The sequence below is a fragment of the Bradyrhizobium algeriense genome (assembly GCF_036924595.1).
GTDB lineage: Bacteria > Pseudomonadota > Alphaproteobacteria > Rhizobiales > Xanthobacteraceae > Bradyrhizobium > Bradyrhizobium algeriense.
This window is the reverse complement of the sequence record NZ_JAZHRV010000001.1, coordinates 6624012-7080217: the sequence shown is the minus strand read 5'-3', so window position 1 is coordinate 7080217 and position 456206 is coordinate 6624012. Positions and strand designations below refer to the sequence as shown.

The 456206-nt window shown below is 62.9% G+C and carries 410 protein-coding genes, 2 tRNA genes and 12 pseudogenes (2 of these 424 cut by a window edge); 216 read left to right on the top strand and 208 right to left on the bottom strand.

Going from position 1 to position 456206, the window contains the following annotated elements:
• Positions 1–538, bottom strand: the 5' end (the start) of a protein-coding gene (gene ubiB / locus V1286_RS34030; protein ID WP_334487445.1) for a 2-polyprenylphenol 6-hydroxylase. 1037 nt of this gene lie to the left of the window's left edge; 538 of the gene's 1575 nt are visible here — the first part of the coding sequence; the start codon lies at positions 536–538; its stop codon lies beyond the left edge, outside the window.
• Positions 535–1296 (bottom strand): bifunctional demethylmenaquinone methyltransferase/2-methoxy-6-polyprenyl-1,4-benzoquinol methylase UbiE, encoded by a 762-nt coding sequence (gene ubiE / locus V1286_RS34025; protein ID WP_334487443.1) that lies wholly within the window; start codon positions 1294–1296, stop codon positions 535–537. Before ubiE ends, ubiB begins: the two co-directional genes overlap by 4 nt.
• Before the next feature lie 178 nt (positions 1297–1474).
• On the opposite strand from ubiE, the gene mutM reads away from it, so the two are divergent.
• Both mutM and V1286_RS34015 read left to right on the top strand, forming a co-directional pair.
• Positions 1475–2356 (top strand): bifunctional DNA-formamidopyrimidine glycosylase/DNA-(apurinic or apyrimidinic site) lyase, encoded by an 882-nt coding sequence (gene mutM / locus V1286_RS34020; protein ID WP_334487441.1) that lies wholly within the window; start codon positions 1475–1477, stop codon positions 2354–2356.
• Positions 2344–2910: a GNAT family N-acetyltransferase gene (locus tag V1286_RS34015; RefSeq protein WP_244608114.1), complete on the top strand. Its 567-nt coding sequence runs from the start codon at positions 2344–2346 to the stop codon at positions 2908–2910. The genes mutM and V1286_RS34015 overlap by 13 nt, the downstream gene beginning before the upstream one ends.
• A gap of 81 nt (positions 2911–2991) precedes the next feature.
• On the opposite strand, the gene V1286_RS34010 is transcribed toward V1286_RS34015, so the two are convergent.
• Together V1286_RS34010 and V1286_RS34005 are read right to left on the bottom strand one after the other, a co-directional pair.
• On the bottom strand, positions 2992–3762 hold the full coding sequence (locus tag V1286_RS34010) for a ParA family protein (protein ID WP_334487437.1): 771 nt from the start codon (positions 3760–3762) through the stop codon (positions 2992–2994).
• A 563-nt stretch (positions 3763–4325) separates the two neighbouring features.
• Entirely contained in the window at positions 4326–5699 is a 1374-nt protein-coding gene (locus tag V1286_RS34005) for a serine protease (RefSeq protein ID WP_334487434.1), read from the bottom strand.
• Between the two features lie 127 nt (positions 5700–5826).
• Here V1286_RS34005 and V1286_RS34000 point away from each other — a divergent pair, with 127 nt between their 5' ends.
• Entirely contained in the window at positions 5827–6630 is an 804-nt protein-coding gene (locus tag V1286_RS34000) for a HesA/MoeB/ThiF family protein (protein WP_334487432.1), read from the top strand.
• Between the two features lie 120 nt (positions 6631–6750).
• Here the strand turns inward: V1286_RS34000 and V1286_RS33995 are convergent, their stop codons facing one another.
• Positions 6751–7746, bottom strand: coding sequence for an aldo/keto reductase (locus tag V1286_RS33995; protein ID WP_334487430.1), 996 nt, complete (start codon positions 7744–7746; stop codon positions 6751–6753).
• 120 nt (positions 7747–7866) lie between these two features.
• Here V1286_RS33995 and V1286_RS33990 point away from each other — a divergent pair, with 120 nt between their 5' ends.
• A complete protein-coding gene (locus V1286_RS33990) occupies positions 7867–8781 on the top strand; it encodes a LysR family transcriptional regulator (protein ID WP_334487428.1) in 915 nt (304 codons plus the stop codon).
• A 108-nt stretch (positions 8782–8889) separates the two neighbouring features.
• On the opposite strand, the gene V1286_RS33985 is transcribed toward V1286_RS33990, so the two are convergent.
• A complete protein-coding gene (locus V1286_RS33985) occupies positions 8890–9891 on the bottom strand; it encodes a 2-hydroxyacid dehydrogenase (protein ID WP_334487426.1) in 1002 nt (333 codons plus the stop codon).
• Positions 9892–10244: 353 nt separating this feature from the next.
• Here V1286_RS33985 and V1286_RS33980 point away from each other — a divergent pair, with 353 nt between their 5' ends.
• Entirely contained in the window at positions 10245–10772 is a 528-nt protein-coding gene (locus V1286_RS33980; RefSeq protein ID WP_334487424.1) for an SH3 domain-containing protein, read from the top strand.
• Positions 10773–10896: 124 nt separating this feature from the next.
• On the opposite strand, the gene irrA is transcribed toward V1286_RS33980, so the two are convergent.
• Positions 10897–11388, bottom strand: coding sequence for an iron response transcriptional regulator IrrA (gene irrA, locus V1286_RS33975; RefSeq protein WP_057844747.1), 492 nt, complete (start codon positions 11386–11388; stop codon positions 10897–10899).
• Positions 11389–11724: 336 nt separating this feature from the next.
• Between irrA and fabA the strand changes: the two genes are divergently transcribed.
• The 3 genes from fabA (at position 11725) to fabV (ending at position 14787) form a co-directional block, all read left to right on the top strand.
• Entirely contained in the window at positions 11725–12246 is a 522-nt protein-coding gene (gene fabA / locus V1286_RS33970; protein ID WP_108512671.1) for a 3-hydroxyacyl-[acyl-carrier-protein] dehydratase FabA, read from the top strand.
• Between the two features lie 63 nt (positions 12247–12309).
• Positions 12310–13533, top strand: a complete 1224-nt coding sequence (gene fabB, locus V1286_RS33965) for a beta-ketoacyl-ACP synthase I (protein WP_334487420.1) — start codon at positions 12310–12312, stop codon at positions 13531–13533.
• 84 nt (positions 13534–13617) lie between these two features.
• Complete coding sequence (gene fabV, locus V1286_RS33960) at positions 13618–14787, top strand: enoyl-ACP reductase FabV (protein ID WP_334487418.1); 1170 nt, start codon at positions 13618–13620, stop codon at positions 14785–14787.
• A 163-nt stretch (positions 14788–14950) separates the two neighbouring features.
• Here fabV and V1286_RS33955 read toward each other — a convergent pair whose 3' ends face one another.
• From V1286_RS33955 to V1286_RS33940, 4 genes are all read right to left on the bottom strand, one after another.
• Complete coding sequence (locus tag V1286_RS33955) at positions 14951–15547, bottom strand: glutathione S-transferase family protein (protein ID WP_334487416.1); 597 nt, start codon at positions 15545–15547, stop codon at positions 14951–14953.
• Between the two features lie 15 nt (positions 15548–15562).
• Positions 15563–16285: a hypothetical protein gene (locus tag V1286_RS33950; protein ID WP_334487414.1), complete on the bottom strand. Its 723-nt coding sequence runs from the start codon at positions 16283–16285 to the stop codon at positions 15563–15565.
• 64 nt (positions 16286–16349) lie between these two features.
• Positions 16350–16805, bottom strand: a complete 456-nt coding sequence (locus V1286_RS33945) for a GNAT family N-acetyltransferase (protein WP_334487412.1) — start codon at positions 16803–16805, stop codon at positions 16350–16352.
• Between the two features lie 42 nt (positions 16806–16847).
• Complete coding sequence (locus V1286_RS33940; RefSeq protein WP_334487410.1) at positions 16848–17774, bottom strand: LysR substrate-binding domain-containing protein; 927 nt, start codon at positions 17772–17774, stop codon at positions 16848–16850.
• 102 nt (positions 17775–17876) lie between these two features.
• Here V1286_RS33940 and katG point away from each other — a divergent pair, with 102 nt between their 5' ends.
• Positions 17877–20027 carry a catalase/peroxidase HPI gene (gene katG, locus V1286_RS33935; protein WP_334487407.1) on the top strand — a complete coding sequence of 717 codons (2151 nt, stop codon included), beginning with the start codon at positions 17877–17879 and terminating at the stop codon, positions 20025–20027.
• A gap of 88 nt (positions 20028–20115) precedes the next feature.
• On the opposite strand, the gene V1286_RS33930 is transcribed toward katG, so the two are convergent.
• The 9 genes from V1286_RS33930 to rimP form a co-directional block, all read right to left on the bottom strand.
• A complete protein-coding gene (locus tag V1286_RS33930; protein ID WP_334487405.1) occupies positions 20116–20865 on the bottom strand; it encodes a superoxide dismutase in 750 nt (249 codons plus the stop codon).
• Positions 20866–21205: 340 nt separating this feature from the next.
• Positions 21206–23359, bottom strand: a complete 2154-nt coding sequence (gene pnp / locus V1286_RS33925) for a polyribonucleotide nucleotidyltransferase (RefSeq protein WP_334487403.1) — start codon at positions 23357–23359, stop codon at positions 21206–21208.
• A gap of 318 nt (positions 23360–23677) precedes the next feature.
• Positions 23678–23947, bottom strand: a complete 270-nt coding sequence (gene rpsO / locus V1286_RS33920) for a 30S ribosomal protein S15 (protein WP_108512662.1) — start codon at positions 23945–23947, stop codon at positions 23678–23680.
• 2 nt (positions 23948–23949) lie between these two features.
• Entirely contained in the window at positions 23950–25218 is a 1269-nt protein-coding gene (truB, locus tag V1286_RS33915) for a tRNA pseudouridine(55) synthase TruB (protein ID WP_334487399.1), read from the bottom strand.
• On the bottom strand, positions 25218–25631 hold the full coding sequence (gene rbfA, locus V1286_RS33910; RefSeq protein ID WP_108512660.1) for a 30S ribosome-binding factor RbfA: 414 nt from the start codon (positions 25629–25631) through the stop codon (positions 25218–25220). The genes truB and rbfA overlap by 1 nt, the downstream gene beginning before the upstream one ends.
• A gap of 175 nt (positions 25632–25806) precedes the next feature.
• Complete coding sequence (gene infB / locus V1286_RS33905) at positions 25807–28473, bottom strand: translation initiation factor IF-2 (RefSeq protein WP_334487396.1); 2667 nt, start codon at positions 28471–28473, stop codon at positions 25807–25809.
• Between the two features lie 77 nt (positions 28474–28550).
• On the bottom strand, positions 28551–29231 hold the full coding sequence (locus V1286_RS33900; RefSeq protein ID WP_334487394.1) for an RNA-binding protein: 681 nt from the start codon (positions 29229–29231) through the stop codon (positions 28551–28553).
• 75 nt (positions 29232–29306) lie between these two features.
• Positions 29307–30917 (bottom strand): transcription termination factor NusA, encoded by a 1611-nt coding sequence (gene nusA / locus V1286_RS33895; protein WP_334487392.1) that lies wholly within the window; start codon positions 30915–30917, stop codon positions 29307–29309.
• A gap of 3 nt (positions 30918–30920) precedes the next feature.
• Entirely contained in the window at positions 30921–31712 is a 792-nt protein-coding gene (gene rimP / locus V1286_RS33890; RefSeq protein WP_334487390.1) for a ribosome maturation factor RimP, read from the bottom strand.
• A gap of 340 nt (positions 31713–32052) precedes the next feature.
• Here rimP and V1286_RS33885 point away from each other — a divergent pair, with 340 nt between their 5' ends.
• Positions 32053–33123: a DUF2336 domain-containing protein gene (locus V1286_RS33885; RefSeq protein ID WP_334487388.1), complete on the top strand. Its 1071-nt coding sequence runs from the start codon at positions 32053–32055 to the stop codon at positions 33121–33123.
• A 113-nt stretch (positions 33124–33236) separates the two neighbouring features.
• Here the strand turns inward: V1286_RS33885 and trmB are convergent, their stop codons facing one another.
• From trmB to miaB, 8 genes and pseudogenes are all read right to left on the bottom strand, one after another.
• Positions 33237–33977: a tRNA (guanosine(46)-N7)-methyltransferase TrmB gene (trmB, locus tag V1286_RS33880; protein ID WP_417021297.1), complete on the bottom strand. Its 741-nt coding sequence runs from the start codon at positions 33975–33977 to the stop codon at positions 33237–33239.
• A pseudogene (locus V1286_RS33875) lies at positions 33977–35105 on the bottom strand (M20 family metallopeptidase). The gene trmB and the pseudogene V1286_RS33875 overlap by 1 nt, the downstream one beginning before the upstream one ends.
• A 120-nt stretch (positions 35106–35225) precedes the next feature.
• Positions 35226–35642: a helix-turn-helix domain-containing protein gene (locus V1286_RS33870; protein ID WP_108512652.1), complete on the bottom strand. Its 417-nt coding sequence runs from the start codon at positions 35640–35642 to the stop codon at positions 35226–35228.
• Positions 35643–35882: 240 nt separating this feature from the next.
• Positions 35883–37490 (bottom strand): apolipoprotein N-acyltransferase, encoded by a 1608-nt coding sequence (lnt, locus tag V1286_RS33865; RefSeq protein ID WP_334487383.1) that lies wholly within the window; start codon positions 37488–37490, stop codon positions 35883–35885.
• Positions 37490–38608 carry a hemolysin family protein gene (locus tag V1286_RS33860; RefSeq protein WP_334487381.1) on the bottom strand — a complete coding sequence of 373 codons (1119 nt, stop codon included), beginning with the start codon at positions 38606–38608 and terminating at the stop codon, positions 37490–37492. Before V1286_RS33860 ends, lnt begins: the two co-directional genes overlap by 1 nt.
• Position 38609: 1 nt before the next feature.
• Positions 38610–39152: an rRNA maturation RNase YbeY gene (gene ybeY, locus V1286_RS33855; protein WP_334490097.1), complete on the bottom strand. Its 543-nt coding sequence runs from the start codon at positions 39150–39152 to the stop codon at positions 38610–38612.
• Positions 39153–39214: 62 nt separating this feature from the next.
• Positions 39215–40270 carry a PhoH family protein gene (locus V1286_RS33850; protein ID WP_334487379.1) on the bottom strand — a complete coding sequence of 352 codons (1056 nt, stop codon included), beginning with the start codon at positions 40268–40270 and terminating at the stop codon, positions 39215–39217.
• 4 nt (positions 40271–40274) lie between these two features.
• Entirely contained in the window at positions 40275–41711 is a 1437-nt protein-coding gene (gene miaB / locus V1286_RS33845) for a tRNA (N6-isopentenyl adenosine(37)-C2)-methylthiotransferase MiaB (protein ID WP_334487377.1), read from the bottom strand.
• Positions 41712–41907: 196 nt separating this feature from the next.
• On the opposite strand from miaB, the gene V1286_RS33840 reads away from it, so the two are divergent.
• Entirely contained in the window at positions 41908–42234 is a 327-nt protein-coding gene (locus V1286_RS33840; protein ID WP_334487375.1) for a hypothetical protein, read from the top strand.
• Here V1286_RS33840 and V1286_RS33835 read toward each other — a convergent pair.
• From V1286_RS33835 to V1286_RS33820, 4 genes and pseudogenes are all read right to left on the bottom strand, one after another.
• Positions 42231–42344: pseudogene (locus tag V1286_RS33835) on the bottom strand (IS5/IS1182 family transposase); the annotation flags it as partial. The gene V1286_RS33840 and the pseudogene V1286_RS33835 sit on opposite strands and share 4 nt — an antisense overlap.
• Positions 42345–42505: 161 nt before the next feature.
• The gene (locus V1286_RS33830) at positions 42506–43006 is read right to left on the bottom strand and encodes an RpiB/LacA/LacB family sugar-phosphate isomerase (protein WP_334487373.1); all 501 of its coding nucleotides are present in this window, start codon (positions 43004–43006) and stop codon (positions 42506–42508) included.
• 37 nt (positions 43007–43043) lie between these two features.
• Positions 43044–43250 carry a hypothetical protein gene (locus V1286_RS33825; protein ID WP_334487371.1) on the bottom strand — a complete coding sequence of 69 codons (207 nt, stop codon included), beginning with the start codon at positions 43248–43250 and terminating at the stop codon, positions 43044–43046.
• An 83-nt stretch (positions 43251–43333) separates the two neighbouring features.
• Entirely contained in the window at positions 43334–45277 is a 1944-nt protein-coding gene (locus V1286_RS33820; RefSeq protein WP_334487369.1) for a glycosyltransferase family 39 protein, read from the bottom strand.
• A 19-nt stretch (positions 45278–45296) separates the two neighbouring features.
• On the opposite strand from V1286_RS33820, the gene V1286_RS33815 reads away from it, so the two are divergent.
• On the top strand, positions 45297–45476 hold the full coding sequence (locus tag V1286_RS33815; RefSeq protein WP_334487367.1) for a hypothetical protein: 180 nt from the start codon (positions 45297–45299) through the stop codon (positions 45474–45476).
• On the opposite strand, the gene V1286_RS33810 is transcribed toward V1286_RS33815, so the two are convergent.
• The 8 genes from V1286_RS33810 to murJ all read right to left on the bottom strand — a co-directional run bounded on the left by V1286_RS33810 (position 45473) and on the right by murJ (position 51952).
• The gene (locus V1286_RS33810; protein ID WP_334490094.1) at positions 45473–46147 is read right to left on the bottom strand and encodes an HAD family hydrolase; all 675 of its coding nucleotides are present in this window, start codon (positions 46145–46147) and stop codon (positions 45473–45475) included. The two genes, V1286_RS33815 and V1286_RS33810, sit on opposite strands and share 4 nt — an antisense overlap.
• Before the next feature lie 19 nt (positions 46148–46166).
• Complete coding sequence (locus V1286_RS33805) at positions 46167–46616, bottom strand: Fur family transcriptional regulator (RefSeq protein ID WP_108512645.1); 450 nt, start codon at positions 46614–46616, stop codon at positions 46167–46169.
• A 54-nt stretch (positions 46617–46670) separates the two neighbouring features.
• The gene (rimI, locus tag V1286_RS33800; protein WP_334487365.1) at positions 46671–47156 is read right to left on the bottom strand and encodes a ribosomal protein S18-alanine N-acetyltransferase; all 486 of its coding nucleotides are present in this window, start codon (positions 47154–47156) and stop codon (positions 46671–46673) included.
• The gene (gene tsaB / locus V1286_RS33795) at positions 47153–47854 is read right to left on the bottom strand and encodes a tRNA (adenosine(37)-N6)-threonylcarbamoyltransferase complex dimerization subunit type 1 TsaB (RefSeq protein ID WP_334487363.1); all 702 of its coding nucleotides are present in this window, start codon (positions 47852–47854) and stop codon (positions 47153–47155) included. Before tsaB ends, rimI begins: the two co-directional genes overlap by 4 nt.
• Before the next feature lie 150 nt (positions 47855–48004).
• Positions 48005–48574: a NifU family protein gene (locus V1286_RS33790; protein ID WP_334487361.1), complete on the bottom strand. Its 570-nt coding sequence runs from the start codon at positions 48572–48574 to the stop codon at positions 48005–48007.
• A 115-nt stretch (positions 48575–48689) separates the two neighbouring features.
• Positions 48690–49184, bottom strand: coding sequence for a universal stress protein (locus V1286_RS33785; protein WP_334487359.1), 495 nt, complete (start codon positions 49182–49184; stop codon positions 48690–48692).
• 90 nt (positions 49185–49274) lie between these two features.
• Positions 49275–50327: a tryptophan--tRNA ligase gene (gene trpS / locus V1286_RS33780; RefSeq protein ID WP_334487357.1), complete on the bottom strand. Its 1053-nt coding sequence runs from the start codon at positions 50325–50327 to the stop codon at positions 49275–49277.
• A gap of 80 nt (positions 50328–50407) precedes the next feature.
• Positions 50408–51952 (bottom strand): murein biosynthesis integral membrane protein MurJ, encoded by a 1545-nt coding sequence (gene murJ, locus V1286_RS33775; protein ID WP_334487355.1) that lies wholly within the window; start codon positions 51950–51952, stop codon positions 50408–50410.
• Positions 51953–52066: 114 nt separating this feature from the next.
• Here murJ and V1286_RS33770 point away from each other — a divergent pair, with 114 nt between their 5' ends.
• On the top strand, positions 52067–53068 hold the full coding sequence (locus tag V1286_RS33770; protein WP_334487353.1) for an adenosine kinase: 1002 nt from the start codon (positions 52067–52069) through the stop codon (positions 53066–53068).
• A gap of 596 nt (positions 53069–53664) precedes the next feature.
• Here V1286_RS33770 and V1286_RS33765 read toward each other — a convergent pair.
• The gene (locus V1286_RS33765) at positions 53665–54858 is read right to left on the bottom strand and encodes a serine hydrolase domain-containing protein (RefSeq protein WP_334487351.1); all 1194 of its coding nucleotides are present in this window, start codon (positions 54856–54858) and stop codon (positions 53665–53667) included.
• Between the two features lie 352 nt (positions 54859–55210).
• On the opposite strand from V1286_RS33765, the gene V1286_RS33760 reads away from it, so the two are divergent.
• Both V1286_RS33760 and V1286_RS33755 read left to right on the top strand, forming a co-directional pair.
• Positions 55211–55531 carry a hypothetical protein gene (locus V1286_RS33760; RefSeq protein WP_334487349.1) on the top strand — a complete coding sequence of 107 codons (321 nt, stop codon included), beginning with the start codon at positions 55211–55213 and terminating at the stop codon, positions 55529–55531.
• Between the two features lie 103 nt (positions 55532–55634).
• Complete coding sequence (locus tag V1286_RS33755) at positions 55635–57131, top strand: NAD-dependent succinate-semialdehyde dehydrogenase (RefSeq protein WP_334487347.1); 1497 nt, start codon at positions 55635–55637, stop codon at positions 57129–57131.
• Between the two features lie 8 nt (positions 57132–57139).
• On the opposite strand, the gene V1286_RS33750 is transcribed toward V1286_RS33755, so the two are convergent.
• The 4 genes from V1286_RS33750 to V1286_RS33735 form a co-directional block, all read right to left on the bottom strand.
• On the bottom strand, positions 57140–59338 hold the full coding sequence (locus V1286_RS33750; RefSeq protein WP_334487346.1) for an SLC26A/SulP transporter family protein: 2199 nt from the start codon (positions 59336–59338) through the stop codon (positions 57140–57142).
• Between the two features lie 103 nt (positions 59339–59441).
• On the bottom strand, positions 59442–60248 hold the full coding sequence (locus tag V1286_RS33745) for a crotonase/enoyl-CoA hydratase family protein (protein WP_334487344.1): 807 nt from the start codon (positions 60246–60248) through the stop codon (positions 59442–59444).
• 83 nt (positions 60249–60331) lie between these two features.
• Complete coding sequence (locus tag V1286_RS33740) at positions 60332–61246, bottom strand: phosphoribosylaminoimidazolesuccinocarboxamide synthase (RefSeq protein ID WP_334487342.1); 915 nt, start codon at positions 61244–61246, stop codon at positions 60332–60334.
• Between the two features lie 69 nt (positions 61247–61315).
• On the bottom strand, positions 61316–62233 hold the full coding sequence (locus V1286_RS33735; protein WP_334487340.1) for a pirin family protein: 918 nt from the start codon (positions 62231–62233) through the stop codon (positions 61316–61318).
• A gap of 129 nt (positions 62234–62362) precedes the next feature.
• Between V1286_RS33735 and V1286_RS33730 the strand changes: the two genes are divergently transcribed.
• From V1286_RS33730 to V1286_RS33720, 3 genes are all read left to right on the top strand, one after another.
• Entirely contained in the window at positions 62363–62929 is a 567-nt protein-coding gene (locus V1286_RS33730; RefSeq protein ID WP_334487338.1) for a GNAT family N-acetyltransferase, read from the top strand.
• Between the two features lie 73 nt (positions 62930–63002).
• On the top strand, positions 63003–64061 hold the full coding sequence (locus tag V1286_RS33725) for a helix-turn-helix domain-containing protein (protein ID WP_334487337.1): 1059 nt from the start codon (positions 63003–63005) through the stop codon (positions 64059–64061).
• Between the two features lie 150 nt (positions 64062–64211).
• Positions 64212–65642, top strand: coding sequence for a serine hydrolase domain-containing protein (locus V1286_RS33720; RefSeq protein ID WP_334487335.1), 1431 nt, complete (start codon positions 64212–64214; stop codon positions 65640–65642).
• A gap of 117 nt (positions 65643–65759) precedes the next feature.
• Here V1286_RS33720 and V1286_RS33715 read toward each other — a convergent pair whose 3' ends face one another.
• On the bottom strand, positions 65760–67130 hold the full coding sequence (locus V1286_RS33715) for an MmgE/PrpD family protein (protein ID WP_334487332.1): 1371 nt from the start codon (positions 67128–67130) through the stop codon (positions 65760–65762).
• 136 nt (positions 67131–67266) lie between these two features.
• Between V1286_RS33715 and V1286_RS33710 the strand changes: the two genes are divergently transcribed.
• Entirely contained in the window at positions 67267–68382 is a 1116-nt protein-coding gene (locus V1286_RS33710; RefSeq protein ID WP_334490091.1) for an FUSC family protein, read from the top strand.
• A gap of 78 nt (positions 68383–68460) precedes the next feature.
• Here the strand turns inward: V1286_RS33710 and V1286_RS33705 are convergent, their stop codons facing one another.
• The 4 genes from V1286_RS33705 to gyrB form a co-directional block, all read right to left on the bottom strand.
• Positions 68461–68934 carry a DUF2867 domain-containing protein gene (locus tag V1286_RS33705; RefSeq protein ID WP_334487330.1) on the bottom strand — a complete coding sequence of 158 codons (474 nt, stop codon included), beginning with the start codon at positions 68932–68934 and terminating at the stop codon, positions 68461–68463.
• Entirely contained in the window at positions 68931–70340 is a 1410-nt protein-coding gene (locus tag V1286_RS33700; protein WP_334487327.1) for an MATE family efflux transporter, read from the bottom strand. The genes V1286_RS33705 and V1286_RS33700 overlap by 4 nt, the downstream gene beginning before the upstream one ends.
• A 151-nt stretch (positions 70341–70491) precedes the next feature.
• Complete coding sequence (gene murA, locus V1286_RS33695; protein WP_334487325.1) at positions 70492–71790, bottom strand: UDP-N-acetylglucosamine 1-carboxyvinyltransferase; 1299 nt, start codon at positions 71788–71790, stop codon at positions 70492–70494.
• 14 nt (positions 71791–71804) lie between these two features.
• Positions 71805–74240, bottom strand: coding sequence for a DNA topoisomerase (ATP-hydrolyzing) subunit B (gene gyrB / locus V1286_RS33690; protein WP_334487323.1), 2436 nt, complete (start codon positions 74238–74240; stop codon positions 71805–71807).
• Positions 74241–74576: 336 nt separating this feature from the next.
• Here gyrB and V1286_RS33685 point away from each other — a divergent pair, with 336 nt between their 5' ends.
• Positions 74577–76463: an acyltransferase family protein gene (locus tag V1286_RS33685; protein ID WP_334487321.1), complete on the top strand. Its 1887-nt coding sequence runs from the start codon at positions 74577–74579 to the stop codon at positions 76461–76463.
• Positions 76464–76467: 4 nt separating this feature from the next.
• On the opposite strand, the gene recF is transcribed toward V1286_RS33685, so the two are convergent.
• From recF to rpsT, 5 genes are all read right to left on the bottom strand, one after another.
• On the bottom strand, positions 76468–77607 hold the full coding sequence (recF, locus tag V1286_RS33680; RefSeq protein WP_334487319.1) for a DNA replication/repair protein RecF: 1140 nt from the start codon (positions 77605–77607) through the stop codon (positions 76468–76470).
• A gap of 73 nt (positions 77608–77680) precedes the next feature.
• Positions 77681–78094, bottom strand: coding sequence for an endonuclease domain-containing protein (locus V1286_RS33675; protein WP_417021296.1), 414 nt, complete (start codon positions 78092–78094; stop codon positions 77681–77683).
• A 41-nt stretch (positions 78095–78135) separates the two neighbouring features.
• A complete protein-coding gene (gene dnaN, locus V1286_RS33670) occupies positions 78136–79254 on the bottom strand; it encodes a DNA polymerase III subunit beta (protein WP_334487317.1) in 1119 nt (372 codons plus the stop codon).
• 293 nt (positions 79255–79547) lie between these two features.
• Positions 79548–80978 (bottom strand): chromosomal replication initiator protein DnaA, encoded by a 1431-nt coding sequence (gene dnaA / locus V1286_RS33665; RefSeq protein WP_334487315.1) that lies wholly within the window; start codon positions 80976–80978, stop codon positions 79548–79550.
• A gap of 1329 nt (positions 80979–82307) precedes the next feature.
• A complete protein-coding gene (gene rpsT, locus V1286_RS33660; RefSeq protein WP_108512615.1) occupies positions 82308–82574 on the bottom strand; it encodes a 30S ribosomal protein S20 in 267 nt (88 codons plus the stop codon).
• A gap of 373 nt (positions 82575–82947) precedes the next feature.
• Between rpsT and V1286_RS33655 the strand changes: the two genes are divergently transcribed.
• The 4 genes from V1286_RS33655 to V1286_RS33640 all read left to right on the top strand — a co-directional run bounded on the left by V1286_RS33655 (position 82948) and on the right by V1286_RS33640 (position 86361).
• Positions 82948–83265 carry a hypothetical protein gene (locus V1286_RS33655; RefSeq protein ID WP_334487313.1) on the top strand — a complete coding sequence of 106 codons (318 nt, stop codon included), beginning with the start codon at positions 82948–82950 and terminating at the stop codon, positions 83263–83265.
• 126 nt (positions 83266–83391) lie between these two features.
• Positions 83392–84051 (top strand): peptide-methionine (S)-S-oxide reductase MsrA, encoded by a 660-nt coding sequence (gene msrA, locus V1286_RS33650; protein ID WP_334487311.1) that lies wholly within the window; start codon positions 83392–83394, stop codon positions 84049–84051.
• 222 nt (positions 84052–84273) lie between these two features.
• Entirely contained in the window at positions 84274–85020 is a 747-nt protein-coding gene (locus tag V1286_RS33645; protein ID WP_334490085.1) for a polysaccharide biosynthesis/export family protein, read from the top strand.
• 336 nt (positions 85021–85356) lie between these two features.
• On the top strand, positions 85357–86361 hold the full coding sequence (locus V1286_RS33640) for a Bug family tripartite tricarboxylate transporter substrate binding protein (protein ID WP_334487309.1): 1005 nt from the start codon (positions 85357–85359) through the stop codon (positions 86359–86361).
• Positions 86362–86448: 87 nt separating this feature from the next.
• On the opposite strand, the gene V1286_RS33635 is transcribed toward V1286_RS33640, so the two are convergent.
• The 3 genes from V1286_RS33635 to V1286_RS33625 form a co-directional block, all read right to left on the bottom strand.
• Positions 86449–87120 carry a dienelactone hydrolase family protein gene (locus V1286_RS33635; RefSeq protein ID WP_334487307.1) on the bottom strand — a complete coding sequence of 224 codons (672 nt, stop codon included), beginning with the start codon at positions 87118–87120 and terminating at the stop codon, positions 86449–86451.
• A gap of 63 nt (positions 87121–87183) precedes the next feature.
• Positions 87184–87528 carry a hypothetical protein gene (locus tag V1286_RS33630; protein ID WP_334487305.1) on the bottom strand — a complete coding sequence of 115 codons (345 nt, stop codon included), beginning with the start codon at positions 87526–87528 and terminating at the stop codon, positions 87184–87186.
• Positions 87525–88328, bottom strand: coding sequence for an alpha/beta fold hydrolase (locus tag V1286_RS33625; RefSeq protein WP_334487303.1), 804 nt, complete (start codon positions 88326–88328; stop codon positions 87525–87527). Before V1286_RS33625 ends, V1286_RS33630 begins: the two co-directional genes overlap by 4 nt.
• 338 nt (positions 88329–88666) lie before the next feature.
• On the opposite strand from V1286_RS33625, the gene V1286_RS33620 reads away from it, so the two are divergent.
• From V1286_RS33620 to V1286_RS33610, 3 genes are all read left to right on the top strand, one after another.
• Positions 88667–89158 carry a (2Fe-2S)-binding protein gene (locus V1286_RS33620; RefSeq protein WP_334487300.1) on the top strand — a complete coding sequence of 164 codons (492 nt, stop codon included), beginning with the start codon at positions 88667–88669 and terminating at the stop codon, positions 89156–89158.
• Positions 89155–91437, top strand: coding sequence for a xanthine dehydrogenase family protein molybdopterin-binding subunit (locus V1286_RS33615; RefSeq protein WP_334487298.1), 2283 nt, complete (start codon positions 89155–89157; stop codon positions 91435–91437). The genes V1286_RS33620 and V1286_RS33615 overlap by 4 nt, the downstream gene beginning before the upstream one ends.
• A 330-nt stretch (positions 91438–91767) precedes the next feature.
• Positions 91768–92865, top strand: a complete 1098-nt coding sequence (locus V1286_RS33610) for an HD-GYP domain-containing protein (RefSeq protein WP_334487296.1) — start codon at positions 91768–91770, stop codon at positions 92863–92865.
• 257 nt (positions 92866–93122) lie between these two features.
• Here the strand turns inward: V1286_RS33610 and V1286_RS33605 are convergent, their stop codons facing one another.
• From V1286_RS33605 to V1286_RS33590, 4 genes and pseudogenes are all read right to left on the bottom strand, one after another.
• Entirely contained in the window at positions 93123–94814 is a 1692-nt protein-coding gene (locus tag V1286_RS33605; protein ID WP_334487294.1) for an amidohydrolase, read from the bottom strand.
• A 139-nt stretch (positions 94815–94953) separates the two neighbouring features.
• On the bottom strand, positions 94954–95079 hold the full coding sequence (locus V1286_RS33600; RefSeq protein WP_334487292.1) for a hypothetical protein: 126 nt from the start codon (positions 95077–95079) through the stop codon (positions 94954–94956).
• A gap of 40 nt (positions 95080–95119) precedes the next feature.
• Positions 95120–95308: pseudogene (locus V1286_RS33595) on the bottom strand (ATP-dependent acyl-CoA ligase); the annotation flags it as partial.
• Between the two features lie 234 nt (positions 95309–95542).
• Entirely contained in the window at positions 95543–95962 is a 420-nt protein-coding gene (locus V1286_RS33590) for a VOC family protein (RefSeq protein WP_334487290.1), read from the bottom strand.
• Between the two features lie 151 nt (positions 95963–96113).
• Here V1286_RS33590 and V1286_RS33585 point away from each other — a divergent pair, with 151 nt between their 5' ends.
• The 6 genes from V1286_RS33585 (at position 96114) to V1286_RS33560 (ending at position 99596) form a co-directional block, all read left to right on the top strand.
• A complete protein-coding gene (locus V1286_RS33585; RefSeq protein WP_334487288.1) occupies positions 96114–97091 on the top strand; it encodes a Bug family tripartite tricarboxylate transporter substrate binding protein in 978 nt (325 codons plus the stop codon).
• An 83-nt stretch (positions 97092–97174) separates the two neighbouring features.
• Positions 97175–97429 carry a DUF3551 domain-containing protein gene (locus V1286_RS33580; RefSeq protein ID WP_417021211.1) on the top strand — a complete coding sequence of 85 codons (255 nt, stop codon included), beginning with the start codon at positions 97175–97177 and terminating at the stop codon, positions 97427–97429.
• 157 nt (positions 97430–97586) lie between these two features.
• Positions 97587–98057, top strand: coding sequence for an ArsR/SmtB family transcription factor (locus V1286_RS33575; protein WP_334487286.1), 471 nt, complete (start codon positions 97587–97589; stop codon positions 98055–98057).
• Positions 97952–98398 carry an SRPBCC family protein gene (locus tag V1286_RS33570; protein ID WP_334490081.1) on the top strand — a complete coding sequence of 149 codons (447 nt, stop codon included), beginning with the start codon at positions 97952–97954 and terminating at the stop codon, positions 98396–98398. The genes V1286_RS33575 and V1286_RS33570 overlap by 106 nt, the downstream gene beginning before the upstream one ends.
• A gap of 15 nt (positions 98399–98413) precedes the next feature.
• Entirely contained in the window at positions 98414–99148 is a 735-nt protein-coding gene (locus V1286_RS33565) for a DUF899 domain-containing protein (protein WP_334487284.1), read from the top strand.
• Positions 99149–99239: 91 nt separating this feature from the next.
• A complete protein-coding gene (locus tag V1286_RS33560; protein ID WP_334487282.1) occupies positions 99240–99596 on the top strand; it encodes a DUF1428 domain-containing protein in 357 nt (118 codons plus the stop codon).
• Between the two features lie 307 nt (positions 99597–99903).
• On the opposite strand, the gene V1286_RS33555 is transcribed toward V1286_RS33560, so the two are convergent.
• Positions 99904–101025 carry an amino acid ABC transporter permease gene (locus V1286_RS33555; RefSeq protein ID WP_334487280.1) on the bottom strand — a complete coding sequence of 374 codons (1122 nt, stop codon included), beginning with the start codon at positions 101023–101025 and terminating at the stop codon, positions 99904–99906.
• A 4-nt stretch (positions 101026–101029) separates the two neighbouring features.
• Positions 101030–102217: an amino acid ABC transporter permease gene (locus tag V1286_RS33550; RefSeq protein WP_334487278.1), complete on the bottom strand. Its 1188-nt coding sequence runs from the start codon at positions 102215–102217 to the stop codon at positions 101030–101032.
• A gap of 99 nt (positions 102218–102316) precedes the next feature.
• On the opposite strand from V1286_RS33550, the gene V1286_RS33545 reads away from it, so the two are divergent.
• From V1286_RS33545 to V1286_RS33525, 5 genes are all read left to right on the top strand, one after another.
• Entirely contained in the window at positions 102317–103192 is an 876-nt protein-coding gene (locus V1286_RS33545; RefSeq protein ID WP_334487276.1) for a MurR/RpiR family transcriptional regulator, read from the top strand.
• A 5-nt stretch (positions 103193–103197) separates the two neighbouring features.
• Positions 103198–104547 carry an aspartate aminotransferase family protein gene (locus tag V1286_RS33540; protein WP_334487274.1) on the top strand — a complete coding sequence of 450 codons (1350 nt, stop codon included), beginning with the start codon at positions 103198–103200 and terminating at the stop codon, positions 104545–104547.
• A 13-nt stretch (positions 104548–104560) separates the two neighbouring features.
• Positions 104561–105571 carry an amino acid ABC transporter substrate-binding protein gene (locus V1286_RS33535; protein WP_334487272.1) on the top strand — a complete coding sequence of 337 codons (1011 nt, stop codon included), beginning with the start codon at positions 104561–104563 and terminating at the stop codon, positions 105569–105571.
• A 142-nt stretch (positions 105572–105713) separates the two neighbouring features.
• The gene (locus V1286_RS33530) at positions 105714–106355 is read left to right on the top strand and encodes an arylsulfatase (protein WP_334487270.1); all 642 of its coding nucleotides are present in this window, start codon (positions 105714–105716) and stop codon (positions 106353–106355) included.
• Between the two features lie 25 nt (positions 106356–106380).
• The gene (locus V1286_RS33525) at positions 106381–107649 is read left to right on the top strand and encodes a serine hydrolase domain-containing protein (protein WP_334487268.1); all 1269 of its coding nucleotides are present in this window, start codon (positions 106381–106383) and stop codon (positions 107647–107649) included.
• Positions 107650–107663: 14 nt separating this feature from the next.
• Here the strand turns inward: V1286_RS33525 and V1286_RS33520 are convergent, their stop codons facing one another.
• A complete protein-coding gene (locus V1286_RS33520; protein ID WP_334487265.1) occupies positions 107664–107978 on the bottom strand; it encodes a hypothetical protein in 315 nt (104 codons plus the stop codon).
• Positions 107979–108191: 213 nt separating this feature from the next.
• Here V1286_RS33520 and V1286_RS33515 point away from each other — a divergent pair, with 213 nt between their 5' ends.
• Positions 108192–109889 carry a methyl-accepting chemotaxis protein gene (locus V1286_RS33515; protein ID WP_334487262.1) on the top strand — a complete coding sequence of 566 codons (1698 nt, stop codon included), beginning with the start codon at positions 108192–108194 and terminating at the stop codon, positions 109887–109889.
• Between the two features lie 88 nt (positions 109890–109977).
• Here V1286_RS33515 and V1286_RS33510 read toward each other — a convergent pair whose 3' ends face one another.
• Entirely contained in the window at positions 109978–111081 is a 1104-nt protein-coding gene (locus V1286_RS33510) for a transporter (RefSeq protein ID WP_334487258.1), read from the bottom strand.
• Positions 111082–111470: 389 nt separating this feature from the next.
• On the opposite strand from V1286_RS33510, the gene V1286_RS33505 reads away from it, so the two are divergent.
• The 6 genes and pseudogenes from V1286_RS33505 (at position 111471) to V1286_RS33480 (ending at position 120791) form a co-directional block, all read left to right on the top strand.
• On the top strand, positions 111471–111986 hold the full coding sequence (locus tag V1286_RS33505; protein WP_108512586.1) for a copper chaperone PCu(A)C: 516 nt from the start codon (positions 111471–111473) through the stop codon (positions 111984–111986).
• Between the two features lie 482 nt (positions 111987–112468).
• Positions 112469–112690, top strand: a complete 222-nt coding sequence (locus tag V1286_RS33500; RefSeq protein WP_334487254.1) for a hypothetical protein — start codon at positions 112469–112471, stop codon at positions 112688–112690.
• A 297-nt stretch (positions 112691–112987) separates the two neighbouring features.
• Entirely contained in the window at positions 112988–113821 is an 834-nt protein-coding gene (locus tag V1286_RS33495) for a creatininase family protein (protein WP_334487251.1), read from the top strand.
• Positions 113822–114470: 649 nt separating this feature from the next.
• Positions 114471–119304: pseudogene (locus V1286_RS33490) on the top strand (NAD-glutamate dehydrogenase).
• A gap of 597 nt (positions 119305–119901) precedes the next feature.
• The gene (locus V1286_RS33485; protein ID WP_334487249.1) at positions 119902–120372 is read left to right on the top strand and encodes a methyltransferase family protein; all 471 of its coding nucleotides are present in this window, start codon (positions 119902–119904) and stop codon (positions 120370–120372) included.
• Positions 120373–120506: 134 nt separating this feature from the next.
• The gene (locus tag V1286_RS33480) at positions 120507–120791 is read left to right on the top strand and encodes a GYD domain-containing protein (RefSeq protein WP_108512575.1); all 285 of its coding nucleotides are present in this window, start codon (positions 120507–120509) and stop codon (positions 120789–120791) included.
• A 126-nt stretch (positions 120792–120917) separates the two neighbouring features.
• On the opposite strand, the gene V1286_RS33475 is transcribed toward V1286_RS33480, so the two are convergent.
• From V1286_RS33475 to V1286_RS33460, 4 genes are all read right to left on the bottom strand, one after another.
• Complete coding sequence (locus V1286_RS33475; RefSeq protein ID WP_334487247.1) at positions 120918–122339, bottom strand: TRAP transporter large permease; 1422 nt, start codon at positions 122337–122339, stop codon at positions 120918–120920.
• On the bottom strand, positions 122336–122899 hold the full coding sequence (locus tag V1286_RS33470) for a TRAP transporter small permease subunit (protein ID WP_334487244.1): 564 nt from the start codon (positions 122897–122899) through the stop codon (positions 122336–122338). The genes V1286_RS33475 and V1286_RS33470 overlap by 4 nt, the downstream gene beginning before the upstream one ends.
• A 106-nt stretch (positions 122900–123005) precedes the next feature.
• Positions 123006–124112, bottom strand: a complete 1107-nt coding sequence (locus V1286_RS33465) for a TRAP transporter substrate-binding protein (protein WP_334487242.1) — start codon at positions 124110–124112, stop codon at positions 123006–123008.
• A gap of 261 nt (positions 124113–124373) precedes the next feature.
• A complete protein-coding gene (locus tag V1286_RS33460) occupies positions 124374–127160 on the bottom strand; it encodes a UPF0182 family membrane protein (RefSeq protein WP_334487239.1) in 2787 nt (928 codons plus the stop codon).
• A gap of 267 nt (positions 127161–127427) precedes the next feature.
• On the opposite strand from V1286_RS33460, the gene V1286_RS33455 reads away from it, so the two are divergent.
• The gene (locus tag V1286_RS33455; RefSeq protein ID WP_334487236.1) at positions 127428–127712 is read left to right on the top strand and encodes a GYD domain-containing protein; all 285 of its coding nucleotides are present in this window, start codon (positions 127428–127430) and stop codon (positions 127710–127712) included.
• A 49-nt stretch (positions 127713–127761) separates the two neighbouring features.
• Entirely contained in the window at positions 127762–128286 is a 525-nt protein-coding gene (locus V1286_RS33450) for a hypothetical protein (protein ID WP_334487234.1), read from the top strand.
• Positions 128287–128415: 129 nt separating this feature from the next.
• On the opposite strand, the gene V1286_RS33445 is transcribed toward V1286_RS33450, so the two are convergent.
• From V1286_RS33445 to V1286_RS33435, 3 genes are all read right to left on the bottom strand, one after another.
• Positions 128416–128967: an alpha/beta fold hydrolase gene (locus tag V1286_RS33445; RefSeq protein WP_334487231.1), complete on the bottom strand. Its 552-nt coding sequence runs from the start codon at positions 128965–128967 to the stop codon at positions 128416–128418.
• 126 nt (positions 128968–129093) lie between these two features.
• Positions 129094–129170: transfer RNA gene (locus tag V1286_RS33440), tRNA-Arg, on the bottom strand.
• Positions 129171–129239: 69 nt separating this feature from the next.
• Positions 129240–129986 (bottom strand): GntR family transcriptional regulator, encoded by a 747-nt coding sequence (locus V1286_RS33435; RefSeq protein WP_334487228.1) that lies wholly within the window; start codon positions 129984–129986, stop codon positions 129240–129242.
• Between the two features lie 153 nt (positions 129987–130139).
• Between V1286_RS33435 and V1286_RS33430 the strand changes: the two genes are divergently transcribed.
• From V1286_RS33430 to V1286_RS33415, 4 genes and pseudogenes are all read left to right on the top strand, one after another.
• Entirely contained in the window at positions 130140–131147 is a 1008-nt protein-coding gene (locus tag V1286_RS33430) for a TRAP transporter substrate-binding protein (RefSeq protein ID WP_334487226.1), read from the top strand.
• A gap of 73 nt (positions 131148–131220) precedes the next feature.
• Positions 131221–131727, top strand: a pseudogene (locus tag V1286_RS33425) (TRAP transporter small permease); the annotation flags it as partial.
• A gap of 70 nt (positions 131728–131797) precedes the next feature.
• The gene (locus V1286_RS33420; protein WP_334490078.1) at positions 131798–133108 is read left to right on the top strand and encodes a TRAP transporter large permease; all 1311 of its coding nucleotides are present in this window, start codon (positions 131798–131800) and stop codon (positions 133106–133108) included.
• Positions 133109–133323: 215 nt separating this feature from the next.
• Complete coding sequence (locus tag V1286_RS33415; protein WP_334487224.1) at positions 133324–133800, top strand: universal stress protein; 477 nt, start codon at positions 133324–133326, stop codon at positions 133798–133800.
• A 27-nt stretch (positions 133801–133827) separates the two neighbouring features.
• Here the strand turns inward: V1286_RS33415 and V1286_RS33410 are convergent, their stop codons facing one another.
• On the bottom strand, positions 133828–134235 hold the full coding sequence (locus V1286_RS33410; protein WP_334487222.1) for a YccF domain-containing protein: 408 nt from the start codon (positions 134233–134235) through the stop codon (positions 133828–133830).
• Positions 134236–134375: 140 nt separating this feature from the next.
• Here V1286_RS33410 and V1286_RS33405 point away from each other — a divergent pair, with 140 nt between their 5' ends.
• Together V1286_RS33405 and V1286_RS33400 are read left to right on the top strand one after the other, a co-directional pair.
• Positions 134376–135455, top strand: a complete 1080-nt coding sequence (locus V1286_RS33405) for an LLM class flavin-dependent oxidoreductase (RefSeq protein ID WP_334487220.1) — start codon at positions 134376–134378, stop codon at positions 135453–135455.
• A gap of 139 nt (positions 135456–135594) precedes the next feature.
• Entirely contained in the window at positions 135595–137529 is a 1935-nt protein-coding gene (locus V1286_RS33400) for a patatin-like phospholipase family protein (RefSeq protein WP_334487218.1), read from the top strand.
• Here the strand turns inward: V1286_RS33400 and V1286_RS33395 are convergent.
• The 3 genes from V1286_RS33395 to V1286_RS33385 all read right to left on the bottom strand — a co-directional run bounded on the left by V1286_RS33395 (position 137445) and on the right by V1286_RS33385 (position 143687).
• Complete coding sequence (locus V1286_RS33395; protein WP_417021210.1) at positions 137445–140552, bottom strand: bifunctional diguanylate cyclase/phosphodiesterase; 3108 nt, start codon at positions 140550–140552, stop codon at positions 137445–137447. The genes V1286_RS33400 and V1286_RS33395 overlap by 85 nt on opposite strands.
• Before the next feature lie 181 nt (positions 140553–140733).
• Positions 140734–142509 carry a putative bifunctional diguanylate cyclase/phosphodiesterase gene (locus tag V1286_RS33390; RefSeq protein WP_334487215.1) on the bottom strand — a complete coding sequence of 592 codons (1776 nt, stop codon included), beginning with the start codon at positions 142507–142509 and terminating at the stop codon, positions 140734–140736.
• A 215-nt stretch (positions 142510–142724) separates the two neighbouring features.
• Positions 142725–143687 (bottom strand): sensor histidine kinase, encoded by a 963-nt coding sequence (locus tag V1286_RS33385; protein ID WP_334487211.1) that lies wholly within the window; start codon positions 143685–143687, stop codon positions 142725–142727.
• 187 nt (positions 143688–143874) lie between these two features.
• On the opposite strand from V1286_RS33385, the gene V1286_RS33380 reads away from it, so the two are divergent.
• Positions 143875–144717 carry an SDR family NAD(P)-dependent oxidoreductase gene (locus tag V1286_RS33380; protein ID WP_108512566.1) on the top strand — a complete coding sequence of 281 codons (843 nt, stop codon included), beginning with the start codon at positions 143875–143877 and terminating at the stop codon, positions 144715–144717.
• Between the two features lie 35 nt (positions 144718–144752).
• A complete protein-coding gene (locus V1286_RS33375) occupies positions 144753–145253 on the top strand; it encodes a cupin domain-containing protein (protein WP_334487208.1) in 501 nt (166 codons plus the stop codon).
• Between the two features lie 108 nt (positions 145254–145361).
• On the opposite strand, the gene V1286_RS33370 is transcribed toward V1286_RS33375, so the two are convergent.
• From V1286_RS33370 to V1286_RS33360, 3 genes are all read right to left on the bottom strand, one after another.
• Positions 145362–146738 (bottom strand): cytochrome P450, encoded by a 1377-nt coding sequence (locus V1286_RS33370; RefSeq protein WP_334487206.1) that lies wholly within the window; start codon positions 146736–146738, stop codon positions 145362–145364.
• Positions 146739–146921: 183 nt separating this feature from the next.
• Positions 146922–148163 (bottom strand): LLM class flavin-dependent oxidoreductase, encoded by a 1242-nt coding sequence (locus tag V1286_RS33365; RefSeq protein WP_334487205.1) that lies wholly within the window; start codon positions 148161–148163, stop codon positions 146922–146924.
• Positions 148164–148372: 209 nt separating this feature from the next.
• Positions 148373–148843, bottom strand: coding sequence for an Lrp/AsnC family transcriptional regulator (locus V1286_RS33360; RefSeq protein ID WP_108512562.1), 471 nt, complete (start codon positions 148841–148843; stop codon positions 148373–148375).
• A 250-nt stretch (positions 148844–149093) separates the two neighbouring features.
• Here V1286_RS33360 and V1286_RS33355 point away from each other — a divergent pair, with 250 nt between their 5' ends.
• The 4 genes from V1286_RS33355 (at position 149094) to V1286_RS33340 (ending at position 154698) form a co-directional block, all read left to right on the top strand.
• Entirely contained in the window at positions 149094–151319 is a 2226-nt protein-coding gene (locus V1286_RS33355) for an outer membrane protein (RefSeq protein WP_334487203.1), read from the top strand.
• 108 nt (positions 151320–151427) lie between these two features.
• Entirely contained in the window at positions 151428–152834 is a 1407-nt protein-coding gene (locus tag V1286_RS33350) for an MFS transporter (RefSeq protein WP_334487202.1), read from the top strand.
• Between the two features lie 135 nt (positions 152835–152969).
• On the top strand, positions 152970–154172 hold the full coding sequence (locus V1286_RS33345; RefSeq protein WP_334487201.1) for an extracellular catalytic domain type 1 short-chain-length polyhydroxyalkanoate depolymerase: 1203 nt from the start codon (positions 152970–152972) through the stop codon (positions 154170–154172).
• A gap of 160 nt (positions 154173–154332) precedes the next feature.
• Positions 154333–154698 (top strand): Rid family hydrolase, encoded by a 366-nt coding sequence (locus V1286_RS33340; protein WP_334490072.1) that lies wholly within the window; start codon positions 154333–154335, stop codon positions 154696–154698.
• 32 nt (positions 154699–154730) lie between these two features.
• Here V1286_RS33340 and V1286_RS33335 read toward each other — a convergent pair whose 3' ends face one another.
• Positions 154731–155399 carry an MBL fold metallo-hydrolase gene (locus V1286_RS33335; RefSeq protein WP_334487200.1) on the bottom strand — a complete coding sequence of 223 codons (669 nt, stop codon included), beginning with the start codon at positions 155397–155399 and terminating at the stop codon, positions 154731–154733.
• A gap of 160 nt (positions 155400–155559) precedes the next feature.
• Between V1286_RS33335 and V1286_RS33330 the strand changes: the two genes are divergently transcribed.
• On the top strand, positions 155560–156375 hold the full coding sequence (locus V1286_RS33330) for an RMD1 family protein (RefSeq protein ID WP_334490069.1): 816 nt from the start codon (positions 155560–155562) through the stop codon (positions 156373–156375).
• Positions 156376–156539: 164 nt separating this feature from the next.
• Here the strand turns inward: V1286_RS33330 and V1286_RS33325 are convergent, their stop codons facing one another.
• Positions 156540–157658, bottom strand: a complete 1119-nt coding sequence (locus V1286_RS33325; protein WP_334487198.1) for a vWA domain-containing protein — start codon at positions 157656–157658, stop codon at positions 156540–156542.
• Positions 157659–157826: 168 nt separating this feature from the next.
• Between V1286_RS33325 and V1286_RS33320 the strand changes: the two genes are divergently transcribed.
• On the top strand, positions 157827–158312 hold the full coding sequence (locus V1286_RS33320) for an MmcB family DNA repair protein (RefSeq protein ID WP_334487197.1): 486 nt from the start codon (positions 157827–157829) through the stop codon (positions 158310–158312).
• A gap of 112 nt (positions 158313–158424) precedes the next feature.
• Here the strand turns inward: V1286_RS33320 and V1286_RS33315 are convergent, their stop codons facing one another.
• Together V1286_RS33315 and V1286_RS33310 are read right to left on the bottom strand one after the other, a co-directional pair.
• Positions 158425–158979, bottom strand: a complete 555-nt coding sequence (locus tag V1286_RS33315) for an ActR/PrrA/RegA family redox response regulator transcription factor (RefSeq protein ID WP_057852373.1) — start codon at positions 158977–158979, stop codon at positions 158425–158427.
• 104 nt (positions 158980–159083) lie between these two features.
• Positions 159084–160409, bottom strand: a complete 1326-nt coding sequence (locus V1286_RS33310; RefSeq protein WP_334487196.1) for an ActS/PrrB/RegB family redox-sensitive histidine kinase — start codon at positions 160407–160409, stop codon at positions 159084–159086.
• Positions 160410–160656: 247 nt separating this feature from the next.
• Between V1286_RS33310 and V1286_RS33305 the strand changes: the two genes are divergently transcribed.
• From V1286_RS33305 to V1286_RS33290, 4 genes and pseudogenes are all read left to right on the top strand, one after another.
• Positions 160657–161451, top strand: coding sequence for an ABC transporter ATP-binding protein (locus V1286_RS33305; protein WP_334487195.1), 795 nt, complete (start codon positions 160657–160659; stop codon positions 161449–161451).
• Positions 161448–162278 (top strand): ABC transporter permease, encoded by an 831-nt coding sequence (locus V1286_RS33300; RefSeq protein ID WP_334487193.1) that lies wholly within the window; start codon positions 161448–161450, stop codon positions 162276–162278. Before V1286_RS33305 ends, V1286_RS33300 begins: the two co-directional genes overlap by 4 nt.
• A 127-nt stretch (positions 162279–162405) precedes the next feature.
• A complete protein-coding gene (locus V1286_RS33295; RefSeq protein ID WP_334487191.1) occupies positions 162406–163755 on the top strand; it encodes a polyhydroxyalkanoate depolymerase in 1350 nt (449 codons plus the stop codon).
• Positions 163756–163951: 196 nt separating this feature from the next.
• A pseudogene (locus V1286_RS33290) lies at positions 163952–164802 on the top strand (M48 family metallopeptidase).
• A 152-nt stretch (positions 164803–164954) separates the two neighbouring features.
• Here V1286_RS33290 and V1286_RS33285 read toward each other — a convergent pair.
• On the bottom strand, positions 164955–167180 hold the full coding sequence (locus V1286_RS33285; RefSeq protein WP_334487189.1) for a transglycosylase domain-containing protein: 2226 nt from the start codon (positions 167178–167180) through the stop codon (positions 164955–164957).
• A gap of 146 nt (positions 167181–167326) precedes the next feature.
• Here V1286_RS33285 and V1286_RS33280 point away from each other — a divergent pair, with 146 nt between their 5' ends.
• Positions 167327–167752 (top strand): DUF1330 domain-containing protein, encoded by a 426-nt coding sequence (locus V1286_RS33280; RefSeq protein ID WP_334487188.1) that lies wholly within the window; start codon positions 167327–167329, stop codon positions 167750–167752.
• Between the two features lie 77 nt (positions 167753–167829).
• On the opposite strand, the gene V1286_RS33275 is transcribed toward V1286_RS33280, so the two are convergent.
• The 3 genes from V1286_RS33275 to V1286_RS33265 form a co-directional block, all read right to left on the bottom strand.
• Entirely contained in the window at positions 167830–169056 is a 1227-nt protein-coding gene (locus V1286_RS33275; protein WP_334487186.1) for an ABC transporter substrate-binding protein, read from the bottom strand.
• Positions 169057–169344: 288 nt separating this feature from the next.
• Entirely contained in the window at positions 169345–170571 is a 1227-nt protein-coding gene (locus V1286_RS33270; protein ID WP_334487183.1) for an ABC transporter substrate-binding protein, read from the bottom strand.
• A gap of 130 nt (positions 170572–170701) precedes the next feature.
• Positions 170702–171064: a DUF1304 domain-containing protein gene (locus tag V1286_RS33265; protein ID WP_334487180.1), complete on the bottom strand. Its 363-nt coding sequence runs from the start codon at positions 171062–171064 to the stop codon at positions 170702–170704.
• 108 nt (positions 171065–171172) lie between these two features.
• Between V1286_RS33265 and V1286_RS33260 the strand changes: the two genes are divergently transcribed.
• Positions 171173–171748 carry a methylated-DNA--[protein]-cysteine S-methyltransferase gene (locus tag V1286_RS33260; protein WP_334490066.1) on the top strand — a complete coding sequence of 192 codons (576 nt, stop codon included), beginning with the start codon at positions 171173–171175 and terminating at the stop codon, positions 171746–171748.
• Positions 171749–172033: 285 nt separating this feature from the next.
• Here V1286_RS33260 and V1286_RS33255 read toward each other — a convergent pair whose 3' ends face one another.
• The 4 genes from V1286_RS33255 to V1286_RS33240 all read right to left on the bottom strand — a co-directional run bounded on the left by V1286_RS33255 (position 172034) and on the right by V1286_RS33240 (position 175267).
• Positions 172034–172219, bottom strand: a complete 186-nt coding sequence (locus V1286_RS33255) for a hypothetical protein (RefSeq protein ID WP_334487177.1) — start codon at positions 172217–172219, stop codon at positions 172034–172036.
• A gap of 357 nt (positions 172220–172576) precedes the next feature.
• The gene (locus V1286_RS33250; RefSeq protein ID WP_334487174.1) at positions 172577–172966 is read right to left on the bottom strand and encodes a response regulator transcription factor; all 390 of its coding nucleotides are present in this window, start codon (positions 172964–172966) and stop codon (positions 172577–172579) included.
• A 94-nt stretch (positions 172967–173060) separates the two neighbouring features.
• Positions 173061–173732: a response regulator transcription factor gene (locus tag V1286_RS33245; RefSeq protein WP_334487172.1), complete on the bottom strand. Its 672-nt coding sequence runs from the start codon at positions 173730–173732 to the stop codon at positions 173061–173063.
• Complete coding sequence (locus V1286_RS33240) at positions 173729–175267, bottom strand: PAS domain-containing sensor histidine kinase (RefSeq protein ID WP_417021295.1); 1539 nt, start codon at positions 175265–175267, stop codon at positions 173729–173731. The genes V1286_RS33245 and V1286_RS33240 overlap by 4 nt, the downstream gene beginning before the upstream one ends.
• 679 nt (positions 175268–175946) lie before the next feature.
• On the opposite strand from V1286_RS33240, the gene V1286_RS33235 reads away from it, so the two are divergent.
• The 6 genes from V1286_RS33235 (at position 175947) to V1286_RS33210 (ending at position 182997) form a co-directional block, all read left to right on the top strand.
• A complete protein-coding gene (locus V1286_RS33235; RefSeq protein ID WP_334487165.1) occupies positions 175947–176216 on the top strand; it encodes a hypothetical protein in 270 nt (89 codons plus the stop codon).
• Positions 176217–176558: 342 nt separating this feature from the next.
• A complete protein-coding gene (locus V1286_RS33230; RefSeq protein WP_334487162.1) occupies positions 176559–177008 on the top strand; it encodes a BlaI/MecI/CopY family transcriptional regulator in 450 nt (149 codons plus the stop codon).
• Complete coding sequence (locus V1286_RS33225; RefSeq protein ID WP_334487159.1) at positions 177008–179551, top strand: M56 family metallopeptidase; 2544 nt, start codon at positions 177008–177010, stop codon at positions 179549–179551. Before V1286_RS33230 ends, V1286_RS33225 begins: the two co-directional genes overlap by 1 nt.
• Positions 179552–179743: 192 nt before the next feature.
• Positions 179744–181198 carry a DUF1800 domain-containing protein gene (locus V1286_RS33220; protein WP_334487156.1) on the top strand — a complete coding sequence of 485 codons (1455 nt, stop codon included), beginning with the start codon at positions 179744–179746 and terminating at the stop codon, positions 181196–181198.
• 3 nt (positions 181199–181201) lie between these two features.
• Positions 181202–182476, top strand: coding sequence for a DUF1501 domain-containing protein (locus tag V1286_RS33215; RefSeq protein WP_334487154.1), 1275 nt, complete (start codon positions 181202–181204; stop codon positions 182474–182476).
• Positions 182477–182766: 290 nt separating this feature from the next.
• Positions 182767–182997, top strand: a complete 231-nt coding sequence (locus V1286_RS33210; RefSeq protein WP_334487151.1) for a hypothetical protein — start codon at positions 182767–182769, stop codon at positions 182995–182997.
• Positions 182998–183087: 90 nt separating this feature from the next.
• Here V1286_RS33210 and V1286_RS33205 read toward each other — a convergent pair whose 3' ends face one another.
• Positions 183088–185883: a [protein-PII] uridylyltransferase gene (locus tag V1286_RS33205; protein ID WP_334487148.1), complete on the bottom strand. Its 2796-nt coding sequence runs from the start codon at positions 185881–185883 to the stop codon at positions 183088–183090.
• A gap of 207 nt (positions 185884–186090) precedes the next feature.
• On the opposite strand from V1286_RS33205, the gene V1286_RS33200 reads away from it, so the two are divergent.
• Positions 186091–186600 carry an OsmC family protein gene (locus V1286_RS33200; RefSeq protein ID WP_334487145.1) on the top strand — a complete coding sequence of 170 codons (510 nt, stop codon included), beginning with the start codon at positions 186091–186093 and terminating at the stop codon, positions 186598–186600.
• A gap of 182 nt (positions 186601–186782) precedes the next feature.
• Positions 186783–187577, top strand: a complete 795-nt coding sequence (locus V1286_RS33195; protein ID WP_334487142.1) for a hypothetical protein — start codon at positions 186783–186785, stop codon at positions 187575–187577.
• A gap of 139 nt (positions 187578–187716) precedes the next feature.
• Here V1286_RS33195 and mutS read toward each other — a convergent pair whose 3' ends face one another.
• Positions 187717–190452 carry a DNA mismatch repair protein MutS gene (gene mutS / locus V1286_RS33190; RefSeq protein WP_334487139.1) on the bottom strand — a complete coding sequence of 912 codons (2736 nt, stop codon included), beginning with the start codon at positions 190450–190452 and terminating at the stop codon, positions 187717–187719.
• A gap of 238 nt (positions 190453–190690) precedes the next feature.
• Between mutS and pcaF the strand changes: the two genes are divergently transcribed.
• The 16 genes and pseudogenes from pcaF (at position 190691) to V1286_RS33110 (ending at position 206277) form a co-directional block, all read left to right on the top strand.
• Entirely contained in the window at positions 190691–191899 is a 1209-nt protein-coding gene (gene pcaF / locus V1286_RS33185; protein WP_334487137.1) for a 3-oxoadipyl-CoA thiolase, read from the top strand.
• Between the two features lie 136 nt (positions 191900–192035).
• Complete coding sequence (pcaH, locus tag V1286_RS33180; protein WP_334487135.1) at positions 192036–192737, top strand: protocatechuate 3,4-dioxygenase subunit beta; 702 nt, start codon at positions 192036–192038, stop codon at positions 192735–192737.
• Positions 192738–193340: a protocatechuate 3,4-dioxygenase subunit alpha gene (gene pcaG, locus V1286_RS33175; protein ID WP_334487133.1), complete on the top strand. Its 603-nt coding sequence runs from the start codon at positions 192738–192740 to the stop codon at positions 193338–193340.
• Positions 193341–193388: 48 nt separating this feature from the next.
• Entirely contained in the window at positions 193389–194327 is a 939-nt protein-coding gene (locus tag V1286_RS33170) for a LysR family transcriptional regulator (protein ID WP_334487131.1), read from the top strand.
• A gap of 128 nt (positions 194328–194455) precedes the next feature.
• The gene (locus tag V1286_RS33165; protein WP_334487129.1) at positions 194456–195346 is read left to right on the top strand and encodes a shikimate dehydrogenase; all 891 of its coding nucleotides are present in this window, start codon (positions 194456–194458) and stop codon (positions 195344–195346) included.
• Positions 195347–195396: 50 nt separating this feature from the next.
• A pseudogene (locus V1286_RS33160) lies at positions 195397–196534 on the top strand (ABC transporter substrate-binding protein).
• A 94-nt stretch (positions 196535–196628) separates the two neighbouring features.
• The gene (locus V1286_RS33155) at positions 196629–197504 is read left to right on the top strand and encodes a branched-chain amino acid ABC transporter permease (protein WP_334487127.1); all 876 of its coding nucleotides are present in this window, start codon (positions 196629–196631) and stop codon (positions 197502–197504) included.
• Positions 197501–198499 carry a branched-chain amino acid ABC transporter permease gene (locus tag V1286_RS33150; RefSeq protein WP_334487126.1) on the top strand — a complete coding sequence of 333 codons (999 nt, stop codon included), beginning with the start codon at positions 197501–197503 and terminating at the stop codon, positions 198497–198499. The genes V1286_RS33155 and V1286_RS33150 overlap by 4 nt, the downstream gene beginning before the upstream one ends.
• On the top strand, positions 198496–199239 hold the full coding sequence (locus tag V1286_RS33145; RefSeq protein ID WP_334487123.1) for an ABC transporter ATP-binding protein: 744 nt from the start codon (positions 198496–198498) through the stop codon (positions 199237–199239). Before V1286_RS33150 ends, V1286_RS33145 begins: the two co-directional genes overlap by 4 nt.
• A gap of 11 nt (positions 199240–199250) precedes the next feature.
• The gene (locus V1286_RS33140) at positions 199251–199991 is read left to right on the top strand and encodes an ABC transporter ATP-binding protein (protein ID WP_334487120.1); all 741 of its coding nucleotides are present in this window, start codon (positions 199251–199253) and stop codon (positions 199989–199991) included.
• Positions 199988–201859 carry a bifunctional sugar phosphate isomerase/epimerase/4-hydroxyphenylpyruvate dioxygenase family protein gene (locus V1286_RS33135; RefSeq protein ID WP_334487118.1) on the top strand — a complete coding sequence of 624 codons (1872 nt, stop codon included), beginning with the start codon at positions 199988–199990 and terminating at the stop codon, positions 201857–201859. Before V1286_RS33140 ends, V1286_RS33135 begins: the two co-directional genes overlap by 4 nt.
• A 44-nt stretch (positions 201860–201903) precedes the next feature.
• Positions 201904–203733: a tannase/feruloyl esterase family alpha/beta hydrolase gene (locus tag V1286_RS33130; protein ID WP_334487115.1), complete on the top strand. Its 1830-nt coding sequence runs from the start codon at positions 201904–201906 to the stop codon at positions 203731–203733.
• 52 nt (positions 203734–203785) lie between these two features.
• Positions 203786–204709, top strand: coding sequence for a DMT family transporter (locus V1286_RS33125; RefSeq protein WP_334487112.1), 924 nt, complete (start codon positions 203786–203788; stop codon positions 204707–204709).
• 193 nt (positions 204710–204902) lie between these two features.
• Positions 204903–205226, top strand: coding sequence for an ArsR/SmtB family transcription factor (locus tag V1286_RS33120; RefSeq protein ID WP_334487110.1), 324 nt, complete (start codon positions 204903–204905; stop codon positions 205224–205226).
• 12 nt (positions 205227–205238) lie between these two features.
• Positions 205239–205709, top strand: coding sequence for an SRPBCC domain-containing protein (locus tag V1286_RS33115; protein WP_334487107.1), 471 nt, complete (start codon positions 205239–205241; stop codon positions 205707–205709).
• 100 nt (positions 205710–205809) lie between these two features.
• The gene (locus V1286_RS33110) at positions 205810–206277 is read left to right on the top strand and encodes a GyrI-like domain-containing protein (RefSeq protein ID WP_334487104.1); all 468 of its coding nucleotides are present in this window, start codon (positions 205810–205812) and stop codon (positions 206275–206277) included.
• 50 nt (positions 206278–206327) lie between these two features.
• Here V1286_RS33110 and V1286_RS33105 read toward each other — a convergent pair whose 3' ends face one another.
• The 3 genes from V1286_RS33105 to V1286_RS33095 are packed head-to-tail and all read right to left on the bottom strand — an operon-like array spanning position 206328 to position 209548.
• The gene (locus V1286_RS33105) at positions 206328–207884 is read right to left on the bottom strand and encodes an MDR family MFS transporter (protein ID WP_334487101.1); all 1557 of its coding nucleotides are present in this window, start codon (positions 207882–207884) and stop codon (positions 206328–206330) included.
• 4 nt (positions 207885–207888) lie between these two features.
• Positions 207889–209061 (bottom strand): HlyD family secretion protein, encoded by a 1173-nt coding sequence (locus V1286_RS33100; protein WP_334487100.1) that lies wholly within the window; start codon positions 209059–209061, stop codon positions 207889–207891.
• Complete coding sequence (locus V1286_RS33095) at positions 209054–209548, bottom strand: MarR family winged helix-turn-helix transcriptional regulator (protein ID WP_417021209.1); 495 nt, start codon at positions 209546–209548, stop codon at positions 209054–209056. The genes V1286_RS33100 and V1286_RS33095 overlap by 8 nt, the downstream gene beginning before the upstream one ends.
• Before the next feature lie 139 nt (positions 209549–209687).
• Here V1286_RS33095 and V1286_RS33090 point away from each other — a divergent pair, with 139 nt between their 5' ends.
• Positions 209688–210173 carry a Fur family transcriptional regulator gene (locus tag V1286_RS33090; protein WP_334487094.1) on the top strand — a complete coding sequence of 162 codons (486 nt, stop codon included), beginning with the start codon at positions 209688–209690 and terminating at the stop codon, positions 210171–210173.
• Between the two features lie 34 nt (positions 210174–210207).
• The gene (locus V1286_RS33085; RefSeq protein WP_334487091.1) at positions 210208–211146 is read left to right on the top strand and encodes a DMT family transporter; all 939 of its coding nucleotides are present in this window, start codon (positions 210208–210210) and stop codon (positions 211144–211146) included.
• A 128-nt stretch (positions 211147–211274) separates the two neighbouring features.
• Here the strand turns inward: V1286_RS33085 and V1286_RS33080 are convergent, their stop codons facing one another.
• Positions 211275–212150 (bottom strand): sulfurtransferase, encoded by an 876-nt coding sequence (locus V1286_RS33080; protein WP_334487088.1) that lies wholly within the window; start codon positions 212148–212150, stop codon positions 211275–211277.
• Between the two features lie 265 nt (positions 212151–212415).
• On the opposite strand from V1286_RS33080, the gene ispG reads away from it, so the two are divergent.
• The 3 genes from ispG (at position 212416) to V1286_RS33065 (ending at position 216410) form a co-directional block, all read left to right on the top strand.
• Complete coding sequence (gene ispG, locus V1286_RS33075; protein ID WP_108512513.1) at positions 212416–213702, top strand: flavodoxin-dependent (E)-4-hydroxy-3-methylbut-2-enyl-diphosphate synthase; 1287 nt, start codon at positions 212416–212418, stop codon at positions 213700–213702.
• A 128-nt stretch (positions 213703–213830) separates the two neighbouring features.
• Positions 213831–214724, top strand: coding sequence for a TauD/TfdA dioxygenase family protein (locus V1286_RS33070; RefSeq protein WP_334487083.1), 894 nt, complete (start codon positions 213831–213833; stop codon positions 214722–214724).
• Between the two features lie 180 nt (positions 214725–214904).
• The gene (locus V1286_RS33065; RefSeq protein WP_334487081.1) at positions 214905–216410 is read left to right on the top strand and encodes a toll/interleukin-1 receptor domain-containing protein; all 1506 of its coding nucleotides are present in this window, start codon (positions 214905–214907) and stop codon (positions 216408–216410) included.
• Positions 216411–216593: 183 nt separating this feature from the next.
• On the opposite strand, the gene V1286_RS33060 is transcribed toward V1286_RS33065, so the two are convergent.
• Positions 216594–217454, bottom strand: a complete 861-nt coding sequence (locus V1286_RS33060; RefSeq protein WP_334487078.1) for an outer membrane protein — start codon at positions 217452–217454, stop codon at positions 216594–216596.
• A gap of 314 nt (positions 217455–217768) precedes the next feature.
• Between V1286_RS33060 and V1286_RS33055 the strand changes: the two genes are divergently transcribed.
• Entirely contained in the window at positions 217769–219109 is a 1341-nt protein-coding gene (locus V1286_RS33055) for a Rieske 2Fe-2S domain-containing protein (RefSeq protein WP_334487076.1), read from the top strand.
• A 158-nt stretch (positions 219110–219267) separates the two neighbouring features.
• Here the strand turns inward: V1286_RS33055 and V1286_RS33050 are convergent, their stop codons facing one another.
• From V1286_RS33050 to V1286_RS33040, 3 genes are all read right to left on the bottom strand, one after another.
• A complete protein-coding gene (locus V1286_RS33050; RefSeq protein WP_334487072.1) occupies positions 219268–220875 on the bottom strand; it encodes a Na+/H+ antiporter in 1608 nt (535 codons plus the stop codon).
• A gap of 236 nt (positions 220876–221111) precedes the next feature.
• Complete coding sequence (locus V1286_RS33045) at positions 221112–221498, bottom strand: nuclear transport factor 2 family protein (RefSeq protein ID WP_417021208.1); 387 nt, start codon at positions 221496–221498, stop codon at positions 221112–221114.
• Between the two features lie 27 nt (positions 221499–221525).
• The gene (locus tag V1286_RS33040; RefSeq protein ID WP_334487069.1) at positions 221526–221900 is read right to left on the bottom strand and encodes a nuclear transport factor 2 family protein; all 375 of its coding nucleotides are present in this window, start codon (positions 221898–221900) and stop codon (positions 221526–221528) included.
• Between the two features lie 101 nt (positions 221901–222001).
• Between V1286_RS33040 and V1286_RS33035 the strand changes: the two genes are divergently transcribed.
• Together V1286_RS33035 and V1286_RS33030 are read left to right on the top strand one after the other, a co-directional pair.
• A complete protein-coding gene (locus V1286_RS33035) occupies positions 222002–222430 on the top strand; it encodes a GFA family protein (RefSeq protein ID WP_334487066.1) in 429 nt (142 codons plus the stop codon).
• Positions 222431–222671: 241 nt separating this feature from the next.
• Complete coding sequence (locus V1286_RS33030; RefSeq protein ID WP_334487065.1) at positions 222672–224447, top strand: caspase family protein; 1776 nt, start codon at positions 222672–222674, stop codon at positions 224445–224447.
• A gap of 85 nt (positions 224448–224532) precedes the next feature.
• On the opposite strand, the gene V1286_RS33025 is transcribed toward V1286_RS33030, so the two are convergent.
• A complete protein-coding gene (locus V1286_RS33025) occupies positions 224533–225213 on the bottom strand; it encodes a DUF1345 domain-containing protein (protein ID WP_334487063.1) in 681 nt (226 codons plus the stop codon).
• A 146-nt stretch (positions 225214–225359) separates the two neighbouring features.
• A complete protein-coding gene (locus V1286_RS33020; protein WP_334487060.1) occupies positions 225360–226280 on the bottom strand; it encodes a polyprenyl synthetase family protein in 921 nt (306 codons plus the stop codon).
• 176 nt (positions 226281–226456) lie between these two features.
• Between V1286_RS33020 and mtgA the strand changes: the two genes are divergently transcribed.
• From mtgA to V1286_RS33005, 3 genes are all read left to right on the top strand, one after another.
• On the top strand, positions 226457–227128 hold the full coding sequence (gene mtgA / locus V1286_RS33015; RefSeq protein ID WP_334490060.1) for a monofunctional biosynthetic peptidoglycan transglycosylase: 672 nt from the start codon (positions 226457–226459) through the stop codon (positions 227126–227128).
• 152 nt (positions 227129–227280) lie between these two features.
• Positions 227281–227463: a 50S ribosomal protein L32 gene (gene rpmF, locus V1286_RS33010; RefSeq protein ID WP_028347701.1), complete on the top strand. Its 183-nt coding sequence runs from the start codon at positions 227281–227283 to the stop codon at positions 227461–227463.
• Between the two features lie 130 nt (positions 227464–227593).
• Positions 227594–228361 (top strand): hypothetical protein, encoded by a 768-nt coding sequence (locus V1286_RS33005; protein WP_334487058.1) that lies wholly within the window; start codon positions 227594–227596, stop codon positions 228359–228361.
• 89 nt (positions 228362–228450) lie between these two features.
• On the opposite strand, the gene V1286_RS33000 is transcribed toward V1286_RS33005, so the two are convergent.
• Positions 228451–228735, bottom strand: coding sequence for a hypothetical protein (locus tag V1286_RS33000; RefSeq protein WP_334487056.1), 285 nt, complete (start codon positions 228733–228735; stop codon positions 228451–228453).
• A 235-nt stretch (positions 228736–228970) separates the two neighbouring features.
• On the opposite strand from V1286_RS33000, the gene V1286_RS32995 reads away from it, so the two are divergent.
• Positions 228971–230665 carry a bifunctional diguanylate cyclase/phosphodiesterase gene (locus V1286_RS32995; protein ID WP_334487053.1) on the top strand — a complete coding sequence of 565 codons (1695 nt, stop codon included), beginning with the start codon at positions 228971–228973 and terminating at the stop codon, positions 230663–230665.
• 30 nt (positions 230666–230695) lie between these two features.
• On the opposite strand, the gene V1286_RS32990 is transcribed toward V1286_RS32995, so the two are convergent.
• From V1286_RS32990 to phaR, 3 genes are all read right to left on the bottom strand, one after another.
• Entirely contained in the window at positions 230696–231979 is a 1284-nt protein-coding gene (locus V1286_RS32990; protein WP_334489483.1) for an IS4 family transposase, read from the bottom strand.
• Between the two features lie 308 nt (positions 231980–232287).
• Complete coding sequence (locus tag V1286_RS32985) at positions 232288–233571, bottom strand: IS4 family transposase (protein WP_334489483.1); 1284 nt, start codon at positions 233569–233571, stop codon at positions 232288–232290.
• Between the two features lie 218 nt (positions 233572–233789).
• Entirely contained in the window at positions 233790–234389 is a 600-nt protein-coding gene (gene phaR, locus V1286_RS32980; RefSeq protein ID WP_108512502.1) for a polyhydroxyalkanoate synthesis repressor PhaR, read from the bottom strand.
• Positions 234390–234694: 305 nt separating this feature from the next.
• Between phaR and V1286_RS32975 the strand changes: the two genes are divergently transcribed.
• From V1286_RS32975 to yddG, 3 genes are all read left to right on the top strand, one after another.
• Entirely contained in the window at positions 234695–235873 is a 1179-nt protein-coding gene (locus tag V1286_RS32975) for an acetyl-CoA C-acetyltransferase (RefSeq protein ID WP_334487050.1), read from the top strand.
• A gap of 257 nt (positions 235874–236130) precedes the next feature.
• A complete protein-coding gene (gene phbB, locus V1286_RS32970) occupies positions 236131–236856 on the top strand; it encodes an acetoacetyl-CoA reductase (RefSeq protein WP_108512500.1) in 726 nt (241 codons plus the stop codon).
• A 128-nt stretch (positions 236857–236984) separates the two neighbouring features.
• Complete coding sequence (gene yddG, locus V1286_RS32965) at positions 236985–237857, top strand: aromatic amino acid exporter YddG (protein WP_334487045.1); 873 nt, start codon at positions 236985–236987, stop codon at positions 237855–237857.
• 82 nt (positions 237858–237939) lie between these two features.
• Here the strand turns inward: yddG and V1286_RS32960 are convergent, their stop codons facing one another.
• Together V1286_RS32960 and gloB are read right to left on the bottom strand one after the other, a co-directional pair.
• Positions 237940–238371 (bottom strand): cupin domain-containing protein, encoded by a 432-nt coding sequence (locus tag V1286_RS32960; RefSeq protein WP_417021207.1) that lies wholly within the window; start codon positions 238369–238371, stop codon positions 237940–237942.
• The gene (gene gloB / locus V1286_RS32955; RefSeq protein ID WP_334487043.1) at positions 238371–239138 is read right to left on the bottom strand and encodes a hydroxyacylglutathione hydrolase; all 768 of its coding nucleotides are present in this window, start codon (positions 239136–239138) and stop codon (positions 238371–238373) included. Before gloB ends, V1286_RS32960 begins: the two co-directional genes overlap by 1 nt.
• A gap of 122 nt (positions 239139–239260) precedes the next feature.
• On the opposite strand from gloB, the gene V1286_RS32950 reads away from it, so the two are divergent.
• A complete protein-coding gene (locus V1286_RS32950; protein WP_334487040.1) occupies positions 239261–240007 on the top strand; it encodes a methyltransferase domain-containing protein in 747 nt (248 codons plus the stop codon).
• A gap of 147 nt (positions 240008–240154) precedes the next feature.
• Here the strand turns inward: V1286_RS32950 and V1286_RS32945 are convergent, their stop codons facing one another.
• The 5 genes from V1286_RS32945 to V1286_RS32925 all read right to left on the bottom strand — a co-directional run bounded on the left by V1286_RS32945 (position 240155) and on the right by V1286_RS32925 (position 247246).
• Positions 240155–240904, bottom strand: a complete 750-nt coding sequence (locus V1286_RS32945) for a DUF4167 domain-containing protein (protein ID WP_334487038.1) — start codon at positions 240902–240904, stop codon at positions 240155–240157.
• 489 nt (positions 240905–241393) lie between these two features.
• Positions 241394–242266: a peptide chain release factor N(5)-glutamine methyltransferase gene (gene prmC / locus V1286_RS32940; RefSeq protein ID WP_334487035.1), complete on the bottom strand. Its 873-nt coding sequence runs from the start codon at positions 242264–242266 to the stop codon at positions 241394–241396.
• Entirely contained in the window at positions 242263–243342 is a 1080-nt protein-coding gene (prfA, locus tag V1286_RS32935) for a peptide chain release factor 1 (protein WP_334487032.1), read from the bottom strand. The genes prmC and prfA overlap by 4 nt, the downstream gene beginning before the upstream one ends.
• A 56-nt stretch (positions 243343–243398) precedes the next feature.
• Entirely contained in the window at positions 243399–245666 is a 2268-nt protein-coding gene (ptsP, locus tag V1286_RS32930; RefSeq protein ID WP_334487029.1) for a phosphoenolpyruvate--protein phosphotransferase, read from the bottom strand.
• A 326-nt stretch (positions 245667–245992) separates the two neighbouring features.
• Complete coding sequence (locus V1286_RS32925; protein WP_334487026.1) at positions 245993–247246, bottom strand: aspartate kinase; 1254 nt, start codon at positions 247244–247246, stop codon at positions 245993–245995.
• Between the two features lie 174 nt (positions 247247–247420).
• Here V1286_RS32925 and V1286_RS32920 point away from each other — a divergent pair, with 174 nt between their 5' ends.
• The 3 genes from V1286_RS32920 (at position 247421) to V1286_RS32910 (ending at position 249817) form a co-directional block, all read left to right on the top strand.
• A complete protein-coding gene (locus V1286_RS32920; RefSeq protein ID WP_334487024.1) occupies positions 247421–247900 on the top strand; it encodes a PH domain-containing protein in 480 nt (159 codons plus the stop codon).
• A 3-nt stretch (positions 247901–247903) separates the two neighbouring features.
• Positions 247904–248665: a bifunctional 2-polyprenyl-6-hydroxyphenol methylase/3-demethylubiquinol 3-O-methyltransferase UbiG gene (gene ubiG / locus V1286_RS32915; protein WP_334487022.1), complete on the top strand. Its 762-nt coding sequence runs from the start codon at positions 247904–247906 to the stop codon at positions 248663–248665.
• Between the two features lie 252 nt (positions 248666–248917).
• Positions 248918–249817, top strand: coding sequence for an EamA/RhaT family transporter (locus V1286_RS32910; RefSeq protein ID WP_334487019.1), 900 nt, complete (start codon positions 248918–248920; stop codon positions 249815–249817).
• 124 nt (positions 249818–249941) lie between these two features.
• Here V1286_RS32910 and V1286_RS32905 read toward each other — a convergent pair whose 3' ends face one another.
• The 4 genes from V1286_RS32905 to V1286_RS32890 are packed head-to-tail and all read right to left on the bottom strand — an operon-like array spanning position 249942 to position 252397.
• On the bottom strand, positions 249942–250415 hold the full coding sequence (locus tag V1286_RS32905; RefSeq protein ID WP_334487016.1) for a DUF1178 family protein: 474 nt from the start codon (positions 250413–250415) through the stop codon (positions 249942–249944).
• Positions 250412–251290: a carbon-nitrogen hydrolase family protein gene (locus tag V1286_RS32900; RefSeq protein ID WP_334487013.1), complete on the bottom strand. Its 879-nt coding sequence runs from the start codon at positions 251288–251290 to the stop codon at positions 250412–250414. Before V1286_RS32900 ends, V1286_RS32905 begins: the two co-directional genes overlap by 4 nt.
• On the bottom strand, positions 251287–251559 hold the full coding sequence (gene grxC, locus V1286_RS32895) for a glutaredoxin 3 (protein ID WP_334487010.1): 273 nt from the start codon (positions 251557–251559) through the stop codon (positions 251287–251289). Before grxC ends, V1286_RS32900 begins: the two co-directional genes overlap by 4 nt.
• A gap of 28 nt (positions 251560–251587) precedes the next feature.
• Positions 251588–252397, bottom strand: a complete 810-nt coding sequence (locus V1286_RS32890; RefSeq protein ID WP_334487008.1) for a ComF family protein — start codon at positions 252395–252397, stop codon at positions 251588–251590.
• Positions 252398–252642: 245 nt separating this feature from the next.
• On the opposite strand from V1286_RS32890, the gene V1286_RS32885 reads away from it, so the two are divergent.
• Entirely contained in the window at positions 252643–253488 is an 846-nt protein-coding gene (locus V1286_RS32885; protein ID WP_334487006.1) for a methyltransferase domain-containing protein, read from the top strand.
• Positions 253489–253660: 172 nt separating this feature from the next.
• Here the strand turns inward: V1286_RS32885 and V1286_RS32880 are convergent, their stop codons facing one another.
• From V1286_RS32880 to V1286_RS32870, 3 genes and pseudogenes are all read right to left on the bottom strand, one after another.
• Entirely contained in the window at positions 253661–254071 is a 411-nt protein-coding gene (locus V1286_RS32880) for a (deoxy)nucleoside triphosphate pyrophosphohydrolase (protein WP_334487004.1), read from the bottom strand.
• A gap of 15 nt (positions 254072–254086) precedes the next feature.
• Positions 254087–255329: pseudogene (gene argJ / locus V1286_RS32875) on the bottom strand (bifunctional glutamate N-acetyltransferase/amino-acid acetyltransferase ArgJ).
• Between the two features lie 162 nt (positions 255330–255491).
• Complete coding sequence (locus tag V1286_RS32870) at positions 255492–256403, bottom strand: peptidylprolyl isomerase (RefSeq protein WP_334487001.1); 912 nt, start codon at positions 256401–256403, stop codon at positions 255492–255494.
• A 348-nt stretch (positions 256404–256751) separates the two neighbouring features.
• Here V1286_RS32870 and secA point away from each other — a divergent pair, with 348 nt between their 5' ends.
• Together secA and V1286_RS32860 are read left to right on the top strand one after the other, a co-directional pair.
• Complete coding sequence (gene secA / locus V1286_RS32865; RefSeq protein WP_334486999.1) at positions 256752–259586, top strand: preprotein translocase subunit SecA; 2835 nt, start codon at positions 256752–256754, stop codon at positions 259584–259586.
• A gap of 275 nt (positions 259587–259861) precedes the next feature.
• Positions 259862–262297: a spermidine synthase family protein gene (locus V1286_RS32860; RefSeq protein ID WP_334486997.1), complete on the top strand. Its 2436-nt coding sequence runs from the start codon at positions 259862–259864 to the stop codon at positions 262295–262297.
• Between the two features lie 118 nt (positions 262298–262415).
• Here V1286_RS32860 and V1286_RS32855 read toward each other — a convergent pair whose 3' ends face one another.
• The 5 genes from V1286_RS32855 to V1286_RS32835 all read right to left on the bottom strand — a co-directional run bounded on the left by V1286_RS32855 (position 262416) and on the right by V1286_RS32835 (position 267867).
• On the bottom strand, positions 262416–263879 hold the full coding sequence (locus V1286_RS32855) for a murein L,D-transpeptidase family protein (RefSeq protein ID WP_334486994.1): 1464 nt from the start codon (positions 263877–263879) through the stop codon (positions 262416–262418).
• 283 nt (positions 263880–264162) lie between these two features.
• Positions 264163–265125, bottom strand: coding sequence for an acetyl-CoA carboxylase carboxyltransferase subunit alpha (locus V1286_RS32850; protein ID WP_334486992.1), 963 nt, complete (start codon positions 265123–265125; stop codon positions 264163–264165).
• Positions 265126–265323: 198 nt separating this feature from the next.
• Positions 265324–266280, bottom strand: coding sequence for a site-specific tyrosine recombinase XerD (gene xerD / locus V1286_RS32845; RefSeq protein ID WP_334486989.1), 957 nt, complete (start codon positions 266278–266280; stop codon positions 265324–265326).
• 70 nt (positions 266281–266350) lie between these two features.
• Positions 266351–266761: a nuclear transport factor 2 family protein gene (locus V1286_RS32840; RefSeq protein WP_334486987.1), complete on the bottom strand. Its 411-nt coding sequence runs from the start codon at positions 266759–266761 to the stop codon at positions 266351–266353.
• A 68-nt stretch (positions 266762–266829) separates the two neighbouring features.
• Positions 266830–267867, bottom strand: a complete 1038-nt coding sequence (locus V1286_RS32835; protein ID WP_334486985.1) for an SDR family oxidoreductase — start codon at positions 267865–267867, stop codon at positions 266830–266832.
• A 108-nt stretch (positions 267868–267975) separates the two neighbouring features.
• On the opposite strand from V1286_RS32835, the gene V1286_RS32830 reads away from it, so the two are divergent.
• Positions 267976–268551 carry a TetR/AcrR family transcriptional regulator gene (locus V1286_RS32830; protein WP_334486982.1) on the top strand — a complete coding sequence of 192 codons (576 nt, stop codon included), beginning with the start codon at positions 267976–267978 and terminating at the stop codon, positions 268549–268551.
• A gap of 44 nt (positions 268552–268595) precedes the next feature.
• Here V1286_RS32830 and V1286_RS32825 read toward each other — a convergent pair whose 3' ends face one another.
• On the bottom strand, positions 268596–268742 hold the full coding sequence (locus V1286_RS32825; RefSeq protein WP_334486979.1) for a histidine kinase: 147 nt from the start codon (positions 268740–268742) through the stop codon (positions 268596–268598).
• Between the two features lie 143 nt (positions 268743–268885).
• Here V1286_RS32825 and V1286_RS32820 point away from each other — a divergent pair, with 143 nt between their 5' ends.
• From V1286_RS32820 to V1286_RS32810, 3 genes are all read left to right on the top strand, one after another.
• Complete coding sequence (locus V1286_RS32820; protein ID WP_334486976.1) at positions 268886–269518, top strand: shikimate kinase; 633 nt, start codon at positions 268886–268888, stop codon at positions 269516–269518.
• Entirely contained in the window at positions 269515–270657 is a 1143-nt protein-coding gene (gene aroB, locus V1286_RS32815; protein WP_334486974.1) for a 3-dehydroquinate synthase, read from the top strand. The genes V1286_RS32820 and aroB overlap by 4 nt, the downstream gene beginning before the upstream one ends.
• Before the next feature lie 67 nt (positions 270658–270724).
• Positions 270725–272077: a hemolysin family protein gene (locus V1286_RS32810; RefSeq protein WP_334486972.1), complete on the top strand. Its 1353-nt coding sequence runs from the start codon at positions 270725–270727 to the stop codon at positions 272075–272077.
• 63 nt (positions 272078–272140) lie between these two features.
• Here V1286_RS32810 and V1286_RS32805 read toward each other — a convergent pair whose 3' ends face one another.
• The 5 genes from V1286_RS32805 to V1286_RS32785 all read right to left on the bottom strand — a co-directional run bounded on the left by V1286_RS32805 (position 272141) and on the right by V1286_RS32785 (position 276350).
• The gene (locus V1286_RS32805; protein ID WP_334486969.1) at positions 272141–272752 is read right to left on the bottom strand and encodes a hypothetical protein; all 612 of its coding nucleotides are present in this window, start codon (positions 272750–272752) and stop codon (positions 272141–272143) included.
• Positions 272739–273602 carry a hypothetical protein gene (locus V1286_RS32800; RefSeq protein WP_334486967.1) on the bottom strand — a complete coding sequence of 288 codons (864 nt, stop codon included), beginning with the start codon at positions 273600–273602 and terminating at the stop codon, positions 272739–272741. The genes V1286_RS32805 and V1286_RS32800 overlap by 14 nt, the downstream gene beginning before the upstream one ends.
• Positions 273599–274924 (bottom strand): ParA family protein, encoded by a 1326-nt coding sequence (locus tag V1286_RS32795; protein ID WP_334486965.1) that lies wholly within the window; start codon positions 274922–274924, stop codon positions 273599–273601. Before V1286_RS32795 ends, V1286_RS32800 begins: the two co-directional genes overlap by 4 nt.
• A gap of 476 nt (positions 274925–275400) precedes the next feature.
• A complete protein-coding gene (locus V1286_RS32790; protein WP_334486963.1) occupies positions 275401–275844 on the bottom strand; it encodes a hypothetical protein in 444 nt (147 codons plus the stop codon).
• A 227-nt stretch (positions 275845–276071) separates the two neighbouring features.
• Positions 276072–276350, bottom strand: coding sequence for a BolA family protein (locus tag V1286_RS32785; RefSeq protein WP_108512467.1), 279 nt, complete (start codon positions 276348–276350; stop codon positions 276072–276074).
• A 109-nt stretch (positions 276351–276459) separates the two neighbouring features.
• Between V1286_RS32785 and V1286_RS32780 the strand changes: the two genes are divergently transcribed.
• Complete coding sequence (locus V1286_RS32780) at positions 276460–277107, top strand: J domain-containing protein (RefSeq protein WP_334486961.1); 648 nt, start codon at positions 276460–276462, stop codon at positions 277105–277107.
• A gap of 105 nt (positions 277108–277212) precedes the next feature.
• On the opposite strand, the gene V1286_RS32775 is transcribed toward V1286_RS32780, so the two are convergent.
• Positions 277213–278304, bottom strand: a complete 1092-nt coding sequence (locus V1286_RS32775) for a citrate synthase/methylcitrate synthase (RefSeq protein WP_334486958.1) — start codon at positions 278302–278304, stop codon at positions 277213–277215.
• Positions 278305–278378: 74 nt separating this feature from the next.
• Between V1286_RS32775 and V1286_RS32770 the strand changes: the two genes are divergently transcribed.
• Entirely contained in the window at positions 278379–279596 is a 1218-nt protein-coding gene (locus V1286_RS32770; protein ID WP_334486956.1) for a citrate synthase family protein, read from the top strand.
• On the opposite strand, the gene V1286_RS32765 is transcribed toward V1286_RS32770, so the two are convergent.
• Positions 279554–280282, bottom strand: a complete 729-nt coding sequence (locus tag V1286_RS32765) for a DedA family protein (protein WP_334490054.1) — start codon at positions 280280–280282, stop codon at positions 279554–279556. The two genes, V1286_RS32770 and V1286_RS32765, sit on opposite strands and share 43 nt — an antisense overlap.
• A 302-nt stretch (positions 280283–280584) precedes the next feature.
• Between V1286_RS32765 and cobS the strand changes: the two genes are divergently transcribed.
• From cobS to V1286_RS32735, 6 genes are all read left to right on the top strand, one after another.
• On the top strand, positions 280585–281583 hold the full coding sequence (gene cobS / locus V1286_RS32760) for a cobaltochelatase subunit CobS (protein ID WP_334494715.1): 999 nt from the start codon (positions 280585–280587) through the stop codon (positions 281581–281583).
• 154 nt (positions 281584–281737) lie between these two features.
• Positions 281738–283639, top strand: a complete 1902-nt coding sequence (cobT, locus tag V1286_RS32755; protein WP_334486951.1) for a cobaltochelatase subunit CobT — start codon at positions 281738–281740, stop codon at positions 283637–283639.
• A gap of 61 nt (positions 283640–283700) precedes the next feature.
• Complete coding sequence (locus V1286_RS32750; protein ID WP_334486948.1) at positions 283701–284711, top strand: esterase-like activity of phytase family protein; 1011 nt, start codon at positions 283701–283703, stop codon at positions 284709–284711.
• 56 nt (positions 284712–284767) lie between these two features.
• On the top strand, positions 284768–285730 hold the full coding sequence (locus V1286_RS32745; protein WP_334486946.1) for a Bug family tripartite tricarboxylate transporter substrate binding protein: 963 nt from the start codon (positions 284768–284770) through the stop codon (positions 285728–285730).
• Positions 285731–285820: 90 nt separating this feature from the next.
• Positions 285821–286933, top strand: coding sequence for an NADH:flavin oxidoreductase/NADH oxidase (locus V1286_RS32740; RefSeq protein WP_334486944.1), 1113 nt, complete (start codon positions 285821–285823; stop codon positions 286931–286933).
• Positions 286934–287062: 129 nt separating this feature from the next.
• Positions 287063–288163 (top strand): LLM class flavin-dependent oxidoreductase, encoded by a 1101-nt coding sequence (locus V1286_RS32735; RefSeq protein WP_334486941.1) that lies wholly within the window; start codon positions 287063–287065, stop codon positions 288161–288163.
• A gap of 200 nt (positions 288164–288363) precedes the next feature.
• On the opposite strand, the gene V1286_RS32730 is transcribed toward V1286_RS32735, so the two are convergent.
• The 6 genes from V1286_RS32730 to V1286_RS32705 all read right to left on the bottom strand — a co-directional run bounded on the left by V1286_RS32730 (position 288364) and on the right by V1286_RS32705 (position 295954).
• A complete protein-coding gene (locus tag V1286_RS32730) occupies positions 288364–289488 on the bottom strand; it encodes a DUF2336 domain-containing protein (protein WP_334486938.1) in 1125 nt (374 codons plus the stop codon).
• 387 nt (positions 289489–289875) lie between these two features.
• Positions 289876–291168 (bottom strand): DUF2235 domain-containing protein, encoded by a 1293-nt coding sequence (locus V1286_RS32725; RefSeq protein WP_334486935.1) that lies wholly within the window; start codon positions 291166–291168, stop codon positions 289876–289878.
• Positions 291169–291325: 157 nt separating this feature from the next.
• On the bottom strand, positions 291326–293284 hold the full coding sequence (locus V1286_RS32720; RefSeq protein WP_334486932.1) for a DUF3732 domain-containing protein: 1959 nt from the start codon (positions 293282–293284) through the stop codon (positions 291326–291328).
• Positions 293284–293796 (bottom strand): three component ABC system middle component, encoded by a 513-nt coding sequence (locus V1286_RS32715; protein ID WP_334486929.1) that lies wholly within the window; start codon positions 293794–293796, stop codon positions 293284–293286. Before V1286_RS32715 ends, V1286_RS32720 begins: the two co-directional genes overlap by 1 nt.
• Positions 293796–294953 (bottom strand): ABC-three component system protein, encoded by a 1158-nt coding sequence (locus V1286_RS32710; RefSeq protein WP_334486926.1) that lies wholly within the window; start codon positions 294951–294953, stop codon positions 293796–293798. The genes V1286_RS32715 and V1286_RS32710 overlap by 1 nt, the downstream gene beginning before the upstream one ends.
• Before the next feature lie 263 nt (positions 294954–295216).
• Positions 295217–295954, bottom strand: a complete 738-nt coding sequence (locus V1286_RS32705; protein WP_334486924.1) for a hypothetical protein — start codon at positions 295952–295954, stop codon at positions 295217–295219.
• 209 nt (positions 295955–296163) lie between these two features.
• On the opposite strand from V1286_RS32705, the gene V1286_RS32700 reads away from it, so the two are divergent.
• Together V1286_RS32700 and V1286_RS32695 are read left to right on the top strand one after the other, a co-directional pair.
• On the top strand, positions 296164–296400 hold the full coding sequence (locus V1286_RS32700) for a DUF1902 domain-containing protein (RefSeq protein WP_334486922.1): 237 nt from the start codon (positions 296164–296166) through the stop codon (positions 296398–296400).
• 1 nt (position 296401) lies between these two features.
• Complete coding sequence (locus tag V1286_RS32695; RefSeq protein ID WP_334486920.1) at positions 296402–296599, top strand: type II toxin-antitoxin system HicA family toxin; 198 nt, start codon at positions 296402–296404, stop codon at positions 296597–296599.
• A 140-nt stretch (positions 296600–296739) separates the two neighbouring features.
• Here the strand turns inward: V1286_RS32695 and rpmB are convergent, their stop codons facing one another.
• Positions 296740–297048, bottom strand: coding sequence for a 50S ribosomal protein L28 (gene rpmB, locus V1286_RS32690; protein WP_057855003.1), 309 nt, complete (start codon positions 297046–297048; stop codon positions 296740–296742).
• Positions 297049–297525: 477 nt separating this feature from the next.
• Between rpmB and V1286_RS32685 the strand changes: the two genes are divergently transcribed.
• From V1286_RS32685 to V1286_RS32655, 7 genes and pseudogenes are all read left to right on the top strand, one after another.
• Positions 297526–298404 carry a DUF3108 domain-containing protein gene (locus tag V1286_RS32685; RefSeq protein WP_417021206.1) on the top strand — a complete coding sequence of 293 codons (879 nt, stop codon included), beginning with the start codon at positions 297526–297528 and terminating at the stop codon, positions 298402–298404.
• Between the two features lie 584 nt (positions 298405–298988).
• The gene (locus V1286_RS32680) at positions 298989–302465 is read left to right on the top strand and encodes a helicase-related protein (RefSeq protein ID WP_334486914.1); all 3477 of its coding nucleotides are present in this window, start codon (positions 298989–298991) and stop codon (positions 302463–302465) included.
• Between the two features lie 12 nt (positions 302466–302477).
• Entirely contained in the window at positions 302478–302747 is a 270-nt protein-coding gene (locus tag V1286_RS32675) for an RNA-binding S4 domain-containing protein (RefSeq protein ID WP_334486912.1), read from the top strand.
• A 135-nt stretch (positions 302748–302882) separates the two neighbouring features.
• Positions 302883–303221: a ferredoxin FdxA gene (fdxA, locus tag V1286_RS32670; RefSeq protein ID WP_108512449.1), complete on the top strand. Its 339-nt coding sequence runs from the start codon at positions 302883–302885 to the stop codon at positions 303219–303221.
• Positions 303222–303728: 507 nt separating this feature from the next.
• On the top strand, positions 303729–304430 hold the full coding sequence (locus V1286_RS32665) for a CarD family transcriptional regulator (protein ID WP_334486910.1): 702 nt from the start codon (positions 303729–303731) through the stop codon (positions 304428–304430).
• A 247-nt stretch (positions 304431–304677) separates the two neighbouring features.
• Positions 304678–304937: pseudogene (locus tag V1286_RS32660) on the top strand (transposase domain-containing protein); the annotation flags it as partial.
• A gap of 150 nt (positions 304938–305087) precedes the next feature.
• Positions 305088–305771, top strand: a complete 684-nt coding sequence (locus tag V1286_RS32655) for a class I SAM-dependent methyltransferase (RefSeq protein WP_334486908.1) — start codon at positions 305088–305090, stop codon at positions 305769–305771.
• A gap of 11 nt (positions 305772–305782) precedes the next feature.
• Here V1286_RS32655 and V1286_RS32650 read toward each other — a convergent pair whose 3' ends face one another.
• Positions 305783–306010 carry a hypothetical protein gene (locus V1286_RS32650; protein ID WP_334486905.1) on the bottom strand — a complete coding sequence of 76 codons (228 nt, stop codon included), beginning with the start codon at positions 306008–306010 and terminating at the stop codon, positions 305783–305785.
• A gap of 356 nt (positions 306011–306366) precedes the next feature.
• Between V1286_RS32650 and V1286_RS32645 the strand changes: the two genes are divergently transcribed.
• Entirely contained in the window at positions 306367–306753 is a 387-nt protein-coding gene (locus tag V1286_RS32645) for a hypothetical protein (RefSeq protein WP_334486904.1), read from the top strand.
• Positions 306754–306841: 88 nt separating this feature from the next.
• Here the strand turns inward: V1286_RS32645 and V1286_RS32640 are convergent, their stop codons facing one another.
• Both V1286_RS32640 and V1286_RS32635 read right to left on the bottom strand, forming a co-directional pair.
• Positions 306842–308425, bottom strand: a complete 1584-nt coding sequence (locus V1286_RS32640; RefSeq protein WP_334486902.1) for a M48 family metalloprotease — start codon at positions 308423–308425, stop codon at positions 306842–306844.
• A gap of 3 nt (positions 308426–308428) precedes the next feature.
• A complete protein-coding gene (locus V1286_RS32635) occupies positions 308429–309217 on the bottom strand; it encodes a thermonuclease family protein (protein WP_334486899.1) in 789 nt (262 codons plus the stop codon).
• Between the two features lie 82 nt (positions 309218–309299).
• On the opposite strand from V1286_RS32635, the gene V1286_RS32630 reads away from it, so the two are divergent.
• The 6 genes from V1286_RS32630 to V1286_RS32605 all read left to right on the top strand — a co-directional run bounded on the left by V1286_RS32630 (position 309300) and on the right by V1286_RS32605 (position 318225).
• A complete protein-coding gene (locus V1286_RS32630) occupies positions 309300–309773 on the top strand; it encodes a VOC family protein (RefSeq protein WP_334486897.1) in 474 nt (157 codons plus the stop codon).
• Positions 309774–310029: 256 nt separating this feature from the next.
• A complete protein-coding gene (locus tag V1286_RS32625; RefSeq protein ID WP_334477947.1) occupies positions 310030–311289 on the top strand; it encodes an IS110 family RNA-guided transposase in 1260 nt (419 codons plus the stop codon).
• A gap of 477 nt (positions 311290–311766) precedes the next feature.
• On the top strand, positions 311767–315117 hold the full coding sequence (locus tag V1286_RS32620; protein ID WP_334486894.1) for an AAA family ATPase: 3351 nt from the start codon (positions 311767–311769) through the stop codon (positions 315115–315117).
• Positions 315118–315270: 153 nt separating this feature from the next.
• Entirely contained in the window at positions 315271–316479 is a 1209-nt protein-coding gene (locus V1286_RS32615) for an ABC transporter substrate-binding protein (protein ID WP_334486891.1), read from the top strand.
• 185 nt (positions 316480–316664) lie between these two features.
• Positions 316665–317459, top strand: coding sequence for an enoyl-CoA hydratase (locus V1286_RS32610; protein WP_334486889.1), 795 nt, complete (start codon positions 316665–316667; stop codon positions 317457–317459).
• Position 317460: 1 nt separating this feature from the next.
• The gene (locus tag V1286_RS32605; protein WP_334486886.1) at positions 317461–318225 is read left to right on the top strand and encodes a VOC family protein; all 765 of its coding nucleotides are present in this window, start codon (positions 317461–317463) and stop codon (positions 318223–318225) included.
• 58 nt (positions 318226–318283) lie between these two features.
• Here the strand turns inward: V1286_RS32605 and V1286_RS32600 are convergent, their stop codons facing one another.
• Genes V1286_RS32600 through V1286_RS32590 form a run of 3 tightly spaced genes read right to left on the bottom strand, consistent with a single transcriptional unit; the run spans position 318284 to position 321398 of the window.
• On the bottom strand, positions 318284–319084 hold the full coding sequence (locus tag V1286_RS32600) for an enoyl-CoA hydratase/isomerase family protein (protein WP_334486884.1): 801 nt from the start codon (positions 319082–319084) through the stop codon (positions 318284–318286).
• 42 nt (positions 319085–319126) lie between these two features.
• Positions 319127–320287, bottom strand: a complete 1161-nt coding sequence (locus V1286_RS32595) for an acyl-CoA dehydrogenase family protein (protein WP_108512442.1) — start codon at positions 320285–320287, stop codon at positions 319127–319129.
• A gap of 43 nt (positions 320288–320330) precedes the next feature.
• Positions 320331–321398, bottom strand: coding sequence for an acyl-CoA dehydrogenase family protein (locus V1286_RS32590; protein ID WP_334486879.1), 1068 nt, complete (start codon positions 321396–321398; stop codon positions 320331–320333).
• 289 nt (positions 321399–321687) lie between these two features.
• Between V1286_RS32590 and V1286_RS32585 the strand changes: the two genes are divergently transcribed.
• Entirely contained in the window at positions 321688–322470 is a 783-nt protein-coding gene (locus V1286_RS32585; RefSeq protein WP_108512440.1) for an SDR family NAD(P)-dependent oxidoreductase, read from the top strand.
• A gap of 146 nt (positions 322471–322616) precedes the next feature.
• Here V1286_RS32585 and V1286_RS32580 read toward each other — a convergent pair whose 3' ends face one another.
• Both V1286_RS32580 and V1286_RS32575 read right to left on the bottom strand, forming a co-directional pair.
• Entirely contained in the window at positions 322617–322895 is a 279-nt protein-coding gene (locus V1286_RS32580; protein WP_108512439.1) for a GlsB/YeaQ/YmgE family stress response membrane protein, read from the bottom strand.
• Positions 322896–322962: 67 nt separating this feature from the next.
• Complete coding sequence (locus V1286_RS32575) at positions 322963–323541, bottom strand: YidB family protein (RefSeq protein WP_334486873.1); 579 nt, start codon at positions 323539–323541, stop codon at positions 322963–322965.
• A gap of 140 nt (positions 323542–323681) precedes the next feature.
• Here V1286_RS32575 and V1286_RS32570 point away from each other — a divergent pair, with 140 nt between their 5' ends.
• Together V1286_RS32570 and V1286_RS32565 are read left to right on the top strand one after the other, a co-directional pair.
• Entirely contained in the window at positions 323682–324689 is a 1008-nt protein-coding gene (locus V1286_RS32570; RefSeq protein WP_334486870.1) for a 2-dehydropantoate 2-reductase, read from the top strand.
• 73 nt (positions 324690–324762) lie between these two features.
• Positions 324763–324972 carry a hypothetical protein gene (locus tag V1286_RS32565; RefSeq protein ID WP_334486868.1) on the top strand — a complete coding sequence of 70 codons (210 nt, stop codon included), beginning with the start codon at positions 324763–324765 and terminating at the stop codon, positions 324970–324972.
• A gap of 130 nt (positions 324973–325102) precedes the next feature.
• Here V1286_RS32565 and V1286_RS32560 read toward each other — a convergent pair whose 3' ends face one another.
• Positions 325103–325747 (bottom strand): hypothetical protein, encoded by a 645-nt coding sequence (locus V1286_RS32560; RefSeq protein WP_334486866.1) that lies wholly within the window; start codon positions 325745–325747, stop codon positions 325103–325105.
• A gap of 284 nt (positions 325748–326031) precedes the next feature.
• Positions 326032–326988 (bottom strand): helix-turn-helix domain-containing protein, encoded by a 957-nt coding sequence (locus V1286_RS32555; RefSeq protein ID WP_334486863.1) that lies wholly within the window; start codon positions 326986–326988, stop codon positions 326032–326034.
• A 433-nt stretch (positions 326989–327421) separates the two neighbouring features.
• Between V1286_RS32555 and V1286_RS32550 the strand changes: the two genes are divergently transcribed.
• The 4 genes from V1286_RS32550 (at position 327422) to V1286_RS32535 (ending at position 329802) form a co-directional block, all read left to right on the top strand.
• Positions 327422–328060, top strand: coding sequence for an RraA family protein (locus tag V1286_RS32550; RefSeq protein WP_334486860.1), 639 nt, complete (start codon positions 327422–327424; stop codon positions 328058–328060).
• A gap of 67 nt (positions 328061–328127) precedes the next feature.
• A complete protein-coding gene (locus V1286_RS32545) occupies positions 328128–328496 on the top strand; it encodes a dimethylsulfonioproprionate lyase family protein (RefSeq protein ID WP_334486857.1) in 369 nt (122 codons plus the stop codon).
• Positions 328497–328565: 69 nt separating this feature from the next.
• A complete protein-coding gene (locus V1286_RS32540) occupies positions 328566–329525 on the top strand; it encodes a Bug family tripartite tricarboxylate transporter substrate binding protein (RefSeq protein WP_334486854.1) in 960 nt (319 codons plus the stop codon).
• Between the two features lie 200 nt (positions 329526–329725).
• A tRNA-Arg gene (locus V1286_RS32535) sits at positions 329726–329802 on the top strand.
• A gap of 545 nt (positions 329803–330347) precedes the next feature.
• On the opposite strand, the gene V1286_RS32530 is transcribed toward V1286_RS32535, so the two are convergent.
• The 5 genes from V1286_RS32530 to V1286_RS32510 are packed head-to-tail and all read right to left on the bottom strand — an operon-like array spanning position 330348 to position 335775.
• Positions 330348–331898, bottom strand: coding sequence for an ABC transporter substrate-binding protein (locus tag V1286_RS32530; RefSeq protein WP_334486851.1), 1551 nt, complete (start codon positions 331896–331898; stop codon positions 330348–330350).
• A 33-nt stretch (positions 331899–331931) separates the two neighbouring features.
• A complete protein-coding gene (locus V1286_RS32525; protein WP_334486848.1) occupies positions 331932–332921 on the bottom strand; it encodes an ABC transporter ATP-binding protein in 990 nt (329 codons plus the stop codon).
• Positions 332918–333931, bottom strand: a complete 1014-nt coding sequence (locus V1286_RS32520; RefSeq protein ID WP_334486845.1) for an ABC transporter ATP-binding protein — start codon at positions 333929–333931, stop codon at positions 332918–332920. The genes V1286_RS32525 and V1286_RS32520 overlap by 4 nt, the downstream gene beginning before the upstream one ends.
• 9 nt (positions 333932–333940) lie before the next feature.
• Positions 333941–334816 carry an ABC transporter permease gene (locus tag V1286_RS32515; protein WP_334486842.1) on the bottom strand — a complete coding sequence of 292 codons (876 nt, stop codon included), beginning with the start codon at positions 334814–334816 and terminating at the stop codon, positions 333941–333943.
• A gap of 17 nt (positions 334817–334833) precedes the next feature.
• Positions 334834–335775, bottom strand: a complete 942-nt coding sequence (locus tag V1286_RS32510) for an ABC transporter permease (RefSeq protein WP_334486840.1) — start codon at positions 335773–335775, stop codon at positions 334834–334836.
• A 185-nt stretch (positions 335776–335960) separates the two neighbouring features.
• On the opposite strand from V1286_RS32510, the gene V1286_RS32505 reads away from it, so the two are divergent.
• From V1286_RS32505 to V1286_RS32480, 6 genes are read left to right on the top strand one after another with little or no spacing between them, the layout of a single operon-like run.
• Positions 335961–336998 (top strand): LacI family DNA-binding transcriptional regulator, encoded by a 1038-nt coding sequence (locus tag V1286_RS32505; RefSeq protein ID WP_334486838.1) that lies wholly within the window; start codon positions 335961–335963, stop codon positions 336996–336998.
• Positions 336991–338433, top strand: coding sequence for an amidase (locus V1286_RS32500; RefSeq protein ID WP_334486835.1), 1443 nt, complete (start codon positions 336991–336993; stop codon positions 338431–338433). The genes V1286_RS32505 and V1286_RS32500 overlap by 8 nt, the downstream gene beginning before the upstream one ends.
• A gap of 32 nt (positions 338434–338465) precedes the next feature.
• Entirely contained in the window at positions 338466–339479 is a 1014-nt protein-coding gene (locus tag V1286_RS32495) for an aldo/keto reductase (protein WP_334486833.1), read from the top strand.
• Positions 339476–340330 carry an amidohydrolase family protein gene (locus tag V1286_RS32490; protein ID WP_334486831.1) on the top strand — a complete coding sequence of 285 codons (855 nt, stop codon included), beginning with the start codon at positions 339476–339478 and terminating at the stop codon, positions 340328–340330. The genes V1286_RS32495 and V1286_RS32490 overlap by 4 nt, the downstream gene beginning before the upstream one ends.
• Positions 340324–340767, top strand: a complete 444-nt coding sequence (locus V1286_RS32485; protein WP_334486829.1) for an RbsD/FucU family protein — start codon at positions 340324–340326, stop codon at positions 340765–340767. The genes V1286_RS32490 and V1286_RS32485 overlap by 7 nt, the downstream gene beginning before the upstream one ends.
• A gap of 1 nt (position 340768) precedes the next feature.
• Complete coding sequence (locus V1286_RS32480; protein WP_334486826.1) at positions 340769–341407, top strand: ABC transporter ATP-binding protein; 639 nt, start codon at positions 340769–340771, stop codon at positions 341405–341407.
• 17 nt (positions 341408–341424) lie between these two features.
• Here the strand turns inward: V1286_RS32480 and V1286_RS32475 are convergent, their stop codons facing one another.
• Positions 341425–342324 carry a LysR family transcriptional regulator gene (locus V1286_RS32475; protein ID WP_334486822.1) on the bottom strand — a complete coding sequence of 300 codons (900 nt, stop codon included), beginning with the start codon at positions 342322–342324 and terminating at the stop codon, positions 341425–341427.
• A 171-nt stretch (positions 342325–342495) separates the two neighbouring features.
• Between V1286_RS32475 and V1286_RS32470 the strand changes: the two genes are divergently transcribed.
• The 4 genes from V1286_RS32470 (at position 342496) to V1286_RS32455 (ending at position 346647) form a co-directional block, all read left to right on the top strand.
• On the top strand, positions 342496–343860 hold the full coding sequence (locus V1286_RS32470) for an FAD-dependent oxidoreductase (RefSeq protein ID WP_334486820.1): 1365 nt from the start codon (positions 342496–342498) through the stop codon (positions 343858–343860).
• Position 343861: 1 nt separating this feature from the next.
• Positions 343862–345139: an aconitase X catalytic domain-containing protein gene (locus V1286_RS32465; RefSeq protein WP_334486817.1), complete on the top strand. Its 1278-nt coding sequence runs from the start codon at positions 343862–343864 to the stop codon at positions 345137–345139.
• Positions 345136–345555 carry an aconitase X swivel domain-containing protein gene (locus tag V1286_RS32460; RefSeq protein WP_334486814.1) on the top strand — a complete coding sequence of 140 codons (420 nt, stop codon included), beginning with the start codon at positions 345136–345138 and terminating at the stop codon, positions 345553–345555. Before V1286_RS32465 ends, V1286_RS32460 begins: the two co-directional genes overlap by 4 nt.
• Before the next feature lie 75 nt (positions 345556–345630).
• Entirely contained in the window at positions 345631–346647 is a 1017-nt protein-coding gene (locus V1286_RS32455) for an ABC transporter substrate-binding protein (RefSeq protein WP_334486811.1), read from the top strand.
• A 207-nt stretch (positions 346648–346854) separates the two neighbouring features.
• Here V1286_RS32455 and V1286_RS32450 read toward each other — a convergent pair whose 3' ends face one another.
• The gene (locus tag V1286_RS32450) at positions 346855–347295 is read right to left on the bottom strand and encodes a MarR family winged helix-turn-helix transcriptional regulator (protein ID WP_334486808.1); all 441 of its coding nucleotides are present in this window, start codon (positions 347293–347295) and stop codon (positions 346855–346857) included.
• A 252-nt stretch (positions 347296–347547) separates the two neighbouring features.
• On the opposite strand from V1286_RS32450, the gene V1286_RS32445 reads away from it, so the two are divergent.
• Genes V1286_RS32445 through V1286_RS32420 form a run of 6 tightly spaced genes read left to right on the top strand, consistent with a single transcriptional unit; the run spans position 347548 to position 354141 of the window.
• The gene (locus V1286_RS32445; protein ID WP_334486806.1) at positions 347548–348639 is read left to right on the top strand and encodes an amidohydrolase family protein; all 1092 of its coding nucleotides are present in this window, start codon (positions 347548–347550) and stop codon (positions 348637–348639) included.
• Positions 348636–349739 carry an amidohydrolase family protein gene (locus V1286_RS32440; protein ID WP_334486805.1) on the top strand — a complete coding sequence of 368 codons (1104 nt, stop codon included), beginning with the start codon at positions 348636–348638 and terminating at the stop codon, positions 349737–349739. Before V1286_RS32445 ends, V1286_RS32440 begins: the two co-directional genes overlap by 4 nt.
• Positions 349739–350152 carry a Rieske (2Fe-2S) protein gene (locus V1286_RS32435; RefSeq protein WP_334486803.1) on the top strand — a complete coding sequence of 138 codons (414 nt, stop codon included), beginning with the start codon at positions 349739–349741 and terminating at the stop codon, positions 350150–350152. Before V1286_RS32440 ends, V1286_RS32435 begins: the two co-directional genes overlap by 1 nt.
• 54 nt (positions 350153–350206) lie before the next feature.
• A complete protein-coding gene (locus V1286_RS32430; RefSeq protein ID WP_334486800.1) occupies positions 350207–351229 on the top strand; it encodes an ABC transporter substrate-binding protein in 1023 nt (340 codons plus the stop codon).
• Positions 351230–351238: 9 nt separating this feature from the next.
• The gene (locus V1286_RS32425; RefSeq protein WP_334486798.1) at positions 351239–353005 is read left to right on the top strand and encodes an ABC transporter permease; all 1767 of its coding nucleotides are present in this window, start codon (positions 351239–351241) and stop codon (positions 353003–353005) included.
• Between the two features lie 17 nt (positions 353006–353022).
• Entirely contained in the window at positions 353023–354141 is a 1119-nt protein-coding gene (locus V1286_RS32420) for an ABC transporter ATP-binding protein (protein WP_334486796.1), read from the top strand.
• A 193-nt stretch (positions 354142–354334) separates the two neighbouring features.
• Here V1286_RS32420 and V1286_RS32415 read toward each other — a convergent pair whose 3' ends face one another.
• The gene (locus V1286_RS32415; RefSeq protein ID WP_334486793.1) at positions 354335–354970 is read right to left on the bottom strand and encodes a TetR/AcrR family transcriptional regulator; all 636 of its coding nucleotides are present in this window, start codon (positions 354968–354970) and stop codon (positions 354335–354337) included.
• Positions 354971–355183: 213 nt separating this feature from the next.
• Between V1286_RS32415 and V1286_RS32410 the strand changes: the two genes are divergently transcribed.
• Both V1286_RS32410 and V1286_RS32405 read left to right on the top strand, forming a co-directional pair.
• Positions 355184–356188, top strand: coding sequence for an alpha/beta fold hydrolase (locus V1286_RS32410; RefSeq protein WP_334486790.1), 1005 nt, complete (start codon positions 355184–355186; stop codon positions 356186–356188).
• The gene (locus V1286_RS32405) at positions 356185–357591 is read left to right on the top strand and encodes an MATE family efflux transporter (RefSeq protein WP_334486788.1); all 1407 of its coding nucleotides are present in this window, start codon (positions 356185–356187) and stop codon (positions 357589–357591) included. The genes V1286_RS32410 and V1286_RS32405 overlap by 4 nt, the downstream gene beginning before the upstream one ends.
• Before the next feature lie 48 nt (positions 357592–357639).
• On the opposite strand, the gene V1286_RS32400 is transcribed toward V1286_RS32405, so the two are convergent.
• Positions 357640–358602 (bottom strand): alpha/beta hydrolase, encoded by a 963-nt coding sequence (locus V1286_RS32400; RefSeq protein WP_334486786.1) that lies wholly within the window; start codon positions 358600–358602, stop codon positions 357640–357642.
• Positions 358603–358828: 226 nt separating this feature from the next.
• Between V1286_RS32400 and V1286_RS32395 the strand changes: the two genes are divergently transcribed.
• Entirely contained in the window at positions 358829–359071 is a 243-nt protein-coding gene (locus V1286_RS32395) for a hypothetical protein (protein WP_334486784.1), read from the top strand.
• Positions 359072–359085: 14 nt separating this feature from the next.
• Here V1286_RS32395 and V1286_RS32390 read toward each other — a convergent pair whose 3' ends face one another.
• Positions 359086–360834, bottom strand: coding sequence for a flavin-containing monooxygenase (locus V1286_RS32390; RefSeq protein ID WP_334486781.1), 1749 nt, complete (start codon positions 360832–360834; stop codon positions 359086–359088).
• Between the two features lie 202 nt (positions 360835–361036).
• Positions 361037–362884: a di-heme-cytochrome C peroxidase gene (locus V1286_RS32385; RefSeq protein WP_334486779.1), complete on the bottom strand. Its 1848-nt coding sequence runs from the start codon at positions 362882–362884 to the stop codon at positions 361037–361039.
• A gap of 431 nt (positions 362885–363315) precedes the next feature.
• Between V1286_RS32385 and V1286_RS32380 the strand changes: the two genes are divergently transcribed.
• The 3 genes from V1286_RS32380 (at position 363316) to V1286_RS32370 (ending at position 365445) form a co-directional block, all read left to right on the top strand.
• A complete protein-coding gene (locus V1286_RS32380) occupies positions 363316–363816 on the top strand; it encodes an alpha/beta fold hydrolase (protein ID WP_334486776.1) in 501 nt (166 codons plus the stop codon).
• Between the two features lie 117 nt (positions 363817–363933).
• On the top strand, positions 363934–364617 hold the full coding sequence (locus V1286_RS32375; protein WP_334486773.1) for an alpha/beta hydrolase family protein: 684 nt from the start codon (positions 363934–363936) through the stop codon (positions 364615–364617).
• Positions 364618–364710: 93 nt separating this feature from the next.
• Entirely contained in the window at positions 364711–365445 is a 735-nt protein-coding gene (locus V1286_RS32370) for an aspartate/glutamate racemase family protein (protein ID WP_334486771.1), read from the top strand.
• Here V1286_RS32370 and V1286_RS32365 read toward each other — a convergent pair.
• Positions 365437–366219, bottom strand: coding sequence for an SDR family oxidoreductase (locus tag V1286_RS32365; RefSeq protein WP_334486768.1), 783 nt, complete (start codon positions 366217–366219; stop codon positions 365437–365439). The two genes, V1286_RS32370 and V1286_RS32365, sit on opposite strands and share 9 nt — an antisense overlap.
• A 175-nt stretch (positions 366220–366394) precedes the next feature.
• Here V1286_RS32365 and bioB point away from each other — a divergent pair, with 175 nt between their 5' ends.
• Positions 366395–367375, top strand: a complete 981-nt coding sequence (gene bioB / locus V1286_RS32360; protein ID WP_334486765.1) for a biotin synthase BioB — start codon at positions 366395–366397, stop codon at positions 367373–367375.
• A gap of 22 nt (positions 367376–367397) precedes the next feature.
• Here bioB and V1286_RS32355 read toward each other — a convergent pair whose 3' ends face one another.
• Positions 367398–368372 carry a ketopantoate reductase family protein gene (locus V1286_RS32355; RefSeq protein WP_334486762.1) on the bottom strand — a complete coding sequence of 325 codons (975 nt, stop codon included), beginning with the start codon at positions 368370–368372 and terminating at the stop codon, positions 367398–367400.
• Between the two features lie 300 nt (positions 368373–368672).
• Between V1286_RS32355 and V1286_RS32350 the strand changes: the two genes are divergently transcribed.
• The 8 genes from V1286_RS32350 to V1286_RS32315 all read left to right on the top strand — a co-directional run bounded on the left by V1286_RS32350 (position 368673) and on the right by V1286_RS32315 (position 375880).
• A complete protein-coding gene (locus tag V1286_RS32350) occupies positions 368673–368828 on the top strand; it encodes a hypothetical protein (RefSeq protein WP_334486761.1) in 156 nt (51 codons plus the stop codon).
• Positions 368825–369931: a Spy/CpxP family protein refolding chaperone gene (locus tag V1286_RS32345; protein WP_334486759.1), complete on the top strand. Its 1107-nt coding sequence runs from the start codon at positions 368825–368827 to the stop codon at positions 369929–369931. Before V1286_RS32350 ends, V1286_RS32345 begins: the two co-directional genes overlap by 4 nt.
• A 77-nt stretch (positions 369932–370008) precedes the next feature.
• Positions 370009–370815 carry an enoyl-CoA hydratase-related protein gene (locus tag V1286_RS32340; protein ID WP_334486756.1) on the top strand — a complete coding sequence of 269 codons (807 nt, stop codon included), beginning with the start codon at positions 370009–370011 and terminating at the stop codon, positions 370813–370815.
• A 42-nt stretch (positions 370816–370857) separates the two neighbouring features.
• Entirely contained in the window at positions 370858–371664 is an 807-nt protein-coding gene (locus tag V1286_RS32335; RefSeq protein WP_417021205.1) for an aspartate dehydrogenase, read from the top strand.
• A gap of 71 nt (positions 371665–371735) precedes the next feature.
• Positions 371736–373100, top strand: a complete 1365-nt coding sequence (locus V1286_RS32330) for an FAD-dependent oxidoreductase (RefSeq protein WP_334486751.1) — start codon at positions 371736–371738, stop codon at positions 373098–373100.
• 21 nt (positions 373101–373121) lie between these two features.
• On the top strand, positions 373122–374126 hold the full coding sequence (locus V1286_RS32325; protein ID WP_334486749.1) for an ABC transporter substrate-binding protein: 1005 nt from the start codon (positions 373122–373124) through the stop codon (positions 374124–374126).
• A gap of 169 nt (positions 374127–374295) precedes the next feature.
• The gene (locus tag V1286_RS32320; RefSeq protein ID WP_334486746.1) at positions 374296–375069 is read left to right on the top strand and encodes an ABC transporter ATP-binding protein; all 774 of its coding nucleotides are present in this window, start codon (positions 374296–374298) and stop codon (positions 375067–375069) included.
• Positions 375062–375880, top strand: a complete 819-nt coding sequence (locus tag V1286_RS32315; RefSeq protein WP_334490049.1) for an ABC transporter permease — start codon at positions 375062–375064, stop codon at positions 375878–375880. Before V1286_RS32320 ends, V1286_RS32315 begins: the two co-directional genes overlap by 8 nt.
• Before the next feature lie 112 nt (positions 375881–375992).
• Here V1286_RS32315 and gtdA read toward each other — a convergent pair whose 3' ends face one another.
• Complete coding sequence (gtdA, locus tag V1286_RS32310; RefSeq protein ID WP_334490047.1) at positions 375993–377033, bottom strand: gentisate 1,2-dioxygenase; 1041 nt, start codon at positions 377031–377033, stop codon at positions 375993–375995.
• A 114-nt stretch (positions 377034–377147) separates the two neighbouring features.
• Between gtdA and maiA the strand changes: the two genes are divergently transcribed.
• The 3 genes from maiA to V1286_RS32295 are packed head-to-tail and all read left to right on the top strand — an operon-like array spanning position 377148 to position 379460.
• Positions 377148–377780 (top strand): maleylacetoacetate isomerase, encoded by a 633-nt coding sequence (gene maiA, locus V1286_RS32305; RefSeq protein WP_334486743.1) that lies wholly within the window; start codon positions 377148–377150, stop codon positions 377778–377780.
• Positions 377770–378279, top strand: coding sequence for a MarR family winged helix-turn-helix transcriptional regulator (locus tag V1286_RS32300; RefSeq protein ID WP_334486740.1), 510 nt, complete (start codon positions 377770–377772; stop codon positions 378277–378279). Before maiA ends, V1286_RS32300 begins: the two co-directional genes overlap by 11 nt.
• On the top strand, positions 378279–379460 hold the full coding sequence (locus V1286_RS32295) for a 3-hydroxybenzoate 6-monooxygenase (protein WP_334486736.1): 1182 nt from the start codon (positions 378279–378281) through the stop codon (positions 379458–379460). The genes V1286_RS32300 and V1286_RS32295 overlap by 1 nt, the downstream gene beginning before the upstream one ends.
• A gap of 155 nt (positions 379461–379615) precedes the next feature.
• On the opposite strand, the gene V1286_RS32290 is transcribed toward V1286_RS32295, so the two are convergent.
• The 3 genes from V1286_RS32290 to V1286_RS32280 all read right to left on the bottom strand — a co-directional run bounded on the left by V1286_RS32290 (position 379616) and on the right by V1286_RS32280 (position 382800).
• Complete coding sequence (locus tag V1286_RS32290; protein ID WP_334486733.1) at positions 379616–381229, bottom strand: benzoate-CoA ligase family protein; 1614 nt, start codon at positions 381227–381229, stop codon at positions 379616–379618.
• A complete protein-coding gene (locus V1286_RS32285) occupies positions 381226–382365 on the bottom strand; it encodes an FAD-dependent monooxygenase (protein WP_334486731.1) in 1140 nt (379 codons plus the stop codon). The genes V1286_RS32290 and V1286_RS32285 overlap by 4 nt, the downstream gene beginning before the upstream one ends.
• Before the next feature lie 225 nt (positions 382366–382590).
• The gene (locus V1286_RS32280; protein WP_334486728.1) at positions 382591–382800 is read right to left on the bottom strand and encodes a hypothetical protein; all 210 of its coding nucleotides are present in this window, start codon (positions 382798–382800) and stop codon (positions 382591–382593) included.
• 243 nt (positions 382801–383043) lie between these two features.
• Between V1286_RS32280 and V1286_RS32275 the strand changes: the two genes are divergently transcribed.
• The gene (locus V1286_RS32275; RefSeq protein WP_334486725.1) at positions 383044–383403 is read left to right on the top strand and encodes a hypothetical protein; all 360 of its coding nucleotides are present in this window, start codon (positions 383044–383046) and stop codon (positions 383401–383403) included.
• Positions 383404–383448: 45 nt separating this feature from the next.
• Here the strand turns inward: V1286_RS32275 and V1286_RS32270 are convergent, their stop codons facing one another.
• Entirely contained in the window at positions 383449–384276 is an 828-nt protein-coding gene (locus V1286_RS32270) for a cysteine rich repeat-containing protein (RefSeq protein WP_334486723.1), read from the bottom strand.
• Positions 384277–384473: 197 nt separating this feature from the next.
• Here V1286_RS32270 and V1286_RS32265 point away from each other — a divergent pair, with 197 nt between their 5' ends.
• Together V1286_RS32265 and V1286_RS32260 are read left to right on the top strand one after the other, a co-directional pair.
• The gene (locus V1286_RS32265; RefSeq protein ID WP_334486721.1) at positions 384474–385676 is read left to right on the top strand and encodes an efflux RND transporter periplasmic adaptor subunit; all 1203 of its coding nucleotides are present in this window, start codon (positions 384474–384476) and stop codon (positions 385674–385676) included.
• 10 nt (positions 385677–385686) lie between these two features.
• Positions 385687–388848, top strand: a complete 3162-nt coding sequence (locus V1286_RS32260) for an efflux RND transporter permease subunit (RefSeq protein WP_334486718.1) — start codon at positions 385687–385689, stop codon at positions 388846–388848.
• 142 nt (positions 388849–388990) lie between these two features.
• Here V1286_RS32260 and V1286_RS32255 read toward each other — a convergent pair whose 3' ends face one another.
• Positions 388991–389992, bottom strand: coding sequence for an NADP-dependent oxidoreductase (locus V1286_RS32255; protein ID WP_334486716.1), 1002 nt, complete (start codon positions 389990–389992; stop codon positions 388991–388993).
• A 221-nt stretch (positions 389993–390213) separates the two neighbouring features.
• Between V1286_RS32255 and V1286_RS32250 the strand changes: the two genes are divergently transcribed.
• Together V1286_RS32250 and V1286_RS32245 are read left to right on the top strand one after the other, a co-directional pair.
• Entirely contained in the window at positions 390214–391503 is a 1290-nt protein-coding gene (locus V1286_RS32250; protein ID WP_334486713.1) for a dicarboxylate/amino acid:cation symporter, read from the top strand.
• A 12-nt stretch (positions 391504–391515) separates the two neighbouring features.
• A complete protein-coding gene (locus V1286_RS32245; protein WP_334486710.1) occupies positions 391516–392439 on the top strand; it encodes an amino acid ABC transporter substrate-binding protein in 924 nt (307 codons plus the stop codon).
• On the opposite strand, the gene V1286_RS32240 is transcribed toward V1286_RS32245, so the two are convergent.
• The gene (locus V1286_RS32240; RefSeq protein ID WP_334486708.1) at positions 392440–393756 is read right to left on the bottom strand and encodes a bifunctional folylpolyglutamate synthase/dihydrofolate synthase; all 1317 of its coding nucleotides are present in this window, start codon (positions 393754–393756) and stop codon (positions 392440–392442) included.
• On the bottom strand, positions 393756–394754 hold the full coding sequence (locus V1286_RS32235) for a hypothetical protein (protein ID WP_334486704.1): 999 nt from the start codon (positions 394752–394754) through the stop codon (positions 393756–393758). The genes V1286_RS32240 and V1286_RS32235 overlap by 1 nt, the downstream gene beginning before the upstream one ends.
• Before the next feature lie 289 nt (positions 394755–395043).
• Here V1286_RS32235 and V1286_RS32230 point away from each other — a divergent pair, with 289 nt between their 5' ends.
• From V1286_RS32230 to V1286_RS32220, 3 genes are all read left to right on the top strand, one after another.
• On the top strand, positions 395044–395817 hold the full coding sequence (locus V1286_RS32230; RefSeq protein ID WP_108512401.1) for a ferredoxin--NADP reductase: 774 nt from the start codon (positions 395044–395046) through the stop codon (positions 395815–395817).
• 229 nt (positions 395818–396046) lie between these two features.
• Positions 396047–396919, top strand: coding sequence for a patatin-like phospholipase family protein (locus tag V1286_RS32225; protein WP_334486699.1), 873 nt, complete (start codon positions 396047–396049; stop codon positions 396917–396919).
• A gap of 176 nt (positions 396920–397095) precedes the next feature.
• Positions 397096–398727: an FMN-binding glutamate synthase family protein gene (locus tag V1286_RS32220; protein ID WP_334486697.1), complete on the top strand. Its 1632-nt coding sequence runs from the start codon at positions 397096–397098 to the stop codon at positions 398725–398727.
• 130 nt (positions 398728–398857) lie between these two features.
• Here V1286_RS32220 and V1286_RS32215 read toward each other — a convergent pair whose 3' ends face one another.
• From V1286_RS32215 to V1286_RS32205, 3 genes are all read right to left on the bottom strand, one after another.
• Positions 398858–400876: a carbohydrate porin gene (locus V1286_RS32215; RefSeq protein ID WP_417021204.1), complete on the bottom strand. Its 2019-nt coding sequence runs from the start codon at positions 400874–400876 to the stop codon at positions 398858–398860.
• Between the two features lie 588 nt (positions 400877–401464).
• Positions 401465–401719 carry a hypothetical protein gene (locus V1286_RS32210; RefSeq protein WP_334486695.1) on the bottom strand — a complete coding sequence of 85 codons (255 nt, stop codon included), beginning with the start codon at positions 401717–401719 and terminating at the stop codon, positions 401465–401467.
• Positions 401720–401872: 153 nt separating this feature from the next.
• Positions 401873–402682: a creatininase family protein gene (locus V1286_RS32205; RefSeq protein ID WP_334486692.1), complete on the bottom strand. Its 810-nt coding sequence runs from the start codon at positions 402680–402682 to the stop codon at positions 401873–401875.
• Positions 402683–402828: 146 nt separating this feature from the next.
• Between V1286_RS32205 and V1286_RS32200 the strand changes: the two genes are divergently transcribed.
• The 5 genes from V1286_RS32200 to V1286_RS32180 are packed head-to-tail and all read left to right on the top strand — an operon-like array spanning position 402829 to position 407139.
• Positions 402829–403848, top strand: coding sequence for an ABC transporter substrate-binding protein (locus tag V1286_RS32200; protein WP_334486689.1), 1020 nt, complete (start codon positions 402829–402831; stop codon positions 403846–403848).
• Positions 403849–403854: 6 nt separating this feature from the next.
• Positions 403855–404667, top strand: a complete 813-nt coding sequence (locus V1286_RS32195; protein WP_334486686.1) for an ABC transporter ATP-binding protein — start codon at positions 403855–403857, stop codon at positions 404665–404667.
• On the top strand, positions 404664–405452 hold the full coding sequence (locus V1286_RS32190; RefSeq protein WP_334486684.1) for an ABC transporter permease: 789 nt from the start codon (positions 404664–404666) through the stop codon (positions 405450–405452). The genes V1286_RS32195 and V1286_RS32190 overlap by 4 nt, the downstream gene beginning before the upstream one ends.
• Positions 405452–406441 carry a 2-hydroxyacid dehydrogenase gene (locus tag V1286_RS32185; RefSeq protein WP_334486681.1) on the top strand — a complete coding sequence of 330 codons (990 nt, stop codon included), beginning with the start codon at positions 405452–405454 and terminating at the stop codon, positions 406439–406441. The genes V1286_RS32190 and V1286_RS32185 overlap by 1 nt, the downstream gene beginning before the upstream one ends.
• Before the next feature lie 20 nt (positions 406442–406461).
• Positions 406462–407139 (top strand): protease inhibitor Inh/omp19 family protein, encoded by a 678-nt coding sequence (locus V1286_RS32180; protein ID WP_334486678.1) that lies wholly within the window; start codon positions 406462–406464, stop codon positions 407137–407139.
• 3 nt (positions 407140–407142) lie between these two features.
• On the opposite strand, the gene V1286_RS32175 is transcribed toward V1286_RS32180, so the two are convergent.
• Positions 407143–407340, bottom strand: a complete 198-nt coding sequence (locus tag V1286_RS32175; RefSeq protein WP_334486675.1) for a hypothetical protein — start codon at positions 407338–407340, stop codon at positions 407143–407145.
• Positions 407341–407375: 35 nt separating this feature from the next.
• A complete protein-coding gene (locus tag V1286_RS32170) occupies positions 407376–407654 on the bottom strand; it encodes a DUF1127 domain-containing protein (protein ID WP_334486673.1) in 279 nt (92 codons plus the stop codon).
• Positions 407655–407816: 162 nt separating this feature from the next.
• Here V1286_RS32170 and V1286_RS39075 point away from each other — a divergent pair.
• A pseudogene (locus V1286_RS39075) lies at positions 407817–408611 on the top strand (winged helix-turn-helix domain-containing protein); the annotation flags it as partial.
• A 51-nt stretch (positions 408612–408662) separates the two neighbouring features.
• Here the strand turns inward: V1286_RS39075 and V1286_RS32155 are convergent.
• Positions 408663–409886, bottom strand: a complete 1224-nt coding sequence (locus V1286_RS32155) for an IS4 family transposase (protein ID WP_334490043.1) — start codon at positions 409884–409886, stop codon at positions 408663–408665.
• A 208-nt stretch (positions 409887–410094) separates the two neighbouring features.
• Here V1286_RS32155 and V1286_RS32150 point away from each other — a divergent pair, with 208 nt between their 5' ends.
• Complete coding sequence (locus tag V1286_RS32150) at positions 410095–410898, top strand: tetratricopeptide repeat protein (RefSeq protein WP_334486668.1); 804 nt, start codon at positions 410095–410097, stop codon at positions 410896–410898.
• 311 nt (positions 410899–411209) lie between these two features.
• On the opposite strand, the gene V1286_RS32145 is transcribed toward V1286_RS32150, so the two are convergent.
• A complete protein-coding gene (locus V1286_RS32145) occupies positions 411210–411719 on the bottom strand; it encodes a GDSL-type esterase/lipase family protein (RefSeq protein ID WP_334486665.1) in 510 nt (169 codons plus the stop codon).
• A 205-nt stretch (positions 411720–411924) separates the two neighbouring features.
• Here V1286_RS32145 and V1286_RS32140 point away from each other — a divergent pair, with 205 nt between their 5' ends.
• A complete protein-coding gene (locus tag V1286_RS32140) occupies positions 411925–412323 on the top strand; it encodes a YciI family protein (protein WP_334486662.1) in 399 nt (132 codons plus the stop codon).
• 31 nt (positions 412324–412354) lie between these two features.
• A complete protein-coding gene (locus V1286_RS32135) occupies positions 412355–413620 on the top strand; it encodes an RNA polymerase sigma factor (protein ID WP_334486660.1) in 1266 nt (421 codons plus the stop codon).
• 9 nt (positions 413621–413629) lie between these two features.
• Here V1286_RS32135 and V1286_RS32130 read toward each other — a convergent pair whose 3' ends face one another.
• From V1286_RS32130 to V1286_RS32115, 4 genes are read right to left on the bottom strand one after another with little or no spacing between them, the layout of a single operon-like run.
• Positions 413630–414520 (bottom strand): metal ABC transporter permease, encoded by an 891-nt coding sequence (locus V1286_RS32130; RefSeq protein ID WP_334486658.1) that lies wholly within the window; start codon positions 414518–414520, stop codon positions 413630–413632.
• Positions 414517–415338, bottom strand: coding sequence for a metal ABC transporter permease (locus tag V1286_RS32125; RefSeq protein WP_334490041.1), 822 nt, complete (start codon positions 415336–415338; stop codon positions 414517–414519). Before V1286_RS32125 ends, V1286_RS32130 begins: the two co-directional genes overlap by 4 nt.
• Positions 415339–415373: 35 nt before the next feature.
• The gene (locus V1286_RS32120) at positions 415374–416270 is read right to left on the bottom strand and encodes a manganese/iron ABC transporter ATP-binding protein (protein WP_334486656.1); all 897 of its coding nucleotides are present in this window, start codon (positions 416268–416270) and stop codon (positions 415374–415376) included.
• Between the two features lie 5 nt (positions 416271–416275).
• Positions 416276–417181: a metal ABC transporter substrate-binding protein gene (locus tag V1286_RS32115; RefSeq protein ID WP_334486653.1), complete on the bottom strand. Its 906-nt coding sequence runs from the start codon at positions 417179–417181 to the stop codon at positions 416276–416278.
• Between the two features lie 436 nt (positions 417182–417617).
• Between V1286_RS32115 and V1286_RS32105 the strand changes: the two are divergent.
• Together V1286_RS32105 and V1286_RS32100 are read left to right on the top strand one after the other, a co-directional pair.
• Positions 417618–418232 (top strand): annotated as a pseudogene (locus V1286_RS32105) (carbohydrate porin); the annotation flags it as partial.
• A gap of 76 nt (positions 418233–418308) precedes the next feature.
• Positions 418309–419019 carry a carbohydrate porin gene (locus tag V1286_RS32100; protein WP_334486650.1) on the top strand — a complete coding sequence of 237 codons (711 nt, stop codon included), beginning with the start codon at positions 418309–418311 and terminating at the stop codon, positions 419017–419019.
• A 137-nt stretch (positions 419020–419156) separates the two neighbouring features.
• Here V1286_RS32100 and V1286_RS32095 read toward each other — a convergent pair whose 3' ends face one another.
• Positions 419157–419468, bottom strand: coding sequence for a putative quinol monooxygenase (locus tag V1286_RS32095; protein WP_334486647.1), 312 nt, complete (start codon positions 419466–419468; stop codon positions 419157–419159).
• A 185-nt stretch (positions 419469–419653) separates the two neighbouring features.
• Between V1286_RS32095 and V1286_RS32090 the strand changes: the two genes are divergently transcribed.
• Positions 419654–420031: a hypothetical protein gene (locus V1286_RS32090; RefSeq protein WP_334486644.1), complete on the top strand. Its 378-nt coding sequence runs from the start codon at positions 419654–419656 to the stop codon at positions 420029–420031.
• Between the two features lie 12 nt (positions 420032–420043).
• Here V1286_RS32090 and V1286_RS32085 read toward each other — a convergent pair whose 3' ends face one another.
• Positions 420044–420652, bottom strand: a complete 609-nt coding sequence (locus V1286_RS32085) for a TetR/AcrR family transcriptional regulator (protein WP_334486642.1) — start codon at positions 420650–420652, stop codon at positions 420044–420046.
• 135 nt (positions 420653–420787) lie between these two features.
• On the opposite strand from V1286_RS32085, the gene V1286_RS32080 reads away from it, so the two are divergent.
• Positions 420788–421258 carry an ester cyclase gene (locus tag V1286_RS32080; protein ID WP_334486640.1) on the top strand — a complete coding sequence of 157 codons (471 nt, stop codon included), beginning with the start codon at positions 420788–420790 and terminating at the stop codon, positions 421256–421258.
• Positions 421259–421287: 29 nt separating this feature from the next.
• Entirely contained in the window at positions 421288–421782 is a 495-nt protein-coding gene (locus V1286_RS32075) for a DUF3237 domain-containing protein (RefSeq protein ID WP_334486637.1), read from the top strand.
• Positions 421783–421845: 63 nt separating this feature from the next.
• Here V1286_RS32075 and V1286_RS32070 read toward each other — a convergent pair whose 3' ends face one another.
• Complete coding sequence (locus V1286_RS32070; RefSeq protein ID WP_334486635.1) at positions 421846–422289, bottom strand: hypothetical protein; 444 nt, start codon at positions 422287–422289, stop codon at positions 421846–421848.
• Between the two features lie 98 nt (positions 422290–422387).
• On the opposite strand from V1286_RS32070, the gene V1286_RS32065 reads away from it, so the two are divergent.
• Complete coding sequence (locus V1286_RS32065) at positions 422388–422942, top strand: VOC family protein (RefSeq protein ID WP_417021203.1); 555 nt, start codon at positions 422388–422390, stop codon at positions 422940–422942.
• A gap of 54 nt (positions 422943–422996) precedes the next feature.
• Here the strand turns inward: V1286_RS32065 and V1286_RS32060 are convergent, their stop codons facing one another.
• From V1286_RS32060 to V1286_RS32045, 4 genes are all read right to left on the bottom strand, one after another.
• Complete coding sequence (locus V1286_RS32060) at positions 422997–423515, bottom strand: GNAT family N-acetyltransferase (protein ID WP_334486633.1); 519 nt, start codon at positions 423513–423515, stop codon at positions 422997–422999.
• A gap of 13 nt (positions 423516–423528) precedes the next feature.
• Positions 423529–424212, bottom strand: coding sequence for a DUF6064 family protein (locus tag V1286_RS32055; RefSeq protein ID WP_334486630.1), 684 nt, complete (start codon positions 424210–424212; stop codon positions 423529–423531).
• A complete protein-coding gene (locus V1286_RS32050; RefSeq protein ID WP_334486627.1) occupies positions 424212–425132 on the bottom strand; it encodes an aldo/keto reductase in 921 nt (306 codons plus the stop codon). Before V1286_RS32050 ends, V1286_RS32055 begins: the two co-directional genes overlap by 1 nt.
• Before the next feature lie 489 nt (positions 425133–425621).
• Complete coding sequence (locus tag V1286_RS32045; protein WP_334486625.1) at positions 425622–426632, bottom strand: AraC family transcriptional regulator; 1011 nt, start codon at positions 426630–426632, stop codon at positions 425622–425624.
• Positions 426633–427037: 405 nt separating this feature from the next.
• Between V1286_RS32045 and V1286_RS32040 the strand changes: the two genes are divergently transcribed.
• Together V1286_RS32040 and V1286_RS32035 are read left to right on the top strand one after the other, a co-directional pair.
• Entirely contained in the window at positions 427038–427841 is an 804-nt protein-coding gene (locus tag V1286_RS32040) for an MBL fold metallo-hydrolase (RefSeq protein ID WP_334486622.1), read from the top strand.
• A gap of 51 nt (positions 427842–427892) precedes the next feature.
• Positions 427893–428561 carry a DUF1326 domain-containing protein gene (locus V1286_RS32035; RefSeq protein WP_334486619.1) on the top strand — a complete coding sequence of 223 codons (669 nt, stop codon included), beginning with the start codon at positions 427893–427895 and terminating at the stop codon, positions 428559–428561.
• Positions 428562–428688: 127 nt separating this feature from the next.
• Here V1286_RS32035 and V1286_RS32030 read toward each other — a convergent pair.
• The 10 genes and pseudogenes from V1286_RS32030 to V1286_RS31985 form a co-directional block, all read right to left on the bottom strand.
• Positions 428689–430153, bottom strand: a pseudogene (locus tag V1286_RS32030) (GntP family permease).
• Between the two features lie 4 nt (positions 430154–430157).
• Complete coding sequence (locus tag V1286_RS32025; RefSeq protein ID WP_334486616.1) at positions 430158–431186, bottom strand: patatin-like phospholipase family protein; 1029 nt, start codon at positions 431184–431186, stop codon at positions 430158–430160.
• 39 nt (positions 431187–431225) lie between these two features.
• Entirely contained in the window at positions 431226–431459 is a 234-nt protein-coding gene (locus V1286_RS32020; protein WP_108512376.1) for a LapA family protein, read from the bottom strand.
• A 53-nt stretch (positions 431460–431512) separates the two neighbouring features.
• A complete protein-coding gene (locus tag V1286_RS32015) occupies positions 431513–432088 on the bottom strand; it encodes an HdeD family acid-resistance protein (protein WP_334486611.1) in 576 nt (191 codons plus the stop codon).
• Between the two features lie 565 nt (positions 432089–432653).
• Positions 432654–433400 (bottom strand): SDR family NAD(P)-dependent oxidoreductase, encoded by a 747-nt coding sequence (locus V1286_RS32010; protein WP_334486609.1) that lies wholly within the window; start codon positions 433398–433400, stop codon positions 432654–432656.
• A 148-nt stretch (positions 433401–433548) separates the two neighbouring features.
• Positions 433549–434466: an MBL fold metallo-hydrolase gene (locus V1286_RS32005; RefSeq protein ID WP_334486607.1), complete on the bottom strand. Its 918-nt coding sequence runs from the start codon at positions 434464–434466 to the stop codon at positions 433549–433551.
• A 109-nt stretch (positions 434467–434575) separates the two neighbouring features.
• Positions 434576–435781: an NAD(P)/FAD-dependent oxidoreductase gene (locus tag V1286_RS32000; RefSeq protein ID WP_334486604.1), complete on the bottom strand. Its 1206-nt coding sequence runs from the start codon at positions 435779–435781 to the stop codon at positions 434576–434578.
• Between the two features lie 53 nt (positions 435782–435834).
• Positions 435835–436665, bottom strand: a complete 831-nt coding sequence (locus V1286_RS31995) for an alpha/beta fold hydrolase (protein WP_334486602.1) — start codon at positions 436663–436665, stop codon at positions 435835–435837.
• Positions 436666–436925: 260 nt separating this feature from the next.
• Positions 436926–437879 (bottom strand): helix-turn-helix transcriptional regulator, encoded by a 954-nt coding sequence (locus tag V1286_RS31990; protein ID WP_334486599.1) that lies wholly within the window; start codon positions 437877–437879, stop codon positions 436926–436928.
• Between the two features lie 190 nt (positions 437880–438069).
• Positions 438070–438819 carry an SDR family oxidoreductase gene (locus V1286_RS31985; protein ID WP_334490037.1) on the bottom strand — a complete coding sequence of 250 codons (750 nt, stop codon included), beginning with the start codon at positions 438817–438819 and terminating at the stop codon, positions 438070–438072.
• A 345-nt stretch (positions 438820–439164) separates the two neighbouring features.
• Between V1286_RS31985 and V1286_RS31980 the strand changes: the two genes are divergently transcribed.
• Positions 439165–439461, top strand: a complete 297-nt coding sequence (locus tag V1286_RS31980) for a hypothetical protein (protein ID WP_334486597.1) — start codon at positions 439165–439167, stop codon at positions 439459–439461.
• Entirely contained in the window at positions 439451–440023 is a 573-nt protein-coding gene (locus V1286_RS31975; protein WP_334486594.1) for a type II toxin-antitoxin system VapC family toxin, read from the top strand. Before V1286_RS31980 ends, V1286_RS31975 begins: the two co-directional genes overlap by 11 nt.
• Before the next feature lie 253 nt (positions 440024–440276).
• Here the strand turns inward: V1286_RS31975 and V1286_RS31970 are convergent, their stop codons facing one another.
• The 5 genes from V1286_RS31970 to V1286_RS31950 all read right to left on the bottom strand — a co-directional run bounded on the left by V1286_RS31970 (position 440277) and on the right by V1286_RS31950 (position 446407).
• Positions 440277–441848: a winged helix-turn-helix domain-containing tetratricopeptide repeat protein gene (locus V1286_RS31970; RefSeq protein ID WP_334486591.1), complete on the bottom strand. Its 1572-nt coding sequence runs from the start codon at positions 441846–441848 to the stop codon at positions 440277–440279.
• A gap of 680 nt (positions 441849–442528) precedes the next feature.
• Complete coding sequence (gene radC, locus V1286_RS31965) at positions 442529–443242, bottom strand: RadC family protein (protein WP_334486588.1); 714 nt, start codon at positions 443240–443242, stop codon at positions 442529–442531.
• Positions 443243–443371: 129 nt separating this feature from the next.
• Positions 443372–444331, bottom strand: coding sequence for an MBL fold metallo-hydrolase (locus tag V1286_RS31960; protein WP_334486586.1), 960 nt, complete (start codon positions 444329–444331; stop codon positions 443372–443374).
• Positions 444332–444607: 276 nt separating this feature from the next.
• Complete coding sequence (locus tag V1286_RS31955) at positions 444608–445390, bottom strand: hypothetical protein (RefSeq protein ID WP_334486584.1); 783 nt, start codon at positions 445388–445390, stop codon at positions 444608–444610.
• 63 nt (positions 445391–445453) lie between these two features.
• Positions 445454–446407 (bottom strand): SMP-30/gluconolactonase/LRE family protein, encoded by a 954-nt coding sequence (locus tag V1286_RS31950; protein WP_334486581.1) that lies wholly within the window; start codon positions 446405–446407, stop codon positions 445454–445456.
• An 88-nt stretch (positions 446408–446495) separates the two neighbouring features.
• On the opposite strand from V1286_RS31950, the gene V1286_RS31945 reads away from it, so the two are divergent.
• Positions 446496–447614 (top strand): DUF6910 family protein, encoded by a 1119-nt coding sequence (locus V1286_RS31945; protein WP_334486578.1) that lies wholly within the window; start codon positions 446496–446498, stop codon positions 447612–447614.
• Positions 447615–447711: 97 nt separating this feature from the next.
• Here the strand turns inward: V1286_RS31945 and map are convergent, their stop codons facing one another.
• Both map and V1286_RS31935 read right to left on the bottom strand, forming a co-directional pair.
• Positions 447712–448536 carry a type I methionyl aminopeptidase gene (map, locus tag V1286_RS31940; RefSeq protein WP_334486575.1) on the bottom strand — a complete coding sequence of 275 codons (825 nt, stop codon included), beginning with the start codon at positions 448534–448536 and terminating at the stop codon, positions 447712–447714.
• A 114-nt stretch (positions 448537–448650) separates the two neighbouring features.
• Positions 448651–449967, bottom strand: a complete 1317-nt coding sequence (locus V1286_RS31935; RefSeq protein WP_334486573.1) for a mechanosensitive ion channel family protein — start codon at positions 449965–449967, stop codon at positions 448651–448653.
• A gap of 238 nt (positions 449968–450205) precedes the next feature.
• Here V1286_RS31935 and V1286_RS31930 point away from each other — a divergent pair, with 238 nt between their 5' ends.
• The 6 genes from V1286_RS31930 to V1286_RS31905 all read left to right on the top strand — a co-directional run.
• Positions 450206–451999 (top strand): potassium/proton antiporter, encoded by a 1794-nt coding sequence (locus V1286_RS31930; RefSeq protein WP_334486570.1) that lies wholly within the window; start codon positions 450206–450208, stop codon positions 451997–451999.
• Positions 452000–452098: 99 nt separating this feature from the next.
• Positions 452099–452389 carry a helix-turn-helix domain-containing protein gene (locus tag V1286_RS31925; RefSeq protein WP_334486568.1) on the top strand — a complete coding sequence of 97 codons (291 nt, stop codon included), beginning with the start codon at positions 452099–452101 and terminating at the stop codon, positions 452387–452389.
• Between the two features lie 227 nt (positions 452390–452616).
• The gene (locus V1286_RS31920; protein WP_334486565.1) at positions 452617–453807 is read left to right on the top strand and encodes an NADH-quinone oxidoreductase subunit D; all 1191 of its coding nucleotides are present in this window, start codon (positions 452617–452619) and stop codon (positions 453805–453807) included.
• Positions 453808–455289: 1482 nt separating this feature from the next.
• Positions 455290–455517 carry a hypothetical protein gene (locus V1286_RS31915; protein ID WP_334444649.1) on the top strand — a complete coding sequence of 76 codons (228 nt, stop codon included), beginning with the start codon at positions 455290–455292 and terminating at the stop codon, positions 455515–455517.
• Between the two features lie 40 nt (positions 455518–455557).
• Positions 455558–455794, top strand: a complete 237-nt coding sequence (locus V1286_RS31910) for a hypothetical protein (RefSeq protein WP_334444647.1) — start codon at positions 455558–455560, stop codon at positions 455792–455794.
• Positions 455795–455980: 186 nt separating this feature from the next.
• Positions 455981–456206 carry the 5' end (the start) of an IS110 family RNA-guided transposase gene (locus tag V1286_RS31905; RefSeq protein ID WP_334486562.1) on the top strand. Its footprint extends 788 nt past the window's final position, so only the first 226 of its 1014 coding nucleotides appear in the window; its start codon is at positions 455981–455983; the stop codon falls past the right edge of the window.

The following is a 456206-nucleotide window of genomic DNA, read 5'->3' as shown; positions in this document are numbered from 1 at the left end:
GCGCTTCCGCATTGTGCGCGACAAAGAAAAAATCGGAGAGGTCACGGCGAAAACGCGAGGCGACATTGGGCCGGAGCACCTTGACGGCGACCGGCTGGCGGACGCCATCGCGCTCGACCTCGGCGCGATGAACTTGCGCGATCGAGGCGGCGGCAACCGGCGGGCCGAGGCTGACAAACGCCTTAGCCAGCGGGCGTTCCAGCGACGCGGCGATCACGGCCTCGGCTTCGGCCTGCGAAAACGGCGGCAGCCGGTCCTGCAGGGCTTCCAGATCGCGCGCCATCGCGACGCCGACGACGTCGGGCCGCGTCGCCAGAAATTGCCCGAGCTTGAGATAGGCCGGTCCAAGCCGCGTCAGTGCGCGCGACAAACGCGGGCCGGATTTGGCGCCGGGCCGTTCGATCAGTCGCGCCAGCCGCAGCGCGAGCTGTCCCGGTGGCGGCACCAGACTTGGGTCAACGACGCCGAACACGCCTTCGCGCGCGAACACGTAAGCGGCGCGGACGAGCCGCGCGATGTGGGTCGCGGCAGAAATCACAAACGCCAGCCCGAATGCAACGCCACGATGCCGCCGGAGAGGCTTTCCCACTTCACCCGCGCAAAGCCGGCGTCGCGGATCATCTCGGCAAATTGATTGGGCCGGGGGAATTTCCGGATCGATTCGACGAGGTACTGATAGGATTCCGCATCGCCCGTCACGGCGCGGCCGAGCGGCGGGATCACCTTGAACGAGAAGAAGTCGTAGAGCCGATCAAGCCCTGGGACGTCGACGGTGGAGAATTCCAGGCACAAGAATCGGCTGCCGGGCCGTAGCACGCGATAGGCCTCACGCAGCGCGGCATCGATCCGCGGCACGTTGCGAATACCGAACGCGATGGTGTAGGCGTCGAAAGAGCGATCGCCGAACGCCAGCGTCTCGGCATTGCCCTCGACAAACGACACCTGCTGGTCGAGATGACGCGCCAGCGCGCGGTTGCGGCCAACCCCAAGCATATCGGTATTGATGTCGCAGACGGTGGCATGGAAGCCCAGGCCTGCCGCCTCCGCCGCGCGGAAGGCGATGTCGCCGGTGCCGCCGGCGACGTCGAGCAATGCGAACGGCGCATCGTTTTTCGGCGGATTCAGCGCATTGATCATGATGTCCTTCCAGACCCGGTGCAGGCCTCCCGACATCAGATCGTTCATCAGGTCGTAGCGGGAGGCCACGCTGTGAAATACGTCGTTCACCAGCGTCTGCTTGTCCCCCAGGGGCACGTCCCTGAAGCCAAAATGGGTGGTTTGGTCCGGCTGGTTCATTCTTCGGCCCTGCTTTTTCCCGTCATTGCGAGCGAAGCGAAGCAATCCACCTCTCCGCCCGGGGATGGATGGATTGCTTCGTCGCTTCGCTCCTCGCAATGACGAGGAGTAGTCTGCCGACCATAGCGCGGCGGCCGCAATGGCGCTATCACGTCACCTCCATAAGGTGAATGCCTGCATGCCTGAATTGCCTGAAGTTGAGACCGTCCGCCGCGGCCTGCAGCCCGCCATGGAGGGGTCGAAAATCGTGAAAGCCGAGGCCCGCCGCAAGGATTTGCGGTTTCCCTTTCAAAAAGATTTTATCGCTCGGCTGGAGGGTCAGACCGTGACCGGCCTCGGCCGCCGCGCCAAATACCTGATGGCGGATCTCGGCTCCGGCGACGTGCTTTTGATGCATCTCGGCATGTCCGGATCGTTCCGGGTGCTGGAAGGCGGCCATAACGACACGCCGGGCCAATTCCACCATCTTCGCAGCGAGGACCGCGCGCACGACCATGTCGTGTTTCACATGTCATCGGGGGCTTCCGTCGTGTTCAACGATCCGCGCCGCTTCGGCTACATGAAGATCATCGCCCGCAACGCCTTGGAGGACGAGCCGCTGTTGAAGGGCCTCGGTCCGGAGCCGCTCGGCAACGAATTCGACGCGGTGATGTTGGCGCGCTCATGCTTCAACAAGAAGACCAGCCTGAAGGCCGCGCTGCTTGACCAGCGCGTGGTCGCGGGGCTCGGCAATATCTATGTCTGCGAGGCGCTGTACCGGTCGCAGCTGTCGCCGCGCCGGCTGGCGGCGACGCTTGCGACGAAGAAGGCTGAGCCGACCGATCACGCCGCGCGGCTGGTGGGCGCGATTCATTCCGTGCTGAATCAGGCGATCAAGGCCGGTGGTTCCTCGATCAGCGATCATCGCCTGACCTCGGGTGAGCTCGGCTATTTCCAGCACTCGTTCCAGGTCTATGACCGCGAGGGCGAGACATGCCAAACTAAAGGCTGCGGCGGGATCGTACGACGCTTCGTTCAGAATGGCCGCTCAACGTTTTGGTGCCCGAAATGCCAAAAATGACCATCACGCCGACGCTCCATACGGGGCGACTGATTTTGCGACCGCTCGCGCTGTCGGATGCGCCGGCGATCCAGCGCCATTTCAACAACTGGAACATCATCCAGCATCTCGCATCGGTTGTCCCCTGGCCATATCCGGAAGACGGCGCGGAGACTTTCATCGCGCAGGAACTGGAAAGAGCCGCTGCGGGGGAAGTGATCTATAACTGGATGCTGGTGCTGCGCGGCGGGGACGGCGAAGCCATCGGCAATATCCGCTTTCGTCCCTGGTCCGGCAATGCGAAGGGCGACCGGGGATTTTGGCTCGCGGAGCGCTACTGGAATCAGGGCTTGATGAGCGAAGCCGTCTCGGCGGTGAACGATTTTGCCTTCCGCGTGCTGGATGTCGATGTCTTCTACGCCTGTAACGCGGTTACCAATGAGGCGTCACGCCGGGTCAAGCAAAAGACCGGCGCCGAATTCCTCGGCTATATCGAACTTGCCCATCACAGCGGTCAGACGCGCGCGGAAAAATGGCGCGTCACGCGAGAAAACTGGTTGCGCCGAAATCCATAGCGAAGCGAAGCAATCCAGCGGGGCTGGTGGTCTGGATTGCTTCCGCGTTCGCCTCGCATTTACCTTGCGCGAAGCGTGATGTCAGACGCGAGCGGGGGTCCTCAGGAAGCGTGCGCTGCCGGCGTCGAAAGACGGGAGCGCAGCCCATTTAGGAATAATTGCGGGTATTTCCACGAACTCCTCGATGATCGGTTCGTCAGTAGCCGCAACCGCATTGCCCAGCCGCGATTCGGTCCACTGCCAGAGGCCGCGCATTTCCTCCGCGGACTTGCCGCCCGGTGCAAGCTCGCAGACGGCGAGGCCGGCGCTCAGCGCGTCCTGATGATCGTTGCGCATCACGATAAGAGGTCTGGCAACGATATCGGCGATGTCGAGCGCTGCCTCGTTGCTCAACGCATTTTCCGCACCGGCGAGGCGTGCCGCAGCCCGGATCGGGGTCTGATTGAGGACGTAGGCAAACGGCTTGTGCCAGGCCCTGATGACGCGGAGCGTCGCGGCGGTCGCCTCGATGTCGGCGATGCTCGGCCGCGTCGGAATCAGGCAGAGGTCGGAATAACGAATGGCCGAATTGGTCGCGGCGCTTTCGCCACCGGCGGTATCCACGATCGCTACCGTTACGCCCTCGCGGTCGAGCGATTGCAGGCGCTGTTCGACCTCCCGGGCGGCGTAGATCGGCTCGATGATCGGCGCGGCATAGGGACGGCGGCGCTTCCAGTTCGAAACGGTGCCCTGAGGGTCCGTCTCGATCAGGCGGACATTATGCCCGGCCCGGATGGCGGCAAGTGCAAGGCCGATGGCAAGCGTGCTTTTCCCCGAGCCGCCCTTCTGGGTGGCCAATACGATCGTGTGCATTTCAGGTCCTCTGGATGGCTTTCAGGCATTTGGGTTACGGCACAAGAGCTGCGCCGCATTCTGCGACGCCGAGTTACGCGCTCGCTCAGACCTGCCCAGCCCGATCCAAAGGTCAGGGGATCGCGGTAGTCCGAATCAGTCAGGCTGCAATGATGCCCGATTATGGAATTGTGGTCATCCGGGCAAATACTGCCGGGCGGTGCATGTGCGCCCGATGAAAACCACAACAAGAAACGGGAAAACAACATGACGGGTCATTGGCGGGATCGCGCAGCCACCGGCTTTCAATGTCAGAAGCGGCCGGCGACCGGGAGCCGCGGCATGGTGGTCAGCAATCATCCGCTGGCATCCAATGCAGGCGCGGAAATGCTGGCGGCCGGCGGCAATATAGTCCGAGACGATGCGCGGCGAGGTCGAAGCCTTCCTCAGCAACATCAAGGCGGCTTGATTCTCTCGTGCCCGGACGCAGCGCAGCACCATAAGCGCGTTTACGCGCGTCTGCGATGCGCTATGCCGGTGCATCGCTGAAGAAGCGCTGCACGCGTCCGGGACACGAGCGCGGGCTACTTCCTCACGCAGATCACGCGGACCACCGACGCCTTCGCATCGCCCGATCCGCCGGCCACATTCACGCCATTGGCCTTGAGGAAATCGCGCACCGTGTCGGCGGTCACCAGCACCGCCTGCGCCGCGGGTGCGCCGTTGGTGGGCCCCGCTACCTGAACCGGCTTCAGCAGCGCGATGCCGGCAAACCTGCCGTCGCCATCCTGCGCGGGCGCGCCGGAAAAGCCGAGCGTCGGCGCGGGTGCCAGCGCGATATCGCTGCCGCCGCCGAGCAGGGCCACCGAAGCCTTGACGCTGGTTACCGCGGCGCCGCCGCCCTGGTTCTGCGGATCGGCAATACCTGTGAGGTCGAGCGCCGTCTTGGTGGCGGCGTTGGCGAGATTGAGCGCCTTGAGCCCGCGCGCGCCATAGATGCGCAGCAGCGCGAGATCGTGCTCCTTGTCGTCGGCGACGCGATCGGCATTGCCAAAGCCCGCAATCGCGACCGTGAGGCAGCCATCGGTGATCTGGCGGTCGGCAATGATCGCGCCGTCGTCACCGACAACGACGCCGGTGCCGTATTCCACCGTCTTGCGCGGTGGAGGCCCGGCCATTTGAGCAGCCGCCGGAAACGCATTGAACGCGCTCGACATCGCGATCACGACCGGCTCCACGGTATTCTCAGTCGCCTGATCGTAGAAGATGGTGAGGATGCGGACCTCGTCGCCCTTGAAGGTGCCGCGAAGATAGAATTTCTTCAGGCCCTGCAGGCCCGACAGCACGAAAAAGTCCGGCTTGACCACGGTGTAGTCGATGCTGCGCCCCGGCTCCTTCTTCTCGCGCTCGGCGAGCTTTGCGGTAACGGGGCCGGCTTCCTTGCGCCGCGCCAGTTGAATCTGGATCGTGCCGGTCGGCGACGTCCATTTGGTGCCGTTGGCGTCGCTTGCTTGCTGCGGCACCAGTTTGGTGGGGATGCCGAGCCGCACGCCGGTACCGGGATCGGTCTGGATCTTCCAGCCGACGCTCTCCTGCTTTTTCTTGGCGGTGTCGGCAAGAATGCCGCGCTCCTGCGGATTGAGCACGCCGGTTTGTTTACCGCCGCGGGATTTCTGGAATTCCTTGATCGCATTGACCATGCGCTCGCTGACGTCGCCCGTGATGGCGCCGTTATATTGCCCGACCCAGGCAAGGTCCGACTGCAGCGCCAGCCGCTCGGCCTGGCCCATCGCGGTGGCCGTGTCCTCCGGCTTCTGCAGCGCGGGACGGATCGGTATCGTGGTGACCGGTTTCGCCTTGGCGCCGGCCGTCGCGGGTGGCGTCATCTGCGCCCACGCGTCCGAGGCCGCAAAACCTAAGGCCGCGATCATCAATGTTGCCGAAAGCACCGATCTCATGACAAATCCAGGAGAATGCCGGAGGGGAATAGGGAAGCGCGTCATTGACGTCCCGCCAATTAAGCACATCTGCTTAGTCGGCACCAACCGCGTCCCGGTTCAGGAGATTGATTGAGGTAGTGCGACCATGCTGACAGCCGACGAACTCGAACGTTACGCCCGCCATATCGTGCTGCGCGAAGTCGGTGGCCCGGGGCAGGCCGCGCTGAAAGAGGCGTCCGTGCTGGTGATCGGCGCCGGCGGGCTTGGCGCGCCGGTCCTGATGTATCTGGCGGCCGCCGGGGTTGGCACGCTCGGTGCTGTTGATGACGATATCGTCTCGCTGTCCAATCTGCAGCGCCAGATTATCCACACCACGCCCGACATCGGACGGCGCAAGGTCGACAGCGCCGCCGAAGTGATTCACGCGCTCAATCCGCATGTTCATTTCGAGGCGCATGCGGTGCGTCTCGATGCAAAGAACGTGATGTCGCTGATCGGCGGCTACGATCTCGTGCTCGACGGCTCCGACAATTTCGAAACGCGCTATCTGGTGTCCGATGCCTGCTTCTTTGCCGGCAAGCCGCTGATCACGGCGGCGCTGGGGATGTTCGACGGATCGCTGACCACCATCCGCGCCCATGAGCGCAACGAGCAGGGCGAGTTCAACCCGACCTATCGCTGCCTGTTTCCCGAACCGCCGCCGCCCGGCACCGTGCCGGCCTGCGCGGAGGCCGGCGTCATGGGCGCGCTGGCGGGCATGCTGGGATCGATGATGGCGCTGGAGGCGATCCGCGAAATCGTCGGCTTCGGCGAAAGCCTGGTCGGACGGCTGGTGATGGTGGACGCGCGCGCGATGCGGTTCGAGACGCTGCGCTACGCGCGCGATCCGGCCAACCCGCTCAACGGCGATACGCCTGTCATCACCGATCTGAGCGGGCACGCGGCCTAGAGCGGGATGACTTTTCTTCGAATCGTCATCCCACTCTATCTCTTTGATTTACGCATGATCTTTTCGGAAAACCGGTACCCACTTTTCCGGATCATGCTCTAGCGTTCACCGGCCTTCATCTCACCGCTTCTCGCTATCCATATGCGCGAGCTGCGCCTCGGGATATCGCGCTCCAGCGGCGGCGCCCGGCGGGAAGGCCTTGGCGAGCGCGGCAAGATGCGCGTCCGTCAATTTCACATCGAGTGCTCCGAGCGCCTCGGAAAGGCGGTCGCGGCGACGTGCGCCGACCAGCGGTACGATGTCGTTGCCCTGCGCTGCGACCCAGGCGATGGCGACCTGCGCCGGTGACGCACCAACCTCCGCTGCAATGGAGCGCAGGGAATCCACCAGCGCGAGATTGGCGTCGAGATTGGAGCCCTGGAAACGCGGGCTCATCTGACGAAAATCCTGCACAGCAGAGCGTTCCTTCGACCAGTGTCCGCTGATCAGTCCGCGCGCCAATACACCGTAGGCGGTGATGCTGATTCCGAGCTCGCGGCAGGTCTTGAGAATGTCACTCTCGATCCCGCGCGCGACGAGCGAGTATTCGATCTGCAGGTCGACGATCGGATGCACCGCGTGCGCCCTGCGAATGGTGTCGGAGCCAACCTCGGAAAGCCCGATATGCTTGATCCAGCCGGCCTTCACCATGTCGGCCATCGCGCCAACGCTCTCTTCGATCGGCACATCGGGATCGAGCCGTGCGGGCCGATAGATGTCGATGGTGTCGACGCCGAGCCGTTGCAGCGAATAAGCGACAAAATTCCTGATCGCGGCCGGGCGGCTGTCATAGCCAAGAAAGCCCTTGTTGGGGTCGCGCAGCGCACCGAACTTGACGCTGATCTGGAGATTGTCGCGATTGCGCCCAGCGAGCGCTTCGCGGATCAGCATCTCATTGTGGCCCATGCCGTAGAAATCACCGGTGTCGAGCAGCGTGATCCCGGCATCGAGCGCGGCGTGGAGGGTGGCAATGCTCTCGCTGCGGTCAGCCGGGCCGTAGAAGTCCGACATGCCCATGCAGCCGAGGCCGATGGCCGAGACGGATGGACCTGTCGTGCCGAGTTTGCGCTTTTCCATGATGGTTCTCCTCGTAATCGGCGGCGTGCATTCGCGCCGTGGTGACGAGGCCGATATGAGGGATTTGGCTCGCGCGGATAAGCTGGACAATCATAAATAGCTTGTTCATTATATCGAACAATGAAGAATTTCGACCTCCGCGACCTCGATGCCTTCGTCGCCGTGGCGCGCACCCGGAATTTCCGCCGCGCCGCGGTCGAGCAGGGCGTCTCCGTATCGAGCCTCAGCCAACGGCTGCGCGACATGGAGGAGCGGCTCGGCGTCCGCCTGATGAACCGCACCACGCGCAGCGTCGCGCTTACCGAAGCCGGTGAATTGCTGCTGGCCCGTGTCGGCCCCGCGATGTCGGATGTCGGCGCGGCGCTTGATCAGGTGCGCGGCCTGCGGGCCGTGCCGTCGGGGCGGCTGCGCATCAATGCGCCGCCGCCGGCGATCGATCTGGTGCTGGCGCCGATGGTCGCGCCGTTTCTTGCAGCCCATCCCAAAATCGATCTCGAGATCGTCGGCGAGAGCTCGTTCGTCGATATCGTGGCCGGAGGTTTTGACGCCGGCGTGCGCTATGGCGAACATCTGGCGCAGGACATGATCGCGGTCTCGCTCGGGGCGCCGCAGCGCTATGCGGTGGTGGCCTCGCGCGAATACGTCGCGCAGCATGGAAGCCCGAAACATCCGAAGGATTTGCTGGAACATTCCTGCATCCGCACCCGCTTCGGCAGCGGCGCGATGCTGGACTGGGAATTCGAGAAAGCGGGACGTGTCGTGAAGGTTTCGCCGCCGGCCAAGCTGATCGCGACCTATCTCGGCCTGGCGCTGCGCGCCGTGCATGATGGCACAGGCTTCTGGCTGACGTTCGAGGGCTACGTTCGCTATGGCATCAAGTCGGGCGCGCTGGTCAGCGTGCTCGACGATTGGTGCGCCCCATTCCCGGGCCCATTCCTGTATTACCCTAGCCGCCGCCAACCGCCGCCGGCGCTCGCCGCATTCGTCGCCTTTGTCGCGGAATGGCGAAAGCGGGAACGGCGCAAGAACAAATGATGCCGTAGCCCGGTTCCTGTAGATCCTATGGGGTGGTTGGGTGGTCGCAAACTCAGCTTACCCCTGACCACCTGCCACCCCATAGGATCTACGACACTCAATATGGCATCACAGCATGCTGGGCAGCACGCGGTCCGGCGGCTTGTGGTTGTCGAGGAAGGTCCGGATGTTGATGATCACCTTCTCGCCCATCTCGACGCGGCCTTCGATGGTGGCCGAGCCCATATGCGGCAGCAGCGTCACCTTGCCGGCCTTGGCGAGCCGGACCAGCTTCGGATTAACCGCGGGTTCGTGCTCGTACACGTCGAGTGCCGCACCGCCAATGTCCCCGGCTTCGATTAGCTTGATCAGCGTGTCCTCGTCGATCACCTCGCCGCGCGCGGTGTTGACGATATAGGCCTCTTTCCGGATCAGCTTTAAGCGCCGCGCCGAGAGCAGATGATAGGTCGCCGGCGTATGCGGACAGTTCACCGAGATGATGTCCATCCGCGCCAGCATCTGGTCGAGGCTTTCCCAATAGGTCGCGCCGAGCTCCTCGGCGATAACAGGCGCCACGGGACGGCGGTTGTGATAGTGGATCTGCAGGCCGAAGGCGCGCGCCCGGCGGGCCACAGCCTGGCCGATGCGGCCCATGCCGACGATGCCGAGCCGCTTGCCGCCGATCCGATGGCCAAGCATCCAGGTCGGCGACCATCCCTCCCAGTTCTTGCCCTCGGTCAGAATGGTGGAGCCCTCGATCAATCGCCGCGGCACCGCCAGGATCAGCGCCATGGTCATGTCGGCGGTGTCTTCGGTCAGCACTTTCGGCGTGTTGGTCACCGTGATGCCGCGCGCATGCGCCGCAGTGACGTCGATATTATCGACGCCGTTGCCGAAATTGGCGATCATGCGCAACTTGCAGTCGGGGTCCTTGAGGATCGCCTCGCTGATCATGTCGGTGACGGTCGGCACCAGCACGTCGGCGGTGCGGGCCGCGTCCGCGATCTGTTCCGGCGTCATCGGCGTGTCGTCGAGATTCAACCTGGCGTCGAACAGCTCGCGCATCCGGGTCTCGATCGAGTCCGGCAGCTTGCGGGTGACGACGACGAGAGGTTTTTTCTTGACCGACATGCTCTGCTCTCATGAGGGACGGCTTTGAGCCCGCCGTTCAGACCTCATTAACCCGGTTGTTCGACACTGCGATGGCCACGCGGTCCCGGTATCCGGCTGTTTCCGTAAGGTAAGTCCCTTGGGTTCCCCAATACTTGCCTTGGATTTTCGGCAGAAAATCCGGGCGTTCTGGTTCTTGGCGTTCCGTCCTCTCTATCAGAAGGCCGGGCCAAGACAAGAACCCCTCGGACGTTAGCAAGCGCAAGTCGGGGTGCGGCCAAAGCGGGGCACAGGGGCTGGGGTTTTTCGGGCGTTAGCGGGCGGTTTCAACTCGAAGAACTCGAGTTGCGGGTAGCTCGACAGGAGACGGGTTAATGGCGTTGGGGCGTTTCTGTTCGGTGGCGGTGCTGGCGGGGGGCTGGCTTTTGGCATCGGTCAGCACAGGGTTTTCGGCCAAGGATTCGGCCATCACCACGAGCGGCCTGCCGGTGCCGCGGTATGTCAGCCTCAAATCCGACCACGTGAATGTCCGGGCCGGTCCGACCAAGGATAACGATGTCGCCTGGGTCTATACCCGCTCGGGCCTGCCGGTCGAAATCACCGCCGAGTTCGAGAATTGGCGCCGCGTGCGCGATTCGGAAGGCTCCGAGGGCTGGGTCTATCATTCGCTGCTGTCCGGCCGCCGCACTGCGGTCGTCACCATGAAGACCAAGGACGAGCTGGCGTCGCTCTATGATCGTCCCGATCCGACCAGCGCGATTGCGGCCCGCCTGCAGGTTGGCGTCGTCGCCCAGGTCAAGAAATGCGCCAACGGCTGGTGCCGCGTGATCGGCAACGGCTTTGACGGCTGGATCGAGCAGCAGCGCCTGTGGGGCGTGTATGCGGATGAGAAGGTGGAGTGAGCTAACTGCGAGCGCTGAACCGTAGGGTCGGCAAAGCGAAGCGTGCCCACCATCGCGAGCGCAGCAAAACGGTGGGCACGGCGCAAACGCGCCTTTGCCCACCCTACAAATCTTCCGTGGAGAATCAGCGCTTCTTGCGCAGGCGCACGACCATGTCGACGCGCGCGATTTCGTAGCCTTCCGGCACGTCCGGCATCTTCGAGAGCACGAGGTGCGGATCGGGAATGTCGACCAGCTCGTGGTTGTTCTCGAGATAGAAGTGGTGGTGCGCGGTGACGTTGGTGTCGAAATAGGTCTTGGTGCCGTCGACCGAGACCTGGCGCAACAGACCCGCATCGGTGAGCTGATTGAGCGTGTTGTAGACGGTCGCCAGCGACACCGGAACCTTCGCCAGCGTCGCTTCCTCGTACAGCATTTCCGCGGTCAGATGGCGGGCTCCCTTGCCGAAAAGCAGCCAGCCCAGCGCCATGCGCTGGCGGGTCGGCCTTAGACCGGCGGCCTGCAGCATTTCGTTGACGTCGTGCCAGGGACAACCGGTCAACGCCGGCTGATGTCCGGCGGCCCGGGCGGCCGGATCGATACCGTCGTCGTTCAGGGGGGAAGCTTGGTCGTTCATGTCCACTTCGGGCACCACGCGCGCTAACTTGGGCAATAATCTTGCCCAATATAAAAGGAAATCAGGTAGATGCAAGTTTTTCGCAACTAGAACCCGCCCAAGGTTAAAGAGGAACCAGCGTGTAAACGCGGTTTTTTCGCGCGTTCCAGTGCTTTGCCGGGGCCCGGTGCCTATGTTACAGAGCGCGCGGACCACATATGCGATTTCGGCAGAGGCTAATGCCGATAGCACCCTAAGTAGCGCCAATTTTGCGGGAAACAAGCGTTCCCGTAGGGAAACGGGTCCGGTTCGCTCAAAAGCGCTCTATCGGGACATCTTTAAGAGAGGCTGGACACCATGCTGGAACGGCGCAGCGGTTATGAGTACGAGGACTTGCTGGCCTGCGGCCGCGGCGAGATGTTCGGCCCGGGCAATGCGCAGCTGCCGCTGCCGCCGATGCTGATGTTCGACCGCATCAGCGAAATTACCGAAAAAGGCGGGGAATTCGGCAAGGGTCTGATCCGCGCCGAACTCGATGTGAAGCCGGACCTGTGGTTTTTCGGCTGCCATTTCAAGAACGATCCGGTCATGCCGGGCTGCCTCGGCCTGGACGCGATGTGGCAGATGGTCGGCTTCTATCTGGGCTGGATCGGCGGCGAGGGACGGGGCCGGGCGCTGGGGCTGGGGGAATTGAAGTTCTCCGGCCAGGTGCTGCCGAATGCTCGCAAGGTTGTGTACAACATCGACATGAAACGCGTGATGCGTTCAAAGCTGGTGCTCGGCGTTGCCGACGGCTGGCTTTCCATGGACGGCGAGATTATCTATCGCGCCAAGGATCTGAAGGTCGGGCTGTTCAAGCAGGGCACAGCGCTTGCCTGAGCGGCGCGATCACGCAATCAACATATCTTCACGGACAAACGGAAACGGCAGGGCGAGGCGATCATGAAGCGGGTTGTCATAACGGGGATGGGAATTGTCTCGTCCATCGGAAACAACACCCAGGAAGTGCTTGCGAGCCTTCACGAAGCGAAGTCCGGGATCAAGCGCGCGGAAAAATACGCCGAGATGGGCTTCCGTTCGCAGGTGCAGGGCGCGCCGACGCTCAATCCGGCCGACGTCGTCGACCGGCGCGCGATGCGCTTCCTCGGCGAGGGCGCGGCGTGGAATCACATCGCGATGGAGCAGGCAATCCAGGACGCTGGCCTCTCGCCGGAGGAAGTTTCCGACGTCCGCACCGGCATCATCATGGGCTCGGGCGGGCCGTCCGCGCGCACCATCGTGGAAGCCGCCGATATCACGCGAAGCAAGGGGCCGAAGCGGGTCGGACCGTTTGCGGTGCCGAAGGCAATGTCGTCGACGGCGTCGGCCACGCTCGCGACCTGGTTCAAGATCAAGGGCGTGAACTATTCGATCTCGTCGGCCTGCGCGACCTCGAACCATTGCATCGGCAACGCCTATGAGACGATCCAGATCGGCAAGCAGGACGTGATCTTCGCCGGCGGCTGCGAGGAGCTCGACTGGTCGCTGTCGGTCTTGTTCGACGCCATGGGCGCGATGTCCTCGAAATACAACGACACCCCCGCCACCGCCTCGCGCCCCTACGACATCAGCCGCGACGGCTTCGTCATTGCCGGCGGCGCCGGCGTGGTGGTGCTGGAAGAACTCGAGCATGCCAAGGCGCGCGGCGCGCGCATCTACGCTGAAGTGGTCGGCTATGGCGCGACATCAGACGGTTACGACATGGTCGCGCCGTCGGGCGAGGGCGCCGAGCGCTGCATGCGCATGGCGCTCGAAACCGTGAAAACCCCGATCGATTACATCAACCCGCATGCCACCTCGACGCCGGCCGGCGATCCCCCGGAAATCGAGGCAATTCGAAAAGTGTTCGGCACCGGCGACAAATGCCCGCCGATCTCGGCGACCAAGGCGCTGACCGGGCACTCGCTCGGCGCCACCGGCGTGCAGGAAGCGATCTATTCGCTCTTGATGATGAACAACGGCTTCGTCTGCGAGAGCGCCAACATCACCGAGCTCGATCCGGTGTTTGCCGACATGCCGATCGTGCGCAAGCGCATCGACAACGCCAAGCTCGGCACCGTGCTGTCGAACTCCTTCGGCTTCGGCGGCACCAACGCCACGCTGGTCTTCAAGCGGATGGATGCGTGATTTCGCATCTGCCCCTTCTCGCTCGCGGCGAGAGATCGGCAGGCGGCGGATGGTGACTTTGCAACAATCCAGAACGGGGTGGGCATGATTATCGAACCGCGCGTGCGAGGCTTCATCTGCACGACGGCACATCCCGTCGGCTGCGCCAAAAATGTCCGCGAACAAATCGCTTATGTTCTCCGCCAGGGGTCCATTCCGGAATGCCCCAAGCGTGTTGCCGTGCTGGGATGTTCAACGGGGTACGGCCTCGCGAGCCGCATTGTTACGACCTTCGCCGGAGGAGCAGAGACCATCGGCGTGTCACTGGAGCGCGAGCCTTCAGCAAGCAGAACGGGCAGCGCCGGCTGGTACAACAATCGCGCATTTGAGATCGAGGCTCAGAAGATCGGCAGATATCCTCTCACGCTTGAGGGCGACGCCTTCTCCGACGAATTGAAGAAGGCCTTCATTGAGCGTGTGCGCGAAAAGTTCGGGCAGCTCGACATGCTGGTCTACAGCATGGCCGCGCCGGTCCGGACAGATCCGGACACCGGCAAGACCTGGCGCTCGGCGATCAAGCCGCTCGGCAATCCCGTCGACATCAAGACCCTCAACACTGAAACCGGCGAGGTCTTCGAGACGACCATCGCGCCGGCGAGTGAGGATGAAGCGGCCGCCACGGTCGCGGTAATGGGGGGCGATGACTGGAAGCGCTGGATCGACCAGCTCGCGGACGCCGGTGTCCTGGCGCCCGGCTTCCGGACGCTCAACTATACCTATATCGGCAGCGAACTGACCTGGCCGATCTACTGGCAAGGTACGCTGGGTCGCGCCAAGGTCGATCTCGACCGCAAGGCCGAAGCGATCCGGGGCCGGCTCGGGCCGGACGCGGCCCGCGTGGTGGCGTTGAAGGCCGTGGTCACCCAGGCGAGTTCGGCCATTCCGGTGGTGCCGCTCTATGGGACGGTGCTGTTCAAGGTCATGAAGCAACTCGGGCGCCACGAAGGATGCATCGAACAGATCGATCGCCTGTTCCGGACGCGCCTTGGCACGGGTGTCGAAGTTGACGAGGCGCAGCGCATTCGAGTCGACGACTGGGAGCTTTCGCCTGAAGTTCAGGCAGAGGTATTGCGGCGATGGCCGCTGCTCTCCACGGAAACGCTCGGCGAACTGGCGGACCTTCCGGAGTACAGGAGCCAATTCCTTCGCCTGTTCGGATTTGGCATCGACGGCGTCGACTACGCACAGGACGTGGATCCCCGCGTCGTCGCGTGAACCGTTCGGGAAGCGGCTCTACTTTGCATGGGGTTGTTTTCGCGATTTTTATCTCGGCCCGCAGATCGCGTAGGGTAGGCAAAGGCGCAGCCGTGCCCACCATCTATCTTCAGATTGCGTCTGGCGTGGTGGGCACGCTGCGCTTTGCCCACCCTACGGTCGTTCACCCCGCCGCGATCTTCTCGGCGCGCTGGAACGCCGGGCGCGCCGCGCAGCGGTCGATATAGGCGTCGAATGACGGCCGCGGCGGCACCATCTTGAACATCCGCACCGCAAAATTCAGTCCGGAGCCGAGCATGATATCGGCGGCGGAGAATTTCTCGCCGAGAATCCATGGGCCTTTGTGCAAGGCGGCGTCGAGCACGTCGAAGGTCTGGTCAGCGCTGCCCCATGCCGCTGTGCTCGACGGCACCTCAAGCTTGGTGAAGAGCTGGATCAGCGCCGGCTCGATGCAACTCGGCGAGAAGAACAGCCACTGCAGATATTTTGCCCGCAGCGGATCGGTGACGGCTGGCGCCAATCCGGTTTCGGGATAGCGATCGGCAATATAAGCGCAGATCGCGGCGGCTTCCCCAAGCGCGGCGTCGCCGTCCTTCAGCCCCGGCACCTTGCCCATCGGGTTGATCGCGAGATACTCCGGCGCCTTCTGCGCGCCAGTTGTAATGTCGGTCAACACGCGCTCATAAGGCAGCCCGGTTTCCTCCAGCAGCCAGATCGCGGAGATCGAGCGCGAGCGCGGCGACCAATAGAGTTTCATCATTGGGAATTTCCTTTGCTACTGTCTGAGCATCGCCAGCAACGTGTTGTCGAGACTTTGTGTCAACAAGGCGCGCACGCCGTCGCGCAGCTTTGGGTTGCGCGCCACGTCCGCCGGCTTGTCCGGGAATGCGGAAAGATCAATTTCTAGGGCAGGTCCGTTAGCCACCCCTATCCTCCGCTTGACGAAATTGTCCTTGAGCGATGCGGGGGCTTGCCTGATCAGTTCGAAGGTGCGTCCGTCATACACCAGGATCTTCATCATCGCGTAAAGGATCGCTTTGTCGAAAAGGACATACCTGGAAATACCAATGCCAAATTCCCGGGAATTTCCGCCATGGCGGTGCACGACGACATAACGTTCGCAACTGACTCTGCCGGCGATGCGCTGGGCAAATTCCTTCAGCGTTTCGCGGAAAAATGAGGGCCGTTGACCTTCGCCAACAAGTTCCGCCGCAGTATAGGGAACCCGGCGGACGGAGCGTCCGGGCGCCGCTGCGCGAACCCGCGAGACAACCAACTCGTCGAGGTCCCACCCTTCTGTCGCTACCCGATCTACGCCCCATCCCTGAACAAGAAAAAGATTACCGGCAATCGGGACAACACCAATGTGACACGGTCCGCTCCCCGCCGCGGCCACGTCGTTCCTCTTTGCGGGCTTCTGAGCCCATCCCGCGGCGGAAACGCATGACAGAACGATGACGGCGGAGATTAAACGGAGCAGCATGATGGTGGAACGCAAGGTTGAGACACAGGAAGTCAAAGCTAAAGCGTGTGCGCTCCGTCCGCAAGCAACGCAATGGTCATCATGCCGATTTCTTCCATCGATAATATTTCATGACACGGCCCATCATCGGCTCAACCTGCTCCTTCTCGAACACAAAGCCTTCACGCTCGTACCAGCGCCAGGCCTTTTCATTTTCGCGCACGCAGCGCAGCCAGATTTCATCCGGCAGATGTTGGCGCGTAAAGGCGAGCAATTGGCGCCCCAGGCTGTTGCCCTGATACTCCGGCGCCACGAACAACTGGTCGAGGTAGCAGTCGGGCACATGCAACGCGAGCATCGCCGCCAATTTCCCGTTATCGTCGGCGACGTAAAGGCTCCAGCCCTTCTCGACCTCCATCGGGACACGCGCGCGCAATTTTTCCAGCAGGGCATCGCTGGCGTCTTCCAGTCCGGTCGAAACCCAACTGTCCATCCAGACACGGGCGACCTGGTCATACTCGTCGGATCGGGCGGGGCGGATGATGATTTTTGGCAAGTCAGTATCTCCCGAGGCACTTGCCTCGTCACGCCCGTGATTTCATTTCCGCGATGGCGGCTTTGCCTTGCGCTGTTCGCGCAGCGCGTCGGCGGCGAGACAAACCACTTCGGAGATCTGTTGGAGCTGTGCGGCGAGCGGACTCGTCTTGCGCCACACCATGCCGATGGTTCGCGACGGCTGCGGATTGCTGAAGCGCGCGACGGAGACCGCCGCCGAGCGTGTTTCCACCGTGACCGCCATTTCCGGGATCAGGGTGACGCCGATGCCGGCGCCGACCATTTGAACGAGCGTCGACAGCGAGCTCGCGTCCAGCACTTCGCGTGGCGGCGACTGCATGTTGCAGAACGACAGCGCCTGATCGCGGAAGCAATGTCCCTCTTCGAGCAGCAAAAGGCGCATCTCGCGCAGCGTCTCGTGGCTCGGCACCGGCGTTCCCTCGTCCTCACCCGGCCGCACCAGCAGGAAGTTTTCAGAAAAACACACGACTTCGGTCAGCGAAGGCTCGGATACCGGTAGCGCCACGATCGCCGTATCCAGCCGCCCTTCGACCACCTCCTTGATCAGCCTCGGCGTCAGCGTCTCGCGAACGTGAATGTCGAGTTCCGGATGCATCCGCGCGAGGTTCTCGATCACCTTCGGCAGCAGATAGGGTGCAATCGTCGGGATCATGCCGATGCGCAGCCGGCCCGCGAGCCGGTCCCGCGATGCGCGTGCAAAATCGCCGAGTTCATCGACCGATCGCAGGATCTCGCGGACGCGCTGGACGATCTCCTCGCCGAATTTCGTCAGCGTGACCTGCCGTGCGCTTCGCTCCAGCAGCACGCCGCCGAGGGTTTCCTCCATTTCCTTGATCTGCATCGACAGCGCCGGCTGCGAGATGGAACACGCCTCCGCCGCGCGTCCGAAATGGCCGTGACGTGCCAGCGCGTCGAAGTAGCGAAGCTGTCTGAGCGTCATCTGGATCATCAGAACATCTTATCGGTTCGATCATTAAAATCAACTTTACCTGATGGGATGCGGTGCTTAGATTGCCTCCAATCTGAACAGGGACCACCCCAGGAGACGACCATGGATGACAAAACCAAATGCCCGTTCACGGGCTCGCGCGGACCTAAGAACCGCGACTGGTGGCCGGACGCGCTGGACGTTTCGATTCTCCACCGCAATTCCACTCTGTCCGATCCAATGGGCGAGGCGTTCGACTACGCCAAGGAATTCAAGACCCTCGACCTCAACGCCGTGATCAAGGACCTGCACGCCTTGATGACGGAATCGCAGGAATGGTGGCCGGCCGATTTCGGTCATTATGGTGGCCTGATGATCCGCATGGCGTGGCACAGCGCGGGCACCTACCGCATCACGGATGGCCGCGGTGGTGCGGGTGCGGGTCAGCAGCGCTTTGCGCCGCTCAATAGCTGGCCTGACAACGCCAACCTCGACAAGGCGCGCCGGCTATTGTGGCCGATCAAGCAGAAATACGGCCGGAAACTCTCGTGGGCCGACCTGATGATTCTCGCCGGCAACGTCGCCCTCGAATCGATGGGCTTCAAGACCTTCGGCTTCGCCGGCGGCCGCGCCGACGTCTGGGAGCCCGAAGAGCTGTTCTGGGGGCCTGAAGGCACGTGGCTCGGCGACGAGCGCTACAGCGGCGAACGTCAGCTCGCGGAGCCGCTCGGCGCCGTGCAGATGGGCCTGATCTACGTCAACCCGGAAGGGCCGAACGGCAATCCGGACCCGCTCGCGGCAGCCAAGGACATCCGCGAAACGTTCTTCCGCATGGCGATGAACGACGAGGAGACCGTCGCCCTGATTGCCGGCGGCCACTCCTTCGGCAAGACCCACGGCGCCGGCGACCCGTCGCTGGTAGGACCCGACCCGGAAAGCGGTGCGCTGGAGGACCAGGGCCTCGGCTGGAAGAGCAAGTATGGCACGGGAGTCGGAGCCGACGCGATCACCGGCGGCCCGGAAGTCACCTGGGTGCAGACGCCGACCAAGTGGAGCAATCTATTCTTCAAGAACCTGTTCGAAAACGAATGGGAGCTGACCCAGAGCCCGGCCGGCGCCAAGCAGTGGAAGGCGAAAGGCGCGGAAGCCACGATCCCGGACGCCTACGACAAGTCGAAGAAGCATGTGCCGACCATGCTGACGACCGACCTGTCGCTGCGCTTCGATCCGGCCTACGAGAAGATCTCGCGGCGCTTCTACGAGCATCCGGACCAGTTCGCCGACGCGTTCGCACGCGCCTGGTTCAAGCTCACGCACCGCGACATGGGCCCGATCGCGCGCTACCTCGGCCCGCTGGTGCCGAAGGAAACGCTGATCTGGCAGGACCCGATCCCGGCGGTGGATCATCCGCTGATCGGCGAGGCTGATATCGCCGCGCTGAAGGCGAAGATTCTCGGCTCCGGCCTGTCAGTGTCGCAGCTTGTCTCGACCGCATGGGCGTCGGCGTCGACGTTCCGCGGCTCCGACAAGCGTGGCGGCGCGAATGGTGCGCGCATTCGTCTTAGCCCGCAGAAGGACTGGGAGGTCAACCAGCCGGCCGAGCTCAAGACGGTGCTCTCGACGCTCGAAGCGATCCAGAAGGAGTTCGGCAAGAAGGTTTCGCTTGCCGACCTGATCGTTCTCGGCGGCTGTGCGGCGGTCGAGAAAGCTGCCAAGGACGCCGGCGTCGACGTGAAGGTGCCCTTCACGCCGGGGCGCATGGACGCGTCGCAGGATCAAACCGACGTCGAGTCCTTCGCTCCGCTCGAGCCGCGTGCCGACGGCTTCCGCAACTTTGTCAGCGACAAGAAGCATCAGTTCATGGCGCCTGAAGAGGCGCTGGTGGACCGGGCGCAATTGCTGCGGCTGACGGGGCCCGAGATGACGGTTCTCGTCGGCGGCCTGCGCGTCCTCGGCGCGAACGCCGGCGGATCCAAGCACGGCGTGTTTACCAAGCAGCCGGGCACGCTGACGAACGACTTCTTCGTCAACCTGCTCGACATGGGCACGCAATGGCAGCCCGCCGGCTCCGACGGCGCGTATGAGGGCCGCGACCGCAAGACGAATGCGGTCAAGTGGACCGGCACCCGCGTCGACCTCATCTTCGGTTCGCAGGCGCAGCTCCGCGCCTTCGCGGAAGTCTATGCGTGCACGGACTCGAAGGAGAAGTTCGCCAGGGATTTTGTGGCGGCATGGACCAAGGTGATGAACCTCGATCGATTCGACATCGCCTGATCGCATCGCGGGCGATCATCGATCGCGATGAAAGTAAAAAAGGGCGGCCGCGAGGTCGCCCTTTTCGTTTTTGCTTGTCAGATCGCGCTTACGCGCCGAGCGTGCCGGCCTTCGCCGCCGCATAGCGCTCGGCGATCTTGGCCCAGTTCACCGTATTCCACCACGCCTTGAGGTAATCGGCGCGGCGGTTCTGGTAGTTCAGATAGTAAGCGTGCTCCCAGACGTCGTTGCCCATCAAAGCGCGCTTGCCGTCCATCATCGGGTTGTCCTGGTTCGGGCGGGTCTCGATCGCGAGCTTGCCGTCCTTGGCTACGGTGACGAACACCCAGCCCGAACCGAACTGGCGACCGCCGGCGGCGTTGAAGTCGTTCTGGAATTTTTCCATGCCGCCGAGATCCTTGTCGATCGCGGCCAGCACCTCGCCCTCCGGCTTTCCGCCGTTCGGGCCCATGATCTCCCAGAACATGGTGTGGTTGGCGTGGCCGCCGAGATTGTTGCGGACGGTGAATTTGATGCTGTCGTCCAGCGCATTCAGATTACCGAGCACGTCCTCTATCTTCGCCGTTCCCAACTGCGGATTGGCCTTGGCGACGTTATTGAGGTTGGCGACATAGGCCGCGTGGTGCTTACCGTGATGGATTTCCATCGTCTTGGCGTCGATATGGGGTTCGAACGCATTGGTCGGATAGGTCAGCGGCGGCAGCGTGAATGGGCCGGTTGCGGCGGCAGGCGCCGGGGCGGGCGCCGCGGCCTGCGCGAAGACGATGCGCGGGGTCGCGGCCATGGCAGCGACACCGGTTGCGGCAAACATCAGTTGGCGCCGGGATATGGATGACATCGATTTCTCCTTACCTGTGGGCAATTGGTTGGATACCTGTGAACGGGACGCCATACGCCGCTGCGCGCGGCAAGCTACGGGTGACTATCGGAATCGGGTTTCGTTTTCTGTCCTCACGCCCTGCGGCGGAACCGCACAGGTGCCTCAATACTCCCAATGTAACGCAGGCGGATAACAAAAAAGGGCGGCCTTTCGGCCGCCCCTTGTTCACATTTTAGAGCGTTTTCGAGCATGCCCTCGGACTTGATACGGGGGTGGGTACCGGTTCGCGTGAAGAAAACGCGTCAAAGAAAGACTGGAGCCCGGTTCTGATCCATCAGAACCGGGCTCCAGCGATGCCTTACTCGCCGGCGGCTTCGCGCTGCGGCGCTTCAGCCTTCTGCTTGGCCTCGAGGTCCTCGCCGGTGGCCTGATCGACCACCTTCATCGACAGCCGGGTCTTGCCGCGGTCGTCGAAGCCGAGCAGCTTGACCTTGACCTTGTCGCCTTCCTTGACGACGTCGGAGGTCTTCTGCACGCGCGCCGAAGCGAGCTGGCTGATGTGGACGAGGCCGTCCTTGGCGCCGAAGAAGTTCACGAACGCGCCGAACTCCATCACCTTGACCACGGTGCCTTCGTAGATCTGGCCGATCTCCGGATCGGAGGCGATCGACTTGATCCACTTGATCGCGGCCTTCATCGCCTCGCCGTCGTTGGAGGCGACCTTGACGGTGCCGTCGTCCTCGATGTTGACCTTGGCGCCGGTCTTCTCGACGATCTCGCGGATCACCTTGCCGCCGGTGCCGATCACTTCACGGATCTTGTCGGTGGCGATCTTGAAGGTTTCGATGCGCGGCGCGTATTCGCCGAGCTCGGCACGGGCATTGGTCAGCGCCTTGGACATTTCGCCGAGGATGTGGATACGCCCGTCCTTGGCCTGGCCGAGCGCGACCTTCATGATCTCCTCGGTGATGCCCTCGATCTTGATGTCCATCTGCAGCGAGGTGATGCCCTGGTCGGTGCCGGCCACCTTGAAGTCCATGTCGCCGAGATGATCCTCGTCACCGAGAATGTCGGACAGAACCGCAAAGCGCGAACCTTCCAGAATGAGACCCATCGCGATACCCGCGGTCGGCCGCTTCAAGGGAACGCCCGCATCCATCAGCGCCAGCGAGGCGCCGCACACCGAGGCCATCGACGACGAGCCGTTGGATTCGGTGATCTCGGAGACCACGCGCACCGTGTAGGGGAATTCGTGGTGCGGCGGCAGGACGGGATGGATCGCGCGCCAGGCGAGCTTGCCGTGGCCGATCTCGCGGCGCTTGGTGCCACCGAGGCGTCCGGTTTCACCGACCGAGTAGGGAGGGAAGTTGTAGTGCAGCAGGAACGTCTCTTTGTACGTTCCCGACAGCGCGTCGATGTACTGCTCGTCCTCGCCGGTGCCGAGCGTGGTTACGACCATCGCCTGGGTTTCACCACGGGTGAACAGCGCCGAACCGTGGGCGCGCGGCAAGACGCCGACTTCGGCGATGATGTTGCGCACCGTCTTGGCGTCGCGGCCGTCGATGCGCTTGCCGGTGTCGAGGATGTTCCAGCGAACGATCTTGGATTCGAGTTCCTTGAACACGGCGGCGATGCGCAGCTTGTCGTATTTCGGCTCCTGCCCTTCCGGGAAGTAGTGCGCCATCACCTTTTCCTTGGCCTTGCCGACCGCGGCGTACCGGTCCTGCTTGATCGGAATGGCGTAGGCTGCGCGCAGCTCCTGCTCGATCAGGCCGAGCATTTCCTTTTCAAGCGCGCTTTCGTCGACGACCTTGACTTCGCGCGGCTCCTTGGCGGCTTTCTCGGCCAGTTCGATGATCGCCTTGATCACCGGCTGGAAGTGACGGTGGCCGAACATCACGGCGCCGAGCATGATGTCTTCGTTGAGCTCTTTGGCTTCCGATTCCACCATCAGCACGGCATCCGCAGTGCCGGCGACAACCAGGTCGAGCTGGGTCTCGACCATTTCGTCGAGCGTCGGGTTGAGCACATACTCGTCGTTGATGAAGCCGACGCGGGCAGCCCCGATCGGGCCCTTGAAGGGAGCGCCTGATATCGTCAGCGCCGCCGAGGAGGCGACCAGCGCCAGGATATCGGGATCGTTTTCCATGTCGTGCGACAACGTCGTCACGATCACCTGGGTTTCATTGCGCCAGCCGTCGACGAACAAGGGCCGGATCGGGCGGTCGATCAGGCGGGAGACCAGCGTCTCCTTTTCGGTCGGACGTCCCTCGCGCTTGAAGTAGCCGCCGGGAATGCGGCCCGCGGCGTAGGTCTTTTCCTGATAGTCGACGGTCAGCGGCAGGAAGTCGACGCCTTCGCGCGGAGACTTCGCGGCGACAACGGTGGCGAGCACGACGGTCTCGCCATAGGTGGCGATCACGGCGCCGTCGGCCTGACGGGCGATCTTGCCGGTTTCCAGCTTGAGGGGACGTCCACCCCAGTCGATCTCGACGGAATGCTTATTGAACATAGTGGTTTCTTTCATCGGTTCACGAGAGAGCGGCGCCCAAAAACACAAAGACCATGCGCAAGATTGCGGGACGCTGATCGCAATACGAGATCAGCGTCCGGCGATCCTGCCATGGTCTTTGTCTTTCGGATGGCGTCCATCCTCTCGGCAGTCACGGGCACCTTGCCCTGTCCAGCGGCCGGATTGCTGCTGGACGTTGTCGAGCATGATCCTTATCGGACGATGCTCTTGCGCATGATCGTCTCCGAAAAATTCGGAGTCCGTTTGTTCGGAAGATCACGCGAAAACGCGCGCAGACAGCGCGCGTACTCTCTCAAATCAACGACGAATGTTATGCTTTTCGAGCAACGCCTTGTAGCGCGCCTCGTCCTTCCTCTTGATGTAGTCGAGAAGGGAGCGGCGCGTCTGCACGAGCTTCAAAAGGCCGCGGCGTGAATGATGGTCCTTCACGTGGCTCTTGAAGTGGCCCGTGAGATTGTTGATGCGTTCCGACAGGATCGCAACCTGAACCTCGGGCGAACCGGTGTCGCCGGCCTTGTTGGCATTCGTCTTGATGACTTCCGCTTTGCGTTCGGCGGTAATCGACATCGTCAAACTCTCTCGTTGCTGCGACCGGGACTGGCAGTCAGTCCGGTCAGGTTGAACACGCGCTTGGGGATGAGTTCGCCATTGCCAATTTCGGCGAGGGCCAGAAGCCGGCCTGCCACCGTGACATAGACTGTGCCGCTACTATTGGGCGCATCCCGTCCGCGCAACAAAACGGCCTGGCCCCTGTGGAGCCTTGCCGCATCAGCCCGTGTGACGGCCAGTGCCGGGATGTCGTCCAGCGCGGTCTCAACGGGCAAAAGCGCGTCGGCGAGGCTTCCCTCGCCAGACGCGGCTCTATTGCATAAAGCCTCCAACTCTTCCAGCGGAATCATATCCGTCTCGCGGAATGGGCCGACCAGCGTCCGCCGCAACGCGCAGATATGGCCGAAACAGCCCAGAATCCGGCCGATATCGCGGGCCAAGGCCCGGACATAGGTGCCCTTGCCGCACTCCGCCTCGAACACGGACTGGCCGTTATCTCCATGTTCTACAAGGGTTAGTTCGTGAATCTCGACCGGGCGGGGCTTCAATTCGACGGTTTCGCCGTCCCGCGCCAGGTCATAGGCGCGCTCGCCCTGGACCTTGATCGCGGAATATTGCGGCGGGATCTGCTCGATCAGGCCGGTGAAGCGCGGCAGCAGGGCCCGGATCGCGTCGGCCTGCGGCCGGAGCTCGCTGGTCCTGACCACCCGGCCCTCGGTATCGTCGGTATCGCGCTCCTCGCCCCAGGCCACCGTGAAGCGGTAGCGCTTGCGGCCATCCATTACGAAGGGAACCGTCTTGGTGGCCTCGCCCAGCGCGATCGGCAGGCCGCCGGACGCCAAAGGATCGAGCGTGCCGGCATGGCCGGCGCGCCTGGCCTGGAACAGGCGCTTGAGCACGGCAACCGCGTGCGTCGAGGTCATGCCGATCGGCTTGTCGAGAATTACCCAGCCATGAACGTCGCGCTTGTCGCGGCGCGGCTGGTGGTTCTGGCGCGGCTGCTTGGTGCGGCGTGGATCGTTGTTGCCGCGGCGCTGGCCTTCATCGAGGCGGCGCTCGCCGTCGCCAGCGCGGCGCTCGCCGTCGCCGGCGCGAGGTCCGTCGCCGCCAGCGCGACCCTTGTCGTCGCCGCCAGCGCGACCCTTGTCGTCGCCGCCGGCGCGACGTTCGGCGTCGCTAGCGCGACCTTGGTCGTCGCTATGCGACTCACTAGAAAAAATATTTTTTTCGGTGTCCTGCGAATCGGCAGTTTGCTGCGCAATCCCGCCGTTGGCGGTGGGCATAATCATCACTTGTCGTCCGAATCGGGTGCGAGGTCTCTTTGCACCGCAGGTGTTCTCAGTAATTTCTCGATCCGTTCCGCTTCGTCGAATCGTTCGTCGACGCGAAAGCGAAGGTCAGGGGCAAATTTCAGGTTAACGCGGTGAGCGATCTCGCCGCGCAGGAACTTTTTGTTACGCGCGAGCGCCGCGAGCACGACATCGGTATCGCGGCCGCCGAGCGGCATCACGTAAATCGTTGCAAGCTTCAGGTCAGGCGACATCCTCACCTCGGGAACGGTGATGATTTGGCCTTCCAGGTCGGGATCGTGCACGTTACCCTGCGACAGAATATCGGCGACGGCATGGCGCACGGTCTCGCCGACGCGCAATTGCCGTTGCGAGCCGCCGGGGGCGGAACCCTTGGTATGATGGCGAGGCATTGTCGGAAATCCCAATTGTCGTCATCACCCGCCTTATGGGCAGGTGATCCAGCATTCCGTGGCCGAAGTTAATTGCGCTGACTACTGGATGCCCCGCCCCAATGCGCAATTGCGCACAAGGCGGGGCATGACGGTTTACTTCAATAAAATCCGAGGCTCTTCGTAAGACTTGGACTTACAGAGAGCGCTGGATGGTCTCCACGCGATAACACTCGATCACGTCGCCGACACGCATGTCGCCGTAATTTTCGAACGCCATGCCGCATTCCTGGCCGGATTGCACTTCCTTCACTTCATCCTTGAAGCGCTTCAGCGTCGAAAGCTTGCCTTCGTGCACGACGACGTTGTCGCGGATCAGGCGCACATTGGCGCCGCGTTCCACGGTGCCGTCGGTGACGCGGCAGCCGGCGACCTTGCCGACCTTGGAAATGTTGAACACTTCCAGGATCTGCGCATTGCCCAGCATGGTTTCGCGCAACGTCGGCGCGAGCAGGCCGGACATCGCCTTTTTGATGTCATCGACGAGATCGTAGATGATGTTGTAGTAGCGGATTTCGATGCCGTTGCGCTTGGCGGCCGCCGCGGCTTCCTTGTTGGCTCGCACCGAGAAGCCGATGATCGCGGCGTTGAAACCTTCCGCCAGCGTGACGTCGGATTCGGAGATGCCTCCGACGCCCGCATGCAGGATGCGGGCTGCGACTTCGTCGGTGCCGAGTTTCTCCAGCGAACCCAGAATGGCTTCGAGCGAGCCCTGCACGTCAGCTTTCACGATCAGCGGGAATTCCTTGCGGCCCGCGGTCTTGAGCTGCGACATCATCTGCTCGAGCGAGCCGCGCATGCCGGAAATCGAGGCGGCGGCGTTCTCGCGCTTCTGGTGGGCGCGATAGCTCGTGACCTGGCGGGCGCGGGCTTCGTTCTCGACCACGGCGAGGCGGTCGCCGGCTTCCGGAGGGCCGTTGAAGCCCAGCACTTCGACCGGCACCGAAGGTCCGGCCTCGTCGAGGTTCTCGCCCTGGTCCGAAATCAGCGCGCGGACGCGGCCCATCTCGGCGCCGGCCACGATGATGTCGCCGACCTTGAGCGTGCCGCGCTGCACCAGCACGGTGGCGACCGGACCGCGGCCGCGATCGAGCTTGGCTTCGATCACGGTGCCTTCGGCGGGGCGTTCCGAGTTGGTCTTGAGGTCGAGCAGTTCGGCCTGCAGCGCGATCATCTCGAGCAGCTTGTCGAGATTGGTCTTGTTCTTGGCGGAAACCTCGACGTCGACGACTTCGCCGCCGAACGATTCGACCTGAACCTCGTGCTGCAGCAGTTCGGTGCGCACGCGTTCCGGCTTGGCGTCGGGCTTGTCGATCTTGTTGATCGCGACGATCATCGGAACCTTCGCCGCCTTGGCGTGGTTGATCGCTTCCACCGTCTGCGGCATGACGCCGTCATCGGCCGCCACCACCAGGATCACGATATCGGTGACCTTGGCGCCGCGCGCGCGCATCGCGGTGAACGCGGCGTGGCCGGGCGTATCGATGAAGGTGATCTTCTTGCCGCTTTCCGGCGAGGTCACCTGATAGGCGCCGATATGCTGGGTGATGCCGCCGGCTTCGCCCGACACCACGTTGGCGTGGCGAAGCGCGTCGAGCAGCGAGGTCTTGCCGTGGTCGACATGGCCCATCACGGTGACGACCGGCGAGCGCGGCTCGGTATCGGTGGAATCGTCGACGACGTCGAACAGGCCCTCTTCGACGTCGGACGCGGCGACGCGCTTGACGGAATGGCCCATTTCCTCGGTGATCAACTGCGCGGTGTCGGCGTCGATCACGTCGGTGATCTTGTGCATCGCGCCCTGCTTCATCAGCAGGCGGATGACGTCGACCGCGCGTTCCGACATGCGGTTGGCGAGTTCCTGGATCGTGATCGCTTCCGGGATCACCACTTCACGAATAAGCTTTTCCTTCGGCTCGTTCGCGGCGTGGCCCTTCAGGCGCTGGGTGCGGCGGCGGAACGAGGCGATCGAACGCTCGCGCACGTCGTCGGCATTGAGCGCGGTGACCAGCGTCAGGCGGCCGCGTTCCTTCTGCGGACCCGGCTTGTGGGTCGTCTTCGGGGGCGTCACGGCACGGACGGCGCCGCCGGGGCCGCGACGGACCTGGCGCGGACCTTCATCCTCGTCGGAACCATCGGCGGCAACGCCGGGAGCGCGCGCGGGTGGTACCGCCGCGGTAGCCGGACGGGCGCCAGCCGGGCGGGCTGCGGCCGGTCGGGCTGCAGCGGGTGCCGGTGTCGTCGCCGCGGTTGCGGTCTTGGCCTCGGCCTCGCCAAATCGCTTCTTGGCTTCGACTTCGGCCTTGCGCTTGGCTTCCTCTTCCAGCCGGTGCCGTTCTTCCTCGGCCTTGCGGCGGGCTTCGGCGGCTTCGCGTTCGGCCTGTTCGATGCCTTCACGGCTGGCGCGGCGCTTGGCTTCTTCCTCGGCCAGCCGCCGTTCCTCGACTTCGCGCACCTTGGCGTCGGCCAGCGCGCTCGCGCGCGCCGAACGCTCGTCTTCCGTTAGCGTCCGAAGCACCACGCCGGAGCCGCTTCGCGCTGCGCCGGGCGTTGCCGCGGGGCGGGAGAGGGGGGGCTTTGCAGTGGGCGCCGGCTTGGCGGCGACCGGCTCGGGCGCATGCGTTTCGGTGGCGGGCGCGTCGCCGCCGACGCGGCGCTTGCCACGCTTCTCGACCACGACCTGCTTGGTCCGGCCATGGCTGAAGCTCTGGCGCACGGTGCCCGTCTCGACCCGCGGCTTCAGCGTCAAGGTCTTGGTCGGAACACTCAGAGTCTTGTCGCCAGGCGTTTTGGTATCAACCATTCAGCAGTCCTAATCTCGTTACGTTGTGCGCATCCGCACAGTCATTGAAGCAAGGCTTCGGAACCAATCTTCGTCAGTCAGAATTTCTGGCCGCCATCCCCGGTCTTGTCGTCGTCGTCCATCCGGTATCGAACCAGGATCTGGCAGCGCGACAGGAACGTTTTGCTCGCCGGGCCCGCGAGCAGCGCAGCATGTATCACATTTGACCGGCCCAGTGCCAAATCCAATTGTGCCGAGGTTAAAGCGGTAACGATCGGTAAACCCCGCGATTCACCGATATTTCCGGTCCTTTGCCCGGCGATAGCGTCCAATTTGCGGATTCCGTCGGCCGCGCCGTCGGAAGCGTGGATCAGGGCTCCGGCCCTGCCCTGTTCGAGCAGGCCCTCGACCTTGGCAAAGCCGGAAATGACCTGCCCGGCCTTGGCCGCCATGGCCAGCGCCTCGGTGCAGCTTCGTTCCAGCAGGGCCTCGGTATCGGCGGGAAGGGTCGGTGCAACCCGAACGTCGCGCTTGAACCCTCGCTTAAACTGGTGACGCCGCACCGCTTCCGCAACGGTCCGGCGCGAGGCCTGGATCCACAGGCCACGGCCGGGCAGCTTGCGCTTCAAATCGGGGATTACGTCGCCCGACGGGGCGACCACAAACCGGATCAGCTCGTCGATCGGGCGGACCTCGCGACTGACCGCGCACATCCGCATGGTCGCGGACTTGTCGGTCCGCGGCCCATGGTCGAGATCGGGGTCAGCCAAAGCGAGCATGCCTGTTTAGTGGCTCCGGTCATCTGCGCACGGTCTGTGCGCAGAAAAGATTTTCGGTTTTGCGGAACACCCGCATTACGCCGTCTGGTCTTCGGTGGTCTCGGCCGCCTCGGATTGCTTGGCGAGTTCGGCCTCGGTGATCCAGCCGGCGATCACGCGGGCCTGCATGATCATGCGCTCGGCATCGTCGCGCGAGATCTCGTTGGCGTCGAGAATGCCGGGGAACTTGGTCGGCTCGCCGCCTTCCTTGCGCTCGGTCCAGCCGACAAGATCGTCGGTCGCACAGCCCGCCAGATCCTCGACGGACTTGATGTCGTTCTCGCCGAACTTGACCAGCATCTTCGAGGTCACGCCGGACACCGTCTTCAAAGCATCATCCACGCCGAGCTCCTTACGCTTGTTTTCCAGCTCCGTTTCGAGCTGTTCCAGGTATTCTCTCGCCCGGCTCTGCAGCTCGTTGGCGGTTTCTTCGTCAAAGCCTTCGATGCCGGCCAGTTCCTTGGCGTCGACCAGCGCGAGTTCCTCGACCGAGGTAAAGCCTTCCGACGCCAGCAATTGGCCAACGACCTCGTCGACGTTCAGCGCTTCCATGAAGACGCGGGTCGAGTTCTCGAAATCGGCCTGGCGGCGCTCGGATTCTTCCTGCTCGGTGAGGATGTCGATGTCCCAGCCGGTCAATTGCGAGGCAAGGCGGACATTCTGGCCGCGGCGGCCGATCGCCAGCGAGAGCTGGTTGTTGGTGTCGGGGACCACGACCTCGATCCGCTCGCGGTCTTCGTCGATCACGACCTTGGCGACTTCGGCAGGCGCCAGCGCGTTGACGACAAAGGTCGCGATGTCGGGCGACCACGGAATGATGTCGATCTTCTCGCCCTGCAGTTCGTTCACCACGGCCTGCACGCGCGAGCCGCGCATGCCGACGCAGGCGCCGACCGGATCCACCGAGGAATCCCTCGAAATCACGCCGATTTTCGCGCGCGAGCCGGGATCGCGGGCCACCGCCTTGATCTCGACGATGCCGTCATAGATCTCAGGCACTTCCTGCGCGAACAGCTTGGCCATGAATTGCGGATGAGTGCGGGAGAGGAAGATCTGCGGTCCGCGGGTTTCGCGGCGGACATCGAAGATGTAGGCGCGGACGCGGTCGCCGTTGCGGAACACCTCGCGCGGCAGCATTTCGTCGCGGCGGATGATGGCTTCACCGCGGCCGAGATCGACGATCACGCTGCCGTATTCGACGCGCTTGACGACGCCGTTGACGATATCGCCGATGCGGTCCTTGAATTCCTGGTATTGCCGGTCGCGCTCGGCTTCGCGGACCTTCTGCACAATCACCTGCTTGGCGGATTGCGCGGCGATGCGGCCATATTCCAGCGGCGGCAGGGTGTCGGCGATAGTGTCGCCGACCTGGGCGCCCGGGTTGGCGCGCTGCGCGTCCGCCAGCGAAATCTGGTTCGAGGAGTTCTCGACCTGCTCGACGACAAGCATGTGGCGCGACAGTCGCAGCTCACCCTTCTTGGCGTCGATCTCGGCGTGAACATCGGTCTCGCTGCCGTAACGGGCGCGGGCCGCCTTGGCGATGGCGTCTTCCATCGCAGCGATCACGATCCCGCGGTCGATCGACTTTTCGCGGGCGACCGCGTCTGCGATCTGCAGCAGTTCGAGTTTGTTGGCACTGACGGCCATAGCCTAGTCTCCTTCGGTAGGATCGAGGTCGCCTCTGCGCAGTCTTTCTGCGGCGAGGCGGTGTTTCTTGGTATTGGTCGGCTCGGGCTTTTTGGGCTCCAGCTTCTTGCCAGTCTTGCTTCCGGTCTTGGGCTTCGGCTTGCTGCTCCTGGCCGGGTCGCTTTTTTTGGCGTGCGGCGGCGGTGGCGGCGCCAGCCCGAGATTCTGTTTCAATTCGCGCTCGGCGGCCTTGCCGCGCCGCATCGATTCCGCAATCAATTCGTCGGTCAAAACCAGTCGCGCATCGGAAATGTCTTCCATCACCAGCAGCACGTCGGCATCTTCGCCCGCGCGTATGTCATCCCGATGTAACCGCACGGCATCGCCTTCGACGCCGCCGAGCGTACCACGGAAACGCTTGCGGCCCTGATGGGCGACAGCCATCTCGACCTTCACGAGATGACCGGCGTAGCGCTCGAAATCGGAGCGGCGCACCAGCGGTCGATCGATGCCCGGCGAGGATATCTCCAGCCGGTAGGCGCGGTCGATCGGATCGGCGACGTCGAGCACCGGCGACAGCGCCCGCGAGATCGCCTCGCAATCCTCGATCTGCATCGTACCATCAGGCCGTTCGGCCATGATCTGGACCGTGCAGCCGGCCTCGCCTGAAATCTTGATCCGGACCAGCCGGTAGCCCATTCCCTGCAAAACCGGTCCGGCCACCGCCGATACCCGCGCGGCGGCGCCCGGCTCGACGACGAGACGGGGCTCGGCCAGCAACTCGGCATCCACGGAACCAGCAGTTGGATCGGTCATGTCCAGGGTCAAAAGCGTCTTGCTTGCATGGGTTTAGGCCGGGCCTTAACCGGCGGTCCGGCCGGTTCCCCGAACCGCGCCTTTAAGGCCCTTCTGGGCCGGGCTCGTTCAGGTAATAAAAAAGAGCGGGTCCCGGGGGGCCCACTCTCAATACGCGATCGTATGAGAACCATAAGTTGGGGCGTATATAGCGGTTTTTGCGCAATCCGACAAGGCCCGGGATCCCGTTAAGTCCGATTTTGCCAAGCTTTGCGAGCGGGGGCAAAGTCTAACCCTTCATTCACGAACCCTGCCTAGGTTTCCCGAAAACCAGCCAATTCAGGCCGGTTTGAGTGGGTTTATGATAATTTCACCATCGCTGATCCCGGAACTCGACGACATTATCAGTCGTGGCGACCCCAAGCGTCGCGCCGATGCCGCGCGCCGCATCAGCGAGCTTTTCTTGCAGGGGGCGGCGAGCTTCCGCTCCGATCACGTCGATCTGTTCGACGGAGTCCTGACCAGTCTCGTCCCGCATGCCGAGATTGAAGCGCGCGCCGAGCTCGCCGAGCGCCTGTCGCTGCTGGCGAACGCGCCGCGTGGTCTGGTCGGCCAGCTTGCCCACGAAGATGAGATTGCCATCGCAGGCCCGCTGCTGCGCCGCTCGCCGGTCATCGACGAAAAGATGCTGGTCGAAATCGCGTCGATGAAGGGTCAGGGTCATCTGCTGGCGATGGCGGAACGGCCGACGCTTTCATCCGATCTCACCGACGTCATTGTCGCCCGCGGCGAACGCGACGTTATCAGGCGCACCGCCGGCAATGCGGGCGCAGCCTTTTCCGAGAACAGCTATTCGACGCTGATCAAGCGCGCTGGCCAGGATGGCGTGCTGACCATCAAGCTTGGCCAGCGCGACGATCTGTCACCTACGCATCTGAAGGAGCTGCTCTCCGGCTCCATCGACGTCATCCGCCGCCGCCTGTTCCAGGTCGTCAAGCCCGAGCGCCAGGCCGACATCCAGCAGGCGATGGCCGCCATCACCGGCCCGTCCGAACGCGAAGAGCGGCGCGACTTCATGCCGGCGCAGCGCACGGTGCTGAAGCTCCACCGCGAAGGCATGCTCGGCGAAGGTGCATTGCTCAATTTTGCCAGGGCCTTCAAATACGAGGAGTCGATCGCCGCGCTGTCGGCGATGACCGGCGTCAAGATCGAAACCCTCGATCGCCTGATCAGCGGCGATCGCTACGATCCGATCCTGATCGCCGGGAAGTCCATCGATATCGAATGGGCGACCGTGCGCGCGCTGATCCTGCTTCGGCTCGGTCCGAACCGGACGGCATCCCCCGCCGACATCGAAAGCGCGCGGGTGAACTACGTGCGCCTGATGCCCTCGACCGCCCAGCGCGTCGTCGCGTTCTGGAAGACGCGGTAATCCGGCCTCAGGCCCTCTCCGTCATCGCAAGCGAAGCGAAGCAATCCATCTCTCCGCTTGCCGAGCAATGGATGGCTTCCGGGCTCGTGTGCGCACGCCCCGGAAAGACGGCTCTAACCAACCCGCCGAAACCGCAGATACGCCGCGACACGTCCCTCGCGTTCGGCTTTGCGGCCGTAGCGCGTCATGGTGTAGCCGTCCCACGGCTTTTGCCAATCGATGGCGCGCTCCGCGGTCCAGAGAAAATCGGAGCTGCGCATCAGATGCGCCAGCGTCCACGCGCAGTAATCGTCGATGTCGCTGACGAAACGAAACTCGCCGCCCGCTTTGAGGATGCGCGCCATTGCGTTGACGGTAGCGTCCTGCACGAAGCGCCGCTTCCAGTGCCGCCGCTTCGGCCAGGGATCGGGATGGATCAGATCGATCCGCGCCAGCGATCGCGGCGGAGCCCAGGCCAGCAATTCCGCGGCGTCGCCGGCATAGAGCCTGATATTGCCGATGTTGTGGGCTTCGATCTGCGTCAGGATCTTGGCCATGCCGTTGACATAGGGCTCGCAGCCGATGAACCCGATATTCGGAAAGGCTTGCGCCTCCGCGATCAGATGCTCGCCGCCGCCAAATCCGATTTCGAGCCTGACATCTTCGATGTCGCCTTCGAAGAGATCGGCGAGACGCTCCGGCGCGCCCGTTCCGATATCGAGCGCCAGATGCGGCAGCAGATTATCGATCAGGTCGGCTTGGTGGATGCGAAGCTTGTGACCCTTGCGGCGGCCGAAGAACGAGCCGCGCGCATGTGCCGACGCGCCGTCATCCGGCGTCGCGTCGCGGTCGCCGGTATCGCGCGGGGCGGTCATCATCGCAGCGTCTGGTACAGCCGGTACAACAGCCGCGCCCTCGGCTCGATCGAGGAGATGTACATCTGCTCGTAATGGGTATGCGCGCCCTGGCCGTCGACGCCGAGCCCGTCCAGCGTTGCGGTATGCGGCGCGGTAAAATTGCCGTCGGAGCCGCCGCCGGTCGACGTATCGACCAGATCGAAACCGATCTCCGCCGCAATCGTTCTGGCATGCTCGTAAAGCGCGGCGCCGGCATTGCTCTTTTCGTAAGGCGGGCGGTTCAACTCGCCGATCACCTTGACGGTGACGCCCTCGGTGCGCGATTTCAGATTGAGGATTTTCGCCGTGAGTTCGTCGGAATCCGAAATGGTCGGCACGCGCAAATCGACCTCGGCATAGGCCTCCTCCGCGACCACGTTCGGCTTTGTGCCGCCGCGGACCACGCCGACATTGACGGTGATGCCGCGCGCCAGATCGTTCATCGCCGCCAGCGTCTGGATGACGTTGCCGAGTTCGCGAATGGCGCTGCGGCCGTCCTCGGGCCTGGTGCCGGCATGCGAAGGCACGCCCTTGATGAAAACCTCGAAGCGCCCGACGCCCTTGCGCCCCGTCACGATTTTGCCGCCGTCGCGCGCCGGTTCGGTGACCAGCACGTACTTCGCCTTGCGTCCTTCGGCCTCGATCAGCGCGCGCGACGTCGGGCTGCCGATCTCTTCATCGGAGACATAGAGCTGGGTGATGCCGAGCGATGGCCACGCGCCGTCAGTGCAAACCTGGCGAAACCGCGTGATGGGCGAGATAGGCGCCGCCCTTCATGTCGTAGATGCCCGGGCCGAATGCGCTGTCGCCCGCGATCCGGAACGGCAGCCGCTCGATGAAGCCAAGCGGATGCACCGTATCGAGATGGCTCAACACCAGGATTCCCGGAGCGTCCTGCCCCCATGACGAGCGCGCCACCAGATGATCGCCGCAGCCGGAGTGCCCGGCGATCCGCTCCACGGTGGCGGGCAGGCCGCGATAGCTTTCAGCGACGAGGTCGGCGAGCTTGTTGACCTGTTCGGGCGCTTCGGTGGGGGTCTCGATCTCGACCCAGCGGCGGATGCCCTCGAGGATCGTCGTGGAATCGAACGGATTGGGTGTCGTCATGTCGTATCCGATACGGCGTCATTCTCCGATGCGCAATTGCACATCGCGGACTCGCACCAACGCGTCCGAAATGATGGCATATTCCAGAATACGAAATTATCAAACCGGCGCGGATGAAAATCAGCGCTGATCGGGGCCATCGCGCGACGCGATCTGCTCGACCAGCTCGACGATCGAGCGCCGCATTTTGGAATCGCCGATGCGCGTGAACGCCCGCGTCAGCGCGAGACCCTCCGATGTGGCGAGGAAATCGGACACGTAGGCCGGGGAGGCGCCTTCGGCGAAGCCGTTGCCATTCACCGCGCCGCTCGGCCCGCCATCGAACAGAAACGACACCGGGACCTGCAATATCTCGGATATCTGCTGCAGGCGGCTGGCGCCGACCCGGTTGGTGCCCTTCTCGTATTTCTGAACCTGCTGGAAAGTAAGGCCGAGCGCTTCGCCCAGTTTTTCCTGGCTCATGCCCAGCATGATGCGGCGCATCCGGACGCGGCTGCCGACATACTTGTCAACCGGATTGGGCGCTTTGGTGGACATCTGCATCGCTCCTGGATGGGCGCCGGGAATGAGGCAGTGGAAGGCCTGTGCCCCAGGCGCCGATACCGTCAAATCTGCTCGGAGGATCGGGTAGAATTGCGGACGATCTGAGCAATGAAGTGACTGGTTGTTGTTATTCTCTTGCAACCGCAGAAAGCGAATCGCAGGCTGTCTGTCAACTGGTGGAACCGCACAGTCAGCTTTTTTAGTAAACCAGTGACAATTGGCGATGTGCAAATCTCAGGCAGCCTGCTTTGCCGCGCGGCGTCTGACGATGAAGATCAGGGCGGCGGCCACGATGATGGCGGCCGGGATATCTCCAAGACGAGCATAAACCGTCGGCGGCAGCGCCGACGGCAGGCTGGCATCGAGCACGCCTTCGATGCCGAGACCGAGCCGTGCCACAATTCGTCCCGAGGGATCGATCACCGCCGAGATGCCGGTGTTGGCGGCGCGCACCATCGGCAGCCCCTCTTCGATGGCGCGGAGCCGCGCCTGTTGCAGGTGCTGATAGGGGCCCGTCGAATTTCCGAACCAGCCGTCATTGGTCAGGTTGACGATCCATCCGGGGCGGTCATCACGCGCTGCAATATTCCCGGGAAAAATCGCTTCGTAACAAATCAGCGGCAGCGCGCGCGGCGCATTCGGGATCTCCATCGTGCGGCGCCGCGCGCCCGGAATGAAGCCGCCATGCACCTTTGTCAGCTGCACGAAGCCGAGTTTTTCCATCCACTCCTGAAACGGCAGATATTCGCCGAACGGCACCAGATGCAGCTTGTCGTAGACCGACAGCACGCCACCGTCATGGTCGATCACATATATCGAGTTGTAGGCGCGGCTGACGCGGGCGCCAGGCGGTCCGTCCGGGGCGCGCACCGAGCCGGTCATCAGCACCGTGCCCTTCGGCAGCAGCTCGGCGATCTGCGCCATCGCGTCCGCTTCCCGCGTCAGGAAGAACGGGAAAGCCGATTCCGGCCAGATCAGGATCTGCACGTCGCGCACGCTGGTGGATTGCGGTCCGGAAGCGCGGTCGGACAGAGCAAGGTATTTCTGCATCACCTCCGCCTTGGCGGCGTAGTTGAATTTGACGTCCTGCTGCAGGTTCGGCTGCATGATGCGCAGCCTGACCTTGGTCAATGCGGTCGGCTGCAGCGCCAGCCGCGCGGCGCCGTAGACACCCATCGCGATGAGCAGCGACAGCGCCGCCACCGGCGCGATCCAGGGCTTTCGGCCGCGCGAAGACCCGTCAATCAGCGCCGCCGGGCTCGCAAAGATCGCTACGCTGAGGAAGGTCATGCCCCACAGCCCGATCAGCGATGCCGTCTGCGCCAGCGCCAGCGGCTCCGACAGCGCGTAGCCGAAGGCATTCCAGGGAAAGCCCGACAGCACATAGCCGCGCAGCCATTCGCTGACCGTGAGCCCGATCGCGAGCGCCAGCACCCGCGAGGCATCCCGCGTCCAGATCAGCCGCGCCAGCGCGAAGCCGAGCGCGGGAAACAGGGCCAGGTAGGCCGGCAGGCCGAGCACCGCGAACGGCATCAGCCAGGCAAAGGTCGGCGCGTCGACCAGGAAGGCGTTGCCGGTCCAGTAGAGCCCGGGCACGAAATAGCCGAGCCCGAACCAGAAGCCTGATAGTGCCGCTGCCGGCACGCCGCGCCATTTTCCGGCCGCGGCCCCGTCGATCAGCCAGACCGCGACCGGAAAGGTGATGAACAGCACCGGCCAGGCATTGAACGGTGCCATCGACAGCGCCGACATCGCGCCCGCGACCAGCGCGATCGCGGCGCGCTTCCAGCCCCAGGCGAGGATGATCGAGAGTCCCGCCACGCGGAATTTGCTTGAAGGCATCACTGCGAGCCGGCTCCGTCGCTGGAGCTCGGTGGCGTGTTGTCATTGGCCTGCGGCGTGCTGCTGTCGGGCGCGCTCTCGCGGCGGCTGCGCTCGCGCGCCGTGCGCGGCGTCGGACGTTCCTTCCGAATCCCGATCCGCAGCCGCTTGACCCGCCGCGGATCGGCATCGAGCACCTCGATCTCGAAATTGCCCGGGCCCGCAATGACCTCGCCGCGCACCGGCAGACGGCCGACCTGCGCCACCAGGTAGCCGCCCAGCGTCTCGACTTCCTCGCCGGCCTCGCCGGTGACGAATTCCTCGCCGATCATTGCGCGCGCATCCTCGAGGCTGGCGCGGGCGTCGGCGATGAATGCATTGTCTCCCTGCCGGATGATCGATGGCGGCTCGTCGCTGTCGTGCTCGTCGTCGATCTCGCCGACGATCTGCTCGACGATGTCCTCGATCGACACCAGCCCGTCGGTGCCGCCATATTCGTCGACCACCAGCGCCAAATGGATGCGCGAGGCCTGCATCTGCGCCAGCAGGTCGATCGCCCGCATCGACGGCGGCACATACAGCAGCTTGCGGATGATGTTGGCTTCCGCCAGCGGCAATGCGAGGTCGACCGCGCGCAGGTCAAGGCCCGCCGGGAACGGCTTCTTGCGCTTCGGCTTGGTGGTGTCGCCGACCCGCGCCCTCGCGGTCATGAACGCCAGGAGGTCGCGGATGTGAACGATGCCTTCGGGATCGTCGAGCGTTTCGTTGTAGACCACAAGTCGCGAATGCGCCGCGCTTTCGAACAGGCTCATTAGTTCGCCGAGCGGAATATCCCGCTTCACCGCGACGATGTCGGCGCGATGCACCATCACGTCGGCGATCCGCCGCTCGTTGAGGCCGAGGATGTTGCGCAGCATGGTGCGCTCGATGGCGGAGAAGCCGACATCATCCGGGGTGGAGGCGTCGAGCACGACCTGCAGATCGGCGCGGACCGATCCTGCCCTCCAGCCGAACAGCGTGCGGATCGCGCGCATCAGCCAGCTGTCGGCGGTCGGACGCAGCACCTCGCCTTCCTGCACCACCGCCGGCAGGTTGGGCGTGTCGCGCGGATTGTCCTGTATCGGGTCGGAGTCCGGCATTTTAGTCCATCCGCTCCCGGTCCGCATACGGGTCTCGGTCCGCATACGGATCTGGAATACCGAGCTGCGCGAGAATCTCCCGTTCGAGACCTTCCATGGCTTCGGCGTCGTCGTCTTTCTCGTGATCATATCCGATCAAATGCAGGAACCCGTGGATCGCCAGATGGCTGAGGTGATGATCGAACGGCTTTTCTGCGTCGTCGGCCTCTTTCCGCGTGGTCTCGTAGGCAATGGCGATATCGCCGAGCATCCGTGGCGCGTCGGCAGGCGCGCTTGCGCTCGGCTGCAGCGCCGGAAACGACAGCACGTTGGTCGGCTTGTCGATGCCGCGCCAGTTGCTGTTGAGCGTGCGGATGCCGGCATCGTCGGTCAGCATGACGGCGAGCTCGGCCTCGCCGACATCGGCATCGACGATTTCGGCCGCCGCATGGATGGCGCGATGGATCACCGCCTCGGCGTCCGGCTCGGCCTGCCAGCAATCGGCGACGACCAGAACTTCGGTGAACGGAAGGACGGACGACACGAGCGTTCCAGCGCTTTGCATTGCAATGTTCGGGTTACGGCCCGGGCCTGCCTGCGGCAGGTCCGGCGCCGACGATTTCTGGGTCAAGATTTGTTGGTTGCCGGTTTTTGCGGCAATCCCTCATAGGCGGCGACGATCCGCGCCACCAGTTCATGGCGGATGACGTCTTCCGCGGTGAATTTCACCTGCGAAATGCCCTCGACGCCGTCGAGCAGCTTGACCGCTTCGGCAAGCCCGGAGGCCTGTCCGTTCGGCAGGTCGACCTGCGACGGATCGCCGGTGATGATCATGCGGCTGTTCTCGCCGAGCCGGGTCAGGAACATCTTCATCTGCATCGAAGTGGTGTTCTGGGCTTCGTCGAGGATGATGACGGCATTGGTCAGCGTGCGGCCGCGCATGAACGCCAGCGGCGCGATCTCGATCTCGCCGGCCTGCAGCGCGCGCTCGACAATGCGCGAATCCATCAAATCGTACAGCGCGTCGTAGATCGGCCTTAAGTAAGGATCGACCTTTTCCCGCAAGTCGCCGGGCAGGAAGCCGAGCCGCTCGCCGGCCTCGACCGCGGGCCGCGACAGGATGATGCGATCGACTTCCTTGCGTTCGAACAATTGCGCGGCATGCGCCACCGCAAGCCAGGTCTTGCCGGTGCCTGCGGGGCCGACGCCGAACACCATCTCGTGGCGCTTTAACGCACGGATGTAGGAATCCTGCGCCGCCGTGCGTGCCCGCACCGGACGCTTGCGCAGGTTGATGGTCTCGAACGACGATTTGGCGGTCTTGGCGTCGAACTCGAACAGCGAGCCCTGGGCCAGCACGGCGCGGATCGCGCCTTCGACTTCGCCCTGCGAGAGGTCATGTCCCTGCAAGGCCTGGGCATAGAGCGTCTCCAGCACGCGCCGCGCGGCGTCGCAGCCGTCGCGGGAGCCGGCGATGGTGATGTGGTTGCCGCGGGAATCGACCACGATGCCGAGCCGCCGTTCGACCAGCGCCAGGTTTTGCCCGTAGGGGCCGACCAGCGCGGAAGCGGCGCGGTTGTCGTCGAAGTCGATGACGACCTGGGTCTCGGGCGGAACTTGCATGTCGCGGTCAAATTTGCGGCTGGGAGCTAGCGAAGGCGAATCCGATGCGCTTTTTGGCAAGGGTTCAGGCTCCCTGAGTTTCTTGAGAAGGATTGGTTTCTTGAGAAGAAAGGGTCATGGATGAAAGCGTTGATGGTGCAGCGTCAGCGGGGGCGGCTGCGAGTTCGCCGAGCAGGCTGTAACGCTCGAGGCTGCCGATCGTGACCGGCAGCACCTGTCCGATGATGTCAGGCGAGGCAAAGACATGCGCGGGCTGAAGGTACGCGGTGCGGCCGACGATCTGGCCGGGATTGCGGGCCGCGCGTTCGAACAGCACATCGACGGTGTTGCCAATCATGGCCTTGTTGAAGGCCGATTGCTGGCTGTCGATCAATTCCTGAAGCCGCACCAATCGCTCGTCCATTTCAGCCGCTGACACCGTCTCCTGCATGTCCGCCGCCGGCGTGCCGGGCCGAGGCGAATATTTGAACGAATACGCCCCAGCGTATCCGATTTGCATGACAAGCGCGAGGGTCGCGGCGAATTCTCCCTCGGTTTCGCCGGGGAAGCCGACGATAAAATCCGATGAAAAAGCAATGTCTTGGCGGGCTGTGCGAAAACGGTCGATGACGCGGCGATAATCATCGGCGGTATGCTTGCGGTTCATGGCCGCCAGGATCCGGTCGGAGCCGGACTGCACCGGAAGGTGCACGAACGGCATCAGCGCGGCGAGATCGCGATGCGCCGCAATCAGCGAATCGTCGACATCGCGGGGGTGGCTGGTGGAGTAGCGCAGCCGCACGATACCTTCGATTTCGGCAAGCCGATGCAGCAGCCTGCCGAGCGGCCAGGTCCGTCCGTCGGGGCCTTCGCCGTGATAGGCGTTGACGTTCTGGCCGATCAGGGTGATCTCGCGCACGCCGTTGTCGGCGAGCCGCTTCACGTCGTCGACAATCTTCGCCACCGGGCGCGAGACTTCCGCGCCGCGCGTATAGGGCACCACGCAGAAGGTGCAGAACTTGTCGCAACCTTCCTGCACAGTGACGAAAGCGGAGATACCGCGCGCGCGGATCGCGTCCGGTTTGGGGGCCGGGAGAAAGCCGAACTTGTCCTCGACCGGGAATTCGGTCTCGAGCGCACGGCCTTCGCTCTTCGCGCGCGCCAGCAATTGCGGCAGATGATGATAGCTCTGCGGCCCGACCACGACGTCGACAACAGGCGCGCGGCGGATGATCTCCGCGCCCTCGGCCTGCGCCACGCAGCCCGCGACCGCGATGCGCATCTCGCGGCCGTTACGCGCCGCCTCATCCTTGGCGACCCGCAGCCGCCCGAGTTCGGAGTAGACCTTTTCGGAAGCCTTCTCGCGGATGTGGCAGGTGTTGAGGATCACCAGATCCGCATCCTCGGCGCTGTCAGTCTCGACAAAGCCTTCGCCCGCCAGCGTGTCCACCATGCGTTGCGCATCGTAGACGTTCATCTGGCAGCCATAGGACTTGATATGCAGCTTGCGCGGCGGCTTCATGGAACCTTGGGTGTCGGGCTTATGGGGCGCCAATCCGGCGTCAGGGGGTCAATTATAGGCTCGAGAGCCGGAAATCCAGCGTCATACCCCTTATTCCGAGGCGAAAACCTTGCGTTTGCCGGGGCGATGGCCTGTTATCCATCGCGTTTGGAACAAGAATAGTCGCGCAAATCAGCATACCGGGGGGAATTGCATCATGTCCCGTTTCGCCACAGCTCTATTTACATGCCTTACCGCCGCGGCCCTTGCGGGTGGGCCTGCGTTGACGCCCACGATCGCCATGGCTGCACCTGGGAAGGCTGCGCCTGTGGCCAAGGCTGACAGGGCCGCGCTAAAGACGGCCATTGTTGCATGCAAGGCGCGGGCGAAGGGCGAAAAAGTGAAGTGGCTCGCGCGCCGGAAGTACGTCAACAATTGCGTGACCGATAAACTTAAGGACCGTCCCCACATCGACGTTATGGACGTGCTCAAGAACCATCCGGACATGAAAGATCTTCCGATGGAGAAATACGACGCCAGTTAGAGCGCGGACTCATTGGCACGCAACCAAATGCGGATTGATGCAAGCTTGACGAACGCTAGATAGTTGGCGGCGAGTTTGTCGTATCAGGTTGCGACACGCCGACATTGCTTGCGAGCGACTCATATCTTGGTGATCATTGTCCACGATGCTGGCTCCGTGCTGGTGCATGCGAACGATGGAGGTGTCGATCATCTGCCGGCCGCGTCGTGACCGGCGGCCAGTGCATCCATGATCCGGTCCCAGACGCCAGCCTGCCGCCTTCCAAAACATATTACGAAACTTGATCTATCTGAGTAATCCTGCGTGCGTGGCGCGCTTCTCCGGGAAACGGTGCTGCGAGCCAGCGCGTGACGGCGTCTTTGGCTTGATCGAGAGTAAGAAACCGAAGGCCGAGGGAGAGCGCATTTGCGTTGTTGTGTTCGCGCGTCGACATGAGAATGTCCAGATGTTTTCCGGAAGCGTCCACTTGCTCGTTCCCAGGATCACCATAGTAGAGCGCGCAGCGAACGCCTTTAAACCTGTTCGCTACGATTGCTTCGCCTTGTCCGGAAGCCCCGGCAACGATGGCACGACTGTCTTTCCCTGCAGCGACGTCTTCCGAAAGTTTCTTGGCGGCAACGGCAATGATTCCCGGGTAGTCGTCCCGCGGATCGTTTACCAGGGCACCGCAGTCTTCGACTTCGCATTTGAGTTGATCGCGGACATATTCGACAAGCTTATTTTTGGCATCAAATCCGGCATGGTCCGACGCGAAATACACTTTGATGGCCATATCGTAGCGCCTTCAGGCTAGGAGTTTTTTCCAGTCTTTAGATAAATTTCCAAGTGGTCATGCTGCTGGAAAGCATGCCATCGAGGCCTTTAACCGAGATTCGAACCGTCCGATACCAGGTTTCTGCCGCAAGAATCATTTGTCCGCTGGCTCGGATGGCGGTGGCGAACGATCGCACGCTGCTCGCTCGCGACGAAACAGCGCTGAGCCGCTTGAGTCCGGTTGTGGAGCGCTTTTCGGACATGGCGCGACCCGACTTTAGTCCGTTATGCGCACCAAAACGGACGTCCGCCGACTGCTCTGAATTTATGAGTTCACGCCCCAGATCTATCTGGGCTGCTGGCGAGCGGCCTCTCCCGACCGGTTGCCGTTTGCATTATCCCAGAGATCGAACAGTTCGGGCGGCGGAACCTCTACCCATTCGTTGCCGAGGTTGATGCGGTAGGGGGTGCCGCTCGAAGCGGCCAGGCGCCACAATTTTGGATCGACGGGGCGGCCGTGGGCGCGCACCCATCGCGCGATCGGATCCAGCGCCGCCGCCTGCTTTGCCGGCGCCAGGGTAAATCCGCCCAGCATCACGAAGCGCAATTGCCTGTCTGCGGCCAGCCGTTCGACGTCCGAAGCCGTCAGGATCGGATCGTCGCCGAGATAGCCGCCGATCGCCATGACCGGCAGGCCGGTCGAGATAATGAGCGGCGCAGCGACGTTGGCGTTGGGAACAGCGACGAGAAAGTTCGCGGCCTCGCGATTGGCGGTCAGGTAACTGATGAGCTTCTGGCGGCCGGCGTCCAACCGCGATGTCCGCAATGCCTGGCGCTCGGTATCTGATGGCGCGAGCAAAGCGGTCATGTTCGCAACCGGCGCAGCGATGTTCGGGCGCCTCAGAACGACGCTCGCGGCGGTCAGGGTCGGCGGAACGAGCAGCGCGCCAATGGAAGCGACCGCGAGCAGTTTTGCGAATCTGCTGCCCTGCTGCGGCAATGCATAAAGGACGGCCGCGCAAATCACGGCGATCCCGATCGACGTCAGCCATGTCAGGCTGAGCCAATCGGATCCGATTCCCTCGGATGGCGCCATGCAGAGATAGATTTGCCAGGAGGCGGTGGCCACGATGATCAGCGGCAGATACATCCGCCCCGGCTTGCCCGCTTTCCATCTCGACCAGAGGCCTGCGACAGCGATGCCGGAAAACACGGCGAGCGGCGGACCGAGCACGGCGACATAGTAGGTGTGGATCAATCCGCCGGCAAAGCTGAGCACGATCCAGTACAGCACGAGCCAGCCGGTCCACACGCCGGCGCTGATGCGGCGTGACACGGGCGCGCCCGGACTTCGTGCGTCCAGCCAGGCGAGAACGAGGCCCGCGAGCGCGAGCGGCAGCAGCCAGGCGAACTGCGCCGCGGCCCGCGGCCGAAACAGGCGGAGCGGGCCTGTCGGCGAGTCGTCGGTCATCACGGGTTGCCGGACTGCCGTGGTTGCCGGCGCCGTCGCGCCGGAGGCGGCGGGCGAGGAGATGGCCGGATTGCCTGCGGGCGTGGATATCGCAAGGAAGCGGGCGGCGCCATTATGCACCAATGCAAGCTCGAGCATGGAATTGTGCCTGGTGCTGCCCGCATAGGGCCGGTCTCGGGCCGGCGTGAGATCGAAGAAGATCGCCCATGACAGCGCGACGGTAACGAGGACGATGCCTGCGATGGCTTGTCGCCCGAGGTGCCAGGTGACGGGAGCGCCGGGCCGGGCGAGGCTGAACGTCAGGGCCAGTACCGGCGCCAACACCAGCGCGGCTCCCATCTTGACGTTGAAGCCGATGCCGATCGCGGCCATCGCGGCGCAGAGCATCGCGAGCCGGCCGGTTTCGGCCGCCCGCATCCCCAACCACGCGGCGGCCAGCAGCACCAGGATGAGACAGCTCTCGGTATTGTTGGAACGGTCGACGGCGACATTGACCGGGCTCAGCGCGAGCGACAGCGCGGCGATAAGTCCTGCCGTCCGGCCCCAATATTTCCGCAGCAGCGCGTAGATGATCACTACCGCGGCCAATCCCGCCATCACCTGGGTGAGCAGAATCGAAAGCGTGCCAAAGCCGAGCAGCTTGGCGCTGGCGACCTGCAGCCAGATCGCCACCGGCGGCTTGTCGATGGAAACAAAGCCTGCGGGGTCGAACGCGTTGAAGAGAAAATTGTGCCAGCTATCCAGCATGCTGCGCACGCCCGCGGCGTAGTATTGCCTTCCAAACTCGTTCTGCGAAAGCTGCCAGGTTCGCGCAAGCATAGCCACCGCCGCAACGAGCGTGAGCGACGAGGCCGTCTTCAATATTTGGTTGTCGGGTAATCTTGGGATGCGCCGCTCCCCTCGCGCAGGTTCACCTGAAACTATCACCTGCGGGTTCCGTGCCCAGTTAACTCGCGGCAAGATTGTTGATCTGATGTCGGCGGCGACGCCGGACTTCAACCAAGCGATGCTGATCTAGCTGACCTTTCGAGCGATGCGTGCAATCAGGTCGGGCAGTTGCCGCATATCGTCGAAGATCATGTCCGCTCCGGCGGCGCACAGCTTCTCGGCGTGGCCCGGCTGACAATGGCTGCCGCCGTGGAAACCGAGCACGGTCATGCCGGCGGCGCGGCCGCCGGTGACGCCAGGAATGCTGTCCTCGATAACCAGGCACTGGGCCGGTTGCACCTTCATCTGCTCGGCCGCGAATAGAAACAGATCGGGCGCCGGTTTACCGCGGCTGACCTGCGTAGCGGAGAAAATATGCGGCGCGAGTTGGTCGTAGAGGCCGGCGCAGCTGAGGCCGTGGCGAATCTTTTCGGGCGTTCCGCTGGAAGCGACGCATTTAGGCAGGCGTATCGCGCCAATGGCGTCGCCGACATGTGCGATCGCCTGCAAATCGCCCTCGTAAAATTTCAGCGTGGCCGCCTTCACCTGTTGTTCGAAGTCATCAGGTAGTTTTCGGTTGATCTCGCGTTCGATCGTTTGGCGCGCCTCGCGGTCAGACACACCGAGAAACCGTTCGAGTACCTGTTCCGATGTGATCGGATAGCCGTGACGCGTCAATGTCTCGGCATGCGCGCGGCATGAAATGACTTCGCTGTCGACCAGCACGCCGTCGCAATCGAAAATGATGAGATCGAAATTCACGAAAAGTGGTTCACGAAAACTAGGTTTTCTCTTCGTCGAGCGGGACGCAATACAGTTCCAGCCGGTGATCGACCAGCTTGTAGCCCAGCTTGCGGGCAATCTCGGCCTGCAATTTCTCGATTTCCTCGGAGGTGAACTCGATCACCTTGCCGTCGCGCAGATTGATCAGATGGTCGTGGTGGCTGTCGGGCATCTGCTCGTAGCGCGCCCGTCCCTCGCGGAAATCGTGCCGCTCGATGATCCCGGCGTCCTCGAACAGTTTGACGGTGCGGTATACCGTCGAGATCGAGATCTTGTCGTCGACCGCGACACAGCGCCGGTAAAGTTCCTCGACGTCGGGATGGTCGACCGAATCCGCCAGCACGCGCGCGATCACGCGGCGCTGCTCGGTCATGCGCATGCCGGTGGCGGCGCAGCGTGCCTCAATGCCGGTATTCTTGTGCGCAGACGGGGATTTCAGTACGGGCATGGGTCTCAGGGCCTTCGGACGCAGGTTGCGGGGTCTTTTGCCACCCAGCACATATTACGACAAGTCACGTCGCATCAGAAGTGCATTCAATTGCTCCCCGCCGGGTTGCTGATAATAGCGTTCCCGGCGGCCAACCACCTCAAATCCGGCCCATTCATACAGGCGCCGCGCCGGCTGATTATTTTCTTCGACCTCGAGGAACACCTTGCATACGCCGCGGCCGGCGAGATGACCGAGATGCGTCAGCAACAGGTCGCGCGACAAGCCACGGCCACGTTGGGCCGCATCGATGGCAATCGACAATAACTCCGCCTCGTCAGCCGCCCAGCGCGACACCGCAAAGCCGATGGTCTTGCGTCCAAGTCTGAGCCGGTGAACGAGCGTATTGCGCTCGGTCAGCATGACCTCGAATTCGCCTTCGCCCCAGCCGCGGTGAAACGATGCGCCATGCAGTTGCGCCAGACGCGCCGCGTCGCGCGGGCTGGCCGGTTCGATCACGGCCGTGCCGCCGCTCCACCAATCGGAGAGCCATGTCATCATGATGCTGCTGGTGGCTGTGAAGCACCGGACAGCGGATCCTTTGGCGGCTTGGCATCGGGCGCGCGCAGATAATAGGGCCGCGCCGGTGAACTCTCGGGATCGACGGCGGCACCCAGCCACGCCACCCAGGCGATATCGGGCGCTGCCTGCTGGTCGGTCTTGAAAGGCGGCGCTGCATCGGCCGGCCAGCGGTCGGCCAGAATCTTCGCCGCATTGCCGACCAGATATGGCGCACCCAAGCGCGCCGCGTCGAGCGCTTCCGCGATCGGGGCTACTTTCGCGTTAATCAATGAACGGCCGTCGCCGCCCAACACCTGGAAATAGACATGATCATGCCGTGCGTCGACGGCTGATATCACCGGATGTTCGCTGTTCGCGCTGACGATGGGGGCGGCAAAAGCGGTCAGCGTCGTCACGCCGACGACCGGCTTGCCGGCGGCGAGCGCAATGCCGCGGGCGGCCGAAAGGCCGACGCGCAATCCGGTAAAGCTGCCGGGGCCGGTGGTCGCGGCGATGCGATCGAGCGCGGTAAAGGCAACGCCTGACACCTTCATCACGCGGGCGATCAGCGGCATCAGGGCTTCGGCATGACCGCGCTTCATCGCCTGCGATTCCTGCGCGATGACGCCGCCTGCGCTGGTGTCGAGCACGGCCGCGGCGCAGGCATCAAGCGCGGTATCGATGGCGAGGATCAGCATGAGGGGAGGTATAGCAGACGCGCAATCATGCCGTCATGTCTTGCGGCTGTGTAGGGTGGGCAAAGCGAAGCGTGCCCACCATCTAACTATACGGATAGATCATGGTGGGCACGGCGCGAAGCGCGCCTTTGCCCACCCTACGGCACCAACTCAAACCGGCCGGACTTCGACCACGTCGGGCACGAAATGCCTCAGCAGATTCTGGATGCCGTGCTGCAGCGTCGCCGTCGAGGATGGGCAGCCGGCGCAGGAACCTTTCATGTTGAGGTAGACGACGCCGTCCTTGAAGCCGCGGAAGGTGATGTCGCCGCCGTCATTGGCGACGGCGGGACGTACCCGCGTCTCGATCAGATCCTTGATGGTCGCGACCGTATCGGCGTCCGCCTCGTTGAAGAATTCGCCTTCCTCGTCCGCCGCCTCGTCGTTGCCGGCAGTCCCGTCAGCCAGAAGCGGCGCGCCGGACATGTAGTGCTCCATGATGGCGCCGAGGATCGCGGGCTTGAGGTGCTGCCAGTCGCCATCCGCCTTGGTCACGGTGACGAAATCGTAGCCGTAGAACACGCTGGAGATGCCGGGCACGTCGAACAGACGCTCGGCGAGCGGCGAACGGGCGGCGGCTTCGCGGTTGGCGAATTCCATCGTGCCGGTGTCGAGCACGGTACGGCCCGGAATGAATTTCAGCGTGGCGGGATTGGGCGTGGCTTCGGTCTGAATGAACATGGTTTTTCTCCGGCGTCGCCGGTTCAAGGCCGGCGCGTGGGTCTCCTGTAGCAGATGGCGACCGGCAGCGCACGATCAAGGGGCGCAATCAGAAATTCCCGAGCCGCATCAAGCCCTAAGACAGGCCGTCGATGTCGGAATCGCTGAGATCGCCGGGCACGATGACCACCGGAATCGGGAACGAGCCCGTGACCTGCGCCATCATGCTGATCAACGGGCCGGGGCCTTCCGGGCCTGGATTGGCCGCCAGCACCAGCATCGAAATATCGACGTCCTTGTCGATCACGTCGAGGATCTGGGTGGTCGGGTCGCCCTCACGAATCACCCGCTCCGGCGTGATCGCGGCAATGCCGTTGGCGCGGCCGGCGGCGCGGTCAAGCGCCTCATTAGCGGCGTCCTCCGCCTCGGCGCGCATCAGGTCGGCAACACCAAGCCATTGCTGGTTCTGATCCTCGATTTCGATGATGCGCAGCATCACCACGCCGCCGCCGACGCGAATCGCCCAGCGGCTGGCGTAGTACACCGCGCGGTCCCATTCCGCGGTGTCGTCAACGATGACAAGGCATTTTGGCTGGTGACCCGTCTCGTAGCTTCGTCGCTGGGTGGTCATGCATGTCCCGGTGCTGCGCCAAACCGACGCATGCTGCCACGGCGCAGCCGCCTTCGACAAGCGGCGTCGCTGTTTCCCTGGCGGTAAGACTCAGGGCTTGCGGATGAAACCGACGATATCCCTGGTCGCGCGCATGGTTTCGTCGGCGATGACGCGCGCCCGGTCGGCGCCGTCGACCAGGATTTTGTCGACATGGCCGGGGTCGGCGACCAGCCGTTTCATCTCGGAAGCGATCGGCGAGAGTTTTGTGACGCAAAGTTCCACCAGCGCGTTCTTGAAGCTGGAGAACTGCCCGCCGCCGAATTCCGTCAGAACGTCGGCCTTGCTGCGCTCGGAAAGCGCCGCATAGATGCCGACGAGGTTGTCGGCCTCGGGGCGACTTTCCAGGCCCTTTTCTTCCGACGGCAGCGGTTCCGGATCGGTCTTCGCCTTGCGAATCTTTTGCGCGATGGTGTCGGCGTCGTCGGTGAGGTTGATGCGCGAATTGTCCGAGGCGTCCGACTTCGACATCTTCTTGGTGCCGTCGCGTAAGGACATCACCCGCGTCGCAGGGCCCGTGATCAGCGGTTCGGGCTGCGGAAAGAACAGGCCGTCATTGTAGCCGTGGCTGCGAATCGAATCGCCGAAGTCGTTGTTGAACTTCTGCGCGATGTCGCGAGATAGCTCCAGATGCTGCTTCTGGTCCTCGCCGACCGGCACATGCGTGGCGCGATACAGCAGGATGTCTGCCGCCATCAGCACCGGATAGTCATAGAGACCCACCGACGCGTTCTCGCGGTCCTTGCCGGCCTTCTCCTTGAACTGCGTCATGCGGCTGAGCCAGCCGACGCGCGCGACGCAGTTGAATATCCATGTCAGCTCGGCATGGCCGGTGACCTGGCTCTGGTTGAACACGATGTGCTTCTTCGGGTCGATGCCGGCGGCGATGAAGGCCGCGGTGACCTCGCGGGTATTGCGGGCGAGCTCCGCCGGGCCACCCCAGACGTCGACGCCTTGCGTGATCGCGTGCATGTCGACGACGCAATAGATGCAGTCATGGGTTTCCTGCATCTTCACGAAGTTGACGATCGCGCCGAGGTAATTGCCGAGATGCAGATTGCCCGTCGGCTGGACGCCCGAAAATACTTTTTCAACAAAAGCCATAGCCAGCTTCCCCAAGGATCCTGTATCGGATGCCTGTTTCGCGCTGTCGTTTGCCACGCGAGCCCTATTCGCGCAAGCCGCTAGGCCCCGGATTGCCTGATCGCGTTAACTGCGTCGCGCCAGCCGGCGACGCCGAAAAGCCGCAGAAACAGGCCGTAGATCGCAATTCCCGCCGATATCACGGCAAGCCACAGGACGGCCTGCACGAGGCCGTGTGCGTCTGAGGCGAGCGCCGCCATCGACCGCGTCGTCAACCATAGCAGCGCGCCCATGGCGAGCGCTGATAGCAGGATGCGCGGCAGCCGCCGTTTGGCGTCGGCGTCGATCGAGAATCCAAAAGTCTCCGCGCCGCGGCGGATCAGGCTGAACGCCATGCCCCACGCGCCGAGCGCAATCGCCGCAGCGATGCCCTCAGTGCCGTACCAGCGGCTGAGCAGGAAGGCGGAAGCGATCGCCAGCACGACGCCCTTCAGCGCTGATACCAGCGGCGTCATCGTATCCTCGCGCGCAAAGAACGCCGGCGACAGCGCCTTCACCAGCACATGCGCAGGCAGCGCCAGCGTCAGCCACATCAGCGCCCGCGCGGTCGCCGCGGTATCGTCAGCAGTGAAGGCCCCGTGCTCGAACAGCAGCCGCACGATCGGCTCGCTGAGCACGATCAGCCCGAGCGTCGCCGGCAGCGCCAGGCCGACCGCGAGTTCGAGGCCGCGCGATTCCGCATGCGCGACGGCGGTATGGTCATCGCTGCGCACCGCGCGCGTCAGTTCCGGGATCAGCACCGTGCCCATGGCGACGCCGACAATGCCGAGCGGCAGTTCGACCAGGCGATTAGCGAAATAGAGCCACGACACTGCCGATGGCGACGACGAGGCGATCACGGCGCCGGCCACCATCAGCAGCTGCGGCGCACTGGATGCCATCATGCCGGGTGCGGCCTTGGCGAGAAAGCCGCGAATTTCGCTATCGAATGAAATCCGCAAGGGGGCGGCGATGTTGCCGCCACGGCGCAACACCAGCACCGATAGCTGTAACAGTCCGGCAATGCCTGTTGTCGCGGCGACGATTTGGGCGGCTTGCACCGCATCCGGCCGGATGACGAGCAGTACAATCATCACCGCGATCAGAGCGATGTTAAACAGCAGCGGCGAAAACGCCGTCAGCGCGAAGCGGCCTTGCGCGTTCAACAGTGCCATCATCACGGTCACTGGACCGGCAAAGGCGAGGTACGGCAGCATCAGGCGGGCGTTATCTGTCGCAAGCTGCAGCGTCTCGCGCCCGGCAAACCCCGGCGCCAGCGCCGTCATGATGAGCGGCATCACCAGCGCGAGCACCGCCGTGGCTGCGATCAACGCTGTTGTCACCGTGCCGAGCACACGGCCGGCGAACGCCGCCGCAGCCGTCGCCCCATCGGTCTCGCGCACCCGCAGCCATGCCGGCACCAGCGCGGCGTTCAGCCCGCCCTCGGTCAACAGCCGCCTGACGACATTGACCAACTGAAACGCCGCCAGAAACGCATCCGCGACGGCGCCCGCGCCGAGCAGCGCCGCAAGCGCCGAATCGCGCACGAATCCAAGCAGCCGTGAGGCCAGCGTTCCCGAGGAGACCGTGAGAAAGGAGCGGATCATTCATACCCTATAGCAGCCGCGTAGCCTTGCTGGCGCGGGGCCGATCTGGTAGGCCGCAACCTTCTTAGCCGCGCTCGGCTTCTTCGCGCAAACAGCCGTAAACAGGACGGATGAATGACTGACGCAAAATACGACGTTCTCGGGATCGGCAATGCGATTTTCGACGTGCTGGTGCAGACCGATGAGGGATTTCTGGCGCGCCACGGCATGACCAAGGGCGGCATGGCACTGATCGACGAAGCCCGCGCCGCCGCCATCTACAAGGACATGGGCCCGGCGACCGAGATGAGCGGCGGCTCCGGCGCCAACACCATCGTCGGCGTCGCCGGTTTCGGCGCCCGTGCAGCCTTCATCGGCAAGGTCAAGGGCGACCAGATCGGCACCCTCTACACCCACGATATCCGCGCCGCCGGCGTCGCCTTCGAGACCAGGGCGGCCGAGAGCGGCCCGGCCACAGGCTGCTCCTACATCCTGGTGACGCCGGACGGCGAGCGCACCATGAACACCTATCTCGGCGCCGCGCAGGATCTTAACCCCTCCGACATCGATGAAGCGCAGATCGCGGCTTCCAGCATCGTCTATCTCGAAGGCTATCTCTGGGATCCGGCGAACGCCAAGGAAGCCTTCGTCAAGGCGGCGACGATTGCCCACGGTGCCGGCCGCCAGGTGGCGCTGACGCTGTCGGATTCCTTCTGCGTCGATCGCTACCGTGACGAGTTCCTCGACCTGATGCGCAAGGGCACCGTCGACCTCGTGTTCGCCAACGAGGCCGAGTTGCACTCGCTGTACCAGACCTCGGATTTCGAGGGCGCGCTGAAGCAGTTGCGCGCCGATGCCAAACTCGGAATCGTCACCCGCAGCGAAAAGGGCTGCGTGGTCGCCGCGAAGGATGGCGTGACAGCCGTGCCGGCGTTCCCGATTCAAAAACTCGTCGACACCACCGGCGCCGGCGACCTGTTCGCCGCCGGTTTCCTGTTCGGCCTCGTCCGCAACGCCGGCTATGAAAACGCCGGACGACTTGGGGCGCTGGCGGCGGCCGAAGTGATCCAGCACATCGGGGCCCGGCCGCAGGTGTCGCTGAAGGAGCTGGCGGGGCAGAACGCGCTGCCGGTGTAGGGCGACGTTCTTCACCTCGCACGCTGTGGGGAGAGGTCGAAATTCGGGCGAAGCGCAAGTTTCGGGTGCGGACACAAGAGCACGAAGTACGCCGTCAAACCATTGCGCAGGGAAGGCCGGATGCTCTCCGCTGGACCTGTATGCTCGTGTGCGCACTTTCTTGTGCATATTGCACACGAGACCGCGGGTGCAGCGCGCACCCGGTCTTCCCTGCGCCCTCTTTTCTCGAGAGGGCGAACGAAGATGCAAACCTCCGGCGGTTCATGTCGCGAGATCGCGAAGGTGTGTTTGCAATCGCAGCCGTCGAACGTGCGTCAGTCACAGCCGTCATTGCGAGCCACCGGGTCGCGCGAATACGCGCCCGATGACAGGCTCCGCGAAGCAATCCATTCTTTCTTTGTGCCGCACGATGGATTGCTTCCTTTGTGCCGCACGATGGATTGCTTCGCTTCGCTCGCAATGACGAGCCAGAGACAGCGATGATTGAACCGAGAAGCCGCGGCGCACTGGATGCCCCGCATGCGCGGGGCATGACGGCTGTGGGTGGGGTGAGGGCGTGCCACACCCGGAAGCGTGGCCGCCCTCTTTCTTCTTTTTTACGCCGCGCGCTGGCCGCTGCCGGCATCGAGCCCGGCATAAACACCACTCTCGAAGCCCGCAAAAGCTTCCAGCGCCTTGGCGTCCGCGAAGGGCAACAACTGCATCAGGATCACGCCGGCGACGTTGCGCGCCGGGTCGATCCAGAAATAGCTGTTGGCGAGACCGGCCCAGGCAAGGCTGCCGGCACTGCGGCCTTCCGGCGTCTTGGCGGTGTTGATCAGGAACGACAGCCCCCACTTCTTGACGATGTCGGGATAGAGGTCGACATCGTTGGTGTAGACAGGCGCCACCGTGACCATCTTGCCCATGGTGAGATCGCCGATGTGGTTCTCGCTCATCAGCGCGACCGTCTCGGGCTTCAAGATCTGGTTGCCGTTGCCGCGGCCCTTGTTGAGGATCATCTGGGTGAACGTGATGTAGTCGGCCGCCGTGCCGTAGAGGCCGCCGCCGCCCATGTGGAATTCCGGCGCCTGTTCGAGTTCGAACGGGATCGGCGCCAGCGATCCGTCCTCGCCGCGCGCATGCATGCCGACCAGCCGCCGGCGCTGGGAGTCCGTAATCTTGAAGCCGATGTCGTTCATGCCAAGCGGCGCAAATATATTGTCACGCAGGTAAGCATCGAGCCGCTTGCCGCTGACCGCTTCGATCGCCTTGCCGACGAAATCGATGTTGGTGCCGTATTCCCAGCGCGTGCCGGGGTCGGACGTGAGCGGTGTCTTCAGCGCGGCGTTCAGGCAGGAGATGATGCCGGGCGTGCCGGTCTTCTCCATGTATTTCCCCATGTCGGCGTTCCACATGTCATAGGCGAAACCGGCGGTGTGCGTCATGAGATGGCGCAGCGTGATCGGCTTCGTGGCGGGGCGCAGCTTCGGCTCGCCGCTGGCGTCAAAACCTTCCAGCACCTGCGGGGAGGCCAGATCGGGCAGCAACTTGCCGATCGGCTCGTCGAGCGAAAGCTTGCCTTGTTCGACGAGCTGCATGCCGGCCGCGGCCGTGATCGCCTTGGTCATGGAAGCGATCCAGAACACGCTGTCGGCGGTCATCGGATCGTCCTTGGACAGGTCGCGCTTGCCGAACGCGCCTTGATAAATCACCTCATTGCCGGTCGCCGCCATAGCGACCACGCCGGGAATCTCCTTGGCCTCGCATTTCTGACGCAGAATCTGATCGATCTCCGCTTTGCTTTGCATGGGTCTCCTCCGCGTTGTTTTTTATGGAGTGGCGCGATCTTCCTTCCGGCCGTGTGATCCCGCAAGCGGCCGCCGACGGCCGCCGCCGATGTCGCGATCTCGTGATGGGCAAGGAGGGTGGGCAGCGGTGGCGCGGTATGGGCGACGCCAAACTGCAACACCTCGCTACAATCCGCGGTGAACGGTCTCCTCCGTCGGTGACCGGCTTAACCATCCACGATATCGTGATTTCGCCATGATTCCCGTCGCCGATTTTTTGCAGTAAAGCGTTCAGATTCCAGCACAAACGTTGCCCGTCGGCTGGACCAATTGACCAAAATTGTCTCATTTCTGCCTGTCGCGAAGGTGCGCAATGATTTCGACCTGGAGTGAATGGAAGCGCTATCCCCGTCCCGGACGGGGCGAAAATATCGAGGCGCCGATTACCCCCGGACTTTACGAAGTCCGCTATGCCGGCACCGGCGGGCTGCACTCCTTCGAGGCGGTCGATAACGTCGCCCAGGCGCTGGCGCAGCTTTCGGTCGGGTCCAAATCCTGGTTTGGCCGCCGTGACGCTGCGAAACTGCCCGATCTCGAATACCGCACCTGCGCGACCTCCTCGAAGGCTGACGCCAAAGCCGCCGCGCAACGCATGATCGGCCGCCGCGAAACCTATATGAGCGGCGCGGCGTGACCTCAAGATTGGTTGACGCAGGGTTGCCTCAGCGGCCGGTGCATTGCCGCTGATATGGGCCTATACTCGGACCAATCTCTCAAGAAAATCCGAGGAGTACGCCATGAACCCGCCCGTCGCCGCACGCGCTTCGAAGGCCTCCCAACCCTCGCTGCACGACCGCCTGAAGGACCCCTCGCTGCTGCGCGACCGCTGCTACATCGACGGCGCCTGGGTCGGCAGGCCGTCGCGCCCGGTCACCAATCCGGTCAATGGCGTGGAGCTCGCAAAAGTGCCGGCCATGAGCACGGCCGAAGCCACGCAAGCCGTCGAAGCCGCCGAGCGCGCGTTCCCGGCCTGGGCCAAGCTCACGGCAAAACAGCGTTCCAACATTTTGCGAAAATGGTTCGAGCTGATCGCGGCGAACCGCGAGGACTTAGCCCTGATCCTCACCTCGGAACAGGGCAAGCCGCTGGCCGAAGCGCTTGGCGAAGTCGATATCGGCGGCGCTTATGTCGAATTTTTCGCCGAGGAAGCCCGCCGCGTCTACGGCGAAACCATTCCAACCCAGCGGCCGGATGCGCGCCTGCTCGCGATCAAGCAGCCGATCGGCGTCTGCGGCGCCATCACGCCGTGGAATTTCCCGTGCTCGATGATCACCCGAAAAGTGTCGCCGGCGCTCGCGGCCGGCTGCACCGTCGTGCTCAAGCCCGCCAATGAAACGCCGCTGACCGCGCTGGCGCTGGTCGCGCTCGCCGAAAAGGCCGGCGTGCCCAAGGGCGTGTTCAACATCCTCACCGGCAATTCGTCCGCGATCGGCAAGGTGCTGTGCGAACATCCGGCCGTGCGCTTCATAGGCTTCACCGGCTCGACCGAGGTCGGAAAAATCCTCTATCAGCAGGCTTCAGTGGGCGTGAAGAAGCTCGGCCTCGAGCTCGGCGGCAACGCGCCGTTCGTGGTGTTCGACGACGCCGATATCGACGCCGCGGTCGAGGGCGCCATCATTTCGAAGTACCGCAACATGGGCCAGACCTGCGTCTGTGCCAACCGCATCTACGCCCAGGATAAGATCTACGATCAGTTCGTCGAGAAGCTTTCGAAGAAGGTCGCGGCGATGAAAATCGGCGACGGCACCGAAGCGGGCGTCACGCAGGGCCCGCTGATCAATATGGCTGCGGTCGACAAGGTCGAGAAGCATATTGCCGATGCGATCAAGGGCGGCGCGAAAATCATCACCGGCGGCAAGCGCCATGCGCTCGGCGGCAGCTTCTTCGAGCCCACGGTGCTTTCCAATGTGAAAGCGGACGCGCTGGTCGCACATGAAGAGACCTTCGGCCCCCTGGCGCCGGTGTTCCGCTTCAAGGACGAGGCCGAGGTGATTGCGATGTGCAACAACTCGCCGTTCGGACTCGCGTCGTACTTCTATGCGCGTGATCTCGGGAGAGTCTGGCGCGTCGCCGAAGCGCTGGAAGCCGGCATGGTCGGCGTCAACACCGGCCTCATCACGACGGAAGTCGCGCCCTTCGGCGGCGTGAAGGAGTCAGGGCTCGGCCGCGAAGGCTCCCATCACGGCATGGAGGAATATGTCGAGATCAAATACGTGATGATGGCGGGGGTGTAGCAGTCTCGCTAACGCCGCAGCACCGCGATCGTGCGATTGGCGAAGGAAAGCCGCTCCGCTATCACGGACACAAAGTAAGTCAGGAGCTTTTGGCCCAGCGCGGGATCGTCGGTCTTGATCGCCTCGAACTGACGCGTGTTCAGAACGTAGAGCACGCTGGCCACCTCGGCCTGGATCGTCGCGCTACGCGGCGCGTGCGAGACGAGGCCCATCTCGCCGATCGTGGTGTAACGGCCGAGGCTGCGGACGCGTGTGGTGCGGCCGTCATCGGCCGGCACCATGATGCCGACACGCCCGTCGAGGATGAAATGCATGGAATCGGCGGCATCGCCGGTGCGCACGATGATCTCGGCGGCTTCGACTTCGATGCGCTGGCAGCGGCGGATCAGTTCGTCGGCGTCGGCCTCGCTGTCAAGCATCCGGGTGAACCAGTCGCGCAGATTGGCCGCTTCCTGTGCTAGCCCCTGATGCTGCACGATGATCTCGTTCTCGCACCATTCCAGCGCATGGTCGAGTTCGTCGATCGTGGTGATGCCATCGGTGATGAAGTCACTCGAGCGCAGCACCTTCTCGGCGCTGGCGGACAGATGCACCAGCACCAGATGGACGCCGAGATCATGCGCGCTGCGCTTGATCTGGGCAAAACTGTACGCTGCCGACGAATCGATGCCGGTGACGAGCTTGAAGTCGAACAACAGATAGCGGCACTCCGGCTGCTCCCGCAGCAGCGCCTTGACGTGCTGATAGAGCCGGTTGGCGGAGCCGAAGAACAGGTAGCTCTGCAGGTTCAGCCCCCGGATCTTGCCGCCATGGGCCAGCAGCACTTGCTGGTCGTCGCGCGAGCGATCGAGCGAGCTGCGATACTCCGAACCGTCAAAGCTGAACTTGATCGACTCGATCCGCGCCGCGCTGAACGCAAAGGTCGCGCAGCCGATGATGACGCCGATCAGAATGCCCGGGACGAATCCCCAGATGACAACGATGGCGATGATCGCGAGCAGCGAGAGGTATTCGATGTTGGAGAGCCGCTTGCGCGATTCGATGATCCATTGGTGCAACTGGCCCGCGCCGAGATAGAGCAGAAGCCCCCCGAGCACGAATTTCGGCATGTAGCCGAGCAGGGCGGGTGCCACCGCCAGCATCAGCAGCGAGATGGCAGCAACCGTCAGGCCGGAAAGCCTGCCCTTGCCGCCGCTGCTGAAATTAAGGATGGTGCGGCTGACCGATACGCAGCCGGCGTAGCCTGCGAGCACGCCGCTCAGGATGTTGGCAAAGCCTGTGACATTAAGCTCGCGCTCCAGGTTGGCTTCGCGATGCACCGCGACTTCGATGCCGGTGGTGTTGAACAGGGTGCTGGCCGCCGTGACGAAGATCACAGCGATCAAATTGCCGAGCAGGTCCGGGACTCCCGACCAGGGATAGCGGGAGAGCTCGTCGGCGCGCCACGGCAGCATGAACGCCGCCGGGGGTGGAGGCTGGAAAGTCCAGCCGATGGCGCGGGCCTGCTCGGAGGAAATGCCGATGATCCAAAACGCCAGATGTGCCGCGATCACGCCGCCAATCAGGACGGCCGGCAGGCCGAACGGGCTGCGCGAACGGTGCGAGGTCAGGTACAGCACCAGCGCCATCGCGCAAGCCGCGCTCAGTTCCGAAATCGTGATGACGTTGGTGAAACGAAGCAGGGTGTTCAGTTGCACAGGATGATCGGTGATCACGCGGACGGCGCCCAGCACGATCAGAAGCCCGGTCGCGCCCAGGAACCCGCCGACCACGGGATAGGGTACGTAGCGGATGGCGCGGCCCATCCGCGTCAGGCCGAGGCCGCATAGCGCGATGCCGGTCACCATGGTCGACAGGGCGAGCGTGATCAGCACGGGTGAAAGCAATTGTGCCGACGGATCGGCCGCGACGATGCGCTCGACCAGCGTTGCGGCCAGGATCCCGGCCACCGCCGCGGTGGCGCTGTCGGGGCCGGCGACCGCAAATGGCAGTGAGCTGCCAAGCGCGACGATGGCCGCAATCACGGCAGTACTGATGAAGGTTGCCGCGATGCCGTAGGACAAATACGGCGACAGCGGCCCCGTGAAGATCAGCAACGCATAGGACAGGCCGAATGTAATGCCGAGGACGCTCGCCGCGCTCCCACCAACAATATCATTGATGGCCCGCTTTGCCCGCGAGCCGAAGTAAATTGATCGACCAATCACCCGAAAAAAGCCCCAAAATTCCGCACGTTAGTCGTAGACGAGGCCGGCGTGGGACGACAACAACAATTTTATGACGACCGGGCTCTTAAGGGGCTGCGCGGCGTCAGTCGCTCCCCCCATCGCCGCCGAACGCGCCGTGGCGTCCCACGCCGGAAGCAAATCGCGTCACCCCCGACAGCGTTTCGCCCGAGGCGATCACCTCGAGCCCGCCGCGCATCTCATTGGCGATCGCTTCCTCCTCGGAAAGGTCCCATTGCCGCAGCGCCGACAGCCGGTCGGCGCGCAGGCACCTTTGCGGAAAGCGCGCGATCTCCCGCGCCAGCGCGATCGCCTGCGCCGTGGCTTCGCTGCGGCCGACGACGCGATTGGCGAGCCCCATGCGCAGCGCCTCCTGCGCGCCGACCGGGCGGCCGGTGAGGATCAGGTCGATCGCCTGGGAATGGCCGATCAGCCGCGGCAGGCGAATGGTGCCGAGATCGATCAACGGCACGCCGAAGCGGCGGCAGAAGACGCCGAAGGTGGCGTCTTCCGCAACCACGCGCATATCCGCCCACAACGCGAGTTCCATGCCGCCGGCCACCGCAAAACCCTCGATCGCCGCGATCACCGGCTTCGACAGCCGCAGGCGGCTCGGCCCCATCGGCGCAATCGAATCGTGGCCGCCGAGCTCGCGCTTCTTGTTCGGATCGCCCGCCGCCACCGCCTTGAGGTCGGCGCCCGCGCAGAAATAACCGCCGGTGCCGGTGAAGACTGCCACCGACGCTGCTTCATCGGCATCGAAGGCGAGGAATGCGTCATAGAGTTTCCGCGCGGTTGCGCCGTCAACGGCGTTGCGGCAATGCGGGCGGTTGATGGAAACGATGGTGATGGGACCATCGCGTTCGACGAGCACGCTGTCGGCTTCAGTCATGGAGCGCTCCCTGTTGTTCTTATAGCGGGGATACTCGCACCAGACGACAGGCTGAAGCAATCCGGGAGTCGACGTCGACGGCGCTAGATCTCCAGTTCACTCCCGGTCACGCGCCGATACGCTTCGAGATACCGCTTGCTCGTCGCATCCACCACGCTGGCGGGCAGCGGCGGGGGCGGGGCGTCACCGTTCCAGCGGCCGGCGCGGCGCTCGGCGTCGAGATAGTCTCGCAGCGGCTGCTTGTCGAAGGAGGGCTGCGGCCGGCCGGGCTTGTAGACGTCGGCGGCCCAGAACCGCGAACTGTCGGGGGTCATCACCTCGTCGATCAGGATGATGCGGCCGTCCGCCGCGCGGCCGAACTCGAACTTGGTGTCGGCGATGATGATGCCCTGGTGGCGGCTGATCCGCTCGCCGAAATTATAGACGGTGCGGGCCATGCTCTCGAGTTTTTCGGCGACGTCGGCGCCCAAAATCTCACGCACGCGCGCGACCGTGATGTTCTCGTCATGACCGGTCTCGGCCTTGGTGGCCGGGCTGAAGATCGGCGCGTCGAGCTTTTCACTTTCGACGAGACCATCCTTCAGCTCCTCGCCGGCCAGCGTGCCGGATGCGGCATATTCCTTCCAGGCCGAGCCCGAAATGTAGCCGCGGATCACGCATTCGACCGGGAAGACGGTGGTGCGCCGGCACAGCATCGCGCGCCCGAGAATGTCAGCGCGGTGATTTTTCAGCTCGGGCACCTCGCGGATAATCTCGTCGGCATCGGCGCTGATCATGTGATGCGGCACCACGCCTTCGAGCTGGCGGAACCACCACGCGCTGATCTGGGTCAGCACCGCACCCTTCATCGGAATGGTCTCGGCCATCACGACGTCGAATGCGCTGATGCGGTCGGTGGTGAGCAGCAGCACGCGGTCGTCGCCGACGGCATAGATATCGCGCACCTTGCCGCGGCCGATCCGGGGCAGGGGCAGATCGCTGGCGAGCATCGCGTTCATCAGGTCTTGCTTTCGAACAGGCGTGTCGGCGCAGGCGCCAGCGCGCAAATGAGAAAGCGGAGCAATAGCCTACTCCGGCAGCGGAATGAACTCATGTTCTTGCGGAACGGCTGCAAACCGGCCGGTTTTCCAGTCCTGTTTGGCCTGCTCGATCCGCTCCTTGCTGGAAGAAACGAAATTCCACCAGATGTGCCGCGGCCCCTCCAGCGCGTCGCCGCCCAGAAACATCATCCGCACAGGCCTCACGGCCTTCACGGTGATGCGGTCGCCCGGCCGGAAGATCAGGAGGCGCGGTCCCTCATAGCGCTCGCCCGCGATCTCGACCTCGCCGTCGACCAGATAGATCGCGCGCTCCTCATGGTCAGGATCGAGCGGGACGCTGGTCCCGGCCTGCGCCGTCACTTCGCTATAGAACCAGGGCGATACCATGCTCACCGGCGATTTCAAGCCGAAGCCGTGGCCTGCGATGATGCGCGCGGTGAAGCCGTTCTCCTTCACGGTCGGCAGCGCCTCGGCGGCGTAGTGCTGGAACGATGGCGCGATCTCTTCCGACCCCGCAGGCAGCGCGATCCAGCTTTGCAGGCCCAGCATCTTCTGGCCATCGCGGCGCTGCACGTCGGGCGTGCGTTCGGAATGCGCGATGCCGCGCCCTGCTGTCATCAGGTTCATCGCGCCGGGCTGGATCTCCTGGATGTTGCCCTGGCTGTCGCGGTGCATGATCGAGCCGTCGAACAGATAGGTGACGGTGGCAAGCCCGATATGCGGATGCGGCCGCACATCCATGCCCTTGCCGGCGATGAACTGCACCGGGCCGAAATGATCGAAGAAGATGAAGGGCCCGACCATCTGCCGCTTGCCATGCGGCAGCGCGCGGCGCACCTCAAATCCATCGCCGAGATCGCGGGTGCGCGGCACGATAATGAGATCGAGCGCATCGCAGGTTTTGGGATCGCCGAGCACGGGATCGTTGGAGGGTTGCCAGCTCATGGGGGGACTCCTTGATGTTTTGTGCGAGTATAACAGGAAATGCCCGATTGGGTTCAAATGCCCCCACACGTCGTCCCTGCCTAGTGCGCAATTGCGCACTAGGCAGGGACGACATAGGAGAATGACCCCATGATCCCTCCGCTCAAGCCCGGCGCGAAGCTCCTGAAGGTCGATGGCCCGGTCATCGAGACCGCGCGCCTGATCCTGCGGCCATGGCGCAGTGACGACATTGCGGTGAATACGGCGATGCTGTCGGATCCCGGCACCGCGCGCTACATCACGCCCGACGGTATCGCGATTACCACTGAGATCAGCGGCTGGCGCAACGCCGCCGTGATATCGGGGCACTGGGCGCTGCATGGCTTCGGTATGTTCGCCGTCGAGGAAAAGTCGAGCCGCCGATATATCGGCCGCGTCGGGCCGTGGTGCCCGCCGGGATGGCCGGGCTTCGAGGTGGGATGGGGCATCGACCGCGCATACCGCGGCAAGGGTTACGCGGTGGAGGCGGCGCGCGCGTCGATCGACTGGGTGTTCGCTAACTTTGAGATCGACGAGATCATTCATTGCATCGAAGCCAGCAACGAACCGTCCAAGAGCGTCGCGCGGCGACTGGGCGCGCGGAGGGATGGCGAAGTCGATCTATTCGGCAAGACCAATGAGCGCTGGGTAACTTCACGCGCGACCTGGAAGGGTTGAGGTAATTTGAACCAGGCGACGATTCACATTAGTTTCATCGTGCGCGGATGACCGCGCGAACGGACCCGACCGGATGATGCTTCCGACCATCGACATCGCCTTGCGCGGCGCCACCGTGGCGCTGCTGCTGGTGCTGGCGGCGTCGCTGTTTCGAGGTTTTGGAACGGTGCTTGCCGGACGGCTGGCCGCCGCCTTCGCCTTGGGGTCGGCGGCGCATGCCGTGAGCTATTCGATCGGCGCGACATCGCCGGTGTCGATCGCGCATGCGCCCGTGCTCGCGCTGTCGACCGGCAATGTCGTGGTGTTCTGGCTGTTTACGCGTGCGCTGTTCGATGAAACGTTCAGGCTGCGTTGGTGGCATGCGCTGGTCTGGGCGGCGGTCGCAGCTTTCAGTTTCGTCAATTGCATTTGGATAGCGCCGGCATCCGGCGCGCGGTTGTCCATCATCGCGATCAATCTGATCGCACTGGGCTTCATCGCGTTGGCCGTTACGCAGACCGTCGCCTCCTGGTCGTCGGATCTGGTCGAGCGCCGCCGCAGCGTCCGCGTCTTTATCGTCAGCGCCGCGGCGCTCTATGGCGGGCTGAATGCGGTGCTGCAAATCGCGATGTCCGGCAGCGGCGGCGCTGAAATCGCCAACACGGTGAATTTAGTCGTTCTGGCGGCTGTGGTGGCTGCGATCTGCTATGCGATGATGCGCGTCGATGGTGCCGACCTGTTTCCGGCGGCGCCTGAGGTTCAGGCCGAGGCAAGCGAAGCGGCTGTGGTCGAATCCGGCGCCGATCAAAAGCTGGTCGATGCGCTGATGCGGCTGATGGACGACGAGCGCATCTACCGCCACGACAACGTCACCATCGGCACGCTGGCGAGCAAGCTCGGGATACCCGAGTACAGATTGCGGCGGCTGATCAACCAGCGGCTCGGCTACCGCAATTACAATGTGTTCCTCAACGAGCACCGGATCGCGGAAGCCAAGGCGGCGCTCGCCGATCCCAGCCAGGCTGAAGTCCCCGTGATCACGATCGCGATGGATGCCGGCTTCCAGTCGCTCGGGCCCTTCAACCGCGCCTTCAAGGCTATCACGGGCGTCACGCCGACCGAATATCGCCGGCTCAAGGCGACCGCGGCCTGATCTTCATCCCATTGTTACTGTTGTATAATTTCGGAATCGTCGAGGCGCGTTGAGCTTTCGGCCAGCGCGAATTCCAAATCCGGCGAGCAGGCGGCGGCCGCATCGCCATCCTTCCCGGCAACGCGCTGATGCGTCATGCCGGAGGCCAATGTGACCAGACGAAATCTCATCCTCATCCTCGCCAGCACCACCGCGCTGAGCGCGCTCGCACTAACAGCCGCCCGCGCTCGCGACGTGCCAAAAGTCGCGACCGGCTTCGTCGCCAACGTGGTCTGCACGGAGACCTTCGTCTCGGGCCTCGATCCCGCGCGCGCGTTCGCCGAGACCATGTCGGCCATGCCCGGCACCGGGCTGATCGCCTGGGCGCTCGACTATCGCGTCGACCGCGCGCGCAAGAACGTCACGGTGACGCTGTTCGGCCTGGGCCGGAGCCACGCCGTCTATCGTGGCGAGGGCCTCGGCTGCTATCTCGATCACGGTGGCGCAGTCGCCGACATCTCGGTGCCGGCGCCCGATGCAAAGGCGGCGCTACTGCTTGACATCGCCGGTCCATCCATCGTCGCGCCGCAAACGCCGCAACTGGCTGCCGCGCTCGACCGCGCCTTTGCCGAGCCGGACAAATCGACGCCGCGCAACACGCGGGCGATCGTGGTCATGAAGGATGGCCGCGTCGTTGCTGAGCGCTATGCCGACGGCATCGGCATCGACACGCCGCTGCTCGGATTCTCCGCGACCAAATCGGTCATCTCGGCGCTGGCCGGCATCCTCGTGCGCAAGGGCGCGCTGCGGCTGCATGAGCCCGTGTCGATCGCGGCGTGGCAAGGCCCCGGCGACGCCAGGCGCGCCATCACGCTCGATCATCTGCTGCGCCATACCGCAGGGCTCGCGCTCGGCAGTTCGCTGCAGGCGTCGCTGGCATCCGCGCTCGAGCCGGTCAACCGGATGAAATTCATGGAGTCTGACATGGCCGCCTATGCGAAGAGCATGCCGTTGGAGTCAGTGCCAGGCGCAGCGTGGAACTATCACGACGGCAATACCGTCATCCTCGCGCATCTGATCCGCCAGGCCACCGGCGGCCGCGCGGCCGACATGATGCGCTTCGCGCGGCAGGAATTGTTCGACCCACTCGGTATGCGCAACGTGACGCTCGAATTCGACGCGGCGGGGAATGCGGAAGCGTCGAGCCAGTTGCTCGCCAGCGCGCGCGACTGGGCGCGTTTCGGCCAGCTTTATCTCAATGACGGCACGGCCGGCGGCAAACGCATCCTCCCCGAAGGCTGGGTGAAATATTCGGCGACGCCGACGCCGAACGCATGGGTCGGGCAGGGCGCGGGATTCTGGACCAATCTCGGCGATAGCTTTGGTGCCAGCTACCGCACCGAACACGGCTGGCCGCGCGATGCGTTCTTCGCCAAGGGCACGATCGGGCAGTATGTGATCATCGTGCCCTCCGAACGGCTTGTGATCGTCCGGCTCGGCCGCTCGCCGAACTGGCCGCCGGAGGCCGACGGCGTGTTCGATCTGGTGCGCGATGTGGTTGCGGCGATGGGAAGCAAGGGAAAGCTGGCGGGTGGCAATTGACCCGCACGCCCGCCGAGATGCGTAGCCCGGATGGAGCGAAGCGAAATCCGGGGATTGCGTGCCGCGGATGATCTGATCCCGGATGGCGCTGCGCTCCATCCGGGCTACGTACTCGTTCTACTGCCGACCCAACTGCGTGGCCTTCTCGACGCGATCGAATCGCTCCAGCGACAGGATCGCGTCGGCGAGCTGGTCGGCGCGGCCGTTCAGCACGGGGCGCGCCAGCGTGAGGAATTTTTGCTGCATCGCCTGCGCGTCCGGAAACGAGTTCGGTTCGCCGGAGGGATCGGCATAGAGCCGCTCATGGACGCCGTTATCGGTGGTGATGGAAACGCGCGCGCCAAAGGGGTGGGTGCGGCCGATCTCGAGGCGGTCGTCCTGCACCACGTCGAACTTGTCGGCGAGCGCATTCACCGCGGCATCGCCGAGCCGGTCGTAATCGTCCCAGCCGAAGCTGCCCTGATCGAGCGCCAGCGCGCCGGTGAAGAACATCGAAAACTGCCCACCGACGATCGACGTCGGATGCCGCTTGGTGGCGGCGTCGCCGGTCAGCGTGATGCCGTTACGATGGAGACCGATCTCGACGCGCTTGATCTGGTCCGGCGTCAGATTGTGCTCCCGGCGCATAGCGATCAGCGCATCCAGCGCCGCATGGGTGTAGCGGCAGCTTGGATACGGCTTCACGCCAATCTTCAGCGTCTCATAGGTCTTGCCGAGGCCGGCGACAGCCTTGTCGGGATGCGCGTCGTCGCTGTAGCCGACCAGAAGGCCATGCTTGCCCTCGACCGATTCGCTCGAACCGACAAAGTCGTTGCGCGCCAGCGTGGCGGCGATGACGCCGTTCATCGCGGCGGCGCCGACCTGGTAGCGTTTGTTCCAGGCGCCGTTGACCAGAAACTGCAGCGAGCCCGCGGCCTGGCTGCCGGACACGCCGAAGGCGGATATGATCTGGTCCTTCGACAGGCCGAACAATTTGCCCGCGGCCGCCGCCGCGCCATAGGTTCCCGCCGTCGCGGTCGGGTGAAAGCCGCGCGCATAATGCGAGGTCGGATCGAGCGCGTTGCCGAGCCGGCAGCACACTTCATAGCCGGCCACGATCGCGGTCAGGACGTCGCGCCCTGATGCGCCGACCATTTCGCCGACCGCGAACGCCGCCGGCACCACGGGCGCGCTCGGATGCAGCGAGGAGTCGGCATGGGTGTCATCGAAATCAAGGGAATGGCCGAGCGCGCCGTTAAGGAGAGCGGCGACCGCGGGCGTCCAGGTTTTGCTGTCGCCGAACACGGTGGACTCCCCCTTGCCGTCGAGCGCCAGCGCCTCGAGCATCCCAAGCAGCGATGCCGTGGACTCCGCATCGCGCCGCGCCCGGATTGTGCTGCCGAGGAAATCCAGCGTCAGCACCTTGGCGCGCTCCAGCACCTCCGGCGGGATGTCCGCAAGTTTCAGGTCGGCGACATAGGCTGCGAGCGTTGCGGTTTCGTTGGCCATCGTGTTTCCTCGTTTTGCAGCGCAGGGTAGGCGGGCTGATTTTGGCTTTCAAGCCGCCTTCCGGCCGCGGGCATCAGCTATGCTCGGCGTCGTCTAGCACAGGCGCGGTCTACAGATTCCGGAAATGCGGCGCATGATGGCCTTCGCAGAACGCATGCTTGGATCGCTCCGCGGCCGCAAGACGCAACTGGCGCTCGCGGTCCGGATAGCGGTCGCCGCGGTCGCGGCCTATGCGATCGCCCGAGCGCTACATCTGATGCTGCCGCTATGGGCGGTGCTGACCTCGCTGATCGTCACCCAGATGAGCGTCGGCCGCTCCCTGAAAGCGACCCGCGATTACATGGTCGGGACGGTCGGCGGCGCAATCTATGGCGGCACCATCGCGATGCTGATCCCGCATTCCGGCGAGGGGGGATTGCTGGCGCTGCTGGTGCTGGCGGTGGCGCCGATGGCCTTCATCGGGGCCATCAATCCCAGCCTGAGCGCCGCCACGGTGACGGCCGTGATCGTGCTGCTGGTTCCGGCCATGAACCACGCCGACCCGCTGGATTCCACGATCGACCGGCTCTGCGAGGTCACCGTCGGCGCGCTCACCGGGCTTGTGGTCTCATTCCTGGTGTTGCCATCACGGGCGGTCAGCCAGATCCGTATCAATGCGGCGCAGCTTTTGGAGCTGCTGGCTGCCGCATTCGCCGAACTGCTCGCAGGCCTGACGCGCGGGCTCGACAACGACGCCCTGCACCGTATCCAGGATGGGATCGGCACGGCGATGGCGAGCCTCCATGCGACCGGCCTGGAAGCCGAGCGCGAGCGCGCGACGCATTTGTCGTCGGGACCCGATACCGGCCCATTGCTGCGCACCGTCCAGCGCCTGCGCCACGATGTCGTGATGATCGGGCGCGCCAGCGTGGTGCCGCTGCCGGCCAATGTGCAGGCGAGGCTGGCGCGGCCACTGTCCGATGTCAGCAGCGCGATCGTCGATTATATGCGCGCGGCGGCTGTATCCCTGCGAAGCGGCAGCGGCACCGTGGACATTCAGCCCGTCGATGCGGCGCTGCAGGCCTACGCCGCCGAAGTCGCCGCGTTGCGAAGCGAGGGCCTGATCCGCGGCGTGCCCGTCGATGTCGCAGAGCGGTTCTTCGCGCTGGGTTTTTCGCTGGAGCAGATGCGGCAGAACCTGAACGATCTCGACCGCTGTCATGCTGAGTGGTGCGAGGCTCCGGCCACGACAGCAGCCGGTGCGAAGGGTTAGTCGATCCAGTTGGCGAGAAAGCAAAAGGATCGCCGGCTCTGTGTCCGGATTGCGCTAACGGAGATTTCTGCCAGCGCCTCAGGCCGCCACCTGACGCAGAAGGGCTGGCACGATCAACCGATGAAACGGCGTGATGATTGCGAGATAGGTCCGGCCGAACCAGTTGTGCGTCTTAACCAGCGTCGTCGCCGTGACCTGCCCGACGCCGCCGGAATGCGTTACGTCCACCACGACGCGAAAGTCGAGATGACGGTCGTTGAAGCCGGCGATCAGGCGGTACGGCGTTTGGCTCACGACCGGAAATATTCCGATCATGTCTCTGGGCGGGACCAGGCCCGCACCCGACGTTCTCAGTCCCAGCGGCACGACCAGCAAATTGCGCAGCGACAACAGCGCCTCGGCCCATCGCGGCTGACGTGCCATCATGCGTTCAGCGGCTCGCCTCGCGTCGAGATCACAATCCTCGATTTCAATTTGAAAGGCGTCGGCGAAGTGGGCGCCGGCCAGCAGCGTATCGGTATCGGCGGAAGGGGTGATCTCGCGGACTTTCATCGGAAGCTAAGCTTGCTCGTGAGCCCACGGAAGCGCAAGAGCAGAAGCACGGCATAGACAGCGGTTCCGATCGACAGCCCGATCCACACGCCGACGGCGCCTGATGGTGTCCAGAAACCGAGCCAGCAGGCGCAGGCGAAACCGATCAGCCAATAGCTGAGGATCGCGAACAACAGCGGCACGCGCGTGTCGTTCATGCCGCGCAGCGAGCCGGCGGCGACGGTCTGGATGGCGTCGGCGATGAAGAAAGTCGATCCGACCAGCAGCAGCGTCGCGGAGAGTTCGGCGGTCGCGTCGGTGCTTTCGCCCAGGAAAATCTCTGCAATGCTAAAGCGGCTAACGATCACGGCGATCGTCAGAACCGCGACGAGCACGATGCCGAGCCAGGTGGCAACGTAGCCGGCGCGCCGGACTGCGCCCGCGTCGCCACGACCGATGGCATGGCCGACCCGCACGGTGGCGGCCATGCCGATGCCGAACGGCACCATGAACAGGATGGCGGCGACCTGCAGCGCAATCTGATGCGCCGCCAGCGCCGTCGTGCTGATCACGCCCATCAAGAGACCGGCGGCGCCGAACAGGCCGTATTCGAGCAGGAACGAAAGGGAGATCGGTGCCCCGATGACGACGAGCTGCCGCATCAGCCGCATCAGCTTCCAGTCGACGCGCCAGAAATGACCGAGCACATGATATTTCCGGAACGGCCGGCGGCGTGTGGCAAACCACAGACCCGCCAGGAACGTGCCGAGATTGACGATGGAGGTCGCAAGGCCGACACCGAACAGGCCGAGTTCCGGCATGCCGAACGCGCCATACAGCAGCAGATAGACCAGCGTCGCATTGGCCGGGATCGCGGCCAGCGTGATCCACAGGATCGGCTCAGGGCGGTTGACCGCGCTCATGAAGCCGCGGATGGTCATGAACCACAGCGCTGGCAGAATGCTCCATGTCAGGCCCAACAGATATTGCTGGGCGAGATGGGCAGCCGTCGGCGCCTGGCCCAGCATCAGCAGGATCTGTTCGCCGCGGAACGACAGCGTCATCATCGGCAGCGACATCAGGAGCGCGGCCCACATGCCGACGCGCAGCGAGCGCCGGATCAGATGCGGATTGCGTGCGCCAAATGCCTGCGCAGCCAAGGGTGCTACGGCGGATACCAGCCCCATGCCGAAGGTGAAGCTGACAAAGAAGACAGTATGCGCCAGCGCGGCGGCCGCCATGGCTTCGCTGCCAAGGCGGCCGATCAAGGCGATGTCGGTCGTCATCATCGCGATCTGCCCAAGCTGCGTCAGCGCAATCGGCACTGCCAGCTTCAGCGTCTCGGAGAGTTCGAGCGCGAGATGACGTCCGGGCGCCGTTGTGGAAGCGGGCGGCGCGACCGATGTGGCTTCAGCTTTTTCGAGCATTGCAACGGGCTAGATTCTTTTTTTGACGCGTTTTCTACCGCAGATAAGTCTACGCAATCTGCGTAAACTTGATTGCTATGCGACCCGGGATCCACTTCGCTCGAAAACGCTATACCACTGACGAAGGTCAGAAAAGTGACGGCGCCTGGGTCTAGCCACCGTCTCGTGCCGGCACGCGGGTGATTTTTGCGCCGAGTGCATTGAGCCGTTCCTCTATGCGCTCATAGCCGCGCTCGATCTGGTCGGCGTTGTTGATTGTGCTGGTGCCCTCGGCAGCCACCGCCGCCAGCAGCATGGCCATGCCGGCGCGGATGTCGGGAGAGATCATCGCCGCGCCGCGCAGCCGGCTCGGGCCGGCCACGATCGCGCGATGCGGATCGCACAGCACGATGCGGGCGCCCATCGAGATCAGCTTGTCGACGAAGAACATCCGCGACTCGAACATCTTTTCGAACATCAGGATGACGCCGTCGCATTGCGTGGCGGTGACGATCGCGATCGACATCAGGTCGGCCGGGAAGGCCGGCCAGGGCTGGTCCTCCAGCTTCGGCACGTGACCGCCGAAATCGTCGTGGATTTTCATGGTCTGGCCCGAGGGCACCACGAGGTCGTCGCCCTCGACGCCGCAGACGATGCCGAGCCGTTCAAAGCCCATCCGGATCGAGCGCAGATGCTCGACGCCGGCTTTCGCGATGCGCAGCGGCGAGCGCGTCACCGCGGCGAGCCCGATCAGGGAGCCGACCTCGATATGGTCGGGCTGAATGGAATAGTTCGTGCCACCAAGCGTCGCCGGGCCGTGCACGATGATGGTGTTGGTGCCGATGCCCTCGATCTTCGCGCCGAGCGCGACCAGAAAATACGCGAGGTCCTGCACATGCGGCTCGGAGGCGGCGTTGCGCAAGAATGTGGTACCATGGGCGGCGACGGCTGCGACCAGCGCGTTTTCGGTCGCGGTGACGCTGGGCTCGTCGAGGAATACGTCGGCTCCCCTCAACTTGGTCGCGCGGAATTCCAGCCGGTGCGTCGCGGTGACGGTGGCGCCCAATTGTTCAAAGGCGAGGAAATGCGTGTCCAGACGTCGCCGGCCGATGACGTCGCCGCCGGGCGGCGGCAGCGCCACCTCGCCGCAACGGGCGAGCAGCGGCCCGGCCAGCAGGATCGAGGCGCGGATCCGGGCACAGAGTTCGGGATCGAGATCCGCGGCGCGAACTTCCTTGGCGTGGATCGCCAACGTATTGCGCTCTCTCCATTCGGCCGAGGCCCCGACCGAACGGACCAGTTCGACCAGCGTCTCGGTGTCGCGGATGCGCGGCACGTTTTCCAGCGTGACCGGGTGCTCGGTGAGCAGGGCGGCGGCGATGATCGGCAGCGCAGAATTCTTGTTGCCGGACGGCTCGATCGTCCCCGCGAGCCGGTGGCCGCCTTCAACGATGTATTGAATGGGCGACACGGGCGCGTCCTGCCTCACACGTCGACATTGGCGCTGAGCGAATTATCCTGGATGAATTCGCGGCGCGGCTCGACCACGTCACCCATCAGCTTGGTAAAGATGTCGTCGGCTTCGTCGACCTCCTTGATCTTCACCTGCAGCAGCGAACGCTCGTTGGTGTCGAGCGTGGTTTCCCAGAGCTGGCCGGGGTTCATTTCGCCGAGACCTTTATAGCGCTGCAACGCCACGCCCTTGCGGCCGGCGTCGGTCACCGCCTCGAACAGGCTGACCGGCCCATGGATCGCGGTCTCCGCATCCTTGCGGCGTAACAGGCCGGGCTTCGGATAGGCTTCCTGAAGTCTCACGGCATAATCGTCGAGCTTGCGTGCGTCGGCGGAGCCGAGCAGGGCGTCGTCGATGATGGCGACGTCCTTGACGCCGCGGATGGTGCGCTCGAAGAAGAAGCCTTCGCCTTCGGTGAAACGGCCGGTCCAGCCGCGCTCGACCTCGTCGGCCAGCGCATCGAGGCGCCTGGCGATGTAGTCGGCGGCGGCATTGGCGGTGGCGATATCGCTGGTGATCTTCGGGCTCAGGACGCCGGCAATCGCCGCCTGCTCGACCACCTTGCGGTTATAGCGGCTGTGCAGGTTGTTCAGGATGCCGCGGATGATGCGCGCATCTTCCACCAGCGACAGCAGGTCGCGGCCGGCGCGATCCGATCCCGTCGCCGGCTTGAAGACGCAGTCGTCGAGCCCGGTCGCGATCAAATAATCTTCCAGCGCGCGCTCGTCCTTCAGGTACTGCTCGGACTTGCCGCGCGTCACCTTGTAGAGCGGCGGCTGCGCGATATAGAGATGGCCGCGGTCGATCAATTCGCGCATTTGCCGGTAGAAGAAGGTCAGCAGCAGCGTGCGGATATGAGCGCCGTCGACGTCGGCGTCCGTCATCACGATGATCTTGTGGTAGCGCAGCTTGTCGGCCGAGAAGTCGTCGCTGATGCCGGTGCCTAGCGCGGTGATCAGCGTGCCGATCTGCTCGCTTGACAGCATCTTGTCGGTGCGGACGCGTTCGACATTGAGGATCTTGCCGCGCAGCGGCAGCACCGCCTGGAATTCGCGGTTGCGGCCCTGCTTGGCGCTGCCGCCGGCCGAGTCGCCCTCGACGATGAACAGTTCTGATTTGGCCGGGTCCTTCTCCTGGCAGTCGGCGAGCTTGCCGGGCAGCGAGGAGACGCTGAGCGGGCTCTTGCGGGTCAGTTCGCGCGCCTTGCGGGCAGCTTCGCGCGCGGCGGCCGCCTGGATCACCTTGCCGACGATGACTTTCGCCTCGCTCGGATGCTCCTCGAACCACGCCGCCAGCGCCTCGTTGAGGACGTTCTCGACCACGGGCCGCACTTCCGAGGACACCAGTTTGTCCTTGGTCTGCGAGGAGAATTTCGGGTCCGGCACCTTCACCGACAGCACGGCGGTGAGGCCTTCGCGGCAATCGTCGCCGGTCAGCGCGATCTTTTCTTTCTTGGCATTGGCCTCGGCATAGCCGTTGACCTGGCGCGTCAGCGCGCCGCGGAAGCCGGCGAGATGGGTGCCACCGTCACGCTGCGGGATGTTGTTGGTGAAGCACAGCACGTTCTCATGGTAGCTGTCGTTCCACCACAAGGCGGCCTCGACGCCGATGTCGTTCATCTCGGCCCGAACCATGATCGGGGCAGGCACCATCGCCTTCTTGTTGCGGTCGAGATATTTGACGAATTCCTCGACGCCGCCGTCGTAACGCATCGCCTCGCGCTTCTCGACCGCGTGGCGCATGTCTGACAGCACGATATTGACGCCGGAATTCAGGAACGCGAGCTCGCGCAGGCGATGCTCCAACGTCGGGAAATCATATTCGACGTTGGTAAAAGTCTCGGTGGATGCAAGGAAGGTCACTTCGGTGCCACGCTTGCCATTGGCATCGCCGACGACCTTGAGCGGGGCAACCGCATCGCCATGGGCGAATTCGATGTAATGTTCCTTGCCGTCGCGCCAGACACGCAGCTGCAGCTTGCTGGACAGCGCGTTGACGACGGAGACGCCGACGCCGTGCAGGCCGCCGGAAACCTTGTAGGAGTTCTGGTCGAACTTTCCGCCGGCGTGGAGCTGGGTCATGATGACCTCCGCCGCGGAGATGCCTTCGCCCTTGTGGATGTCGACCGGAATGCCGCGGCCGTCGTCGCGCACCGTCACGGAGTTGTCAGCGTTGAGGATGACTTCCACCGCGGTGGCGTGGCCCGCGAGCGCCTCGTCGATGGCGTTGTCGACGACCTCGTAGACCATGTGGTGCAGGCCGGAACCGTCATCGGTGTCGCCGATATACATGCCCGGCCGCTTGCGCACGGCGTCGAGCCCCTTCAGCACCCGGATCGATTCCGCGCCATATTCGACCGGAATGGGATGCTCAGTTTCGGCAGGAGTCTGCCGGGCAGGTTCTGTCATGTGAGGCCTTCGCGGGTGTCCCGAATCAGCCGCGCAATATGAGGCGCTGATTGGTCTATTTGTGCCATGAAAGAGGCATCGCGCCTAGCGCAATCTCTCTGTCTACAAGTCGTTGAATAAATGGTGGTTTTTTACACTTTTTCAAGGTCTCCGAGGGTCGATTCTGGCACTCTCGAAAAGCGCGATTCTACGGCTGATTCTGCGCCCTCGGCGTGCGGATTTTTGGCTGTCGTTGCGGCGGGAAATGGCATGCCGCCGCGGACCTGCTAGAGAAAGGCGGCGCGGCAGCTTGTAGTCGTTGTCCGCCGTCCACAGCGATCCCGGGTTAGCGTTCCATTGTCCCAGCCTTCATCAAAATATCGGCCCGATGTCGACGGCCTCCGGGCCGTCGCCGTGATGCTGGTCCTGAATTTCCATGCGTTCCCGGACGCCATGCCGGGCGGCTTCATCGGCGTCGACGTGTTCTTCGTGATTTCGGGCTTCCTGATCACGGGCATCATCACGCGCGAACTGGAACTCGGCCGCTTCAACCTGGTCGAGTTCTACAACCGGCGCATCCGGCGCATCTTCCCGGCGTTGATCGTGGTGCTCTCTGCGACATTGATGCTGGGCTGGTTCTGGATGCTCCCGGCTGCCTTGGTGCAACTCGGCAGCGACAGTTTCGCTAGCGCGGCGTTTTTGGCCAATATCGCGCTGTTGCTGCAGTCCGGCTATTTCGACGTCGAATCCGCCAAAAAGCCGCTGCTGCATCTATGGTCGCTCGGCATCGAGGAGCAGTTTTATCTGTTCTGGCCGCTGCTCCTGATGCTCGCAGCACGGCTGCGAATGAGCATTATGGCAATGGCTGCGATGCTCGGCATCGCCTCTTTCCTGTTCAACGTGGCATTGATCGGCTCAAATCCGATCGCGGCGTTCTATCTGCCGTTCACGCGTGCGTTTGAACTGCTGATTGGCGCGGTGCTGGCCTGCGGCTGGATCAACGTCAATCATTCCAGCGTGGCGAGCAGCCGGCGCGCCTGGATCGGCGTGGCGCTGATCGCTGTTGCAGCCATCATTCTCGACAGCCACCGCGCCTTTCCGGGCTGGTGGGCGGTGCTGCCGGTCGCCGGCAGCGCGCTTCTATTATCCGCGCCCGCGGCGTGGGTGAACCGGGTCGTGCTGGCAAGCCCGCCGCTGGTGTGGATCGGGCTGATCAGTTACCCGCTCTATCTCTGGCACTGGCCGTTATTGGTGTTCGGCGGGATCATCAAATTCGGTCCGCTGACGCTGCCGGAGCGCCAATTGATATTGCTTGCGAGTGCGCTCTTGGCCTGGGCGACCTACCGGTTTGTCGAGATACCGTTCCGTTTCGGCCTCCCGAACCGGCGCAAGATGTTCAGCCTCGGGGCCGGCATGGCGATGATAGCGGTTGCGGGTATTGCCGTCATTTGGGGCCGCGGCTTCGACTTCCGGCTGCCGCCGGAAATCCGCGCCATGGCCAGCGTGCGGACGGAGAGCTTCAAGTGGCGGTTTCATGAATGCCTGCTCGATCTCAGCCGCGAAACGACGTTTGCCGAAACTTGCGTTGAGCGCGATCGGCGTCCGCTGGTCCTGATCTGGGGCGATTCGACAGCCGGCGCGCTGCTGCCCGGCCTGCGCAAAGCCCAGGAGGAGCGAGGCTTCGGCATTGCACAGCTTACCTCCAGTTCCTGCATTCCGGCGCTCAACGCCGACATTGTGAGCCTGCCCAATTGCCGCACGATGAACGACAAGGTCTTTTCGCTCGTCCGGCAGATCAGGCCGGATGTCGTGTTGCTGCACGGAACCTGGGAAAAACATCTCGACAATGTGGCGGAGACGGTGATCGCGCTGAAGAAGGAGACCAACGCACGCGTCGTCGTTCTCGGCGGCGTACCGACGTGGCGGCGCGGGCTTCCCTCCGAGGTGCTCAGGTATTTCATCCTTCATCGCGCGCTGATCCCGGAACGTTCGCCCAATGCCGCACCTCCGACCGCTTATGATGCGGTGATGCGCGCCAGGCTCGAGCCGCTCGGTGCGGAATTCATCTCTGCATCGGACGTCTTTTGCAACGCGCAGGGTTGCCTGACGCGCCTTGGCGATGCGGCGGGAGATGTTGTCGTGAGCGATCAGGTGCACCTGACCGAAAAGGGATCAGCATTTCTGATCGACTCGATCATCGACCGCTTGCTCGGCGGTGTGGCGCCCGCGGGCAGGGCGCGTTAAGCACTCAGGTGCGGCGGCTCACCTGACCCGCTTCCACGTCGAAAATCTCGCCGGTCGCGCCGATATCGACGAAGGCGGCCGGATCGGCGCCGGTCATCCAGACCTGCGCGCCGAGCTTTGCGAGTTCATCGAACAGCGCCTTGCGTCTGTTGGGATCGAGATGCGCGACGACTTCGTCGAGCAGCAGGAGCGGCACGATGCCGGTCATTTCGGCAACGAGGGTGGCATGGGCCAGCACCAGCCCGATCAGGAGCGCCTTCTGTTCGCCGGTGGAGGCGTCGCGCGCCGGCATGTTCTTCGGCGCGTAGACCACCTGCAGATCGGTGAGGTGGGGCCCGTCCAGCGTGCGGCCGGCCGCGGCGTCGCGGGCGCGGCTCGCACGCAGGATTTCGCGGTAGCGATCCTCCACTGAGGTCGCGGACTCGTTGACCAGCGCGTTTTCCATCCAGCCGTCGAGCATGATCTGCGCCGACGGAAAGGCCGAAGCTTGCCCACGTTCGCGCAGCATCGCCGCCAGTCGCGTCACGGTCTGGCCGCGCGTTGCGGCGACCGCGACCGCAAGCTCGGCGGTTTCACGCTCGATCGCGTCGCACCAGTGGTCGTCGTAATTACGCACTTCGAGCAGGCGGTTGCGCGAACGCAACGAGCGTTCCAGCGCCGAGACGCGGCTGGAATGCTCGCTGTCGATCGCCAGCACCAGCCGGTCGAAGAAGCGCCGCCGCTCGGAAGCCGCGCCGAGAAACAGCCCGTCCATCGCGGGCGTCAGCCACACCATGCGCAAGTGATCGCCGAACGCTGTGGCCGAACTCACCGCCTCGCGGTCGATCCGGCAGCGCCGGCTGGTCGACGCCGCCTCCGCGGCGGGCGCATCGATACCGGTGCCGAGCGTGGCAAGCCCGAGCGCGCCCTCAACCTCGGCCGATACCGCCCAGGAACCGTCGCCCTGGTTGTCGGCGACATCCTCCAGCGTCGCGCGCCGCAGGCCGCGTCCCGGCGACAGAAACGAGATCGCCTCCAGGCAATTGGTCTTGCCGGCGCCGTTCGGCCCCACCAGCACCACGACATCACCGCGCGTCTGCACGCTCGCCGCGCGATAGTTGCGGAAGTGCGTGAGGGACAGGCGTTGGATGCGGGAGGGTGTCATGAGGGAGCGTCGGTCTTTCTTCCCTTCTCCCCTTGTGGGAGAAGGTGGCGCGAAGCGCCGGATGAGGGGTATCTTACCGCTCGGCAAGCTTTGCGAAAATGTCCTCCAGAACGGCGGAAGGTTGTTGCAGCACGTCGTTGTTCCAGTACCGCTCGATTCGAAACCCCTCAGCCATCAGGATGGAATCCCGTGTCGCATCGCGCTCAGACGATGCGTGCTGACTGCCGTCTATTTCGATGACAACGCGTTTCTCGAAGCAGACAAAGTCGAGAATGAACTTCTGAAAGGGGACCTGCCGCCGGAATTTAAACTGTGAGAGGGGTCGATCACGGAGCAATCGCCACATAGCCGCTTCAGCGTCGGTTGGCTCGCGCCGCATGTTTCGGGCGAAATGGCGGATGCGCTTGGCGACAGGTCGATGGCTTGGCGTTTGCGGCGCGAACCCCTCACCCGTCGCCTCACTTCGTGAGGCGCCACCCTCTCCCACAAGGGGAGAGGGAAGATCGGTGCGCGGGTCGCCGGAAGTGCTCACACCCGCATCGGCATCAGCACGTAAAGCGCGCCCTTGTTGTCCTTGTCCTGAACCAGCGTCGGCGAGCCGGGATCGGCGAGGCGCAGCACGGCGACTTCGCCTTCGATCTGGGCAGCGATGTCGAGCAGGTAGCGCGAGTTGAAGCCGATATCGAGCGCGTCGGAAGCGTATTCGACTTCCAGCTCTTCAGTGGCGCTGCCGGAGTCGGGATTGGTCACCGACAGCACCAGCTTGCCGGCGGAGAGTGCCAGTTTCACCGCGCGGCCGCGTTCGCTGGAGATAGTCGAGACGCGGTCGACCGCCGCCTCGAAATCCTTCTTGTCGACGACCAGTTCCTTGTCGTTGTTCTGCGGAATGACGCGGCCGTAATCCGGGAAGGTTCCGTCGATCAGTTTCGAGGTCAGCACGACGTTACCGAGGGTGAAGCGGATCTTGCCTTGCGACAGTTCGATTTTGACTTCGGCTTCATTGTCCTCGATCAGCCGCTGCACCTCGCCCACCGTCTTGCGCGGCACGATCACGCCGGGCATGCCGGTGGCGCCGGAGGGCAGCGCCAGATCGATCTGCGCCAACCGATGTCCGTCGGTCGCCACGCCGCGAAGCGTTGCGGCCTTGGCGCTGCCGGCGGTGTGCAGATAGATGCCGTTGAGATAATAGCGCGTCTCTTCGGTCGAGATCGCAAACTGCGTGCGATCGATCAGGCGCTTGACGTCGGCAGCCGCCAGCGAGAACGAATGCGTCATGTCGCCGGCGGCGAGATCCGGGAAGTCGCTTTCGGGTAGGGTCTGCAGCGTGAAGCGCGAGCGGCCGGCGCGGATCGCCAGCACCGCACGGTCGCCGTCGGCTTCCAGCACGATCTGCGCGCCATCGGGCAGTTTGCGGACGATGTCGTAGAACATGTGCGCCGGCACGGTGGTGGAGCCGCCGGTCGCGGTTTCGGCCGCCAGCGTTTCGGTTACCTCCAGGTCGAGGTCGGTCGCCTTCAGCGACAGCCTGGCGTTTTCGGCGCGGACCAGCACATTGCCGAGAATCGGGATGGTATTGCGGCGCTCGACCACGCGATGGACGTGACCCAGCGACTTCAGCAGTTGCGCGCGTTCGACGGTGACCTTCATTGCATTACCCGCCAGAGATGGAAAAGCCGGGCGGCCCGTAAAGGCAGCGCCGCGGCATTGGAAACCCGAAAAGCCGGATCAGGATCGGAGTTGATCAAACCCCCGGGGGGACCGCAAGGTGGCGCGGATGGGGCGCCGGTGCAAGGGAGAGCGGGCCCCGTTCCCCACTTTTGCGGCGAAAAATGGCGGCAGAAAAAAATTCTCCCGCCCCAATTCTCCCACATCTGGGATCAGGGGAGGGAGAGGTTGGGAGGAGCCAACTCCTTAAGGCGCAGGTCCTGTTCCGGCTGCCGCTATTCCTGCAACTGCCGTTTGAGCGACTCGACCTCTTCGGACAGCGCGGTATCGCGGGCCACCAGCGCCTCGATCTTGCGCACGGCGTGCAGCACCGTGGTGTGGTCGCGTCCGCCGAACCGGCGGCCGATCTCGGGCAGCGAACGCAGCGTCAGCGTCTTCGCCAGATACATCGCGACCTGGCGCGGCCGGACGACGTTGGCGGTCCGCCGCGACGACAGCAGGTCCGAACGGCTGACATTGTACTGCCGGGCGACCACCCGCTGGATGTCCTCGATCTTGATCCGCTTCGGTTCCTGCGGGCGGATCAGGTCGCGCACCTCGCGCTCGGCCATTTCCAGCGTCACCGGCTGGGCGTTGAGCTTGGAATGGGCGAGCAGGCGGTTGATGGCGCCTTCGAGGTCGCGGCCATTATGGGTGATGGTGCGCGCCAGATAGTCCAGCACCGCTTCCGGAACGTCGAAGCTTGCGTGATGCGCACGCGCCGCCGCCACGCGCGACTTCAGGATTCCGAGCCGCAGTTCTTCGCCGAGCGAACCCATCTCCACGACGAGGCCACCGGCCAGCCGCGAGCGCACGCGATCGTCGAGGCTCTCGAGATCGGATGGCGGGCGGTCGGCGGCGATCACCACCTGGCGGCCGGCATCGATCAGCGCGTTCAGCGTGTGGCAGAACTCGGCCTGGGTCGATTTGCCTTGCAGGAACTGCAGATCGTCGATCACGAGCACATCGATGCCGCGCAGCGCTTCCTTGAACGCCAGCGCCGTCTGCGTCTTCAGCGCGGCGACGAAGCCGTACATGAATTTCTCGGCGGTGAGATAGAGCACCTTGCGCTCGCTCCCCGAATTGCCGGCCCACGTCACCGCCTGCAGCAGATGGGTTTTGCCGAGGCCGACGCCGGCGTGAATGTAGAGTGGGTTGAACATCACGGGATCGCCGCGGCGTCCTTCGGCGACCTGGCGCGCGGCGGCATGGGCCAGCGTGTTGGAGCGGCCGATCACGAAGCTTGCAAAGGTCAGGCGCGGGTCGAGCGGCGAGCCGCCGAGCGCGTCATGGCTGGCGGATACCGGCGCCGTCGCGGTGGCGCGCAATTCCGGCGCGGGCCGGCCATTGGCCTGCTCGATGCGGCGTTGATCGGCCGGCGCCGTGGTTTCCTTGGCGGGCGCGGCACAGCGCATCGCCGTGCGTACGGTAAGGTCGATCCGGTGCACTTCCGGCATCTCGGCCTGCCAGCAGGTCAGGACGCGGTCGGCGTAATGCGCCTGGATCCAGCTCTTGAGGAACCGGGTCGGAACCGACAGATGCACGCTTTCGTCCTGCACGCCTTCCAGATCCATGCGCGCGAACCAGCTCGTATAGACGTCCTCGCCCACACTCGTCCGCAACCGTCCCTTCACGCGCGACCAGCGATCCTGTTCGATATTTGTCATTGCCTGAGAACTTTTCTGAATGAGTAATGGTGTTTTACGAAATCGCCTGGCGGGCTGCCTTGCAGGTTTCCTGCCAGACGTGACCTCGACGCGAAGCTTCAGCCACCAGACATGGATCGGGCGTTCGGCGGAATCGCCGTTGTCAGATTCAAAGGCTGGATGGAGTGAGAGGCTACCGCGAGGTCAGCGCGTACTCGCCGGTCTAGCCGGAGTTCGCGTGGGTGGACGACTGGAAACCTCGTCCAGGGATTCAGAAGCGGTCTCGATGGAAATGAGCGTGTCGAATGTCGCGTTGATTCCGTAAAGCATAGTACCTCCCCCTCTCACCGCGAGAACGCGCGGCGAGCAATCACATCACCAGTGTTTTCAAAGCCAGTCTGCCGCTACCGAACATCCGCTTGCTCGACCGCTGCGCCGCCGCGTACCTCAGTCTGTCGTCTTCAACACGTTCACGATCTCCGCGTTCCCAATCTTCGCATCGTCGGCAAGCATCTTAGTTCCCCTTGCCTTATTCCCCTTATCCGGAACGCGCTGAACGCGAGCACCACGCCGGGAAATTTAGACACAGAACAGCCGCTCTCATATTGCTATGAGTTACCAACTCAGCTTCGCTTGGAAAGCGTCGCTAACGCGCACACCGCCGCCGATTTGCACGTCCGCTCTTGGGTCTCATACCGCGCTGGTCAGGAGAGCCTTGAGCGTCGCGAACGAGTAACAAATACACCAAGCGCGATTTCTGACAATCCGTGATTCGACGCTGTTGCCGGACTCTTCGACGGTGTTGCAACACTGCAATTGCGAAACTCCACACCAAGTTTTTGAATCCGCGCGCAGAATCGCGCGGCGTCAACGAGCGTGACAGTTTTCGCTGCACTCGCAAAATTTTTTAAGAAACCGTTACAATCGTGGTTACCGGGACCATTTTTCAAAACGCTTGTGCTCGCTATGTGGATAAGTGATTAGCGAGACGTCGTTTTTCGGAATTGTTTTTCAGGGTAACCTGCGCGGCAGGGATGCGGGCGGAAGAACCTGGCGTCGGATTGGTCAGCGGTTGCGCTCACGCTTCTCGCAAGTGCGCACGACAACGCCGGTGCAATAAATTGCACCTCGTAAAATTACGGGCGCTGGAAATGTGACACGTAAGGCGGTGTTCAGCAACGGGACAATTGAATTGTCACAGTGCACGCTTTCAGCGTGAGCCCAAAATGCAACAGGATGCATGTGCGCGGCGAAATGGATTTTCGGGTTCGCGCTCGCACGCCCCGGAATGTCCGAAAAAGAAAAAGCCCGGCGAGGCCGGGCTTTTGACGAATATCTATTTCTGTCAGTTTACTTCGCGAGCTTGGCGATCGCGTGCGTCAGGCGCGACACCTTCCGGCTCGCATTGTTCTTGTGAATGATGTTGCGCTGTGCAGCTTGCATGAGTTCCGGTTCCGCGTGCTTCATCGCCTTGAGCGCCGCCTCGCGATCGCCGCTCTTGATCGCTTCCTCGACGGTGCGGACTGCGCCACGCATCTGCGTGCGGCGCGACTTGTTGACGATGGTGCGGCGGGCAATCTTGCGGGTCGCCTTTTTGGCGGAAGTGGTATTGGCCATGTTCTCAACTATCCTTCGGCTGTCATCGCTCGGGTGGTCGGGCTCGAGCGCGCCGGCCGTTCAAATTGCGTGATGGACGCTGGTGGTGTTTTCCAGGGTGTTCTGACGTAAGCCGTTCTTGAGGGTGCCATGGACGGAAGCCAAAGTGCTCCCGAGGCTGGCGCTGCTCAAAGAACAGCGGCGGCGGGATTGCGCCCGCCGCCATTGGGGGTCTTATAGAGGGCGAGTCCTGCACCGTCAACGCTTTCCACCCTCCCCGAAAGGCCGGGAAGGGAGCCGGAAATGGCGGGTAAGGTGCTGACGAGGTTGAATTTCCGGGGTGCCCCCGGTATTGGCTGACTGCCTTTGGGGGCGACAGATATCAAGGTGACGCATGATCCGCGGTTTTTTCCGGCTAATCGGCCTGCTGCTCCTGGCCGGCGGATTCATCTTCATGGTCTATGACGGCGCCCGTTTCGTCGCCGACCAGACCCTGCGGTTCACCCGGTTTGGCCAGTTCTGGAACGACGTCCATCAGTCCAGCCAGCTGGCATTCCGGACCTGGGTCGAGAGTAACGCACCCTGGGTCTGGAACAGCGTCATCAAGGTCCTGCTGGATCAGCCGGTTTTTGCCGTGCTGGGCGTGGTCGGCATTCTGCTCATGATCCTGTTCCGGCCCCGCAAGCCATTGATCGGCTATTCGCGGGACTGACCCGGCCCCGCCCGCCCTCGGGGGCGGTGTAACGGGGCTGCGGCATCCGGCGTAGAAGGCATATATAGAGGGCCAACCAGCCGACGCCGTTATCGCGTCCGCCGATGTCCCGCCTGGAGGTACTCCATGTTGTTCATGCGCAAGACCACCGCGTTGCCGAGCGCAGCCGAAGCGCTGCCGGGCCGCGCCACCCCGATCCCGACCGCCACCACGCATTTCGTCAACGGCCGCAAGCTGCAGCCGCCCTATCCAGCAGGCCTCGAGCAGGCGGTGTTTGGCCTCGGCTGTTTCTGGGGCGCAGAGCGCAAGTTCTGGGAACTCGGTGACGGCATCCATGCGACCGCCGTCGGTTATGCCGGCGGGCATACGCCCAATCCGAGCTATGAAGAGGTTTGTTCGGGACGCACCGGCCATACCGAAGTGGTGCTGGTCGTGTTCGATCCGAAGAAGATCTCCTACGAGCAGCTCCTGAAGACGTTCTGGGAAAATCACAACCCGACGCAGGGCATGCGCCAGGGCAACGATGTCGGCACCCAGTATCGTTCGGCGATCTACACCTTTGGCGATGCGCAGCGCCAGGCCGCCGACGCGTCGAAGGCTATGTACCAGAAGGCGCTGGCCGCCAAAGGGCTCGGCGCCATCACCACCGAGATCGCGCCATCGGGCGAATTCTATTTCGCCGAAGACTATCATCAGCAATATCTCGCCAAGAACCCGGCGGGTTATTGCGGATTGGGCGGCACCGGCGTGTCGTGCCCGATCGGCGTCGGCGTGAGTGCCGCCTAAACGTCATTGCGAGCGTAGCGAAGCAATCCATGCCGCGGCACAACCGATAGATGGATTGTTTCGTCGCTTCGCTCCCTTGCGCAAACGCTTTGCGTTTGTCGCAGGCAATGACGGATGGTCTCTCCTCTGGCCATGCGAAGACCACTCCAAAACCGTTTGTTAACCATACCCGGTGCAAGACTAAAGCTGTCTCGCTTAGAGGGATGGGCTCCGGTGCGGCTTGTGCGCGCGTTTCGACTATCGATCACTGCGATCATCACGGCGCTCGCTCTGTCGGGCTGCATGCGTACGACCGGGCCGGTCGCGGTCGCGCCGCAAGGCGATCTCGATTCAATGGCCTATGGCCAGCCTAACAGCCCACCGCCGCAGGCGGTCGTGGCCGATTCCGGCGGCGGCGGCGCCGTCGGCGCGCTTCGCGCGGCCTTCGCCGCGGCGCCACGCGCAGCACCACCGCCCGTTATCGTTGCCGCGCCCGTCGCCTATGTCGAACCGGTGCCGGTGCGATACGACGCGGCCTATCATCTCGATGCCGGCGACAGGCTGCGCGTCGTTGTCTATGGCCAGGAAGGCCTGACCAACACCTACGCGATCGACGCCGGCGGCTCGATCACGATGCCGCTGATCGGTTCGGTGCCGGCGCGCGGCCGCACCACGGCCGGACTGGCGGCGCAGATATCGGCGAAGCTGCGCGCCGGCTTCATCAGGGACCCATCGGTCGCGGTGGAGATCGAAGCGTACCGGCCGTTCTTCATTCTCGGCGAGGTCGCAGCACCTGGGCAATATCCGTACGTACCGAACATGACGGTCGAGAGCGCGGTGGCGATCGCCGGCGGCTTTTCGCCGCGCGCCCGCCGCGATAGCGTCACCGTCACTCATACCGATGCGTCGGGAACGGCGCGCTTCGTCGTTCCGCCCGGCAGTCCGATCGGTCCCGGCGACACCGTGCTCGTCAGCGAGCGCTGGTTCTAGAGCTTCGGTTCTGATTGAGCCGGCTCTTTTCCTGAGCATTCGTGTCAGGCAAATGCCTCGCATTTGACCAAGAAAATCCATCATCCGTTTTTTCGCCGGCGGAGTCCGCGTTCTGCATCTAACCTGCAGTGGCGGACATGCCGCCTCGCACGCGTCTGGAAGTCTCGTTAACGCCCCGGGCATTGGCGTCGACCGCTTTGGTTGCGATAAATTAGCGCTATGCGCGGATCGCATTCGAAACCATGTTCCAAGTTGCACTGCAGCGATGTAGAAGAACGTCGTCAGATCTAGGCGCGCCGGTTTGTCGGTTGAGTGCCTGCAATCCGGAGTATGACCATGACCTATCATTTGCCGGTCCGCTTGGTGCGCGCGGCGACCGCGGCAGCGTTGCTCGCTTCCATCGCTGTGACGGCCTTGTGCGCCTCTTCGTATCCGGCCTCGGCGGATACCTATCCGAGCCGACGGATCACCTTCGTCGTACCCTATCCCGCGGGCGGCGCCACCGACGTGTTGGCCCGGTTGCTTGCCAACAAACTATCGGAGTCGTGGAAGGCGACCGTCGTCGTGGAGAACAAGTCGGGCGGCGGCGGTGTGGTCGGCAACGACTATGTGGCGAAGGCGCAGCCTGATGGCCATACCGTGCTGATCGCCATCACGCAGATCATTCAGGCGCCGAGCCTTGTTGCGAAACTGCCCTACGACGTCTTCAAGGATCTTGCGCCGGTCACCCAGATCTCGCTGTCGACGATCGTTCTGGTGGTCCCCGAGCAGCAGCCGATCAAGTCCGTCAAGGAGTTGATCGATTATGCCAAGGCGAACCCCGGCAAGCCTTACGGCACCTTCGGCAACGCCACGACGTCCCACCTCTACGGCGAATTGCTCAAGAAGACCGCCAATATCGACATGACCCATGTCCCCTATCGCGGCTCGGCGCCTCTCACGAATGACTTGCTCGCTAACACGATTACCTCGGCGTTCCAGGACCTGACCACGGCCAGCGCGCAAATCCAGGCCGGCAAGCTCAGGCCGTTGGCGGTTGGCGGCGAGAAGCGCAGGAAGGCGTTGCCCGACGTGCCGACGATGGCCGAACTCGGTTACCCCGGCTTTGAAATCGAAGGCTGGCTCGGCGTGTTCGTGCCCGCCGGGACACCCAAGGAGATCGTGGCCAAGCTTTCGACGGAACTCGCCCGCATCATCGCCTCGCCCGAGGGCGTCGCCGGGATCGAGACGCTCAGCCTCGTGCCGGTGGGCGGATCGGCGGAAACGTTCGAGAAAGTCCTGCGCCGCGATTACGAGCGGTGGGGCGATGTCGTGAAGGCAACCGGCGTCAAGGGCGAGTGAAGTAAGAGCAGCAAGCGTTGGCTTTAGCCACTTCCGTCATTCCGGGTTCGATGCTGCGCATCGCCCCGGAATGACGCCCTCCGGGCGTCACTTCAAATTCTTCGCGAAAAACGCCAGGCTGCGCGGCCAGGCGATGTCGGCGCTGGCCTTGTCGTAGCTTGCGCGTTCATCGCAGTGAAAGCCGTGCTGGGCGCCGGGATAGACGTGGACTTCGACATCGGGCCGCTTGGCCTTGATGGTTTCGACATCGGTCAGCGGAATGCCCGCATCCTTTTCGCCGAAATGCAGTTGCGTCGGCACTTGCGGCTTGTCGTCGGCGAAACGAACGACGGCGCCGCCGTAATAGCCGACGGCGGCCGACAGGCCCGACAGCTTGGTCGCCGCCGCATAGGCGATGCTGCCGCCAAGGCAGAAGCCGATGATGCCGATCGGGCCGACATCCTTCACGGCATCGATCGCGGCCTCTGTATCGCGCAGCATCGCGACCCAATCGGGATTGGCGATGAACTTTCGCGCGGTCGCGATCTCGTCGGGCGAATAGCCGCACTGGAAGTCCGGCTGGGTGCGATCGAAGATCGACGGCGCGATCGCGACATAGCCTTCGGCCGCCAGCCGGTCGCACACCGAGCGGATGTGGTGATTGACGCCAAAGATTTCCTGGATCACCACGATGGCCGCCTTCGGCTTGCCTGTGGGATCGGCGCGATAGCCTCCGAGTTTGAAGCCGTCCGAAGCCGTCAGTTTGATATCCTGTCCCACGGGTCATCCCTTCTTGTTTTGGGTTGCACGAAGTCGGTTGCGTGAATGTGCGGCACCGCGCGGCTATTGCCACATCCAGTTGTGACCCCAATCGCCCTTCCAGCCGGCCAGCCTGCCTTTGCGGAATTGCAGAAAGAGCCGGTCCTTCTTGTAGAACAATCCGCTGCCGCCGACGTTGCGAAACGCGAGGAAGATTTCTTCGCCCGGCCGGCCACGGACGTAATTGAGCGGGGTGCCGAGCGCGCGCGCGGCTTCGACGGCGTCCATGCCGAACGCCAGGGGCGTGTTGTTCGACAGCGTTTCGGTGAATGGCGGCGGGTAGGGGCCGCCGATCGGCGGCAGTTTTTGCGCGGCAGCCTGCGTGAAGCTGCCTGCGATCAAAGCGAGGGCCACAGCGGCCGTCTTCATGACGCGGCCTTTGTAGTTGCCGTTTCTTCCGTTGTCTTGGCATCGAGGCCGTCGAGAAACGGCAGCACGGCGTCGATGAAGGCCTGCGGCTGGTCGATGTTGACGGCGTGGCCGGCGGCCGGGATCACCACTTTCTGCGCGCCGGGAATCTTGGCCGCCATATAGTCGGAGGCGGCGAGGAACGGCGTGTCGTCGGCGCCGACCACGATCAGCGACGGCACCTTGATGTCGGGCAGGGAATCGATCACGCGCGCATCGCGCTGGGTCAGCATGCCGCGCGCGGCGCGCGCCAGTCCCGATGCGTCCCTGTGGGTGACGCTGGAGCGCTCCCGGCTGGCCGATTTCAGAACCTCCAGACCCTCGCGCTCGAAGCGGTCGCCGGTGTCATGCGCGCGCTTGTTCCAGACCTCGCGGGCCTCGTCCTTCTTGAAGCCGGGGCCGGTGTCGATGATCAGCAGCGCACGGACGCGGTTTGGGTGGGCGCGGTAGAACGCCAGCGACATGTAGCCGCCAAGCGAGAGCCCGCCGACGATCGCCTGCTCGGCGCCGACGGCGTCGAGCAGCGCGGCCATGTCGGCGACTGTCAGCGCTTCGCTGTAGGCAGCGGTATCCTCGGGGTAACCGGACTGGCCATGACCCCGCATGTCCCACAACACGAGCTTGTGATGTTTCGACAGGGCCGCGATCTGGCCCTGCCACATCCCACAGGTCGACGAATAGCCGTGGGTCAGCAACAGCGGTGGGCCGGAGCCGTGCACCTCGTAGTGGATACGGACCCCGTCGCGATCGATTGTCGGCATTCTCGATTTCCCAAAGCATTTGATGCGAAATTCCGGCCGGGCCGTCATCGCTTGCCCCGTATTCTAGCGCGATCCATTCGGGAATAGGAAATGCAGAAACGGAAGATGCGTCTGCTGCTCGCACGCGTGATCGACAGGCCCATCACAACGCCTTGCCGCAGCGCACAAGCAGCATCTTCAAATCTTTAATCCTTTCGAACGATTCCAAATTGGATTGCCTCCGGGAAAATTCGGTATCATTCTGCGCGCCAACTGGCATCGACCCGGTGGGTGCCGGCCAATACCCAAAAGTGAGAATGCCGCCGTAAGCGGCTTCCAACACCGGAAGGGGAAACACGATGCCAAATCTGAACATCAACGGACGGAATATGTCCGTCGAGGCGTCCAATGATACGCCGCTGCTCTGGGTCATCCGCGAGCAATTGCAGATGACCGGTACGAAATTCGGCTGCGGCGCGGGTCTCTGCGGTGCCTGCACGGTTCACGTCAACGGCGAGGCCGTTCGCTCCTGCCAGACGTCGGTCAGCGATGCGCTCGGCAAGAAGATCACCACCATCGAAGGTCTGTCCGCCAAGGGCGATCATCCCCTGCAGAAGGCCTGGATCCTCGAGCAGGTCCCGCAATGCGGCTACTGCCAGTCCGGCCAGATCATGCAGGCGGCATCGCTTCTCTCCAGGAATCCCAATCCGACCAAGGATGAAGTGGTCGCGCATATGGACGGCAATCTGTGCCGTTGCATGACCTATTCGCGCATTCAGAAGGCGATCATGCGCGCCGCATCCGAAATGCGTACCGCCTCCAATGCCGGCACCGAGCGGAGGGCAACATGAATACGCACGTGAAAATCACCGACAGCGCGCCCACCGATCTCAGCCGCCGCTCGTTCCTGGTCGGCTCCGCGGCCACCGGCCTCGTGCTCGGCTATGCCGGCGTTCCCGGCATCGATCAGGCGCTGGCCGCGCCCTCCGCTTTCGAGCCCAGCGTGTGGTACTCGATCGCGCCCGACGGCCTCGTGACGGTTACCTGCGGCAAGGCCGACATGGGCCAGCACATCGCCTCGACGATGGCGCAGATCGTGGCCGAGGAACTCGGCGCGTCCTGGAAGGACATGCGGGTTCAACTCGCCTCCAACGATCCGAAGTTCAACGACCCCGTGCTCGGCGCGCAGATTACCGGCGGCAGCTGGAGCACGATGATGAATTTCGATGCGATGAGCCGCGCGGGCGCCGCGGGACGTATCGCATTGACGGAAGCCGCCGCCGCCTCGATGGGCGTGCCGGCCGGCGAGCTGGTGGTGCGTAATTCCACCGTCTCGCATCCGAAGTCGAAGAAGTCGATGACGTTTGCGGAGATCGTCAAGAGCGGCAAGATCACCAAGACCTTCACGCCGGATGAGCTCAAGGCGATCAAGCTCAAGACGCCCGACCAGTACACGATGGTTGGCGTCTCGGTTCCGCAGCTCGATATCCCCCCGAAAGTCAACGGCGCGGCGAAGTACGGCATCGACGTGATGCTGCCGGGCATGGTCTACGGCAAGGTGGTCACGCCGCCGGTGCGCTTCGGCGCCACGGTGAAATCGGTCGATGACGCCGCCGCCAAAAAGGTGCCGGGCTTCATCAAGGCGATCACGCTCGACGACAAGACCGGCAGCACTTCCGGCTGGGTGGTGGCGGTAGCCAATACCTATGCCAATGCGAGGAAGGCCGCGGACGCGCTGAAGATCACCTATGACAACGGCCCGAACGCCAAGCTGTCGAGCCAGTCGTTGATCGACGAGGCGAAGCGGCTGCAGGCGCTCGACGATTCCGGTCAGTTCTTCGTCAAGGACGGCGACACGGCGGCGGCCTTCGGGACGGCGGCGAAGGTGATGGAGGCGGAGTACACCACCAGCATCAACATCCATGCGCCGCTGGAGCCGATGAACGCCACGGCCGAGTTCAAGGGCGACATCCTGCACATCTATTCCGGCAACCAGTTCGCGACGCGCTCCGGCGGGATCGCGGCCGGTGCGGCCGGGATCGATCCCAAGTTCGTCGTGATGCACCAGATGTGGCTGGGCGGCGGCTTCGGCCGGCGTCTCGACGCCGACATGATGGTGCCTGCGGTGCAGGCGGCGAAGGCCGTCGGCAAGCCGGTCAAGGTCATCTACAGCCGCGAAAACGACATGACCATGGACTATTCGCGTCCGCTGACCTTCCAGAAGGTGAAGGCGGGCGTGGATGGTGACGGCAAGCTGATCGCGCTCAACCACGACGTGGTCTCGGCCTGGCCGACCGCGCGCTGGGGAATCCCCGATTTCCTGACGCCTTCGGTCGACAAGAAGGGACCGCTGGACTCCTTCACCGTGAACGGGGCGGACTTCTTCTATTCCGTGCCCAATCACAATGTCCGCGCGATCAAGAACGAGATGGCGCACAACGCCACCCCGTCGGGCCAGTTGCGCTCGGTGGCGCCGGGCTGGACCTTCTGGGCGGTCGAAAGCATGATCGACGAACTCGCCCATGCGGCCGGCCAGGATCCCGCGCAGTACCGCATCGCGCTGCTGGACGGCAAAGGCAAGAACGACGGCGGCGCGCAGCGGCTGCGCAACACGTTGCTGGCCGCGATGGGCATGGCCGGCTACGGCGCCACCAAATTGCCGAAAGGCGAGGGCATGGGTGTCGCCTGCGTCTCGTCGCAGGAGCGGGCAACCGCAAGCTGGACCGCGTGCGTGGCCCATGTCGCCGTGTCGCCGTCCGGCGAGGTCAAGGTCAAGAAATTGACCGTGGCTACCGACGTCGGCATGCAGGTGCATCCCGACAACATCCGCGCGCAGGTCGAGGGCGCGGCATTGTGGGGCCTTTCGCTCGCCATGTACGAGAAGGCGACGCTGAAGGATGGCGGTATCGAGCAGACCAACTTCGATACCTACACGCCTCTGCGGATGAGCCAGACGCCGGAAGTGGCCGTCAACGTCATTGCCAACGGCGACAAGCCGACCGGCGTCGGCGAGCCGGCGGTGACGGTGATCGCGCCCGCGCTCGGCAACGCCATCTTCAACGCCTGCGGCGCGCGCATCCGCTCGTTGCCGATCACGGCAGAAGCGGTGAAGGCGAATATGAAGGCGTAAGGGCCGCCAAACTATCGGGAAGAATAGTCCGCCGGGGAAAACCTCCGGCGGACTTTTTGTCCCATGCGTCATGCCCGCGAAGGCGGGCATCCAGTACGTCGCGGCCGTGCCATCTTCACAGACGTCACGGCGTACTGGATCATCCGCCCCAGTGCGCAATTGCGCGCACAAGGCGGATGATGACAGTCGTGAGTGCAGCGCATCACGAACAAGATCGCTAAAATTTTAGCGTTCCCGGTAGCCTAGATTCACGATGCCTCTTAAGCCTCGAGGAACTCCTTATACGCTAGCCTCGGTTGCACGTCGTCATCGCTAGGGGTCTGGGGTTTCATGACATCGGTAGCCAACAAGACTTCGACCAAGCGCCGGCTGTTGCTGGCTTCGGATCGGAGCGATCAAAGCAGCGAACTCGCCAGCATTCTGCGATCGGTTGGTCAGGTCGATACCATCGCGACGTCAGATATTCCCGATGCGCCGGAACGCGACCTGGCGGGCATCGTCGTCGACATCAACCTGCGTTCCGCCGAGAGCGTGCAGCTGGTGCGCAACAAGCTGCGCGCCGAGGCCTATCGCGAAATGCCGCGGCTGTTCGTGCTGGCGGATGCGCTGCACCACGGATCGATGCAGGCCTGGGCGCTCGGCGCCACCGACACGATCGCGCGGCCGTTCGATGCGCAAGGAATCCTGCAGCGGATTCGCGCCGCATTTCCGGACAGCGACGGATTCGACGCGACCGATCGCGGCAAGGTCCTGAACAGGGGCGTCGAAGCGGCGCATGCCGTGATGGTCAAGATCTTCGAAAAGCTTCCGGCCGGCGTTCCCCTGAAATTCAGCGACATCGTCGAGGCCGAGAACAAGATTCTCAAGGCGATCAAGCACTCGTCCCTGCGGGAATGGCTGACGACGGTCGGCTGCCATCACGCCGGCAGCTATCGCCATTGTCTCTTCGTCACCGGTTTTGCGGTTGCGTATGCACAGCATCTCGGCATGCGCGACGACGACCAGCGCCGTCTCGCCCGTGCAGCCCTGCTGCACGACGTCGGCAAGGCGTACATTCCGGTGGCGATCCTGGACAAGCCCGGCCCGCTGACGCTGGAAGAGATGGAAGAGATGCGCCAGCATCCGCGTCGCGGCTACGAAGCGCTGACGGCCCAAGGCGGTTTCCCACCCGAAATGCTCGACGTGGTGCTGCATCACCACGAGTTCCTCGACGGCACCGGCTATCCCAACGGCCTGAGCGGCAATCAGATCAGCGACATCGTGCGGCTGACCACGATCGTGGATATCTATGCCGCCCTGGTCGAGAAGCGCGCCTACCGGCTGCAGTTCACCCACGCCAAGGCGTTCGGCATGATGGAAGAAATGGGCGACAAGATCGACCAGCATCTGCTGCACGCCTTCCGCCCGGTGGCGTTCGGATATTACTGAGCGCCGGAATCTCCGCCGTCATTACCTGCGACAAACGCGAAGCGTTTGCGCAAGGGAGCATTAGCGACGAAGCAATCCATCTTCGCGGCAAGCAGAGAAATGGATTGCTTCGCTTCGCTCGCAATGACGTGGAGAGAGTAGCCGCTCAACCGGGCCCCGTAGGGTGGGTAAAGCGAAGCGTGCCCACCACTTCCAGCGCTGCTCTTGATGGTGGGCACGCTGCGCTTTGCCCACCCTACGCACCTACGCACCACGCACTAGCGGCGCTCCTCGGCAAACGGCGGTGCCGCATACACGACCTTGCCGCCGAGCATCGTCAGCACCGATTTGATCTTGCCGATCTCCTTCACGGGCGCCGTCATGTAGTCCGCCGACAGCACCGCGAGGTCGGCGAGCTTGCCGGCCTCCAGGGTGCCGCGCTTGTCGTCGTCATTTGCCATGAAGGCGGTGTTGCGGGTGTACATCTCCAGTGCCTGGCGGCGGCTGGGCGCTTCCTCGTCGCCGCGGGTTTTGGCGCCACCGATCGTGGTGCCGTCGAGATACCATTGCAGCGCCACGAAGGGATTGTGCGACGACACGCGATGCGCGTCGGTGCCGGCGCCGACCACGAGCCCGAGCTTCATCGCAGTGGCGATCCGCGGCATCGCCTTGGCCTGTTCGACGCCGACCTCCTTCTGCAGCCGCTCGCCGCCGAAATAGAGTCCATCCTGCACGCCCCAGACCAGACCGAGCGCCTTCATCCGCTTCAAGCTGGCTTCGGAGGCCGTGTAGAGATGCAGTACAGTCCAGCGCAGGTCGCGCACCGGAAAATCCTTGTTGATGTCCTCGACCACGTCGAGCAGGTCGTGGACGGTGCGGTCCGGGTTCCAGTGCAGCTGGATGGTGTAGCGCTTTGACGCCGCCCAGCGCAGCAGTTCGGCAAGCTTCGCCTTGCCGTCGGGCGTGATGTCGCCGTCGGTCCAGTCGGCCCAGATCAGGATTTCGCCGGGGCCGTTGAAGTGCAGCATCGCGTCGCCAAATCCGGGCGGCGAGAGTTGCGTCAGGTTTTGCAGGTCGGCGAGCTCGCTGCCGGGCTTTGGCGCGCAGAGATGATACGCGACACGCACGGTCAGCTGCCTGTCCTGCCACAGCCGGAACACCGCCTGATAGTTCGCCGGATACATGCTGACGCCGCCGCCATCGACAATGCCGGTGATGCCGAGGCTGTTCATCTCGCGGAAGAATTTTTTGGAGCCGTCGACTTGCTGCTCCATGGTCGGCTTGGGCAGCTTGTCGAAAATCTTGCCGAGCGCAGCGCCGCCGGCGTCGATGATGCCGGTCGGCTTGTTGTCGCTATCGCGCGCGAGCTTGCCGCCGGGCGGCACATCGCTGTCGTCGCGGATGTTCAGCGCCTCCATCGCTTTCGGCGACAGCAGCAGCCAGTCATAGAGATGCTGGATGTAGACGGGATTGTCGGGCGCCACTGCTGCGACCTCCGCCGGTGTCGGCCGGCGCTTTTCGGCAAACTGCTCCTCGGTCCAGCCGCCGGCGACGACGATCCATGATCCGGGCTTCTGCGCCTTTGCGGCCTGACCGACTTTCTCCAGCGCGTCTTTCAGCGTGGGCACGCCGATCCAGTTCACCTCGGTGCCGAAGGTCAGCGCGGCGCGGATGCCGTGGATGTGTCCGTCGGTGAGCCCGGGAATCACGGTGCGGCCACCGAGATCGATCAGTTTTGCGGTTTTGCCGGCGAGCTTCTTCATCGCGGCTGAAGCGCCGGTGGCGAGGATTTTGCCGTCGGTAATCGCCAATGCCTGCTGGGTAGAGAAATCCTTGTCGACGGTGAGGATTTTACCGTTGAAGAGGATCGTGTCGGCGGTTTGGGCCGATGCGATGTCGATCGGTGATGTCGCAATGAAAGCAGCTGCAAGAAGAACAAGTCCAGTAGATCCCGACTTTAGCCCCAGCATCACGCGCTCCCCTGTTGTTGTCTTCTTTTCCCGAACGGCTCCCCGTCATTGCGAGGAGCGAAGCGACGAAGCAATCCATGCTACCACACGAGCGGTGCCATGGATTGCTTCGCTTCGCTCGCAATGACGGGGAGAGGACTCACCCCAGCATCTTCCTTAATTCCGCCTTCGCCACCTTTTCCAGTGTCGAGCGCGGCATGTCGTCGACGAAGTGAATCTCGCGCGGCACCTTGAAATCCGCCAGTCCGTTTCTGCAGGCGGCCATGACCGTGTCATGCAGATCGGCTGGAGCGCCCTTGACGCCGGCCTGCGGAAAGCGTGCCGACGCGCTCGTGAAACTCGCCGTAGGACCAGCTCCGCACCGGGCCCTCGAACGGCGCCCAGATCAGGAATGGATGGTTGCGGCGGCTCTCGGCGCGCATCCGCAGCAGCCACGGCACGTCGAGATCAGCGAATGGCCCGACAATGCCCGGCGCGGCTTGCGAAAGTGGCATGGAATTCCTCCCCGTGCAGCTTTGAGCGGCTGCCTTTGTTTTGCTTGGGAGTAGTTCTGCCATTGGACGGCGTGGGAAGCAAATCGGAAGTTTGCGGGGCTCTATCCACGTCATTGCCTGCGACAAACGCGAAGCGTTTGCGCAAGGAAGCGAAGCGACGAAGCAATCCACCCATCCGTTATGCCGCGCGATGGATTGCTTCGCTTCGCTCGCAATGACGGGGAGGGAGTGGTGCTAGCCCCCGCCGTCCTCATACGACGAAATCTCGATCAGGCTCCCATCGGGATCCCGGCAATAGACCGATCGCAGCGTGCCGCGGGCGCCCTGCTTTGCCACGGGTCCTTCCTCGATCGGCACGCCATTGGATTTCAGGTGCGCCACCACTTCGTCCGGCGTGCTTGACGTCAGGAAACACAGATCGTCGCTGCCGGCGGTCTCGTGGTCGGCCGTGAACCACTCGACCTTGTCGGCATCGCGGGGCCGCACATTGATCTTCTGGTGACCAAAAACCAGCGAGGTCCGCGGCGTTTTGCCCGCACCCGGATCGAACACCTTGACCTCCATGCCGAGAATCTTCCGGTACCACTCGGTGGAACGCGCCACGTCGGACACATTGATGACGAGATGGTCGAGCGCGTTAACCCTGACGGACATGCCTTATCCTTTCGTCGCGGTCGGCGGCGCCCCGTCGCACTGGCCGCACCTGACTTTGTTTGTTACAACGCGGGCCGCGTTCGGTTCAATAGAGCCGCGCCTCAATAGAAACGGACTGGGCTTTGAATCCCGGCCTCCAAGGAGAAGTTTTATGATTTCACGCCGTTCCGCGATTTGTCTTGCCGTCATCGGTCTTTCTACTGCCGCTTCGATGGGCGGCGCTTTGGCGCAGGATTACCCGACCCGCCCGGTGAAATGGGTCGTTGGATATCCGCCGGGCGGCGCGACCGATATTATCGCGCGGCTGCTCGGCCAGCGGCTCTCCGAACGGCTGGGCCAGCAGTTCGTGATCGAGAACAAGCCGGGCGCCGGCAACAATATCGCCACCGAATCGGTGATCAACGCCGAGCCTGACGGCTATACCCTGCTGTTCGTCAATCCCGCGAACTACATCAACGCCTCGCTCTACGCCAACCTGAAGTTCAACGTGGTCCGCGATATTGCGCCGGTCGCAGCGTTCAACCGCGTGCCGAACGTGATGACGGTCAACAAGGACGTGCCGGCGAAGACGGCCGCGGAGTTCATTGCCTATGTGAAAGCCAACCCCGGCAAAGTGAACCTGGCGTCGTCGGGTAACGGTACGTCCGTTCATCTGTCCGGCGAAATGTTCATGGCGATGGCCGGCGTCAAGATGCAGCACGTGCCCTATCGCGGCGCAGCGCCCGCGATCACCGATCTGCTGGGCGGTCAGGTCCAGTTGATATTCGACAACATGCCTTCCATCCTCCAGCATGTCCGCGCCGGTTCGGTGCGGGCCCTGGCCGTCACCGGTACGGCGCGGTCGCCGCTGCTGCCTGACGTGCCGGTCCTTGCCGATACCATCCCGGGTTACGAGGCGAGCGCGCTGTTCGGCATGGGCGCGCCGAAGAACACGCCGAAGGCCGTCATCGAGAAGCTGAACAAGGAGATCAATGCTGTGCTGGCCGAGCCGGCGATCAAGGCGCGCCTGCTTGACCTGGGCGGCGAACCGCTGATCGGCCCGCCGGAAGCGTTCGGTGCGATGATCGTGGCCGAAACCGACAAGTGGAAGAAGGTGATCGAGGAAGCCAAGGTCGAGAAGGTGCAGTGATCTACCTCACGGAACATTGGCGCAGCCGCGGTGTTTTATCGAAAAGGCAACGCGGCTTCTGCCGTCATGTGAGGAGATCGAAGATGCGCAATGCAATGTTAGCGATATTGGCGCTGTCGGCGGCGACAGTCGGCACAGTGGCGGGCAGTTCGCCGGCGGCGGCTTACGATTATCCCTATTGCGTCCAGGGCCGGGGCATCGGCGTTCCCGGCGACTGCTCCTACAGCACCTATGCCCAATGTATGGCCTCGGCGTCTGGGCGCGGCCTCTACTGCAATGTCAATCCGCGCGTTGCCTTCGGACAGCAGCGGCGGATGCGGGTTTATCGGGATTATTGAACGGGGCCCGCGAATCCTTCCCGGGATGGCCGGACTGATGCGTGAAAGCTAGTTGCGCGGAATGATCCGGCCATCTGCACTTCCGTTGTCACAACTCTCAACTTCGTGATGCAAACGCCGGCTTGACGGCGTTTCTTTTGCATCTATACTAAACCTTATGGTTAAGTATCAGGAAGAGGGTCTGGACCGCACCTTCGCCGCACTGTCGGATCCGACCCGGCGCGCACTGCTGGCGCGGCTCGGCGACCGCGAAAGCATCTCAGTCAGCGAGCTGGCGCAGCCGTTCTCGATGTCGCTGCCCGCCATCATGAAGCACCTCGATGTGCTGTCTGACGCCGGCCTGATCGCGCGCGAAAAGACCGGTCGCACGGTCGCGTGCCGGTTGACCGCCCAGCCGATGGAGCAGGCGATGGAGTGGCTCAATCGCTACCAGCGCTTCTGGTCCGACGCTCTCGATCGCCTTGCCGCTTTTGTGGAGGAAGACCCATGGCCACCCAGTCAAGCCTTGCCAAGCACGACGCTATCAGCGACGCCGAACTCGCCGCGCGGCCCAGCCTCACGCTCACACGACGGTTCAACGCGGCGCCCGAAAAAGTCTACGCCGCGTGGGCCGACCCGCAAAAGCTAATGCAATGGTTCGGGCCAACCTCGGTCGAGGAGGGCTCGGTCAAGGCCGATATCGATCTGCGCGTCGGCGGCCGCTACCGCATCAGCTTCAGCGCCAACGGCAATTACAACGAGGTCGGCGGCGTCTATCGCGAGGTCATTCCGAACCAGCGGCTGGTTTTTAGCTGGGCGTGGCATTCGACGCCGGAGCGGGAATCGCTGGTGACGATTTCGATCAAGCCGGAAGGCAGCGGCACGCTGCTCATCTTCAATCACGCGCAGTTCGTCGATGCGACCGCACGCGACAATCACGAGCGCGGATGGACGGAATTCCTTGGCAAGCTCGAAAGCTATCTGGCCTGAACGCAGGAGCAGCCCATGCAGCCTCACCCCGTCGTTTCCCGCGAAGAATGGATCGTCGCCCGCAAGGCCCACCTTGCGCATGAGAAGGAATACACCAAGGCGCGCGAGCGCCTGGCCGAGGAGCGCCGTGCGCTGCCATGGGTCAAGGTCGACAAGGATTACATGTTCGATGGGCCCGACGGCAAGGTGTCGCTCGGTGATCTGTTCAAGGGACGCAGCCAGCTCGTGGTGCAGCATGTGATGTTTGCACCGGATTGGAACGAGGCCTGCAAGAGCTGCTCGTTCTGGGCCGATGGCTTCGAGCGCATGATCCCGCACCTCGCCGCCCGCGACACTACGATGGTCGCGATCTCGCGCGCGCCGCTGCCAAAGCTTGCCGCCTTCAAGCAGCGGATGGGGTGGACGTTTGACTGGCTGTCGTCCGGCGGCAATACGTTCAACTACGACTACGGCGTTTCATTCACGCCGGAGCAGATCGAGAGAGGCGGCAACTACAATTTCGGAACCACCCCGTTCGGAAGCGAGGAAGCGCCCGGAATCAGCGTGTTCTACCGCGATGAGGCCGGGAACATCTTCCATACCTATTCGTGTTTCTCGCGCGGCCTCGACATGATGAACGCCGCCTATCACTACCTCGACCTGACCCCGCTCGGGCGTCATGAGGAAGGCCTGCCATATCCGATGGACTGGGTGCGGCTACGTGACCAATACCAGCCGGCGCCGATTCAGGCATCTTGCTGTCATAGCTAAAATCGCCTGGCCGTCATTGCGAGCCATCCGGCGGCGCTACGCGCCGACCGGGTGGCTCGCAATGACGCCGGAGAACAAGAGGAAATTCCCCATGCCTTACGTCGATGGCTTCATCGTCGCCGTGCCGAAGAAAAAGCTCGCGGAATACGTCGCGCTTTCAAAGAAGTGCGGCAAGGTCTGGCGCGAATACGGTGCGCTGGATTACCGCGAATGGGTTGCCGACGACGTCAAGGTAGGCAAGCTCACCTCGTTCCCGCGCAGTGTCAAGCTGAAGCCGGGTGAAACGGTGGTGTTCGCCTGGATCACCTACAAGTCGCGCGCCCAGCGCGACAAGATCAACGCCAAGGTGATGGCGGACCCGCGGCTCAAAAAGATGACGGACGGCCCGCCGCCGTTCGACGGCAAGCGGCTGATCTATGGCGGCTTCGAAAGCCTGGTGAAGGTGTAGCTCGTACCGGCATCAGGACAGCAAGCCGTATGCAGTGCGGTGGAATTGCTGGCCTCGTCTCGCTGTCCCGCGCCAGCCAACGATCGGACACCCATGCCCCAAGCCTGCGGATAACTGGTCGCGGCTGCTTTACGTCTGCCCGTGCCACAAAATATTCAGACCTCACCGCCTGCGCACAACAACAGGAAACGTGCGGCGGTTCGATGCGCTCGTGTGAGCATGCGAAAGCGCCGAGCGCCCGCGCGCAGAACCGATCGTCATTGGTCATCGGTTCAAGAGCCGGCAACGCCGGCGCTAAGCTCCGCCGTCAGTTCGGGTGCGCCTGCGCCTCCAGACGCCGGCTGTAGCGCGACATCGCGAAGCAGAAGACGAAATAGATCAGGCCGACGAATATATAGACTTCGACGCTGAACGGCTGCCAGGCCGGATCGATGATCGACGTCTTCGCCGTCGTCAGCAGGTCGAAAATGCCGATGATCAGCACCAGGCTGGTATCCTTGAAGAAGGCGATGAACGTGTTCACCAGCGGCGGGATCACGTGGCGGATCGCCTGCGGCAGGATGATCAGGCCGTTCTTCTTCCAGTAGGAAAGCCCGAGCGCGTCGGCGGCGTCGTGCTGCCCTCTCGGTACGGCCTGCAGCCCGCCGCGGATAACTTCGGCAAGATAGGCGCCGGCGTACAGCACGAACGCGATCTGAGCCCGGAGCAGTTTATCGATGTTGACGCCGTCGGGCATGAACAGCGGAAACATCACGCTCGCCATGAACAAGAGGCTGATCAGCGGGACGCCGCGGATCAGTTCGACATAGAGCACGCAGAGCGATCGGATCGCGGGAAGTTTCGAGCGGCGGCCCAGCGCCACGACGATGCCGAGCGGAAAGCCGAAGGCGAGCCCGAACGTTGCCAGGATCAGCGTCACCGGCAGCCCGCCCCAGCGGTCCTGCGACACGTAGGTTAGTCCTGCGATGCCGCCCCACATCAGCACGCCGATCAGCGCCAGCGCCGCCGCCCACACCGCCACCAGTTCCTTGCGCCACCAGCTCCGCCGGCTCGACACATAGAACAGCGCAATGAATGTCAGGCACACCAGCGCCGGACGCCATTGCTCGCTGAATGGATAGGTGCCGAACAGGATGAAGCGATATTTCTCGGGGAGCACGGCCCAGCAGGCGCCGAGCCCGCGGATCGACCGGCAGGCGCCGGTCTGGTCGCCGGGCACCGACCAGATCGCATTCCAGTAGCCCCATTGCACGAGGCTCACGAACGCCTTTGCGAGCAGCGCGATCAGCAGCACGGAAATAACGCTTGAGGTGACCGAGGCGAACAGGTTGGCGCGCAGCCAGCGGATGACGCGCCCGCCCGGGATCTTGCGCGATCGCGCGCTCTTGAACGGCAGCGGATTTTGCGGCGCATCAGTAATCGACGTCATGGGATCAGCGCTCCACCAGCGCGATGCGCGCATTGTACCAGTTCATGAACAGGCTGATGCCGAGGCTGATGGTCAGGAATACCATCATGATGAGCGCGATGGCTTCGATCGCCTGACCGGTCTGGTTCAGCGTCGTGTTGGCGATCGACACCACGTCCTGATAGCCGACCGCGACCGCAAGCGAGGAATTCTTGGTGAGGTTCAGATACTGGCTGGTCATCGGCGGAATGATAACGCGCAGCGCCTGCGGCAGCACGATGCGCTGAAGCACAAAGCTCCGGCGCAGGCCGAGCGCGTTGGCAGCATCCCATTGGCCCCTGGGCACAGCCTGGATGCCGCTACGGACGATTTCGGCGACGAAGGCAGACGTGTAGGTGACGAGCGCGATGAGCAGCGCAAAATATTCCGGCGCCAGCGTCAGCCCGCCGACGAAATTGAAGCCGCGCAGTTCCGGCATCGTCACGGTCCAGGATGCGCCGAGGCCAAACGACACCAGCGCCGGAAATCCGACGACGAGCGCCAGCGCGTAGGGCCAGAGACGCCGCACCTTGCCGTCGGCCATCTGCCGCGCCATCAATTGCCGCCGCAGCACATAGAGCGCGATCAGCCCGGCCACGACGGCCGCGATCACCCAGAGGTTTGCTTCCGCGATCGGGACTGATGGAAGTATCAAGCCCCGGTTGGAAAGAAACACTCCCTCGATCGGCTTCCATGCGGCCCGCGCCGCCGGCAATCCCTGCATCAGCACATACCAGAACAGCAATTGCAGCAGCAGGGGAATGTCGCGGAGCAGTTCGACATAGACGGCGGCCAGCCGTGACAACAGCCAGTTCGACGACAGCCGCGCGATGCCGATCAGCGTGCCGATCACGGTCGCCAGCACGATGCCGATTACCGCGACGCGGAGCGTATTGATGATGCCGACGATGAAGGCACGGGCGTAAGGATCCCTGGGGCTGTAGGCGAGCCAGGTGTCCGCGATCGGCATCCCGGCTTCGCGGCCGAGAAAGGCGAAGCCGGTCGAAATCCGCCGTACCGACAGATTGTGCAGGGCGTTCGACCACAGGAAGGCGACGATCGCGACCGCGATCCCGACTACCGCGACCTGCCAGAGCAGGCCGATGATCTGCTGGCGGTTCAGCGAGAAGCGCAGTTGCCTGCGGCGGCGGAGTTCGGGCGTCGATGTTGTCACAGCACAAGGATCCTTCTGGCAACAGCGATCTTCGGCCATGCGTCCTGGGGGCGCGTTTCAAATGTTGCACCAAAACGATATTTGTGCAACATATGTTTCATGGCGCAGTCCCAGCCGAAATCCTCGCCGCTGAGCGAACTATGCAGTGCCCTGCCGTCGCTGCCGGCGCGGCTGCAGCAGGTCGGGCGCTTCGTCGCCGCCAATGACTACGACGCCACCACGCGTTCGATGCGCGATCTGGCCGCCGAGGCCGGTGCCGATCCCGCGGCCTTCACGCGTCTGGCCAAAGCGCTGGGCTATTCCGGATGGGACGAGTTGCGCGCCGCGTTGACCGAGGCGCGCCGGCCGGCGCAGGCCCAGCCGTTCTCGGCCCGCACCCGCGCCGGCCGCAAGGGACCCCACGCCGACATCTCGTTGGTCGCCGACAAGCTGGAAGCCGAGGCGGCAGGCCTTGCGCGCATTTCCACGAGTTCCGTGGCCGAAGCAGCCAAGGCGCTGCATGCCGCGCGGCGAATCTGGATCGCCGGCTTTCGAAGCTGCCGCAGCGTCGCCGAGTTGCTCAACTATCAGCTCCGGCTGTTTCGGTCTGACGAGGTGCAACTGGTCGGCGGCTCCGGTCCGGAAGATCTCGACCTTGGCGCCTTCCAGCGCGGCGATGCGGTCGTGGTCATCGGCTTTGCGCCCTATTCCAGGGCCAGCGTGCTGTCGGCGCGCGCCGCGCATGATTCCGGCGCCACATTGATTGCGATTGCCGACGCGATCACCGCGCCGATGGCGGAGGGCGCCGATCATCTGCTGCTCTATGAGGCCGCCGCATCGCCCGGATTCTTCCCGAGCCTGACCGGCGCCGTTGCGATTGCGCAATCGCTGGCGGCGGTCACCTTCGTGCTGGGCGGCGCCAAGGCAAAGCGCCGCCTTGAGGAGACCGAAGGCCGGCTGGCCGCGATGTCGCAATATGTTGCCGAGGAGGGTTGACCGTCATGAGCGTCAGCAAGAGCCGGGTGCTGCATCGAAGCCTGCGTGAAACCCCTCCCAGGGCGATCGGCGGCGAGGGCGTCTGGCTGATTGGCGAGGGCGGAAGGCGGATTCTGGATGCATCCGGCGGCGCTGCCGTCTCCTGTCTCGGCCACCAGCATCCGCGTGTGCTCGAGGCGATGTCGCGGCAGGCGTCTAAGCTGGCCTACGCCCACACCAGCTTCTTCTCGTCGGAGCCGGCCGAAGCGCTGGCCGACAAGCTCGTGGGCCACGAGCCCGGCGGTCTCGGTTACGCCTATCTCGTCAGCGGCGGTTCGGAAGCGATCGAGGCCGCTATCAAGCTGGCGCGGCAGTATTTTATCGAGATCGGCCAGCCGCAGCGCCAGCGCTTCATCGCGCGTCGCCAGAGCTATCACGGCAATACGCTGGGAGCGCTGGCTGCCGGCGGCAATGCGTGGCGCCGCGAGCCCTATGCCCCGCTGCTGTCGTCGGCCTTCAGCCACGTGACCCCGGCCTTCGCCTATCACGAAAAACAGGACAGCGAATCCGATGTGGATTTCGTCGGCCGGCTGGCGGCCGAGCTCGAGGCGGAATTCCAGCGCCTTGGCCCGGAGAACGTGGTGGCGTTCATCGCCGAGCCCGTTGTGGGCGCGACCGCCGGCTGCGTGCCGGCGCCGGAGGGATATTTCCGCGCCGTCCGGGAGATCTGTGGCCGGCACGGTGCGCTGGTCATCCTCGACGAGGTGATGTGCGGCATGGGCCGCACCGGCACGCGCCACGCCTGGGAGCAGGAAGGCATCGCGCCCGACATCCAGGCGATCGCCAAGGGACTGGGCGGCGGCTACCAGCCGATCGGCGCCATGCTTGCGAGCGCGCGCATCGTCGATGTGATCCGCGACGGTTCGGGCGCGTTCCTGCACGGCCATACCTATATGGCCCACCCGCTGGCCTGCGCCGCGGCGCTCGAGGTGCAGCGGGTGATCGATGACGAGCAATTGCTCGACAGGGTCAAGACTCTCGGCGGGCAACTCGAGCGGCGGCTGACCGAGCGTTTTGGTAATCACCGCCATGTCGGCGACATCAGGGGCCGCGGCCTGTTCCAGGCCATCGAACTCGTCGCCGATCGCGCCACCCGCGCGCCGTTCGATCCGGCGCTGAAATTGAACCAGCGCATCAAAGCCATCGCGTTCGAAGGCGGCCTTGGCTGCTATCCCGCGGGCGGATGCATGGATGGCCGCAGCGGCGATCATGTGCTGCTCGCGCCGCCCTATATCGCGACGTCGGACGATATCGACATGATTGTCGACCGCCTCGGTCACGCGGTCGATAGCGCCTTGAACAGTGTGGGTCATTAGCAGGAGGAACGATATGAAGAAGGTCGTCATCGCTACAGGCTTGCTCGCCGCGTCGTGCCTGACGGCGCAGGCCGGAACGCTTGATACGGTCAAGCAGCGCGGCATGCTGGTGTGCGGCGTCAGCACCGGCTTTGCCGGCTTCTCGACGCCGGACTCGCAAGGCAACTACAAGGGGCTCGACGTCGACTATTGCCGCGCCTTGGCGGCCGGCGTGCTCGGCGACGCCAAAAAAGTGCGATACGTCGCACTCACGGCGCAGAACCGCTTCACCGCCCTGCAGTCAGGCGAAATCGACGTGCTCTACCGCAACTCGACCCAGACCTATCTGCGTGGCGTGACGCTCGGACTGCGGCAGGGCCCGGTCAATTTCTACGACGGCCAGGGGTTTGTCGTGCGTGCCGATGCCGGCGTCAAGGATCTCAAGGGCCTGAACGGCGCCACCGTCTGCGTCGCGCAGGGCACGACCCACGAAGTCACGCTCGGCGATTACGGCCGCGCCAACGGCATCGAATGGAAACCGCTGGTGTTCGACCGCACCGACACCATGTACCAGACCTTCTTCGGCGGGCGCTGCGATGCCATGACCCAGGACGCATCGGCGCTGGCGGGCGCCGTCACCACGGCGGCCTCGAATCCCGCCGACTATGTCGTGCTGCCGCAGACCATCAGCAAGGAGCCGCTCGGGCCGTTCACCCGCAACGGCGACGAGGTGTGGACCGACATCATCGCCTGGCTGCATTACGGCCTGATCGAGGCGGAAGAACTCGGCGTCACCGCGGCCAATGCCGACGAGATGGCGAAGTCCAGCATCCCGGCCATCCAGCGGCTGCTCGGCACGTCAGGCGATCTCGGATCGCGGTTCGGCCTCGACAACAAGTGGATGCTGCAAGCAATCAAGGCGGGTGGCAATTACGGCGAGATATTTGAGCGCAATGTCGGCAAGTCGAGCCCGCTGAAGCTCGATCGCGGCCTGAACGCGGCCTGGGCCAAGGGCGGCCTGATGTACGCCCTGCCGTTTAAGTGAAGGTCATAGCGTTTTCGAGCGAAAGCCTGCCCCGGACTTGATCCGGGGTGGATACCGGTTCGCGTAAAGAAAACGCGTCAAACAAAAAACCATTGCGGCGCGTCGGGTTGACACCAGCCGTGCCGCAGCCAGACTGTCGCGCATGCGCATCACCCTGATCCACGCCCTGAAGCATTCGATCGTGCCGATCGAGGCCTCCTTTGCGAGGCTTTGGCCGGACGCCCGCCTGATGAATCTGCTCGACGACAGCCTGTCGGCCGATCTGGCGCGCGACGGCGGGCTCACCGACGCGATGACAGAGCGCTTCCTCCGGCTCGGGCGCTACGCCGCCGGCACCGGATCGGACGCGATCCTGTTCACCTGTTCGGCGTTCGGCCCCTGCATCGAAGCGGTCGCCCGCGCGCACGCCCCGATGCCGGTGCTCAAGCCCAATGAGGCGATGATCGAGCAGGCGGTCGCGCGGGGGCGCCGAATTGGGCTGCTGTCGACGTTTCCGCCTACACTGGCCTCGATGCCGCCGGAGTTTCCGCCGTCGATCGAACTGGTGCCGAAACTGGCGGAAGGCGCCATGGCCGCGCTCGATCGCGGCGACCGCGCGACGCATGATCGTTTGGTCGTCGAATCTTCAATAGATTTGCGCGATTGCGACCTGATCGCGCTGGCGCAATACAGCATGGCACCTGCCGCAGAACGGGTCGCCGAGGTAACCAGGCGGCCAGTGCTAACGACACCTGACAGCGCGGTACTGAAATTGAAGGGAATGCTTACCGCCGGCAGCACTTAGGTGCCAAAGCGTTGAGGGGAGCGCGATGACAGTGCGGTTCAGTCGGCGCGATACGTTGTTGCGAACGGCAGCCGTCGCGGCGGCAGGCCTGATCCCCGGTGCAGCCATTCCTGGCCTTGCGGCTCCGTTGCGCACGCCGTCTCGTAGCCTGGAAATCGACGCCGTCTTGCAGGCTCGGGTCGATGCGGCAGACGTGCCGGGCGTTGTCGCCATGGCCGCAACGGAGCAGTCGGTGATCTACCAGGGCGCATTTGGCGCGAGAAGCATGGGCGCGGCTGCCAGGATGTGGGTCGATACGGTCTTCAGTATCGCGTCAATGACCAAATTGCTGACATCCGTCGCAGCCCTGCAGCTCGTCGAGCGGGACAAACTCAAGCTGGACGAACCGGCGGCGAGAATTGATCCGACGCTTGGGTCGCCTCAAGTTCTCGATGGTTTCGATCCGCACGGGACCCCGCAACTGCGCGCCGCGCGAAAGCCCATCACACTACGCAATCTGTTGACGCACACATCCGGGCTTAGCTACCAGCTTTGGGACACGAATGTCGTTCGCTACGGCAAGGCATCCCGCAACGATACCGCGCTGCCGCGTGCGCCGCTGATGTTCGATCCGGACACGAGGTGGGCCTATGGCGGCAGTCTCGACCGGGTCGGCCGGCTGGTAGAGATCATCAGTGGGCAAAGTCTGGATCGCTATTTCCGCGATCACATCCTGGGTCCGCTCGGGATGTACGACACCGCCTTCTCGCTCACCGAGAAGCAGCGCGGCCGCCAGGCAAGTCTGCATTTGCGCAAGGCGGATGGGACGCTTGCGCCGCAGCCCTTGGTGAGACGAACCGAGCCGAAAGTGATTTCCGGTGGTGGCGGCATCTATTCCACAGCGCCGGATTATCTGACTTTGCTCCAGGCGCTGTTGAATGGCGGAGCACTTGCCGGGAAGAGCATCCTGCGGCCGCAGACGGTCGCGCTCATGTCCACCAATCAGATCGGCAACCTCGACGCGGGAGTTCTCAAGACAACAAATCCCGCATTGTCCGACAACGTCGATTTTTTCCCGGGAGTCCGGCTGCGGTGGGGGCTTGGCGATATGATCAACATCGATCCTGTACCGGACGGACGCAGGGCGGGCAGCCTGACATGGGCCGGGCTTTACAATACCTACTATTGGATCGACCCGGCGTCGCGTATCACGGGGGTGATCATGATGCAGATATTGCCGTTCGCCGACCAGCGCGCGCTTAACGTCTATCGTCTATTCGAGCGCGGCATTTACCGTGCCCATAGGGCAGCCTGAGCTCGGGCGCCGCTTCAATCGTCCTTCTTCTTGGCAGGCTTTTTCGCCGCCTTCGCAGCCGCCGTGGCTTCCTCGGCGGCGTTCCTGATCGCCCGGGCGTAGCTATCGGCGGTGTTTTCCGCCGAATTCTGCAGCCGCTTGGCCGCCGCCGTGCCGAGCTCCATCGTGCTCTTGGCGATCAGCCGGAATTGATTCCGGGTCTCCTTGTCCTTGGCCTTGGCCGCGCGGGCCATGATCTGGTCGCGCCGTTTCTTGACGGCGGCCATCAGGCTCTTGTTCTGCGCTTTTGCGATTTGCCGGATGAAAATGTCGAGATCGGCTTCAGCCATTGTGGGTCACTCTTAGCGCACCATGCGATTCCGCACGGTGCGGGGATCATTGGCACGTCTTGTTGGAAGGGTGGGCGCCATTGTGTCGCCGCGGCGCGGTCATTTCAAGCGCCGATTCTCGCGATCGGACGCTGCGGGTCATCCGCGCAACCCGATAACAATGGATTAACGTTGTGCTGGTACGAATCCTCAACCAACAGGAAGGCAAGCGGCATGCGTAACCTCACCGTCTATCAGCGTTTTGCGATGATCATTGCGGCGCTGACGATCGTGCTTTTTGCCGTCTCCGCCCTGCAGATCCTGGTGTTGCGCGATGCGACGCTCGACGAGCGGCGCACCACGGTCCGCAATCTTGTCGAGGCCGCGACCAAGGTTCTTGCCCACTACGAGGGTGAGGCCAAGGCCGGCAGGATCGAGCCGGACAAGGCGCGCCAGATGGCCTTTGCCTCCATCAGCGCCATGCGCTGGGGCGAATATTCGGACTATATCGGCGTCTACGGCACGGGCAGCGCCGACGCCGGCGTCACCTACGTGCATGCCAATCCCAAATACATCAACGTCAACCGCTGGGAGTTCAAGGACAAGAGCGGCAAGCTCTTGATCCAGGACATCGTGCGGACCGCGCGCGCCGGCGGCGGCTTTGTCGAATATCTCTCGCCCCGCTCCGCCGGTGGCGCCGAACTCCGCAAGGTTTCCTATGTCGGGTCGTTTGGCGCGGGCGACAAGCTGCTGGCGCTTCAGGCCGGCGCCTATGTCGACGATATCGACGCGGTGGTTTTCCGCCGGATGATCTGGGCCGGGATCGGCGGGCTGGCCGGCTTGGCGCTCGCGGGCTTTGTCGCATTCTGGCTCGGCCGCGGCCTGGTCGTTCCGCTCAACAGGACCTGCGCGGCGATGGACGAACTGGCCAAGGGCAATCTTGCGGTCGAGATTCCCTTCGTCGACCGGACCAACGAGATCGGCCGGATTGCGCGAAGCCTGCAGGTCTTCAGGGATCATCTGGTTGAAACGACACGGCTCCGCACCGAACAGGAAGAGATGAAGGTCCGCTCTGCCGAGGAGCGGCGGACGGATCTCGCCCGCATCGCCGACGACTTCGAGCGCAGCATCGGCGGAGTGATCCGGGGCACCGCCACCGCCGCCGACGAGCTGCAGGATTCGGCTTCGTCGATGTCCACGATTGCGGTGGGGACGACGGATCAGAGCGCCAAGGTCGCGGCCGCGGCCGAGCAGACCGCGTCGAACGTTCAGACGGTTGCGGCCTCGGCGGAGGAATTGTCGTCCTCGATCCAGGAGATCGCGCGGCAGGTCACCCAGTCTTCGTCGATTGCCCAGAGCGCGGTCGGGCAGGCCGGCCGGACCGAGGCCATGGTCGGGCGCCTGGTCGAGGCCTCCCAAAAGATCGGCGAGGTCATGGCGCTGATCCAGACCATCGCGGGACAAACCAACCTGCTGGCCTTGAACGCCACCATCGAGGCCGCCCGGGCGGGCGACGCCGGCAGGGGCTTTGCCGTCGTGGCCAACGAGGTCAAGGCGCTGTCGTCGCAAACCGCCAAGGCCACCGAAGAAATCACGAGCCAGATCCAGGCCATCCGCGACGCCACCGGCTCGACCGTCGAGGCCATCCGCGAAATCGGCACCACGATCGGGCAGATGAACGAAATCACCGGCTCCATTGCGGCCGCCGTCGAAGAGCAGGGCGCTGCGACCAACGAGATTGCCCGCAGCGTGCAGCAGGCGGCACAGGGCGCCCAGGAGGTGATGCAAAACATCACAGGCGTACGCGAAGCATCGAGCAAGGTCGACGCTGCCGCGACCCTTGTCTTGAACGCAGCAGCCCAGCTCACCTCGCAATCCGAGCAGCTCGAGACCGAAACCGGCAAATTCCTCGGCAACATCCGCGCCGCGTGACGTCCGCTGCGACCTTTCGGCCGCGGGTGGAGCGACCAAGCTCCGCCGGCGACCCGAATGTCTCGCCCGAGGCCACCGACTTCCGCGCTTAATTCAGCCGCGCGCCGATCCCCGTGAGGATGCGATAATCGGGCTTGGACTGAACGCCGTTGTGCAGGTTGATGACCGGCACGCCGACGGAGACGAAGCCCGAGAAGCGATCGAAGCCCACGCGCACGCCGGGCGAGAGGTAGACCGTGGTGCCGCCCGAATTGGGATCCGGAATGCCGGCGATCTTCTGCTTGTCGTGCCACTCGCCATTGAGCTCGAGAACGAGGTCGAGCGTGTAGGGCGTCTTCATCATGTCGCTGTGGTCGTGGTTGGCGTGATAGAGGCAATGCTCCTGCAACTGATTGCGGGGCTGCATGCAGTACTCGTGCAACGCCACCTCTTTCGCCGAGCCGTTGGCGCCGACCAGGCGATATGAGACGGCGGTGCCGAACAGGAAGCGGTCGCCGAGATTGGTGTCCTGTGTGCCTGTGCTGATCAGATAGTAAAGGCCGCTCACGTCGAACGACCAGCGGCCTGTGCGCTTGGTGAAGGCGGCGCCGAACAGGCCGTCCCACGAGCCCGAGCCCGGCTGAAATTCGGCCTGGAAAAGCTGGCCGGCGGCGTCGCGTTGGTTGGTGTTGCCGGTCGGCGCCTTGAAGCCGAACAGCACAGCGGCCGACGTTCCCGTTTGCGCGTTGTTGTGGAAGCGGTATTGCCCGAGCATGGTCACGTCGCCGAATCCGGCCGAGTTGCCGCGCCGGTTGATGCCGTCGGGGCTCATCAGGCTGCTCATGTCGCTCGTATTCATCATGCCCATATGGCCGCCGCTCAGCATGTCTTCTGCGGGTTCGCGGATACCCGAGCGGCGGACGCCCCCGGCGCGAACGGCAACCGTGAAGTCGTTGGTGATGCCGTAGGCGGCCGAAATCGAGATGGCGTCGATCGAGCGGAGCGAATGCGCGTGCGTGCCTTTGCTCGCAGCGGCAAGCAGGTCGGCGTCGCTGAGCTGGCCCAGGCGGATGAATTCGTAGCGGACCGATGCGGCGATCAGCCCTTCGGAAAGCGTGTCGGCCGAGATGGTGTTGATGGGGCCGCCGCTACCGGTGTTGCCGCCGCCGCCGGGATGATGCGCTTCCGCTGGTAGCGCCAAAAAAAACAGCATGGATGAAAAGATGCCGGCCGCGGGCCGTTTAAGATACGCACACACATACGCCCCCTTACACTCGATGCTCGACGATTAGCCATCGCAATCGGGCGCGAGATTGACTGGATCGTGCGAGAAGCGCGGCCTGCTCGCGACGGAAGGGAAGCGGAAAAGAGAAGGCGTCATCGCGAGCGCGGCTTGGGTGTGGCTGTCGCGTGTTGAGCGAATGGCGAAAGAGGCGCGGTCCGATTGCCCGGTTGTGCGCCGGCTTTTTCTCGCGCCACGATCGGGTAGCCGCAATCACGTCCGGCCGTAGCCGCAATCACGGCGAGCACCAGCCGTAATCGCGTCTGATTGTTTCTCTACATGCCTTAACCGTCCAGCGCGCGTATCGGAGTAGGACAATTATGACAACTATCGTCAGAGATATCTTTGTGTTTGTCACCGCGGCCATTTTTGTCGCAGCAAGTTTGCTCATTGCGACTGCGGCCGGCGCGCACGAGTTCAAGGTTGGCGCCATCGACATCGGGCATCCCTGGTCGCGCCCGACCCCGAAAGACGCCAACATCGCGGGCGGCTATCTCACCATCACCAACAAGGGAAAGACCGCGGATCGCCTGATCGGAGGCGCCTCGCCCGCGGCAGGCCAGATCGAGGTGCACGAGATAGTCGATGTGGACGGCGTGACGAAGACGCGCCCGCTCGCGAACGGCATCGAGATCAAGCCCGGCAAGACCATCGAGCTCAAGCCCGGCTCGCTTCGTATCGTGCTGCTCGGCCTCAAGGAGCCATTGCAGCTCGGCCAGAAGGTGAAGGGCACGCTGGTGTTCGAGAAGGCCGGGCCTGTCGAGATCGTCTACAACGTCGAGGAAAATCCCGGCGCCGCGGTCAGTGGCGTCGCGCAGCAGCACAAGCACCATTAGGCTGCAGCTTCGCAGGCCCTGCGCGGGACTGGTCTCGAACGCATCATTCTCCAGTCAGGATCCTGACCAGTGTCCAGCTCGAACCAAGCGCCAGCGACCATCGCAGCCAGACTGCCATCGTCACCGCAACGAAAGCGGACGGCTTGGCCGTTCGCGGCCACGCTGGTGTGCGCATCGCTTCTCGGGATCGGACTGGCATTCTGCGCCCGCACGATGTTGCCCGCATGGTCGCTTGATGGAGGATTGTTCCTGCCAAGCGTTGTCTGTTCGAGCGGAAATTCGCCGGCCTCGCCGCAGGCCGTGCGCACGGGCGATTGAAGCGGCCGAGCTTCCGAAGTCTCAAGGGCTGCGCCGTGTTCACCCGTGAGGGTGCACCGTCAACAGTTCGGAAACCACACGTTCTCTCTCCCTCTCGCGCTAACGAATCGAAAATCGTTCTGCCGCAAGTTCGTGTTCGGGAAAAGGAATGGGGAGATACGAACATGAACAGCCTGGCAATCATGGAAAACGTTCGCCGGTACCGCACCATCGCGTCGCTGTATCGCCAGACCGCGGCCTTCCGGCCGGTTCATAGCTGTTCCCTGCTGGCGCAAGCCAAGGAATGGGAGCATCGCGCCGTGGCCGAACTGGAAGCCTACTATGCGGCTTTCTGCTCCGCGGCCTCCGGCAATGCACAGACCTATTCGGCAAGCTGCGCGGCGTGAGCTGAGAACGTCGTTTCCGATGAGGGGCGCGTGCGAGTATCGGTAGCGTAGAGAGTAGTTAACAAACTATTCGCGAGCCTTGGCAGCCAGCGCGACTGATTAGAGCGGGACGCGATTGGATTGGGCCGTGACAGCGGACCATCGCGTGCTCCCGGGGTACAAGCGGCGCGAGTACTGCGAGCCGGGTCCCATTCTACTTTGCATGGGGTTGTTTTCGTAATTTTGTGCCCGGCCCCTGCGCTGTACCGTTTCGGACCACATGATACTCTCTCGATCCAATCCTTTCGGGAGATCGTTATGAGCATTGAAGTCGAATGGGCACGCATGACCGCTCCGGATCTGCGCGAGATAGCCGCACGCAAAGGGGCTCTGGCGATCCTGCCTGCTGGCTCGCTGGAGCAGCATGGCCCGCATCCACCTGTTATCACCGATACCGCGAGCGCCAGTGCTGCGTCGATTGCGGCCGCTCGGTTGGTGGTCGAGGGTCCAAATCCGGTGCCGGTCGCTGTGCTGCCCGGCCTATGGTTGGGTTTGAGCGAGCATCATTTGCCTTTTGGCGGCACGATCAGCGTTGACTATGCGGCTTATCGCGCGATCCTTGAAAGCATCGTGCGATCGCTCCGCGCATTGGGCTTTGTCCGCTTGCTGATCGTAAACGGCCACGGCGGCAATATCGATCCTCTTGCTGTGGCATCGCGCGAACTGGCGGTGGCATACGATTTCCCAATCGTAGCCACGACGCCGTGGTTCCTGGCGCCCGCAAAGATCGCAGCGATCTTCGAGTCCGACACCGCGCCGAAACATGCTTGCGAGGGTGAAACCTCGGTCATGATGGCAATAGCGAAGGATATTGTGAAGGCGCATAAGTTGGACGAGGCGATGCAGCAGGCTCCCGCCCCAGTCCAAGCGCCGGCGGGTTTCTCTCGGTTCTATTCATTCTCCGAACGCGCGCCGATCACAGGGACTTGGGGAGACCCGCGGACCGCCACGGCTGAAAAGGGCGCGCGTTTCCTTGCAGTGCAGGCAGAGGCATTGGCAGAAGCTATCCGCGACGCGGTGCTATGGTCTCGCCCAGATCCGGTCTGGCGGTCGGGCCGTGGGCAAGAGACCACGGCCGGCAAGGCAGAGTGACAACACTGCCCACTCACTGCTCACTCGACGGCGCGCGGACGCCTTTCCGGGCGCCGGCGCCAATGCGCGTTGCGAAAGCATCGGAGCGACAGTGTTTCGTCGGTGCCTCGGCCGGCATCGGATTCGCCGCGCGCAACTGCCAGGACAGCCCACACTCGCGCGCGGACCGATAGCGGAGGCTACCGCCGCGATCACCTGCGTGCGCTCGCCCAACGGGTCGAAGCCGATCAGACAGAACTACGCATCATGGGATCGAAAAGCGCACTCCTGCGTGCGCTCGTCGCTGCTTCAAGCGCAAAAATGGCGGGTTTTAGTGTGCCCAGTTCTGCACCGAAGTGGCGCGCCATTCAGAACCAAAAAGCGAACCCCTACACAATTGAAATTGCTTGTGATTTTGTCAGATAGTTGACGGTTCGGCGGTCGTCGGCACCGATTTTGGCGTTACTCTCCACCGTGGGGAATTTTTTGGCATGCCTCACGACAGCTCGCGCCTTGGTCGCCCTGGCATGGTATTGTCATCAGGCGCTACCGAAGCTCCGAAACCGAGGATTTCGCTTTCGCGATCGACGCCGGTCAAGACAATGGCGCTCGTAGAGATGCACTCCAAAATCAAGCGGACGTTCGTGACTGCGGTCAGACGGCGCGGGAAATGGAGGACGTTATGGCGCGACGTGACGACAAGGCCCGGGCAACACTGATCCGCGAGGCGGCGGGAAGCGTGCGGCCGGGCAAGACCTCCCGGGCCTTTGCCGAGCTCTTGTTCGGCCACACGAACCTCGAGGATCTTGCCAGCTACGACGCCCCGTCCTTGGCCTTCCTGGCGGAACAGGCCTGGGAACATGTGCAGCAGCGTACGGCCGGCAGTGCCGATATCCGCGTGATCAATCCGACCATGCCTGACGGGCGCGAGATTTCCGTGCTCGAAGTTCTCAACGACAATATGCCCTTCCTGTTCGATTCGATCATGGCGGAACTCGCCGAGCAGGGCATCGACGTCACGCTGGTCGCTCACCCGATCATCGCCGTGGAGCGCGACGGGCAAGGCAAGCTCCTGCGCTTCTACGGCGAAACGCTGCCAGCGGGGGCAAAGGGCGAGCGCGAAAGCCTGATCCATTTCCACATCGCCCGTCTCGACTCCGGTGCCGACCGCGAGAGGCTGATCGACGGCCTTACCAGGACGCTCAGCGACGTACGCGCCTGCGTCACCGATTGGCGCGCCATGCGTGCCCGCGTCGAGGAAGCGATCAAGACGCTCGCCTCCAATCCGCCGCCACTGCCGATCGACGATGTCGCCGAAGCCGGCCAGTTCCTGCAATGGCTGTGCGCCGACAACTTCACCTTTCTGGGCCTGCGCGAATATCGCTTCTCGCCAAACAGCGATGCGCTGGACGACATCTCGACCGGCGAAGGCCTTGGTATCCTGCGCGATCCCGATGTGAAGGTCTTGCGCCGCGGCACCGAAATGGTGGTGATGACGCCGGAAATTCGCGAGTTCATGCGCGAGCCGACCGTCCTCATCGTCATCAAGGCCAATGTGAGCAGCCGCGTTCATCGCCGCGTACGGATGGATTATGTCGGCATCAAACTCTATTCGTCCGACGGCAGGCTGGAGGGCGAACTGCGTCTCGTCGGTCTGTTCACCTCGGGCGCCTATACTCGCTCGGTGCGGCAAATCCCCTATGTCCGCCGCAAGGTAGAGCTGGTGCTCCAGCGCGCCGGCTTCGATCCGAACAGCCATTCGGGGAAGGCGCTCCTGCACATTCTCGAAGATTATCCGCGTGACGAGATCGTCCAGGTCGATGTCGAGACTCTCTACAATTTCGTCATGGAGGTTCTGATCCTCTACGAGCGCCCCCGCTTGCGGGCGCTGGCCCGGGCTGACAAGTTCGATCGCTTCGTCTCCATCCTCGTCTTCATTCCGCGCGAGAAATACGACACCGACGTGCGCATGCGCGTCGCTGCCTTCCTGGCGCAGATCTACAAGGGAAGCCTTTCCGCCTCTTATGTGTCCTTCCCCGAAGGAGCGCTTGCGCGCGTTCACTACATCATCGGACGTTATGAAGGTGAGACGCCCGTCGTCGAGCGCGCCACGCTGGAAGCCGGGATCAGCGCCATCGCCGCGACCTGGGGCGACAAGCTGAAGGCCGCGCTGGCCGGGTCCACCGATGGCATGCGCGCGCGCATGCTTGCCAACCGTTACGCCCAGGCTTTTACTGGGGGCTATACCGAAGTTTTCGATGCATCGCAGGCGATCACCGATATCGCCACTATCGAGAAGATCACGCCCGCTCGTCCGGTGATGATTTCGGTTCACCGCTCCGCGCGCGACGACGATCCAAAGCGCTTCGGCCTGAAGGTATTCTCGCATGGCGCGCCCCTGTCGCTGTCCTATCGCGTGCCGGTAATCGAAAATCACGGCATGCGCGTGATCAACGAACGCACCTATCAGATCGCGCCCCGCGCCACGCCGGTGCCGGCGCCGGTATGGCTGCACGATATGACGATCGAGACCGCCGACGGCCAGCCGATCGAGATCAACCCTGAATTCAACCATCGCCTGGAAGCCTCGATCATGGCGGTGGTCCGCGATCGCGCCGAGTCCGACGGATACAACGCCCTCATCCTGCGCACGGCCCTGAGCTGGCGCGAAGTTTCGGCGATCCGAGCGCTGTCCCGCTACCTGCACCAGATCCGCGCTCCGTTCAGCCAGGACTACATGTGGGAGACCTTGCGCAAGAACGCCGCGATCACCGCCAACATGGTCGCCCTGTTTCAAGCCCGCCTCGATCCGCGCCCCGCCATCACGGATGCCGAGCGTTCGTCGCGTGAGACGACCCTCCTCACCGAGATCGAGGAGCAGCTCAAATCGGTCGCCTCGCTCGATGAAGACCGCATCCTGCGCCGCTTCACCAATCTGGTGCAGGCAACCATCCGAACCAACCTGTGGCAGATCGGCGAGGACGGACATCCGCGTTCGGTCATTTCGTTCAAGTTCGACGCGCGCAAGATCGAGAATCTGCCGGCTCCGCGGCCGCTCTACGAGATCTTCGTCTATTCGCCCCGTGTCGAAGGTATCCATCTGCGCTTCGGCAAGGTCGCGCGTGGCGGGCTGCGCTGGTCCGACCGGCCGCAGGATTTCCGCACCGAGATCCTCGGCCTGGTCAAGGCGCAACAGGTCAAGAACGCCGTGATCGTACCTGTCGGCGCCAAAGGCGGCTTTGTGCCAAAGCGCCTGCCGCCGCCCTCCAATCGCGACGCCTGGATGGCCGAGGGCACCGAAGCCTATCGCATCTTCGTTCGCTCGCTGCTCGAGCTCACCGACAATCTCGACGGCGACACCATTGTGCCGCCTGATAGCACCGTGCGGCATGACGGCGACGACCCCTATCTCGTGGTAGCCGCCGACAAGGGCACCGCCACCTTCTCCGACATCGCCAACGGTATCTCGGCCGAGAAGGGCCATTGGCTCGGCGATGCCTTCGCCTCCGGCGGCAGCCAGGGCTATGACCACAAGAAGATGGGCATCACCGCGCGCGGTGCCTGGGAAGCGGTCAAGCGCCACTTCCGCGAACTCGGCACCGATATCCAGACCATGCCCTTCACCGTCGCCGGTGTCGGCGACATGTCCGGCGACGTCTTCGGCAACGGCATGCTGCTTTCGCCGACGACGAGGCTCGTCGCAGCTTTTGATCACCGCGACATTTTCATCGATCCTTCGCCCGACCCCGCGATCAGCCATGCCGAGCGCTTACGCTTGTTCGGCCTGCCGCGATCGAGCTGGCAGGACTACAACAAGTCGCTGATCTCGCAAGGCGGCGGCGTATTCCCTCGCTCGCTCAAGGCAATCCCACTCGCGCCGGAAGTGCGCGTCTTGCTTGATCTCGACAAGCCGCAAGCAACGCCTTTCGAGGTAATGACGGCGGATCCTCAAGGCACGCGTCGACCTGCTCTGGTTTGGCGGCATCGGCACCTTGATCCGTGCGTCGGGGGAAAGTGACGATCAGGTTGGCGATCGCGCCAACGATCCGATCCGTGTCACCGGCGCTGATATCCGCGCCCGGGTGATCGGCGAAGGCGCCAATCTCGGCGTGACCCAGCGGGGGCGCATCGAAGCGGCGCAGCACGGCATCAAGCTCAACACCGATGCCATCGACAATTCGGCCGGAGTGAACACCTCCGACGTCGAGGTCAATATCAAGATTGCGCTGGCGCGCCCCGAGCGCGAAGGACGCCTCAGTCCTGACGACCGCAACAGCCTGCTTGCCGCGATGACCGACGAGGTAGGCGCGCTGGTGTTGCGCAACAATTATGAGCAGACGCTTGCGCTTTCGCTCGCCGAACGCAAGGGGGTGGCCGAGACCGGCTTCCTCTCCCGCCTGATGCAGTCTCTCGAGCAGCGCGGCCTTTTAAGCCGCGCCGTGGAGTTCCTGCCGGACGACGCGGCTATCGCCGAACGTGCCCGCCGCGGCCAAGCCCTGACACGGCCGGAACTTGCCGTTTTGCTCGCCTACGCCAAGCTGACGCTTTACGATGACCTGCTCGTCAGCGCAGTGCCGGACGATCCCTATCTCGCCCGCGAATTGTCCCAATATTTCCCGCGCGAAGTTCAGGACAAATTTCCCGATTCGGTGCAAGCCCATCGCCTTCGACGGGAGATCATCTCGACCAATCTCGCCAATGCCGTGATCAATCGCTGCGGCCCGGCTTGCGTCGTGCGCCTGATCGACGAGACGGGAGCCGACGTGCCTACCATCGTCACGGCCCTCGTGGCGGTGGATGAATCCTACGGCCTCAAGCGGCTCCACGATGCGATCGATGGATTAGACACCCGCATCGACGGGCAGTTGCAGCTTAGTCTCTACGCAGCGATTCAGGATCTGCTGCTCTCCCGCATGGTCTGGTATGTGCGCAATGTCGATTTAACGGTCGGCCTGGACTCGGTCATTGCGCGCTTCGGCCCCGGTATCCGGCAGATCGCCGCCGGACTCGACAGGACCCTGCCGGAGGACTTGCAGGCCGGGCGCAGCAGGCGGCGGCAGGACCTGATCGATGCCGGCGTCCCGGCCGACCTTGCCGGCGAACTCGCCGATCTCGACGCCCTGGTCTCGGCACCGGATATCGTGCTCGTTGCGGAGCGTACCAACCGGGCCATCAGTGACACCGAGACGACGTTCTTTGCCGCCGAGGCCAATTTCCGCCTCGATCGCATCATCGCCGGCGCACGCAGCGTTCCGGCGAACGATAATTTCGAACGTCTCGCCATCGATCGGGCCATTGACCAGATCGCGGCCGCGGAAAGAAGACTGGTCGCCAGCATGCTGGCAAACGGCGATTCCGGCCAGCAAGCGGCCGGAAACTGGCTCGCGGCCCATCCTGAGGCGACCCGTATCCGACGCTCTGTCGAGGAGATCGCCGCCAGTGGCCTCACGCTTGCCAAGCTGACGGTGGCGGCAAACTTGCTGGGGGATTTGGTCAAGAACTGATGGCTATGCGACAACGAAATGGCACTCTGGAGTGCGATGTCGGGCAAGGTTGTAATGAAGGGCCGGGGACGAGATTGTTCGGCTCAAGGCTCGTCTCAGCACGGTTCGCGTCGGTACGGAAACCCAATGATCCACGCTACTTGCCATACGGCCGATAATGTCCTCTGTTTCGAGTTCGATGCCTCGCCCTGGTTCAGCGAGGCTGAAGCTACGAGCATTATCGATTTGGCCCAGCGAGGGTGGGCCAGCACGGCGGTTGCGGAATCCCTTGAGGGCCGACGAGGATACGAAGGCCTGCACGAACTCGTTGCGTACGCGGCAGAGCGGCTTCAACCGGAATCCCTCGAGGACCCAACCTGGGAAACGTTCGAGTGCATCGTCGAAGGTCCGGAGGCTCTGGCCTGGCTCGAGAAAAACCGACCTGACGTTGCGGCAAGAATCCCGAGCGGGAGCCGATATCAGCGCTGAGGCATCCTGCTTCCACAAGGGCGCCGGGATCCAACCGGGAAATGTCGGACTGCCTGCGATCTTGCGCTACGTTTGCAAACGGTCTTCAGCTGGCCACATCAAAAGGAGCGCAGGCTCACCGGTCCCGCCATGGCTGACACGACAGATACCGCTGGCGTCATTGTCCGGCCGCCGATCGCGTGGGCGCTCGCGGTGTTGGCCGGGCTCGCGCTCAACTGGCTCATGCCCTTGCCGTTCTTGCCGGCCGCGATATCTGCAGGCTGGCTCGGCGCAATAGTGTTTGTCCTTGCGCTGGCGCTGTTCGCGTGGGCGATCTTTACCATGACCCGGGCCGGCTCGAACGTGCCCACCAACCTGCCGACCACGACCATCGTGGAGGCCGGCCCCTACCGCTTCACGCGCAACCCCATCTATCTCGGCATGGTGTTGGGGCTCATCGGCTTGGCCATTGCCTTCAACGGCCTCTGGCTGCTGATGACGCTGGTGCCCTTCGCGCTTGTCATCCGCTACGGTGTGATCGCCCGCGAGGAAGCCTATCTCGAGCGCAAGTTCGGGGACGTCTATCGCCGCTACCGCGCGCGAGTACGGCGCTGGCTGTAGGGCTTGTCGGCCGAGATAGGCCGGGGAACCCATATCTTGCCGCTCCCGCTACGCACAACGGCATGGCACGGGTCCGCGGAAGGCGTATAATCGTTTGGTCCTTCGCGCATGATCAACATGACATGGAGGTAGCCATGAAATATGTGCTGCTTGGTAATCTGAGCCCGGAGTGGGCAAGCAAGCAATCGGATCGGACCAGCAAGGCCAAGGCAAAACTCGACAAGCTGGGCATCAAGATCGAGTCGATCCACTACACGCAGGGCTACTACGATTTCGTCGACATCGTCGATGCGCCGAATGAGGCGGCGATGCTCGCATTCTCCGTCTGGTACGCGACCCAGGGCCTGGGGCGGATCCAGAGTATGCCGGCCTTCGACGCAAAGACCTTCGAAACCGCGATCAAGGACGCAGCGAGCTAAGCGCCGGCTGGTGGCCACAGCTTTCCTGCCAACCACCTGTGCCACTCGCATGCGCGAGGTGCGGCATACCTCTCAAGCGCGAGCAGCGCGAAACCGGAGGAGCCGACTCAATCGGCCGACGCCCGGCTACTTCTTTTTTGGTGTCAACCAGTCGTCTTCCAGGGACGGTGCCAGCTTCTGCTGTTCCAGGATTTTCCTGTGCGCCTCGGGGATCACCTGGCTGCGCGATGCCTCGTGCAGCGTATGCGGGAACCAGGTCGCAATGCCGGGGAAGGCGATCATCAGCCCAACGCAGATCACCTGCAGGATCATGAACTGGAACATACCGGCGTAAATCGTCGCGAGACTCCAGCCCTTGACCACCTGCTTGAGATAGTACGCCGACATGGCGACCGGCGGCGACAGGAAGGCGGTCTGCAGCACCACCGCAACCAATGCTCCGAACCATATGAGGTCGATGCCCATGCCCTTCACGACGGGATAGAAGATCGGCAGGAACACCAGGATGATGGCCGGCCACTCGAACGGCCAACCCAGCAGGAAAATGAGGAACAGCACGACAATCAGCATAAGGCTGGGCGGCAACTGGAGGCCGAGCATCGTCTCGGTGATCCAGTTCGCCGAGCCGAGGCGGGCGAACACCGCCCCGAAAATGTTCGACGTGACCGCCAGCAGCAGGACCATGCTCGACGTCGCCATCGTCGAGATCAGCGCACGTTGCAGTCCGCCGAGCGAGAATCTGCCATAGGCGATGGACAGGATCAGCGCGCCGACGCTGCCGATGCCGGCGGCCTCCGTCGGCGTCGCAAGCCCCCCGATGATCGAGCCGAGCGTCGCCGTGATGAGCCCGAGCAGGGGCAGCGTGCCAACGATCACCTCGCGCGCAATGTACCCCGCCGAGTAGATCCGCTCGTCCATTGGCACCGGCGGCCCGAGTTTGGGGTTCATGAAGGCGCGGCCCATCAGATAGGCGATGTACAGGCTGGCCAGCAGGAAGCCCGGCCCGAAGGCTGCAGCATAGAGATCGGCCACCGACACCCCGAGCACCGGCCCCATCACGATCAGCATCACCGACGGGGGAATGAGAATGCCGAGCGTGCCGCCCGCAGTGATGGTGCCCGCTGAAAGCTTGGCGTCATAACCCGCCTTCGTCATGATTGGCGAGGCCATGATGCCAAGAACGGTGACGGCTGCTCCAACGATGCCCGTCGCCATCGCGAATACGGTCGAGGTCAGGATCACGACGAGGAAGAGTGCGCCGCGCACCGGTGCCAGCAGCATGCGGAACGCCGTGAAAAGGCGCTCCATGAGCCCCGCCTGCTCGGTGATGAAGCCCATGAAGATGAACAGCGGCACGGCGGCCAGCAGTTCTTCCTTCATCAGGCCGATGGTCTGGAAGTAGGCAAGGTCGAAGACCGTCGCGCCCATGCCCATGTAACCGAACGCAAAGGCGAGAAACAGCAGCGTGAACGAGATCGGCACACCGATGAAGATCGCTCCGAGCAGCACCAGGAGCATGATGACGCCGATGAGCGCTTCTGCGGTCATATCTCGACCTTCTCCTTGTGCTCGAGCTCGACGCCGGTGCGCACCATGTAGATGCTCTTGATCAACTCGGACACGCCCTGAATCAGCAGCAAGAGGCAGGCGAGCGGCACGACGAACTTGAACGGCCACAGCACCGGCCGCCACGGCGTCTGGTCCGACATCTCGTTGATCTGCCAGGAGTAGTGAAACTCGTTCCAGCTGATCAGCAGCAGCATGATCAGGCTCGGGAAGAAGAAGACAATGTAGGAGATCGTGTCGATCAGGCCCTTCCTGCGGATGGAGAACTTCTCCCAGAAAAAGTCGGTGCGGATGTGAGCGCCCTTGTGCAGCGCGTAAGCCGCGCCGAGCATGAACAGCGAGCCGTAGAGCATGTAGGTTGCGTCGTAGGCCCATATGGTCGGCGCGTTGAACAGGTAGCGCGCTCCAACCTCGTAGGCGACCGCCAGAACAAGCGGCACCGACAGCCACGAGATGATCGTGCCGGTCCGATCCGTGAAGCCGTCGATGATCCGGATCATGGCCAGTAGCGCCGGCGACTGCCTGTCTGTTGTCTCAGCCATCCCTCACCCTACCGCCGACCGTTCGTGCGGCGCGCCTTGCGGCGCGACGCAGGCGGGGCTGCGCGTGAATGGAGGGCGGCCGAACCGGCCGCCCTCGGACGAGGCCCTATTTCTCGACCGGGAAGTAGTAGTTCGCCATGAATGAGTATGGCGGGAAATAGGACCGCTTGTACGGCACCACAGCGCTGGCATAGGCCTTCTGCGAGTCGTGCACCTTCTTGAAGAACGGGTTCTTGGCGCCCTCGGCCGCCGCGATCTCGTCCCACTTCTTGATGAAGGTCAGCAGGATCTCGGTCGGCGTGCGCAGGATCTGTACGCCGTGCTTCTGCTGCATCTCAATCAGCGCGTCGGCATTCTGGCGCTGCCACTTGGTCCACCAGACGAGGAATGTCTCGTTGGCCGCCGACTTGATGATCTCCTGGTGCTGCGGGCTGAGCTCCTTCCACACATCGCCGTTGATCACGATTTCGCCGACTGTCACGTTCTCATGCAAGCCGGGTGAATAGTGGTACTTCCAGACGTTGTGGAAGCCGAGCTGCATGTCCTCGATGCCGCCGACCCATTCCGCGCAGTCGATCACGCCGCGCTGTGCGGAGGGAATGATCTCGCCGCCCGGCATGTTGACCACTGTGAAGCCGAGCGCCTGCCAGACTTCGCCGGCCATGCCGGTCTGGCGGCATTTCATGCCCTTCATGTCCTCGACTGTCTGGATCGGCTTCTTGAACCAGCCGAACGCCTGCGGCCCTGCAGGCAGGATGGGGAACACGACGACGTTGAGCTTGAGCTCTTTCTGATAGAACTCGTTGTAAAGATCGAGGCCGCCGCCGTGATAGAACCAGCCCATCACGTCCATGTAGTCCATGCCGAAGGTGCCGCCGGGACCGCCGGTGAACAGAATCGCGGTCTTGTTCTTGCCGGTCCAGTAGCCGGCCCACGCATGCGATCCGTCGAGCACCTTCTTGTGGGTCGCGTCCAGTACCTCGAAGGCCGGCACGACCTGGCCGGCGGGCATCGTTTCGATCTTCAAGGTACCGGCCGATAGCTTGTTCACCCGCTCGGCGAAGTAGGTGAAGTTATCATAAAGTGTGAGCGACGCTGGCCACGTGGCCTGCATCTTCAGCGTCTTCGTCTGCGCCATGACTGCGGTGGTAGATCCAACAAACGCCGATGCCATCAGGGCAGCGGCGATCGATCCCAGAAACAAGCGTTTCATGAGCCATCTCCTCCCTTTGACGACGTGGCCTTGGCGCGTCCGCTTCGTTCTTATTTTCTTGCTTTTCGTGCCGCGCCTGGCTTGAAATCAAGTCTGCCACTGTAGCGTCAAGTTGTCATCTTGCTTTGTGGCCGCAGCAGCGTGGCGCGCCTTTGCGCGCGGTCGCGCCGACGGACTTACCGCTGCTTGTTGCACCGCGGTGCCGCACCCGCGTTCGCAATTTCCGGGTCGGAGGCCGAGCTGGACTGAAGGTTCGGGGCCCTAGGGGCCGGTGGGGCGTCGGTTCATTTCCTCCAGAAGCTCGCGCATCGCATCGAACTGCGTGCCGAAGCCCTTCCAATCTCCGGACTTCAATCGCTCCACTGCTTGATTGTAGCGATCAAGCGCCTCCCGTGCCTGACTTGCCGCCGGGCCTGTGGCGGGCCTCTCCTCTGTCGTAGTTGAAACTCCCGGCGTAGCGCCGGGCTCCATGAACAGCGCTGACAAGGCCTCGGCGAGCGTCTCCTTCATCACCACATGTTCGCCGTAGGCCGCGATCACGCGTTTCAGCTCCGGCAGGTGTCCGTGCTCCGCCCGCAGATAGAGCGGCGTTACATAGAGGATCGAATTCTCGATCGGGATCACAAGCAAGTTCGCGCCGCGTATCACCCGCGAGCCCATCTGATTCCACAGCGTGATTTGTTGCGATATCTCGGTACTCTGATTGATCCGCGCTTCGATCTGGAATGGTCCATAGACGAGCTTCTCCTTGGGAAACTCGTAGACGATCAGTTTGCCGTAGTCGGGCGCGTCGCAGCGCGCGGCGAGCCACGCGATCATGTTGTCGCGGCGGCTAGGCACCATCGGAAGCATAAGGAAGAACTCGGCCTGCGGCTCGCCGGGCAGCCGCATGATGATGTAATAAGGCGCCATCGTTGCTATGCCGCCGCCGCCCGGCTGGCGCGGGAACTGCCAGAGATCCTCGCGGTTATAGAAAACGTCGGCCGCCTCCATGTGGTAGGTCTGATAGAGCCGCGCCTGAATCAGGAACAGGTCCTCCGGATAGCGAATGTGCTTCTGCAAGTCTGGCGGCATCGCCGCGAATGGCTTGAACAAGCTCGGAAAGATGCGCTGGAAGGTCGCGGCGACCGGGTCACGGGTGTCCATCAGATAAAAGTCGACGGTTCCGTTATAGGCATCGACGATGACCTTCACTGAATTGCGAATGTAGTTGAGGTGCACCTCTTGCGCAGGCTGTGCATAGGGGAAATAGGAACTCACCGTATAGGCGTCCTGCATCCAGAACATCCGCCCATCGCTGATGACCAGATAAGGATCGTGATCGAGCCTGAGGAAGGGAGCGATCGTTTGTACCCGTTGCTGGATATTGCGGCGGATCATGATCCGGCTGTCGGCGGTAATGTAGCTGGAGAGCACCAGGTTCGGGTCGTTGAAGTAATAAGCAAACAGGCCTCTCCACACCATCGATCCGATCGGAACGCCACCGGTGCCGTCATAGGCCGCGTAGACATTGTCCTTTCCCTTTGGATAGTCGAACTCAGGCGTGCTCCCTTTGACGATGACGTAACTGTCGTGCTCTTCGCCGTAGTAGATGCGCGGTTCGCGGATCTGGGGGCCTCCGTCCGCAACAGGGGGTATGTCGCGCAAATAAAAGAATGGCAGCCCTTCGCTGCTCTTGCGAGTGACCGGGCTCATCACCGCGCCGGTGCCGTGAGTAAACAGCACGTGGCGGTTGACCCAGGTCTGGGCATTCGGCGGCAGCAAGGAGGGCCGCAGTTCGCGGGCCGAGATCATTACGCTTTGGTAGGAGCCGTCGAGCCAATAGCGGTCGACGTCAAGATGATGGAATTTGTAGTAGGTGCGGATCTCCTGCAGCTGCGCGTAGGTGTCCGACAAGGGCTGCCAGTCCCACAGCCTGATATTCTCGATTGTCGCCTTGTTGGCGTCGAGCGTCTTGAAGGTAAGCTTCTGTTCGGCAGCAAACGGCTTGGCTGCGATCTGATCGAGATTGTATGCCTGCCGGGTGAGCGCGATGTTGCGTTCAATGTAGGGCTTCTCCAGCTCCAACTCGCTTGGTTTGACGAAGAACTGCCGGAATAGCACGGGAGCTATGCCTGACAGCACTAAAGAGCCGATGACGACAAGCATGACCGCGGCGGCAGGAAGCCGGTAGGTCCTGACCCGGAGGTTTGCCAACACAGCAACCGCCGCGATGATCGACAGCCCGATCATTAGCCACAGGCCCGGCAGCCCCACATGCACATCAGTGTAACTGGCGCCGACGACGACGCCGTTGTCGCCATACAGCAGCAGATAACGGTCGAGAACGTACGACCAGGCCTTCACGACCAGGAGGAGAGCAAGCAACACCGAGCCGTGAGCAATCACTGTCGGCGACATTGATCGGCGCTGCACGTCGTATTCGATCTCGCCGTGCACCCAGTAGATCGCCGCGGCGAAAAGCGCGCTCAGAACGAGTGTGAGCAGCATCCAGTTTTTGATGAGGATATAGACCGGCAGTACGAAGAGATAGAAACTGATGTCCTTGTTGAAGAGCGGATCGTTGGCGCCGTAGGGAACGTGATAGAAAAACTGCAGGATGGCGCTCCAATTGGCCACTTCTGCCGCGGCAACCAGCAGAGCGAGCAAACCTGCGCCGCCCGCGATAACCCGGGACCACGGCAGCCGATCGCGCACGACCGCGAACAGGTCGGGCGGCGGCGCATTGCCCGCAAGATTCCACACGAAGGCCGCAACAGATTGCTGCGGCTGCCGTCGGGCAAAGCGCACCGCGAGCCATCCGTTCAACCAAAGGACGACCGCAGTTCCGGTCCAGACTGCAACAAGGACGACGGCTTTGGCGCCGATCGTCGTCCAAAAAACCTCCGGATAGCCGATCGCGGAAAACCACAGCCAGTCAACCAGGAAGTCGCTCGTGAGCCAGAGCAGGATCAGGCAAATCCCGGCGAAGACGGCCGCAATAATCAGCCCCACCACGGCGCTTTGCCTTGGTACCTTCCGTTCGGGTCCGGTAATCCCGATCGTCATGGTTCTATTATAGCGGAAATGAGGGGCGCCGGCCGCTTGATTCGTGGTCGGGATTGTACCCGAGGAAGCCTATCTCGAGCGCAAGTTCGGGGGCGTCTATCGTCGCTACCGCGCGCGAGTTGCTGTAGGGCTTGTCGGCCGAGATAGGCCGGGGAACCCATATCTTGCCGCTCCCGCTACGCACAACGGCATGGCACGGGTCCGCGGAAGGCGTATAATCGTGGGGTCCTTCGCGCATTTATGACCCAACATCACGTGGAGGTAGCCATGAAATATGTGCTGCTTGGTAATCTGAGCCCGGAGTGGGCAGGCAAGCAATCGGACCGAACCGGCAAGGCCAAGGCAAAGCTCGACAAGCTGGGCATCAAGATCGAGTCGATCCACTACACGCAGGGCTACTACGATTTCGTCGACATCGTCGATGCGCCGAATGAGGCGGCGATGCTCGCGTTCTCCGTCTGGTACGCGACCCAGGGTCTGGGGCGGATCCAGAGTATGCCAGCTTTCGACGCAAAGACTTTCGAAACCGCGATCAAGGACGCAGCGAGCTAAGCGCCGGGTAGTGGCCACAGCTTTCCTGCCAACCACCTGTGCCACTCGCATGCGCGAGGTGTTCTTCTCAGGCGCGAATAGCACGGAGCGCGGAACCGGCGAAGTGGGAAGAATGAAGAAGCTGGAGAGGCTCCTTGTATTGGCGCTCTGCTGGGTGTGGGGCGCTGGCGCTGCACACGCATGTCGCTGCGATCCGATCTCTCCCGAGGCTGGCTTCGACCGCGCCCAGTATGTGTTTACCGGCAAGGTCGTCCAGTCAGAAAACCATGCATGGCTCATTGAGGTCGACCGCGTGTGGAAAGGCCATGAAAGGCTCGCGCGCACCATCAAGCTGATGGACGTCTACGCAACGCTGGACTGCGAATTCTTCTTTCAACCTGGACAGCGCTATGTTTTTTTCGCGATCCTGGCGAAGGGCGGTCGCGAAGTCTTTTATCACCCGCAAGCCTGCAACTGGACGAGACAATTGCAGTCGACGCGCGTCCCCGCCGAGGGGAACGAGTCGATATGGCTCGAGGATCTGATTGCTCGGGAGCATGGCCCGGGAGAACAACCCCGCGACGAGCGCCGTTGAAAGACTTGACCGGACTTGAAGACTTGCCGTTCTGCGAACTGGGTAAGGGAGGAGCCGCAAATTTCCGCAGGCCAAATCCCGGACCAAAGTGGGCCACGGCGGCGCAGGCTTCGGCTGGGCAGGCCCGCCTCACATCAAAGCGCGGACACCAGCGGCGACCTCGGCCAAGTCGTCGTTGAGCTGATGATTGCGGCCGCGGAGCCGATGCACGATCGCGCCAAGTATCGCCCCCTCGTAAAGATCGACATGCGCAAACGGCGCAATGTCGTCCTTGCTGCCGTGATAAAGATAGATCGGCGTCCTTAGAGGCAGTCGCCCGCCGAGTTCGGCCGTTGGCTTGATGTCCTCACTCGGCCAGCCGCCAGCGCCAACAAAGGGCGCTGCGATGAGGAATACGCCAGCAAGCTTCCGATTCGGCGGCGCCTCCGCGAGTGCGTTTATCAGAATAGTTCCGCCAAGCGAGTGGCCTATCAGCACCGCGCCATCGTCGAGGCCGGCGATCTCTTCCGCGAGCGCAGCCTTCCACATGGTGTAGCTGGGATTCGCCTCGTTCGGCATGCGCGGGTAGCGGACGTCGTAGCCGGGCCCAAGTTCTCGCCTCAAGCTATCGACGAGCTTGTTGTCCCATTCATCATAGGTCCCTGCGCCTCCGCCTTGAATGAACAGGACTTGCTTCTTCATGGTCGAAGGCCTTGCACGGCAGCCTAGTGCGCCGCCTTTTGCGTCGCAAAACCGAACTGCTGCGGACACTTATCGCCGCTGCGAGCGTGGAATCGGCGGCTCTCGACGTTCGCAGTTAGCATGAAATGGCGCACCCGACACGATTCGAACGTGTGACCTTTGCCTTCGGAGGGCAACGCTCTATCCAGCTGAGCTACGGGTGCTTCTAAGGGTTCATTTAGCCGATTGGCCGGGCAGGGGCAACGGCCCCGCGGGAATCGTTTTGGGGTGCGTCAGGCGCCCGCGCCGTCGCCGAAGCGCTGCCGGTAGGCGCGGATATAGGCCTGCTCCGCCGGTTTGAGGTGACGCCGCGTCAGCATGATCAATTCGTCGCGGCGCGAGTGCCGCAGGGCCTCGATCATCGCCATATGGTCCTGGCGGGCGTCGTTGAGCGCGCCCGGGTTGGCGTAGGCGTAGGAGCGGATGCCGGAGACCTTTTGCGCCAGATTCTCGATCGTCTCGATCAGGCAGCCATTGCCGCATAGCCCGAACAGGGCACGGTGGAATTGCACATTGCTGTGGAACACCGCGAGGAGGTCGCCGGCATCGACGGCCTTGCCGTGCTCGCGTTGCACGTCCTCGAGTTTGACGATGTCGGCGGCCGCCACCGGGAACGGCAGAATCCGCACGGCCATCACTTCGAGTTCCTCGCGCACGCTATAAATCTCGCTCACCTCCCGCGGCTTGAGATCGCGCACGATCGCGCCGCGGTTGGGGATGCGCTCGACGATGCCGCGCTTTTCCAATTCGAACAGCGCGAGCCGGATGTCGCCGCGATGGGTGTCGAAGGCCGCGCAGAGATCCTGCTCGACCAGGCGCTCGCGTGGATGGCGTCTTCCCAGCACGACGTCTTCCTCGAGCTTCCTGGCGATCACATGCGCGATTGGTTCGCGCTGCGCCTCGGCCGGGGAGGGAATCCCGGCGGCTGTCGCAGCGTCGCGGCGAGAGGGCAGCTTTTTCGAGGTTTTGGCAGTCGCCATGAAGGCCAATCTGCCACCGGCCCAGATAGTATACAATCTAAAATACTATCTTGTTAACACGTCGGCTTCGGTCATAATGGGGCGGACGCCGGGGCCCTATGGGGTGATGGCGACAATCAGTCCGCAAAAGCGGCGAAGCAGGGGAGGAGTTCAATGTCCGTTTCACGGTATCTGCCGTTTGCGCGCGGAATTCTGCTGGGCGTCGCCATTGCCATGGTGTCGTCGTCGGCGTCAGCGCAGAAGCGCGAATTCTCGTTCGCCTACGACCAGCCCAAGAACAGCGGCTACGGCATCGGCGCGGAGATGTTCAACAAGAAGCTGACTGAACTGAGCAAGGGCACGCTCTCGATCAATCAGTATCCCGGTGCCCAGCTCGGCACCGAGGCGCAGACCCTGCAAAAGGTCCAGACCGGCGACATCGATTTTGTGATGCTGTCGACCGCCAACGCCTCGACCGCGCAGCCGGAATCGGGCGTATTCTCGCTTCACTACATCTTCCGCGATGAAGCGCACGCCATCAAGGTGCTCGGCGATCCCGCCGTCATTGCGGCAATGAAGGAATTATATGCGGCCAAGATGAAGGGCGCGCACATGCTGGGGCTGGGCTCGCAAGGCCTGCGGCACATGTACGGCAAGAAGCCGGTGCAGGCGGTTGCGGACCTCAAAGGCGTCAAGGTGCGGGTGCAGGCCACCGTGACCGAAGATACCCTCTTCCCGGCTTACGGCGCCCAGGTCGTGCACATGCCGTTCGGTGAAGTCTACACCTCGCTGCAGACCGGCGTCGTCGACATGGCCGAGAACGGCATCAACAACTATCTTGTCAACAAGCACTACGAACCCGCCCCGGTGCTCTCGCTCACCGAACACGAAGCGAACAATGCCGCTCTGTTCGTCAGCGACAAGGTATGGAGCAGTCTGAGCGACGAGCAGAAGAAATGGGTGCAGGCGGCCGCCGACGAGGTCAGCCGCAACGAACCGACGGCGGCCTTCAAGCTCGAGCATGAAGCGCAGGCAAAGCTCGAGAAGATCGGCGTCAAGGTCGTCAAGACCGTCGACAAGAGCGGCTTCATGGCCATCAGCAAGCCGATCCAGGACAAGCTGGCGTCCGATCTCGGACCGAACGCTGTCAAGGTCCTCGGCATGGTGCGTAACGTCCAGTAGGTAGCGGGCTCTCGCGGCGGGAGCGGTGGCTTCCCGCCGCGCTGTCTCTTCATCGCGGATTCGAGAATCGATCATGCACGGATTCAATAGCCTCGTGCTGGAGGAGCAGCGCTACCTGAAATGGCGCGCGCTCGACTGGCTCGAACAGGTTCTGATGATTCTCTGCGCCATCGCCATCACCGGATTCTCTGTCCTGGTGATGTGCGACGTCGTCACCCGCACCATCGGCCACCCCTGGCTCTGGCTCCAGGAGGCGACGATGACATTCTTCATTTATGGCATCTTCATCGGCGTCGGCGCGGCGACGCGGCGCAACGATCACCTTTATCTCGCCGTGCTGGCGGAATCACTGACCGGCAACACGCGGCTGTTCTTCGAGCTGTTCAACCGGCTGGTGGTGCTCGGCGTCGCCTCTTGCATGATCTATTTCGGCTACTTGAACTTCCTGGACGGCTTCAAGAGCCTACGCATGCCGTCGATGACGCCGCTGTCGAGCTTGTACGCGGCCATTCCGCTGTCTGGTCTGCTGGTCGCCATTTTCACAATCGAGCAGATGGTCAATGGCTGGAAGAACGGCTTTGCCGGCACGTTGCACACACCGACGAGAAGAGGAAAGCGCTGTGACGACCAATGGCGCGCTCATCTTCTTGATGGGATTTCTCTTCCTGTTCTTCGGTTATATGGGCGTGCCGGTGGCCTTTGCCCTTATCGCGGCCGTGCTGGTGGTGACGGCGTTCACGCCGGTAAGCCTGGCCTCGATGATGGCGCAGCTCTTCAACGGGATGGATACCGAAGCCCTGCTCGCGGTGCCGTTCTTCCTGCTGGTCGGCGATCTCATGACCTCGGCGAACGTTACCGTCCGCATGATCAGGTTGTCGCAAACGATGGTCGGGCATTTGCGTGGCGGTCTGGCGCAGGTGGTGACGATCTTCAGCATGTTCTTCGCGGGCATCTCAGGCTCCTCCGCCGCCGACGTCGCCATCCTGTCGCGAACGCTGGCGCCGGAAATGAAGCGGGAAGGTTACGACCTGGCCTTTACGGCGGCGCTGATCGCCTCGGCCTCGACGATGGCCAATCTCATTCCGCCCAGCATCATGGCCGTAGTGTACGGCGCGACCGGCAACGTGTCGATCGGCGGGTTGTTTCTCGGCGGCGTGGTGCCCGGCGTGTTCGTGGGCATCGGGCTGATGATCTACAGTTTCTTCTTCGGGCCGGTTGGCATCAAGCGCGAGCGCGCCACGTTTGGCGCGTTCGCCAACGCCACGAAGGCGGCGGCCGTGCCGCTGATGATCCCGTTCATCATCATGGGCGGCATCCTGACCGGCCAGTTCACGCCGACCGAAGCTGGCATCATTGCCGTGGCCTATATCGTGTTCGTGGCGATCCCGTTGCTCAATCGCCGGCATTACCGGCACTTGCCGCGCGACATGGCGATGACCGGGCTGCTCTATTCCATTCCGCTCATCACCATCGGCGCCGCATCGGTGTTCGGCTGGATGCTGGCATATCTGCGCGGCCCGGCCGTGGTATCAGGCTGGATTTCGTCGGCGGCCGGCGGCGATCCCTTCCTGATCATGCTGTTGCTGGTCGCCCTGTTCGTCGTGGTCGGCGACTTCATCGATGCGATACCCGCGATCATCATTTTCATGCCCATCATCGACGATCTGACCAAGAACGCCGATATCAATCCGGTGCACATGGGCGTCGTCATCATCGTCACGCTGGCATTTGGGCTGATCACGCCGCCTTACGGGCTTGCGCTGCTGATGGCATCGAAATTCGTCGGGGTGCGCTTTGGCCGAGCGATGCTGGCGTCGTTCCCCATTTACATCGTGTTCTTTGCGGCGATCGCGTTCTGCATCTTCTTTCCTGAAATCGTGCTGTGGCTGCCGCGGCACCTGCTGCCGGAATCGGTTGGCTGTTTCAAAAACCCCAACGGCGCCGGATATATCTGTCCCTAGCCCGCGCTTGCCGGGCTATTCGCCCGGCGCGGGCACGCAATTGTGGCAGGGATCGCCTGTTCCCCATCGAGACCGTTCGATCGCGGCCGGGCGCAGCAGGCGGCGGATCGACCAAGGTGGCAAGGCGCGGCTTCGTCCTCCGTCAAAATTCTGATCCGCTCCGGCGAATTGGTGCTAGTCTTGACGATCTTCTAGATCATGGATGGGGACGTCCGATGTATAAGAAGGTTCTTCTCGCCTATGACGGTTCGGTCGAGGGGCGGCGCGCGTTGCGGGAGGGCGCAAAGCTCGCACAACTCTGCCGTTCCGAGGTCTTTTTGCTGGCTGTCGTCGAGGTTTCCTCGATCATGACGCCCGAGGCCGGGCTCACGATCCCGATCGAGCTGCAAACCGAGGATTACAAGGCCATCCTGAACGAAGGCGCCGAGCGGCTGAAGGCGCTGGGATTTACACCGACCACTCGGCTCGAGGTCGGCGATGCCGGGCAGAAAATCGCCGAGGTTGTCGAAGAAATCGGCGCGCATCTCGTCGTCGTCGGCCATCGCCCGCAGGGGACGCTGGCGCGCTGGTTCGGCTCGATCGGCAGCTATCTGGTCAAGCGCCTGCGCTGCAGCGTGCTGGTGGCCCAGACCGAGATCAGCGATGCCGAGTTCGAGCGGCTGAAGCCGGCGGAAACGGTGGCCTCGGGATAAGAAGGCTTACCTGGGCTGGCCTGAAACTTAAGCCGTGGGAACGATGATCTTGCCGATCGGCCACAGCGCGATTCCGGCAAGCTTCAGGTGTGCCCAGGCAAAGGGAATCCCGATGATGGTCACGGCAAGCACCACGGCCGTGACCAAGTGCCCGAGCGCCAGCCACCATCCCGCCAGCACCAGCCAGAAAATGTTGCCGATCACTCCGAGCGGCCCGGTGCCGATATCCTCTTGGCCCGTATACGCGTCGCGCGAGATCGCCGTGAAGCCGAACGGGAACAAGGTATAGGCCGCGATGTTGAATGCGGCCCGCGCCCAGGGAATCCCGATGATCGTGATCGCCATGACGACGGCGGCAACCAGCCAGCCGAACGCCATCCATGCGCCGCCGAGAACGATCCAGATGATATTGAGCAGCAGCGAGACCGGTGACATGACCGAAATTCTATCTTGCCGTGCGCGCGATTGAAATCGAAAACCGCCCTGCAACCGGAACTTGATTGCCCCGGGCTTTGCAGCCGCTAGACTGATCGGCCGAACGGCCCGGCAACAAGTGTCGAAAAGGAGAATTGTCCATGCGTCCGCTCGAATTCGGCTGGTATCTGCCCACGCATGGCGACACCACGGCCTATGGCCTGATGGACGCGCAGATTCCGGGCTCTCCCGAACTGTGCGACCGCGTGGTGCAGGCCGCGGAAGCCGCCGGTTTTGAATATCTCCTGATCCCGGTCGGCTCGGTGTGCTGGGAGGCCTGGATCACCGGCGCGTTCATGGCGGCGCGTTCGTCGTCGATCAAGCCGCTGATTGCGGCGCGGCCCGGCTATATCAACCCGGTGCTGCTGGCGAAGATGATCTCGACCTTCGACCAGATGTCGGGCGGGCGCATCTGCATCAATCTGATCGCCGGCCAGAACGAAAGCGAGGTCGAAGGCGAGGGGGTGCGCTACCCGAAGGAAGAGCGCTACGCGCTGATGGAGGAGGAAGTCTCGATCCTGAAAGCGCTGTGGACGACGCGCGGGCCGCTAAACTTCGAAGGAAAATTTCACAAACTTTCGGGCGCGCATATCCGGCCGCGCCCGCACCAGCAGCCGTTTCCAAAATTCTATCTCGGCGGCGGATCGCGCCAGGCCTGGGAATTGTCGGCGAAGCATTCCGACGTGCATCTGTTCTGGGGCGACCTGCCGGAAAAGATCGCCTCGAACATTGCCGAGATCAGGGAGATGGCGCGCGCGCATGGCCGCGAAAACGACGTCGGCTTTGGCATGCGGCTGCAGGTGATCTGCCGTGAGAACGAGGCGGACGCCTGGGAGGCCGCCGATCAACTGGTGCGCCACGCCACCGAGCGGCAGAAGCAGGAAATCCAGACACTTTACAACAAGTCGGAAGCAAACCTGCGCGTGCAGCAGCTTGCGCGCGAGCATGGCGACCTCCTGCTGCCGCATCTATGGACCGGCATCACCAAGGTCCGCCCTGGCGCCGGCATCGCCGTGGTCGGCAATCCCGTCCAGTGCGCCGAGACGCTGCAGCAATTCATCGATGCCGGCTGCCATTCGTTCTGCCTGTCCGGCTATCTGCACGACGAAGAGGCGGAGCGCTTCGGCCGGTTGATCCGGCCCATTCTGGCCGAGAACAATCGCGGCCGGTGGGCGGCGTAACGCGGAGGCGGCTTCCGCCTCCATGTTGCAGTGCATCCGGGCGTTGCTGCGGTGCGCTCGCGCATGGCCTTTATCGCTCGCGGTGGTGTAGGCCCGGCGCTAAGGTTGGGCCTCGCGAATTCAACTGGGTACCCGCCAAATGAGTGGATCGAGCTCGGTGCTTGCGTGGAGCTCCGCCCTGGAGGACTTCGCGCTGTTTCGAACGCTCAGTTCCGAACAGCGGCTGAAGACGCTCAACGCCATGGTCCGCCAGGATCTGGTGCGCGGGCAGATGCTGGTCGCGCAAGGCGGACCCTCGGACTCGCTCTTCCTGGTGCTGCATGGTGCGCTCGCGGTGCGCAAGACCGGCTATATCGAGCCGATCGCCGAGCTTCGGGCCGGCGAACTGGTGGGCGAGATCGGCTTCTTCGCCAATGTCCCGCGCACGGCGGATGTGATCGCCATCCGCGACACCAGCGTGCTGGCATTGACGCGTCCGGCCTATCAGAAGCTCGTCGAGGAAGCCCCCGCTATCGTCGAGGCGCTGCTCGCGGCGCTGGCGCGGCGGTTTGCCAAGGAGACCGCGCGCATCGCGCCGTTCCCCACCTCGCCGAAGGCACGAACGGTGGCGCTGATCGACGGCGGTGTGGAGCCGCTGCCGGGCGCTTTCGATCGCCGGATGCGCGAGGGGCTCGCCGCAACCCATGCCGAGATTATCGACGCCGCCCGCCTCCACGCGATGTTTCCCGGGCGCGCGCTCGATGCACACGAAGTAACCGAATGGCTCAACAGGCTCGAACACACGGCGCCGCTGGTGGTTTATCTCGGCGGCCGCGACGCCTCGCCATGGGCGCGCAAGGCGATCCGTCAGGCCGACATGGTGGTGTTCGCGTGCCGCGGGGAAGCGCCTGCGGCAGCATTGACCGAGATCGAGGCCTTCGCCTGCGAGGTTCATTCCGTCTCGGCCCGGCGCCTCGTCCGCGTTCATGACAGGCGAAGCGGTGAGGTTTCCGGCACCACAGCCTGGCTTACCCGGCTGCCGGCCTTCATGCATCACCATGTCGCTCTTGAAGACCAGATCGATATCGACAGCCTTGTCCGTTTTCTGTGCGGCCGGGCGATCGGCTTCGTCGCCGCCGGAGGCGGCAGTTTTGGGACCGCGCATGTCGGAATCTACAAGGCGTTTCGCGAACGCGGCGTGATGTTCGATATCTTTGTCGGCACCAGCGTCGGCTCCGCCATGGTGGCCGGCTTTGCCAAAAATCTCGAAGCCGAGCATCTCGAGCGCGGCACGCACGAAATCTTCGTCAGGAGCAGAAGCTTCCGGCGGCCGACCTGGCCGCGCTATGCGCTGCTGGATCACAAGGCGTTCGATCGCGCGCTTGCCCATCAGTACGGCCCCGATTGCCGGATCGAGGATTGCTGGCGGCCCTTTGCGGCCGTCGCCACCAATCTTTCGACCCACAATCTCGAACTGATCCGGACGGGACCGCTCTGGCAGGCGGTCCGCGCATCAAGCGCGATCCCCGGACTGTTGCCGCCGTTCTACACGCCGGAAGGGGCGATGCTGGTCGATGGATGTCTCATCGACAACGTGCCCTTGGCGTCGATGCATCAGCTCAAGAGCGGCCCCAACCTGGTCGTGCATTTCGGCGAACCGGCGGCGGAGATGTTCGACGTCGACTATGCGGCGCTCCCCGGCCGGTTCGAACTGATCGCTGCCATGCTGACGCCGTTCCGCAAGAAGCTATTACCCGCCGCACCCAGCGCGGTGAACGTGCTGTGGCGAAGCCTCGTGGCGCATCAGCGCTACGATACGTTGCCGGTCGGGCCGTTCGATACGGTGATGCGGCCGCCGTTTCCGATCGGGATCGACGTGACGGATTTCGATCGCCACACGGAGATCTTTGATGCCTCCTACCTCTGGGCCAAAGAGGCCATCGCGGCGCTGGAGGCGGGAGACAGTTCGGCGATTGCAGCCATACTCGACACCGGCGCGCTGGAACGGCGTCAGGCGACGGCTGTCGCAGCTTCCAATCGCACGCCCAGCAATCGCCTCGCCTCGGCCGCCGGCTTCGGCGCGCTGAACAGGTAGCCCTGCATCTGGGTGCAGCCGAGCTGACGCAGCATCTCGCGCTGCTGCTCGGTCTCGACGCCTTCCGCGGTGGTGGTCATGTTGCGCGCCGCTGCGATGTTCACCACCGCCTGCACGATCGCGGCCGAGCCGTCGACCTCGATGTCGCTGACGAAGCAGCGGTCGATCTTGATCTTGTCGAACGGGAACCGCTTCAGGTAGCTCAACGAGGAGAAGCCGGTGCCGAAATCGTCAAGCGCGATGCGCACGCCGATGGCGCGGAGCTGATGCAGGATCGCCAGCGCGCTTTCGTCGTCATGGATCAGCACCGCCTCGGTGATTTCGATCTCGAGCCGATCGGGCGGCAGGCCGGAGGCGGCAAGCGCGCCGGTGATCCGCAGCGCCAGCGTCGGTGATTTCAACTGGATCGGAGAAACGTTGACGGCGAGCCTGACCCGCGACGGCCAGCCGGCCGCCTCGTTGCAGGCGGTCTGCATGACCCAGTCGCCGAGTTCGTTGATCAGGCCGGTATCCTCGGCTACGGGGATGAATTCCGCCGGCGAGACCATGCCGCGTTCGGGATGGCGCCAGCGCAACAGCGCCTCGCAGCCCGTCACCTCGCCGCTCGCGAGATCGAGCAGCGGCTGGTAGTAGATTTCGAAGTCGTCATCGGCCAGCGCCTGCCGCAGATCCTGCTCCATCGTGAGCCGCGCCTTGGCGCGCGCATCCATGGCAGGCTCGAAGAAGCGATGGATGCGGCGTCCCTCGGCCTTGGCGGCGTACATCGCGAGGTCGGCGTGCTTGATCAACTGGTCAAGTTCAGTGCCGTCTTCGGGCGCGATTGCGATGCCGACGCTGGCGTCGGTCGAAAGATGGTGGCCGAGGCATTGATAGGGCTGGCGTATCGCCTCGTAAATGCGGGTCACGAATTCCTCGACCTCGGTGCGGCCGCTGACCGCGGTCTGGATCACCGCAAATTCGTCGCCGCCGAGACGGGCGATGAGGTCGCCCGGCTTGGTGCAATCCTTGAGGCTGGCCGCGACCGCCTTCAAAAGTTCATCGCCGACATGGTGTCCGAGCGAGTCGTTGATGCCTTTGAATTCGTCGATATCGATATAGAGCAGTGCGAATTGCTGGCCGCCAACGGCCTTGCGCAGCTCGCGCTCGATCTGCTCGCGGAACAGCACCCGGTTCGGAAGGTCGGTCAGCGCGTCGTAATGCGCCAGATGCGCGATCTTCTCGTTGGCAAGCCGGCGCTCGGTCACGTCGTCGACGACATTGATGATGTAGCGCGCCTGACCCGCCGCATTGCGGATACCCAGCCGCTTGGAGGTGATGTAGCGCGGGCCCATCCCCGGGGTTTCCCAGACGTGCTCGTCCTTGAACAGGCCGTCGGGCGATTGCAGCGTTTTCTCCTCGTCGGCCGCGATGCGTTCGGCGGCGGCCTTTGGAAAGAGGTCGGAGGTCGTTTTGCCGATGATCAGGTCGCGCGAAATGCCGAACTGGGTTTCCGCCACGCGGTTGACCAGCAAATAGCGCCGGTCGTGCACGTCCTTCACGGTGATCTGCGACGGGATGTGATCGATGATCTGGCTCAGGAAGGCGTAGTTGCGGTCGCGCTCCTGCTCGAGATTGCGCCGCTCGGTGATGTCTTCCATGGTGGCGACCCAGCCGCCGTCCGCCAGGGGCTTGCTCACCCCCATGAAGGAGCGCCCGTCCGGGCCTTGCATGATGCTGTGATCGACCTCGCCGCGCGCGATGTTCCGCATGATCGTGGAGCAGAATTCATCGACGTCGCCGGCGAACGATCCGCAGTCCTTGCGGTGCTGCATCAGGTCGCGGAAATGGCAGCCCGGTTTCACGACCTCGGTCGACAGATTGTACATGTCGATGTAGCGACGGTTGAAGGTGACGAGGCGCGCCGAGGCGTCGAACGTCACCAGTCCCTGGATCATGTTATTGAGCGCGGTGTCGAGCCGGCCCCGTTCCGCTTCCAGCCGTTGCTGCGCCTCGCGGTTCTGCCGGGTGATCTGCCTGATGATCAGGAATAGGATCAGGGCGATCACCGCGGCCGCCAGCGTCGCCGCGATAACCAGTAACCTGGTTTGTTCGCGCCAGTCGGCGAGCGCGGCGGCAACCGTGTTTGTCGCGACCACCACGCCCGAGTAGTGGCCGAGCGGGGCTGCAGATCCCAGCCTGTCGGTCTCGTCGATCGGGCTGTGGACACGCAGCGTCTGCCGGGTGCCCCGCTCCCGGACCTGCTGCAGCAGCGGCGCTTTCGCGAAATTCTGGCCGATCAGCTCGTCGACCCGCGGATAGCGCGCCAGCAGGGTGCCGTCGGCATGAAACATCGAGATGGCGGCGCCGGTTCCGAGGGCTACGGAGGCAAAGAATTTTTCGTAATTGACCGGGTTGATGCGCCGCGTCATCACGCCGAGGAAGACGCCGTCCTCGCCTCGCAATCGATGGGCGATGACGGAATTCAGATTGCCGGTGAGATAGCTGCGAACCGACTCGGTCAGAATGGATGGCGATCGCGAATCGAATTTGAAGCTCTTGAAGTAAGCCCGCTCGGAAATGTTGAGGGGTGGAGCCGGCAGCGGCCGCGACCAGTTGACCATGTCGCCATTGGAATCGAAAATCGAGATGTCGCCGAGATAGGACAGGACGCCCGCCTTGGATCTCAGGATCTCGTGTGCTTCTGAGCTCGCGGCATGTTTCCGGAATTCCTTTTCCGAGGTGATGCCGGAAATTTGCAGCCGGGAAATCACGTCGTCGGCGAGCGTGTCGGAGTCCTCGAACTGTTGGTCGAAGTGACGGGCAAGCAGGAGGACGGTGTTCTCCAGCTCGCGTTCGCTGTTGAGGAGCGCGCGCTCGCGGAATTCACTGGTCATCATGATGGTGCCGACGAAAATCGCCGCGACCAGCAGACCGCCGCAAAGGGTCAGCCACAACACCGGGCCCCGGATGGTCGCGGCAAGGTGCCGCCCGGTGGCTGCGGTTCGGGCCTTCATGCCGTGCAGGTGGTGAAACAGACCGTGCATTCTCCCTTCTCCCGGGAACATGCATACGATGGGCGGATGTCATAAGCCGTTAGGAAATCCGGTTACCCAAGGCTTAATCGCGTGTCCTTCCGCCGCGATCGCGCGACGAAGCGGTAATCTGCTGCTTCTGCTGTTCTGTTGACGGGGATGAAGCCTCCGTCGGCGGCAAGCGGCCCACCCTTCAGCGGCGATAACCGCCGGCGCGCGAATAGGTGGGACGGTTTTCCTGTGCCGGCCGGCTAGCCAGGCTGGCGCGCGCCTCGCTGGCGCGGGGGGGCGCCAGCTTGAGGTCTTCCAGGAAAGTCGGCTTCGAGAAGTAATAGCCCTGGGCGTAACGGATCTTGGTCGCGGCCTGCAGATAGGCCAGTTCCTCGAAGCTTTCGAGCCCTTCGGCGATCACGGTCATTCCGAGCGCTTCGCTCAACGACTCGATCGCCCGCAAGATGCCCTGGCTGCGCGGACGCTTATGGATGTCGGTGATGAAGGAGCGGTCGATCTTGATCTCGTCGGCGGTAATGTCGGCCAACGCCGACAGCGACGAATAGCCGATGCCGAAATCGTCGATCGAGATCTTGACGCCGAGCTTGCGGAAGATCGGCAGGATCTCGTCCTGAAAATGCGTCTTGGTGACAAAGGCGTCTTCCGTCACCTCGATCATGAATCGCGCCGGAAATCCAGTGGCTTCGAGTGCCTCGGCGAACGGCCGCATGAATTCGGGATTGCCGGCCTGCTTGGCTGCGACGTTCATGCTGATCGTGGTGTCGGGGCCGAAGGTCTCGTTGATCAGGTCGATCGACTTGACGATCTCCGCCAGCACCAGATGGGTCAGTTCGTCGATCAGGCCCAGTTCGGTGGCTAGGTTGATGAAGGTGCTGGGGGCCTGAATCACCCCCTCGTCGTCGCGCAGGCGCACCAGCGCCTCGACACCCGTGATCTCCTGGGTCCGGATATCGACCTTGGGCTGGAAGGCGCAGCAAAAGCGCTTTTCCAGGATAGCCAGCCGCAGCGATTGCTCGATCTTCATCCGAGCCAGCGCCTCGCGCTCCATGCTGGTATCGAAGAATGCCGCGGCGCCCTTGCTCCCGTTCTTGACGCGGTACATCGCGATGTCGGCGTTCTGGCGCAGCACCTCGTAGCTGCGGCCGTGCTCGGGATAGAGGCTGACGCCGATCGAGGTCGAGGCGAATATCTCGGATTGGTCGATGAAGAACGGCGCCTTCAGCCGCTGCAGGATGAAGTGGATGAACTCTTCGACCTCGGCGTCGTTCTGGATCGGGTTGAGCAGCAGCACGAACTCGTCGCCGCTGATCCGCGACAGGATGTCGGAGTCGCGCAGGTCCAGCCCCAGCCGCTTGGCCATCTCCACCAGCAGTGCGTCGCCGACCGCGTGTCCGTAATAGTCGTTGATGTGCTTGAAATTGTCGATGTCGAGAAACGCGAGCGCGAAACGGCCCTGTCCGTTGTCGTACTTCAGCAGACTGTTGACGCGATGCTCGATCACGCGCCGCGTCGGCAGGCCGGTCAGCTCGTCGTAATAGGCGGAGCGGAACAGGTGATCCTCGAACGCCTTCTGTTCGGTGATGTCGGTCGAGCTCGAAATCAGCAGCTTGCGCCCGGCGACCTCGACCGGCCGATGCGAGGTGAGAAACACCTGCTTGGCCGGACCGCCGGCAACGGCTTCCTCCAGCACGGCCGGGCGGCCGGTACGCAGCAATTCGAGACAGGTTTCGCGGCGATCGCTCAGTTGCGAGGCCGATGGCGCCGCGGCGGCTTTCTCCAGCAGGGTGGTCGCGGCATCGTTCATCAGTACGAACTCGCCGTGCTCGTCCTGAACCGTCACGCCGGCCGGAAGCAACCTGAAGACATCCCGCAGGATGTTCAGTTCGGATTCAAATATGCTTTCATCGCTGGCCTGCGTCGCGGCCGCCTGAAAGTCGTGCTTGTTGGGACTTTGCATGCCACGGAGCTTGGCAAAGTCCCTTGTAGCATTGGTTAAGTGGAACTGCGAAAAACCGGGACAACCGTAGAAGTCGGCGATTTTCAACGGCGTTGGGCGTGATCGTCATTAACAGAATGTCAACGCCGATAGAGAGGGCCGCGTGCGAGGTGAATATCGGTTCACGCGTTTGGCCAGCGCGACGGATTTTGCGTCGGGACTTCGCTGCAAACGCCCTAATTCGCGGGAATCCGGCATTGCATCGTGCAATGCACGCCGGTCTTGAGGAAGCGGATCTCGGTCTTGCCGTCGAACGCGCGAAGCGCCGATTGCAACAGCTTGGTGCCGAAGCCCGCAGGGCCGACGTTTTCGACCGCGGGACCTTCCGTTTCATCCCAGGTGACGTTGAGGCGGCTCTCCGACACCGACCACGACACCTGCAACAGCCCGCGCGCCGAAGAGAACGCGCCGTACTTGCCGGCATTGGTGGCCAGTTCGTGAAAGATCAGCGCCAGGCTGACTGCCAGCTTGGCCGGCAGGAACAGTGCATCGCCGTTCAGATTGAACCGGACATGGCCGTATGGCCCGAGCTCGGAATGCAGCATGTCCTTGATGTCGCAGCCGCGGCCGTCCAGGCGCGCGATCAAATCGTCGGTCGCCGATAGCGCGCGGAGGCGGCTATCGATGCTGCCCCAGATCTGCGGCTGATTCTGCAGCACCTGGTGCAGCACGGCGTGGATGGTCGACGTCTTGTTCTTGAGCCGGTGCTGCAATTCCTCGACCAGGAGCTTGCGGTATTCCTCTTCCTGGATCAGGCGCTTCGAATCCTCCCGCTGTTGCGCGACGATCGTTCGGTAATGCTCGACGCCCCAGATGGCGAAGCCGCAAACCGCCCAGAACATCAGCAGCAGCGCAAACCGCGCGGAATCCGCAATAGAGCTATCAAAATTGACGGTGACGCCGAGCGCGCCTCCCGCGATTGCCGTCACGATCCCGACCCGGGCGCCGCCGATGGCGGCGGCCAGGAACACGGTCGGGAAATAGGGCGTGAAGAATACGTCGGGACGGATGTGGGCTATGCCCCACCGGGCGATTGTCGACAAAGCGAGGCAGCCGGCCACGAAGACCGAGCTGAAAAGCAGCGAGGGCTGGGAAATTCCCTGCCAGCCGTGCGTGAACTCGTCGATCAATTTCTTCATCGGACTAGTCACTTCACGTGATCAGCGAATCCAAAATATGACCGAGCATACCGAAATCAGGGGATTTCGGGGCAGCCGATGGCAGCAAAGCGGCCAAGGCGATGGGCGATCACGATGGAACAAGCTCGCTTGCCTTGTGGGCGAGAGGCGGGAATATTGGCGGAACCGATTGCGACAGGGGGACGATATGGGACGGCTGGACGGCAAGGTTGCGGTGATCACCGGTGCGACGAGCGGCATCGGATTGCACACCGCGGAACTATTCGTCGCCGAAGGCGCAAAAATCGTGATCGCCGGGCGTCGCGCGCCGGAGGGCGAGGCACTGGCCAAAAAGCTTGGCACAAACTGCATCTTTCGCCAGACCGACGTCACGGTGGAAGAGCAGATGAAGGCGCTGATCGCCGTTTCGGTGGAGAAATTCGGCCGCATCGATTGCCTGTTCAACAATGCCGGCGGTCCGGCGCAGACCGGCGGCATCGAGAGCCTCGAGGTCGAGCGTTTCGACGCCGCGATGGCGACGCTGGTGCGCAGCGTGATGCTCGGCATGAAGCATGCGGCCCCCCATATGCGGAAACAGGGCTCCGGCAGCATCATCAACAACGGCAGCATCGCCGGCCGCCTGGCCGGCTTTTCATCGTCGATGGTCTATAGCGCGGCGAAGGCCGCCGTCATCCATCTCACCAAATGCGTGGCAATGGAACTCGGCGAAGCCAACATCCGCGTGAATTCGATTTCGCCCGGCGCGATCGCGACGGGCATTTTCGGCAAGGCGCTCGGCCTGTCGGTGGAGGCCGCCGAAAAGACGCCAGCGGTCATGCGCGAGGTCTACAAATCGGCGCAGCCGATACCGCGTGCCGGTCTGCCTGAGGATATCGCGCATGCCGCGGTGTTTCTGGCGAGCGACGAATCCTCCTTCATCAACGGCCACGATCTGGTGGTCGACGGCGCCATGACCGGCGGCCGCAACTGGAGCCAGCAGCAGCAGGGTTATGTCACGCTGAAGAAGGCGTTCGATCAGGGCGCGGGGTAGACGGTGAAATTTGGGCGACGTAAAGGGAGACGCAAATGTCTGTAGCATTCAGATCATCGCAGCAGGGCGACTTTCGTCCGTTCTACCTTGCCATCATCGCCGGCCTCGCCTGTGCCTTGGTCATCGGCAAGACGCTGCCATCGACCATGGACGCGATCTCGGCGGTCATCGAGCCGCTGTGCGCAAACAGTGTCTCGTCGGGCTCGACACAGGACGTCGTCGAGCCGATCTCATCGCATGCATTGCCGAACGTGCCGGGCAAGCGCGTGACGATCGTACGCGTGTTCTACGGCCCCGGCGGGTTCACGCCTGCGCACCGGCATGCCGGGTCGGTCACCGCCTATGTCACCAAGGGCGAAATCCGCTCGCAATTGGCGGGCGGTCCGGTCGAGACGTTTGGGGTCGGTCAGTCGTTCTTCGAGCCGCCCGGCGCCGTGCATCTGGTTTCGGCCAATGCCAGCATGACCGAGCCCGCCGAATTGATCGCGGTGTTCGTGGCTGACGAGGGCGCGCAACTCACGACGCTCGTGAAGTAGCTAGCGGCTACACGGATTGTAGGGTGGCAAAGCGAAGCGTGCCCACCATTCAAGACAATGGTCGCGGATAGATGGTGGGCACGCTACGCTTTGCCCACCCTACGGCACTCACACCGCCTTCAGCACCACCCGTAGCCCATCCCGCGGTTTCGGAATCGGCCACATCTGCCAGTCCGGCTTATAGCCGGGCTCCAGCGACACTTCGAGATTCTGCAGAAAATGCCGCGCAAAACATTTCGCCTGCATGTAAGCGAAGTGCAGGCCGAGGCACATATGCGCGCCGCCGCCATACGGCACCCATGCAAAACGATGGCGGTTGCGCTGCGCCTCGTCGGTGAAGCGCATGGGATCGAAATTTTCAGGCTCGGACCAGATGTCGGGCATGTGATGCGTGAACAGCGGATTGACGCCGACCAGCGTGCCGGCGGGAAGGTCGTAACCCTTAAACGAAAAGGCGCGCACCGCCCGGCGCGGCATCGACGGCACCGGCGGCTTCAGCCGCAGCGCTTCCTTGAACGCCATTTCCGACAGCGGCATCTTTTCGAGATTGTCGATGCTGGAGGGATCGTTGGCCTCGATGCCGAGACCTTTGACTTCCTCGCGCAACTGCTGCTGCCATTCGGGGTGGGCGGCAAGCTCGCCGACAAAGGAGGTCAGCGACGATGTCAGCGTGTCATGCGCCGCCATCATCAGAAAACTCATGTGGTCGATGATGTCCTGGGTTGACAGCAGCGCGCCGTCCTCGTGCGTCGCCTGGCACAGTTGCGAGAACAGGTCATTGCCGCCGCCCCGCGCGCGGCGGATAGGAATCTGCTCGGCGAAGTAGGCAACGATCCGCTTGCGGCCTGCAACGCCGCGGCCCATTTGCGTGAACGGCAGCGGCCGCCGGATCGGCGCCACGGCTGCGGCCACCATGTCGATGAAGGCGCGCGTGATCTCGTCGACCTCAGGCCCGATGTCGGCGCCGAGGAACGACGTCGCCGCCAGATCGAGCGTGAGCTGCTTCATCGCCGGATACACCGGCATCTCGCCCGGCTGCGCCTTCCACTGCTTGACCCGCGCGGCAATGCCGCGGTCGAGATCGATGAGGTAGGACTTCATCGGCCCCGACTTGAACGCGACCGACAGCGCGCGGCGGTGCAGGCGGTGCTCTTCAAAATCCAGCAGCATCAGCCCGCGCGGAAACAGCAGGCCGAGGATTGGTCCCCAGCCATGGGTGGAGGAGAACAGGCGCGACTGGTCGAACAGCACGAACTCGTTGGCCTCTGGCCCGAGCATCGTCACGCTGGTCTCGCCGAACAGATGGGTGCGGTAGATCAGACCGTATTTGGCGGCCGACTTCTCAATCTGTCCTTTGGGGTCGGCCAGCACCGCCAGCGTGTTGCCGATGAATGGCCAGCCCTCGTTACCGGGAATGTGCCGTAACGCCTTGGGGTTCGGCGGCACCGGGATATTGACGGGAGAAGCAACACTCTGCATGGACATGGCATTTGCTCCGGTTCAAGTCGCGGATATGGCAGATATTATCCATCGTATCGGCAGCTTTGTCGCGGATCGAATATCGCGGCGTGGCTATCGCCGTCGCTTACGCTCCCTTGCGCAAACGCTTCGCGTTTGTAGCAGGCAATGACGTTGAAAGACCTCATGTCGCCTCGACGCGGAAGGCCGTCACGCCTTGCGCTTGGCCGCTTCCTTCTGCAGGTCCGGCGCGTTGATGGTCGGGATCGCCACCCGGCCCGGGCCGGTATGGGCCAGCGCGGCGACGGCTTTTTCGTTCTCCATGATTTTCGCCATCACGGCCTGACCCGCCCGCTCGAACACCGTGCGGTTCTCGATCAGGAATTTCTGTGATTCGCGCAGTCCCCTGACATAGCCGTTGATCTCCGGGATCACGTAGCGCGCGACCATGTCCCAGCTTCGGCGGGTATTTTCCGGGTTGGCCCAGTCATGCACGAAGCCGATGATGGTACCGACGCCGCCCGAGACCTGCATCAAATTCTTGATGGTTTTGACAAGGTCATCCGGCGTGCCGATGGTGGAGGCAGCGTTCTCGCCGCCGGCGGTTTTCTCAATCGCATCCTCGGGCGAGGTGAACGGCTCCAGCCCCGGCCGCTGCAGCGTGCGGACGTTATATTCGTTGTGCCAGCGCATCAGGCCCGGGCCGGCCTCGCGCTGCGCCTGTTCGCGGGTCTCGGCGATGTGCCAGCTCAGCAGCACGCGCCAGTCGGAACGGCTCACGGTGGTGCCGGCCTTCTTGGCGGCGTCTTCGGCAAAGCCCCACTGCGTCGGCAGCGCCATCAGGCCCTGCGTCGACATCGAGCCGAGCGAGATGATGCCGATGCCGTACTTGCCGGCGAGCGTCATGCCCGACGGCGAGATCTGCGAGGCCACCACGAACGGCATGTCCTCCTGCAGCGGCAGCAATTGCAGCGCGGCGTCCTGCATGGTGAACCAGTCGCTCTTGGCGGTGACGCGCTCGCCCTTGAACAGGCGGCGGATGATCGCGATCGCTTCGTCCTGACGGTCGCGCTGCGTCATCGGATCGATGCCGAGCGTGTGCGCATCGGAGGCCAGTGCGCCCGGGCCGGAACCGAAAATGGCGCGGCCAGCGGTCATCCAGTCGAGCTGCACCATGCGCTGCGCCACGTTGTAGGGGTGGTGATAGGGCAGCGAAACCACGCCGGTGCCGAGCTTGATGCGCTTGGTGCGCTCGCCGGCAGCCGCCAGAAACATTTCCGGCGAGGCGATCATTTCCCAGCCGGAGGAATGGTGCTCGCCGCACCAGAATTCATCGAAGCCGAGCGCGTCGATCTGTTCGACGAAATCGAGATCGCGGCGGAACTGCAGCAGCGGATTTTCACCGATCGGATGATGCGGGGCGAGAAAGGCTCCGAACTTCAGGCGTGCCATGCGTGTTCCTCTCCGGATTTATTTTGCTTTTGGAATTTGCTTAAGCTCACAAACTACGGGGCGGGAAACGGCAAGGCAATGCTCGAAGCCGGGCGGCCAGCGCATGGTTGTCGCGCAAAGTCGGACGGCATGCCGCGGCCCGGAATTCGTGGGTGATTGCTCTCTTGCGGTCCAGTTGCTTATGCGGCGTGCAGGCGTCGCCTGCACTGTCAGGATGGAGCGGCCTCGAGACTAACCTTCCACGTCTCCTTCGCCGACGACAGCGTGATCAGTGTTTCAGTTCGCTCCACGCCGTCCACCGCCTTGATCGTTTCGCTGAGAAACCGTTCGAGATCGCGCGTGGTGCCGACTCGAACTTTCAGAAGGTGATTCCAGGCGCCGGTGACGTGATGGCACTCCAGTACGTCGGGTGAGGCCTTCACCTTCTCCAGAAATATCGCCTCGACCTTCGGGTTGCTCCAGCCCACCATGATAAAGGCGAGCAGATTGAGCCCCGCCGCTTCCGGCGCGACGTGGGCATGAAAGCCCGAAATGATGCCGGACCGGACCAGCCGCTTGATGCGATCGTTGATGGTGGAGACGGCGACGCCGATCTTTTCGCTGAGCGCAGCCAGCGGCTGCCGGTCGTCCTCCTGCAGCAGCATCAGGAGTTGCCGGTCGGTGTCGTCCAGTTTTGCCATCGAGGCCTCGCCCGGAATTTCGCAAGTCTTACGGAATTAGACCGATCTTGCAGGGCCCGCAAAGGCTTTCAGCGACCTTTACAGCCAATCGTCCGATTAATTTCCGGAAAGTGGCACAGAAGCCACAATAAAGACGGGAAACGCGCAACATTGCCGTAATATTTACAGTATGGAACCCGAAGTCCGGTATCGTTCCACAACGTCCCGATGCGTCGGGCCGATTGGAATTGGAAGAGAGAGGCCGGATTAGATGCTGCGCAACCTGCTTATCGGAACGTCATCCTGGATGCTGCTGGGAGCCGCTGCCTCCGCGGCGGACCTGCCGGTATTGACCAAGGCATCGCCGGCGACAGCGCAATCCTGGGCCGGATTCTACCTCGGCATTCATGGCGGCTACGGCTGGGGTGACAACAATTTCAGCCAGACGCTTTTCCCATTGCCTCCCTACGCGGCCGTTCAGGGCTTCAAGTCGCAAGGTGGGCTTTACGGCGCTCAGGCCGGCTACAACTGGCAATTTGGTCGCGCAGTGACCGGGTTCGAAATCGACTTCAGCGCCGCTGACATCAGCGGCAATTCGACGACGGCCGCGCAGGAGTTTCCAGGGCAGGGCACCCTTGCGAGCAACCGATTCGATCGCGTGAAATATCTCGGGACCACGCGGGGCCGGCTGGGTTGGTTGCCGACGGTCAATTTGCTGCTCTACGGCACCGCGGGCGCGGCATGGGCACGAGTCGACGAGGGACGAAATACTTCGGTGGGCCCGCCGATCAATGTCAACGCCTCCGGCAACGCGCCGTTTGATCGGCTCGGCTGGGTCGCGGGCGTCGGCGTCGAGACGATGCTGTTCGGTTCGAGCTGGATCGGGCGTCTCGAATATCTGCATTACGATTTCGGCGCCGTCACGCAAACCGCGAGCCGTATCTCGAGCGTGCCCAATGGATCTTTCTCGGACCATGCAGGCCGACAGACCATCGACACGGTGCGCGCGGCGCTGTCCTACAAATTCGGCGACGCCGGCGCCGCCACGCCCGCGGCGTATGCGAAAGCTCCGGCCGTCGCGGCTGTATCCGGCTGGGCCGGATTCTATCTCGGCGCTCACGGCGGCTATGGCTGGGGTGAAAACAATTTCTCCCTGAATGAAAACGAAGTTCCGCCCGTGCAAATCGACGGTCTTAAATTGAAGGGTGGAGTTTACGGCGGCCATGCCGGTTACAACTGGCAATTCGGCCGCACCGTGACCGGTTTCGAACTCGATTTCAGCGCCGTCGACATCAAGGGCTCGACACAGGTCAATTATTTACTGCCTGCGCCCGGCGCGGTTACGGCAATCTGGGCCAACAAGGTTGAAGCGCTCGGCTCGATCCGCGCTCGGCTGGGTTGGCTGCCGACGGAAAATTTAATGTTCTACGGCACCGCCGGCCTCGGCTGGGAACGACTCGATAGAACGTTTACCCGTTCGACAACGCCTGCAGGTGGCGTGACCACCTCGGTGAGCGCCTCGGCGGCCGACCGCTTCGGCTGGGTCGCCGGCGCCGGCATCGAAGCCATGTTGCCCGGCGGCAACTGGATCGGCCGGCTCGAATATCTGCACTACGGTTTCGGCACGGTTCAGGGCGCGGCCGTCGAAACCGTCGCCGGTGTCAGCACCGTCTCGACGGCCGGTAACCACGGCGTCGACGTTCTGCGCGCCGGCTTGTCCTACAAGTTCGGCGAACCGGCAGCCGCGGCACCGGCGCGTTCTGCCAAGGCTCTTGATACCAAGGCTCCTGTAACGTCGCTTGCAGTTCTGCCGTCGTCGACCTGGGCCGGTTTCTACCTCGGCGCCCATGGCGGCTATGGCTGGAAGGACAACGACTTTACCCAGCGCATTATTGGCGACACGCCGACCGGCGGCATCAAGTCACGCGGCGCGCTCGCTGGTGGCCATGCCGGTTACAACTGGCAGTATGGCCGCGTGGTGACGGGCCTGGAGATCGATTTCAGCCTTGGCGATATCAAGGGGACCTCAACGCCAACCATCAACATCTTTGGCGGCGGCACGCAGACCATCACGCTGTCGGACAAGTTGGAATATTTGGCCGCGGCGCGGACGCGTCTCGGCTGGCTGCCGGCGGATAATTTCTTGCTCTATGCCACTGGCGGTTTTGCGTGGGAGCGGCTGGAGCGATCCCGAGTCATCGCTCAAATCGGCCCGGGAGCACTCACCCAAACGGAGACGGCAACCTCGCCTTCGGACCGCTTCGGGGCGGTGATCGGCGCCGGTGCGGAATGGATGCCGTTTGGGCCGAACTGGGTGGGGCGGGTCGAATACCTGCATTACGATTTCGGCAAGTTTGAGAACGCGAGGACGTTCACTTCGACGGTGCCGGGCGACGTGCCTTTTTCGGAACATCGTGGCCGCCAGACCATCGAGGTGGTTCGCGCCGGCGTTTCCTACAAATTTGGAGCAAATCAGCCTATCGCCGCTCGATATTGAGCATGCCGGCAGAATTGAAAGCAGGGCTGCTTACGTCAGAGGTAATCGCCGGGATAACCAAAGCCTGAGATCGTCGGATGCAAGAGATACAGGACAAGGCTCCTCCTCATGCATCAGATCGTCTCAGCCCCCGTCGATACTTCGCGCCGCTGGTGGGTGCTCGCGACCGTTGTCGCGGCGCAATTCATGTTCGGGGTCGACGCCTTTATCGTCAACGTTGCGATCCCGACGATAGCGACCGAACTGCACGCCAGCGCGGCGCAGATCGAGGCAGTGATTGCGGTCTATCTGATCGCCTATGCCACGCTGGTGATCACCGGCGGGCGGCTCGGCGATATCTACGGCACGCGAAACGTGTTCATCGCGGGCGTGGCGGGCTTCACGGTCACCTCGCTGTGGTGCGCGCTGGCGCTTTCTGGCCCGGAATTGATCGCGGCGCGGCTAGCGCAGGGCGCAACCGCGGCATTGATGGTGCCGCAGGTGCTCGCCACCATTCATCTATTGTTCGCGGATGCCTCGCGCGCCCGCGCCTTCGGCATCTACGGCATCGTACTCGGACTTGCCGGCGCGGCAGGCTTCCTGCTCGGCGGCATCCTGGTGACATCAGACCTCTTAGGGTTCGGCTGGCGTGCGGTGTTTTTCGTCAACGTGCCCTTTGGCGCGATCATCATGGTTGCGGCCTGGAAGATCATGCCGATGGTACCGCGCCGCGCCGGCACGCGGCTGGATATTCCCGGTGCCATCGTGCTGTTTCTCGGCCTGCTATGCCTGATCGGCCCGCTGCTGTTCGGCCACGATCTGCACTGGTTACCCCTGACGTGGCTGGTGATGGCCGCAGGCGTCGGCATTGTCGCCGCGTTCCTGCGGCTGGAGCGCGCGGTTGCCCGCCGCGGCGGCATGCCGCTGATCGATCTCATACTGCTGACGGACAAAGCATTCATGCGCGGGCTTGCCGCGGTGTTCTTTTTCTTCTTCGCCAATCTGTCGTTCTATCTGGTCATGACCATGTTCATGCAGAAGGGGCTGCATATTCCGCCGCTGCAGGCCGGGCTCGTCTTCCTGCCGCTGGCGCTGACCTTCGTGATCGCCTCGCGACATAGTGGAGTGCGCGCCAAACATCGCGGCACGCTGGTGCTGATCGAGGGCTGCGCCGTGCAGATTGCCGGCCTTGCGGCGTTGGTGATGGCGATCGAATGGATCGATATGCCGTCCGCGACGGTTCTTGCCCTGGTGCTGATGATCTTCGGCTACGGCCAGGGGCTCGTCATGGCGCCATTGTCGAGCGCCGTGCTCTCGAGCGTTAAGCCCGTGAGTGCAGGCGCAGCTTCCGGCATCTACGGCACGACAGCGCAGATCGCGAATGCCGCAGGCGTCGCGGCGATCGGCGCGGCATACTTCGCGATCGAATCAAGCCAGTCGAGCCGGCTGGCGCTGTTAGCCGCATTGGCGCTGTTTGCGCTGTCGATTATCGCCTGCGCCGCATTCCTGACATGGATGCGTCGGGTCACGGGATGACAAATTAACGTCATCTGCCAAAATTTGATTGTGGGGAATGACAGTGCACGGCCTTTTTATTTCGCAGTGCAGCAACTATCTGTCAGGTAATGTGATTAAGAACAAACGTCCCACACAATCGCCCCAGGAGCCATCTTGTCGCTCGCGAAGAACGTCGAATTCTTGCGCCATTTCCCGAAGTTGAACGGGTTCAATGGCTTGGGAATCTATGGCCGAACCACTTCGCCGGCGGGGCAGAGCCCGCTCGTTGAGATCAACGGATTCGGCACCAATCCCGGCGCGCTAAAAATGTTCGCCTATGCGCCGGAGCAGTTGCCGCGCGCGTCCGCGCTCGTCGTCGTCCTGCACGGCTGCGGCCAGACCGCAGCGGGCTATGACTTCGGCACCGGCTGGTCGACGCTCGCCAAGCGCTATGGCTTTGCGTTGCTGATGCCCGAACAGCAGGGCGCGAACAACGCCAACACTTGTTTCAACTGGTTCAATCCGGGCGACATCGCGCGCGGCCGCGGCGAAGCCGCGTCGATCCGGCAGATGATCGCGCGGATGGTCGCCGATCACAAAATCGATCCCCGCCGCATTTATGTGACTGGCCTTTCCGCCGGCGGTGCGATGACGTCGGTGATGCTGGCGGTCTATCCGGAAGTGTTCGCGGGCGGCGCCATCATCGCCGGTCTGCCCTACGGCATCGCCAGCAATGTCCGGGAAGCGCTCGGCGGCATGATGCAGTCGACATCGCGCCCCGCCGGCAAGTTGGGCGATCTCGTCCGCAAGGCCTCGAAGCACAGGGGTCCATGGCCGAAAGTGTCGGTGTGGCATGGCAGCGCCGACCGCACGGTGAACCCAGGCAACGCCAACGAAATCGTCAAGCAATGGCTGGACGTGCACGGTCTGCCGTCAGCGCCGATGTCGGCCGGCGATGTCGACGGCCATCCGCGCGAGGTCTGGTGGAACGCCGATGGCGAGACCGTCGTCGAGTCCTACACCATCACCGACATGGCCCACGGCACGCCGCTTGGCCTGGCCGGCAATGACGAGCGCTATGGCGCAGAAGGCGCGTTCCTGATCGAAGCGGGGATCTCGTCGTCCTATCACATCGCAAACTTCTTCGGCCTCACCGAGCGCGTCATCGAGACTGCAAAGCCGGTGGTCAAGGCGACAGTTACGCCGTCGGCTGCTACGGCATCCCTGCAGTCGTCCGATCTCGCCGCCACGCTCTGGTCGAGGACCCACAAGCCGGTTCACCAACCCAAGCCAGCACCGCGCGAACCGAAGCGCCGCGGCATCGATGTCGGTGGCGTCATCACCCGCGCGCTGACGGCCGCGGGGCTGATGAAATAGCGCGTTAGGCGCGCGGTTTCGGTGATCGGTTCGATCGGCGTAACCGCGACGTCGCGGCAGGTGACCCGCCAAGAGACGGCAGGAACTGATGGCTGACATCCATTGAGGCGCGTGCTCTACTGCAGCACCCCGCGGAGGGATTGGCCGTTGATCAGAACAAATTTCTCTTCGGGCTATCCTTACGAGGACGTATACGCGCTATGCGCGCGCCGTTCGCGTCGGAGACCATGTCTTCGCGTCCGGAACGACGGCCCGCGCTCACCACCTCGATGGCGATGCCTATGAGCAGATGATAGCCGCAATCGCCACGGTCGCGATGGCGCTCGGTGAGGCTGGAGCGGAGCTACGTCATGTCGTACGAACCGTTGTCTATGTTCTCGAAATGGCGGATATCCCCCAAGTCGCCCGCGCGCATGAAGAGACATTCGGTCAGTCGCGTCCGGCAAGCACCCTTGTACAGGTCGCCGCTCTAACGCCCGCTCCGGCTCGCATAGAAATCGAAGTGACGGCTATCATTCACGACTGATTCGATCCGCCACTTACCCGCTCCAGTCGCGATTACATCTCGCCGGTGATGAACGGGTTGGTCAGGCGTTCCTGGCCGATGCTGGAGCCGGCGCCATGGCCGCAGATGAAGCCGACATCGTCGCCGAGCGGCAGCAGCTTTTCCTTGATCGAGTTGATCAGCGTGGCGTGGCTGCCGCCGGGCAGATCCGTGCGTCCGACCGAGCCGTTGAACAGCACGTCGCCGACATGGGCGAAGCGCAATTCCTTGTTGAAGAACACCACGCTTCCAGGTGAATGGCCGGGGCAGTGCAGGATGTCGAAGGTGAGATCACCGATCGAGACCTGATCGCCCTCGTCGAGCCAGCGGTCAGGGCCGAAATCGCGCACGCCGGTCATGCCGAAACGCGCGCCACTCGAGACGACATTGTCGAGCAGATACTTGTCGGCGATATGCGGGCCCGCGATCTTTACCTGCAGCGCGTCGCGCAAATCGGCCGCGCCGCCGACATGGTCGATATGGCCGTGGGTGAGCCAGATCTTCTCGACCGTGACGCCGGTCTGCTTGATCGCCTCCAGGATCTTGGGAACGTCGCCGCCGGGGTCGATCACCACGGCCTTCTTGGAAGGCTCGTGCCAGATGATGGTGCAGTTCTGCTCGAACAGCGTCACCGGCACAATCATCGCGCCGGCCTTCGCCTGGGTCTCGGTTTTATCATCCATGGCAGGCACCATATTCTACCTTGAAAAGGGGTCAACACGGACGGGAACCGATATGGGATCCGTTCCAGTCCGTGATAGGTTTGCACGGAAGGAATATCTAGTGGCGAAAGACGGAAATCGCATCGGCGCGGACCGCGATTTCGGCCGGGATGCGCAGGTCATGAACCAAGCCTCCAAATCGCCGCTCGGTGGGATCCGAACGACGGCGCGAGCGTTTTTTGTCAGCGATCGCCTCAATACGTCGGGCCTCGAGCGCGGCGACGTGCTGGCGACGACACCGCTGGCGTTTCGCGTCAATGAAAACGGCGTCGCGGTTCTCTTTCGCTATGGCGTGGTGGTCCTGATCGGGCTGAATGCGCTGGAAGAGGAGGAATTCCTCCGCGGCCTGGACCACCGCATGACGGGGAAGTTTGCGCGGCGCGACGAGGAAATCGCAATCATCGAGCTGGCCCCGGAAAAGGAGGACCAGATTGCACCCGGCGGCCCGATCTGCCTGCAAAGCCTGTCGCCTGACCGGCTGATCCTGATTTGCGAGGCACTGGCGAAGAGCGTCGTCCTGGCCCGGCATGAACGCGAGGTCGCCAGCGTCTTTGATACGACCGAACCGGTCGCGCGGGAACTGGCGCAGAGCGGGCGTATGCGCGGCAGCCGTCGCTCGATCCTGAAAAACATCGGCGGTGCGCTTCTGGTACGGCACCGTGTGTCGGGGCCGGTCGAAGTGGAAGAAAAGCCCGACGTGCTCTGGGACAAGCCGCATCTGGAGCGACTGTATGCCCGGCTGGAGGACGAGTATGAGCTCAAGGAGCGCGCGGAATCGCTGAACGGCAAGCTCGCCGTGTTCGCCGAGAGCGCGCAGGTGCTGACCGATATCATCGACACGCGGCGCTCGTTGCGGCTCGAAGTGATTATCGTGCTTCTGATCCTGTTCGAGGTGATTATTACGATCTATCAGCTCGCCATGGGCCGGCACCCCTGATCTCTGTCGTCCCGGCCAAGCGAAGCGCGAGCCGGGACCCATAAACACAGGCGTGTGTTGTGCGACGGCTGTAGCTCCAGCCTGGCGTAACAACATGCGCCGGTGGCTATGGGTCCCGGCTTTCGCGGGGACGACTCGTTGAGGGGCCTCGCGACGTCAACAACTCACCGCTTGATCTGCGCCTTCAGCGTATCCTCGACCACGCGATCGAACGATGACGCTTTCGGCGCGGCCTTGGCGCGCTGGTCGGCGACGTATTTGTCGCGCTTGGCCACCAGCGCCGACAGTTTGTCGTTGAGCGCCTTGCGCTGGCCCATCTGCTTGTTGACCTCGTCGATGCGCTGTTCGGGCTTCAACGCGCGCAGATTGTCGGGGAGGTCTTCTTCCTTGATGGCGGAAAGCCTGCTGCGGCCGGCGGTGACGTCGGCGACCAGATCGCCATCGCCGGTGACGGCCTCCGACGTCACCTTCGAGCGCTTGTTGAGATAGCTCGCCATCTCCGAGGCCTGCGCGGGCGCAGCGGCGGCGACCTCGGACAATTGCTTGGTCTTGCCTTCGGTGCGCTTCTGCAGGTGTTTCGGTCCGTAAGGGATCACGGTGCCGTTGATCTCCCGCTGCAGGATGATGATCTCCTCGTCGTAAGGCGTTTCGATGATGACGACCTGGCCGCCGTCCTGCGGGATCGGGATGAAGCGGCCGTTGCCGTTCTGGGCGATGTCACGCCACACCCGCTCGGTATCGCGGGCATCGCCGGCCAGCACCGCGTTGACGATGATATCCTTCTGCTTCGCCACTGAAAGCGTGCGCGGATATTTGGTATCCTGCGCGTAATCCATGTGCGGCGGGGCGTCGCCGACCAGGAACACGATCCGCCTGGTATCGCCGCCCGAGGTCCATTGCAGCTTGTTGACGGCGACATCGAGTGCCTCGTTGACGCTTTCCGGCCAGTCGCCGCCGCCGCGAGCCTTGAGTTCCAGAAGGTGGGCGTAGAGATCCTGGATGTCGGTGGTGAGTTCGACCTTCTTGGTCACATAGTCGTCGCCGATGTCGCGATAGGCGACGAGGCCCATGCGGATGTCGGCGTCGGGGTTGGAATCGACGATCGCGGTCGCGATCGACCAGATCTTGCGTTTGGCGCCTTCGAGCAGGCCGCCCATCGAGCCCGTGGTGTCGAGCACGAAGGCGACTTCGACGGCGGGTTTTGCAAGGGCCGGCGACGGGCCGGCGGACAGCGACAGGGCAGTGAGGGCGAGGGCAAAAGCTGATGTAGCGATGCGGGGCATCGTCAGATCTCCTCCAGTGTTTTGTCCCTCAAAGCCAAGGTTCCCTTGGCTTCACGGTGCGCTGAGGTCCAAAAAAGGGCGGGTTACGGACAAATTTGTGGCCGGCTTTGCGCCGGACTTGGCATCGCTGCTGGGTGGTCGTCGTGAAATCGGATAGGGTTCACGATCATGGAATCGCCTGCCCGCCAGATCAGCCTCGTGCCTCCATTGGACCGCCGCCAGTCGGAGACGGCGCTGGCGATCGCACGCGGCACCGCGCGGCTGTTGCGGTCGCTGGGGTTCTCCTGCATCAGCGAATTGCCGCTGCCCTCGGGGCGGCGCGCCGATCTGGTGGCGCTGAACGAGCGCGGCGAAATCTGGATCGTCGAGATCAAGTCATCGGTGGAAGATCTGCGTGCCGACCAGAAATGGCAGGATTACCGGATGCATTGCGACCGGCTGTTCTTTGCCTTCACGCAGGATTTGCCCTGCGAGATTTTCCCCGAAGACACCGGCCTGATCATCGCCGATGCCTATGGCGCCCATCTGCATTGCGAAGCGCCTGAGCATCGCCTGCCCGCGGCAACGCGCAAATCGATGACGGTACGCTTTGCGATGGCCGCGGCGCAGCGGATCAATCGGCTAGTCGATCCGCAGGGGCATGTGGAGTTTTAGAGAAAGGTTCGAATCGGAGCCCGGTGGAGCGGAGCGAAATCCGCGTCGGCCGATCCGCTTGCGAGATTCCCTGATTGCGCTTCGCTCCATCCGGGCTACGCGATCGGAAACCTCAGCGCGGCGCGCGTTTCGCCAGAATCCGTTGCAAGGTGCGGCGGTGCATGTTGAGCCGCCGCGCGGTTTCGGAGACGTTGCGGTTGCACATCTCGTAGATGCGCTGGATGTGTTCCCAGCGCACGCGATCTGCCGACATCGGATTCGACGGCAACTCGGATTTCTCGGTGCCGCTGGCGAGCAGCGCCGCGACGACGTCGTCGGCATCCGCAGGCTTCGAGAGATAATCTACCGCGCCCATCTTCACCGCCGTGACGGCGGTTGCGATGTTGCCGTAGCCGGTCAGCACGATGGTGCGCGCGTCGGGGCGCTTGCGCTTCAGCGCCGAGACCACGTCGAGCCCGTTGCCGTCGCCAAGCCGCAGGTCCACCACCGCGAAGGCCGGTGCGGCCTTGTTGATCTGCGCCAGTCCGTCGGACACCGTGTCGCAGGATGTCACCGCGAAGCCGCGGGTTTCCATCGCGCGCGACAGGCGCTCGAGAAACGGCTTGTCGTCCTCGACGATCAGCAGCGAGCGGTCGGCGAGATCGTTCAGTTCGGCGATGGCGTTCAAAGTCGGGTTCCCCCGGGGTTGCGGATGTAGATCATCATATAGAGCATATGGCGCGGTAGTTTTGCACTGCCAAGGCCCCACAAAGTCGATCGGCTGGCTTTCGCCTAATCCGCTGGGCCTACAGCACTTTCCTCGGCCTCGAAACGGGCGCGGGGCCAGGCGATCTGCACCACGGCGCCGTGATCGGGAAAGGTCCGGTTGGAGAACGAAACCTTGGCGCCGGTCCGTTCCAGCAGCGTGCGGGCGATGAACACGCCAAGGCCGAGGCCTGTGCGTTCGCGGTGGGCCTCATCGGCGCTGCGGCGCCTTGATAAATAGGGTTCTCCGATCCGTTTCAGCATATCGGGCGCGATGCCGGGGCCGTCGTCCGAAATGACGATTACGACCGAATCGGCGTTCCACCAGGCGTTCACCTCCACCGTCGTCCGCGCGAAATCCACGGCATTTTCCAGGATGTTGCCGACGCCGTAGAGGATGGCCGGGTTCCGCGCGACGACCGGTTCCCGCGTGGCTGCGACAGCTAGCCGCACCTTGATGGCGACGCCAAAATCGCGATGCGGCGCCACCGCTTCCTCGATCAGCATCGAGATCGGCATCAGGTCGAACGGCGCGCCGGAGGAGGAAAGCTGGGTGATCTTGGCCAGGATGTCGCGGCAGCGCTGCGCCTGCTCGCGCAGGGTCTTCAGATCGGACGCCAATGAGTCGTTGCCGTCGACCGTCTTTTCCAGCTCCCGCGAAATCAGGAAGATCGTCGACAGCGGCGTGCCGAGCTCATGCGCGGCGGCAGCCGCAAGGCCATCGAGCTGGGTCAAATGCTGCTCGCGCGTCAGCACCAGCTCGGTCGCGGCCAGCGCGTCGGAAAGTTTTCGCGCCTCCTCGGTCGCCTGGAACGCATAGAGGCTGGTGACGCCGATCGCGAGCACGATCGAGAGCCAGACCCCGAACAGATAGATCGGCGGCAGCACCAGCGGGTCTTCGCTGTCCCACGGCAGCGGCAGATGGAAGAACACCAGCGCCGAGGCGCAGGCGACCGCGAGCAGGCCGAGGCCGACCGTCATCCGGATCGGCAGCACCGTCGCCGAGATCAGGACCGGACCAAGGAACAGGAACGAGAACGGGTTCTGCAATCCCCCGGTCAGGAACAGCAGCGCGGCGAGTTCGACGATGTTGAGCGCGAGCAGCGCCGCTGCATAGGCCGGTTCCAGCCGCTGCATCGGGTTGAAGGCGATCTGCAGCGCGAGATTGAGCAGCGCCGAGATGCCGACGATGGCGACGCAGGCAATGACGGGAAAGGCGAATTCCAGCCCATGCGCCACGATGAAAATCGCGGTGAGCTGGCCGAGCGCGGCCAGCCAGCGCAGCCGGAGGATCGTATCGAGACGGACATAGCGGTGCGGCAGGCGGAAATCGGAGGCGGCGACGTCGGTCATATCTGGAGTTTAGCCGTGCGGGCGTATGATCACAAATTCGCGCGGTCAGGTTCGCTTTCTCCGTCATGGCCGGGCATAGCCGTCCGGAAGGACGGCGTCGCTGCCGCTCGCCTATGCCCGGCCATCCACGTCTTTACTTGCCGACAGATCGAAAGGAAGTGGATGCCCGGGACAAGCCCGGCCATGACGACCTTGCATGACGAGGTTCTTGCGCTCACCCCCGTGATGGCCCAATGAACGGGCAGTCATGGACAATAGTGAGACAGCGCCAGCAAAGCCTCCCGCGGCCGGGCCGGAAAGGTCCGCCGCGATCGACGTCGCGCATCTCATAAAACTCTACAAGACCACCCGCGCAGTGGATGACGTGTCGTTCCGGATCGCGCGCGGCAGCATCACCGGCCTGCTCGGCGGCAATGGCGCCGGCAAGACCACGACGATCGCCATGATCATGGGACTGGTGCTGCCGACCTCGGGGCGCGTCCAGGTGCTCGGTCATGCGATGCCGGAGGGAAGCGCCGAGGTGCTCGGCCGGATGAATTTCGAGAGCCCCTATGTCGACATGCCGATGCGGCTCACGGTGCGGCAGAACCTCACCATCTTCGGCCGGCTTTATGCGGTGCAGAATCTCGCCGAGCGCATCGAACAGCTCGCGTCCGACCTCGATCTCAAGGAATTTCTCGATCGCGCCAACGGAAAACTCTCGGCCGGCCAGAAGACCCGCGTCGCGCTGGCGAAAGCGCTGATCAACCAGCCCGAGCTGCTGCTGCTCGACGAGCCGACGGCCTCGCTCGATCCTGATACCGCCGACTGGGTGCGGCAGCATCTGGCGAACTACCGCAAGACCCATGACGCCACCATCCTGCTGGCGTCGCACAACATGCTGGAAGTGGAGCGGCTGTGCGACCGCGTCATCATCATGAAGCGCGGCCGCATCGAGGATGACGACAGCCCCGACCAGATCATGGCGCGCTACAACCGCACCACGCTGGAAGACGTATTCCTCGACGTCGCGCGCGGCCGGGTGCGGGAGGAGACGCCATGAGCGAGGTCGCCCGCGAGACCGCCGCCCATTACGCCATTTCCTGGCATCGCATCCAGGCGATGGTGCTGCGCTACTGGTATCTTCTGATGTCGTCCTGGCCGCGGCTGTTGGAGCTGATCTACTGGCCGGCGCTGCAGATCATCACCTGGGGCTTTCTGCAGAGCTACATTTCGCAGAACGACGGCTTCTTTGCGCGTGCCGGCGGCACGCTGATCGGGGCGGTGATCCTGTGGGACATCCTGTTTCGCGGCCAGCTCGGCTTCTCGATCTCGTTTCTCGAGGAGATGTGGGCGCGCAACCTCGGCAACCTGATGATGAGCCCGCTGAAACCGATCGAATTCCTGATTTCGCTGATGATCATGAGCCTGATCCGGCTCGCGATCGGCGTCATCCCGATGACGCTGCTGGCGCTGTTCTTCTTCGATTTCAACTTCTTCGCGATCGGGCTGCCGCTGATCGCGTTCTTCTGCAACCTGATCTTCACGAGCTGGTCGGTCGGAATTTTCGTATCCGGCCTGGTGCTGCGCAACGGCCTCGGCGCCGAGAGCATCGTCTGGACCTTGATGTTCGGCCTGATGCCGCTCGCCTGCATCTATTACCCGGTCGCGGTGCTGCCCGGCTGGCTGCAGTATATCGCCTGGACGCTGCCGCCGACCTATGTGTTCGAGGGCATGCGCGCGCTCCTGATTGATCACGTCTTCAGGGCCGACCTGATGGTCTGGTCGCTTGGCATCAACGTGGTGCTGTTCGTTGCCTCCTTTGCGATCTTCCTTGCCCTTTTGCGCAGCGCCAAACATCACGGATCTTTGCTCGGGGGTGGCGAATAAGTCACAGTTTCCCGTGGTTTTCCGGGGTTTTGCGTCCCTTATACATCTGGATAGGCGCGTTCGGTGCATTGACGCATTATTACGCATTCTGCACTATGCTGCGGCGCAAACAGAGGTCAGAAATAAAATGCCGATTGGTGAGTTTGGCGGCGCACCGCCCCTAGTGGCCGAAGGCAGTCCGGCGCTCACGACGCCGATGTACTGGATGTACGAGATGGGTCACGCGTCGCTCAACCCGGCACGCGCCGTGACCGATGCCACCAAAATCCTGTTTCAAAACCCGCTGAATCCCTGGTCGCACACCGAATTCGGCAAATCGATCGCCGCGGCCTGCGAATTGTTCGAGCGCACCACGCGCCGCTACGGCAAGCCCGAATGGGGTCTCGACACCACCGAAGTCAACGGCGTCCGCACGCCGGTCGAAGTCCGCTCGATCTGGGAAAAGCCGTTCTGCCGTCTGCTGCATTTCGATCGCAAGCTGACCCGGCCGCTGCGCAGCCCGCATCCGCGCGTGCTGATCGTGGCGCCGATGTCCGGCCATTACGCGACGCTGCTGCGCGGCACGGTCGAGGCGTTCCTGCCGACGCATGAAGTCTACATCACCGACTGGTCCGACGCGCGGATGGTTCCTCTCACCGAGGGCCGCTTCGATCTCGATGACTATGTCGATTACGTCATCGAGATGCTGCACGTGCTCGGCGGCAACATGCATGTAATCGCGGTGTGCCAGCCTTCGGTGCCGGTGGTGGCGGCGGTCTCCGTGATGGAAGCCGCGCGCGATCCCTTCGTGCCGCTGTCAATGACGCTGATGGGCGGTCCGATCGATACCCGCCGCAATCCCACGTCAGTGAACAACCTCGCGGCCGAGCGCGGCATCGAATGGTTCCGCAACCATGTCATCACCAAGGTGCCGTTCCCGCATCCCGGCGTGATGCGCGACGTCTATCCGGGCTTTTTGCAGCTCTCGGGCTTCATCACCATGAATCTCGATCGCCATACCGACGCGCACAAGGCCCTGTTCAACAATCTGGTGAAGGGCGACGGCGACATGGTCGACAAGCACCGCGAATTCTATGACGAGTATCTCGCGGTGATGGATCTGACGGCGGAGTATTACCTGCAGACCGTCGACGTCGTCTTCGTCAAGCACGCACTGCCCAAGGGCGAGATGACCCATCGCGGCAAGCCGGTCGATCCGTCGCAGATCCGCCGCGTGGCGCTGATGACGGTGGAAGGCGAGAAAGACGACATCTCCGGGCTCGGTCAGACCGAAGCGACGCACGCATTGTGCCCGCATATTCCCGATCATCGACGTGTGCATTACGTGCAGAAGGGTGTCGGCCATTACGGCGTGTTCAACGGATCGCGATTCCGTTCCGAAATCGTGCCGCGCATCTCCGATTTCATGATGTCGGCGGCCAATACCAAGATTTCAGCGGCTACTACCAAGCCAACATTGGTCCGTGCAGCCGAATAGTGCCCGGGCGGCATCGATTCCGGGTCGCCTATAAGTTGCTGAGAAGATTCAAACATTCCGGATTCCGGTCGAATCAAGCGGTGAGTTCAGACTCATTCCTTGAGGCCGTTTTTGACCCCCGGTTCCAGCCGAAATTTTGGGCTCCAGCCCCATTCCCTAGAGGCGATTTGCCGCCAAGCCCCTGTATATTGGGCAAATGATTTGTTTTTGCGCCGAGCAATTTAGATGCGATTTCCCTGGCGGCGGATATGGCAGAATCCGGGCGAACTCCTACTCCCCGGACTCCAAGACATGGCTACTCGCGCCCTCCTTTATCGGCGGCCCGCCGAACCCGCGACTCTTTTGGTCAAGCACGGCTCGCAAGTCTTTGCGATCAGGCTGCGCCGGCACCGCCGCGCGCGGCGATACACCTTGCGCATTCATCCAACGGATCGCGAAGCCATCCTGACGATGCCGCCGCGCGGCACGATCATGGAAGCCAAGGATTTTGCGCAGCTTCACGGCGGCTGGATCGCCGCCCGTCTCGGCCGTCTGCCGAAGGCCGCACCGTTTCAGGCCGGCACTGTCATACCGTTGCGCGGTGTGCCGCACCGGATCGTGCATCGCGCGGGCGAGCGCGGCACGGTGTGGACTGAAACCCGCGACAGCGGCGAGAAGATTTTGTGTGTGGCCGGCGATTTCGAACACATGGACCGGCGCGTCCACGACTTTCTCAAGCGCGAAGCGCGCAAAGATCTGCACAAGGCATCGCTCGCCTACGCGGCGGATCTCGGTGTGCGGGTCAGGCGGGTGTCGATCCGCGACCAGTCGAGCCGCTGGGGTTCATGCACCTCGGCCGGATCGCTGTCGTATTCCTGGCGATTGATCCTCGCGCCGCCCTATGTGCTGGACTATCTCGCCGCCCATGAAGTCGCCCATCTCGTCGAGATGAACCACTCGCCCAGGTTCTGGCGCGTCGTGGATCGTATTTGCGACCATGTCGAACGCGCCAAGCGCTGGCTCGACACCTACGGCAACGATTTGCATCGCTACGGGGTCGAGGATTAGTTCTGTCGTCGCCGCATATCGCGGTGTCGTCACCCGCGAAGGCGGGTGACCCAGTATTCCAGAGACGTCAGCGATAATCCAAGAGGCCGCGGCGTACTGGATACCCCGCTTTCGCGGGGTATGACGGCTTGTGGTGGTCGCGAGATTACCGCCTACCTCCCAAACAGCCGATCCACCAGCCAGCCATCCAGTCCCGCCGCGGCTTCCGGCCGCGCTGACGGATTCGGCGGCGGCGCGGGCGTTCGTGCCGGTGGCGGTCGATATCCGCCGCCCTGGGGGACCTGCGCCGACGGGGCAGGCGCGGCGCTGACCTGCGACGCGGTCTGGAACAGGTTCGATATGAAGCCGCCGCGCTGCGCGTTCGGCAGGCTCGCCACCGGAACGCCCTGATGCGCCGTGCGCATGAAGCGGGTCCACACTTCCACCGGCAGGCCGCCGCCGGTGGCCTTCCTGGTCGGCGAGTTATCGTCATTGCCGAGCCAGACGCCGGTGACGAGGTTCGCCGTGTAGCCGATAAACCAGGCGTCGCGGAAATCCTGGCTGGTGCCGGTCTTGCCGGCGGCCATCCAGCCCGGAATCTCCGCCTTGCGCGCCGTGCCGGACAGCAGGGTTTCCAGCATCATCGTGTTCATCATCGCGGCATGGCGCGGCTCGATCACCTGGCCGAGCCGGTCGGGCTGCCGCACATACAGCACCTTGCCCTCATGGGTACGGATCTTGGTCACGACATGCGGGGAGACGCCGAGCCCGCCATTGGCAAAGGGTGCATAGGCGCCGACCAGTTCGATGACCGAGACTTCCGAGGTACCGAGCGCGATCGAAGGATTGGCCTCGAGCTTCGATGAAATCCCCAGCCGGTGCGCGGTCCGCACCACGTTCTTTGGCCCGACCTCGAGGCCGAGCCGCACCGCGACCGTGTTGAGCGACATCGCCAGCGCCTGTGTCAGCGTCACCGAGCCGAAATATTCATGGGTGTAGTTCTCAGGTTTCCAGCCCTTGAGATCGAGCGGCGCGTCCTGGCGGATCGTTTCCGGCGTCAGGCCGCCTTCGATCGCCGTCAGATAGATGAACGGCTTGAACGCCGAGCCGGGCTGGCGTTTGGCCGTCACCGCGCGGTTGTACTGGCTGTCGGCATAGTTCCGCCCGCCGACCATGGCGCGCACCGCGCCTTCGGGCGTCATCGCCACCAGCGCGCCTTGCGTGACATTGAATTTCACGCTCTTTGCGGCGAGCTCGTCGATGATGGCGGCTTCCGCGACGCTCTGCAGTTTCGGATCGATCGTGGTCTCGACCACGATGCTCTGGTCGATCTGGCCGACGAGATCGTCGAGCACCTCGCCGATCCAGTCGGCGACGTAATTGACCGTGCCGGCGCCGGCCGGCTTCACCTTGTAGGAGGGATGTCCGATCGAGGCCTTGGCCTGGGCGGCGCTGATGAATTTGCCCTCCGCCATCGCCGCGAGCACGATCTGAGCGCGCGCCTCTGCGCCTTCGGGGTTGCGGTTCGGCGCCAGCCGCGACGGCGATTTGACGAGGCCCGCCAGCATCGCGGCTTCCGCAACCGTGACGTTCTTGGCGGATTTGCCGAAATAGCGTTGCGAAGCCGCCTCGACGCCATAGGCGCCGGAGCCGAAATAGACGCGGTTGAGGTAGAGCTCGAGAATTTCGTTCTTGGAGTGCTTGCGCTCCAGCCACAGCGCCAGCTCCACCTCCTGCAGCTTGCGCGCCATGGTGCGTTCCTGGGTCAGGAACAGGTTTTTCGCGAGCTGCTGCGTCAGCGTCGAGCCGCCCTGCGACACGCCGCGATGCAGGATGTTGGCGACCGCCGCGCGCGCGATGCCGATGGGATCGATGCCGTAATGCGAATAGAAGCGGCGATCCTCGATGGCGATGAACGCCTTCGGCAGATAAGGCGGCAGATCCTTCAGCGCGACATTGGTGCCGGCCATTTCGCCGCGCGAGGCCAGCAGGCTGCCGTCGACGCCGACAATCTGAATGGTCGGCGGGCGCTTTGGAATTTCCAGCGACTGGATCGCCGGCAGATGCGCGCCGACCCAGACCACGACGCCGATGATCGCGATCGCGGTCCACAGGCCGAGCACCGCGCCCCAATAGATCAGCCGGCCGAACCTGATCCGGCCGCGTGATTTCGCGCGCCGCTTGGCGCCGCCCTTAGCCGCGCGCGGCTTCCTCTCGCGCGGCGGCGGCTCGTCGTCGTCCTCTTCGTGCTTGCGCTTGGGCACTGGTTTCTTCGGTTTGTCGTCGTCGACGGCGGCGGGGATGCGATCCTCGGGAGAGAGGCGCAGATCGGCGAGCGCTGCCGGAAGCCCAAACAGCGGCTCCTCGCGTCCGCCGCGCTTTTTCCGTCCCCACGCCATGACAAACGCCGTTCACACCCGTCTCACCGCACGCTACCGGGGGCTGTTTAAGGGACGGTTACGGAAAGGTTAACGCGGGATTAGGAGGTGCGGCGGGGTCCATATTAGGATGGCTGCAAACCACAGCATTCTCAGGGAAAAACCGCATGGGCCACATCGATCCGACGAGGGAAGTATTCGCGCAATTCAGGGCCAATGACCGGCCGGGTCCGATCCACATGCTCAACCTGGTTCGTTTGCGCGCGCAGGCCGCCTATCCCGACGGCCGCAAGGCGACGGGCGCGGAGGCCTACGCGGCCTATGGGCGCGAAAGCGGCCCGGTATTCGAACGGCTCGGCGGCCGCATCGTCTGGCAGGGCAGGTTCGAACTGATGCTGATCGGACCCGAGGCGGAGCGCTGGGACCACTGCTTCATCGCCGAATATCCAAGCGTCGCGGCGTTCGCCGAGATGATCCGCGATCCCGTCTACCGCGAAGCGGTGAAGCACCGCCAGGCCGCGGTGGAGGATTCCCGCCTGATCCGGCACGCGGTGCTGCCGGCCGGCAAGACGTTTGGGGAGATACCGGAGTAGGGTTTGAAAAAAATCGGCGGCCCCGAGGGGCCGCCGATCGCTTCTTTCCGCCGATCGTTTCGATTAGGTCGCCGCGACTAACCCGCAGGACCTGCGTCCTCAAGGATCGGGCCGAACAATTCCCAGCGCTCGCCGTTGAACTTCATCAGCTGCAGCTGCTTGTTGACGCGGTAGTCGGTGGGGCTGGTGTTGATCTTCATGCCGGGCAGGCCGAGATCGAGCACGACGTCCTTCAGGTTGGCGGCCTGCCTCATCACGTTCTCACGTGTCAGGTCGTCGCCGCACTGCTTGAGTACCTGCACCAGCAGCTGCGCAGTCGAATAACCGTAGGTGTTGACGGTGTTCATCTTGTCGCCGTCGGGGAAGTACTTCGTCATGAAGTCGAGATACTTCTTCAGGCCGGGATCGTCCTTCCATGTCGGATCGGCCGGATCCTTACCGTACTGGACGCTGATCACACCCTTCGACGCTTCGAGGCCGGCGGGTTGCAGCGTGGCGCTCACCGGGCTCGCGTTGATGTCGACGATATGGACCGGCTTCCAGCCAAGCTCGTGGATCTTGCGGATCGCCTGAGCGGCCTGCTTCGGCGTCGAGGCGCTGTAGAACAGATCCGCGCCGGCGTCCTTGATCTTCAGCACCTGCGAATCGATGGTGGGATCGGAAACTTCGTAGGAAGCTTCTGCGACGACCATCTTCGATGCCTTGTCGCCAAGGCCCGCCTTCAGCCCGTTGATGTAATCCTTACCGAGATCGTCATTCTGATAAAGAATGCCGATCTTCGCGCTCGGATACTCCTTCAGAATGAACTGGCCGTAGATTTTGCCCTCGACGAAATAGTTGGGGTTGTAGCCCATGGTCCAGGGGAAGTTCTTGGGATCGGTGAACTTCGAGGCGCCGGTGGCGGCGAACAGCTGCGGCACCTTCTTGGTGTTGAGATACTTCTGCACGGCGGCGTTGGCCGCGGTGCCGATGACCTGGAAGGTCAGGAGGACCTCGTCGCCTTCCACCAGCTTGCGGATCTGCTCGACCGTCTTCGGCGGCGAATAGGCGTCGTCATACTGGATCAGGTTGACCTTTCGGCCGTTGATGCCGCCCTGATCGTTGATCATCTTCATGTAAGCTGCCTGCGTCTTGCCGATATTGGCATAGACGGAATAGGCGCCGGAGAACGGCACGGTCTGGCCGATCTTGATCTCGGTATCGGTCGCGCCGGTATCGTATTTTTTCTGGGCCTGGGCCGACGAGACCGACAGCGCAACCGCAAGCGCCGTGCCGGTGACCAGATGGAAAATACTCTTCCTCATAATGCTGCGTTCCTCATGTGTTCATGATTGAGCCGATGATCTTGCCGCGGGCTGGATTTGGCTGGCGGCGTCATCGCTGCCACAATAGTGGCGGAAGCCATATTGCAATGCAAGGTATCCAACATCCGGGTTTCGGGTATCGGTTCCGTTTGCTCAAAAAGAGTCCATACCTGGTGTCAGCCGCAAAATGATGCAGGTGCGCGGGCAGGGACATCACGGGGCTCAAAACAAAAGCCGCCGGCATCATGGGTGACGCCGACGGCTTCTGTCTTGAATCGGGGCGGGGCGCTAACCGGTCGGCCCGGTATCCTCGATAATCGGGCCGAACAGTTCCCAGCGTTCGCCGTTGAACCTCATCATCTGCATCTGCTTGTTGATGCGGTAGTCGGTCGGCGAGGTGTTGGTGACCATGCCCGGCAGCGACAGGCTGCCGGTGACGTTCTTCAGGCTGGTGGCCTGCCGCATGATATTCTCGCGCGTGAGATCGTCGCCGCATTGTTGCAGGATCTTCACCAGCAATTCCGCGGTCGCATAGCCGTAGACGTTGACGGTGTTGAGCTTGTCGCCCTCGGGGTAATATTTGTCCATGAAGGCGAAATAGGCCTTCATGCCGGGATCGTCCTTCCATGTCGGATCGAGCGGATCCTTGCCGTAGTTGGTGGAGATGATGTCCTTGGAGATATCGAGGCCTGCGGGCTTGAGCGTGGCGGAGATCGGGCTCGCATTGATGTCGAGGATATGCACCGGCTTCCAGCCGAGGTCGGCGACCTTCTTGATTGCCTGCGCTGCGAATTTTGGCGTCGAGGCATTGTAGAGCAGGTCGGCGCCCGCCGCCTTCAGCTTGACGATCTGCGAGTCGATGGTCGGATCGGTCAGCTCATAGGACGTTTCGGCGACGATCATCGACGGGGCCTTGGCGCCGAGGGCGTCCTTCAAGCCGGTGACATAATCACGGCCAAGATCGTCGTTCTGATAGAGAATACCGATCTTGGCGGTTGGATGGTTCTTCAGAATGTATTGGCCGTAGATGCGGCCCTCCGTCTGGTAGTTGGGATTGTATCCCATCGTCCAGGGGAAATTCTTGGGATCGGTGAATTTCGACGCCCCGGTCGCGGCGAGGAGCTGCGGCACCTTCTTGGCGTTGAGATATTTCTGGACGGCGGCGTTCGACGGCGTGCCGATGATCTGGAAGGTCAGCAGAACCTCGTCGCTCTCGATCAGCTTGCGCACCTGCTCGACGGCTTTCGGCGGCGAGTAGGCGTCGTCATACTGGATCAGGTTGATCTTGCGGCCCTTGATGCCGCCCTGTTCGTTGATCATCCGCATATAGGCAGCCTGCGTCTTGCCGATGCCGGCATAAGCGGAGGCCGGGCCCGAGAACGGAACGGTCTGGCCGATCTTGATTTCGGTATCGCTGGCGCCGATATCGTATTTCTTCTGCGCACTTGCAGATGTCGCCGATAGCGTGATCGCAACCGCCGCGCCTGCAAGGAGATGAAGAATGCCAGTTCTCATATCGCTGCCTCCGTTGTGTTGACCGATGATCGTGTCCGGTCATCGGTTCAGATGGCCAGCCGTCATCGTTGCCAGGGAGTTTGGCGGAACGGATTTGGCAACGCAAGGCAGTGACGGAAGTGTGAGCCTGTCAAGCCAGCCAGAGCAGAACCAAAGCGAGCGCCGCGGGCGCCGCCTGCACGTAGAGGATCCGGCGGCTGACGGTTGCCGCACCATAGCCGCCGGCCACGATCACGCAGAGCAGAAAGAACGCCTTGATCTGGAAGGCGAAGGCAGGATTGGGATGGAACAGGCCCCAGACGAGGCCCGCAGCCAGGAAGCCGTTATACAGGCCCTGGTTGGCGGCCAGCACCGCGGAGTCCCTTGCCTTCTCGATTCCGTTGCGGAAGATTTTCAGGCCCAGCGGCTTGGTCCAGAGAAACATCTCCAGCACCAGAAAAAACACATGCAGTGCGGCAACCACCGCGACGAGAAAATTGGCGATGAAGATCATGTTGCGGTCCCCCAACCGGCAGCGGAATTCGGGTGGACGCTAGCACGCGGCGGGTGGAAAAGTGCGGAACGCCTGCCGATATTTTTCAGGGCAGATATTTTTCCGGGAATGCCGATGCCAGAGAGTTTTGACCTCGACCGCCTGCCAACGCCAATCGGGACGGCGCTGCTGGTCACCGATGCGGACGGCCTGCTCCGCGCGCTGGACTGGGAGGATCATGAGCCGCGCATGAAGCAGTTGCTGCGGCTGCATTACGGCACGGTGGAACTGAAGAATGCGCGGGCGCCGCGCGGGCTGCGCGCCGCATTGACCGGCTATTTCAAGGGCGACCTCGATCGCCTTGCTGCGATCGAATGGCGCGTCGCCGGCACGCCTTTTCAGCAAAAGGTCTGGAACGCGCTGCCCCGGATTCCCGCAGGCACGACGCTGAGCTATGGCGCGCTCGCCGCGAAGCTCAAAATGCCCAAAGCCGTCCGCGCCGTCGGCCATGCCAACGGCTCCAATCCGATCAGCGTCGTCCTGCCCTGTCATCGCCTGATCGGCGCCAACGGGTCGCTGGTGAAGTACGGCGGCGGGCTGGAGCGTAAGCGCTGGCTGTTGCAGCACGAGGGCGCTCGGATTAAAAAAGGGGACGGGTCGATCAAGCGGCTGGGAGGTGTGCTTGAGGACCCGTCACAAGTTTGATCGAGACTTCAGCTAGAGCATGATCCGGAAAAGTGGGTACCGGTTTTCCCTCGCGACAAACGCGGAACGCGTTTGCGCGGAGATCATGCTCAAATCAAAGGGATAGAGCGGGATGACGATTCGAAGAAAAGTCATCACGCTCTAATCGAGGCCTCGCGTGTTTCGCATGTCCCGCACGATATAGACGAACACAAGAATCGTGGGTGCCCAGGCCAGTATCGCGCCCGCCAGCATCGCTTGCACTGTCGTCATGCTTGCTCCTTGGGTGTCCGTTCCGTGGCTGGATCAGCTTCTTTCCGCGACCGAGGGCTCAGGGCATTTGTAGAGCCATTTCCAGTAGGCCTTGTTGCGTTCCACCTGACGCTTGTAGATCTCGCGGCACTTTGCCGAGCAAAACTGTTCGAGGTACCAGCTGCGCCGGACCAGCCCGAAGGGGCGCTTGCATTCCGGATTTCCGCAACAATTGGTCATGACGCGACCTCCGCATTCGTACGCCTTATCCAGCGAATGAAATTCTCGTGACCCTTGTCGAGACAGAAGCGTCCGCAGTAGCGTTCAAACGCAGGATTTCGCAGAGAGATGATTTTCGGGTCTTCACTGTCGCAATGAGAGCAGCGCGGTTCTAAACGCATGGCGACCTCCTCTTAAGGAATTGCCACTTGCCGGATCAAAATGTGATGCTTTGCTGTCGCTTTCGTTCTCTCGAGGAGCGACGATGCGAAGTCTCGCGCCGGCTCCGCCTTTCTTCAACCTGTCTACATGTTTGGCGAGGTCATCCTTGCGTATAGCCGGTCCGCAACACACTAACGCGGCGCCCACCCTGTTGGGTCATTTGCCCGTTGCCGCGCCCTTTCCTTCCAGGGCGGTATCGAGGCATCCGATCAAGACTTCCCCGTCGAAGGGCTTGGTCAGATAGCAGACCGCCCCGGCCTTCAGAGCGCGCGCGCGATCGCTCTCGACGGCGAAAGCCGTGATGAAAATGAACGGCAGGCTATGTCCCCGGGCGAGCAGGTGGGCCTGCAATTCGAGCCCGCTCATGGCAGGCATTCTGATATCCGTGATCACGCACGATGTGTCACCCAGCTGGGACGATCGCAAGAACTCCTCGGCCGACGCGAACGAATGGACGACGTAGCCAAGCGATCTCACGAGGTTGTGGGTCGCGGCGCGAACGGATCCATCATCGTCGATGATTGAAATTACCGGTGGGTTGGACACAGCGGTCCTTCCTGGAGACGACCAGAGGGCGTCTTTGTGCTGCACAGCCGCGTGATGGGAGAGTGCGTCCGAAATCGGAGTCGGAGAATCATACTTAGGTTTGCGGCCCGCCGGATGCGGGCTTGATCCCGAGCATCTCCGCCATCCTCACCAGGTCAGGCAGCGACTTCGCAGCCATTTTCCGCATGATGTGCCCGCGGTGTATCTTCACGGTGATCTCGGCAATGCCGATTTCGGCGGCGATCTGCTTGTTCATGAGGCCGGTCGTGACCAGAGCCATCACCTCTCGCTCCCGAGGGGTCAGGGTCGCGAAGCGAGCATGCAAGCCTGAGAGGGCCCTGGCTTCATTGCGGCTAACCCGGTCGCGTTCGATTGCCGTGGTTACGGCATCCAGCATGTCCTGGTCGCGGAATGGCTTGGTCAGGAAGTCGACGGCTCCGGCCTTCATCGCCCTGACCGTCATCGGGATATCGCCGTGACCCGTCATGAAGATGATCGGAATGTGGATGTCGGCCTTCGCCAGCTCGGCTTGAAAGTCGAGACCGCTCAACCGGGGCAGCCTGATGTCGAGGATCAGGCAGCTGGCCACGTTCGGAAGCGTGCTCTGCAGAAACTCGTGAGCCGAACCGAACACTTCGACCCGCAAGCCCACCGACCGGAAAAGATTACTCAGAGCGTCACGCATCGATGCGTCGTCATCGACAACGAAGACGACTGGTTCTTCGGCACCTGTGAGGTTGTGAGGTGATGCTGGGCGGCCGGTCACGTACCGTCCTCCTGATGCAATGGCAAGGTGAACTGAAACGTCGCGCCGGGACCGGCATTGCCGGAGGCCGATAGCCGTCCTCCGTGTGCAGTGACAATCGAGCGGCAAATCGACAGGCCCATGCCCATGCCGCTGGATTTGGTGGTGAAGAAGGCATCGAACAGCCGATCGGCATTCTCGGCGGCCACCCCGACACCGCAGTCGCTCACCGTGACCAGCACCTGGCTTGTCTCATCCTGCCGCGTCCGGATCACCAGCTCGCGCGGCCGGTCCTTGACCTGTTGCATCGCTTCAATCCCGTTGACGACGAGGTTGAGGATGACTTGTTGCAACTGGATCCGGTCGGCGAGGACCGGGGGAAGGGCAGCGGCGAGTTCCAGCCGCAGCGCCACCCGGTGGGTGAACAGCTCATGCTGCACAAGGCTCATGACCTCGTTGACGACTTCATTGATGTGGAGCGCTTTCCGATCGGTGGTCTTGTTCACGAGCGCGCGGATGCGCTGGATGACCTCGCCCGCCCGATTGCCGTCATTGATAATCGACCGCAGGGTGCCGCGCGCTTCCTTCAGGTTGGCAGGTTCGCGGTCGAGCCAGCGCAGGCATGCGGCGGCATTGGTGACGACGGCGGCGAGCGGCTGGTTCACCTCATGGGCGATCGACGCGGCCATTTCCCCGAGCGCCGTCACTCGCGCGACATGCGCCAGATTCGTCTGCGCTTCATGCAATTCGACCTCGGCTTGCTTGCGGGCGGTGACGTCCGTTACGGCCCCGACAAATTCGACGCCGCCTGATGCGTCCGTGACCGCATGGCCCGTGGCGTGGACATGCTTGACCGCGCCGTCAGGCATCAGCAAACGATATCCATGCTCGAAGTCCTTCCCGTCGCTGGACGCGCAGTCGATGGTCTGTTGCACGCGCGCGCGATCATCCGGGTGAATGCGTTGCATGACCGCGGCGAACTTGATTGAAGGGGCCTTGTCGAATCCAAATATTCTGAAGGTTTCTTCCGACCAGATAATTTCGCCGCTGCCGGCGCCCCAGCCAAAGCTGCCGGTGTGGCTCGCTCGCTGGGCTTCGGCCAGATACATCTCGCTCTGCCGCAGCGCATTCTCAGCCTGCTTGCGCTCGGTGATGTCCTCGCATGCGATCAGGACGATCAGTTGATTATCCAGCCGCCGCACGGCCTTGGCGTTTTCACGAACCCAGAGCGACGAACCGTCCTTGCGGACCTTGCAGATCTCCCAACTGTGGGTTCGGCCGATATTTTCCAGGCAAATGGCAACATTGCTCTGGGCCGCACGTTGCTCTTCGGCAGGAAAGACTTTCAGCACGGATTGCCCGAGCAATTCGCTGACGGAGTAGCCGAGTTGTGCAGCGCCGAATGTGTTGACGGACAGGACGGTGCCGGCCGCGTCGACCATGAAATACATCACCGGGTTGTGCTCGAATACCTCCTTCCATTGCGCTTCGCTATGACGCAGCGCTTCTATCGCGTGTTGTTCGGCCCTCGCCCGGCCGTGGAGCACGGCTTCCATCTGCCTGCGGGTCGTGCCGACCCGGAGCATCATGATCAGGGAGGCGAGAAGCGAGGCGATGAGCAAGACGACGGCGGTCAAATAGGCGGGGGCCGCCGGTGCGGGGCCGAGCACAAGCCAGATGAAAGCCGCCATCGCCAACGCCAGCACCATGCTGCCCAGCAGCCATTGCTCGGCCGAGCGCCAGGATTTCATGGTCTGGTTACGCATCATCGGCAGCATCGCTCGGCCACACGGGGCCCGCTGCGTCGCTAGGTGATCTCTATCATCAGCGGCGACAACGTCGCCCTCCCAACAGGCTGCATGTTAGCAGCTTTTGGACGTCCGGAGGAAATTCCGGAGGACGTAAAAGTCCGGGGCGGTCATTGCGTGCCCCGATGCGCCTCCCGGGTGTGCGGCATTCCGATCGCCCGCCGCGGCCTGGATAGCGATCGCAAACCTAGGTATGATCCTGCCAACCGAATGTAATGTGTGGATCAACCTCCGTCTAATGGTCTGTTTCGTTTCAATGGTGAAGCTTATCGGGTAACCCGGTGGCATAAGAGTTTTTATGAAATTGCCCTGCGGGAAAGGCCTTTGCGCGAGACCTTCAACCGGACGTCTCGTCGAACGCAAACATCTCGTTGCAGTTGTCAAACCCGTAACCCAGTGCTCGTCGACCGCAAATTTGGGGATTGATATGCCGAAAGCACGCCTGCACTTGATCCTTTGCTCCGATGACATCGGACCCGAAGCAATGCATCGGAGGCGCGGGCGCAGCTTCCAGCTATCCGTCATCGACGGAGGCAAGCCGGCCATCGACGCGCCGAGAGAGAAGCTTTCGGAAGCCATGCTTGATCTGTTCGATCTGGGCATCCTGGTTTCCCAGACAAACTATCTGGCCTTCGTTGCAGCGGGCCTGACAGTTCTCGAGCTCCATGGCTGGGCTGATCCCAAACAGACCAACTAGATCGCGCTCAGTGCAAGCTGCTTCAGCAGCGATCACGCAGAGCTACGGCGCACTTGTGCGAAACTCGGATACGCGCCGTTTGCGCCGTCAGTCGCGCCGATGGCTCGAACCCGATCGGCGCGGTCTTCACGCTGTCATCGCCTGATCGGCGCCAGTGGTTCACTGCCTCAAACATAGTGGTGTGCTCGCGCGGAAGCGTTGGCTGCTGCGACGCGAGAGCGTGAGCCGCCGGTTGTGGCGCCGTCCGGGCGAGGCGCGGCCCTCGAGGGAATAGAAGTTGCGGATTCCGGCCACGTATGCGACGCTGTGTAGCATTGAGGCCCGAGATCGCAAGGTAGCACCATGGATGACAGCCTGCCCGAACTGGGCGACCTCGAACGCGAGGTCATGCAACTGGTTTGGGCCAATGGTCCTGTCACGGCCGAGGCCGTCCGCGAACGGCTTTCCCGCCCGTTGAAGGAATCGACGGTCCGCACCGTGCTGCGACGACTGGAAGACAAGGGCTACACCACGCACACCGTGGATGGACGGACCTATGTCTATCAGGCCGCCGAGCCGCGCGCGCGGGTTGCGGCGAAAGCCGTCCAGCGCATCGTCGACTGGTTCTGCAACGGCTCCGTCGAAGAGGTCCTGGTCGGCATGGTGGACACCGAGATGCTCGACCAGCGTCAGCTGCGCACGCTGGCCGACCAGGTTGCGAAGGCCAAGACTAAAATCGCGACCACTAAAATCGAGACCAAGACTGAGGCCAAAGCCGATACCAAAACAGAGGCGAAGGGTAGGAGGAGATAATGCTGGCGATTCTGGCGGAGTCGGCGCTGCGCTCCCTGTTGCTCGGGGGCGTCGTGTGGGCCGGCTTGAATCTGTTTCGGGTGCGAAATCCGCACATGCACATGACTTCCTGGGCTATGGTGCTGCTGGCGTCACTGTCGATGCCGCTGCTGATGCATTGGACCACGGTAACCGTCACCGTGGACGCGCTGCCGGTGCCGACGGCCGAACATTTCTGGCCTGCCGGTCCATCGGACAGTCCGTCGCCGGAGCCGCTGCCCGACATGCTCGCGGCTGAGCGGGGCGTGGCCGCCGCTCCCCGCTCGGCGCCTGTGCAGGCCCTGAACTGGCTGGCGCTGGCCACCACCGTTTATGCGCTCGTTGCCGGTCTTCTCTTGTCGAGGCTGGCGGTCGGCCTCTATTTGACCTGGCGGCTGGCGCGCGCCGCCAAGCCGATGCGCGAGCCCTGGACCGCCGACTGGAGCGTGCGCGTGAGCAGCGTGATCGCCGGGCCCGTCACCTTCGGCTCGACAATTCTGCTTCCGCCGCAATGCTTCGATTGGGATGTGCGCAAGCGTCAGGCCGTGCTGGCCCATGAGGGCGCTCACGTCGCCAACCGCGATTTCTATCTGTTGCTGCTCGCCTCGTTCAATCGTTCGGTGTTCTGGTTCAGTCCGTTCGCGTGGTGGCACCTCACAAGGCTGGCCGAACTGGCCGAAATCATCAGCGATGCAACGGCGCTCGAAGTGGTCGAGGACAGGCTGTCCTACGCCGAGATCCTGCTCGACCTGGTGCAGCACGTTCGGCGGGCGCCGGCAGGCATCGAAATGGCAAGGGCGTGCACGGTGCGCAGCCGGGTGGAACACATTCTCGCAGCAACCACGGCTCCTGCAAAGCTGGGCTGGGGCAAACGCATCGGGACCGCAGCCGTCATTCTGCCGGTTGTCATCGTCTCTGCCGGCTCGATCGCCTATCGCGCCGCGCCGGCGGCTTCGGCCGCGCTTGACCATGCGGCAGATGCCGTGACCGCAGCGCGCAAGCCGCAGTCGGTTTCCTTTTATGCGTTGGATCGCGCGTCGATCTTCACCGTTTCGCGGGAGGGCGACGATTTCTTCGGGCAAGTCAGCGGACAGCGAAAACTCCGGCTGGCGGTGCTGGGTGATGGAACCTATTTCTACCCGGCGGCGGCCGGCCCGATCACGTTGGCCGTCAGCCATGAACGGAAGCCATTCGCTCCGGTGCTGAACCAGAATGGCCGCGACATCCGCGCGATCAGGACAGCCGAATTGTCGTGGCAAGGGATCGCGGTCGATGCTGGCCGGCTGGATTCGTATGTTGGCGCGTACCAGTTGGGACCCGGCCGCGTCCTCACCGTCATCCGCGATGGCGAGCGGCTCCATGTGCAGGAGACGGGGCGGACGAAATTCGAAATCGTGGCGCGCGGCGTCGATGCCTTTGACGACGGCCATGACAATCTCGTTATTTTCCTGCGCACCGGCGAGGCCAAGGTGAACCAGGTCCTGCTGCACGAGCCGGTGTCCGGCGCACGTTCGGCGCTGCGAGTCTCGGCCGACAGGGCGAAGGCGATCGAGGAAGGCTTCGCGCGCCGAATTGCTGCGGCGCCGGACCGGTTCAGGGAGCAGACCCCGCTGCCGGGCAGCAAGGAGGCGATCCTGCAGGGGATCGAGGATCTGCAGCGCGGTGCTGCCAACTACGAGCGGATGAGTGAATCGCTGGCGGCCAAGATCCGTCGTCAGTTTTCCGAGCTGCAGTCCACGTTCAAGGCGTTCGGTGCGGTGGAGTCGATTTTCTTTCGCGGCGTGGGCCCTGGCGGTTACGACATTTATGGCGTGAAGTTCGTCAATGGCGTTGCGGAATTCCGCTTATTGCAAGGGGCGGACGGCAAGGTCGAAGACGTAATCTTCCGGCCTGACGGCAACGACAGACCGGGCGGGGTCCTTGCCTGCTCCGGCGAGCAGGACTTGAGAGCCGTTAGCGAGATCGCACCGATCAGGGTGCTGATCTACAATGGCAGCGGGACAGACATTCAGCTCTTCAGGCTGGACGCAGAAGGAAAACGCGTAGCCTTGGCCACGGTCGGCGAGGAGATGTCTTTCCCGATCATGACCAATGTCGAGAGCCCGTGGGTGATCGCGGACGCTTCCGGGAAATGCCTGGAGATCTTGCTGCCGGGACAGCAGACGCGCGTGCACACCGTCGGCGAGCCCCAGGCAAACGGTCAGCCAGGGCGCGTGGCGCGGCGCACCGTTCCGCTGGCCGGGAGCGAAGCGGCGCTGCGGCAATATATCGAGGCCGTGGGCCGCGGCGAGCCGAACTACGAGCGCATGACGTCCGAAGTCGCGGCGCAGACGCGGCAACAGCTTCCGTTCAACGAGGCCATTCTTTCCCGGCTCGGCGCCTTGCGCGCGATGTCGTTCCGGGGCGTCTCGGGTCTCGATAGCGACATCTACATCGCCCAGTTCGCCAATGGTTCGGCGGAGTGGCGGATCGGCCTGCTCAAGGACGGCACGATCGGACGGATTGCGCTGGGTCCGCAGTATTAGCCGCTTCATCCTTCGAGACGCACGCCGACGCGTGCGCCTCCTCCTCCCCGCGAAACATGTCAGCCAATCATGGTGAGGCCCGCGGCACCACCGCGCGGCCGGGCGACCCCACTCAATCTGTGCTTGCATTATGGTTCCCGAAATGTTACGATTCGTAGCATTACAATACGTCGCATGTTCCGAGGCGTTACCATGAGCCGCTCTGCAAAGGCTGAAGCCGCAATGGCCCTCCATCGGTTCGGATTGGGGCCGCGTCCGGGATCGATCGCGGCGATCGAGGCCGATCCGCGCGGCGCGCTGATCGCCGAACTCGATCGTCCCGCGATCAGCGAACTCGCTGCCGCCAATCTTCCGTCGAGTGCCAAGGCCTATCGCGCGGTGACCGACGCGTTTGCGAAGCGGCAGGCCAAGGCAATCGTCGCCAAGAAAGAACAGGACGCGAAACGCCAGCAGATGGCGGAAGCGTCCGCAATGATGGAAGGCGCCGCGCAGGGCCAGGGGCAAGGTGCGGGCGAGATGGCAGCAAAGATCGCCGCCGAAGCTGTCCCCGATCCAGGGCGGCAGATCTATCTCGACGAGGCGCGGATTCGTATCGCGGCCGCGCTCGGCGCCGAGATCGGGTTTGTCGAGCGACTGGTCTGGTTCTGGTCCAATCATTTCTGCGTCTCGGCCGACAAGATCCGCAGCATGTCCGGCGCTTATGAGCGCGAGGCCATCCGCCCTCATATGCTTGGCCGCTTCACCGACCTGTTGCTGGCGGCCGAGGGCCATCCGGCGATGTTGTTCTATCTCGACCAGACGGTTTCGATGGGCGCGAACTCGACCGCTGGCCTCAATCGCAGCCGCGGCCTTAACGAGAATCTCGCGCGCGAGATTCTCGAGTTGCATACGCTCGGCGTGCGTAGCGGCTACGCCCAGGATGACGTGATCGGCTTCGCCAACATTCTCACCGGATGGACCCTGGTGCCGCCCGGCGACAATCCCGAGCACGGCGGCGAATTCACCTTCAATCCCCGCCTACACGAGCCCGGCGCGCAGAAGGTGCTGGGAAAATCCTACGAGGACGAAACGGTGGAGCAGGGACGTGCCGCGCTGCGCGATCTCGCCGCCAATCCTGCGACAGCTTCGCATGTGGCGACCAAGCTGGCCCGCTATTTCGTGGCCGATACGCCGCCGCCTGCGCTGGTGGAACGGATCGCGAAGGCGTTCCTCGATACCGGCGGCGATCTCAAGCAGGTCGCCAGGGTGATGGTCTCGTCCGACGAGGCGTGGAGCGAGCCGCCGGCCAAACTTAAGCGGCCCGGCGAGTGGGTGGTCGGCATGGTGCGCGCGACCGGGCTCACGCAGACCGACCCTGTGCGGTACACGGATGGACAGGTCCTGCTCGGCGAACCGTTGTGGCGGCCGCCGTCGCCCAAGGGTTTCCCGGACGACGAAGCATCCTGGATCGACGGCATGGGACGGCGGCTCGACGTCGCCAATTATTTCGCCGAGCGCATCGCAGGCAGGACCGATCCCCAGGACGTCATCGAGACCGTGCTCGGATCGCAGGTGTCGCCGGAGGTGAAACAGGCGGTCGGCCGCGCCGAGAGCCGCCAGCAGGCGCTCGTGCTGTTGTTCATGTCGGCCGAATTCCAGAGGAGGTGAAGCATGACCTTTCGCCACCATCTGCCAAGTCATTTGCCAAGTCATCTGCCAACTCGCCGCGAGGCGCTGGTCGGCGCCGGCAGCCTGTTCGCGTGGAGCCAGATGCCGCGGCTTGCGCGCGCCGAGGGCCGCGATCCGCGCATGCTCGTCATCGTGCTCCGGGGCGCGCTCGATGGTCTCGGTGCGGTCGCCCCCGTCGGCGATCCCGACTGGATCGGCCTGCGCGGCGACCGCGCGCTGGTGCTCGACGGCAAGCCGCCGGCGCTGCCGCTCGACAGTTTCTTCGCGCTCAATCCCGCGATGCCTAACCTGCACCGGCTCTACCAGGCGCAGCAAGCAACCATCGTGCACGCGACCGCAACGCCCTATCGCGAGCGCTCGCATTTCGACGGCCAGGACGTTCTCGAAAGCGGCATCGCACGGCCGGGCGCCGTCGACACCGGCTGGCTCAACCGCGCGCTGGCCGAGCTGGCGTCGGACGGCCGGGTCGATCCGCGCGGCAGCCGCGTCCTTGGCGTCGGATCCGTGACCCCGCTGGTGGTCCGTGGCCGCGCGCCGGTGCTGTCATGGGTGCCGCAAAAATTGCTGCCGGCCAACGAAGACACCCAGGCCCGGCTGCTCGATCTCTATAAACATACCGATCCGAAACTGGCCGTCGCGCTCGAGGCAAGGATGCGTCTGTCGGCGCTCGGCGCCACCGGATTATCGGATGCCGCCATGGCCGACGGCGCGGCGCTTTCAGCGCCCGGCATCGCCGGGGTGCGGGCCTATTTTGCCGAGGCCGCCGGCACCGCGGCTCGCTTTCTCGCCAAGCCCGACGGCCCACGTGTCGGGGCTGTCGGCTTCATCGGCTGGGACACCCACATCAACGAGGGCGCGGCCTCCGGTCAGCTCGCCAATCTACTGGGTGCGCTCGATGGCGCGCTTGCGGCGATCGAGAAGAACATGGGCGACGACTGGCGCGAGACGGTAGTCGCTGTCATCACCGAGTTCGGACGCACCGCGCGCATCAACGGCACCAACGGAACCGATCACGGCACCGGCACCGTGGCGTTTCTCGCCGGCGGCGCCTTGCGGGGCGGGCGCGTGGTCGCCGACTGGCCGGGGCTGAAACAAGCCCAGCTCCATGAGGAACGCGATCTCAAACCCACCACCGATCTGCGCGCCGTGCTCAAGGGCCTGCTCCGCGACCATCTGAGAGTCGACGAGCGTGCGCTCGCAAGCACCGTGTTTCCGGACAGCATCGGCGTCGTGCCGGTTGCAGGTCTGGTTGGTTAGTTGAGGAGGTCTACCCATGACGTCACAGGTCATTATCTTGTCGCTCGCCGTTTCCGGCATCGCCCTGTCTTCCGCAGTCACATGTCGGCCCTATAGCAGCCACTTCGCCGGAATGCAGAAGACGTAACGGCCTCGCGTAATTGGTCCGATGTCTCCTGCTACCGCATCCCGGCGTTTCCCATGTCGATACTCACAGGCCGCGAGCTCGAATTCCTCACCAGCTTGAATGTCAGCTGGGCGAGGCTCTATCGCAACGAGCTCGCGCGTCTCCTGCATAAGGTTGACGACCGATGCGACGTCCACCACGAAACCCATTCCACCATTCGGATCTCGGCGGCGCCTTCCTCGCCTTCGCACCGAAATTCTGCGACGACGACCAGGACATAACGCGCGGGCCGTTGTCGGACGACCACCTGCCTTACCCGACGCGCCATCAGCGGTCGTCCATTCTCTCGCTGCTGATCGATGCGCTGCGCTATCGCAGAGAGCGGAAGACCGACGCGGGGCCGGTGGGCTCGTAGGATGGGTAGAGCGAAGCGAAACCCATCACCTTCCGCGTCGGCATTGATGGGTATCGCTCCGCTCCACCCATCCTACAGGACACGAGCCTATCACGCCGCCGGTTGCGCGACGTTGTCTTCGCTGGCGAGCAGATGAATCAGCGCGCTCTTGATCGCGGCCTGCCGGGTCGGCGCGTTGATCTGGGCACCCAGGAGGTCGGTGACGTAGAACACGTCGCGGGCGCGTTCGCCGAAGGTCGCGACATGGGCCGACGCAATATTGAGGTTGAGCTTCGAGATCGCGGTCGTCAGCTGATACAGCAGGCCGGGGCGGTCGAGGCCGGAGACCTCGATCACGGTGTAGCGGTCCGACCACTGATTGTTGATGGTCACTTCAGGCTCGACCACGAACGCGCGCACCTTGCCGCGGTTGGCCGCCTTGCGGGCCACCACTTCGGGCAGCCGCAATTTACCTTCCAGCACCTGCTCGATCATCTCGCCGATGCGGGTCGCGCGCCGTCCCTCGTCCTCGTCGCGGTCGTATTCCCTTGATATCGCGATGGTGTCGAGCGCGCGGCCATCGGTGGTCGTGTAGATCTGCGCGTCGACGATATTGGCGCCGGCCGAGGCGCAGGCGCCCGCAATGATCGACAGCAGCCACGGATGGTCGGTCGCGAGTATCGTCAGCTCGGTGACGCCGCGCGCCTCGTCGAAACCGACATTGATCGCGAGCTGATGTCCGGCCTGTTCGCTGGCGCGGATGAAGCGCGCCTGGCGGATCTTGCGTTGCAGCTCGACCTTGAGCCAGTAGGCGGGATAGTGCCGCCCGATATAGGCGTTGAGCTCAGCTTCCGGCCACTCGTTGAACGCGGCGCGGAATTCGGATTGTGCTACCGCAATGCGCTGCGCGCGGTTCACTTCCGAGAAGCCGCCGGTCAGCGCCGGCTCGGTCTCATAATACAGCGTGCGCAGCAGCTGCGCCTTCCAGCCGTTCCACACGCCGGGGCCGACGCCCCTGATGTCGGCGGTGGTCAGGATGGTCAAAAGCTTCATCTGCTCGACGGATTGCACGACGGCGGCAAAATTCTCGATCGTCTTGCGGTCGGAGAGATCGCGCGACTGCGCCACCGTCGACATTGTGAGATGTTCTTCGATCAGCCATGCCACCAGCTCGGTATCGGCGGTGCTGAAACCGAGCCGCGGGCACAATCGCCGCGCCACCTTGGCGCCGGCGATCGAGTGATCCTCAAGCCGGCCCTTGGCGACGTCGTGCAGCAGCGTGGTGATGTAGATCACCGCGCGATGCTCGGGTTGAATCTTGCGGAACAGGTCGCTCGCGACCGTGAACTCGTCATTGCCGCCGCGCTCGATCTCCTGCAGGTGGCCTATGCAGCGGATCAGATGCTCGTCCACCGTATAATGGTGGTACATGTTGAACTGCATCATCGACACGATCTTGCCGAAGGCGCGGATGAAGTGACCGAGCACGCCAGTCTCGTTCATGCGCCGCAGCACGGTCTCCGCGTTGTCGGACGTCAGGATCTCCATGAACAGCCGGTTGGCTTCCGGATTTTCGCGAAGCTGGGAGTTCACCTGTTTCAACGAGCGCGTCACCGTGCGCATCGCGTCGGGGTGGAAGGCGAGGTTGTTCGTCTGCGCGAGGCGGAAGATCCGGATCAGATTGACCGGGTCGTGCTTGAAGACGTCGGGCGCGGCGAGGTTGATGCGGTTGTTGTCGATGATGAAGTCGTCGCTGTCGGGCACCCGCCGCCGCTTGGTGCCCGGCCGCAGCCGCGCCACCATGCGACTCAAGACCGGCGCGGGTTTGGCCTGTTCCTCTTCCAGCTTGGCGCACAGGATCGCGGTCAGATCGCCGACGTCCTTGGCGACCAGGAAGTAGTGCTTCATGAAGCGTTCGACATCCTGCATGCCGGGATGCGAGGTGTAGCCGAGCCGCACCGCGATCTCGCGCTGCATGTCGAACGACAGCCGCTCTTCGGCGCGCCCCGAGACGAAATGCAAATTGCAGCGCACCGACCACAGGAAATCGGCGCAGCGGCGGAAGGTGCGGTACTCCTGCGCGTCGAACACGCCGCGCTCGACCAGTTCGCCGGTCTCGCGCACGCGGTAGACGTATTTCGCGATCCAGAACAGCGTGTGCAGGTCGCGCAAGCCGCCCTTGCCGTCCTTGACGTTGGGCTCGACCAGATAGCGCGATTGCCCGGCGCGGCGGTGGCGTTCTTCGCGCTCGGCGAGCTTCGCGGTGACGAATTCGGAAGCGGTGCCCTGCACGACGTCCTTGTCGAAGCGGGCGACCAGTTCGTCATAGAGCGGCTGGTCGCCGGTCAAAAACCGCGTCTCCAGGATCGCGGTGCGGATCGTCATGTCGCCGCGCGCCTGGCGGATGCATTCGTCGACCGAGCGCGTGGCGTGGCCGACTTTCAATCCCATGTCCCACAGGCAATAGAGAATGGCTTCCGCGACCTGCTCGCCCCAGGCGGTCTGCTTGTAGGGCAGGATGAACAACAGATCGATGTCGGATTCCGGCGCCATCAGGCCGCGGCCGTAACCGCCGGTGGCGACCACGGCCATGCGCTCGGCGCCGGAGGGCACATGTGAGCGATAGAGATGCCGCGTGGCGGCAGAGTAGAGGATGCGGATGATTTCGTCCTGCATGAAGCAGAGCCGCTCCGCGCAGCGGCGGCCGTGGCGATCCCTGAGCAGCACGCCCTGCGCGGTCGCGCGCGCCGCGATCATCTCGGCCTTCAGGAGCTGCGCCAGCGCCGAGCGAAACACGTCCTCGCGGCCGGCATGTTTTTCGGCCAGCGCATCGACCGCCGCGGTGATCCGCGCGGTATCGAAACGTTCATCTTCCCCCGAGGGGGCCTCAATCACGATGCTGTCCATGGCTACCCGATAACGGACGGCACAAAGGCTGTCACGGTGGATTGTACGGTCGGATCAAAGCTATGCTGCCGCCGCCGCGAATGCCAGCCATAAGCTGTTGGAAAAACGCGGATTTCCGACGCGGCGTGTCGATGACCAGCGGCTCGGGATGACAGCGCGTCGATAGCGCTTTATATCCGGTGCACAAACAAAAGTCGGGAGAACAAAATGGACGCCGCCGAACTTCGCGCGATGCAGGCCCCGATCAAGGAACGTTACAAGTCCGATCCCTCGGCCGCCGTCATCACCCTCAAAGCCAAAGGCTCGATCGACAATGAAGGCATCGCCTGCAAGGTCGAGACCGGCCGTGCGCTGGCGGTAGCTGGCCTCCACCCCGCCACCGGCGGCTCCGGCCTCGAACTCTGCTCCGGCGACATGCTGCTGGAAGCCCTCGTCGCCTGCGCCGGCGTCACGCTGAAATCGGTCGCCACCGCCGTTGAAGTGCCGCTCAAAAGCGGCAACGTCATCGCCGAAGGCGACCTCGATTTTCGCGGCACGCTCGGCGTCGACAAGGAAGCCTCGGTCGGTTTCGAGGAGATCCGCCTGCGCTTCGAGGTCGGCACCGACGCGCCGCAGGACAAGCTCGATTTGCTGCTCAAGCTCACCGAACGCTATTGCGTGGTGTATCAGACTATCAGGAACGGCCCGAAGATCTCGGTCTCGATGAAGCGGGTGTGAGGCGCTCGCAACCCTCCCCTGGAGGGGGAGGGTCGGCTCGCATGAGCGGAGCGAAATGCGAGACGGCGTGGGGTGATCTCTCCACTCGGGCACCGTTCGCGAGGAGAGACTGTCACCCCACCCCGCCGCTCATTCATGAGCGTCGACCCTCCCTCTCCAGGGGAGGGTAAGAGACCGCCGCCATGTCCCCCGAACTCGCCTTCATCCTCACGCTCGGCCTGCGCATGGCGATCACCGCGGCGTTCGTGGTGACGGCTTCCATCGTCACCGAGCGCTCGGGCCCCGTGATCGGTGCGCTGATCGCGACGCTGCCGATCTCGGCCGGGCCTTCCTATGTGTTCCTCGCGCTCGATCATGACGCGGCCTTCATCGCCGAGGGCGCGCTGGCAAGCCTGCCGATCAACGCCGCGACGATCTTCCTCGGGCTGACCTATGTCGTGCTGGCGCAACGCCATGGCGCGCTGCTCAGTTGCTTCGCAGCCGTGGCCGTGTGGCTGTCGCTCGCTGCGATCATCCGCTCGGTGCAATGGTCGCTTGCCGGCGGCCTGATCGCCAATGTCATCGCTTACGCGATCTGCGTCCCGCTGCTCGCCCGCTATCGCCACGCCAAAATGCCGCCGATCAAGCGCCGCTGGTACGACATTCCGCTGCGGGCGTCGCTGGTCGCAACGCTGGTAGCGACGGTGGTTACTACGTCGAGCTGGGTCGGACCCAAAGTCAGCGGCATGATCGCGCTGTTCCCGGTCGTGTTCACCTCCATGATGCTGATCCTGCACCCGCGCATCGGCGGCCCGCCGACCGCCGCCGTGCTCGCCAACAGCGCCTGGGGCCTGATCGGCCTCGGCATCGCGATTGCGGTGCTGCACGTCGCCGCACCGCAGTTCGGCTCGGCGATCGGGCTAAGCTTGGCGCTTGCGACCTGCGTGGGGTGGAATCTCGGCCTGTGGTGGCTCGGGCGGAGGAAGGCTGTTAGTTGAACCCGTCATTCCGGGGCGATGCGCTAGCATCGAACTATGATGCGCAATTGCGCATCTGAGAATCTCGAGATTCCCCGGGGTGCAATTGCACCCCTGAGGTCTGGTGCTTGCACACCATCCCGGAATGACGGCATCGAATTCATCCCTTCGGCAATTTCGCCTTCAGCGCATATAGCGCCTCCAGCGCCTCGCGCGGGGACATCTCGTCGGGATGCAGCGCCTTCACGGCTTCCATCATCTGCTCGGCCTCGCTCGGCGGCGCGGCTTCCGCGGCGGCGCGGGAGGGGACGGCGAACAGCGGCAAATCATCGGCGAGTGCGCGCGCCGTCTGGCCGCGGTCCTGCGCTTCGAGCTTGGCCAGCACCGACTTGGCGCGCGTGATCACTGCCGGCGGAAGGCCAGCGAGTTTGGCGACCTGGATGCCGTAGGAGCGGTCGGCCGAACCCGGCAGCACCTCGTGCAGGAATACGACGTCGCCTTGCCACTCCTTGACCCGCACAGTGGCGTTGAACATCCGCGGCAGTTTGGCGGAGAGCGCGGTCAGCTCGTGATAATGCGTGGCGAACAGCGCGCGGCAGCGGTTGGCCTCATGCAGATGCTCGATCGCGGCCCAGGCGATCGACAGGCCGTCGAAGGTGGCGGTGCCGCGGCCGATTTCGTCGAGGATGACCAGCGAGCGCTCGCTGGCCTGGTTGAGGATGACGGCGGTCTCGACCATCTCGACCATGAAGGTGGAGCGGCCGCGGGCGAGATCGTCGGCCGCGCCGACGCGCGAGAACAGCCGGTCGACGACGCCGATCCGTGCCCGCGATGCCGGTACATAGGAGCCGATCTGCGCCATCAGCGCGATCAACGCATTTTGCCGCAGGAAGGTCGACTTACCCGCCATGTTGGGGCCGGTGATCAGCCAGATCTGGCCGGATTTTTGCGCGGGCCCCGGCGACAGGTCGCAGGCATTGGCGATGAACGGCTGGCCGGCCCGCTTCAGCGCCTGTTCGACGACGGGGTGCCGGCCGCCCTCGACGGCGAAGCCGAGCGAGCCATCGACCTCGGGCCGCACATAATTGTCATCGACCGCCAGCTTCGCCAGGGAGGTTGCGACGTCGAGCAATGCAAACGCATGCGCTGCGGCGCGCAGGTCGTCGCTTGCCGCGAGCGCCATCACGCAGAGCCGCTCGAAGATTTCGAGTTCGAGATTGAGGGCGCGGTCGCCGGCATTGGCGATCTTGGCTTCGATCTCGCCCAGTTCGGACGTCGTGAAGCGAACCTGGCCGGCCAGCGTCTGGCGGTGGATGAAGGTCGCGTTCAATGGCGGCGCCATCAGCTTGTCGCCGTGCTGCGCGGTCACCTCCACGAAATAGCCGAGCACATTGTTGTGGCGGATCTTGAGCGCCTTGATGCCGGTCGTGTCGGCGTAGCGCGCCTGCATCGCGGCGACGACGAGGCGGGAGGCGTCGCGCAAGTTCCGGCTCTCGTCGAGGGCTGCCTCATAATTCTCGCGGATGAAGCCGCCGTCTCGCTTGATCAGCGGCAGTTGCTCGGCGAGTGCGCGCTCGAACTCGCGGGCGAGGTCGCGTGAGGGGCGGCGCAGCGCCTCCATCACAGCGATGATTTCCAGCGGCGGCGTTTCGAGCTGCGCGAGCCGCACCAGTGCCTGATCGGCGGCAAGAATGCCATCGCGCAGGTCTGCAAGATCACGCGGGCCGCCGCGTCCGACTGACAGCCGCGCCAAAGCGCGCGACATGTCGGGCGCGGCACGGAGCGTGGTCCTAACGTCGTCGCGCGCCGCGCTGTCGGCGACAAAGGCCGCAATCGCATCCAGCCGCCGCGCGATTCCCGCGATGTCGGTGAGCGGTGCGGCGAGACGCTGCGCCAGGAGCCGCGATCCCGCGGCGGTGACGGTGCAGTCGATCGCATCGAGCAGCGACCCGCGCCGTTCACCCGACAGTGTGCGGGTCAATTCGAGATTAGCGCGGGTAGCGGGATCGATCGCCATGGTCGTTCCGGCTGCTTCGCGCGAGGGCGGCGACAGCGGCGGACGTTTCCCGACCTGCGTGCGGTCGATATAGGTGACGGCGGCCGCCGCCGCGGTTGCTTCCAGCCGCGACATCGCGGAGAGGCCATCCATGGTCGCGACCGCGAAATAGTCGCATAGCCGCCGCTCGGCGGTGGCGCCATCGAAGACGTCGCGGGTGAGCGGCGTTACTGACGGCAGTTCGCGCAGCAGCGGACCGAGATCGGCATCGCCATAGAGCGCGTCGGTGACGATCACTTCATTCGGATTGATGCGCGCCAGCGTCGCCGCGAGTTCGGCGGTCGCGCATTCCGTGACCATAAATTCGGACGTGGAAATATCGATCCAGGCGAGGCCAATGCGGTCGCCGCCGGAGGAGGAGCGGGCGCGCGCGATTGCGAGCAAATAATTGTTGGTGCGGGCATCCAGGAGCGTGTCTTCGGTCAGCGTGCCCGGCGTCACCAGCCGCACCACGCCGCGGGCCACCACGCTCTTGTTGCCGCGGGCGCGCGCCGCGGCGGGATTCTCGGTCTGCTCGCAGACGGCAACCCGGTGGCCGGCGTTGATCAGCCGATGCAGATAGTCCTCGGAGCGCTCCACCGGCACGCCGCACATCGGGATGTCCATGCCCTGATGCTTGCCGCGCTTGGTCAGCACGATGCCGAGTGTTTTGGAGGCGATTTCGGCGTCCTCGAAGAACAGCTCGTAGAAATCGCCCATCCGGTAGAACAGCAACAGCCCGGGATGGGCGGCCTTGATCTCCAAGTATTGTTCCATCATCGGCGTAACGCGCGAATTTGCGTCGGTAGCCGGCGTGGCTTCAGGGGGCGCGGGGGCGGGGATGGATTGCTGGATCGTCATTGCGGCCGCAAACTACAAAATTTTGCGGTCCGGTCCTATTCCCTTACCTGCGTTGTCAGAGTTTTCCACGCCCACCGCCCTCCCGTTCATCACGCCAGCGTTGAGGGCATGACGGACCTCCCGCGAAAGCACCACCCGGGAACGACGCCTCAATTGACCTGTCGCGGGCGCGCTCCTAAAACTCGCCATCAAACCTAGCGGGTCAACGCCTAAAGCGCGGCATTCAGGGAGAAATTCAATGCGTGATGTGTTCATTTGCGATGCCGTCCGGACCCCGATCGGCCGTTTCGGCGGCTCGCTCGCCAAGGTGCGCGCCGACGATCTGGCCGCCGTTCCGATCAAGGCGCTGATGGCGAAGCATCCCGGGCTCGACTGGGCGCAGGTGGACGAGGTGTTTTTCGGCTGCGCCAACCAGGCCGGCGAGGACAACCGCAACGTCGCGCGCATGGCGCTGTTGCTGGCGGGCATTCCGGAATCGGTTCCCGGCCAGACCCTCAACCGTCTCTGTGCGTCGGGCCTCGATGCCGTCGGCGCCGCGGGACGGGCGATCCGAGCCGGCGAGATCGATTTCGCGATTGCCGGCGGCGTCGAGTCGATGACCCGCGCACCGTTCGTGATGGGCAAGGCGCCGGAAGCGTTCGCGCGTTCGGCCGAGATCTACGACACCACTATCGGCTGGCGTTTCATCAATCCGCTGATGAAGGCGCAGTACGGCGTTGATGCGATGCCGGAGACCGGCGAGAACGTTGCCGAGGAATTCCAGGTGTCGCGCGCCGACCAGGATGCGATGGCGATCCGCTCGCAGCAGCGCGCGGGCGCTGCGATCGCATCAGGTTATTTCGCCGAGGAAATCACGCCGGTGTCGGTGCCGGGCGGCAAGGCCGGGCCTGTCATCGTCGACAAGGACGAGCATCCACGCCCCGAAACCACGCTAGAAGGCCTGACCAAACTCAAGCCGATCGTGCGCAATCCCGGCACGGTGACGGCGGGCAATGCGTCGGGCGTCAATGACGGCGCGGCGGCGATGATCTTGGCGTCGAAAGCTGCGGTGAAGAAGCACGGGCTGACGCCGCGGGCGCGCATCCTTGGGTTAGCCTCGGCCGCGGTGCCGCCGCGCATCATGGGCATCGGCCCGGTGCCGGCGACGAAGAAACTGATGGAGCGGCTCGGCATCAAGATCTCTGACTTCGATTTGATCGAGCTCAATGAAGCCTTCGCCTCGCAGGGCATAGCCTGTCTGCGGCAGCTGGGCGTCAAGGACGACGCCGACTTCGTCAACCCGCATGGCGGCGCGATCGCGCTCGGCCATCCGCTCGGCATGAGCGGCGCGCGGCTGGCGTTGACGGCAGTGCACGGCATGGAGAAGCGGGGCGGGAAGCTTGCCTTGGCAACCATGTGCGTCGGCGTTGGCCAAGGCGTTGCGGTCGCGATCGAAAAGATTAATTAAAACAACTGTTTGGGAGGGTGGAAAACAGCGCTTTCCCGAATTAGTTATGTCGTATAATGATCTGGCGGGCGCGGCTCGGCGACAAAATTGCAAAGCAATTTTGCGCCGCGAGCGCGATGCGAGGGAGGAATTCGTCATGACATTGGTCTATCCAGTGCAGAGTCTGGCGGCGCATCCGCCGCGGCTGTCCCCCGCCTACAAGAGCACGGTGAAGCGCTCGCCCTCAAAGCCGCTGATTCCGATGCGGCATACGCTGTCGGAATTGACCGGGCCGGTCTACGGCCACGAGACGGTGCGCGAGAACGATCACGACCTCACCGTTCAAGGCAAGGGCGAGCCGCTCGGCGAGCGCATCATCGTGCACGGCCATGTGCTCGATGAAGACGGCCGCGGCGTGCCGAACACGCTGGTCGAACTCTGGCAGGCCAACGCCTGCGGCCGTTACGTGCATGTCGTCGACCAGCATCCCGCGCCGCTCGATCCGAATTTTACCGGCGCCGGCCGTGCGCAGTCGGACGCGCAGGGCTATTACCGCTTCGTCACCATCAAGCCCGGCGCCTATCCCTGGGGCAATCACCACAACGCCTGGCGGCCGGCCCACATCCACTTCTCGGTGTTCGGCCATTCGTTCGTGTCGCGTCTGGTGACGCAGATGTATTTCCCGGGTGACCCGCTGTTCCCGTTCGATCCGATCTTCAATTCGGTCACCGACGAGAAGGCGCGCAACCGGATGATTTCCGCGTTCGATCTGGAGAACACCAAGCCGGATTGGGCGCTGTGCTACCGCTTCAACATTGTGCTGCGCGGGCGCAACGCCACGCCGATGGAGAAAAAGTAAGTGCAACAGACCAAGCCAGACGGGGTTACCCCGTCGCAAACCGTCGGTCCGTACTTCGCCTATGGCCTGACGCCGAACGGCAAATATGACTGGAACGACGCGTTCAACAACAACCTGGTGACATCAGATACGTCGGGCGAACGCATTCGCATCGAGGGCCAGGTGTTCGATGGCGACGGCGCGGTCGTGTCGGACTGCATGCTGGAGATCTGGCAGGCGGACGCGCAAGGCCGCTTCTCCGACCCGCAGGATAAACGGGCACAGCCGAATACGTCATTCAAGGGATTCGGCCGCATCGGCACCGACGCCAAGGGTGGCTACGCCTTCGACACCATCAAGCCGGGCACTGTGCCCGATCCCGATGGCAAGCCGCAGGCGCCGCATATCCTGCTTGCGGTGTTCGCGCGCGGCATGCTGCTGCATAATTATTCGCGGATCTATTTCGACGGCGAGGCCGCCAACGCGTCAGATCCCGTACTGGCGCTGGTGCCGGCCGATCGCCGCGCCACGCTGATCGCGACGCGCCAGCCGGGCGGCAATGCCGTCTATCGTTTCGACATCCACCTGCAGGGCGACAAAGAGACGGTGTTCTTCGACGTGTAGCTGCATTCATATCGCAGCCGAGGCGACGCGAGAGGCAAGACTTCGCACATGATGACGCTTCGCCAGGTCGAGGTGATCCGCGCCGTGATGGTGACCGGCACGATCGGCGGCGCGGCGAGGCTTCTGAACGTGTCGGCGCCGGGCATCAGCCGGTTGGTGAAATACACCGAGAAATCGCTCGGCGTCCGCTTCTTCCAGCGCCAGAACGGGCGCTATTTCCCGACGGCGGAAGCCCGCAACATCTTCGAGCAGATCAACGGCGTCTACGAGAAGATGGATGATCTCTCCGAGATCATCTCAAAGATCGGACGCGGCGATCTGTCCGAACTGCGTATCGGCTCCGTGCCCAGCATCTCGCAGGTTATGGTGCCGCGCGCGATCGAGCGGGTGCGGCGCCGTTATCCGGAACTGCGGATCGACATCAACATCCTCAAGATCGAGGAGGCCGTCGACTATCTGCTGCTGGGGCGCGGCGATTGCGTCGCCATGAGTTATCGGCTCGAGCATCCCGGCCTCGACTTTCTGCCGCTGGCGTCAGGCGAATTGTTCTGCATCGTGCCGGCGGGGCATGAGCTTGCCGGATGCAAGCAGGTCTCTGCCGCGGAGATCATCCGCTATCCCCTGATCGGCATCGATCCCAACGATCCCTATGGGCGGATCATGGCGGAGATATTTGCGCGCAACAAACTCGACTACGACATCACCATCCGCGCGCGCTTCGGCACCACCGTGTGCGCGCTGGTCAAGGCCGGTCTCGGCATTGCCGTGATCGACCAGTTCACCGTCGCCCATGGCGGTTATCCCGGTGTCGAATTGTTGAAAATCGTCGAGCCGACCAGGTTCGACACCTACATTGCGGTGAAGCGCGGTGCACCGCTGTCGCTGCACATCGAGCATTTCATCGAATGTCTGCGTTCGGAAATGCGGGCGGTCGGACCGGGCAAGGCGGCGCCGCGAAAGCCCGATTCCAGGTCGCGCAAGAAATAACATGATGTTATCTATACGGCATAAATGGGTAATTGTGTTAGGTCGGCAAAGCGCTATCGTCTGGGCGGATCGGGACGTATCCCGAACCCCCGCGCCGCTAACGCGCATTTGCGCCCGATGACGAGATCATGAGCCCTGCCGTCCGCCCTATCGCTCCAGCCGATCGCCGCTTTCTCACCGGCCTGATCGGGTCGCCGATCGCGCATTCGGCGTCGCCGGCGATGCATGAGCGAGCCGCCGAGGCGCTCGGCGCGCATTGCCATTACCAGCTGATCGAAGTTGCGGGCGCTGACCGCGAAGAACTGCGGCTGCTGCTCGACGGTGTGCGCCGCCTGGGCTTTGCAGGGGTCAACGTCACCTTTCCCTACAAGGAGGCGGTGGTCTCCCTGCTCGATGAATTGTCGCCGGGTGCGCAGGCGATCGGTGCGGTCAACACCGTCGTGGTCCGCGATGGCCGGCTGATCGGACATAACACCGACACTACGGGATTTGCCCGGGCGATCACCGAGCTTGTCCGTGACCCCGCGCAGAGCTCGGTTGCCGTGATCGGCGCAGGCGGCGTCGGCAAGGCGATTACCTTTGCGTTGGCCGGGATCGGTGTCGCCGAGATCAGCATCTTCGACACCGACCGCGTCAAGGCTACGCAACTCGCCGCCCAGATCGGGAAACGCGGCAAAACAAGTGTTGCCGGCAGCGTCGAGGATGCGATGAGCGGCGCCACCGGGGTCGTCAACGGTTCGCCGGTCGGCATGCTGCCGAACCGTGGCACGCCTGTTCCGGATGCCTTGCTGCATCAGGACATGTGGGTCGCCGACGCAGTCTACACGCCGCTCTGGACGCCGCTGTTGAACGCCGCAAAGGCAAAGGGCGCCGAGGTCATGACCGGGCGCGAGCTTGCGATCTATCAGGCCGCGGACGCATTCGAACTGTTCACGGGATTGAAGCCATCGGCCGTCGAGATGGGAAATGCATTCGACGCGGTGATGGCCAAACGCTACGCTAAAGTGAACGCAGCTTAAAACGCGACCGGTCACAAGGTCGCTTGTTGTAACGAGAAGAGGGGATGGAAATGAGATCTGGGATTTTTGCTGGGCTCCTGCTTGCCACCGTGTCGGCCGCAGCCGCGTTCGCGCAAGGGGCGCCAATCAAGCTCGCCAACGTCGCCGAACTGTCCGGCGGCGGGGCCACCGTCGGCAACAACTGGAAAAACGGCATCGACCTTGCGATCGAGGAGATCAACGCCAAGGGCGGGTTGCTCGGCCGCAAGCTGGAAGTCACGCATGCGGATTCACAATCGAATCCAGGCGTCGCACGCGCGCAGGTGCAAAAGGCGCTCGACAATGAGCCTTACGTGCTGCTCGGACCCGGCTATTCCGGCTCCGTCAAGGTCACTTCGCCGCTCGCCGCCGAAGCCGGGCATCACCCAGATCATGGGTGGCGAGGCCGCCGAACTGACGCAGGGCGGCAACAAGTTTCTGTTCCGCACCTCGTTCGGCCAGCAATCTTCGATGCCGAAGGTCGCCAAATACATCAACGACGAACTGAAGGCGAAATCGGTCGCGATCGTCTGGGTCAACAACGACTTCGGCAAGGGTGGCCGCGACGTCATCACCAAGGAATTTGCCAAGTACAACATCAAGGTCGCCGCGGATATTTCCACCGAGGCGGGCCAGGCCGACTTTGCCGCCGACGTCAGCAAGATCAAGGCCGCCGCGCCGGACGCCGTGTTCGTCTATGTCAACGAGGAAGAAAGCGCGCGGATGCTCAAGGAGCTGAAGCGCCAGGCGATCACCGTGCCGTTGATGGGGGAAACGACGCTGGTCGGCCAGAAAGTCGTCGAACTCGCCGGCGATGCCGCCAACGGCGCGCGCGGCCATGTCGGCCTCACCACAGATGCACCGGTCGATCTGGTCAAGGCGTTCCGGGAAAAGTTCGTCAAGAAGTACAACTACGTCCCCGATCATAACGGGCTGAAAGGCTATCTCGCGATCTACATGATCAAGGCCACCACCGTGAAGATGGGCAAGGTCGACGCCAAGGCTTTCGCCGACAATCTGCACGGCCTCACCATCAAGGCCGCCAGCGAGCCCGGCATCCTGATGGACGTGACCTTCGACGAGAAGGGCGACATCGACCGCCAGGGATTCCTGGTCGAGATTGTCGACGGCAAGCAGGTCGTCAAGCAGGTGCTGCCGAAACTGAACTGAGCCGCGACGGGGCGTACGCTTGAACGTGCGCCCCCGAGATCAGCATGGTGAAGATGATTGACGCCGTCTGCATGTGACGGGTGAGGGGAGGAGCATGTCCAATCTGCTCGATCTGCTCGTGGCAGGCCTTGCGACCGGGGCGATCTACGCCCTCGTCGCGGTCGGGTTCACGCTGCTGTGGCAGACGTCGCAAACCATCAACTTTGCGCAAGGCGAATTCGTGATGCTGCCGGCGTTCCTGATGCTGGCGGTGATGCATGCCGGCGCGCCGTTCTGGCTCGCGGTCATTCTCGGCATCCTGCTGTCGCTGCTGCTGCTCGGGCTCGGCTTCAAGCTGCTGCTGGTCGATCCGATGCTGCGGCACGGCGTGCTGCCGCTGGCGATTGCGACCATGGCGCTGGCGATTGGCATGAAAGAGGCGGTGAAGCAGTTCTTCAGCGCCGAGGCGTCGCCTTTCCCCTCCATCGTGCCAGCCGGTGACGTCTCGATCCTCGGCCGGGTGGTCTCGTTGCAGAGCCTCGGCGTGCTGGCACTCGCGATCGCGGTGGTGATCGGCCTGACTGCGCTGTTGAACCGCACCTCGATCGGTCATCAGATGCAGGCCACAGCGCAGAACCCGACGGTCGCCCGCATCATCGGTATACCCGTAGAACGCATGATCCTGTTCACCTTCTTGATCAATGCGTTTCTGGTAGCGCTGGCCTCACTGCTGATCACGCCGATTTATCTGGCGAAATTTTCCTCCGGCGAAGTGCTTGGGCAGGCGGCGTTCATTGCGGCGATCGTCGGCGGCTTCAATCAAGTGCGCGGCGCCATCGCCGGCGGGCTTTTGATTGGCGTAGTGGACAATCTCGCCGCCGCCTATGTGTCGACGCAGTACCGCGCCGCCGTGCCGCTGATCCTCCTGATCGTCATCATCCTGTTCCGGCCGCAGGGACTGCTCGGCCGGCCCGAGGAGCGTACGGTATGACCGCAACGGGGAAATATCTGCGCATTGCGCTCGGCGTCGCCGTCATCGCGGCGCTGATTATCGTGCCGATGAATTTCAACCGCTATGGCCTCTATATCCTGAGCCAGTGGGCGGTGATGACGATCGCCGCGATGGGCCTCAACCTGACACTGGGATACGCAGGACAGGTCTCGCTGGCGCAGGGCGCATTTGTCGGCATCGGCGCCTATGCGGCGGCGATCATGACTACGCAGGGCATGCCGCTGATTGCGGCGCTTGGCGTCGCCATCGTGCTGTGCTTCGCGATCGGTTGGATCCTGGGATATCCGGCGCTGCGCGTGCAGCATCACTATCTCGCGTTCGTGACACTGGCGTTCTCGACGCTCGCCTTCCTGGTGTTCCGTAACGAGGACTGGCTCACCAAGGGCATCTACGGCATCTCCAACATTCCGCGGCCGAACGTCATGGGCTTTGCCACCAACCGGCCGCTGCCGTTTTATTATTTCTGCCTCGGCTCGCTTGCGCTCGTATCATTGGCGATGTGGTGGTTGATCCGCTCGCCCTGGGGCCGCGCCTTCGTGGCGTTGCGCGAAAATCCGGTGCGGGCGCTGTCGCTCGGCATCGACACCCGGCGTTATACGCTGATGGCGTTTGCGATCGGATCGGCGCTCGGCGGTGTCGCCGGCACGCTCTATGCGCCGCTGACGCAATATATCGACCCGGTTCCGTTCAACCTCTCGCTCTCGCTCGATCTTCTAATGATGGTGATCGTCGGCGGTTCCGGATTCTTCTTCGGCCCATTCCTCGGCGCGATGATCGCGGTGCTGCTGCCCGAGTGGCTGCGCTTCACGCAGGGCTACTATTTGATGCTCTATGCGGTTGCCGTGATGCTGCTGCTGATCTATTCGCCGACCGGCATCCTCGGCATTCTCGATCGCTATTTGGTCGAGCGCCGCACCAAGGCGGCTTCCGCCCTGCGCGCGGTCGCCAAATCCCGGCTGGAGACGGCGCCATGACCGCGGTCCTCGAAGTCAGCGACATCAAGAAGAGCTTTGGCGGCATCAAGGCCGTCGACGGCGTCAGCTTCGACGTGCAGGAGGGCGAGATCCTCGGCCTGATCGGCCCGAACGGCTGCGGCAAGTCCACGCTCTTTAACTGCATCCTCGGCCAGCTCACGCCGACCGGTGGCGAGGTCAAGGTCGACGGCAAGGTCGTCACCGGCTTGCGGCCATCCGAGCTGAATCGTCTGGGCGTCAGCCGCACCTTCCAGCTTCTGCAGGTGTTTCCAAAACTGTCGGTGCGGGAGAACCTGATCCTCGCCGGCCAGGAGCATCAGGGCAACATGATGTCGCGGCTGCTCGGTCCCTCCGACGCCGGATTGACGTCGGCGGCCGACCAGATGATCGGCTTCTTCAAGCTCGATCATCTCGCGACCGAAGCCGCGGGCGGCCTGTCCTACGGCCAGCAAAAGCTGCTCGATGCCGCGATGGCGTTCATGGGCGGGCCGCGGCTGGTGCTGCTCGACGAGCCTGCCGGTGGCGTCAACCTCACCATGCTCGGCGATCTCAAGGAGCGGCTGGCCGCGATCAACCGCGAGAAGCGCGCCACCTTTGTGGTGATCGAGCACAACATGGAATTCGTGATGTCGCTGTGCACGCGCGTCATGGTGATGGCGGAAGGCAAGCTGCTGGCGATGGGCACGCCGGCTGAAGTGCGCGCCAATCCCGCCGTCATCGAAGCCTATCTCGGCCACTAGAGGAACAGCCCATGAGCGACCCTATCCTCGAGGTTCAAGGTCTCGTCGGCGGCTACGGCAAGATGACGATCCTCAACGGCACCAGCTTCTCGGTGCCCGCGGGCTCCATCACCACCGTGATCGGGCCGAACGGTGCCGGAAAATCCACCGTGTTCAAGGCGATCTTCGGCCTGTTGAAGCTGCGCGAAGGCAGGGTCGTATTCAAAGGACGTGACGTCACCGGCCTGAGCCCGCGCGAATTGCTCACGTCAGGCATCTGCTACGTGCCGCAGGGACGCAATATCTTCCCCGAACTGTCCGTGCGCGACAACATCCAGCTCGGCGCCGTCGTTGCGGGGCGCGACATCACCGACCTGCCTGATCGGATCGAGGCGGCGCTGGATAAATTCCCGGTGCTGCGCAGAAGGGCGACTCAGCAGGCCTCCACCCTGTCGGGCGGCGAGCAGAAGCAGCTCGAAGTCGCCCGCGGGCTCCTGCTCAATCCGCAACTGGTACTGATCGACGAGCCGTCGATCGGGCTCTCGCCGCTGATGGTGCAGCAGACCTTCAACATTCTGAAGGAATTGCGCGACCGTGGCGTGTCGATCCTGATGATCGAACAGAATGCCCGCTCTGCGCTGGAGATTTCCGACTACGGCATCGTGCTCGAGCTCGGCCAGACCCGGCTTGTCGACACCGCGCAGCGTGTGCTGAACGATCCCCGCATCGGGCAATTGTTCCTGGGTGGCGCCATGACGGAGACGGCCGCATGAACAAGCGCTCGATTGCCACCGTTTCGCTCAGCGGCGCACTCGACGAGAAGCTGCGCGCCATCGCAGCGGCTGGCTTCGACGCCGTAGAGATCTTCGAGAACGATTTGCTGTCGTTCAGCGGCAGCCCGCGCGACGTCGGCCAGATGTGCCGAGATCTCGGGCTTTCGATCTGCGCCTTTCAGCCATTCCGCGACTTCGAGGGCATGCCGGAGCCGCAGCGCACCCGCAACTTTGCGCGCGCCGAGCGCAAGTTCGACCTGATGCAGGAACTGCAGACCGATTTGATGCTGATCTGCAGCAATATCTCGCCGGCCTCGCTCGGCGGTATCGACCGTGCGGCCGCCGATTTCCGCGAACTGGGCGAACGCGCCGCCACGCGAGGCCTGCGCGTTGGTTATGAGGCGCTCGCCTGGGGGCGTCACGTTAACGACTACCGCGATGCCTGGGAGATCGTGCGCCGCGCGGATCATAAATCGATCGGTGTTATTCTCGACAGCTTTCATGCGCTGGCGCCGTCGTTTCCGACGCTGCCGATTCAGTCGATTCCAGCCGACAAGATTTTTCTGGTGCAATTGGCCGACGCACCAAAGCTCGGCCTCGACGTACTGTCCTGGAGCCGGCACTTCCGCTGCTTCCCGGGACAGGGCGATCTGCCGGTTGCGACGTTCGTGAAAGCCGTGCTCGCCACCGGCTATGCGGGGCCGCTGTCGCTGGAAATCTTCAACGACCAGTTTCGCGCCGGCTCCGCGGTCCGCACCGCGACCGACGGGCTGCGCTCCCTGATTCTGCTCGAGGATGACGTCTGCGGCGCCGCGTCCGGAGTTCCTGCGATGCCGCTGCAGCCGAAGGCTTGCAGCCGCGGCGTCGGCTTCATCGAGTTCGCCGTCAGTGAAGAGAAGGCCCGTGACCTCGCCGCGCTGTTCGGCCAGCTCGGTTTTCGCAAGACCGGCGCTCATCGCAGCAAGGATGTCGAACGTTGGTCGCAGGGCCATATTGATCTCGTGATCAATTGCGAGCCGGACGGTTTTGCTCATTCGCACTTTGTCGCGCACGGCCCCGGCGTTTGCGCCATCGCCGTTGATGTCGATGATGCCGCTAGCACCATGGCGCGCGCGGAAGCTTTGCAGGCGCGGACCTTCTATCAGCCGGTCGGGCCGGGCGAACTCGAGATTCCGGCGATCCGCGGCGTCGGCGGTAGCCTGCTGTATTTCCTGGAGGGGGCCGGCAAGAACTGGGACCTCGATTTCGAGCCGCTGCGCAGCGACGCGGCTGGCGACCAGCTCGATGCCGTCGACCATATCTCGCAGTCGATGCCCTATGACGAGATGCTGTCGTGGCTGTTGTTCTATACCGGCATTCTCGATCTGGAGCGCCTGCCGCAGATGGAGATCGCGGACCCGGTCGGCCTGGTGCAGAGCCAGGCACTGATCAACGGAAATCAGAGCCTGCGCGTGGTGCTCAACGGCTCATCCGCCACCCGCACGCTGTCGGCCCGTTTCATCCACGAATTCTTCGGGTCCGGCGTGCAGCACGTCGCGTTCTCCTGCCGCGATATCTTCGCTGCGGTCGCCGACATGCGCTCGCGCGGGGCGGACTTCCTGAAGATCCCCGATAACTACTACGACGACATCGACGCCAAATACGGCCTCGACGCCGCGACCATGACAGCGCTTCGCGACAACCAAATTCTCTACGACCGCGAAGGCGATGGCGAATTCTTCCAGGTCTATACCCACGCCTTCGACGAGCGGTTCTTCTTCGAGATCGTCGAGCGGCGTGACTATCACGGCTTCGGCGCTGCCAACGCCGCGATCAGGCTGGCGGCCCAGACCCGGGAATCGCGGCCGCTGACCATGCCCAAGGCATGACCATTCGGAATGCAAAGCAAGAAGACTGAAAGGGAAGCGAGACGATGTCGATCATGAACGGGAGGCGTATTCGCGCGGTATTGCTGCTTGCAACGTGCTGTTACCTGACACCGGCGGTGGCCGATACGCTTCCCTGCGATGACGGCATCAAGACGGCCTTTCGTCCCGACGCCGACACAAAGGTTGTCGCGGTTCGGCTGGTGAAAAAGGGCGAGGAGCTGAAGGCGCCCGATGCGCAACAGCCCGTCACGGCGGCGGCCGATCTGTGCCTCGTGAAATTGCTGGTCGGTCCCGGCGCCACGGCAGAGAAGGATAAGAACGCGCGCTCCTATTCGGAAGGCATCGGCATCGAGGTCTGGCTGCCGACGCAGGCCAACTGGAACGAGCGCATCCGCAACTATGGCGGCGGCGGATGGGTTGGCGGCGGTCATCGCCATGCGGACAAGGTCGGCAGCAAGGTCCCGGCCATCGTCAACGCCAACATCGGATATGCCTCGGGCACCACGGACGCAGGACAGCCCTGGTACCAGGATGGCTCGTTCACGTTTCTCTCGGACGGCAAGGTCAATGCCGAGTCGCTTCGCGACTTCTCGGTGCGCGCCATGGTGGAGCAGGCCGTCAAGACCAAGGCGCTGGTCAGCCTCTATTACGGCAAGGCGCCGAAATACACCTACTATGACGGCCATTCGCAGGGCGGCCGGCAGGGCATGAAGATCGCGCAGGAATATCCGGAACTCTACGACGGCTACATGATCGCCCAGCCGGCGCTGAACATCGCGAAGTTCGGCACGGCGGGACTGTATCCGCAGATCGTGATGAAGACCGAACTCGGCTTCACCGCGGCGAACAAGCCGGAGGCTGCAGCCTTCGCCACCAGGGTCGCTGCCGCCAGCAAGCGCGCGGTCGCCGTCTGCGACAAAACGGGCCTCGGTTTCCTGCTCGATCCCTTCACCTGCGATTACAATCCGGCGCGCGATGCCGACATATTGTGTGCAGGCGTGGCCGGCGAAGGCGTATCCGGCAAGAATAACGACTCGGCAACCTGCATGAATTTGAAGGAGGCGAATGCGCTGAACCGAATCTGGTTCGGCGCCACCAGCGATGGAAGCTTTGAAGCCGCGCAGAGCCCCGACGCGCGATCCGGCAAATCGCTCGGCAAGAACCAGCTCTGGTGGACCTTCACCAAGGGCACCGCCATCGGCACTCAAATCACGAATGCCGCTTCCCTCGGCGTCGCGTTGGCGTTGCAGGACGTCAGCTATGCCCCCGACTCCAGCACCTCATCGAGCGATCCGATCGCAAATGGTTCGTCTGACGTGCGCAACAAATGGCGTGAACTCGATTACGCCGGGCTCGCCGACGCCGTGAACAAGGGCGTCGCATTGCAGCCGACGCTGTTCAGCGACCTCATCACGGACAAGGCCGATCTCGGGAAGCTGCGCGATCTCGGCCGCAAGGTCGTCGTTTACAGCGGCCTGGTCGACGATGCGATCCCGCCGGCCGGCAACATCAATTATCACGAGCGCGTGGCGGCGGCGATGGGCGGGCACGCCGAGGTGCAGAAGTTCATGCGGATGTACCTCCTGCCAGGTTCAGCGCACTCCTCGCAGGGCCGGGCCTACACAGTTGGCGGCAAGAACGACACTGTGCCGCTGCCGAAACTGCCTGGCAACACCAACCAGACGCCGACGCGCGAACAGGACCAGTTCTTCACGGCACTGGTGGATTGGGTCGAGAAGGGCACGGCGCCCGGTGAAGTCATGCTGACGTCGCGCGACAACAGCGTCAGCTATCCCGTCTGCGTCTATCCGCTGCGGACGACGTGGAACGGCAACGGGGATGCAAAGCAGGCTTCGAGCTATAGCTGCCGGTAAGCCGGCGGGATAAGATCGTATCGTCGGCGGGAGTGCCAGCACCGGATTGAACATGATCGAACCCAAGGAAGCCGCCAGCAGAGCACGCGAGGTGCTGGGACTGCTCGGCTTTCTGCTGGTTGCCACCGCCCAGGTCTCGAACATGATCCTGGCGCGTGGCGTTGCCGGGAGCGTTCCGCCATTTTCGATCGCCTTCTTCCGCTGGGGCATCGTGGCGCTCGGCCTGCTGCCGGCCGTCATGATGGCGTTGCGCGAAAAGCCCGGCGTGTTGAACGGCCAGACGCCCGGCATCGTTCTGGCTGGTTTCCTCGGCATGTTCGTCTGCGGCGGCCCGGTCTATGTCGCCGGTGTTACGACCTCGGCGATCAATCTGGCGCTGATCATGGCGCTCGCGCCGCTCGTGGTGCTGCTGTTTTCTTTCGTGTCGGGCCAGGAAACCATCCATCGAAGCCAGATCATCGGCATGCTGCTCTCGCTGGCGGGCGCGGCGTTGATCATCACAAGGGGACAAGCCGCCGTCGGGGGAGGCGTGGTGACCGGGGATCTGCTCGCATTGCTGGCGATGCTAGGTTGGGCGGGATACACCCTGCTGCAGAACCGTGTCGGCAGCGGTGTGAGCTTTCTGGCGCGGATCGGCCTGTTCGCGGCAGCAGGTGCGCTGTTCTCGCTGCCTTTCGCGATCCATGAAATGTGGTCCGCGCCTGCCGCCGCCTTCAGCGGGCGTGCGGCGCTGGTCTATCTCTTCGCAGGATTGGTCCCAGGCCTATTTGCCTATTCGGCCTATGCCTATCTCGGCTCGAAATTCGGTGCAGTGTCGACTTCGCTGAGCCTCTATCTCGGGCCGATCGTCAGCGCGGTGCTGTCGATCCTCTTTCTCGGCGAGGCGCCGACCGTGATTCATCTGATCGGTGGCGCGCTGTCGCTCGGCGGCATGTGGTTGAGCCTGCAAGCCAAGCAGGGCAGGCCACCGGCCTAACGCGATTTCGGTTGCTGCCTTATCCGGAAATCTATCAAGGCATCTTCGCGCTCGATGCGCGCATCGCCGATTGCATCTGAGCATCGCTCTTCCGCGCGCGTCCGGCGCGAGCGGGGGACCGTCGTCGCATGGGCTTGACAATAAGATATCAGTTATATAATATATCTGTTATATAACTGATCTGAGATGTACAATGTCAAACCTCGATGCCGCCTTTTCCGCGCTGGCCGACCCGACACGCCGGGCGATTCTGGCACGCCTCGCGTTGGGTGAGGCCACCGTCATGGAACTGGTCGAGCCGTTCGAGATGACGCAGCCCGCCATCTCCCGCCATCTCAAGGTTCTCGAGGGTGCAGGGCTGATTATCCGCCGCGTCGAAGGCACCAAGCGGCCGTGCCGGCTGGCGCCGGCAGCCGTCAACGAGATCGACCAATGGCTTGCGATGCTCCGGCAAGCCCTGTCCGCGAATTACAACCGGCTCGACGACGTTCTGGCCGCCATGAAAACCGAAGAGTGAAAGGCAAACCCTATGAGCAAGATGACGCTGAAGACCGAAGGCGACCGCCATGTCGTTGTTAGCAGGCGCTTCGCCGCCGCGCCGGAAGCGGTGTATCGCGCGCATACCGAGCCGGCGCTGATTCAGAAATGGCTGCTCGGTCCGGACGGCTGGACGATGCCGGTTTGCATCAACGAGGCGCGACCGGGCGGCAAGATCCGCTACGAGTGGACGAACGGCGAAGGCGGTGGATTTTATCTGACCGGTGAGTATCTCGAACTGGTGCCATTCAGCCGGCTCGTTCATGTCGAGCGGATGCACATGCCGGATGCCACGCCGGACAACCACGTTGAAACGACCTTTGCGCCGGACGGGACCGGTACCTTGATGACCATGCGGATGACCTTGCCCGATGCCGCGACGAGGGCGGCCATGCTGTCGACCGGCATGGAGCACGGAATGGAAGCGAGCTACGCGCGACTTGAGACAACACTCAAATCATAAGCAGTGTCCCATCAGCGACGCATGCACCGGGCTTTACGTCAGCCGAGTGAAACGCGCGAGGACGCTCGTTTCACCAACACCTCAAATCGGGAGACCAGCCGTGATCGAACCGCTTCGCGTCCTTCAAACTAAGCCGCTGCTCACGGCCTCGATTCCGATCAAGGTTCCGCGCGAAGACATTCACAAGGTCATGGGACCCGGCCTTGCTGAACTAAAGGCCGTCGTCACCGTGCAGAACGTTGCGATCGTCGGTCCTTGGTTCACCCACCACCTCCGCAATCCCGGTGAGGTTTTCGATTTCGAGATATGCCTGCCGGTCGCCACGCCCGTCGCGCCGGTAAATCGCGTGAAACCAGGGCAGTGGTCCGCCATGAAGATCGTCCAGACTACCTATCATGGCGGCTACGAAGGCCTCGGCAGCGCCTGGGGCGAATTCATGGGGACGATCAAGGCGGCCGGACACAGAACCGCGGATGGCCTGTATGAATCCTACGACGTCGGCCCGGAGGCGAGCACGGATCCGAGCGCCTGGCGGACGGTGCTTAGCCGGGAATTGGTCGAAACCTAAAATACCGGCTCGGCACGCAATGCGGAAAACAAGCGTACACCAACCAAGCCTTACTCCATCACCGCATGATCCGGCGCGGCCGATTGCTCGCGCAGCGTGGCCTTGGTCGAGCCGATCATGATGGCGAGCGGTATGGCGCAGGCGGTGAAGATCATCACCATCTGGTAGTCGTGCGAGAACGCGATGATCTGCGCCTGCACCTTGACCATCATATCCGCCATGGCGCGGCCCTGGTCGGTCGCGAGATCGATCATGCCGCGCACCGCGGGCATCTGCAGCGCATGATTGAACGGGTTGATATGCTCGGACAGGACTGCGTAGGTGTAGCGCGTGCCCTGCGTCAGTTGCGCGATCACGAGCGAGATCCCGATCGAGCTCGCGACATTGCGCATCAAGGTCAGCATCGAGGTGCCGTCGGTGCGCAGATGATTGGGCAGCGTCAGGAACGCCACCGTGGAAAGCGGCACGAACACCAGGCCGAAGCCAAAGCCCTGGACCACGCTGATGATGACGATCTCGGTCACGCCGGTCTGGTCGGTCCAGCCGGTCATGTAGAGCAGCGAGGCCGCGGTCAGGCTGAGGCCTGCGACGATCAGCGTCCGCGCCTCGATATGGCGCATCAGGCGGCCGACCAGCATCATCGCCACGAAGGTGCCGCAGCCGCGGCTCGCCAGCAGCAGGCCTGCCGTAATGATCGGATAGCCGATCACGTTCTGCAGGAAGGGTGACGACAGCGCCATGGTCGAGAACAGCACCAGCCCCATCACGGCCATGAACACGCAGCCGCCGACGAAATTCTTGTCCTTGAACAGCGCGAACTGGATGAACGGATGCTGCGTGGTCAGGGAATGCGCAAGGAAGTAGTAGAAGCCGATCGCCGATATGATGAACTCGGCGATGATCTCGTTGGATTCCAACCAGCCGAGCTGCTCGCCGCGGTCGAGCGCGAGCTGCAGCGCGCCGATCGCGATCGCAAGCGCGGTGAATCCGAACCAGTCGAAGCGCAGCGCGACGTCCTTCCTGGTCTCGTCCATGAAGATCACGAGGCCGAGCACGGTGATGATGCCGAACGGCAGGTTGACGAAGAACACCCAGTGCCAGGAATAGGTCTCGGTCAGCCAGGCGCCGAGCGACGGGCCCATGATCGGCCCCATCATCACGCCCATGCCCCAGATCGCCATCGCTTTCGCGCGCTCATGCAGCGCATAGGAGTCGAGCATGACGGCCTGCGACAGCGGCACCAGCGCCGCGCCGAACACGCCCTGCAGCAGGCGGAACAGCACCATCTGGCCGATGTCCTGCGCCAGCCCGCACATCACGGAAGCAATGGTGAAGCCGGCCGAGCAGATGATGAAGATGCGCTTGCGGCCGAAGCGGTTGGCGATCCACCCCACTGGCGCGGTCATGATCGCGGCGGCGACGATGTAGGAGGTCAACACCCAGTTGATCTGGTCTTGAGAGGCCGACAGCGTGCCCTGCATGTAGGGCAGCGCGACGTTGGCGATGGTGGTGTCCAGCGCCTGCATGATCGTCGCCGTCATGGCGCAGATCGTCACCATGTTCCGGCGCAGGCCGGGAACGGCAGCCGATGGTGCGCCTGTTGTCATGACGCTATTCGTGGTCCTGGTTCGCCACCGCCGGCGACATGCCGAGCAGGGCGGACAGCGAGCGGCGATGGTTGGTGTCGATCGTGGCGTAGACGCTCATGCCGGCCTTCAGCTTGCGGACGAACTTGTCGTTCCTGTCGAAATAGATCCGCACCGGCACGCGCTGCACCACCTTGACGAAATTGCCGGACGCGTTCTGCGGCGGCAGGATCGCGAACTGCGCGCCGGTGCCGGGCGAGAGCGAGCCGACCGTGCCCTTGAACGGGTGGTTCGGGAACGCATCGACCTCGAGCGTGACGGACTGGCCGACCGCGACATAGGTGAAATCGGATTCTTTCGGATTGGCGTCGACCCAGGGGTTCGAGGTGTCGATGATGCTGAACACCGGCGCGCCCGCCATCACGAAGCGGCCGAGCTGGATCTGTTCGACCTGCGTGGCGATGCCCGCCATCGGCGCGCGCATCACCGTGTGGTCGAGATTGCGCTGGGCCTGATCGAGCGCCGCCTTGGCCTGGGCATAGGGCGGGAATTCGTCGAGCGGCAGTTCGGGATTGCCGAGCAGTTGCGCCTTTGCGGTGGCGATCTTCTGCTGCAGCAACTGGAACTGGGCGCTCGCGGTGACGAGGGCGGTAGAAGCATTGTCAAGGTCGAGCTGCGAGCCGAAATTGTTCTTCACCAGCGAAGACTTGCGGTCGACGTCACGCCGCTTCAGGTCCATGCCCTGCTGCGAGAGCTCGCTCATCTGGCCGTAGATCCTGAGGTCGGCGATCAAATTGTCATAGGTGACCTTGGTCTGCGCGAGATTGGCCTTGGCCTGTGCCACGGCGAGGCGGAACGGGACGGGATCGATCTCGAACAGCACGTCGCCTGGACCAACCTGCTGGCCCTCTTTCACCACGACCTTCTCGATCTTGCCGGAGATGTCGGGCGTGATCAGCACCTTCTGCGCGCCGACATAGGCGTCGTCGGTCGTCACGTAGCGGCCGCCATTGAGATAGAACGTCACGCCGGCCACCAGCGCGACCAGTGGCAGCACCACCAGCAGCAGGAAGCGGCGGTAGCGGCGCATGCCGGCCATCAGCCGGCGGCGCGGCTCGGCCGCGAGTTTCGGCCGCGACTCCGGAGATGCGGGGTTGCCCTTCTGTTCGGGCGGAAATTTGAGCACCGGATCAGCCATAACGCTGCTCCTTTCGCGGAGGTTCGTTCGCCGGATGCTGGATCGCGTTGCGAACGTTCTCCTTGATCAGGTCGAGTTGGTCGAGAAGGCGGTGGGCATCAGTGGGGTTGATGCCGTCGAGCGCGGTGGCCGTCAGTTCGGAGCGAAGCCCGGCGAGCTTGCCGAGCAAGGGACGCGCGGCCTTGCGCAGGTAGAGGCGGTTGACGCGGCGGTCGTTCTCGTCGCCGCGGCGTTCGATCCAGCCATTGTCGCAGAGCTTGTCGATCAGCCGCGTCAGCGTGATCGGCTGCATCTCCATTTGCTCGGCGAGCTCCGACTGCTTGAGGCCTTCGGTTCGCTCGACCTTGGCCAGAACCGCCCATTGCGCGCGGGTGATGCCGTAGCGCGCCGCCTGCCGGTCAGCATAGGCGCGCATCATCCGCTGCACCTCGCCGAGCGTGAACAGGAAGTTCATATCCACGGAACCGCGCATGGTTTCAGCCTCCATAAGCTTGCGATATGATAAGCTTGCTTATGAATTCTGCATGGCGAGTTAACAGTGGCCTGATCCGCTTCCAGCACATGGCTGGGAACCAGCGGGTGGCCGGGCTTTGGGATTGGCATTCAAACTGCTACAAAGGCCGGATATGACCCTGACAAAGCCGACATTTCCCGCGCCCGACCACGATCACGGCCGCTGCACTGCGGAAGCGATCGCGCATGCGGAAGCGGTTTGCGCGCGGCGGGCGCAGAAATTCACCCCGATCCGGCGCCAGGTGCTGCAGGCGCTGCTGTCGAGCCACCGCCCGCTCGGCGCCTATGAGGTGATCGACGAACTCGCCAAATCGATGCCGCGGCCGGCGCCGATCACGGTCTACCGCGCTCTCGATTTTTTGATGGAGAACGGCCTGGTCCACCGGATCGAGAGCCGCAATGCGTTCCTTGCCTGCGCGCATGACCACGACGAGACGTCGATGGTGGCGTTCCTGATCTGCGATCATTGCGGCTCCGTTGGCGAAATTCCTGCGGCCCCCGTGGCGCAAAGCCTCAATGCGGCGGCGCGCGCCTCCGGATTCGCGCCAAAGCTCTCCGTCGTCGAGATCGCCGGCACCTGCGCTCACTGTCAAAAATAACAAAAACACGGCGCCAAGCCGGCCACGAGGATAGATGTCGTCCAAGCCAGTGAAACTGTCCGCCGGGCGTGCGCTCACTCCGGGCGCTATCGCATTGATGCTGATGCTGTGCCTGAGCTGGGGGTTCAACCAGATCGCGGTGAAGCTGGTGTTGGCGGACGTGCCGCCGATGCTGCAGGCATTGGCCCGCTCCATCGGCGCGTTGCCGGTGCTGCTCCTGATTGGCTGGTTTCGCGGCGTTAAATTCTTCGAGCGTGATGGCACGCTGTGGCCGGGCGTGATTGCGGGAACCATCTTCGGCATTGAATTCGTGCTGATCTATCGTGGCCTGCTGCTGACGTCGGCGTCGCGTGCGGTGGTGTTTCTATATGTGGCGCCGTTCTTCGTCGCGCTCGGCTCGTTTGTCTTTCTGGGCGAACGGCTGCGAGCGCCGCAATGGGGCGGCCTGGCCCTGAGTTTCGCCGGGGTCGCGCTGGCGATCGGCGTCCCCCAGACCAATGTCGACGCGAAGGTCTTGCTGGGCGATTTCCTGATCGTCGTCGGCGGTGCGCTCTGGGCGGCCACGACGCTGATCGTCAAGACCACCGCGCTGATCAAGGCCCCCGCGGAAAAGGGCCTCGGCTATCAGGTGGCGATATCGATCCCGATTCTCGCCCTTGCTGCGTGGATATCGGGCGAAACCATCACCCATGTTCCCGGGCCGCTGTCGCTGGCGTTGCTCGCCTATCAGGCGTTCTGGGTGGTGGGTCTGACGTTCCTGTTGTGGTTCGCATTGGTCAAGACCTACTCCGCCAGCAAATTGTCAGCGTTCACCTTCGTCACGCCGCTGTTCGGCGTCGCGGCCAGCTATTTCATCCTGCATGATACGCTGACCATCGCCTTCGGTGTCGCGGCGCTGCTGGTCATTGCCGGGCTCTATCTCGTCAACAAGCCGGATCCGAAGATCGTGCCGGATCCGAACCTGCCGGCGTGATGTCGGACGGGGTCCGGTGCCAAGCTCGTCATTGCGAGCGAAGCGAAGCAATCCATCTCTGCTCATTTGCGGGTGCATGGATTGCTTCGCTTCGCTCGCAATGACGTGGAGAGAGCGGAGCTTGCGTCCTAACCCGTCTCGATCGGTAGCGAGGTGTCCTTGGCCCATTCGCCCATCGAGCCGTCGTAGAGCGTGAGGTTGTCGTAACCAAGCTGGTGCAGCAGGAACAGATCGATCGTCGCCGAGATGCCGCCGCCGCAGTAGGCGACCACGCGCTTGTCTTTCGTAATGCCCTGCGCCTTGAATTTGGCATCCGCCTCGCCAAGCGGGACGAAGGCCTTGGTCTTTGGGTCGAGCAATGTGGCTGCCGACACGTTGCAACTGCCGGGCACGCGGCCGGGCCGGCCGTAGCGGCTGGGCTCGAGGCCCTTGTGAAACTGCGGGCCGAGCGCATTGACGACGACGGTGCCTCGCTCGGAGGTGGCGGCGAGTGTTTCGTGCTTGTCGACGAAAAATCCGGTCTTTGGTTTAGCCGTGAAGGTTGCCGGCTTATATCCCTGCGCCGGTCCGGTTTCGAGCGGGCGGCCTTCGAGCTTCCATTTGTCGAGCCCACCGTCGAGCACCGAGGCGCTCTCGAAGCCGAGCGACTGGAGCATCCACCAGAACCGCGTCGCCCACATCGGCGTCCCGATGCTGTACAGCACGACCTGGCTGCCGTTCGATACGCCGTGACGGCCGAACGCCCGCTCGAGATGCGCAACATCCAGCATCATGAAGCGAAGCTCGGTATTGGGGTCGGAAAACTCGCTTTGCAGATCGAGAAAATCCGCGCCCGGAATATGTCCGGCCTCGAACGTGTGTCGCCCGGGTACGGCGAGATAGGGGAGGCTGCTGCCTTCGGGCGCGGGTTCGAGATAGGTGGTGCAGTCGAACAGGCGCAGGTCGGCCTGACCCAGAATATCAGCGAGTTCCGCCGTAGAGATGAGCCCGTTACGCCCCGACATTTGTTGGCCTCCCGTTATTTCAGGCCGATGCTAGGGCCCGCATCGGGCCATGAAAAGGGGTCCGGAAGTGCGCTCGCCCTTTCAATTCGGCGATTCCTGTCCAATATAGCGGTTAACGGACGTTGCGGTATTTCCGCCTGCTTCCGGTCGCCGTCATCGGCTTAAGCTATTGAATATACAACGCAAAAATCCCCATGTGACGGGACGCACAGACCCTTCGCCGCCCCCTTGGTGAATGTCACCAAAACCTGATATTCGAGGCCCCATGAACAAGCCCGAAGTAATTCCGCAAGACGACGTCGCTGGTCCCCGCGCCCGGCATAAAACCACCCAGGTCATGGTCGGCAATGTTGCCGTCGGCGGGGGTGCGCCGATCGTCGTGCAGTCGATGACCAACACCGACACCGCCGATGTCGATGGCACGATCGCGCAGGTCGCGGCGCTGTCGCGCGCCGGATCGGAAATGGTGCGCATCACCGTCGATCGCGAGGAGGCGGCTGCCGCCGTTCCGCACATCCGCGATGGCCTGCGCAAGCGAGGCATCACCACGCCCCTGATCGGCGACTTCCACTACATCGGCCACAAGCTGCTCGCCGAATATCCGGCCTGCGCCGAGGCGCTCGACAAATACCGCATCAATCCCGGCAATGTCGGCTTCAAGAACAAGCGCGACTCGCAATTCGCCGATATCATCGAGATCGCGAACAAGAACAACAAAGCGGTCCGCATCGGCGCCAATTGGGGTTCGCTCGACCAGGAATTGCTCACCAAGCTGATGGACGAAAACACCGCGTCAGCGAACCCGCGCGATGCCCGCGCGGTGACCCGCGAGGCGATGGTGCAGTCGGCGCTGTTGTCGGCCGCCCGCGCCCAAGAACTCGGCATGCCCAAGAACAAGATGATCCTGTCGGCAAAGGTTTCCGCCGTGCAGGACCTGATCGCGGTCTATCAGACGCTCGCCTCGCGTTCGGACTACGCGATCCATCTCGGTCTCACCGAAGCCGGCATGGGATCGAAGGGCATCGTGGCGTCGTCGGCCGCGCTCGGCATCCTGTTGCAGGACGGCATCGGCGACACCATCCGTATTTCGCTGACGCCTGAGCCCGGCGGCGACCGCACGCTGGAAGTCCAGGTTGCGCAGGAATTGCTGCAGACCATGGGCTTCCGCACCTTCGTGCCGCTGGTCGCGGCATGCCCGGGCTGCGGCCGCACCACCTCGACCACGTTCCAGGAACTGGCGCGCTCGATCCAGGATTTCATCCGCGAGGAAATGCCGGGCTGGAAGACGCAGTATCCCGGCGTCGAGACGCTCAACGTCGCCGTCATGGGCTGCATCGTCAACGGCCCCGGCGAATCCAAGCACGCCAATATCGGCATCTCCTTGCCCGGCACCGGCGAAGCGCCGGCAGCCCCCGTGTTCGTCGACGGCAAGAAGTTCCGCACCCTGCGCGGGCCAACGATTGCCGCCGACTTCAAGGCGCTGGTGATCGACTATATTGATCAGCGGTATGGGGCGGGCGCCAAGGCGCCGGAGACGACAGCGGCAGAGTAGATCGTAGCTCGGGTGCCACGAAGCGAAACCCGGGGTCTTTCTCGCGAGCCGATAGACCGATCCCGGATTGCGCTTCGCTCCATCCGGGCTACGATGCGTCCCAATCAAGAACGATTGGGAGAAACGCCATGAGCTCGTTGTCCGGCAAGCAGGGACCCCGCTACAGGCACACCGCCGGCGACACCGAGCCCTACGAGACCATCAGCGTCGAAAAACTCACCCCGATCATCGGCGCGGAAATTTCCGGCGTCGACATCGGCAATCTGGTCTCGGACGACACGCGCTCCAATCGCCAGATGGACGAGATTCATCGCGCGCTCGCCGAAAACCTCGTGATCTTCTTCCGCGACCAGCACATCAGCCCCGATCAGCACCTCGCCTTCGGGCGCAAGTTCGGCGAATTGCATGTGCACCCGGCGGCGCCCAATGAGGGCGACCCGGCGCTGATGAAGATCTATGCCGACAAGGATTCGCCGCGCGCCAATGGCGAGGGTTGGCATACCGACGTGTCCTGCGACGTCGAGCCGCCGATGGGCTCGATCCTCTACATCAAGCAATGCCCGCCGCGCGGCGGCGACACGCTGTTCGCCAACATGTATGCCGCCTACGAGGCCCTGTCGGATCGGATGAAGGCCTATCTCGACGGCCTCACCGCGCTGCACGACGGCGAGCAGACCTATCGCGGGCTCTATGCCAACTATGGCGTCGCCGACCGGGTGAAATATCCGCGCGCCGAGCATCCCGTGGTGCGCACCCATCCGGTGACGGGCAAGAAAGCGCTCTACGTCAACCGCGGCTTCACCCGCTTCATAACAGGCATTCCCCGCGACGAGAGCGACGCCATGCTGGCCTATCTCTACCAGCACGCGGAAAACCCGCTGTTCCAGTGCCGCTTCCGCTGGACCGAAAACGCCATCGCCTTCTGGGACAACCGCTGCGCCCAGCACCGTGCGATGTGGGACTACTGGCCGCATACAAGGTCAGGCACGCGGGTGACGGTGAAGGGCGAGCGGCCGGTGTGAGGATGGCGCGTCCGGCGCGACGCGCTATTGCCATCTCGCTATCCAGATAAAAACCCTCTTGTGTGAACTACGTCACATTTGTCGCGCCTGCGCGCCGGATAGGCTTTGGCGCGTTACGCAACCATCCGTTGCACGGAGTGTCTATCGATAAAATTCAAAATGATATTTCGGAGGTGCGAAATGGCAGAAGAGCGGCTCCACGTATTCATCAGTTATTCTTCCGAGGATAGGGATCTCGCCACCGCGATCGCCGAAGAACTGCGGCGCGCTTTCAATCCCGCCATTCTCAAGCTGACCATCGACGTTGAATTCTCGCTTGGCTCGAACTGGCGTGACCGGCTGAAGGCCGATCTTGATGACACCGACATTCTACTAGTCGTAGCCACCGGCAAACAAAAAGTGAGCCATTCGTTCACCGGCTTCGAAGTCGGCTATTTCGATGCCTCGATCTCGCATTCTCCGAAGATGGAGCATTTTCCGACTCAGGACCGGATCATGATTCCGGTCGCCGTCTTCACCAAGACGCCGGAGACCATGTCCGATATTCAGGCGCTGCAGATCAATGCACCGTTCGATCCGATGGTGGTGGACCCCGCCGCCCTGAAAAACCCGGCGAACCCGGCCGGCGCCGCCAACGGCGCCTTGAAGAAAAGTCCGATCTTCAGGCTGTTCAAGCGCATCCAGGGGATCATCAACCAGTCGATCCAGCTCTCCGACGAAGAGCAGGAGGCTTTCAATGAGCAATTGCTCGAATCCTCAGCGCGTCTCTTCAACGTCGTTCATCTTGAACTGCAGAAGCGCGTCTACCAGGAGAATTTTCCCGAACGCAAGATCGTCGTTCGTACAAGCCTTGCGGCGAGCCAGCCCGGCCGCGGCGACGCCTTGTCGGATGCGACCGTCGAATTCTTCGGCCGGTTTGATTCGTTCGGATTTCAGGCGCCGCAAGGCGGGCCGGTTCCCTGGTCGCAATTTGCCGAAAGTATCGGGGAGGAAGACATCGCCCGCTGCTGGACTTCCACCATTCAAATGCTGACGTCGGCGGCCATGCGCGGCGATTTCCGGGACAATCGGCAGGTCGTCACCTCGCAAGAAAAGGACCGCGCGTTCAGAATGTTCGTTGCGCGAAGCGTCATCTATTACAGCGGCGTGCGCGAATTTCACATCTACATCGTCGAGATCAGGTACAAGGACTACGGTGATCCGACTACAACGATGCTGCTGAAGGCGATTTCCATCGGACTGCAGTATCGATTCATGTTCCTTGAAGGCAAGACCAGCGAATTCTCGCCAAATAGCTTCAATGCGACGTTGCATGATCTGCGCGGAAGAATTGCCGAGATGATCCAGCAACTGGACTACCTGCTGTGGTACAGCCAGGACGCCGGCTTGAACGAGCCCGAAAGCATTCTTCAAATCCTCGGCGATTTGCCGACCGGCGAGATCGAGAGGAAGTCGGGCATCTGGGAGACGGAAAAGAGCAAGCTTTATGCCGCCGCGCGCAAAATGCTCGCGACTGCCGACGACCGCGAGCTTCTGCAGAACAAGGCCGAGTTCGTGACCGTGCTGCAGGCCTTCTGTGACAGCACGCGCGTCCTGAATGAAGACTTCACTTCCAAGGTCCTGCTGGCGCTTGGCCGGATCGTATCGGGCGCGCAAACGAAGGTCGGGCTGACCGCAGCGGCGTAACGGCGCTACCCGTCGGACCCAAGACAGGTGGGGCCGCGCGTCAGCGACACGCTGTTCGCCAACATGTCGGCGGTCTACGAGTCGCCGTCGGACCGGATGAAGAGAACGGCCGGTGTGAGGCGGCCGCTCGAACATGAAAAAGCCCCGGACGATGCCGGGGCTTTGACTTCGTTGGAGCGCCGATCAGTATTTGGCGACGACCGGAGCACCGAATTGATAGCTCAGACGCGCACGCACCGAATGAATTTCGAAGTCGTTGAAATTGTAGAGCGCGCAGCAACGGCCGGTCGCAGCGCCGGTCGTGATATCGACGTTCCGGGCTGCGAAGGTGGCACCGTCAAACCTGTAGTAAAGATATTCGAGGCCGAAGATCCAGTTGTTTGTGACTTTGAATTCACCACCGACGCCGGCCACCCAGCCCCATTTATTGAGGTCCGACGAGAACGGATTGCGGGAGTTGAAGCCACAGGCAAATACGCCCGTATTGGGACAACCAACGTCGCCCGAGGCATCTGCGTGCATCCATGCGCCGCCGCCTGTCACGTAGAGCAACCACTGATTTTGGGTCCACCCAAGACGGCCGCGGATGGTGGCGAGGTTATCGATCCGCAGATTGGAGTTCGAGAAGCTGTTCGCCGGCGGGAGAGCGCTGACGAAAGGTGACAGCGAGCCTTGGTAACGCAGCGACGTAAAGCTGAAATCGCCTTCGATGCCGACTAGCCAGGTCGGCCCGACCTGCCAGTTGTAGCCCGCGTGAACGCCGCCAATTACGCTGGTCGGCGACGCCGAGAAGTTGATCGGCACCAAGCCGCCTGTCAGGCCCAGCGTGTTATTCGGGTCGGTGATGCCGAACGCCGTGTCATTGGTGAATGCGCCGCCGACGTTGCCGCCGACGTAGAAGCCAGTCCACGAGAAAACTGGCGCCACGGGCGGCGGAGCCTTGGCGTCCAGGTCGGCCGCCGAAGCAGCGCCGGCGAAGAGCAGGGAGACAACCGCAGCTGCAATGGCAATTCTTTTCATCAGAGGCCCCAAATAGGTATCCATAAGACAATTCCGAATTCAAACTGGGAACCAACTTACTGGTGGATTGCGTATTCGTCCGTCCCTCTTCTGCAACAGTCGCGGACAATCAGTGGGTGTGGCGAATCACCGGACTCGCGCGACACCTCCAGCACGGCGGGCGTCGTAAATGGCGTGCGAAGAATTTCCTTTCATTTTCAAATAGTAGCGGCCTGAGGTGAGTAGTCGTCTGGCTTCGCCGCCGACAGCAGATGTCCCATGAAGTCGCGCGCGTTGACGCCCGTGCGATCCCGCGTCAAGCTTAATCAAAAGCAAAACAACAACCCGGAGGTCGCCCCATGCTCCGCGCAGAAGACAACAAATTCCTCACCGAGAGCGGTGCAGGCACCGGCGTGGGCGAGCTGCTGCGCCGCTTCTGGATCCCGGTGTTGCTGTCGGCCGAATTGCCCGAGCCCGACGGTACGCCAAAAAAGATCGTGGTCATGGGCGAGGAGCTGCTCGCCTTTCGCGACACCCGCGGCGTGGTCGGCGTCATCGATCAATATTGCCCGCATCGCGGCGCCAATCTCTGGCTCGGCCGCAACGAGGAATGCGGCATCCGCTGCGTCTATCACGGCTGGAAGTTCGACACCGAGGGCGCTTGCGTCGACATGCCGACCTCCTATCCCGATCTCAACGCCAAGGACCTGATCCGCATCAAGTCCTATCCGGCGCGGGAATGGGGCGACATGATCTGGGCCTATATGGGCCCGGCGGACCAGATGCCGGAATTGCCTGATCTGGAAATGGCGCTGCTGCCGGCCTCACATCGCTATGTCTCGAAGAAATGGCAGGACTGCAACTGGGTACAGGCGCTGGAAGGCTCGATCGACACCGCGCATTTCACCTTCGCGCATCTGTCCTTTGAAAAGGAAGAGAACGAGATCCTCGACATCAAGAAGCACTTTGTGAATCCGCTTGTACGGGTCGCGACCGACCATATGCGATGGATCGCCGAAGACCCGCGCCCGGTGATCAAGATCAATCCGCACGAGGCCGGCCTCACGGTCGCCGGCGGACGGCTCACCGGAACCGACAACATTTACTGGCGGATCGCTCAATTCCTGATGCCGGTTCACGCCTATGCGCCGAGTTCGATGCCGGGTGAGAATATTTTCGGCCAGAGTTTCATTCCGGTGAACGATACGAGCTGCTGGATCTACACCTATGCCTGGAATCCGGAGCGGCCGCTGACGCAGGCCGAGCGCGACGGCTATGACCGCGGCAACGGCGTGATGTCGGAGGTCGACGAGAACTATATTCCGCGGCGCAACAAGGCGAACGACTATCTGATCGATCGCAAGCTGCAGAAGACCCATAGCTACACCGGCATCAAGGGCGTGTCCGAACAGGACGCCGCCGTGCAGGACAGCCAGGGTCCGATCGCCGACCGCACCCGCGAACATCTCGGCCCGACCGATCTCGGCATCATGCATTTCCGCAAGCTCGTCATGGATGCCGCCCGCGCGCTGCAGAAGGGTGAGGCGCCGCCGCACCTCAAGCATCAGGACCGCTACGCGGTGCGATCCGGCGCCTGCGTCACCAGCAAGACAAAGGACCTCACCGCGGTCATGATCGAGCGGTTCGGCGACGCGGCCGGCTATGTCGGTCATCCCGGCAGGAATGCGGCGGCAGAGTAGCTGCGCTCTCTCGGCGAGTCGTCCCCGCCTAGTGCGCAATTGCGCGCGGGGACCCATAACCACAGGCTTGCGTTGTGGAAGAAAACGACCTCCGTGCCGGATGATTACCGCCGCAGCGTATGGGTCCCGGCTCGCGCTGCGCTTGGCCAGGACGACAACTACAGCAGAATCTTCCGGTACTCTCGATTGCTCAAGCTCGCTTCCTCCAGATCGAGGTCGCGCTCGATCCGGCGTCTGGTTTCGTCGGTGATCTTGCCGTCGCGGAGCAGGGCGTGGATGAATTTCCGTTCCGCCGCGATCAATTCCCGCGTCAGGGCGGTGCCGGCCGCAGAAACGTCGTGGGCTTCGGGATCGAGCGAATCCGGGAGCTGATTGCTGCGGATCTCGTGGCGTGCCCTGAGTAGCTTCACGACTTCATCGGAGAGTTCGCGGTCGTCGGTGATGGTGTCGAGCGACTTGAGCGCGGCATCAAGCGCCTCGCGCCGGGCCGCGATCTCGGCCTCATGTTCCGTGACATGCTCACTGCGGCCGTCTTTGGCGACCCCGAGCCATCGCACCACCGCCGGCAAGCCAAGCCCCAATCCCACCAGGGTGATGAAGATGACGCCGAAGGCAACGAACAGGATCATGTCGCGGTGGGGAAAGCCCTCACCGCCGGGCAGTGCCAATGGCAACGCCAGCGCCGCTGCGAGCGACACCGCGCCGCGCACGCCGGTGAAGGCCACCACGAACACGGTCTGCCAGGATGGCGGCGGATCACGTTCACGGATTCGTCTGCTGATCAGACGCGGCAGATAGGTTGCGGGGTAGACCCAGGCAAAGCGGGCCAGGATGACGATGATTGCGACCAGCGCGGTGGCGAACAGGATATCCTGCAGCGGAAACGCCTTCGATTTCTCGAACAGCAGCCGCATCTGGAATCCCGTCAGCAGGAACAGCGAGCCCTCGACCAGATAGATCACGAGGTCCCAGAAGAAGATGCCCTGCAGGCGGGTCGCCGATGAAATCAAAAGCGGTCCGTTCCAGCTTATGTAGAGCCCGCAGGCTACCGTTGCGATCACGCCGGAGCCGCCGAGATGCTCGGGGATCCAGAAGGCGAGGTAGGGGGTGATCAGCGACAGCGTGATCTCGACCTGAGGGTCCCGCGCACGATGGCGTGCGCGCAAGGAGAGCCATCCGACTGCCACACCGAACAGGATTTCGCCGACCACGATGACGGCAAAGGTGCCGGTGGCCTTCGGCAGCGAGAACAGCCCGGTCGAAATCGCCGCCACCGCGAACCGGTAGAGGATCAATGCGGTGGCATCGTTGGCAAGCCCCTCGCCCTCGAGCACGACGAGGATGCGGCGCGGCATGCCGAGCTTGCGCGCAATCGCCAGCGGCGCCACCACGTCCGGCGGCGCGACGATCGCCCCCAGCAGGAAGCCGACGCCCCAGGGCAGCCCGATCAGATAATGCGTCGCGGTCGCGACCGCGAAGGCGGTGAAGATCACGCAGCCGACCGACAGCAGGATGATCGGACGGAGATTGGATTTGAATTCGCGCCAGCTCATGGCGACGCTCGCCGAATAGATCAGCGGCGGCAGGAATACGAGCAGCACCAATTCAGGCGGCAATTCCACCGTCGGCATGCCGGGCACGAAGGCGAGCGCGATGCCGGCGAGCAGCAGCAGGATGGCCGGCGCGACGTGGATTCGCCGCGCCAGCAACGCGGTCCCTGCCAGCACCGCGAGCAGGATCAAGAAGATCTGAAATTTGGCTTCCATGATCGCCCCCATTCGCAGGGAAAAACCGCAAGGTCAATGCGCAAGGCGCGCGCTCACGGGCGAAGGGCGAAGCGTTTTCAGGCCGCCCCTGACAAATTTGTGACGCGTGCGTCAGGAGGCGCCGCTGACACGGCTGCTGCAATCGGCCGTCGTGATGCGCATGATCCGGGGCAATCTTGGCCGCCGCAGTGGCGGTGCAGACACCGCGCCGGCGGGTGCCCAAGCCTGAGTCGATATTACTCGCGCAGATCGTAGCGGTAGGATTTCGAGACTATTTTCCAGCCGTCGCGCAGTTTCATTGCCACCAGATAGTCGGTGAAATAGCGCGGCGGCAATTGGCAGCGTACCTTGATGAAGGCGGTCTGATTGTCCGAATGGTCGACGGTGACGATGAAATCCTCACGCGGCTTTCCTTCAGCCTTGGCCGAAGGCTGCTTTTTCATCCAGTCCAGCCAGGCAGGCAGGGTAAGAACTCGCAGCTTGCCGTTCTCCAACGAGCGCAGGTCGGCGGACGGGTGAAAGACGGCCCCCAACTTCTCGACGTCGCCTTCGTACACGCCGTCGAAATAGTGCTGGACTGCGGCCTCTACGGTAGAAAGATCATGGTTCACGGATTGCTGCATGATTAAGCCCCGTTTGGTTGGAAATCGCTACTCGCGCAGATCGTAGCGGTAGGATTTGGATACGATCTTCCAGCCGTCGCGCAATTTCATTGCCACCAGATAGTCGGTGAAATAGCGCGGCGGCAACTGGCAGCGTACCTTGATGAAGGCGGTCTGATCGTCGGAGCGGTCGATCATGACGATGAAATCCTCGCGCGGCTTGCCTTCAGCCTTGGCTGAGGGGCGCTTGCGCACGCGATCGAGCCAGTCCGGCACGGTCAGCACCTGCAACTCGCCCTTTTCCAGCCAGCGCAGATCGGCAGTGGGGTCGAATATCGCGCCGAGCTTGTCGGCATCGCCTTCATAAAGGCCATCGAAATAATTCTTGACCACGGCTTCCACGGTCGATCGGTCGTGACTCACGGCAGTTCCTCCCGGCGAAAAGAAATTTGTTCGAATTGAATTAAGCCACGAACCTCTTCGTTGCGCTAGGCTGACTTGATCACGGTTGCGAGGAGTTGCAGGTGGCGGGTTCAGCAAAATCGAATGCTCGCATTCTTGCCGGAGAATGCTTTTGCCGCGCGGTCAGCTATGCCGTGGCTGACGAATTCGGCTACGCCTTGAACTGCCATTGCTCGAATTGCCGGCGCACCACCGGCGCGGCGTTCAAGCCGTTCGCCGGCATCGCGCGCGACAAATTCAGTGTCACCAAGGGCGAGGACGATCTCATGATCTATGGCGACGAGGCCGGCCACGACGCGCATTGCCGGAAATGCGGTTCGTTGCTCTATTCGGTGGTGCGTGAAGGCGCTTTCGTCCATGTCGCCATGGGCACGCTGGTCGATGATCCCTCGATCCGCCCGACGGCTCACATTTTTGTCGGCTCCAAGGCATCGTGGTTTGCGATCACGGACGACCTGCCGCAATACCGGGAGCATGTCGAGCCGCGTTGAGCGGCTCACGCTGCTCCGGGGAATACATGCTCGTCGCCGGAGGTTTATACCTGGGCGGGAACCCGGCGGAAAAGGTGATCGGCCATGGCCGAACCGACGGGGCGCTGGCCCGACTAACGATAAGGCGAGGGCGCGATTCACGTTGGCGTGGTTCGTGACTTAACTCACAAAGCCGGGCTGTGGCTTCTGATAGGCAGGCCGGTGTGGTAAAAAAGTACGAGGCTCCGGAGGAGTCATGATGATGTCTGGATCGCAAAAGTTGTGCCGATGGGCACTTGCAGCCGCCACCTTCCTGCTGGTGAGCGGGCCGGCGGTTGCCGAAAAGCGCGTGGCGCTGGTGCTCGGCAATTCCAACTACCAGAATGTCGCACCGCTGGCCAATCCGGTTAACGACAGCGCCAGGATCGCGGCGACGCTGAAAGATGCCGGCTTTGACGTCGTCGATTCCCGCCGGGACATGGCCGCAGCCGAAACCCGTCGCGCGTTGCGCGACTTCGCCGACCGCGCGCGCGATGCCGATATCGCGGTGGTCTATTATGCCGGCCACGGCATCGAGGTGGACGGCGCGAACTACCTGATCCCCGTCGATGCCCGGCTGGAACGCGACACCGACATCTACGACGAAGGCCTCTCGCTCGACCGCATTCTGATCGCGATCGAGCCGGCCAAGAAATTGCGGTTGGTGATTCTCGACGCCTGCCGCGACAATCCGTTCTCCCGGACCATGAAGCGCACGGTCGCTTCGCGCGCGATCGGGCAGGGCCTGGCCAAGGTCGAGCCGACCAGCCCGAACGTTCTGATCGCCTATTCGGCGAAGGCCGGGTCCACCGCGGCCGATGGCGACGGCAAGAACAGCCCGTTCACGGCGGCGCTGTCGCATCATTTGACGAAGCCCGGGCTCGACGTGCGCCGCGCCTTCGGCTTCGTGCGCGACGAGGTGCTCAAGACCACCAACAACCGGCAGGAACCCTTTGTGTATGGTTCGCTCGGCGGTGACGACGTGCCGCTGGTACCGGCGCCCCGTCAGGCGCCCGCGGCGGCGGCCGCTCCGACACCCGCCCAGAGCGCGCAGGCCGAGGCCCGCCGCGATTACGAACTCGCGCTGCAGATAGGCAACAAGAGCGCGCTCAACGCCTTCCTCGCGCAATATCCCGATGGCTTCTATGCAAGCCTTGCCAAGCTTCAGCTCGACAAGATCGCCGCCGAGGAAACCCGCGTCGCGGCGACTGAAAAAGCGCGGCTGGCCGAACAGGAGCGGGCACGGCTCGCCGCCGAGGGCGCCCAGAAGTCGCAGCAGGCAAAGGCCGAGGCCGAAGCCAAGGCTGCCGAGCAGGCGCGCGTCGCGGCTGAAAAGGCCAAGCAATTGGCGCAGGAACAGGCGGCCGCGGCCGAACAGAAGCGTGTCGCTGCCGAAAGCGCTACCGCCGACAAGGCGTCCGCTCCGGCGCCCGCTGACAAGGACAAGGCGGTGAACGTTGCTGCCCTCGCCGCGGGGCCGCCGCAAGCCGACGTCACCAAATCGGTGCAGGCCGAACTGCGCCGCGTCGGCTGCCTGGCCGGCAATGCCGATGGCAACTGGAACAGCGTCTCGCAGCGATCGCTGACGCTGTTCAACCGCTACGCCGGGACCAAGCTCGATACCAAGGTCGCCAGCATCGATACGCTCGATACGATCAAGCTGAAGTCGTCACGGGTGTGCCCGCTGGTCTGCGAACACGGCTACAAGGTCGACGGCGAGCGCTGCACGAAAATCACCTGTGCCGAGGGCTCGTTCCTCAACGATGATAATGAATGCGAGCCGCGTCGCGCCAAAAAGCCGGTGGCAACGCGCGACAGGCCGGAATCACGGCGCGTTCCCGAAGCAAGGCAAGCTCGGGAACCACGGCAAGTCATTGTCAGGCGTTCTCAGGGACCGACCGGTGCAGGGTACTCATCTACAGGCCGGCCGCTTACCGGCCAGGAACGTCAGGTGGGTTGCCACTCCTACGGGGCCATCATGTCGGGCGTGTGCCCGTAGCCACAGCCGCGTGTTAACACGCTACGGCCCCGGCTCCTCACGGCAGGAGGCCGGGGCCAGATTCAAGGCGCCGGGGCGACGGGGACTAGATCGCGCTCGCCGCGATATTCACCATCAGCGCCAGCAGCGCCGTGTTGAACACGAACGAGATGATGCCGTGTACGGTCGCGGTGCGGCGGATGACCCTGTCGGTGATGCCGACGTCGGAGACCTGCGCGGTCATGCCGATCACGAACGAGAAGTAGACGAAGTCCCAGTAATCAGCCTCGGCATGCGCGTCGCCGCCCGGAAACTGCAGGCCGCCCGGCTCGCTGCCGCGGTAAAACTCGTGCGCGTAGTGCAGCGAGAAGGCGGTGTGAACGGTGGCCCATGACAGTACGATCGTCACCGTGGCCAGGATCAGCCCGGCCGGGTTGCCCTTCGAGGCGCCAAGCTCGAACACGATCGCGGCAAGGCTCGCAAAGGCGCCGAGCGCGGTGACCAGCAGCATCACGAAGCGCCCGTCGTCCTGCATCACCGCGCTGCGGCGGATATGGCCGACGTCACAGCGCAGCATCATGATGTAGGCGAGCACGAGGTACAGTGCGGCGAAGACGTCCCATCCCACGACAAGCCGCGTCGGCAGCCGCAGCGTGCCGGGCAGCAGGAAGAACGCGATGACGCCGACGGCGAGCGCGATGAAGGTGCGCGGCCTGCCATAGACCACGCGGACCGGCAGCGGCAGGTTGCGGAACCGAACAAGGTGTTCTTCGAATTCCCTGCTCATCCGCTGCCCTTATTGCGATAGAGAGGGATAACTCTTCTTCGAAGCGTCATCCCTCTCTATCATTTTGTTTTGAGCATGATCTCCGCGCAAACGCGTTCCGCGTTTGTCGCGAGGGAAAACCGGTACCCACTTTTCCGGATCATGCTCTAGCTCTTGCGCTCCGCGACGAAGCGCGCGGCTGCCCGCAATGTGTCGCCCTTTGTCCCGAAGATCGAAAGTGCTGAATCGGCGCGCGCCAGCAGGTCGCGCACGCGCTGCTTGGCGCCGTCGATGCCGAGCTGGGTGACGAAGGTGGTCTTGCCGAGCGCCGCATCCTGCCCGGTCTGCTTGCCGAGGGCCGCCGCGTCGCCCTCGACGTCGAGCAGGTCGTCGGCGATCTGGAAGGCCTCGCCGAGCGCGCGGCCGTAATCGTCGAGCGCCTGATACTCGCTCGGCGTGGACTGGCCGAGGATCGCGCCGGCGATGCACCCATAGCGCAACAGCGCGCCGGTCTTCATCTGCTGCAGCCGCGCCACGTCGACCGGCTCGCGGTCGCCGAACCGCCCCTCCCCGGCGAGGTCCAGGATCTGGCCGCCGACCATGCCGCCAATGCCGGAGGCGCGCGCCAGCGCTCGCGTCAGGAGCAGGCGTACCGTAGCGTCGTTGTGGATCTCATCGCGGGTGACAATGTCGAACGCCAGCGTCAACAGACCGTCGCCGGCGAGGATCGCGGTGGCGTCGTCGGTCTTCTTGTGCAGCGTGGGCCGGCCGCGGCGCAGGTCGCTGTTGTCCATTGCCGGCAGGTCGTCGTGGATCAGGGAATAGCAGTGGATGCATTCCAGCGCGGCGCCGACCAAAAGGGCGGCTTCGCGCGGGACGCCGAACACGGCCGAACTTTCGACCACCAGAAAAGGGCGCAGCCGCTTTCCGCCGTTGAGGCTGGAATAGCGCATCGCCTCCATCAGCCGCTTCGGCCGCACGATCTCGTCGGGCAGCAGCGTATCGGACAGCAGCTTCGCCAGCAGGGCTTCGGTATCGTCCGCGGTCTGGTCCAGGCGTTTGGAAAAATCGGCAGTGGCGGGGATCATTAAGAATAGCTCCAGATCAATTTGGCCGGACAATCGTTGATGGCAAGGGCTTCGTCAATTCCATGATCCCGGTCACAAAAGCGCTGGAAAACGCACGAAATATCATGGAGATGTCACGTGGGTGGGGCCAATTCATCGGCCCCGGGCCGGCCTGGGCTCAACCGGAAGCGTCCAATTTGCGCATTGTCCGAATTTTGCTGCTGATCCTGCTCGCGGTGCTGTTGCTGCCCTATCTCGTGACGCCGTTCTACCGAACCGGCCATCCGGTGTCGGCGCTGATGGCTTGGCGCTGGCTCAAGGGCGCGCCGGTGTCCCGGCAATGGGTCGATTTCAAAGCGATTTCGCCCTCACTGCCGCGCTCGGTGGTGGGCTCCGAAGACGCCAGGTTCTGCAGCCATCGTGGGGTCGATTGGGACGCGCTGCAGGACGCGATCGATGATGCCGAGGATGGCGAGCCTGCCCGCGGCGGTTCGACCATCACCCAGCAGGTGGCGAAAAACCTGTTCCTGTGGCCGGGCCGCAGCGTGGTCCGCAAGGCGCTGGAACTGCCGCTTGCGATGTGGATCGATCTGGTGCTGCCGAAGCAGCGGATCCTGGAAATTTACCTCAACATCGCCGAGCTCGGGCCATCAGGACAATTCGGGGCAGAGGCCGGGTCAATGTACGCGTTCGGCCATTCGGCGGCCACGCTTTCCGCGCGCGAGGCCGCCTTGCTGGCGGCGATCCTGCCCAATCCCGCCAGGCGCAGCGCCCGCAATCCCGGCCCTGGGGTACGCCGTCTGGCCGGGACCTATATGGCCCGGGCCAACGCCGTGCCCCGCTGCTGGACCGAAAATCGCGCTTTTTGAGCCAATTTTCAGTCCCTTTAACCGCAAGCCGGCCTAGCTTTACGCCATCCCATCCTCTATAAGCGCGGCCTTATCGGCATCGCAGCCCGTGCGCGCAGCGCTGGGTCGTCCGTTTCGGACGATGCCTCCGACAACACCCCTAGAGGACCGTTATGGCCGTTCCCAGAAGAAAAACATCGCCCTCGCGGCGTGGCATGCGCCGCTCGGCGGACGCGCTGAAGAAGCCGACCTATGCCGAAGACAAGGATTCCGGCGAACTGCGCCGGCCGCACCACCTCGACCTCAAGACCGGCATGTACAAGGGCCGGCAGGTGCTGAAAAAGAAGGAATCCTGATCGGATTCGGGGATAAGGCGCCGCTTTTGGCGGCGTCTGCCCGAATTTGGCCAACGAGTGGGCCAACGGTTCCATTGGGCGAAGCGATTGCCCGGGGACAATCCGGTATTCCTAGGAAGGCGCGATACCCATGGTCGGTTTTCCGCTGCTTCTGATTCCGCTCGCGATCTACAACATCATCGTCTTCCTGATGCCCGGCGTATCGTTCACCGAGCCGCTGGATCTGAAGCTGACGTTGATGTCGGGGGCGGAATGGACGGTGACGCTGAGCGACGTACTGCTTACGCTCGCCATCCTGCTGCTGCTGGCCGAAGTCATCAAGGGCGCGCGTCCCGGCGCGAAATATCTCACCGACCATCTGCTGTCGCTGATCGTGTTCGGGGCAGCGGCGGCCGAATTCGTGCTGTGGCCGAAGTTCGGTACGTCGACCTATTTCCTGCTGACGGTGCTGGCGCTGGTGGATTTCCTCTCCGGCCTCGCATTGCGAACGCGACGCCGGGCAGTTGCGGTAGCGGCGGCGCCTGCCCCTGCGCCTCAGCCTAAAGCCGCCGAACCTCCGCCAAAAGCTGCCGAAAAAGTCGAGACACCGGCGGCCGAGCCCAAGCTCGACCCCGCGCCGGCTGCCGCACCTGCGTCTGCTGCGCCATCGGTGCCGCCGGCAGTCTCTGTTGCCGAATCCGTGTTGAAGGACCTCGCCGAGCCGAAGCCGGTGCAGCCCGCCGCCGCGCCCGAGGCGGCCCCGCCGAAAACGCCGTCTCCGGAAGTCCATTCGCCGGAGGCCCATTCACCGGAAGTCTCGTCGCCGGAAGTCCAGTCGCCGGAGGTCCCGTCACCGGGACTGCAGCCGGGCCCAGGCTTTCCACCACCGCCGGATAAGCCGGACACGCCTCAGCGCTGATCCATAGCGTTTTCGAGCGCAGCATGCCCTTGGACTTGATCCGTGGGTGGATCCCGGTTCGCGTCAAGAAAACGCGTCAAAACAAAAAGCTAGATGGTTTGCCGGGTCCGGAAGCCGGTGCCGCAACGCCGGATCTGGCTGGCGCCGTAGGCTGTCTGCGCATCCGCCAGCGAAGCCCGCCTCAGGCTGCGGGTTTGCGGCGCCCGGTCGGCAGTCGCGATCAGCTGCGCAACGAAGGTTGGATCGGGCCGCGGCGCCGGTCTCGGCGAAAACTGCACGGACTGGGTCACCGGCACCAGCTCGCCGCGGGCCGGCTCGTCGAGGTTGACGAACTCGCCGTCCGAAATTTCGTCTGATCGATCGATATCCAGCATCGCGCACCGAAAACCCGGCTAAACTGTCACGTTTTGGGACGTTACGCCCCACCTGCGATCTGACCTCGCAAGGCCTATGCCGCTTCCTTCCGGTTCGTTCCCGCCGGGTCCGGAAAGTCTGCGAAACGTGGTTTCCGGATTATTTATGAACTTGGCCTAGCCTGCGATTCGAAAGACCCACTATCCTCAGGATGTTGGGAATCACCCCGCTGGTGTCCCGAATTGAGGCGACCCGATGCCCCATGTCCCGCAAGCCGCCAGCATCCTTGCCTCGCTCGGGCAGGCTGCTTTCGTCTGGGACCTGGCGGCCGACACCATCGCCTGGAGCGACAATGCCGGTGCGGTCTTCACCGATATTCCACCGGAGGCGCTGGCCAGCGGTTCCGGCTTCGCCAGGCTGATCGAGCCCTCCCGTTCGATCCGCAGCGAGGCGCTTGCTCAATCGGGGCCGGCGCGGACTGGCGAAGAAGGGGTCGCCTACCGGATCGAATATGGCGTACGGGCCGCGGCCTCGGCGCCAGTGATCTGGATCGAGGAGACCGGTTGCTGGTTTGCCGGGCCCGACGGCAAGCCGGTGCGCGCGCAAGGTATCGTCCGTATCAATAACGAGCGCCACGCCCGCGACGAACAGCTCATGCGGCTGTCGAGGCACGACCCGCTGACCGGTGAACTCAATCGCACGCATCTCGTCGCCTCACTGGCGGAGTCGATCGAAGAAACCATGCGTTTCCGATCGTCCTCCGCTTTCATGCTGATCGGCATCGATCATCTGGCACGCGTCAACGACGCCTTTGGCTTCGATGTAGCGGACGCCGTGATCGCCGAAGTCGGAAAACGCATCCGCGCCAAGCTGCGCGGCGGCGATGTGCTCGGCCGGTTCTCCGGTAACAAGTTCGGGCTGGTCTTGAGGAACTGCACCGTCGACGACACCAATACCGCGGCCGAGCGCTTCCTGGCAGGGATCCGCGACGAGGTGATCCCGACCAAATCCGGCCCGGTCTCGGTGACGGCCTCGATCGGCGCGATCAGCATCCCGCGCTACGCCCGCACTGCCGATGAGGCCATCACCCGCGCCCAGGAAACACTCGATGGCGCCAAGCGCCGCCGCGCCGGATCGTTCTCGCTGTGGCGTCCGAATGTCGAACGCGATGCCCAGCGCCGCGTCAACATCCGCGTCACCGACGAGATCGTCACGGCGCTGAACGAGCGCCGCATCGTCACGGCGTTTGAGCCGGTGGTCGAAGCACGCTCGCGGCAGCCGGCGTTCTACGAGTGCCTGGTGCGGATGGAGCAGGCGGACGGGCAGGCGCTGCTGGCGCCCGATATCGTTCCGGTCGCCGAGCGATTGGGGCTGATCCGGCTGGTCGATCACCGCGTGCTCGAACTCGTGGTCGCCGAACTTGCGGCGTCGCCGAACGTGCGGCTCAGCCTCAACATCTCTCCCGACACCACGATGGATCCGGACTGGTGGACTTCAATCGAATCGCTGATGCAGGCGCATCCCGGCGCCGGTGAGCGGCTGATCGTCGAAATCACCGAAACGGTTGCGATCCAGGATATCGATGACATCAGGGGCTTCATTACGCGACTGAAAAACTTCGGCAGCCAGATCGCAATCGACGATTTCGGCGCCGGTTACACTTCATTCCGGAATTTGCGCAAGCTCGGCGTCGATATCGTGAAGATCGACGGCGCCTTCGTGCAGAACATCGCACGCTCCGCGGACGATCGCGCCTTCGTGCATACGCTGATCGATCTGGCCAACCGCCTGCAGATCAAGACGGTGGCGGAATGGGTGCAGGACGAGGAAGCCGCCGTGATGCTGCGCGAATGGGGCTGCGATTACATCCAGGGCCGCCTGATCGGGCTGGCCTCGCCGGAACGGCCATGGGCTGCGCAGGCTGAGACGGTGTTGCCGGCGACGGGATAGCTTGTCGTCCCTGCGAACGCACTAGCGTTTCTACACATTTTCGATGGCTCTGGCAGCGACGATGATTTGGAAGCGAGCCATTCCGTTGTGAAATGTGATTGGTCCGGGTGGCCGATGCGAGGCGTAGCCGGTCCATCCGCCGAGCTTGGCGATGATCCATGCCGCCCACTGAAGCGTGTGGGGGCGATGCGGGTTCTTCTGAAGCTCGGTCCTGCCTTTCATGGTTTTGTTGATGGCGGCAAGTGCTTCGATTTCTTCGGGGGTGAAGGCGCATTTGACCGACAATTGTTCGCCACCATTGCGGGCCTGAACGAGTTGAATGACGATACATGCCGCTTTAGTAGCGATCGTCACGAGCTTGATCAGGGCCTCGGCGCTTTCGAGCTGACTGTCCTCGATTCGCAAGCCCTGGTTCTTCAACGAGCGAAAGAGCTGTTCGATGATCCAGCGCTGCTTGTACCAGGAGACGATCCGCCAAGCATCGGCCGCATTGGCGATCGAATGAGTGGTCAAGAGCAGCCAATGAACGGGCTCAGCCCCCTTCGGGGGGTGCAACTCGACGACTTCCACGAAGCTGACTTTGACGCCTTCAGGCAGTTCCTTCACGCCGGGTCGCGCCGGCCGCTTAAGCACGACGGTTCCAAAGCGCAGCGAGAGATGGGCTTGGCGACCGTGGCGATCCATCCGCTGCGGCAGATCGATCACCGCCTTGTCGCAGAAGCGAACTCGCTCCACCGCTTGATAAAGGGTTCCGCCGTCGGCCAGCGCATGATCATGCATAGCCCGCGTCAGCAGGTGGACGTTGTCGCCGGGCGTCAGCGCCCAGTGCGCAAAGAACTCCCCTTCACGGTCATTGATGACGGTGATCATGCGCGCCGCAGCCAGAACCTCGCAGCCCTGCTCAGCCGTCGTAACCCAGCGCGCCGACTCCTTGTTGGCCAACTCCCGCTCGTCGTGAGGGGTCTTAACTTTGCCCCTGCGCGTCCACACCTTGCCGCCGGTGAGACCGAGACAGGCCCCGCTGTCGGCATCGACCGCTATCATGGCATGCAGCAACACGCCGCGGGCATTGCCTTTGCCGACTTTGCCCAGTCCACGCCGACATCCCTGCCGCGTCTGAAACTTGACCTCGCTGGTGTCCTGGATCGCCAGCACATGACGCCCGCCGACCACGGTCGCCGTCTGCCTGCTCCAGCCTTCAATCAGTCGATCGGTCGTGACTTGCGGATTGTTCACGAACCGCCAGTACGCCATGTACGCGGCCCAGTCACCCTGCGCCATCCGGCGCAAGCAGACACTGCGCGTGCAAAGCATAGCCTGCACAAACGCCGCCCCCTTTTATCGAGGCGAACGTCGCCAAACTCACCCAGTGACAAATCCGGCTCGTGCTCCATCTCCGACGCTCCTTCGAATCAAAGCGTCAGAAACAGAATCATACAAACCGCAAACGCGGGATAACATCATGACCCACCGAGTCAATCTGTCGCGCCAGACGTGTAGAAACCCTAGTGCGAACGCAGGGACCCATAACCACGAATGCTTGTGGTTACGACAGGTCGTCGACCACCGTTCTTAAATCGAGAGATCACGCGGTATGGGTCCCTGCGTTCGCACTAGCGTTTCTACACATTTTCGATGGCTCTGGCAGCGACGATGATTTGGAAGCGAGCCATTCCGTTGTGAAATGTGATTGGTCCGGGTGGCCGATGCGAGGCGTAGCCGGTCCATCCGCCGAGCTTGGCGATGATCCATGCCGCCCACTGAAGCGTGTGGGGGCGATGCGGGTTCTTCTGAAGCTCGGTCCTGCCTTTCATGGTTTTGTTGATGGCGGCAAGTGCTTCGATTTCTTCGGGGGTGAAGGCGCATTTGACCGACAATTGTTCGCCACCATTGCGGGCCTGAACGAGTTGAATGACGATACATGCCGCTTTAGTAGCGATCGTCACGAGCTTGATCAGGGCCTCGGCGCTTTCGAGCTGACTGTCCTCGATTCGCAAGCCCTGGTTCTTCAACGAGCGAAAGAGCTGTTCGATGATCCAGCGCTGCTTGTACCAGGAGACGATCCGCCAAGCATCGGCCGCATTGGCGATCGAATGAGTGGTCAAGAGCAGCCAATGAACGGGCTCAGCCCCCTTCGGGGGGTGCAACTCGACGACTTCCACGAAGCTGACTTTGACGCCTTCAGGCAGTTCCTTCACGCCGGGTCGCGCCGGCCGCTTAAGCACGACGGTTCCAAAGCGCAGCGAGAGATGGGCTTGGCGACCGTGGCGATCCATCCGCTGCGGCAGATCGATCACCGCCTTGTCGCAGAAGCGAACTCGCTCCACCGCTTGATAAAGGGTTCCGCCGTCGGCCAGCGCATGATCATGCATAGCCCGCGTCAGCAGGTGGACGTTGTCGCCGGGCGTCAGCGCCCAGTGCGCAAAGAACTCCCCTTCACGGTCATTGATGACGGTGATCATGCGCGCCGCAGCCAGAACCTCGCAGCCCTGCTCAGCCGTCGTAACCCAGCGCGCCGACTCCTTGTTGGCCAACTCCCGCTCGTCGTGAGGGGTCTTAACTTTGCCCCTGCGCGTCCACACCTTGCCGCCGGTGAGACCGAGACAGGCCCCGCTGTCGGCATCGACCGCTATCATGGCATGCAGCAACACGCCGCGGGCATTGCCTTTGCCGACTTTGCCCAGTCCACGCCGACATCCCTGCCGCGTCTGAAACTTGACCTCGCTGGTGTCCTGGATCGCCAGCACATGACGCCCGCCGACCACGGTCGCCGTCTGCCTGCTCCAGCCTTCAATCAGTCGATCGGTCGTGACTTGCGGATTGTTCACGAACCGCCAGTACGCCATGTACGCGGCCCAGTCACCCTGCGCCATCCGGCGCAAGCAGACACTGCGCGTGCAAAGCATAGCCTGCACAAACGCCGCCCCCTTTTATCGAGGCGAACGTCGCCAAACTCACCCAGTGACAAATCCGGCTCGTGCTCCATCTCCGACGCTCCTTCGAATCAAAGCGTCAGAAACAGAATCATACAAACCGCAAACGCGGGATAACATCATGACCCACCGAGTCAATCTGTCGCGCCAGACGTGTAGAAACCCTAGTGCGTTCGCAGGGACGACGATAACTACTCTTCCTTCTTTGGCTCTTTCGACATGCGCTCGAGGCGTTCCTGCATGTCCTTCATCTGGCGGCGAAGATCGTCGATATTGTCTTCGTCGGGCGCCGGCTCCGGCACCTTCTCGGGCTCGGTCGTGCTTGAGCCGGGGCGCGGCGGCACGAACGGCTTGAACATCGAGAACGTCTGCTGAAACAATTCCATGTTGCGGCGGACGTGTTCCTCGAGCGGCGCGAACGGCGTTCCGCTGAAAGTGTTGGTGAGCTGCTTGCGGAATTTTTCCTGTTCGCGCGTCAGCGTGTCGATCGACTGCTCCAGATATTTCGGCACCACCATCTGCATGCTGTCGCCGTAGAAGCGGATCAACTGCCGCAGGAAAGTGGTCGGCAACAGATTCTGTCCGGCCTTGTTTTCCTGTTCGAAGATGATCTGCGCCAGCACCGAGCGGGTGATGTCATCGCCGGTCTTGGCGTCATAGACGAGAAAATCCTCGCCATCCTTCACCATCGCCGCGAGATCCTCGAGCGTCACATAGGTGCTGGTGCCGGTATTATAGAGCCGCCGGTTGGCGTATTTCTTGATGGTCGTAGGTTGATCTGACTTTGCCATGGGCTCACACATCGACACCGAGAGCGGGGAACCCGACGGCATTGCCGACGGGCAGACGAGCAACGCAACGCAGCAAAGTAAGCATTTTCAATGCCGTTCGGCTACCGTTTTGTGCGGCACGGTTAATTCCAAGGCATGGACGCTGCTATGGAAACCCTCACGTGGATCAATTTGAATGCGCCGCGGCAGGATTTTGGGCCCTCGCCGATTGACATGGGTCAACGAGGTTATGAGGATAAGGCGAGAGACAGGCACGCCGTCCGGCCGCCCGCCGTCACAAGAAACCTCAACCTCAGGAGATGTCCATGTCAGACGATGTCGTCATCGTCAGCGCCGCCCGCACCCCGGTCGGCAGTTTCAACGGCGCGTTCGCCACCATGCCTGCCCATGACCTCGGCGCCGTCGCCATCAAGGCCGCGCTTGAGCGGGCCGGCATCGAGCCTGGCCGCGTCTCCGAAGTCATCATGGGCCAGATACTGACGGCAGCCCAGGGCCAGAACCCGGCCCGCCAGGCTTCGATCGCCGCCGGTATTCCGGTAGAAAGCCCGGCCTGGGGCGTCAACCAGCTTTGCGGCAGCGGTCTGCGCACGGTGGCGCTGGGCTATCAGGCACTGCTCAACGGCGATTCCGAAATCGTGGTCGCCGGCGGCCAGGAATCCATGAGCATGGCCCCGCACGCGCAATATCTGCGCGGCGGCGTCAAGATGGGCGGCCTCGAACTGGTCGACACCATGATCAAGGACGGCCTGTGGGACGCCTTCAACGGCTACCACATGGGCAACACCGCGGAGAACGTCGCGCGGCAGTGGCAGATCACCCGCGCCCAGCAGGACGAGTTCGCCGTCACGTCGCAGAACAAGGCCGAGGCCGCGCAGAAGGCCGGCAAGTTCAAGGACGAAATCGTTCCGGTGACCATCAAGACCCGCAAGGGCGATATCATCGTTGCCGACGACGAATATCCGCGCCATGGCGCGACCATCGACGCGATGGCCAAGCTGAAGCCGGCCTTCGAGAAGGATGGCACCGTCACCGCCGGCAGCGCGTCCGGCATCAATGACGGCGCCGCCGCCGTGGTGCTGATGACCGCGAAACAAGCCGCCAAGGAAGGCAAGAAGCCGCTTGGCCGCATCGTGTCCTGGGCTCAGGCCGGCGTCGATCCCAAGATCATGGGCTCGGGCCCGATCCCGGCCTCGCGCGCCGCGCTGAAGAAGGCTGGCTGGAATGTCGGCGATCTCGATCTGGTCGAAGCCAACGAGGCGTTTGCGGCGCAGGCCTGCGCGGTCAACAAGGACCTCGGCTGGGATACCGGCAAGGTCAACGTCAATGGCGGCGCGATCGCGATCGGCCACCCGGTCGGCGCATCAGGCGCGCGCGTGCTGGTGACGCTGCTGCACGAGATGCAGAAGCGCGATGCCAAGAAGGGCCTCGCCACGCTGTGCATCGGCGGCGGCATGGGCATCGCGATGTGCATTGCACGCGACTGAACTAAAGGCAGAGTGACTGGTTGAATGATGAAAAGATCATCTCGCAACCGCAGCTCGAATTGGTAAAGATGAAATGCCCGGTCTCGCGCCGGGCATTTTCATCTTGCGCAAGCGTTTCCAGGAGCGCTTGAAAAACAAGAGCGCTTGAAAACAAGAGCGCAGCAGAACAAGAGCGCTTCAAAACCTGAAGATTGAGTTTCGTCAAAAGACCGGAGCAATTCCGGCATAGAAAGAAGACCACCAAGGAGGATTACGACATGGCACGTGTTGCATTGGTTACGGGGGGGACGAGAGGCATTGGCGCGGCGATCAGCAAGGCGCTGAAGGCTGCGGGCTACACGGTGGCGGCGAGCTACGCCGGCAACGACGCCGCCGCAGAAAAATTCAAATCCGAGACCGGTATCCCCGTCTACAAATGGGACGTCAGCTCGTTCGATGCGTGCGCGGCCGGCGTCAAGCAGGTCGAAGCCGATCTCGGTCCGGTCGACGTGCTGATCAACAACGCCGGCATCACCAAGGACGGTGCCTTCCACAAGATGACGCTCGATCAGTGGAACGCGGTCATCAACACCAATCTCGGCTCGCTGTTCAACATGACGCGCCAGGTGATCGAAGGCATGCGCGCCCGCAAATTCGGCCGCGTCATCAACATCTCCTCGATCAACGGCCAGAAGGGCCAGTTCGGCCAGGTCAATTATTCCGCGGCCAAGGCCGGCGACATCGGCTTCACCAAGGCGCTCGCGCTGGAGAACGCCAAGGGCGGCATCACAGTGAATGCGATCTGCCCCGGCTACATCAACACCGAAATGGTGCAGGCGGTGCCGAAGGAGGTGCTGGAGAAAAGCATTCTGCCGCTGATCCCGGTCAATCGCCTCGGCGAGCCCGAGGAAATCGCCCGCGCGGTGGTGTTCCTCGCCGCCGATGAGGCCGGAGGCATCACCGGCTCGACCATGACGGTCAACGGCGGTCAGTACATGGTTTGACTGATTTCCGTCATTGCCTGCGACAAACGCGAAGCCTTTGCGCAAGGGAGCGCTAGCGACGAAGCAATCCATTTTCGCTATGTAAGCAGAAAGATGGACTGCTTCGCTTCGCTCGCAATGACGGACCCATGACACCGCGCACCGCTACGCTGATCGGACTGACCGCGATCCTGATGTGGTCGCTGTTGTCGGTCCTGACGGTTGCCACCGGGAAAATTCCCGCGTTCCAACTCGCCGCGATGACATTTGCGATCGGCGCGCTGGTCGCATTCGCGAGCTTCCTGTTCCGGCCCTCTGCCTTCAATGCGCTTAGGCAGCCGCCGATCGCCTGGGTCGTCGGTGTCGGCGGCCTGTTCGGCTATCACGCGCTGTATTTCCTCGCGCTGCGCTTCGCGCCGCCCGCGGAAGCCGGCCTGTTGAACTATCTCTGGCCACTCCTGATCGTGCTGTTCTCCTCGCTGCTGCCAGGCGAGCGGCTGGCACCGCATCACATCATCGGCGCCGTGTTGGGTCTGGCCGGAACGGTACTGCTGTTCGCCGGCAACACCGGCAGCTTTACGCCGGGCCAGATTCCGGGCCTGGCCGCAGCCTTCGTTGCCGCCTTTGTGTGGGCGGCCTACTCGGTGATGTCGCGAAAGCTCAAGGCGGTGCCGACGGATGCGGTGGCGGGCTTCTGTCTCGCCACTGCGCTGCTGGCCGCGCTCGTCCATGGCATGGTCGAGACCACGGTGTGGCCTGAGACGGTTGGGCAGTGGCTGGCAATCATTGCGCTCGGCGTCGGCCCCGTGGGGGCAGCATTCTTCGTCTGGGACATCGGTATGAAACGCGGCGATATCCGCGTGCTCGGCGCCGCGTCCTACGCCACGCCATTGCTGTCGACGACATTTCTGATTCTCGCCGGCTTTGCGCAGCCGACCGCCACGATCGCCATCGCCGCGATCCTGATCGCCGGCGGCGGCCTGATCGCCGCAAAGGATATGGTTTGGCGGAAGAATCCGTAGGGTGGGCAAAGCGAAGCGTGCCCTCAAAGATACATGTGCAGATTGATGGTGGGCACGCTGCGCTTTGCCCACCCTACAAATTTTACACTGGCTTCCACCCCTTCGGCGCCAGTTCGAATTTCGCAAACTCGAATCCGGGAGCCACGGTGCAGCCTACCAAGGTCCAGTCGCCGGTGCTTTCGGCAGCCTGCCACGCATGCGCGGGCACGACCGCCTGCGGGGTTTCGCCGGCCGTGAGATCGGCGCCGAGTTTGATGCTGCGCTCGCCGTTTCCATCCGCGATTCGCAGCGTCAGCGCGCTGCCCGCATAGTAGTGCCAGGTCTCCACGGCATCGACGCGATGCCAGTGCGAGCGTTCGCCGCGGGCCAGCAGGAAATAGATCGCGGTCGATCGCGAGCGTCCGTCGGCATCCACGCTCGCGTCGCGAAACGTCTCGCGATAGTGCCCGCCTTCCGGATGCGGCTTGAGGTCCAGCCGCGCGATGATCTCGGCGGCCTGTTGCGGCAGCGCCATCAGGACTTGTTCTTGCGTTCGCGGAGTTCGCCAAACACCTCGGCCGCGCCGGCGCCCTTCATGTGCAGCTTCGCCGCCACCGACGGTTCGTCGGCGCGCAGGAACACGTTGGCTTTCTTTTCCTCGCCCAGCAGCACCGGGATCGTCGGCTTGTTTTCCGCACGCAGCCGCGTCACTTCTTCGGCGCGCGCCTTCAGCGCGGGGTTGTCGCCGTCGACTGTCAGCGCGAACTTGACGTTCGATGCCGTATACTCATGGCCGCAATAGAGTTTGAAATCGTCCGGCAGCGCGCGCAGCTTCAACAGCGAATCCCACATCATGGGATAGGTGCCCTCGAACACCCGGCCGCAGCCGATCGAGAACAACGTGTCGGCGGCAAACACCGCCTTTTCGGTGTCGAATACGTAGGAGATATGATCGAGCGTATGGCCGGGCGTTTCCAGCACCCGCGCCAGCAGGCTGCCCACCTTGATCACGTCGCCATGGGCCGCGCGCAGGTCGACATTGGCGATCTTGGTGGATTTGTCGTTGGGGGCGACGACCCGGCAACTATATTTCTGCTTCAGTTCGGCGACGCCGCCGACATGGTCGTGATGGTGGTGGGTGACGAGAATATCCGTCAGCGTCCAGCCCTCGCGCTCCAGCGCCTTGATGATCGGGGCGGCTTCCGGCGCGTCGATCGATGCGGTGGCCTTGGTCGCGGGATCGTGGATCAAATAGCCGAAATTGTCGTTGAGGCAGGTGAAGGTGCGAATTTCTGCGGCCATGATAGCTCCGTGATTAAGGCTTCCAACGCCCCAGTAATTCCAAAGAAATATGGCGTTAACGCTCGCGCGGCAATGCCATTTTCGGCGCGCCGCAACGAAACACGGTGTGGTAGATTACGCCCATGACCATCGACGTCATCGATCTCCGCGATTTCTATTCGCAGCGCCTCGGCATCGTGGCGCGGCAGTTGATCAACCGCGGCATCCGGGCACGCTGGCCCGATGCGGCCGGGCAGCGGGTGCTCGGGCTCGGCTACCCGACGCCCTATCTCGGCCTGTTTCGTGAGGATTCCGAACGCTGCATCGCGTTTATGCCGGCGGCGCAAGGCGTGTTGAAATGGCCGACGGCGCGGCCTGCGCTGGCGACCCTGATCGATGAATTCTCGATGCCGCTGCCGGACGCCGCGGTGGACCGGATCCTGCTGGTCCACGCGCTGGAAATGTCCGACGATCCGGAGCGCCTGCTGCGCGAGGTGTGGCGCGTGCTGGCCCCATCGGGTCGCCTGATCGCGGTGATTCCGAACCGGCGCGGCGTGTGGACGCGCACCGACAACACGCCGTTCGGTCACGGCCGGCCCTATTCGCGCGCGCAGATCACGCAATTGCTGCGGCAGACCTGGTTCACGCCGGCTTCGTGGGGCGAGGCGCTGTTCCTGCCGCCGGTCGGCAATAGCTGGTTCCTGCGCTCGGCGATGGCGTGGGAGCGTGTTGGCGCCGCGCTGTCGCTGCCGTTCGCGGGCGTCCATATCGTGGAAGCGACCAAGCAGGTCTATCGCGCGATCCCCGCGGGCCGCGAACGCACGCGGCTGATTCCATCGCTGGAGCCGGTGCTGGTGCCGTCGTCGACGGCGACACGGGATAAGGCATAGTCTATCCGCTCGTCGTCCTTGCGAACGCAGGGACCCATAACCACAGGCGGTATTTGTTTCAGGAAGTCGTCAACCCGCGTGCCTCCAATGAAGGCCGCGGCGTATGGGTCCCTGCGTTCGCAGGGACGACCAGTGTGGGTGAACTACTTACTCATTCCCCGGATTGAAATCTTCGCTGGGCGCGGCAGGTGCGGCCATGCCCTCGGGACGCGGACCGTGCGGCCGGCGCCGCCGGCGCGGGAAACGCTCGCCGCCACGGCCCTCTTCATACCCGCCGGGCGTGCCGTTCACCTGCGGCTGCGGGCCGGTGATGAAGGAGGGCAGGCGATCGACGCCGCCGGTGTCGGTAATCACCGGCTGCGGCTGGGGTTGCGGCTGATATTGCGGTTGCGGACGGTGCTCGCGCTCGCGATGGTGTTCGCGCGGCTGCTGGTCGCGCTGGAAGGGCTGGCCGTCGCCGCGCTGCTCGCGCGGATTGTTGTCGCGGACGTAGGGCTGCGGCTGCTGCGGGACGAAGCCCGGCTCCTGGCCGAAATGCGAGAAGCTCTCGCCGTCGTCGTCGCCGTCTTCCGTCACCGGCTGCATTTCGGTATCGACGCGCGGCTGCGGCTGGTTCTGCCGGAATTGCTCCTGCGCGGCTGCGATCAGGCGGAAATAATGTTCGGCGTGCTGGTAGTAGTTCTCGGCCGCGACCGGGTCGCCGGAAGAGCGCGCGTCGCGCGCCAGCTGAACGTATTTCTCGGCGACGTGCGAGGCGGTGCCGCGGATCTTGATATCGGGCCCGTTCGATTCGAACACCCGGGTCATCGGGTTTTGACCGCGCCGGTTATTATTGTTGTTGTTGCTATTGTTGTTATTCCGGTTACGCATCCGCTTGTTGTTCTGACCGTTTCTCATGTCTCGCCTTTATTCCAGCCCTGAAGTTAATGCAGTTGCCGTCGTAGCCTGATCCGACCCGGCGCGCGTTCAGACGCACCGAATCACGATGCCGTTCAGATTCATGTCGTCGATTTCGCCAACCATCGCGCTCAGCAAAGACGCGTTCCCCAACCGGCGGCGTACAACGCCCGCCGGACCAAATCGTTCAGCCTGCCAAAACCAGCCTAATCGTCTTGCGTGACGACTTTGCGTGACCAGCTGTTGCGTAAGTCTTCAAGCGCAATATCAGGCTTTCGTTCGCTTTACGGTCGAGAGCAGCACAGCTCCAGCTATTGCGCTCAATTCGACCTGCTTTTGGAACCTTTCACCCGGCGGGCTCTCGTTTCGAGAACTCTGGCCTCACCCGCATCGTCTTACGGGGCCAGCAACCCTGGACCGATGTTGTGGCCGGAACGTAGTCGCTCCCGGGGAATATTCCAAGGGGTTTTTTTGCGTTCCAAAAGGACTTTATCGGGCCATTTTGTGACCCGCGACGGCCCTCGGAATGCCCGCCAGGTCGGCTTTGGGGGCTGTCACAGGCATTAACCCTGCGGTCGCCATCAAGGCCTGGATAGGGCCGCTTTGGCCTTCTCCGGCTTCCACAACGAGGGGGGCGCCCGCTGCCAGAAGGCGCGCCGCCTGGGGGATTAGGGCGCGGTAGGCATCCAGCCCGTCGGCGCCGCCATCGAGCGCGGCCGGCGGATCATGATTCCGCACCTCTGCCGCCAGCCCATCGATATCCGCCGTGCGGATATAGGGCGGATTCGAAACGATCAGATCGAACGGGCCGATTAGTCCGCTTGCATAATCGCACGCGATGAACGTCGCGCGATCCGATAGCCCTGCGCGCGCTGCATTGGCTTCGGCGGTTTGCAAGGCGGCTTGCGAAATGTCGGTCCCGAATCCTTGCGCCGCCGGCAATTCGGACAGCAGCGCCAGAAGAATTGCGCCGGTGCCGGTGCCGAGGTCGGCGATGCGCAACGGGCGATCGAGGTCGCCATTGGCGCGCAGCAGTTCCAGCGCCAGTTCGACTACCGTCTCGGTATCGGGCCGCGGCACCAGCGTCGCGGATGAGAGCTGCAGCGGCAGGCCCCAAAATTCCTTCTCGCCGAGAATGCGCGCAACCGGCTCGCCCGCGAGATGACGGCGCGCGAATTCCTCAAGGCGTGCCGATTCGTCCGGGGTGAGTTGGCGGCGTGCGGCCGATATCAAGCCGGTCAGGTCGAGGCCAAGTGCATGGCCTGTCAGGAGCCGCGCGTCGAGTTCGGCGGATTCGACGGCGGCGGTTTTGAGTCTCGCTGCGAGCGCGCGCCGCGCGGCCTCGACGGTCGGTGCGCTCACGCCACCGCGCCTTGCGCAGCAAGCTGGGCGGCCTGATGCTCGGTCGTCAGCGCGTCGATCAATTCGCCCAGCGCCTCGCCCGAAATCACCTGCGGCAATTTGTAGAGCGTCAGGTTGATGCGGTGGTCGGTGACGCGGCCTTGCGGGAAATTATAGGTGCGGATGCGCTCGCTTCGGTCGCCGGAGCCGACCTTCTCCTTGCGATCGGCGGAGCGCGCGGCATCGACGCGCTGGCGTTCGGCGTCATAGATGCGCGAGCGCAGGATGTTCATCGCGGAGGCGCGGTTCTTGTGCTGCGAGCGGCTGTCCTGCATCATCACCACGATGCCGGTCGGAATATGGGTGATGCGGATGGCTGACTCGGTCTTGTTGACGTGCTGGCCGCCGGCGCCCTGCGCGCGCATGGTCTCGATTCGCAGATCGTCGTTCTTGATGTCGACATCGACGTCTTCGACCTCGGGCAGCACGGCGACCGTTGCCGCCGAAGTGTGAATGCGCCCCTGCGTTTCGGTGTCGGGCACGCGCTGCACGCGGTGCACGCCGGATTCGAATTTCAGCTTGGCGAACGCGCCGCGGCCCTGCACTTCGGCGACGATTTCCTTGAAGCCGCCCATGGTGCCTTCGGAGGCCGAGATCACCTCGACCTTCCAACCCTGCAGGGAGGCAAACCGCTCATACATCCGGAACAGGTCGCCGGCGAACAGCGAGGCTTCGTCGCCGCCGGTGCCGGCGCGGATTTCCAGCATCACGTTGCGGTCGTCCATGGCGTCCTTGGGCAGCAGCGCCACCCGGATCTTCTGCTCCAGTTCGGCCACGCGCGCCTGCAGCGTTTCGAGCTCGGCTTCGGCCATGCTGCGTATTTCCGGATCGCTGGCGGAATCCGCCAGCAGCGATTCGGCGCCCGTAATCTCGGCCCGTGCCGCGCGATAGTCTTTCACCGCGTCGATCAGCGGGTTGAGCTCGGCGAGCTCGCGCGTGATCTGGACGTATTTCTCGGAATTCACCTGGCCCAGCAACTCGGCTTCGAGCGAGGCGTGGTGGGCGAGCAGGATATCGAGTTTGGCTTCGGGTAGCATGGCGTTGTTCTCAGGGCAGCGGATGCGGACGGCTAAGTTGTCGGGACCGAGCCTCGCTACAACGACAGCCCCTCGGCTTCCGCGAATTCCGTCAGTTTCTTCCGGATCGAGACGCTGCCGGCCGGCGCGTCGAGCAGCGGCATGATGACAGCCTCGGCCTTCTTGGCGTCGAGGTCGAGGATCATGGCCTTCACCGGACCGTGCCCGGTGGCGGACAGCGACAGCGAGCGGTAACCCAGCGCAATCAGGGCCAGCGCGCCGAGCGGCTTTGAGGCCATCTCGCCGCACAGCGACGCCGTCTTCTTCGCCGCATCGGCCTTGCGCACGATGTCGCGCAGCGCACGCATGATCGGCGCCGACATGGTGTCGAACCGTTCGGAAACCTTGGCGTTGCCGCGATCGACCGCGAACATGAACTGGAACAGGTCGTTCGATCCGACCGAAACGAAATCGACCTTCTTTAAGAGTTCGTCGAGCTGATAGAGCAGCGCCGGCACTTCCACCATGGTGCCGACGTCGATCCGTTCCGGCAGCGCATGGCCGTGCTGGCGCAAATAGGTCAGCTCGCGCTCGACAATCGCCTTGGCCTGGTCGAATTCGGCGACATCGGAAATCATCGGGAACATGATCTTCAGCGCGCGGCCGCCGCCGGCCCGCAGCAACGCGCGGATCTGGCCGCGCAATAGTCCTGGCCGGTCCAGCCCGAGCCGGATCGCCCGCCAGCCGAGCGCGGGATTTTCCTCGACCACGGTCTCCATATAGGGCAGCGCCTTGTCGCCGCCGATATCGAGGGTGCGGAACGTCACGGGCTTGGAGCCGGCGGCGTCCAGTACGGTGCGATAGAGCGCCAGCTGGTCGGAGGATCGCGGCAGGCTCTGGCCGACCATGAACTGCAACTCGGTGCGGAACAGCCCGATGCCGGCGCTACCGGTGTCGTCGATATGCGGCAGGTCGATCACGAGGCCCGCATTGATCATCAGTTCGACCGGCTGGCCGTCCTTGGTGACGCAAGGCATGTCACGCAGCGCGGCATACTGCGCCTGCCGCCGCGCACGAAACCGCACCCGCTCGGCATAGGCCGATTCGATCTCGGCCGAGGGGCGGACATAGATCGAGCCCGAAGTGCCGTCGACGATGATGGCGTCGCCGGGATCGGCGATGCCGGGCGCGTTCGGCACCTCACCGACGGCGGGGATACCGAGTGCGCGCGCCACGATCGAGACGTGGGAGTTGGCGGTGCCTTCCTCCAGCACCAGTCCGCGCAGGCGCTTGCGGTCATAGTCGAGCAGCGCCGCGGGGCCCATCGCGCGCGCGATCAGGATGGCGTTTTCGGGAAGCTGCTCGCGCGACGGCGCGTGGTCCTGCCCCACCAATTGCCGCATCAAGCGGTGGCCGAGATCTTCCAGATCGTGCAGGCGGTCGCGCAAATAGGGATCGGTCGAGCGCAGCATGCGCGCGCGGGTGTCGGACTGCACGCGTTCGACGGCGGCTTCGGCGGTGAGGCCGGTGGCGACCGCCTCGTGCAATTTGTGCGACCAGCCGTGGTCGTTGGCGAACATCCGATAGGCTTCCAGCACCTCGCGGTGCTCGCCGCCCTCGGCGACGTCGCCGCGCTCCAGCATGCGGTCGAGGTCGGCGCGCAGCTTGGTCAGCGCCGCATCCAGCTTCTTGATTTCCTTCGGCAGGTCTTCGGCGATGTAGTTGGTGATGACGACGCGCGGCTCGTGCAGCACGACATGGCCGAGCGCGATGCCGTCGGAGAGGATCGCGCCCGTCTTGTGCAGGGAATGCCGCGCCGCCGGTTCCGCGCCGGGTTGTGCCAGCGCCGCCAGTTCGCCGGAGGCGATCATTTCCGCCAGCACCATGGCGGTGGTCTGCAGCGCCTCGACCTCTTCCTCGACATAGGTGCGCTTGGCGCGGTTCTGGACGACCAGCACGCCGAGCGTGTTGCCGGCCCGCAGGATCGGCACGCCGAGGAACGAATGGTAGATTTCTTCGCCGGTCTCGGGGCGGAACGAGAAGGCCGGGTGGTTTTGCGCGTCCGAGAGGTTGAGCGGGCTCGCCTCGCTGGCGACCAGGCCGACGAGGCCCTCATGCGCGTTCAGCACCGTTCGGTGCACCGCGTCGCGGTTCAGACCTTCGGTGGCATAGAGTTCGAGCGTGTTATCGATGCGCAGCACGTAGCAGGAGCAGACCTCGGCCACCATGTTGGCCGCGATCAGCACCACGATCTTGTCCAGGCGCTCCTGCGCCGAGACCTTCTCCGCCATGGTTTCGCGGAGCCGTCTCAACAAGACGCGGGGGCCTCCCGACGTGCTCCGCATGTGCTGGTATCCTCCCCCGCGAGTCCAGCCTGCCGGGTGGCCGGCAGCTGGCGTGAAACGCACGAAACACTACAATTTTATTCATTCGGCGCGACCGCAGGCACCTGATCCCGGCCGAATCGGGATCGCCAAAACCGTGGCGCAGTTTGCGGCAACCCACCTCACAGGCCGTATAGCCAATCGAGGCTTGTTTTGCCAAGCAAAACGCTTGCCAGAAGCAATAACGTGTATGTCAGAGCCGATGCTGCGCCAGCGAAGTGCATGACCTGCCAAAATGCCGCCGGTTTGGCGATCAGACCATGCGCTAAATTTGAGAGAAAATCGTTCTAAGTCTGGTCGAGCCCGTAGAGCGTGTGCAGCGTGCGCACCGCAAGTTCGGTATAGGCGGCGTCGATCAGCACCGAAAACTTGATCTCGGAGGTGGTAATGGCGCGGATGTTGATATTGCGCTCGGACAACGCCTTGAATGCCTTCGCCGCGACGCCGGCATGGCTGCGCATGCCGCTGCCGATCACGGAGACCTTCGACACGTCGGTGGCACTGTCGAGCCTGATATAGCCGATCTTGCCCTTCGACGAGGTAATGGTGTCGCGGGCGCGGTTATAGTCGGAGGCCGGAACGGTGAAGGTGAGGTCGGTGGTCTTGCCGTCCTCGGAGACGTTCTGGACGATCATGTCGACATTGATGTTAGCGTCCGCCAGCGGCCCGAAGATCGCGGCGGCGACGCCGGGCTTGTCCTCGATCTGGCGCAGGGAAATCTGGGCTTCGTCCTTGGTGAAGGCGATGCCGGTGACGACGTGGCTTTCCATGATTTCCTCCTCGCTGCAGATCAGCGTGCCCGGCGGCGTGCCGTGCGGGTCGATATCCTCGGGCTTGTCGAAGCTGGAACGGACGAACACGGGCATGTTGTGCACCATGCCGAGTTCCACCGAGCGCACCTGCAGGACCTTGGCGCCCAGCGACGCCAGTTCCAGCATATCCTCGAAGGCGATCTTGTCGAGCCGCCGCGCCTTGGGAACCACCCGCGGATCGGTGGTGTAGACGCCGTCCACGTCGGTATAGATGTCGCAGCGGTCGGCGCGGATCGCGGCCGCAATAGCCACCGCCGAGGTGTCCGAGCCGCCGCGCCCGAGCGTGGTTACCCGGTTGGTCTGCGGATTGATGCCCTGAAAGCCGGCAATGACGGCGACTTCCTTGCGATCCTTGAAGCGGGCGCTGATCTCGGTGCCGTCGATCTCCAGAATCCGCGCCGAGGCGTGGGCGTCGGAGGTCTTGATCGGGATCTGCCAGCCCTGCCAGGAGCGGGCCTGGATCCCCATGCCCTGCAGCACGATCGCGAGCAGGCCCGAGGTCACCTGTTCGCCGGATGCCACCACGGCGTCATATTCCCGCGCATCATGCAGCGGCGAGGCGTCGCGGCACCATTCCACCAGCTCGTTGGTCTTGCCAGCCATGGCCGACACGACGATGGCGACATCGTGTCCGGCATCGACTTCGCGCTTGACGTGACGCGCGACGTTGCGGATTCGGTCGATGTTTGCGACGGACGTACCGCCGAATTTCATCACGAGGCGGCCCATGACGACGCGTGCATTCCCTGTGAGGATAAGTTAGGTGACCCGTACGGAAAGTGGAGCGCCCGGGCCGAAAGCGGCGTATACATAGCGGCGCGGTCCGGAGCAAGCAACCAGCTTCGTTTTCGGCCCAAAAATGGCGCAAATGGCTGTGGTAGCGGGTTAATTCAGGGTAGGCGTATGGGCCGTTATATCGATGATATCCTGCAGCCCGGCGAGAGGGTGCTGTATTCGACCAACGCGCACTGGATATTTTTCCTGCCTGCGATCGCAGGCTGGGTCGTGGCGATCGCGTTTCTGGTGCTCTCCCGCCTGGTCGCGGCCGACACGTCGATGTTGCTGTGCCTGTCGATGGCCGCGATATCAGCGATTTTCGCGCTGTATAAAACGGCCACCGCCTGGTTCTACCACTGGACCACCGAGACTGACGTTACGAATATGCGCGTGGTCCACAAGACCGGCTTCATCAAGCGGCAAACGTTCGAGATGGGCATCGACAAGGTCGAGAGCGTCGACGTCAACCAGAGCATTCTCGGCCGCATCCTCAATTACGGCGACGTGTCGATCTTCGGAGTCGGCGAGGGCAACAAGACGATCGACACCATTGCGTCGCCGCTGGCGTTTCGCAATGCCATCACGACGCGACCGCCCGGCACCTGAACCATGGCCATGCAGCAAAATTCCTCCGCCGGATTCTCCGGTTCCACGGTCGACCCCGCCGAAGTCGCAAAATTTTCAAAATTGTCGGACGAGTGGTGGGATCCCAAAGGCAAGATGGCCCCGCTGCACAAGATCAATCCGCTGCGGCTGGCCTATATCCGCGACGCCGCATGCCGCAAGTTCGACCGCAACGCCAGGAGCCTGAGTTGCCTGTCGGGCCTGCGCATCCTCGATATCGGTTGCGGCGCGGGGCTGTTGTGCGAGCCGTTCACGCGGCTGGGCGCGCAGGTGGTCGGGATCGATCCGTCCGCGACCAACATCGCCGCCGCGAGGCTGCATGCCGACAAGGGACATCTGTCGATAGACTACCGCTGCACCACGGTCGAGACGATGGACGTGCGCGAGCGCTTCGACGTCGTGCTGGCGATGGAAGTGATCGAGCATGTCACCGATGTCGGCGCGTTCCTCGCCCGCTGTGCGGCCATGGTCAAGCCGGGCGGCTTGATGGTGGTCTCGACGCTGAACCGCAACTGGAAGAGCTTTGCGCTCGCGATCGTCGGCGCCGAATATGTGCTGCGCTGGCTGCCGCGCGGCACCCACCAGTGGGACAAGTTCGTCACGCCCGACGAACTCGCCCGGCATCTCGCCCACAACAAGCTCACCATCACCGAGCAGGCCGGCGTGGTCTATAACCCGCTTGCCGATCGATGGAGCATCTCGTCCGACATGGACGTGAATTACATGGTGGTGGCGGAGGGGGCGTAGTTAATTAGCCCCAGATCTATCGGCGTCTCTATCGTCGTCCCTGCGAACGCAGGGACCTATACTCCGCGGTGCTAATTGGGTTACGAGACGTCTGCCATTCGGGCTCACATGAGAGAGCACGGCGTATGTGTCCCTGCGTTCGCAGGGACGACGACCGTTTGTGGTGCGCGCGCAATCCTGTCATGACGCCGGTTCTGTTGACCTAACGCATCCCGACCGGCACGGTGCGGCAGCTTCCTGCCGGTACTTCCCATGCTCTCCGTCGCCACGCTCTGGATTCCCTTCACCATCATCGCTGCGCTGGGCCAGGTCGCCCGTAATGCGATGCAGCGATCGTTGACGGGGCCGCTCGGGACCTGGGGCGCGACCAATATCCGCTTCCTGTTCGGCTTTCCGTTCTCGATCATCTTCTTCGCGGTCGTGATAGCCGTGACCGGCGACGGCGTGCCGTGGCCGACCGCCGCCTTCTGGCCGTGGCTGTTGCTCGGCGCACTCAGCCAGATCGTCGGCACCGGCATGATGCTGCTGGCAATGAACGACCGTTCGTTCGTGGTGACGACGGCCTATTTGAAGACCGAGGCGATCCAGACCGCGATTTTCGGGTTCATCTTTCTCAGCGACCATTTGACGGTGCTGAAGGTGATCGCGATCCTGATCGCGACCGCCGGTGTGGTCATCGCCGCGCTGCGCCCTGGCGCTGAGAAGGGCTTTGCGGATTTGAAGCCGACATTGCTGGGCCTCGCGGCTGCGGCGGCGTTCGCCCTGTCGGCCGTCGGCTTTCGCGGCGCGGTGATCGTGGTGCCCGGCGTCTCCTTCGTAACGGCGGCGTCCTATACGCTGGTGTTCGGCCTGTTCGTGCAGACGCTGGTGCTGACGATTTATCTGCTCGCCCGCGCGCCCGATGTGCTGGTGAAGATTTTCGGCCTGTGGCGGCCCTCGATGCTCGCGGGCTTCATGGGCGCATTCGCCTCGCAATTCTGGTTCCTGGCTTTTGCGCTGACGGCGGCCGCGAATGTGCGGACGCTGGCGCTGGTCGAGGTGCTGTTCGCGCAGGCGGTGGCGTATTATTCGTTCAAGCAGCCGCTATCGGCGCGTGAACTGGCCGGCATCGTACTGATCGTGACCGGCGTGGCGTTGCTGGTAGCTGCTTGATTCGGGAATCGTAGGGTGGGCAAAGGCGCGTTTGCGCCGTGCCCACCATCTTCCGCCACAGGATATTAGCTGTGAAATGGTGGGCACGCTTCGCTTTGCCCACCCTACGAAAACGCGCCGCGCATCAATTCCTGTCTTCCGGCAGCACCGGCAGCGGCGAGACCTCGACGCCTTCGTCGATCAGCGCGCGCGCTTCGTCCGGCGAGGCCTCGCCGTAGATCGGGCGATGCTCGATATCGCCGTAATGCATCTTGCGCGCTTCGTTGGGGAAGCGCTCGCCGACATTGTCGGCATTTTTGACGATGTGATCGCGCAATTCCTTGAGCTTGGCGCGCAGCTCGCGCTCCTGCGCCATCAGGAGTGGCGTCGATTCCGATGATGCCGTTGCTTCCGCAGGCGCTGCCGGCGTAGGCCGGGCGGCCTCGCGGCCCTTCTTGCTCACGATCTGCGGGGCCATGATGGCGCGCTCGACCTTGACAGAGCCGCAGGCGGGGCAGCTCACCAGTCTGCGCTTTTCCTGGCTTTCATAAGCCGCGGAGCTTTGAAACCAGCTTTCGAACGCATGGCCCTTCTCGCAGCGAAGATTGTAGCGGATCATGCCGAACCCCGGACCAGATGCAGATGCTCAGGCCCTGCCTTGGGATCGGCAATGCCGAAGCGCCGTCCGTGCTGCAACGACGGCACGGCTTTCCGCGCCGTCTCGACCTTGGAGGTATCGATCTCGGCGAGGAACACGCCGGGCTCGACGCCGCCCTCGGCGAGAATCTCGCCCCAGGGGGCGATGATCAACGAATGGCCATAGGTCTCGCGCTTGTTCTCATGCATGCCGGCCTGCGCCGCGGCGAAGACGAAGCAACCGGTCTCGATGGCGCGGGCGCGCAACAGCGTGTGCCAATGCGCCTCGCCGGTCTTTCTGGTGAAGGCCGACGGCACGGTGAGGAACGACGCGCCGGCTTCGGCCAATGCGCGATAGAGCGCCGGAAAGCGCACGTCGTAACAGATCGTGAGACCAATCCGGCCCCACGGCAGATCCGAGATCACGGCCGTTTCGCCCGGCTGATAATTGGCTGACTCGCGATAGCTCTCGCCGCCGGGCAGATCGATATCGAACATATGGATCTTGTCGTAGCAGGCGAGCAGATTGCCGTCGGGCCCGATCAGGAAGGAGCGATTGACCGCGCGCTCCGGCGAAAAGCGCAGCGCCAGCGAGCCGATATGGAGATGGATCTTCAATTCCGCGGCGAGCGCACGATAGGCCTTCAGCGAGAGATCGTCTTCCTCGGAGGCGAGATGCTCGAACAGCGCCTTGCGGTTCAGCTGCATCATGTTGCTCACCTCAGGCGTGAGCACGTAATCGGCGCCTTGCGCTGCGGCCTCGCGAATCAGCTTGGTGCCTTGCTCGAGGCTCGGCTCGGGCAACAGCCCGGTGCGCATCTGCACCATGGCGGCGGTAAAGGTCGAGCCAGCGCTCATGAGGAAGCCTCTTCTCCCGCCAGCAGGCCATCGAGCTTGCCCGCGCGGTCCAGCGCGTAGAGCTCGTCACAGCCGCCGACATGGGTTGTGCCGATAAAAATCTGCGGAAAGGTCGAGCCGTGGCCGGCGCGATCGTACATCTGCTCGCGATAGGCCGCGTCGGTCGCCACGTTCAATTCTGTGAACGCGGCGTTCTTGCGCGTCAGCAACGATTTGGCAGCGGTGCAATAGCCGCAGCCCGGGCGGGTGTAGATTTCAATGGCAGTCATGGCGCGCTCTGGTTGGCAAGTGTTTGAATTATATGGGAGCGCGGTGGCTGTCCACAACCCGCGCGAATACCAGTACGTCGACCTGTGCGGCTTTGGCGCGCAGTAGCGCCCGGGCGCAGGCGTCGGTCGTGGCGCCTGACGTCAGCACATCGTCGATCAGGATGACACGGCGGCCCTGGATATCAGCCATGCGATCGGCGGCGACCTTGAAGGCGCCCTGCACATTGCTGGCACGCTGCGGACGGGACAGGCCAATTTGTTGCTCGGTCGCGCGAATGCGGCGAAGCGCCTCGGAGGCCAGTTTTACGCCGCTTTGGCGCGAAATCACCCGCGCCAGCGCGCCGGACTGGTTGTAGCGACGGCTCCAGCCGCGCCGCCAGTGCAGCGGAACCGGCACCAGCACGTCGGCCTCTGCGAGCAATTCCTGGCCGGCGCGGGCCATCCAGCGGCCCATCGCGGGCGCCAGATCGGTGCGGTCCTGGTATTTCAGCGAATGGACCAGCGTGCGGGCGACGTCGTCATAGCGCACCGCGGCGCGGGCGCGCTGGTAGGCTGGTGGGCTGGCGATCGCCTCCATCGACAGCAATTCCGGACCGGGATCGTACACAAAGGGAATGCCGAGCCGCGGACAGAACGGCGGCGCGATGAACGACAGTTTCGCCCAGCACGCCGCGCAGACGCCCTCGCCATCCACCGGCTCGCGGCAGGAAACGCACAGCGTCGGCAGCGCGATGTCGAGCGCAAGCCGCGGCAGATGCGCAAACGCGTCGCGGCAGGCGCTCAACGCGCCGCGAAGATGGCTGGAAATGGAGCGTGGTGGTGATGCCTCGGCGTCCATCGGGAGAAGCTAGCGCCGTCCTGCACCACGCTCAAGTCGATGAACTGTTGTTATCTGCCCCCGGCTTCCGGCTGTTTCGGAAGCACGGGCCGGAAGAATGATCGCTCAAAGCGGATGAAGCAGCGAGTTTGCTTTGCGAAGGCCCGAACTTCGCGAAAGATGCTTAACTCTCGATTCGAGGTTACGAAGCCGCGCTCGTCATGAAGAGGGATTGAGATGGATCTCTGACCGTCGTACCAACCGGCATGGCTTCGAACCCGACCGCCGCCCCCATCCTGTTCGACCGCGCATTGCTGCGCGCGCGCATCGACCGCGCGCGGCGTGGCGGGCCGGTGACGTTCCTGCTTGATCGCGTCAGGGAGGACTTCGAAGAGCGGCTGCAGGCGGTGACGCGGAATTTTGTCGATGTTGCCGATGTCTGGACGCCGGGCGAATTGCTGCGAAAGCCCATTGCCGATCGCTTCCAGTCGATCAGGCGCATCGATCTCGATCAGTTCGAAACGCTGCCGCTGCAACCACAATCGCTCGACCTCGCCGTCTCGGCGCTCGCATTCCAGTTCGTCAACGATCTCCCCGGCGTGCTCGCGCAGATGCGGCGCGCTCTAAAGCCGGACGGGCTGTTGCTCGCGGCAATGCTCGGCGGCGATACGCTGACCGAGCTTCGGCAAAGCTTCGCCGCCGCGGAAGCCGAATGCGAGGGCGGGGTGTCGCCGCGGGTCGCGCCGTTTGCGGACTTGCGCGATATTGGCGCGCTGCTGCAGCGCGCCGGCTTTGCGCTGCCGGTCACCGACGTCGACCGCGTTGTGGTGCGCTACGACAGCGCGTTCGCGCTGATGCAGGATTTGAGGCGCATGGGCGCGACCAACATCCTTCGCGAACGCCGGCGCACGCCGACCCGCCGCGCCACTATGCTGCGCATGGCGCAGAGTTACGGTGAACGTTTTGCCGACGCGGACGGCCGCATCCGTGCCACCTTCGATATTGTCTGGCTCTCCGGCTGGGCGCCGCATGAAAGCCAGCAAAAGCCGTTGAAGCCGGGCTCGGCGAAAGCGAGCCTGGAGGCGGCGGTGAAGAAGACTGCGCCCAAATAGACAACCTAAAGCAGGATGAGATCAGGTTGGGCCGTGACGACGGACCATTTTTCTTCTCGTGCACCGGACGCAAGCAGCACGAGTGCGGCGAGCCGGCCCCATCCTACTTTGCATGGGGTTGTTTTCGCGATTTTGTGTCGGGGCTCTGCGTGCGGCGGAAGAGGCGCTGCGCTCACATCAACAAATCAATCAGATGCGAGATCAGCGGAATGTCCGCAGGCGGCATCGGATAGTCGCGCAGCTTGTTGGCGCGGACCCAGGCCAGTTGCTGGCCCTCGCGCGCCATCACCATGCCCTCCCAGCGCCGGCAGATGTAGAGCGGCATCAACAGATGAAAGCTGTCATAGGCGTGGCTCGCGAACGTCAGCGGCGCCAGACATGGCTCGCTGACGTCGATCCCGATCTCCTCGTGTAGTTCGCGGATCAGCGTCTGCTCCGGCCGTTCGCCGGGCTCGACCTTGCCGCCGGGAAACTCCCACAGGCCTGCGAGCGCCTTGCCTTCCGGGCGTTGCGCGATCAGCACGCGCTTGTCGGCATCGACCAGGGCGCAGGCGACCACGAGGGTGAGCTTGATGTCAGCCATGCGCCGGTGTCTCGCTTACGATCGGTAGTCGCCATTGATCGCGACATATTCCTTGGTGAGGTCGCAGGTCAGCACGCGGTCGCGGCCCTTGCCGAGGCCGAGCGCGACCTTGATCTGGATCTTCGGGTTCTTCATCACCTCGGAAACCTCAGCCTCGTTGTAGGACGGATCGCGCGCACCACTTTTGGCGACGCGAATGCCGTTGAACGAGATCGAAAGCTTGTCGCGGTTGGCGGGCTCGCCGGCCTTGCCGACCGCCATCACCACGCGGCCCCAATTGGCGTCCTCGCCGGCGATCGCCGTCTTCACCAGCGGCGAATTCGCGATCGACATTGCGATTCGGCGCGCCGAGGTTTTTGTGGTCGCGCCTTCGACGATCACCTCGACCAGCTTGCGCGCGCCTTCGCCGTCGCGGGCCACCTGTTCGGCAAGGTTGGCGAGCACGTCGCGGAAGGCTTTGGCGAACGCCTTCAGGCGCGGGTCGCTGGCGCGGCTGATCTTCGGCGCGCCGCGGGCTGCGGCCGCGCCGGTCGCAAAGGCGAGCAGGGTGTCCGACGTCGAGGTGTCGCTGTCGATGGTGACGGCGTTGAACGTATCCTCGACGCCGCTCTTGAGCAGCGACTGCAGCACGGCCGACGACAGCGGCGCGTCAGTGAACACAAAGGACAGCATGGTCGCCATATCGGGCATGATCATGCCGGCGCCCTTGGCCATGCCGTTGATGGTGACCTTGGCCTTGCCGAGTTTCACCGTAGCGGTTGCGACCTTCGGGAAAGTATCGGTGGTCATGATTGCCTTGGCAGCATCCATCCAGTGGTCGGGCGTGGCGGCCTCAGTCAGCGTCGCCAGCACGCCGTCGAATTTGGTGGCGTCGAGCGGCTCGCCGATTACGCCGGTGGAGGCCAGGAACACGTCGCCGGTCGTGCAGCCGACTGCCTTCGCTGCGGTTTGCGCGGTCAGCGCCGTCGACTGCTTGCCGGTCTTGCCGGTGAATGCGTTGGCGTTGCCGGAATTCACCACCAGCGCGCGGGCCTGTCCCCGGCCGAGCTTGGCGCGGCACCATTCAACGGGAGCGGACGGGCATTTCGATTTGGTGAAGACGCCGGCGACCGTGGTGCCCTTGTCCATGACGGCGAGCAGCACGTCGGTCCGCCCCTTGTAGCGGATGCCGGCCGGCGGCGGTGGCGAGTTTCACACCCGCGATCGCGGGCATCTCGGGGACATCGATCGGGGCGAGAGGGGAGACGGGTGTGGACATGGGTGCACCTTCTTCGACCAGATCAACCGTAGCCGGACCTGGCCCGGCCATCCACGCCTTCAGGGCCGGTCAACAGGTCCCCAGACATGGAACGGCCGGGCGCTTCGGCCCGGCCATGACGATGGTAGATACTATCGGTCTGAAAGAAGTAACAGCGATTTTTTACTTCTTCGCCGGGGGCGCCATCTTGGAATCCGCAGGCTTGGCGGCGTCCGGCTTGGCGGCTTCGGCCGGCTTGTCCATGCGCTCGACCTTGGCGGCCTCACGCAGCTTGGCGACGTATTCGGCCTGCGCCTTGCGCGTCACATAGGTCTCGATCTGGGCCTTGACCTGCTCGAAGTCGGGGGCCTTGCGGGCGCGCTTTTCCTCGACCTTGATGATGTGCCAGCCGAATTGCGACTTGACGGGATCGGAGATCTTGCCGGGTTCGAGCGTGAAGGCCACGGCGGAGAATTCCGGCACCATCTGTTCCTTGGTGAAGAAGCCGAGATCGCCGCCATCGGAGGCACCGGGGTCCTTGGACTTCTTCTTCGCCAGTTCGGCGAAGTCGCCGCCCTTCTTCAGTTCTTCCGCGATCGCCTTGGCCTCGTCCTCGGTCTCGACCAGGATGTGCCGGGCGTGGACTTCCATTTCGCCGGTGATCTGCTTGGCGGCCTCCTCATAGACCTTCTTCATGGCCTCGTCGGTGGTCGCAGCCTTGCCCTCGGTGGCGAGCAGGTTGTCCATCAGCAGGCGGCTGCGGCTGAACGCCAGGCGCCTCTTGAAGTCTTCGGAATTCTCGACCTTCTTGTCCTCGGCGGCCTTGGCGACGATTTTCAGGTCGATCAGGAAGGCCAGCACATTGTCCTTCTTGGTCGCCGGGTCCATTTGCGCGAGGCTGGGGCCGAGTTCCTCTTCCGCGAGCGCCACATCGCTCTGGCGGATCTCGACACCGTTAACCTTGGCGAGAACGGGGTTGTCCTGGGCACGAACCGGCAGGCTGGCGGCCAGAACCGCGGCCAGACAGGCCGTCGCGGCCAGGGAGGCGAGGCCGAAGCGCAGGCCGGTTTTCGTTTCCGGGAACGAGGTGGTCATGGAAAATCCTTGTCTTGAAGAAGGGGCGGCAAAGGCGGCGGGACACTCGCCCAATCATGCGGCCTTGGCAACGCGAAAAGTCTGTCAAAATGATGAATTCCTTGACAGATGGACCCACGTTGACAAGGCCCCAACCCAGCCATATCTGTGCCGGATCGTACGGCGGCGATAGCGCTTATTTTGCTGCGTTTTTTGCCGTTGAACCTTGGATTGCTTAATTCCCACTCATTAGGCGGATGATGCCCCGGAACGGGGTATTTGCCGCGATGCGTCACGGTGAGTTGATAAGCAACTTGGTGGACCACGTCACGGCTTGCAACGCAAGTAACGGCAAAGGCAGGAATTGGCATGATCGGCGCGCTCGCCCGCAAGTTTTTCGGCTCCGCCAACGACCGGCGGGTGAAGGGGTATCAGTCCCGCGTCAACGACATCAACGCGCTTGAGCCCGAGCTTGCCGCGCTGTCGGACGAGGCGCTGAAAGCGCGCACCGCCGAGTTCCGCCAGCAGCTTGCCGACGGCAAGACGCTCGATGACCTCCTGGTTCCGGCCTTCGCCACCGTGCGCGAGGCCGCCAAGCGCACCCTCGGCCAGCGGCATTTCGACGTCCAGCTGATCGGCGGCATGGTGCTGCATGAGGGCGACATCGCCGAGATGAAGACCGGCGAAGGCAAGACGCTGGTGGCAACGCTGGCGGTCTATCTCAACGCGCTGGCCGGCAAGGGCGTCCATGTCGTCACCGTCAACGACTACCTCGCACGTCGCGACTCTGAATGGATGGGCCAGATCTACCAGTTCCTCGGACTGACCGTCGGCGTGATCGTCCACGGTCTCGACGATGCCGAGCGCAAGGAAGCCTATTCGCGCGACATCACCTACGGCACCAACAACGAATACGGTTTCGACTATCTGCGCGACAACATGAAGTACCGGCTCGAGGACATGGTCCAGCGCAGCCACTTCTACGCCATCGTCGACGAAGTCGACTCGATCCTGATCGACGAGGCGCGCACGCCGCTGATCATCTCCGGCCCGCTCGACGACCGCTCGGATTTCTACAACACCATCGACACCTTCTTCCCCAAGCTCGACAAGACGGATTACGAGGTCGACGAGAAGCAGCGCACGGTGACGCTTACCGAAGGCGGCATGGAGAAGCTCGAAAATCTGCTTCGCGATGCCGGCCAGCTCAAGGGCGAATCGCTCTACGACGTCGAAAACGTCTCCGTGGTCCACCACGTCAACCAGGCCCTGCGGGCGCATACGCTGTTCAACCGCGACAAGGACTACATCGTCCGCGACGGCGAAGTCATCATCATCGACGAGTTCACCGGCCGCATGATGCAGGGCCGCCGCTATTCCGAAGGCCTGCACCAGGCGCTGGAAGCCAAGGAACACGTCCAGGTCCAGCCGGAAAACCAGACGCTGGCCTCGATCACCTTCCAGAACTATTTCCGGATGTACCAAAAGCTCGCCGGCATGACCGGTACGGCGCTGACCGAAGCCGACGAACTGTTCGACATCTACAAGCTCGAGGTCGTGGAAATCCCGACCAACGTAGCGGTGGCGCGTCTCGACGAGGACGATGAGGTCTACCGCACCCAGAACGAGAAATACGCCGCGATCCTGGCCGAGATTGAACGCGCCAACAAGCGGCTGCAGCCGGTGCTGGTCGGCACCGCCTCGATCGAAAAGTCGGAAGTGCTGGCCGATTATTTGAAGAAGCACGGCTACAAGCAGATCGATTTCGGTTCGCAGTCCGGAATGGAGAAGCTCTACGCCGCGGCGCGTGCGGGCAAGCCTGCAAAGCTGTTTGCGGTTTTGAATGCGCGCTTCCACGAACAGGAAGCCTACATCGTCGCCGAAGCCGGCGTTCCCGGCGCGATCACGATCGCGACCAACATGGCCGGCCGCGGTACCGACATCAAGCTCGGCGGTTCGCTCGATATGCGGATCCAGCAGGAGACCGCTGACATTACCGACGAGGCCGAGAAGGCCAAAAAGATCGAACAGATCAAGGCCGACATCGAACGCTTCCGCGAGATCGTGCTGAAGGCCGAGGACGTGGTCGAGGTCGAGCCTGCCAAGGGCAATAAGCCGGCCAAGACCATCACCAAGCCGGGTGGGCTCTACATCATGGGCTCGGAGCGGCATGAATCCCGCCGCATCGACAACCAGTTGCGCGGCCGTTCCGGCCGCCAGGGCGATCCGGGACGCTCAAAATTCTTCCTGTCGCTGGAAGACGATCTGATGCGGATCTTCGGCTCCGACCGGCTCGACAGCATGCTGCAGCGGCTCGGCCTGCAAGAGGGCGAGGCCATCATCCATCCCTGGATCAACAAGGCGCTGGAAAAGGCGCAGCAGAAGGTCGAAGCCCGCAACTTCGACATCCGCAAAAACCTGCTGAAGTTCGACAACGTCCAGAACGACCAGCGCAAGGTGATCTTCGAGCAGCGCGTGGAGCTGATGAAGAGCGACAGCGTGGCCGAAATGGTCGCGGACATGCGTCATGACTTCATCGACGACATCGTCGTCAAGCATGTGCCGGAACACGCCTATGCCGAGCAGTGGGATGTCGCGGGCCTCAAGGAAGAACTGAAGCGCGTGCTCGACGTCGACCTGCCGGTCGACGAATGGGCCAAGGAAGAGGGTATTGCCGACGAGGAATTGCTGACGCGGATCGAGCAGCGCGTCGACGAGCACATGGCGGCCAAGGTCGCGCAATGGGGCCCCGACGTGATGCGCTACGTCGAGAAGACCATCCTGCTGCAGACGCTGGATCACCTCTGGCGCGAGCACCTGATCATGCTCGATCATCTGCGTCAGGTGATCGGCCTGCGCGGCTACGGCCAGCGCGATCCGTTGCAGGAATACAAGTCGGAAGCCTTCGGCCTGTATGAGGCGATGACCGCGCATCTGCGCGAGGCGGTGACGGCGCAATTGATGCGCGTCGAGATCGTGCCGCCGGAAGAGCAGCAACCGCTGCCGGCGATGGAGCCGCACAAATTCGATCCGAATACCGGCGAAGACGAGATGGCCTTCGCCAACGCCTCGCTGGTACCCGAGGCCATTGCCGCCGATCGCGATCCGAAAAACCCTGCAAGCTGGGGCAAGGTCGGCCGCAACGAGGATTGCCCCTGCGGCAGCGGCAAGAAGTACAAGCACTGCCACGGCAAATACGGGTGAGCTTGAGCTGAGGCATCGGTTGGCGAGGCCGTTAAGCCAGCGACTGCTGGCTCGCACCTTTCTGGACGGCTGAACTCGCCCTTGAGGGCGGGATACCGTGCGCCGGCCCTGCAACCTGGGACTAAAGTAACGGAGAGTGCTTGCAAATCATCAATCTTTGCGGGCATTTCAACGGGTTGTTAGGAGGTTGTGTCTAATTTCTCGATGGCGCGTTGCGCGAGTTTGCCAAGCGCACCTATAGAACCCGTTCTGGGGCTCCATCAGAGGGCAGCGTCTTGCAATCCATATCCAAGATTCACGGCCGCTATTATTTGGCGATCTTCGTGCTGGCGTCGGCGACGCTTTCCTACCAGATACTGATAACGCGCTTCTTCAGCGTTATGCTCTATTATCATTTCGCGTTCGCCGCCATTTCACTGGCCATGCTCGGGCTGACCCGCGGAGCGATGGAGGTCTACGGCAAGCCCGAACGCTATACGTCCGAACGGGTTGGCGTCGAATTCGCGCGCCACGCATCGTGGTTCGCACTCGGCAGTGTTGGCGCAATGGTCGGGCTGTTGTGCTTGCCGCTCCTGGTGTCCGGTGAAGCCGTGGCGATCGTCCTTGCGCTGGCGATCATCGCCTTCGTGTGGCCTTTCACCGAAGGCGGCGTCTGCATAACGCTCTTGCTGACCCGTTTGCCATATAGCGGCGGATGGCTCTACGCAGCCGATCTTGTGGGGGCCGCAGTTGGATGTCTCGGCGTGATCTTCCTGCTGCTGGTGATCGATCCCGTCAGTGCCACGTTATGGATCGCAGCCCTCTCTGCCGGCGTGGGCTGGATTGTCATCCGGAACAGCGATGAGGTCCGCAGCCTTCGCTTGAGCGGCGCTATCGCACTGGCAATGGCCGTTGCGGCCACAGTGCATACCGGCCTTGACCTGACCGGAAAGAGCCACCTCGGTGTGTTCTGGGCCAAGGGTGAGGAGCAGGCCGGCACGCTGTTCGAGCGCTGGAATACCTATTCGCGGGTACGGGTGCGGGAGTGGGCCGGGAAAGCCCCGTTCGGCTGGGGACTGGCCCGCCCGTCCGAGGTCAGGGTTGACCAGCATTATATCGATATCGATGCCGATGCAGGCACGGTCATCACCAGGTACGATGGCGACGTTGGCAAACTCAGCTACCTGAAAGATGACGTCATCAATGCCGCCTACCTCGTACAGCCCGCCGCCGACGTCGCGGTCGTTGGCGTTGGTGGCGGCCGCGACATCCTTTCCGGTCTGGTTTTCGGCGCCAAGCAGATACGCGGCATTGAGATCAATCCGGCGATCTTTGAGGTGCTCACCGAAAAATTCGCCGATTTCGCCGGCCATCTCGAGCGCCAGCCCGGCGTTTCCCTGGTCAATGCCGAAGCGCGAAGCTATATCAATCACTCGTCCGAGCGGTACGACCTGGTCCAGATTTCACTGATCGACACCTGGGCGGCGACGGCGGCAGGTGGTCTGACGCTCACGGAAAACCGTCTCTATACCGTCGAAGCGTGGGATGATTTCTACCGCGCACTGAAGCCTGGCGGGCTGCTGTCGGTTTCGCGCTGGTACGACGGGGACAAGCACCGCGGCGAATTCTACCGGCTGATTGCGATCGCGGCCAGCGCCTTGCAGCGCAAGGGCGTGCCGGCCGCCGAGCTCCGGCATCATGTGGTCGCGCTGAACGTGGGCAACATCGTAACGGTCATTACGCGGCCCGACGCGTTCACCGATGCGCAATGGCAGGAGGCACGCGGAAGGCTCCAGGCGCAGGGATTCAAGATATTCCTGGGGCCGGATGTCGCCTTTGATGCCGTCACCTCGACGTTGTTGTCCGACAAGGCGGACGCAGCATTCTTCGATTCTTTGCCGGAGAACATCGCTCCATCGACGGATGACAAGCCGTTCTTCTTCTTCACGTCGCGCCTCGGCGATCTGACGAACATGTATCCATGGGGAGGAATGAACAACAATGTTGCGGTCAGCATGACCGGCTTGCTGATCATCGTCGCGCTCCTTGCCTGCGGATACTACATCGTTCTGCCCTTCCTCGGTCTTGCGAGGCGGATGCCGTTATCGACGCTGGCGCCGCCAATGGCCTATTTCAGTGCGATCGGGATGGGTTTCATGCTGATCGAGATATCGCAAATGCAGCGCCTGATGGTCTTCCTCGGCCATCCCGTCTACGGGCTGAGCGTGGTGCTCTTTACGATTCTTCTCTTCAGCGGTATCGGCAGTGCCACAGTCGGCGCGGATACCCCTCGGCCACGCGCCATTGTCTGGAGGTTTGCAGTCCTCCTGATCACGATCGTGGCAGCCGGGCTGCTAACGCCGCTGGTTACCACCTGGACGCGGTCGCAACCAACCGACATGCGCATTCTGGTTTCAGTCCTGCTGCTGGCACCTCCGGCGTTCTGCATGGGGATGATGTTTCCGCTCGGCCTCAGTATCTGGCGCCGTCAAGAAGCGCTGTTGCCGTTCTTCTGGAGCACCAACGGGGTTACGTCGATGCTGGCGTCGGTGCTGGGTATGGCCTTGTCGATCCAGTTCGGTATCGCCAAGACCTATGCGCTCGGCGCGTGCTTCTATGTGGTCTGCGCCATCGCGATCGCCGCAAGCCGCCGGGCCGACCCCATCGTCACGCTCGCAACGAAGCCCGTCACCGGCGTCGGCCTCGTGCCGCAGGACGAAGCGGCTTCATGACTCGACCGCGCTCTGCGCCGCGGGCGTCGTTGCGATAAAGACTGTCGGGGAATTCGGAAAGTTGCGTTTGCGTTCGCGGGGCATGCGGCGGCTTTGGCCGTGGCAGCAAGTGAAGCCGTTACTTCACCGCGCCGAAGCGGCTGTCGAACGAGTTCGGCGGCACGATCGGTGCGGAACCGGCGACCTGATTGTCCTTGGCGGAGGCCGGGGTGTCGGACACCGACGATCTTAGCGGCGGCCGGGCGGCGGCCTGTTTGCTGTCATGCTTTGGCGCCGTGGTCTTCGGCGCCGCCGCCTCGGGACGGGGCGCGGTTTGCTTGGCCTCGACCTTCGGCTTCGAAGGCGGCGTGCTTGCGGTAGCGTCAGCCGCGCCGCCGATACCGACCTTGCGAGCAAGATTGGAGAAGAACCCGTCATTCTGGGCCGGCGGCGCCGCATTGGCGACGCGCGTTGGTGCCGCGGCAGGGGTGGGAGCCGGGGCTGCGGCAAGCTTCGGCGGTTCCGGCGTACCCATCAGCAGATTATCGGAGGGCGCCTTGGGCGGATTGACGTGGGAGGGAACGGTGCCGGGAGCGCGCGCCATCAGCGACAGGCTTGAGCCGTCGCCGGGCTCTGAAAGGCCGGTGCTGGCTTCAGGCACACGGGCGGCGAACACCCGGTGCATGCCGCCGTCGATGCCGGTGTTGGCCCGGGCGACCGGCGTTCCCTTTGCGATCAGCCGCGCGGTTTCGGCAAGGTCGGTCGCCTGCTTTTCGCGGACGGCGTCAGCGACCTCGTCGGGAATCACATAGGCCGGGCACTTGGCCGAAGCGTCGAATACCAGGTCGCGCGTGGCGTTCGGCGGCTTGGCGGCATCGAACACGTATTTCTTCTCGCAGAAATCGACCTTCGGCTCCTGCTTCGTCACCTCGAAATGATCATTGCCTTCCTTGATCATCTTCCAGAACGGCATGTTCGGATTGTTGCGATGCTTCGCCATGTTCATCGGCGTCATCTTGAACGGATAGGCCTGCAGCTGGAACGATTTCTGGCCGCCGAAGAAGGATTCGCGGCCCAGCGAATAGATTTCCGCGATCTGCTCGTCGGTCATCGCGTAGCAGCCGCGCGATGAGCAGTCGCCATGCACCATCAGCTGCGAGCCGGTCCGCCCCAGCGCTTTGTCGAACGCGTTCGGATAGCCGGTGTTGAAGGAGAGGTAATAGGCCGACTGCGGGTTCATCTGCGCCGGTGAAATCGCATAGAAGCCTTCCGGCGCCTGGCGGTCGCCCTCGCGGACCTTGGGTCCGAGATCGCCCGACCAGCGGCAGATCGGATAGGTTTTCAGCAGCGCGAAACGGCCGGAGCGGTCCTGCTTCCAGATCTCGAGTTCGGCTTCCTGTTTGAACAGGCGAACCAGGATCGGCGACTGCAGGTCCATGTCTTTCGCCGTCATGTCGGCGATCAGTTTTGGCGGGACTGGCTGGTTGGCCTTGGCGTTGTTGGCCAGTGAGATGTCGTCGCCGTTGCAACTGCCCAGCAGTGCGCCTGCGCCCGCGAGGGCAGCCGACGTGACGAGCGCGCGAACCAGCGAGCGGTTAATCAAAGGCTAAGCTCCACACCCACCGGGCATTTTCGCACCCCAAATCACAGCGAACATGCCCTGAAGCCAATGCATAAAATAGTACCCTTTGACCTTCCGCGCCGCAACCCGAACGCGATGCGCCAGCCGCTTCCACGGCCAAGCATGGTCAATAGAGTTTAAAGACTGGGTCTGGGCCTAATTAGGGCCGAATCAAGTGATCCGACGAAATAAAGCACCTTTAAGGCGGCGTTAACGAATGGGGATATGCCGGGCCGGCCGACCCCATCCAGGGGGTAAGGGGCAATCAGCCGAGCTTGCGGCCGATATCGAGGAATTTCTGCCGTCGCTGCCGGCGGATGCCGTCCGCGTCCAGATTGCGTAGGTCGTTGAAGGCCTCGGCGATCGCATCGCCCGTGGCCGAGATCATGGCAACGGAATCGCGGTGGGCGCCGCCGGAGGGTTCTTTCAGGATCTGGTCGATCACGCCGAATCGCAGCATGTCCTGGGCGGTGATCTTCATGCCGTTGGCGACTTCCTGGGCCTTGGTGCCGTCGCGCCACAGGATCGAGGAGGCCGCCTCCGGGGAGATCACGCTGTAGATCGCGTGTTCGAACATCAGCACCTTGTTCGCGGTGGTGATGGCGATGGCGCCGCCCGACATGCCCTCGCCGGTGATGATCGCGATATTGGGGACGCCGAGCGAGAGGCATGTGTCGGTCGAGCGTGCGATCGCTTCCGCCACGCCGCGCTCCTCGGCGCCGATGCCGGGATAGGCGCCGGCGGAATCGACGATCGACAGCACCGGAATGCCGAAACGATCGGCCATCTCCATCAGCCGGACGGCCTTGCGATAGCCTTCCGGGCGAGCCATGCCGAAATTGTGCTTGATGCGGCCGTCGGTGGTGGCGCCCTTTTCCTGGCCGACCACGCAGATGCTCTCGCCGCGAAAGCGGCCGAAGCCGCCCACCAGCGCCTCGTCCTCGGCGAATTTGCGGTCGCCGGCCATCGGCGTGAATTCCGTCATCAGCGCGTTGACGAAATCGGTGAAATGCGGGCGCTGCGGATGGCGCGCCACCAGCGTCTTCTGCCATGGCGTCAAATTGGCGTAGAGGTCGCTCAGCGCCTGCTGCGCCTTGTCCTCTATGCGCGCGATTTCGTCGCCGATGTCGCTGCCGGACGCCGCCAGCGCACGCAGTTCATCGACCTTGGCCTCTAGTTCGGCGACTGGTTTTTCAAAGTCGAGATAGCTGCGCATCTGATCCGGCATCGAAACAATATAGGTAACAACGTGCTTTGAGGCGAAGCGGTTTCGATTCGCTTAAGGAAAGCACGCATCTTCAATGATTTAGCGTGCATTCGGCCCAGGTGACCCCGGGTTGCCGAAAGCGCGCCAAACAAGGCCGCGGGCGGGACGGCTGTTTCGGGGGAGATCGCTCGGAAGTCAAGGCGTGGCGTGCGACGAAGTTTACTTCTCCGCCAGCGGATGCAGGTCGCGCACCAGGCTTTTCAGCCGCTCCTCGACCACGTGGGTGTATATCTGTGTGGTGGAGATGTCGGTATGGCCGAGCAGCGTCTGCACGATGCGCAGGTCCGCGCCGTTATGCAGCAGGTGGCTGGCAAAGGCGTGGCGCAGCACGTGCGGGGAGACCAGCCGCGGCGCGAGGCCCGAGGCCGCCGCCAGTTCCTTCAGGTCGCGCGCAAAATGCTGCCGCGTCAGATGGCCGCTCTCGCCGAAGGAGGGAAACAGCCATTTCGAGCTGGGCGCGTTTTTCTTGTTCTCGGGCTTGAGCGCTTCCATCGCGGCGAGATAGTCGGCCATCGCCTGCCGCGACGCTTCGTTGAGCGGCACCAGCCGTTCCTTGTTGCCCTTGCCGCGCACCACGATCATGCGGGCGTCGCGCCGCGAGGCCGACAGCGGCAGCGCCACCAGTTCCGAGACGCGTAGGCCGGTGGCGTAGAGCACCTCCAGCAGGCAATACAGCCGCATCGCGCGCAGCCGCTGCTGCGGCGAAGCGTTCTGGCCTAGCGTCAATTCCTTGGCCCGCGTCAGCATGCGGTCGACATCCGCGATCGACAGCACCTTCGGCAAGCCCCGGCCACGCTTCGGGCCGGACAGGATCGCCGCCGGATCGTCGCTACGGATGCGCTCGTTCAGGAGGAAGCGGAACAGATGCCGCATCGCCGACAGCCGGCGCGCCACGCTGGAGGACTTGAAGCCGCGGGTGTCGAGGTCGGCGAGGTAGTCCCGCAGCGCATCCGTCCCGGCGCCGGCAAAATTTTGTCCCTTGCGGCCGAGAAATTCGGAAAAATCCGTGAGGTCGCGGCGGTAGGCGTCGAGCGTGTTGTCGCCCGCGCCCTGTTCCGCCGCGAGCATGTCGAGGAACAGGTTGGTCAGTTTCGCATCTGAAGGTGTGGTGCGCATTCGCTTTGATAGCGCATGATCGGGGCGGGACGGAGACTTTTCAAACACGCGATTGGAGATTGCAGGGAAGCTACGGCATCGGGCTGATCGCGGTGGCCTGCGACCAAACCACCACCCATTCTCCATCGCGATGTTCGTAGGTGTCGGTGTGCCAGTAATCAGCTGGCGCGACCCTGTGGCCGCCGAAGGCCACTTCGAGCCTGGCGCGATACCGGATCACCGCGTGGCTGTGGTGATATCGCACGGCGATGGGTCCAGGCTCCCAAGCCAGATATTTGATCTGCCCACTCGCAATCGCTCCCAGATAATCGTTCTTGGACAAGGCCATTCCGATCGGCGTAATCAACTGGAACTCGGTCGCATGAAGTCGCCCGGCCGTCTCCATGTCGCCTTCGACCAGCGCGCGAAGTCGGGTGCGCTCGGTGTCGCGGATGAATTCGGCTTCGGGCGATGGGTCCTGATCGGCCGTATATGTGGACATTACGTGTTCTCCTCGATCGTGTGATTCGTGAAAGGGCTATCGTGGGGGACCGGGCTGCAGCCGCCGATCTAGGCTGCCGCGATGAGACCGTGGTCGATCAGGCTGTGCGCGGTGGCGCGGATGCAATCCTCGTCGGGCCGCGCTTTCCAGCTCAGGACCCGCTGCGCCTTGGCGGCGCTTACGCTCAGGTCGCGATTGAGCTCGTGAACGATCATGCGCGAACGCGCGCTGAAGGGGGCCATCGCCCTCACCATCCAGTCCGGCACTTCGCCTGACGGCAAATGCGCAGCGTGCGCCGGAAACGACTTTGCCAGCACTGCGGCCAATTCTCTCAACCAGAAGAACCGCCCGCCGACGATGAAGCGCTGGCCGGACGCGTCCGGGTGCGTCATTGCCCGGACATGGGCGTCGGCTGCGTCTCGCACATCGACAACCGAAAAGCCGAAGCGCGGAACACGCCGGAGCTGGCCGCTCATCATTTGCCTGATCAGCCCCACCGACGTGCCGTGTTCCGGGCCGAGCAGCGGCCCAAAGATGGTGGCGGGATTGATGACAGCCAGATCAAGTCCGGTTTCCTTCGCAAGGGTCCAGGCTGCCTGCTCGGCCAGCGTTTTCGACCGGTAGTAGGGCGTCGCCCGGGCGCTGGCCGGATCCGTCCAGTCGTTCTCGGTGAAGGGGGCCTGCCCGTTGCCATGATTGGTGGCCGCGATCGACGATGTCAGCACCACGCGCGCTACGCCGGCTTGGTGGGCAGCGCGCAGCACACGAAGCGTGCCGTCCCGCGCGGTTCGGATCATTACGTTCGCGTCCTTTGGCAAGGTCGCCGGAAAAGGCGAGGCCGTGTGAATGACGTAGCGGCATTCCCTGAGCGCGACATCCCATCCGGCATCGGAGCAAAGGTCCGCCTCGACAAAGCTAAGCGCCTCGGTCGCCGTAACGGGACCAAGCTGGCGCCTGATCCTGTCGCAAACGCCGATGCTGCGCACACTGCCTCGAACGCGATAGCCGGCTGCCAGCAATTGCTTGGCGATATGTCCGCCGAGGAATCCGCCGATACCCGTGACGAGAACAGTGACAGGCGCTGGGTCGTTCAATGTGGAAGGCATTATCAACTCCTCGGCCTGCGGAAGTGCCGGCCGCGCCTCGTTAGACATTTGGACAATTATTGTCTAGTTGTTTTTGACGAATTGGACGAAAACTGTCAGAGTGCCCAGATGGAGCAAGCTGACCAGAAGTCCGAGGCTATTCTCGACGCGGCGTTGCCGGTTTTCGTGCGTCACGGTTTTCGCAAGACTTCGATGGCCGACATCGCGCGTGCGGCACGCATGTCGCGCGCGGCGCTTTATCTAAGCTTCAGCAGCAAGGAGGAGCTGTTCCGGGCAGGGTCTGCGCGTGCGCATGCCCGTACCATGCAGAACGTCGAGGCGGCGCTCGCGGCCGATGGCGACGTTTTCAGCCGGATCGAGTCGGCGCTCGCGGCTTTCCAGCGAGAACTGGTTGCGCCGTTCGCCGGCAGCGCCGACGCGGCCGAGCTGTTCGACGTCAACATGACGTTGGCCAGGGACATTACCCTTGGGGCACGGGCCAAGCTGGTGGCTCTGCTCGCACAAGCTCTGTCTGATGCAGACGCAAGTGGCGCCATTTCCTTGCAGCTTCTCAAGGCCAAGCCTGCCGACGTGGCCGGCATGATCGTCGCGGCGATAGAGGGCATCAAAGATGCGAAGGACGCTGGCCAGAGCCTGGATGAGGGCACGCGACTTTTCATGCGCTTGCTGCGCGCAGCGTTATAGACCGGAACATGCCGAAAGGCTGACCGCGGAAATCGCCGCGGCGCTTACCTCTTGAGGAACTTGTCCGCGGGGATGGTGACCGTCATTTCCCGGGACTTTGGGGTGACGAAATTCGCCAGCGAAAAAATCACGCCATAGATCACCCCGGCGATGATGCCGACGACCGTCAGAAAGCGGAACAAACTGGGCATAGGGGGCTCAGGGCGGCGAATTAACCAATGAAATCATCCATCATGTTCCCATCCCCATGGCAAGAGTCTCTGGCGGGGGCGTCAATGGGGGTAGTATAGGTGTCGCAGCCGCGGGCAAATCCCGCAAAACGACCGAGTTTTTGATGTCCGAGACCGCCGCACCGGCACCAGCGACCACCCCCCAGGAGGCCGACATCACGTCGGCGCTGGGAAGGCGCTCGGTCGTGCTGGTCGGCATGATGGGCGCCGGCAAGTCCACCATCGGCCGGCGGCTGGCGGCCCGGCTGCGGCTGCCGTTTCTCGACGCCGATATCGAGATCGAGGCGGCGGCCGGGATGTCGATCCCGGACATTTTCGAAACCCATGGCGAGCCGCATTTCCGTGACGGTGAGGCGCGGGTGATCGCGCGGCTGCTCGACAGCGGCCCGGCCGTGATCGCCACCGGCGGCGGTGCCTTCATGCGCGAGGAGACCCGCAACCGCATCCGCGACAAAGCCATCTCGATCTGGCTCCAAGCGGATGTCGAAATCATCATGAAGCGCGTCAGGCGCCGCGCCGACCGGCCGCTGCTGCAGACCGAGGATCCGACTGCGACCGTCAGCCGTCTGCTCGAGGCGCGCGAGCCGGTCTATCGGACGGCCGACCTGATCATCCTGTCGCGCGATGTGCCGCACGACCGTATCGTCGACGAATGTATCGATGCCCTGCGCGCCCGGCTGTGCGTAGGCAGCCCTTCTGCCCAGCCGACAACCGACGGGATCAGCGTTACGCCATGACTGCGCCACTGAAACATTCCGCCGATATCACGGTCGACGTCGCCCTCGGCGAGCGTGCCTACGACATCGTCATCGGCCGCGGCGTGCTGGCCTCGCTCGGCGCGCGTGTCGCCGCGCTGCGCCCCGGTGTGCGGACCGCCATCGTTACCGACCGCACCGTGGCCAAGCACTGGCTGGAGCCAACCGAGCGTTCGCTGGCGGAAGCCGGCATCCAGACGTCACGCGTCATCGTCGAGGAAGGCGAGGTGTCGAAGACCTATGCCGGTCTCGAAAAGGTCTCTGAGGCGCTGATTGCGGCCAGGATCGAGCGCAACGATCTGGTGATCGCGCTCGGCGGCGGCGTGGTTGGCGATCTCGCCGGCTTCGCGGCGGCGATTCTGCGCCGTGGCGTCGATTTCGTGCAGGTGCCGACCTCGCTGTTGGCCCAGGTAGATTCCTCGGTCGGAGGCAAGACCGGCATCAACTCGCCGCAGGGCAAGAACCTGCTCGGCGCGTTTCATCAGCCGGTGCTTGTCATCGCCGATACGTCGGTTTTGGATACGCTGTCGCTGCGCCAGTTCCGCGCCGGCTACGCCGAAGTCGCAAAATATGGCGTGCTCGGCGATGAAGCCTTTTTCAGCTGGCTCGAAGCCAACCACGCCGACATCTTCTCCGGCGGCGCGGCGCGCGAGCACGCGATTGCGACCTCCTGCCGCGCCAAGGCTGCGATCGTCTCCCGCGACGAGCGCGAGAACGGCGAGCGCGCGCTGCTCAATCTCGGCCACACGTTCGGCCATGCGCTGGAGGCGGCGACCGGCTTTTCCGATCGCCTGTTCCACGGCGAAGGCGTCTCCGTCGGGATGGTGCTGGCGGCGGAATTTTCCGCCAAACTCGGCATGATCTCCGAGGCCGATGCCGCCCGCGTCGAGCGCCATCTTGCTTCGGTTGGCCTGCCGACCCATTTGCAGGACATCGCGGGCTTCGCCCAGGAGGGGCTGAAGGACGCCGACGCCCTGATGGCGCTGATGGCGCAGGACAAGAAGGTCAAGCGCGGCAAGCTCACATTCATCCTGCTGCAGGCGGTTGGCCGCGCGGTGGTCGCAAACGACGTCGAGCCGGCGCTGGTGCGCGATTTCCTGCAACAGAAGTTGTCGGGATGAGAACGGGATTGTCGGGACGCAGCCTGACGCCGGCGTCGCGCGGGGCCGGGACCGCCACGAGGCATACATGAGTTCGACCGCGTTCAATCTGCTGCTCGCGACCCTGCTGCTCGCGGCGAACGCATTCTACGTGGCCGCCGAGTTTGCGCTGGTCAAGAGCCGCGGCTTTCGCATCCGGGCGATGGTCGAGCAGGATCGCTTCGGCGCGCGCCTGCTGCAAGGCATGATGGGCAACATCGAGGCCTATCTCGCCTGCTGCCAGCTCGGCATCACCATGGCCTCGCTGGGGCTCGGCTGGGTCGGCGAACCCACCGTCTCGGCGCTGCTCGAGCCGTTGCTGATTCCGCTCGGCATGTCGGAACGTACCCTGCACTTCGTATCGTTCCTCGCCGGGTTCCTGGTGTTCTCCTCGCTGCATATCGTGATCGGCGAGCAGGTGCCAAAGACGCTCGCGATCCGGGAGCCGATGCCGGTCTCGCAATGGATCGCCTATCCGCTTCATCTGTCCTATCTGGTCTTCTGGCCGCTGAACTGGCTGCTTAACAGCGCCTCACGCGGGATTCTGCGCCTGCTCGGCGTGCAGGAATCCTCGCAGCACGAAATTCTTACCGACTCCGAGATCGAGGGGCTGGTGGAAGAATCGGCCGAGCACGGCGGGATCGAAAGCGGTGAAGCCGAATACATTCAAAATGTCTTCCGCTTTGGCGACCTGGCCGTGTCCGACGTCATGGTTCATCGCACCGCGATGGTGATGATCAATGCCGATCTGCCGCCGGACGAACTGGTCGGCGAGGTGCTGGCCACCGAATACACCCGCATACCCTTGTGGCGCGACAAGCCGGAGAACATCATCGGCGTGCTGCACGCCAAGGATCTGCTGCGCGCGCTCCGGGCTTCCGAAGGCGACACCTCCCACATCGACGTTTCGGCCATCATGCTGCCGCCGTGGTTCGTGCCGGAGATGCGGCCTTTGTCAGAACAATTGAAGGCGTTCCGCCGCCGCAAGACCCACTTCGCGCTCGTCGTCGACGAGTATGGCGAAGTCGAGGGCATGGTGACGCTGGAAGACATTCTGGAAGAAATCGTCGGCGATATTTCCGATGAGCACGACGTCGTGGTGGCCGGCGTCCGCGCCCAGAGCGACGGCTCCGTGGTGGTCGACGGCTCGGTGCCGATCCGCGATCTCAACCGCGCCATGAACTGGCATCTGCCGGACGAAGAGGCAACAACCGTCGCCGGCCTCGTGATTCACGAAGCGCGCTCGATCCCCGAGCGCGGCCAGAGTTTTACCTTCCACGGCTTCCGCTTCCGCGTGCTGCGCCGTGAGCGCAACCGCATCACGGCGCTCAAGATCGCGCCGGTACCGCGCGAAGCTGAGGGCGAGGATCCGAAGCCGAAGCGGGCGGGGACGGCGTTCTGAGCGTTTCGTGCTTAGGATATTTGCCGAGATCGCTCCTAACTGGTGACGCTATAAATCCACCAATCAACGACGACGATTTACGTCAGGTGGTCGGATTCCGCCGCGGCGCTTTATGCCTGCGGCAACTCGAAAAATGTCCGGCATATTGATCCGGGTCTCGTTGCGAAATTCAACGACCCCAATGTTACTGAGTGCGACGAGTAGCGATCCTTCGGGATCCGACTTCCGTCGTTCTAGCTCGAGAGGCAGCAGCTTGTTGGCTGACCCGGACTCGTCTTCAATTCTCTCGACGGTAAGTCGTTCCTTCCAACGGCCTTTAAACGCCGCTGGGTCACAGGGCACTTCCAGACCCTCTAGCGCTTGCAAAACTTCCGTAATCCAATCGTAATCTTCTTTTAGTTGCGCCACACGAATTTCCGAGGCTACCTGCACCCCTGCCCGAATTCCGTTATGGTCTATTGCCGTGTCGGCTGGCGGGGGTCCGTGGCTCGCAGCTCTTTGCAGGGCAGTAAGAAAACTCCTTGGACTAGTCTCACCAAAAGCGTCAGCCAAGTGATCGAAGAGCCAAGAATAGGTTCTTCCGCGTTTAGCGCTCGCACCCATAAATTCGCCCGCAACGAGGTAAAAGAGCTTCTCTTGGATTATCTCATCCTCCAGCAGATCACGCCAGTACATCAAGACGGCCGAAGCTAGGGCCGATCTCTACCAGAGCATCACTGGCGGTTTTATTTGCGAGCAGTTGTTGGTAGAGGAGCCCAAATAGTTCCGTTCGCTGCCAAACGAGCTTTACAGCATCTGCTCTGATCTTTGATGCGTCGGCGAATCGAAACAGATCGTCGTCATTGGCTTGGTCAGTTCGCATAAATATCTTTGCACGAATCGCCTTAAATCCTCGGACTTCCAGCGCAAAGCGGAGCAACCCTTCCGAGAGATGCGAGATCGTACTCCAATCGCGACCAAGGCGGTCCAGTGCGTCAAAGACTATTAGGAAGATTGAGCCGGACGATTGGATCTCGCGGTCAGCTTTACGCAAGAACTGCTCGGATTGCTCGACATTTGCTGTCGTCCATATGACCAACTCGCGCAACGAACGTGGAATTTGAAAGTCAAACTTTTGCGCCAGCGCCTTTAGGAGCACGGCGCGCCAAATGTCCTCTGGTTGCTCGGCAACGCCTAAAAGTTGTTTTAGCAATACTGGAGAAGGTGCGGGCCCTTCATCCTTCCCGGCATCTTCATAAAAGCCTAGCACTGCTTCGACAGTTTGAAGTCGTAGGCGCCCATAGATTTTAGAGATTTGCAATCTCGTTTCCGGGTGAACCAGGACTGCTGACCAAAAGCTTTTTCCGACTCCACGATTTCCGATTACAAGTGGGCGTTCGGGGTCTAATGCATTTGCGTGAGACGATGGTGCAAAGATGACTGCGGGATCCGGGGCTATTCCGGCTTGATGGGATGCATCACCCGGGTTCAACTCGGCCAATGTCTGACGAATAGCCTTAAGAGCTCGGCGATCTATTGAGTTCATTTGGATCTGCTTAAGTTGAGTCGATCCATAAGCGCATCGATAAACGGTCCAAATGTTCGCTCATACATCGAACGCGAAAATTGCTCCGGTTGAGCTATTGGGTTGAACTCCGAATAGTTGCTATCATAAAGTATGGGCCAAGCATAATGAGGGCCGGTGGCGTCATCGTAGTCGAAATTGAAGCTTGCCTCATCGACACCCTCCTCCTCATCGTAAATTGAATCGGCAAATAGTTCGAACGATTGCGTCCGGAAATTTTGCTGGTTTTTTGGATCTGGCGATGCCTTGGCATGGACCATGCGCAGACGAAATCTCCAATCGTCTTCACCCGAAGACTCTGGCCGGAATCGTTGCAGATAGGATAAGAAGTATCGGTATCCTGTAAACGTCTGAGGTGTGTTGACTCCAAAAAGGAGGACGTCGGCTCCTAATCCTAAGAAAGCTGCCGCCGTTGCTTCATTCAATCCGGCTCGTGCATCAACGAAAACTGCATCATAGCGATTTGCCTGGGTGAGACGAGCTACTAACGAGCGTGTTTTCTCCAAGAAGCTGAGAGAGTTTCCTCTCTCATCTTCGCTTTCGAGATAGGCGCGCGCTATCTTACCCAAAACGTTCTGCGCATTTGTCTCACCGATGCTTCCGACGGCCGGACAAACATGCACACGGCCCCTTCCTTTGGTAAGTCCGCTTACTGCAACCATTTGCTCGAGAAAGCTGTCGTCAACGGGGGCTAAAACACTCTCCACGAAATAGTCCAGTGATCCGAACTTCGCGTTGTCCCCCTGGGGAAGTAGTGAGCCAGCGAGTCCGGGCGCCTCCAGATCCATGTCCAAAACAAGAACATTATAATTGTTTTGCGCCAATGAGTTTGCCGCGACTGCTAGTGCAGTCGATCTACCTACACCTCCTTTATGACTGCCGAACACCACAATGGGAGGGGTGCCTGGAATCGAGTTGCGTGGGCGTTCGAGCCAATCCTGCCCGACAATTCTTCTTTCGACGACTCGCGCAAATCCCTCGTAGACGGGGTGCTGTATGTACTCGAACAATCCAGGCTCTGTATCAGCATTCCCGACATCGAAAAGCTCGGAAATAGACGCTACACTGGCGCTGCCTCGTTCCACGTATGGTTCTAGCTCTCTCGCTTCCCGAACGATTTTGTTTCGGTCAGTTCGGTCGAGATGTTCAGTATGGACAAAAGTAAGTCGCCCACTTGAATCGCGCAGGAAGAAATTCTCAATTGGGGCTTTGTCTCCCAGTACGCGTGCAACGATTGCCGCGAATTTGGGTAATGCATCATCATACGTCGTTCGGTCAGGCATTCGTCTAACCCCGAATTTGGGCTGCACCCATCGCGCGACGCGCTTGCGCACGCCATAGGTCATACTGTTGCGGAGTCACAGTCCCATTAGATGCGTAGCGATACTCAATTCGCCAGCCCGCCATAAAGTTACGACTTTGCAAGATCGTGAACAGGGGATGACGGTTTCGCCCCTTCACGTGTCGCTTTGCCGCCTCGATCAAGCTGGGAAAGTGGACGTGCGGCGCTCGGTTTTGAGGACGCAATGCTTCAATGCTATGCTTGAGGGCACACTCGGCTGCAAAGCCGACTAAATGTGCGGCTCCATCGTATCGATGAGTGGACGCCAATTCTTCGGCGTCGCCATAATGGCGGACGGCGGCTTCAGAATAACTTACGGGCAATCGATTTCCCTCGGATCTAGTTTCGTAACATATTGAACCATCCCTTTGGGGGCTGCAATGACCACAAAAGTGCTGATGCTTTGCTTCAATTCGGTTATTCGATATCGATGCTGATGCCGCTGAGCTTCCACTGACCGTCGGAGGGGATGAAGCCGAGCTGGTACTTCACCTTTTTGGGCGTCGTGTCGAAATGACCTTTAAGGCGCAGCACGCCTTTGTCGTCGATCTTCGCATCTTCATCCGGAATGACCGGGTTTGCGACGATCGCGTCGAACACGGCGTGCTTCTCGACCAGGTCCTTGAAGACGGCCCGCAGCTTCTCGGGCGGAAACTGATCGCGGAACGGCTTTGAAATCTTGGCGTGGAGCACCGTGAAATTATCCGATGCCACCGCATCGTTGAGCGTCACCAGAATGCTCTTGATCAGCACTTCCTGGACAAAGGGGCTCGGCATATCCAGCGCGTGCGCCCTGGTTGGGGAGGCCGCAACCAGCAGCGCCACGGCGGCGGCCCATCTGAAGCGTGCCCAATATCGCATCGGACGACCCCATCGACCTGAGACGGCATCGGGGTCAGCCCGACCCCCGCGTCCGAACGGAACCTGATCCACCGCTTCGGTGATTGTCTCACAGTTGCGAAATCGGTTCTACCGTCCCGGCCGATCTTCACAGGAAGCTGGCGGCGTCCGCAACCAACCGTTCGGCTGGGTGTGCCGAAATTTCCATCGTCAGCGGACGCTCATATTCTTGCGGCAGGTTTGCCAAATTACCGGCCGGCGGTTTCTCCCGGCGCCTGCGCCTTGATGGCGAGCGCGTGGACGGAGCCCTTGAGTTCCGCTGCAAGCGTCGCATTTACCATACGATGGCGCTCGATCCGGCTCTTCCCTTCGAAGGCCGGAGATACGATATACACCCTGAAATGCGTCTCGCCGCCCGGCCGGTGGCCCGCATGGCCCTCATGCAGATGAGATTCGTCCGCCACGTCGAGGCTTTCCGGCAAGAAAGCTTCACGCAACTTGTTTATGATAGCGTCTTTGGTGCTCATGATGACGGCAGATAATTCTGCATCAGCTTTCCGTCAATGGCGCCATCGAAGAGAGGGATTCGCAATGTCAAGACTTGAAGCCGCGGGCATTGCGTAGTCAAAGTCACCCATGGCAATTGATTCATCAAAATTCTTCGATTCCATTCGCATCAAGCCCAACAAGCTGAGCGCGAAGCAGCAGGCGCAGGCGCGCGAGGAAGCCGCCATGTGCGAGTGGGCGGGCTGCCAGAACAAGGGCCCGCACCGCGCGCCCAAGGGCCGGGAGAATTCGCGGGAGTACTTTCACTTCTGTCTCAATCACGTCCGCGAATACAACCAGAACTACAATTTCTTCCAGGGCATGAATGCCGACGCCGTCGCGCGCTACCAGAAGGATGCGCTGACCGGCCATCGCCCGACCTGGAAGATGGGCGCCAACACGGCCGGCAAGAAGGGCAAGCAGGCCGCCGAGGATTTTGACAGCGCCTCAGATCCCTTCAGCATGTTCTCCGAGCTCAACGGCCGCGGCCGCTGGCGGCCCGGACCGGGCGCCGAGGCCAAGGCCGAAACCCGCAAGGTGATGAACGCCGAGCGAAAGGCGCTGCAGGTGATGGGGCTCACCGCCGAAGCCACCCTCGAGGAGGTCAAGGCGAAGTACAAGGCGCTGGTCAAGCAGCACCATCCCGACGCCAATGGCGGCGACCGCTCCACCGAGGACCGCCTGATCGAGATCATCAAGGCGTATAATTATTTGAAGACGGTGGTGCGCGGCGCGTAATTCGTTCCGTAGCCCGGATGGAGCGCAGCGCAATCCGGGATTCTCTCATCCGCTTATCGACCGGTCCCGGATTACGCTGAGCTCCATCCGGGCTACGGTTTCCAATCACCCCGGCATTGCCCCGATATAGGCCGAACTCGGCCGGATCAGCCTGCCGCCGCGCTGCTGCTCGCGGGCATGCGCGGTCCAGCCGGCGGCGCGCGCGACCGCGAAGATCGGCGTAAACGCCTGCCGCGGGATTTTCAACGCGTCGAGCAGGATCGCGGTAAAGAACTCCACATTGGTGTCGAGTGGGCGCTCCGGATTTTTCCGCCGCAGCGCGTCGCGGATGTAGGCCTCAACCTCGCCGGCAAAGGGTAAGTCGGCGCCGTCTCCGGCAAGCCGCGCGATCGCGTCCTTCAGCACATCGGCGCGTGGATCGCGGACGCGATAGACGCGGTGGCCGAATCCCATCAGCCGCTCGCCGCGGGCCAGCGCACTGTCGACCCACGGCTTGATGCGCTCGGTCGAGCCGATCGCATCAAGCATTTCCAGCACCGGCTCCGGGGCGCCGCCATGCAGCGGGCCGGTCAGCGCGCAATAGCCGGCGGTAACGGCTGCGAACAAATCCGCCTGCGTCGAGGCCACCACCCGCGTGGTGAAGGTCGACGCGTTCATGCCGTGGTCGCACACCGTGACGAAGTAGGTGTCCAGCGCGGTGATCTCGCGCGGTTCGGCCTTGCGGCCGCGCAGCATCGACAGCGTGTCGGCGGCATGGCCAAGGGTCGGGTCGGGCGCGATCGGGTCCTCGCCTTTGGCCCGATGCAGCAGCGCGCCCGCAATCACAGGCAACGCGCCGACGATGGTCGCCTCGTGCTCAAGTCCGCTCTCGCCGCGCAGGCCGGCAACGGCTGCGCGAAAGCCGTCGACAATCGACATGCCACGCGTTGCCGGCAGCAATTCGGGTAGCCGTGCGAATGCGCGTTCCCGCGCAGCACCGAGCCTCGAGCGCACATTGGCCTCGTTGAGCGAGGTTCCCATTGCGGCCTTCCACAGCCGCGCGGTCACGCCTTCAAAACTCGACTTGCCCGCGAGGTCGCCGACCCGTTCGCCGGCGATGATCAGTTCGCCGCGCTCGCCGTCGACATGGCTGAGGACGGTTTCGGCGGCCGGAATGCCGTCCAGCCCGATCGGGGTCTTGGAAATCTGCATGTTCATGGGGGCTCTCCTTTGTCTGCTGTCAAAGGTCGGGCCCCTCGACAGATTGATCAATCTTGATTATGTAAATCAATATGAAAAAATCCGCCGGCCTTTACCTCTCGGCCCGCGAGGCCTCCGCCGAACTCGCGATCTCGCAGGCGACGCTCTACGCTTATGTTAGCCGCGGGCTGATCCGCTCGGAGCCGTCGCAGGATTCCCGCAGCCACCGCTACCGGGCCGAGGACGTCCGCACGCTGAAGGAGCGGCGCACGCCAGCGCCCGAACCTCGTGGCATGCGCAGCTTCGACGCCGATCTGCCGGTCATGGATTCGGCGGTCGCGACCATCACCGAGGACGGGCCGATCTATCGCGGCGTCAATTGCGTCGACCTCGCCGAGCGCGACACGCTCGAACATGCGGCGACCTTGTTGTGGGACGTCACCGGCGCCGATCCGTTCGAGCAGGACAATTGCCCCGTCGTTTCGGACGAAATGCGCGCGGTCGCTGACGCCACGCGCGGGGCGAATGCGATCGATCGCGCCATCGCCGTGCTCGCGCTCGCAGCCAGTGCCGACCCGCGGGCGTTCACCCGGGCGCCCGAGGGGCGCGCGATGCTCGGCGGCCGCATCATGCGGCTCGTGGTCGCGACCATGCTGAACGCCAAATCCTCGGCAAAACCGCTTCATTTGCAGATCGCGCGCGTCTGGGCGCCGGAGCACAAGCACGCTGCCGATCTGATCCGCCGCGCGCTGGTGCTGCTGGCCGATCATGAGCTGAATGCCTCGACCTTCACCGTGCGCTGCGCGGCCTCGACCGGCTTGAACCTCTATGACGCTATTATCGCCGGCCTCGTCGCGTTGAAGGGCCCGAAGCACGGCGGCGCCGGCGTGCTGGCGGCGCAGCTCCTGAAGACGCTCGCCAATGGCGAGGTCGCGCCCGTCATCCGCGAGCGCGTCGCGCTCGGCGAACGCTTCGCGGGCTTTGGCCATGGGGTCTACAAGCACGGCGATCCCCGCGCATGGGCGCTACTGGAAGCGCTGGCGCGCTCCGGGGCTGACCGCAAGCTCACCCATGAAATCCCTGACCGTATCGCGGAGGCGACCGGCGAATTCGTCAATATCGACTATGCCCTCGCGGTGCTGGTGCACACGCTCGGCCTGCCGCCCGGCCATGAGCTGGTGCTGTTCTCGATGGCGCGCACGGTGGGGTGGATCGCGCATGCCTGCGAGCAATTGCAGCATGGCCGGTTGATCCGGCCCCGCGCCCGCTACGTCGGTCCGGCGCCAGGGCGCGGTCCCGGCAAGGCCTGATCTGAGGAGGCCTGATCTGAAGCGGCCTTGTCTGAAGAGGCCTTGTCTGAAGAGGCCTTGCCGATCCGGCGGCGGCGCAGCGTCCAGACGCCGAGCGCGACGATCGCTGATGCGAACACGGCCAGCATCCACAGATGTTTGCCGGTGTGCTGTTGGTGGGGCAGGCCGGCATATTCATGCAATGCCGAGACCGCGAGCACGCCAGGCAGCACATGCGCCAACGCCCAGGCGAGCACCGCGGGAATATTGACGCCGAAGAAAAGCATCGGCGGCATCCCGAGCGCGCCCGCCGTCACCGGCACGAAGGCGCGGATCGGCGGCACAAAGCGCGCGAAAAAGACGGCGAGTGTTCCCCAGCGGTGGAAGAACGCCTCGCTCTGCGCCATCACAGCTGGATATCGCGACATCGGCCAGGCGCCCAGAATTTCGCGCTGCGAGCGATGGCCGGCCCAGAACGCCGAGCCGTCGCCGAGCAGGGCGCCGGCGATCGCGGTCGCCAGCACACCCCACAGCTTCAGTTCGCCGCCGGGCACCAGCGCGCTCAGGGCAAGGATGATGGTCGAGCCCGGCACCAGCGCCCCCACTATCGGGATCGCCTCCAGCAGGGCCGCGAGAAATAGCGTCAGATAGGCCAGCCACGGATGAGCCGAAACGAACGCAATCACGGGATCGAGGAATGAAGTCACAATCATGCCGTCCGTTAGGTGGGTCGCCTGAACTCAGCTACCAAGCCCGCCCAGGGGCCGGAAGTGCCGCGACCTCCGGTTTTGAGCCTGGCGGGGCGGTCAAGCCGGCAAAAGTGCGGCGTGATTCGCAGGGCAGCCCTCCAAAAACCTGATACACGACCTATCTCAATGATAAAGCAACGGAACTTTGATTGCGCCGCGGGCTTCTGCCGGCCCCTGCTCTCTGCTAGGTTTGTATTAGCCCCCATCCGCAGCCATTCAACAGATCTGGTTTCGGGACCGCCCGGGACCTCGGAGGATTGATGACGACCGCCGCCATGAGCAAAGTTTCGGAGCCCGCCGGTATGCCCGACATGAAGGTGTCGGTCCGGCAGGTTTTCGGTATCGACAGCGATCTCGAAGTGCCGGCCTATTCCGAGGTCGACCCGCATGTGCCGGAAGTCGATTCGGACTACCGCTTCGACCGCGCCACCACGCTCGCGATCCTCGCCGGTTTTGCCAAGAATCGCCGCGTCATGGTCACCGGCTATCACGGCACCGGCAAATCGACCCACATCGAGCAGGTTGCGGCGCGGCTGAACTGGCCCTGCGTGCGCGTCAACCTCGACAGCCACATCAGCCGTATCGACCTGGTCGGCAAGGACTCGATCGTCGTCAGGGAAGGCAAGCAGGTCACCGAATTCCGCGACGGCATCCTGCCCTGGGCGCTGCAGCACAACATCGCGCTGGTGTTCGACGAATACGACGCCGGCCGCCCGGACGTGATGTTCGTGATCCAGCGCGTGCTGGAAGTTTCCGGCCGCCTGACGCTTTTGGACCAGAACAAGGTGATCAAGCCGCACCCGGCGTTCCGGCTGTTCTCGACCGCCAACACGGTCGGTCTCGGCGATACGTCGGGCCTCTATCACGGCACCCAGCAGATCAACCAGGGCCAGATGGACCGCTGGTCGATCGTCACGACGCTGAACTATCTGGCGCATGACGAGGAAGTCGAGATCGTGCTTTCGAAGGCGCATCACTACCGCACGACGGAAGGCCGCGACATCGTCAACAAGATGGTGCGGCTTGCCGACCTGACCCGCAACGCGTTCGCCAATGGCGACCTGTCGACGGTGATGAGCCCGCGCACGGTGATCACCTGGGCCGAGAACGCCGACATCTTCGGCGACATCGGCTTTGCGTTCCGCGTCACCTTCCTCAACAAGTGCGACGAGCTGGAGCGGCCGCTGGTGGCCGAATTCTATCAGCGCTGCTTCAACCAGGAACTGCCGGAGTCGGCGGTGAACGTGGCGCTGTCCTAGTGTCGTCCCCGCCTAGTGCGCAATTGCGCACGGGGCGCGGGGACCCATACGCCGCGGCCCTTCGGTAGAGTGATGGTGTTAGAGATCGGGAAATAACGACCGCTGGTGATTATGGGTCCCTGCGTTCGCAGGGACGACGGCGGTGAAGGTGGTCATGACGACGTCCAATCAAAAATTCCGTACCGGATCCAAGGAAGCCCCGACCGAGCCGTTCAAGCGCGCGGTGACCTCATGCCTGCGTGCGATCGCAAGGGCGCCGGAACTGGAAGTGACGTTCGCGGCCGAGCGTCCGGGTCTCGCGCCGGGCAAGGCGCGGTTGCCGGAGCCGGCCCGCAAGATGACCAAACGCGATGCGGCCATCGTGCGCGGCCATTCCGACTCGATCGCGCTGAAGCTCGCCTGTCACGATCCCAAGGTGCACCGCAAGCTGATGCCGGGAAATCCGCAGGCGCGCGGTGTATTCGAGGCGGTGGAGCAGGCGCGCGTCGAGGCGATCGGCTCGCGTCGGATGGCGGGCGTGGCGAAAAACCTGACCGCGATGCTCGACGATCATTTCCATCGCGGCAAATATGACGAGATCACCGATCGCGCCGATGCGCCGCTGTCGGACGCGCTGGCGATGCTGGTGCGCGAGCGATTGACGGGCCTCGCGCCGCCCACGGCGGCCAAGAAGATGGTCGACCTCTGGCGGCCGGTGCTGGAAGACAAGATCGGCGCCAGGCTCGACAAGCTCAGCCGCGTCACCGAGGACCAGGCGAAGTTCGGCGATCTCGTGCATGACCTGCTGTCGGCGCTCGATCTCGGCGACGAGCGCGATGCGGACGCCGATGACGAGGAGAACGACGAGAATCAGGACGGCGAGAGCGACCAGTCCGGCGCCGAGGGCTCTCCCGATTCCGATGCCGCGCAGGAAATGAGCGCCGATCAGGCGCAGGCCTCCACCGACGAAATGTCTGAGAGCGCGATGGAGAGCGCGCAGGCCTCCACATCAGACACGTTCGACGACGGAGAACTCGGCGACGACGAGACGCCGGGCGAGGCGACGCGGCCGAATACGCGCGGCGTCAACGAGCCGCGCGGACCGGAATATCATGCCTTCGCGCCGAAGTTCGACGAGGTGATCGCGGCGGAAGATCTCTGCGACCATGACGAACTGGAACGGCTGCGCAGCTATCTCGACAAGCAGCTCGCGCATCTGCAGGGCATCGTAGCGCGGCTGGCCAACCGGCTGCAGCGCCGGCTGATGGCGCAGCAGAACCGCGCCTGGGAATTCGATCTCGAGGAAGGCATTCTCGATCCGGCGCGGCTGTCGCGCGTGGTCACTGATCCCTATCATCCGCTGTCCTTCATGCATGAGAAGGAAGCGACCTTCCGCGATACGGTCGTAACGCTGCTGCTGGACAATTCCGGCTCGATGCGCGGCCGCCCGATCACGGTGGCGGCGACCTGTGCCGATATTCTGGCGCGCACGCTTGAGCGTTGCGGCGTCAAGGTTGAGATTCTGGGCTTCACCACGCGCGCCTGGAAGGGTGGGCAGTCGCGCGAGGCGTGGCTCGCGGCCGGCAAGCCGGCCAATCCCGGCCGGCTCAACGATCTCAGGCACATCATTTATAAGTCTGCGGACGCGCCCTGGCGGCGTTCGCGCAAGAATCTCGGCTTGATGATGCGCGAGGGGCTCCTGAAGGAGAACATCGACGGCGAGGCGCTGGACTGGGCCCACAAGCGGCTGCTCGGCCGGGCCGAACAACGCAAGATCCTGATGATGATTTCGGACGGTGCGCCGGTCGACGATTCCACGCTGTCGGTCAATCCCGGCAATTACCTCGAGCGGCACCTGCGCCACATCATCGAGGAGATCGAGACCCGCTCGCCGGTCGAACTGATCGCGATCGGCATCGGTCACGACGTCACGCGCTACTATCGCCGTGCCGTCACCATCGTCGATGCCGAGGAGCTCGGCGGCGCCATCACCGAAAAGCTCGCCGAACTGTTCAGCGAGACCCAAGGCGCCGCGCCCGCCACGGGCCACCACCGGCCGCGCCGGTTGCATTCGTGAGAGCATGCGCCCGCTCATAGGCCGCCGCCGCCTTTTGAAATATGCAGCGGCGGGGCTTTCGATGACGGCCATGCCCGCCATCGCGGCTGCGCAAACGGCCGTTCAGCGGCCCCCGAAGCAGACCGGTCCCGACGAATTCTCGGTCACCGCGCCGGTCTCGATCGAGGTCAATGCCCGGCCGTTGCCCTCGTTCGATACCCGCGACCGGTCGCGTCTGCGGTTTGGCGAACTCGAATATCGCAGCGGGCTCATCCTGACTTCGCGGTTTCGCGGCTTCGGCGGATTGTCGGGTCTGCGGCTCGATGCAAAGGGCGAGCGCTTCATCGCGATCAGCGACAAGGGAGGCTGGTTCACGGGGCGCATTGTCTACAAGGGCCGCGAGATGACCGGGCTGGACGACGTCGAGGCCTCGCCGATGCTCGGTCCCGACGGCAAGCCGATCACCTCGCGCGGCTGGTTCGATACCGAGGCGTTCGCGCTCGACGGCTCGCTGGTTTATGTCGGCCTCGAACGCGTCAATCAGATACTGCGCTTCGACTTCGCCAAGGGATTTACGCGCGCGCATGGCGAATTGATTCAGTTGCCGCTCGGCGTGCGCAAGCTGCCCTACAACAAGGGAATCGAGGCGCTTGTCGTGGTGCCGAAGGGCCTGCCGCTGGCGGGAACGCTGATCGCGATCTCCGAACGCGGGCTCGATGCGCAGGGCAACATCACAGCCTTCCTGATCGGCAAGACGCTGGGGCTGTTCAGTATTCGCCGCACCGACAATTTCGATGTCAGCGATGCGGTGCTGCTGCCGTCCGGCAGCCTGTTGCTGCTGGAGCGAAAATTCTCCTGGCTCGGCGGGGTGGGCATCCGCATCCGCCGCGTTGCGCTTGCCTCCCTGGTCCCCGGCGCTGTCATCGACGGGCCTTCGATCTTCGAGGCCGATCTCGGCCACGAGATCGACAACATGGAAGGTATCGACGTCCACGTCACGCCGGAGGGCGATACAGTGCTGACGCTGGTCTCCGACGACAATTTTTCGATGATCCAGCGCAATCTGCTGCTGCAATTCACGCTCGTGGAGTGAGTAGGCGAAAGCGGAATGGTTCTTGCATCGCTCCGGGCGATAAACCGGAGTTTTTGATGTACAAGTCCCTTCGCGTTATTTGCGTGCTGACCAGCTTTTTTACCGCCACCACCGCACATGCCGAAGGCTGGCCGTCGCGGCTGATCAAGGCGACCATTCCGTTCGGCGCCGGCAGCGCGGCCGATGTGGTGCCGCGGCTGGTGTTCGAACGTCTCGCGGCCGAACTCGGCCAGCCCATCGTGATCGAAAACCGCGCCGGCGCCGGCGGTGCGCTCGGTTCGGCGCTGGTCGCGAAAGCCGAGCCCGATGGCTACAGCATTCTCGCCCAATCGTCGGCGCTGGCGATTGCGCCGGCTATTTTCCCGAGCGCGACTTTCGACGCCACCCGGGATCTCGCCTCGGTACTGATGATCGGATCCAGCGCCAACGTGATGATCGTGCCGAACGTGCGACCCTGGAAAACCATTCAGGACTTTATCGCAGACGCCAGGGCCAAACCCGGCTCGATCTCGTTCGGTTCGGTAGGCATCGGCAGCGCCGTGCATATCAGCACTGAAAAATTCCGCATTGCCGCCGGTATCGAGGCGACGCACGTGCCCTATCGCGCCGGTCCCGAAGTGATCGCCGACATCATCGGCGGGCGGATCGACCTGTATTTCTGCCCGCTCTCGACCGCGCTGCCTTTGATCCGCGACGGCCAGGTGCGCGCGCTGGTGGTCTCGACGGCGAAACGCGTCGCCGACCTGCCCGACGTGCCGACGCCGGTCGAGATCGGATTGAAGGACGCCGACAGCGCGATCTGGTTCGGCGTGTTCGCCCCAGCGAAGACGCCGCCCGATATCGTCGAGCGGCTGCATGCGGCCGGCGCGAAGGTGCTGACCGATCCGGCCATGCAGGCGAATCTTTCGAAACTTGGCATCGAGCCGATGCCGATGAAGCCGGCCGACATGGACGAGCTTGTGAAGCGCGAGACGGCGGCCAATCTCGAGCTGATCAAGGCGGCGGGCATCAAGCCGTAGGGGGAGGGTTGCAATCCCGGCGGGTTGAGGAGAGGGGAGCTGCTCGCTAGATATTAAGGGTCGCTTTCTCTCCCGTCTGGACCCCATCCCATGAGCGCTCTGTTTACCCCGATCAAGCTGCGCGGCCTTAACCTTGCCAACCGCATCATGGTGGCGCCGATGTGCCAGTATTCGTCCGTCGACGGCGAGGCCAATGACTGGCACTTCACCCACATCAATTCGCTGGCGCTGTCGGGGGCTGCGATCTTCTGCATCGAGGCGACGGCGGTCGAGGCGAGCGGCCGCATCACGCCCGGCTGCCTTGGCCTCTACAACGACGCCACCGAAGCCGCGCTGAAGCCGATCCTGGCCTCGGTGCGCAAGCGCTCGAAGGCCGCGGTGATGATCCAGCTCGCGCATGCCGGCCGCAAGGCCTCGAGCCACACGCCGTGGGAGGGCGGGCAACTGATCCCGGTGACTGAGGGCGGCTGGCGGGCAGAGGGGCCCTCGGCGATCCCGCACAAGGCGAGCGAGACGCCGCCTTTGGCGTTCGACGCGGCAGGACTTAAGCGCGTGCGCGACGCCTTCGTGGCGGCGGCGAAGCGCGCCGAGCGGCTCGGCATCGACGCCATCGAGGTGCACTCCGCGCACGGCTATCTCCTGCATCAGTTCCTGTCGCCGATCGCCAACCAGCGCACCGACCAATATGGCGGCTCCTTGCAGAACCGCATGCGCTTTCCGCTCGAAGTGTTCGACGCGGTGCGCGAGGCGTTTCCGCAATCCAAGCCGGTAGGATTGCGGGTGTCCTGCACCGACTGGGTCGAGGGCGGTTGGGATCTGGCGCAGACCATCGAGTTTGCGCGCGAATTGAAGGGCCGCGGCGTCGACTGGATCGACGCGTCCTCGGGCGGCGTCTCGCCGCTGCAAAAAATTCCGCTCGGCCCCGGCTACCAGGTGCCGTTCGCGCAGGCGATCCGCGAGGCGACTGGCCTTCCCACCATCGCCGTCGGCCTGATCACGGAAGCCAGGCAGGCCGAGGAGATCGTAGCCTCCGGCAAAGCCGACATGGTCGCGCTCGCCCGCGCCATGCTCTACGACCCGCGCTGGGGCTGGCATGCCGCGGCCGAACTCGGCGGCGAGGTTTCCGCCCCGCCGCAATACTGGCGCTCGCAACCCTCGACGCAAAAGGCGCTGTTCGGCGCTACGACGTTCGGGACGAGGTAGCGCGTCACTCCGCCGCGCGAACCTCTGCCCATCCGTTTCGTCATATCTCAGCCACACGCGTCGCGTGCTATGCTCTCGCTTGCGCGCGACAGACGCGTTTTGAAAAAATGAACAGCGAGAGGACACCCCATGGAGATCGGATATTTCACGATGCCGTCCCATCCGCCGGAGTGCGGGTTGAAGGAGGGGCACGACTGGGACCTGCAGACGCTGCGATGGCTCGATGAGCTCGGCTATCAGGAAGCCTGGATCGGCGAGCATCACACCGCACCGTGGGAGCCGCATCCCTCGCCCGATCTCATTCTCGCGCAGGCGTTTTTGCAGACCAAAAATATCCGCCTCGGCCCCGGCGGCTTTCTCTTGCCCTACCACCACCCGGCCGAACTCGCCAACCGCGTCGCCATGCTCGATCACCTCTCCGAGGGGCGGCTGAATTTCGGCGTCGCGGCAAGCGGCCTGCCGAGCGACTGGGCGATGTTCAACGTCGACGGCATGTCCGGCCAGAACCGCGACATGACGCGGGAGGCGCTGGAGATCATTTTGAAGATGTGGACCGAGGACGCACCCTGGACCCACACCGGAAAATTCTGGACGGTGAACAAGCCCGACACCATGTTCGACTTCCTCAAGCCCCACATCAAGCCGCTGCAGGCGCCGCATCCGCCGATCGGCGTCGCCGGCCTGTCCAAGGGCTCGGACACGCTCAAGCTCGCCGGCGAGCGCGGCTACATTCCGATGAGCCTCAACCTCAACCCGGCCTATGTCGGCAGTCACTGGGAATCGGTCGAGATCGGTGCCGCCAAAACCGGACGCAAGCCAAAGCGCAGCGACTGGCGGCTGGTGCGCGAGGTCTTCATCGCCGACACCGACGAGGAGGCGTGGCGGCTGTCGGTCGGCGACATGATGGGCAGGATGATGGGCGAATACTTTTTGCCTCTGCTCGGTCATTTCGGCTTCAAGGACTACCTCAAGGCCGCGCCCGACGTCGCCGACTCCGACGTCACGGTCGAATATTGCGCCCGCAACAACTGGATCGTCGGCTCGCCCGCGACCGTCACCGAGAAGATCGAAAAAATCTATCATGAGGTCGGCGGCTTCGGCACGCTGCTGGTGTTCGGCTTCGACTACAAGCACAAGCCGGAGGCGTGGCATAATTCGCTGCGCCTGCTGAAGCAGGAAGTGATGCCGCGGCTGAAGCATCTCGACGCGGACCTGACCCGCGCGGCGTGACGACGCTTCCTTCTCCCCTTGTGGGAGAAGGTGGATCGCTGGCGCGCAGCGGCGGCGAGCCGGATGAGGGGTTCTCTCCGCGGAGATAGACCCCTCATCCGCCTCCGCTTCGCTCCGGCACCTTCTCCCACAAGGGGAGAAGGGAAGTAAGCGCTGCGCTCGCAATGACGGAGCATGCGGATGCGGCGTCGCACATCCGCTCAATTCGGCTTCGGCGGCGCGTCGGCGGCGCGGACCTGCCAGAATTTCAGCAAGCGCCGGGCGCTTTCGACCGTCAGCTTGCCATATTGCTCTTTTGCCTTCGCGAGTTCATGGCGGCCCATGCTCCCCGAAGCGAAGCGGCTGTCGAGCACGGCGGCGACTGTTTCCCAATTCAATCCGGCGACGCGGCAGGGGATCAGCACGCCGTCGTCGCGCAGGCTCTGCATCACAGGGCGGATCACGTCGATAGTCGAGCCTGATAATTCGGCAAGCGCTGCAACCGTCTCGGCGTATTTCCGCTCTTTCGCAAACGCCAATAGCGCCGGCTCGCTGAGCTTGCCGTGCTTGGCAAGTGCGGCGACGAAGCGGCGGGCGGCGGCGAAATCGCGCGTGCGCGACATTTCGCGGTTGGCGCCGGCAGCGGCAAGCGCAATCGCGCTCCGGATTTCCTCGAACAGATGCGGCGGCGCGCGTGACAGCAGCCGCGTGCGCACAACCTCGGTGGCGCTGCGCAGCAATTGCTGGCGCTGCTCGGGCGGCAGGTCGACGCGAATGCCGGTCTCGACCGCCAGATGAGGATCGCTTTCCGCCTGCTTCAGCACGATGGCATAGCCCGCCGCCGACATCCGCGCGCCGGGATTGGTGACCAGCCGCAGGCTGACGGAAGGGTAATGCCGCTTCAGCAGCGCGTCGGTGACGATTTCGGTCAGCCACCAGCGCCCGGAGATTGCGAGCAGATGCTGCTCGCCCTTGGTTTGCGCGAGCTCGAGCAGATCGTCGGCCGTCAGCCGCGCCGATTCGGTCAGCACGGGACGGGCGATTGTAATCTCGTCATTGTTCGCCAGGCGGCGGACCACGGCCGGCGGCGCCTGCTTGATGGAGGCGAGCTGCGTGCTCATTTCGGCGAGCGCGATGCGCGCGGAGACATCGGCCAGCGCGCGCAGTTCGACGGTCCGGATCAGCCGTTCGAGTACGTCGCCGAACAGCTCGATCTGTTCGCCGGAATAGCCGTCGGCGGACTCTAGAAACAGGTCGGTGACCTGCCTCAGCGTATCCAGATGTTTTTCGGTCGAGCCGGCCTGGATGGCCGCTTCGACTTCATCGGCGATCGATCGTTCCAACATCGCTCGTCCTGAGCGTTTGAAGCCGGTTCTGGCAGCGGAGCGTCGAGAATAGGGGGCAGAGTTGAACGATCCGTTAACCCTTTGGGTCGCGGGCGGGCTGGAATGTGGCCGCAAGATTGCGGGAGTGGTCGGCCAATGGCCGAGTGGTGCGGCGGCGCTTCCGTAGGATGGGTGGAGCCAACGGGTCCGGCCTTTGGCCGGCCCGATGATAAACTCCGCGATACCCATCACGCCTCCGCGTAGGGATTGATGGGTTTCGCTGCGCTCTACCCATCCTACGAACCCGCGCTCTATCCACGTCATTGCGAGCGAAGCGAAGCAATCCATTCTTTCTTTACGCGGCGCGATGGATTGCTTCGCTTCGCTCGCAATGACGGGGAGAGAGCATCAACCCGCCGCTTCCTCCTCCGCCTCCGCGCTCCCATGCGCCGGGGGCACCGGCATCGGAAACTTCTCGTACTGCTTCGGCAGGTTCACCGGCCGGTAGCTCGGCATCGCGTCCATGCGGAGCAGCGCGGATTCGTGGATGGTGGCGCCGTCAGGAATGAAGCGCGGTTCGGCGTCCGGGATGTAATAGCCGAAATGGACTTTGCGCGCCGGCCACTCCTTGTACTTCGCGCTCTTTGGCAAATATTCGAGGATCCACCACGCCCCTCGCAGCGACTCGTGCAGCTCGCCGCGCACATCGGGCGCGACATAGGAGAACGGTGAGCCCTTGCGCTGAATGCCCCAGGCGAGCTGGTTGACGGTGGCCTGGTTAACCCCGAGCCCGCATTTCGTCGCCTCGTCGATCATCCACAGCAGCGGATATTTGGAAAGCCCGCTTTGCTTTTCCGGATAGCCGCCGCCAACGTCATCATGCACGCCGGCGAACCACACCTGCAAGATATCCTGCGGCTCGGCATGCGCATCGTTGAAGCGGTTGTGCTTGAAGGTCTGCGGGTCGTCCCACTTCTTGAGGCGGAACATGCAGCGCCGCTCGTCCATTGAGATCGCCTGCCGGAACGTCTGCACGCTCGGGTTCGAAATCGTGAACGCCAGCTCCTCCAGGCTCGGCCAATAGAAGCGATCGGCCCGCGGCACGATCACGCTCGCGACCGTATCCCAGACGCCGACGAAGCGGATGGTGGGCCAGCGGGATGAAGTGATGCGCGCGAATTGCGCGGCGTTGTCGAACGCGGTCTGCGGCAGCGGCCCCAGCGCGTCGCCGGTCTCGGTGAGCAGCTTGTGCTCGGCCCGCAGCTTCGGCGCCTCGTCGGAGGAGAACTGCTTGTAGGCGATCAGCCCCGAGCCTGCGAGATTGACCTGCTCCGGCGTGATCAGGCCAATTTTGTGAATCAGCCCCGCCAGCACCCGCACGGTATAGGCGCCGCGGGAAAAGCCGAACAGATAGATCTGGTCGCCGGTCTGATAATTGTGGACCAGGAAGGCATAGGCCGCGAGCACGTTGTCATCGAGCCCATAGCCGGTGGCGAGCCCCAGGATGGCGTTGAAATCCTGCCTCAACTGGTGCCACGGGTCCGGCCGCTCCAGCGTGCCGACCCCCGGATCGTAAAACACGAGCTGCCGCGGGGACGTCTTCTCCGTCTTGCGCAGGCAGCGATAGAGCTTCAGGACGTTGGAGATGTTCTCGGAGATTTCGTTGCCGGTGCCGTCGCAGCAGATGATGATGTTTCGCATGGGGGACTCGCCGGGGAAATTGGGATGCTACCTTGGCGAGTATAGCGTGGATTTGGGAATTGTTCAGTATCAATGTCCGCAGCGCAGCGGACGAGGGCTCGTTCGTTGTTGGAAATGCGACGGAAAACCAGAAAAGATGACTATCCGGCTATAGTCATCACTGACTAAGCCACTCGGTGGGGACCAGTGCGTTGCCGCGCCATTCCTCGGTAAGGTCCACACCGGCGAGTCCACCCCAAACGTCCTGATCAGCATGATCTAGGACAATAATCTGAAGGCGTCCGCCTGCGGCTTTGACCTCATCGCCGAGCAAAGCGAAGACTTTTCGGACAGCAACAATGTCTTGGTCCCTCAGTAAAACACCATCCAGATCCTCCTCACTGGCCGTTCGCTTCGGAAAATAGACTTGGCTCGGCTGATCATAGATGAGCAGTCCCGGCACGAAATGATTTGGTTCAGCCAGAAAAAACTTCTGTAACGCGAGCGTCAATGCCACATGATACGCAAGCCAGTTCGCGCCACTGCCTATCTCCCAGAGATAATCGTCCCTGCTGCCGCGTATGATCTTGACCGTTAAATCTTCCACAATGAGGCGCACTGGCGCGTCTGGCCATTCAGCATCGAGCCGCGGAACAAGCTGACTTGTGGAGTTTTCGATCCTGCTAAGCGCGTTGTTTAGTTTGCGGCGGATTTCGGCTTCGGAAATTATTCTTTGTAATTGCTCGATCTGCGTACGCAGCTTCGCGATCTCGTCGCGTAAGTCGGATGATTGATCAGCTCGATCGTATAGCTGCAACGCCTGCTCCAGGCGTCCAAGAAAACGCTCGATTCGGTCAAAATGATCTGCAGCTTCCTTTGCAGCATCGGAGTCGCGCTCAAGACCCGTAATCTCGGCCCGAATTTCGTTCAACCTGCTAAGCACGTCCTCGGCTGAGGAGCGCTGACGCAACATTTCCTTGTCGAGAGTGTCGGATAGGCTGGGATGCGATTTGAGCCTTACCTCCAAGGCATCAAGATTGTCACAGAGAACCATCAGTTGATCGCGTCCACCCTGTCCCAACTTGACAATTGGGTCCTCGGGTTCAGTGTCGACCATATCTCGAAGCCAGTTCGCGAGGGAGAGCCGATCTCGCTGAATATGCATGGCTCCTCCATAGGCTTCGCTGCTCTCTAACAATCGTCGCAGCTCATTAAGCCGTTGCCGGTGCTCACTTAGCTTGGCCGCGACCTCGCTCTCTTCGCTTCGAAGTCTCTCTAACCGACTGAGGGTCACATCTATTCCAGCAAGCGTTGGTCGGGCATTTCGGCTGTTGCTGGCGACAATGCGCCGAAGGATATCTACGACGCTGGGCCAGTCCGCCGGTATGACTTGGTCGGCGGGCCGTAAACCTAGTTCGATTGCCTGTCTAAGCCAGCCCTGCGCCTCAAGCTGCCAAGCCGAAGTTGCCGACACTATCGCCCTTAATTCCGTCTCTTTGCGTCGCAGAATGCGATTCAGTCGATCTAGCTCAAACCTCGCTTGCAATACAGCGCCCGTTATTGCTCCTAGTATGTAGGGAAAAATCGTCTTTAGTTTCTCGCGATGTTCCGTGGTGTCTGCCTTGAAAAACATTACGTCGGGATTAGCAACGATGTTCTGGGGCTGAAAGGTAAAGGCCATCAGATCACGAAAGCTCGGGCGTGATTTGAATCCGTTTTCCGTACCAGGTTCAAATTCGAGGTTGGTCAAACCCGCCAGCCTGTTCAACATATTTTTTACGGTATCAAGGTTGGTGTTTTTCTCTTCGATGCGTGTGGGGACTTCAATTTGTGGGGCCTCAATGAGGACCATATCGCCAGTCTTCTGCTGGTCACCAGGTTCGCGCCTTGCCAGAAGCTTTTGCCCTTCGACTGTCTCGACGATTATTCCGAACCAACCGCAATTTTCACGGATAACGCCGACGGGGATGGCGCACTTGTCTGCTCCCAAGCAGTAGTCAATGATAGGAATTACCGCCGATTTTCCGGTCTTGGAGGCTCCGCTAATGACGTTTACGTGGCCGGGCTGGAATGTAACCACACGAGGTGGTGCATCGATGCGAGGCCATAAGATGAGCTTGCGAAGCTGAAAGTACATTAGAACTCCACAGCTAGCGTAGATGTAATTTGATGCAGGCCTAGTTTTGAAAACCAGTAGCCGACCTTTTCGGGAGCGCCTGAAAAACCTTTTATCCGTTCTGGCAGTACGGGCTTTCGAACGCTGGATTCAGGTGAATTGGCGCGGATGGTTGTTGCAGCATAGTCTAGTGTTAAGAGGCGCTGCGCTGTACCCATCGCGATTGATTGTAACGTAAGCCGCCTAAGTGCGAGCGCCCGCTCGTGCACTGCAAGGAGATTTTCGCGTTCTTGCCCCAATTTGGCGGCGAACAGAGCTAACCCTGATGCTCTTTGAGTTGAATTAATGATTGCCAAAGTCGGCCGGTGCAACACAAGGGGCAGAACAAGGAACGTGAGCAGAAATGATGCAGGGCGGCTGTCCTCACTCTGAAATCCTAATCCGAAGCGCCAAATAGCGAATGCGCCCAATGCGGGATTTTGAACGATCTCGATCTCGCTTAGAGACGATGAACTCACTAAAGAATCAGCCATTAGCTATCCTCAACCAATAGAGATTTGTAATCTGGATGCCATCCAATCTGCATGGAGTCGGCCAAGGCATTGAAACATCCATGCACAAAATGCGCAGGGACCGCGCGACCGTCCAGCGGCGCCTGCAACTGTGCGCAGCGGCGGTAGCTTTGGCGCCCTCTAAATTGAGGATCTTTTTCCGAATAAACGTCAGAAATTTCACCGCATATCAGAGCATGCCGTCGCACAAGGTCGTCATCCCAGTCCCGTAAGCTTGCTTCAAACACTTGGCCGGTTTCGGCCCATACAGACTTGTCGGCGGATGTCCGTAAAAGATCGCTGACCGCCCTAACGCGATCTTCCTGACTTGTCTTAATGATCTCGAGTTGACGAATAAACGTTGGATGCGTTGACAGTACAGCGGCGACCTCATCTTGCGCTGGCGCTGACGCAAAGGACGTGAGCAAGCCGGGCAGATTGTTCTTCTTCACAAAGCTGATGAAGTTGGCTTTGAAAGTGTTGCCGTCGATCAGGGCCGGCTTACCATCGCGTATTAATTTGTCCGCCTGCTCCTTCGCCATGCCGATTGCGGAGTGACACAGGATGTCAACTATATCAGGCGCAACTGTTGCCTTGATAAGAGTACGCAGGGCCTCAATGGGATCATCCTCGCTCACCACACTGAAGCGCGTCACGATGGCAACGCGGTCATTCTCGGGGGCATCGAAAAAGCGTTGTAAGTAAGGATCACAGGCCAATTTTTTCTTCGCGTATTTAGCCTTTATTTTCTCGACAAGGTCGGCGACTTCCCCGGCGGAGTTGGCGCTGCTGAGCGCCTGTGCCCATTCCCCTGTTCGCAGGGGCGTTACGTAGAGTCGAAATTGAGAATGGTGTGGGACAATCGTATTGTTCGATGCGCTGTTGAGCCAATTTGCTATCGTTTTCCATAAGTCCGCCGCCCAATCCGAGAGCGGATTTTGCTTCAGCGCGCTCTTAGTCTGTTCGAGAGTAACAGAGCCGTCCGGATTGTGGATGGCTACATCGTCCAAATACTCAAGCGAGACGCGTGCATCTTTCGGACAAGTTAGCAAATGATAGCAGAGGCGCACCGGCTGTAGCGCAAAGCCCAAATATGGTCCGGGTGCAGCATGCTTTACGGCTTTAGCAACGACGTTCATCCCCCGCCCCACTGATGGACTAAAGTCAGAAACCGAGGCCTATTATTATGCACGCCACGGTTGCCTACGCGTATCACGCGAAACATAGGCTGATACTTGCTAATTGGGGAGTCTTAAGGCGTCAATTGTCCAGCCTTCCCTAATTCGACGCCACCGCAAACGACAAATGCGGCATCATCCGACTCGGCCGCCCCGTAGTCTTAAAACTCTAGCGCGCAAAACCACCATGATTAGATGAGCCATGCACGCCGCCGCGCATCGTTCTATGTCCCCGCCGGTCCTTGATTAACGTCCACCACATGCCGATCCTGTCCGACGGTGATAACAATCGTGTAGCTCTTCTGGCCGCCGGCCTGATCGGTCGGGGGCGCAATGTGCAACTGGCCGCCATACCATTCACCGGGCATGAGCGTGTTGTCCTTGATGACCGTCTGCTCAAGCGTAGCCATGTTGCGTTGGCCCGTTTCGATGGTGGCGGCGAACATGGCCTCGTTCTGAACGGCGGCGTTGTTCTGTGCGATCACGGCGGCTGTCGGGCTGTAGAAAGTGCCGGAGCGACCGCTTGGTGTTGTGTAGCTTCCGTGGCCTGCCTGAGAGGCGCTGTAGGCGTTCGCAGCGCCGGCAACGCCAGCGAGAACCGCTCGTGCCACCTGCCGGTTTTTTTCTTCCTGCTGCAGCATTTCGAACGTGACGATCTGCATTCCGAAGTCGGAGCCGCCGACGTGCTGGATGGCTTCGACCTGGGCGACACGAAATTCGGTGGGCTGCTTTCCGACGTTGTTGATGCCGACGACAAACACCGGCCGTCCGTTCGCTTGCAGTTGACGCGATGCTGGACGGACCAGCACCAGCGAATGTTTCTGGCGTGAAACGAGCGCCGGTTGCCCGTCACGCATCATCGCCTGTTGCTGTGGATTGGAAGCGCGAAACGCAATGGTTTCGCCGTTTGAAACGCAGCCGCCCAACGCAGCGCACAGCGCCACGATTCCCAGATTCCGCATGACAGAGCCCCCAGACCCGTCGGGGATACAATCGCAACCGCAAGGGGTGGGCAAGGGGGAATGCGCGTGTGTCCTCACCGTGGAAATACGGTGCTTCGGCGCTGCTCTCGCTCTGGTTCATGCCACCTCCCGCGCAGGGTGGCGGCATGCTATATATGCCCTGCAAGGGCGCGCCTTGGTGCGGCCCGGTGAGGTGAGGCAGAGCCGATATGTCGAAACCGGTTATCTTTACCATCTCCGCGACCTGGGACGATGAAGCCTCGGTGTGGAGCGGACATTGCGACGACATTCCCGCCGCCGCCGACGGAGCCACGCTCGACGAATTGCTGGCGAAGATATCGGCGATGGCGCTCGACCTGCTGCCCGACAATCATCCCGACGTCGATCCGGCGTCGTTATTCCTGCAGATCACCGCGCTGCGTGAAGCTGAGCCGGCCGCCGCCTGAAATGGCTCCGCAATTCGACAAGCCGTTGCGCGACCTGCTGCGCGCCGCAGGGTGCTTGCTGGTCCGGCAGGGCAAAGGCAGCCACGAAATCTGGCACAGCCCGATCACCAAACGGAATTTTCCGGTGCCCGTGGGCATTCCGAGCCGACACACCGCGAATGCGATTTTGCGTCAGGCCGGATTGCCGAAGGCGTTCTGAGTCAGCGCGGCAAGTAAGACGTGGATGGCCGGGCCAAGCCCGGCCATGACGAATCGCGAGTGAGGGGAGTGCTCAACCAAAAGCGGCCGAGTCTTTCGACCCGGCCGCTTCAAACTCTGATCCGCCGATGTAGCTAAAACTCAGCTCGCCTTCTTCACGAACACCGGCTTGCCGACCTTCTTCTCGATCGCGCGCTTGAGATCCAGCGCGCGGGGGGAGAGCACGTCGGCCTTGGCCTTGATCAAATACGCATCGAGGCCGCCATTGTGGTCGACGCTCTTGAGCGCATTGGTCGAGACGCGCAGGCGCACGTTGCGGGCGAGGGCGTCCGAGATGAAGGTGACGTTGACCAGGTTCGGCAGGAAGCGCCGCTTGGTCTTGATGTTCGAGTGGCTCACCTTGTGGCCCACCTGGGGGCCCTTGGCCGTCAGTTCGCAGCGCCGGGACATTGCAAAATCCTCTTCCATCCCCGCCATAGGCAAGCGCATCTCGCGGCTGCGCGGGGGTCCAAAATCGCGTCCATTTCCAGGAACTGCGGTCGTATAGGGGGAGATCGCCATCCGGTCAAGGTTTTTGGGCGGCGGGAGCTCCGTTCCGGGGCCCAAGTCCCTTGTTTTGACGCGTTTTCTTCACGCGAGGCGGAAGTCCACCGAGGGACCCAAGTCCGGGGCAGGCCCCGTTTGAAAACGCCATGCTCAGAATCAGCCGGTTTCCAAGGGGTTCCAGCCACTTAAGGGATCATATAAAGGGCGCAATCCCCGCCGACACCATGGCTTTCGTTAAGTAGGCCTTTGGCCTTCCGCAAAAGAGGCGGGCGGCGACGAGAGGTCTGATAGGCGTGGTTTTTGCCAAACCTTGCGCGTTGATTGCCGGATATGTCTGCCTACATGAACATCAGCTCGCGCCGATCCCGGGACAATCCATTCGTGACCGCCAAATGCGCCGTTTCGCACCCCCCAAGGCTCGCCTCAAGAAGGCTCGCCTCAAGGCTCGTTTTTGGCCTGTGCGCCGCCGCGTGCCTCTGGCTCGCGCCGCAGGCGGCTTCCGCGCAGGGGCGGCTGGATGCGCAGTATGAGGCGACGCTGGCGGGCATTCCGGTCGGCAAGGGGGCCTGGACCATCGAAATCGGCGACGACACGTTTTCGGCCGCCGCCCAGGGCGGCACCGCAGGCCTCCTGAAGGCGTTTTCCGGCGGCACGGGCTCGGGCGCCAGCCAGGGCCGGGTCGTCAACGGCGCGCTGGTCGCGAATGCCTATACCGCCACCACCACGACGCAGAAGAAGTCCGAAACCATCCGCCTCGTGCTGACCAACGGCAATGTGAAGGATTTTTCGATCGATCCGGCGCCGCCGGTCGATCCGGACCGCATCGTCGTCACCGACGCGCACCGCAAGAACGTACTCGATCCCATGACCGGCTCGATGCTGCGCGTGCCGGGGAATGGCGAGGTGCTGAGCCCGGATTCCTGCCGCACCGGCGCGGGGATCTTCGACGGGCGCATGCGCTACGACCTCAAGCTCGATTACAAGCGCATGGAAACAGTGAAGGCCGAGCGGGGCTATCACGGGCCGGCGCTGGTCTGCGCCATCTACTTCACGCCGGTCGCGGGCTACATCCCCGATCGCCCCGTGATCAAATATCTCGCCACCGAACGCAAAATCGAGATCGCCTTCGTGCCGATCGCGGGAACCCGCGTCCTGGTTCCATTCCGCATGACGATTCCGACGCCGTTCGGCCTGGCGATGCTGGAGGCGACGTCGTTCGTGACGACGGCAGCGCCGCCGAGGGTGGCGAAGACGAATTGAGCCTGGAAGCGGCGCGCGCCCTTTCTTCCTTCTCCCCTTGTGGGAGAAGGTGGCGCGAAGCGCCGGATGAGGGGTTCTCTCCACGGGCGGGACTCGCGGAGAGAACCCCTCACCCGTCTCAATCGCGCTTTTGCGCGATTGATCCACCCTCTCCCACAAGGGGAGAGGGGGACACCGAGCCCGCGGGAATCCTGTTGACTCTTACCCCATTCTGATTCGACTCCGGTCTTTAAGAATTTCACCCTCACACCGCCGCTTGTGGAGCCCGTGTAAACTTGATCTAGTGCCGCCCCGGGCGGGTCAGCGCGAGATGTTGCGGTGAACGTATCGGGTTTCGGGAGGAGTCAGCGATTCGGGCGCGTTTCGTTCCAGACTCGTTCCAGAGCTTAAGCCGCGACCGCATCGCCGTCGCAAAGTGAAACAGAATCGGCGGGATGGCGCCGAGGAACCAGAAGGGCTTCCTGTCATTGCGAGGAGCGTAGCGACGAAGCAATCCATTCCTCCGCTTGCCGCGCTATGGATTGCTTCGCTTCGCTCGCAATGACGGCTCAAGCGCCGGCACTTAATAGAAACACCTGCACATAATGGCTTTCTCACCTTCCACGTTCGCGACCGATCGCGCGCCAGGCGCCGGCGTTACCGCCGTGCTCGGGCCGACCAACACCGGCAAGACGCATCTGGCGATCGAGCGGATGCTGGGGCATTCCTCCGGCGTGATCGGCCTGCCGCTGCGGCTGCTCGCGCGCGAGGTCTACAACAAGATCGCCGATCGGGCGGGCGTAGACAGCGTGGCGCTCGTCACCGGCGAGGAGAAGATCAAGCCGAAGAACCCGCGCTACTGGGTCTCCACCGTCGAGGCGATGCCGCGCGATCTCGATGTGAGTTTTCTCGCCGTCGATGAAATCCAGATCGCGGCCGATCTCGAGCGTGGGCATGTGTTCACCGACCGCATCCTGCATCGCCGCGGCCGCGACGAGACGCTGCTGCTGGGCGCCGCCACCATGCGCCCGATCATCGAACGGCTGTTGCCGGGCGCCTCCATCATCACCCGGCCGCGGCTGTCGCAACTCGAATTCGCCGGCGACCGCAAGATCACGCGCCAGCCGCGACGCACCGCGATCGTCGCGTTCTCGGCCGATGAAGTCTATGCGATTGCCGAACTGATCCGCCGGCAGCATGGCGGCTCTGCCGTCGTATTGGGCTCGCTCTCGCCCCGCACACGCAATGCGCAGGTGGCGATGTTTCAGAACGGCGACGTCGATTATCTCGTCGCGACTGACGCCGTCGGCATGGGGCTCAACCTCGATGTCGATCATGTGGCGTTTGCGTCAGACCGCAAATACGACGGCTATCAGTTCCGAAGGCTCAACCCGTCCGAGTTCGCGCAGATCGCGGGCCGCGCCGGACGCGCCACGCGCAACGGCACCTTCGGCACCACGGGGCGCTGCGCGCCGTTCGAGCCGGAGCTGGTGAACGCGCTGCAGAACCACACGTTCGACAGCGTCAAAATGCTGCAGTGGCGGAATTCAAAACTGGATTTCGCCTCGCTCGGCGCGCTGCAGGTGTCGCTGGCGCTGCCGCCGGGGCATGAGGCCTTGACCCGCGCGCCGATTGCCGAGGATCAGCGCGTGCTCGATCATGCGGCGCGCGACGGCGAGGTGAGGGACATGGCCCACGGCGCGGCCGCCGTGGAACGGCTGTGGGACGCCTGCCAGATCCCGGATTACCGCCGGCTGGCGCCCGCGGCCCACGCTGAGCTCGTGACCACGCTTTATGCATTCCTGATGAAAAGGGGCCGCATACCTGACGCATGGTTCGCCGCCCAGGTCGACCAGGCCGACCGCGTCACCGGCGATATCGACACGCTGTCGGGCCGGATCGCGCAAATCCGCACCTGGACCTTCGTCGCCAACCGCCCGGACTGGCTATCCGACCCCGACCACTGGCAGGGGATCACGCGGGAGGTCGAAAATAAATTATCCGATGCGCTGCATGAACGGCTTACGGAGCGTTTCGTTGACCGGCGGACCAGTGTATTGATGCGCCGCCTGCGGGAGAACTCAGTTTTGAATACGGAAATTGGCAAGACCGGCGAAGTGATTGTGGAAGGCCACGCGATCGGCCGGCTCGATGGATTTACCTTTGCACCCGATGCGGCGGAAGCCGGCTCGGACGCCAAGGCGTTGCAGGCGGCAGCCCAACAGGTGCTCGCCAGCGAGATCGACGCGCGCGCCACAAAACTTGCCGCAGCGCCCGACGATCAGTTCGTGCTGACGTCAGATGGCACCATCCGCTGGACTGGAGATGCCGTCGCAAAGCTCGTCGCGGCCGACGACGCGCTGCATCCGCGATTGCGCATCATTGCCGACGATCGCCTGTCAGGGGCGCCGCGCGAGGCCGTGCAGGCGCGGCTCGATCTGTGGCTGAAGACGCATATCGAAAAGCTGCTGGGGCCGCTGTTCGGGCTGTCGAAGGCCGAGGACATCACCGGCATCGGGCGCGGCATCGCGTTCCAATTGGTCGAGGCGCTCGGCGTGCTGGAGCGCGCAAAAATTTCCGCCGAGATGAAGGATCTCGACCAGGCCTCGCGCGCCACTTTGCGCAAATACGGCGTGCGCTTCGGCGCCTATCACATCTATTTCCCCGGGTTGCTCAAGCCTGCGGCGCGCGCGCTGGCGTCGCTGCTGTGGGCCGAGAAGCAGGACAATGTCGATATGTCCGCGCTCTCTGGCGCGCAGCATCTGGCGAGCTCGGGCCGCACCTCGTTCCCGGTCGACAAGGCGCTGCATCGGGATGCCTATCGCGTGCTCGGCTATCGCCAGTGCGGCGAGCGCGCGGTGCGCGTCGATATCCTGGAGCGGCTCGCCGATCTCATTCGCCCCGCGCTGGCCTGGCGCGAGACGTCGCCCGGCGAAAAGCCGACCGGCGCGTTCGATGGCCGCGGCTTTGTGGTGACGCAGGCGATGACCTCGCTGACAGGATCCGCCGGCGAGGATTTTGCTTCGATCCTGCGCGCGCTCGGCTACCGCATGGACAAGCGCCCGCCATTGCCGCCGAAGCCAGCGCCGGTGGAAGTGGTCGAGACCGTCTCCACTGAGGCAACGCCGGTCGAGGCGAGTGCCGAGGCAATCGCAGAGACACCGGCTGAAGAAGTCGCAGCCGATCTGCCGATGTCAGGCGATCCCGCGCCGTCGGCATCGCTGCTGCCCAACGTCACGCTGGTACCCGTCGCGAGCGAAGAGCCTGCCGCGCCGGTCGAGGCCGCACCCGAACCTGCCGAGACCACGCCGGCGGAAGCCGCGATCGCGGACGCGCCCCCGGAACAGGAGGCGGAGCCGACGATCAGCGCCGCCGAAGCTGCGGCCGAGCCCGCCACCGCGAGCGAAGCGCCTGCCGAAAGCGCTCCCGCTGAAGCCGCTCCCGCGGAGGCCGTAGCCGCGGAAGCCTTGGAAGCCAAGCCTGAAACGAAATCTGAGACGCCGGCCGAGCCTGCGCTCATCGAAGTCTGGCGGCCCGGTGGCCGTTCCGACGAGCGCCGTCCGCATCACGACCGCAACCGCCAGCGCCATCACGGCCGCCCGGCCGAAGGCGCGCCAGCCGTGGCTAGAGAAGGCGGCGAGGACGCGCCGCGCGAGCAGCGTCATCGGCGCGGTCGCCGCAATGACTTCCGCAAGCCGCGCGAGGGCGCGCCGGCCGATGCTACCGCTGCGCCCGCGACTGAGGGCGCACCGGCGACTGAAGTGCGCGAGCAGACGCGTCAGGACCGTCCGCCCCGCGAGCGTTTTGAAGGCAAGGGCCGCGACGGCGATCGCCGCGACAAATTCGATCGCAACAAGGGCGACCGCAACAAGGGTGGTGATCGCAACAAGGGCGAGCGCGGCGGCCGCGATTTCGGCGGACGCGACAAGGGCGGCCGTGACAAGCGCGACCAAGGACCATCGCACCGTCAGTGGGCGACCAGCGCGGCGCCGCGCGAGCGTGACCGCCCGGTCGATCCCAATTCGCCATTTGCAAAACTGGCGGCGCTGAAGGAACAGCTCGCCGGCAATCGCAAGGAATAGTCGAGCAGATATTTGGAGCGGCAGCGTCTCGATAAGTGGCTGTGGCACGCGCGGGTGGTGAAGGCCCGCACCTCCGCTGCCGCGCTCGTCGAAGCCGGTCACGTCCGCATCAACGGCGTGCGTGAGAAGGCGCCGGGACATTCCGTTAAGCTCGGCGACGTGCTCACCATCGCGCTCGATCGCACCGTGCGCGTTCTCAAGGTGGCCGGATTTTCCGAGCGGCGCGGCGATGCTACGGCCGCGCGCGTGCTCTACGATGATTTGCAGAATGACAAAGAGTGACTATGTGCACAGAGCTGGCGGCGAGGCCTGAAAACGGCGGTTTGAAGCACGCCGCTTCCCTTGCGGCAGCGGACCGCATGCGCTACGCAAACCCCGGAAAACTGATCCGTTTCGGAGCCTTGTTCGGAGCCCTGGATGACTTACGTCGTCACTGAAGCCTGCATCAAATGCAAATATACCGACTGCGTTGAGGTCTGCCCCGTCGACTGCTTCTACGAGGGCGAGAACATGCTGGTCATCCATCCCGACGAATGCATCGACTGCGGCGTCTGCGAACCCGAATGTCCCGCCGACGCCATCAAGCCGGACACCGAGCCCGGTCTGGAGAAGTGGCTCGAGGTCAACACCGAGTACGCCAAGAGCTGGCCCAACATCACCCAGAAGAAGGAAGCGCCGACGGACGCGAAAGAATTCGAGGGTGTGGAGGGCAAGTTCGAGAAATATTTTTCCAAGGAACCCGGTAGCGGCGACTAGGCTGTGGATAAGTTAAGGGCTCGTTGAGCCTGTTTTCGCCCCCAATCTGAACCGAACCAGCGTTGCTGATTTAACCCTGTTATTGGACTTATGGCGGATACGGCCCCGTAAAGGCCCGGAACCCGGCGTAAATCATTGATTTTTGCGGAAAATGTGCTATATTGGGCACATTACAAGCCGATCCTGGCCATGTGTAGCTTGTGGCCCCGGTGGGTTCCCGTAAAACATCGAACAGGGGCGTGGCAGTTCCGCGCGCAGGCTGTGTCACAGAAAACGCGTAAAAAGAGTGCTTCCAAGACCACGAAAAAAGCCGCTCCGGCCAGCCGCAGCGCAACCAAAGGCCGTGCCAAGGCGACTGTAAAGGTCGCAAGGAAGGTTGCGGCCACAAAGTCCTCAAAGAACAAAAGAAGCGCAATGCCAGAAAAGACTGCCAAGACTGTCGCGAAAGCGGCGGGTTCGAAGACCCCTGCGTCCAAAGTTGCTGCCAAAGCTCCTGTGAAGACCCCTGTGAAGGCTGCGCCCCCGAAGGCCGCCATTGCTGCGCCGAAGGCTCCCGCCAAGCCGGCTGCCGCCGCCGCGCCGCGCGTCGAGGAGCCGAAGAAGGTCGTGACCCAGCGTCAGGGCTTCAAGGCCAATGAATTCGTGGTCTATCCCGCCCACGGCGTCGGCCAGATCCTGGCCATCGAGGAGCAGGAGATCGCGGGCGCCAAGCTCGAGCTGTTCGTGATCAATTTCATGAAGGACAAGATGACGCTCCGCGTGCCGACCGCCAAGGTCGCCAATGTCGGCATGCGCAAGCTGTCCGAGCCGGCGCTGGTCAAGAAGGCGCTGGAGACGCTCAAGGGCCGTGCGCGCGTCAAGCGGACCATGTGGTCGCGCCGGGCGCAGGAATACGAAGCGAAGATCAATTCGGGCGACATCGTCGCGATCGCCGAAGTGGTCCGCGATCTCTACCGTTCGGAATCGCAGCCCGAGCAGTCCTACAGCGAACGCCAGCTGTATGAAGCAGCCCTCGATCGCCTGTCGCGCGAAATCGCCGTCGTCCAGCATTCGACGGAGACCGAAGCGGTGAAGGAAATCGAAAGCCAGCTCGCCAAGAGCCCGCGCCGCGGCGCCAAGGCTGAAGCGACCGAGGCTGACGGCGAAGCCGACGAGGCCGATGTCGAGGCTGACGGCGACGACGCTGCCGTAGCGGACGAAGCCGCCTGAAAGGGTTCGACGGATTGAGATAAAAGCCCGGTCGAAAGACCGGGCTTTTTGTTTGCGTTGCGGGAGAAACCGCGGGAGGGGCGGGCTCTCAACACATCCAATCGGTGGAGGCCGCCTCGCAGGTAAGGCACGGTATTGAGAACTGTCCTTATGGACGGTGATAAGCGCAGTGCCCAAGTCGGGCGGCCTGAGGCGGTCGAGATGTTCGGCGGCGTCGCTGGTCCGGAGATGAGAAGCTCAAGATTGTCGTGGAGGGCTTGCAGGCGCCGCGCCAAGTTGCGGCGCTGGCTCCGACGAGGGCGGCCGCCGCGCCGCAATCATGTACACCCCTATCGCCACAGCCAAGCTCAACGACATCAATCCACAGACTTGGCTCGCTGACGTGCTGGCTCGCCTGCTGGATCCCCCCTCAAGCGCGTTCACGACCTCTGGCCGTGGAACCTGGCTTCTTCAGAACGCCGTCCACGCTGCATAAGCGCAGTCAGCCATCCGTCCAATGTAACTTAGCCGGGGCCGCCGCGGGGTACACATGCGGATCATCCGGCCATGCACATCGACCAAATAGCTGCTGCCGACAGACACCGTGCCAGCCCGCGACGATTGTCTGAGGAGCAACTATAATGGCTGAGATCCAAGTCATATCCTGTGGGTGAGCATGTGAGCAAAGAGACCGCCGTTGACCACGTGACGCAGAACATGGAGACGTACAACAGAATCGCTGAGCACTACCACGTGACTGCGACGCCTGGGCTTCGCGCCTGGAAGGAAGAATCAATGCGGCGTTTCGCGGCCTTTCTGCCGGGAGCCCATGTTGTCGTCCCAGGCTGTGGGGATGGCCGTGACTCACGGTTCCTGGCATCCCTGGCCTTACAGGTCACTTCATTCGACCTGTCCGACGCTATGCTGCGAATTGCACGAGAACGAGATCCTTCGGGGACTTATCTCAAGCTCGATTTCCGCGATATGGCGAACCTTCGCGGGCCGTTCGACGGCATATGGGCCAGTGGCTGCTTGTACCATCTCACCAAAGCAGAGTTCGTGCGGTGCGTAACGACGTGCAGATCTTTGTTGTCAAAAGCTGGGGTGCTGTACGTGAGCATGAAAGAGGGACAAGGCGAACGTTATGAAGAGATTCTCGGGCCTCGCTACCCTGGAGGCGCAGAGGCCAGAGCCCTTCTTCAAGGTAGACGCTTCTACGCCTACTATGAACGCGACGAGCTTCTCAAAGCACTCGACGGCTTCGCCTTGCTTGCCGAACAGCGTGTGGAACCCGCCGAACGTGGGTTTGAGTTGTGGTTGCGCAAGATTGGCGAGGCTGCCGCCCAGTCTAGACAAGTTTAACTTCGGTCACTTCAAGGAACGGCGCGCGATATCTGCCGCCGCTTGCGCGGACGAGCCGGTTCCGCCGAAGTCAGGGCAGGCCCACCAATGGCCGCAACAGGAGCGTGACGCTCGCGACCAGCACGCAGCAACTGCTCGACAATATGAAAAGAAGAAAGTTTTCCATGCTGCAATCCCTTTGCCGCGATTCCTTTTTTGTTGGGAAGCCGACGTTTGAGCCCGCGATCCGTTCCGGTCATTTTTGCGGAGTACATTTGCAGTAAAGGCGGGCCGACTTCCGGTTCCGCGATGGAACTCGACGCGATCTCGCTGTTGGCTATCGCTCTACTTGAGGCAGGGCAATTGGAACCCGAGGCTGACGGCGACCTGACAATGCCGATGTGAATGCTGGTTTGCTCACCTGCCCGGATTGTCTTCGACTTCGCGCATGCGTGCCGCGGCGGACAAGTCGCTTGCGTCAGCAGTGGTCGGGAACTTTCGCCTCAACCTGTCGCGCCGCCGTTCTCTCGGAATGTGGTCAGATTTCCGGCCTCTTGTGACCAAATTTAAAAGTGAGTCTGGCATTTCACATCCAATTGAACCGCAGGGGTGTTCGATGAAGACTCAAATTCCGCTGGTCTTTTTCGCCGCTTGCATTGCTGCTCTCGCGCCGATCGGCATGCCGACTGTGCAGGCGAAAGCGCAGATCAAAGAATGCAGCGTCAAGCCGGCGTCAAATGCACGAGGGCATTGGTCCTGGCGCCTCATCGACGGACGAAAATGCTGGTACGCCGGCAAGGCCGTGATCCCGAAATCCTCATTGCGGTGGGCCGCTGTGGCGCCCGCGCAAGCCAAGGTCGATGTGAGGCCCGTCGTTGTCGCTGCTACGCCCGTGGTTGTCGCCGCAGAGAGACGTAGCGACCCCATGGATGCACAGGCGCGAATGGTCGACGCCGACAATACGTTTGAGGCGCGGTGGCGAGCGCGTGTAAGCAGCGAGTAGGTGAGGCCGTAGCGAATTTGATGTTCGCTTCTTTAGATGCGTAGCCCGGATGAGCCACCGGGCTACGTTCTGTCGGAGTGCCCGCGCCTCAATCCACCACGATCTTCACGCGATCCCTTGGCTTGACCTGGGCGTGCTGGTCGAGGCCGTTGAGGATGCGGAAGCGTTCGGTCGGGCGGTCGACGCCGGTCATGCGGTGGGAGAGGGATTCGACGGTATCGCCGGGCTGCACGGTGATGACCTTGATGCGCAGGGGGCGCGCGGCCTGGATTTCTTCGAGCGTCAGGCGGCGGAAAGAATTCACCGTCTCGCGCGCATTGCGCTCGCTCTCGGTGTTGCGCTGCTTGGCGGCGAAGATGAAGCGGTAGACATCGCTGCCGTAGCGCAGCGCAAAGACCTTGAACTGCCATTGATCGCCGTTCGCGGAAGCCGAAGCCACCGGGAAACCGTTGATCATGAGGTCTTCGGTCGAGCCCTTGTCGACGCCTTCCATCCAGCCGGAATTGAGATAATCGGCAAGCGACTGTTCGGCCGGCACGCGCACCACGTCGAAGCGCATCGCCTGCGTGCCGCCTTCGCGCACCCCGATAACGGCCTGCGCGGTGTTATCCAGCGTAAACGTATCGGGCGCAGCGAAGGTGAAGCCGAGCTTGGGATGCAGGAAGCGCCGGCCGCGCACGAAACCTTCGCTGGGATCCTCGCCGTAGACGAGGTTGTCGATCGCGGCGAGATAGGTCTCGCGGTCGCGCTCGGCGTTCTGCGGCGAGGTGTATTGCCGGGCGCTGGCCTGCGCGTTCTGCACGCGCTCGGGGGTTGCCGGATGCGAGGACAGGAAGTCCTGCGCGCGGGGATCCAGCGAGGTCTTGCCAGCCTTCATCGCCGCATTGCGTTCCATCGCGGCGAGGAAGCGTGCCGCGCCATAGGGATCGAAACGGGCACGGGCCGCAATGCCGACGCCGATGCCGTCGGCCTCGAATTCCTGCGCGCGAGAGAAGCTCGCCATCGTCAGTTTCGTTTTCGCCAGCGCCAGCGCCGTCAGATCGGGGTCGTTGCTCATGTCGGTGACGACACGGGTCACGACCGCAGCCTGCCGCGCCTGGTCTTCCCGGATCGAGGCGTGCTTTGCGATGACATGCGCCATCTCGTGGCTCAGCACCGAGGACAGTTCGGAGGTATCGCTGGCGAGCGCCACCAGCCCGCGCGTCACATAGAGCTGGCCGGTCGGCAGCGCGAAGGCGTTCACGGCCCCGGAATTGAGGATGGTCACCCGGTAGGCCTGCTCGGGACGGTCGGAGGCCGCGACCAGCCGGTCGACCGTCTTGCCGATCAGGGTCGCGAGTTTCGGATCGTCATAGGCGCCGCCATAGGAGGCGAGAATGCGCTCATGTTCGCGCTCGCTCGCCGGCGTTTGCGCGACGACGCGGCTCGGCTTGGGCGCCGCTACCGTCGGCGCCGCGGTCTCGAGTTTTCCGAGATTTCCACAGGAGGCAACCGTGAGCGCGGCGCACAACAGCGCCGGCGCAGCCAAGAGGCGGCAGCCCGAGTTTCCTTCGCGCCGTTTTCCACGATGCGTCAAATCAGCCACTGGACCCACGATCCGACCAGGATCGTCGATCTCATCCCTGTTTTGCGCCTGATCCAAACGAAAACCGGTGCCCAGCCTTCGGATCATGCGTTATTTCCCGCCCAGCACCTCAACCTGCCCCACCCGGAACAGCTCGATCCGTGGTCCTCCCCGCGACGAGACAATGCCGCGGACACGAATCCGTCGATTTTCGAGCGACTTAGGTCCAAGGTTGGCGCTCTCGAACGCCGGTATGATCCGCCTTGAAATAGTCGCAGCGAAGTCCCGTGTCCAGTTCCGCCCGAAATTCAGGTAGGTAATCGCCCCCGCCTGCCGAACGGACAGAACTCTGCCCTCGACTACCGAAAAGTGCCCAATCGCGGACAGAATATCGCCCGAACTTTCCGCGTTTTTTATGGCCGTGGTTTCAGCCCACATGCCCAATTTGGCATCCCGCGCCGCGTTCTCGGCAGCGGCCAGTGTTGCAGCGCAATTTTTTTCGGATGTGTCACTCGAAACCAACGCCTCGCCGCGGCGCAGCAGCTCGCTTTGCACCGAGTGTTCCGAGCCGGCCACGAACACAAAGGCGCCCTGGCGGCCGTAGCGATCCGGCGTGTCGTCGTCGCCATGCAGCGTCACCTCGCGGCCGCCGGCGATGGCGGACAATGCGGCCCTGCCGCTGACCCTGTCGGTTCCACCACGCTCGATGCCGGCGAGACGGACCTCGCGGCCGTCTTCGAGGCGAAGGCTGCGCGCATCAATCACGGTGGCGACCCGGCCTTCGCCCTGCGGCTCAAGCAGGCAACCGGCGGCGCCGGCCGGTCCGGCGGTCGCCAGCACGAGAAGTGACGCGGCCAATGCCGGGAACGCAGCGCTGTTACGCAATGCCGGAGGGGTCATACCGCTGCTCTTCGTCCCGCTTGTTCCTGTATGGTCGCCGGCAACGGCATCACTACCTGAGATTGCCACGCGGGGAGAGACAATGGAAGTCAACGGCATCGCACATATTTTCCTCACCGCCTCGAATTATGAACGCTCCCGCGATTTTTATCGCAAGCTGCTGCCGTTTCTCGGGCCGACGCCGGTGATCGACACCGAGACGACCTACTACTGCGTCGGCGGCCGGACCGCGGTCGGCATCAGCGCGCCGTCAGCCGAGCATGAAGGCGCGGCATTCGAGCAGAAGCGTGTCGGCTTGCATCATCTCTGCTTCCGTGCCCGTGAACGCGCCGACATCGATGAACTGCACGGCTTTCTGACGACGCTTGGCGCAAAGAATCATCCGCGCCGCGCGAGGATCAGTGGGCGCCGGGCTACTATTCGATTTTGTTCGAGGATCCCGACGGCATCCGGCTGGAGCTCAATCATGTGCCGGGGAAGGGGTTGTTGGGGTAGCGAAGCGCAGTGCCGTAGGATGGGTAGAGCGAAGCGAACCCATCGCGCCTCCGCGCAATGATTGATGGGTTTCGCTACGCTCTACCCATCCTGTACCCTTCTGGCGTTCGGCACCAGTCGTTGATGTAGACTGGCTGCACGGGCCGATCTGCCGGGAGCTGCCTGACCCACCCGTGCTATGAGCCACCTTCGTAGGACCTGCGCCCCGGTGGAGCGGCTGCGATCAATATCCACTAGGAGGTTTGCGCCAAGAGCGCCAGTACAGGGATCGATCGGGATCGCAGTGGGCCCGCTTTGAGAAGCGAGGAGGTCCAGTAATGGTTGAGGATGTGCGTTGGTTTGTCGGGATCGATTGGGCAACACAGAGCCACCGCGTTTGCCTGCTTGATAGCGAAGGAGGACGCATGGGCGAGCGGGAGTTCGCCCATGGCGGAGCCGGACTGATGGAACTGCGAGATTGGTTGCTGCAGAAGACCGGGGCTGCGCCGGGGCAGATCGCCGTCGCGATCGAGATGCCGCATGGTCCCGTGGTGGAGATGCTGCTCGAGCACGGGTTTGTGGTCTTTGCCATCAATCCCAAGCAGCTCGATCGTTTCCGCGATCGCTTCACAGTCGCAGGCGCCAAGGATGACAGCCGAGACGCCCTTGTCCTTGGAGACTCACTGCGTACCGATCGGAAAGCCTTCCGGCAGCTTGCGATCGACAATCCGGTGGTGATCGAGCTGCGCGAGTGGTCGCGCCTCGTGGACGAGTTGCAGCAGGAACGGACGCGTCTGGCCAATCGTCTGCGTCAGCAGCTGTGGCGCTACTATCCGCAGGCGACCGAACTAGCCGATGATGTCGGGGACGACTGGTTCCTGGCGCTGTGGCAAAAGGTGCCGACCCCCGCCGCCGCCGCGAAGGTAACGGAGAAGACGGTTGCGCGCATCCTCAAGGACCACCGCATCCGGCGTCTCGATGCCGCCACCGTGCTGCAGACCTTGCGCAAGACGGCCTTGTTCGTCGCCCCAGGCACGACGGAGGCCGCTTGCGTGCATATCCGCAGTCTCGCGGCGCGCATGCACCTGGTCAATCAGCAGATCAAGGAAGCCCACAACGCCCTGGACGGCCTCTGCGCCGGGCTCGCGGCACCGGACGAGGAGAGCCCGTCGGGGCAGAGCCGTGAGCAGTGTGACGTGGCAATCCTTCGCTCCTGGCCGGGAATCGGCAGGATTGTTCTCGCCACACTGCTCACCGAGGCAGCGCAGCCGCTGCAGGCCCGAGATTATCACGCCTTGCGTGCGCTGGCAGGGGTTGCTCCGGTGACGCGGCAAAGCGGCAAACAACGCTTCGTGATCCGCCGCCACGCCTGCAACAGGAGGCTGCAGACCGCCGTTCATCATTGGTCGCGCGTTGCCATCCAGCACGATGCTGCCGCGCGGCGCCGCTATGATGCCTTGCGGCAGCGCGGCCACGGCCATGCACGTGCGTTGCGTAGCGTGGGCGATCGCCTGCTCTCGGCTCTATGCTCGACCCTCAAGAGCCGGACCCTGTATGATGCCAACCGCGGGAGTTCGCAGATCTCCGTCAAACAGTAAGCCTCATTCCTTGGTTCGGCCGCTTGCGACCATTCCTTCGTCCCGACCTGCCGAACCCGACAGCGACGCGCGCAGACGCTGTCCAGGATGCCATCGGCACCGGCGTAGCCGGCGCGGAGCGTCCTGGACGGCGGCGAGCACGGCGCTACGCTCGTCATTCAAGGACGCCCAGCTCCTTGACGAAAGCTAGGAGGTCCTACGAACTGCCGCGTGAATGTATTGGCATACTCCGTCCTGCGCGCTGGTTGTACAATGCTGCTTGCTGCAAATCGCGCGCGCACCAAAATCCAGTTGTCGGCATCATGTCATGCGCTGCTTGGTAGTGAGCACTGTAGCCGAGCACCGCTTCGCAGGAAATAAAGGACTAGCCGCCGCCGAATTGCTGCATCAAGGCGTGCCATCGCCAGGACATTGGGATAGGTTTTTCTTCGCCGTGGCCCATTCGGCCTGCTGTCAACCACACATCCGGTGGATCCCATGCAGCAGATTTCAGACTGGCTCGAGAATCTCGGCATGGGGCAATACGCGCTGCGTTTTGCCGAGAACGGGATTGATCTTGGTGTCCTTCCCGAACTGACGGACCAGGACCTCGACAGGCTCGGTGTCCTGCTCGGCCATCGACGCAAGATGTTGCGCGCGATCGCCGAACTCAGTCAGACAGAATTGGTCGCCGCGCAGGTTCATCGGCACGATGCCGAGCGACGCCACCTCACCGTCATGTTCTGTGATCTTGTGGGCTCGACCGCGCTCTCGGCTCGCCTTGATCCCGAGGACATGTGGGAGGTGATCGGCGCCTATCGGGCCGCCTGCGCGGGGGCGATTGCAACTTACGACGGCATTATCGCCAGGTTTGTGGGCGACGGCATACTTGCTTATTTTGGCTATCCCCGCGCGCACGAGGATGACGCGGAGCGCGCAGTGCGAGCGGGGCTCGACATCATCGCCGCAGTAGGACCGCTCGAAACGCGCGCGGAACGGGTCGAGGTGCGGATAGCGATTGCGACCGGGCTGGTGGTGGTAGGCGACCTCATCAGCGGCGGCGCGTCAGAGCAGCAGGCAATGGTCGGCGATGCACCGAACATCGCCGCCCGGCTGCAGGGCCTGGCAGAGCCGGGAGCGGTCGTCGTTGCGGCTTCGACGCGCGCATTGCTTGGCGATCTCTTCACGTTTCGAAATCTCGGCCGCCGCGAGGTCAAGGGCATCTCCGATCCCATCGCGGTCTGGGCGGTCGAAGGTGGAGCTGCATCGGAGAGCCGCTTCGAGGCGGTGCGTACGGCGCGGTCCATCGGCTTTGTCGGCCGCAAGGCAGAGATCGGATTCGTGCTCTCGCGCCAGCAACGGGCATGGCAGGGCGAAGGTCAGGTGGTGCTGATTTCCGGTGAGGCCGGGATCGGCAAGTCGCGCCTGGTGGCAGCGCTATCCGAGAGCCCTGCGTTGGGGTCGCCGCGCCGGCTGCGGTATCAGTGCTCGCCCTATCACGCCAACAGTGCGCTTCATCCCTTTATCGCCCAGCTTGAGCGCGCCGCCGGCATCGAGCTACAGGATAGCCCTGAGCGGAAACTCGACAAGCTCGAGGCAATGCTTGCGCTTGGAACGCAACAGGTGGCCAACACGGCGCCGCTCATTGCCGCGCTGCTGTCGATCCCGACCGGCGATCGGTATCCGCCGCTAGGCTTGAATCCCGTGCAGCAGCGGCGACAGACTTTCGCTGCCCTTCTCGACCAGTTTGAAGGCCTGGCACGGCAACAGCCGCTGCTGTTTGTCTGCGAGGACATGCACTGGGCGGATGCCACGACGCTCGAGCTGTTCGACCTCGCGGTCGATCGGATGAGGCGACTGCCGGTACTCGCGCTCGCGACATTCCGGCCCGAGTTCGAGCCGCCCTGGGTGGGTCTCGCCAATGTCAGCCTGCTGCGGCTCGATCGGCTTGACCGGCAGGACACGCGCGCTCTGATCGAGCAGGTGACCGTCGGCCGGAAGCTGCCGGGCGAGATGATGACCCAGATCATCGACAAGACGGACGGCATCCCGCTGTTCGTGGAAGAACTGACCAAGATGGTGCTGGAGTCGGGATTGCTCGTGGAACATGCCGGGCGCTACCGCCTCGATAGTCCGCTGCCGCCGCTCGCCATTCCCGCGACCCTGCAGGACTCGCTGATGGCGCGGCTTGACCGGCTGGCGCCGGTCAAGGAGGTGGCGCAGATCGGCGCCGCCATTGGCCGCGACTTCTCATATACGTTGCTGCGATCCGTGGCGGGGCGCGATGACCAGACGCTGAGCGCTGCGCTGGCGCAACTCGAGGAAGCCGAACTGCTGTTACGGCGCGGGACGCCGCCGGAAGCGACTTATAGCTTCAAGCATGCACTCGTTCAGGAAACGGCTTACGAGAGCCTGCTCAAGAGCCGGCGGCAACTGCTGCATCAACACATCGGCGACGTTCTGCGCGACAGGTTTCCAATCATCGCCGAGACCGAGCCGGAAGTCCTGGCGTATCACTTCACTGAAGCGGGGTTGAGCGGTGTAGCCCTCGAATGGTGGCGCAAGGCCGGGCAGCAGGCATTGAAACGCTCAGCCTATACCGAGGCCATCGCACATCTCGGCAAGGCGGTCGCCATCGCCGATGCGCTGCCCGATGAGCCGGGCCGGACCATGAACCGGCTGCAGCTTCAAATCGCCTATGGCCGCGCCCTGCGGGGCAGCCTTGGTCACAGCGCCCCCGAAACGGTGGCCGCATGGAAGCGCGCCCGACAGTTCGCCGCCGACATCGACGACCCGGTCGAACTGGCGCCGATCCATTCGGGCCTGTTCAATGCCTGCCTGACCCATGGCGAGATCGCGCCGATGCGGGAGTTGACGGAGGCCATCATGGGCGTCGCCAGGCAGCGGCCGGAGTCGCCGGTGGCTGCAGTCGTCGCACATTGTACGACCGGCGTAACCTCCTGGTTCGGGGGCGATTACCTGAACGCGCAACTGCATCTTGAGCGAGCGCTCGCGACCTATGAGGCCGAACGCAACCCGGCGACCTTCAGGGCGTCGGCACTGGACCTGCCTTTCGTCATCATGAGGTTTCTTGCGCTGGTGCTTTGGCCGCTCGGGAAAATTGATCGATCGCGCCGGCTCGCCGCCGAAGCGGTGCGCGCCACCGGAGACAAGCCAGCGCTTTCTCAAGCCAATGCACTCGTTCACAAGGCGGTCTTCGACGGACTATGCGGGGGCATGTTGCAGGAAACGGAGACGATCCTCGCGCTTGGCCTCGCGCGTGAGCATACGATGCCGCTGTATGTGGCTGCTGGCAGCTACCTGAACGGCCTGGCACAGTGGCGCGCCGGCGACCGGACGGGTGGACTGGCGGAAATGCGCCGGGGCTGGACACTGCTTCACGAGAATGACTGCTACCTCTGTGAACCGTTCTGGGGAATGCAGGTTGCCTTGGCGAATGCGGAGGCGGGGCAAACGGAGACCGGGCTGGAAATCCTGCGGGAGTTGATCGCCTCGACAGAACAATCCGGCCAGCATTGGCTCGATGCCGAACTCCATCGCAGCCAGGGGGAGCTGTTGTTGCGTCTCGATCCGCCTGATGTTTCGATGGCCGAAGACACGTTCCGTCGCGCCCTGGAAATCGCCCGAATCCAGCAGACGAAGACTTTCGAACTGCGCAGCGCGATCGGACTTGCGCACCTCTATTGTGCAGATGGACGAGCCGAGGCAATACAAGAGGTGCTCGCACCAGCTCTTGTTGATTTCGACACGCAGCGAGATCTGCCCGAAATCGAAGAAGCGGAAAGCTTGCTCAGGCGTGGACAAGTGGCCCGGCCCGGCAACTGGTGAGCGTTGCTGTCGAGCCAGTACGTAGTCGCTCGGCTAGTCATTCCGTTTAGCGGAAAACGTCAGCGCCTTGCTGCTGATGATACCATGCGGCATGATCGCGGCGAGCAAATTTCAAAGCCGCAGGCAATGTGGCGTGTGAGCAGGGAGGCCTTCGTGAAAAGAGCAACAACAGGCATTGTCGCCGCGGTACTGGCGCTGTCGGCGACGGTGGCATTGGCGCAAGGCAAGCCGCCGCTCAAGCTCGGCGGCATCCTCGACATGTCCGGGCTCTACGCCGATATCACCGGCCCCGGCAGCGAGACCGCCGCGAAGATGGCGGTGGAAGACTTTGGCGGCGAGGTGCTGGGACGCAAGGTCGAGGTCGTCGCGGCGGATCATCTAAACAAGGCTGACCTTGCCGCCAGCATCGCGCGCGACATGCTCGACAACCAGGGTGTCGAGATGCTGTACGACGTGGCGGCGTCTGCGACTGCCTTGGCCGCCGGCGAGATTGCGAAAGCGCGCAACAAGATCGTGATGTATAGCGGCCCCGCCTCGATCCGGCTGAGCAACGAGGCCTGCGGTCCCTACACCGTGCATTATTCCTACGACACGTTTGGACAGGCCAACGTCACCGGGCTCGCCACCGTCAAGTCAGGCTTTGAGACCTGGTTCTTCCTCACCGCCGACTATGCGTTCGGCCAGGACCTGGAAAAGGACACCACCAATGTGGTGGTGAAGGCCGGCGGCAAGGTGCTCGGCGGCGTCAAGCATCCGCTCAACACGTCGGACTTCTCCTCGTTCCTGCTGCAGGCGCAGAGTTCGAAGGCGAAGGTCGTGGGGTTAGCGAATGCCGGCGGCGACACGATCAACGCGATCAAGCAGGCGGCGGAATTCGGGCTGACCAAGAGCGGCGGCCAGAAACTCTCGCCGCTGCTCGCCTTCGTGACCGACATCGACAGCGTGGGCTTGGAGACGGCGCAGGGCCTGTTGCTGGCGGAGGCGTTCTACTGGGATCTCAATGACGACACCCGGGCGTTCTCAAAGCGCTTCGTGGAGCGCGTCAAGCGGCCGCCGACCGCGGCGCAGGCCAGCGTCTACTCTTCCGTCGGCCATTACCTGAAAGCCGTGAAGGCCGCCGGCACCACGGACGCGGCCGCGGTCATGAAGGTGATGAAGGAGACGCCGGTCAACGACATGTTCGCCAGGAACGGCCGGATTCGCGAGGATGGCCGCATGGTGCACGACATGTATCTATTCGAGGTCAAGAAGCCGTCTGAATCGAAGGCGCGCTGGGACTATTACAAGCTGCTGGCCACGATCCCCGGCAGCGAGGCGTTTCAGCCGCTGGAAGCCTCGCGCTGTCCGCTGGTGAAGAAGTAAAATTAGAGGCGCTGCTGTCTCCTCGTCATTGCGAGCGAAGCGAAGCAATCCATCGCGCGGCATCAAGAAAGATGGATTGCTTCGTCGCTTCGCTCCCTTGCGCAAACGCTTCGCGTTTGTCGCAGGCAATGACGGGGTGAGGCCGGAATCCAATCCCAACCAACCACCAAGAAAGTACCGAACACATGAGCGCAAACGAAATGGTCCTCCAGAAGCTCGAACAGGGCTTGCTCACCATCACCATGAACCGTCCCGACCGGCGCAACGCGCTCAATCCGGAGATGACGCGCGGGCTGGTGGAGGCGGCGCGGCGCGCGGCGGAGGATCACGAGGTGCGCGCGGTGCTGATCAAGGGCGCGGGCGGCACGTTCTGCGTCGGCGGCGACGTCAAGTCGATGGCGGAGGGCAGGGCGTCGCTCGGCTTCGAGGCCAAGATGGCCAATCTGCGCCGCGGCATGGAAGTGTCGCGCATCCTGCACCAGATGCCGAAGCCCGTGGTGGCGCAGCTCGATGGTGCTGCCGCCGGCGCCGGCCTCTCGATCGCGCTGTCCTGCGACCTGCGCGTCGCCAGCGGGTCCTGCAAGATCACGACCGCGTTTGCCAAGGTCGGCCTGTCAGGCGACTACGGCGGCACCTATTTCCTGACCCAGATGCTGGGCAGTGCGAAAGCGCGCGAATTGTATCTGACCTCGCCGGTGCTGAGCGCGACGGAGGCCTATAATCTCGGCATGGTGACGAAAGTGGTGCCGGATGCCGATATCGACGCCGAGGCGCATGATCTCGCGATGTCGCTGGCGCAGGGGCCGTCGGTGACGCTGGGCTACATCAAGCGCAACATCAACAACGCCGAGACGATGTCGCTGGAAGCCTGCTTCGACGCCGAAGCGATCCACCACTCGCGTTCCGGCGACACCGCCGATCACAAGGAAGCGGCGAAAGCCTTTGTCGAGAAGCGCAAGCCGGTATTTCAGGGACATTGAGATGGCTGAATATCTGAGGCTCCGGCAGATCTGCCTGGTGGCGCCGCATCTGGCGCCGGTGATCCCGGATATTTCCGCGATCATGGGCCTCAACGTTTGTTACCGTGACGGTAACGTCGCCAAATACGGGCTGGAGAATGCGCTGCTGCCGGTCGACACCATTTTGCTGGAAGTCGTGGCGCCGACCCAGCCGGGCACCGCGGCAGGGCGTTTTCTCGACAAGACCGGCGGCCGCGGCGGCTACATGGCGATCTTCTGCTGCGACGATCCCGATGCGCGCGGCAGGCACGCCAATGGCATCGGCGTGCGCACCGCCAACGTAATCACGCACGCGCCCTATCACGGCGTGCAACTGCACCCGCGCGATTGCCGTGCGGCGTTCATCGAGTTCAACCACACCGATGGCAGCGACGATGTGCTGGGGCCGTACCCGCCGGCGGGGCCGGATTGGCAGAAGTCGATTCGGAAGGATGTGACGCTGGCGCTGACGGAAGTCGAGATGCAGAGCCCGGATCCGCAAGGGCTGGCGGAGCATTGGGGGAAGATTTTGGGTGTTGCCGTCAGCAAGAATGCAAACGGTGAGCCCGAACTGAAACTGCCCAATGCCGGCTTCCGTTTCGTCAAGGGCGCAAGCGATTTGATGAGCGGGTTGACGTTCAGGGTTGCCGACGTCGCCAAGGTGCGCGACGCGGCGAAGGCCAAGGGCTGCAAGGTGTCAGGCGATACGTTCGATCTTTGCGGGGTGACGTTCGGCCTGCTGGCGTGAGGGCCGCACTTCCCTTCTCCCACAAGGGGAGAAGGGAAGAGGCGCAAGCGGCGCGGTCTTACCGCCCCTTGAAATTCGCCACCCGGCGTTCGGCAGTGGCCTTGACGCCTTCCTTGAAGTCCTCCGTCGCGCGGAGCTTGGTCTGCTCGACCAACTCGTGGTTGGTGGCGGCCAATACGCGGTCGGCGAGGCCGGCGCGCATGGTGGCGCGGGTTGAGATCAGGCCGAGCGGCGAGCATTCGGCGATTTCGGCGGCGAGCTTCATCGCCTCAGCCCGCACCTGATCCTGCGGCACGCAGAGATTGGCGAGGCCCATCCGGGTAGCTTCCTCGCCGGTGACGCGGCGGCTGGTGTAGAAGATCAGTTCTGCGTTGTTCTTGCCGACCAGTTCGGGAAGCGTCGCGGTCAGGCCGAAGCCGGGATGAAAGCCGAGTTTTGTGAAATTGGCGGCGAAGCGCGCTTCAGGACAGGTGACGCGGAAATCCGCTGAGACCGCCAGTCCAAGCCCGCCGCCGATGGCGGCGCCATGGATGGCGGCGACGACGGGCTTCTTGTTGCGGAAGATGCGCACGGCCTGCACATAGAGATGGTTGATCGGCAGGTTCGCCGCCGGATCCTTTTGCGCGCTGGCTTCCTGCTCCTGCCGCCTCGGATCGGAAAAATCGGCGCCGGCGCAGAACGCCTTGCCTTGCGCGGCCAGCACCGAGGCGCGGATTTCGATGTCCTTGTCGAACTCTTCCAGCGCATCCGCGATCTGGTTGATCAGGGAGACGTCGAAGAAGTTCAAGGGCGGCTTGCGGATTTCGATCAGGCCGACATGGCCGTGCTTCTCGACGCCGATATCAATGTATTTGGTCATAAAGGTTTCCTTCTTGAATTAGCGCAAACCAAGCCAGCGCACTCAGCGCAGACCAAGCCCGCGCGCGATGATGCCGCGCAGCACTTCGGTGGTGCCGCCCTGGATCGTCAGTTTGGGCGCGGTCTTGATGGCGAAGTCGAGCTGCTTTTCCAGCGTCTCGCGGTTGGTAGCGGTCTCCTCGACAAAGGCGGCGAGATCGCGCACGCGGTGCGGCAATTGCTGCTCCCACACCGTGCCGATGTCTTTCACGATGGAAGCCTCGACCACCGGCTCCTTGCCGGCCTGCAGCATGCCGGCGACCGAGACCGACATCCGCCGCATGGTGTGCACCTGCGCCACCAGCCGCCCGATGCCTTCGGCGCTGCGGGTATCCGGGTTGGTGCCGACGGCGCGGACCAGTTCGGTCAGCACGTAATAGGTTTCGAGAAAACGTTCCGGACCCGACCGTTCATAGGCGAGTTCGCTGGTCGCCTGCTTCCAGGCGCCGTCGATTTCACCGAGCACATGATCGTCGGGAACGAAGAAGTCCGTGAAAACCACCTCGTTGAATTCGTACTGCCCGGTGATCTGGCCGATCGGGTTCACCTGGATGCCCGGCTGCTTCATCTTGACCAGAAACTGCGTCAGGCCATGGCGGCGGTTCTCCTTCGTCGGCGGCGACGTCCGGAAGATCGCGATCATGTAGTCGGCGATGTGGGCCGAGGAGGTCCAGATCTTGGTGCCGTTGATCAGATAGCCGCCGTCGGTTTTTGTCGCACGGGTTTTTGCCGCAAACAGATCGGAGCCCGAATTCGGCTCGCTCATGCCGATCGCGAAACATACCTCACCGCGGCAGATGCGCGGCAGGATGTCCATCTTGATGTTTTCGGGCGCGTATTTCAAAAGCACCGGGCCGCTCTGGCGGTCGGCGACGAAGAAGCGTCGCGTCGGCGCGTTCGCCACGCGCATTTCCTCGGTCACGACATAACGCTCGAGGAACGAGCGCTCGTGGCCGCCGTATTTCTTCGGCCAGGTCATGCCGAGCCAGCCGCGGGCGCCGACCTTGCGGGAAAATTCCGGCACGTCGGTGTCCTCGCGGTTCGGCTTGTGCGGATCGAAGGTGCCGGCGGCGATTTCTTCGGCGAGGAAGGCGCGCACTTCCTTGCGCAACTGCTCGCATTCGCTAGGCAGGCGGATCGGATCGAAACGGAGGGCTGCGGTCATTCTGTGTCTCGACTTCTATCTGGTATCTGGCAAATCGGTGGTGTCAGCGCGAGGCCACCAGCGGCCACAATTCATCGGCGCCGCGGTTGCAAACGAGCTTGCCGAGCTCGACCGCCCAATAACTTTCGGAACCGAAATCGTCGCGCCAGGCCAGCGCGCGCAGCGAATAGCGATGCAGGATGTGCTCGTTGGTGAAGCCGATCGCGCCGTGCACCTGATGGGCGATGGCGCCGCCTTTCTCCGCCGCTTCCGCGCAGCGGATCTTTGCCGCCACCGCTTCGAGAAACACTTCGTCGTTGAAGGACGTCGCGTTGGCAATGGCGTCGGCGGCCGAGGTGGCCGCGGCAAGTGCCGCCGCCGACTCGCCGGCGAGCCGCGCCAGATTGTGCTGCACCGCCTGGAATTTCGAGATCTTCTTCTCGAAGGCTATGCGCTCGTTGGAATAGCGCACGGAAATTTCCAGCATCGATTCCAGCGCGCCTGCGATCTGCAGGGACCGCGCGACGCCGCCCATCAGCATCAGCCGGGTCTGATCGAAACCTTTTGGCGCCGGCTTGATTGTGACCGGCTGCACCTTGTCCAGCGTTACGGTGTCCGAATTGTCGCCGCCGAGATTGAGCCCGGTCTCGATCCGGCCCTTGGTGGCATCGACCAGTGCGATGGAGACGCCGCCCTTCGCATCGCTTGCGAGCACCGCAAAATGCTTTGCCGCCTTGGCAAACGGCACGCTGCGCGCCTTGCCGGAAAGGCTGCCATCGGCATTGACGGTCATCCGGTCTTTCGGGCTCGCGGGCACCACCGTCATCTCGCCATCGGGCGAGGTAATTTTGGCCTGCGCCAACAGCCAGCCTGCCAGCATGGTCTCGGCAAGCGGTACCGCGATCGCGAAGCGTCCGGCCGCGCTGAGCACGCTGAAACCTTCGGCAAGCGAGGCGCCCGAGCCGCCGCAATCTTCGTCCACCCACGACAGCGGCAGGCCGGCGTCCGTCAGCGCCTGCCAGAGCGGCGCTTTCCACTCGCCCTTGTTGTCGCGATTGATGGTTTGGGCGTCGGCGAGATCGGCGAAGATTTTCTCCGCGGTCTCGGCAACGATGTTCTCACTCTCCGCCACAGCGTTCCCCGATTTTGAAATTGGCATGCCAATCCCGACGGTTATGCCGGGTCGGCTGCGGTCTTTTCTTGCGCTTTATGATGGGCAAAAGCCATAGCCATGACAAGGCCGTGACAAGCGCTGTCCGCAGGGCGGCCTGCGGCGGTGGCATGAAGGTCATCAGGCAAAGAATAAATTCCGCGCAACGGATTTCCCGAGTTTGCACACCGGTCATCGCGGGATATGGTAGCGGTGAAGCCTGTCCACGGGCGGTTCGAAACCCAGCCAAAAGCAACAAGAGGAAATGCGGATGTCGAAGGATGGTTTGTGCGCGATTGTCACCGGTTCTGCCTCGGGCCTCGGGGCCGCCACCGCCGCCATTCTGGCAAAGGGCGGCGCGCGCATCGTCGTCAACTATTCCAACAGCAAGGCGGAAGCTGAAGCGACCGCCGATCTCTGCCGCAGCGCCGGCGCCGAAGTCGTCGTGGTGCAGGGCGACGTATCGCGCGACGAGGATTGCAGGAAGATTGCGGCAGCGGCTGCGCCGTGGGGCCGTCTCGACGTGCTGGTCAACAATGCCGGCACCACCAAGCATGTGCCGCATCACGATCTCGAGGGGCTTTCGGCCGAGGATTTTCAGCGCATCTACGCCGTGAATACGATCGGGCCGTTCCAGATGATCCGCGCGGCGCGTGCCCAGCTCGAAGCCGGCGCGAAGGCCTCAGGCCTGCCGTCCGCTGTCGTCAACGTGTCGTCGGTCGCCGGCATTTCCGGCGGCGGCTCCTCGGTCGCCTATGCCGCCAGCAAGGGCGCGCTCAACACCATGACGCAGTCGCTGGCGCGCGCGCTGGCGCCTCTGATCCGCGTCAACACGGTGTGCCCCGGCTATATCGATACGCCCTGGTTCACCAAGGGTCGCGGCGAAGCCGGCGCCAAGGCGGTGCGCGACGCCGTGGTGGCGAAGGTGCCGCTGAAGGTCGCCTCAACGGCCGAAGACATCGCGCAACTGGTGTGCTTCCTGGCGTCGCCGGCATCGAGCAACATGACCGGCGAGTTCGTGCGCATGGATGCGGGGATGCATCTGGTGTTGTGAGGGCACGGAATCGTAGCCTCCGATGGAGCCAACGGGTCGCGCGAATGCGCGCCCGATGACAGGCTCCGCGCAAATCCGGGAACGACAGCGGCAGTGAGAGAATGGTGGGCACGGCGCAAGTGCGCCTTTGCCCACCCTACAAGTACTTACCTGTTACCCGGATCCGAGATCATGCCCCTCGCCACCAGCCGGTTCCAGATGAACAGCACCACCAGCGCGCCGATGGTGGCGGTGATGAAGCCGGCGCCCTGATCGGGGCCGTAATGGCCGATGGCTTGGCCGATCCAGGTCGCCAGAAACGCGCCGGCGATGCCGAGCACCGTGGTCAGGATAAAGCCGGTCGGATTGTTCTGGCCCGGCGAAAGGATGCGCGCGATGATGCCGGCGACGAAGCCGACGACGATGATCCAGATGATGCCGCCCATGGCTGTTCCTCTCCGATGCGTCGATGATGAAGCAGAGCGGCGCGGACCGCGCGCCGCTTAAACGGCGTCAGATCCGTTCCGACAGTTCGTTCTCGTTCGGCAGGCGTCCGTCCGGCGTCAAGTGATTGACGACGTCGGGCAAGAACTGGCTGAGGCCCTGCAGCAAATCGTTGCGCGAGAGGCCGCTTTGGGAGGCGAGGGACTCGATCTGGTCAGCGCCGAGCGCGTTGGCGAGGTCGCCGGGTGAGACCTGCTTGTTGGGGCCGTTGCTGACCCACGAGTCGGCCTGATCGCCCAGTCCGTTCTGCTGGAACTGTTTCAGGAGATCGCCGAGGCCGCCGCTCAGGATGGTACCGGCCGCGCCGCCCGCGAGTAGACCGCCCAATCCGCCCTTGAGCATGTCGCTCATACCGCCCGCGCCGCCGCCGGGCATGCCGGCAGTCACATTGCCGGGTGTGGGAGCGGGTGTGGGGCGCGGCGCGGAGCCGGTCTGATTGCCGCTGAAATGCTTGATGCCTTTCCAGGCCAGCAGCGCCAGGATCGCCATGGTGAGGGGCGACATCCCGCCGCCTTCATCCTTTGCGCTGGGGGTGCTCGGGCCGCGTGGGCCATTCTGCATGCCGTTGAGTACGTCGAGTAAACCCATGGTCGTCTCCTCCGCGTAGCCCCGCGTGAAACATAACGGTGGCGTATGACGGTTACAAGGAGCGGGCGGCCGGCGCCTGCGATAGGCACGGTCCGCGCGCTCTGCTATTTGAAACCCGGTGCAACGCGGTGGGTGGCGAAATGGTTTCAGGCCAAACGATCGGTATTGCAGGGGCGGGCAGCATCGGCTGCTTCGTCGGCGGCATGCTGGCGGCCGGTGGCCGCCGCGTTGCGCTGCTGGGGCGTCCGCGCGTGATCGCTGAAATCGAAGCCCACGGCTTGCGGCCGACGAGTTTTGAAGGTTTTGACCAGACTATCATGCGCGATCGGTTCGCATTGTCGGAAAATCCTTCCGTTTTTGAGGACGCCGGCATCGTGCTGGTCACGGTCAAGAGCGCAGATACCGCTGCCATGGCCGACATCATCGCGAGGCACGCACCATCCGATGTCGTCATCGTCAGCCTGCAGAATGGTGTCGGCAACACTGCCGTCCTGCGCAACCGCCTGCCGGGACGGCGCGTGCTCGGCGGCATGGTGGGATTCAACGTGATTGCGCTCGGCAACGGGCGGTTTCATCGCGCCACTTCCGGCGGCATTGTCATCGAGCAGGACGAGACGCTGCCTGCCGGGAAGCTGTCGGTGCCGGGCCTGACGATACGGTCGACCGACAACATCGACGGCGTGCAGTGGGGCAAGCTGTTGCTCAATCTTCTCAATGCGCTTAACGCGCTGGGCGATCTGCCGCTGCGCCGGCAACTCAGCTCGCGGCCATGGCGGCGCTTGTTCGCCGATCAGATGGCGGAAGGTTTGGCTGCGATTCGCGCCGAGGGCATCAAGCCGGTCTCGCCGACGCCGCTTCCAGCTGCATGGATGCCGCCGCTGCTGCGGCTGCCAGACCCGATCTTCGAGGCGATGCTGGGATGGACGATGAAAATCGATCCCGAGGCGCGCTCGTCGATGTGGGAAGATCTGAAGCACGGCCGGCGCACCGAGATCGATTATCTGCAAGGCGTCATCACCGGGATCGCCGAGCGTCGTGGCCTGGAAGCGCCGCTGTCACGCCGGATCGTGGAACTGATCCGGCAGGCCGAGCGCAAGGCCAAGGGCTCGCCCGGCCTGACGCCGGAGCAGATTCGCGCTGCGAATTGATTTGGCAGAGCGCGCTCGACTTGCTTGAAATGGGCCGGTTGCGCGATTTCAGGGCGCGCCGGGGGAGAAACGGATGAAACGAACAGTTCTGGCGCTAATGGCGGTGGCCGCCCTGGCTGTCTGGGGAGCGCCTGCTCCTGCTTATGCCGTGCCGCCGACCGCGACACCGTCACCGGGCTATGACGCGCGGTTGCAGGAACAGCGGGCGGCGCAGCGCAGGCATGTCGAGCCCGCGCTCAAACCTGCCCCAAAGCACCGCGGCAAGAAAGCACCCGCGCATTGATGCCGAAGTCGCCCTACCGGAAGTTCTGGGCGATGATGATCACGGTGACACGAAACTCTCGTGGTGAGCAGACCCGCTGCTCCACGTCGTCCTGCGTTCGCAAGGGCGACAGAAACACGACAGAAGGTATCTAGCTCTTCTTCTGCTTGGCCGCCGCTTGCTGCTGTTGCTGCGGGTTGAACAGCTTCTTAAGCTCGTTGACTTTCTCTGAAAGCCGCGGCCATTCGCAAGAGAATTGGTTCTTGGCGCATTGAGCAGCCCTGATGCGTGCCGCCTGCTTGACCGGACTTGCCACCGGCACCGGCACCTTTTCGGTTTCAGCCGGTGGAGGAGATATCAATTCGGTGCGCAGCGAAACCTGCTGCCACTCCTGCGCCTGCCCCTGCGGCGGCTCCGGCTGTTGCTGCTTGGCCGCCAGCGCCGCGGCGATGTGGTTGCGCCGCTCGCGCTCGAGGTAGGCGGTATATTGCTCGTCGATTTTCTTCTGCTCTTCCGGCGTCGGGTTGGGGCCTGCGATGTCGAAGGTCCGGTCCTGCATGAAGTCGTAATAGGTATAGCCGCCGCCGGGCTTGCGGCGGCCGGCGTACTTCGCGTTGCATTCGGCGAGCCTCGCCGTCTTTTCTTCCTTGGTCTTCGCCTTCTCGGCTACATCGGCGCAGGATTCGAAATCGACAGGCGCGCTGCGCCACCACTGCGCGTCGCAGCGCACCGGGGCCAGCACGACGAGGCTCCCGATGGTGGCAACAACAAACGAAGATGCACGTGAGGCGATCACGGACGGTACTCTCCAGTCGAATTCTCTAGGGAACTTTGATTGAGCCGATTGTCATCATTTTGGCAGCGCTGTCACCCCGAAATTGCGCGATTTTCCCGCTGTCGTTGTGACTCTATCCGGTAGATGTGACCGATGGAACACAGTGCTATGTCATTGAAAATTATCGAAGAAATTCAACGGCAAGGCACGAGGCGCGCACGATACTGCAGCGATTCCAGGCGCACCATCTAAGAGCGAGCGGATAAGTGCGACACATTGTGGCAAGAATCAGTCGGTGGCAAGAATCAGTCGGTTCCTCGCGCGCGGGCCAAGGTGCGCGATGCCGTTTCATGGAACGTTGCGCGATAGAGCCTGGCGAATTCGCCCATGTGATGGAAGCCGTTGGCTCGGGCGCACGACGTCACGGTGATGGCGTCGGACCCTTTCACGAGTTGTGCGCGGGCCGACCAAAGCTGCTTGAGACGCAAATAACGATGCAGGCTCATGCCGCGGACGCTTGCCACCGCCGTGCCCAGGGTTCTGACCGAGACGCCGCATTGTTCGGCGAGGTCGGCGCTGTAGATCGCCGAGGCGGCATGAAACGCGACATAGTCGTCGATCCTGCGAACGAGGCGGCAATAGCTCCTGCTTGCAAGCCGGCCCGCCAATTCCGGCGCTCTGCCGCTGCGGAACATTTCGTCGATAGCGAGCAGCAGGCCCTCCTGCATTGCAAGCGCCGAGCGCGGCTCCTGCAACAGGTCCGGTCTGGCGGAAGCCGCCTGCAAAATACCTGTTGTGACGGATCTGACCGTCGCCAGCGCGTCTGGGTCCGGCGTGAACGGGCACAGCTCGTCCGGCGTATCGAACCATTCGCGATCCCGCAGGCGGGCGCCAAGGGTGACGATCGCGTGCAGCGATCCACGGGGTTCGACGAACTGCAAATCCAGATTGCCGCGCATGCCGATAAAGGCCGGACGATTCACGGACATGCCGTTGACGGAGACCTCGTAGGCGTCCTCGATCTGGAAGATGACGACGCCATGCGGCGCGCGGTAGCTGACATCGACGATGCGGGGAAACGAGGTGAGCACGGCGATCTGGCAGCCCGGCAACTGCACCATCGCGCGCGCGGTATGGAAATTCGCCAGGTTCAGCGGGATGCTGCGCGCATCGGCGACGAATTCGACCGGCCGGAAGGCGTCGATGTCGGAAAATTGCGTGATCGAAAGCGCCGGTGAAGGCGAAAGGTTCTGGAACAGCATTTTGAGGTTACCGGCGCCTGAATCGTCGAATCCGGTCTTTAACCTCGAACGCTCTGGTTAACTTCGTGTTAACAAGTGTGGCCGGTGGAGGTTGCGATTGCGGCCCGGCTGCGTGAGCATGGCCGCGCGTTCGATACCGTAGGCGGGAAAAAACTACCGAGGAATTCGAAGGACTTAGCCGGCGGCGAGGCCGACGGCCGCACCCGCCGGTCCGGGTCCGGGGCGAGGTGTTGCAAATCCATTATAGCTGCTCATGCGGAATGCTATTTGTTGTGCGGCAACGGAGGACTTCATGGTGTTGTGCCATGCGGTGACCCGACGCAATCGGTTCAGCGCGCACTTCGCGTAACGCGGAGCCGGCTGCCGATGTTGCGCCGGCGGTCGGAATGGCAGAAAAAAGCCCGGCCTAAACACAAGGGGGGAAACAGTCTTAATGAGCATCACCACGGCCATGACGAGCGTGCCGAAGCCTGCGCCCGAGCTGATCGAAGCGCTCAGGGGCGCGCCGACCTCTGTGATCAGCGACAACCTTGCCCGGCTGCCGGGCGCCGTAGGCCTGCGGCCGTTCCATCGCGGCAGCAAGCTGGTGGGCGTCGCGTTCACCGTGCGCACGCGGCCGGGCGACAATCTTGCGATCCACCGGGCGCTCGAACTGGTCGGGCCCGGGGACGTGATCGTGGTCGATGGCGGCGGCGACGAGACGCGGGCGCTGGTCGGCGAGATCATGAAGACCATCGCTGAGTATCGCGGCGCTGCCGGTTACGTGATCGACGGCGCGATCCGTGACGTCTCGGCTTTCGCTGCATCCGACTTTCCCTGCTTTGCGCGCGCCGCGATCCATCGCGGGCCCTACAAGAGCGGTCCGGGCGAAATCAACGTGCCGGTATCCATCGGGGGCTCGGTGATCTCCCCCGGCGACATCGTGGTCGGCGACGAGGACGGCGTGGTGTCGTTTCCCGCCGCGACGGCAGCCACCGTGCTGGAAGCGGTTCGCGCCCAGATCGCGCGCGAGGAGCAAACCATCATCTCGATCCGCGAAGGCCGCTACCAGGGCAGCTACGGCAAATCTTGACGGATAAGTCCTGATCGCTGCGCGAAGGCGCCAAGGAGCACTTCAAGAAGCACTTCAAGGAGAAACGATGAGTCAGAAGGACGAATTTCATAATCTCGACAATCCGCATGATGGCCTGTTGCGCGAACTCGCGTCCGGCGTCACGACGCGAATCTTCTCCGGCGAGCATGCGATGCTGTCGGTGGTGACGCTGGCGCCGCACGCGCAAGGCACCCTGCATCATCACCCCGAGGAACAATGGGGCGTGCTGCTCGATGGCTCGGCCATCCGGGTTCAGGGCGGTGAGGAAATTCCGGTCAAGAAGGGCGATTTCTGGCGCACGCCGGGAAATGTGCCGCACACCATGCGGGCTGGACCGGACGGCGCGCGCGTGCTTGACATCTTCAGCCCGCCGCGGCCCGAGTACAAAAAGGCCGGGTCCGGCTTCGGCACTTAAGGTTCGGCACTTAAGACAAAGTCTGCGAAAAAACAAAAAAGCGCAGCCACAATCGGGAGGAGACACTTGGTGAAGATTACCAGACGCAATCTGCTTGCGGCTTCGGCCGCGTTCGCGGTGACGCCGGCATTGGCGCAGCCGGCCAAGAACATGACGCTGGTGGTGCCGTTCCCACCGGGAGGCTCCACCGACGCGCTGGCGCGCTTGCTGCAGTCTCACCTGCAGACGAAGCTCGGCCGGACCGTGCTGGTGGAGAACAAATCCGGCGCGGCCGGCTCGCTCGGCGCCGTGCAGGTCGCCAAGAGCGCGCCTGACGGCGCGACGTTCCTGGTGACCTTCGACTCGCACGCGGTCATTCCCTCGATCCTCGAAAAGCCGGGGCTGGATGTCGAGAAGGATCTGGTGCCGGTGTTTCTCGTGGGCACTGCGCCTTACGTCCTCGCCGCAAACGCCGAGCGGCCGTACAAGACCTTTGCCGACGTGGTCGCTGCGTGCAAGGCAAGTCCCGGCGCGGTGAAATACGCCTCTGTCGGCATCGGCACGCTCGGCCATCTCGCGATGACGGTGCTGGGCAAGAAGGCCGGCGTGGAGATCACGCATGTGCCTTACCGCGGCGGCGGCCCGGCGATGAACGACGTGCTCGGCGGCCATGTCGACATGATCATCGGGTCGGCGGCTCTGGTCACGGCGCAACTGGGCACCAACAGGCTGCGGCCCATCCTGCAAATGGGACGCGAGCGGATGGCTGTGCTCAAGGACACGCAGACCGCGATCGAGGCAGGCTTCCCCGATTTCGAGACGCTGGCCTGGTGGGGCGTTTTCGCCCCAAAGGACACGCCGCCCGACATCATCGCCGGCATGGCGAAATCGGTGAAAGAGATTCTGAGCGAGCCAGCGGTAGCGACGCAATTGCAGGAGACGCAGCAGATGACGCTGCTGCTCGCCGACGGCAAGGAGTTCTCGACGTTCTTCGCCAAACAGGTCAGCATCTGGGGCCAGGTCGTGCGGGAGAATAATATCAAGGCGTAGGCCGCTAGGCGAAGCCCGGCATGCAAGCTGGAGCCGTCGGTGGACGGCTCCTTTGATTTTCGCGATCAAATATCCCGAGCGTCCTCCGACGGAGGAACCCGGCCTTGTTCAATGTGGCCCGAGAACGGTCCGGAGGGCTGGCGATGACGCGCCCGCTTTGGTATGAAGCGGTCAAGTACCCGCCTACGCAGCGGGTCCGCGGTCCCGTAGCTCAGCCGGATAGAGCGACGGTTTCCTAAACCGTAGGTCGGAAGTTCGAGTCTTCCCGGGATCGCCAGCGCTGGTGCTGCGCTTAACGCAATAAAATCAACGGCTTCTTGTCGGTCCTCAATTTGTTCTTAATCGAAAATTCGCGTTGCATCGCTGATTCCGTACGCTCCGCTGGCTCCGTGTAGTTACGAGGGGTTACGCAGCGTACCGCCTGCTTCATGCAACACCGATGCAACACGCGCCGCGTTCTTGCTGGGTTCGTCCACTCCGCTCATGACGCGGCTTTCGATTCTCTTTAGGGCTTCCTTGTCGTTGTCTCTGAGGTCGAAGAGATATCCGTAGGTGGTAGCGAGTTTTCAAGCGAGACCGACCCCGGATAAGCTCCGGGGGCGGTATCCGGATGATAATATCGTGTCTGCATCGCGTGCCCGGTCATTTAGTATTCATTGGTGGCGGCACGCCTGATGCGCGGGCGAAAATTCCAAGTACGTTCGATAAAAGAATGTCCGCTTCTGACTGGTCATGACCGCTGAGGTGGGGCAAAACGGCCGGAGCTTTGTTCACAGGCTCCTGCCCGACGCAGCGGCGATGCCACCTTCGATGTGCCGCCGATCACCTGCCGCGGCCGACGCTCCAGTAGACCGGGATGCCCGCACTGAGCAATCCGGTGAGATCCTTGCGGTAGCCGCGGACCAGATAAAACTGTCCGACCGGGACATAGGGCACGGTCTCGACGGCCCGCAGTTGGACCGCACGCGCATTGGCCTTGCGGCCGTCGAGATCCGGAATCATCGTGAATTCCGCCCGCAGCTTCTCGATGGCCTCGTCGCACGGCCAGCCGAACCAGGCCTTTTCGCAGTTCGAACGCAGCGCCAAATGGCCGACCGGCTCGAACATGTCCGGCGCCGCGGGCCCTGACATGAAGGCGGACCAGCCGCCTTGCGCGATCGGGTTCTTGTTGGCGCGCCGCGTCGACAGCGTCGGCCAGTCCATCGCTTGATAGTCGACGTTCAGCCCGATATCACGCATCGCCTGCGCCACCACGAGAGTCTGCGGATGCAGCGCAGTTTCGGTGGCATCGAGCAGCACGATCGGCGACCCGTCGTAGCCGCTTTCCTTCACCAGTTGCTTCGCTTTGGCCGCATCCGGCTTCGGCCAGCCGGCGTCGGTGAAGTAGGGCGAATCGCACATGTAGAACGAGGGGCAGCTGGTATAGAGCGAGGCGTCGTCGACATAGGCGCGCAGCGTCTGCTCCTGATCCACCAGATGGAGGATCGCCTGGCGCAGTTTGGCATTGTTGAACGGCGGGATCGCCTGGTTGAGCCGCATCACGCCCTGCAGCGCGGCGAGTTTGGCGATGCCCACCTTGGCATTGCCTTTCAGTAGCGTCATCATGTCCGGAGGAATCTCTTCAAAGATGTCGATTTCGCCGGCTTGCAGCGCATTGAGCGCGGTCTGCGCGTCAGGAATGATCACCCATTCGACGCGGTCGACATTCGCCACCTTGCCGCCGGCCAGACCGCTCGGCGGCTCCCGGCGCGGCACGTAGGTCGGCGCCTTGACATAGACCACCCTCGAACCCGGTGACCACTCGTCACGTTTCATCATGAACGGACCGGATCCGATCGGATCCTTCACCGCCTCGTTCGTCGGCGTTTTAGCAATCCGCTCGGGCATGATGAACGGCACCATGGAACTCGGCTTGCCGAGCGCTTCCAGCACCAGTCCCCAGCGATCTTTGAGCGTGAGCTTGACGGTCCTGGCGTCGACGGCCTCCAGCGAGGCGGTGTGCGCCGTCAGTTGCTGGCCGAGGCCATCTAGTTGGCCCCAGCGCTTGAGTGAGGCGACGACGTCGGCGGCGGTGACCGCTGCACCGTCATGAAATTTCAGATCGTCGCGCAGCACGAACGTCCAGGTCAGACCGTCCGGTGCGGTAGCGAAGCTTTCCACCATCTGTGGCTTGATGGTGCCCTTCTCGTTCTGAGCAAACAGCGTGTCGTAGATCATGTAGCCGTGATTGCGGACCATGTAGTCCGACGTCACCATCGGATCGATGGTCTTGAGATCACCGAAGGGCCGCACCTTCAGGACGGTTTGTGCCCATGCCGGCACGGCCGTGACGGCCAATGCCGCCGCGACGATCACTCCCAGAGTTCTGTTCATTGTGGTTTCTCCCTTCACACGACTTTGTCATTTTCATTGATCGGCTAGTGCGGATGTCTGTCGTTCGACATGGTGGCAAGCCACCCGATGACCGTCGGCTTTCTCCTCGAGCGGCGGCGGCCGCTCGGCACAGATCGCCGTCGCCATCGGACACCTCGTTCGAAACCGGCACCCGGACGGCAGCGCGCTGGCGCTCGGAATCTCACCCTGCAGCAATGCGCGCCGGCCGCGCCGGCTCGGATGGGTGACCGGAACGGAGTCCAGCAGGGCCCGTGCATAAGGATGCCGCGGATTTTTGAAGAACGCATCGCGGGAGGCGATTTCGACGATGGTGCCGAGATACATCACCGCAACCGTCGTGCTGATGAATTCCACGACGCTCAGGTCGTGGCTGATGAACAGGTAGGCCAGCCCCAGGTCGCGCTTGAGGTCGGCCAGCAGGTTGAGGATCTGCGCCTGGATCGACACGTCGAGCGCCGCGACCGGCTCGTCGGCGACCAGCACCGCAGGATTGAGTGCCAGCGCGCGCGCGATGCCGAGGCGCTGTCGCTGCCCGCCGGAAAATTCGTGCGGGAAGCGGTCCCATTGATGTCGCGCCAGCCCGACGCAATCGAACAGCGTTTCGATCCGGCGGCTGAACGCGGCATCATCGACCGCACCGAAGTTGATCAGGGGCTCGGCGACGATCTGGCGCGCGGTCATGCGCGGGTTGAGCGAGGCGAACGGATCCTGAAACACCAGTTGCACGTTGCGGCGAGCCCGGCGCAGGCTTTCGCCTGCCATATGCGTGACGTCTTCACCCCTCAAATGGATAGTGCCCGACGTCGGATCGGTCAGCCGAAGCACCAGCCGCGCCACCGTGGACTTGCCGCAGCCGGATTCGCCGACCAGCGCCAGCGTCTCGCCCTGCGCCAGCGAAAACGTGACGCCATCGACGGCGCGAACCGCCCCTTCGCCGCCGAACAGACCGCGGCGAAATGTAAAATGCTTTGTCAGCCGATCGACCTCGAGCACAGCTGTCATCGCGCGGGCCCGGCATTTGCCGCGACGGCAGCGATCTCCGGATGCCAGCAGGCCACCAGATGCGACGGTGCAAGCGGCTCAGCGAACGGCTCCGCGGCGCACTGCTCGGTTGCCAATGCGCATCGTGGCGAGAAGGCGCAGCCGGCCGGAACCGCAATCGGCGCCGGCACGGTGCCCTTGATCTCGGTCAGGCGATCGACCACCGCGCCGCCTGCCTGCCGGGACAACCGCGGGATCGAGCGCATCAGGCCGCGCGTATAGGGATGGCAGGCATTGTCGAACAGTGACACCACGTCGGTCTGCTCGACGATCTTGCCGGCATAGAGTACGGCGACGCGATCGGCGATCTCGGCCACGACGCCGAGATCGTGGGTGATGAAGACGATCGCGGTCCCGATCTCGGCACGCAGCTCCGCCATCATTTCCAGGATCTGCGCCTGAATGGTCACGTCGAGCGCCGTCGTCGGCTCGTCGGCAAGCAACAGCCTGGGCCGGCAGGCCAGCGCCATGGCGATCATCACGCGCTGGCGCATACCGCCGGACAACTGATGCGGATAGGCCGCAAGCCTGCGTTGCGGATCGGGAATCCGCACCTTGTTGAACAGTTCGAGCGCGCGGGCGCGTGCCGCAGCGGACGACACGCCTTCATGGCGTTGGACGCCTTCGGTAATCTGATCGCCGATCGTCATGACCGGATTGAGCGACGTCATCGGCTCCTGGAAGATCATCGCGAGGTCTCGTCCGCGCACGTGGCGCAGCGCAGGCTCGTCCAGCGCGGCAAGGTCGACGCCGCCAAGACTTATCCGCCCGCTGTCGATGCGCGCGCCACGCGGCAGCAGCCGCATGATCGCAAGCGCGGTCAGACTCTTGCCGCAGCCAGATTCGCCGACGAGGCATAGCGTTTCGCCGGCCGCCACCTCGATCGACAGATCGCGGACGATCGGGCACCAGCCGTTGGCGGTCTGGACCGAGACGTTGAGCTGCTCCACCGAGAGCACCGGCTGCTGCATCGCCATCCCCTAGCGCCGTGACCGCGACAGGCGCGGGTCGAGCGCGTCGCGCAAGGCATCGCCGAGCACATTGACGGTGAGCACCAGCAGCGCGAGACACGCGCCGGGGAATGCGATCATCCACGGCCCACGCTGCAGATACTGACGGCCCTCCGCCAGCATGTTGCCCCAGCTCGGAATCGTCGGCGGCGTGCCGGCGCCGAGGAACGACAGCACCGATTCGACGATCATGGCGGAGGCGAATACATAAGTCGCCTGCACGATGACCGGCGCGGCGATATTGGGTAGCACGTGCCGCCACAGCAGACGGGACAGTTTGGTCCCGTTGGTGACGGCGGCTTCAACATAGGGCTGCTCGCGAATCACCAGCACCGAGCTGCGCACGATGCGGGCCATGCGCGGGATTTCGGCGATGCTGATCGCTACCACCACATTCTGGATGCTGGAGCCGAACAATGACATCAAAGCGATCGCCAGCAGAATGCCGGGGATCGCCATGATGCCGTCCATCAACCGCATGATGACATTATCGATCCGACGCAAAAAACCCGCAAACAGACCGAACAGAAGACCGACCGCAGTCGTCACTACTGCCACGAGAATACCGACGGTCAGCGAGATCCGCGTGCCGTTCAGCGTCCGCGATAACGTCGAGCGTCCGAATTGATCGGTGCCGAACAGGTGCTGCAGGCTCGGCGTGCGCAGACGCTGCACTGGATTGAGCCGCGTTGGATCCGGCAGCACCAACGGCGCCAGCAGTGCAGTGACGATGAACAGCAGCAGCACCGCGCCCCCGATCAGGATCACCGGGTGTTTCGCGAGGAACGATGTGATCCTGCGAACGACACTGGAGCGATTGCGCGCGGCGGCGGCCGTATCGGTCATGGTGCCTGCCATCGACATCAGTACCGGACCCGCGGATCGAACAGCACGTAGCTGAGATCGACCAGGAGATTGATCACGACATACACCGAGGAGAACACCAAGATCAGACCCTGAACCACCGGATAGTCGCGGCGCTGAATGGCGTCGGTGGCGAGCCGTCCAAGTCCCGGAATATTGAACACGGTTTCGGTCACGACCACGCCGCCGAGCAGCGCGGCCATCCCGATGCCGATCACCGTGACGATCGGGACCGCGGCATTGCTTAGCGCGTGGCGGATGGTGATGCGCGCCGGCGTCAGCCCTTTGGCGTTCGCAGTGCGAATATAATCTTCCGACAACACTTCGAGCAGGCTCGCGCGCGTTACTCGCGCCAGCAGCGAGGCATACAGCAGCGCCAGTGTGATACCCGGGAGGATCAGGCTGTGCAGGCAGGCAAGGGCGCCTTGCGATAGCGGCACGTAGCCCTGGGTCGGAAACCAGCCGAGACTGAGTGCGAACACGTAGACCAGCAGAAACGCGATCACGAACACCGGCGAGGAAAACCCGAGCACCGCGAAGGCCATCACGACACGATCGGCAACACCGCCGGCACGCACTGCAGCCAGCGTGCCGAGCGGCAGCGCGATCGCGATTGCAAACACGATCGCAACCAGCGCCAGCATCGCTGTCGGCTCCAGCCGTTGGCCGATCAGGCGAGTGACCGGGATATCGGAAAACACCGAGCGGCCGAGATCGCCCCTTAGCAACTGGCCGGCCCATGCGAGCAACTGGTCGACCATGGGCCGATTGAGCCCGAGCTGCTCGCGAACGGTTTCGATCTGTGCCGAGGTCGCCTGGTCGCCGGCAATCATGATGGCGGGATCGCCGGGTGTAATGCGCAGCAGGAAAAATACGAACAGCGCCACGAAGATAAAGACCGGCACGGTGGAGAGCACACGGCGAAGCGCGTAGCCGGTCATGGCCGCCCCACCGCTATCGCACCCGCGCGGCTGCTGTGAGCCAATGCCTCCTCCTCTTCCTTATTGTATCGTTTCAATTTAATGTTCCACAAATCCGAAATGGTATCAAGCGCATATTTTGCTTGCAGAATTGAGTCTCTTGAAGGAATGTGATCTTTGAATTTTATCGTTTCAAAGGGGCGCCGATGGCGACTATCCGCGACGTTGCCCAGCTCGCAAACGTGTCAGTGACCACCGTCTCCAACGTCCTCAACAATCCGAACAAGGTTAGCCCCGAGCTCCTGGCGCGGGTACGGGCCGCGGTCGACAAGCTCGGCTACGCACCCCATGCGGCCGCGCGCAGCCTGCGCAAGCGATCCAGCGGGCTGCTGGGCCTAGTCGTCGGCGACATTACCAATCCGTTTTTTTCCGAGCTGTTCGAAGCCATTGAGCTCGCCGCCGCGGCGCGCGGCTTCTCCGTCATCCTTTGCAATTCGAACGAGACCACCGAACGCGAGGAAACCCATTTGCGGATGCTGCGCTCGCAGCGCATCGACGGCCTCATCCTTGCACCGACGGGAACCGCATCAATGAATCGCGCGGCCTTGCTCGCCGCGCTCGAAATTCCGGTCGTGCTGATCGACCGCGCCATGGAAGGGCTCGGCTATGACGCCGTAGTGCTCAACAATCACCGTGCCGCTTATGAGGCGACGTCCTATGCGATCGGCTGCGGCCATCGGCGCATCGCGCTGATCAATGGCCCGAAGACGGTCCGCACCGCCGCCGATCGTTTGCAGGGCTACCGGGAAGCGCTGCTGGCGGCCGGCCTTGCGCTCGACCCCGCCTTGGTGAGGGACGCCGGCTTTCGCGAGCAGTCCGCTTATGAAGCCGCGCTTCAGCTGTTGCGCAGCGACCAAAGACCAACCGCGATCTTCACGGCCAATAATCTGATGACCATCGGCGTGCTGCGCGCCATCGCTGAACTCGGTCTCAGTTGTCCCGACGATCTTTCGATTATCGGCATCGACGATCTTCCCTGGGCGGAGGCCGTCGCCCCGCGTCTCACCATGGTCGCGCAACCGGTTCGCGCCATGGGCGAGACCGCGCTCGAGCTGCTGGCCCATCGCATTGCCGGCACTCGTCTCGGCCCTGGAACCACCACGGTGATGGAGCCGCGGTTGATGGTCCGAAAGTCCTGCGCCGCTCCTGCGTCAATGCCCAACGCCGAGGATGCCGATGTCTGAAGATCTCATCAAGCTCGGCGCGCTGGCCGCGCATCGGCTGCTCGCCAGCGGCGAGGTGACGTCGGTCGAACTCGTCAGCGCCGCGGCACGGCGGATCGCCACCGTCGAGCCTGCGGTCAACGCGCTGCCCACGCTATGCCTGGAGCGCGCCCGCGCGCAGGCGCAGGCCGCCGACAGGGCGCGTCAGGCAGGGCAAAAAACACTGCTGGGCGGACTGCCGATCGTCGTCAAGGACAACAATGACGTCGGCGGCGTCCGAACCACTGGCGGGACGCCGATCTTCAGGACGCGGATCGCCGAGGTTTCGGATCGCACCATCGCGATACTCGAGTCCAACGGCGCTATCGTGCTCGGCAAATCCAATCTGTCGGAACTCGGCGGCGCCCAGACTACCAACGCTGTGCACGGCACCACACGGAATCCCTACGACACCCGTCTCACGTGCGGCGGATCATCCGGCGGTGCGGCGGTAGCCCTTGCCACCGGCGAGACGTGGCTCGCGCACGGCAATGATCTCGGCGGCAGCCTGCGGATTCCGGCGGCGTTCTGCAATGTCACCGGGCTGCGCCCGACGCCAGGCCGGGTGCCGCGCAAGCGTCTCGCCAATCCGTTCGATACCATGGCGGTCGAAGGCCCGATGGCCCGCGATGTCGCCGATCTCGCCTTGATGTTCGATGCCATGGTCGGCTTCGATCCGGGCGATCCGCTGACTTCGCCAAACTCTGAGCCGCCATTTCTCGATGCGGCGGCATCGCCGTATAAGCCGGACCGGCTCGCGGTGTCGGTCGATCTCGGCGAACTGCCGATCGGCGATGATATCCGCATCGCCATGGCCGAGCTGATGCGCCTGTTCGAACGCGCCGGCATCACGGTTGCAACGGATTCGCCCGATGTCGCGGGCGCCATGGACGCTTTTCTGGCGTTGCGCGGGTCGAGCTTCCTCGCCGCATGGGATCCGTTCATGGCGGAATACCGCAGCCAGTTTCCCAAGCCGGTGATGGAGGATATTGAGCGCGGCCGGCATCAAGCCGGCGCCGCGCTTGCCGCTGCCGAGCGCTATCGCGCCGAGCTGTTCCGCCGCACCATCGACTTTCTCGATACGCACCGCTTCCTGGTCTGTCCCGCGACCCAAGCCATGCCGTTTCCGGTCGAGACCCTGTTCCTGGCAGAGCTCGAGGGGCGCAAGCTGTCGACCTATCTCGACTGGATCTCGATCACGGCGATCTGGTCGCTGACCGGCTGTCCGGCGATTTCAGTTCCGGTCGGCTTCTCCAAGGACGGCCTTCCGATCGGCATCCAGATTCTCGCCCATCCGCGTCGCGAGGCCGATCTCTTTCATCTTGCCGCCTGGATCGAGCGCGAAATCGGGTTGTCCCGTGTGCCGATCGATCCGCGATCCTCGACGCGAACACAATCAGGGATGATGGGGATTTGACTGTAACACCGGCTACTACTGGCAATACCTGCTTGCCGATACGGCCGCTTGGCCGCACCGGGCTGAATGTCAGCGCGATCGGGTTCGGCGCGGCCCCGATCGGCGACCTCTATGCGTGTCTCGATGAGAGCGAGGCCATCGGCGCGGCGGCAACGGCTATCGATTCCGGCATCACCCTGTTCGATGCAGCCCCGCTCTACGGCCACGGCCTGGCCGAACACCGTTGCGGCACCGCGTTGCGCAGTCACCCGCGCGGCGGCTTCGTGCTGTCCACCAAAGTAGGCCGCTGGATGGATCCGTCGAAAGGGAAGGGCGATCGTTCAGGATATGTCGGCGGCCTGCCGCACGCCGCGGTGATCGATTACTCCTATGACGGAACCATGCGTTCGTTTGAGCAGTCGCTGCTGCGGCTCGGCCTTGACCGCATCGACATTCTTCTCATTCATGACGTCGATGTCTGGACCCACGGCGCGGCCGCGATCGAGCGGCGTTTCAAGGAGGCCATGGACGGAGCCTATCGCGCTCTCGACCAGCTTCGCAGCGCGAAGGTGATTTCGGCCATCGGCGTCGGCGTCAATGAAGCCGAGATGTGTGAGCGCTTCGCTGAGGCCGGCGACTTCGACGTCATGCTGCTGGCGGGGCGCTATTCGTTGCTGGAGCAGCCGGCGCTGCAGAGCTTCCTGCCCACCGCCGAGCGCAAGGGCTTGGGCGTGCTGCTCGGAGGCGTGTTCAATTCCGGCATTCTCGCAACCGGCGCGCGCCCCGGGGCGCACTACAATTATGCCGTGGCACCGCCGGCGATCATGGCCCGCGTCGAACGGATCGAAGCGGTATGTCATGCGCACGGCACCAAGCTCGCCGACGCGGCGCTGCAGTTTCCGCTCGCCCATCCCGCTGTCTCGAGCATCGTGTTGGGGGCGACGTCGGCCCAAGAAGTGCGCCGGAATATCGCCTCGCTGTCGCGCAAAATTCCGTCCGGCTTGTGGTCCGATCTCAAGGCGGAAGGATTGCTCGAGCCCCACGTTCCGGTTCCGGTTTCGCCATGACACCACGGATCGACGCGCATCAGCATTTCTGGCACGTGGCCCGCGGCGACTACGCGTGGCTGACGCCCGCGCTCGGCGCGATCTATCGCGACTTCAATCCCGAGGATCTGGCGCCACATCTCGCCGCGCATGGAATTGCAGCCAGCATACTGGTGCAGGCCGCACCGACGCATGCCGAGACTACCTTCCTGCTCGATCTTGCGCACAAGACCGCGTTCGTTGCCGGCGTGGTCGGCTGGACCGAATTTACCGCACCCGACGCCGATGCCACGATCGCAAGACTCGCCGCCGATCCGCTGCTCGTCGGTCTGCGTCCGATGGTGCAGGACATAGCCGACGATGATTGGCTCACGCGCCCGCAGCTCGCGCCCGCGTTCGACGCCATGATCGCGCATCAACTAGTGTTCGATGCGCTGCTCAAGCCCCGGCATTTGCTACGGCTCATTCCCGTGCTCGAACGGCACCCGCAGCTGCGTGTCGTTATCGATCATGCGGCCAAGCCCGCTATCGGGGGTGGCGCTGGTGCAGCATGGCGGAGCGACATCACCGCCGTCGCGCAATTCCCGAAGATCGCCTGCAAACTCTCCGGCCTTGTCACCGAGGCGCCGGCCAACTGGACTGTCGACGACCTGAGGCCCTATGCCGAACACCTCCTGACCTGCTTCGGCGCCGAGCGGCTGATCTGGGGCAGCGACTGGCCGGTGGTCAATCTCGCCGCGGACTATGGCCGCTGGATCTCGACTGCCGAGCAATTGATGGTCGGACTCGACACGTCCGCGCAATCGCGGGTGTTCGGCGGCAACGCCGTCGGCATGTACCTGTCTCATCGTGGAAAGGCCATCGCATGCTGAAGGGAATCGATCCGATCCTGACGCCCGACCTGTTGTGGCTGATGGCGTCGATGGGGCACGGCGATGACCTGGCCGTGGTCGATGCTAACCATCCGGCCGAGCGCATCGCCCGCGCGTCGGTCACCGGCCGCCTGATTCGGCTGCCCGGCCTGCACCTGCCGCAGGTGATCGGCGCGATTCTGGGAGTCCTTCCGCTCGATGCGTCGGAGCCGGATCCGATCCGTGTCATGATTGATACGCGCGAGCCCGACAAAACGCCGGAGGTTCATGGCGCTGTACTGCGGGAGATCAACCGCGGTTCGGACCAGACCATTGTGTTCGGAGAGATCGAGCGGTTTGCATTCTATGATAGCGCCAAACGCAGCTTCGGCATCGTGCAGGTCGGCGACACACGCAGTTTCGGCTGCTTCCTAATTCGGAAGGGGACGATCAAGTAGTGTGCTGAACACAGAAGTTTCAGCGCCTGTCCGTTGCGGGTCAATCGCCCGGCGTTCGCTGGTTCTTGCCACGGCTGGCGCGTTGCCCGTCGCGTCCGGCGATGTGCTGATCGACGGCAGGCCGATTGCGGGCCTCAGGCCCGAGCAGGTTCGCCGCCTCGGCGTGGCGGCGGTTCCCGAAGGCCACCACGTACTTGGCGAACTATCGGTCATCGATAATCTTCGGGTCGCCGGTCATCATCTGCCGGGTCGCAAGCGCGAGGACGGCATTGAGGCGGCGCTCGATACGTTTCCCGAGCTTCGCCAAAAGCTTGACGCACGTGCGGGATCGCTCTCCGGCGGTCAGCAGCAAATGGTCGTACTTGCCCAGGCCATCGTCGATCGCCCGCGCTATATCCTTGCGGATGAATTGTCGTTCGGCCTTGCTTCCGTGATCGTAGCCCGGCTGGTTCCGGCGATCATTCAGCTCGCCGCAGATGGCGTCGGCGTATTGCTGATCGAACAGTTTACGCATATCGCGTTGCGAATTTCTCATCGCGTCCATGTCATGGAGCGGGGATGTCTTCGCTTCTCCGGCGAACCCGAAGAGTTACGGCAGAATCCGGATATTCTTCATAGCGCGTATCTCGCGGCGAATTGATGTGCCGTGGCGGCAGGTCAGTCGTGCGGCCTCCCCAGCGACTGACCAAAGTGTGCCTTCAGGGCGTCAACGAAGCTGCGGACCGCCGGGCGGTCCAGACGGTTTCGCGGTACCAGCGCCTTGACCCAGAATTCCGGGACAGGGTAGTCGGCGAGGACGGGTACGAGCTGCCCACTCGACAATGCAGGCTGGGCGATATGCCTGGCGAGCCGCGCGATGCCCATCCCGGCGAGCGCCGCGCGCAACAGCAACTGGCTGTCGTTCGCACTCAGCCGGGCCTTGATCTCGACATTGATCTGGCCGCGGCGGCTCTCGAATCCCCAACTCAATCCGGTCGTTGCGAAGGTGAGGCAGTCGTGCTGGACCAGATCGCGCGGGTGGTTGGGCTCGCCGCAGCGAGCAAGATAGGACGGCGCGGCGCACAGCACGCGAGGATACGCGCAGAGCGGGTCGTCGATGACCCCCGGATAAGAGGTCGGCAAGGCGCCAATTGCGATGTCGAAGCCTTCTTCTACCGGGTTAACCGAGCGATCGAGCATGACCAGTTCGACGCTGATCTTCGGATTGGCAAGCTGGAAGCTAGTGAGTACGTCGCTTAGGCTGACGATGGCGATCGTCGTAGGCGACTTGATACGCAGATGTCCTTCGATTTCCTGCGACGAAAGCCCCGATTCGAGGAAGATATCGTCGAGTTGGCCCACCGCCGCTCGCAGCCGCGCCAGCCGGATCTCGCCTTCGGGTGTCAGGCTGACCCGGCGGGTGGAGCGCTGCAACAGCCGCACATGCATCTGATCTTCCAGGCGATCGATGCGCTTGCTGATGACCGAGGGCACGACACCAAGCTGTCGGGCTGCGGCAGTCAGGCTGCCGGTTTGCGCGACCAGCAGAAAGGCCTTGATATTCAATACTGTATCCATGGATGGCTCCGAGGACGCGGACAGTGGCGATACCGGTATTATTCGCAAATCGAGAAAACTGTACCACAAAAATAGCAGATTTATTTCCCGGTTCCGAAAGCGCAAAACGAAGCGGCCGGTCAATCCGGCAAGAAGACTTCTGACCGGACCGGTCCAGGGAATTTCCATTGCATGGGTGCTTCATCCACTTCGTTTCGCACCAAGGCCTCGACGGCGACGCGCACGGTCGTGCGAAGCGGTTCGCGGCCGCTGCAACGATCGGCCGACATCTGTGTGGTGGGCTCCGGCATCGCCGGTGTTTCGGCTGCCATCGAGGCGGCGAGGCTCGGCAGAAAAGTGCTGCTGATCGACGGTCTCCCGGTACTCGGAGGTCAGGCCGTCAACTCGATCGTCGGCACCATCTGCGGCATGTTTTCCAACGGCAATGACGGTTACCAGGTGACCTACGGCATTGCCGAAGACATCATCCGCGATCTGTCCGGGACCGGCGCGATCCATTACCGGCAGGGCGTGAACAACATCATCATCTATGACGAAGTCGCGCTCGGTCGATGGATCGAGAAGACCATTCACGAGGCCGGCGTCGATGTCCTGCTCGGCGCCGTATTGCGCGAGGTAGAGGTCCGCGATCGCCGCATCAGCGCGCTCAATCTGGCGACGCGGTACGGCGATGTCCGTGTCGAAGCCACGGGCTTCGTCGATGCCAGCGGCGACGCCGCCCTGGTCTGGCAGGCTGGCTTTCCCTGCCGGGAGCCGGCCGATGGCCCGGTGTTCGGCACCCAGATGGTCGTGCTGGAAGGAATCGACGAGGCCAATGTGCCGAGCCGCGAGGAACTGCCGGCGCGGATGCGCGACCGCGCCGAGCATTACGGCCTCGTGCGCCGGGAGGGATTGAGCTTCATCATTCCTGGCCGCGGTATCGCTGCCATGAACATGACGCACATCGAAACGCCGCTCGATCCGTTCGAGATGTCGAACAAGACGCTGGAAGGCCGCGATCAGGCTGACCGTGCCGTAGTGTTCCTGAAGAACGAGTTCCCGAAAGCCTTCGGCGAGGCACGCGTGCGTGCCTATGGTTTTCCGGGCATCCGCCAGACCCGCTGGATTTGCGGTCGCCAACAGCTCACCGTTGAGGACGTCGTCAACGGCCGAAAATTCGATGATGCGATCGCGCGCACGGCCTGGCCGATCGAGTTGCACGATTCCGGCATCGACCACGTCTGGCGGCCGTTCGGCGCGGACCATATGCATTACGTGCCGTTCGGCTGCCTCACGCCTGCGGATGCGGACAATGTGGTGGCGGCGGGGCGCTGTATCGATGCGGACAATGCTGCGCTCTCCAGCGTCCGGGTGATGGGGCCGTGCATCGCCATGGGGGCTGCCGCGGCCCATGCGCTTGACCTCGCCGGCACCGGAAGCGTGCATCAGATCGACATGTCCGAGCTTCGTCACCGCCTGCGGGACAATCTCGAACGTGCTGACAGTGGCCACGAGGTGGCGCGCACTATCCGTCCCTTCAACAAGGCGAGCGCCTGACATGAAGCTTACCGATGTCGAGCAGAAGATGCTGGACGGCGCCGAGGGCGCGGCGGTCCAGAAGGCCATGGACCTGCTGGTCCGCTACGGCGAGGCGCTTGGCGCCGAGCGGCTGGTGGAGACCAACAATGTCTGCGGGACCTTTGTCGCTGCCGGACCGATGATTCGCGAGTTCGCCAGCCAGGGCAGCGATGCGATCTTCTCCGAGTTCAATCTGGACAGCACCGAACGCGTCGCGATGCCACCGGTGAAGGCTTACACCTGCCATCTCGTAATGGGCATCGACAGCGAACATCCCGAGATGCGTCAGGCCTCCGAAGAAGCAATTCGCGTGCAGAAGGAAGGTGAGCAGTTCTTCGGCGCAAAGGGCGTCAACATGCTTTCAACCTGCACGCCCTATCAGGTCGGCAACGTACCGTTGATGGGCGAGCATTGTGCCTGGATGGAGTCCTCTGCAGTGATCTACTGCAACTCGGTGCTCGGCGCTCGCACCAACACCGAGGGACGCGAGAGCACGGGCGCCGCCAGCATTACCGGGCGCATTCCCTATTTCGGCCTCCATATTCCGGAGAACCGCGCGGCCAGCCACCTCATCGACGTTCAGATTCCCGTCGATGACATGATGGACTGGGGGCTGCTGGGCTACGCGATCGGCGAGATGGTCGAAGAGGATATTCCGGCATTTCGCGGCCTTGCGGCCCAGCCCAGTCAGATCAAGCTGAAGCATTTTGGCGCCGCCGCGGCCTCATCCGGTGGGGTCGAAATGTATCATATGCCGGGCGTCACGCCCGAGACGCGATCGGAGGAAGGTGCCTTCGGCGGTCGACCGCCGCGCGCTACCTGGGTTTACGGGCCGCACGAGCGACGCACGGCCTACGAAAAACTGAATTCGACGGCGAACTCGTCCGACGTCGATTTCATCATGCTTGGTTGTCCGCACAACTCCATCGAGCAGGTGTGGCAGGTCGCTCGCCTGCTGGAGGGCCGGCGAATCAGCCCCAATACATCGCTCTGGGTATTTACCCCGCGCGCCTTGAAGGAAGTCGCCGACCGCAGCGGCTATACCGATGTGATCAAGGCTGCCGGAGGACATGTCCTGAGTGACACCTGCCCGGCGATCTCGCGCATCATGCCGAAAGGCACCAGGGTCGTCGCGACCGACTCGGCGAAGCAGGCGCATTACCTCCCGGCCATCACTGGCGTTCAGGCCTGGTTCGGCTCGGTGGCGGATTGTGTCGAAGCGGCAGTGGCCGGACGCTGGACGGGAGGACTGCGATGACCGCGATCGTTCTGCACGGCCGCAAGGTGGTGGGCGGCATCTCGGAAGGCGAAGCCCTGGTGACGCGCGAGACCATTTCGGGATGGGGCGGCATCGATCCGCGCACGGGCAAGGTGGTCGAGACGAGGCATGAGCTATGCGGCGTCTCGTTCAAGGACAAGATCCTGGTGTTTCCAGGCGCCAAAGGTTCGTCCGGATGGTCGCAATATTTTCACCTGGCGCGACTCGCCGGTACTGCGCCAAAGGCCGTGCTCTACAACCGGACCACGACCAAGGTTGCGCTCGGCGCAGTGGTCATGCGGGTGCCGGCGCTGACCGACTTCGATCGCGACCCGCTGTCGATCATCGAGACCGGCGACTGGGTCAAGGTCGATGCCGATCGCGGCATCGTGGAGATCACCAAGAAGCGCGCTTAGGGGTTTGGGCCGGTCTTGCCGGTATCGCGCTGCAGTGCCTCCGGAAGAGGGTGTATCGCGCAAAGGAGGGGAGAAATGTTCAGAGTTGCCTTACATTTCACGACGACGGTCATCGCGTGTTTTGTGGCTGCGTCGGTGGCGTGGAGTCTGGAAGCCGACGACGCTGCCCTGGTCGCCGCTGCAAAGGGGGAAGGCAAGCTGACGCTCTACACCTCGTTCCTCGGCGCGCCATTTCACATGAGCGCGATCAAGAGCTTCGAGAAGAAATACGGCATTGCCGTCGAATTGTTGGACGTCAGGGCCAGCGAGCTCCGCGAGCGGTTGCGGACCGAACAGGCTGCCGGGCGTTTCATCGGCGACGTCGTCCAGACCGGCGCGGCGACCATGGTCCGCTCGCTGCGCGATGGCGAATTGCAGCCGCACGGCGGCATTCCAAATGCGCGACGTCTGTCGCCGCGGCAGCCGGCGACTGACGTTATAGTCCCAAGCTACATCCTCGCTTACGGCATTCTCGTCAACACCATGCAGGTCAAGCCTGCCGATGAGCCGCAAAGCTGGAAGGATTTGCTGGATCAACGTTGGAAAGGGAAAATCCAGTCCGATGACATGCGCGCGCTTGGTGGCGGGCAGGTGATGTTCTCGGTGCTCGAGGACGCGTTCGGACGCGACTATCACGAGAAACTCGCCGCCCAGCAACCGATCTTCAGTCGCGATGTCGGCAACGACGAGCGGCGGGTGGCGCGCGGGGAGTATCCATTGCGTGTGCCGCAGCTGTTCTCCAACATGGCCATGCTCAAGGGCTTGCCAGTCAAGTTCGTGCTCCCCCAAGAGGGGGTTCCCTATATCCGCTTCGATATGGCGCTGTTGAGAAACGCTCCACACCGCAACGCAGCGCGGCTGTTCATCAACCACTATTTGAGCGACGAGGTGCAGCTGATCTATGCGAACGCCGGCCTGATCCCGGTCGTCGACAAGCTTGACGGGCCGGTGAAGGAAGAAATGAAGACGATGACCAATGCGAAGTTACTCGGCACCACCGACGTCGACACTCAGGATGCGATGATGGCGCTGGCAAAGGACATCTACAAGTAACGCCAGCAACAGTGGCCTCGCGGATCGGAAGTATGGGCTGCACGTATCGCACAACGTCATCACGCCGGTCGCGTTCAGCGGGGCTCTCCGTTGATCGGTAAGTCAGTCCTCATAGACGCAAGAGAAAAGCAGGGACCATGAAGATTGTGATGGCGTCCATCATTGTTGCGGCCCCGACGCTGTCGATCCCTGTGACACAGCGGTGCTTTAGTGATCCCAGTCCGCGCCATCCAGCGCCTGTGACAATTGGTGCAGAAGGGCGTTCAAGCGGTCTTTGTCGGCGGCGGCAAAATCCTTGAACAGGCGCGCTTCCCGCTCGCGTGAGACCTGTGCCAGCTTTGCCGTGAACTTGCGTCCCTCCGCCGTCAATTTTGCAATCGCGGCCCGACCGCGGGATCGGGTCTGTTCAACTGAAACGAGCTTCCGCTCCTGGAGAAGTGCAAGGCTACGACTCGCGGCCGCCTTGTCGACATCGGCAGCGTCGGACAGCTCGCTCACATTGAGAGATTCGATGCTGTTGAGCGTCATCAGCAGGCGCCATTCCACAGTGCTGATGTTCCAGGCGGCGCGGTAGTACGCCATGGCACCTCGGCTCAGGCGCATGCCGATCGTGGACATAAGTACCGCGACGTGGTCGCGCGCCAGCATTCCGGCGACACGCGAGCGGCCGGGCGTAATCTCCCTAACCGGAAATCCCTTGCTCGGGGGCATACCTGGTCTCCTGAAAAGTCCGATCCCTGCGAGAAGAAGGTCTATTCGGTTCGCATTGATTCAGATCAAATGTTTCTTGACAGATCATTTATTGATTGATCAACATAAAGGCAATCTCCGAACTGCCAATAACAGTGCCCTGGAGAGTGCATGGTAGGAAATCGCCTCGACGCGTCCCCCGGACGTGTCATGACATATGCCGGTGCGATTGACTGCGATCTTCATTCCGCCGTGCCCGGGATGGGCGCGCTCATGCCCTATCTCGACGACTATTGGCGCGAGATGGTCTCGGTGCGTGCACTCGACCGTCTGAACCTGAGCCTCACCAGCTATCCCCAGAACACGCCGCTGTCGTGCCGTCCCGACTGGGCGCTCGATCAGGGAAGAAAGCCAGGGTCGTCGCTCGAAGCGATGCAAGCGCATGTCCTGAATCCCTTTCGGTCGCGCTACGGCATTCTCAACTGCCTGTATGGAGCCCAGGTCTTTCACAGCGAGGACATGGCTGCTGCATTCTGCCGAGCCACCAACGACTGGATTTGCGATGAATGGCTCAATCGCGATTCGCGATTGCGCGCTTCCATCACGATCGCGGCCCACAACACCGAGCTTGCGGTCGCGGAAATCGAGCGGCGCGCCGGCGACCTCCGTTTCGTACAGGTGCTGATGCTGGCGTCCGGGGAAGTAACGCTCGGCCGGCGGCAGCTCTGGCCGATCTACCGGCTGGCGGAGCGCCTGGGGCTCGCTATCGGCATTCACGCGGGTAGCGCTTACCGCTATGCGCCGACCGCCGCAGGCTGGTCTTCCTATTATGTCGAAGACTACATCGCTCAGTCCTGCGCCTTCGAAAGTCAGTTGCAAAGCATGATTTCCGAGGGCGTGTTCGCGAAGTTTCCGAACCTGAAGGTCGTTGCGATCGAGTCCGGCCTGACATGGCTCAGCGGATTTATCTGGCGTGCGGACAAGACGTGGAAGGGTGTGCGAGCGGAAGTTCCGTGGGTGACTCGTGCGCCATCGGAAATCATTCGCAACCACGTCCGCTTTACGGTGCAGCCGATCGATGCGGCGGACGAAAGGGACGCGATCCTGCGGCTGACCGATCATCTGAAGTCAGATGAGCTGTTCCTGTTTTCGACGGACTATCCACACTGGCAGTTCGACGGCGATGCCGCGTTGCCGGACGGGCTGCCCGTTCCATTATTTCGCAAGATCCTTTGCGAAAACGCGCTCGCTACCTATCCCCGCTTGGCCAAGGCCGATCATGCTCTGGAGCTTGCCGAATGAGCACCATCGAGATGGAGCGCAGTCCACCCGCCAAATACCGGTTGCGGGTGATCGATTGCGATATTCACCCCGCGATGACATCGTGGACCGAGGTTCATCCCTATTTGGAGAAGCGGTGGATCGAACATCTTTCCGTCTATGGCAGTCATCTGCGTCACGCCTTTTCCGAAGCGCTGTCGCATCCGCGCATGTCGCCGGACGCGGCGAGGATCGACGCCTATCCCGACGAAGGCGGCCCTCCCGGATCGAGCCTTGAACTGATGAGGAAACAGCATCTCGATCCGAACGGGGTTCAGGTTGGAATGCTGATACCGCTGCGCTGGAATCCGGGCAGCCAGAGGAATCTTGATTTTGGCGCGGCGCTCACACGGGCGATGAACACATGGCAGGTGGAGCGCTGGGTGAAACAGGAGGCTCGGCTGCGGGCCTCGGTCCTTGTCGCGCAGGAAGACACCGAAGCCGCTGTAGCGGAAATCGATGCGCGGGGAGGCGATCCGAACTTTACGCAGATCCTGATCCTTCCGCGAACCGACGAGCCTCTCGGACGCCGTCGCTACTGGCCGATCTATGAAGCGGCGGTGCGTAACAATCTGCCGATCACGATTCATGTCGGTGGCACCAATGGTCACCCGTCCACCGGCGGCGGCTGGCCGTCCTACTACATGGAGGAACATCACGCCGTCGCACAGACCATGCAAGCGGTCCTGACCAGCCTGGTATTCGAGGGCGTCTTCGAGCGATTTCCGAAGCTGCGCGTCGTCATCATGGAGGGCGGGTTGGGCTGGATTCCGTCGCTGAGCGCGCGGATGGACAAGCACTGGTCCCGCTTGCGCAGCGAAGTGCCGCATTTGAAGCGGCCGCCCTCGGAATATGTTCGCGAGAACGTGTGGTTCAGCACGCAGCCGATGGAGGAGCCGGGAAGCGCTGCCGAACTGATCGACCTGTTTGATCGGATCGGCTGGGACCGCCTGCTGTTCTCGACGGATTATCCTCATTGGGATTTCGACGATCCGCGCTACGCCTTCAAAGCCAACCTCAGCGAGGCACAACGCGATCAGCTCCTTTACGCCAACTCAAGCAAATTCTACGGGCTGGGGTGATGGCGCGGCATATCGTTGCAACCGTCGATGAGATAGCGCCGGGCCAGCGCAGAGTGGTGAGTGTGAACGGTCGCGAAATCGGCATCTTCAATGTCGACGGAGAATATTTCGCCGTCGGCAACCGCTGCCCTCATGAGGGGGCGTCGCTGTGCAAAGGACGCGTCGTCGGCCTCGTCGAAGCCAGCGAGCCGGGCGCCTATCAGTACAGCCGGCGGGGCGAACTCATTCGTTGTCCCTGGCATGGCTGGGAATTCGATCTGAGAACCGGGAAGTCATGGTGCGAACCCGATCGCACCAAGGTGCGGAGCTACGAACTGAAGGTGGAACCGGGTGGGGCGCTCGTCGAAGGCGAGCTTCGGGCCGAGACGTTCCCGGTCTCGATCGAAAAGCAATATATCGTGGTCGAAGTCTAGGCTGATCGCACCGGTCAGTTGACAAAAAAGATAACAATCCGAGGGAGGAGTGAAGTGTTGGTCAAGCCAGGGATAGCCAAAGCTGCGTTGGTCGCTTGCCTTGCCGCTCTCGTCGTGCCCGCGCACGCTGAAGACGCGTCGTGGGATGCGGTCGTCAGTGCCGCAAAGAAGGAAGGCAAGGTCGTCGTCTACAATATGACGCTTGGCGCGCCGTACTTTAAGGAGGTTTTGAAGTCATTCGAGACGAAGTACGGAATCTCTGTCGAGAGCCTTGATCTGCGCGCGAGCGAACTCGCCGAGCGCATCCGGACCGAACAGGCAGCCGGCCGTTATCTGGGCGATGCCGAAATGATCTCCTCGACGATGATCGAGGAGCAGCTCAAGAACGGCGATTTCATCCAGAAGCTGCCGCCGATCCCGAACACCGCCAACCTGCGGCCTCCGTTCAAGGCCGACGACCACAGCGTACCCGCTTTCGTCCAGCCCATGGGTATTCTGATCAATACCAGGCTGGTCAAAGATGAGGACGTTCCCAGGAGCTGGGACGATCTCACCAGTCCGAAGTGGAAGGGCAAGATCCTGTCCGACGACATGCGACCGCTCGGCAGCGGTAACGCGATGTTTTCGATTCTGCAGAAGAGCATGGACGCCGACTTCAACGCGAAGTTGGCCGAACAAAAGCCGGTTTTCAGCCGCGACATGCGCAATGACGCCCGCCGCGTGGCTCGCGGGGAATACCCGATCTACATCCCGCAGATTTTCGCTTTTGCATCGGATCTCAAGGGGCTCCCGGTCAAGATCGTTATCCCCAAGGAAGGGGCGCCTTACGCCCGGATGGACCTCGCGGTCTTGAAGAATGCGCCGCACCCGAACGCAGCCCGGTTGTTTATCCAGCATTTTCTCAGCGTCGATTCGCAGTTGATCTACGCTAATGCGTGGATGCTGCCCGTGGTAGCCGGCGCCGCCGAACGTGCCGATCCCGAGGCGCAGCCGTTCGTGAACGCCAAACTGATTGGTCCCGCGACGCTGTCCGAACGGCCTTCGATGATGGGGCTGGCGAAAAAGCTCTATCCCTGAATCCGTGGCATGAGCATTTCAGCGGAAGATCGAGCGGACAATCTCAGGGCAATGCCCGCGACGCCGGGCCTGTCTTGGATTGGGCGACTGCTGCAGACGACTTCGGCAGGGCGAGTCGTTGCCGTCACCTTTCTTGTGGTGCTTCTGACCTTCCTCTCCGTCTATCCGCTGTCGATGCTGCTTTACGGGAGCCTGCATTCGACTCCGCCCGGCATGGCGGGCACGTTCAATCTGGATGGCTATCTCCAGATCTTCACGCAGCAGAACGCGGTGACGCTGCTCAATACCGTTGGCATAGCGTTCGCCAAGACCATCCCCTCGCTCGTGCTGGCCGTTCTATTGGCCTGGATTCTTGCGCGGACCGACACACCAATGCGCGGCACGCTGGAGGCGCTCATCACGCTGCCGTTCTTCATCCCGCCGATTCTCACCGCGATGGCGTGGGGCATGCTCGGCAATCCTCAGGTCGGCTTGCTCAACCAAGTTTACCAATGGGTAACAGGATCGAATACCGCGCCGATTAACGTCTACTCGTATGGTGGCGTGGTCTGGCACATGATGCAGTATTCCGTGCCATTTCTCTTCCTGCTCATCGTCGATGCGTTCCGTGCGATGGATCAGAGCCTCGAGGAGGCGGCGCGGATGTGTGGCGCGTCGCGACTGCGGACGTTCTGCACCGTGACGCTGCAACTCATGTTGCCGGCGCTCACCGGAGCTGCGATCCTGAGCTTCATTCGCGGAATCGAGAATTTCGAATCCCCGTTGTTTTTTGGGACGCCGGCCGGCATCCGGGTCATTACCACGGATATCTACGACTCGATCAATCAGAGATCGCCGCCGGAATACCAGTATGCAACCGCCGTCAGCTTCGTCATCATGGCGCTATTGTTCCTGATCGTGCTGCTGCAATGGCGCATTTTGCGCGGCCGCAGCTTCCAGACCGTGACCGGCAAGGGCTATTCGCCGACAGTCATGAAGCTGGGAAGATGGCGATGGGTCACCTTCGCTTTCTGCCTTCTGTTCTTCTTCGTAACCGTCATTCTGCCGGTAGGACAGCTCCTGATCGGATCCTTCTTCAAGTTCTTCGGCTTCTATCAGCAAGACATGCTGACGCTCGAACATTACAGGGCGGTCTTCGGCAGCGGCGACTTCTGGCGAGGTTTCAGCAACACGATGCTGCTGGGCTTTGTCGGAGCCACTTTGACCATGCTGCTCGGTGGGGCGGTCGCTTACATCTCCGTTCGCACCAAGTGGCGCGGGCGCCGTCTCATTGACGCAATGGCCTGGTTGCCGTGGATGATGCCGGGCATTGTTCTTGGCGTCGGCTTTCTGTGGGGCTTTGCGCTGCTGCCCCATGCGATCCCGATCTACGGCACGATCTGGGCGCTATTGCTGGCCTATATCTCCCTGGGGACGCCACTCTCCGTGCGGATCATGTCCAGCGCCTATGCCCAGCTCTCGTTCGATCTCGAGGAGTGCTCCCGCGTGCACGGCGGGAGCTGGCTGCAGACGATGGGGCGTATCGTGATTGCGCTGGCCTGGCCGTCCTTCGCGGTCGGCTGGGTCTTGTTGTTTTTCGGGATCATGCGCGAGCTCAGTGCCTCCGTTCTGCTGTATTCCGTCGGTTCGGAAGTGCTGTCCGTCGTGCTGCTGAAGCTCTGGGCCAACGGCAATGCTGAACAGGTCAGCGTGATCGGGCTGATCATGATGGGCATGGTGATCCTGTTCAGATGGGTTCAGCTCAAGGTCATCAAGAGCCGCATCAATGCCTTGTGAACGGATCGGGTAACGTCATGTCGAATGTCATTCTCGAGAAGGTTAGTCGGAATTTCGGTCAGTTCGTTGCGGTCGACGGTGTCGATCTCCGCGTGAACGAGGGTGAATTCGTCACGTTGCTCGGCCCCTCGGGGTGCGGCAAGACGACGACGCTGCGCATGGTGGCGGGGCTCGAGCAGAACACCGGGGGGCGCATCAGCATCGGCAATGAAATCGTCAGCGACGCGGCGCGCGGCATTTTCGTCCCATCGGAGCGCCGCAGGCTCGGAATGGTATTCCAGTCCTATGCCATCTGGCCCCATATGACGGTCTTCGACAACGTCGCCTATCCGCTGCGGGTTCGTCGCCGGCCGGCTGCCGAAATCCTCGACCGCGTCACGAAGGCACTACAGCTCGTCGAGATGGAAGGGTTCGCCCAGCGGCCAGCGCCTGCGCTCTCAGGCGGGCAGCAGCAGCGGGTCGCAATCGCACGGGCGCTTGTGTTCGAGCCGACGGTGCTGTTGCTTGATGAGCCCCTGAGCAATCTCGATGCCAAGCTGCGCTTGCAGATGGGCGACGAATTTCGCTCAATACAGAAACGGTTGGGCATGACGAGCCTCTACGTCACGCATGACCAGTCTGAAGCGATGGCGCTGTCGGATCGCGTGGTCGTGATGGACCGAGGTAGAATTCAGCAGATCGGAGCACCCGAAGACATCTACCGATACCCCGCTAACCGGATCGTGGCGGCCTTCTTCGGGACGCCGAACCTGCTCGAGGCCAGCGTCGAGTCGTGTGCGCGCGTGAACGAGCGTCGCTTTCGGCTCGAGGTCGTTGGGCGGGGATGGCGAGGGCCGTGCGAGGCGGCAAGCGAGGTACAGCCGGGCCAGGCTGTCACGGTCATGGCGCGCCCGGAGGACGCTCGCCTCGCTCCGGCCGGCTCCAAAGCCGGCGCAGATGAGCTGACTTGGTCGGGACGAATCGCGCACACAATCTTCCGCGGGCCGATCAGGTCGATCGTCGTGCAAACCGACGATGGTCGTCTGAACGTCGACGCGCCGCCGTTCGGCATTCACGCGGTCGGGGACAATGTGACTGTCGTGGTTCCGCAGCGGGCCGCCTGGGCGGTGGTCGAAAAAGCGGAGAGGACGCAATAGATCCTTCGCAGCAGACAATCACCGGCGCCGTCGCCAGTCTCAGCCGTAGATTTGCTTGGCGAGTTCGAGCATTTGGTTCATGCGTTCCGGATCGGTCGTCCCGAGCAGCTTGCTTTTTTGAAGCTCAGCGATCTAAGGATCGGCTTCGGGAAAGGCTTCGGTCGTCACGGGCAAAAGCCAACTACGGCCGCCCCTAACCCGGCTCCGGATAGATTTGCAGGAATGCCATCGTTGTATCCCGCGCCCGTCGCGCGATTTCGCGGGCGCTCGGACGATCGGCCACCTGAAGCAACAGGCTGGTCATCAGGTCGCCCGAGAGCAACCCCAAGAATTTTTCGGTCATCGTGTCGGGATCGCCAATGACAAGCCCGGCTGATTTGGCATTCGCCATGATCGCGCGCAATGCATCGCGCGTGGGCTTGCGCGCGATCGTTTCCAGCGCTTGCGCGACCTTTGGCGCGTGCACGGTTTCGGATATTGCCAGGCGAAATACCGCGACGACGACCGGATCGGTCGATTCCGTCAGAAGCCTTGTTCCAAAGGCGGTAAGCACCTCGGCCAGAATTTTCCTGTCGCGCAGTTCGGGGAGATCGGCCGGTGCTTTCAACCGTTGGGCGCGCTCGGTGATGCAGGCGACGAGCATCGCTTCCTTGTTGCCGAACAGCGCGTAAAGCTCGCGTTTCGAAACGCGCGCGCGCGTCGCTATCTCCAGCGTGCTGGTCTGCGCATAGCCGCCCTCCATGAACGCCGAAAGGGCCGCGCCGAGAATCCGCTTCCGAACCTCGGTCCCGCCGGGTTCCTCCTCACGCGCCTTCATCCTTGGACTCATCGCCTGATTTTCCGCTTGACTTGGTACCAATCAGTACCGTATTTCGATTTATCCGGTACCGGATCGTACCAAACTGAAACCGGATGTAAAGGATGGGAGATCATGAACAGACGCCAACTATTGGCTGCTGCGCTGGCGCCGCTTGCATGGCGAGCTGCCCCTGACGCGCTCTCATCAAAGGCATTTGCGGCAACTTCGGAGCGGGATGGAAAGATGAGCAAGACAACGCAACGCATCATCGAATGCAACGGAATCCGCATCAACATCGCCGAGCAGGGCGAGGGACCGCTGGTGCTGCTGGCGCACGGTTTTCCTGAATCCTGGTTCTCGTGGCGGCATCAGATCGACGCGCTTGCTGCCGCCGGCTTCCGCGTTGTCGCTCCCGACATGCGCGGCTACGGCAAGAGCGATGCGCCGCAGGCAATCGACCAGTACACGATCCTGCATCTTGTCGGCGACATGGTCGGCATTCTCGATGCGCTGGGCGCGGCGACCGCGGTCATCGTCGGGCATGATTGGGGCGCCAGCGTCGCCTGGCAGGCGGCGCTCATGCGGCCCGACCGTTTCAGCGCGGTCGCAGCGCTCAGCGTGCCGTTCCGGCCGCGCAGCAAGGCGCCGCCGACAAGCCTGATGCCCCGTAACGAGAATGCGCAATTCTATCAGCTCTATTTCCAGGAGCCGGGGCCGGCGGAGGCGGAACTCGGGCGCGATCCAAGCGCGACCATTCGCAACATGCTGTTCGGAGCGTCCGGCGATGGCGTGGCCGCGGCGCGTGCGGCCATCGCTGCCGGCGGGCCCGCGCCTAACCTTGGCATGGTGCCGAGGGGCGGCGGCTTTCTGCAAGGCCCCGGCGCCCCCGAAACCCTGCCGTCATGGATCAGCGAAAGCGACATCGACTTTTACGGCGAGGAATTCAAGCGCAGCGGCTTCCGCGGCGCGCTCAACTACTACCGGAACATCGATCGCAACTGGGAAATCACGGGCGCGATGGCCGGCCTGCAGGTATCTGTGCCGGCGCTCTACGTCGCGGGCGATCGCGACTTTGTGGTGTCCTTCCCCGGCATGGACCAGTTGCTCGCAAACCTGAAGACCTTCGTTCCCGGCTTGCGCAAGATCCAGATGCTCCCCGGCTGCGGACACTGGACCCAGCAGGAGCGGCCGAACGAAGTCAGTGCCGCGCTCGTCGAATTCATTCGAGCGCTGCCGAGCCGCTCATGACGACGCTGACATCCCAATCCTCGTCGCCGGGAAATCAAGCGACCACGATCAAACAGAGCGCGATGCTCGGCGGCCCGATCCTGCCCACGCTCCTGAAGCTCGCGTTGCCGACCGTCGTGGTGCTGGTCGTGCAAACACTAGTCGGGGTGGCGGAGACCTATTTCGTCAGCTTTCTCGGAACGGAGGCCTTGGCCGGGGTCAGCCTGGTGTTTCCCGTATTCATGCTGATGCAGATGATGTCGAACGGCGGCATCGGCGGCGGCGTCGCATCGTCGATCGCGCGCGCGATGGGCGCAGGCAAAGTGGCGGAGGCCGAGGCGCTCGCGCTGAACGCCCTGGCTCTTGCTATTGTCTTCGGGGTGATCTTTGCCGGCGCCGAATGGCTGTTTGGCGAGGCTGTTTACGGCTTGCTCGGTGGCCGGGCGGGAGCCCTCGGCGCGGCCCTCGCATATGGCCACGTCATCTTTTCCGGGGCGGTCTTTGTCTGGATCGTCAGCCTGCTGGCGGCGGCCCTTCGCGGCGCGGGCAACACGGTCGCGCCGGCGGCCGTCATTCTGCTGGGCGTGTTCGTGCTGCTTCCGCTTTCGCCGGCGCTGATTTTCGGCTGGGGCCCTTTCCCCCGACTGGGAGTTATGGGAGCCGGGCTCGCTGTCGTCTTCTATTATCTCGTCGCCGCGATTGTGTTGATCGCCTACATGCGTTCGGCCAGAACCTCGTTGCATTTACCCTTCGACGCGCGGCTCATCAAGAGGCGGCTGCTCGGCGATATCCTTCGCGTCGGCGGATTGTCAGCCATCGGCACCATTCAGGCCAATTTGACGGTGGTGCTGGTCACGGGCGCGGTGGGGCTGTTCGGCACGGACGCCATCGCAGGATACGGAATCGCTTCGCGACTCGATTACATCCAGATTCCGCTGCTGTTCGCGCTTGGCAGCGCGGCGCTCACCATGGTCGGAGTGAATATCGGGGCCGGCCAGGTCACGAGGGCGGAACGCATCGCGTGGGTTGCCGCGTTTTTCGCGGCCGGTGTCACCGGGATCCTCGGGCTTTTCATGGCACTGTTTCCCCACGCCTGGCTGACGATGTTCAGCACCAATGCCGAGGTTCTTGCCGCCGGCTCGCTCTATTTTCGTACCGTGGCGCCGTTCTACGGAATATCAGGTCTCGGGATGCTGCTGTATTTCGCGGGTCAGGGCGCGGGCCGCGTGATGTGGCCGGTTCTCGGTGGGACCGTTCGGCTGTTCATCGCGGCCGGCATCGGCTGGATCATTGTCGTCGATCTCAGCGGTGGATTGCGGGAGCTGTTCATGGCAGGCGCCGCCGGCTCGATCGTTTCCGCCGCCATTGTCGCAGGCGCCCTTTGGCTTCGCGGCTGGAGCCCGGCCGGGCAGGTTTCGAAATAGTTTTCGGCATGCGTCAGCTTCGCTTGCTGCGGCTCGCGATGTCGCAGCCTACGCGCCCTTTTCCAGCAGCGCCCTGAAATCCGCCCGCGCGCGTTGCGCTTCGCGCTTTGCAGTTTCCGACGCCTCACCGAGGCCGAAATAACCGTGGATGAGGCCTGGGCCGTCGTAATAGCTGGTCGGAACGCCGGCGGCGGCAAGCGCGTCGGCGTAGGCCTTGCCCTCGTCGCGGAGCGGATCGAACCAGGCGGTCGCGACGATCGCCGGTGCTACGCCAGCGAGGTCTTTGGCGCGTAGCGGCGATACGCGCCAATCAGTGCCACGGGTCTTGTCGGCGAGATAATGGCCGCAAAACCATTCCATGGTGGCGCGGGTCAGGAAATAACCTTCCGCGTTCTCGCTGCGCGAGGGAAAGCGCGCGTTTTCTTTGGCATCCGCGAAATTGCCGAAGACGTCGGTGACGGGATAGACCAGCAGTTGCGCCGCCAGTCTTATGCCGGCGTCGCGGCAGGCGATCGCGGTGGTGGCCGCCAGATTGCCGCCGGCGCTGTCGCCGGCCACGCCGACGCGCTTCTCATCGCCGCCGAATTCGGCGATGCGGACGATGATGTCTTTCGTGGCGGCGAAGGCGTCCTCAAAGGCACCGGGGAACCGCACCTCGGGCGGGCGGCGATAATCGACCGAGACGACGACCGCACCGGTCTCGATCGCAAGCCAGCGCGCCTGCCGGTCATGGGTGTCGAGATCGCCGGCGACCCAGCCGCCGCCGTGGAAGAACACCACCGTCGGCGATTTCTCGCTCGCGTTCCGGTAGGCCCGCGCGTTCAGGAAGCCGGCGGCGCCTTTCACCTTGATGTCCTCCGCGCTCATCACCGGCGGCGGTGGAACCGCCGCGCGCGAGGCCGCCAGCGCGCGCAGCGCATCGCGCGCGCTCTGCGGCGTCATCGTCGTGGGATCGCGCAGCGGCAGCAGCGGAATGATCTGGGCGACGACGGGATCGAGCGGCGTGATCATGCGGGGTGCCTCATTCCGGAACAAGATGGCAGCATAGGTAACGGGCGGGGCCGCCGCAATCGCGCCAATTTGCAGGGCAGACCGACCGATTTCCTTCCTGCAAGCAGATGCGCCGGCCACGCGTTGATAGAAGCGTGCTCCGTTTACTTCTCGTTATCCCTAAGCAGGCGTGCATGGGGAACGGGCGGGCGCGCCGCTCATTACTACTTCCAGAGGGAGTGGTGCCATGAATCAGTTAGCCAGAGTGGATCGGGCGCTCGACGAAATACTGGTGCAGCTCGGCGGAATGGTGTTGAGGCTGTCCAGCCCGGAAGTGACGCGGACGCCCGAAGAGCGGCACGCGCTGGCATGCTCGGTCAACCAATATTCGGTGTGCGCGGCGCGCTCGGACGATCCGCGCGTGCAGCAGCTCAAGGTCGAACTGGAAGAGACGATCAAGCCGCATTTGCGGCTGGTCGCCAGCCGGTAACCAGATTAAAGCCTTCACACGACAGGCACGCGCCGCGCGGTGACTGCGGCGGGCGAGATCACTTCGATGTCGAGCGGTACGCGCCATCGCTCGGTGAGCCGCACGCGCGGCGCTTCGTTGCCGGTATCGGCGCCTTCCATGACGAAGCCCTCGAAGCCGTTGGTCATGACCTCGTTGCACTTCTGAACATAGATCGGGAAGCCGCCGATATAGGGCATGAAGACGCGCGGGCGTCCGGGGATATTGGCACCGACATACCACGAGCTACAGGTCGAGCGCAGCGAGATCTTCGATACCTCGTTGACATGCTCGACCCATTCATCTTCGTAGGCCTGCAACGGTTCGACGGTCACAGCGCCGACGTCGCGCATGTGCGCCATGCAGTCCGCCATCCAGTCGACATGCTGTTCGATCGCCTGGATCATGCTCGCCAGCACCGACGGACTGCCGGGCCCGGTGATGGTGAAGAGATTGGGAAAGCCCGCCGTCGCCACGCCGAGATAGGTGCGGGGGCCGGCCCGCCATTTCTCCGCGAGCGTCCTGCCGTGGCGGCCCGTGATCGCAATCCTGTCGAACGATCCCGTCATCGCCGCAAAGCCGGTCGCGCAGACGATGGCGTCGAACGGATATTCCGTGCCGTTCACTTCGATGCCGTCGGGTGTGAAGCGCTCGATCGGTGTCTTCGACACATCGACCAGCTTCACATGAGACAAATTGTAGGTCTCGAAATATCCGGTATCGACGCACAGGCGCTTGCAGCCGAACACGTTATGGGGGCGCAGCAGCTCGGCGGCGGTTGGATCCTTGACGATGGCGCGGATCTTGTCGCGCGCGAATTCGGCGATGGTGTCGTTGGCGGCTTTCTCGAACAGCAGGTCGCCAAAGGCACCCAGGAAGGGCAGCCCGCCGCGTTGCCAGGCTTCTTCATATTGCCGCGCGCGTTCCTCAGGTTCGGCTTCGAGCGCGGGCTTCATGTTGAACGGGAAATAGAAGCCGGTCGGCCGTGCGCGGGCTTTGGCACGCAGCGCCGGGTAGTCGGCCTTGATCGCGTTGCGGTACTCCGGCGTCAACTTCGTGTTCCAGGCCGGCACGGAGTAGGTCGCGGTGCGCTGAAATACTGTCAGCGCAGATGCCTGTTGGGCAATGATCGGGATCGACTGGATCGCCGACGACCCGGTGCCGATGACGCCGACGCGAAGTCCGGTGAAATCCACCCCTTCATGCGGCCATTCGCCGGTGTGGTAGATCGGGCCCTGAAAATCCTCGCGGCCCCTGAAAGGGACGTGGTTGGCGGCCGAGAGACATCCGACGGCCATGATGCAGAATTTGGCCGACACCTTGTCGCCGCGATCGGTCTCGATGCGCCAGCATTTGCCGGTCTCGTCGAAGGTCGCCGCCGTGACGCGCGTGTCGAACAGGATATGCCGGCGCAGGTCGAAGCGGTCGGCGACGTGATTGGCGTAAGCTAGAATCTCCGGCTGAGGTGCGTATTTTTCCGACCAGTCCCATTGCTGGTCGAGCTCTTCGGAGAACGAGAACGAATATTGCATGCTTTCGACGTCGCAGCGCGCGCCGGGATAGCGGTTCCAGTACCAGGTGCCGCCGACGCCCCCACCGGCCTCATAGACCCGGGCGGTGAAACCGAGTCCGCAAAGGCGGTGCAGCATGTACATTCCGGCGAAGCCGGCACCGACAATGATGGCGTCAAAGGCCGCGCCGGCTTCCGGCGCACGTTGCGGCTGGTCTTGCGTCGCAGGCGGCATGCGGGTTTCCCAGAATGAACCGTTTCCAGTCGCGCGCCCGCGCCGCTCCTTTTGCCGGCGGCGCTTTCATTCGCTCGCGATCATGCCTGCTAGAACAGCGTAAAGCGCATTGGCGGTCAATCGTGCCGGCACGATCCTGGCCCCGCGGTTACGCGGGCCTGACATGCGCGCGGGGCGCCAGGATCGTTGCCTGCGGAAATCCCTAGAGCGTCTTGAGATATTCGATCAGCGCCTTTCGATCGTCCGCCGACAGCGCCGGCCCGATCACGCCCTTGATTTCCTTGTCCTTGTTGTAGTCCTTCCTGAATTCGTGGCCTCTGTTCGAGTTGCCGCGAATGGAGGTGTCGAATTCAAACCCGTTGTCGATCTTGTCGAACTTGTAACCGAGGTTCACGGGATCGTATTCGCGGTTGCCGAGATAGAATTTCTTTGGACGGTCTTCGGGCGGGCCCAGCAGGGCCTCGACGGTCGGAACCGAGCCGTTGTGCAGATAGGGCGGCGTCGCCCAGACACCGTTGAGCGGGCGAACCTTGTAGGCCAGTTCGCCGCGAAGCTCGTTCGGCATATAGCCGTCGATCCGCTTCCGCTCGGCGGGGCCCACCGGCGGCTTTTTCTGGTCGAAGGCGTAGTTGACCGTCTTGGCGACCACAGCGCCGAGAGCGTCGGCGAAGCCGCTCTTGTCGATGCCGAGATTTGCGGGGAGCGCAACCGTCCGGCTGATCATGTCGGCGGCCTGCGCGGGGTCGGTCCCGATATGCGAGATCGGAACGTTCTCGACCTTCAGGATAGGTTCACCGGCCTCGTTCTTCGTCCACCAGTCCTTGTTGTTGAAATCCCAGAACGCTGCGCTCGACACCGGCGGGCGGTGACATTCCTGACAATGGGTCTTGTAGAGTTCGGCACCCTTGTCCGCCAGTTTCTGGTCGATCGGCGGCAGAACATCGTTCGGCCATTTCGGAGACCTCAGGCCCGGGAATCCGTCCTTCGCGTTCGGCGGCGTGTTGCCCTTGATCATCTGCTCCATCTCGAACAGCGACTCCACGTTCACGCTCGATTTGTAGAGTCCCTTGGACGGATCGGTCAGGTTGAGCTCCGCCGACACGCCGAGCGACTCGCCGGCGTTGCGCACCATCGGCTGCATGATCGAGCCGTTATATTGCACCCAGTCGAACCACGGCGTGTTCCAGATCCGGGGGTAATGCACCGGCGCCGTCGAGCCCGCGTAGTTTTCCGGTTTCTTCAGGTCGACTGAAAACACCTGATTGCCGATCCGGTTCAACGCGTCCAGCCGTCCGTAGCCTTCCAGGATGCTCTGCGAAGCGACGCGTTTTTCCAGCGCCTGGATTTCACCGTACTGCTTCAGGACCTGGCTGAGCTGATCCTTCAGCACCTCGCGGTCGGCGACCGTGGAATCCGGTCCCAGGATATTGTCCGCGAACCGGTTGAATCGGGTCGGGATAAAGCGCGTCAGCAGCAGGGAAACGCCCATGCCCTGCTTCATCGCAAGGAGATTGGTGAGCGCCGGTCCGCCGTCGATGACGACCGCCGTGTCCTTGTAGGTGAAGCGTCCGGTGTGACAGCCCGCGCAGGTCAGGCCTACTCCGGTCATGGTCTCCTTGGTGCGCGGGTTCTTCCACGGCGCGCCCGAGGGATCCAGCATCGGACCGCCCTTTGCGAAGCCGATCGGAAGCGCCTTCTTACCCGGGATGATGGTGTCCGGAATGAAGCCGTAGCGGTCGAGATAGGCGGCCTCGCTGAAGTCGTCGACCTTGTTGAAAATCAGCCATGGTATCGTCGGCTGCTCCAGCGCCATGAACCATTCGTAGGGGAAGCCGAACGTCCGCGTGCCCTGGTCGGCATGATAGAACCAGCTCAGCTTTTCCTTAGCTATGCCCTGGTCGAGCCAGACGGTTTTCTTCGGTTGCGGATACTCCGCGATCTTGACGTGGAGGTTGTTCCAGAGCGCGGCGATATCGTCCCTCACGGCGACGTAAATGCCGCCGACGACCAGTGCCCCGAAAACAATTGCTGCAATCTTCTTGCCACGCATGGCCTGCCCCTTCCCAAAACCGCGCTGCTAGCGCGCAATATTCGTCTGCCTATCAAAGGCGCCGGAAAATGAATCATCCTCGGCGTGCGATGCAGTATCGTACCATCTTATAGTGGCATCCTGAGTCTGTCCATAAATCCGGCAGCCAGCCATTTCGCGCCGATCGCGGCATTTTAAGGCGCGCCGGAAATCCCATCGATCTATTTCGAGGTGACACCGTGAAATATGCCCAGGAATTGTTTGCCAGAATTGCTTGCCAGTTTTGCGACGTCGGCATGTATGAAAAAGCCGCTTGACTTTGACGCTGCGTCAAACCCGCATAACGCGCTCCTCGAAACAGAGGAGCCGCCCATGACCAACCGCCGCAGCTTTCTCCAGCTTTCCCTCCAGCTTTCCTTGGCGCCCTTGCCGCCAGCTCCACCGCTGTCACTTTGCCGCACATCGCCCAAGGCCAGGGCCGTACCTTTGGGATCAAGACCCGGAACGGCATCGGGCTTTTCGTCAAGGATAGCGGAGGCTCCGGCGGCGCCGTGGTGATGACCCACGCATGGCCGCCGAACGCCGATATCCAGGACCATCAGGCCGCGCAGCTGTCGAACGCGGGCTTCCGCGTCGTCACCTATGATCGCCGCGGGTTCGGCCGCTCGGACAAACCGGCCGGCGGCTACGATTTCGATATTTTTGCCGACGATCTCGCCGACGTGATCGAGCAGACCGGCGTGCGCGACGCAACCCTCGTCGGCTATTCGATGGGGGGCGGAGAGGTGGTGCGCTACTTCTCGCGGCATAACGGGCGCCACGTCGTGAAGGCCGGCCTTGTCGGCGCCGCCCGCCGCATTCCAGCGAGCGCTTGCGGACGAAAGACCGTTCGTCGACCAGATGGAGCTGAAGCGGGACTTCCTTGCCGCGGCCTGACGCCCGTTCTGCAATGAGCTTTCCGGCCGTGGCGCTTTTGGCCACGGCCGGAATTGTTCCCGGCAGGTTCGGCTTTCGCCGGGCTGTTTCCAGTATAGTGTTTCGATCGTGCAGTTGGATATCGGTCGGATCATATGACAGCTATTAACGCGCAATCGCTTCGAATTGGGGTCGGCCCGGGTGAGGAGGTTTCCGCCCTGCTGATCCAGCCGCCTCAGGCGCGCGCGTGTTATGTGTTCGCGCACGGGGCAGGCGCCGGCATGATCCACAGGTCGATGGAGACAGTTGCTGCTGGTCTCGGCGCGCGCGGCATTGCGACGCTGCGCTATCAGTTTCCCTATATGGAGAAGGGCAGCAAGCGGCCCGATGCGCCGGCGGTCGCGCACGTCGCGGTGCGAGCGGCAGTGACGGAAGCCGGGCGGCGCTGTCTCGCACTGCCGCTGATCGCGGGCGGCCGATCGTTCGGCGGGCGAATGACCTCACAGGCGCAGGCGCTTTCACCCTTGCCTGGCGTGCGAGGGCTGGCGTTTCTCGGTTTCCCCCTGCATCCGGCTGGAAAGCCTTCCAGCGACCGCGCCAAACATCTCGCCGATGTCAAGATCCCGATGCTGTTTCTACAGGGCACGCGCGACGCACTGGCGGAGTTGAGTCTGCTCGAGCCGGTCGTCAAAGGCCTGGGATCGCGGGCGACGCTCCGTTTGCTGGATGGCGCTGATCATTCCTTCCATGTGCTGAAGAACTCGGGACGGAATGATCGCGAGGTGATGGATGAAGCGCTGGATGCGTTCGTGGGGTGGGTGGATGGGATCGTATGCTAGCTCAGGCGTCGTCCCAGCCTAGTGCGCAATTGCGCACCAGGCTGGGACGATAGATGGAGTTGCGCTTCGTTCCATCCTAGCTACGATGCACTCATGGCAAAAGTCCTGATCGTCAATCCGAACACGACTAACTCGATGACCGAAACGATTGGCGCCGCCGCGCGCGCCGTCGCCAACCCCGACACCGAGATATCCGCCGTGACGTCGGCGATGGGGCCGGTCTCGATCGAGGGATATTACGACGAGGCGTTCGCCGTGCCGGGCCTGATCCAGGCGCTGATGAATGCGCCGGACGCCGACGCAGCGATCGTTGCATGTTTTGACGATACCGGCCTCGACGCTGCGCGGACCGCCGCGCGTTTTCCGGTGGTCGGCATCTGCGAGGCCGCGCTGGTGACGGCTGGCCAGATCGCAAAGCGCATCGCCGTCGTCACCACGCTGCCGCGCTCGATCGTGCCGCTCGAAGAACTGGTGCGCCGCTACGGCTTTGCCGAAAGGGCGCAGGTCACCGCCTGCGACGTCGCGGTGCTCGATCTCGACAAGCCCGGCTCGGGTGCGGAAGCGAAGCTGGAAGCCGAGATTGCCCGCGCGCTCGACAAGGGTGCGGAAGCGATCGTGCTGGGCTGCGCGGGCATGGCCGATCTTGCGCAGAAACTGTCGCGTAAATTCGACGTTCCCGTCGTCGATGGCGTGGCGGCCGCGGTGAAGCAGGCTGAGGCGCTGGCTGGACTCAAGCTCACGACGTCCAGGCGTGGCTCTTACGCGTCACCCGGCGCGAAAAAATACGACGGCATATTGGCGTCGTTCGCGCCAAAAGCCTCAGGCTGATTGCGGCGTGCCATAGATCTTGTCGCGCAGCCGCCGCATGCCGGTGAGCCAGCGGTCGCGGCTGGAGGCCTTGCGCTGCATGTATTCGGCGACTTGCGGGTGCGACAGAATGAGAAAGCGTTCTTCCTCCATCGCCTCCATCACCATGCGCGCCACTTCCGGCGGCTGCAGCACGCCGTCGACCCGCGCGGCGCTCGGGCCGGGCGTCGTCATGCCGGTTTGCACCGATTGCGGGCAGAGCACGGACACGCGGATGCCGCGGTCGCCATATTGAATGGCGAGATGTTCGGCGAGTGCGACCGCCGCATTTTTCGTCACGCCGTAGGGCATCGCGTTCAGCGAAGCCAACAGGCCGGCCGCGGAAGCGGTGTTGAGGAGATAGCCGGAGCGGCGCGCGAGCATGCCCGGCACCAGGGCGCGCGCCGCGAACACATGGCTCATGACGTGGACACGCCAGCTCACGTCCCAATCGGCATCGGAGGCGGTCTCTTGTCCCTTGCGTGAGAGGCCGGCGTTGGAAAAGAACACGTCGACCGGGCCATACTTGTCTTCGGCCGCGGCGATCAGCGCCTTGATGTCTTCCTCCAGCCCGACGTCGGCCGTGATCGGCAAGCCGTCGATGTCGCCAGCGACCTTTGCCAGTCTGTCGCGCGAGGTCTTGAGGTCGGCGATGACGACGCCGCGCGCACCGGCCTCCGCATAGGCGCGCGCCACCGCCTCGCCGATGCCGCTCGCAGCTCCCGTGACGACACAAACCTTGCCTTTGACATGCATGTTCGGTTCCCGCCTGGTTTCTTTTTCTTGGATAGGGTCGAGAGTGATACGACGCGCGCTGCGCGGTCAATGCCGGCGATCAATTTTTTGCAAGCACGCGCGCGGCGCTGGTGTCCGCTTCGCCAGCATGCGATGACGGCCGCGCGGGGCAATCAGGATCGGGAGAATTGAAGGGATGCTCGAAGTGCGAGATGAATTGGCTGTGACGGCGCCGCTTGCGGACGCCGTGGAGTGGACGAGCGAGGCGGCCTGGTCGCTCTACCGGCTGCCGTTCAACGATCTGCTGTTCAAGGCGCAATCCATTCACCGCCGGCATTTCGATCCCAACCGCGTGCAGCTCAGCAAGCTGCTCAACATCAAGACCGGCGGCTGCCCGGAAGATTGCGGCTATTGCAGCCAGTCCTCGCATCATTCGACGGGGCTTGCCGCCTCGAAGCTGATGGAGGTCGAAAAGGTCGTCGCCGAGGCGCGCAAAGCCAAAGCCGGCGGCGCAACGCGCTACTGCATGGGCTCGGCATGGCGCAATCCGAAGCCGCGAGACATGGACGCCATCGTTGAAATGGTCGGCGCGGTGAAAGCGCTCGGGCTCGAGACCTGCATGACGCTGGGCATGCTGGACCGCGATCAGTCGGATCGCCTCGGCGCGGCGGGGCTCGACTACTACAATCACAATATCGATACGTCGGAGCGCTATTACCCGCGGGTGATCTCTACGCGAACGTTTGCCGATCGTCTCGACACGCTGGAGAATGTGAGGCAATCCGGCATGAAAGTGTGTTGCGGCGGCATCCTCGGCATGGGCGAGGAAGAAACCGACCGCGTCGAAATGCTGGTCACGCTTGCGAACCTCGCCGAGCCGCCGGAAAGCGTTCCGATCAACATGCTGATTCCGATCGCCGGCACGCCGCTCGCCGAGGCGGCGCCGATCGCGCCCATCGAGTTTATCCGGATCGTTGCGCTGGCGCGCATCATGATGCCGAAATCATATGTCCGCCTGTCGGCGGGCCGCTCGGCCATGACCGACGAGATGCAGGCGCTCTGCTTCTTTGCAGGGGCGAATTCGATCTTCGTCGGCGACACCTTGCTGACGGCCGGCAATCCGGAGGACGAGGCCGACCGGAAGCTGTTCACGCGGCTGGGACTGCAGGCGCTCTGACCGAGGTTGGAACAGCAGGCCTTCAGCCCTGATAGAGTCCCTTGTCGCGCGCCTGACGGATCGCGAGCGCCGCCATCATGTCGAGCATCGGCGTCGGAAGTCCTGCCGCGCGCGCGAACGCGGCCGGCGCGCGCACCAGCACGTCGATCTCCATGGCGCGGCCGAGCTCATAGTCTTGCAGGATCGACGGCTTGTGGTCCGGTGCGGGGCCGGAGCGCGTTACGCGCTTGACCTCGGGGAAGCAGCTCTGCGCTACGCTGTTGGCCTCGTCGAGCAGGCGCGGCACGATCTCGGCGAGATCAGGATCGTCGCGCACGGCGCGCGCGGTCTGCCCGGTCAACAGGCACAGCACCGACATCGACATGTTGGTCAGGAGTTTTGACCAGATCGTCTCCCGGATATCGGCGATATCAGGCGATTCGATCGCGGCGTCATTGAGCGCGGCGCGTAGCCGCGTGACCCGCTCACTCTGGCGGTCGTCGCATTCGCCGATCAGGAGCCGGTTACGCTCGGGCGAAAGGTTCGCAACCACGCCTGGGGTCACGACTTCGTTGGACGAAAACACCACGCCGCCGACGATAAGCTGCTTCGGGATCGCCGCGCGCAAGCGTCCACCCGGATCGAGGAAGGCCAGATCGGGCACCGGCGGATGCCCTGGCGAAAGCCCGATATCGTACCACCAGGGGACGCCGTTCTGTGCGAACACCACGGCGGTATCCCCGCCGATCAGGGGTTGGAGGCCGGAGGCAAGGCTCGGCAGCCCGGTCGCCTTCAATGTGCAAATGACGACATCATGCTGGCCCAGCGCGGCCGGATCGCCCGATGCGCGCACCTTCGCCTTGAACTCGCCATTTCCGACCCGCAGCGTCAGCCCGTTGGCTTTCACGGCATCCAGATGCGCACCCCTCATCACGCAGGAAACGTCATGTCCTGCCAGTGCGAGCCGCACCGCAAAATGGCTGCCGACGGCGCCCGCACCGAAAACGCAAATCCGCATGAGTGGAAATCCTGCAGGGAGGGAAGAGCGTTGCTAGTTTTCACAAGCCTTGATTGGGCGCAACCGGTCCGCCGAACAGGGTGGGTTGCGCAGGGCGCGGCCTGGCCGCGCCGGGAACTCTACCGTTCAGTCAACGTTCATCCATGTGCCGTCAAGCTCGCGGCATAGCGACAATGGGACGTGCGACGATGATGGGGCGCGCCATGTCAAAGATCACACTGGGAATTGCCGCCATTGTGTTCGCAACGGCGCTGTCGGTGGCGGACTTTGCGATCGCGAAAGGTGGTCATGGGGGCGGCCATGGCGGTGGTCGCGGCGGCGGTCATCATGGCGGGGGCCATCGTGGTGGTGGTCATGGCCACCATTTCGGCGGCCGGCATCATGGCGGCCATTTTCACGGCAGGGCGCATCACCGCTCATTCTCTTCACACCGTTCATTCTCCGCACATCGCATGAACTTCGCGGGCGGCGGTCGCGCGCTGAACGCGCGCGCACTCGCCCGCAGCTATCGCCATACCGCAGCGCTCCATCGTCCCGCCATGCGGACCAGCGTCACCGCGGGCGCGGCGCTTGCCGGGTGGCAGTACGGACGGTCCAGAGGTGGCGGTTGGTGGCGGCACGGCAATGGCGGCTACGGCTGGGTAGGGCCGCTGTTCTGGCCGTTCGCCTATTTCGACATCTACGACTATGCGCTGTGGGGGCCGCGTGTCGGCGCTCCGTTCTGGTACTACGGCTATGACGACATTTATGCCGGACTGTTCGGCCCCTATGACTATCAGGGTCTTGCGGGCTACCTGCCGCCGCGCGGTGCTTCCGGCGCCGGACAGGACCGGCTCGCGCTGTTATGCGGCGAGGACAGCCGCGAAATCGCCGGCCTGCCGATCGACCTGATCGCGCAGGCGATCGAGCCGACCGAGGTGCAACGCGCGGCCCTCGACGATCTCGCCAATGCATCGGTGATTTCGGCGCAAAAGATCAAGGCGGCGTGTCCGGCCACGGTGGCGTTGACGGCGTCCGGCCGGCTTGCCTCGATGCAGCAACGCATCGAGGCGATGATTGCTGGTGTCGCGACCGTGCAGCCGGCGCTGGACAAACTATACGGGCTGCTGAATGACGAGCAGAAGGCGCGGCTGAACGCGGTAGCTGAAGAGCAGGAAAGGAAGATCGAGCGGCGCCGCAACAGATCCATTGCGCGGCCCTGTGACGTTACGCAATCCTCGAGCTTGCAATGGCCGGCCGAGGAGATCGAGGCGCGGGTGCATCCGACCGATGCGCAACGCACCGGCCTTACCGCCCTGCAGAAAGCCAGCGCAAAGGCAGCCGACCTGCTGGCCACGTCGTGCCGGATCGACGAGGTGGCCACGCCGCCGGCGCGGCTCACCGCCGTCGGCAAGCGGCTCGGCGTCATGCTGGATTCCGTCAAGCTCGTGCGCACCGCGCTCGATGATTTCTATGCGATGCTGAGCGACGAGCAGAAGGCCCAGTTCGAGGCGATCGGCCCGCGGCGGACCTCCGTTACCGACAGGGCAGATATGATGCAGCGGTACGGCCGCCGATAGATTGGCGGCGGTGACAACGCCTGCGATCCCGGCCTATTGTCCGGCATAACAAAGATTGCCGAACAAAGGGGCCGCCGATGACTGCCAATCCGGTTTTGTGGGATCTCGACGCGCGCGGCGTCGCAACCGTCACGTTGAACCGTCCCGAGGTGAACAATGCCTATGACGCCGGGCTCATCAACGGCGTGCTCGCAGCGATGGATGAACTCGGCCAGAAGGCCAATCTCCGCGTCGTGGTGCTGAAGGGCAACGGCAAGCATTTCCAGGCCGGCGCCGACCTGAAATGGATCAACGGCGTGCGGCCGAAATCGGCGGAAGAGAACGAAAAAGTGTCGCGCGCGACGTTCGAAGCCGTGCAGCGGCTGAACACGCTGCCGATCCCGACGGTGGCGCTGGTGCAGGGCGGCTGCTTCGGCGGCGGCACCGGCGTGATCTCGGCCTGTGATGTCGTAGTCGCCGCCGACAATGCGCTGTTCTCGATCACCGAAGTGCGCTGGGGCCTGACGGCCGCCATCATCATCCCGCAGCTCTGCGACGCCATCGGCGTCCGCCAGGTCCGCCGCTACGCGCTGACCGGCGAACGGTTTGGCGCGGAGGAGGCGCGGCGGATCGGGTTGGTGCATGAGGTGGTGTCGCTGGCTGAGTTGGAGACGGCGGGCGCGAAGGTAGTGGAGCAACTGCTGGCCAATGGGCCGAAAGCGCTGGCAGAGACCAAGGCGCTCGCGATGGAGAGCTCGTTCGGCGGCATGGGCGTGGATGACGAGGCCTATGCACGGCTGGTAAAGATGCACTCGGACAGGCGCCAAACCAAAGAGGCGTCGGAGGGGCTGGCGTCATTTGCGGAGAAGCGGGCGGCGAATTGGGGCACAACGCATAAGCGTTAGGATCTGCCACGCTCGATGACGTTTCTTGCAGGAGTATTGGATTTGCCATCAAAAAATATCGCCATTGCCGGGCTGGGGGAGATCGGCAAAACCGTGGCGCGCAAGCTGGCGCAGGGGCTGCCGGGACTTGCTCTCACGGCGGTCGTGGTTAGGGATCAGGCGAAGGCACGGGCCTGGCTTGATCGCGAAGGTATCTCCTGCCCGCTGGTCTCGCTCGATGAACTGCCCGCTCACGCCGACCTCGTTGTCGAATGCGCCCCGGCGGCGATCCTCGATCAGATCTGCCGCCCGATGCTGACCGCCGGCAAGCAGGTCATGGTGCTCAGTTCCAGTGCGCTGCTGCCCCGTCCCGATCTGATCGATCTCGCCCGGGCGCATGGCGGTCAGATCATCGTGCCGACTGGCGCCTTGATCGGCTTCGATGCGGTTTCGGCTGCCGCTGAAGGCACTATCCATTCGGTGCAGATGGTCACGCGCAAGCCGCCCGGCGGTCTCGCCGGCGCGCCCTATCTCGTCGAGAACGGGATCTCCATGGAGGGGGTAAAGTCGGCCCTGTGCGTCTTCAAGGGCTCGGCGCGCGACGCGGCTGCGGCGTTTCCCGCCAACGTCAATGTGGTGGCGGCGCTGTCGCTGGCCGGCATCGGCCCCGATCGCACGACCATCGAAATCTGGGCCGATCCGGCCGTGACGCGGAACTGTCATCAGATCAGGGTCGAGTCCGACTCGGCCTCGTTCACGATGGGAATCGAAAACATCCCATCGGAAAACCCGAAGACCGGCCGCATCACCGCGCTCTCGGTGATCGCCGCGCTGCGCAAGCTGACCTCGCCGCTGCAGGTCGGAACCTGAGTATCCTGCCGCAATAGCTAAAATCCCTCGTCCGGGGCATTATCGCCCAGGCACCATCCGGGAAGGTCACCTTGCCCGCCAAAATCATCACCGAACCCGCGCGCCAGATTCCGCTCTACGGCGAATATGAAGTCGCTGTCCTCGGTGGCGGGCCGGCGGGCATCGCGGCCGCCGTTGCCGCCGCGCGTGCCGGCCGCCGCACGCTCCTGATCGAGCGATACGGCTTTCTCGGCGGCATGGGCACGGCTGCAGGCGTCACGAATTTCTGCGGGCTGCACGCCAATGTTCATGGCGAGATGCATCGGGTGGTGCAGGGGATCGCCTCCGATCTGCTCGCGCGGATCGACCGGCTCGACGGGCTCAACGCGCCGCATCTGATCCTCGGCAAGATTTTTGCGCAGGCTTACGACACGGCGGCCTACAAGATCGCGGCGGACGATCTGCTGACGTCGCACAAGGTCGACATCCTCTTTCATGCGCTCGGCGCCGGCGTGGTGATGCAGGACGAGACGCGCATCAACGTGCTGATGGTGGAGACCAAGGCCGGGCGTCAGGCGGTGCGCGCCGGCATCTTCATCGACTGCTCGGGCGACGGCGATCTTGCGGCCTGGGCGGGCGCGCCGTTTGAAGTCGGCGACGATGCCGGCAGCATGCTCTATCCCTCGATGATGTTTCGCCTCAACGGCATCGATCCCGAGAAGGCCGGTGATGCCTGGCGGACGATCCCGGCGTTGATGGAAAAGGCCGAGGCCGCGGGCACGCATCGTTTCCCACGCAAGACCGCGATCGTGCGGCCGCAGCGGTCGGCGATCGAATGGCGGGTGAATTTTACCCAGCTTGCGCGCGAGGACGGCACGGCGGTCAGCGGAATCGACCCCGACCAGATGACGCGCGGTGAGATCGAGGGCCGGCGGCAGGCCCTCCAGGCGTTCGAATTCCTGCGCACGGTGCCCGGCTTCGAAAAATCCTACATCGTCGACCTGCCGCCGCAGCTCGGCATCCGCGAGACGCGGCGCGTGATCGGCGGCTACATGCTGTCCGGCGAGGACGTGCTCGGCTGCGCCTCGTTCGACGACTCCATCGGCGTCAATGGCTGGCCGATGGAGCAGCATGTCGCGGGAGATGTGACCTTCACGTTTCCGCCGATCCCGGAATCGCGCGGCTTCAACGAATTGCCGTATCGCATGCTGGTGCCTGAGGGCATAGACAATCTCCTGATGGCCGGGCGCTGCGCCTCGATGACCCACGAGGGGCAGTCGGCGGCGCGGGTCTCCGGCGCCTGCTTTGCGATGGGGGAGGCAGCCGGCGCGGCGGCTGCGCTGGCGCTGTCGGGTAACACGATTCCGCGCGACATTGCGGTTGAAAAGTTGCAACAAGGCCTGAAACAACAGGGCGCATTCATCGGGCGGGACCAGAGCGTGCCCGAGGGGTTATAAAAGAATTACGGAGGAGGCGGGATGACGAAGTTTGCACGGCTCGCGCTGGCGGGTCTGTTGGCCATTGCGGCAAGCGGGATCGCGCGGGCCGATGACGCGCAAAAGGCGAAAATCGGCGTGCTCCGGCTGTCGTCGTCGGCGCCGGTGTTCATTGCGCAGGACAAGGGCTATTTCCGCGAGGCCGGCCTCGATATCGAATTGAAATTCTTCGACGCGGCGCAGCCGATCGCGGTGGCGACGACCTCAGGAGATGTCGATTTCGGCATCACGGCATTTACCGCCGGACTCTACAATCTCGCCGGCAAAGGCACGCTGAAGGTGATCGGCGGCATGAGTCGCGAGAAGGCAGGCTACCCGCTGATCGGCTACTTCGCCAGCAACAACGCCTATGCGGCCGGGCTGAAGACGCCAAAGGATCTTGCGGGCAAGCGGATCGCGGTGACGCAGGTCGGCTCCAGCTTCCATTATTCGCTCGGCCTGCTTGCCGACAAATATGGCTTCAAGCTCGCCGACGTAAAGGTGTTGCCGCTGCAGTCGCTGTCGAATGCCGCGGCCGCGCTGAAGGGCGAAACCGTCGATGCCGCGTTGCTGCCGATCTCGACTGCCCGCGCGCTGGTGGATTCCGGTGGAGCAAAGTTCCTCGGCTGGGTCGGCGATGAGACGCCGTGGCAGTTGGGGGCGGTGTTCGCCTCGCCGAAAACGCTGACCAACAAGGCGACGGTGACCAAGCTCCTCGCCGCATTGGCGCGTGCCGACCGCGAATATCACGACGTGATTCTGGCTTCCGTGAAGAATGGCAAGGCGGACATCAACGACAAGACAAAGCCGCTGCTGGAAATCATCGCCAAATACACCAATCTGCCGGTCGAGCAGGTGGTCGGCAATTGCGCCTATATCGACCCCGACGGAAAGCTCGACGTCAAGAATGTCGACAACCAGATCGCGTGGCTGCAGGAGCAGGGCTTTGTCGACAAGGGGTTTGCGGCGGACGCGATCATCGCGAAGGAATATGTGAAGGCGGATTGATGTGACATTCTCCGTCATGGCCGGGCTTGACCCGGCCATCCACGTCTTTGTCGCCGTTGGACTGTGAAAGCGTGGATGCCCGGGACATCTAGCGCGAAGACGCGCTTCGCGCTTTTTGCCCGGGCATGACGAGCAGAAAATCCGGTCTTCGAAGAGATGCAGTAACCACATGGATTTGATCGCCGACCAAATCACTCACCGCTTCGGCGGCCTCGACGTGCTCGACAAGGTGTCCTTCACGGTTGCCTCCGGCGAAGTGGTCGCGATCGTGGGGCCCTCCGGTTGCGGCAAGAGCACGCTGCTGTCGATCCTGGGCGGGCTGCTGCGCCCGAGCGAGGGAAAAGCAGAGCTGCGCGGCGCACCGCCGGCGGACAGCCTCAATCCGCTGACCTTCGTGTTCCAGGATTTCGCACTGCTGCCGTGGTGCACGGTGGAAGCGAACGTTGAATTTCCGCTTGCTCATACCGCACTCGATGCCGCCGTGCGCCGCGCCGTCGTCGACGACGCATTGCGCCGCACGGGCCTGTCCGATTTCCGCGGCGCCTATCCAAAGCAGTTGTCCGGCGGCATGCGCCAGCGCGTCGGCATTGCCCGCGCGCTGGCGGTGCGGCCGGCGATTCTCTTGATGGACGAGCCATTGTCGGCGCTGGATTCGCAAACCCGTGAATTGCTGATGGAGGATTTCATCGGCCTGCTGGCCGACGGCACGATGGGCGCGGTCTATGTCACGCATAATCTGGAGGAAGCGGTGCGGCTCGCCGATCGCATCGTGGTGCTGTCGCGCCGCCCGGGCCGCGTCAGGGAGATCGTCGAAATCCCGATGACGCGCGCCGAACGCGGTGCGATCGATGCCCGCGGCAAGTTGCTGACACTGCAGAACGATCTGTGGTCGCTGATCCGCGAGGAGGCGATCGATGCCGAGCGCGAGGTGCAGCATGCTTGAGCGCGCGCCGCAGGACGATTGCGCAACCGAAGCCCGGCCGGTCGCATTTCGCGGCGCCGGCTTTGTGCCAACGGCGGGGCGTTACTCGGGCTGGATTGCGCTCGTGCTGGTGATTGCGATCTGGCAACTCGCGGGCAGCGCTGGCTGGGTCAACCCGCTGTTCCTGCCGGCGCCATCGGCCATTGCAGTTGCGATCTACAAGCTCGCGATGTCAGGCGCGCTCTGGCAGCATGTATCGGCTTCGGTGATCCGAATAGGCAGCGGCTGGGTTCTCGGCACCGTGGCCGGCGTGATCACAGGTTTTGCGATCGGGCTCTCGACGCTGGCGCGCGGCGTCGGCATCACATTCATCTCGGCGCTGTTTCCGATTCCCAAAATCGCGCTATTGCCGCTTCTGATCCTCTGGCTCGGGATCGGCGAGGAGCCGAAGATCGCGACCATTGCGCTCGGCGTGTTCTTCTCGACTGCGATCTCGGTCTATAGCGGCGTCGATGCGGTGCCGCGCAACCTGATCCGGATGGCGCAGAGTTTTAACGTGCCGTTCCACGCCATCGTGCGCCGCGTGGTCTGGCCGGGCGCGTTGCCCTCGATCCTCGCGGGCTTTCGCATCACGGCGTCAGTGGCGCTGCTGCTGGTGGTGAGCGCCGAAATGATCGGCGCGCAGTTCGGCATCGGCGCTTTCGTGTTGCAGGCCGGCAATCTGATGCAGACCGATCAGTTGCTCGCCGGCGTCGTGATCCTGTCGCTGTTCGGGCTGGCGGTGGGGAAGGCGATCAACGTGCTGGAAGCGCGGTTGCTGCACTGGCGGTGATGTAGAGGAGTAGGGTGGGCAAAGCGAAGCGTGCCCACCACTTTGACCTTAGCAAGTCTGGTGGGCACGTCGCTTACGCTCCTTTGCCCACCCTACGATTTGTCGCATCACCTCACGCATTCCCGCGGTCCTCGCGGAACAAATCGAGCTTCTGCTGTACCGGACGGTCGGAGAACGAGAACAGCACCGCGTCGGTGTCGGCCTCGTGCGTGACCCAGTGCCAGCTCGGTACTACGAACAAATCGCGCGCGCCCCACTCGAAAATCTGGTCGCCGATCCGTGTGCGGCCCTTGCCTTCGATCGCGGCGAATACGGTGGCGTCGGTCGCGCGATAGCGCGCGGTCTTGAAGCCCTTCGGCAATAGCTGGATGAAGGTGCCGATCGTCGGCATCGCGAAATCGCCGGTCTCGGGATTGGAGAATTTCAGCTTCAGCCCGTGACAGGCGTCCCACTCGTTGCGCGTCTTGGCCAGTTCCAGCGCCTCGCGCGTATAGCTGTAGGGATAGTTGAAGATCGGCGAGGTCTTGGACTTTCGCTTCTCGTCGACCGGCAGCAGGTTGTGGCCGTAGCGCGCAAAGCTGTCGCCGGCGGGTTTTGAGATCTTCTGCTGATCCTCGTTCGACCCTTCGGCAAAGGACGCATCGAAGAATTGCACCATCGGGATATCGAGCCCGTCGAGCCAGAACATCGGCTCGGACGTTTCGTTGGAATGGTCGTGCCAGGTCATCGAGGGCGTGATGACGAAATCGCCGGGCTCCATCGCGGTGCGCTCGCCGTCGACGGTGGTATGGGCGCCCTTGCCTTCGAGCACGAAGCGCAGCGCCGACTGGCTGTGCCGATGGGCGGGGGCGACGTCGCCCGGGACCACCATCTGCACACCGGCAAACAGCGAAGTCGTAACCTTCGACTGGCCGCGCAGGCCGGGATTCTCCAGCACCAGCACCCGCCGCTCGGCTTCCTTGGCGGTGATCAGCTTGCCGGCTTCGGTCATGTAATCACGGATCGAATCGAACTTCCACAGATGCGGCCGGCAGGCGCTTCGCGGTTCCGGCGTGACGAGATCGCCCAGCACGTTCCACAGCGCAGAGAGATTCTCGCCGTCGATCTTCTTGTAGAACGCCTCGCGTTCCGGGGTCTTCTGCACGGCTTCCATGGTCAAGCCTCCCGTCATTTTTGTATCGTCTATGGATTGACAGTATACTTACAATATGGGTAGCGTCAATGACAGGCCGCGACAGGCAAACGACAAAATCCGAGGGAGGTTCCGATGAAGCTGCATGGCTATTTCCGCAGCAGCGCGGCATACCGGGTCAGGATCGCGCTCAACCTCAAGGGGTTGTCGACCGATCACCTGCCGCATCACCTTCGCAAGGGCGAACAGTGCGCGCCAGCCTATCTCGCCATCAACCCGCAGGGGCTGGTGCCGACGCTGGAAGACGGCACAGGTGCCGTGCTGACCCAGTCGCTCGCCATCATCGAATGGCTGGACGAGACTCATCCCAATCCGCCGTTGCTGCCAAAGGATCCGCTGCGCCGCGCCAAGGTGCGCGCCTTCGCGCTGGCCATCGCCTGCGATATCCATCCGGTGCAGAATTTGAAGGTCCTGGCCCGGCTGCGCCAGCTTGGCGTGGCCGAGGAAAAAGTGACGGAATGGGCGGCCTGGGCCAACCGGGAGGGATTGTCCGCCTGCGAAACGCTCGTCACAGGTGAGGCCGGCCCGTTCTGCTTCGGGGACAAGCCCAGCCTTGCAGACCTTTGCCTGATCCCGCAGCTCGGGAATGCGCGGCGCTTCGGCGTCGATGTTTCGGCCTATCCGCGCCTGCTCGAGGCAGAAGCTGCGGCCAGGGAAATAAAGGCGTTCGCCGACGCCGCGCCGGACAAGCAAGCCGATGCCGAGTAAGCCATCACCCATCACGATGGACGCGGTTTACACCGCGCCCGGCTACCTGTTCCGGCGCATGCAGCAGATCGCGGTCTCGATCTTTGTCGAAGAGTGCAGGGCGTTCGACCTGACGCCGGTGCAATATGCGGCGCTGGTGGCGATCCACACCCATCCCGGCATCGACGCCACGCGGCTGTCGGCGGTGATCGCATTCGACCGTTCCACGCTCGGCAACGTGATCGAGCGGCTGGAGAGCAAGGCCTTGATCGAGCGCAAGCCGTCGCGGGAGGACAAGCGCGTCAAGCTGCTCCATCTGACCAAATCGGGTGCGGCCGTGCTGCGCGACATCATGCCCTCGGTGGAGCGCGCGCAGCTAAGGATGCTGCAGCCGCTGAAGCCGGCCGACCGCAGGGCCCTGCTGGCGCTGCTGACGCAGCTGGTCGATCTCAACAATGAGGCCTCGCGCGTGCCGCTGCGCGCCGAAGACGCGCTCGAGCATCTGGGAAAGTCGAGCTGATGGACACGCGGCCGGTTCTCATTGCAGGCGGCGGCATCGGCGGGCTCGCGGTGGCACTTGGTCTGGCGCAAAAAGGCATCCGCTCGATCCTGCTGGAAAAGGCCTCGCAGCTCGGCGAGATCGGCGCCGGCATCCAGCTCGGGCCCAACGCATTCCACGCCTTCGACTATCTCGGCGTCGGCGAAGCCGCACGAAGCATGGCCGTCTATATCGACCAGCTCCGGTTGATGGATGCGCTGACCGCCGAGGAGATCACCCATGTCGATCTGGGCGAAGCGTTTCGCTCGCGCTTCCGCAATCCCTATGCGGTGGTGCATCGCGGCGATCTGCACGGTGTTTTCCTGCGCGCCTGCCAGAATCACCAGTTGATCGAGTTGCGCGTCAGCAGCGAAGTCGTCGGTTACGATCAGGATGGGTCGTCGGTGACGGCGCGGCTTGCGAATGGAGAGCGCGTCACGGGCCGGCTGTTGATCGGCGCCGACGGGCTGTGGTCGAATGTCCGCAAGCAGGTTGTCGCGGACGGGCCGCCGCGGGTTTCCGGTCACACGACCTACCGCTCGGTGATCCCGACCGAGCAAATGCCGGAAGATTTGCGCTGGAACGCGGCGACGCTGTGGGCCGGGCCGAAATGCCACATCGTGCATTATCCGCTGTCGGGCTGGAAGGTGTTCAACCTCGTCGTCACCTATCACAACGATGCGCCGGAGCCGGTGGCGGGCAAGCCGGTGTCGGACGAAGAGGTCATGCAAGGCTTCGGGCACATCCATCCGCGTGCGCAGGAGATCATCCGACACGGCAAGAACTGGCGACTGTGGGTGCTGTGCGACCGTGATCCGGTCGAGCGCTGGATCGACGGCCGCGTCGCGCTGCTCGGCGACGCCGCGCATCCGATGCTGCAATATTTCGCGCAAGGCGCCTGTCAGGCGATGGAGGACGCGGTGTGCCTGTCGCACATGATGGGCGCGCATGACGATCATGCGGTCGCGCTGGAAGCCTATCGCACGCAGCGTTTCCTGCGCACCGCAAAGGTACAGTTGATGTCCCGCGCCATCGGCGAGCACATCTATCACCCCTCAGGCGGACATGCCCGGCTGCGCAACGAGATCATGAGCGCGAAGACGTCGGAGGAGTGGTACGGCGATCTGGCGTGGCTATATGGCGGGACAGGGCTGGGGAGCTAAGGCCGTCATTGCCTGCGACAAACGCGAAGCGTTTGCGCAAGGGAGCGAAGCGACGAAGCAATCCATCTGTCCCCGGGCGGAAAGATGGATTGCTTCGCGGAGCCTGTCATCGGGCGCGCATTCGCGCGACCCGCTGGCTCGCAATGACGAGCCGGCTACATCTTCATCAATGCTTGCCGGTCGATCTTGCCCGTGCCGGTCTTCGGCAGTTCGCCGATGAACCTGATCTCGCGCGGATATTTGTAGGGCAGCAATTTTTCCTTGACGTAGTCCTGCAGCTTCTTCGTGGCTTTGTTCGGATCGAATTCGCCCTGGTTCATCACCACCACCGCCTTCAGCGTCATGCGCCGATCCGGCAGTTCGGCGGCGAAGACAGCGCATTCCCTGATATCGGGATGCTCGGCAAGGCAGAGCTCGACCTCCAGCGGGTAGACCCATTGGCCTGATATCTTGATCAGGTCGTCGGCGCGGCCGCGGAAGAAATGGAAACCGTCGGCATCGCGGAGGAAGCGGTCGCCGGTGTAGATCCAGCCGCCCTCACGAATGGTCTCCGCCGATTTGTCCGGCCGGTTCCAGTACAGCGGCGTGTTGGAATCGCCGCGTACCCACAAAATGCCTTCCTCGTTGTCGCCGACCTCGTGGCCGTCCTTGTCCCTCAGCAGGATCTCGTAGCCGGGGACACGCAGGCCCGCCGCGCCGAGCTTCTTTCTCTCGGGGCGGTTGGAGAGATAGATGTGCAGCACTTCGGTCGAGCCGAGCCCCTCGATGATCTCGAGTCCCGTCAGCGCCTTCCAGCCGTTGAATACTTCCGCCGACAGCACCTCGGCGGCCGAAAGCGCCATCCGCAGCGAGGAGAAGTCGGTGGCGGCCGCACCTTCGGCCTTGGTCAGCGAGGTGTAGAGCGTCGGCAATCCGTAGAACACCGACGGCCGGTATTTTCCGATCGCCTCGAAGATTGTAGCCGGCTTCGGCTGGCCGGGCAGCAGCAGCGTCGCCGCGCCGACCGAGAACGGGAAGGTGATGGCGTTGCCAAAGCCGTAGGCGAAGAAAATCTTAGGCACCGAGAAACAGATGTCATCGGGCGTAAGCCTGAGCACGTTGCGCGCGAACGCCTGCTCGCTATAGGCCATGTCGTGCTGCAGATGCACGATGCCCTTGGGACGACCGGTCGAGCCGGATGAGTACATCCAGAACGCCATGTCGTCGCGTCTGGTGTCGGCTTCCGGCAAATCAGTGGAGAATCCCTGCAGCCATTGCTGCGCAATCAGGGCTTTCGGCACGGCGTGTTCGCCCGCCGCGCCATTGACCACGACCAGGGTTTGCAGCGGCGTGTCCTTGCAGGCCTCCGCATTGAACCGCGAGGTAAACTCGGCCTCGGCGACCGCCACCGCCGCGCCGGCGTCCGAAAGGTAGAATTGCAGCAAATCCGGCGGCGTCAGCGTGTTGATCAATAGCGGCACGAAGCCGGAGCGCACCGCGCCGAAAAACGCCGCAGGATAGGCCGGCGTGTCGTCGAGGAACATCAGGATGCGGTCGCCACGCTTCAGGCCCAGCGATTGAAAACCGTGGCCCCATTGCGAAGCCTCGGCGCAGAGCTCTGCGTAGGTGCGCGTGCCGCCGGGGCCGGTCAGCGCCAGCCGGCCGCCGCGGCCTTGGGCGAGATTGTCGAACAGGATGCGGCCAGCGTTATAGCTTTCCGGAATCGCAAATCCGATCTCGCGCGCGCCCGGATTGTTGCGGGGAACCAGATCGTAAATTTCTGATGTCATGCTTGGCTCCCGATCTTCTTTTCCGCCTCGTAGCGCGCCATGAATTCCGGCGACATCGCGCGCAGCCGCGCGTCGGCGATCCGCCCGGAACGGGTGATGTAGCTGTAGGCAAAATCCATCAGGTCGAGCTTCATGTGTTCGTCGAAGTGTTCATACCAGTCGGCGCTGGTGCGCGCCGCCGTCACCAGCTTCTGCACGATCGGCTTGCGTTCGGCCTGATAGCGGGCGAGGGCCGCGGCGATATCGTTCTCCGCCTCCAGCGCCTTGGTCAGCGCGATCGCGTCTTCGATGGCGAGCCGGGTACCCGAGCCGATCGAGAAATGCGCGGTATGCAGGGCGTCGCCGATCAGCACCATGTTGCCGTGCGACCAGTTCTCGTTCCAGATCCAGGGAAAATTGCGCCACACCGATTTGTTCGAAACCAGCGCATGGCCGTCCAGCGTGTCGGCAAAGATCTCCTCGCAGATCGCTTGCGACTGCTCGATGGTCTTGTGCTCGAAGCCATAGGCCTGCCAGGTCGCCGCGTCGCATTCGACCAGGAACGTGCTCATGGAGGGTGAATAGCGATAGTGGTGGGCGTTGAATGAGCCGAGACCGGTCTTCACAAACGTCTGCGACAGCGTGGCAAAGCGCTTGGTGGTGCCGTACCAGGCGAACCTGTTGGTCGAGTGCGAAACCGAGGCGCCGAATTCCTTCTCAAAGCCGCGGCGCACCAGCGAGTTCAGCCCGTCGGCAGCGACGATCAGGTCGTACCCCCCGAGTTCGTCCAATGACTGGATCGTCGTGTTGTATCGCGCCGTGATTCCCGCCGCGCGCACGCGCTGCTGCAGGATGGTCAGCAGCTCCAGCCGGCCGATCGAGGAGAAGCCAATGCCGTCGATCTCGACGCTTTGCCCACGCAGGTTGAGCGTGATGTTCTTCCAGCTCTCCATCCGCGGCGTGATGGCGTCGACGGTCTCGGGATCGTCGGCGCGCAGAAATTCCAGCGCCTGTTCGGAGAACACTACGCCAAACCCCCAGGTCGCGCCTTCGGGGTTCTGTTCGAACAGGTCGATATGTGCGTCCGGATGACGCCGCTTCCAGAGATAGGCGAAATAGAGGCCTCCGGGGCCTCCGCCGATGACGGCGATACGCACGTCTTCCTCCCAATCGACAGTATACTGATTAATTTTGGGCCGGAGACTAATCCGCGCCGGAAATTTGCGCTACCAAAAAATAACAAGGGGAACGGAAACTGGCGTCCGGTCCCGGCCGCGTCAGGACCGGGCGCCAATGCGCCGTTTCGCCTCCCCGGTTCTGTCCGCGAACGGTTGTGCGCTATGCGGTGACCCCGGCTTGTCTTCGACGGAGACGCCCGCGGTTCAGCCGCAGCGGCGAACCTTCACGCCGTTCACCCACACGGTCCTGCAGATCACGGCAGGCTTGCGGACGACGACTGCGCCGCGGGCTCCGGCGCAGCCGGCGCGATAGACGCCGCGGGCACAGACCGCCGCGTTGGCCTCGGTGGCTTCAAACGTCATGGTGGCGGAAAAGGACAGCATGGCGGCTGCCATCAGCAGAAGGGAACGCATGTTAATCTCCCGGACTGATACTGGTTGATGTTCAGGTTGAAATTTTTCGGAAGGTTCTGCGGATACCCGTCACGGCGTGCGCGCACGCCGATCTCGCTTCGGTTGACGGCCGGCATGAACGCCGGACGTCCCCTCATCTCTTCTCGGACCACCGCAAATCAGGCGGGCCTTCTTGCTTCCTGATCGCGGACCCGCTGTAGTGAAGCTCTCATTCATCGTTGCAGTGAAAACCAAGGAAAACCCATGGCGGAGGTCAGAGCCAAATGGCTGGCGTTCTATTCCGAACATGTCGAGCCGGTCTCCAAGGAAGTATTTTCTCACGTCGAGAAGTTGATCATCGGGACGTTGATCGTATCGGCCGGCGCCCATGTCTCGAGCAGTGAGCCGGCAATCGTGCTGTTCGGCTATCTGCGCCATGGTCTCATCGGCCGCGGCGTCATGTTGTTCGGCGTCATTCTCCTTCTGCTGAACTTCGTCGACGGCCTCTACAAGCTCGCAAAGCTCAATTGGCATATTGCGTACCAAGCCCTGATGGCGATCCTTTATGTCTCGCTATCGATACGGCTCATTCAGCTCATCCTCGCCTTTCGCGGCGGCGAGTGACCGGCGGTCCCCAGATCAATGAAGGACCGCCGCAGGGGCGTGTGATTAACGTGCCGCGAACTGGGACAGCACGTACTTGCAGGCCGGCGAAAGCTGCGCGGCATTGGTCGCCAGACACTGCACGATCCGGCCGCCGCCAGGCTGCACGCCGCCGCAGATCGTGCGGACGTCGGCGCCGCAGGCCGATCGCAGCACCAACAGTTCTTCGCGCGGCCGCATCGGCCGCAGCACGATCACGGCCGGCGCCGCCGGTGCAGCGGCAGCCGCCGCGCCTGCCGCGGGTGCCGCCGCTGCTCCTCCACCGCCGCTCGTGGCGGAAACGGCCTTCTCGCAACCGGCCGAGAGTTTCGTCTTGTTTTTTTCCAGGCATTGCAGGGCCGGCGCGCCGCCGGTCGGCACGCCCGCGCAGACCTTCGGATAATCGGAGCGGCATGCGCTGCGGATGGCGGAAATCTGTGCGCTGGTCGGCTGTCCGGCTGCGGGCGCTGCTGCGGCCTTTGGCTCGGCTGATTTCGCCGGCGCCGTCGTTGCAGCCGCGGGAGCAGCCGTTGCAGTCGCGGGAGCAGCGGCTTTCGGCGCTGCAGTCTCGGCCGCCTTGGCGGGCGCAGCCGCTGGCGCTGCCACGGCGCGCACTGCGCCCTGGCAGCTCGATGAGAGGCTCGACATGTTCTTCTGCAGGCATTGCAGCGAGGCCTCGCCGCCCGGCGGCACGCTGGAGCAATGCGCGATGTAATCGGAGCGGCACTGCGATTTGATGGCGTCGCGTTGCGCCTGGCTCGGCGCTTGCGCGAAAGCCGGCGCTGCGGTTGCCAGTATCGCAGCAACCGAAAGCCACGGCGCAAGCTTGCTCGCACGTTTCCACGTGTTGATCATTTGAATAAATCCTTTTGTCGTCGCAGGAAGCCGCCGCTTCAACCGCAGTAAAATTTCGTCGTAAGAATTCTAACGGCCGGCATCATTTTCGCTTTCCGGTTTCACTGCAAGCGGATTGTTGCTATTTTCATGGGGTGGCGCCGAACGCCGATTTCTGAATAGACATTTTTCTGAACAACCCAATTGAGGCACGAAAAATGAAGTCCACGCGTTCGCCAGCACGCTTGAGTCTGCACCGCACCATCGGACAAGGAGCTGCTTCGGTCCTGCGCGCGGCGCTCGCCATTGCCGCGTTCGGCATCTTAAGTGCCTGCGAACAAAATACTTTTGTCCCGCCGCCGCCGCCGAAGGTCGATGTCGCGGTGCCGGTGCAACGGTCCTTCACGCGTTATCTGGAAGCGACCGGCAATACGGCTGCGATCAAGAATGTCGATCTGGTCGCGCGGGTGCAGGGCTTTCTGCAATCGATCAATTACCAGGACGGCGCCTTTGTGAAAGAAGGCACGTCCCTGTTCACGATCGAGCCTGAAACCTACAAGCTGAAGCTCGAACAGGCGCAGGCCGCGGAAGCCGGCGCGCAGGCAACCGTGAGGCAGGCCGAGGCGGACTTCAAGCGCCAGCAGGAATTGGTGCAGCGGCAAGCCGTTTCCCAGGCGACGCTGGATACTTCAACGTCAACGCGCGACAACGCGCAGGCGAGCCTGCTGCAGGCCCAGGTCAATACCAAGATCGCGGCGGTCAATTACGGTTATACCAATGTGACTGCGCCGTTTGACGGTGTCGTCAGCGCGCATCTCGTCGCCGTCGGCGAACTCGTCGGCGTCTCGTCGCCGACGCAGCTCGCCACCATCGTGGCGCTCGACCCGATCTGGGTGAATTTCAACGTCAACGAACAGGACGTGCTGCGGATCCGCACGGAGGCCCGCCGGCGTGGGATGACGCCGGACGATCTCAGACAATTGCCGATCGAAGTCGGATTGCAAACCGAGACCGGTTTTCCGCACAAGGGCAAGCTCGACTACGCCGCCGTGACGCTCAACCAGTCGACGGGCACGCTCCCGGTGCGCGGCGTGCTGCCCAATTCCGATCGCGCGTTGCTGCCGGGGTTCTTTGTCCGGGTCCGCGTTCCCGTGGATCAGGTGCAGAGCGCGTTGTTCGTGCCGGATGTTGCGCTGGGCAGCGATCAGTCCGGACGCTACCTGCTGGTCGTGAACGGCGAAAATATCGTCGAACAGCGCAAGGTGCGGGTCGGGCCGCTCGAAGGCGAGCTGCGTGTCATCGAAGAAGGTCTGAAGGCCGACGACCGCGTCGTCACCGCCGGGCTGTTGCGCGCGATTCCCGGCCAGAAGGTCGATCCGCAACTGAAAAAGATCGAAGCACAGCCAATAGCGGCCAAGTAGGAGCCGGGCCATGATTTCGAAATTTTTTATCGAGCGGCCCGTTCTTTCCAACGTCATCGCGATCCTGATGATCCTGATCGGCGGCGTCTGCCTGTTCCGGCTGGCCGTCGCGCAGTATCCTGAGGTCGTGCCGCCGACGGTGCAGGTGACCACCCGCTATCCCGGCGCCAGCGCGAAAACCGTGATCGATACGGTGGCGCTGCCGATCGAGCAGCAGGTCAACGGCGTCGAGGACATGCTCTACATGCAGTCCTACAGCGGTGCCGACGGCACCTATACGCTGACGGTCACTTTCAAGATCGGCACCGACCTCAACTTCGCGCAGGTGTTGGTGCAGAACCGGGTGTCGAGCGCGCTGGCTCAACTGCCGCAGTCGGTGCAGAGCCAGGGCGTCACCGTGCAGAAGAGATCGACGGCGATCCTGCTGTTCGTGACGCTGACGTCGCCGAAAGCGACCTATGACAGCCTGTTCCTGAGCAACTACGCCACCATCAATATCCGCGATGAGCTGTCGCGTTTACCCGGCGTCGGCAACGTCACCGTGTTCGGGGCCGGCCAGTACTCGATGCGGGTCTGGCTCGATCCGAACAAGCTGTATGCGCGCGGGCTGATGCCGCAGGATGTCATTTCGGCGATCCAGCAGCAGAGCCAGCAGGTCACCGCGGGCCAGGTCGGGGCACCGCCAGCGCCCGCAGGGCAGGCGTTCCAGTATACGCTGAACGTCAGTGGACGGCTCGCTGACACCAGCGAGTTCGAGAACGTGATCGTCAAGACCGGCACCAGCGGCGACGTCACGCGCGTTCGCGATGTCGGCTGGGTCGAGCTCGGCGCCCAGACCTACAGCCAGGCGTTCTCGCTCAACAACAAGCCGGCCACCGGCATCGGCGTATTCCAGTCGCCCGGCGCTAACGCGCTCGAGGTCCAGCAGGCCGTCGAGAAGAAGATGCAGGTGCTAGCGAAGGCGTTTCCGCAGGACGTGACCTACGACACGCCGTTCGACACCACCAAATTCGTCTCGGAATCGATCAATGAGGTCTACAAGACGCTGATCGAGGCGGGTTTGCTCGTCCTCGTCGTGATCCTGATCTTCCTGCAGGACTGGCGCGCGATGCTGGTGCCCGCGACCACGGTGCCGGTGACGATCATCGGCGCCTTTGCTGCGATGGCGGCGCTCGGCTTCACCGTCAATATCTCGACCCTGTTTGCGATCGTGCTCGCGATCGGCATCGTGGTGGATGACGCCATCGTCGTGGTCGAAGGCGCAGCCCACAATATCGAGAAGGGCATGTCCGGCCATGACGCCGCGATCAGTGCGATGGACGCGCTGTTCGCGCCAATCATCGGCATTACGCTGGTGCTGATCTCGGTGTTCCTGCCCTCGGCGTTTCTGCCGGGATTGACTGGGCAGATGTATGCGCAGTTCGCGCTGGTGATTGCCGCAACCGCGCTGCTCAGCGCCATCAACGCGGCGACGCTGAAGCCGACGCAATGCGCATTGTGGCTGCGCCGGCCGGTGCCGCCGGAACAGCGCAACTTTTTCTATCGCGGCTTCAACGCGGTCTATAACCGCGTCGAGGCCGGCTACAGCCGGCTGATCGGCCGCCTGGTCGCGCACAGCAATGTTTCAGTCGTCTGCGCGCTGATTCTGATCGCTATCGGTGGCTACGGCCTGTCGCGGGTGCCGACCGGCTTCATTCCGATCGAGGACCAGGGCTATCTCCTGGTCGCCGTGCAATTGCCTGATGGTGCGGCGCTTGAGCGTACCCAGCGTGTGCTTACCCAGGTCAGCGAGATAGCCGGCAAGGCCCCGGGTGTCGATCAGGTGATCGCCATTTCCGGCATCTCCGCGCTCGACAATTCTTCCAGTCTCGCCAATGCGGGCGTCGCCTATTTGATCTTGAAAGAGTGGAGCGCGCGAGGGCCAGGTGAGGATCTGCGGTCGCTGTTCGTCGGATTGAACGAAAAACTGTCCGTCATCGAGGAGGCGCGGATCCTGGTGGTTCCACCGCCGCCGATCCAGGGTATCGGTAACGCCGCCGGCTTTGCGATGCAGGTCCAGCTCCGCGACGGCAATTCCGACTTCAGCAAGTTGCAGGCGATCACCGGCGCGATCGTCGCCAATGCGTCGTCACAGAGCGCGCTGCAGCGGGTCAGTTCGCCGTTCCGCTCGATGGTGCCGCAGTTCGACATCGAGGTGGACCGAATCAAGACCCAGACGCTGCATGTCACGACCGACCAGATCTTTTCGACGTTGTCCACTTACATGGGTTCGACCTTCGTCAACCAGTTCAACAAGTTCGGTCGTACCTTCCAGGTCTATGCGCAGGCGGACGCGCAATTCCGCCTGACGCCGCGTGATATGCAGAACATGATGGTGCGTAACAGCAATGGCGACATGATCCCGCTCGGCACGGTGGCAAAGATTACGCCGGCGGTCGGTCCGTCGCTGATCAGCCTGTACAATCTGTATCCTTCCGCAACCATCATCGGTCTGCCGGCGACGGGTTACAGCTCAGGTCAGTCGATGAATCTGATGGAGCAGATTGCCGCGAAGACCCTGCCGCCCGGCACGGGCTTCGAGTGGACGGCGATGTCGTACCAGGAGAAGGTCGTCGGCGGCCAGATCTACTGGGCGTTCGGCCTGGGCCTGCTGCTGGTCTACCTCGTGCTGGCCGGACAATATGAAAGCTGGTACGCGCCGATCTCGGTGATTCTCGCGGTGCCGCTGTCCTTGCTCGGCCCTATGATCGTGCTGACCGGTTTAAGGATCGAGAACAACCTCTATACCCAGATCGGCATCATCCTGTTGATCGCGCTGTCGGCCAAGAACGCCATCCTGATCGTCGAGGTGGCGCTGGAACTGCACGTGCGCGATCGCAAGCCGTTGCTGGAATCCGCCATCGAGGCGGCGCGAGCCCGGTTCCGGCCGATCCTGATGACGTCGTTTGCTTTCATCTTCGGCATGATCCCGCTGGTGCTTGCAACCGGCGCCGGCGCCAACGCCCGGAAGTCGATTGGCATCACGGCGGCCTCGGGCATGCTGGCCTCGACCTGTCTGGCCGTGCTGTTTGTGCCGACATTCTTTGTCGTGATCCAGCGGTTCGAGAACTGGGTGAAGGAGCGCAAGGTGAAGAAGACGGGCGCGCAGACGGCGCCTGCTGCGACGCACTAGATCAAGGGTGGGCAAAGCGACCTGTCCGCCGTAGCTCAACGAGCGAAGGCGGAAGCGTGCCCACCATCACTAGCACGGCAAGAAATGGTGGGCACGGCGCGTTGCGCCTTTGCCCACCCTACGGATTGCTACGGACTTCGCCTTACACCCGCACCATGCGCTTGCCGCGGTTCTCGCCGGCGAGCAGGCCGATCAGCGCCTTCGGCGTGTTCTCGATTCCGTCGATCACGTCTTCCTGCACCTTCAGCTTTCCCGAGGCGACCCAGGACTGCAGGTCGGCCAGCGCCGCAGCGCTCTGGTCCATGTAGTCCATCACGATGAAGCCTTGCATGATAAGGCGTTTGACCACGATCAGGCCGGGCACGCCGCGGGGGCCATGGGCCGACGGCACGCCGTCATATTGCGAGATGGCGCCGCAGCAGGCGATGCGGCCGCGGTTGTTCATCAGCGAAAGGCAGGCTTCGAGAATGTCGCCGCCGACATTGTCGAAATAGACGTCGATGCCCTTGGGCGCTGCGGCCCGCAGCGCCTTGAAGGTGGCGCCGTCCTTGTAATCGACCGCGGCATCGAAGCCGAGCTCGGAGGTGAGCCAGTGGCATTTGTCCTTACCGCCGGCGATGCCGATGACGTTGCAGCCCTTGATCTTCGCGATCTGTCCGACGATTGATCCGACCGAGCCGGCCGCGGCCGACACCACGACGGTCTCGCCGGCCTTCGGATTGCCGACGTGCAGCAGGCCGAAATAGGCGGTGAGGCCAGCGATGCCGTACACGCTGAGCAGATGCGTCATCGGTTCCATCTTTGGCATCTTGGTGAGATGTTTTGCTGGTACGGCGGCGTAATCCTGCCAGCCGGTGTCGCCGAATACGATATCGCCCGCTGTCAGTCCGGGCGCTTTCGACGAGACGACTTCGGCGATGCTGCCGCCTGCCATCACGGTGTTGGCCTCGACGGCGGCACGATAGGTCGCGCCGTGCATCCACGCCCGGTTGGCGGCGTCGAGCGAGATATAGCGTGTCCGCACCAGCGCCTCGCCGTCCTTCGGCTCGGGCACTGCGCCGTTGACCATCTTGAAATGCTCGGGCCCGAGCTTGCCGGTCGGCTTCTCGACCAGCAGGATCTGACGATTGACAGCGTCGTTCATGATGTTGTCTCCCCTCGGCGTTGTTGTTCTGGCGTTTCCGGATGCAATTGGCTGCGCATCAGGCGATCACCTGCACAGATTGTGCGCTGCATGAACGCTAGTCGGCGCGCGCGCATTTCACAACGGGAACATTCTGGCAAGCGTACAAAACGCCGCAAGCTTGTTGCGTCCTCATTCAAATCTGCCAAACTTGTGGTTGCCGGAAATACGGGGGTGCAAGAATGTCCAGCAGGTTTACGCAGTATATCCTGATCGCTATGGCGCTTGGCATTGTGATGGGAACCATCGTCTTCAACTATATGCCCGACAGCCGGGTGGAAATCGCGGCCGACGTAAACCTGATCGCCATGCTGTTCCTGCGCCTGATCAAGATGATCATCGCGCCTTTGGTGTTCGCCACCCTTGTCGGCGGCATCGCCCATATGGGCTCCGGCTCGAAGCTCGGCCGCGTGTTCGCCAAGACGATGGGCTGGTTCGTCAGCGCTTCCTTTGTCTCGCTGCTGCTTGGCCTGGTGATGGTCAACCTGCTGCAGCCCGGCGCCAACTTTCCCGGCACGCTGCCCGACAAGACGCAATCGACCGGCCTGCCGGTCTCGGCGTTCTCGATCGAGAAGTTTCTGACTCATCTGATCCCGACCTCGATCGCGGATGCCATGGCGCAGAACGAAATCCTGCAGATCGTGGTGTTTGCCGTGTTCTTCGCGGTCGCGCTCGGCGCGATGCCGGAGCGCGCCAAGCCGATCATGGGGCTGATCGACGACCTCGCCCACATCATGCTGAAAGTGACCGGCTATGTGATGCTGTTCGCGCCGATCGCGGTGTGGGCGGCGATCATGGCGACGGTGTCGAAGAACGGCCTCGGCGTGCTGTGGAAGCTGATCGTGTTCATGGGCGGCTTCTATCTCTCGCTTCTGATCCTGTGGGCCATCCTGATCGTGGTCGGTTTCATCGTGATCGGGCCGCGATACAGCCATCTCTTGCGACTGATCCGTGAGCCGCTGATGATTGCGTTCTCGACCTCCTCCTCGGAAGCCGCCTATCCCAAGACGCTGGAAGGCCTCAATCGCTTCGGCGCCTCCTCGCGGATTTCGTCCTTCGTGCTGCCGCTCGGCTACTCGTTCAATCTCGACGGCACGATGATGTATTGCACCTTCGCGAGCATATTCATCGCGCAGACCTATCACATCGAGATGTCGCTCGGCACGCAGCTCGCGATGCTGGCGACGCTGATGATCACCTCGAAGGGCGTCGCGGGCGTGCCGCGCGCCTCACTGGTGGTGATCGCCTCGACGCTCAGCCAGTTCGGCATTCCCGAGGCCGGTCTGTTGATGATCATGGGCATCGACACGTTCCTCGACATGGGACGCAGCGCCACCAACGTGATCGGCAATTCGCTGGCGACCGCCGTGGTGGCGAAATGGGAGGGCGAGCTGAAGGCCGAGCATGAGCTCGGACCCGATGACGTCGTGCCCACCGACGCCGTTCCGGGCGACCCTGTTCCGGCACATTGAGGGGAGAGATGAATGCATCAATTCCCAAGGAGGTTGGCAGGGGTCGGCGCAATGCTGCTGGCCGCCTGCCTGCTGGCCACGCCGGCGTCTGCCCAGACCGCCAGCGAAGGGCTCAGCCCGACGCTCGCCAACATCAAGCGGACGCATGTCGTGCGTCTCGGCTACCGCGAGAGTTCGCCGCCGTTCTCGTTCCTGGACCAGTCCAACCGGCCGATCGGCTACAGCCTCGAACTGTGCGAGGCGATCGTCGAGGAGATCGGCGTCGAGGTCGACGATGCCAATCTCAAGATTGAATACGTTAAGGTCACTTCGGATGACCGCATTCAGGCGGTGGTGCAGAACAAGATCGACCTCGAATGCGGTTCGACCACGGCCAATGCCGAGCGCGCGAAACAGGTGGCGTTCTCGCCGCTGATCTTCGTGGCCGGCACCAAGCTGATGGTGCCGAAGGCGTCCACCATCTCGGCGCCCACGGACCTGAAGGGCAAGACCGTGGTGGTGACCAAGGGCACCACCAACGAGCAGGCCATGCACGCGATCGACAAGAAGTTTTCGCTCGGCCTCAACATCGTGACGGCACCCGATCACGAACAGTCCTATCAGACGCTGGTGGACGGCAAGGCCGATGCGTTCGCGACCGACGACATCCTGCTCTACGGCCTGATCGCGCGGCACAAGGCGCAGGGCCAATTCAAGGTCACCGGCGAGTATCTGTCCTACGATCCCTACGGCATCATGTTCCGCAAGGGTGAGCCGCAGTTGAAGGCCGTGGTCGAGCGCACTTTCCAGAAACTCGGTTCGGGCCGTGACCTGATCCCGCTCTACAACAAATGGTTCGTCGCGCGACTGCCGACCGGGGAAAAGCTCGGCGTCGCGATCTCGCCGCAACTCGAGGAAGCCTTCAGGGTGCTCGACGACAAGCACGGAAGCAACTAGTCAGAAGAAATGCAGGTCTTGCGGGCGGCCGCCACGGGCGGCCGTTGCGTATTCGATCGCCAGGAACAGGCCGCCGGCGACATAAATTCTTTGCGAATGCGCGGCAGCAACGTCCCCCGCCAGTCGCACCGCCTCCTCGATCGAGGCGGCGACACGGAGGCTCGCGGCGGGGTTGGCGCGCGCGGCAGCGGCGGCGATGCGTTGCGCGTCCGCTCCCTTGTGATGCGCCGCCGTGCAGATGATCGTATCAAACGACGGCGCCAGCGCGCCGACGATTTCCTGCGCCTTCTTGTCGCCAGATGCACCGATCACGAGGATCCAATCTTCGCTGCCATGGATCGCCAGCAGACTTGCCAGCGATTGCCGGATGCCGTCGGGGGTGTGACCGACGTCGATTACGGTGAACGGGTCCTGACTGATGACCTCGAGGCGGCCGGGCCATCGCGCATCGCGCAAGCCGGCGCGTATCGCAGTCTCGACTCGGTCCGGAGGCTTGCGCGGCTGCTCGCGCTGCAGCCAGAGCAGGAACAGGGTGACGGCAATGGCCGAGTTGTTGAACTGGAACGCGCCGGACAGGCTCACTTCGAGGTGGCGATAATCATGATATCCGAACTGGAAATCGAAATGCTGGCCTGAGGCTGCCGTCACCGCATTATCGATACGGATATCATCGCGGATGAACAGCGGCGTGCAGCCGCGCGCGCGATTATACTCGACGAGGTGCGCCCGCAAGCCTCGGCAGTTCTCGCCATAGACGATCGTGCCGCCGGCAGCGCAGGCGTCGCTCTTGTCCGATACGATCAGTTCAAGCGAGTTTCCGAGCAGTTCGACATGCTCGTAATCGACCGAGGTGACGCAAGTTTCGCGCGCGCCGATCAGGCGCACCGGATCGTAGCGTCCGCCGATGCCGGCTTCGAACACGGTGAAGTCGCATCCGCTCTCCTGGAAGTGCAGGCAGGCGAGTGCGAACAGCGCTTCGAAAGCGCCGAACTGCTCGCCCATCCGCTTCGAGACGTCGGCGATGACGGCTTCGACCCGCCGCTTCAGGCGAGCGAGCGCGTCGTCGTCGATCTCGACGCCATCGACCTGAATCCGTTCGTTGAAACGGAAGAGATGCGGGGAGGTGAAGAGGCCGGTGCGCAGGCCGTAGGCGCGGCCGATACCGGCGCACATCGCCGCCGTGCTGCCCTTGCCGTTCGAGCCGGTCACCACCACCGAGATGCGCTGCAGCCGCAGGCGATCGATTCCGAGCGCTTCCAGCAATCCGGCCATGCGCGCGAGGCAGATGCCGTCGCCGTATTTCGGCAGGTCGAACACTACAGCAATCCCATGGTGGAGAAGGTGTGATGCCAGATTTTTAGAATGAGATCGCCGCGATTGGATTGCTCCAGTAGTCGGATCGCGGGATTGGAATTGATCTCGATGATCTCGATTGCATCCGGCTTGCCACCGATATCGACGAACATGTCGATGGCCGCGACGCGGAGACCGATCGCACGCGCAGCCTGCCGCGCCAGGGTGATGGCTTTTTCGGATGGCGCCGGTGCCAGCACCATCGTGCCGCCCGCGCTCAGATTCATGCGCCCGGGAATCTCGCGGCGTTCGCCCTTTGCCGGGACAGTATCGAGCGACGGATCCTGGTTCGGCAGCGAAGCAGGCGAGAGACCGCGCGCGCGCAGGGCATCATTGTGGACGGTGAGCAATTCACGTGTGGTATGCACGCCGTCGCCCGTGACGGACGGCGGATATTTTCGCGCGCAATAGAGCGCGTCGTCGTCAAGCAGGAAAACGCGATACTCGCTTCCCTCGACGATCGGCTGGATCAGCACGGCGTCGTAATATTTCGGCACCTCGTCGAGATAGCGAATGAACGCCGCGTCGCCGTGAATGGCTTGCGCGAAATCGCCGCGCGATCCCGTCAGAGGCTTGACGAAAGCTGATCCGCCCAATGTCTCGAAATGGGCAAGCGCATCGCTGCGCTCATGTCCCGCCGGGCGCTGCGCGCGATAGCGCTCGTGCAGGAAGAAATATTCGCCGCCAAGCGCCGGGACGCCGGCTTCGCGCAAGATCCGGCTCGTAAAATGTTTGTCGGACGCCAGCGTCGAGGCGGTCGCGCTGTTCTGCGGATACCAGGAGCATCGGCCGGCGCCGAAATGAACCAGCCCGTCGCGCGAGGCGACGCTGAAGATCAACCCCGACCCGCCGTCGAGGTCGCGAAAATGGAGCCCAAATTCAGCGCAGGCAAATTCGGCATAGATCGCCTGGTCCGGATAGAAGCCCGGTTTTCCCTTTCGAAATTCAGTTGGGCTCCGCATGCGATCTCTTTTGAAACGTTCTTAATTTGACATGGTCATTTATTGCCAGATCGGTGCCGAATTCAGCAAGTTAATTGCGCGAGAAAGCGTTAACGAAGCCAATCGAACCTTTCTGCAAATTAGACCGACAGCCATTCCGAGTTCTCGATTGTGCTGTAGGTCATATTGACTATGTATCTGCTGTGCGCAAATGAAGCGCCAAATCGCCAGTAATTTCGCTGATTTCTGGCACTTCAAGGCCCGAAGACCGAAACGTTCTACATCGAGACGTCAGGAAAAACGAAAACCCATGAGCGCATTCTATAGAGAGAAGGTTCTTTCTGTTCGCCACTGGACCGATACGCTTTTCAGCTTCCGGGCCACCCGTGATTCCGGTTTCCGCTTCCAGAACGGCCAGTTTGCGATGATCGGCCTCGAGGTCGAGGGCCGGCCGCTTTTGCGTGCCTACAGCATGGCGAGCGCCAATCACGAGGAAGAGCTCGAATTCTTCTCCATCAAGGTCGCGGACGGGCCGCTGACCTCGAAGCTGCAGAAGATCCGCGCGGGCGACGAGATTCTGGTCGGCCGCAAGGCGACCGGCACGCTGATCACCGACAATCTGATTCCGGGCAAGCGTTTGCTGCTGCTGTCGACCGGCACCGGTCTCGCGCCGTTCGCGAGCCTGATCAAGGATCCCGACGTCTATGAGCGCTTCGAGACCATCGTGCTCGTTCACGGCTGCCGCCAGGTTTCCGAACTCGCCTATGGCGAGGAACTCGTCGCCAAGCTGCGCGAGGATGAGCTGTTCGGACCGCTGTTGTCGGAGAAGCTGCTGTATTACCCGACGGTGACCCGCGAGCCGTTCCGCAACCGCGGCCGCATCACCGACCTGATATCGTCGGAGCAGTTGTTCAACGACATCCACCAGGCGCCGCTCAATATCGAGACCGATCGCGTCATGATGTGCGGCAGCCCGGGGATGCTGGACGAGTTGAAGCAAATGTTCGAGTCCGGCGGCTTCCTCGAAGGCAGCCACAACACGCCCGGCCATTTCGTGATCGAGAAGGCGTTCGTCGAGCGTTGATGAGTTGACCGTCATTCCGGGATGGTCCGAAGGACCAGACCTCAGATGCGCAATTGCGCATCGGGGAACCTCGAGATTCTCAGGGGCGCAAGGGGCGCCCCATAGTTCGATGCTTCGCATCGCCCCGGAATGACGGCGGGCCTGTGTAGCCCACCCCATCTCCCACTGCTATAAGCGCTCCCGAACGCCGTGCGGCCTGTTGCCGACGCTGCGATGAGGGAGTTCGCGCGTGTCGGTACGCGACGAGATCGGTCCGGCAAAGACCGCCTTCGTGTTTGCGGGCGGCGGCAGCTTCGGGGCCATTCAGGTCGGTATGCTGCATTCGCTTGCCGCGCATGGCGTCGCCGCTGATATGGTGGTCGGCTGCAGCGTTGGCGCCCTGAACGGCGCATTCTATGCCGGCGATCCTACGCTTGATGGCGTGCAGCGGCTCGCCGCGATCTGGCGCGGTTTGACGCGGCACGACGTCTTTCCGATGAGCTGGCGGACGGTGCTGAGTTTTCTGTGGCGCCGCGATTTTCTGATTCCTCATGACGGCATCCGCAAGCTGATCGAGGATCACATCCCCTATCGCAATCTGGAAGAGGCGAAGCTGCCGGTGCATATCGTCACCACCGACATCGTCTCCGGCGACAGCGTGGTGTTGTCGGAGGGCTCCACGGCGGAGGCGATCGTCGCGTCCACCGCGATCCCGGGCGCGTTCTCGCCGATCCGCTACAAGGATCATTATCTCGCCGACGGCGCGATCTCCAGCAACACGCCGATACAGGTCGCCGTGAAGAAGGGCGCCAGGCGCCTGATCATTCTGCCGACCGGGCACGCCTGTGCGAACCAGGCGCCGCCGGTCGGGGCGGTCGCCAACGCGCTGCACGCGCTCACGCTCCTGATCGCGCGGCAACTGGTCACCGAGCTTGAAATGCTTGCGTCCGATATCGAGTATTTCGTGGTGCCGCCGCTCTGCCCGCTGGTGGGCTCGCCCTACGATTTCTCGCGAACCGCCGATCACATCGACCGCGCCATTCTCTCCACCGACGCCTGGCTGGCCCAGCACGGCCTGCAGCAGGGCAAGATCCCGCACGAGATGCGGTTGCACAGCCACTGACTGGCCGGCCCGGGCCGTTACGCTGCACTGCAAAAGCGACAGGTTTATTAAAGCCGCCAACTATTTTTTTAGCCGACGTCACTTCCGTGAGCATCGCCCCGTATATCGTGTAGCGCTCGTTCCGGCGGTTGGACTAAGCTGGCGCCGGCGCCACGACAATCCAGCCGAGGGATTCCATGGAAACACTGCTGCTGCCGTTCTCGCCACGCTACATCATTCTGACGATCTGCGCCGTCGTCACCGCCTTGCTGATCGGCATCGGGATTTTCGACCATAACATCAAGGTGTGGGAGCTGTTGCTGCTCCCGATCGTGATTTTTGGCGCGCTCACGCTGCTCGGCATTCGCGATCTCCTGCAAAAGAACCACGCGGTTTTACGCAACTATCCGATCTCGGCGCATATCCGCTTCTTGCTCGAGGAAATTCGGCCGGAGATACGGCAGTACTTCTTCGAGAGCGAGAAGGATGGTATGCCGTTTTCCCGCGACACCCGCGCCTTGGTCTATCAGCGCGCCAAGATGGTGCTCGACAAGCGGCCGTTCGGCACCCAGGAGGACGTCTACCGCGACGGTTATGAATGGATGCACCATTCGATGGCGCCGAAAGCTCGTGCCGTCGAGCAATTTCGCGTCACCATCGGTGGTCCGGATTGCACCAAGCCATACTCGGCCTCGGTCTTCAACATCTCCGCGATGAGTTTTGGAGCGCTCAGCCCCCACGCCGTGCGGGCGCTGAATGCGGGTGCGAAGAAGGGCCGCTTTGCGCATGACACAGGCGAGGGCGGCGTCAGTCCTTATCACCGCGAACATGGCGGTGACATCATCTGGGAAATCGGCTCGGGTTATTTCGGCTGCCGCAACCGCGACGGCTCGTTCAACCCGGAGGAATTTGCCCGCGTCGCCAGCGACGATCAGATCAAGATGGTCGAACTGAAGGTCAGCCAGGGCGCCAAGCCCGGACATGGCGGGGTCCTTCCGGCGGCCAAAGTCTCTGAAGAGATCTCCAAAATTCGCGGTGTCGCCATGGGCGAGGATTGCATTTCGCCGGCCACGCACAGCGCGTTCTCGACGCCGCTGGAAATGATGGCCTTCATCGGCGAGATGCGACGATTATCCGGCGGCAAGCCCGCCGGGTTCAAGCTGTGCGTCGGTCATCCCTGGGAATTCCTGGCAATCTGCAAGGCGATGCTGCAGACCGGGATATATCCTGATTTCATCGTCGTCGACGGCAATGAAGGCGGCACCGGCGCTGCGCCGCTGGAATTCATGGACCATCTGGGCATGCCGATGCGGGAGGGCGTCAATTTCGTCCATAATGCACTGATCGGCATCAATGCGCGCGACCGCGTCAAGATCGGCGCCGCTGGCAAGATCGCGACCGCCTTCGACATGGCGCGCGCGATGGCGATCGGCGCCGACTGGTGCAATTCTGCGCGCGGGTTCATGTTCGCTCTCGGCTGCATCCAGTCGCTGAGCTGCCATACCGATCGATGCCCGACGGGCGTGAGCACCCAGGATCCGCTCCGCGCCCGCGCGCTGGTGGTGCCGCTCAAGATCGAGCGGGTCTACAGCTATCATCACGCCACCCTGCACGCCCTATCCGAGCTTATCGCCGCAGCCGGCCTCGAACATCCGCAGCAATTACGGCCGATCCACTTCACGCAGCGATCCTCCACGAACGACACATTGTCATTCGCGAAACTCTATCCGTCGCTGCGGCCGGGCGAGCTGATCGAAGGCACCAACGATCCGCGCTTCCGCGACGCCTGGGCGATGGCACGCGCGGATTCTTTCCAGCCGGTGGGGTGAGGCGCGAATACGACCGCGTAGCCCGGATGGAGCGAAGCGCAATCTGGGCACGTCTCGCCTGCGGACAGGCTTACCCGGATGCGCTGCGCTCCATCCGGGCTACATGTCACCGCCTTCGCAGGGACGTCGGTTAGAACTCGCCGTGGAAGCGGCCGGAGAAGACGTGGACCGGGCCGCGGTCGGCGTTATAGGCGGGGTTGGTGATCAACTGGTAATCGGCGGTGAGGGTGAAGTTCTTGTCGATCGCGTAGGCGTAGTAGGTCTCGAGGATTCGTTCGTTGCTGTAGTTGAGACGGCCGTCGCCGATCAACAGGCCGAGGCCGCCGGCCGCCAGGAAATCGCGGTGCCCGCCGGAAAGTCCGTTGATTGCGCCGCCCAAACCGAATGTATCGCTCGGCCGTCCCCAATAGCTGCCCTTGACCGACAGGCCTGCCGCGACGCTGCGGTCGATGTCGGTAAAGGACAGGATTTGGTTCCGGCCGTCGTTCCAGCTCGCACGGGCGAACAGGCCGACATCCTTCATGAGCTGTTGTTCGGCGTTGACGTAAAATCCGTATTTGAAATTTTGGCGCTGGATGTCTGACATGACGTTGTTGATATCGAGTGCCGGGTCTGCGGCGCTGATCGCCAGCGCGTTGCGGTAGTTGCCGGTATTGCCGCGATTGGCGAAGATGCCGAGCCGCAGTTTGCCGGGCTGGTCGAACACGGTATGACGTTCCTCGAATTCGACAACAGCTCCGCCGGTCTTGAAGGTGAGGACATCGCTGTTGGGAGCAGAGGGCACCTGAAACAGGCCCGCGCGCACGGCCCAATCCTTGCGATTGAGTTCGACCACGGCGCCGCGGGTAAATCCGGGAAGGTCGGCCGGAAAGTCATAGGCCGCCGACGCCCACATTGACCAGTTCATGAAATCGACGCGCGGATCTTTTGCGTAGGAATTGCCGTCAAAGAAATCGCCGACGGCAAATCGCCCGACCGTTACTGTAACCCGGTCGATGTCGCGTTTGCCCGGCAACTGATTGGCCGCATCGGCCACCTCTTCCTGTTCGCCTCCCAGCCCGAAAGTCTGCCGGAAGAAATAGCGCTGTGCGCGGAATCTCGGATATTCGGCGCCGCCTTTTTGCGCTTCGCCGTTTGAAAACCCTGCCAAGCCTAATGTGCCGCCGATTCCAAAACCTTGCGCAAGCTCCGGACCAAAATAGAACTCTCCGCCATCCCACAACCGCCATCCGAGGAAGGCTCCGACCGTCCAGGTCTCTCGCACGCGTCCGGCGCCGGGCAAGCTATTGGACCCTTGATACGGCGAGCGGAAGCTCGGATAGCCCTGCGATATGAGGGTCGTCTGGGCGTGAACGTTCCAGTCCCTGGATGCGGGAGGGGTGGGCGGCTTGATGACATAATCGCCTGATGTCGCGGAACCCGGCCCGTCCCAGATCCTGTAGTTCAATCCGAGCTTGACGGTGTGGACCTTCGGGTCGATGGCGACGTCCGGCAGCGATACATCCGCAAGTCCGTAGGTTCGGGCTCCCAGATCGATGTAGCCATATTCGACTTTTGCGCTCCATTTGGCATCGGCGGCATATTCGATGCCAATACCTGCGGTCCAGCCAAGAGGTGCGTGCCCCCGCTCGGATAACAGGCTGCCGTCGACATCATTGACGTCGACGCGGGTTCGGGCCCAGGCGACGCCGCCGGTCACATAGGGCAGCAGCGTTCCGAATGCGTATCCGACGCGTCCCCGGACCGTGGCAATGTAGTCGAAGCTGGTGTTGAAAGGGGCCGGCGCAAGCCTTGGATGATCAAGCCTTGGACGATCAAGCGTGCTCAGGAACGAAACATCGGCCTCGGCGCCCAACACCAGATTGTTCGGGAGCTGAAAATTGTAACCCGCCTGATAGCCGCCGATCAGACCCGTGATGCTGTGGGGAAAGAACACGCCTTGCAGCGGCAGCGGATTGGTACCGGGACCGAAGCTGCCGCCGCCGTAGCCGACATGGCCGCCGAGATAGAAGCCGCTCCAGTCGAACGCCGGACGAAGATGCGGCGCCTTGAGCGGCATGTCGGCTGCCATCGCCTGGCTGCCGAGCGCCAGCGCGCCGAACGCGACGCCAGCCAGCGCATGTTCCAGGGATCGGCGGTTGCGGTTCACAGTTTAGACATTCCTGATGCGACCCATGCTGTCGCTGCCTGCCATCACTGCAGATTCGAATGCCTGCCGCCACCCAACAATTGAAGTCATCAACCCCGTCGCCCCTATCCCATTCCCACCGTGCCCCCGGTCAGCACCAGACCGGAACTATCCGCATTCTGGCCGATCTTTATTGCGAGTAATTCGCAATAGCAAGAAGAGGACCGGCAACTACGATTCGATGACACGCCTGCGTGACGTTGCTGCAACATTGGCCCAGTGCGTCATCGCAGCTACCGTTCGGACAGATCGCTGACGGGTGTTCGGAGACATCGCTGACACATCGCGACGGGCCGGGCTCTGACTGCCAGCCTGCATCCCAAAAAGGGTGACCCGCCCGGGGGGACAACCGGGCGGGTCGGGTTCAGCACGGGGGTGGATGAGGCGCCCGTGCTGGACGCAAATCCACGACAGAAGCGTTTTCGAGCGAAGTGGTATTCCGGTTCGCGTGAAGAAAACGCGTCAAACAAGAGGAAGCGTTGTCAGGTCTTGAAATGGCTTGCTTGAAGAAAGTCGCTTCTCAAACAGAAACCAAGTCAGCCGCAGAAATCAGTAACCGCAGGTCCGGACGCGGCCGATGTAATTGCCGAAAGCGTCGAACTGGCGAACCCAGCCGCAGCGGCGATAGCCGTCGTAGTAGTAGCCGGGGCCTGAAGCGGCGATCGCAGTGCCGACGATAGCTGCGCCAACGAGGCCGGCGCCGACACCCCAGTGCAGCGGCTTGGCCTGAGCCTGCGTGGAAGCCATGCTGGTAACGGCAACGGTAGCGAGGGCGAGAGCGGTGAACTTGGTCTTGATCGACATGGAAATCTCCATCCTGTGTTGAGCGGCCATTGTGGTCCGCATGCCCAGTTGGACGGAGCGTGCTGGAAAGCGGTTCGAAAACGCGCCTGGAAATATGGTTTCGTCAATTATTTCTTTGGTATTTCAGGCGGTTAGGGGAAGAAAATCCCGATTTCATGGTTTCCGAAGAAACAATTCCGGATCGAATTTGTCGACATCGTCGAGCAATTCACAGAACGCGCGCGCGCCGTGATCGAGCAGTTGTTCGCCTTTCTCCGCGGAGGCCTTGGTGGCGTCGCCGACCGCGCCGCTTTCATGCAGGTCCTGCGTCTGCCATGCGAAGGGCACCGGCCGATGCGCCGAGAGCCAACGAAATTTTTTCTCCATCGCGATGCTGGCGGGACGAAAATCGGCGATCGCCTCTCGCCGCACGGTGTGCGGATAGCGCGCCAGCATGATCGATGTCTCGACCGCGCCGCCATGGATGCCGTGACGGATTTCTTCCGCGGAAAACAGTCCATCCGGCGCACCAAAGCGCGACCAGCTCGTGGTCACCACGAGAAGTCCGTGATGCGCGCGCAGATCCTGCGCCACCAGCGACATCGCCGCGCTGTTGCCGCCATGGCTGGTCACGATCACGAGCTTCCGGATTCCGGATCGCGCGACACTTTCACCGATTGCCATCCATTCCTTCAACGCGACGTCGGTCGGCAGCGTCAGCGTGCCCGGGTAATCGATATGTTCGGTGGAAATGCCGACCGGCTGCAGTGGCAGAAAGGTGACGGGAAGCGCGACAGGCAACAGCTCGCGCACCCGCGCCAGATAGGCCTCGCCGATCAGGACGTCGGTTTCCAGCGGCAAATGCGGGCCGTGCTGTTCGGTCGCCGCCAGCGGCAGCACCGCGATCCAGCGCGCGGCGTCGGCGCTTGCGATGCCGGGCCAGCGGATCTCGGTCCAGTCGTGGGGCGGAACAGTTGAAGCCATCGAGCGAAGCGTTTCTTTGGATGAATTTGCGAGGTAGTTTGTTAGATATTCCGGGGACGTTATCCGCACCCTGGATAGCTCCCCGGGGACGTGATCCACGTCCATTGCCTCCCATCATGGGCCAGAACGATCGACGGAGTCCAACCATGAACCCTGCCTTTTTGCCGCGAGCGTTAACCGTAGGCCTTCTGGCGCTGGCTGCGGCAGAGATGCCTGCGCGCGCGGAAACCCTCGACAAGGTGTCATTCGGAACCAACTGGGTGGCGGAGGCTGAGCATGGTGGCTTCTTCCAGGCGGTTGCCGACGGCACCTACAAGAAATACGGCCTCGACGTCACCATCGTGCCGGGCGGTCCCAACACCAACAATCGCATCCTGCTGACCGCCGGCAAAATCGACTTCTTCATGACCGCGAACACGCTGCAATCGTTCGATGCGGTTACCAACAACGTACCGGTGGTCGCGGTCGCTGCCATCTTCCAGAAGGATCCGCAGGTTTTCCTGACCCACCCGGAAACCAAATTCACCAAGCTCGAAGATCTCAAGCCGCTCACGCTATTCGTGTCCAAGGAAGGCGTCGCGAGCTACTTCCAGTGGCTGAAATCCGAATACGGCTTCAGCGAGAGCAAGGTGAAACCCTACACCTTTAATTCGCAGCCCTTCATCGTGAACAAGCAGAGCGCGATGCAGGGCTATGTCACCTCCGAGCCCTATGCCGTCGAGAAGGCGGCCGGCTTCAAGCCGGGCGTGATCCTGCTCGCCGATCACGGCTTCAACGCCTATTCGACCCTGATCGAGACCCGCCGCGAGATCGTCGACAAGAAGCCCGACCTCGTGCAGCGCTTCGTCGATGCTTCCGCGATCGGCTGGTACAATTATCTCTACGGCGACAATTCGGCCGGCAATGCGATGATCAAGAAGATGAACCCGGAAATGACCGACGAATTGCTCGGCTATTCCGTCACCAAGATGAAGGAATACGGCATCGTCGATTCCGGCGATACCTTGCGCGACGGCATCGGCGCCATGACCGACGCGCGGGTGGCGAACTTCTTCGACAAGATGGTGCGGGCCGGCGTGGTTCGCCGCGATATCGATTACCGCCAGGCCTACACGTTGCGCTTCGTCAACAAGGGCGTCGGTGTCGATCTGCGGCCGAAGAACTGACGCGGGATGGCCGAGCCCGCTTTGTCCGAGAAGGATATCGATGCGGCCGGCCTTGCCGTGCGTCTGCGCGCCGTTACCAAGATCTATGACAATGGCGTGACCGCGCTCGGGCCGCTCGATCTCGATGTCACAAAAGGCGAATTCGTCTCGTTGCTCGGGCCTTCCGGCTGCGGAAAATCGACCGCGCTGCGGCTGATCGCGGGGCTCAGCGCGCCGAGCGCAGGCACGGTGAATGTTTCCCATCGCGCCAGCCGGGCGGACGGGCGGCATCCCATCGGTTTCGTGTTTCAAGAGCCGACGCTGATGCCGTGGGCAAGCGTGCGCGAAAACGTTCGCCTGCCGCTGAAACTTTCGCATGCGCCGGCGGCTGAGGCCGACAGCCGCATCGAGGCGGCGCTGGCGCAGGTCGGTCTTGCCGAATTTTCCGATGCCTATCCCCGTGAACTGTCCGGCGGCATGAAGATGCGGGTCTCGCTGGCGCGTGCGCTCGTCACCGATCCGGATATTCTGCTGCTGGACGAGCCGTTCGCGGCGCTCGACGAGATCACGCGCTTCCGGCTCAACAACGATCTGCTTGATCTGTGGCGCAAGCTGCACAAGACCATCATCTTCGTCACCCATTCGGTGTTCGAGTCGGTCTATCTGTCGCAGCGGGTGACCGTGATGACGGCGCGGCCGGGCCGCCTGGCAAGCGAGTTTCGCATCGCCACCGTGGAGCCGCGCGGGGAGGAGTTCCGCACCTCGGCCGAATATGCCGGCTATTGCCGCGAAGTCTCCAGCGCGCTCGCGCCTTCATATTCCGGGCAGCCCAGCGCATGAGCGCCTTCCAGAATATCGGCCGGATGCTGCTGCCCATCGCCGTGCTCGCCGCGGGCCTGGGCTTTTGGGAACTTGTGGTACGCGTCAACGACATCCAGCCTTATGTGCTGCCGAGCCCTTATGTCGTGTTTTGGACGCTGGTCGGCGACTGGCAGGTGCTGTCGGAATCGCTCGGCGTCACCCTGCTCACCACGCTGGAAGGTTTTGTCGCCGCCGCCGTCGGCGGCGTCGCGCTGGCGCTGTTGTTCAATCAATCGAAATGGCTGGAATATTCGCTGTTTCCCTATGCCGTGATTCTGCAGGTCACGCCCGTCATCGCAATTGCGCCGTTATTGCTGATCTATCTGCCGCAGCAAACGGCAGTGATCGTCTGCGCCTGGATCGTCGGTTTCTTTCCGGTCCTGTCCAACACCACGCTTGGGCTGAATTCGGTGGACCGCAATCTGGCCGGGCTGTTTCAACTCTACGGCGCGTCGCGGCTGCAGACGCTGCGGTACCTGAAATTGCCGGCGGCTCTGCCGTATATTCTCGGCGGCTTGCGGATCGCGGGTGGCCTGTCGCTGATCGGCGCCGTGGTCGCCGAAATCGCGGCGGGCACCGCGGGCGCCGGCTCCGGGCTGGCCTTCCGGATCGCCGAATCCGGTTATCGCCTCAACATTCCCCGAATGTTCGCGGCGTTGCTGTTGCTGTCGGTCGCCGGGATTGTCATCTATGGGCTGCTGGCGCTAGTTTCGCATCTGGTATTACGGCGCTGGCATGAGAGCGCGCTTGGAAAGGAAAATTGATGGCTGCCGCGAATGTTTCGTCCGAAAAGGTCGATCTCCTGATCTACGGGCCCGTCCGGCCGATCCTGGAAAACGGCTTTTCGGATCAGTACGTCCTGCATATGGCGGAGAGCCGCGCCGACCTCGAGCGGTTGACGCCCGAAACGATAGCGAAGATCCGCGGCATGGCGGTGACCTATCACATGGTGCCGGCCGATGCGAAGGCGCTGTCGCAATTTCCGAGGCTCGAAATCATCGCGAGCTTCGGCGTCGGCTACGACCATGTCGATTCCGCTTATGCGCGCGAACACAATATCGTCGTCACCAACACGCCCGATGTGCTGACCGAAGAGGTCGCCGACGTCGCCATGGGGCTCCTGATTTCTACCCTGCGCGAGTTCGTCAAGGCCGACCGCTACCTGCGCTCCGGCCTGTGGCAGACCCAGAACTATCCCCTGAGCGTCGGTTCGCTGCGTGACCGCAAGGTCGGCATCGTCGGCATGGGTCGCATCGGCCAGGCGATCGGGCGCCGGCTCGAAGCCTCGCTCGTCCCGGTGTCCTATCACTCGCGCAATCCGTCTTCGGCCGTGTCTTACAAGCACTATCCCGACCTGATGGAAATGGCGGAGGCGGTGGACACGCTGATCGTGATCGTGCCCGGCGGCGCATCCACCGCCAAGATGATCAATGCCGACGTGTTGAAGGCGCTCGGTCCGCGTGGCGTCCTGATCAACGTCGCGCGCGGCTCCGTCGTCGACGAGCCGGCGCTGGTCGCGGCGCTGAAATCCGGCACCATTCTTGCGGCCGGCCTCGACGTGTTCGCCAACGAGCCGAACGTGCCGGACGAGCTGAAGGCCATGCAAAATGTCGTGCTGCTGCCACATATCGGCTCAGCTTCGGTGGTAACGCGCAACGCCATGGATCAGCTTGTCGTCGACAATCTGAAAAACTGGTTTGCCGGCAAGGCGCCGTTGACGCCCGTGCCGGAAACCCCGGTGAAGGGACGCTGATGTCGCGTGGGTGTTCGAGCATGGCGGCAGCGCTGACGGCGCTGCTTGCACTTGGGTCGCAGGCCGCGGCGCAGGATGCCTCGACCCTGAAGAAAGATATGGTCGGGCAGTGGGAGCTGGCCACCACCGAGCGCAGCAAGACCTGCGTCGTCACGCTGAAGGGCGATACGACGCCGCAGGGGCTCAAGCTCGAGCTCGAGCCCGGATGCGCCGCGGCGCTGCCGTTCACCAAGGAAATCACCGCCTGGAGTATCAAGGGGCTGGATATCGTGCGGCTGCAGGACGCGGCCGGCCAGCCGGTGATCGACTTTACCGAAGTCGAGAGCGGCATCTTCGAAGGCTTGCGGACCGGCGAGGGCGTCTACATCCTGCAGAACCTCGCCGCCGCCCGCTCGCTCGCCAAGTCGATGGACCAGATGATCGGCGACTGGTCGATGGTTCGCGGCAACGGCCAGACGATCTGCGGCCTGACGCTGACCAATACCGAAGCGACGGGCGATAATTTCCAGGTGTTTTTGAAGCCGAAATGCGATCCCGCGGTCGCAGCCTTTGCGCCGACGGAGTGGCGGCTGGAGCGCGGGCAAATGATCCTGACGTCGAAGGCCGGCGAGATCTGGCAATTCGAGGCCGACGACAACGCGCAATGGCGCCGCGTGCCCGATACCGCCGATCCCCTGATCATGCTGCGGGGACAGTAGCGCTCAGTCGTTCGGATCGTGGACCAGGGTGGCTGCGGACAAGATGGAATAGAAAAGCAAATTCCAGCGCCAACGCCTTTCTGCACCAGGCGGGGCGGCCTTTTTCGGCCTTAACCAGTATTCCTCATACCAATCAGGCTGAACCCGAAACGCGCCAATCGCTCGCTCGAATTCCATGAGAAGAGCCTTTTGTGGTGGCATGACGCGATCCTCCGACAAGGCGATGCAGGCGCTTTTTATCGCGGGCTGTTCTTGGAGCGAGGCACTGACGTTAATGATGGGTAGACAACACTTCGCGGGTCGACCGAGCGATTCGCGACAACGTAGTCGATCTCACCACGCGTAATGCCGATATCTCGTAGCTCTCTGTCACTCAGATCGCAGAGGCGCTCTCGTAACGGCACGCGTTCTTGCCAATCTAGAAGCGCAGCCCAGCACCAGCTGAAGGCGGTGAGGCGCGGGCGTTTGGGCGCAATCGTATGCTTCGGCGCAACCGAATTGTAGGGCGCATCCATTGGACATCTCCCGACGTCTTTTCTCTTCATAAGAGTGCCAGGACAGCGGAAGGCCTGCTTGACATACTGCTTACATTTTCCTCACCAGCGGCTTATTCTTTCCCCGCCAGACCGTGCCCGAGCGCCGTCAGGCGATCAGAGGGCAATTTGGGGAATGGTGCGTTGCGCTATTTCTTCGAGGATTATTCGTTCGATACCGAGCGGCGCGAGCTGCAGCGCGGGACCGAGATTGTCCCCATAACCCGTCAGGTTTTCGCTCTGCTTGATTACCTGATCCGCAATAGGGATCGCGTCGTCAGCAAGGACGATCTTGTTAACGCGATCTGGAATGGACGCATTGTATCCGATGCGGCGTTGACGACTCGCCTCAACGTTGCCCGAAATGCGGTCGGCGATTCGGGGCAAGAGCAGCGTCTGATCAAAACGCTGGCGCGACAAGGTTTCCGCTTCGTCGGCACTATATTCGAGGACCAGCAGTGCGCGGGCGGATCGGCTAGTTTGGCGACGCATGGCGGCGACTTTGGAATGGTGTCGTCTTCAGCGCCCCGTCTTTCCATTGTTGTGCTGCCCTTCGCCAATCTCAGTGGCGAGAAGCAGCAGGACGACTTCGTCGATGCGATTACCGAAAATCTTACCACCGACATATCTCGCCTTCCCGATTATTTCGTTATTTCGTGCAAGACGGCTTTCGCATTCAAGGGCAAAATTGTGGATGCTCGGCAGATTGGCCGCGAGCTTGGAGTTCGCTACGTGCTGGAAGGCAGCGTCCAGAGCGGGACCGATCGCCTGCGCGTGAACGTACAACTCATCGACGCAGAATCAGGCGCGCACGTCTGGGCCGAGCGATTCGACAAGCCACGGGCAGATCCGTTCGACATGCAAGATGAGATCACAGCCCGGCTTGCACGGGCTATGGATATCCAGCTGGTGGCAGCGGAGACGCGGCGTCTAGAGCGCGAGAAACCAAAGGAATTGGATGCAGTTGACCTCGCCCTTCGTCTAGCGTTTCTACACATTTTCGATGGCTCTGGCAGCGACGATGATTTGGAAGCGAGCCATTCCGTTGTGAAATGTGATTGGTCCGGGTGGCCGATGCGAGGCGTAGCCGGTCCATCCGCCGAGCTTGGCGATGATCCATGCCGCCCACTGAAGCGTGTGGGGGCGATGCGGGTTCTTCTGAAGCTCGGTCCTGCCTTTCATGGTTTTGTTGATGGCGGCAAGTGCTTCGATTTCTTCGGGGGTGAAGGCGCATTTGACCGACAATTGTTCGCCACCATTGCGGGCCTGAACGAGTTGAATGACGATACATGCCGCTTTAGTAGCGATCGTCACGAGCTTGATCAGGGCCTCGGCGCTTTCGAGCTGACTGTCCTCGATTCGCAAGCCCTGGTTCTTCAACGAGCGAAAGAGCTGTTCGATGATCCAGCGCTGCTTGTACCAGGAGACGATCCGCCAAGCATCGGCCGCATTGGCGATCGAATGAGTGGTCAAGAGCAGCCAATGAACGGGCTCAGCCCCCTTCGGGGGGTGCAACTCGACGACTTCCACGAAGCTGACTTTGACGCCTTCAGGCAGTTCCTTCACGCCGGGTCGCGCCGGCCGCTTAAGCACGACGGTTCCAAAGCGCAGCGAGAGATGGGCTTGGCGACCGTGGCGATCCATCCGCTGCGGCAGATCGATCACCGCCTTGTCGCAGAAGCGAACTCGCTCCACCGCTTGATAAAGGGTTCCGCCGTCGGCCAGCGCATGATCATGCATAGCCCGCGTCAGCAGGTGGACGTTGTCGCCGGGCGTCAGCGCCCAGTGCGCAAAGAACTCCCCTTCACGGTCATTGATGACGGTGATCATGCGCGCCGCAGCCAGAACCTCGCAGCCCTGCTCAGCCGTCGTAACCCAGCGCGCCGACTCCTTGTTGGCCAACTCCCGCTCGTCGTGAGGGGTCTTAACTTTGCCCCTGCGCGTCCACACCTTGCCGCCGGTGAGACCGAGACAGGCCCCGCTGTCGGCATCGACCGCTATCATGGCATGCAGCAACACGCCGCGGGCATTGCCTTTGCCGACTTTGCCCAGTCCACGCCGACATCCCTGCCGCGTCTGAAACTTGACCTCGCTGGTGTCCTGGATCGCCAGCACATGACGCCCGCCGACCACGGTCGCCGTCTGCCTGCTCCAGCCTTCAATCAGTCGATCGGTCGTGACTTGCGGATTGTTCACGAACCGCCAGTACGCCATGTACGCGGCCCAGTCACCCTGCGCCATCCGGCGCAAGCAGACACTGCGCGTGCAAAGCATAGCCTGCACAAACGCCGCCCCCTTTTATCGAGGCGAACGTCGCCAAACTCACCCAGTGACAAATCCGGCTCGTGCTCCATCTCCGACGCTCCTTCGAATCAAAGCGTCAGAAACAGAATCATACAAACCGCAAACGCGGGATAACATCATGACCCACCGAGTCAATCTGTCGCGCCAGACGTGTAGAAACCCTAGCGCCCTTCGTGGGTGGACGGTCTTTTTCCAAAGAGTGTCAGTCGCCGGGGCCCGCGAAGCACGGAGTATATTTGAGGAGGCGCTCCGCATCGACAATACCAACGTCGATGTGCTGATGGGTTTGGTCGACACCCACCTATGGGAAGTCAACGCCTACATGTCCCAGGCGCGTGCCGAGCAAGTCCGTCTGGCCGAAGTAGCAATGTCCAAAGCGTCGGAACTGACGCCAATCACCAGCCGCATGCATTTTTGTCGGGCCGCGTTGTTGATCGCCCTGCGAGCACCGGAGCGAGCCCTTCGCGAGATTGAACTCGCCATGAGCCTGGATCCGGATTTGCCCTATGTTCACATGAGAGCAGGGTGGGTTAAGATTTTTCTTGGGCGTGCCGAGGAGGCCGAAGGCCATGTGACCACCGCGATGCGCCTCAGCCCGCGCGATCCAATGCTCGGAACTTGGTACGCCGGTCTTGGTCTGGCGGATCTGCAACTCGGTAGGCTTGACAAGGCTGTGGACCGTTTGCGGAAGGCTATCGAGATTGCTCCCAATAATGAACTCCCCTACTTCCATCTGGCGGCGGCTCTGGCTCTTCAGGACCGTAAATCGGAAGCGGCGCAGGCCTGCGAAATCGGGCGCCGGCTGGCTCCCATTTTCCGCATCGGTAAGTGCCGCGTTGAAGTCCAAAGCGACAACCCCGTCTTCTTACTCCAGCGCAACCGAATTTATGAAGGTATGGAAAGGGCCGGCGTCCCAGAGTGATGTCATTTCGCAAGGCTAACAGAGAGATGATGTCATTGATCAAGGGTCAACTCCGGTGCGCTTCCACCTCAAGGATTCAGTTGATGCACACCATCTTTTCGATAGCCTACGCACGGCTGGGTCGCCGGAAAAACTGCATGGTTGTCGAGCAAACAGTGTCTTCAGTTCTCCTGTGAAAGCGCAAAGGCCGGTTCGGGATAAGCCGAACGTCCGCTACGTCCGCTTTGGGATCGCCAGCAGTAGTGCTTTAACCGATCGGAAGATTTCCGCTCGGCCCTCAGAAGCCGACATCGCTTTTATGAGTACACGCCCTAACGGCCGATCACTCCCGCGACCTGGGACGCAACCTGTTCAGCGAGCATGTGGTAGCCCTCTGGAGTCAGATGCTGGCCGTCGGGCTGATGCGGTAATCCCCTGAATGCGCTGTTTGGAATCATGATCACCGGGATGCCGCGGCCGCTCAGCCGGCTTTGGATTTCCGACGTCCGATCGGGCGAGCCCTTGCGCCGGTCGTTGCCGCCGGGCTGCAGGATGACCGCACTGGTCCCCTTCGGCACGACCTGGTCCAGACGTCGCAACATGCCTTCCGTGGTGTCGCCGTTAATGCCGGCGTTCACAACACGGACGTTGGCCCCCTTGGCCCGCAATATCGCCTCTAGTTGCGCCGGATAGGCCTGGCTGCGCGCTACCCCTTTGCCAAAGGTATTGCTGGCGCCAAGCGCCACTATCGTCGCGGCGCCGGCCGGCGCAGATGCGAGCGCGAATATGGCCGTGATCGCCAAAGAACCTAGAAATCCAAACCGAAAGGCGCGCAATTTCATGTTTGGCCCCCATACGGATCAATCCCAGGAACCCTACAGGGCGAATATCCCCTGTTGCAATCGTATGGGGCCGGCCGATCCCAGGGAGCCGGGAAAATTTTATCGAGCCTCCTGTCGATCCGGCGCCTTCCCGTTCGTCGTCTCCCATAGCGAGCCAGTTTTGCGGGCGATCACCGCCGCAACTCGCCTCAACGGGAGTTTTGCCATGCGCTTCATGTCTATCGTTACCTCACCCCAGCCAGATAAAGCCCCGACGCCCGCCCTGATGGAAGCGATGGGCAAGCTCGCCGAGCGCGAGATCAAGGCCGGCCGAATGCTCGATATGGGCGGCCTGATGCCGATTGCCATGGGCGGCGCGCAGGTCAGGATCACCAATGGCAAGCTCAGCGTAACCGACGGGCCGTTTGTGGAAAGCAAGGAGCTGATCGGCGGCTACGCGATCTTCGAATTCCGCGACATGAACGAGGCGGTGGCAGCGGCGCGGGAATTCATGCAGTTGCACCTCGAGCACATGCCGGGCTGGGAGGGCACCTGCGAGGTTCGCGTGATGGCGACACCCGGCGTCGACGGCGCCTGCGAGGCCGGCATACGCGCCCACGCCTGATGCGGACGTTCGCGAGAGGCAATCGGCGGCGATGACGGCCGCCGACATCCATCGCACCATCCTGGCGGTCTGGCGCATCGAGCAGCCGCGCCTGCTCACCGGCCTGTCGAGGATGTTGCGCGATGTGACGCTGGCCGAAGACCTCACGCAGGAAGCCCTGGTGGCGGCGCTCGAACATTGGCCTGTCAGCGGCGTGCCGGAAAAGCCGGGCGCATGGCTGATGGCAACCGCCAAACGCCGCGCGCTCGACGACCTGCGCCGCCGCAGCATGCTCGCGCGCAAGCACGAGATCCTGATACGCGACCTGGAGCAGGAGCAGCAGGCGATGCCTGATCCGGACGCCGGCCTGGATGATGATATCGGCGACGAACTGCTGCGGCTGATATTCACCGCCTGCCATCCGCGGCTGTTGCGTGAGGCGCGTGCCGCTCTCGCCCTCAGGATGATCTGCGGCCTGACGACGGACGAGATCGCGCGCGCCTTCCTGCAACCGGAGGCAACCATTGCCCAGCGCATCGTGCGCGCGAAGCGGACGCTGTCGGAATCCGGGCTCGCTTACGAAACCCCGCGCGGCGAGGAGCTCTCGGAACGGCTCGCCTCGGTGCTGGAGGTCGTCTATCTCATCTTCAACGAGGGCTACACGGCTGCCCGCGGCGACGAATGGTTGCGGCCGCAGCTTTGCAACGATGCGCTGCGCATGGGCCGCGTGCTCACGCTGGTCGCGCCGCTGGAAGCCGAAGCCCACGGCCTGCTCGCGCTGATGGAGCTGAACGCTTCGCGCACCGCGGCGCGCACGGATGCAGCTGGCGACCCAATTCTCCTGATGGACCAGAACCGGATGCTGTGGGACCGGCTTCAGATCCGCCGCGGGATGTTGGCGCTTGCAAGGTCGGATGAACTCGGCGGGCGCGGATTCTACGCACTGCAGGCCGCGATCGTCGCTTGTCACGCCAGAGCCGGAACGCCTGGCGACACCGACTGGCCGCGCATCGCAAAACTCTATGCCGAACTCGCGATGCTGGTGCGCTCACCGATCATCGAACTCAACCGCGCCGTGGCGGTCGGTATGGCCGAGGGGCCGGCGGCGGCGCTCGCGATCGTGGACGGACTGGCAAGCGAGCCCGCGCTGAAGAACTACCATCTCTTGCCGAGTGTCCGCGGCGATCTGCTCCACAAGCTCGGCCGCGCTGCGGAAGCCCGCACAGCGTTCGAGCTTGCATCAACGCTTGCAACCAACAAGCGCGAACGCGAATTGCTGAAGCGGCGCGCCGCCGAGGCGGGCGCGGCGTCGGCTTAAGGGGCGGCTTCACATCCGGGACTGACCGCTTCCGGGGTCGTTGGGCTCTACGGCTAGAGCGGCTTCACGCCTTTGCAGGCTTGCAGTCCTGCTCGTGACGAAGACGAAGGCGGCAATGAAGGCGATGGTCATCAGCAGCACGATGGTTGGGGCCGGCGCGCTGTCGATGAAAAAAGAAAGATAGACTCCGAGGAAAGACGCAGTCACCGCGATGATGACAGCGATCGCCAGCATGACGCTGAACTTGCGTGTCAGCAGGAAGGCGATGGCCCCCGGTGCGATCAGCATCGCAATGGCGAGGATAATGCCGACGGCCTTCAAGGCGCCGACGATGGTCAGGGAAAGGATCGCCAGCAACCCGTAGTGCAGGAGCGTGACCGGCAGTCCGATCGCTCTCGCTTGCGCCGGGTCGAACGCGTGCAGGAGAAGGTCGCGCCATTTAACGACGACGACGCCGGCCGCAACGGTCGCGATAACTCCGGTCTCGACAATGTCGCGGAGATCCACCCCAAGCATGTCGCCGAACAGAATGTGATCGAGATGCACGTCGCTCTGGATCTTGACGTAGAGCACGAGCCCCAGCCCGAACATCCCCGAGAACACGACCCCCATCACCGTGTCCTGCTTGATACGGCTGTTCTCCTTGAGGAAGCCGGTCGCCAGCGCGCAGATCATGCCGGCTGCGAACGCGCCGACTGCATTGGGAAATCCGACGATGTAGGCGATCACAACGCCGGGAAAAACGGCATGCGAGATCGCATCGCCCATCAGCGACCAACCCTTGAGGACGAGGAAACAGGAGAGAAGTGCGGTCGGGATCGCAACCAGCACCGAGATGATCAGCGCATAGCGCATGAACTCGAGCTGGAGGGGCTGAAGGAGCGTGTCGAGGAGCGTCATGAGTCTGCATCCAGCGCCTGGGCCGCGCGGCGGCGGGCCGCCAGCATGCCGTGCTTGGGGGCGAGGAAGAAGACCGCGAGGAAGGCCAGCGTCTGCAGGACGACGATGATTCCGCCGGTCGCGCCGTCCAGGAAATAGCTTGCATAGGCGCCGACGAAGCTCGTCGTGGATCCGATCGCAACACTGACCAGGAGCAGGCGAGGGAAGCGGTCGGTCAGGAGATAGGCGGTCGCGCCGGGCGTCACCACCATGCAGATGACGAGGAAGGCTCCAACCGTCTGCAGCGCCGCCACCGTCGAGGCTGATAACAGCGTGAAGAACATGAGCTTGAGAACGGTCGGATTGAGCCCGATCGAGCGGGCGTGGGTCTCGTCAAAGAAGGTAACCATCAGATCCTTCCATTTGACGATGAGCACGGCCAACGAGACGAAACCTATGATGGCGAGCTGCAGGGTGTCTTCCGGGGTGATCGCCAGGATGTTGCCGAGCACGATGGTCTGGATGTTCACCGAAGTCGGCGAAAGCGACACCATGAAAAGTCCGAGGCCGAAAAACGAAGAAAAGATCAGGCCGATGATGGCGTCCTCTTTCAGCTTGGTGCGCTGGTTGAGGAAAAGCATGGCCGCTGCCGCGAGGCCGCCCGAGAAGAAAGCGCCGATAGAAAACGGCAGGCCAAGCATGTAGGCGCCGGCGACGCCGGGCACGATGGCGTGAGAAAGCGCGTCGCCGATCAGCGACCAGCCCTTCAGCATCAGATAGGCGGAGAGGAATGCACAGACCCCACCGACGAGCGCGGAGACCCACATGGCATTGAGCATGTATCCGTAAGTGAAGGGTTCGAGCAGCGAGGACACTAGCTACGATCCTCATCACCCGATGACGATTTGCGCCTGGTCGCCTGGCCGTCCTGGAAGATCACCGCCCGCTCGTCATCGGTGATCACATCGAGCGCACGCGGCTTGCCGCCTTCGCTTTCGTTCAGCACGAAATGCCGCAGGACGCCGCCAAAGGTCTTTTCAAGGTTCGCCTGGGTGAAAATCTCGACCGTCGGTCCATAGGCGAGCACGGTGCGGTTGAGAAGCACGGTGCGATCGCAGAATTCCGGCACGCTGCCGAGATTGTGCGTGGAGACCAGCATCACCCGTCCTTCATCGCGAAGCGAACGCAGCAGCTTGACGATGGCGTCTTCGGTATTGACGTCGACGCCGGTGAAGGGTTCGTCGAGCAGGATCACTCGCCCGTCCTGGGCAAGCGCGCGGGCAAGGAATACACGCTTCTTCTGGCCGCCGGAGAGTTCGCCGATCTGGCGGTTGCGGAAATCGCTCATGCCGACGCGGGCAAGCGCTGCTGCGACCGCTTCATGATCTGCAGCCCTGGCGAGGCGCATCATGTTCATGTGACCATAGCGGCCCATCATCACCACGTCCTCGACGAGAACGGGGAAGTTCCAGTCGATGTCCTCGCTCTGCGGCACATAGGCGACGACGTTCTTTTTCAACGCGGCATTGACCGGTTGGCCGAGAATCGAGATCTCGCCCCCGGCGAGGCCGACGAACCCCATGATCGCCTTGAACAGGGTGGATTTGCCGCTGCCGTTCACCCCGACGAGCGCGGTGATCGTGCCTGCCGGGATTTTGAAAGTCGCATCGCGCAAGGCCGTGTGACCGTTGCGGTAGGTGACGGTCGCGCTTCTGACGGAGAGGCCGGATCCCGTATCCGAGGACGCAGGATTGAGGAACGGATCGTTCATCGCGCTCACTGTGCGAGGCCGTTTGCGATCGTCTCGGACGTCACGCGCAGGAGATCGATATAGGTCGGAACCTTACCGTCGGCGGCGCTGAGCGAGTCCACATAGAGAACACCACCATATTTGGCCCCGGTCTCGCGGGCAACCTGCTTGGCCGGGTCCGGCGAAATAGTGCTTTCGGAAAACACGACCGAGATCTTGTTGGCGCGCACCGCATCGATCACCTTGCGGACCTGTTGCGGCGTGCCCTGCTGATCGGCATTGATCGGCCAGAGATAAAGCTCCTTCAGGCCGAAGTCCCGGGCGAGGTAGCTGAACGCGCCCTCGCTCGACACCAGCCATCGGCGCTCAGGCGGAATAGCCGAAAGCCTTGTCTGGATCGGAGCAATCGCCGCTGATATCTTCTGCTTGTACGCCTCGGCATTTGCCTTGTAGGTCGCAGCGTTGTTCGGATCGTACTTTGCGAAAGCGTCACGGATATTATCGACGTAGATGAGCGCCGCATTCGGCGACATCCAGGCATGCGGGTTGGGCTTGCCCTTGTAGGGGCCCTCCACGATTCCCATCGGCTTGACGCCCTGGGAGACGACAGCGCCCGGAACATTCTTGAGGCGCTGGAAGAACCTTTCGAACCAAAGCTCGAGATTGAGCCCGTTCCAGAGCACGAGATTCGCTTCCTGCGCCTTCAGGATGTCACCGGGCGTCGGCTGATAGTTATGAATTTCAGCGTCGGGCTTGGTAATCGACTCGACGGTTGCCGCGTCGCCGGCAACATTTCGGGCCATGTCAGCGATAACCGTGAAAGTCGTGACGGCCTTGAATTTTGTCTGGGCGAACGCGGCTCCCGTCATCAGCCCAAGCACCGCAGCTCCCGCAACCGCCGCAAGAACGGCGCGCCTGCCCTGATCAGACATTCCTTTGCTCTCCTATGTCCGCGCACGCCGTCTGCAACGGCCTGCGACATTCTGTAATTGCAATTCATTCGCAACTAGTTTGACGTCTAGCCAACCTTCAGACATTTTGCAAATGCGACTTATTCGCAAAGTTATCAAAGGTGGTTTCGTGGGGCGCAGTAGGCTTGACCAAAAGGATGTGGTGATCGCGAGGGGGGGCGCGGGTACGCGACCTGCTCGCTCAGGCCGGCTTGCGGCCCACCCGACAGCGTTTGGCGGTTGCAGAACTCCTTTTCGCCGCCGGCGGGCGACATGTGTCCGCCACGACCTCATCGGCATCGACGTGGTGCTTCGCTTGAAGCCTTCCCGCCAGCCGACGCCATAGCCGCTCAATCCGCAGAGTCACCTCAGCTTGGATGAACCGCACCACAAGCCACGGCATGTGTCCGTTCCTTAGATGCAATTAAGTTGCAATAGCAGTAAGGATTACTTTTCAGTGAGTAAGTTAAGGCTGAGTATTTCCGTCCTCGCAGCAGTTGCGATGGCCGAACCGGCGATGGCGGAAACGGATATTGTCGATGGCATTCCGCCCGTGTCGATCGCGACCAGCATGCCGGCCGACGGTGATCCGACCGGTAGCCGCAGATGGCTCGCCCGACGCGGAATAACCTACGGGTTGGTCTACACCGGCGAAGCACTCGGCAATGTGTCCGGCGGACTGCGTCAGGGCAGCCTGTATCAAGGCAAGCTTGAAGCGTTTGCTGCGGTCGATTTCGGGAAGTTCGCCGGATGGCAGGGCTTGAGCTTCTTCGGCAATGCCTTTCAGATTCATCGAACAGCCGGAATGCGCGGCGAGCATTTCAACAGCCTGATCACGATCAGCAACATCGAGGCCGTCCCTTCGACGCGCCTTTCCGAACTGTGGCTCGGGCAAAAGCTATTCGACGATCGGTTTGGCTTTCGCTTCGGCCAGCTTGCCGCCGATGCGGAGTTCTTCATCAGCGACTACAGCAGGATGTTCTTGAGCAGCGATTGGCCCACGATCACAGGCGCCAACCTGCCCAGCGGCGGACCGGCCTATCCTCTCGCTACACCGGGCGTACGCTGGAGGTTTGACCCCCGACAAGAACTGGTCCGCGCTCGTCGCCGTGTTCAATGGAGATCCTGGAGAACAAGGAACGGTCAACACCACCGGGACCAATTTCAGGGTCAACGACCCTCCGTTGCTGATGGGAGAGGTTCAATACCGCCACAATCAGGGAAAAGATGACAGCGGGCTGGCAGGAATCTACCGGCTGGGCGGCTGGCATCATTTTGGAGAATTCCACGACCACAGGTACGGCACGGATGGACTCTCGCTTGCCTCCCCCCTGAGCAATGGCATTGCCCGCCGGATCCGCGGCAACAGCGGTGTCTACGGCGTCATCGATCAACAGATCTACCGCCCGGTGAACGGCGGCCCCGACAGCGGCGTCGGGATCTTCAGCCGGATTTCGGCCAGCCCCTCGGACAGCAGCCACGTCAACTTCTTTTTCGACGGCGGCATTGTCGTCTCCGGCATGATCCCGGACCGCCCCAACGACAAGTTCGGCGCAAGCTTCATCTATGCAAACATTTCTAATCACGTACGGGCCTTCGATCGCGACATGATTTTTCATTCCGGGAACGGACAGCCGGTCCGCGACTATGAGATGACGATCGAGCTGAGCTACCAGGCCCAGATCAAAGCCGGCTGGACCGTACAGCCCACATTCCAGTATGTGACTCATCCAGGCGGCCACATCTCCGATCCAGATCGGCCGGAGGGGCCGATCAAGAACGGCGCGATATTCGGCGTGCGAACGACCATTGCATATTGAGTCCGGTACGCCGTTTTCGGCTGTCGTGAGAGACGAAAACTCCCGGCAGCCGCGCTTGCAGGCAACAAGCGCGAACAGCAATTGTTGAAGCGGCGCGCTGCGGAGGCAATCGGCAGCGCGCCGGATCCGGCCTGAATTCAGATGAAGCGGAACTGTGACCGTTCGCGCTTGGCGAGTTTCGGAATCGCCTGGCCGAGGATGATGTTCTTGAAGTGGTCGGTCTGCTGATGCTCGGCGAAGGCCGCTTCACCCGCGAACACTTCATAGAAGAAGAATTCCCCGGGCTTGGCAACGTTCTGGTGAATCTGGAACGCCTTGACGCCCGGCTCGCGCTGCGCCTGCGGCAGAAAATCCTTCAGAAGCTCCGCGACGGTGCCTTCCTCGCCCGAATTGACTTCCCAGAATGCGGTGACGACCAGGTTCTGGTTCGCGTTGTCTGTAGCAGCCATGGTGTTCTCCTGTGAAACCTCCGGCGCCGGTTCGATTCCGAGCCGGCGACGCAGATCACAATGCCCGAATTCGCGACATGAATGCTTCGACATCAGTCGAATAATGATGTCGACCGGCTGGCCGGAACCTGTTTGAGGACGGGCGCGTTTCCTCAAGCGCAAATCACTTTGCCCGGAGCAGTCGCATGGCGAAAAAGACCGTGCTCGCGATCGGCATCGAGCCTTCCCTGGTAGACTTCAGCGCCTTCCCCGGGCTCACGGCCGAATTGGTGACGAGCTACATCAAGGCGCAAATCGAGCAGCTTCGCGCGATGGGCTATGACGCCGATAGCTGCTTGATCGACCTCGGCGACACGGCCGAAGCGGTGGCCGCGGCGGCGCTGGGCGCAAAGCATTATGACTGCGTGGTGATTGGCGCCGGGCTGCGCGAGCCGCGGGAGCGGCTGCTTCTGTTCGAACGGATCATCAATCTGGTTCACCTCGGCGCGCCGCAAACCCGCATTTGCTTCAACACCACGCCGGCGGATACGGCGGAAGCCGTGCGGCGGTGGATCGAGCCGTAATGAGGCGAGCGCTCAAGCCGTACGAAACGAGCCGAGCAGACTGCCGATGATCTTTTGTCCGCGTGCCCGGAGCTTCTTCGGATTCTCCGCGCCCGGCAGCAGCAGCGCCATCTCGCAGATCATCGCATCGACCATCCGGCTCAGCAACTCGATGTCCTCGAAATCGAGCTCGCCCTGGCGCTTCAGGGCCGCCAGCGTCGCGGTGAGCAGCGCCATCGGATGGGCTTCCTCGATCTCCCGGTAGCGCGCATTGCCAAGCACCGCCGGGGCTTCCTGGATCACGATTCGCGCGTAGGCCGGTTCGAGGCAGACATCGAGATAGGCCTCGATGCCTTCGGTCAGGCGATCCCATACCTTGCGCTGCGTCTTCGCTCGCGCTTCGATTTTTGCTGCGGCTTCGATCTGCAACGTGACGACCACGGCGTCGAACAGCGCCTTCTTGTCCTCGAAGTGGTGATAGAAGGCGCCCCGCGTCACCCGCGCGGCGCGCGAGATCGCCTCGATTCCGGCCGTCTGATAGCCCTCGCTCGCAAAAGCGTCCCGGCCGGCCGCCAGCAGCGCCTGCCTCGTGGCCTCGGTGTATTCCTCGCGGCGGGTTCGTTCGCGTCCGGCTTCCTGCATGCCCCGGCATACCACTTGACGCTTGAGAGCCTATCAACATATAACATACATACGGTATGTTAAAAACAATTGGTATGTATTTTCGAGGCGGCCGTTCCGCGTCCGGCGGAAGGGGACTTTGGGAGGAGGGATCACATGATCAGCGATCGGATGTTCGAACTGGCCCAGGCGCTCGCGGTCGCGAAGAGCCGGCAGGATGTACCGGCGGCGCTTGCCGTCCTTCATGACGACATGCTGCTGGAAACCCCGGCCTTCGGCACCAGCGCCCGCGGCCTGGCCGAAAACGCGAAGGTGCTGACCCGGTTCTTCGCCGCGTTCCCGGATTACAATGTCGTGCTCGAAGGCCACGCCGCCAACGACGATACGCTCGTCTGCTGGGGGCGCGTGCAGATGACCATGACCGGCGATCGGTTCGGCGTGGCGCCGAACGGCCGGCGTGCCGAACTCCCCGTGTTCATCCAGTTCGCCTTCAGGGACGACCGGATTGCCCGCGAGCGGTTCTTCTTCGACCTGTCGGAACTGTGCGCCCAATCCGGCGTGTCGGCCGATACAGTCCGGCACAAGATCTTCGGGGATGCTGCCGCCCGGCAGCAGGCCGCGGAATGACACCCTCCCAGCAAACCAGGGCTTCAAGCATGTCAGCAGATCCACGCATCAAACCCGTCGCAGCGATCAGCACGGCGCCACTGTTCGAAATCGTCGTCGATCTCAATCCGAGACTGAACATCGGTGACGGCCCGCTGGGCCGCCGCATCCTGTTCGGCGCGGCCGGCGGCACCTTCGAAGGCCCAAGGCTGCGCGGCGAGGTCGTGCCCGGCGGCGGCGACTGGGCGCTGTTTCGCGCCGATGGCGCGATGTCGCTCGATGTCCGCCTGACGTTGCGCACCCATGACGGTGCGCTGGTGCACATGACTTATGGCGGCCGCTGGATCACGCCGCCCGAATTGCGTGCCGAGATGGCCAATCCTGCCACGCGTTATCAGGTCGACCCGTCGCGCTATTATTTCCGCACCAATCCGCTGTTCGAAACCGGCGCGGAGCAATATACCTGGATGAACGACATCGTCTGCGTCGGGTCGGGATACCTGGTCGAGGGCGGCATCGCCTACAGCATTTCCCAGGTCATCTGAACGACGCGCTGTCGCAGACAGTGTCAACTGGCCACTAACGCGGGCCGCGATGGCACTGCAAGCTCAATTGGATCTGGCGCGAAGGCCCCAAAGTATCAGCCCGAACGCAACGATGCCGGTTGGAGCGGCCGGATACATCAAGGCCTGGATTGCCGCTTCCTGGAGGTCGCTGCCACGCACACCTTGGGCTGCGATCGGCATGATCGAGCCGCCGGCTCCCCAAAGCGCCGCCACAACAAATCCCGCGATCGTCGCCAGGGCCGAATAGACAAGGAACCAGAACGCGATCCTTGATGCGGTCGTGCCAAGTTTAAGCGTCGGCCACGTCAGTCCCATTGTCACGAACAAGACTCCGGTAAAAGCGGATAGCGTGTGGACGGAGCGACCGAGATTGGGGGCCGCAAGCGCAGGGATGACGAAGCCCTCAAACGACGTGAAGAGAAACAGGATAACGCCGAGTTGAAGCAGATAACGCCCTTGGCGTGACAACATTTCCGATGAGTTCATGGCAGCTTCCATACGATAGGTATTGACCTGCTGAAGCCGAGCAAGCCCAGCAAAAATCGGCGGCCGGCAGGAACGCCGGGAGAAGGCGGCTTCCGTATTTGGAACGACTGAACAGCTTTGCGCCCACCGGCGCCGGCATCCGTCTATGGCAGACGGCGAACTATCAGCGTCCTCACCCGTTAGTAGCCGGGGCCTTCCAATCGCCAGAGAGGGGTTCCATGAATCAAGCCATAAACCAATCGTCGGAGACGACTTCCGGTTCCACAAGAAGCTTTGTCCGAAGCCTCTGGGGCGTCCGATATCAGGTCAAAGACGTGGATCGCGCGGCTGACTTTTATACAAGACAGCTCGGCTTCAAACTTGATCGCAAGAATTTGCCCGCCTTCGCTCAGGTCTCGATCGGCAACCTCAAGCTCATCCTCAGCGGCCCGGGCGCGTCGGGTTCGCGTCCGATGCCGAGCGGACATCGCCAGGAGCCGGGCGGGTGGAATCGGGTCGTTCTTGAAGTCGCCGATCTCCCCTCGCGGATCGAGAATTTGAAAACGGCGGGACTTCATTTTCGCAATAAGATGGAGAGCGGACCGGGCGGCAAACAAATCCTGTTGGAGGACCCGGACGGCAATCCGATCGAGCTTTTCGAGCCGGCCCACTAGAGGCGAACGTTGCGGAAGCCGGGGCCGTATCACGCGCCGTAAGTCCATTTTGTCCTATAGGAACTTTTCGAAGTAATATCGACGAATGCCGCCTCCCAGCGTCTTGTTGCTCGCCTGCTCGGCGACGGCCTCGCTCAGCAACCGATATCCCGCGTGCCTATACAGTTCGAGCGCGGCCGGCTGTAATTCAGACGTGCTCAATTCAAGCCTTTGCATGTCAAGCCGACGGCACTCAGCCTCTGCAAATCGCAGCATCGACCGCGCGATCCCGTTACGTCGGGCGGACGGGTCGACATACATGCGACGCAGCTCCATGGCGTCAGGCGCTGTGGGTTCAAGGCCGAACATGCCGACGACCTTCGCTTCCCCGAGCGCGACCCAAAAGCCACCGCCTCGCTCATCATAGTACGCGCTGACGCGATCCATTTCCTCGGTCAATGAACGAGCGATGTAAGCTTCAAAGGCATCGCGCATATGCGGTGGCGATAGCAGGCGGTTGACCACAATGAATAGCTCGCGCACTTGAGGCGCGTCTTCCTCTATGAACGGTCGGATCGCGACTTCGGCGCTCACGTTCGGTTCTCCTTCATGATATCGGCCATCTGCGCCGGCGGATGATCATCCAGGTCCAGGCTACAGCGGCAAGCGCCAGGGCGGCATAGGGGGCCCAGGCTTGCGGCTCTCCCATCGTGCTGAGGGTTAGGCCGCTCAGGAGGCACCAGAGAGCGGGAATTGGCAGCAGCACTGGCAAAAGCCTGCCGCGGGCGAGGAGCAGAACGCCGAGCGTCGCCATCGCGGTCGGATCCGGTGCGATGCCAAAGACCTCGGACGAAGCCCAGCCACGTCCCTGCAGCGGCGCAAGCAACGGCTGTCCGGTGAGTGCGAAGGCGAGGATGAGATATCCAATCCAACCGGCGGGCCCGCGCCGGTCGAAGGCGAGACCATCGCGCAACGATCCGATGACGAGCAGCAACATGCCCTCAACGGCGAAAGCCGGCGCGACATAGGCGGCAGCCCAGTTAATGGTCGCGTAGCGATTCCACAGGAAGGACCACCCGACGAACATCCAAAGGATCGCGAGGATGAGTGCGATCCAGCGTGCCCACGTTTCCGGCCGCCACGCGATGAGCAGGATGATGATGAGGCCGGCGGCGAGCGTCAGCACGTGTAGAGGCCAGAGCGCCGCATTGTGCAATTCGAACATGCGCCAGTAGACGCGCGGCGAAAACAGCAGGAAATCCTCTGCCCGGTAGCTCCACCACTCCGACATCACAGAGCCTTCACGTGGGCCGAGATGCGCTCCCGCATGGCGAGATCAGGCATCGGGCCGGCGGCGGCCGAAAGGTTTTCACGCACGTGGCCAGCGCGGGTGGTCGCCGGAATCGCGACGGTGACGGCCGGGTGAGAGAGGATGAATTTTAAGATGATCTGCGCCCAGCTCGACACCCCCAGCTCGCGCGCCCATTCGGGCAGCGGCTCTCGCTTGAGGCGGTCGGTCAGCGCGCCTTGCCGGAACGGCCGGTTGACGATCACGGCAATGCCGCGCTCCGACGCCAGCGGCAGCAGCCGCGCCTCCGCCTCGCGGTCGACGACGTTGTAGGAGAACTGCACGAAATCGATCGGCTCGTTCCGCATGATCTGTTCGAGGAGATCATGACGGCGGCCTTCGGACGTGGTGATTCCAACGTAACGCACCGCGCCCGCCGCCTTCATCTGGAACAGCATCTGCAGATGCGCCTTCCAGGCGAGGAGATTGTGAACCTGAACCAGATCGAACTTCGGCACCCCCCAGAAGCGCCGCGATTGCTCGATCTGGGGCGGACCTCCCGCTGCCGAGGACGTCCAGACCTTTTCGGCTGAGAATAGCGCGGCGGGCCGCCCGAGCTTTTGAAGGCCGTAACCGATCACCGGTTGCGACGAACCATACATGGGGGAGGAGTCGATCATGCGGCCGCCCGCCTCGAAGAAGGCGGCCATGACACCAGCGCATTCGTCCCTCAGTACCGGATCGCCGCCGACGTTGAAGGTGATCCAGGTCCCTAATCCGACGATCGGTATCTCCTCGCGGGTCGAGGGGATGGTACGGCGGGCGGGCGAGCTCTGCTGCTGGGCATGCAGAGAGATCGGCAAGAGCGCGGCGGTGGCCGTTGCCAGGGAGGCCCGCACGAACGTTCGGCGTGTCGTCCGCATCCGATGCTCCATCATCGCGGCGGGGAAACTCCCGCGCCAAAAGGCGCAAGGTAACGGAACGCCGCTACCAGCTTTGCAATGCAAAATTGCAGATTAACGCACTGGACTAAATATGCAGTCGCGCGCCGTCCTCAATCTACGATGGACCGCGGACATCGTCAGATGAACTTCAGCTTTCTCAAACTTGCGTGACCGGTCCTGCAGACAATGATTTTGACCCGGCGCTGATGAATCCGATCACCGTCATTGCCAGCTGCTGCGCGCCGGCCCCGTGCCCGCAGCACCACCGTCATGGGGCCGGCATCCGAAGACCTTCACAAAAAGCGACATCGGACCCGAGAGGGGGACTAGGTCTGCTTTACCCCTCACAAGAACGGACATCAGCTTTGTCTGCTTTGTGCCGAGGAGACCTCAGCACGAAGCTGGTCGGCTGCTTTGGTGGATCGACTGAACACAGCAAATGCGATTGCTGGCCTGGAGCTTCCCAAACTACGGTTGCTTCCGAAGCTGCTGCGCTTGACCTCTCAGCGTCTCCGAAGGACTTTCCCCAAAATACGCGCGGTACGTGACCGAGAACCGGCCCATGTGGGTGAACCCCGTGCTCATGGCAATCTCGGTGACATTCGCTTCCGGATCGGCCTGCAGCAAGGCTTGGCGAGCTTGCCTCAAGCGGGCGTTCCGTAGGTAGCGCATCGGCGAGACGCCCTTGAATTCCCTGAAGTGCATAAAGAGTGTTCGGCCCGCAACCCCGGTCGCCGTAACGAGGTCGGCCACTGTGACTGCCTGATCGAGGTGGGCTTCGATGTAGTCGACCGCGCGCCTCACGTCACGCGGCGCAATCGGCCTATCGAGGCGTCGCAGCGCGTTGCTGTAATTGTGCGGGTGCCACAGCAGCAGTGCGGTAATAATGAACTGCTCGAATTGGCTCATCGTCGTCGGGCTCCAGAGCACCGATCCCGCCTGTTCCAGGTCCGCGACGGCCATCAGCACGTAGCGTGCCAGGCTGCGGCCGTACCCCGTGGCGAGGTCGATGGTGGGCGCAAAGTCGAGGGGAGCGGTTGGTGGCTCGCCGAGTAGGGCGGCAAGCTGATCTGTAAGGCTGGATTTGGTCAAAGACAGTTGGATGCGGCTGCTATCGGCCTCCGATACCAGCCGACAGCTCTCGCGCATCGGCGAGATGATCGTGGCAAGGTTCGGGTTGCAGACGATGTTGTCACGGCCAATAGTGGCTTCAAGCTGTCCGCGAAGCGGCAGATGGATCCAGGTGTCCGTGCGGGCGGGGCTCGGTGACAGGACAACCGATGCGCCGCCGTATTGCACGTAGCCCATGTAGAGGTCCGGCATGTAAACGCCGTTAAGGCGCGCATCGAGCCGGCGGGCCTGCCGCCTCGCGATGTCGAAGCGGTAGCCTTTCGCGCGCAGAAATGCACCGGTTTCTTCCACATTGCGGCTGTGGAAAATGGGCAGCTGCTCCAGAAGCGGCGCTGTGCCAAGCTGCATGCTCGCCTCCGTGTTTGATCGAGCATACCACGCACACCGAGGCATGGGCACCGGGGGCGGGGAATGTTCCGATCATTCTTGCAGTTTCTGGATAATGACCGTTGGTTCCCGGAGGGGATTTACGCGCTTTCCGGATAGAACCTCGCGGCACTCGGATATCTAGCACCCAATGCGCCAGTTAAGCTTCGCGCCCAACGGGGCGGTGCCTATCAATAGGGGTGGCCCATCAAGGAGGGAGGCGTCGTGATTGCAGGGCATGTTTACAGAATAGCTCGTCGCCAATTTCTGGCTGAATCGGCTGCAGCGGCTCTGGCCGCATCTGCGTGCGTGTCTTCGCTGCGACCGACTAGGGCAGCCGTCCCTACGGTACCGGTCCACAAATCAGGCAGCCTCGAGACTCTGGTCATGAGCGACGGCCATTTCGTCCTTCCAGCGAGCTTCCTCGTGACGCCGGACTCTCCGCCTGCCGAGCGCGAAGCCGCCCTGAACGCATCCGGACAAACCGGCGAACAGCTCCAGCTCGTGAACACTGTCGCGGTGATCCGTAGCCAGTCCGATGTGGTTCTGGTCGACGCGGGCACCGGCCCGCGCCACCAGCCCACGGCGGGAAAGCTTGCGGAGAACCTCGAAGCTGCCGGCATTCCACCGGCGGCCGTGACCAAGATCGTCCTGACCCACGGCCATCCCGACCACCTCTGGGGCATCCTCGACGCGAATGACAAGCCGATCTATCCGAATGCGAGCTATTTCGTTTCGACCGTCGAATGGAACCTTTGGGCCGACCCTGATGTGATGCGAAGATTGCCGGCAGTCTTGGCAACCAACGATCGCATCATCAATGGTGCCAAGAACCATTTCTCGCACGTCAAGGACAAGATGAGGACGGTACGGGATGGCGATGAGATTGTCAGTGGCGTGCAGGTCATCGATACGCCAGGGCATACGCAGGGCCACATCTCGGTCGAAATCGCCGGCGGGGATGGTCTCGTCGTCGTTGCGGACGCGCTTACGCACGCTGTGATCTCATTCCAGCATCCGTCGTGGCGGGTGCCAGTCGACCATGAGCCTGATCGGGGCATCTCGACCCGCCTCCGCCTGCTTGATCGCCTCGTCATTGACAAGCGTCGGGTGATCGGCGCTCACCTGCCGTTCCCTGGCATCGGCTTCGTCGAGCGCAAGGATGGCGCCTATCGCTTCGTTCCGACTTGAAGCTCGCGCAGAGTCGAGTTGAGCGTCATCGCTTTCGGAAGGCGCAGTGAGATGGCTGATCAATGGCTATTCAAGAGCGAGACTTATGATAACTGCAACTGCGCTATGAATTGTGGTTGCCAGTTCAACCTGCCGAGTACCCACGGCTATTGTCAGTCGGCCTTCGTCGGCACCATCGTTGAGGGCCACTTCAACGATACGCCGCTCTCAGGCCTGAACTGGGCGGCGCTGTACAAGTGGCCTGGCGAAATCAAGGACGGAAACGGCCGGCGCCAGATCGTTATCGACGAGCGTGCAGATGAAGCTCAACGGATCGCGCTTGAAACGATCGTCTCAGGCGAGGCATGCGAACCGTTGAGCAATCTTTTTGCTGTATTCGCGTCCACATGCTCGGAATTCTGCGAGACGTTGTTCCTGCCGATTGATCTTGATGCGGACTTGGAACAGAGAACCGCAAGGGTAGAGATACAAGGCGTCATGCGGAGCACCGGCAGGCCGACGATCAACGAGTTTACCGGTCAACCGTTCCACATTGCGCTGGCGCGTCCTAGTGGCAGTTTCGAGTTTACCTACGCAGAAATCGGGATAGGTACCACGTCGGTCACAGGTGACATGGAAATGGCATTCGAAGATTCATGGGCGCACTTTTGTGTTCACCACTTCAATCAGGATGGCCTGGTCAGGGAAAGATCACGGCTCACGGCATGGCTTGGCACATGACTCCGCATTCCCGTGAATGACGCTGGCATCACCGTTCTGTCCGGTCGGACTGAATAATGATCGCTGCGGCATCAGGTATTCGCGTGCGGCAATCATCAGTCAGTTGAGACAACAGCCGTGCTGATGCTCAGAACGATCCTATAACCGAGCCAAGCGCGATGACAGCAGTGAGGGCGATGAGCGCGCCGACGATACCGACCATGACGATGTCGCGATAGCTGTCCCGGTGCGTCGATCCGCAGACGGCGAGCAGCGTGACGACCGCGCCGTTATGAGGCAGGCTGTCGAGCGTACCCGAACCGATCACCGCCACGCGATGCAGCAGCGCGGGATCGAGTCCGATCTCCGCTGCGCGCGTCACGTAGGTCGCTCCGAGCGCGTCGAGCGCGATGGTCAGCCCGCCCGACGCCGAGCCGGTCAAGGCTGCGAGCACGTTGGTGGCGACTGCCAGCGATACCAGCGGTCCACCGCCGATGCCGAGCACGGCGTCGCGCACCACCGTGAAGGCAGGCATCGCCGCCACCACGGCGCCAAAGCCGACCAGGCTCGCCACGCTCATCGCCGGCAATACCGAGGCGTTGGCGCCGGCGTCCATGGTCGCGCGCAGCGCCGGCAGCCGCCGATGGCTCACCGCGAGCACGGTCAGAATCGCGCAGGCAAGCGCTGTGATCACCGCCCACACGCCACCGACAGCGGCAAGCGACGTCCCACCCCAGCGAACTTCGGCGAGAAAACGGGTGTCGAGTGCCGGCAGGATGAGCAGCGACATCGCGAGATTGACGACCATCACCATGATAAGGGGCAGCGCGGCGAGCATGGCCGGAGGCAGCAGGTCGGTCACCTCACCGTGCACGATCTCCGCCGGATCGAACTCGCGCGCGGTGGTGGCGCGTTCGCGTAATTTTTCGTCGGTGGCGAGACGGTCGGACGGCATCGGCGCGCCCTCGCCGAAGCCTTCGCCATTTCGCTTTGCGATCGCCTCCTGGCGATGGAGCCACCACAGGCCGAAGCCGAGCATGATCAGCGATGCCAGGATGCCGAGGCCGGGCGCGGCAAAGGGCGTGGTGCCGAAGAACGGCATCGGAATCGCGTTCTGGATCGACGGCGTGCCGGGCAGTGCCGACATGGTGAAGGTCGAGGTGCCGAGCACGATGGCCGCCGGCATCAGACGCCGCGGGATTTCCGGCCGCACGAAACAGCTCCTGCGCCATCGGCGCCAGCACGAAGAAGGCGACGAACAGGCTGACGCCGCCATAGGTGACGAGCGCCCCGGCGAGCACGACCGCCAGCACGGCCCGCTGCGGGCCGAGCCGCTCGGTCGTGAAGTTCGCGATCGCGGCGACCGAGCCGCTGTCCTCCATCAGCTTGCCGAACAGCGCGCCAAGCAGAAACAGCGGAAAGAACTGCGCCAGAAAGCCCGCCGCGCTGGGCATGAAGGTCTGGGTCCAGTGGGCGAGCAGCGGCTCGCGGGAGAACAGCGCTGCGATCACGGCGGCGAGCGGCGCAAGCAGCAACACGCTCCAGCCCCGGAACGCGAACGCGATCAAAAGACTGAGCCCGATCAGGATGCCGAGAAGCCCGGACGCCGTCATGGCCTCAGCATTCCGCGAGCAGCGCGTCGAGATCGGTCGTGGATTGCTTGCCGATATCCTCGCCGTGGGCCTCAAGGAATGCGTCGGCACTCTTGCGGCCCTCTTCCTTCAGCAGCGAGACGAACGCCCACTCGGCGTTGAGCTTCGACGACGCGCCGAACTCTGTGAGCGCGTCGGTCATGATCCGGTGCGTGCGCATACCGGCCCAGCGCGCGCCCTCGCCGTGTCCGGGGTCCGCCACCTGGCGCAGCAGCGCCATCATGCGCAATTCCTTCATCAGCGGCGAGTTGAAGGAAATCTCGTTGAGCCGGTTGAGGATTTCATTTGCCGTGCGCGGCGGCTCCGGCCGTTCGCGCGGATTGATCTGCACCAGAATGGTGTCACGCGCGTCGCTTTCGCGCACCAGCGGCGTCAGCGTCGGATTGCCGGCATAGCCGCCGTCCCAGTAAGGTTCGCCGTCGATCTCGATCGCATGGAACATGGTCGGCAGGCAGGCCGATGCAAGCAGGACGTCGGCGGTGATCTCCTTGTTGCGGAAGATGCGGCCGCGACCGGTGCGCACATTGGTCGCGGTAACGAACAGCCTGATCGGTGCGCGGGCCAGCCGGTCGAAATCGATGCTGTCGGCGAGGAGCGCGCGCAGCGGGTTGTGGCCAAGCGGATTGAGATCATAGGGCGAAACCACGCGGGCCATCAGGTCCATGGCGATATAGGCGGGCGAGGTGTCGAGCGTCCAGCGGCCCATCAGGCGGTCAAGCGGCGAACGCTGCAGCGGGCTCAACGCCGCAGCCTGAGACACCCGCCGCCAATAGGTATCGAGCGCCGCCCGCGCGCCTTCGGCGCCGCCTTGCGTCCATCCGTCCGCCACCAGCGCTGCGTTCATCGCGCCCGCCGACGTGCCGGAGATCGCCTCGATCCGCAGCCACTGCTCCTCGATAAGCCGATCGAGCACGCCCCAGGTGAACGCGCCGTGAGAGCCGCCGCCTTGCAAGGCGAGATCCACCAGGACCGGTTCGCGCGCGGTTTCTGCCATCTTCATCCTCCTCGGCCGGAGATGAAACGGTGCCCTAGGTCAGGACGAGCCGACAATGCTTCGTCTGGACCCTTCGTAGGATCGACGCAGCAGCGCGTACAGGCTGCCGCCCGTCACCGCGCCAAGGAGGTAGGCGACGGCGACCAGCAGCGCGAGCGGCACGCGGGCATTGATGCCGAGGAAGGACATGGTGACAATCTCGAAGTTCTGCACGGCAAAGATGATCGTCGCGGCGGCGAACAGGATGATGACGGCGAGGTAGATCCAGCGCATGGGTGCCTCCTAATCGTCGATCGACTGCGTCGCGCGCAGTCGTCACCACCACGTCAACGAGCGCGGCGCAGGCCGAAGCCTATTCCGATCCAGCCTGCGCCGGCGATGATGAGATCGATGCCGAGGAACAGGCCGAGGATGTAAAGGCTCGAGACCGGCCAGCGCACCAGGATCAGCAAGCCGAGCAGCAGCGTGATCACGCCTGACAGCGCCACCCAGATCCAGGGTGTTTCCCGCTTCATGCTGAAGGCCAGGAAGATCCGCATGATGCCCGAGGCCACCAGCGCTGCGCCGAGAATGAGGGTGAGCAGCACGGCCGCGAGCAGCGGATTCTGGAACGTGACGAAGCCCGCGAGAATGTAGAGCACGCCGAGCAGGGCCCAGAGCAGGAATTTGCCCCAGCTCTTGATCTGGAAAGCGCTGAACACTTCGGCGACGCCGGCGATGATCATCATCACGCCGACGATGAGGACGCTCGCGACGGTAGCCATCGCAACGCTGCCAAGCGCGATAAATCCTGCGATGAGATAGACGACGCCGAGTGCGATGATCCAGCCCGACTTGGCACGTAGTGGCGCCGTATCCGAACCGGCCTGGGGATCTCCGATCGTACCTGAAGTATTGGTCATGACGGTCCTCCGATGCGAAAACCTGCCCGACGTTGGTTTGTCGGTTTCCTCGACGCGACGGCACGCGGGCGAGATGTTCGACACGTGGATACTAGCGCAACTTCGCGTTGCGATCACCTGATTTTAGTATCGCCGGTCGCGGTTTCGTCGTGCGGGGTCTTACAGCGGCACGATGCTGATCGGCTCGCTGGGATAGGCGATCATTGAGCGCTAGCAGTACGCTGGATCAGCCGTATCCCCTTCCGGCCTGCATAGCAATTTGCCTATTTGGGCAAACATCCACTCCATTTGGCCCGGTGCTGACTTGTTTCAATAGCACCCGGCCAATAAAAGCACGATGGCGCATGCGACAACTATTTCCAGATCTTATTTCGTTCGCCCTGAGGCGCGATGTCTATTACCGGAACCTTGACGGAGATCGCCCGATGACTCCTGCACGGTGCCACTCATCACGCATGATGTGCGCAACAAGGTCCGCTCTGCCACAAAGCAGACTTCGCCAGATCAGCTTCGATGTCAGTGCGTGAGCCTTTCGTTCAGGTCGGACCGCACGGCAGCTTGGAAACTAAGCCAGTCCCAAGCCGCCATCGACGGCGAGAACCTGGCCCGTCAGCCATTGCGAGGCGGGGCCCGCAAGCTGGACAATCCATTCCGCGACGTCGTCGGGAACGCCGCGCCGACCGAGTGGAATCCGTGCGCGCTCGTCTTCCTTGACGGCTTCTGCCTGTTCCGCAGATAGCCCCATCATCCCGGTCAAGGCGCCGGTTTCCGTGGGCCCGGCCGCGACCGCATTCACCCTTATTCCGAGCGGCGCGAGTTCGAGCGCCCAGCAGCGGGTCAGGTGTTCCAGCGCCGCCTTGCTGGCGGCGTAGTGGGATAGTCCCGCCGCCGGCCGGTGACCGAAGGTCGAGGAGATGTTGATGATGGTGCCCTGCGTCGCCTTCAGGTGAGGAAGGGCGGCGCGGGCCAGCAGGCTCGGACCGAGCACATTGACGGAAAAGATGTCTGTGATCCGATCGGCTGTCGCATCCGATAACGGAAGGATGGCGCCCGCGCCGGCGTTGTTGACGAGCGCATCCACTCGGCCCCACTTGTCGACCGCCGTGGCGATGGTCCGCCTGGCGTCTTCAGCAGAGGCGGTATTCGCAACGATGCCCGCGATATTCTTATGCGCCGCCACCGTTTGCTCGACGGGGCCGGCGCGGCGGCCGGTGATGAGGACCTTGTCGCCTTGGTTGGCAAAACGGAGCGCGGCCGCCCGACCGATGCCAGAGCTGCCGCCCGTTATGATCATGACTTTTTCGTTCTGCATGTTCGTTCGACTCATCTGTAAAGTTGGAAGTTGGTCAAAGCGGGCATTAAGCGACCGCTTCGGTTTCAGCGGCTCAGTGGTTGCGAGGTATTGAACCAGGGCGCGAACTCATGCGCGCGCCCTGGTTCGGCCTTAACCCAACGAGCGGTCAGTAGTCCCAGAAGACCGGTACGAAACGGAAGGCGTCGCCGTCGGCCGCCACCCGTCCGATGGACGGGAACGGCAGGTGAGTGGCCACCAGCATCTCGCCGCTCTTAGCCAGCTCCCGCAAAAGACGGACCCGAACGCGCGCCGCCTCTTCGGGGTCGTGTTCGAAACCGTTGTGCCAGTCGGGCTGCTCGAACCCGACAGTAAACACGGCGTCGCCGGCGAACGTCAGCCCGTCATCGCCGGACGCCACGCGGACCACGCTGTGCCCGGGAGTGTGACCGCCGGTGCGACGGGCGACCACGCCCGGCGCAATCTCTTGCTCCTCATCGAACGTCCGCAGGTTGCTCCCGTACTCGCTCACGAACCGCTTGGCGGCCGACCGAAGCGCATCCGGGAAACCCTGCGGCATGGAGGTGTGGGAGAAATCGGGCGACTCCCAGAACTTGACCTCGGCGGCCGCCACGTGGATCCGCAGGTCTTTACGCAGTCGCTCCTTCACCCCCTCGACGAGCAGCCCGCCAATGTGGTCCATGTGCATGTGGGTCAGCACAAGATCGGTCACGGACCCGAGATCGATGCCGGCGGCCTCCAGTCGCTTGATCAACTGGCCGGCCCGCGGCAAGTTCAAGTCCGGATCGGACCCTAGTCCAGCGTCAATGAGGATGGTCTTGCCGCCGCTACGCACCACGACCACGTTCAGCGCCCAGTCGAACGCGTCCTGCGGCAGGAACATGTCTTTCAGCCAGGCCGCGCGGTCGGCCGGGTCGGCGTTGTGTCCCAACATTTGGGTTGGGAGCGGCAGCACTCCATCGCTGACCACCAGCACGTCAATGTCGCCTACCTTCAGCGCGTAGCGCGACGGAACGAGCTCTTCGGGTCCCGATGTAACGGGGTATGAGGTATTGTGCAGGTTCATGATCGTCTCCTGTTTCATGGTAAAGGTGCCTGGTTGGTCTTGGTTCTGGCTGGTCTTGGTTGAGCAGACCGCGCAGCCAGGGGAGCGCGGCCGCCATCGCTTGGGGTGTCTAGAGATTGGTCACGCGCTCCGGATCGGCCGATGCGAGCGCCGCGGCGCGCTCGGCGCGGGGCGGGTAGATCCAGACAGTATTGATCTCCTGCTTGGTCTTCTTGGCGACGTCGCCGACCATCTCGACCTTGCGTTCCCAGCCGCGCGTGAACAGAGCGCCGGCTTCGCCGAGGTCGAGGCAGGTGACGTAGGCCTTCTGGTGATACGGCCTGGTCGAAACGCCCAGGAGTTCGGCGGCGGCATTGTTGCCGGCAAAGGCGCCCATACGCGTGGCGTGCTGGCACGACATCAGCGCGTAGTTGCCTTCGTCGTCGCATGCGGCCCGCGCAGCATCGCCGGTGGCAAAGACGCCGGCGACACCCGGCACGCGCAGATCGCGATCCACCAGCAGCCGGCCGAAACTGTCGCGCTCGGTGGGAATCTGCGCCGTCAACGGCGCGGCGCGGATGCCGGCCGCCCAGACCACTGTCTCGGTTTCGATGTGTTCGCCGGTCGACAGGGTGACGCCGGATTTGTCGAGCGAGGCGACGCCGGCTCCGAGCCGGGTCTCTACGCCGAGCTTGCGCAACGCTTCCTCGATCACTGGGCGAGGGCCTTCGCCCATGTCGGGAGCGATCGCACTGTTGCGGTCGACGATGATCACGCGTGTCTTGGCGTCCTTGCCAAGGATTTCGCGCAAGCGCGCGGGCAGCTCCGTTGCTGCCTCGATGCCGGTGAAGCCGCCGCCGGCGACGACGACTGTATCGCGCCCGTTGATGGCCGGCCGGTCGGCCAGGCTGTGTAGATGCTTGTCGAGCGCGATTGCGTCATCGAGCGAGTCAACACTGAAGCCGTGATCGGCAAGGCCCGGAATGTTGGGGCGGAAGAGGCGGCTGCCGGTGGCCACCACGAGACGGTCGTAGGACAGAGTCTTTCGCGGGCCCTTTGGAGTCGTGATCTGCACCGTTCGAGCATCGGTGTTGATCGTCTCGGCGCTGCCCTGAATGTAGTCGACATCGATCGCCTTGAGGACGTCAAGCAGCGGCGCGGTCAGGGTTTCGGGCTTCGGTTCGTAAAGCCGCGGGCGGACCACCAGCGTCGGCTCCGGTGCGATCAGTGCGATTTCGAGTTCTTCGGGCGAAACGCCCTGGATGTCGCGCAGGCGGGCGGCGGAAAGTGCAGCGTACATGCCGGCGAAGCCGGCGCCGATGATGACTAGTCGCATGTGGTTTGCTCCTGGTTTTGAGTGTTTTCGATGAAAAGACGTAAGCGAAGGCGCTAGGCCGCGATGAACGAGAGCAGCTCGGCGTTGATGAGGTCGGCATGGGTCGTGCACATACCGTGCGGCAGCCCCTCGTAGATTTTGAGAGTGCTGCGCTTCAGCAGCTTCGCCGACAGCGGCGCAGAATCGGCGACGGGCACGATCTGGTCGTCGTCACCGTGCAGGACGAGCGTGGGCACAGTGATGCTCTTCAGGTCCTCGGTGAAGTCCGTTTCCGAGAACGCCTTGATCCCGTCATAGTGCGCGTTGGCGCCGCCCATCATGCCTTGGCGCCACCAATTCCAGATGATTGCATCCGATGCCTTGGCGCCCGGCCGGTTGAAGCCGTAGAACGGGCCGCTGGCGAAATCGAGATAGAACTGCGATCTGCCGGCGGCGAGCTGCTTGCGTAGGCCGTCGAACACTTCGATCGGCAGGCCGCCGGGATTGGCTTCCGTCTTAAGCATCAACGGCGGCACGGCGCTGATCAGTACCAGTTTTGCGACGCGATCCTTGCCGTGACGCGCGACGTAGCGCGCGGCTTGGCCGCCGCCGGTGGAATGGCCGACGTGAATGGCGTTGCGAAGATCGAGGTGCTCGACGACCGCCGCGGCATCGGCGGCATAGTGATCCATGTCGTGGCCATCGCTCACCTGGCTTGAGCGACCGTGACCGCGGCGATCATGGGCGATGACGCGATAGCCCTTGCCGACGAAGAAGAGCATCTGCGTCTCCCAGTCGTCGGAGCTCAGCGGCCAGCCGTGGTGAAAGACGATGGGCTGGGCGGATTTCGGCCCCCAGTCCTTGTAGAAGATCTGTACGCCATCCTTGGTGGTGACGGAGGTCATGGGATCAGTCCTTTGAGCGGGGAATGTCGAAGAGTCTTTTTCCTTGCCGGTCGCCGAAGAGGAGCGGACGGTGAGCGAAGTCGCGTAAATGAGCGCGCTTGCGAGCACTTTCCTGCGCGAAGTACTTGCAAGCTGGCTGATGGATTTGTTCCTGACCATTTTCTTGTCTTCCCTGGTGTTGGCGAATGCTCCGTGATGTCTTAGCGAACCAGTCCTGCGGCTGCGCCAGCGCGATTGCTGCCATCGCAGAGCGATTGCTGTTACCGAAAGCGTCGTCGCCAATCGCTCGGGGTTTCTCCGGTCAGCCGCCTGAACGCCGCAGCGAAGGCGGTCTGGGAGGCATAACCAAGCGCGGCGGCAACCGACACGACCGACGCGTCGGTGTCGCGCAGCATGTTCATGGCCTGCTCGAGTCGGTGCTGGCGCAGCCAGGCATGCGGCGAAAGCCCGGTGCTTTCCTTGAAGGCACGGCAGAAGTGGAAGCGCGACAGTCCAGCATCCGAAGCGAGCGCTGCGAGCGAGACGTCCGCATCGCTATCGGAACGCAGGCGTTCGATGGCGCGGAGCAGTGCCATCGGCGCGAGGCCGCCCACGACCGGCGGGGACACGATCGGCGAGCCGGCGTGCGCGGCCAGTAGACGGTTGGCCAAAAGATCCGTCAGTTGCTGCCTGAACAGGGCATCCAACGCCGCGCTGCCCTCAAGCGCATCCGCCGCACTCATGAGCAATCGGGATGTAATGAGGTCGGTGTGCCCCGTTCTTTCCAGGAGATCGCCGGGAGCGGCCAGGTCGGCTTCGCCGGCAACACGTTCGAGCGTTCTGTGCGGAAGGTAGAGCTGAACGACATGCATGGGCTTGTGAATGTCCCACCGGGAGGTCGAACCGGCCGGAATGATCGTCACACCCCCGGGACGCGCCGTTGCAATCGCGGCTGATCTCCCGGTGCGCCGCTCCAGGCGCTGCGAGCCGGCGGGGTAAGTCATGATGACGTGATCAGCCATGGGCTCGACGACGTCGTGCACGGGCTCATGTTTCCAATAGGCGATTGCGCCGCTGGACGGGTCGGAGGCCATGCGAAGGGGCGCGGTCCTGAGCACGCGCGCCATCTCCACATCGGCAGGGCGCCGGTCGGCATCGGGCGACTGGTGTTGGCGCGCCTCAGACGCCGCCGACGGATCCTCATGCGAGGAATCGCGCAAGATCGGCTTACTCATGGTTTTGTCCTCGGGCTAGGGAGGCCGGGTACGGTATGACGAGCAGCTCCCGCTAGTCGTCATGATCCGGAATGGTCAGGTTCTTTTCGTCGCTATCCACGACGAAACGGCAAGCAGACGCGCGGGCCCTGTCTTGCTCGCGATGCGCCGGGCGTCGTGAGTATCGATTTGCGGGCCTTGGTCGTGCCCGTCACTGGCGGAGCCCGGCCAGCCAGTCCTCGAAACGCACGGCGCCGAGCCGGGGATTCTGGCCCGGCGTGAGAGACCGATCGTCTAGTTCTGCTCCGAAATAGCGAGCATGGATGTCGGCGACGACCTTGCGCGGGTCCTTTGTCGCCGTCAGATATTGCCGGGCGAAGTCATCGAGAGTGAACGGTTCCGGTCCGGCCAGCTCAACGATGCCGTTGACCGGACCGCCGAGCGTGACGTCGGCCAGGGCGGCAGCGACGTCGTCCGAAGCCACGGGCTGAAACAGGGCAGGCGACAGCCTGACGATTTGTCCATCAGCAGAAGAATCGACGATCCCGCCGACGAACTCGAAGAACTGGGTCGCGCGCAAGATCGTGTAGGAAATCTTCGAGGCCTTGATCAGGCTTTCCTGCACCAGCTTGGCGCGGAAGTAACCGTTTTCCGAAAGGCGGTCGACCCCGACAACGGACAGCGCTACATGATGGCGTACCGAGGCGGCGGCCTCGGCGGCGAGAAGATTGCGGCCTGACGTTTCGAAGAATTTCAGAACCGCACGGTCCTCGAAGGAGGGCGAGTTTGCAACATCGACGACAATCTCGGCGCCCGAAAGCGCTCTGTCGAGACCCTCGCCGGTGATCGTGTTGACGCCCGTACTGGGAGATGCCGCGATCACCTCGTGGCCTTTCTGACGGAGCTTGCTCGCGAGCTTCGTTCCGATGAGCCCGGTACCGCCAATAATGACAATCTTCATGACTTTCCCTCGACTTTCGGGCCACCAATGGCCTTGCTTGTGAAAGCGAGGGGAGATTGCGCCCAAGCTGGCCGAAAAGCCTTGCAGCCATGTTGGATTGCGATTGGATTTACCTTGGAAATTTGTCCAAGCGGCGCGCGGAAGCGCCAATTTCATTTGAAGATTAGGCCATTCGGAATTTCGTGTTGAACATCGCGCGCCGGGTCGGGGCCAAGCCGCCGGTTGATGTTGTAGCCGCGAGCGCGTGCACGGTGGTCGCGCACCGATTACCGGACAAGGCCCTCATTTCCCGCCTTGCAAAGGCGTTGAACAATTGTTATATTTTGTTCAACGCTGGAGATTGCCATGGTTATGCGGACCCGCACGTCGACAGAGACCGAGGAGCACATTGCGCTTAAGCGCAATCGGCTCGTGCTCGAGCAGGCGCGCGCCGTCGGGCTGCTCGGTGAGGCCAAGAACACGCGCTTGTCCGGGCGCGTGCCGGCAGGCCTGATCGAAGCGGCAAAGAAGCGGGCTCACGTATCTTCCGATACCGAACTTCTAGAGCTCGCGTTGTCGCGCTTGGCGCTCGAAGACGATTTCGGCCCGCGTCTTGTCCGGCGCAAGGGAAGCGTCCCGGCAGATATCGATCTTGCCATTTGATCTCCAGGGAACGTTGCGGAGGCTGAAGCCGCACAAGCGTTTGGAGCGGTTGACGCGACGAGCGGATTCCGAGCTTGCCTGGGCATCCGACGAGCCGCTCATCGGCGGCGCGCTAATTCTCGATACCAGCGTTTACCTCGACGTCTTGCAGGCACGCACGCCGGACGCCGTCGATGAATTGCTGACATATCGCGTCTGCCACCACTCGGCCGTCTGCCTAGCCGAACTAACGCATGTGTTCGGGCGGCTCGATCCGGCCCACCCCTCAACGAGTGGGGTTCTGCAAACGGTACGGGATGTGATTGAAGACATTCCGCAGCATCGCTTGCAAGCTCCAGACACGGCAATGTGGGGCGAAGCGGGAATGCTTGCGGGTGAGCTCGTTCGTCTCAGCGGCGCGCCGAAGGGTGCGGGTCATGAGCGGAAATACCTCAACGATGCGCTCATCTATCTTCAGGCGCGGGGTATCGGTGCCAGCATATTGACAGGGAATGTCGGCGACTTCGACTTCCTGAACCAACTTGCTCCGGGAGTTCCGATCATTCTGTATCGGCAGGCGTAAGCCAATGCCCGCAGTCGCTCAGAAAATTCCCGCGGTGTCACCAGGAATCCGGGTAGCGAAGGATTGGAAGCGCCTACAGCAGTCAAGGCCACGGCGCACGCGCGGCATTCCACACGATAATCCGGATAGCCGAAGATTATTGTCTGACGCCGGCAGGCGGGAACTCAAAGACGATTCGGACGCATCCCTGTTGGACCGCGGCTTTTCGATCTTCTGATCCTTCGGGGGGTAGAAGCAGGAGTAAGCGGTGCCGTTACTCCGGCAATCCCGCTCTTCGCAGGCCTTCCACGGCTACCGCGAAATCCTTCGGTTGGACCAGCAGCCAGTCATCGAGCTTGCCAATGCGCAGCGTGGGATCGAGCCGACGCACGTGGTGCATGGCTTGTCGCGCTTCTTCCTCCCGGCCTGCCAGCGCATGGCTTGCGGCCATAAAGGCCGCAACCCGCAGCACATTCGGTACCTCCCGCCATGCCATCTCTAAACAGGCGACAGCCGCATCAAATCGCCCGGAATACAAATGCCCCATCGCGATTCCGGTCTGCATTTGAAATGTCTCCGGATCCAGCGGACTGAGGCGCATGGCACGCGTGAAATATTCGATCGCACTATCATGTTTGCCGAGGGAAATTCGCTGGTACCCGCCGAGGTACCAGATCGTCGAGAGATTGGGATTGAGCACCATGGCCCTGTCGACATAGGTGACGCAACTTTCGAGGTCACCGCCAAAATGAGGCCATGCGTGCCCGCCTCTGGTCAGAGCGACCGCGTCATTCTTTCCCAGCGTCACGGCGTGTCGGCACAATCGCGCAGCCTCGTTGCCGTCTGCCTCTCGATCGTTGAGCCAACGATTCATCTTGCGCCAGTAGTAGCACCACGCCGCCATTCCATACGCGGAGGCGAACTCCGCATCGAGCTCGATCGCCTTGTAGAATAGCGGCAATGCCTCATCGAGGCCGGCCCTGGTCGCAAGGTGAAATTTGGTCAATCCACGCAAGTAATAGTCATAGGCGTGGAGGCTTTCGGTCGGCTTTCGGCTCGCACGCTCGATTTCGGCAAGCTCAAGCTGCGGCGCGATCGCACTGACGACGCCTGCGGCGACCGTGTCCTGCAGCTCAAAGATGTCGTCGAGGGTGCCTTCGAAACGCTCGGCCCAGAGATGCACGCCATTGGTCGCATCAATGAGTTGCCCGGTGATGCGCACCCTTGTCGCCACTTTGCGCACGCTGCCTTCAAGCACATATCGCACGCCCAATTCGCGCCCCACCTGTCGGACATCCACGGCCCTGCCCTTGTATGTGAAGCTCGAATTCCGGGCGATAACGAACAGCCAGCGTATCCGCGACAAGGCCAGGATGATGTCCTCAACAACACCATCGGCGAAGTACTCCTGCTCGGGATCACCGCTCAGGTTCTGAAACGGCAGGACGGCAACCGAGGGCTTGTCAGGAAGAGACGGCTCCTGGCGCTCATTCGAGTTAGCCTGCTCCGCGTTTCGGACGATGGCGCTATCGGGGCCTTTTGCCTCAACCTCGCCCACGAACCGGAGGCCCTTGCGGGCAATCGTTCGGATCAGGCGCTGTTCCTGGCCGCTATCGCCAATCGCTTTGCGCACCGCGTTGATATGGCTGGTGAGCGTTGATTCAGAGACGATGCGCCCGCTCCACACGGTGTCCAGCAGTTCATCCCTGGTGACGACGCGGTCGCGGGCTTGCACCAGGTAGACCAGCAGGTCGAACACCCTTGGGCCAATTGCAATTGCGGCAGAGCCGCGGGTGAGCTCCCGCCGATTAAGGTCAAGTACGTAGTCGGCGAACAGGAACTGCACCTTGGGTCCTTTGGTCGCATGCACGGGTGGCGAGCACTACGGCATAGCGCCAAAGCACCACCACCGGCAAGTCAAGGCATTGAGAGCACGTTGATAATCGGTAGTATACTTGGATTTCTTGAAGCAGCACGATTCGCTTTCGGTCCTGCGATCGGGTCACACGGTACACGGGGCGTCTTGTAGACATCGTGCCTCCGAAGCTCGGCCAATTTTGTCCCTTGCGCTCCAGGTCCCTCAACTCGCAGCGAGAGACACGCTCCAGCGGTCCTGAGAATTTCCAGTCATCAGCGAAAAAGGATTGGGCCAATTCGCCGGGATACAACCGCCTAACTACGGTCTCCTCGATAGGAGGCTTTGTTCTTTCCGATGTCGCCTGTTGGCAGATACCGTTGAAGAAGTCCTCTTCAGCTTATGAACGAAATTTTTCAGCACTATTGGTGCGTCTAACGCTCGGCGACGTGGGGGACCTCATCGATTCGCGCAAAACCGACCAGTGACTCCCGTACTTGTCTTACAAGGGCTCCCCGCGGCAGAGACAACCAAAAACTGACATTCGCGAGATCTTTGGGGCCGCTCGATTTTCGACTTTTTCAACAGTATCGGCACTTTTCAGATCTTGCGCGGTATCTGACTTGAGTCCGGAATGCGCTCCTCCTCTGAATTTATGGGTTCACGCCCTACTAGATCAGCTTCAGCGCCTTGAGGCTCGAATGACCGTTCTTGCCGACGATGATGTGGTCGTGCACGGAAATGCCGAGCGGGGTGGCGATCTGGACGATCGCCTTGGTCATATGGATATCGGCCTGCGAGGGCGTCGGATCGCCGGAGGGATGGTTGTGCACCAGGATCAGCGCGGTCGCCGATAGTTCGAGCGCGCGCTTGATCACCTCGCGCGGATAGACCGGGGTGTGGTCGATGGTGCCGGTCTGCTGAATTTCATCCGCGATCAACTGGTTGCGTTTGTCGAGGAACAGCAGGCGAAACTGCTCCTTGTCGGCGAACGCCATGCCGGTCCGGCAGTACTCGATTACGTCGTTCCAGGACGATAGCGCGATCTTGCGCTTGATCTCGCCCTTTGCCACCCGGCTCGCCGCCGCGGCGAGCAGCTTGATCTGGTTGATCGAGGCCTCGCCGATGCCATCGACCTCGCGCAGGCGGGCGACCGGCGCATGAATGACTTCGGCGAACGAGCCGAATTTTTTCAACAGCGCCTTCGCCAGCGGCTTGGTGTCGCGCCGGGGCAAAGCGGGAAACAGCGCCATCTCCAGCAGTTCATAGTCGCTCAGCGCCTCCGGCCCGGCACTGTAAAACCGCTCGCGCAGCCGTTCACGGTGGCCGTGATAATGCGGCGTCTCGGTGGGTTGATCTGGTGTATCACTGGTCTTGGCGGGCATCGGCACTAACAATTGCCGTGCCGGTCAGCTTTTGCAACTCTGAAGTGTCAGGCCAGCCGACGATTTCGGATAGAGGAAAGGCGCCGCGCGAAGCACGGCGCCTCCGGTAGTTTCAAACCAGCCGCGCTATCAGGCCTTCACGGCTGCGAACGCATAGCCGTTGCCGTCCTTCGACAGCGTGCCGACGTTCGGGAAACCGAAATGATAGCCGGCGATCATGCCCTTTTCGGCAATGACGCGATCGAAGAACGCGCGCCGCGTGGCTTCCGCCTGGGGGCCATCCGCATCGAACATCGAGAACCAGCCGGGATTCTTGACGAACAACTGATGGATACCGGTGACGTCGCTCTGGATGAACAGTTGCTGCCCGCCCGATGCCACCAGGAAGGACATGTGGCCGACGGTGTGGCCGGGCGTGGCAATGGCGCGCACGCCGGGGACCAGTTCGGCGCCGTCGGCATATTGCTTGATGTTCTTCCAGGTCGGGAAGGTGGACTGAATGCGCCGCACATTGCCGCGAGCAGCTTCCGGGAGCTTCTCCACCAGCGCCGGGTCGGTCCAGAACTTGTACTCCACCTCGGGCATCAGGATTTCCGCATTCGGAAACACCTGCGCATTGGTCTCTTTCACCCACAGGCCCGAGATGTGATCGGGGTGGAAATGCGAGATCACCACCGTGGAGACGGTCGCCGGGTCGAGGCCGGCCGCCTTCATGTTGTCGGCGAGCTTGCCGACCGTCGGCGGGCCGTTGCCGCCGAAGCCGGTGTCGAACAGCACGACCTTGCCGCCGGTCCGGATCGCGGTGACCGTGAACGGGTTATCGAACTTGTCCGGGCCGATCCCGCTGGCGGTCAAAGCCTTCTTGACGTCGTCGAGCGAGGCGTTCTTGACGAAGCCGTCAGCCAGAACCCGCTCGATGCTGCCGTCATGCAGGCTGAAGACCTCGATGTCGCCGACCTTGTATTTGAGGCTGTCCGCGGCGCGCTGCGCATGCGCCGCGCCGATGAATGAAACCGGCGCCTTGAGGCCGAAAACGAGCGCTGCCCCCGTGCTCCCGAGGACCAGATCGCGACGTGAAATCTCGAACATTGCCCTTGCTCCCTTTTGTTGATCCCTAGCCCGCCTGGCTCTTCTGTTCCGAAGGGCTCACGCTACATGCTACCCCGCACAACCCAGGATATTCCGGTTCCGGCTCAATGACAGGCGGTTGCAGCGGTGCGGGAGGACCCGCCGGGAGGCAGGAGGGCGAGGATGACCCGCCGGCCCCAATTGTGCGGTAACAGATGGCTTGTCCGTGGGTCGATCGGGTTCATGGCCAGCCATCGACGATGAAGGTGACGTCGATATTGACGATCCGCTGAGGATCTAGGGTTGAACGGTATTCAACACCTCCCACAACGTCATCGGGGCTCCGCCCCAATGCCAGAATGAGTAGCCTTGGTAATTTCTGGCGTTGCACAGCCGAATGAATTCCCGGGCACGCTCGGCGCAGGCCGACGCCGAGGCACAGCCGCCTTCGGCCGTTCCAATGAAGCCCGCGCCGACCGGGACGAACGGAATCGTCAAATGTGCATTGCCGGTCTCCGCGCGGTCGACGCGGTTGGCGACGCTGGGACTGGCGCCATAATAGGTTTGCGGGAAGTTGATATGCGCCTTCTTGGCGATCTCGTTGAATTTCGGCAGCCAGCCGTCGATATTTTGCGGAATGTCGTTGCTGGATATTCCAAGCGGTTTTTCGAGGTTGTCTGCAATTTGCCGCATCGCAGCGGCGTAAGCCTTCGCTTCCGCCAGGTCGCCATGAAAGTATGCGCTCGTTCCCTCGGCATCCATGATCATGCCGTCGAGTTCGAACTCCTCAACGAGATCGCCGAGCAGCTTCGCCTCTTTCTTCGCAACGGCAGTCGTCGCGCAATGGGGGACCTGCCAGCCCCAAATCTCGATACCGTTATCACGCGCCAGGCGGATCAGTTCCTTGAAGTCGCGCGCAACGCCATCTCTCACATTCGCATAACGCGAAGTTCCGTCCGCAACTTTCACCCACAGCGCTGAAAGGTTGGCCCGTTTGGCTTTCGCGATAATTTCTGCCGGACTGCCTTCCGCGGCCACCACTTCACGAAGCTTCCAGATATACATGCTGCGCTGGCCCACTCTTCGTCCTTCCCCTTATGATGGCATCAAGATCGTTCAGCGGTTTCTTCGCGTTCCGGCGTCTCAGCACCTACCGGGCACTTGCAGGCATGGCTCGCGGCCGGGACGGTCCACGCGGAACGCCTCGATGAAGCGGCCTTCCTTTTGGGTCACGAACACGGTTTTGCCGTCAGGACCGCCAAAGGTGAGGTTGGTCGGCTGTTTTCCGTTCAGGGGCACCTCGCGCTGGAGCGATCCATCGGCGCCGATGATGGCGATTTTACCGGCCGAAAGCCGCGCGAGATAAATCCGGCCGTCGAGGTCGGTACGCAGGCCGTCGACCTCGAAATCCGCAAAACCCCTGACCAGCCGCGGGTCGAGCAATTTGCTGCCATCGAGGCGATAGGCCCATACCTGCCGCGAATTCGACTCGCTGACGTAAAGCGTCGCGCCGTCCGGGCTCAGATCGATTCCGTTGGTCACGCCGAGGCGCCTTGTGCTGGACATCACTTCGCCGCGACCTTTGCCGTCCGCGCCGCGGGTAATGCGCCAGATCTGGCCGCCCGCGGGCGATGCAAATTGCGGGTCGCTGGCATAGAGCGTGCCGTCCGCCGCGATCGCCAGGTCGTTTGGCTGATTGAACCGATCGGAATGAAAATAGACCTGCGGTGTGGTTTCGCCGCGTTCAATGACCCAGACATTGTGCTTCTTGAAATCAGCGACGTACATCCGCCCGCCGCGATCGAAACGAATGCCGTTACCGATGCTGCCCACAGGAAGCAATGCGAAGAGCTGGGATTGCGAGGCGCCAGCCGCGACCTTGCCGATACTGCCGCTCTGTTGAAAATTGACAACGTAGAGGTTGCCGGATGCGTCGACCGCGGGACCTTCGATGCCGGGAGTATACTCGCCCTGCGGCGTGATCCTCTTGCTTACGAACAGGGGGTCGTCGGCCGCGTTGCTCTGGCCTGCGAAGAAAACCGCGCATGCGATGAGGTAGGTCGCAACAAGTTTCGCTCCCCGTTCTATCGTCGTCACCGTCAGCTCCCTGTTGCAACGAATTGTGACGGATGCAATGATGGGTTGCAGTGCATTTTATCGACACGCTTGTCTTGAGGAAAGAGAAATGCGTTCGGTACGTTTCGCCCTCGTCACCATGAGCTTGCTGGGCTGCATTGGTGGCAGCTCTGAGGCGCAACAGACCTCGTCCATCCCCCTCAAGCGAATGACGATCCAGGGTGACTTTGCGGTCAGTGAAGGCGCGGCCGCGACCGACATCAGCGGGATGGCTTGCCTGCCGGAAGGCACGCCGCGAAAGTGCCTGCTGGTCAACGACGAGAACAAGAACGCGCAGTTCGCCACGATCCAGGACGATCGCATGGTCGTCGGAGACCCTGTGCCACTGATCGGCAGCGCGCCGGACTCACGGACGCTCGGACGTCCACCGGACGAGACCTGCGAGAAAGCAGATGATTTCAGGGATTTGGACGGTGAAGGGGTCGCGTATGCCGCGCGCTATTTTTATGTCGCCGGTTCGCACGGATGCGGACGCTCCAGGGGCAAGTTCCGGCTATCTTCCTTTATCCTCGCGCGGGTGCGGGTCGATCGGCAGGGACAACCGGCCGATCGCGCCGGCAGGCCGCTGGCGCGCGAAAACTTCGCGCAAGCGGTTGAGACCACCTATCGCGTCTCGGATCTGTTGAAACGCGCCGGCAAGGCGGCGGCATTTTTCGGCAAGGATCTGGAATCCGCTGACGGATTGAACATCGAAGGCGTCGCGGTGCAGGGCGACACGATCTGGTTCGGCTTGCGGGGACCTGTGCGCAAGAACAAAACCGCTTATCTGGTATCCGGCGATATCGCCGACCTGTTCAAGGCCGGAAACAAGCGAAGCAAAGCCAAGCCCGAAGTCGTTCCGATCGATCTTGATGGGCTGGGAATCCGCGACCTCGCGCCATTGCCCGACAAGCGTCTGCTCGTCGTCGCCGGCGCGGCCCATGGGCCGGAAGTCCCCTTCAAGCTCTTTGTCGTCGATCCGGCCAAAGACAAGGTGACGCCGATCGGGCCGCTCGCGGCGGTGACAGGGCAAGTCGACGGCGAGATGAAAACAGGCAAGGCCGAGGGCGTGACGGTTCTCGATATGACGGGCGACAAGGCGCAGATTGTGGTCTTGTTCGACAGCCTTCCGAACGGCGCGCCGCACCTGGCCAATGTTTCGATTCCCGCGCGCAACAAGCCGCGATGAGCTTCTCGCGTGGCCCTGCCTGCGAACTCATTCGGTTATGTGGCTGGATCGTTGGTAGGCTGGAACCAGGCTTCCGCCCAATTATGCCGGAGCCCAGCTATGCCGGAGTCAGTGGCTTCTCGCCGTTGCGCTGCGACAGCGTGAAGATCTCGACGCCGGTCGCGGTCACGCCGACCGAATGCTCGAACTGTGCCGACAGCGAACGGTCGCGCGTCACCGCGGTCCAGCCGTCCGACAGGATTTTTACATGCGGCTTGCCGAGATTGATCATCGGCTCGATGGTGAAGAACATGCCGGGCTTCAGCATCACGCCCTCGCCGGGCCGGCCGATATGGATGATGTTCGGCTCGTCATGGAACATGCGTCCCAGCCCATGGCCGCAGAAATCGCGCACCACGCTCATGCCCTGCGGCTCGACGAAACTCTGGATGGCGTGGCCGATGTCGCCGGTGGTGGCGCCGGGCTTCACCGCGGCGATGCCGCGCATCATGGCTTCATAGGTTACTTCGATCAGCCGCTCGGCCTTGCGCGCGATCGGGCCGATCACATACATGCGGCTGGAATCGCCGTACCAGCCTTCGACGATAAAGGTGACGTCGATATTGACGATGTCGCCCTCTTTCAGCGCGCGGTCGCCGGGCATGCCGTGGCAGACCACGTGATTGATCGAGGTGCAGGTCGAATAGCGGTAGCCGCGGTACATCAGCGTCGCCGGATAGGCGCCGTGGTTGAAGGCGAAGTCGCGGACGAATTCGTCGATCCGGGAGGTCGGGACGCCCGCCTTGACGATGTCGGTGAGCTCGTCGAGGCACTTGGCGACCAGCGCGCCCGCCTTGCGCATGCCGGCGAACCCGCTCGCGCCATGCAGTTTGATCTGGCCGGTTTTTCGCAAGGAGGTGTCAGACGCTTCAATATAGCTCATGGGGCGGTCATACTTCGGAGGAACGGGAACGATTGGTTTAATGGTCTAATTTAGTGATCGGAGCGGTCTGCGGCAAGTCGAGGTTAAGGTGCCGGAGCTCCAAAAAGACTTGCACTAGCCGGAAACTTCCACCACGGGCTCCACCGGCAGCGCACCGCCGCGGACGCGGATTTCGCGGACCGGATAGGGAACACGGATCCCCTCGCGCTTGAAGGCGTCCCACAGCGCCAGCATCACCTCGCTCTTTACGTTGTCCATGCCATCAGGGTCGGCGATCCAGAAGGTCAGCGAAAACTTCATGCCGGCCTCGGCGAATTCGGTCAGGATGCAGTTCGGCGGCTTGTTCTTGATGGCGCGCGGGGCAGCCGCCGCGATCTCGATCGCCAGCTTGCAGACGAGGCGGGGATCGGCGTCGTAATTGGTGCTGAACAGCACCTTCACCAGCGTGTTCTTGTCGGTATAGGTCCAGTTCACGACCTTCTGCGTCACCAGATCCTCGTTCGGGATCAGGAACTCGCGGCCGTCGCCGGCGGCGACCGAGATGTAGCGCGTCTTCATCGCGCTGATCCGGCCCGAGCTGTCGCCGATGGTGACGAGATCGCCGGGTTTCACCGACTTGTCCGCCAGCAGGATGATCCCTGAGATGAAATTGGCGACGATCTTCTGCAGGCCGATACCGATACCGACGCCGACCGCGCCGGAAAACACCGCCAGCGCCGAAAGGTTGATGCCGACGGCGCCGAGCGCGACGATGACGGCGACCGTCAAGAGCCCCATCCGGATCATCTTGACCAGCAGCACCTGAATGGACGGGGTGAGGTCGGCGGAGCGGTTGATCCGGCTTTCAATGAAATTGCTGGCGATGTTGGTCAGCCATAGCGCCAGGATCAGGAGCGCGCCGAGCTTGATCAGAACCAGCGGCGTCAGCCGCAAGCCGCCGAGAACGATCGAGACGGAATCCGAATCCAGCAACTGCAGGGTCGGCTCGAGCTGGCCGATGACACTGAGAGCTGCCACCAGCCAGGCCGACAGCGACACCAGCCTGACGATGAACTCGTTGCGAATGACCGACGTCACCAGCCGGATCACGAGCCAGGCCACCGCAAGCTTGGCGGAAACCGCCAGCAAATAGCTGCGGCTCGGCCAGGTCGAGTGGACCATCACGAAGCGCTCCACGATCACCAGGATCGCGAACACGACGGTGGAGGTGCTGCCGACCAGAACGTGGGCGAAGCGGCGCAGCGCTACCGGCCACCGCATCGCAAGCGAGGTCATGTCGACGCGGGCGCGAATGGATGCCTCGCTGGCCCAGGCAATGCCGCCGGCGGTGAGGATCAGGCCAAATTGCAGATAGAACCAGGGCGAGGTGACCTCGGCGCCGAGCGAGCGCGCGGTAGCGTGCAAGAACTCGATGATCTCTTTCAGGTCCATCGGCCAAATCTCGTTTGGGGCTGCCCGGCCCGCCGGACAAAGTTGATTCGCGAATAGCAGGCAGATTCTCATAAGCGCCGGGCGGATGCCATCGGCACAGCAGGCGCGGGGGCAGGTCAGGCCCCTAAAATCGGGCACATTGCCACTAACGCAGAAATGGGTTGGCGTTCAACTGTGGCAACGATAAGGATGCAATTGCAAGTATTTGCCAGGATTGTTGAGGTTACTGCGGAGATTCATGGCTTCTCTCGACTCGGTCAGCATCGCCATCTTTCTGGGCGCTGTTCTGGTGATGGCGGGCATCCTGTCGAGCCTGCTCGCGCTGCGCTTCGGGGCGCCGCTGCTGCTGGTGTTCCTCCTGATCGGCATGCTGGCCGGCGATGCCGGGCCGGGCCAGCTCTCCTTCGATGACGTCCGCACCACCTATCTGGTGGGATCGGTGGCGCTGGCGCTGATCCTGTTCGACGGCGGTCTGCGAACCAGGTTTCAAAGCATCCGTACTGTGCTGGCGCCATCGATGGTGCTGGCAACCGTCGGCGTGCTGGTCACCGCGCTGGTTGCCGCGCCGGCCGCCAAATATGCGCTCGATCTGAACTGGACCGAGGCGCTGCTGGTCGGCGCCGTGGTGGCATCGACCGATGCCGCGGCGGTGTTCCTGCTCGTTCACACCCAGGGCCTGCGCCTGCGTCCCCGCGTCGGCGCAACCCTGGAAGCCGAATCCGGCACCAACGACCCGTTCGCGATCTTTCTCACCCTGATGCTGGTCGAATTCATTTCACTCGGCGAGAGCTCGCCCGCGCATGTTGTGCTGGAGCTCGCGCGCGAAGGCGTGCTCGGCGCCGTCCTCGGCGTGATCGGTGGCCGCCTGGTGGTGGTGGCGCTCAATCGCATGGCGCTGCCGCAAGGCCTGCATGCGCCCTTTGTCACGACCGCTGCGCTCGTGATCTTCGGCGTGGCGCAGATCTCGCACGCCTCCGGATTTCTCGCGGTCTATCTCGCCGGCATCATCATCGGCAACCGGCCGACGCGCGCGCATAATTCGGTGGTGACGTTTCTCGACGCCGCGACCTGGCTGGCGCAGATCGTGATGTTCGTTCTGCTGGGCCTGCTGGCATCGCCGCAGCGCCTTCTGGACAGCGTGGGTCCCTCGGTGGTCGTGGCGCTGGTGCTGATGCTGGTGGCGCGGCCGCTCGCGGTGCTGCTGTGCCTCATGCCATTCCGGTTCAACTGGCGCGAAAAGGTCTTCATCGCCTGGACCGGCCTGCGCGGTGCGGTCGCGATCTTTCTCGCCTCGATCCCGATGCTGGTCGGGCTGTCGAAAGCCTATCTCTATTTCGACGTCGCCTTTGTCGTGGTCGTCATCTCGCTGCTGCTGCAGGGTTGGACGCTGGCGCCGGCGGCGCGGTGGCTGCATGTGGCGCTGCCACGCGTCGACCGCGGTCCGCGGCGCGTCGAGCTCGATCTGCCGGGCCAGCTCGAACAGCAACTGGTCGGCTATCCGGTACGGCCGAAGAGTCTCTACTTCCGCCGCGGCCTGCTGCCATCCTGGTCGAAGCCGACGCTGGTGATCCGCGACGAGCGGATCCTCTCGCCTGTCGAGGCCGATCCGGTCGCGGCCGGCGACTACCTCTATCTGCTGGCGCCGCCGGAAAAAGCCGAGGCGCTGGATCGCTTCTTCGTCGACATGGCGCCGAGCTCGGCGCCCGACCCGCATCTGCTCGGCGACTTCATGGTATCGGGCGAACACACGCTCGGCGAACTGGCCGAGATCTACGGCGTGTCGGCCGGGGAGGAGCAGGCGAAGCTGACGCTGGCCGATTATTTCGACATTCATCTCGACCATGCGCCCAAGGAAGGCGCCGAGCTAGTGCTGGACCCCATCGTGCTGGTCGCGCGCAGCATCAGCGGCGGCCGGGTCAACGTGGTCGGCCTTCGGCTGCCCGAGGATGAGGAGAAAGTCGCGCCCCTGACGCGCCGGCAGGCGTTCAGGCGCAAGCTGGCCGATATCTGGTCGTCGGTGGCGGGGGTGTGAAACCGAAATCGAGAAGATCAAGCGGAGATTAAAAGAAGCCGAGAGCTTGGCGGAGAGGCAATTAAAAAGAAAGTCAGAGTCACAAAGAGCAGCGGCAACGTGTTCGCGGATATCGGTCTTCCTGACGCTGCCGAACACTCCATCAAGGCGGATATTGTCCCGCGCATTGCCGCTCGGATCAAATCAAAGGGCCTGACCCAAGCCAAGGCCGCGTCGCCGCTCGGTCTTGCTCAACCGGGTGTGTCAAAACTTTTGCGCGGGCATTTTGCCGGTTACACCTACGACCGTCTGTTTGGTTATCTCAATGCCTTGGGTGAGAAAATCTGTATCGAAATATCGGAAGCAAAAACCAAGAAAGACGCCCGGCTTGAGCTGGAGATGACAGACTGAGGAGTTACGCGCCCATCAATGACGCAATATGAAAGTTAAATGCACTGCACTGACAGTGCACTCCAACGACGATCCGCTCACGCCGGTAAACTGCCCGGTGCCGTGTCGCGGTCAGACTTTCTTCGCGCAGATGTGGCCAAAAATCGACCCCTTCGGCGGTTTGACATTTTCGGCTGATTCTCTGGAACCCACTAGAACAAGAGACGTTCCTGGGATGTGAGGTCGTTATGGCCCAAGCCGCCGTTCGCAATTTCACTATCAATTTCGGGCCACAGCATCCGGCGGCCCACGGTGTGCTACGGCTTGTTCTCGAGCTCGACGGTGAGGTCGTCGAACGCGTCGACCCGCATATTGGGTTGCTTCACCGCGGAACGGAGAAGCTGATCGAGCACAAGACCTACCTGCAGGCGCTGCCTTATTTCGACCGGCTAGATTACGTTGCGCCAATGAACCAGGAGCATGCTTTTTGTCTGGCCACCGAAAAGCTTCTTGGCATCACCGTTCCCAGACGGGGTCAACTGATACGGGTGCTTTATTGCGAGATTGGTCGCCTGCTCTCGCATCTGCTCAACATCACGACGCAGGCAATGGATGTTGGCGCACTTACGCCGCCGTTGTGGGGGTTCGAGGAGCGCGAGAAATTGATGGTGTTTTACGAACGTGCATCGGGCGCGCGCATGCACGCAAACTATTTTCGCGTTGGCGGGGTTCATCAGGATCTGCCGACTAAGCTGATCGATGACATCTGGACATTCTGCGATCCGTTCCTGAAAGTTTGCGACGATCTCGAAGGCCTGCTGACCAACAATCGCATTTTCAAGCAGCGCAACGTCGATATTGGCGTCGTCAAGCTCGCGGAGGCTTGGGGCTGGGGATTTTCCGGCGTCATGGTGCGCGGCTCCGGCGCCGCTTGGGACCTGCGCAGGGCGCAGCCTTACGAATGCTACCCTGAATTCGATTTCGATATCCCGATCGGAAAGAACGGCGATTGTTACGATCGCTACCTGATACGTATGGAAGAAATGCGCCAGTCGGTGCGCATCATGAAACAATGCATCGACAAGCTGCGCGCTATCGAGGGACAGGGGCCTGTGATAATAGAAGATAACAAGATAGCGCCGCCGCGACGCAGCGGCATGAAACGCTCGATGGAAGCAATGATCGAGCACTTCAAGCTGTACACCGAAGGCCACCGTGTTCCCGCCGGAGAGGTTTATGCAGCTGTCGAAGCGCCCAAAGGCGAATTCGGCGTCTATCTCGTCTCCGATGGCACCAACCAACCCTACAAGTGCAAGATCCGGGCGCCCTCTTTCGCGCATCTGCAAGCAATGGATTTCCTGAGTCGCGGCCACCTGCTGGCCGACGTGTCGGCGATCATCGGTTCGCTGGACATCGTGTTCGGGGAGATCGATCGCTGAACACCGATCGAAAAAGAACCGCGATCTAGCATTGGGGCGGATTTCTTCATCAGGGGGGTCGGCGCGTCGGGCTCGTCTCCGGCTAACCGAAGGACCGATCCTGAGGATTTTCTCGGTCGGACAGACTCTCGTCCTCAGCATCTTCCGTACTCAGCATTCTTCGTCTTACTCAAGCATTGCACGTAGCTTGGGCTCGGAACGATCCCTGAAAGGTTAAACGCCTCTGCGGATCCGCTCGCATGCTGCGTTTATCTCCTAACCACCAAGTACGTTTCCCCAGCCGTCGAACACGAATTCGTTCCAGGCGACGGTCCCGTCCGCTCTTTCAATGTGGGCACGGTGGAAGGCCGCAGCATCTTCGCCGCTCCAAGTGATGATTCTATCTGATATCAGATCATGAAGGATCGCCGGCTCCGAAGGATCGAAATCCTTCATGGGATGCAGAGTGGGCGGCGGGTTACGGGTCGGCATATGATCATAACTCTTTACGGGTAATTCCGTTGCCAACGAAGCGATGGAAAAGGCACCAGCATCGGGATGAATGGGATTGCAATGCGACGCGCACAACTGGATAATTGCCTGTCCGACGGCAGGTCCGGCTCCATCGACTGGCGGGAATATCTTTGGCTCGCTTATTGAGGACCTTGGCAGCCCGCTTTCGAGCTTCGGTGCATGGTCGCCACCTGATCGTCAATCGCGCGGTCGGCCGCGTCGCATGCCTTCCGCAGCACGCGCCGGGTCTCCTCGACCTGTGCTTGCCGGCGGCATGAGCTTGCCGATGGGTCGGGGGCGCTTGCGGTGATCACTCATCTTCGGGCCGATGAACGAGCTTATAAACTCGACTCTCCGTCGAGGCCCATTCGACCATGGTTTGCGCGCATACAACGCATTTTGCCGCAGTGTCACCTTTGGGTTGCCGCGAGTCCGTCACTGAATACAATGCCCCGCAATGGGGACAAAAGAACGGTCTGCCCTCGGGGATTGGCCCTGTTAGAGGCATGTCCGCGACTCCGCACACAGAACCATTATGGCCCTCAAGGCGATAAATTCTAGCCGGGGCCTGGCGGGGCCGCGGCCGCGCTCCGGCACGCTCCATGTCCGAAAGGACGGAGTGACAGAAAGTTAATGTTTAAACTCTGGCGCTTCTCAAGGTCGCGCATATTTGGTTATCACCGCTCGGATATATCGCTAGCACCGCTCGGTACGTGGCTTTCATCGCTGATGAGACCGCCAGTCGCGCTCCTGCAAACCTCGCATGGATGGAGCAGCGCATGCCAAAGCGTAGCCGTTTCAAACAAACGACATCCCTTAAAGAACGCCTTGCAGAAGAGGCGACGCTGTTGCGCAGGCAGGCTCAAGATATCCCACCGGGGTTTGAGCGCGAGCTCCTGGTTCGTAAAGCCCGGCGAGCCGAGACAGCTTCTCATATGATCGAGTGTCTGGCCTCGGCCCCCAAAGCAACCAAGAGAGGATCAAATAGAAATGGCAATTTATCGCCTATTAGAGAACTCTTCCTTGGGGCTGGGGCCGAAAGAGGTTAACGGCATCATAGCGGCATACGAGCAAACGCTGCACACCCTCTGCGTCAAGGATCGCGACGATCCTCTAACGGAAATGATTGCGAAGAAGATCATCAGGATCGCGCAAACTGGTGTTCATGATGCGGCGCAGCTTTCGGCTCTGGCAATCAAAGAACTAGAGGTCCGGTAAGGCGGCCGCAACGGCGGCCTCGTTTGGGAGAGAGGTTACTGTGGCGGAATATCGCGCCTACCTCATTGGCTCGGACGGCCATTTCAAAAGCTCCCGCTCGTTCGTCTGCGACACTGACGAGAACGCTATCGTGTGGGCAAAGCAGATGGTGGGCCAGCAGCCCGCGGAGCTCTGGAGCGGGACGCGGTTGGTGGAACGCCTGTCCCCTCCCGACGAAAAACAGGCCGTCAGCCATGAAATTCATGAAGGTCGCTTGGTGCCAAAGGGTAAGACGTAATGCTGCTATAGTCAGGAATTACGGTGCACTCAACTATTTACCTATACGACTTTCCGGACCGGCAATGACGCGATCTGTCGGTTAACTGCACTGAAGATCATCTAGCCGGCCTTCGTGACCAAGAAGGCGGTGGAGCTAAAGTGAGTTCGAAGTCATCGAATCACTTTTGGCCACGAGGAGGCGAAGATGATGTACAGCGGAATTGATCTGCATTCCAACAACAGCGTTGTCGCTGTTATCGACGATGGTGATCGGGCTGTTGCGCAGAAGCGCCTGCCCAACGACACCGGGAAGATCACGGGCTTTCTGGCCCGGTGGCAAGACGAATTGGCCGGCGTGGTGGTCGAGTCGACCTACAACTGGTATTGGCTGGTCGACGGATTGCAGGACGCCGGCCTCCACGTGCACCTCG

Excerpts from the sequence above, each read along its gene's own strand:
- V1286_RS32905 (WP_334487016.1), bottom strand. The coding sequence starts at position 250,415 with ATGATCCGCTACAATCTTCGCTGCGAGAAGGGCCATGCGTTCGAAAGC.
- V1286_RS32545 (WP_334486857.1), top strand. The coding sequence starts at position 328,128 with ATGAGTCAGAAGGACGAATTTCATAATCTCGACAATCCGCATGATGGC.
- V1286_RS33760 (WP_334487349.1), top strand. The coding sequence starts at position 55,211 with ATGATTTCGACCTGGAGTGAATGGAAGCGCTATCCCCGTCCCGGACGG.
- V1286_RS33930 (WP_334487405.1), bottom strand. The coding sequence starts at position 20,865 with ATGTCATCCATATCCCGGCGCCAACTGATGTTTGCCGCAACCGGTGTC.
- V1286_RS32125 (WP_334490041.1), bottom strand. The coding sequence starts at position 415,338 with ATGCTCAATGCCATGTGGGTCTCCGCGCTCGTCGGTGGGGTCTGTGCA.
- V1286_RS32985 (WP_334489483.1), bottom strand. The coding sequence starts at position 233,571 with ATGCTTTGCACGCGCAGTGTCTGCTTGCGCCGGATGGCGCAGGGTGAC.
- V1286_RS33330 (WP_334490069.1), top strand. The coding sequence starts at position 155,560 with ATGAACCAAGCCTCCAAATCGCCGCTCGGTGGGATCCGAACGACGGCG.
- V1286_RS32410 (WP_334486790.1), top strand. The coding sequence starts at position 355,184 with ATGAGCAAGACAACGCAACGCATCATCGAATGCAACGGAATCCGCATC.
- V1286_RS32605 (WP_334486886.1), top strand. The coding sequence starts at position 317,461 with ATGGCTGAATATCTGAGGCTCCGGCAGATCTGCCTGGTGGCGCCGCAT.
- V1286_RS32140 (WP_334486662.1), top strand. The coding sequence starts at position 411,925 with ATGCGCTTCATGTCTATCGTTACCTCACCCCAGCCAGATAAAGCCCCG.
- V1286_RS32035 (WP_334486619.1), top strand. The coding sequence starts at position 427,893 with ATGGCTGATCAATGGCTATTCAAGAGCGAGACTTATGATAACTGCAAC.
- V1286_RS33260 (WP_334490066.1), top strand. The coding sequence starts at position 171,173 with ATGCCGATGCCAGAGAGTTTTGACCTCGACCGCCTGCCAACGCCAATC.
- V1286_RS32470 (WP_334486820.1), top strand. The coding sequence starts at position 342,496 with ATGGGTGCTTCATCCACTTCGTTTCGCACCAAGGCCTCGACGGCGACG.
- V1286_RS33240 (WP_417021295.1), bottom strand. The coding sequence starts at position 175,267 with ATGGAAGCCGTGCTCCACGGCCGGGCGAGGGCCGAACAACACGCGATA.
- V1286_RS33280 (WP_334487188.1), top strand. The coding sequence starts at position 167,327 with ATGGGCCACATCGATCCGACGAGGGAAGTATTCGCGCAATTCAGGGCC.
- V1286_RS32555 (WP_334486863.1), bottom strand. The coding sequence starts at position 326,988 with ATGCTGTTCCAGAACCTTTCGCCTTCACCGGCGCTTTCGATCACGCAA.
- V1286_RS32395 (WP_334486784.1), top strand. The coding sequence starts at position 358,829 with ATGAATCAGTTAGCCAGAGTGGATCGGGCGCTCGACGAAATACTGGTG.
- V1286_RS33415 (WP_334487224.1), top strand. The coding sequence starts at position 133,324 with ATGTATAAGAAGGTTCTTCTCGCCTATGACGGTTCGGTCGAGGGGCGG.
- V1286_RS32280 (WP_334486728.1), bottom strand. The coding sequence starts at position 382,800 with ATGCGTTCCCTTCTGCTGATGGCAGCCGCCATGCTGTCCTTTTCCGCC.
- xerD (WP_334486989.1), bottom strand. The coding sequence starts at position 266,280 with ATGCGCACCACACCTTCAGATGCGAAACTGACCAACCTGTTCCTCGAC.
- V1286_RS33575 (WP_334487286.1), top strand. The coding sequence starts at position 97,587 with ATGGTTAAGTATCAGGAAGAGGGTCTGGACCGCACCTTCGCCGCACTG.
- V1286_RS32510 (WP_334486840.1), bottom strand. The coding sequence starts at position 335,775 with ATGACCGGCTACGCGCTTCGCCGTGTGCTCTCCACCGTGCCGGTCTTT.
- V1286_RS32180 (WP_334486678.1), top strand. The coding sequence starts at position 406,462 with ATGGCGGCAGCGCTGACGGCGCTGCTTGCACTTGGGTCGCAGGCCGCG.
- V1286_RS32820 (WP_334486976.1), top strand. The coding sequence starts at position 268,886 with ATGTCCGAGACCGCCGCACCGGCACCAGCGACCACCCCCCAGGAGGCC.
- V1286_RS32870 (WP_334487001.1), bottom strand. The coding sequence starts at position 256,403 with ATGACCACCTCGTTCCCGGAAACGAAAACCGGCCTGCGCTTCGGCCTC.
- V1286_RS33230 (WP_334487162.1), top strand. The coding sequence starts at position 176,559 with ATGGATGACAGCCTGCCCGAACTGGGCGACCTCGAACGCGAGGTCATG.
- V1286_RS33995 (WP_334487430.1), bottom strand. The coding sequence starts at position 7,746 with ATGGAAAAGCGCAAACTCGGCACGACAGGTCCATCCGTCTCGGCCATC.
- rimI (WP_334487365.1), bottom strand. The coding sequence starts at position 47,156 with ATGATGACATGGCTCTCCGATTGGTGGAGCGGCGGCACGGCCGTGATC.
- V1286_RS32270 (WP_334486723.1), bottom strand. The coding sequence starts at position 384,276 with ATGATCAACACGTGGAAACGTGCGAGCAAGCTTGCGCCGTGGCTTTCG.
- V1286_RS33435 (WP_334487228.1), bottom strand. The coding sequence starts at position 129,986 with ATGGCGACTGCCAAAACCTCGAAAAAGCTGCCCTCTCGCCGCGACGCT.
- V1286_RS32185 (WP_334486681.1), top strand. The coding sequence starts at position 405,452 with ATGGCTGCCGCGAATGTTTCGTCCGAAAAGGTCGATCTCCTGATCTAC.
- V1286_RS33295 (WP_334487191.1), top strand. The coding sequence starts at position 162,406 with ATGCCGATTGGTGAGTTTGGCGGCGCACCGCCCCTAGTGGCCGAAGGC.
- V1286_RS32995 (WP_334487053.1), top strand. The coding sequence starts at position 228,971 with ATGCCCCATGTCCCGCAAGCCGCCAGCATCCTTGCCTCGCTCGGGCAG.
- V1286_RS32450 (WP_334486808.1), bottom strand. The coding sequence starts at position 347,295 with ATGCTGGCGCGCGACCACGTCGCGGTACTTATGTCCACGATCGGCATG.
- V1286_RS32290 (WP_334486733.1), bottom strand. The coding sequence starts at position 381,229 with ATGACATCAGAAATTTACGATCTGGTTCCCCGCAACAATCCGGGCGCG.
- V1286_RS33430 (WP_334487226.1), top strand. The coding sequence starts at position 130,140 with ATGTCCGTTTCACGGTATCTGCCGTTTGCGCGCGGAATTCTGCTGGGC.
- V1286_RS32075 (WP_334486637.1), top strand. The coding sequence starts at position 421,288 with ATGTCAGCAGATCCACGCATCAAACCCGTCGCAGCGATCAGCACGGCG.
- V1286_RS33405 (WP_334487220.1), top strand. The coding sequence starts at position 134,376 with ATGCGTCCGCTCGAATTCGGCTGGTATCTGCCCACGCATGGCGACACC.
- V1286_RS33770 (WP_334487353.1), top strand. The coding sequence starts at position 52,067 with ATGACTGACGCAAAATACGACGTTCTCGGGATCGGCAATGCGATTTTC.
- V1286_RS33225 (WP_334487159.1), top strand. The coding sequence starts at position 177,008 with ATGCTGGCGATTCTGGCGGAGTCGGCGCTGCGCTCCCTGTTGCTCGGG.
- V1286_RS33100 (WP_334487100.1), bottom strand. The coding sequence starts at position 209,061 with ATGGCTGATCCGGTGCTCAAATTTCCGCCCGAACAGAAGGGCAACCCC.
- V1286_RS32220 (WP_334486697.1), top strand. The coding sequence starts at position 397,096 with ATGGAAACACTGCTGCTGCCGTTCTCGCCACGCTACATCATTCTGACG.
- gtdA (WP_334490047.1), bottom strand. The coding sequence starts at position 377,033 with ATGGAAGCCGTGCAGAAGACCCCGGAACGCGAGGCGTTCTACAAGAAG.
- V1286_RS34015 (WP_244608114.1), top strand. The coding sequence starts at position 2,344 with ATGCCAAAAATGACCATCACGCCGACGCTCCATACGGGGCGACTGATT.
- V1286_RS33620 (WP_334487300.1), top strand. The coding sequence starts at position 88,667 with ATGCCAAATCTGAACATCAACGGACGGAATATGTCCGTCGAGGCGTCC.
- V1286_RS32145 (WP_334486665.1), bottom strand. The coding sequence starts at position 411,719 with ATGAAATTGCGCGCCTTTCGGTTTGGATTTCTAGGTTCTTTGGCGATC.
- V1286_RS32425 (WP_334486798.1), top strand. The coding sequence starts at position 351,239 with ATGAGCATTTCAGCGGAAGATCGAGCGGACAATCTCAGGGCAATGCCC.
- V1286_RS33700 (WP_334487327.1), bottom strand. The coding sequence starts at position 70,340 with ATGCTCGAAAAAGCTGAAGCCACATCGGTCGCGCCGCCCGCTTCCACA.
- V1286_RS32070 (WP_334486635.1), bottom strand. The coding sequence starts at position 422,289 with ATGAACTCATCGGAAATGTTGTCACGCCAAGGGCGTTATCTGCTTCAA.
- V1286_RS33580 (WP_417021211.1), top strand. The coding sequence starts at position 97,175 with ATGCGCAATGCAATGTTAGCGATATTGGCGCTGTCGGCGGCGACAGTC.
- V1286_RS33080 (WP_334487088.1), bottom strand. The coding sequence starts at position 212,150 with ATGTCGGGGCGTAACGGGCTCATCTCTACGGCGGAACTCGCTGATATT.
- V1286_RS32265 (WP_334486721.1), top strand. The coding sequence starts at position 384,474 with ATGAAGTCCACGCGTTCGCCAGCACGCTTGAGTCTGCACCGCACCATC.
- V1286_RS31920 (WP_334486565.1), top strand. The coding sequence starts at position 452,617 with ATGGCCCAAGCCGCCGTTCGCAATTTCACTATCAATTTCGGGCCACAG.
- V1286_RS32025 (WP_334486616.1), bottom strand. The coding sequence starts at position 431,186 with ATGGCAGAAACCGCGCGCGAACCGGTCCTGGTGGATCTCGCCTTGCAA.
- V1286_RS32375 (WP_334486773.1), top strand. The coding sequence starts at position 363,934 with ATGACAGCTATTAACGCGCAATCGCTTCGAATTGGGGTCGGCCCGGGT.
- V1286_RS33505 (WP_108512586.1), top strand. The coding sequence starts at position 111,471 with ATGACAACTATCGTCAGAGATATCTTTGTGTTTGTCACCGCGGCCATT.
- V1286_RS33030 (WP_334487065.1), top strand. The coding sequence starts at position 222,672 with ATGTCTGGATCGCAAAAGTTGTGCCGATGGGCACTTGCAGCCGCCACC.
- V1286_RS32610 (WP_334486889.1), top strand. The coding sequence starts at position 316,665 with ATGAGCGCAAACGAAATGGTCCTCCAGAAGCTCGAACAGGGCTTGCTC.
- V1286_RS32205 (WP_334486692.1), bottom strand. The coding sequence starts at position 402,682 with ATGGCTTCAACTGTTCCGCCCCACGACTGGACCGAGATCCGCTGGCCC.
- V1286_RS33095 (WP_417021209.1), bottom strand. The coding sequence starts at position 209,548 with ATGGAGGCTGAAACCATGCGCGGTTCCGTGGATATGAACTTCCTGTTC.
- V1286_RS33730 (WP_334487338.1), top strand. The coding sequence starts at position 62,363 with ATGATCCCTCCGCTCAAGCCCGGCGCGAAGCTCCTGAAGGTCGATGGC.
- V1286_RS33980 (WP_334487424.1), top strand. The coding sequence starts at position 10,245 with ATGGCGTTGGGGCGTTTCTGTTCGGTGGCGGTGCTGGCGGGGGGCTGG.
- V1286_RS32600 (WP_334486884.1), bottom strand. The coding sequence starts at position 319,084 with ATGACCAAATACATTGATATCGGCGTCGAGAAGCACGGCCATGTCGGC.
- V1286_RS32275 (WP_334486725.1), top strand. The coding sequence starts at position 383,044 with ATGGCGGAGGTCAGAGCCAAATGGCTGGCGTTCTATTCCGAACATGTC.
- prfA (WP_334487032.1), bottom strand. The coding sequence starts at position 243,342 with ATGCTACCCGAAGCCAAACTCGATATCCTGCTCGCCCACCACGCCTCG.
- V1286_RS32235 (WP_334486704.1), bottom strand. The coding sequence starts at position 394,754 with ATGCGGAGCCCAACTGAATTTCGAAAGGGAAAACCGGGCTTCTATCCG.
- V1286_RS33520 (WP_334487265.1), bottom strand. The coding sequence starts at position 107,978 with ATGGCTGAAGCCGATCTCGACATTTTCATCCGGCAAATCGCAAAAGCG.
- V1286_RS32770 (WP_334486956.1), top strand. The coding sequence starts at position 278,379 with ATGAAAAAATCCGCCGGCCTTTACCTCTCGGCCCGCGAGGCCTCCGCC.
- V1286_RS33805 (WP_108512645.1), bottom strand. The coding sequence starts at position 46,616 with ATGCCCGTACTGAAATCCCCGTCTGCGCACAAGAATACCGGCATTGAG.
- mutS (WP_334487139.1), bottom strand. The coding sequence starts at position 190,452 with ATGACGATCCAGCAATCCATCCCCGCCCCCGCGCCCCCTGAAGCCACG.
- V1286_RS33390 (WP_334487215.1), bottom strand. The coding sequence starts at position 142,509 with ATGCAAAGTCCCAACAAGCACGACTTTCAGGCGGCCGCGACGCAGGCC.
- V1286_RS32315 (WP_334490049.1), top strand. The coding sequence starts at position 375,062 with ATGCTTGAGCGCGCGCCGCAGGACGATTGCGCAACCGAAGCCCGGCCG.
- V1286_RS33540 (WP_334487274.1), top strand. The coding sequence starts at position 103,198 with ATGAGCGTCAGCAAGAGCCGGGTGCTGCATCGAAGCCTGCGTGAAACC.
- V1286_RS33320 (WP_334487197.1), top strand. The coding sequence starts at position 157,827 with ATGGAATCGCCTGCCCGCCAGATCAGCCTCGTGCCTCCATTGGACCGC.
- V1286_RS32825 (WP_334486979.1), bottom strand. The coding sequence starts at position 268,742 with ATGCCCAGTTTGTTCCGCTTTCTGACGGTCGTCGGCATCATCGCCGGG.
- V1286_RS32805 (WP_334486969.1), bottom strand. The coding sequence starts at position 272,752 with ATGTACTGGCGTGATCTGCTGGAGGATGAGATAATCCAAGAGAAGCTC.
- V1286_RS32195 (WP_334486686.1), top strand. The coding sequence starts at position 403,855 with ATGGCCGAGCCCGCTTTGTCCGAGAAGGATATCGATGCGGCCGGCCTT.
- V1286_RS32740 (WP_334486944.1), top strand. The coding sequence starts at position 285,821 with ATGAGCGCTCTGTTTACCCCGATCAAGCTGCGCGGCCTTAACCTTGCC.
- V1286_RS32790 (WP_334486963.1), bottom strand. The coding sequence starts at position 275,844 with ATGCGATATTGGGCACGCTTCAGATGGGCCGCCGCCGTGGCGCTGCTG.
- V1286_RS32055 (WP_334486630.1), bottom strand. The coding sequence starts at position 424,212 with ATGTCGGAGTGGTGGAGCTACCGGGCAGAGGATTTCCTGCTGTTTTCG.
- V1286_RS32370 (WP_334486771.1), top strand. The coding sequence starts at position 364,711 with ATGGCAAAAGTCCTGATCGTCAATCCGAACACGACTAACTCGATGACC.
- fabV (WP_334487418.1), top strand. The coding sequence starts at position 13,618 with ATGATTATCGAACCGCGCGTGCGAGGCTTCATCTGCACGACGGCACAT.
- V1286_RS33335 (WP_334487200.1), bottom strand. The coding sequence starts at position 155,399 with ATGGATGATAAAACCGAGACCCAGGCGAAGGCCGGCGCGATGATTGTG.
- V1286_RS33365 (WP_334487205.1), bottom strand. The coding sequence starts at position 148,163 with ATGGCACGCCTGAAGTTCGGAGCCTTTCTCGCCCCGCATCATCCGATC.
- V1286_RS33955 (WP_334487416.1), bottom strand. The coding sequence starts at position 15,547 with ATGATGAAACTCTATTGGTCGCCGCGCTCGCGCTCGATCTCCGCGATC.
- V1286_RS32150 (WP_334486668.1), top strand. The coding sequence starts at position 410,095 with ATGACCCACCGAGTCAATCTGTCGCGCCAGACGTGTAGAAACCCTAGC.
- V1286_RS33370 (WP_334487206.1), bottom strand. The coding sequence starts at position 146,738 with ATGTCCATGCAGAGTGTTGCTTCTCCCGTCAATATCCCGGTGCCGCCG.
- V1286_RS32635 (WP_334486899.1), bottom strand. The coding sequence starts at position 309,217 with ATGACCCCTCCGGCATTGCGTAACAGCGCTGCGTTCCCGGCATTGGCC.
- V1286_RS31960 (WP_334486586.1), bottom strand. The coding sequence starts at position 444,331 with ATGTTCGAGATTTCACGTCGCGATCTGGTCCTCGGGAGCACGGGGGCA.
- V1286_RS33555 (WP_334487280.1), bottom strand. The coding sequence starts at position 101,025 with ATGACGTCGATTACTGATGCGCCGCAAAATCCGCTGCCGTTCAAGAGC.
- V1286_RS31990 (WP_334486599.1), bottom strand. The coding sequence starts at position 437,879 with ATGAGTAAGCCGATCTTGCGCGATTCCTCGCATGAGGATCCGTCGGCG.
- V1286_RS33085 (WP_334487091.1), top strand. The coding sequence starts at position 210,208 with ATGTCGTCCAAGCCAGTGAAACTGTCCGCCGGGCGTGCGCTCACTCCG.
- V1286_RS32975 (WP_334487050.1), top strand. The coding sequence starts at position 234,695 with ATGTCAGACGATGTCGTCATCGTCAGCGCCGCCCGCACCCCGGTCGGC.
- radC (WP_334486588.1), bottom strand. The coding sequence starts at position 443,242 with ATGCCCGCCAAGACCAGTGATACACCAGATCAACCCACCGAGACGCCG.
- V1286_RS32630 (WP_334486897.1), top strand. The coding sequence starts at position 309,300 with ATGGAAGTCAACGGCATCGCACATATTTTCCTCACCGCCTCGAATTAT.
- infB (WP_334487396.1), bottom strand. The coding sequence starts at position 28,473 with ATGGTTGATACCAAAACGCCTGGCGACAAGACTCTGAGTGTTCCGACC.
- V1286_RS32445 (WP_334486806.1), top strand. The coding sequence starts at position 347,548 with ATGACATATGCCGGTGCGATTGACTGCGATCTTCATTCCGCCGTGCCC.
- mutM (WP_334487441.1), top strand. The coding sequence starts at position 1,475 with ATGCCTGAATTGCCTGAAGTTGAGACCGTCCGCCGCGGCCTGCAGCCC.
- map (WP_334486575.1), bottom strand. The coding sequence starts at position 448,536 with ATGAGCTATATTGAAGCGTCTGACACCTCCTTGCGAAAAACCGGCCAG.
- V1286_RS33275 (WP_334487186.1), bottom strand. The coding sequence starts at position 169,056 with ATGAGGAAGAGTATTTTCCATCTGGTCACCGGCACGGCGCTTGCGGTT.
- V1286_RS33465 (WP_334487242.1), bottom strand. The coding sequence starts at position 124,112 with ATGAAACGCTTGTTTCTGGGATCGATCGCCGCTGCCCTGATGGCATCG.
- yddG (WP_334487045.1), top strand. The coding sequence starts at position 236,985 with ATGACACCGCGCACCGCTACGCTGATCGGACTGACCGCGATCCTGATG.
- V1286_RS33715 (WP_334487332.1), bottom strand. The coding sequence starts at position 67,130 with ATGGCCAACGAAACCGCAACGCTCGCAGCCTATGTCGCCGACCTGAAA.
- V1286_RS33170 (WP_334487131.1), top strand. The coding sequence starts at position 193,389 with ATGATGACGCTTCGCCAGGTCGAGGTGATCCGCGCCGTGATGGTGACC.
- V1286_RS32960 (WP_417021207.1), bottom strand. The coding sequence starts at position 238,371 with ATGGCGCTGCCGCAACAGGCCGCCGAGATCATCGCGCGGCTGGACCTC.
- gloB (WP_334487043.1), bottom strand. The coding sequence starts at position 239,138 with ATGGCCGCAGAAATTCGCACCTTCACCTGCCTCAACGACAATTTCGGC.
- rimP (WP_334487390.1), bottom strand. The coding sequence starts at position 31,712 with ATGACCGATCCAACTGCTGGTTCCGTGGATGCCGAGTTGCTGGCCGAG.
- V1286_RS33610 (WP_334487296.1), top strand. The coding sequence starts at position 91,768 with ATGACATCGGTAGCCAACAAGACTTCGACCAAGCGCCGGCTGTTGCTG.
- V1286_RS33285 (WP_334487189.1), bottom strand. The coding sequence starts at position 167,180 with ATGGCGTGGGGACGGAAAAAGCGCGGCGGACGCGAGGAGCCGCTGTTT.
- V1286_RS33640 (WP_334487309.1), top strand. The coding sequence starts at position 85,357 with ATGACCTATCATTTGCCGGTCCGCTTGGTGCGCGCGGCGACCGCGGCA.
- V1286_RS33655 (WP_334487313.1), top strand. The coding sequence starts at position 82,948 with ATGATCCGCGGTTTTTTCCGGCTAATCGGCCTGCTGCTCCTGGCCGGC.
- V1286_RS32705 (WP_334486924.1), bottom strand. The coding sequence starts at position 295,954 with ATGCGGAATCTGGGAATCGTGGCGCTGTGCGCTGCGTTGGGCGGCTGC.
- V1286_RS32720 (WP_334486932.1), bottom strand. The coding sequence starts at position 293,284 with ATGTACTTTCAGCTTCGCAAGCTCATCTTATGGCCTCGCATCGATGCA.
- aroB (WP_334486974.1), top strand. The coding sequence starts at position 269,515 with ATGACTGCGCCACTGAAACATTCCGCCGATATCACGGTCGACGTCGCC.
- V1286_RS32745 (WP_334486946.1), top strand. The coding sequence starts at position 284,768 with ATGTACAAGTCCCTTCGCGTTATTTGCGTGCTGACCAGCTTTTTTACC.
- V1286_RS33000 (WP_334487056.1), bottom strand. The coding sequence starts at position 228,735 with ATGCTGGATATCGATCGATCAGACGAAATTTCGGACGGCGAGTTCGTC.
- V1286_RS33450 (WP_334487234.1), top strand. The coding sequence starts at position 127,762 with ATGCGCGAGGTGTTCTTCTCAGGCGCGAATAGCACGGAGCGCGGAACC.
- V1286_RS32620 (WP_334486894.1), top strand. The coding sequence starts at position 311,767 with ATGCAGCAGATTTCAGACTGGCTCGAGAATCTCGGCATGGGGCAATAC.
- V1286_RS32005 (WP_334486607.1), bottom strand. The coding sequence starts at position 434,466 with ATGAACCTGCACAATACCTCATACCCCGTTACATCGGGACCCGAAGAG.
- V1286_RS32320 (WP_334486746.1), top strand. The coding sequence starts at position 374,296 with ATGGATTTGATCGCCGACCAAATCACTCACCGCTTCGGCGGCCTCGAC.
- V1286_RS33065 (WP_334487081.1), top strand. The coding sequence starts at position 214,905 with ATGGCAGAAGAGCGGCTCCACGTATTCATCAGTTATTCTTCCGAGGAT.
- V1286_RS32040 (WP_334486622.1), top strand. The coding sequence starts at position 427,038 with ATGAGCGACGGCCATTTCGTCCTTCCAGCGAGCTTCCTCGTGACGCCG.
- V1286_RS33005 (WP_334487058.1), top strand. The coding sequence starts at position 227,594 with ATGGTCGGTTTTCCGCTGCTTCTGATTCCGCTCGCGATCTACAACATC.
- V1286_RS32735 (WP_334486941.1), top strand. The coding sequence starts at position 287,063 with ATGGAGATCGGATATTTCACGATGCCGTCCCATCCGCCGGAGTGCGGG.
- V1286_RS32700 (WP_334486922.1), top strand. The coding sequence starts at position 296,164 with ATGTCGAAACCGGTTATCTTTACCATCTCCGCGACCTGGGACGATGAA.
- V1286_RS33350 (WP_334487202.1), top strand. The coding sequence starts at position 151,428 with ATGCATCAGATCGTCTCAGCCCCCGTCGATACTTCGCGCCGCTGGTGG.
- V1286_RS33055 (WP_334487076.1), top strand. The coding sequence starts at position 217,769 with ATGCTCCGCGCAGAAGACAACAAATTCCTCACCGAGAGCGGTGCAGGC.
- V1286_RS33025 (WP_334487063.1), bottom strand. The coding sequence starts at position 225,213 with ATGAGCAGGGAATTCGAAGAACACCTTGTTCGGTTCCGCAACCTGCCG.
- V1286_RS33270 (WP_334487183.1), bottom strand. The coding sequence starts at position 170,571 with ATGAGAACTGGCATTCTTCATCTCCTTGCAGGCGCGGCGGTTGCGATC.
- V1286_RS33745 (WP_334487344.1), bottom strand. The coding sequence starts at position 60,248 with ATGACTGAAGCCGACAGCGTGCTCGTCGAACGCGATGGTCCCATCACC.
- V1286_RS31945 (WP_334486578.1), top strand. The coding sequence starts at position 446,496 with ATGCGTTCGGTACGTTTCGCCCTCGTCACCATGAGCTTGCTGGGCTGC.
- V1286_RS32200 (WP_334486689.1), top strand. The coding sequence starts at position 402,829 with ATGAACCCTGCCTTTTTGCCGCGAGCGTTAACCGTAGGCCTTCTGGCG.
- V1286_RS32780 (WP_334486961.1), top strand. The coding sequence starts at position 276,460 with ATGGCAATTGATTCATCAAAATTCTTCGATTCCATTCGCATCAAGCCC.
- fabB (WP_334487420.1), top strand. The coding sequence starts at position 12,310 with ATGAAGCGGGTTGTCATAACGGGGATGGGAATTGTCTCGTCCATCGGA.
- phaR (WP_108512502.1), bottom strand. The coding sequence starts at position 234,389 with ATGGCAAAGTCAGATCAACCTACGACCATCAAGAAATACGCCAACCGG.
- V1286_RS32520 (WP_334486845.1), bottom strand. The coding sequence starts at position 333,931 with ATGCAGCAGCCGGTGCTCTCGGTGGAGCAGCTCAACGTCTCGGTCCAG.
- maiA (WP_334486743.1), top strand. The coding sequence starts at position 377,148 with ATGAAGCTGCATGGCTATTTCCGCAGCAGCGCGGCATACCGGGTCAGG.
- secA (WP_334486999.1), top strand. The coding sequence starts at position 256,752 with ATGATCGGCGCGCTCGCCCGCAAGTTTTTCGGCTCCGCCAACGACCGG.
- V1286_RS32365 (WP_334486768.1), bottom strand. The coding sequence starts at position 366,219 with ATGCATGTCAAAGGCAAGGTTTGTGTCGTCACGGGAGCTGCGAGCGGC.
- V1286_RS33545 (WP_334487276.1), top strand. The coding sequence starts at position 102,317 with ATGGCGCAGTCCCAGCCGAAATCCTCGCCGCTGAGCGAACTATGCAGT.
- tsaB (WP_334487363.1), bottom strand. The coding sequence starts at position 47,854 with ATGCTGATCCTCGCCATCGATACCGCGCTTGATGCCTGCGCCGCGGCC.
- V1286_RS33790 (WP_334487361.1), bottom strand. The coding sequence starts at position 48,574 with ATGTTCATTCAGACCGAAGCCACGCCCAATCCCGCCACGCTGAAATTC.
- V1286_RS32090 (WP_334486644.1), top strand. The coding sequence starts at position 419,654 with ATGGCGAAAAAGACCGTGCTCGCGATCGGCATCGAGCCTTCCCTGGTA.
- V1286_RS32880 (WP_334487004.1), bottom strand. The coding sequence starts at position 254,071 with ATGGCTGACATCAAGCTCACCCTCGTGGTCGCCTGCGCCCTGGTCGAT.
- rpsT (WP_108512615.1), bottom strand. The coding sequence starts at position 82,574 with ATGGCCAATACCACTTCCGCCAAAAAGGCGACCCGCAAGATTGCCCGC.
- V1286_RS32440 (WP_334486805.1), top strand. The coding sequence starts at position 348,636 with ATGAGCACCATCGAGATGGAGCGCAGTCCACCCGCCAAATACCGGTTG.
- V1286_RS32415 (WP_334486793.1), bottom strand. The coding sequence starts at position 354,970 with ATGAGTCCAAGGATGAAGGCGCGTGAGGAGGAACCCGGCGGGACCGAG.
- V1286_RS33840 (WP_334487375.1), top strand. The coding sequence starts at position 41,908 with ATGTCCCGTTTCGCCACAGCTCTATTTACATGCCTTACCGCCGCGGCC.
- V1286_RS32500 (WP_334486835.1), top strand. The coding sequence starts at position 336,991 with ATGTCTGAAGATCTCATCAAGCTCGGCGCGCTGGCCGCGCATCGGCTG.
- ispG (WP_108512513.1), top strand. The coding sequence starts at position 212,416 with ATGAACAAGCCCGAAGTAATTCCGCAAGACGACGTCGCTGGTCCCCGC.
- V1286_RS32850 (WP_334486992.1), bottom strand. The coding sequence starts at position 265,125 with ATGCCGGATCAGATGCGCAGCTATCTCGACTTTGAAAAACCAGTCGCC.
- V1286_RS33395 (WP_417021210.1), bottom strand. The coding sequence starts at position 140,552 with ATGCACGGTCTGTTTCACCACCTGCACGGCATGAAGGCCCGAACCGCA.
- V1286_RS33460 (WP_334487239.1), bottom strand. The coding sequence starts at position 127,160 with ATGACGATCGGGATTACCGGACCCGAACGGAAGGTACCAAGGCAAAGC.
- V1286_RS33785 (WP_334487359.1), bottom strand. The coding sequence starts at position 49,184 with ATGACCACCCAGCGACGAAGCTACGAGACGGGTCACCAGCCAAAATGC.
- V1286_RS32190 (WP_334486684.1), top strand. The coding sequence starts at position 404,664 with ATGAGCGCCTTCCAGAATATCGGCCGGATGCTGCTGCCCATCGCCGTG.
- V1286_RS32485 (WP_334486829.1), top strand. The coding sequence starts at position 340,324 with ATGCTGAAGGGAATCGATCCGATCCTGACGCCCGACCTGTTGTGGCTG.
- V1286_RS32420 (WP_334486796.1), top strand. The coding sequence starts at position 353,023 with ATGTCGAATGTCATTCTCGAGAAGGTTAGTCGGAATTTCGGTCAGTTC.
- murJ (WP_334487355.1), bottom strand. The coding sequence starts at position 51,952 with ATGATCCGCTCCTTTCTCACGGTCTCCTCGGGAACGCTGGCCTCACGG.
- pcaH (WP_334487135.1), top strand. The coding sequence starts at position 192,036 with ATGACATTGGTCTATCCAGTGCAGAGTCTGGCGGCGCATCCGCCGCGG.
- V1286_RS32350 (WP_334486761.1), top strand. The coding sequence starts at position 368,673 with ATGGCGGTGGTCGCGGCGGCGGTCATCATGGCGGGGGCCATCGTGGTG.
- V1286_RS33070 (WP_334487083.1), top strand. The coding sequence starts at position 213,831 with ATGAGCTCGTTGTCCGGCAAGCAGGGACCCCGCTACAGGCACACCGCC.
- V1286_RS31935 (WP_334486573.1), bottom strand. The coding sequence starts at position 449,967 with ATGGACCTGAAAGAGATCATCGAGTTCTTGCACGCTACCGCGCGCTCG.
- V1286_RS31985 (WP_334490037.1), bottom strand. The coding sequence starts at position 438,819 with ATGAAGATTGTCATTATTGGCGGTACCGGGCTCATCGGAACGAAGCTC.
- V1286_RS32550 (WP_334486860.1), top strand. The coding sequence starts at position 327,422 with ATGAGCATCACCACGGCCATGACGAGCGTGCCGAAGCCTGCGCCCGAG.
- V1286_RS33355 (WP_334487203.1), top strand. The coding sequence starts at position 149,094 with ATGCTGCGCAACCTGCTTATCGGAACGTCATCCTGGATGCTGCTGGGA.
- fdxA (WP_108512449.1), top strand. The coding sequence starts at position 302,883 with ATGACTTACGTCGTCACTGAAGCCTGCATCAAATGCAAATATACCGAC.
- grxC (WP_334487010.1), bottom strand. The coding sequence starts at position 251,559 with ATGACTGCCATTGAAATCTACACCCGCCCGGGCTGCGGCTATTGCACC.
- V1286_RS33500 (WP_334487254.1), top strand. The coding sequence starts at position 112,469 with ATGAACAGCCTGGCAATCATGGAAAACGTTCGCCGGTACCGCACCATC.
- V1286_RS33115 (WP_334487107.1), top strand. The coding sequence starts at position 205,239 with ATGAGCAAGATGACGCTGAAGACCGAAGGCGACCGCCATGTCGTTGTT.
- V1286_RS32525 (WP_334486848.1), bottom strand. The coding sequence starts at position 332,921 with ATGACAGCTGTGCTCGAGGTCGATCGGCTGACAAAGCATTTTACATTT.
- V1286_RS33860 (WP_334487381.1), bottom strand. The coding sequence starts at position 38,608 with ATGCCGGACTCCGACCCGATACAGGACAATCCGCGCGACACGCCCAAC.
- V1286_RS33090 (WP_334487094.1), top strand. The coding sequence starts at position 209,688 with ATGACCCTGACAAAGCCGACATTTCCCGCGCCCGACCACGATCACGGC.
- msrA (WP_334487311.1), top strand. The coding sequence starts at position 83,392 with ATGTTGTTCATGCGCAAGACCACCGCGTTGCCGAGCGCAGCCGAAGCG.
- V1286_RS33135 (WP_334487118.1), top strand. The coding sequence starts at position 199,988 with ATGAACAAGCGCTCGATTGCCACCGTTTCGCTCAGCGGCGCACTCGAC.
- katG (WP_334487407.1), top strand. The coding sequence starts at position 17,877 with ATGGATGACAAAACCAAATGCCCGTTCACGGGCTCGCGCGGACCTAAG.
- V1286_RS32300 (WP_334486740.1), top strand. The coding sequence starts at position 377,770 with ATGCCGAGTAAGCCATCACCCATCACGATGGACGCGGTTTACACCGCG.
- V1286_RS32730 (WP_334486938.1), bottom strand. The coding sequence starts at position 289,488 with ATGTTGGAACGATCGATCGCCGATGAAGTCGAAGCGGCCATCCAGGCC.
- V1286_RS32465 (WP_334486817.1), top strand. The coding sequence starts at position 343,862 with ATGAAGCTTACCGATGTCGAGCAGAAGATGCTGGACGGCGCCGAGGGC.
- V1286_RS32130 (WP_334486658.1), bottom strand. The coding sequence starts at position 414,520 with ATGACGCTCCTCGACACGCTCCTTCAGCCCCTCCAGCTCGAGTTCATG.
- V1286_RS32835 (WP_334486985.1), bottom strand. The coding sequence starts at position 267,867 with ATGCCTTCCACATTGAACGACCCAGCGCCTGTCACTGTTCTCGTCACG.
- V1286_RS32175 (WP_334486675.1), bottom strand. The coding sequence starts at position 407,340 with ATGCCACCACAAAAGGCTCTTCTCATGGAATTCGAGCGAGCGATTGGC.
- irrA (WP_057844747.1), bottom strand. The coding sequence starts at position 11,388 with ATGAACGACCAAGCTTCCCCCCTGAACGACGACGGTATCGATCCGGCC.
- V1286_RS32170 (WP_334486673.1), bottom strand. The coding sequence starts at position 407,654 with ATGGATGCGCCCTACAATTCGGTTGCGCCGAAGCATACGATTGCGCCC.
- V1286_RS32155 (WP_334490043.1), bottom strand. The coding sequence starts at position 409,886 with ATGGCGTACTGGCGGTTCGTGAACAATCCGCAAGTCACGACCGATCGA.
- V1286_RS32990 (WP_334489483.1), bottom strand. The coding sequence starts at position 231,979 with ATGCTTTGCACGCGCAGTGTCTGCTTGCGCCGGATGGCGCAGGGTGAC.
- V1286_RS32015 (WP_334486611.1), bottom strand. The coding sequence starts at position 432,088 with ATGACCAATACTTCAGGTACGATCGGAGATCCCCAGGCCGGTTCGGAT.
- V1286_RS31980 (WP_334486597.1), top strand. The coding sequence starts at position 439,165 with ATGGTTATGCGGACCCGCACGTCGACAGAGACCGAGGAGCACATTGCG.
- V1286_RS33420 (WP_334490078.1), top strand. The coding sequence starts at position 131,798 with ATGGGATTTCTCTTCCTGTTCTTCGGTTATATGGGCGTGCCGGTGGCC.
- V1286_RS32250 (WP_334486713.1), top strand. The coding sequence starts at position 390,214 with ATGTCCAGCAGGTTTACGCAGTATATCCTGATCGCTATGGCGCTTGGC.
- V1286_RS32260 (WP_334486718.1), top strand. The coding sequence starts at position 385,687 with ATGATTTCGAAATTTTTTATCGAGCGGCCCGTTCTTTCCAACGTCATC.
- V1286_RS32515 (WP_334486842.1), bottom strand. The coding sequence starts at position 334,816 with ATGACCGATACGGCCGCCGCCGCGCGCAATCGCTCCAGTGTCGTTCGC.
- V1286_RS32750 (WP_334486948.1), top strand. The coding sequence starts at position 283,701 with ATGACGGCCATGCCCGCCATCGCGGCTGCGCAAACGGCCGTTCAGCGG.
- V1286_RS33215 (WP_334487154.1), top strand. The coding sequence starts at position 181,202 with ATGACCTTTCGCCACCATCTGCCAAGTCATTTGCCAAGTCATCTGCCA.
- V1286_RS32325 (WP_334486749.1), top strand. The coding sequence starts at position 373,122 with ATGACGAAGTTTGCACGGCTCGCGCTGGCGGGTCTGTTGGCCATTGCG.
- V1286_RS32400 (WP_334486786.1), bottom strand. The coding sequence starts at position 358,602 with ATGATCACGCCGCTCGATCCCGTCGTCGCCCAGATCATTCCGCTGCTG.
- V1286_RS33410 (WP_334487222.1), bottom strand. The coding sequence starts at position 134,235 with ATGTCACCGGTCTCGCTGCTGCTCAATATCATCTGGATCGTTCTCGGC.
- V1286_RS32505 (WP_334486838.1), top strand. The coding sequence starts at position 335,961 with ATGGCGACTATCCGCGACGTTGCCCAGCTCGCAAACGTGTCAGTGACC.
- V1286_RS32920 (WP_334487024.1), top strand. The coding sequence starts at position 247,421 with ATGGGCCGTTATATCGATGATATCCTGCAGCCCGGCGAGAGGGTGCTG.
- V1286_RS32910 (WP_334487019.1), top strand. The coding sequence starts at position 248,918 with ATGCTCTCCGTCGCCACGCTCTGGATTCCCTTCACCATCATCGCTGCG.
- V1286_RS32795 (WP_334486965.1), bottom strand. The coding sequence starts at position 274,924 with ATGCCTGACCGAACGACGTATGATGATGCATTACCCAAATTCGCGGCA.
- V1286_RS32345 (WP_334486759.1), top strand. The coding sequence starts at position 368,825 with ATGAACTTCGCGGGCGGCGGTCGCGCGCTGAACGCGCGCGCACTCGCC.
- V1286_RS33265 (WP_334487180.1), bottom strand. The coding sequence starts at position 171,064 with ATGATCTTCATCGCCAATTTTCTCGTCGCGGTGGTTGCCGCACTGCAT.
- V1286_RS33765 (WP_334487351.1), bottom strand. The coding sequence starts at position 54,858 with ATGCAAAGCAAAGCGGAGATCGATCAGATTCTGCGTCAGAAATGCGAG.
- V1286_RS33375 (WP_334487208.1), top strand. The coding sequence starts at position 144,753 with ATGTCTGTAGCATTCAGATCATCGCAGCAGGGCGACTTTCGTCCGTTC.
- trmB (WP_417021297.1), bottom strand. The coding sequence starts at position 33,977 with ATGACCGCCCCGCGCGATACCGGCGACCGCGACGCGACGCCGGATGAC.
- V1286_RS33130 (WP_334487115.1), top strand. The coding sequence starts at position 201,904 with ATGTCGATCATGAACGGGAGGCGTATTCGCGCGGTATTGCTGCTTGCA.
- V1286_RS33445 (WP_334487231.1), bottom strand. The coding sequence starts at position 128,967 with ATGAAGAAGCAAGTCCTGTTCATTCAAGGCGGAGGCGCAGGGACCTAT.
- V1286_RS33470 (WP_334487244.1), bottom strand. The coding sequence starts at position 122,899 with ATGGCTGAGACAACAGACAGGCAGTCGCCGGCGCTACTGGCCATGATC.
- V1286_RS32565 (WP_334486868.1), top strand. The coding sequence starts at position 324,763 with ATGAAACGAACAGTTCTGGCGCTAATGGCGGTGGCCGCCCTGGCTGTC.
- V1286_RS32295 (WP_334486736.1), top strand. The coding sequence starts at position 378,279 with ATGGACACGCGGCCGGTTCTCATTGCAGGCGGCGGCATCGGCGGGCTC.
- V1286_RS33990 (WP_334487428.1), top strand. The coding sequence starts at position 7,867 with ATGAAGAATTTCGACCTCCGCGACCTCGATGCCTTCGTCGCCGTGGCG.
- V1286_RS32650 (WP_334486905.1), bottom strand. The coding sequence starts at position 306,010 with ATGACCGGAACGGATCGCGGGCTCAAACGTCGGCTTCCCAACAAAAAA.
- V1286_RS33480 (WP_108512575.1), top strand. The coding sequence starts at position 120,507 with ATGAAATATGTGCTGCTTGGTAATCTGAGCCCGGAGTGGGCAAGCAAG.
- V1286_RS32115 (WP_334486653.1), bottom strand. The coding sequence starts at position 417,181 with ATGTCTGATCAGGGCAGGCGCGCCGTTCTTGCGGCGGTTGCGGGAGCT.
- V1286_RS32095 (WP_334486647.1), bottom strand. The coding sequence starts at position 419,468 with ATGGCTGCTACAGACAACGCGAACCAGAACCTGGTCGTCACCGCATTC.
- V1286_RS32405 (WP_334486788.1), top strand. The coding sequence starts at position 356,185 with ATGACGACGCTGACATCCCAATCCTCGTCGCCGGGAAATCAAGCGACC.
- lnt (WP_334487383.1), bottom strand. The coding sequence starts at position 37,490 with ATGCCTTCAAGCAAATTCCGCGTGGCGGGACTCTCGATCATCCTCGCC.
- V1286_RS32890 (WP_334487008.1), bottom strand. The coding sequence starts at position 252,397 with ATGGACGCCGAGGCATCACCACCACGCTCCATTTCCAGCCATCTTCGC.
- V1286_RS32010 (WP_334486609.1), bottom strand. The coding sequence starts at position 433,400 with ATGCAGAACGAAAAAGTCATGATCATAACGGGCGGCAGCTCTGGCATC.
- recF (WP_334487319.1), bottom strand. The coding sequence starts at position 77,607 with ATGACACCCTCCCGCATCCAACGCCTGTCCCTCACGCACTTCCGCAAC.
- V1286_RS32080 (WP_334486640.1), top strand. The coding sequence starts at position 420,788 with ATGATCAGCGATCGGATGTTCGAACTGGCCCAGGCGCTCGCGGTCGCG.
- V1286_RS33565 (WP_334487284.1), top strand. The coding sequence starts at position 98,414 with ATGCAGCCTCACCCCGTCGTTTCCCGCGAAGAATGGATCGTCGCCCGC.
- V1286_RS33820 (WP_334487369.1), bottom strand. The coding sequence starts at position 45,277 with ATGCTTGCGCGAACCTGGCAGCTTTCGCAGAACGAGTTTGGAAGGCAA.
- V1286_RS33630 (WP_334487305.1), bottom strand. The coding sequence starts at position 87,528 with ATGAAGACGGCCGCTGTGGCCCTCGCTTTGATCGCAGGCAGCTTCACG.
- V1286_RS33475 (WP_334487247.1), bottom strand. The coding sequence starts at position 122,339 with ATGACCGCAGAAGCGCTCATCGGCGTCATCATGCTCCTGGTGCTGCTC.
- V1286_RS33165 (WP_334487129.1), top strand. The coding sequence starts at position 194,456 with ATGAGCCCTGCCGTCCGCCCTATCGCTCCAGCCGATCGCCGCTTTCTC.
- V1286_RS34000 (WP_334487432.1), top strand. The coding sequence starts at position 5,827 with ATGCTGACAGCCGACGAACTCGAACGTTACGCCCGCCATATCGTGCTG.
- nusA (WP_334487392.1), bottom strand. The coding sequence starts at position 30,917 with ATGGCCGTCAGTGCCAACAAACTCGAACTGCTGCAGATCGCAGACGCG.
- rbfA (WP_108512660.1), bottom strand. The coding sequence starts at position 25,631 with ATGCCTCGCCATCATACCAAGGGTTCCGCCCCCGGCGGCTCGCAACGG.
- V1286_RS32585 (WP_108512440.1), top strand. The coding sequence starts at position 321,688 with ATGTCGAAGGATGGTTTGTGCGCGATTGTCACCGGTTCTGCCTCGGGC.
- V1286_RS33155 (WP_334487127.1), top strand. The coding sequence starts at position 196,629 with ATGTCCAATCTGCTCGATCTGCTCGTGGCAGGCCTTGCGACCGGGGCG.
- V1286_RS33605 (WP_334487294.1), bottom strand. The coding sequence starts at position 94,814 with ATGCTGGGGCTAAAGTCGGGATCTACTGGACTTGTTCTTCTTGCAGCT.
- rpmF (WP_028347701.1), top strand. The coding sequence starts at position 227,281 with ATGGCCGTTCCCAGAAGAAAAACATCGCCCTCGCGGCGTGGCATGCGC.
- V1286_RS33140 (WP_334487120.1), top strand. The coding sequence starts at position 199,251 with ATGAGCGACCCTATCCTCGAGGTTCAAGGTCTCGTCGGCGGCTACGGC.
- V1286_RS32710 (WP_334486926.1), bottom strand. The coding sequence starts at position 294,953 with ATGAACGTCGTTGCTAAAGCCGTAAAGCATGCTGCACCCGGACCATAT.
- V1286_RS34005 (WP_334487434.1), bottom strand. The coding sequence starts at position 5,699 with ATGAGATCGGTGCTTTCGGCAACATTGATGATCGCGGCCTTAGGTTTT.
- V1286_RS31995 (WP_334486602.1), bottom strand. The coding sequence starts at position 436,665 with ATGACCTCCGTCACCACCAAGGATGGCGTACAGATCTTCTACAAGGAC.
- V1286_RS33455 (WP_334487236.1), top strand. The coding sequence starts at position 127,428 with ATGAAATATGTGCTGCTTGGTAATCTGAGCCCGGAGTGGGCAGGCAAG.
- V1286_RS33300 (WP_334487193.1), top strand. The coding sequence starts at position 161,448 with ATGAGCGAGGTCGCCCGCGAGACCGCCGCCCATTACGCCATTTCCTGG.
- V1286_RS33725 (WP_334487337.1), top strand. The coding sequence starts at position 63,003 with ATGATGCTTCCGACCATCGACATCGCCTTGCGCGGCGCCACCGTGGCG.
- V1286_RS33600 (WP_334487292.1), bottom strand. The coding sequence starts at position 95,079 with ATGGCCGCCTGCAGAAACGGACTGGCGGATTTCAAGGTGCCGCGCGAG.
- bioB (WP_334486765.1), top strand. The coding sequence starts at position 366,395 with ATGCTCGAAGTGCGAGATGAATTGGCTGTGACGGCGCCGCTTGCGGAC.
- V1286_RS32840 (WP_334486987.1), bottom strand. The coding sequence starts at position 266,761 with ATGTCCACATATACGGCCGATCAGGACCCATCGCCCGAAGCCGAATTC.
- V1286_RS32045 (WP_334486625.1), bottom strand. The coding sequence starts at position 426,632 with ATGCAGCTTGGCACAGCGCCGCTTCTGGAGCAGCTGCCCATTTTCCAC.
- V1286_RS32020 (WP_108512376.1), bottom strand. The coding sequence starts at position 431,459 with ATGCGCTGGATCTACCTCGCCGTCATCATCCTGTTCGCCGCCGCGACG.
- V1286_RS32715 (WP_334486929.1), bottom strand. The coding sequence starts at position 293,796 with ATGGCTGATTCTTTAGTGAGTTCATCGTCTCTAAGCGAGATCGAGATC.
- V1286_RS33125 (WP_334487112.1), top strand. The coding sequence starts at position 203,786 with ATGATCGAACCCAAGGAAGCCGCCAGCAGAGCACGCGAGGTGCTGGGA.
- V1286_RS32435 (WP_334486803.1), top strand. The coding sequence starts at position 349,739 with ATGGCGCGGCATATCGTTGCAACCGTCGATGAGATAGCGCCGGGCCAG.
- V1286_RS32775 (WP_334486958.1), bottom strand. The coding sequence starts at position 278,304 with ATGAACATGCAGATTTCCAAGACCCCGATCGGGCTGGACGGCATTCCG.
- V1286_RS33210 (WP_334487151.1), top strand. The coding sequence starts at position 182,767 with ATGCGACGTCCACCACGAAACCCATTCCACCATTCGGATCTCGGCGGC.
- V1286_RS33020 (WP_334487060.1), bottom strand. The coding sequence starts at position 226,280 with ATGATCCCCGCCACTGCCGATTTTTCCAAACGCCTGGACCAGACCGCG.
- ubiG (WP_334487022.1), top strand. The coding sequence starts at position 247,904 with ATGGCCATGCAGCAAAATTCCTCCGCCGGATTCTCCGGTTCCACGGTC.
- V1286_RS33830 (WP_334487373.1), bottom strand. The coding sequence starts at position 43,006 with ATGGCCATCAAAGTGTATTTCGCGTCGGACCATGCCGGATTTGATGCC.
- V1286_RS32085 (WP_334486642.1), bottom strand. The coding sequence starts at position 420,652 with ATGCAGGAAGCCGGACGCGAACGAACCCGCCGCGAGGAATACACCGAG.
- V1286_RS33120 (WP_334487110.1), top strand. The coding sequence starts at position 204,903 with ATGTCAAACCTCGATGCCGCCTTTTCCGCGCTGGCCGACCCGACACGC.
- V1286_RS32340 (WP_334486756.1), top strand. The coding sequence starts at position 370,009 with ATGACTGCCAATCCGGTTTTGTGGGATCTCGACGCGCGCGGCGTCGCA.
- V1286_RS32950 (WP_334487040.1), top strand. The coding sequence starts at position 239,261 with ATGACCATCGACGTCATCGATCTCCGCGATTTCTATTCGCAGCGCCTC.
- V1286_RS33220 (WP_334487156.1), top strand. The coding sequence starts at position 179,744 with ATGAGCCGCTCTGCAAAGGCTGAAGCCGCAATGGCCCTCCATCGGTTC.
- V1286_RS33885 (WP_334487388.1), top strand. The coding sequence starts at position 32,053 with ATGATAATTTCACCATCGCTGATCCCGGAACTCGACGACATTATCAGT.
- V1286_RS32945 (WP_334487038.1), bottom strand. The coding sequence starts at position 240,904 with ATGAGAAACGGTCAGAACAACAAGCGGATGCGTAACCGGAATAACAAC.
- V1286_RS32475 (WP_334486822.1), bottom strand. The coding sequence starts at position 342,324 with ATGGATACAGTATTGAATATCAAGGCCTTTCTGCTGGTCGCGCAAACC.
- rpmB (WP_057855003.1), bottom strand. The coding sequence starts at position 297,048 with ATGTCCCGGCGCTGCGAACTGACGGCCAAGGGCCCCCAGGTGGGCCAC.
- V1286_RS33590 (WP_334487290.1), bottom strand. The coding sequence starts at position 95,962 with ATGTCCGTCAGGGTTAACGCGCTCGACCATCTCGTCATCAATGTGTCC.
- fabA (WP_108512671.1), top strand. The coding sequence starts at position 11,725 with ATGCTGGAACGGCGCAGCGGTTATGAGTACGAGGACTTGCTGGCCTGC.
- V1286_RS32885 (WP_334487006.1), top strand. The coding sequence starts at position 252,643 with ATGGCTTCGAACCCGACCGCCGCCCCCATCCTGTTCGACCGCGCATTG.
- dnaN (WP_334487317.1), bottom strand. The coding sequence starts at position 79,254 with ATGAAGGTCACCGTCGAACGCGCGCAACTGCTGAAGTCGCTGGGTCAC.
- V1286_RS32810 (WP_334486972.1), top strand. The coding sequence starts at position 270,725 with ATGAGTTCGACCGCGTTCAATCTGCTGCTCGCGACCCTGCTGCTCGCG.
- V1286_RS33825 (WP_334487371.1), bottom strand. The coding sequence starts at position 43,250 with ATGTCCGAAAAGCGCTCCACAACCGGACTCAAGCGGCTCAGCGCTGTT.
- V1286_RS33195 (WP_334487142.1), top strand. The coding sequence starts at position 186,783 with ATGTCCCCCGAACTCGCCTTCATCCTCACGCTCGGCCTGCGCATGGCG.
- V1286_RS32050 (WP_334486627.1), bottom strand. The coding sequence starts at position 425,132 with ATGCGGACGACACGCCGAACGTTCGTGCGGGCCTCCCTGGCAACGGCC.
- V1286_RS33050 (WP_334487072.1), bottom strand. The coding sequence starts at position 220,875 with ATGGAAGCCAAATTTCAGATCTTCTTGATCCTGCTCGCGGTGCTGGCA.
- trpS (WP_334487357.1), bottom strand. The coding sequence starts at position 50,327 with ATGGCTTTTGTTGAAAAAGTATTTTCGGGCGTCCAGCCGACGGGCAAT.
- V1286_RS32120 (WP_334486656.1), bottom strand. The coding sequence starts at position 416,270 with ATGAACGATCCGTTCCTCAATCCTGCGTCCTCGGATACGGGATCCGGC.
- V1286_RS32355 (WP_334486762.1), bottom strand. The coding sequence starts at position 368,372 with ATGCGGATTTGCGTTTTCGGTGCGGGCGCCGTCGGCAGCCATTTTGCG.
- V1286_RS33625 (WP_334487303.1), bottom strand. The coding sequence starts at position 88,328 with ATGCCGACAATCGATCGCGACGGGGTCCGTATCCACTACGAGGTGCAC.
- V1286_RS32595 (WP_108512442.1), bottom strand. The coding sequence starts at position 320,287 with ATGACCGCAGCCCTCCGTTTCGATCCGATCCGCCTGCCTAGCGAATGC.
- V1286_RS32640 (WP_334486902.1), bottom strand. The coding sequence starts at position 308,425 with ATGATCCGAAGGCTGGGCACCGGTTTTCGTTTGGATCAGGCGCAAAAC.
- V1286_RS33710 (WP_334490091.1), top strand. The coding sequence starts at position 67,267 with ATGGCCTTCGCAGAACGCATGCTTGGATCGCTCCGCGGCCGCAAGACG.
- gyrB (WP_334487323.1), bottom strand. The coding sequence starts at position 74,240 with ATGACAGAACCTGCCCGGCAGACTCCTGCCGAAACTGAGCATCCCATT.
- ybeY (WP_334490097.1), bottom strand. The coding sequence starts at position 39,152 with ATGCAAAGCGCTGGAACGCTCGTGTCGTCCGTCCTTCCGTTCACCGAA.
- V1286_RS32575 (WP_334486873.1), bottom strand. The coding sequence starts at position 323,541 with ATGGGTTTACTCGACGTACTCAACGGCATGCAGAATGGCCCACGCGGC.
- V1286_RS33755 (WP_334487347.1), top strand. The coding sequence starts at position 55,635 with ATGAACCCGCCCGTCGCCGCACGCGCTTCGAAGGCCTCCCAACCCTCG.
- V1286_RS33385 (WP_334487211.1), bottom strand. The coding sequence starts at position 143,687 with ATGAAGAAATTGATCGACGAGTTCACGCACGGCTGGCAGGGAATTTCC.
- V1286_RS32580 (WP_108512439.1), bottom strand. The coding sequence starts at position 322,895 with ATGGGCGGCATCATCTGGATCATCGTCGTCGGCTTCGTCGCCGGCATC.
- V1286_RS33525 (WP_334487268.1), top strand. The coding sequence starts at position 106,381 with ATGACAGTGCGGTTCAGTCGGCGCGATACGTTGTTGCGAACGGCAGCC.
- V1286_RS32925 (WP_334487026.1), bottom strand. The coding sequence starts at position 247,246 with ATGGGCCGCCTCGTGATGAAATTCGGCGGTACGTCCGTCGCAAACATC.
- V1286_RS33560 (WP_334487282.1), top strand. The coding sequence starts at position 99,240 with ATGCCTTACGTCGATGGCTTCATCGTCGCCGTGCCGAAGAAAAAGCTC.
- V1286_RS32455 (WP_334486811.1), top strand. The coding sequence starts at position 345,631 with ATGTTCAGAGTTGCCTTACATTTCACGACGACGGTCATCGCGTGTTTT.
- V1286_RS33145 (WP_334487123.1), top strand. The coding sequence starts at position 198,496 with ATGACCGCGGTCCTCGAAGTCAGCGACATCAAGAAGAGCTTTGGCGGC.
- V1286_RS33940 (WP_334487410.1), bottom strand. The coding sequence starts at position 17,774 with ATGATCCAGATGACGCTCAGACAGCTTCGCTACTTCGACGCGCTGGCA.
- V1286_RS33495 (WP_334487251.1), top strand. The coding sequence starts at position 112,988 with ATGAGCATTGAAGTCGAATGGGCACGCATGACCGCTCCGGATCTGCGC.
- V1286_RS32625 (WP_334477947.1), top strand. The coding sequence starts at position 310,030 with ATGGTTGAGGATGTGCGTTGGTTTGTCGGGATCGATTGGGCAACACAG.
- V1286_RS32490 (WP_334486831.1), top strand. The coding sequence starts at position 339,476 with ATGACACCACGGATCGACGCGCATCAGCATTTCTGGCACGTGGCCCGC.
- V1286_RS33870 (WP_108512652.1), bottom strand. The coding sequence starts at position 35,642 with ATGTCCACCAAAGCGCCCAATCCGGTTGACAAGTATGTCGGCAGCCGC.
- cobS (WP_334494715.1), top strand. The coding sequence starts at position 280,585 with ATGACGACCGCCGCCATGAGCAAAGTTTCGGAGCCCGCCGGTATGCCC.
- V1286_RS33305 (WP_334487195.1), top strand. The coding sequence starts at position 160,657 with ATGGACAATAGTGAGACAGCGCCAGCAAAGCCTCCCGCGGCCGGGCCG.
- V1286_RS32000 (WP_334486604.1), bottom strand. The coding sequence starts at position 435,781 with ATGCGACTAGTCATCATCGGCGCCGGCTTCGCCGGCATGTACGCTGCA.
- V1286_RS34010 (WP_334487437.1), bottom strand. The coding sequence starts at position 3,762 with ATGCACACGATCGTATTGGCCACCCAGAAGGGCGGCTCGGGGAAAAGC.
- V1286_RS33985 (WP_334487426.1), bottom strand. The coding sequence starts at position 9,891 with ATGTCGGTCAAGAAAAAACCTCTCGTCGTCGTCACCCGCAAGCTGCCG.
- cobT (WP_334486951.1), top strand. The coding sequence starts at position 281,738 with ATGACGACGTCCAATCAAAAATTCCGTACCGGATCCAAGGAAGCCCCG.
- V1286_RS32725 (WP_334486935.1), bottom strand. The coding sequence starts at position 291,168 with ATGCGAAACATCATCATCTGCTGCGACGGCACCGGCAACGAAATCTCC.
- V1286_RS31930 (WP_334486570.1), top strand. The coding sequence starts at position 450,206 with ATGGCTTCTCTCGACTCGGTCAGCATCGCCATCTTTCTGGGCGCTGTT.
- V1286_RS33200 (WP_334487145.1), top strand. The coding sequence starts at position 186,091 with ATGGACGCCGCCGAACTTCGCGCGATGCAGGCCCCGATCAAGGAACGT.
- V1286_RS33485 (WP_334487249.1), top strand. The coding sequence starts at position 119,902 with ATGGCTGACACGACAGATACCGCTGGCGTCATTGTCCGGCCGCCGATC.
- dnaA (WP_334487315.1), bottom strand. The coding sequence starts at position 80,978 with ATGACAAATATCGAACAGGATCGCTGGTCGCGCGTGAAGGGACGGTTG.
- V1286_RS33310 (WP_334487196.1), bottom strand. The coding sequence starts at position 160,409 with ATGACCGACGTCGCCGCCTCCGATTTCCGCCTGCCGCACCGCTATGTC.
- truB (WP_334487399.1), bottom strand. The coding sequence starts at position 25,218 with ATGATTATGCCCACCGCCAACGGCGGGATTGCGCAGCAAACTGCCGAT.
- V1286_RS32460 (WP_334486814.1), top strand. The coding sequence starts at position 345,136 with ATGACCGCGATCGTTCTGCACGGCCGCAAGGTGGTGGGCGGCATCTCG.
- V1286_RS33585 (WP_334487288.1), top strand. The coding sequence starts at position 96,114 with ATGATTTCACGCCGTTCCGCGATTTGTCTTGCCGTCATCGGTCTTTCT.
- V1286_RS33705 (WP_334487330.1), bottom strand. The coding sequence starts at position 68,934 with ATGAAAGTCCGCGAGATCACCCCTTCCGCCGATACCGATACGCTGCTG.
- V1286_RS33060 (WP_334487078.1), bottom strand. The coding sequence starts at position 217,454 with ATGGATACCTATTTGGGGCCTCTGATGAAAAGAATTGCCATTGCAGCT.
- V1286_RS32785 (WP_108512467.1), bottom strand. The coding sequence starts at position 276,350 with ATGAGCACCAAAGACGCTATCATAAACAAGTTGCGTGAAGCTTTCTTG.
- V1286_RS33535 (WP_334487272.1), top strand. The coding sequence starts at position 104,561 with ATGAAGAAGGTCGTCATCGCTACAGGCTTGCTCGCCGCGTCGTGCCTG.
- V1286_RS33615 (WP_334487298.1), top strand. The coding sequence starts at position 89,155 with ATGAATACGCACGTGAAAATCACCGACAGCGCGCCCACCGATCTCAGC.
- V1286_RS33515 (WP_334487262.1), top strand. The coding sequence starts at position 108,192 with ATGCGTAACCTCACCGTCTATCAGCGTTTTGCGATGATCATTGCGGCG.
- V1286_RS33045 (WP_417021208.1), bottom strand. The coding sequence starts at position 221,498 with ATGCAGCAATCCGTGAACCATGATCTTTCTACCGTAGAGGCCGCAGTC.
- V1286_RS32900 (WP_334487013.1), bottom strand. The coding sequence starts at position 251,290 with ATGAGCGCTGGCTCGACCTTTACCGCCGCCATGGTGCAGATGCGCACC.
- V1286_RS33235 (WP_334487165.1), top strand. The coding sequence starts at position 175,947 with ATGCCGAAAGCACGCCTGCACTTGATCCTTTGCTCCGATGACATCGGA.
- V1286_RS33380 (WP_108512566.1), top strand. The coding sequence starts at position 143,875 with ATGGGACGGCTGGACGGCAAGGTTGCGGTGATCACCGGTGCGACGAGC.
- V1286_RS32830 (WP_334486982.1), top strand. The coding sequence starts at position 267,976 with ATGGAGCAAGCTGACCAGAAGTCCGAGGCTATTCTCGACGCGGCGTTG.
- V1286_RS33255 (WP_334487177.1), bottom strand. The coding sequence starts at position 172,219 with ATGACCAATTGTTGCGGAAATCCGGAATGCAAGCGCCCCTTCGGGCTG.
- V1286_RS32390 (WP_334486781.1), bottom strand. The coding sequence starts at position 360,834 with ATGCCGCCTGCGACGCAAGACCAGCCGCAACGTGCGCCGGAAGCCGGC.
- ubiE (WP_334487443.1), bottom strand. The coding sequence starts at position 1,296 with ATGAACCAGCCGGACCAAACCACCCATTTTGGCTTCAGGGACGTGCCC.
- rpsO (WP_108512662.1), bottom strand. The coding sequence starts at position 23,947 with ATGTCGATTACCGCCGAACGCAAAGCGGAAGTCATCAAGACGAATGCC.
- phbB (WP_108512500.1), top strand. The coding sequence starts at position 236,131 with ATGGCACGTGTTGCATTGGTTACGGGGGGGACGAGAGGCATTGGCGCG.
- V1286_RS33325 (WP_334487198.1), bottom strand. The coding sequence starts at position 157,658 with ATGCCCCGCATCGCTACATCAGCTTTTGCCCTCGCCCTCACTGCCCTG.
- V1286_RS33360 (WP_108512562.1), bottom strand. The coding sequence starts at position 148,843 with ATGGCAAAACTGGACGACACCGACCGGCAACTCCTGATGCTGCTGCAG.
- V1286_RS33735 (WP_334487340.1), bottom strand. The coding sequence starts at position 62,233 with ATGAGCTGGCAACCCTCCAACGATCCCGTGCTCGGCGATCCCAAAACC.
- V1286_RS32570 (WP_334486870.1), top strand. The coding sequence starts at position 323,682 with ATGGTTTCAGGCCAAACGATCGGTATTGCAGGGGCGGGCAGCATCGGC.
- V1286_RS32255 (WP_334486716.1), bottom strand. The coding sequence starts at position 389,992 with ATGAACGACGCTGTCAATCGTCAGATCCTGCTGGTCGAGAAGCCGACC.
- V1286_RS33900 (WP_334487394.1), bottom strand. The coding sequence starts at position 29,231 with ATGCTCGCTTTGGCTGACCCCGATCTCGACCATGGGCCGCGGACCGAC.
- V1286_RS31915 (WP_334444649.1), top strand. The coding sequence starts at position 455,290 with ATGGCAATTTATCGCCTATTAGAGAACTCTTCCTTGGGGCTGGGGCCG.
- V1286_RS33105 (WP_334487101.1), bottom strand. The coding sequence starts at position 207,884 with ATGACAACAGGCGCACCATCGGCTGCCGTTCCCGGCCTGCGCCGGAAC.
- V1286_RS33150 (WP_334487126.1), top strand. The coding sequence starts at position 197,501 with ATGACCGCAACGGGGAAATATCTGCGCATTGCGCTCGGCGTCGCCGTC.
- V1286_RS32135 (WP_334486660.1), top strand. The coding sequence starts at position 412,355 with ATGACGGCCGCCGACATCCATCGCACCATCCTGGCGGTCTGGCGCATC.
- pnp (WP_334487403.1), bottom strand. The coding sequence starts at position 23,359 with ATGTTCAATAAGCATTCCGTCGAGATCGACTGGGGTGGACGTCCCCTC.
- ptsP (WP_334487029.1), bottom strand. The coding sequence starts at position 245,666 with ATGCGGAGCACGTCGGGAGGCCCCCGCGTCTTGTTGAGACGGCTCCGC.
- miaB (WP_334487377.1), bottom strand. The coding sequence starts at position 41,711 with ATGAAGCCGCCGCGCAAGCTGCATATCAAGTCCTATGGCTGCCAGATG.
- V1286_RS32530 (WP_334486851.1), bottom strand. The coding sequence starts at position 331,898 with ATGAACAGAACTCTGGGAGTGATCGTCGCGGCGGCATTGGCCGTCACG.
- V1286_RS33205 (WP_334487148.1), bottom strand. The coding sequence starts at position 185,883 with ATGGACAGCATCGTGATTGAGGCCCCCTCGGGGGAAGATGAACGTTTC.
- V1286_RS32680 (WP_334486914.1), top strand. The coding sequence starts at position 298,989 with ATGGCTTTCTCACCTTCCACGTTCGCGACCGATCGCGCGCCAGGCGCC.
- V1286_RS33400 (WP_334487218.1), top strand. The coding sequence starts at position 135,595 with ATGAGTGGATCGAGCTCGGTGCTTGCGTGGAGCTCCGCCCTGGAGGAC.
- V1286_RS32210 (WP_334486695.1), bottom strand. The coding sequence starts at position 401,719 with ATGTCGATCAAGACCAAGTTCACCGCTCTCGCCCTCGCTACCGTTGCC.
- V1286_RS32800 (WP_334486967.1), bottom strand. The coding sequence starts at position 273,602 with ATGAACTCAATAGATCGCCGAGCTCTTAAGGCTATTCGTCAGACATTG.
- V1286_RS32230 (WP_108512401.1), top strand. The coding sequence starts at position 395,044 with ATGAGCGCATTCTATAGAGAGAAGGTTCTTTCTGTTCGCCACTGGACC.
- V1286_RS32385 (WP_334486779.1), bottom strand. The coding sequence starts at position 362,884 with ATGCGTGGCAAGAAGATTGCAGCAATTGTTTTCGGGGCACTGGTCGTC.
- pcaF (WP_334487137.1), top strand. The coding sequence starts at position 190,691 with ATGCGTGATGTGTTCATTTGCGATGCCGTCCGGACCCCGATCGGCCGT.
- V1286_RS33530 (WP_334487270.1), top strand. The coding sequence starts at position 105,714 with ATGCGCATCACCCTGATCCACGCCCTGAAGCATTCGATCGTGCCGATC.
- V1286_RS32645 (WP_334486904.1), top strand. The coding sequence starts at position 306,367 with ATGAAGACTCAAATTCCGCTGGTCTTTTTCGCCGCTTGCATTGCTGCT.
- V1286_RS32695 (WP_334486920.1), top strand. The coding sequence starts at position 296,402 with ATGGCTCCGCAATTCGACAAGCCGTTGCGCGACCTGCTGCGCGCCGCA.
- V1286_RS33740 (WP_334487342.1), bottom strand. The coding sequence starts at position 61,246 with ATGAACGCGATGCTCGCCAGCGATCTGCCCCTGCCCCGGATCGGCCGC.
- V1286_RS32245 (WP_334486710.1), top strand. The coding sequence starts at position 391,516 with ATGCATCAATTCCCAAGGAGGTTGGCAGGGGTCGGCGCAATGCTGCTG.
- V1286_RS33510 (WP_334487258.1), bottom strand. The coding sequence starts at position 111,081 with ATGCTGTTTTTTTTGGCGCTACCAGCGGAAGCGCATCATCCCGGCGGC.